312 protein-coding genes and 4 tRNA genes (1 of these 316 running past the window's edge) are annotated in these 407,083 nt (G+C 38.7%); 176 read left to right on the forward strand and 140 right to left on the reverse strand.

Features of this window, described 5'->3' with window-relative positions:
* The 11 genes from GD597_RS04160 to carA form a co-directional block, all read left to right on the forward strand.
* Positions 1-179, forward strand: the end of a protein-coding gene (locus GD597_RS04160) for an aminotransferase class I/II-fold pyridoxal phosphate-dependent enzyme (protein WP_171606563.1). The gene continues 931 nt to the left of window position 1, outside the view; the window shows 179 of its 1,110 coding nt (coding positions 932-1,110); its start codon lies beyond the left edge, outside the window; it ends in the stop codon at positions 177-179.
* A gap of 390 nt (positions 180-569) precedes the next feature.
* A complete protein-coding gene (locus GD597_RS04165; RefSeq protein ID WP_171606564.1) occupies positions 570-977 on the forward strand; it encodes a hypothetical protein in 408 nt (135 codons plus the stop codon).
* An 87-nt stretch (positions 978-1,064) separates the two neighbouring features.
* Positions 1,065-3,863: a hypothetical protein gene (locus GD597_RS04170; RefSeq protein ID WP_171606565.1), complete on the forward strand. Its 2,799-nt coding sequence runs from the start codon at positions 1,065-1,067 to the stop codon at positions 3,861-3,863.
* Between the two features lie 450 nt (positions 3,864-4,313).
* Complete coding sequence (gene infA, locus GD597_RS04175; RefSeq protein ID WP_171606566.1) at positions 4,314-4,532, forward strand: translation initiation factor IF-1; 219 nt, start codon at positions 4,314-4,316, stop codon at positions 4,530-4,532.
* A gap of 51 nt (positions 4,533-4,583) precedes the next feature.
* Positions 4,584-4,700, forward strand: a complete 117-nt coding sequence (ykgO, locus tag GD597_RS04180) for a type B 50S ribosomal protein L36 (RefSeq protein WP_066209001.1) — start codon at positions 4,584-4,586, stop codon at positions 4,698-4,700.
* 66 nt (positions 4,701-4,766) lie between these two features.
* A complete protein-coding gene (rpsM, locus tag GD597_RS04185; protein ID WP_171606567.1) occupies positions 4,767-5,147 on the forward strand; it encodes a 30S ribosomal protein S13 in 381 nt (126 codons plus the stop codon).
* A 150-nt stretch (positions 5,148-5,297) separates the two neighbouring features.
* A complete protein-coding gene (gene rpsK, locus GD597_RS04190; protein WP_171606568.1) occupies positions 5,298-5,717 on the forward strand; it encodes a 30S ribosomal protein S11 in 420 nt (139 codons plus the stop codon).
* A gap of 146 nt (positions 5,718-5,863) precedes the next feature.
* Positions 5,864-6,469 carry a 30S ribosomal protein S4 gene (gene rpsD, locus GD597_RS04195; RefSeq protein ID WP_171606569.1) on the forward strand — a complete coding sequence of 202 codons (606 nt, stop codon included), beginning with the start codon at positions 5,864-5,866 and terminating at the stop codon, positions 6,467-6,469.
* Between the two features lie 167 nt (positions 6,470-6,636).
* Positions 6,637-7,638, forward strand: coding sequence for a DNA-directed RNA polymerase subunit alpha (locus tag GD597_RS04200; protein WP_171606570.1), 1,002 nt, complete (start codon positions 6,637-6,639; stop codon positions 7,636-7,638).
* A 118-nt stretch (positions 7,639-7,756) separates the two neighbouring features.
* Positions 7,757-8,302 (forward strand): 50S ribosomal protein L17, encoded by a 546-nt coding sequence (rplQ, locus tag GD597_RS04205; protein ID WP_171606571.1) that lies wholly within the window; start codon positions 7,757-7,759, stop codon positions 8,300-8,302.
* Positions 8,303-8,534: 232 nt separating this feature from the next.
* Complete coding sequence (carA, locus tag GD597_RS04210) at positions 8,535-9,641, forward strand: glutamine-hydrolyzing carbamoyl-phosphate synthase small subunit (protein ID WP_171606572.1); 1,107 nt, start codon at positions 8,535-8,537, stop codon at positions 9,639-9,641.
* A gap of 145 nt (positions 9,642-9,786) precedes the next feature.
* On the opposite strand, the gene GD597_RS04215 is transcribed toward carA, so the two are convergent.
* Positions 9,787-10,401: an IMPACT family protein gene (locus tag GD597_RS04215; protein ID WP_171606573.1), complete on the reverse strand. Its 615-nt coding sequence runs from the start codon at positions 10,399-10,401 to the stop codon at positions 9,787-9,789.
* A 13-nt stretch (positions 10,402-10,414) separates the two neighbouring features.
* Positions 10,415-11,467, reverse strand: a complete 1,053-nt coding sequence (ribD, locus tag GD597_RS04220; protein ID WP_171606574.1) for a bifunctional diaminohydroxyphosphoribosylaminopyrimidine deaminase/5-amino-6-(5-phosphoribosylamino)uracil reductase RibD — start codon at positions 11,465-11,467, stop codon at positions 10,415-10,417.
* A 148-nt stretch (positions 11,468-11,615) separates the two neighbouring features.
* Between ribD and prmC the strand changes: the two genes are divergently transcribed.
* Positions 11,616-12,482 (forward strand): peptide chain release factor N(5)-glutamine methyltransferase, encoded by an 867-nt coding sequence (gene prmC, locus GD597_RS04225; protein WP_171606575.1) that lies wholly within the window; start codon positions 11,616-11,618, stop codon positions 12,480-12,482.
* Between the two features lie 13 nt (positions 12,483-12,495).
* Here prmC and GD597_RS04230 read toward each other — a convergent pair whose 3' ends face one another.
* The gene (locus tag GD597_RS04230) at positions 12,496-12,894 is read right to left on the reverse strand and encodes an ExbD/TolR family protein (protein ID WP_171606576.1); all 399 of its coding nucleotides are present in this window, start codon (positions 12,892-12,894) and stop codon (positions 12,496-12,498) included.
* Between the two features lie 113 nt (positions 12,895-13,007).
* Positions 13,008-13,700, reverse strand: coding sequence for a MotA/TolQ/ExbB proton channel family protein (locus GD597_RS04235; RefSeq protein ID WP_171606577.1), 693 nt, complete (start codon positions 13,698-13,700; stop codon positions 13,008-13,010).
* Positions 13,701-13,968: 268 nt separating this feature from the next.
* On the opposite strand from GD597_RS04235, the gene GD597_RS04240 reads away from it, so the two are divergent.
* Entirely contained in the window at positions 13,969-15,564 is a 1,596-nt protein-coding gene (locus tag GD597_RS04240; protein ID WP_171606578.1) for a hypothetical protein, read from the forward strand.
* 243 nt (positions 15,565-15,807) lie between these two features.
* Here the strand turns inward: GD597_RS04240 and GD597_RS04245 are convergent, their stop codons facing one another.
* Positions 15,808-16,764 (reverse strand): SPFH domain-containing protein, encoded by a 957-nt coding sequence (locus GD597_RS04245; RefSeq protein ID WP_171606579.1) that lies wholly within the window; start codon positions 16,762-16,764, stop codon positions 15,808-15,810.
* Positions 16,765-16,835: 71 nt separating this feature from the next.
* A complete protein-coding gene (pepT, locus tag GD597_RS04250; protein WP_171606580.1) occupies positions 16,836-18,083 on the reverse strand; it encodes a peptidase T in 1,248 nt (415 codons plus the stop codon).
* 280 nt (positions 18,084-18,363) lie between these two features.
* Here pepT and GD597_RS04255 point away from each other — a divergent pair, with 280 nt between their 5' ends.
* A complete protein-coding gene (locus GD597_RS04255; RefSeq protein WP_171606581.1) occupies positions 18,364-18,906 on the forward strand; it encodes a hypothetical protein in 543 nt (180 codons plus the stop codon).
* Between the two features lie 166 nt (positions 18,907-19,072).
* Here GD597_RS04255 and GD597_RS04260 read toward each other — a convergent pair whose 3' ends face one another.
* On the reverse strand, positions 19,073-19,528 hold the full coding sequence (locus GD597_RS04260; protein WP_171606582.1) for an FKBP-type peptidyl-prolyl cis-trans isomerase: 456 nt from the start codon (positions 19,526-19,528) through the stop codon (positions 19,073-19,075).
* A 247-nt stretch (positions 19,529-19,775) separates the two neighbouring features.
* Here GD597_RS04260 and GD597_RS04265 point away from each other — a divergent pair, with 247 nt between their 5' ends.
* A complete protein-coding gene (locus tag GD597_RS04265; protein WP_171606583.1) occupies positions 19,776-21,071 on the forward strand; it encodes an exo-beta-N-acetylmuramidase NamZ family protein in 1,296 nt (431 codons plus the stop codon).
* 28 nt (positions 21,072-21,099) lie between these two features.
* Here GD597_RS04265 and GD597_RS04270 read toward each other — a convergent pair whose 3' ends face one another.
* Positions 21,100-21,762: a hypothetical protein gene (locus GD597_RS04270; RefSeq protein WP_171606584.1), complete on the reverse strand. Its 663-nt coding sequence runs from the start codon at positions 21,760-21,762 to the stop codon at positions 21,100-21,102.
* 410 nt (positions 21,763-22,172) lie between these two features.
* Here GD597_RS04270 and GD597_RS04275 point away from each other — a divergent pair, with 410 nt between their 5' ends.
* The 3 genes from GD597_RS04275 to dacB all read left to right on the forward strand — a co-directional run bounded on the left by GD597_RS04275 (position 22,173) and on the right by dacB (position 26,692).
* A complete protein-coding gene (locus tag GD597_RS04275; RefSeq protein WP_171606585.1) occupies positions 22,173-23,861 on the forward strand; it encodes a SulP family inorganic anion transporter in 1,689 nt (562 codons plus the stop codon).
* Positions 23,862-24,155: 294 nt separating this feature from the next.
* On the forward strand, positions 24,156-25,298 hold the full coding sequence (locus tag GD597_RS04280) for a formimidoylglutamase (RefSeq protein ID WP_171606586.1): 1,143 nt from the start codon (positions 24,156-24,158) through the stop codon (positions 25,296-25,298).
* Between the two features lie 56 nt (positions 25,299-25,354).
* Positions 25,355-26,692, forward strand: coding sequence for a D-alanyl-D-alanine carboxypeptidase/D-alanyl-D-alanine endopeptidase (dacB, locus tag GD597_RS04285; RefSeq protein WP_171606587.1), 1,338 nt, complete (start codon positions 25,355-25,357; stop codon positions 26,690-26,692).
* 143 nt (positions 26,693-26,835) lie between these two features.
* Here dacB and mutL read toward each other — a convergent pair whose 3' ends face one another.
* Positions 26,836-28,731 carry a DNA mismatch repair endonuclease MutL gene (gene mutL, locus GD597_RS04290; protein WP_171606588.1) on the reverse strand — a complete coding sequence of 632 codons (1,896 nt, stop codon included), beginning with the start codon at positions 28,729-28,731 and terminating at the stop codon, positions 26,836-26,838.
* A gap of 361 nt (positions 28,732-29,092) precedes the next feature.
* Here mutL and GD597_RS04295 point away from each other — a divergent pair, with 361 nt between their 5' ends.
* The gene (locus GD597_RS04295) at positions 29,093-31,327 is read left to right on the forward strand and encodes a carbohydrate binding family 9 domain-containing protein (RefSeq protein ID WP_171606589.1); all 2,235 of its coding nucleotides are present in this window, start codon (positions 29,093-29,095) and stop codon (positions 31,325-31,327) included.
* Positions 31,328-31,474: 147 nt separating this feature from the next.
* Here the strand turns inward: GD597_RS04295 and glmS are convergent, their stop codons facing one another.
* Entirely contained in the window at positions 31,475-33,310 is a 1,836-nt protein-coding gene (gene glmS, locus GD597_RS04300) for a glutamine--fructose-6-phosphate transaminase (isomerizing) (protein ID WP_171606590.1), read from the reverse strand.
* Between the two features lie 94 nt (positions 33,311-33,404).
* Here glmS and GD597_RS04305 point away from each other — a divergent pair, with 94 nt between their 5' ends.
* The 6 genes from GD597_RS04305 (at position 33,405) to GD597_RS04330 (ending at position 41,146) form a co-directional block, all read left to right on the forward strand.
* A complete protein-coding gene (locus tag GD597_RS04305; protein WP_171606591.1) occupies positions 33,405-34,004 on the forward strand; it encodes a GNAT family N-acetyltransferase in 600 nt (199 codons plus the stop codon).
* 395 nt (positions 34,005-34,399) lie between these two features.
* Complete coding sequence (locus tag GD597_RS04310; RefSeq protein WP_171606592.1) at positions 34,400-35,155, forward strand: XRE family transcriptional regulator; 756 nt, start codon at positions 34,400-34,402, stop codon at positions 35,153-35,155.
* A 113-nt stretch (positions 35,156-35,268) separates the two neighbouring features.
* Positions 35,269-37,725, forward strand: coding sequence for a DUF5916 domain-containing protein (locus GD597_RS04315; protein WP_171606593.1), 2,457 nt, complete (start codon positions 35,269-35,271; stop codon positions 37,723-37,725).
* A 286-nt stretch (positions 37,726-38,011) separates the two neighbouring features.
* Complete coding sequence (gene rlmN / locus GD597_RS04320) at positions 38,012-39,058, forward strand: 23S rRNA (adenine(2503)-C(2))-methyltransferase RlmN (RefSeq protein ID WP_171606594.1); 1,047 nt, start codon at positions 38,012-38,014, stop codon at positions 39,056-39,058.
* Between the two features lie 69 nt (positions 39,059-39,127).
* Complete coding sequence (locus GD597_RS04325; protein WP_171606595.1) at positions 39,128-40,273, forward strand: pseudouridine synthase; 1,146 nt, start codon at positions 39,128-39,130, stop codon at positions 40,271-40,273.
* Positions 40,274-40,420: 147 nt separating this feature from the next.
* Complete coding sequence (locus tag GD597_RS04330; RefSeq protein ID WP_171606596.1) at positions 40,421-41,146, forward strand: RluA family pseudouridine synthase; 726 nt, start codon at positions 40,421-40,423, stop codon at positions 41,144-41,146.
* 153 nt (positions 41,147-41,299) lie between these two features.
* Here GD597_RS04330 and GD597_RS04335 read toward each other — a convergent pair whose 3' ends face one another.
* The gene (locus tag GD597_RS04335) at positions 41,300-41,938 is read right to left on the reverse strand and encodes a peroxiredoxin (RefSeq protein ID WP_171606597.1); all 639 of its coding nucleotides are present in this window, start codon (positions 41,936-41,938) and stop codon (positions 41,300-41,302) included.
* 158 nt (positions 41,939-42,096) lie between these two features.
* Positions 42,097-43,272 carry a DNA polymerase IV gene (gene dinB / locus GD597_RS04340; RefSeq protein ID WP_171606598.1) on the reverse strand — a complete coding sequence of 392 codons (1,176 nt, stop codon included), beginning with the start codon at positions 43,270-43,272 and terminating at the stop codon, positions 42,097-42,099.
* Positions 43,273-43,428: 156 nt separating this feature from the next.
* On the opposite strand from dinB, the gene GD597_RS04345 reads away from it, so the two are divergent.
* Positions 43,429-44,019: a Crp/Fnr family transcriptional regulator gene (locus GD597_RS04345; RefSeq protein WP_171606599.1), complete on the forward strand. Its 591-nt coding sequence runs from the start codon at positions 43,429-43,431 to the stop codon at positions 44,017-44,019.
* Between the two features lie 78 nt (positions 44,020-44,097).
* Positions 44,098-44,670, forward strand: coding sequence for a DinB family protein (locus tag GD597_RS04350; RefSeq protein ID WP_171606600.1), 573 nt, complete (start codon positions 44,098-44,100; stop codon positions 44,668-44,670).
* Positions 44,671-44,683: 13 nt separating this feature from the next.
* Here GD597_RS04350 and GD597_RS04355 read toward each other — a convergent pair whose 3' ends face one another.
* The 3 genes from GD597_RS04355 to GD597_RS04365 all read right to left on the reverse strand — a co-directional run bounded on the left by GD597_RS04355 (position 44,684) and on the right by GD597_RS04365 (position 46,888).
* Positions 44,684-45,085, reverse strand: a complete 402-nt coding sequence (locus GD597_RS04355) for an acyl-CoA thioesterase (protein WP_171606601.1) — start codon at positions 45,083-45,085, stop codon at positions 44,684-44,686.
* A gap of 132 nt (positions 45,086-45,217) precedes the next feature.
* Positions 45,218-46,042, reverse strand: a complete 825-nt coding sequence (murQ, locus tag GD597_RS04360; protein ID WP_171606602.1) for an N-acetylmuramic acid 6-phosphate etherase — start codon at positions 46,040-46,042, stop codon at positions 45,218-45,220.
* 6 nt (positions 46,043-46,048) lie between these two features.
* Positions 46,049-46,888, reverse strand: a complete 840-nt coding sequence (locus tag GD597_RS04365) for an N-acetylglucosamine kinase (RefSeq protein WP_171606603.1) — start codon at positions 46,886-46,888, stop codon at positions 46,049-46,051.
* Positions 46,889-47,154: 266 nt separating this feature from the next.
* Between GD597_RS04365 and GD597_RS04370 the strand changes: the two genes are divergently transcribed.
* From GD597_RS04370 to GD597_RS04380, 3 genes are all read left to right on the forward strand, one after another.
* Entirely contained in the window at positions 47,155-48,777 is a 1,623-nt protein-coding gene (locus GD597_RS04370; RefSeq protein WP_171606604.1) for an ABC-F family ATP-binding cassette domain-containing protein, read from the forward strand.
* 216 nt (positions 48,778-48,993) lie between these two features.
* The gene (gene pdeM / locus GD597_RS04375; protein ID WP_171606605.1) at positions 48,994-49,644 is read left to right on the forward strand and encodes a ligase-associated DNA damage response endonuclease PdeM; all 651 of its coding nucleotides are present in this window, start codon (positions 48,994-48,996) and stop codon (positions 49,642-49,644) included.
* Positions 49,644-50,546, forward strand: coding sequence for a histone deacetylase family protein (locus GD597_RS04380; protein WP_171606606.1), 903 nt, complete (start codon positions 49,644-49,646; stop codon positions 50,544-50,546). Before pdeM ends, GD597_RS04380 begins: the two co-directional genes overlap by 1 nt.
* Before the next feature lie 7 nt (positions 50,547-50,553).
* Here GD597_RS04380 and GD597_RS04385 read toward each other — a convergent pair whose 3' ends face one another.
* Positions 50,554-51,000: a DinB family protein gene (locus GD597_RS04385; RefSeq protein ID WP_171606607.1), complete on the reverse strand. Its 447-nt coding sequence runs from the start codon at positions 50,998-51,000 to the stop codon at positions 50,554-50,556.
* Between the two features lie 387 nt (positions 51,001-51,387).
* On the opposite strand from GD597_RS04385, the gene GD597_RS04390 reads away from it, so the two are divergent.
* A complete protein-coding gene (locus tag GD597_RS04390; RefSeq protein WP_171606608.1) occupies positions 51,388-54,198 on the forward strand; it encodes a M16 family metallopeptidase in 2,811 nt (936 codons plus the stop codon).
* A 258-nt stretch (positions 54,199-54,456) separates the two neighbouring features.
* Here GD597_RS04390 and GD597_RS04395 read toward each other — a convergent pair whose 3' ends face one another.
* A complete protein-coding gene (locus tag GD597_RS04395; protein ID WP_171606609.1) occupies positions 54,457-56,895 on the reverse strand; it encodes a M1 family metallopeptidase in 2,439 nt (812 codons plus the stop codon).
* Positions 56,896-57,138: 243 nt separating this feature from the next.
* Between GD597_RS04395 and GD597_RS04400 the strand changes: the two genes are divergently transcribed.
* The 3 genes from GD597_RS04400 to GD597_RS04410 all read left to right on the forward strand — a co-directional run bounded on the left by GD597_RS04400 (position 57,139) and on the right by GD597_RS04410 (position 59,684).
* Entirely contained in the window at positions 57,139-58,302 is a 1,164-nt protein-coding gene (locus GD597_RS04400; protein ID WP_171606610.1) for a hypothetical protein, read from the forward strand.
* Positions 58,303-58,308: 6 nt separating this feature from the next.
* Entirely contained in the window at positions 58,309-59,058 is a 750-nt protein-coding gene (gene truA, locus GD597_RS04405) for a tRNA pseudouridine(38-40) synthase TruA (protein ID WP_171606611.1), read from the forward strand.
* A 320-nt stretch (positions 59,059-59,378) separates the two neighbouring features.
* Positions 59,379-59,684 carry an RNA recognition motif domain-containing protein gene (locus GD597_RS04410; protein ID WP_171606612.1) on the forward strand — a complete coding sequence of 102 codons (306 nt, stop codon included), beginning with the start codon at positions 59,379-59,381 and terminating at the stop codon, positions 59,682-59,684.
* A gap of 206 nt (positions 59,685-59,890) precedes the next feature.
* Here GD597_RS04410 and GD597_RS04415 read toward each other — a convergent pair whose 3' ends face one another.
* Positions 59,891-62,134, reverse strand: coding sequence for a patatin-like phospholipase family protein (locus tag GD597_RS04415; protein ID WP_171606613.1), 2,244 nt, complete (start codon positions 62,132-62,134; stop codon positions 59,891-59,893).
* A 140-nt stretch (positions 62,135-62,274) separates the two neighbouring features.
* On the opposite strand from GD597_RS04415, the gene hutI reads away from it, so the two are divergent.
* Together hutI and GD597_RS04425 are read left to right on the forward strand one after the other, a co-directional pair.
* Positions 62,275-63,513, forward strand: coding sequence for an imidazolonepropionase (gene hutI, locus GD597_RS04420; protein ID WP_171606614.1), 1,239 nt, complete (start codon positions 62,275-62,277; stop codon positions 63,511-63,513).
* 231 nt (positions 63,514-63,744) lie between these two features.
* Positions 63,745-64,794 carry a formimidoylglutamase gene (locus GD597_RS04425; RefSeq protein WP_171606615.1) on the forward strand — a complete coding sequence of 350 codons (1,050 nt, stop codon included), beginning with the start codon at positions 63,745-63,747 and terminating at the stop codon, positions 64,792-64,794.
* Between the two features lie 223 nt (positions 64,795-65,017).
* Here the strand turns inward: GD597_RS04425 and rpoB are convergent, their stop codons facing one another.
* The gene (gene rpoB, locus GD597_RS04430; protein ID WP_171606616.1) at positions 65,018-68,821 is read right to left on the reverse strand and encodes a DNA-directed RNA polymerase subunit beta; all 3,804 of its coding nucleotides are present in this window, start codon (positions 68,819-68,821) and stop codon (positions 65,018-65,020) included.
* A gap of 258 nt (positions 68,822-69,079) precedes the next feature.
* Here rpoB and GD597_RS04435 point away from each other — a divergent pair, with 258 nt between their 5' ends.
* A complete protein-coding gene (locus GD597_RS04435; protein ID WP_171606617.1) occupies positions 69,080-69,769 on the forward strand; it encodes an outer membrane beta-barrel protein in 690 nt (229 codons plus the stop codon).
* 277 nt (positions 69,770-70,046) lie between these two features.
* Here GD597_RS04435 and rplL read toward each other — a convergent pair whose 3' ends face one another.
* The 4 genes from rplL to rplK all read right to left on the reverse strand — a co-directional run bounded on the left by rplL (position 70,047) and on the right by rplK (position 72,257).
* Positions 70,047-70,421 (reverse strand): 50S ribosomal protein L7/L12, encoded by a 375-nt coding sequence (gene rplL / locus GD597_RS04440; RefSeq protein WP_171606618.1) that lies wholly within the window; start codon positions 70,419-70,421, stop codon positions 70,047-70,049.
* A 116-nt stretch (positions 70,422-70,537) separates the two neighbouring features.
* Entirely contained in the window at positions 70,538-71,056 is a 519-nt protein-coding gene (gene rplJ / locus GD597_RS04445; protein WP_171606619.1) for a 50S ribosomal protein L10, read from the reverse strand.
* 37 nt (positions 71,057-71,093) lie between these two features.
* Positions 71,094-71,789: a 50S ribosomal protein L1 gene (gene rplA / locus GD597_RS04450; RefSeq protein ID WP_171606620.1), complete on the reverse strand. Its 696-nt coding sequence runs from the start codon at positions 71,787-71,789 to the stop codon at positions 71,094-71,096.
* 24 nt (positions 71,790-71,813) lie between these two features.
* Entirely contained in the window at positions 71,814-72,257 is a 444-nt protein-coding gene (rplK, locus tag GD597_RS04455) for a 50S ribosomal protein L11 (protein WP_171606621.1), read from the reverse strand.
* Positions 72,258-72,481: 224 nt separating this feature from the next.
* Here rplK and GD597_RS04460 point away from each other — a divergent pair, with 224 nt between their 5' ends.
* Entirely contained in the window at positions 72,482-73,720 is a 1,239-nt protein-coding gene (locus tag GD597_RS04460; protein WP_171606622.1) for a hypothetical protein, read from the forward strand.
* Between the two features lie 184 nt (positions 73,721-73,904).
* Here GD597_RS04460 and GD597_RS04465 read toward each other — a convergent pair whose 3' ends face one another.
* Together GD597_RS04465 and GD597_RS04470 are read right to left on the reverse strand one after the other, a co-directional pair.
* Positions 73,905-74,867, reverse strand: coding sequence for an electron transfer flavoprotein subunit alpha/FixB family protein (locus tag GD597_RS04465; protein WP_171606623.1), 963 nt, complete (start codon positions 74,865-74,867; stop codon positions 73,905-73,907).
* Positions 74,868-75,019: 152 nt separating this feature from the next.
* Positions 75,020-75,763 carry an electron transfer flavoprotein subunit beta/FixA family protein gene (locus GD597_RS04470; protein ID WP_171606624.1) on the reverse strand — a complete coding sequence of 248 codons (744 nt, stop codon included), beginning with the start codon at positions 75,761-75,763 and terminating at the stop codon, positions 75,020-75,022.
* Positions 75,764-76,153: 390 nt separating this feature from the next.
* Here GD597_RS04470 and GD597_RS04475 point away from each other — a divergent pair, with 390 nt between their 5' ends.
* Positions 76,154-77,164 carry an alpha/beta hydrolase gene (locus GD597_RS04475; RefSeq protein WP_171606625.1) on the forward strand — a complete coding sequence of 337 codons (1,011 nt, stop codon included), beginning with the start codon at positions 76,154-76,156 and terminating at the stop codon, positions 77,162-77,164.
* Between the two features lie 296 nt (positions 77,165-77,460).
* Here the strand turns inward: GD597_RS04475 and GD597_RS04480 are convergent, their stop codons facing one another.
* Positions 77,461-79,503, reverse strand: coding sequence for a M13 family metallopeptidase (locus GD597_RS04480; protein WP_171606626.1), 2,043 nt, complete (start codon positions 79,501-79,503; stop codon positions 77,461-77,463).
* A 231-nt stretch (positions 79,504-79,734) separates the two neighbouring features.
* Between GD597_RS04480 and GD597_RS04485 the strand changes: the two genes are divergently transcribed.
* Entirely contained in the window at positions 79,735-80,697 is a 963-nt protein-coding gene (locus tag GD597_RS04485; RefSeq protein WP_171606627.1) for an ABC transporter ATP-binding protein, read from the forward strand.
* A 10-nt stretch (positions 80,698-80,707) separates the two neighbouring features.
* Here GD597_RS04485 and GD597_RS04490 read toward each other — a convergent pair whose 3' ends face one another.
* Positions 80,708-81,532 carry a ThuA domain-containing protein gene (locus GD597_RS04490; RefSeq protein WP_171606628.1) on the reverse strand — a complete coding sequence of 275 codons (825 nt, stop codon included), beginning with the start codon at positions 81,530-81,532 and terminating at the stop codon, positions 80,708-80,710.
* Positions 81,533-81,820: 288 nt separating this feature from the next.
* On the opposite strand from GD597_RS04490, the gene GD597_RS04495 reads away from it, so the two are divergent.
* Positions 81,821-82,924 (forward strand): SGNH/GDSL hydrolase family protein, encoded by a 1,104-nt coding sequence (locus GD597_RS04495; protein ID WP_171606629.1) that lies wholly within the window; start codon positions 81,821-81,823, stop codon positions 82,922-82,924.
* Between the two features lie 32 nt (positions 82,925-82,956).
* Here GD597_RS04495 and GD597_RS04500 read toward each other — a convergent pair whose 3' ends face one another.
* Positions 82,957-84,105: a hypothetical protein gene (locus tag GD597_RS04500; protein WP_171606630.1), complete on the reverse strand. Its 1,149-nt coding sequence runs from the start codon at positions 84,103-84,105 to the stop codon at positions 82,957-82,959.
* A gap of 161 nt (positions 84,106-84,266) precedes the next feature.
* Positions 84,267-84,689, reverse strand: coding sequence for a response regulator (locus GD597_RS04505; RefSeq protein WP_171606631.1), 423 nt, complete (start codon positions 84,687-84,689; stop codon positions 84,267-84,269).
* Positions 84,690-85,234: 545 nt separating this feature from the next.
* On the opposite strand from GD597_RS04505, the gene GD597_RS04510 reads away from it, so the two are divergent.
* From GD597_RS04510 to GD597_RS04520, 3 genes are all read left to right on the forward strand, one after another.
* Positions 85,235-85,714 carry a hypothetical protein gene (locus GD597_RS04510; RefSeq protein WP_171606632.1) on the forward strand — a complete coding sequence of 160 codons (480 nt, stop codon included), beginning with the start codon at positions 85,235-85,237 and terminating at the stop codon, positions 85,712-85,714.
* A gap of 287 nt (positions 85,715-86,001) precedes the next feature.
* A complete protein-coding gene (gene upp, locus GD597_RS04515) occupies positions 86,002-86,655 on the forward strand; it encodes a uracil phosphoribosyltransferase (protein WP_171606633.1) in 654 nt (217 codons plus the stop codon).
* A gap of 67 nt (positions 86,656-86,722) precedes the next feature.
* Positions 86,723-87,736: a PorP/SprF family type IX secretion system membrane protein gene (locus GD597_RS04520; protein ID WP_171606634.1), complete on the forward strand. Its 1,014-nt coding sequence runs from the start codon at positions 86,723-86,725 to the stop codon at positions 87,734-87,736.
* Between the two features lie 34 nt (positions 87,737-87,770).
* Here the strand turns inward: GD597_RS04520 and GD597_RS04525 are convergent, their stop codons facing one another.
* The 3 genes from GD597_RS04525 to GD597_RS04535 all read right to left on the reverse strand — a co-directional run bounded on the left by GD597_RS04525 (position 87,771) and on the right by GD597_RS04535 (position 89,775).
* Positions 87,771-88,226, reverse strand: a complete 456-nt coding sequence (locus GD597_RS04525; RefSeq protein ID WP_171606635.1) for a GNAT family N-acetyltransferase — start codon at positions 88,224-88,226, stop codon at positions 87,771-87,773.
* Between the two features lie 112 nt (positions 88,227-88,338).
* Complete coding sequence (locus GD597_RS04530) at positions 88,339-89,292, reverse strand: FAD-dependent oxidoreductase (protein ID WP_171606636.1); 954 nt, start codon at positions 89,290-89,292, stop codon at positions 88,339-88,341.
* A 75-nt stretch (positions 89,293-89,367) separates the two neighbouring features.
* Complete coding sequence (locus GD597_RS04535; protein ID WP_171606637.1) at positions 89,368-89,775, reverse strand: DUF4332 domain-containing protein; 408 nt, start codon at positions 89,773-89,775, stop codon at positions 89,368-89,370.
* Between the two features lie 368 nt (positions 89,776-90,143).
* On the opposite strand from GD597_RS04535, the gene atpG reads away from it, so the two are divergent.
* The 4 genes from atpG to GD597_RS04555 all read left to right on the forward strand — a co-directional run bounded on the left by atpG (position 90,144) and on the right by GD597_RS04555 (position 94,184).
* Positions 90,144-91,025 carry an ATP synthase F1 subunit gamma gene (gene atpG / locus GD597_RS04540; RefSeq protein ID WP_171606638.1) on the forward strand — a complete coding sequence of 294 codons (882 nt, stop codon included), beginning with the start codon at positions 90,144-90,146 and terminating at the stop codon, positions 91,023-91,025.
* A 57-nt stretch (positions 91,026-91,082) separates the two neighbouring features.
* A complete protein-coding gene (gene scpB, locus GD597_RS04545) occupies positions 91,083-91,844 on the forward strand; it encodes an SMC-Scp complex subunit ScpB (protein ID WP_171606639.1) in 762 nt (253 codons plus the stop codon).
* Positions 91,845-91,920: 76 nt separating this feature from the next.
* Positions 91,921-93,135: a diaminopimelate decarboxylase gene (gene lysA / locus GD597_RS04550; RefSeq protein ID WP_171606640.1), complete on the forward strand. Its 1,215-nt coding sequence runs from the start codon at positions 91,921-91,923 to the stop codon at positions 93,133-93,135.
* A gap of 239 nt (positions 93,136-93,374) precedes the next feature.
* Positions 93,375-94,184: an ABC transporter ATP-binding protein gene (locus GD597_RS04555; RefSeq protein WP_171606641.1), complete on the forward strand. Its 810-nt coding sequence runs from the start codon at positions 93,375-93,377 to the stop codon at positions 94,182-94,184.
* Positions 94,185-94,328: 144 nt separating this feature from the next.
* Here the strand turns inward: GD597_RS04555 and GD597_RS04560 are convergent, their stop codons facing one another.
* Positions 94,329-95,261: a phosphoribosylaminoimidazolesuccinocarboxamide synthase gene (locus tag GD597_RS04560; protein WP_171606642.1), complete on the reverse strand. Its 933-nt coding sequence runs from the start codon at positions 95,259-95,261 to the stop codon at positions 94,329-94,331.
* A 143-nt stretch (positions 95,262-95,404) separates the two neighbouring features.
* Here GD597_RS04560 and GD597_RS04565 point away from each other — a divergent pair, with 143 nt between their 5' ends.
* The 4 genes from GD597_RS04565 (at position 95,405) to GD597_RS04580 (ending at position 103,858) form a co-directional block, all read left to right on the forward strand.
* The gene (locus GD597_RS04565; RefSeq protein WP_235954183.1) at positions 95,405-98,320 is read left to right on the forward strand and encodes a TonB-dependent receptor; all 2,916 of its coding nucleotides are present in this window, start codon (positions 95,405-95,407) and stop codon (positions 98,318-98,320) included.
* A gap of 288 nt (positions 98,321-98,608) precedes the next feature.
* The gene (locus GD597_RS04570) at positions 98,609-99,952 is read left to right on the forward strand and encodes an aspartate aminotransferase family protein (protein ID WP_171606643.1); all 1,344 of its coding nucleotides are present in this window, start codon (positions 98,609-98,611) and stop codon (positions 99,950-99,952) included.
* Positions 99,953-100,198: 246 nt separating this feature from the next.
* Entirely contained in the window at positions 100,199-101,266 is a 1,068-nt protein-coding gene (locus GD597_RS04575; protein WP_171606644.1) for a glycoside hydrolase 5 family protein, read from the forward strand.
* A 123-nt stretch (positions 101,267-101,389) separates the two neighbouring features.
* Positions 101,390-103,858 carry a glutaminase family protein gene (locus GD597_RS04580; RefSeq protein ID WP_171606645.1) on the forward strand — a complete coding sequence of 823 codons (2,469 nt, stop codon included), beginning with the start codon at positions 101,390-101,392 and terminating at the stop codon, positions 103,856-103,858.
* A gap of 259 nt (positions 103,859-104,117) precedes the next feature.
* Here GD597_RS04580 and hutU read toward each other — a convergent pair whose 3' ends face one another.
* The 4 genes from hutU to GD597_RS04600 form a co-directional block, all read right to left on the reverse strand.
* On the reverse strand, positions 104,118-105,854 hold the full coding sequence (hutU, locus tag GD597_RS04585) for a urocanate hydratase (protein WP_171606646.1): 1,737 nt from the start codon (positions 105,852-105,854) through the stop codon (positions 104,118-104,120).
* Between the two features lie 138 nt (positions 105,855-105,992).
* Positions 105,993-106,904, reverse strand: coding sequence for a hypothetical protein (locus tag GD597_RS04590; protein ID WP_171606647.1), 912 nt, complete (start codon positions 106,902-106,904; stop codon positions 105,993-105,995).
* A 127-nt stretch (positions 106,905-107,031) separates the two neighbouring features.
* A complete protein-coding gene (hutH, locus tag GD597_RS04595) occupies positions 107,032-108,534 on the reverse strand; it encodes a histidine ammonia-lyase (protein WP_171606648.1) in 1,503 nt (500 codons plus the stop codon).
* Positions 108,535-108,546: 12 nt separating this feature from the next.
* A complete protein-coding gene (locus GD597_RS04600; protein ID WP_171606649.1) occupies positions 108,547-109,029 on the reverse strand; it encodes a MarR family winged helix-turn-helix transcriptional regulator in 483 nt (160 codons plus the stop codon).
* Between the two features lie 245 nt (positions 109,030-109,274).
* Here GD597_RS04600 and GD597_RS04605 point away from each other — a divergent pair, with 245 nt between their 5' ends.
* Both GD597_RS04605 and GD597_RS04610 read left to right on the forward strand, forming a co-directional pair.
* Positions 109,275-110,543: an NAD(P)/FAD-dependent oxidoreductase gene (locus tag GD597_RS04605; protein ID WP_171606650.1), complete on the forward strand. Its 1,269-nt coding sequence runs from the start codon at positions 109,275-109,277 to the stop codon at positions 110,541-110,543.
* A 148-nt stretch (positions 110,544-110,691) separates the two neighbouring features.
* Positions 110,692-111,024 (forward strand): cupin domain-containing protein, encoded by a 333-nt coding sequence (locus tag GD597_RS04610; protein ID WP_171606651.1) that lies wholly within the window; start codon positions 110,692-110,694, stop codon positions 111,022-111,024.
* A 3-nt stretch (positions 111,025-111,027) separates the two neighbouring features.
* Here GD597_RS04610 and GD597_RS04615 read toward each other — a convergent pair whose 3' ends face one another.
* The 4 genes from GD597_RS04615 to GD597_RS04630 form a co-directional block, all read right to left on the reverse strand.
* Positions 111,028-111,720, reverse strand: a complete 693-nt coding sequence (locus tag GD597_RS04615) for an SIR2 family NAD-dependent protein deacylase (RefSeq protein ID WP_171606652.1) — start codon at positions 111,718-111,720, stop codon at positions 111,028-111,030.
* Between the two features lie 180 nt (positions 111,721-111,900).
* Positions 111,901-112,815, reverse strand: a complete 915-nt coding sequence (locus GD597_RS04620; RefSeq protein WP_171606653.1) for a DUF4349 domain-containing protein — start codon at positions 112,813-112,815, stop codon at positions 111,901-111,903.
* A 77-nt stretch (positions 112,816-112,892) separates the two neighbouring features.
* Positions 112,893-113,327 (reverse strand): DUF5004 domain-containing protein, encoded by a 435-nt coding sequence (locus tag GD597_RS04625; protein WP_171606654.1) that lies wholly within the window; start codon positions 113,325-113,327, stop codon positions 112,893-112,895.
* Between the two features lie 227 nt (positions 113,328-113,554).
* Complete coding sequence (locus tag GD597_RS04630) at positions 113,555-113,965, reverse strand: EVE domain-containing protein (RefSeq protein ID WP_171606655.1); 411 nt, start codon at positions 113,963-113,965, stop codon at positions 113,555-113,557.
* 236 nt (positions 113,966-114,201) lie between these two features.
* Here GD597_RS04630 and GD597_RS04635 point away from each other — a divergent pair, with 236 nt between their 5' ends.
* The gene (locus GD597_RS04635; RefSeq protein WP_171606656.1) at positions 114,202-116,460 is read left to right on the forward strand and encodes a TonB-dependent receptor; all 2,259 of its coding nucleotides are present in this window, start codon (positions 114,202-114,204) and stop codon (positions 116,458-116,460) included.
* A gap of 242 nt (positions 116,461-116,702) precedes the next feature.
* On the opposite strand, the gene GD597_RS04640 is transcribed toward GD597_RS04635, so the two are convergent.
* The 17 genes from GD597_RS04640 to GD597_RS04720 form a co-directional block, all read right to left on the reverse strand.
* A complete protein-coding gene (locus GD597_RS04640) occupies positions 116,703-117,494 on the reverse strand; it encodes an HAD family hydrolase (protein WP_171606657.1) in 792 nt (263 codons plus the stop codon).
* Positions 117,495-117,593: 99 nt separating this feature from the next.
* Complete coding sequence (locus GD597_RS04645) at positions 117,594-120,332, reverse strand: TonB-dependent receptor (RefSeq protein ID WP_171606658.1); 2,739 nt, start codon at positions 120,330-120,332, stop codon at positions 117,594-117,596.
* Positions 120,333-120,579: 247 nt separating this feature from the next.
* Complete coding sequence (locus GD597_RS21940) at positions 120,580-124,281, reverse strand: T9SS type B sorting domain-containing protein (protein ID WP_171606659.1); 3,702 nt, start codon at positions 124,279-124,281, stop codon at positions 120,580-120,582.
* Between the two features lie 246 nt (positions 124,282-124,527).
* Positions 124,528-126,078, reverse strand: coding sequence for a serine hydrolase domain-containing protein (locus tag GD597_RS04655; protein WP_171606660.1), 1,551 nt, complete (start codon positions 126,076-126,078; stop codon positions 124,528-124,530).
* A gap of 247 nt (positions 126,079-126,325) precedes the next feature.
* Complete coding sequence (locus GD597_RS04660) at positions 126,326-126,760, reverse strand: hypothetical protein (RefSeq protein ID WP_171606661.1); 435 nt, start codon at positions 126,758-126,760, stop codon at positions 126,326-126,328.
* Positions 126,761-127,156: 396 nt separating this feature from the next.
* Positions 127,157-127,705 carry a hypothetical protein gene (locus GD597_RS04665; RefSeq protein WP_171606662.1) on the reverse strand — a complete coding sequence of 183 codons (549 nt, stop codon included), beginning with the start codon at positions 127,703-127,705 and terminating at the stop codon, positions 127,157-127,159.
* 351 nt (positions 127,706-128,056) lie between these two features.
* Positions 128,057-128,596: a hypothetical protein gene (locus GD597_RS04670; RefSeq protein ID WP_171606663.1), complete on the reverse strand. Its 540-nt coding sequence runs from the start codon at positions 128,594-128,596 to the stop codon at positions 128,057-128,059.
* Between the two features lie 417 nt (positions 128,597-129,013).
* Positions 129,014-129,718, reverse strand: a complete 705-nt coding sequence (locus tag GD597_RS04675; RefSeq protein WP_171606664.1) for a hypothetical protein — start codon at positions 129,716-129,718, stop codon at positions 129,014-129,016.
* Between the two features lie 265 nt (positions 129,719-129,983).
* Positions 129,984-130,649 (reverse strand): hypothetical protein, encoded by a 666-nt coding sequence (locus GD597_RS04680; RefSeq protein WP_171606665.1) that lies wholly within the window; start codon positions 130,647-130,649, stop codon positions 129,984-129,986.
* 371 nt (positions 130,650-131,020) lie between these two features.
* Complete coding sequence (locus tag GD597_RS04685) at positions 131,021-131,329, reverse strand: hypothetical protein (protein WP_171606666.1); 309 nt, start codon at positions 131,327-131,329, stop codon at positions 131,021-131,023.
* A 139-nt stretch (positions 131,330-131,468) separates the two neighbouring features.
* A complete protein-coding gene (locus GD597_RS04690) occupies positions 131,469-132,047 on the reverse strand; it encodes a hypothetical protein (RefSeq protein ID WP_216368509.1) in 579 nt (192 codons plus the stop codon).
* 144 nt (positions 132,048-132,191) lie between these two features.
* The gene (locus GD597_RS04695; RefSeq protein ID WP_171606667.1) at positions 132,192-132,692 is read right to left on the reverse strand and encodes a hypothetical protein; all 501 of its coding nucleotides are present in this window, start codon (positions 132,690-132,692) and stop codon (positions 132,192-132,194) included.
* A 326-nt stretch (positions 132,693-133,018) separates the two neighbouring features.
* A complete protein-coding gene (locus GD597_RS04700) occupies positions 133,019-133,945 on the reverse strand; it encodes an NADAR family protein (RefSeq protein ID WP_235954184.1) in 927 nt (308 codons plus the stop codon).
* Between the two features lie 20 nt (positions 133,946-133,965).
* On the reverse strand, positions 133,966-134,553 hold the full coding sequence (locus tag GD597_RS04705) for a hypothetical protein (RefSeq protein ID WP_171606668.1): 588 nt from the start codon (positions 134,551-134,553) through the stop codon (positions 133,966-133,968).
* Between the two features lie 39 nt (positions 134,554-134,592).
* Entirely contained in the window at positions 134,593-135,093 is a 501-nt protein-coding gene (locus GD597_RS04710) for a hypothetical protein (RefSeq protein WP_171606669.1), read from the reverse strand.
* A 246-nt stretch (positions 135,094-135,339) separates the two neighbouring features.
* Positions 135,340-136,098 carry a hypothetical protein gene (locus tag GD597_RS04715; protein WP_171606670.1) on the reverse strand — a complete coding sequence of 253 codons (759 nt, stop codon included), beginning with the start codon at positions 136,096-136,098 and terminating at the stop codon, positions 135,340-135,342.
* A 213-nt stretch (positions 136,099-136,311) separates the two neighbouring features.
* Positions 136,312-136,833, reverse strand: a complete 522-nt coding sequence (locus GD597_RS04720) for a hypothetical protein (protein ID WP_171606671.1) — start codon at positions 136,831-136,833, stop codon at positions 136,312-136,314.
* A 768-nt stretch (positions 136,834-137,601) separates the two neighbouring features.
* Here GD597_RS04720 and GD597_RS04725 point away from each other — a divergent pair.
* Positions 137,602-138,450 (forward strand): N-acyl homoserine lactonase family protein, encoded by an 849-nt coding sequence (locus GD597_RS04725; protein ID WP_171606672.1) that lies wholly within the window; start codon positions 137,602-137,604, stop codon positions 138,448-138,450.
* 113 nt (positions 138,451-138,563) lie between these two features.
* A complete protein-coding gene (locus GD597_RS04730; RefSeq protein ID WP_171606673.1) occupies positions 138,564-139,211 on the forward strand; it encodes a hypothetical protein in 648 nt (215 codons plus the stop codon).
* A 300-nt stretch (positions 139,212-139,511) separates the two neighbouring features.
* Here GD597_RS04730 and GD597_RS04735 read toward each other — a convergent pair whose 3' ends face one another.
* Together GD597_RS04735 and GD597_RS04740 are read right to left on the reverse strand one after the other, a co-directional pair.
* Entirely contained in the window at positions 139,512-139,835 is a 324-nt protein-coding gene (locus GD597_RS04735; RefSeq protein WP_171606674.1) for a DUF5615 family PIN-like protein, read from the reverse strand.
* Positions 139,819-140,052: a DUF433 domain-containing protein gene (locus GD597_RS04740; RefSeq protein ID WP_171606675.1), complete on the reverse strand. Its 234-nt coding sequence runs from the start codon at positions 140,050-140,052 to the stop codon at positions 139,819-139,821. The genes GD597_RS04735 and GD597_RS04740 overlap by 17 nt, the downstream gene beginning before the upstream one ends.
* Before the next feature lie 443 nt (positions 140,053-140,495).
* Here GD597_RS04740 and GD597_RS04745 point away from each other — a divergent pair, with 443 nt between their 5' ends.
* Positions 140,496-141,374 carry a hypothetical protein gene (locus GD597_RS04745; protein ID WP_171606676.1) on the forward strand — a complete coding sequence of 293 codons (879 nt, stop codon included), beginning with the start codon at positions 140,496-140,498 and terminating at the stop codon, positions 141,372-141,374.
* Between the two features lie 84 nt (positions 141,375-141,458).
* On the opposite strand, the gene GD597_RS04750 is transcribed toward GD597_RS04745, so the two are convergent.
* Together GD597_RS04750 and GD597_RS04755 are read right to left on the reverse strand one after the other, a co-directional pair.
* Complete coding sequence (locus tag GD597_RS04750) at positions 141,459-142,250, reverse strand: 3-keto-disaccharide hydrolase (protein ID WP_171606677.1); 792 nt, start codon at positions 142,248-142,250, stop codon at positions 141,459-141,461.
* A 227-nt stretch (positions 142,251-142,477) separates the two neighbouring features.
* A complete protein-coding gene (locus GD597_RS04755; protein WP_171606678.1) occupies positions 142,478-143,062 on the reverse strand; it encodes a PhnA domain-containing protein in 585 nt (194 codons plus the stop codon).
* A gap of 290 nt (positions 143,063-143,352) precedes the next feature.
* Here GD597_RS04755 and GD597_RS04760 point away from each other — a divergent pair, with 290 nt between their 5' ends.
* The 3 genes from GD597_RS04760 (at position 143,353) to GD597_RS04770 (ending at position 145,809) form a co-directional block, all read left to right on the forward strand.
* Positions 143,353-143,841: an ester cyclase gene (locus GD597_RS04760; protein ID WP_171606679.1), complete on the forward strand. Its 489-nt coding sequence runs from the start codon at positions 143,353-143,355 to the stop codon at positions 143,839-143,841.
* Between the two features lie 111 nt (positions 143,842-143,952).
* Complete coding sequence (locus tag GD597_RS04765; RefSeq protein ID WP_171606680.1) at positions 143,953-145,167, forward strand: PQQ-dependent sugar dehydrogenase; 1,215 nt, start codon at positions 143,953-143,955, stop codon at positions 145,165-145,167.
* A 309-nt stretch (positions 145,168-145,476) separates the two neighbouring features.
* A complete protein-coding gene (locus GD597_RS04770; protein WP_171606681.1) occupies positions 145,477-145,809 on the forward strand; it encodes a hypothetical protein in 333 nt (110 codons plus the stop codon).
* Positions 145,810-145,835: 26 nt separating this feature from the next.
* On the opposite strand, the gene GD597_RS04775 is transcribed toward GD597_RS04770, so the two are convergent.
* The gene (locus GD597_RS04775) at positions 145,836-147,815 is read right to left on the reverse strand and encodes a glycoside hydrolase family 97 protein (protein ID WP_171606682.1); all 1,980 of its coding nucleotides are present in this window, start codon (positions 147,813-147,815) and stop codon (positions 145,836-145,838) included.
* 345 nt (positions 147,816-148,160) lie between these two features.
* Here GD597_RS04775 and GD597_RS04780 point away from each other — a divergent pair, with 345 nt between their 5' ends.
* Together GD597_RS04780 and mdh are read left to right on the forward strand one after the other, a co-directional pair.
* Positions 148,161-148,667, forward strand: a complete 507-nt coding sequence (locus GD597_RS04780) for a TlpA family protein disulfide reductase (protein WP_171606683.1) — start codon at positions 148,161-148,163, stop codon at positions 148,665-148,667.
* A gap of 103 nt (positions 148,668-148,770) precedes the next feature.
* Entirely contained in the window at positions 148,771-149,700 is a 930-nt protein-coding gene (mdh, locus tag GD597_RS04785; protein WP_171606684.1) for a malate dehydrogenase, read from the forward strand.
* 154 nt (positions 149,701-149,854) lie between these two features.
* Here mdh and GD597_RS04790 read toward each other — a convergent pair whose 3' ends face one another.
* The 3 genes from GD597_RS04790 to GD597_RS04800 form a co-directional block, all read right to left on the reverse strand.
* Positions 149,855-150,346 (reverse strand): hypothetical protein, encoded by a 492-nt coding sequence (locus tag GD597_RS04790; protein ID WP_171606685.1) that lies wholly within the window; start codon positions 150,344-150,346, stop codon positions 149,855-149,857.
* Between the two features lie 152 nt (positions 150,347-150,498).
* Positions 150,499-151,164 carry a gluconate 2-dehydrogenase subunit 3 family protein gene (locus tag GD597_RS04795; protein WP_171606686.1) on the reverse strand — a complete coding sequence of 222 codons (666 nt, stop codon included), beginning with the start codon at positions 151,162-151,164 and terminating at the stop codon, positions 150,499-150,501.
* 104 nt (positions 151,165-151,268) lie between these two features.
* Complete coding sequence (locus GD597_RS04800; protein ID WP_171606687.1) at positions 151,269-153,008, reverse strand: GMC family oxidoreductase; 1,740 nt, start codon at positions 153,006-153,008, stop codon at positions 151,269-151,271.
* A 580-nt stretch (positions 153,009-153,588) separates the two neighbouring features.
* Between GD597_RS04800 and GD597_RS04805 the strand changes: the two genes are divergently transcribed.
* Together GD597_RS04805 and GD597_RS04810 are read left to right on the forward strand one after the other, a co-directional pair.
* The gene (locus tag GD597_RS04805) at positions 153,589-156,471 is read left to right on the forward strand and encodes an outer membrane beta-barrel protein (RefSeq protein WP_171606688.1); all 2,883 of its coding nucleotides are present in this window, start codon (positions 153,589-153,591) and stop codon (positions 156,469-156,471) included.
* A gap of 196 nt (positions 156,472-156,667) precedes the next feature.
* Positions 156,668-157,126 carry a MaoC family dehydratase gene (locus tag GD597_RS04810; RefSeq protein WP_171606689.1) on the forward strand — a complete coding sequence of 153 codons (459 nt, stop codon included), beginning with the start codon at positions 156,668-156,670 and terminating at the stop codon, positions 157,124-157,126.
* Positions 157,127-157,404: 278 nt separating this feature from the next.
* On the opposite strand, the gene GD597_RS04815 is transcribed toward GD597_RS04810, so the two are convergent.
* The 3 genes from GD597_RS04815 to GD597_RS04825 form a co-directional block, all read right to left on the reverse strand.
* On the reverse strand, positions 157,405-158,502 hold the full coding sequence (locus GD597_RS04815) for a glycoside hydrolase family 18 protein (protein WP_171606690.1): 1,098 nt from the start codon (positions 158,500-158,502) through the stop codon (positions 157,405-157,407).
* A gap of 127 nt (positions 158,503-158,629) precedes the next feature.
* Positions 158,630-159,508 (reverse strand): bestrophin family protein, encoded by an 879-nt coding sequence (locus GD597_RS04820; RefSeq protein WP_171606691.1) that lies wholly within the window; start codon positions 159,506-159,508, stop codon positions 158,630-158,632.
* 66 nt (positions 159,509-159,574) lie between these two features.
* On the reverse strand, positions 159,575-161,842 hold the full coding sequence (locus GD597_RS04825; protein ID WP_171606692.1) for an aconitate hydratase: 2,268 nt from the start codon (positions 161,840-161,842) through the stop codon (positions 159,575-159,577).
* Positions 161,843-162,353: 511 nt separating this feature from the next.
* Here GD597_RS04825 and GD597_RS04830 point away from each other — a divergent pair.
* From GD597_RS04830 to GD597_RS04840, 3 genes are read left to right on the forward strand one after another with little or no spacing between them, the layout of a single operon-like run.
* Positions 162,354-162,575: a PspC domain-containing protein gene (locus GD597_RS04830; protein WP_171606693.1), complete on the forward strand. Its 222-nt coding sequence runs from the start codon at positions 162,354-162,356 to the stop codon at positions 162,573-162,575.
* A 54-nt stretch (positions 162,576-162,629) separates the two neighbouring features.
* Positions 162,630-163,544, forward strand: coding sequence for a helix-turn-helix transcriptional regulator (locus tag GD597_RS04835; RefSeq protein WP_171606694.1), 915 nt, complete (start codon positions 162,630-162,632; stop codon positions 163,542-163,544).
* Positions 163,545-163,552: 8 nt separating this feature from the next.
* Positions 163,553-164,548 (forward strand): helix-turn-helix transcriptional regulator, encoded by a 996-nt coding sequence (locus GD597_RS04840; protein WP_171606695.1) that lies wholly within the window; start codon positions 163,553-163,555, stop codon positions 164,546-164,548.
* Between the two features lie 19 nt (positions 164,549-164,567).
* On the opposite strand, the gene kdsA is transcribed toward GD597_RS04840, so the two are convergent.
* Both kdsA and GD597_RS04850 read right to left on the reverse strand, forming a co-directional pair.
* Positions 164,568-165,389, reverse strand: coding sequence for a 3-deoxy-8-phosphooctulonate synthase (kdsA, locus tag GD597_RS04845; RefSeq protein WP_171606696.1), 822 nt, complete (start codon positions 165,387-165,389; stop codon positions 164,568-164,570).
* 382 nt (positions 165,390-165,771) lie between these two features.
* Positions 165,772-167,121 (reverse strand): sugar porter family MFS transporter, encoded by a 1,350-nt coding sequence (locus GD597_RS04850; protein ID WP_171606697.1) that lies wholly within the window; start codon positions 167,119-167,121, stop codon positions 165,772-165,774.
* A gap of 440 nt (positions 167,122-167,561) precedes the next feature.
* Here GD597_RS04850 and GD597_RS04855 point away from each other — a divergent pair, with 440 nt between their 5' ends.
* Positions 167,562-168,566, forward strand: coding sequence for a polysaccharide deacetylase family protein (locus GD597_RS04855; RefSeq protein ID WP_171606698.1), 1,005 nt, complete (start codon positions 167,562-167,564; stop codon positions 168,564-168,566).
* A gap of 160 nt (positions 168,567-168,726) precedes the next feature.
* Here the strand turns inward: GD597_RS04855 and GD597_RS04860 are convergent, their stop codons facing one another.
* From GD597_RS04860 to GD597_RS04880, 5 genes are all read right to left on the reverse strand, one after another.
* Positions 168,727-170,412, reverse strand: a complete 1,686-nt coding sequence (locus GD597_RS04860; protein WP_171606699.1) for a sodium/sugar symporter — start codon at positions 170,410-170,412, stop codon at positions 168,727-168,729.
* Positions 170,413-170,625: 213 nt separating this feature from the next.
* Positions 170,626-172,125: an L-arabinose isomerase gene (gene araA, locus GD597_RS04865; RefSeq protein ID WP_171606700.1), complete on the reverse strand. Its 1,500-nt coding sequence runs from the start codon at positions 172,123-172,125 to the stop codon at positions 170,626-170,628.
* A 50-nt stretch (positions 172,126-172,175) separates the two neighbouring features.
* Positions 172,176-174,203, reverse strand: a complete 2,028-nt coding sequence (locus GD597_RS04870) for a glycoside hydrolase family 127 protein (RefSeq protein WP_171606701.1) — start codon at positions 174,201-174,203, stop codon at positions 172,176-172,178.
* A gap of 106 nt (positions 174,204-174,309) precedes the next feature.
* Positions 174,310-175,011: an L-ribulose-5-phosphate 4-epimerase gene (locus tag GD597_RS04875; protein WP_171606702.1), complete on the reverse strand. Its 702-nt coding sequence runs from the start codon at positions 175,009-175,011 to the stop codon at positions 174,310-174,312.
* 154 nt (positions 175,012-175,165) lie between these two features.
* Entirely contained in the window at positions 175,166-176,833 is a 1,668-nt protein-coding gene (locus GD597_RS04880; protein WP_171606703.1) for a ribulokinase, read from the reverse strand.
* An 884-nt stretch (positions 176,834-177,717) separates the two neighbouring features.
* On the opposite strand from GD597_RS04880, the gene GD597_RS04885 reads away from it, so the two are divergent.
* The 9 genes from GD597_RS04885 to GD597_RS04925 all read left to right on the forward strand — a co-directional run bounded on the left by GD597_RS04885 (position 177,718) and on the right by GD597_RS04925 (position 188,211).
* Positions 177,718-179,265, forward strand: a complete 1,548-nt coding sequence (locus GD597_RS04885; protein ID WP_171606704.1) for an alpha-N-arabinofuranosidase — start codon at positions 177,718-177,720, stop codon at positions 179,263-179,265.
* Positions 179,266-179,530: 265 nt separating this feature from the next.
* Positions 179,531-181,507: an alpha-L-arabinofuranosidase C-terminal domain-containing protein gene (locus GD597_RS04890; protein WP_171606705.1), complete on the forward strand. Its 1,977-nt coding sequence runs from the start codon at positions 179,531-179,533 to the stop codon at positions 181,505-181,507.
* Positions 181,508-181,752: 245 nt separating this feature from the next.
* Positions 181,753-182,889 carry an aldose epimerase family protein gene (locus GD597_RS04895; protein WP_235954185.1) on the forward strand — a complete coding sequence of 379 codons (1,137 nt, stop codon included), beginning with the start codon at positions 181,753-181,755 and terminating at the stop codon, positions 182,887-182,889.
* Between the two features lie 187 nt (positions 182,890-183,076).
* A complete protein-coding gene (gene fsa / locus GD597_RS04900) occupies positions 183,077-183,730 on the forward strand; it encodes a fructose-6-phosphate aldolase (RefSeq protein WP_171606706.1) in 654 nt (217 codons plus the stop codon).
* Positions 183,731-183,758: 28 nt separating this feature from the next.
* The gene (locus GD597_RS04905; protein ID WP_171606707.1) at positions 183,759-184,604 is read left to right on the forward strand and encodes a transketolase; all 846 of its coding nucleotides are present in this window, start codon (positions 183,759-183,761) and stop codon (positions 184,602-184,604) included.
* Positions 184,605-184,783: 179 nt separating this feature from the next.
* Entirely contained in the window at positions 184,784-185,737 is a 954-nt protein-coding gene (locus GD597_RS04910; RefSeq protein ID WP_171606708.1) for a transketolase family protein, read from the forward strand.
* A gap of 23 nt (positions 185,738-185,760) precedes the next feature.
* Positions 185,761-186,423, forward strand: a complete 663-nt coding sequence (locus tag GD597_RS04915) for an HAD family hydrolase (protein WP_171606709.1) — start codon at positions 185,761-185,763, stop codon at positions 186,421-186,423.
* A 356-nt stretch (positions 186,424-186,779) separates the two neighbouring features.
* Positions 186,780-187,625: a sugar phosphate isomerase/epimerase family protein gene (locus GD597_RS04920; protein ID WP_171606710.1), complete on the forward strand. Its 846-nt coding sequence runs from the start codon at positions 186,780-186,782 to the stop codon at positions 187,623-187,625.
* A 193-nt stretch (positions 187,626-187,818) separates the two neighbouring features.
* Positions 187,819-188,211, forward strand: coding sequence for a hypothetical protein (locus GD597_RS04925; protein WP_171606711.1), 393 nt, complete (start codon positions 187,819-187,821; stop codon positions 188,209-188,211).
* A gap of 158 nt (positions 188,212-188,369) precedes the next feature.
* On the opposite strand, the gene hisS is transcribed toward GD597_RS04925, so the two are convergent.
* On the reverse strand, positions 188,370-189,728 hold the full coding sequence (gene hisS, locus GD597_RS04930; RefSeq protein ID WP_171606712.1) for a histidine--tRNA ligase: 1,359 nt from the start codon (positions 189,726-189,728) through the stop codon (positions 188,370-188,372).
* Positions 189,729-189,781: 53 nt separating this feature from the next.
* Positions 189,782-190,246: a low molecular weight protein-tyrosine-phosphatase gene (locus GD597_RS04935; protein ID WP_235954186.1), complete on the reverse strand. Its 465-nt coding sequence runs from the start codon at positions 190,244-190,246 to the stop codon at positions 189,782-189,784.
* 409 nt (positions 190,247-190,655) lie between these two features.
* Between GD597_RS04935 and GD597_RS04940 the strand changes: the two genes are divergently transcribed.
* The 19 genes from GD597_RS04940 to GD597_RS22135 all read left to right on the forward strand — a co-directional run bounded on the left by GD597_RS04940 (position 190,656) and on the right by GD597_RS22135 (position 210,298).
* The gene (locus GD597_RS04940; RefSeq protein WP_171606713.1) at positions 190,656-190,847 is read left to right on the forward strand and encodes a hypothetical protein; all 192 of its coding nucleotides are present in this window, start codon (positions 190,656-190,658) and stop codon (positions 190,845-190,847) included.
* A 17-nt stretch (positions 190,848-190,864) separates the two neighbouring features.
* Entirely contained in the window at positions 190,865-191,779 is a 915-nt protein-coding gene (locus GD597_RS04945) for a PstS family phosphate ABC transporter substrate-binding protein (protein WP_171606714.1), read from the forward strand.
* Positions 191,780-191,808: 29 nt separating this feature from the next.
* Complete coding sequence (locus GD597_RS04950; protein WP_171606715.1) at positions 191,809-193,515, forward strand: tetratricopeptide repeat protein; 1,707 nt, start codon at positions 191,809-191,811, stop codon at positions 193,513-193,515.
* Positions 193,516-193,596: 81 nt separating this feature from the next.
* The gene (locus GD597_RS04955; RefSeq protein WP_171606716.1) at positions 193,597-193,998 is read left to right on the forward strand and encodes an NADH-quinone oxidoreductase subunit A; all 402 of its coding nucleotides are present in this window, start codon (positions 193,597-193,599) and stop codon (positions 193,996-193,998) included.
* Positions 193,999-194,106: 108 nt separating this feature from the next.
* Positions 194,107-194,697 carry an NADH-quinone oxidoreductase subunit B gene (locus tag GD597_RS04960; protein WP_171606717.1) on the forward strand — a complete coding sequence of 197 codons (591 nt, stop codon included), beginning with the start codon at positions 194,107-194,109 and terminating at the stop codon, positions 194,695-194,697.
* Between the two features lie 148 nt (positions 194,698-194,845).
* Complete coding sequence (locus tag GD597_RS04965) at positions 194,846-195,406, forward strand: NADH-quinone oxidoreductase subunit C (RefSeq protein ID WP_235954188.1); 561 nt, start codon at positions 194,846-194,848, stop codon at positions 195,404-195,406.
* 111 nt (positions 195,407-195,517) lie between these two features.
* A complete protein-coding gene (locus GD597_RS04970) occupies positions 195,518-196,750 on the forward strand; it encodes an NADH-quinone oxidoreductase subunit D (RefSeq protein ID WP_171606718.1) in 1,233 nt (410 codons plus the stop codon).
* A gap of 62 nt (positions 196,751-196,812) precedes the next feature.
* Positions 196,813-197,313, forward strand: a complete 501-nt coding sequence (locus tag GD597_RS04975) for an NADH-quinone oxidoreductase subunit NuoE family protein (RefSeq protein ID WP_171606719.1) — start codon at positions 196,813-196,815, stop codon at positions 197,311-197,313.
* Between the two features lie 68 nt (positions 197,314-197,381).
* Complete coding sequence (gene nuoF / locus GD597_RS04980; protein WP_171606720.1) at positions 197,382-198,737, forward strand: NADH-quinone oxidoreductase subunit NuoF; 1,356 nt, start codon at positions 197,382-197,384, stop codon at positions 198,735-198,737.
* 4 nt (positions 198,738-198,741) lie between these two features.
* Positions 198,742-199,854, forward strand: coding sequence for a 2Fe-2S iron-sulfur cluster-binding protein (locus GD597_RS04985; protein WP_171606721.1), 1,113 nt, complete (start codon positions 198,742-198,744; stop codon positions 199,852-199,854).
* 8 nt (positions 199,855-199,862) lie between these two features.
* Entirely contained in the window at positions 199,863-200,927 is a 1,065-nt protein-coding gene (nuoH, locus tag GD597_RS04990) for an NADH-quinone oxidoreductase subunit NuoH (protein ID WP_171606722.1), read from the forward strand.
* Positions 200,928-201,212: 285 nt separating this feature from the next.
* The gene (nuoI, locus tag GD597_RS04995) at positions 201,213-201,743 is read left to right on the forward strand and encodes an NADH-quinone oxidoreductase subunit NuoI (protein WP_171606723.1); all 531 of its coding nucleotides are present in this window, start codon (positions 201,213-201,215) and stop codon (positions 201,741-201,743) included.
* An 86-nt stretch (positions 201,744-201,829) separates the two neighbouring features.
* The gene (locus GD597_RS05000; RefSeq protein WP_171606724.1) at positions 201,830-202,333 is read left to right on the forward strand and encodes an NADH-quinone oxidoreductase subunit J family protein; all 504 of its coding nucleotides are present in this window, start codon (positions 201,830-201,832) and stop codon (positions 202,331-202,333) included.
* Between the two features lie 52 nt (positions 202,334-202,385).
* Positions 202,386-202,721, forward strand: a complete 336-nt coding sequence (nuoK, locus tag GD597_RS05005) for an NADH-quinone oxidoreductase subunit NuoK (RefSeq protein ID WP_171606725.1) — start codon at positions 202,386-202,388, stop codon at positions 202,719-202,721.
* Between the two features lie 61 nt (positions 202,722-202,782).
* Complete coding sequence (nuoL, locus tag GD597_RS05010; protein ID WP_171606726.1) at positions 202,783-204,693, forward strand: NADH-quinone oxidoreductase subunit L; 1,911 nt, start codon at positions 202,783-202,785, stop codon at positions 204,691-204,693.
* A gap of 22 nt (positions 204,694-204,715) precedes the next feature.
* The gene (locus tag GD597_RS05015) at positions 204,716-206,158 is read left to right on the forward strand and encodes a complex I subunit 4 family protein (RefSeq protein WP_171606727.1); all 1,443 of its coding nucleotides are present in this window, start codon (positions 204,716-204,718) and stop codon (positions 206,156-206,158) included.
* A 23-nt stretch (positions 206,159-206,181) separates the two neighbouring features.
* Positions 206,182-207,573 (forward strand): NADH-quinone oxidoreductase subunit N, encoded by a 1,392-nt coding sequence (locus GD597_RS05020; RefSeq protein WP_171606728.1) that lies wholly within the window; start codon positions 206,182-206,184, stop codon positions 207,571-207,573.
* A 265-nt stretch (positions 207,574-207,838) separates the two neighbouring features.
* Positions 207,839-209,107 (forward strand): ABC transporter permease, encoded by a 1,269-nt coding sequence (locus tag GD597_RS05025; RefSeq protein WP_171606729.1) that lies wholly within the window; start codon positions 207,839-207,841, stop codon positions 209,105-209,107.
* A gap of 168 nt (positions 209,108-209,275) precedes the next feature.
* Positions 209,276-210,298, forward strand: coding sequence for a dipeptide epimerase (locus GD597_RS22135; protein ID WP_171606730.1), 1,023 nt, complete (start codon positions 209,276-209,278; stop codon positions 210,296-210,298).
* Positions 210,299-210,464: 166 nt separating this feature from the next.
* Here GD597_RS22135 and GD597_RS05035 read toward each other — a convergent pair whose 3' ends face one another.
* The 3 genes from GD597_RS05035 to GD597_RS05045 all read right to left on the reverse strand — a co-directional run bounded on the left by GD597_RS05035 (position 210,465) and on the right by GD597_RS05045 (position 217,220).
* Positions 210,465-212,360, reverse strand: coding sequence for a sensor histidine kinase (locus GD597_RS05035; RefSeq protein WP_171606731.1), 1,896 nt, complete (start codon positions 212,358-212,360; stop codon positions 210,465-210,467).
* 10 nt (positions 212,361-212,370) lie between these two features.
* Entirely contained in the window at positions 212,371-214,755 is a 2,385-nt protein-coding gene (locus GD597_RS05040; RefSeq protein WP_171606732.1) for a tetratricopeptide repeat-containing sensor histidine kinase, read from the reverse strand.
* Between the two features lie 248 nt (positions 214,756-215,003).
* Positions 215,004-217,220, reverse strand: coding sequence for a tetratricopeptide repeat protein (locus GD597_RS05045; RefSeq protein WP_171606733.1), 2,217 nt, complete (start codon positions 217,218-217,220; stop codon positions 215,004-215,006).
* Positions 217,221-217,457: 237 nt separating this feature from the next.
* Here GD597_RS05045 and GD597_RS05050 point away from each other — a divergent pair, with 237 nt between their 5' ends.
* Positions 217,458-218,891 (forward strand): Gfo/Idh/MocA family protein, encoded by a 1,434-nt coding sequence (locus GD597_RS05050; protein ID WP_171606734.1) that lies wholly within the window; start codon positions 217,458-217,460, stop codon positions 218,889-218,891.
* A gap of 122 nt (positions 218,892-219,013) precedes the next feature.
* Here GD597_RS05050 and GD597_RS05055 read toward each other — a convergent pair whose 3' ends face one another.
* From GD597_RS05055 to GD597_RS05065, 3 genes are read right to left on the reverse strand one after another with little or no spacing between them, the layout of a single operon-like run.
* Positions 219,014-219,517 carry a hypothetical protein gene (locus GD597_RS05055; RefSeq protein WP_171606735.1) on the reverse strand — a complete coding sequence of 168 codons (504 nt, stop codon included), beginning with the start codon at positions 219,515-219,517 and terminating at the stop codon, positions 219,014-219,016.
* Between the two features lie 35 nt (positions 219,518-219,552).
* Entirely contained in the window at positions 219,553-220,191 is a 639-nt protein-coding gene (locus GD597_RS05060) for a rhomboid family intramembrane serine protease (protein WP_171606736.1), read from the reverse strand.
* Positions 220,192-220,240: 49 nt separating this feature from the next.
* On the reverse strand, positions 220,241-220,714 hold the full coding sequence (locus GD597_RS05065) for a 23S rRNA (pseudouridine(1915)-N(3))-methyltransferase RlmH (protein ID WP_171606737.1): 474 nt from the start codon (positions 220,712-220,714) through the stop codon (positions 220,241-220,243).
* 367 nt (positions 220,715-221,081) lie between these two features.
* Here GD597_RS05065 and epsC point away from each other — a divergent pair, with 367 nt between their 5' ends.
* The 5 genes from epsC to GD597_RS05090 all read left to right on the forward strand — a co-directional run bounded on the left by epsC (position 221,082) and on the right by GD597_RS05090 (position 226,152).
* Entirely contained in the window at positions 221,082-221,891 is an 810-nt protein-coding gene (gene epsC, locus GD597_RS05070; RefSeq protein WP_216368510.1) for a serine O-acetyltransferase EpsC, read from the forward strand.
* 121 nt (positions 221,892-222,012) lie between these two features.
* Positions 222,013-222,927 (forward strand): cysteine synthase A, encoded by a 915-nt coding sequence (cysK, locus tag GD597_RS05075; protein ID WP_171606738.1) that lies wholly within the window; start codon positions 222,013-222,015, stop codon positions 222,925-222,927.
* A gap of 237 nt (positions 222,928-223,164) precedes the next feature.
* Positions 223,165-224,118, forward strand: coding sequence for a thioredoxin-disulfide reductase (gene trxB, locus GD597_RS05080; RefSeq protein ID WP_171606739.1), 954 nt, complete (start codon positions 223,165-223,167; stop codon positions 224,116-224,118).
* 182 nt (positions 224,119-224,300) lie between these two features.
* A complete protein-coding gene (locus GD597_RS05085) occupies positions 224,301-224,678 on the forward strand; it encodes a dihydroneopterin aldolase (protein WP_171606740.1) in 378 nt (125 codons plus the stop codon).
* 208 nt (positions 224,679-224,886) lie between these two features.
* Entirely contained in the window at positions 224,887-226,152 is a 1,266-nt protein-coding gene (locus tag GD597_RS05090; RefSeq protein WP_171606741.1) for a cation:proton antiporter, read from the forward strand.
* A gap of 258 nt (positions 226,153-226,410) precedes the next feature.
* On the opposite strand, the gene GD597_RS05095 is transcribed toward GD597_RS05090, so the two are convergent.
* Positions 226,411-226,911, reverse strand: coding sequence for an Lrp/AsnC family transcriptional regulator (locus tag GD597_RS05095; protein WP_171606742.1), 501 nt, complete (start codon positions 226,909-226,911; stop codon positions 226,411-226,413).
* A gap of 118 nt (positions 226,912-227,029) precedes the next feature.
* Here GD597_RS05095 and ahcY point away from each other — a divergent pair, with 118 nt between their 5' ends.
* Entirely contained in the window at positions 227,030-228,355 is a 1,326-nt protein-coding gene (gene ahcY / locus GD597_RS05100) for an adenosylhomocysteinase (protein WP_171606743.1), read from the forward strand.
* 196 nt (positions 228,356-228,551) lie between these two features.
* On the opposite strand, the gene GD597_RS05105 is transcribed toward ahcY, so the two are convergent.
* The 4 genes from GD597_RS05105 to GD597_RS05120 form a co-directional block, all read right to left on the reverse strand.
* The gene (locus tag GD597_RS05105; RefSeq protein ID WP_171606744.1) at positions 228,552-229,268 is read right to left on the reverse strand and encodes a PrsW family intramembrane metalloprotease; all 717 of its coding nucleotides are present in this window, start codon (positions 229,266-229,268) and stop codon (positions 228,552-228,554) included.
* A 150-nt stretch (positions 229,269-229,418) separates the two neighbouring features.
* A complete protein-coding gene (locus tag GD597_RS05110; protein ID WP_171606745.1) occupies positions 229,419-230,027 on the reverse strand; it encodes a phosphatase PAP2 family protein in 609 nt (202 codons plus the stop codon).
* A 1-nt stretch (position 230,028) separates the two neighbouring features.
* A complete protein-coding gene (locus GD597_RS05115; RefSeq protein ID WP_171606746.1) occupies positions 230,029-232,668 on the reverse strand; it encodes a valine--tRNA ligase in 2,640 nt (879 codons plus the stop codon).
* A gap of 102 nt (positions 232,669-232,770) precedes the next feature.
* On the reverse strand, positions 232,771-233,007 hold the full coding sequence (locus GD597_RS05120) for a hypothetical protein (RefSeq protein ID WP_171606747.1): 237 nt from the start codon (positions 233,005-233,007) through the stop codon (positions 232,771-232,773).
* A gap of 411 nt (positions 233,008-233,418) precedes the next feature.
* On the opposite strand from GD597_RS05120, the gene GD597_RS05125 reads away from it, so the two are divergent.
* The 13 genes from GD597_RS05125 to GD597_RS05185 all read left to right on the forward strand — a co-directional run bounded on the left by GD597_RS05125 (position 233,419) and on the right by GD597_RS05185 (position 248,033).
* On the forward strand, positions 233,419-234,756 hold the full coding sequence (locus GD597_RS05125; protein ID WP_171606748.1) for an exonuclease domain-containing protein: 1,338 nt from the start codon (positions 233,419-233,421) through the stop codon (positions 234,754-234,756).
* Between the two features lie 105 nt (positions 234,757-234,861).
* Positions 234,862-237,111 carry a Tex family protein gene (locus tag GD597_RS05130; RefSeq protein WP_171606749.1) on the forward strand — a complete coding sequence of 750 codons (2,250 nt, stop codon included), beginning with the start codon at positions 234,862-234,864 and terminating at the stop codon, positions 237,109-237,111.
* A 132-nt stretch (positions 237,112-237,243) separates the two neighbouring features.
* On the forward strand, positions 237,244-237,717 hold the full coding sequence (locus tag GD597_RS05135) for a nucleoside deaminase (protein WP_171606750.1): 474 nt from the start codon (positions 237,244-237,246) through the stop codon (positions 237,715-237,717).
* 550 nt (positions 237,718-238,267) lie between these two features.
* Positions 238,268-239,122, forward strand: a complete 855-nt coding sequence (gene cobA, locus GD597_RS05140) for a uroporphyrinogen-III C-methyltransferase (protein ID WP_171606751.1) — start codon at positions 238,268-238,270, stop codon at positions 239,120-239,122.
* The gene (locus GD597_RS05145; RefSeq protein ID WP_171606752.1) at positions 239,106-240,833 is read left to right on the forward strand and encodes a diflavin oxidoreductase; all 1,728 of its coding nucleotides are present in this window, start codon (positions 239,106-239,108) and stop codon (positions 240,831-240,833) included. The genes cobA and GD597_RS05145 overlap by 17 nt, the downstream gene beginning before the upstream one ends.
* Positions 240,834-241,075: 242 nt before the next feature.
* A complete protein-coding gene (locus GD597_RS05150; RefSeq protein WP_171606753.1) occupies positions 241,076-242,734 on the forward strand; it encodes an NADPH-dependent assimilatory sulfite reductase hemoprotein subunit in 1,659 nt (552 codons plus the stop codon).
* Positions 242,735-242,738: 4 nt separating this feature from the next.
* Positions 242,739-243,383 carry a precorrin-2 dehydrogenase/sirohydrochlorin ferrochelatase family protein gene (locus tag GD597_RS05155; RefSeq protein ID WP_216368511.1) on the forward strand — a complete coding sequence of 215 codons (645 nt, stop codon included), beginning with the start codon at positions 242,739-242,741 and terminating at the stop codon, positions 243,381-243,383.
* Positions 243,384-243,519: 136 nt separating this feature from the next.
* Positions 243,520-244,632 carry an acyltransferase family protein gene (locus GD597_RS05160; protein ID WP_171606754.1) on the forward strand — a complete coding sequence of 371 codons (1,113 nt, stop codon included), beginning with the start codon at positions 243,520-243,522 and terminating at the stop codon, positions 244,630-244,632.
* A 375-nt stretch (positions 244,633-245,007) separates the two neighbouring features.
* Complete coding sequence (gene accD, locus GD597_RS05165) at positions 245,008-245,931, forward strand: acetyl-CoA carboxylase, carboxyltransferase subunit beta (RefSeq protein WP_171606755.1); 924 nt, start codon at positions 245,008-245,010, stop codon at positions 245,929-245,931.
* 54 nt (positions 245,932-245,985) lie between these two features.
* Positions 245,986-246,429: an SsrA-binding protein SmpB gene (gene smpB / locus GD597_RS05170; RefSeq protein ID WP_171606756.1), complete on the forward strand. Its 444-nt coding sequence runs from the start codon at positions 245,986-245,988 to the stop codon at positions 246,427-246,429.
* Positions 246,430-246,455: 26 nt separating this feature from the next.
* Positions 246,456-247,562, forward strand: coding sequence for an anhydro-N-acetylmuramic acid kinase (locus GD597_RS05175; RefSeq protein WP_171606757.1), 1,107 nt, complete (start codon positions 246,456-246,458; stop codon positions 247,560-247,562).
* A gap of 49 nt (positions 247,563-247,611) precedes the next feature.
* Entirely contained in the window at positions 247,612-247,797 is a 186-nt protein-coding gene (locus GD597_RS05180; RefSeq protein ID WP_171606758.1) for a hypothetical protein, read from the forward strand.
* Between the two features lie 29 nt (positions 247,798-247,826).
* Entirely contained in the window at positions 247,827-248,033 is a 207-nt protein-coding gene (locus tag GD597_RS05185) for a hypothetical protein (RefSeq protein WP_171606759.1), read from the forward strand.
* A gap of 94 nt (positions 248,034-248,127) precedes the next feature.
* Here GD597_RS05185 and ade read toward each other — a convergent pair whose 3' ends face one another.
* Positions 248,128-249,759 carry an adenine deaminase gene (gene ade, locus GD597_RS05190; RefSeq protein WP_171606760.1) on the reverse strand — a complete coding sequence of 544 codons (1,632 nt, stop codon included), beginning with the start codon at positions 249,757-249,759 and terminating at the stop codon, positions 248,128-248,130.
* A 251-nt stretch (positions 249,760-250,010) separates the two neighbouring features.
* Here ade and GD597_RS05195 point away from each other — a divergent pair, with 251 nt between their 5' ends.
* The gene (locus tag GD597_RS05195; protein WP_171606761.1) at positions 250,011-250,868 is read left to right on the forward strand and encodes a 3-keto-disaccharide hydrolase; all 858 of its coding nucleotides are present in this window, start codon (positions 250,011-250,013) and stop codon (positions 250,866-250,868) included.
* A 96-nt stretch (positions 250,869-250,964) separates the two neighbouring features.
* Here the strand turns inward: GD597_RS05195 and GD597_RS05200 are convergent, their stop codons facing one another.
* The 4 genes from GD597_RS05200 to porX all read right to left on the reverse strand — a co-directional run bounded on the left by GD597_RS05200 (position 250,965) and on the right by porX (position 254,447).
* A complete protein-coding gene (locus GD597_RS05200) occupies positions 250,965-251,666 on the reverse strand; it encodes a ComEA family DNA-binding protein (RefSeq protein ID WP_171606762.1) in 702 nt (233 codons plus the stop codon).
* Between the two features lie 31 nt (positions 251,667-251,697).
* The gene (locus GD597_RS05205) at positions 251,698-252,474 is read right to left on the reverse strand and encodes an MBL fold metallo-hydrolase (RefSeq protein ID WP_317170285.1); all 777 of its coding nucleotides are present in this window, start codon (positions 252,472-252,474) and stop codon (positions 251,698-251,700) included.
* 16 nt (positions 252,475-252,490) lie between these two features.
* The gene (locus tag GD597_RS05210; protein ID WP_171606763.1) at positions 252,491-252,766 is read right to left on the reverse strand and encodes a hypothetical protein; all 276 of its coding nucleotides are present in this window, start codon (positions 252,764-252,766) and stop codon (positions 252,491-252,493) included.
* 124 nt (positions 252,767-252,890) lie between these two features.
* Complete coding sequence (porX, locus tag GD597_RS05215; RefSeq protein WP_171606764.1) at positions 252,891-254,447, reverse strand: T9SS response regulator signal transducer PorX; 1,557 nt, start codon at positions 254,445-254,447, stop codon at positions 252,891-252,893.
* A gap of 402 nt (positions 254,448-254,849) precedes the next feature.
* Here porX and GD597_RS05220 point away from each other — a divergent pair, with 402 nt between their 5' ends.
* From GD597_RS05220 to GD597_RS05240, 5 genes are all read left to right on the forward strand, one after another.
* Complete coding sequence (locus GD597_RS05220; protein ID WP_171606765.1) at positions 254,850-256,055, forward strand: HD domain-containing protein; 1,206 nt, start codon at positions 254,850-254,852, stop codon at positions 256,053-256,055.
* A gap of 64 nt (positions 256,056-256,119) precedes the next feature.
* Positions 256,120-257,169 (forward strand): UDP-3-O-(3-hydroxymyristoyl)glucosamine N-acyltransferase, encoded by a 1,050-nt coding sequence (gene lpxD, locus GD597_RS05225; RefSeq protein WP_171606766.1) that lies wholly within the window; start codon positions 256,120-256,122, stop codon positions 257,167-257,169.
* A 245-nt stretch (positions 257,170-257,414) separates the two neighbouring features.
* On the forward strand, positions 257,415-258,824 hold the full coding sequence (locus tag GD597_RS05230) for a bifunctional UDP-3-O-[3-hydroxymyristoyl] N-acetylglucosamine deacetylase/3-hydroxyacyl-ACP dehydratase (RefSeq protein ID WP_171606767.1): 1,410 nt from the start codon (positions 257,415-257,417) through the stop codon (positions 258,822-258,824).
* Positions 258,825-258,931: 107 nt separating this feature from the next.
* Positions 258,932-259,756, forward strand: a complete 825-nt coding sequence (gene lpxA, locus GD597_RS05235; protein WP_235954189.1) for an acyl-ACP--UDP-N-acetylglucosamine O-acyltransferase — start codon at positions 258,932-258,934, stop codon at positions 259,754-259,756.
* 76 nt (positions 259,757-259,832) lie between these two features.
* Complete coding sequence (locus GD597_RS05240; RefSeq protein WP_235954190.1) at positions 259,833-260,531, forward strand: ABC transporter ATP-binding protein; 699 nt, start codon at positions 259,833-259,835, stop codon at positions 260,529-260,531.
* Positions 260,532-260,975: 444 nt separating this feature from the next.
* Here the strand turns inward: GD597_RS05240 and GD597_RS05245 are convergent, their stop codons facing one another.
* From GD597_RS05245 to GD597_RS05265, 5 genes are all read right to left on the reverse strand, one after another.
* A complete protein-coding gene (locus GD597_RS05245; protein ID WP_171606768.1) occupies positions 260,976-262,190 on the reverse strand; it encodes an alanine dehydrogenase in 1,215 nt (404 codons plus the stop codon).
* 262 nt (positions 262,191-262,452) lie between these two features.
* Positions 262,453-264,009, reverse strand: coding sequence for a glycoside hydrolase family 32 protein (locus tag GD597_RS05250; RefSeq protein WP_171606769.1), 1,557 nt, complete (start codon positions 264,007-264,009; stop codon positions 262,453-262,455).
* Between the two features lie 343 nt (positions 264,010-264,352).
* The gene (locus tag GD597_RS05255) at positions 264,353-266,059 is read right to left on the reverse strand and encodes a RagB/SusD family nutrient uptake outer membrane protein (RefSeq protein WP_171606770.1); all 1,707 of its coding nucleotides are present in this window, start codon (positions 266,057-266,059) and stop codon (positions 264,353-264,355) included.
* Between the two features lie 20 nt (positions 266,060-266,079).
* Positions 266,080-269,286, reverse strand: a complete 3,207-nt coding sequence (locus GD597_RS05260) for a SusC/RagA family TonB-linked outer membrane protein (RefSeq protein ID WP_216368512.1) — start codon at positions 269,284-269,286, stop codon at positions 266,080-266,082.
* 231 nt (positions 269,287-269,517) lie between these two features.
* On the reverse strand, positions 269,518-270,849 hold the full coding sequence (locus GD597_RS05265) for a sugar porter family MFS transporter (RefSeq protein ID WP_171606771.1): 1,332 nt from the start codon (positions 270,847-270,849) through the stop codon (positions 269,518-269,520).
* Positions 270,850-271,156: 307 nt separating this feature from the next.
* On the opposite strand from GD597_RS05265, the gene GD597_RS05270 reads away from it, so the two are divergent.
* Positions 271,157-273,934, forward strand: a complete 2,778-nt coding sequence (locus tag GD597_RS05270; protein WP_171606772.1) for a hybrid sensor histidine kinase/response regulator transcription factor — start codon at positions 271,157-271,159, stop codon at positions 273,932-273,934.
* A 139-nt stretch (positions 273,935-274,073) separates the two neighbouring features.
* Here GD597_RS05270 and GD597_RS05275 read toward each other — a convergent pair whose 3' ends face one another.
* Positions 274,074-275,108, reverse strand: coding sequence for a sialidase family protein (locus GD597_RS05275; RefSeq protein WP_171606773.1), 1,035 nt, complete (start codon positions 275,106-275,108; stop codon positions 274,074-274,076).
* A 593-nt stretch (positions 275,109-275,701) separates the two neighbouring features.
* Between GD597_RS05275 and GD597_RS05280 the strand changes: the two genes are divergently transcribed.
* The 7 genes from GD597_RS05280 (at position 275,702) to GD597_RS05310 (ending at position 284,484) form a co-directional block, all read left to right on the forward strand.
* On the forward strand, positions 275,702-276,403 hold the full coding sequence (locus GD597_RS05280) for an orotidine 5'-phosphate decarboxylase / HUMPS family protein (RefSeq protein WP_171606774.1): 702 nt from the start codon (positions 275,702-275,704) through the stop codon (positions 276,401-276,403).
* A 228-nt stretch (positions 276,404-276,631) separates the two neighbouring features.
* Positions 276,632-277,666 (forward strand): zinc-binding dehydrogenase, encoded by a 1,035-nt coding sequence (locus GD597_RS05285; protein WP_171606775.1) that lies wholly within the window; start codon positions 276,632-276,634, stop codon positions 277,664-277,666.
* Between the two features lies 1 nt (position 277,667).
* Complete coding sequence (locus GD597_RS05290; protein ID WP_171606776.1) at positions 277,668-278,468, forward strand: SDR family NAD(P)-dependent oxidoreductase; 801 nt, start codon at positions 277,668-277,670, stop codon at positions 278,466-278,468.
* A gap of 12 nt (positions 278,469-278,480) precedes the next feature.
* Positions 278,481-279,371: a sugar phosphate isomerase/epimerase family protein gene (locus GD597_RS05295; RefSeq protein WP_171606777.1), complete on the forward strand. Its 891-nt coding sequence runs from the start codon at positions 278,481-278,483 to the stop codon at positions 279,369-279,371.
* A gap of 253 nt (positions 279,372-279,624) precedes the next feature.
* A complete protein-coding gene (locus GD597_RS05300) occupies positions 279,625-280,890 on the forward strand; it encodes a Gfo/Idh/MocA family protein (protein WP_171606778.1) in 1,266 nt (421 codons plus the stop codon).
* A gap of 384 nt (positions 280,891-281,274) precedes the next feature.
* Positions 281,275-282,357, forward strand: coding sequence for an amidohydrolase family protein (locus GD597_RS05305; RefSeq protein ID WP_235954191.1), 1,083 nt, complete (start codon positions 281,275-281,277; stop codon positions 282,355-282,357).
* Between the two features lie 159 nt (positions 282,358-282,516).
* Positions 282,517-284,484 carry an ATP-binding protein gene (locus GD597_RS05310; protein WP_171606780.1) on the forward strand — a complete coding sequence of 656 codons (1,968 nt, stop codon included), beginning with the start codon at positions 282,517-282,519 and terminating at the stop codon, positions 284,482-284,484.
* Between the two features lie 130 nt (positions 284,485-284,614).
* On the opposite strand, the gene GD597_RS21850 is transcribed toward GD597_RS05310, so the two are convergent.
* Both GD597_RS21850 and GD597_RS05320 read right to left on the reverse strand, forming a co-directional pair.
* Positions 284,615-284,911: a hypothetical protein gene (locus tag GD597_RS21850; RefSeq protein ID WP_216368513.1), complete on the reverse strand. Its 297-nt coding sequence runs from the start codon at positions 284,909-284,911 to the stop codon at positions 284,615-284,617.
* Positions 284,912-285,192: 281 nt separating this feature from the next.
* On the reverse strand, positions 285,193-290,208 hold the full coding sequence (locus GD597_RS05320) for an nSTAND1 domain-containing NTPase (RefSeq protein WP_171606781.1): 5,016 nt from the start codon (positions 290,206-290,208) through the stop codon (positions 285,193-285,195).
* Positions 290,209-290,510: 302 nt separating this feature from the next.
* Here GD597_RS05320 and GD597_RS05325 point away from each other — a divergent pair, with 302 nt between their 5' ends.
* Together GD597_RS05325 and GD597_RS05330 are read left to right on the forward strand one after the other, a co-directional pair.
* A complete protein-coding gene (locus GD597_RS05325; RefSeq protein WP_171606782.1) occupies positions 290,511-291,302 on the forward strand; it encodes a hypothetical protein in 792 nt (263 codons plus the stop codon).
* 23 nt (positions 291,303-291,325) lie between these two features.
* Entirely contained in the window at positions 291,326-293,335 is a 2,010-nt protein-coding gene (locus GD597_RS05330) for a caspase family protein (protein ID WP_171606783.1), read from the forward strand.
* Positions 293,336-293,530: 195 nt separating this feature from the next.
* Here the strand turns inward: GD597_RS05330 and GD597_RS05335 are convergent, their stop codons facing one another.
* The 5 genes from GD597_RS05335 to GD597_RS05355 form a co-directional block, all read right to left on the reverse strand.
* Positions 293,531-298,738, reverse strand: coding sequence for an nSTAND1 domain-containing NTPase (locus GD597_RS05335; protein WP_171606784.1), 5,208 nt, complete (start codon positions 298,736-298,738; stop codon positions 293,531-293,533).
* Between the two features lie 222 nt (positions 298,739-298,960).
* Positions 298,961-299,980 carry a DUF3500 domain-containing protein gene (locus GD597_RS05340; protein WP_216368514.1) on the reverse strand — a complete coding sequence of 340 codons (1,020 nt, stop codon included), beginning with the start codon at positions 299,978-299,980 and terminating at the stop codon, positions 298,961-298,963.
* A 122-nt stretch (positions 299,981-300,102) separates the two neighbouring features.
* A complete protein-coding gene (locus GD597_RS05345; RefSeq protein ID WP_171606785.1) occupies positions 300,103-301,845 on the reverse strand; it encodes a DUF4838 domain-containing protein in 1,743 nt (580 codons plus the stop codon).
* Between the two features lie 156 nt (positions 301,846-302,001).
* The gene (locus GD597_RS05350) at positions 302,002-310,683 is read right to left on the reverse strand and encodes a glycoside hydrolase family 94 protein (RefSeq protein WP_171606786.1); all 8,682 of its coding nucleotides are present in this window, start codon (positions 310,681-310,683) and stop codon (positions 302,002-302,004) included.
* Between the two features lie 558 nt (positions 310,684-311,241).
* Complete coding sequence (locus GD597_RS05355; protein ID WP_171606787.1) at positions 311,242-313,095, reverse strand: alpha-1,3-galactosidase-related protein; 1,854 nt, start codon at positions 313,093-313,095, stop codon at positions 311,242-311,244.
* Between the two features lie 220 nt (positions 313,096-313,315).
* Between GD597_RS05355 and GD597_RS05360 the strand changes: the two genes are divergently transcribed.
* From GD597_RS05360 to GD597_RS05390, 7 genes are all read left to right on the forward strand, one after another.
* Positions 313,316-314,242: a dihydrodipicolinate synthase family protein gene (locus GD597_RS05360; protein WP_171606788.1), complete on the forward strand. Its 927-nt coding sequence runs from the start codon at positions 313,316-313,318 to the stop codon at positions 314,240-314,242.
* A 204-nt stretch (positions 314,243-314,446) separates the two neighbouring features.
* On the forward strand, positions 314,447-314,833 hold the full coding sequence (locus GD597_RS05365; RefSeq protein WP_171606789.1) for a Rid family detoxifying hydrolase: 387 nt from the start codon (positions 314,447-314,449) through the stop codon (positions 314,831-314,833).
* Between the two features lie 34 nt (positions 314,834-314,867).
* Entirely contained in the window at positions 314,868-316,289 is a 1,422-nt protein-coding gene (locus tag GD597_RS05370) for a neutral/alkaline non-lysosomal ceramidase N-terminal domain-containing protein (RefSeq protein WP_171606790.1), read from the forward strand.
* A gap of 216 nt (positions 316,290-316,505) precedes the next feature.
* Positions 316,506-317,804, forward strand: a complete 1,299-nt coding sequence (locus GD597_RS05375; RefSeq protein ID WP_171606791.1) for an aspartate aminotransferase family protein — start codon at positions 316,506-316,508, stop codon at positions 317,802-317,804.
* Positions 317,805-317,816: 12 nt separating this feature from the next.
* The gene (locus GD597_RS05380; RefSeq protein ID WP_171606792.1) at positions 317,817-319,064 is read left to right on the forward strand and encodes a sugar MFS transporter; all 1,248 of its coding nucleotides are present in this window, start codon (positions 317,817-317,819) and stop codon (positions 319,062-319,064) included.
* A gap of 42 nt (positions 319,065-319,106) precedes the next feature.
* The gene (locus tag GD597_RS05385; RefSeq protein ID WP_171606793.1) at positions 319,107-320,087 is read left to right on the forward strand and encodes a 3-hydroxyacyl-CoA dehydrogenase family protein; all 981 of its coding nucleotides are present in this window, start codon (positions 319,107-319,109) and stop codon (positions 320,085-320,087) included.
* Between the two features lie 222 nt (positions 320,088-320,309).
* Positions 320,310-321,410, forward strand: a complete 1,101-nt coding sequence (locus GD597_RS05390) for a dipeptidase (protein ID WP_171606794.1) — start codon at positions 320,310-320,312, stop codon at positions 321,408-321,410.
* A gap of 164 nt (positions 321,411-321,574) precedes the next feature.
* Here the strand turns inward: GD597_RS05390 and GD597_RS05395 are convergent, their stop codons facing one another.
* The 3 genes from GD597_RS05395 to GD597_RS05405 all read right to left on the reverse strand — a co-directional run bounded on the left by GD597_RS05395 (position 321,575) and on the right by GD597_RS05405 (position 329,603).
* Complete coding sequence (locus GD597_RS05395) at positions 321,575-321,997, reverse strand: response regulator (RefSeq protein ID WP_171606795.1); 423 nt, start codon at positions 321,995-321,997, stop codon at positions 321,575-321,577.
* Between the two features lie 102 nt (positions 321,998-322,099).
* Entirely contained in the window at positions 322,100-322,537 is a 438-nt protein-coding gene (locus tag GD597_RS05400; RefSeq protein WP_171606796.1) for a response regulator, read from the reverse strand.
* 4 nt (positions 322,538-322,541) lie between these two features.
* Positions 322,542-329,603, reverse strand: coding sequence for a PAS domain S-box protein (locus GD597_RS05405; RefSeq protein ID WP_171606797.1), 7,062 nt, complete (start codon positions 329,601-329,603; stop codon positions 322,542-322,544).
* A gap of 624 nt (positions 329,604-330,227) precedes the next feature.
* Between GD597_RS05405 and GD597_RS05410 the strand changes: the two genes are divergently transcribed.
* Positions 330,228-331,166: a sugar phosphate isomerase/epimerase family protein gene (locus tag GD597_RS05410; protein WP_171606798.1), complete on the forward strand. Its 939-nt coding sequence runs from the start codon at positions 330,228-330,230 to the stop codon at positions 331,164-331,166.
* A 156-nt stretch (positions 331,167-331,322) separates the two neighbouring features.
* Here the strand turns inward: GD597_RS05410 and GD597_RS05415 are convergent.
* Positions 331,323-331,396, reverse strand: a tRNA-Asp gene (locus GD597_RS05415).
* Positions 331,397-331,528: 132 nt separating this feature from the next.
* Between GD597_RS05415 and GD597_RS05420 the strand changes: the two genes are divergently transcribed.
* The 3 genes from GD597_RS05420 (at position 331,529) to GD597_RS05430 (ending at position 334,935) form a co-directional block, all read left to right on the forward strand.
* Positions 331,529-332,524, forward strand: coding sequence for an acetyl-CoA carboxylase carboxyltransferase subunit alpha (locus GD597_RS05420; RefSeq protein ID WP_171606799.1), 996 nt, complete (start codon positions 331,529-331,531; stop codon positions 332,522-332,524).
* A 154-nt stretch (positions 332,525-332,678) separates the two neighbouring features.
* The gene (gene dapA, locus GD597_RS05425; protein WP_171606800.1) at positions 332,679-333,560 is read left to right on the forward strand and encodes a 4-hydroxy-tetrahydrodipicolinate synthase; all 882 of its coding nucleotides are present in this window, start codon (positions 332,679-332,681) and stop codon (positions 333,558-333,560) included.
* A gap of 241 nt (positions 333,561-333,801) precedes the next feature.
* Entirely contained in the window at positions 333,802-334,935 is a 1,134-nt protein-coding gene (locus GD597_RS05430) for an alpha/beta hydrolase (RefSeq protein ID WP_171606801.1), read from the forward strand.
* Between the two features lie 100 nt (positions 334,936-335,035).
* On the opposite strand, the gene GD597_RS05435 is transcribed toward GD597_RS05430, so the two are convergent.
* A complete protein-coding gene (locus GD597_RS05435) occupies positions 335,036-335,938 on the reverse strand; it encodes a ribonuclease Z (RefSeq protein WP_171606802.1) in 903 nt (300 codons plus the stop codon).
* Between the two features lie 206 nt (positions 335,939-336,144).
* Here GD597_RS05435 and GD597_RS05440 point away from each other — a divergent pair, with 206 nt between their 5' ends.
* The 4 genes from GD597_RS05440 (at position 336,145) to GD597_RS05455 (ending at position 337,706) form a co-directional block, all read left to right on the forward strand.
* Entirely contained in the window at positions 336,145-337,173 is a 1,029-nt protein-coding gene (locus tag GD597_RS05440; protein WP_171606803.1) for a glycosyltransferase family 2 protein, read from the forward strand.
* A gap of 43 nt (positions 337,174-337,216) precedes the next feature.
* Positions 337,217-337,420, forward strand: coding sequence for a hypothetical protein (locus GD597_RS05445; protein ID WP_171606804.1), 204 nt, complete (start codon positions 337,217-337,219; stop codon positions 337,418-337,420).
* A gap of 81 nt (positions 337,421-337,501) precedes the next feature.
* Positions 337,502-337,577 (forward strand) — tRNA-Gly (locus GD597_RS05450).
* A gap of 42 nt (positions 337,578-337,619) precedes the next feature.
* Positions 337,620-337,706: transfer RNA gene (locus GD597_RS05455), tRNA-Leu, on the forward strand.
* 443 nt (positions 337,707-338,149) lie between these two features.
* On the opposite strand, the gene GD597_RS05460 is transcribed toward GD597_RS05455, so the two are convergent.
* Together GD597_RS05460 and GD597_RS05465 are read right to left on the reverse strand one after the other, a co-directional pair.
* Complete coding sequence (locus GD597_RS05460) at positions 338,150-339,940, reverse strand: T9SS type A sorting domain-containing protein (protein ID WP_171606805.1); 1,791 nt, start codon at positions 339,938-339,940, stop codon at positions 338,150-338,152.
* Between the two features lie 36 nt (positions 339,941-339,976).
* On the reverse strand, positions 339,977-341,431 hold the full coding sequence (locus GD597_RS05465; RefSeq protein ID WP_171606806.1) for an alpha/beta hydrolase: 1,455 nt from the start codon (positions 341,429-341,431) through the stop codon (positions 339,977-339,979).
* A gap of 406 nt (positions 341,432-341,837) precedes the next feature.
* Between GD597_RS05465 and GD597_RS05470 the strand changes: the two genes are divergently transcribed.
* The 22 genes from GD597_RS05470 to GD597_RS05575 all read left to right on the forward strand — a co-directional run bounded on the left by GD597_RS05470 (position 341,838) and on the right by GD597_RS05575 (position 364,776).
* Positions 341,838-342,122 carry a hypothetical protein gene (locus tag GD597_RS05470; protein WP_171606807.1) on the forward strand — a complete coding sequence of 95 codons (285 nt, stop codon included), beginning with the start codon at positions 341,838-341,840 and terminating at the stop codon, positions 342,120-342,122.
* A gap of 249 nt (positions 342,123-342,371) precedes the next feature.
* Positions 342,372-342,458: transfer RNA gene (locus GD597_RS05475), tRNA-Leu, on the forward strand.
* 390 nt (positions 342,459-342,848) lie between these two features.
* Positions 342,849-343,628: a sugar transferase gene (locus tag GD597_RS05480; protein WP_235954192.1), complete on the forward strand. Its 780-nt coding sequence runs from the start codon at positions 342,849-342,851 to the stop codon at positions 343,626-343,628.
* A 311-nt stretch (positions 343,629-343,939) separates the two neighbouring features.
* The gene (locus tag GD597_RS05485; RefSeq protein ID WP_171606808.1) at positions 343,940-344,776 is read left to right on the forward strand and encodes a polysaccharide biosynthesis/export family protein; all 837 of its coding nucleotides are present in this window, start codon (positions 343,940-343,942) and stop codon (positions 344,774-344,776) included.
* Positions 344,777-344,807: 31 nt separating this feature from the next.
* The gene (locus tag GD597_RS05490) at positions 344,808-347,180 is read left to right on the forward strand and encodes a GumC family protein (protein ID WP_171606809.1); all 2,373 of its coding nucleotides are present in this window, start codon (positions 344,808-344,810) and stop codon (positions 347,178-347,180) included.
* Positions 347,181-347,657: 477 nt separating this feature from the next.
* Complete coding sequence (gene fcl / locus GD597_RS05495; protein WP_394353230.1) at positions 347,658-348,605, forward strand: GDP-L-fucose synthase; 948 nt, start codon at positions 347,658-347,660, stop codon at positions 348,603-348,605.
* A 50-nt stretch (positions 348,606-348,655) separates the two neighbouring features.
* A complete protein-coding gene (gene gmd / locus GD597_RS05500) occupies positions 348,656-349,759 on the forward strand; it encodes a GDP-mannose 4,6-dehydratase (RefSeq protein WP_171606811.1) in 1,104 nt (367 codons plus the stop codon).
* 142 nt (positions 349,760-349,901) lie between these two features.
* Complete coding sequence (locus tag GD597_RS05505) at positions 349,902-350,858, forward strand: glycosyltransferase family 2 protein (RefSeq protein WP_171606812.1); 957 nt, start codon at positions 349,902-349,904, stop codon at positions 350,856-350,858.
* A 130-nt stretch (positions 350,859-350,988) separates the two neighbouring features.
* Positions 350,989-351,669 carry an acylneuraminate cytidylyltransferase family protein gene (locus tag GD597_RS05510; RefSeq protein WP_171606813.1) on the forward strand — a complete coding sequence of 227 codons (681 nt, stop codon included), beginning with the start codon at positions 350,989-350,991 and terminating at the stop codon, positions 351,667-351,669.
* A 1-nt stretch (position 351,670) separates the two neighbouring features.
* Entirely contained in the window at positions 351,671-352,606 is a 936-nt protein-coding gene (locus GD597_RS05515; protein ID WP_171606814.1) for a phosphoglycerate dehydrogenase, read from the forward strand.
* Positions 352,606-353,340 (forward strand): SDR family NAD(P)-dependent oxidoreductase, encoded by a 735-nt coding sequence (locus tag GD597_RS05520; RefSeq protein WP_171606815.1) that lies wholly within the window; start codon positions 352,606-352,608, stop codon positions 353,338-353,340. Before GD597_RS05515 ends, GD597_RS05520 begins: the two co-directional genes overlap by 1 nt.
* A gap of 144 nt (positions 353,341-353,484) precedes the next feature.
* Positions 353,485-354,240 (forward strand): hypothetical protein, encoded by a 756-nt coding sequence (locus GD597_RS05525; protein WP_171606816.1) that lies wholly within the window; start codon positions 353,485-353,487, stop codon positions 354,238-354,240.
* 3 nt (positions 354,241-354,243) lie between these two features.
* Complete coding sequence (locus tag GD597_RS05530; RefSeq protein ID WP_171606817.1) at positions 354,244-355,680, forward strand: polysaccharide biosynthesis protein; 1,437 nt, start codon at positions 354,244-354,246, stop codon at positions 355,678-355,680.
* A gap of 1 nt (position 355,681) precedes the next feature.
* Complete coding sequence (locus GD597_RS05535) at positions 355,682-356,551, forward strand: 6-hydroxymethylpterin diphosphokinase MptE-like protein (RefSeq protein WP_171606818.1); 870 nt, start codon at positions 355,682-355,684, stop codon at positions 356,549-356,551.
* 34 nt (positions 356,552-356,585) lie between these two features.
* Positions 356,586-357,503, forward strand: a complete 918-nt coding sequence (locus GD597_RS05540) for a glycosyltransferase (RefSeq protein WP_171606819.1) — start codon at positions 356,586-356,588, stop codon at positions 357,501-357,503.
* An 11-nt stretch (positions 357,504-357,514) separates the two neighbouring features.
* The gene (locus GD597_RS05545) at positions 357,515-358,765 is read left to right on the forward strand and encodes an O-antigen ligase family protein (protein ID WP_171606820.1); all 1,251 of its coding nucleotides are present in this window, start codon (positions 357,515-357,517) and stop codon (positions 358,763-358,765) included.
* Positions 358,766-358,781: 16 nt separating this feature from the next.
* On the forward strand, positions 358,782-359,789 hold the full coding sequence (locus tag GD597_RS05550; RefSeq protein WP_171606821.1) for a glycosyltransferase: 1,008 nt from the start codon (positions 358,782-358,784) through the stop codon (positions 359,787-359,789).
* A 216-nt stretch (positions 359,790-360,005) separates the two neighbouring features.
* The gene (locus GD597_RS05555) at positions 360,006-360,899 is read left to right on the forward strand and encodes a glycosyltransferase family 2 protein (protein ID WP_171606822.1); all 894 of its coding nucleotides are present in this window, start codon (positions 360,006-360,008) and stop codon (positions 360,897-360,899) included.
* Positions 360,900-360,910: 11 nt separating this feature from the next.
* A complete protein-coding gene (locus GD597_RS05560) occupies positions 360,911-361,684 on the forward strand; it encodes a class I SAM-dependent methyltransferase (protein ID WP_171606823.1) in 774 nt (257 codons plus the stop codon).
* Entirely contained in the window at positions 361,677-362,783 is a 1,107-nt protein-coding gene (locus GD597_RS05565) for a glycosyltransferase family 4 protein (protein ID WP_171606824.1), read from the forward strand. Before GD597_RS05560 ends, GD597_RS05565 begins: the two co-directional genes overlap by 8 nt.
* A 21-nt stretch (positions 362,784-362,804) precedes the next feature.
* Complete coding sequence (locus GD597_RS05570; RefSeq protein WP_171606825.1) at positions 362,805-363,797, forward strand: NAD-dependent epimerase/dehydratase family protein; 993 nt, start codon at positions 362,805-362,807, stop codon at positions 363,795-363,797.
* Positions 363,798-364,005: 208 nt separating this feature from the next.
* Positions 364,006-364,776, forward strand: a complete 771-nt coding sequence (locus GD597_RS05575; RefSeq protein WP_171606826.1) for a WecB/TagA/CpsF family glycosyltransferase — start codon at positions 364,006-364,008, stop codon at positions 364,774-364,776.
* Here the strand turns inward: GD597_RS05575 and GD597_RS05580 are convergent.
* A complete protein-coding gene (locus GD597_RS05580; protein ID WP_171606827.1) occupies positions 364,773-365,945 on the reverse strand; it encodes a glycoside hydrolase family 53 protein in 1,173 nt (390 codons plus the stop codon). The two genes, GD597_RS05575 and GD597_RS05580, sit on opposite strands and share 4 nt — an antisense overlap.
* A gap of 252 nt (positions 365,946-366,197) precedes the next feature.
* Between GD597_RS05580 and GD597_RS05585 the strand changes: the two genes are divergently transcribed.
* The 5 genes from GD597_RS05585 to GD597_RS05605 all read left to right on the forward strand — a co-directional run bounded on the left by GD597_RS05585 (position 366,198) and on the right by GD597_RS05605 (position 375,010).
* Entirely contained in the window at positions 366,198-367,541 is a 1,344-nt protein-coding gene (locus GD597_RS05585; protein ID WP_171606828.1) for an undecaprenyl-phosphate glucose phosphotransferase, read from the forward strand.
* A 230-nt stretch (positions 367,542-367,771) separates the two neighbouring features.
* On the forward strand, positions 367,772-369,352 hold the full coding sequence (locus GD597_RS05590; RefSeq protein WP_171606829.1) for a hypothetical protein: 1,581 nt from the start codon (positions 367,772-367,774) through the stop codon (positions 369,350-369,352).
* 260 nt (positions 369,353-369,612) lie between these two features.
* Entirely contained in the window at positions 369,613-371,217 is a 1,605-nt protein-coding gene (locus tag GD597_RS05595) for a hypothetical protein (protein WP_171606830.1), read from the forward strand.
* A 182-nt stretch (positions 371,218-371,399) separates the two neighbouring features.
* Complete coding sequence (locus GD597_RS05600; RefSeq protein ID WP_171606831.1) at positions 371,400-372,689, forward strand: nucleotide sugar dehydrogenase; 1,290 nt, start codon at positions 371,400-371,402, stop codon at positions 372,687-372,689.
* Between the two features lie 317 nt (positions 372,690-373,006).
* Positions 373,007-375,010, forward strand: coding sequence for a polysaccharide biosynthesis protein (locus GD597_RS05605; RefSeq protein ID WP_171606832.1), 2,004 nt, complete (start codon positions 373,007-373,009; stop codon positions 375,008-375,010).
* A gap of 178 nt (positions 375,011-375,188) precedes the next feature.
* On the opposite strand, the gene GD597_RS05610 is transcribed toward GD597_RS05605, so the two are convergent.
* The 25 genes from GD597_RS05610 to GD597_RS05730 all read right to left on the reverse strand — a co-directional run bounded on the left by GD597_RS05610 (position 375,189) and on the right by GD597_RS05730 (position 404,205).
* Positions 375,189-377,693, reverse strand: a complete 2,505-nt coding sequence (locus GD597_RS05610) for a ligase-associated DNA damage response DEXH box helicase (RefSeq protein ID WP_171606833.1) — start codon at positions 377,691-377,693, stop codon at positions 375,189-375,191.
* Between the two features lie 211 nt (positions 377,694-377,904).
* Positions 377,905-378,297, reverse strand: a complete 393-nt coding sequence (locus GD597_RS05615) for a DUF1801 domain-containing protein (RefSeq protein ID WP_171606834.1) — start codon at positions 378,295-378,297, stop codon at positions 377,905-377,907.
* A 64-nt stretch (positions 378,298-378,361) separates the two neighbouring features.
* Positions 378,362-379,198: an alpha/beta fold hydrolase gene (locus GD597_RS05620; RefSeq protein ID WP_171606835.1), complete on the reverse strand. Its 837-nt coding sequence runs from the start codon at positions 379,196-379,198 to the stop codon at positions 378,362-378,364.
* A gap of 204 nt (positions 379,199-379,402) precedes the next feature.
* A complete protein-coding gene (locus tag GD597_RS05625) occupies positions 379,403-379,837 on the reverse strand; it encodes a DUF3291 domain-containing protein (RefSeq protein WP_171606836.1) in 435 nt (144 codons plus the stop codon).
* A 321-nt stretch (positions 379,838-380,158) separates the two neighbouring features.
* On the reverse strand, positions 380,159-380,734 hold the full coding sequence (locus tag GD597_RS05630) for a pentapeptide repeat-containing protein (RefSeq protein ID WP_171606837.1): 576 nt from the start codon (positions 380,732-380,734) through the stop codon (positions 380,159-380,161).
* Between the two features lie 201 nt (positions 380,735-380,935).
* Complete coding sequence (locus tag GD597_RS05635) at positions 380,936-381,328, reverse strand: VOC family protein (RefSeq protein WP_171606838.1); 393 nt, start codon at positions 381,326-381,328, stop codon at positions 380,936-380,938.
* 35 nt (positions 381,329-381,363) lie between these two features.
* Positions 381,364-381,780, reverse strand: a complete 417-nt coding sequence (locus GD597_RS05640) for a DUF2975 domain-containing protein (RefSeq protein WP_216368515.1) — start codon at positions 381,778-381,780, stop codon at positions 381,364-381,366.
* 746 nt (positions 381,781-382,526) lie between these two features.
* Positions 382,527-383,360: an MBL fold metallo-hydrolase gene (locus GD597_RS05645; RefSeq protein WP_171606839.1), complete on the reverse strand. Its 834-nt coding sequence runs from the start codon at positions 383,358-383,360 to the stop codon at positions 382,527-382,529.
* A 351-nt stretch (positions 383,361-383,711) separates the two neighbouring features.
* Positions 383,712-384,260 (reverse strand): carboxymuconolactone decarboxylase family protein, encoded by a 549-nt coding sequence (locus GD597_RS05650; RefSeq protein ID WP_171606840.1) that lies wholly within the window; start codon positions 384,258-384,260, stop codon positions 383,712-383,714.
* Positions 384,261-384,369: 109 nt separating this feature from the next.
* The gene (locus tag GD597_RS05655; protein WP_171606841.1) at positions 384,370-384,957 is read right to left on the reverse strand and encodes a Crp/Fnr family transcriptional regulator; all 588 of its coding nucleotides are present in this window, start codon (positions 384,955-384,957) and stop codon (positions 384,370-384,372) included.
* Between the two features lie 295 nt (positions 384,958-385,252).
* Positions 385,253-386,389, reverse strand: a complete 1,137-nt coding sequence (locus GD597_RS05660; protein ID WP_171606842.1) for a hypothetical protein — start codon at positions 386,387-386,389, stop codon at positions 385,253-385,255.
* Positions 386,390-386,676: 287 nt separating this feature from the next.
* Positions 386,677-386,838: a hypothetical protein gene (locus GD597_RS05665; RefSeq protein ID WP_171606843.1), complete on the reverse strand. Its 162-nt coding sequence runs from the start codon at positions 386,836-386,838 to the stop codon at positions 386,677-386,679.
* Positions 386,839-387,079: 241 nt separating this feature from the next.
* A complete protein-coding gene (locus GD597_RS05670) occupies positions 387,080-387,580 on the reverse strand; it encodes a helix-hairpin-helix domain-containing protein (RefSeq protein ID WP_171606844.1) in 501 nt (166 codons plus the stop codon).
* A complete protein-coding gene (locus tag GD597_RS05675) occupies positions 387,570-387,947 on the reverse strand; it encodes a VOC family protein (RefSeq protein WP_171606845.1) in 378 nt (125 codons plus the stop codon). The genes GD597_RS05670 and GD597_RS05675 overlap by 11 nt, the downstream gene beginning before the upstream one ends.
* Positions 387,948-388,712: 765 nt before the next feature.
* Positions 388,713-389,597, reverse strand: coding sequence for a hypothetical protein (locus GD597_RS05680; protein WP_171606846.1), 885 nt, complete (start codon positions 389,595-389,597; stop codon positions 388,713-388,715).
* Between the two features lie 528 nt (positions 389,598-390,125).
* A complete protein-coding gene (locus tag GD597_RS05685) occupies positions 390,126-391,907 on the reverse strand; it encodes a DUF885 domain-containing protein (RefSeq protein WP_171606847.1) in 1,782 nt (593 codons plus the stop codon).
* Between the two features lie 117 nt (positions 391,908-392,024).
* Positions 392,025-392,906 carry a CPBP family intramembrane glutamic endopeptidase gene (locus tag GD597_RS05690; protein ID WP_171606848.1) on the reverse strand — a complete coding sequence of 294 codons (882 nt, stop codon included), beginning with the start codon at positions 392,904-392,906 and terminating at the stop codon, positions 392,025-392,027.
* Positions 392,907-393,187: 281 nt separating this feature from the next.
* A complete protein-coding gene (locus GD597_RS05695; RefSeq protein WP_171606849.1) occupies positions 393,188-394,057 on the reverse strand; it encodes a hypothetical protein in 870 nt (289 codons plus the stop codon).
* A gap of 298 nt (positions 394,058-394,355) precedes the next feature.
* On the reverse strand, positions 394,356-394,565 hold the full coding sequence (locus GD597_RS05700) for a hypothetical protein (protein WP_171606850.1): 210 nt from the start codon (positions 394,563-394,565) through the stop codon (positions 394,356-394,358).
* 151 nt (positions 394,566-394,716) lie between these two features.
* The gene (locus tag GD597_RS05705) at positions 394,717-397,986 is read right to left on the reverse strand and encodes an SNF2-related protein (protein WP_171606851.1); all 3,270 of its coding nucleotides are present in this window, start codon (positions 397,984-397,986) and stop codon (positions 394,717-394,719) included.
* Positions 397,983-399,398 (reverse strand): EH signature domain-containing protein, encoded by a 1,416-nt coding sequence (locus tag GD597_RS05710; RefSeq protein ID WP_171606852.1) that lies wholly within the window; start codon positions 399,396-399,398, stop codon positions 397,983-397,985. The genes GD597_RS05705 and GD597_RS05710 overlap by 4 nt, the downstream gene beginning before the upstream one ends.
* Before the next feature lies 1 nt (position 399,399).
* A complete protein-coding gene (locus GD597_RS05715) occupies positions 399,400-400,935 on the reverse strand; it encodes a coiled-coil domain-containing protein (protein ID WP_171606853.1) in 1,536 nt (511 codons plus the stop codon).
* On the reverse strand, positions 400,932-401,654 hold the full coding sequence (locus GD597_RS05720) for an OmpA/MotB family protein (protein WP_171606854.1): 723 nt from the start codon (positions 401,652-401,654) through the stop codon (positions 400,932-400,934). Before GD597_RS05720 ends, GD597_RS05715 begins: the two co-directional genes overlap by 4 nt.
* 340 nt (positions 401,655-401,994) lie before the next feature.
* A complete protein-coding gene (locus tag GD597_RS05725; RefSeq protein ID WP_171606855.1) occupies positions 401,995-403,041 on the reverse strand; it encodes a toll/interleukin-1 receptor domain-containing protein in 1,047 nt (348 codons plus the stop codon).
* Between the two features lie 552 nt (positions 403,042-403,593).
* Positions 403,594-404,205 (reverse strand): fibronectin type III domain-containing protein, encoded by a 612-nt coding sequence (locus GD597_RS05730; protein ID WP_171606856.1) that lies wholly within the window; start codon positions 404,203-404,205, stop codon positions 403,594-403,596.
* A gap of 1,263 nt (positions 404,206-405,468) precedes the next feature.
* Here GD597_RS05730 and GD597_RS05735 point away from each other — a divergent pair.
* Positions 405,469-407,083: autotransporter outer membrane beta-barrel domain-containing protein (locus tag GD597_RS05735; protein WP_216368516.1), on the forward strand; the 1,615-nt coding region annotated here is incomplete at its 3' end.

The raw sequence follows: 407,083 nt of genomic DNA on the forward strand, positions 1-407,083 counted from the left end.
TTGATAAAAATCGTTTTTATGACAGCTTGCTTCATCAGTATCAAACCATGGTTGGCCCCGGGCATTGGTTTGAAATGCCAGACAGGTATATGCGTATTGGATTTGGGTGGACGAACGATATAATTTTTGCCACTGGTCTGCAAAATATCAGTACATGTATCGATACATGTTTAGAATAAATGCTTTTATGAACCAGGCTAAAGAATAAGCATATAGCATCCGTTGCGACGCACTCTTGTACGCTGTTACAAAGCCGGGCAAAAAGCCAATTTTAAAAATAACAATTTTTAACCAGTTTGTACATTTACAAATTCTGTTGTATAAATCCTGTAAATAAAGTGGCATGCGTATTTTTCATGTAAAAATATCCAATTGTTGCAATGGCGGTTAAAAGCTGCATTAATTGTTGCCGTACAAGTGTGCGACGCAAGTAAAGCCTGATCTGGTATTTATTGCCCGGCTCCCTAAAAATTGATTAGTTGTAAAAGTTAGGTAAAAATAGAAGTAGAAATCACCGTTTTTTACAAAAATGATTTGTATTTTAACAGTCATAAAAAAACGATTGCAATATGATAAAGTTCAGCGAAATTAAAGTAGGCGATTATGTGCTAGCCGAGTATGAAGGCCAGCAACGTAATGGCGAAGTTACCCGCCTTAATGGCGATGAAAAGCAGGTTTGCGTTGAAACAGATGTGCAGGAATTCTGGTACGAGACTGCCCATCTTTTTCCCATTGCTTTAAATGATGAGTCACTAACCTGGCTAAATTTTACAAAGGAAGATCGGGAGGATGGATCAGTAAAATATAAAAAGGGATCATTTAGGCTGGTAGTGCCGAAAAAAGGTGATTTTTCATCAATTGAAATGTGGTATAGGGAAGATAAGCGCCACCATCCGGATGTGCATTTTGTACACCAGTTACAAAACCACTATCACGATATGGTAAAAGTGCATTTAACTAATGAGGTAATGGCATAATTTAAAATAGTTTTTTGCGTTAAAACCATTCTGTCTAAAAACAGGATGGTTTTTATTTTTACAATTATCTTCACTAAAAAATGGCTGATGCGTTTATTTAGGATATTACTACCGCTGATATTACTCTTTTTTGTTTTTACCACTACTAAAGCGCAACGGTTTGGTGGTAATGCTTCACATGTAAAATGGAGGCAGATTAATACCGATACGGTAAGGGTGATATTTCCTGCGGGTACGGATTCTTTGGCGCAGCGTATTGCGCTTGTAACCCAGCAATTGCAAAGCAATTATAACAGTAGCATTGGCCCACGAATTAAAAAACTAAATATTGTTTTACAAAATGATGTTACGGTTTCCAATGCTTATGTAGGGCTGGCACCTTATCGCAGCGAATTTTATTTAATGCCACCACAAAATGCTTTTGCATTGGGTGCTCAAAACTGGGCTGATAATTTGGCCATTCATGAATACCGGCATGCCCAGCAATACAATAATTTTAATATTGGTTTATCTGGGGTAATGGGTGTTTTATTTGGCCAGAATGGCCGGGCACTGGCGAATGCCACTGCCATACCCGATTGGTTTTTTGAAGGTGATGCTGTTTATAATGAAACCTTATTAAGCGAACAGGGCAGGGGCCGTTTACCACAATTTTTTAATGCCTATAAAAGTTTGTATTACGAGGGTAAGCGCTATGGTTATATGCAGTTACGTAATGGATCGTATAAAAATTATATCCCCAACCATTACGATTTGGGTTATTTGCTGGTAGCTTATGGCTATGAGCAGTATGGCAGCGATTTTTGGAAAAATGTTACCACGCAGGCAGCTGCATTTTCATCCATAGTTTATCCCATGCAGCATGCCATTAAAAAGAATACCGGAATGGGCTATAAGCAATTTGTGAATGATGCTTTTGATTTTTATCAGGAAAAATGGAATAACACAAAATCAGAGGCGCCACCAAAATGGTTGTCAAAAACATTGCCTAATAGTGTAGCTAATTATAAATATCCATACACTGATAATAGCGGTAATATTATTGCTTTAAAAACTACCAATAAAGATATTCCAGCCATTGTGCGCATTGCGCCTAATGGAGCAGAAGAAAAGATAATTATAAGAGATATAGACTACGATGATTACTTTTCGTACAATAACAATAAAATCATTTTTACTTCCCGAAAGCCTGATGTACGTTGGGCCAATAGCGAGTATAGTGTTTTGCATATTGTAGACATGGCTACGGGACTGTCAACACGTATCAATGGAAAAACCAAATATTTCTCCCCCGATATTTCGCATAGCGGTAAATTAATTGCAACCGTTCAAATGAAAGATAATCTGCAATCGGCTCTTTTGGTGCTTGATACAACTGGAAATGTTCTATATACTTTTTCCAATAATGCGCATTTGTTGTATTCCTATCCAAAGTTTTCGGCTAATGATTCACTTTTATATGTAATGGTAAGAAATGATGCCGGTGAAATGGGTATGCAGTCTATTGCGATAACTTCCGGGGCCACGCATACCATTATGCCCATGAATAACAGGGTGATAGGTTATCCGGTGATAAAGGGTGATACCTTATTTTACAATTGCACCAGCGAGGGAAGTGATAAAATTTTTGCCTATTTAGCCCGTGAAAATAAGCATTATGGTATTGCGGGTTATCAAACTGGCTTGTATCAGGCCGTAAGTATAGACTCGGAGCATATTGTAAGCTCCGTTTTTACCACAAAGGGTTACCGCCTGGCTAAAATTCCAACGTATTGGTATCCGGATAATGGCAATGATACGCTTACACCACTATTTGTTACTAAGCCTTTTACTAATACTGCCGCCAACCAAATGCTTATGGCAACTGGTACAGGTAATTATGCAATTACAAAATACCCAAAGCTTTTTCGCCCCTTTAATTTTCATAGCTGGAACCCTTCCATTAATCAACCAGATTATTCGTTTACCCTGTTGGGAGAAAATGTGTTAAACACCCTGCAAAGCCAGTTATCATATACTTACAATAGTAATGAGCGGTATAATAGCCTGGGTTATACGGCTATTTATGGAGGCACTTATATACAGCCTTACATAGATATTACACAAATATGGAACAGAAACGCACCACTTAATGCCGATACAACAGTATACTGGAATGAGTTTAAATCTGCTGCCGGATTGCAATTGCCATTCAATTTAAGCAGTGGAAGGCAATACCGGTATTTAACATTGTCGGCCTCGTACAATATAAATAATATACAATGGAAGGCCAATACCAAACAGCTGATTAATAATGTAAGCTATATTACCAGCCGCATTAGTTATAGTGCACAAATACAAAAGTCGTTACAACAAATATATCCGCATTGGGCTCATTCCTATACAGTTACTTACCGCAGAAGTGTTAATAATCTGGATGCCAACCAGTTATTACTAAATACCAGCTTTTATTTACCGGGCTTTGCCAAAACCCATAGCCTGGTGGTGCAGGCGGCCTATCAGAGCAGAGATACCAACCGCTTATACATTTTTACCAATAATTTCCCCCTTTCACGTGGTTACGAGAAAACAGATTACCCCCGCATGTTTAAAATTGGGGTTAACTATCATTTCCCCATTTGGTATCCAGACAAGGGTTTTGGCAATATGGTATTTGTAAACCGCATCAGGGCCAATGTTTTTTACGACTATACCAATCTTAAAAGCCTGCGTTTACAAACCAATTACCCGCTTTCAACCGCAGGGGCCGAAATATATTTGGATACCAAATGGTGGAACCAGCAATCCATCACCATCGGGTTAAGGTATAGCAAGTTGTTAAACCATAAGCTGTTTGCAACTGCTCCCAACCGTTGGGAAATAATATTACCCGTCGCACTTTTTTAAAATAAATAGAAAACAGGCAATGGATTTTCATGGCATCGCCGCTTGTGTCACTCACTTGTAGGTTCCTCCTTTGTGGCAGCAAATAAAAGGGTATGCTGTAAGGTAGGTTTGCGAAATTTGGAACCCTATTGCCGAAAAAAGTAGAATGCGTACAAGAGTGCGACGCAAGGAAAGCTACAAAACTTATAAACAGCTGGGCTCAAAAAAATGGCGATTTAACCCCACCATATATTATTGGGTTGTGCAGGGGGTATTTGTTGGAAAATGTATAAATGCGGGAAAATTTTTTCGGAAAAATGAAGCTTTTTAGCGCCATAAATAGGATATTAGCCCGAAAATTGGGCCTAAAACAGTACAAAATGCACTATGTTTTCCCCAATTGTGGAAATATTTTGTATATTTTTTTCTTATTCCATTGCATTCCTTTATCTTCGCGCTCCCAAAAAATATATGTCAAAACAACCGTTGATTAAGCAAGATGGAGTAATTATTGAGGCGTTAAGCAATGCTATGTTCAAAGTAAAATTGCAAAACGGTCACGAAATACTCGCTACCATCTCAGGTAAAATGCGGATGAATTATATACGAATTTTACCCGGGGATAAAGTAGGTGTTGAAATGAGCCCCTACGATTTAACAAGGGGAAGAATCATTTTTAGGTATAAATAATCAGCTGTCAACTGTTGATAGCCATTAGCTAATAAGGAAAAAGTTAATAAAATGAAGGTTAGAGCATCCGTTAAAAAGCGCAGTGCAGATTGTAAGATTGTTCGCCGCAAGGGCAAACTGTACATCATTAACAAAAAAAATCCCCGCTTTAAGCAACGTCAGGGATAAAATTGTTAATTGGCTTTAGCCAACGCTTTCAAATTGAATTGTAAAAACGCAAACTAAAATAATACTATGGCTCGTATTGCCGGTATAGACTTACCTAAAAATAAAAGAGGTGAAATTGGCCTTACCTACATCTTTGGTATTGGCAAATCAACAGCACGCTACATTCTTGACAAAGCTGAAATAAGCTACGACAAGAAAGTGAATCAATGGAACGATGAGGAGCAAGGTGCTATCCGTAACATCATCACCAATGAGTTCAAAGTAGAAGGACAATTACGTAGTGAAGTACAAACAAGCATTAAACGTTTATTGGATATTGCCTGTTTCCGTGGTTTACGCCATCGTAAAGGTTTACCGGTTCGCGGCCAACGTACACGTACTAACAGCCGTACAAGAAAAGGTAAACGTAAAACAGTTGCCGGTAAAAAGAAGGCACCTAAAAAATAATTTACTTAATGAGTACACAGTTACTGTGTACTCATTGGTTATTTATAAACTCCGGTATAATTTGGATCTTCCGCAAGCTGCGTGAAAGGAGAATTATGCGGTTCCCGTACATCGGGATTTTTTCATATTAAAAGATTACCTCAATCAATTATGGCAAAAGCACAAAACAGCGGTAAAGGACAAAATAGCGCCAAAGCCGCCGCTAAGAAAAGAGTAGTTAAAGTTGATGTGTATGGCGATGCCCACGTTAATGCAACTTTTAACAACATCATCGTTAGTTTAACTAACAAATCCGGACAGGTTATTAGCTGGTCATCAGCTGGTAAAATGGGTTTCAGGGGTTCTAAAAAGAATACTCCATATGCCGCTCAAATGGCAGCAGCGGATGCAGCTAAAGTAGCTTTGGAAGCTGGTTTAAAAAAGGTTGATGTTTATGTTAAAGGTCCGGGTGCAGGCCGTGAAGGTGCTATCCGTTCTTTGGCTCAAAGTGGTATTGAAATTACCATGATTAAAGACGTTACACCTTTACCTCACAATGGTTGTCGTCCTCCAAAGAAAAGAAGAGTTTAATTTTTTCATTTCTTCCGCAATTTTGGTGTTACATCAATTGTGGAATTGATATATCCCTTTTGGGAAATTTTAAAAACAGGGTGCATTATTCATTTTAGATTTTTAATAATGATGCATCGTCACTAAAAAATCAAAAAAATATATTCATGGCACGTTACACTGGTCCAAAAACCAAAATTTGTAGAAAATTCGGCGAACCTATTTTAGGTAACGCAAAATACCTTACTAAAACAAGTGTTCCTCCCGGACAGCACGGTGCAAGCCGTAAGCGTAAACAACCAGGTGAGTACGCTTTACAGTTAAAAGAAAAGCAAAAAGCTAAGTATACATATGGTTTGCTGGAGCGTCAGTTCCGCAATACTTTTGAAGAAGCTTCACGTATTAAAGGTGTTACTGGTGAGAATTTGATTAAATTACTGGAAGCTCGTTTAGATAATACTGTTTACCGTTTAGGGATTGCTCCTTCAAGGCCTGCTGCACGCCAGTTGGTTACACACAAACATGTTACCGTTAATGGTGATGTGGTTAATATTCCTTCCTTTCAGTTAAAAGCTGGTGATATTATTGGATTGAAAGATAAAAGTGCTGCCAATAGTTCTGTATTAAGTGCTATTCGTGGTAAAAATCCAAAAATTGGCTGGTTAGATTGGAACGATAATGAAAAGAAGGGAACTTTTATTACTTACCCAGACAGGGAAAGTGTTCCTGAAAACATTAAGGAGCAATTGATTGTAGAATTGTACTCTAAATAATTGATTGGTTTAATAGCCAGGATTTATTTGCTGAGACAATTGATACAGTACAAGAGTGCGACGCAACGATACTTCAATATTTGATGTGTTGCTGGGTTAAAAAGGAAAAAAATCTTTAGCCTTATATTGAGGCTGAATAATAAGTAAAATAAAAACCAAGTTTTAATATGGCCATATTAAACTTCCAGAAGCCTGACAAAATAGTTTTACAGAAAGCAACTGATTTTGAAGGTCAATTTGAGTTCCGTCCATTAGAGCCGGGTTACGGTTTAACTATTGGTAATGCCCTTCGCAGGGTTTTATTGAATAGCTTGGAAGGATATGCTATTACCGGCATTAAGATTGAAGGCGTGGATCATGAATTTGCTGTAATAAAAGGTTTAACTGAAGATGTAACTGAAATGATATTGAACCTGAAACAGGTTCGTATCAAGAAGAAAGTGGATCATGATGTGGTGAATGAAAAAGTTATGTTGAGCGTTAAAAACAAAACTGAATTTACCGCTGCCATGATTGGTGAAGCTACCCAGAGCTTTGAGGTGATGAACCCAGACCTGGTTATTTGCACCATGGATATTACTTCAAGACTGGACATTGAAATAACCATTGCCCGTGGCCGCGGTTATGTTCCATCTGAAGAGAACAGAATTAAAGACACTCCGTTTGGATATATTCCTATCGATTCAATTCATACTCCTATTAAAAATGTGAAGTATGCTATTGAAAACTATCGTGTAGAACAAAGAACTGACTATGAAAAATTAGTGTTGGATGTTCATACAGATGGTACAATTCATCCTGAAGAAGCTGTTAAACAGGCTTCCAGAATTCTTATTCAACATTTGATGATTATCACTGATGAGAATATCACTTTTGATAATAAAGAAGATAAGAAAGAGGATGTAGTTGACGAGCAGGTATTACAACTACGTAAAGTATTGAAAACACCATTGGAAGATTTGGATCTTTCAGTACGTGCATTCAATTGCTTGAAAGCAGCAAAAATCAACTCTTTAAGCGAACTGGTACAATACGAACAGGAAGATTTGATGAAGTTTAGAAACTTTGGTCAGAAAAGCTTGAGCGAAATTGAGCAGGTATTGGGCGAAAGAGGCTTACATTTTGGTATGGATTTGAATAAGCTTGGATTGGATGATCTGGACAGATAATCCCTTCTACAACTCAAATACAAAAAAGTTTTTTATTAATAACAAGCATTCACCTATTTAATAGGCTAGATGCACCCCTTGTAATTCCTGACACGGTACAAGGATAAACAAAAACGTCATGCGTCACGGTAACAAAAACAACAACCTGGGTCGTAAAAAAGCCCACAGAGAAGCCTTACTGGCCAATTTAGGTAGCCAGTTAATCGTAAACAAACGTATTGTAACTACTTTGGCAAAAGCTAAATCTTTACGCACATTTGTTGAGCCATTACTTACAAAAACCAAGCACGGAGAAACTACCGAAGCTATTATGCACCAGCATAGAGTGGTTTTCAGTTATTTAAGAGATAAATTAGCAGTAAAGGAATTGTTTACTGTAGTTGCTCCTAAAATTGCTGGCCGCCCAGGTGGTTATACCAGAATCATCAAATTAGGTATCCGTCACGGAGATAACGCTGAAATTGCCATGATTGAACTGGTAGACTTCAACGAAATCTATGGTAACCATATCGAAAAAACTACTGAAGGCGCTAAGAAAACCCGTCGTGGACGTTCTGGAGCCAAGAAAGTAGAAGCTGCACCTGTAGCTGCTGCGCCAGTAGCAGAAACTGCTGCACCCGCTGCCGATACCGCAACCGCAACCGAAGAAACCGTTGCAGAATAAATAATGAAAGATTTCAAAAATATAAAAGGCAAAATCGTTTAACGGTTTTGCCTTTTTTTATTAAAATGCCTTTTGTACCAGGCATCAGTAATTCAATCAGCATACTTGCGTCGCACTCTTGTACGTTCGGTAATGCTATGCAGCATTATCTGCAATAACTATGTGCGAAAATTTATGCGGATAATTAAAAATGATGTTCTTTTTTTGCACCTGAAAATTATTTAAACATACAATGCCCAATTTACAACAACCTGCTGTTCTGTTATTAGCCGATGGTAATGTTCTTTATGGTAAGGCCTTTGGCAAAATAGGTACGGCCACCGGCGAAATTTGTTTTAATACCGGCATGACCGGTTACCAGGAAGTATTTACCGATCCAAGTTATTCTGGTCAAATGCTGATTATGAATAATGTGCACATTGGTAATTATGGTATAAAAGATACCGATGTAGAAAGCAGTTCAGTTAAAATACGTGGTTTAATAGGCCGCAACCTGGAAGACAAATTTTCCCGCTACCAGGCTACCGATAGTTTAGAATCCTATTTAAAAGCAAATAATATAGTTGCCATAGAAGGCATTGACACCAGAGCTCTGGTAGCACATATTCGTACCAAAGGTGCCATGAACTGTATTATTTCCTCTGAGAATACAGATATTGACTTTTTAACTGCCGAGCTGGCCAAAGTTCCAAATATGGATGGTTTGGAATTAGCAAGTACCGTAAGTACTACTGAGGAATATGAACTGGGAGATACTAATTCCCCTTTAAAAGTTGCTGTACTGGATTTTGGGGTTAAGCAACATATTTTAAGTTGTTTGGTTAGCCGCGGTGCACATGTAAGGGTACATCCTGCTAAAACTCCATTAAGCCGTTTAAAAGAATTTAACCCAAATGGTTATTTTATTTCAAATGGCCCCGGAGACCCTGCAGCAATGCCTTATGCAGTAACAACGTTAAAAGCAATTTTAGCAGAAGATAAGCCTGTATTTGGTATTTGCCTGGGGCATCAGTTGCTGGCTTTGGCCAATGATATACCTACTTTTAAAATGCACCATGGCCATCGTGGATTAAACCACCCGGTAAAAAATATTATTACCGGCCAATGTGAAATAACCACACAAAACCATGGTTTTGGTGTAGACCCCGAAGCGGTAAAAAATAACCCCGCCGTAGAAATTACACATATTAACCTGAATGATAACAGCATTGAAGGGATTAGGGTAATAGGTAAAAAGGCCTTTAGTGTACAGTACCATCCAGAGAGTACGCCTGGCCCACACGATAGCCGCTACCTGTTTGACGATTTTGTAAAAATGATGCAGGAGAACCTAAATTAATAGTAAAGCCACGATTTAAAACATCGTGGCTTTTTTTTAGTATTTGTTTTGATTTGTGGCTGTTTTGCTGCCACTATATATACAGTACAAGTGTGCGACGCAACGGCAGTTGCAAAAAGTGCAGAACGCATGGATCATAATATTTCTAGGCGTTTTTTAGCGTGGTAATTTCTACTTCCCGCATATCAGACAATAGTGTTTTTAGCTCCTCCATTCTATTACGGGGCACATCAAGTATCAGCTTGCAAAAAAGCTGCATTTCCTGTTCTGCAATGGTACAGTTTAGGGCTTTTACCCAGCGCATCACCTCGTTCATTTGGGTATAGCCAAACGTTATTTGCCACCGCACTGTTACCGGTTTTTGCATGGTGGGTACCATTTGTAATGCCATTGAAGCCGCTGTTTTATAGGCATTTATTAAGCCTGGTACACCCAATAAAGTGCCGCCAAAATACCGCACCACCACAATCAGCAAATTGGTTAAACCCTTACTATCTATTTGCCCAAGAATGGGTTTGCCAGCGGTGCCCGATGGTTCACCATCATCGCTTACCCTAAAACTATTGCCATCTACCCCCAAACGGTAGGCAAAACAATGATGTACTGCTTTAGGGTGCTCTTTTTTTAACTGTTGCAGACAATTTTTAAAATCATCAGTATGTTGAATGGGAAAGGTATAGGCAATAAAGCGACTACCCCTGTCTTTAAATTCTGCCTGTCCGTTTTGTGCAATGGTTTGATAAAAGTCCTGTTCACTCATGCAACCGTTATATTTAAAATTGGTGGGAGTTGTGTATTAGATAATTAATAGTATCACCTGCAATATCCTGCTGTTGCAGGGGTGTGGCATTACTTAAAACCGGTGCAGATAATCCCTTTTTTATTTGTAATTTCTGGTTTGTAATAATCCGGGCTTCATTCCAATAACCTGCATCAATAAAATGTTGCAGGGTAACAGCGCCACCTTCAATCAAAATACTTTGTATGTTATGTTTATAACAATACGCCAGTATTTGTGCAGGTATCGCTTTATCTTTTTCCAATTGCTGATAACACATGTTGCCTTCCCTTTTTTGTATGGAATAATTAAACAGGATGGTTGTAGCGTTCTGGTCAAATATATGCAGTTGAGCAGGTAATTTCAACCATAGGTCAATTACCAGGCGGATAGGATTATTACCGTTAAATAGCCTGTTGGTAAGTGAGGGATTGTCTTTCATTGCCGTATTGGTACCTACTAAAATAGCTTGTTCCTCGCTGCGCCATTGGTGCACCATCCGGTTGGTGAAATCATTGGAAATAAGCAGCCGGGTATCATCATCTACAGCTATAAAACCATCGGCAGTTTGGGCCCATTTTAAAATAATAAAGGGCCTTTTTTGGGTGTAAAATGTAAAGAACCGTTTGTTTAGTGCCATACATTCTTTTTCCAATATACCTGTGCTAACTGCAATGCCTGCTTGTGTAAGTTGTTGAATTCCTTTACCATCTACTTCTTTAAATGGGTCTCTGCAACCTACTACCACTCTTGGAATTCGATGGGCAATTATTAAACTGCTGCACGGGGGTGTTTTACCATAATGTGCACATGGTTCAAGTGAAACATACAAGGTAGAGTGTTCAATCAGGTGCCGGTTTTCTTCGCTAACGCTGTTAAGGCAGTTTACCTCGGCATGTGCCTGGCCAAATTGTTGGTGATATCCTTCTCCAATAATGGTATCCTTATACACTAAAACGGCACCTACCATTGGGTTGGGGGCAACATTACCCGCACCTAAACGGGCCAATGCCAAACAACGGTGCATATAATTCTCGTCTGTGTACATGTATCCTGTAAAGTGTATGCTTTATTTTGGTTACCGGCTATTTGCAGGAATCAGCTCTACTTGCGTCGCACTCTTTTACTACATCAAATAGGGCAGCAAATTTGGGCACAAAGCGCAAATCTAACTCAAATCATACTATCATTGCAAAATGACACTGCAGGATGCCTATAAACAGTTACAGTTTCAGCTTTTTGAGATTTACGACGACCGGGAAGCTACCATTATTGCCGACTGGACAATGGAACATATAACCGGCTTCTCAAAAATTGACCGGCTGATGCATAAGCAATTTGTTTTATCTCCTGAACAGGAGTCTCTATATCTACTACAAACAAAGGCTCTTTTGGCGCACACCCCGGTGCAATATGTTTTGGGAAAAGCCTGGTTTGCTGGCATGCCTTTTATGGTGAATGAAAACGTACTTATTCCCAGACCTGAAACGGAGGAGTTGGTTGACTGGATTGTGCAATCTAATACTACACCAGTTAAAAAGGCAATTTTGGATATTGGCACCGGTAGTGGGTGCATTCCAATTACCCTAAAAAAGAAAATGTCTTTTGCGCTTGTAGAAGCAATGGATATATCAGCCAACGCCATTGCCATTGCCCAACAAAATGCAACGGCTTTAGGAGCTGATGTACATTTTTATACCCTTGATATATTTGATAAGCAAGCCACAAGCGAACTAGGCATTTACGATATAATAGTTAGTAATCCGCCCTATATTAAACAAAGTGAAGCTACCGATATGCTGGCAAATGTGCTGCAATACGAGCCTGCCATAGCCTTATTTGTACCCGATGAAGATGCCCTGGTTTTTTACAAAGCCATTGCTGTTTTTGCCAAATCCCATCTCGGCCAAAATGGACAATTGTTTTTTGAAATAAATGAAGCACTGGGTGCAGCTGTTTGCACTTTACTGGAAGAACATGGGTTTACAGCAGTTGAATTGCGTAAAGACCTGCAGGGGAAAGATCGTATGGTTAAAGCCGTACTTGCAAATGTTATACAGTAATAATGGCTAACCGCTATTTTACAATAGCTACCACTTTGGCACCTGCTTTTTTTGCACTTTGCATTACCCTGAAAACCTCGCCATAATAGCTGGAAGTATCTGCATTTACCACAACTGAAGGCGTATCGGTAAATACACGCTGCTTTAAAACTTCGGCTTTTAAAATGGTATCTATCTGGTTAATATTTATTAGTTGCTGGCCAAGGTAAAGCTGCTGGTTTTTATCAATGGAAATAACAATATTCTGTTTGGCCTTGGTATCTTTTTTGCCCGATGGATTATTTACCTTAACAATATTTGGATTAGCCAGTGTTGATACAATCAGAAAAAAGAACAACAGTATAAACAAGATATCGTTCAACGAACCTGCATGTAGTTCACCATGTGATTTTAGCCTTCTGTTCAGTTTCATTTTCTATATTGTTTTACCTGAATTTTGTTGATGTTTGTTTTGCCGTACAAGTGAGTGACACAACCGGGATGCCATGAAATACTTTTGCCCGGGCACTGAAAAAAACTCTCTTCTTATCTGGTAGGTTCCTGTAAAATATCTACAAACTCGTTGCTGGCAATCTCCATTTTATTAATGGTTTTATTTATTTGGGTATTTAAAAAATTGTAAGCTACATAGGCCAGCAAACCAATAATTAAGCCCGATGCAGAAGTAACCATTTTAGTATAAATACCACCAGCTATAGATGCTGGTGTAAAATCTCCTGTTGAGTTGATGGTATAAAACAATTGCAGCATACCAAAAATGGTTCCTAAAAACCCAATCATAGGTGCAATACCATACACCAATGATAGCACACTCAGGTTGCGTTCCATTTTGTAAATTTCCAGATTGCCCACACTTTCCATACTTTTTTCAATAGCATCAATGGGTTTGCCAATACGTTGCAGGCCTTTATCAATAATGCGGGCAACGGGGTTATCGGTATTTTTGGCCAGGTTGCGGGCCGCTACCAAATTGCCGGTAACAATATTGTCGCGAATAATATTCATAAAATTGGCATCTATTTTAGATGCTTTGCTAATCGCAATCAATCTTTCAAAAAACACAAAAATTGTTGCGGCAAACAGCAGATATAGCGGATACATTAACCATCCGCCACGATCCAGTAAACTTAACAGATTAAAGCTTTCTGCCACTTTTTGTGCGCCATTTAGTGCATTTGTTGCCACGCTGGTATCAGCTACCTGTAATAAAAATCCCATGCTTTTGATTTTATGTTTTGCTAAAGTATGCTTAAGTACAAAACAACGGTTATGCTGTGTATAAATTATAGGCTAAGGGCTATTTTATGAAACATTTTGCACAAAAGCCCTATATTAGCCGGGCAGCAGATAATTCAATCAGGCTTTACTTGCGTCGCACTCTTGTACTGCAAATCATTGGGCGGCACAAAATTCTGCTTGGTAAATACCCTCCCTTGGGTATAGTATAAATTGGCTGTTTCTATATTTTGCCAAAAATTATTTTATCATGAGAAAATATATGCTGCTTTGTATGGCTGGCACAATGCTTAGCTTCACAGGCTTTAGTCAGCAGGTGTCTAAAGAAGGTACCAACGAAATTTCAAAAAAAGCCAATAAAGGCTATTTGTACGAGCCTACAATTAATGAGGCGGCCAATCAAATGAACTTAACCTATGTTACCAAAGCATCAGGTAAAACCGCCAAATTTGAAACCTATAAATTCGATCTTGACTTTAATTTTAAAGGCATGGACGAAAGCGAGCAACCCCTGGAAAAACTAAAAGGTTACCGCGCAGATAAAGGCGAAGAATGGGAAATGAATGCAGTAAGTGTCGAGAAAAACCTGATGGGTACCCTGGTGTTACGCAGAAAACTTATTAAGAAAAAATGGAACTGGTTTTGGGGTGGTTACGATATAAAAGTGGAAAACAAAGAAAAGTTAAAACCCAAATCAGAAGATGGTAATAAATTTTTCTATCTCTCTCATGCCGAGCAAAATGAATCGGGTAGTGTTATTATTGTTGCCGGTGAAAAAGGCGATAGCAAAGATCCCCTGCGCCAATATAAAAAAATACATGTTCTGCGTTACGATGCAGACCTTAACCAGCTGGCCGATAAAGTAATTGAGTTTACCTACCCGCAAATGATTGCAGCTATCAACACAGATGATGCCGACGAAGATGCTGAAGTGGATGAAGATGTAGCCATATTATTTGCACCGATGGGTGGTAAGGGCATGAGTAAAACTGCCGATCCCAATGCAGGCAATTATACCTATGTTCGGGTATCGCCAGCTGCAGAGGTAAAACAAAGGGTAGCCGTATCCTCCAATCATGGCATTTTCGATGGCTCATTCGTAAGCATGGGCGATGCCATGTTGATTTACGGCCCTGCCAATGATAATAAAACAGACTACTTAAACGAAAAGCAGGCCGATGATCAGTTTAAAGCCAAAAATTTCCAAATGGTAAGAATTGAAAATGGTAATGTGGCTTTTGTAACCAGTACACCAATTGCCGAATTTGAGAAAAAGGCGCAAAACCCTCCTTCACAAAAAAAATCTCCTGACTACAGGGGTAGAAAATTCAGGGTTTCGCAGGTAATACAAACTTCCAATGGCGATATGCTGATAGCCGGCCAAAATTATGAAACTGGCGGGGGCATTATGGCCAACCGTTCTGCAGGTACAGAATACACCGATATTATTATGTTGCATTTCGATAACAAGGGTAATTTAAAAGGGCAATACGGTGTACGTCGTGAGGAGAACGATAAAGACGCTAAAATGGCCCCCAACATGCAAATGCTGGAAGAAAGTAAAGATGGCAAAGGCCTTTACTGGGTTATCATGGAAATGAAAGGCCTAAAGGCCGAAAAAGAACTGGGCGATAGTAAATACAAGTTTCTGTTGTATCCAAATGTTGCCAAAGTAAATCTGGGTACAGCCACCATTGGCGATTTTGTGCAACTGGGCCAGGGCAAAAGCGATTACTATGTAAATAATAAATATCCCTTGCTTCCCATAGGCAAAGGACAAATTGTATTTCTGGGCGAAAATAAAAGTGGTAAAACCCTGTGGTTTGCCAAAATGCCATTAGATTAATCAACTAAGGTTTGGCCAAAGCTAAAACCGTCTCAACATTGTTTGGGGCGGTTTTTTTATTAGGTAATTAGCAAAGTTTTATAAGCCAGGCTTTTGTAGCTAATGGCAACTATACTTGCGTCGCACTCTTGTACTGTTGAAGCTAAACGCAGCTTTCAACAGCCAATATATATACCACCAGCATTACAGCTGTCGCATAAAAAAGCCGGTTAACATGTAACCGGCTTTATAATTAGCTTTCAATTATTTTTTTATGATTGGGCTATCATCTTCTTTTTCCATTTTAACCATGCCCATAATTTGTTTCATGGTTTTTTGCATGCCATCGGGGCTGCCATCAAGAAACATAATATTGCCTTTACCAAATTCTGCAAAGTTTTTAATAGCTTCTGTCCACATACTAAACAAAATAACATTTGTATCAAGGTTAGCCTGTTTCATTTGCTCAGCAGCCTGGCTCATACCCTTGGCTACTTCCTCGCGGAACAGTGCCACACCCTGGCCACGTAAACGGGCAGCTTCTCTTTCAGCTTCGGCAGCAATTTTAATAGCATTACCTTCTGCTTCTGCACCTTTTGTTTTGGTAATCAGTAAAGCCTGTCCTTCATTTTCGGCAGCAGCTTTCAGGTTATTACTGGCCACTACCCGGCTCATACTTTCCATGATTTGCTGGTCAAAAGTAATGTCGTTGATTTGCAAATCCTGTAAATGATAGCCCCACTCTTGCAAAGAATGGTCAATTTGTTCTTTTACATACTCAACAATTTCGCGGCGCTGCAATAAAATTTCTGCCTGTTTTTTGGTAGCCACAAATGCACGAATAGAACCTTCTACGGTTCTTATCAATGCCTGCATAAGGTCTTTATCAGTAATAAACTTGAAAGCAACATTTTTAATACTTTCCTCGTCCTGATTAATTACTGAATAAAGTAGCATGCTTTTAAAATACACATTTGCCTGATCTACCGTTACCGCCTGAAATTCCAGTTCAACAGAACGGTTTTGAATACTAACCCTTTTATAAATCTGCTCAATAAAAGGTATTTTAAATCCAAGTCCCGGTCTTAAAATACGCTGGTATTTCCCAAACATGGTAATAACCGCAATAGTACCCTGGTTAACGGTAACCAAACCGCTAAAAATGATAAAAATGACAGCAACAATCCAGAGGTTGCCAAAAATAAAATCCAAGATATTCATGTCTTTAATTTTTTTGAAAGATAAGCATATAACTTACAATCAAATGGTAAAATAAAAACTGTTTTTATAGTTTATATAGTTTTTTGTTCCCACACCTGTACCAGATTAACCAATACCTCCACAGCTTTTTCCATGTCTTTAACGCCAATCCATTCATGTTTGCTGTGTATGGCCTGCATACCGGTAAAAATATTGGGGCAGGGCAGGCCCATAAAACTAAGCCGGCTACCATCTGTGCCGCCTCTTATTGGTTCATTGCGTAGTGCCAGTCCGGCTTGTTCATAGGCCATAGCAGCATAGGCAGATGCCTGTGGATGTAGGTCAAGAATTTCTTTCATATTGCGGTATTGTTCCCAAACCTCAAAATCCATAGAAGCTTTGGGGTGTTTTTGCAATACTTCACGGGCAATACTTTCTAATCTGTGCTCGTGCTGGCTAAGGTTGGCTGTTATAAAATCGCGAACAATAAATTCTATAGTTGCTTTTTCGGCCAGGCCGTTTATGGCTACCGGGTGTACAAAACCTGCTCTGCCATTGGTGGTTTCCGGACTAAACTCATTTTTTGGTAAAGCGGCTACTATTTCTCCGGCAATTTTTATGGCATTTACCAGTATATCTTTTGCATAACCGGGGTGTGCAATTACGCCATGTACCGTAATGCGGGCACCATCGGCGCTAAATGTTTCATCTTCAAAAGTACCAGCTTCACCACCGTCTAATGTATAACAGTAGCTGGCACCAATTTTAGCAATATCAATTTTAGCAGTTCCTTGTCCTACTTCTTCATCGGGGGTAAAAATTATTTTAATAGTACCATGAACTATTTGTGGATTATTTACCAGATAATTAGCCATATCCATAATAATAGCTACTCCACTTTTGTCATCGGCACCCAATAGGGTTAATCCGCTGGCCGTAATTATATCGTGGCCAATATGTGTGGTTAAATAGGGATATTTTGCCGTAGTGATCACTTGTGTAGTATCATCAGGTAATACGATGTCTTCTCCGCTGTATTGCCGGTGCAGTATGGGTTTTACATTGGTGCCACTGCAATCCGGTGCAGTATCAACATGGCTGCAAAAGGCAATTACCGGTACTTGTTTTTTTGAGGTGGCAGGTATGGTAGCATATACATAACCATATTCATCAGTATATGCATCACTTAGGCCGATGGCCAATAATTCTGCAGCAAGTATGTTGCTTAGATTTTTTTGCTTTTCTGTAGTTGGGTGTGTATTGGCTGTAGGATCGCTTTGTGTATCTATCTGAACATAACGCATAAAACGTTCTGTAACAGTATGGGCGTATGCTTGCATTTAAAACTTGTTTTAATAACAAAGTAAATGAATTAGGCAGATTAACAATTGCTAAAAATACAACATAGTTATATGCACGGTTTTATTATTGCTAATGCATGGTACACATGGTTTTGGCATTTTGTACAATAGAGTACCGAACCCTGCAGTGTGCGACGCAACGGATGCCAGCATATGGTTATATCGCCGGGCCAATATATATAGTCATTTTAGTTTATAACAAACACATTTTATTTTTTTTGAATGATTGTTTATATTGTGTGTAACTAAAACTACCATCATGAAAAAGCTTTTACTTGGTGCCATTATTGGCGGCCTTATTCTTTTTGTATGGCAAACATTATCTAACACTGCATTAAACCTGCATGGCAGCGCATTGCAATATACCGCCAAACAAGATTCTATTCTTGATTACTTAAGTACCCAATTGCCCAGCGGACGTTATATTTTACCCACCGTTGCCCCCGGCGCTACTATGGATGACATGGCGAAACTGGAAGAAAAAGCCATGGATAAACCATGGGCCATTATATCCTTACAAAATGCCTATCACCCAGATATGGTGATGAGTATGGTGCGTACTTTATTGGTAGATGTTATGGTGGTAGGCATGCTTTGCTGGGTGTTATTGCAAATACCCAACCGCAATAAAACAAACATATTTATCATCACTATTTCAACAGGCCTGTTGGTTTTCTTAAACGGGCTGTATACCCAATATATCTGGTACCAGGAACCCGGCATAAATGGCCATTTAATTGATGCTTTAGCCAGTTGGGGTTTATGTGGTTTTTGGCTGTCATCCTGGCTTAGCAAAAGCTAAATTATGGTTGGCCCGGCGCTGTATTATGCATGATGCTTTACTTGCGTCGCACTCTTGTACTGTAACAAATAATGCAACTGTTAACAGCCAATAGAGCAAACTTTTTACTGGTAAATAAAAAAGCCCGGCCAAATAATCAGCCGGGCTTTTTTTGTGTTGTATATGATTAAGGCATAATAATCAAAGGCGTATCGCCGTCAATTTCTACCAGCTCAATATCAAAAACCAATTCTTTGCCAGCTAGTGGATGGTTGGCATCAAGAATTACCAATTCTTCTTTAACTTCTGCAATAACCACCGGAAAGTTTTGACCCTGGCCATCGGTCATATTCAAGGCCATGCCTACTTCTGGCTTCATATCGGCCGGGAAACGATCGATAGGAAACTCAAGAAACATTTCGTTTTGAACTGGTCCGTAAGCCTCTTCGGCTGCTATTACAAGGGTTTTCTTTTCGCCTTTTGCCATACCCAGTACGCCACTGTCAAAACCAGGAATCATCATACCTGCACCCACTTCAAATTCAAGTGGTTCGCGGCCTTCAGATGAATCGAATGTAGTGCCATCATTTAATTTTCCATGGTAGTGTACTCTTATGGTATCACCACTTTTCACTTGTCGCATGTCTAAAATTTTAGTTGTTAAATTGTTGAAACAGGCGCTAACTCCATATTCGTTGTTTACCTACTGCCTGGCAGGTTATTGTAATTGTACAAAAATATTCAGCAGAAACAGGTACTAAGGCTGCAATAATTTGATAAAGACAATTTGTGTAAACTATGAAAAATGAAAACCATATTCCGGCGGCAAGATAAGTTGATAATGCTTTTCGGGCAATTATTTTTGGTTAACTTTCCACGGTTAACAAATTATGATGAGAAAAATGCTATGGGCTTTTTGTTTACTCGCTTTGCCTTTTATGGTTTTGGCGCAGCAGGAACCAAAAGCACAAAAACAGAAAAATAATAAGGCCACCAGGTGTATTTTACCCGGTGCCAACCAGATGGATGCATATTTACCTTTGTTAAAAGGCAAGCGGGTAGGTGTGTTTGCCAATCCCACTTCGATGGTAGATAATCGCCATTTGGTAGATACTTTGCAAAAACTGGGCATTCAAATTACCCGCATATTTGGCCCCGAACATGGGTTTAGAGGTACTGCTGATGCCGGTGAAAAAGTAAAAAATTATATAGATGCTGCTACCGGTATTCCGGTGGTTTCCCTATATGGCGCCAAAACAAAACCCGCCGCTGCCGACCTTGACGATGTAGATATCTTATTATTTGACATTCAGGATGTGGGCGTTAGGTTTTACACTTATATATCCTCACTGCAATATTTTATAGAAAGCGCCATTCAAAACAATTTGCCGTTGGTTATTTTAGACAGGCCCAACCCCAATGGTTTTTATGTGGATGGCCCAGTACTGGACAGCGCCTATTCCAGTTTTATTGGTATGCAACCGGTGCCGGTTGTATATGGTATGACGATTGGCGAATATGCCCAAATGTTATTAGGTGAAAGCTGGATACACTGGAAATATGCCAAAAAACAGGATGGCAAAATTTCACTGGGTGAAGCATTGGGATTTGAAGAAGAGCGGAATAATTTTAAACTCACAGTTATAAAGTGCAAGAATTACACCCATAAAAGTAAATACGTGTTGCCAGTAAAGCCTTCGCCCAACCTGGCCGAAATGAGTGCGATATATTGGTATCCTTCTACCTGCTATTTTGAAGGAACGGTGTTAAGTGAAGGACGTGGCACTCCGCATCCTTTTCAGCAATTTGGGCATCCTGCATTGCCAGATACCTTATTTGCATTTACACCTGTATCTACTGCAGGGGCGGCAGAGCCTAAGTTAAAAGATAACCTTTGTTATGGCTGGGATATTCACAACCTGCAAAGTCCCAACCATATTGCGTTGGAATGGCTGGTACAGGCCTATGCATTGTTTCCCGATAAAACTCAGTTTTTTATAAAACCTAAAAAATTTGACGCTGCCCCTCAGGATTATTTTTTTAATAAGCTTGCGGGTAATAACCAATTAATGCAGCTGTTGGTTGCCGGAAAGTCGGCCAATGAAATAAGGCAAAGCTGGCAACCCCAATTGGCAGCTTTTAAAAAAATAAGAAAAAAATATTTGCTATATCCTGATTTTGAATAAGCAGCTTATTTGCAGGATTGGTATGTTTTTATTCGTAATAGATTTTAAATGTCATAAAGTCTGTAGAAGCCTCCACATTAGTGCTCATAAAAAAGTATTTACCGGTTTGTTCTATAATCTGGTATTTGTATACATCGCCGGGTTTACTATAGTTTTTTCTGATGAGGTTGGAACTGCTTATAAAACTAATTTCAAATGAACAGTCGTCGGTCCATTTAAAGGAAAGTTTGGAATAGGTTTTATCGTTAAACCGTTCTGTCCAAAAACCATTGGCCAATGAGAGCCGAACGGTATCACCGGTTGATTCCAGGTAATAATAATTTTTGTGAGAGAGGAATTTCTTACAAGAATCTGTGCTGATAACTACTTCCGGTTGTGCACTTACCCTTTGCCAATCGCCTTTTTGTGGTACCAGCCGTTCCAGTATTTTGGCAAATGCATCGCATTTTTTTTGAAGCCTAAAATAGATTTCCTGTCCAACAGACTGCCTTTTTTTCTCAGGTAGGTTTTCCAGAAAAGGATTCAGGTGTTCGTCAACAATATGACCTATCAGTAAGGTGTCATCAAGGCCTTTATAAAAATCGATGGCTTTGCACATCTCAGTCATAAGTGAATCTTTGCTGCTTTCGGTTTGTGCCTGTGCAACAAATACAGTTATACTTAACAGGAATAGTAAACTTATTTTCTTCATGTGTTTATACTATGTTTTAAAAAAGCCATTACTTATAAAATACATTTTGATGCCATTGTTATACAGTACAAGTGTGCGACGCAAGTAAAGCCAAATACATGTTTAATTGCCGGGCCAATAAAATGTATGTACCAATGGTTTAACAAAACAAATTACCGGTATAAAATGCTGGGAAACAATTTTTTGTTTTGGGATAAACTGTGTAATTGATAAGTACCTAAGGCCGGTTAATAAAATTTAGGTAATTTGCACCTGTTAGAGTAAAGCGGCTGCGGCACTTGATTTTTACAACTTCACTACCACTATTTGCGCAGCTATAACTTTCTTTTACATAATTGATTTATTAATTATTGCATGTATAGTTGAAAGTAAACTTTCAATTTGTGTGCTATGTAAACCTGTGTGCTATTATGTTTACGCCCAAGCTTTTCGAGACATTAAAAACGTATAACAAAAAACAGTTTTCTAAAGATGTTATGGCCGGCCTTATTGTAGGCATAGTGGCGCTGCCATTGGCTATTGCATTTGCCATTGCATCGGGCGTATCGCCTGAGAAAGGTTTGTATACGGCCATTATTGCAGGCTTTATAATTAGTGCATTGGGAGGCAGCCGTGTACAAATTGGCGGGCCTACCGGTGCATTTATTGTTATTGTTTATGGCATTGTGCAACAATATGGGGTAGATGGTTTGATAATTGCCACATTTATGGCCGGGGTGCTATTGCTGATAATGGGTTTTGCCAGATTTGGTACGGTGATTAAATTTATTCCACACCCATTAATTGTTGGTTTTACAACGGGTATTGCAGTGATTATTTTCTCCTCTCAGGTAAAAGATTTTTTTGGGTTGCAAATGGGCGCCGTACCTGCCGATTTTATAGAAAAATGGAAAAGCTATGTTGAACATTTTCTTTCAGTAAATATGTATGCTGCAGCAATTGCCATAGTTACCATCATCATTATTTTGCTGTGGCCAAAAGTTACCCATAAAATACCCGGATCGCTTATTGCCATTTTATTTACCACTGCAGCAGTGCAATTTTTTCATTTGCCGGTAGAAACCATTGGCAGCAAGTTTGGCGCTATACCAACTTCTCTGCCCATGCCGGTGGTACCGCATATCAGCTGGGCTACAGTGCAGCAATTAATACGTCCGGCATTTGCCATTGCATTATTGGGTGGCATAGAATCTTTATTGTCAGCTGTAGTTTCGGATGGTATGATTGGTGCCAATCACAAAAGCAATATGGAACTGGTGGCACAGGGTGTAGCCAATATTTTCTCCTCTATTTTTGGTGGCATACCTGCCACCGGCGCTATAGCACGTACAGCCACCAATGTGCGTAATGGCGGCCGTACTCCTGTTGCAGGTATTGTACATGCGTTAACCCTGTTAATAATTATGTTGTTTATTGGTAAATGGGCTGCAATGATATCGATGGCTACATTGGCAGGAATATTAATTGTAGTGGCTTATAATATGAGCGAATGGGAAAATTTCCTATCCATTCTAAAAGGCTCCCGTACCGATGCGGCTGTATTGCTTACCACTTTTGTGTTAACGGTATTTGTAGACCTAACCGTAGCCATAGAAGTAGGTATGGTAATGGCGGCTTTTTTGTTTATGTTAAAAATGACGCAGTTTACCAATGTACAGCAATTAACATCGTCGCAAACAGGCCACGTTAGTACTGCCGATGTCAATGCCATTAATACTTTTCAATTACCAAAAAGGGTAGAGGTGTTTGAAATAAACGGGCCCCTGTTTTTTGGGGCTGCCTTTAAGTTCAAGGATGCTATGCGGGAAATAGAAAATCCACCACAAGTGCTTATTATACGCATGCGCAATGTGCCCATTATAGATGCAACCGGTATACGTATTTTGCACGAAGTGTATAAAGATTGTGTACATCGTAAAACCAAACTTATTCTGGCCGAAGTAAACAGCGGACAGGTGCTGACCGAAATTGATCAGTCGAGGTTGTTGTTTAAAATTGGGAAAGCCAATGTGGTAAACACCATCGAAGAAGCTATTGCCCGCAGCCGCCAAATTGTAAATGACGATTTTTTTGCCAAGCCGGCATTACACAAAAAATAATTTTATGGTCCGGGCAGCAACAAAATGGCATCGCCGCTTGCGTCGCACACTTCGGGGTACCGATCTTTATGCGGCAAAAAAACAAATATGTTTGAAGTAAGTTACAATACAAAATGCATCACCCGCTATACTTGCCTTTGATTGTTGCCATAAATTACTACAGTACAAGAGTGCGACGCAAGTGCTGTTGCCATTAGTAATAGGTGTTGGGTACAAAATAACAGTTGCATTTAAAAACAAGGGTCAAAGCTTTATCAGTGTTTTTACTGTAAGTTTGTCGCAAACAATGTATACATGTCTTTTCATTCAATAGATACTATTTTAGATTTTTTAGAACCGGTAAATAAAGATTATTTATCAGAAGATGAAGGGTATAAACCCAATCAGCTGGGTTATAATATCCTGGCATATGAAGAAAGCTTTCCTTCTTTGGAGCAGGTAGATATGGTGCTGGTAGGTTGCGGCGAAAACCGTGGCATTACGGTAGGCAAAGCCAACCATAATGCACCCGACGCCATACGCAAGGAATTATATAATTTATACCACTGGCATAAGGATATAAAAGTAGCAGATGCAGGCAATGTAAAGCCCGGCGCTACATTGCAGGATACCTATGCGGCATTAAGGACGGTGGTGTCAGAATTATCGGCGCATGCAAAAAAGATTGTAATACTTGGCGGCTCACATGATCTTACCATGGCGCAATATGGCGTATATGAAGCGGCAGGTAAAATAATAGAAGCTGTTTGTGTTGATGCGCTGATAGATTTTAAAATGGATAGTGTATGGGCCAGCGATAAGTTTTTAATGGAAATGCTTACCCGTGAACCAAATTTTATAAAGCAATACAACCATATTGGTTTTCAAAGTTATATGGTACACCCCGATATGCTGGAAACCATTGATAAGCTTAGGTTTGATTGCTACCGGGTAGGTAAGGTAAAAGAAAGCATGGAGGAAATGGAGCCGGTAATACGCAATGCACAACTTTTTAGCTTTGATATAAGTGCCATACAACATGCACATGCTCCTGCCAACAGGCTTACTCCCAATGGCTTTACAGGCGAGGAAGCCTGTATGCTGATGCAATATGCAGGCATGAGTGCCATGGTGAGTACGGTGGGTATTTATGGCTACCGGCAAGAACAGGATACACACCAGCTTACTGCCAAACAGATCAGCCATATGCTTTGGTACCTGATGGATGGGATGCTCAAAGGGAAAATAGAATCTCCTTTAAGTGATACCGAACAGTTTAATGAGTTTAAATTAGCTTTTGCTGAGGTGGAAACTACTTTTTTGCAAAGCAAAAAAACCGGAAGATGGTGGATGCAAATGCCTGAAGGTAATTTTGCCGCCTGCACCTATAAAGATTACCTGATTGCCAGCGACAATGAAATACCGGAAAGATGGATGCGGGCCGCCGAACGGGGATAACCAATAATTTGCTTACCAATAAATGAACTGACAAGATGAATAGCCCTGCAACGGTAATGATAAAGACTATAACCCAATGGTGTTGTTGGTGGGTGCCTTGTTTAGGGTGTTTACTTGTGCTGGCATCCTGCTCGGTTAGTAAACGCATAGATACAATAGCTGGCAAGACTATCACCCATAAAAAGGAATTGGAAAATGCCCATATAGGCATAACAGTGTACAATTCTGCCAACGGCAAATATTTGTATAACAGCAATGGCAATAAATATTTTATACCGGCCAGCAATACCAAAATCATCACCTGTTATGCTGCCATGAAATACCTGGGCGATAGTTTGCCGGGATTATCAGTTGCTGAGTTTAACAACTTTATAGTGGTAAGCCCCACCGGCGATCCCACCCTTTTGCACCCCGATTTTGCAAACCAACCTGTAATAGATTTTTTAGTAAAACAACCCAAGGGTATTTTTTTTACCAATAATAAATGGCGCGAAAATGCCTATGGCGCTGGTTGGAGCTGGGATGATTATGATACTTACTATATGGCCGAAAGAAGCGCCATGCCCATTTATGGCAATGTACTGTCTGCAAGCGGCAAAGCCAATGCATTGCAGGTGGTGCCCAATAATTTGGTAACAGCCATAAATAATAAAAACAACGATACTACTGCTTTTGCATCCTCCATTAGCCGTGATTTTTATAACAATCAGTTTGCAGTACAGTATAATTCTGCCACCCAGCAAATAGTGCAGACACCCTTTATAACCAGCGATAGCCTTGCCCTGCGATTATTGCAGGATACCCTTCACAAAACATTTAGCAGGCCAGGTAAATTTGGTGCCGCCAATAACAATACAAAAGCCAACAGCTATACCGTATATAGCCAGCCTACAGATACTATGCTGAAAATAATGATGCACCGCAGCGATAATTTTTATGCTGAGCAATCATTGTTAATGCTAAGCAACCAGCATTTGGGAATAATGAGCGATGCCGCAATAATTGATACCCTGTTAAAATCAGACTTTAAAGCCATGCCACAAAATCCCCGTTGGGTAGATGGCAGTGGTTTAAGTCGTTATAATTTGTTTACTCCGCAGGATTTTGTTTTTGTGCTGGACAAAATGAAACAAGAATTTAACTGGCAGCGCATAACCACCATTTTTGCTACTGGTGGCGGCGGAACTTTAAACGGCCAATACGATTCACTGCAGGGAAAGTTGTATGCCAAAACCGGCACTTTAAGTAACAATATAGCTTTAAGTGGCTACCTGATTACCAATAAAGGACAAACCCTTATTTTCTCCATCATGGTAGGCAATCATACCAGTAGCAATGCGCTTATCCGCAAATCCATGGAAGCATTTTTAACGAAGCTTGTTCAGCAGTATTAAATTATTTTTTGGGCCAGACAAGCCAATACTAATCAGGCTTTACTTGCGTCGCACTCTTGTGCTGCAACAAGTATGGCAACAAAAAGAAGCAAATACCCTTTGGAGGCAATACATAAAAAATCAACCCTTCTAACTTTACATTGTTATTTTCCAAACATCCTATCCAGGTAATCTTCTTTAAAAGCTACATAAGTGGGGCTGCCATTCAGGGCGATATTATGGGTTTGGCAAAGAAATAATTCTTCGGTAAGTGTATGCATTTCTTTCTGCGTTAAATGCTGGCCAGCTTTTATACTTTGCTGTCTTGCCATACACCGTACCAGCTTTTCGCGGCGGGTAAATTTTATATCGCTGCTAAAATGTTTAAACTGTTCTATCAATAATTCTATGGCATTTTTTTCGTTGCCCTGCAGCATATCGGCAGGCGTGCCTTGAATTACAAAAGTGTTATTGCCAAAGGGTTCTATTAAAAAACCCAAAGCTGCCAAATCGGGTAAAAGATCCAGTAACAATGCACTGTCAGCAGCATTTAGTTCCAGTGTAGCAGGAAATAAATTGTGTTGCGATGCCATTTTTTTGCCATGTGCGGCAACACTAAAACGTTCGTATAAAATGCGCTCATGTGCCAGTTGCTGGTGTATTACCAAAAAGCCATTTTCGCCGGGTGCCAGAATATAGGTTTGTTGTATTTGCATCAGCAATGCATCTGGCGCCAGGGCTGTTTCTCTTTTTTCGGGTTGGTGTAATTGGCCGCTGGCTGCTTGTGTAATGGTTTCGCGGCGTTCATATTCCAGTAAGCCATCGCCGTTAACAGCTGCAAAATCTTTTAATGGGGCAATACTTGTGGTGGCAGGTGTAAAAAAGTCTTTCCAGTTTTTAAGTTCGCTTTTATTGGTAGGTTCAATAAAATGTGCCTGGTTTTTTTGCGTAAAGCTTTTAAACAGCGAAGAGCTGGAAGCGCTTTGTTGTTTATCATCAGAAAAAGGTTTGCTTACCGATTCCAGTTGCTGTATATCGGCATTTAAACTAAAGTCCAGCGATGGCGCCACACTAAACTGTGCCAGTGCATGTTTAATGGCTGCCTGTACAAACGCATAAATTATTTTCTCGTCTTCAAACTTAATTTCCTGCTTGGTGGGGTGAACATTTATATCAATCTGCGATGGATCAAGGTCTATAAAAAGCACATACAGCGGGAAACTGTCTTTAGCAATCATTTCCTGATAAGCGCTCATAACCGCATGGTTAAGATAAGCGCTTTTTATAAACCGGTTATTTACAAAAAAATATTGTTCTCCACGGGTTTTGCGGGCAGTTTCGGGTTTGCCGGCAAAACCGTAAATATTCATGTAATCGGTATCTTCTTTTACCTGTACCAGCTTAGCTGCATATTGATTGCCCAATACCTGTAATACCCTTTGTTTGGCATTGCCTGCTTCCAGATGAAAAACCTGCTGACCGTTACTGGTTAACGAAAAGAAAATTTGAGGAAATGCCAGTGCAACCCGTATAAATTCATCAATAATATGCCTGAGCTCGGCGGCATTGGTTTTTAAAAAATTACGGCGTGCCGGCACATTAAAAAACAGGTTTTTCATGCTAATGCTGGTGCCTTCGGGTGTAGCGCAGGGCTCCTGCACTTTTACGGTGCTGTTTTCTATTTCCAAAAAAGTACCCAGTTCATCTTCGGTGCGGCGCGTTTTAATTTCTACCTGCGCAACAGCAGCAATTGATGCCAATGCCTCGCCCCTAAAACCCATGGTTTTAATATGAAACAGGTCGTCTATCACTTTTATTTTGCTGGTGGCGTGGCGTTCAAAGCTCATGCGGGCATCGGTTTCGCTCATGCCTTTGCCATTATCAATTACCTGAATCAGGCTTTTACCAGCGTCTGCTACAATCAGTTGTATGCGGGTAGCACCGGCATCCACGGCGTTTTCCAGCAATTCTTTAACGGCACTGGCGGGGCGTTGTATTACTTCGCCGGCCGCAATTTGGTTTGCAATATTATCAGGTAGTAGTTGTATTATATCCGCCACAGTATCTTTCGCTATTTATGGGGGCAAAAATAGAACTATTGGTATGATTTAATTTACCATGTGGAGAAATGCTGCCATTATGGCCCTGGCAGCAGTTAGAAATGGGGCTTTACTTGCGTCGCACACTTGTACTGCAGGCTATTGGGCGGCAGTTATAAGATTGGTTAAATGTATTGCCTTGCCGGGTATTGCCCCGAACGTACAAGAGTGCGACGCAAGCGGCGATGCCTGTTGCACTAATGCCGGGTTACCAATAAGTATTTGTGTTGTAATGGTTTGTATTAAAATATACTAATATTAGCGCTTGTATGATGAATGGCGTGAATTACTGTAAATAATACATTTATTTTGCGGCTTTTATATGAAACCATTTTTAGTAATAGCTTTTGTACTTGGCTCTTTTACCGTTTTGTTTGCACAAAATGTAGAAGTGGCACAATATCAGCAACAATTTAAACTGCAAATTAACAGAACGGCAAGTGCTGTTAAGGTGGATGGGGTGCTGGATGACAGTATTTGGCAAAGTACGGGAACTGCGGTGGCTTCGAACTTTTTTTTGAAATTCCCTAATGACGTAGATAAACCAAAACAAAACACAGCCGTACAGCTGGCTTACGACGATAATTTTTTGTATGTTTCTTTTACCAGCTTTGACGACGGTAAAAGTATTATTCAAAGCCTGAAACGCGATTTGGGCCATATTGGCAATGATGCCGTTGGTATTGTGCTAGACCCCCAAAACCAGCATACAGCCGGTTTTATTTTTATGGTGAATGCCTTAAATGCCCAGTCCGAAGACCAGCTGAGCCCTAACCAGGATGGTCCGCAATTGCAGTGGAGCTGGGATAATAAGTGGTTTTCGGCCACCAAACGTTATGAACATTACTGGACGGCAGAGTTTGCCATTCCATTTAAAACCCTGCGTTTTCCCGCGGGGCAAAAAACCTGGGGTATTAATTTTTTACGGGTAGACATGAGTAATAACCAATACTCCTGCTGGACACATGTACCGGTAAATTTTAGGATTTATAATCTGGGTTATACCGGCGCATTGGAGTGGGATGCAGCACCGCCTAGTCCGGGTAAAAACAATGTAGTAGTGCCTTATACTACGGGATCGCTGCAGCAGGACAGGGAGAATGGTCAGCCGCTAAAAACCAGTTTTAATGCGGGTTTGGATAGTAAAATTACTTTAACGCCATCCGTGAATTTAGACCTTACCATTAATCCAGATTTTTCGCAGGTTGAAGTGGATAAGCAGGTAACCAACCTAACCCGGTTTGATATTTTTTTACCGGAGAAGCGGGCATTCTTTTTGGAGAATGCGGACATTTTTGGAGAGTTTGGCATACCCGGTTTTATAACACCCTTTTATTCCAGGAGCATTGGATTGGATAAGGAAGGCAACCGGATACCGATTATAGGCGGTGCCCGTTTATCGGGCAATATTGGCAATGGTACCCGTATTGGAGTAATGAATATGCAAACAGCAGCCAAAGGCAATTTTGCTGCGCAGAATTATTCTGCTGTATCATTGAACCAAAATGTAATGGGGCGTTCGGTATTTAAGGCCTATTATTTAGACAGAGAGGGATTTTTATCTGCCAGTCAGAAAAAGGCCAACCCATTGGATGCCTGGGGCCGTAATGCAGGTGCCAGTTTTGACTATATAAACCGGGATGGATCAATGAATGGCTGGGTATCATATCACCATTCTTTTAAGCCCGGCATTACCAATGAGAATGCCTTTATGCAAATTGGCGCCAAGTATGATGGCAGAAGATTTTCTAATATTTTAGACCTGGGTAATACCGGCACCAATTATTACACAGATATGGGCTATGTGCAACGTTTGGAAAATTACGACGCCTTGCGTGATACTACCATTAGAGTTGGATTTAAACATATTTTTGATGAAGCCAGTTATAAGCTGTTCCCCAAAAAAGGGAATATAGCCAGACATAATTTTTCTATAACCAACTTTTTTGTATTTAACCCGGATAATAGCTTTAATGAGCGCAATACAGATTTTATGTATATGGCAGAAAATAAAAGCAATTCATCCTTTGGGTTTACGGCTTCCAATAATCAGGTGCATTTGTTATACCCGGTTGCTTTTACTGATGCCACGCCGCTGCCTGCAGCATCCTATCATTACACTACATATACTGTAAACTATGGATCGGATAACCGTAAGAAAATAAGCTATTTGTTAAGTGCTACAACCGGCGGTTTTTATAATGGACATCTACAAACCTATGTTGCAGGTATTTTATACAGGCAAATGCCCCACCTGAGTATTTCGGTGGATGCAGAATATGATAAAATAGATTTGCCGGGCATTTACGGTAATGATGAATTGTTGTTAATATCCCCAAGGGTGGAAATTAATTTTACCACACTGGTTACCTGGACAACTTTTTTGCAATACAATACCCAGCAAAACAATTTTAATATCAACAGCCGGTTTCAATACCGCTTTAAACCAATGAGTGATTTGTACCTGGTGTATACTGATAATTATTTTACTACCCCTTTACTGCAAAACAAAAACAGGGCATTGGTTTTTAAATTAAATTATTGGCTAAATATGTAATTGCCTTTGTTGGCAAATGGCCAGCAAGTTTGTTTTTTATGTGGCTGTTTACAGCTGCATTCAATTGCTACTGTACAAGAGTGCGACGCAAGAAAAGCCCAATTCACATTTAATAGCCGGGCTACAAAAATTGGTAATTCATTTCACTTATTCTACCGTTACACTTTTGGCCAGGTTGCGCGGCTTGTCTACATCGTAGCCTTTGGCTACGCCTATATGGTAGGCCAGTAACTGCATGGGAATGGTGCTTAATAATGGTGCAATAATTTCGTCGGCCGGAGGTAAAATAACCACATCATCGGCCAGGGTTGGAGAAACCAAATCGCCTTCAGTAATGATGGCAATGATTTTACCTTTACGGGCTTTTATCTCCTGCATATTGCTGATTACTTTTTCGTGATAAGAATCTTTGGTGGCAACAAATACCACGGGCAAAGTTTCTGTTACCAAAGCAATAGGGCCGTGCTTCATTTCGGCGGCGGGGTAGCCTTCGGCATGTATATAAGAAATCTCTTTTAGTTTAAGTGCACCTTCGAGTGCAATTGGGAAGTTATAACCACGGCCAAGGTATAAGGCATCTGTTGCATCTTTATATTTTTCGGCAAGGGCCTTAATGCTATCGTTTTGCTGTAAAATAAGTTTTACTTTTTCGGGCACTTCTGCCAGTTCGCGTATTAGTTGCAGGTACTTATCGTGCGAAAGAGTACCTTTTTCTTTACCAATTACCAGGGCAATCATCATAATTACCGCTAATTGCGCAGTAAAGGCCTTGGTACTGGCAACGCCAATTTCGGGTCCGGCATGGGTATAAACGCCGGTATGTGAAAGGCGTGCAATAGAAGAGCCTACTACATTTACAATACCTAAAATAATGGCGCCCTGTTCCTTGGCTTTTTCTATGGCTACCAGGGTATCGGCAGTTTCGCCGCTTTGTGAAATGGCCATGATCACATCGCCCTTATGTACAATAGGATTTCGGTACCTGAATTCTGATGCATATTCTACTTCTACAGGTATACGGCAAAGCTCTTCAATAATATATTCTGCCAATAAGCCTGCATGCCAGCTGGTACCACATGCAATAATAATAATGCGGTGTGCCTCACTAATTTGGGTAGCATATTTTTGAATACCTGATAAAACAACATGGCCCTGTTCTGCATCTAACCGGCCTCTTAAACAATCAAAAATGGTTTGTGGCTGTTCAAATATTTCCTTCAACATAAAATGGTCGTAACCGCCTTTTTCAATGGCCGCCATTTCCATATCCAGTTTGGTAATAAAGGGTGTTTGTTTTTCGTTACCCAGGTTTTTGAGTATCAGTTCATCGGGGCGTACAATGGCAATTTCGTAATCGTTAACATATACAACTTCCTTGGTGTATTCAATGATAGGCGATGCATCGCTGGCCAAAAAATGTTCGCCTTTGCCAATGCCAATTACCAGTGGACTACCCTTACGGGCAGCGATAATAGTTTCGGGGTCGTCTTTGGCAACCAATAAAATACAATATGCTCCTACCACGCGGCGTAATGCTATGCGCAGCGCTTCTTCCAAGGTACAGGCATTATTAATTTTTATGTCCTGAATAAAGTTTACCAAAACTTCTGTATCTGTATCGCTTTTAAAACTGTAGCCCTTGGTAGTAAGCTCAGCTTTAATAGAGGCATAATTTTCAATAATACCATTATGAATAATGGCAAATTCGCCGTTTTGTGATGTGTGCGGGTGTGCATTGCGATCACTAGGCTCGCCATGTGTAGCCCAGCGGGTATGACCAATGCCAATATGGCCATCCAGGTTTTTACCTAATACCGCTTCCTCCAGGTTGCTTACTTTGCCTTGCTTCTTGTATACATGCAAGCCATCATGCACCAATGCAATGCCGGCACTGTCGTAGCCCCTGTATTCTAATCTCTTTAATCCTTTTACAACAATGGGGTAAGCTTGTCGGTGTCCTGTATATCCAACTATTCCACACATAGGTATTGTTTTAAATGGTGCAAATGATACTGCAATATCATAAATTTTAATGGCTGCAGTAAATTAGGTTTATTTGTACATATTAAACATAGTTATGGATGTATTTAATTGTAACACGGATTATATATTGGAAGATGACCGCGTTTTACTAAGACCTTTACAGGCAGATGATGCACAACACCTGCTTCATTTTTCTTTGCAGCAACCTGAATTGTGGAAATTCTCATTATTGTCTGCTGCCGGGGAATCAGGTTTGTCAGCCTACATAAACACGGCATTGGAAGCCAGGGCTGCCGGCAAAGAATACCCCTTTATTGTGTTTGATAAACAAACGCAAACCTATGCCGGCAGCACCCGTTTTTACGATATCAATTTGCCCTTTCAAACCATGCAGCTGGGGTATACCTGGTATGGCAGCGCTTATCAGGGTACTGGCTTAAATAAACATTGCAAATACCTGTTGCTGCATTTTGCATTTGAAACATGTAAAATGGAGCGCATCGAGTTCAGGGCCGATAATGATAATAGCCGAAGTATTGCTGCCATGAAATCAATTGGCTGTACCGTAGATGGTGTGTTACGTGCCAATATGCCCAAAAGGCAGGGAGGCCGCAGAGATTCTATTGTGCTAAGTATTTTAAAACAAGAATGGTTTAATACGGTAAAGCAATCATTGCGTAATAAACTGCAATAATACATTTTTGGGCCAGGCATTATTGCAGCAATCTAGCTTTACTTGCGTCGCACTCTTGTACTACAGTAATGCTATTCAGCCATGAACATAAGGTGTGGTGCCATTGCTATGTTTCAAAGCCCTTTATCTAAAGCAACATTTTATTGTTTATTATGCAGCTATATGAAATTTGCCGTAAATCACATTTTTTCAAATTCATATCCAAATAGCTAATAAATGGCTGTATAAAAATGCTGCCACAAGGGCGGAACCCTGAACCGAGCGTGGCAAGTAAAGCCAAATAATGAAGCTCAGCTGGTTACATAAAATTTGCCTTTAGAACAGCGGGTAAAAAAGAAATAAAATATTTTTTTGCAAACTAAAAATATTAGTATCTTGCGCTAAATGCATTAGTTATGAGTTATGCCGGAAAAAACCTTCGATACCTGCGCAAACTGCGTGGATGGACACAGGAAGAGTTTGCCAATAAGCTTAAAATTAAACGTTCTTTAATTGGCGCCTACGAGGAAGAACGTGCAGAACCCAGGTTAGATGTATTAGAAAATTTATGCAGTATTTTTAAGTTAAGTCTGGATGAATTGCTGCTTAAAGATTTAACCGAAGCTAAAACCGGCGGCAATTATATGGAAAAGCGCCGCCAGCTTAAAATGGCTGCAGAGGCACAGGTAATTCAGTTTGTACCGGTAAAAGCTGCAGCAGGTTATTTGGCAGGTTATGCCGATCCTGAATTTATTGATGAGCTAAATACATTTACCTTACCTATGCTGGCCCCCGGCAATTACAGGGCTTTTGAAATAATAGGTGATAGTATGTTGCCAACACCAAGTGGTAGTGTGATTGTAGGCGAAAGAGTAGAAAGCGTTGAGGAAGTAAAATCTAACAATACCTATATTGTAGTTTCAAAAAATGAAGGGATTGTATACAAAAGGGTAATGAAAAATAACCGCTTAAAAAATAAGATTACCCTTATAAGCGATAACCCCGATTATACCCCTTATAACGTTAATGAAGAAGAAGTGCTGGAATTATGGAAAGCACAGATGGTAATTACCAAAGCCAATATTCAACAACGTTGGGATGTTAATCAATTAGCCGGTCTGGTAAATAACTTGCAGGAAGAGATTTCTACGCTGAAACGAAAGATAAGTTAATGGTTGTTAATATTGTTAACACCTGTTATGTTTAAACTAAGCCATTTACCATTCGTGTAATTTGGCCATTAGCACAAATTAGGCAAATCTATTTTTGCGCCAAACCAAAATGGATGTTGAGGATATTTTTACCTGTTTTTTTCGTTTTTTTCATTAGCAGTGCATTAGCACAAACACGGTCGCTGGTGGCTGTAAAAGTGAGTCATGCACCTAAACTGGATGGCTCTTTAGATGATGTAGCCTGGCAAAATGTACCCATTGCAAATGATTTTATTGCCAATTTCCCCAATTTTGGTAATGCCGCCAGCAAGCCTACAGAAGTAAAACTGGTATACGATGATGAAGCCATTTATGTAGGCGCCTATTTACATGATGATCCCAAACTTATTCGTAAACAATTAACTGAGCGGGATAAAGAAGATTTTAAAGATGCTGATAATTTCGGTTTTGCCATAGATACCTACAAAGACAAGCAAAATGGCTACGCATTTATTGTTACCTCCAGCAATGTGCAAAGTGATATCCGGATTTCATCTACCGTAATAGAATCTGAAATGGGGGATAATGACGGACTGGATTATAACTGGGATGCAGTTTGGGATAGCCGTACCGCCATTGTTGCCGACGGCTGGATTGTGGAAATGAAAATTCCTTATTCTGCCATCCGCTTTTCTAAAAAGGATATACAGGATTGGGGACTTAATTTTTCCCGCTACATCCGCCGCCTCAATGAAAAATCTTACTGGAATCCTGTTAACCCTAAGCAAGATGGATTGGTAAACCAGTTTGGAGACTTAAAGGGTTTGGAAAACCTGGCTCCGCCATTGCGGCTGTCTTTTTTACCCTATGTGTCATCTGGTTATCAATCTGTGCCTACTGCAAGTGGCCAAATTAATAATGTGCTGCGTAGTGGTGGTATGGATGTTAAATACGGTATTAACGAAAGTTATACATTGGATATGACTTTGATACCCGATTTTGGCCAGGTAAAAAGCGATAATGTTGTACTAAACCTTACCCCCTTTGAACAGCAGTTTAACGAAAACCGCCCATTTTTTACCGAAGGCACAGAGTTGTTTAATAAGGCAGGTATTTTTTATTCCAGAAGAGTGGGCGGTATGCCAAGCGGTTATTTTGATGCTTTGCAAATAGCAACCGATAGTGGCTTTACCCTGCATAAAAACCCATCAGCTGTACAATTGTATAATGCCACCAAGTTTTCCGGGCGCAACAAGGATGGTTTGGGCATAGGTGTATTTAATGCCGTTACCGCACCTATGTATGCCAGTTTTGAACGACCGGATGGATCAACATTTTCTTATGAAACAGAGCCATTGGCTAATTATAATGTTTTTGTGTTGGATCAGTCGCTAAAAAACCGTTCTTTTATCACGTTTACCAATACCAATGTAATTCGCAATGGCGCGGCTAGGGATGGAAATGTAAGTGCGCTGGGGCTAACATTGTTCGATAAAACCAATACCTATAAATTTCAAGCAAAAGCAAATTATAGTTATGTTACTGGTGATGACCCACATAATGGTTTTTTAACCTATGCCGGCTTTTCAAAAGTAAGTGGTAAATGGCAATGGGGTGTAGATAATAATATCAAATCTAAACGCTACGACCCAAACGATATGGGTATTTTGTTTTTTCCAAATGAAATGAATAGTACGGCTTTTGTATCTTTTAATCAGTTTACAGCTGATAAGATATTTAACCTTAGAATTTACAATTTATCTGTTGAGCAATCAAACCGGGTTGCTCCTTTTCTTTATAGCAATACCCTTATTCGAGGTAATTTTTTGCATGTATTTAAGAATTTCTGGGATGCCACTATTATCTTTCAATCACAACCTTACTGGCAAAACGATTATTACGATTTACGCACCCCCGGTCGCATCATAAAAAAAACGCCATACACTTATGCTGGTTTATTTGGCAGTACAGATAGCCGCAAAAAATTGTATGTAAATTATGGAGTTGGCTATGCCAATTTATCTCCGCAAAAAGACGATCCTTACACTAACCTGCAGCTTGGTTTCAGGTATAGGTTTAACCCCAAATTTAGTTTGAGTATTGATGGCGAAAGGCAATTTGATAAGGGCAATATTGGCTTTGCAGGCTACGATGCCATTACCAGTGAAGCAATTGCAGGACTTAGAAGCGTAACACAGTTTACCTCTACCCTAAATGCTGCCTATAATTTTAAAGCGAGAATGAACCTGAATGTTAGCGTTCGTCATTATTGGAGCAAGGTTGATTACAAAACATTCTATTACGTAAAAGAAGATGGTTTTTATTTGCCTCACAACTTTGTGGCAGATGCCAACGAAAACTTTAATGCATTTAACCTGGACATGTTTTTTACCTGGGATTTTAGATTGGGTAGCCGACTGATTATTGCCTGGAAAAATGCACTTGGTCCGGATGCTGCTGTAGATGGCTTGCAACATCCCAAGTATACCAACAATATTAATCAGGTGTTTAACGTGCCACATAGCAACCAGCTAAGCGTAAAATTTGTGTATTATATTGATGCCCAGCAATTCAAAAAGAAAAAGGAATAGCTGCTACAATTATTTTGGCCCCGGCAACAGGAATGCTATTTAGCCCACTTGCGTCGCACACTTGTACTGTAACAAACAAGGGGGCTTATGGCTAAATACCCATTGCTGCGTAAAATTACTACTGCACAAGAGTGCGACGCAAGTACCGCCGCCACCTGCTTTTTGCCCGGCCAATAACTGCTTTTAAACAAATTTGGGGTGATAAATTGGTTGTCGCCAATTCATTTGCCCATGTCCAAATTAAACTTTACCACCCCAAATACGCCTATCTGGTTATCTTTGCGGTATGAAAGCAACAGAGCGCAGGAATATCAGGCACCTTTCACAGCCTGAATTGGATGAGTATTTTTTGGCCATTGGCGAAAAAAAATTTCGCAGCAAACAGGTATATGAATGGCTTTGGCAAAAGCATGCCCATGGTTTTGACGATATGAGCAATATTAGCAAAGAGCTACGTGCAAAACTGGCAGAAGAGTTTAGTTTTCCTGCATTAAAAATAGATGCCACCCAATTTAGTGAAGATGGTACCGTAAAAAGTCGCTTTAAAACCTTTGATAACCATTTGGTAGAAGGTGTACTAATACCCACAGAGCAAAGAAAAACGGCATGCGTATCATCACAAATTGGTTGTAGCCTTAGCTGTAAATTTTGTGCCACCGGTTATATGGAGCGTAAGCGTAATCTTACCTACGATGAAATTTATGATGAGGTAGTGTTAATTAATCAGCAAAGTGAAAAAGCTTACGATAAAAAATTAACCAACCTGGTTTTTATGGGGATGGGCGAGCCTTTGCTGAATTATGCCAATGTATTAAAAGCCATTGAGCGCATTACTGCCGAAGATGGTTTGTTTATGAGCCCCAAACGTATTACCGTTTCTACAGCGGGTGTAGCCAAACAAATTATAAAGCTGGGCGATGATAAAGTAAAGTTTAAACTGGCTTTGTCATTACATGCCGCCAACGATCATAAACGCAACGAGATTATGCCTATTAATGAGGCCAACAACATTAAATCGTTGGTGGATGCGTTGAATTATTTTTACAAGCAAACCAAAACCGAGATTACATTCGAGTATATTCTTTTTCAAAATTTTAATGATACCGAGAAAGATGCTGCCGAACTGGTAAAACTTTACAGACAGGTGCCGGTAGATTTAATTAATATTATTGAATACAATCCCATTGATGCTTTTGCTTTTTCTAAACCTACTGAAGAAGTAACTGCCCAGTTTATGGGTTATCTGGAAAAAAACAGGGTAAATGCCCGACTTAGAAGGAGCCGTGGAAAAGATATTGATGCCGCATGCGGTCAATTAGCCAATAAGAATTAGCAATTATACATCCCCAGGCGGGATATTTTATTTCATCATTACTGTTGCAAAACAGCAAAACAATGTACAATGGCAAAAGCATTTGACAAGTTTATTAACAAAGAAGTTACGGGCGCCAAAAAAAAGGAAGCTTTTAGACAGGAAAAGAAAAAATTTAAAAAGGAACTAAGGCAAAAAGCCGATGAAGAAAGGGTACAAAACCTGGAAAAATATAGGTTAATTGTAAATACACCCGCTGCCAATAAAAGCCGGGAAGTGGTTGCAAAAGCACCCGAAAAAGCTGCTCCTAAAAAATCTTTTACCGTTAATGCCCGTGATGCACAATCCGCATCTGACGCTCCAAAGAAACGTACGCCCTCCAGAACAACCGATAAGCCCGCAGCCAAATACAAAGCAGGCAAACCGGTAAAACAAACATACGAGCAAATAACGCAAAAACCAGTTTCGGCCGATAAAGATGGGGCAGAAGAGGTAATGCCATTGAATAAGTTTATTGCACACGCTGGTATTTGTGGTCGCCGCGAAGCTGCCGAATTGGTAAAAGAAGGTAAAGTGCAGGTAAATGGCTCTATTATATTCGAGCCTGGTTTTAAAGTTACCGGTAAAGAAAAAATTCTGGTAAAAGGCGAGCAGGTATTTGTACAAAAAAACCTGGTGTATATATTACTTAATAAGCCCAAAGATTATATTACTACCGCCAAAGACCCCGAAGGCAGAAAAACCGTGCTGGATTTGCTAAAAGGTGCCACCAAAGAAAGAATTTACCCCGTTGGCCGTTTAGATAGAAATACCACCGGCGTATTGTTATTAACCAATGATGGCGAAATGGCGCAAAAACTTACCCATCCCTCATTTGAAATAAAAAAAATATACGAGGTTCGCCTCGATAAACCGGTAACTAAAAAGGATTTCGATGCCATCCTCTCCGGCATTACCCTCGAAGATGGTTTTGTAAGTGCTGATTCTCTGGCTTATGCCGATGCAAAAGATAAATCTGTTGTTGGTATAGAAATTCATAGCGGCCGTAACCGTATTGTGCGCCGTATTTTCGAACACCTGGGCTACGATGTTAAAAATCTTGACCGTGTTATGTTTGCCAACCTTACCAAGAAAAATGTAGACAGGGGCAAATGGCGTTTGCTAAACGATAAGGAGGTGCGTTTATTAAAATTCATGAACAAATCTTTTGTAAGGGCCGCCAAAGAAACCAAATAGCTTTATTAGCCGGGCAATACAACAAGCATTTGGCTTTACTTGCGTCGCACACTTGTGCAGCAGGGCTTTATGCAGCTGTTAACAGCCCCCTTTGGCTTTACAGGTAACAGGCAATCAAACCAACCATCCAATTTATAATCATAGTACATGCTACAGCATTCATTGCAGGTAATTTTAGAAAACGATGATTTTATAGCGATTAACAAACCCGCTAACATGTTAAGCATTCCCGACAGGAAGCAATCTGAACCTTCCTTAAAAGATATGCTTAAACAACAATTTGGCGATATTTATACCGTGCACCGTTTAGATAAAGGCACCAGCGGTGTAATTGTTTTTGCCAAACATAGCGATGCACATAAGCAGCTCTCTCAACTATTTGAAGGCCGCGAGGTAGAAAAATATTATGCCGGCCTGGTACATGGTAAAGTAATAAAAGAAAGTGGTAGCGTAGATGCACCCATTATGGAGCACCCGGCCAAAAATGGAAAAATGGTTATACATGCCAAGGGCAAAACCTCACTTACCGATTATGAAGTGGTTGAGCGTTTTAGGTTATATACCTGGATGAAATTTCAGATTCATACCGGCCGCACACACCAGATACGCATTCATATGCAGCAACTGGGCCATAGCATTGTATGTGATGAATATTATGGTACTGCCGACCCAATTCTATTATCTAACCTGAAGAAAAAATTTAACCTGGCTAAAAGCGAAGATGCAGAAAGGCCATTAATGGGTAGGCTTGCATTACATTCTCAACTTTTAAAGTTTGATTTAAATGGAGAACATTTTAAACTGGAAGCTGAATTGCCAAAAGATATAAAAGCCATGCTGCAGCAATTGCGCAAATGGAATGCAGTAAAATAGAGATACATTATTTGCAGGCTGTTTTGACGCCATAATAACCAAACGATGAACGTATTGCGACGCAAGAGCTGATGCCATATGCATCTTCAGCCGGTCACAAAAAAATAACCCCAGCGTAAATACGCCGGGGTTTTAATTTAAACACATGAGAAGCTAATCGATATTAGGCTGTGGTGTATAACGCAAATAAGGCTTTATCACCTTTACGCCTTTAGGGAATTTTTTTATAGCATCTTCGGTACTTACTGCGGGTACTACAATTACATCCTCACCGGCTTTCCAATCTGCTGGTGTTGCCACACTGTAATTGGCGGTTAGTTGTAAAGAATCTACCACACGCAATACCTCAAAGAAATTTCTACCGGTAGAAGCCGGGTAGGTAATTATAAGTTTTACTGCCTTATCGGGCCCTATTACAAATAGTGAACGTACTGTGGCAGTTAATGAGGCATTGGGATGTATCATATCGTACAAAGTAGCCACATTTCTGTCTTCATCGGCAATAATGGGGAAACCAACTGTTACATGTTGGGTTTCGTTAATATCGTTTACCCAGCCATGGTGTTTATCCAGTGGGTCTATACTAACAGCAAGAACTTTTACATTGCGTTTGGCAAATTCATCCTGCAGGGCAGCGGTTTTACCAAGTTCGGTAGTACATACAGGGGTATAATCAGCAGGGTGAGAAAATAAAATTCCCCAGCCATCGCCAAGATATTCGTAAAAATCAATGTCGCCAGCTGTTGTTTGTGCTTTAAAATTGGGCGCTTTATCGCCTAAACGTAAACTCATATTTTTTCGATTTTGGATAGCAAATATATCCATTCTCTACAATTTTTGTGGACTAATTTGTTAAATACTAAAAATTCCCTGAAATATTTGTGGGGCTTGCTTTGTAGCCGAATAAAAATGCTTGAAAAAATAACTAACGTGTGTTTTAATTTGAGTAATCAACGGCCTTTTTCCTTATCCGTAATTTTAACGGTTCTGGCTTTTTGCAACAGGCTTTTACCAAACTTGTTTTTTACATCGTCAATGGCTTTGTACAGGTTGTTTTTCTTTGCTCCATCATCAAAAAGGCTGCCTTGAATGGCGTGGTTGGTTAACTCACTTAATCTAACGCCCAATAGGCGCACAGGTTGGCCCTTGCGGTAGAGTTTGTGAAAAAGATCCATCGCCACGGGTATTAATTCATCATCTCTAAACGTATAATTAATAGTAGTTTGCCGCGATGTGGTTTCAAAATCGGGGTATCGTATTTTAACGGCCATACAGCCAGCCAGTTTTTCATCCTGTCTTAACTCGTAAGCCACTTTTTCGGTCATGCGTACCAGTTCGCTAAGCAAAAAAGCCATATCAGTTTTATTTTCCTCAAAGGTATTTTCGGTTGAAATAGATTTGGCTTCATGGTAAGGGTGTACTTCACTAAAATGCAGCCCCTGGGCCTTGGTCCATAAATCTGCACCCCATTTACCCAGTCGCTTCTCCATCTCTGCGGCACTGTAGTTAAGAATATCACCTATGGCATTAATCCCCATTTCTTTCAGGTGTATAAAAGTATGTTCCCCCACACCGGGAATTTTATTAACCGGTAATGGCGCCAAAAACTCTTTTTCCATGCCGGGCTGTATAAAAATATAGCCATTGGGTTTGGCCTGGTCTGTAGCAATTTTTGCAATCATTTTATTGGTGGCCAGGGCAAAAGAAATGGGCAGACCGGTTTTTTCAATAATTTCTTCCCGCAGCGCAATGGTCCATTTAAATACATCAAAATATTTATCCATTCCGGTTAGGTCAATATAAAATTCATCTATGCTGGCTTTTTCAAACAAGGGTGCTTTTGCGGCAATAATATCGGTAACCCAACGGCTAAACCGGCTATATTCCCCACGTGTACCGCGTACAATTATGGCTTGCGGACAAAGCTGCATTGCTTTTTTCATAGGCATAGCAGAATGGATGCCAAATTTTCTGGCCGCATAGCTACATGCCGCTACCACACCACGTTCTGCACTACCACCAACCAGTACAGGCTTATCTTTTAAATCAGGATTATTCAATACTTCCACGCTTACAAAAAAGGAGTCTAAATCAAAATGGGCAATATAGCGTTGTGGTATTTGCATGTATTTTGCTAAGGTAGAAAAGTTATTTGTTAGCCAGCTGCAGAATAGATATTAAGCTTTACTTGCGTCGCACTCTTGTACGTTCCGGTTAAGTGGCAGCTAAAATAGCAGTGTAATAAGCAAAATAGAATCACCCATAATATGTAAATTACGGCAATGATACTGGAAGAAGCATTACCCCACTTACAGGCATTAACCAATCGGTTTTTGGATTTGCCAAATGAGGCGTGGATGGATTTTACTGCCATATGGCAACCATGCAGTGCCAAGCGTAAAGCGGTACTTACAGCTGCCGGTGAAACTGAAAAATATTTATACCTGGTAACCAGTGGTGTACAGCGTTCTTTTTACCTGCATCATAATAATAAAGAGGCTACGATGGTGTTTACTTATCCCTATTCATTTTCAGGTGTTGCCGATTCTTTTCTTACCCAAATGCCATCTAAATATTATTTTGAAACCTTAACCGCCAGCACATTTATAAGAACCAGTTACCAGCAAGTGGCTGCTTTAATGGAAAAGCACCGTAGCATTGAGCAATTTGTTTTAAAAATTACCGCTTTTACTTTAGCCGGCGTATTAGAAAGACAAATAGAACTACAATGTTTTACTGCCGAAGAAAAATTCAGGGCACTGTTAAAACGTAGTCCGCATGTTTTACAACTTATACCACATAAATACCTGGCATCCTATTTAGCATTAGATGCTGCAACATTTAGTAAACTGCTGGGTACGGTTAAATTGTAGCAAGTTTACAAAAATCTTGGTGCAGACAAAGGTTTTACCAAAAAAGCTTTTGCAGTTTTGCATATCAAAAATTACTGTATGGCCAAATTGCAAACAAGCGTTTTAATAGAAAGTCTGCAACAGCAAACAATTCAAATACTAGAAATTGCTAAAGGTGAATGGCTATCATTAGCACCGGAAATTTTTAGCGCTACACCTGCACTTGGTAGCTGGAGTGCCAAACAATGTTTGGCGCATTTAAATGCCTATAGTGCATATTATTTACCCGCTTTACAAAATGCAATGAATAATGGCATATGGAGCGAAGTACAGCCATTGGCTGATTTTACACCAGGTTGGCTGGGTAATAAATTTACCCAAATGATGCAAACCAATGCTGCAGGTATGCCAACAAAAAAGATGAAGGCTTTTAAAGCCTATGTGGCGGATAATGCTATAGACGGTGCAGCTGTTATTGAAACTTTTATTAAATCTCAGGAGACAATGTTGGAATTGTTGCAGCAGGCTGCCAAACTAAACCTGCAAAAAATTAAAATACCCATTTCCATTGCCCGCTATATAAAATTGCAGTTGGGTGATGTATTGATGTTTTATGTAGCACACAATATGCGGCATGTATTGCAGGCACAAAGGGCTATTGCAGCAAAATAGGAGATAGCCACAACTATGCAAACATGTTTATCATGGCATCATCAATTCTGCGGGGGCGTTGTGTTTTTTTATCAAGTGGTATCCAAATGCTGCAGGCCGAAATAATTTTTTTACTGTCTTTTAACCGTACTATTTCATAATGTCTTTTCCAGGTTACATTGGTATAATCACCGGTCCATGTATGCATTTCCAGTTCGTCGTGCAAAAAGGCCTGATTGATATAATCTATTTCGTGGCGTTTGATCATCCATAGTACATTTTCCTGTAAATCTGGTGGGGCAAATGTATTCCAGTGTTGCCTTGCAATATGCTCCATCCATTGCACATAAATTACATTGTTTACATGGTTTACATCATCCAGGTGCGCTGGTTGTACCTGGATGTTGATGGTAAAGCGACTGTTTTTTAATTCCATAAGTTTTGCAGGATAATTATGTATAGTTTTTTTGCAAAGTTACGTAATGCTTTGCCCAATAATTTGTTGCAGTAAAAGAGTGCGACGCAAGTAAAGCTCCATGCTTATGCAATAGCCCGGTCAACAAAAAAATTACAGAGAGCTATGATAGGCATCAGCTGCTTTTTTTACACTGCCATGCTGTTGTAATAATTGTTTGGCGGCTTCGTAATTGGGCAGGTTTATTTTTTCCATCAACATCAATACCCCCCTATCGACCAGTTTGGCATTGGTGAGTTGCATGTTTACCATACGGTTGTCTTCTACCCGCCCAAGTTGAATCATGACGGTGGTGGAGATCATATTTAATACCAGTTTTTGCATGGTGCCGCTTTTCATTCGTGAGCTGCCGGTAACAAATTCGGGTCCAACCACAATTGCAATGCTATGGTTTGCCATGGCAGTGAGTGGACTGCCCTCGTTACTTACAATGCAGCCGGTGGTTATGCCGTTTAATTTGCATTGTTCCAGTGCACCCAATACATAGGGCGTGGTGCCACTGGCGGCAATGCCTATTACAATATCCTGCTTGTTTATGTGGTACGCTTGTAAATCTTTCCAGCCCTGTTGTATATCATCTTCTGCATTTTCTACGGCCTGGGTTATGGCTTTTTTGCCACCGGCAATTATGCCTATAACCAAGCCATAGGGAACCCCAAAGGTGGGTGGGCATTCGCTGGCATCTAGAATACCCAGCCGGCCGCTGGTGCCTGCACCTATGTAGAATAAACGACCGCCAGCCAACATCCTATCTGTAATAGTGTGGATGAGGGCTTCAATTTGGGGTAGTTTTTTTTCTATAGCAAGTGGAACCGTTTTATCTTCCTGATTAATATGAGCAATAATTTCTTTAACCGTCATTTTTTCGAGACGCCTGTATGGGGAAGGCTGCTCGGTTATTCGTTCAAATTCGCTCATAATTATTTATTGGTGATAGGCAATTAAACCATCCATGGGCTGTTTGTATATTTTACCCAATTCCAGCTCGTAGGTATTGCACAGGTCTTTGATGATATCTTTAAATCCAAATGCAACACTACCCACAAAGCTAATGGGGTATAACCAGCTTTCGCGGTACTTATGCAGGTGGGTAAAGAAAAAATCGTTGATGCCATCTTCTATAATATTCTCAATCATATAGTGGTCGCGGTTTTCTGCCAGGAATATGGCAAAAGAAGCCAGATAACGGTTAGGTTGAGGCATTTTATATACATGCTCCAGTATTTCGTTGGCATTGGTATTAAAATGTTTATCAAAACGCAGCATCAGGTCTTCATCAAATGTACCATAGAGATAATGTTGAATTACTTTTTTACCCAGGTAGGCGCCGCTGCCTTCATCGCCCAAAACATAACCTAAACCAGGACTGTTTTTTACAATTTTTTTGCCATTATAAAAACAGGAGTTGGATCCGGTGCCTAAAATACAGGCAATACCTTTTTCGTGGCCGCATACGGCCCGGGCAGCTGCCAGCAAATCTATCTGTGCTTCTATTTTAGCTGTTGGGAACAGTTTTTTGAGTATGCGTTTAATAAATTTGGCATTGGCCGGGTTGGCAAGGCCGGTACCGTAATAGTAAATTTCATCAATGGCTACTTGTTTAAGCTTGCCCAATAATTCTTTTTGTAATAAGCTAATTACTTGTTCTTCGGTTAAAAAGTAAGGGCTAATGCCTTGGGTGGTAATTTTCTTTTTTTTGCCGTTAACCAATAAGCACCATTCGCATTTGGTAGAACCGCTATCGGCAATGAGTGTTACAGACATGAGGTGTTTAATTTAAAATTGGGTTTTCAGATATCGGATTTTCATAGTTTGAAGATAATGTATACCCCTCAATTTGTATTAAAATTTTTACCGGCTTTCTTGTAGTATTTATTCTGCATTAGGTTTTGGGTTTTTAGGGAAGAAAGTATGCCCTTGAGCGTTAGATGCTACAAAAAGTGCATTGCTTTTTTAAATCTCACATAAGCATCAATTAGCACATATGCCCTTTAAACATTACTTTTGCGCCCTGAAAATAAGAGCAAGCAATGATTAGCGTAAAAAATGTAACCCTCGCCTACGGTAAGCGTGTACTGTTTGACGAGGTAAACCTGAATTTTGTAAAAGGTAACTGTTACGGTGTAATTGGCGCCAATGGTGCCGGTAAAAGTACCTTTCTTAAAATTTTAAGTGGCGAAATTGAGCCCAATAAAGGTGCAATTGAAATTTCTAAGGGCGAACGTTTGGCCGTTTTAAAACAAAACCACTTTGAGTTTGACGACTGTACTGTATTAAATACGGTATTGATGGGTCACAAACATATGTGGGATGTGATGCATGAACGTGAAGCCATTTATGCAAAAGCCGATTTTACCGAAGAAGATGGTATGCGTGCCGGTGAATTGGAAGGTGAATTTGGTGAAATGGGCGGTTACGAGGCAGAAAGTAATGCAGGAAGCCTGTTAAGCAGTTTGGGCATAGACGAGCAATACCATGCCAGTTTGCTAAAAGATATTCCCGGTAATATGAAGGTGCGGGTATTATTAGCCCAAGCCTTATTTGGTAACCCCGATATTTTATTATTGGATGAACCTACAAACGGATTGGATATTGAAACCATTGGCTGGCTCGAGAATTTTCTGGCCGACTATGAAAATATTGTGTTGGTTGTAAGTCACGACCGTCACTTTTTAGATTCTGTTTGTACGCACGTGGCCGACGTAGACAAACAAAAAATTAAGATTTATACAGGTAACTACACATTCTGGTACGAGAGCTCTCAGTTAATGGCCCGCCAGATAAGTGATAAGAACAAAAAAACAGAAGAAAAACGTCAGGCATTATTGGACTTTATTGCCCGTTTCTCTGCCAATGCTTCTAAAAGTAAACAGGCTACTTCCCGTAAAAAGGCTTTGGAAAAACTGAATGTAGAAGATATACAGCCAAGTAACCGTAAATATCCAGGTATTATATTTCAGCCACTACGTGATGTGGGTAATCAAATTCTGAATATCGAAAACCTGTCTAAAGCCGTTCATGGCCGTAAACTATTTGATAAAGTAAGCTTTAGCATTAATAAAGGCGAGAAAATTGCCTTTTTAAGTAAAGATCCCCTTGCTGTTACCAGTTTTTTTGAAATTATTAATGGTAATGCCACTGCTGATGCTGGTAAATTTGAATGGGGTACCACCATTACAAAAGCTTATTTGCCATTAGAAAATAACGAGTTTTTTACCGAAGGGGTGCCACTTATGGATTGGCTGCGCCAGTTTGTACCGGCACATGTAACCGATGCCGATGAGCCATTTTTACGTGGCTTTTTGGGCAAAATGTTATTTAGCGGAGATGATATTTTAAAGAAAACCAATGTGTTAAGTGGTGGTGAAAAGGTACGGTGTATGATAAGCCGAATGATGATGCAGAATCCTAATCTGGTAGTGTTAGACCAACCAACCAATCACCTGGATTTGGAAAGCATTCAGGCATTTAACGATGGCTGTCAAACCTTCCCCGGTATTGTATTGCTCACCTCGCATGACCATACTTTTATTCAAACCGTAGCAAATAGAATTATCGAACTTACTCCTAAAGGTACCATCGATAAACTGTGCACATTTGATGAATATATGGAAGATACCCGCATTCAACAATTAAGGGCCGAAATGTATTAATAACGGCAATTGAATAATACGACAACCTGTTACGAAAGTGACAGGTTTTTTTGTGTTATCAACTAAGGTATACCATGGCATCGCCGCTTGTTAAGTATTTGCTGCTATGTCATGCAAGTACCTCACTTGTACTCTTGTCATTTATGGAAGCAGTGCATAAAATTGTATGCATCAATATACCATTAACCAGTTCATCGCTATTATCTTTACACGCTTATGCAAGCTCCGGTTTCTATTAATATACAATCACAAACCTGCTGGCTTACTGCCCAGCGTACACTTTTTTGGGAGGAGGAGCAATCACTTATTTTATCTGATTTGCATTTTGGTAAAACAGGCCATTTTAGAAAATCTGGTATTGCAGTACCCACCTCAGTTTTTGTGGAAGATTTGCAAAGGCTTTTTGCGCAAATTCAATATTTTAAACCTACCCGATTAATTATAGTTGGCGATATGTTTCATAGTCACCAAAACCAGGAAATAGCACATTTTGTAAAATGGCGTAACGATATTGGGCATATACAAATACAACTGGTAAAAGGCAATCACGATATACTAAAAGATACCTTTTACCATAATAGCGGCATAGAAGTGCATGAGTCTATTCAGGGTATAAAAGGTTTTGGTTTTGTACATGATCCGGCACAAATTAGCAATGAGGATTCATATATGTTTACGGGGCATATACACCCGGGTGTACGCATAAAAACCGGTAGCAGGCAAACCCTTAGTTTTCCTTGTTTTTATTTTGGCGTGCAATATGCCATATTACCTGCTTTTAGCATGTTTACCGGTTATGTAAATATTAAACCAAAAGCCGCAGATACTGTTTATGCCATTGTAAACAATACACTGGTTAAAGTATAATGATAAAAATTGCTTTCGATACCATTTATGCGCATCCTTTGCCGGCGGGGCATAGGTTTCCCATGCTTAAATATGAACTGATACCTGCTCAGTTATTGCATGAAGGCACTATTGTACAGGAACAATTGTTTGTTCCGCAACCATGTAATGCCGCCAATGTTTTACTAACACACGATGCTGGCTATTTTGAAAAGCTATTACACCAAACCCTAACTGCCGCAGAGCAAAGAAAAATCGGTTTCCCCCAATCGCCAATGCTTACCCAAAGGGAGTTGGTTATTGCGCAGGGTACCATTGATTGTTGCTTATATGCTATGCAATATGGGGTGGCTTTAAATATTGCGGGTGGCACCCATCATGCATTTGCTGATAGGGGAGAAGGCTTTTGTCTGTTGAATGATATGGCCATTGCGGCCAATTACCTGTTAAGCCAGCAATTAGTAAAAAAAATATTGATTATCGATCTGGATGTACATCAGGGAAATGGTACGGCTAAACTGTTTGAGCATAACCCCCATGTTTTTACCTTTAGCATGCATGGCGCCCATAATTATCCGTTTCATAAAGAAAAAAGTGATCTGGATGTGCCGCTTACTGATGGTGCCGGCACAACAGAATACCTGGATTTATTATACAAAACCCTGCCCCATTTAATCACTACTGTTAAGCCGGATTTTGCATTTTACCTGTCTGGCGTAGACATACTTGATACAGATAAATTTGGTAAACTTAAAGTAAGTATGGAGGGGTGCCGGCAAAGAGATGTTTTTGTGTTTAACACCCTGCAGCAACATGGTATTCCTGTTGCCGTAGCCATGGGCGGCGGTTACTCTGCCGATATTAAATTAATTGTTGAAGCGCATTGCAATACCTACCGGACTGCTATGGATTTATATGCCTAAAACGTTATTACACATCCAGCATTCTGCGGTGATAGTTAATTTGCCCAAGATGATAATTTAAGTGGCCATACAGGTGTATTAAAAACTGTGTAGTGGTCAACTCTACATTAAAAACATTAATAGGATAAATTGTTTCCAGCGTTTGATCAGTTAGTTTTTGCAGGGTGGCTACTACTATTTCTTTGGTCATATTAATTTCGGCAATAAGTACTGGTACGGGAATATTGGTATTGGTAAATTCTTTTTCGCGTTCCCTTTCAAAATCAATTTTGCCAAGGGTTTTACCAATAAAATGTTTCAGGTTGCCAATAAGGTGCAAGCTTAGGTTGCCGCCACTGTTAAGAATGCCATCTTGTATTTGCCATATTATTTTTTCGTTGCTATAGGCGTTAATTTCTGTTGCCAGTTTGGTAAGGTCGCGTTCAAAAAGGCTGGCTAAACTTTCCTGTATCATAGTGTTGCTTTTATTATAAAATTAATAGTTATTGCCCGTTTTTGGCTGTTGAATTTGATGCCATACCCGTTGCCGTACAAGAGTGCGACGCAAGCGGTGCTAATAGATTCTTTCACTGTTCGGCTAATAATACAGTATTTAACAGTGGTGTGGATTATAATAGGTAATATAGGAATAACTGTTTTTAGCCAAGGCAAAACAATACAATTAAGCTTTACTTGCGTCGCACACTTGTGCTAAAGTAATTACCGGCAGCATTTTACAGCCATTAAACACTCCGGTATAAAAGATTTTGCCGAAAACTATACTTAAATGTTAACAGTTTACTTTTGCTTTGCGTACTAACTTAGCGTTGCCTTTTTATTTATAAACACCCAATTAATTTTTATGTTACGAAAATGCATCACCTATGTATTGCTGGTAGTTTTTAGTATATCTACAATAATAGCTTCGGCACAAACCGGACAGGAGAAATTACCGGTAGACCCAGCTGTAAAAATTGGTAAACTACCCAATGGTTTAACGTATTATATTAGAAAAAATGATAAGCCCGAAAGCAAGGCCGAAATGCGCCTGGTAGTTAATACGGGGTCTATTATGGAAGATAACGACCAGCAAGGTCTGGCTCACTTTATTGAGCATATGGCTTTTAATGGTTCCACCCATTTTAAGAAGAACGAATTGGTAAGTGCCCTGCAAAATATGGGTATTGAGTTTGGTGCCGATTTGAATGCCTACACCAGTTTTGATGAAACGGTGTATATACTGCCAGTACCCTTAACAGATACCAGTAATTTGCGCAAAGGCCTTACCGTTTTACAGGATTGGGCAGGCGGCCTTTCTTTAGATAAAGACCAGATTGACGGGGAACGTAATGTGGTACTGGAAGAAAGCCGTTTAGGTAAAGGTGCAGATGACCGTATGTTTCGTAAAATTTATCCCTTGCAATATGCAGGTTCAAAATATGCCAACCGTTTGCCTATTGGTAAAGACAGTATTATAAAGCATGCGAGCTATGATGCAGTAAGACGTTTTTATAAAGAGTGGTACCGCCCTAACCTGATGGCTGTAATTGTGGTTGGCGATATTGACCCTCTTAAAGTGGAACAATTAATAAAAGAATATTTTGGCGTACTTAAAAACCCTGCCAATGCAAGGCCAAGAACCGCAGCTATCGTGCCAGAACGTACAGCAGATAATGCAATAGTTGTTACCGATAAGGAAGCTACCAATTTTTATGTACAGGTAGAATTTTCGGCAAAGCCAGTTAAGCCAGATGTAACAGTTGCTGATTACAGGCAATACCTGGTGCGTAATTTATTTGCCAGTTTGTTAAACGAACGCCTGTCTGACTTAAGGCAAAGCGCCAATCCTCCATTCTTGTATGCCGCGGCAGATTTTAACAGCTATGCCAGGGGCTACCAAAGTTTTAGTGCGTTTGCGGTAGCAGGCAAAGATGGTCCGGATACGGCTTTGTTTGCCATGATGAAAGAAATTGAGCGGGTGAAAAAATTTGGTTTTACGGCCGATGAATTAGACCGTGCCAAAAAAGAAATGCTGGCCAATTTTGAACAATTGTATAATAACCGGGATAAAACCGAATCGCCAAGTTTTGTGGAAGAATATATTCGTAATTTTTTGGCCAAGGAATGTATTCCTGGTATTGAAAAAGAGTTTGAATACCGCAAACAAATGTTGCCTGGCATAACCATTGCCGAAGTAAATGCAGTAGCAAAACCTTTGCAACAAAAACAGCATTTTTTTGCCAGCCTGCAAGGCCCTGCTGAAAGCGGAATAGCCCTTCCGGACAAAAATGCATTATTGGCCAATACAGTGGCTGCCATGAAACAGGAAGTGAAAGCCAAAGAAGAAAAAGCAATTGCTTCAGCCTTAATAAATACAAAAATACAGCCGGGCAAAATTGTAAGCGAAACTAAGAATGAGCAACTAGGGGTAACCGAACTTGGCTTTGCCAATGGCGTAAAAGTAATATTAAAGCCAACCGATTTTAAAAACGATGAAATTATACTAACTTCTTTCCATAAAGGGGGTACTTCATTATATGGTGTGGCAGATAAATACAATGCAGCAAATGCCGCCGGTATTGTAGCACAAATGGGTATTGGCGATTTCTCACCTACAGATCTAAACAAGTATATGGCTGGCAAAAATGCCAGTGTTTTTCCACGTATTGGTGGACTTACTGCCGCATTAAATGGTTCCAGCTCAGTAAAAGATTTTGAAACCTTATTACAGTTATGCTATTTATATATTAATGCGCCCCGTAAGGATGAGGCATTGTTTAATGCCTGGAAAGAAAAACAAAAATCTGCAACAAGTTTTGCCATGGCAAATCCACAAACGGCGTTTGTTGATACATTGTATCAAACCTTATATCAGGGAAATCCATTGGCTCCATCGCCAATTGCAAAGCCTGAAAATTTTGATAAGATTGATCTTAACAGGGCTATGGAAATATACAAAGAGCAGTTTGGCAATGCCAATGAGTTTACTTTTATTTTTACTGGTAGCATTGATGTTGAAAAAGTAAAACCTTTATTGGAAATGTACCTGGGGGCCCTTACTTCTACAGGTAAAGCGGCTGCATATGTGGATAATGGTGTACGCCCTTTAAAAGGTAATTCGCAGTTTAATGTATATAAAGGCAAAGAACCCAAAAGCTTAATTCTTACTTTTTATACAGGCGAAGTAAATTATACAGAAGACTTAGAACTAAAGGCTGCTGCATTAAGCGAAGTTTTGAATATAAAAATAATTGAAGACCTGCGCGAAAAATTAGGTGCCATTTATGGTGGTGGCATATTTGCCAATGTGGGCAGGTTGCCATATGGCAATTATCAGGTGGTATTGCAATTACCTTGTGGCCCCGAAAATGTAGACACGCTTATTAAAAGTGCCGCTATTGAAATTGACAAAATAAAAGCGAATGGCCCAACCGAAGAAGATTTGGCTAAGATTAAAAAGACCTGGTTGGAACAATACAAGGTACAAATAAAGCAAAATGGATATTGGAGTGGTAAACTGCAAAGTATCTACTTTAATGGTAATACAGCGGATCGCATTTTTACATATGAGCAATTGGTAAATGCATTAACTGTTGCTGATATAAAAGCGGTTGCCAATCAATTGTTAGATAATAATAATGTATTGCAGGCAGTATTAAACCCCGAGCAATAAAATCAATTTGTAGCCCGGCATTGCAATATAGTTCAGCTTTACTTGCGTCGCACTCTTGTACGGTTAGATATGTTTGCAGCTTATAATTGAATTGGTTGCTTACGCTAAATTGATGATAGTAATTCTACAGCACAAGAGTGCGACGCAAGTAAAGTAGGATAGCAAACTAAAAGCATGGCTCATAAAAAAAACTAAAGCATATATAAACAAAAAGCGCTCAATTATTTGAGCGCTTTTTGTTTATTAACTTCGAAGTAATTATTTGTATACTTTTTTAATATAGTCTTCCAGCTCTTTATCTTTCTGACCAATATTATCAAAACCAGCTTTAAAAATATAGTCAGTATATTCCTGATCTGTTTGTGATAAAGTATTTCTGAAACTAACAATTTGATCGATGCCTTGTTTTATTTTTTCTATATCATCAAGTTTAGACAGGTAATAAAACAGTGGAAAAGTAGCATCAAATTTATCCTGACCCGGCGGAAAGGTTGCATACATTTTAATTACAAACTCGAAATCTTCTTCTGCGCCATTAATCATAATTACTGTGCTGGCAACACTGGCCAATTTGCCCTTGGCATCTTTTATATATTTTTTGGCCAACTTATAGGCATTTGCACTGTCTATATTATTTAAACCAGATAGAGCCTCTCCTGAAATGGTATAGGAAGAGTCGTTTACATATTGTTCAAAAATAGGTTTGTATTGCTCGGCGTAGGTATTGGCTAATGCTTCGATAGCCCTAGCTTTTGTTTTAGGGTCTTTTTCTGTTTTTACCATCCCTTCAATTTTTGCCAGGGTGTTTTCATCACTTAACAAGGCTGAGTCTGAAGAAATGGTACTAAGTGTAAATGAACGTATGCCTGCATAAGCATCATCTAAACCTTTTAATAATTCAGGCATATTTTTTTTGGCAAAATAGTTTAGGGCTTCAATCCTGTCAACATATAATGGTGCATATTTTATTTGTGCTACATAGTTTGCTGCTGTTTTATTATCTGTTTTTTCCCACAGCATAATTTTATCTCCGTCAACATTTACTAAATCAGGACGTTGGTTATAGGTGAAACGGAAAGTATCTGTTTTGTTACTAATAAAGAAACTAAAGCGTTGTTTGGTTGCACCTGTATAAACATCAATGGCTACAGGTAATTTGAAAATTTTATCTGACTGTGTTTGTTGAATAATCGCCATCCCCTTACCGGCAGCGTCATCATATTTGTAGTCGATTTTTACAATTGGATGCCCGCTGCCATAATACCATTGGTTCCAGAACCAGTTGAGGTCTTTTCCTGTAACTGATTCAAATGCCAATCTTAATTGTTGGGCCTCGCCGGTTTTAAATTTATTGGTTGTTAAATAATTATTGAGTGATTTAAAGAAAGCATCCTCGCCCACATAATTGCGCAACATATTAAGTATTCGGCCACCTTTATTATAGCTTACTGCATCAAACATATCTTCCTGGTCTTTATAATAAAAACGTACCAGGTCTTTTTTCTCACCGCTACTGCTAAGGTAATCCTGCATTTCGTTGTAGTTGTGTTCATCACCGGCATCTTTGCCATGTTTGTATTCATCCCAAAGTGTTTCGCTAAAATCGGCAAAACTTTCGTTTACGGTAAGGTTGCTCCAGCTTTCTGCAGTTACGAGGTCTCCAAACCATTGGTGAAACAATTCGTGGGCTATAGTTTCCTCCCATTCATTTCCATCTACCAATTGCCTTGCATTTTGGTTAGCAGTTTCCTGGTGTAGCGTAGCAGTAGTATTTTCCATGGCGCCACTCACATAATCGCGGCCAACAATTTGTGCATATTTCTGCCATTGATACTCCACGCCTAATTTCTCAGAAAAGAATTTCATCATTTCGGGGGTATAGCCAAATATTTTTCTGGCAACTGGGGCATACTCTTTTTCTACATAATAGCTAACTTCTTTTCCTTTATAACTGTCTTTGATTATAGTATACTCGCCAACACCCATAAAAAATAAATAAGGCGCATGGGGTAAATCCATTTTCCAGCTATCTGTTCTTGTACCATCTGCATTTTTTTTCTGCCCAATTAATAAGCCATTAGAAAGGGTAACATATTTATCAGGTACAGTCATATTTATTTCATCTGTACTTTTTTGGTTTGGTCTGTCGATGGTAGGCACCCAAACGCTGGTGCCTTCCGTTTCACCTTGTGTCCATATTTGGGTGGGTTTGCTTTTATCTTCACCGGTTGGATTGATAAAGTATAAACCTTTGGCATCAGTAATGGCTACACTGCCTGCTCCGGTATATTCGTTTGGTTTGGCGATATAATTGATATAAATGGTATATTTTTCATCTGCGCCATAGGTTTTATTCAGTTTTATAAATAGGTTCATGCCATTGTAATCGTAGGTAAGCGGCGTAGTTTTATTGTTTGCTACCAGTGCCACTTCCTTTATTTCCATTGCTTTGGCATCCAGGTTTAGAGAATCAGTTGGATAAAAATGCGGTTTTAATGTAATCCACACTTTGCCATACATCCATGATTTTGAATAGTCAAAAGATACATCCAGTTTGGTATGTACCAGATCGTTTATTTTAGTTGCTTCAGACCTGTATAATTTACGCCAGGGGGCATCCTTGTTGGCTTTTACAGTAATTTGGGCATTGGAAACAGATGCAATTAACAATAACAAAACAACCATATATCGCTTCATACTCATTTTTTAAGTATGCAAAAATACCGCTCCTTAGTTTTGTAACTATTAAATAAATGGTAAATGGTTAAAATAGCTGCATTATTGTTTGCGGCACGGTTTCTGCCTAATTCGTTTTTTAATGTAGTTTTGTTTCAAATATAAATGGGCAGCATGTTTGCATATTTCAGAAAAATAGTAACGACAATATTTTTAATTTTCATACTGGTATCAGGTAATTTGTATGCGCAGCAAAACCATTTTGTGTACATACAATCTGATGCTAAGCAGGCTTTTACGGTTAAAATAAATGAGCAGGTATTTACAGCTTCTTCAATTGGTTATGTAATTATTCCTAAACTAATTGATGGTGAATATAAAGCCACGATAAGTTTTCCCAATAATCAATTCCCCGATCAGCAATTTGTTTTCACAGTTAGCAATAACGACATTGGGTATTCGCTAAAAAATTATGGTCAAAAAGGCTGGGGTCTTTTTAACCTCCAAACGCTTGATGTAACATTAGCTATCCAAAATATAAATACTACCACACCTGCACAAGAGGCCACAGCTAAAAACAATGGGTTTGGCGATATGCTTGCAGATGTAGTTAGTGATCCTAATATTCAGGCACCTGTTATTGTACCCACAATAGCTGAAAAAGAAAACAAACCAGCTGCCGGGGTAGAAAAAATAGATACTGTTACTACCCCCCTCGCCATTACTGATTCTGTAAAAAATACAAATCCTATGGTAAAGTATAGCGAACGCTATGCGGATAGTGGTGTTGCCATTGTTTTTTTGGATACTGTTAATCGTAAATCTGATACCATCAGTATTTTTCTGCCAGATGTAAATCCAATCATTCCAAACAGTGTAAACCAGCCAGCCGATAGCAGCAAAACTATTATTCAGGAACCCACAACCATATTAGCAGATACATTTGACGTTAAAGAGACTGTTGAGTCAGATACAACTGGTATAAAAAATCCTTTTTACAATAAAACATCATCCGCAGATACAATCGCAGCAACAGTTTCAACAAAAGTGCTAAAAGATACGGTGGTTCAAAATGTAGAAAAAAAAGTAGCTATTGTTCCTGAGGTAAATGCTGTAAACGTTACAGATAATGCGGTGAACTGTACCAATATATTTACTGATGCAGATGCAGATAAACTGCGTAAAAAAATGTTTGCTGTAACTGGTGATAATAAAATGATTGAACTGGCACGAAAGTATTTTGCAGGTAAATGTGTAACCGTGGCCCAACTAAAAACTTTAAGTGGTTCTTTTCTTTCGGATGAAGCTAGGTATAATTTCTTTAGTGCGGCTTATGCTTTTGCTGATGATAAATTGGCATTTGCCACACTGGAAAATCAACTTATCGATCCTTTATATAAAAACCGTTTTAAAGCCCTGCTTAAATAATGCCATATGCCAAGATATTTTATGGAACTGGCCTATAAAGGCACCCAATTCAGTGGCTTTCAGGTACAGGAAAATGCAATAACCATTCAATCATCCATTGAGCAAGCTTTACAGGTAATATTTAAAGCCGCAATACCACTAACAGGTTCATCCCGTACAGATGCTGGCGTACATGCCATGCAAAACTTTTTTCATTTCGATTTTGATTATATTATAACGCCCAAAAACAAATACAACCTTAATGCTATTTTACCTGCAGATATTGCTATTACTGCATTTTACAAGGTAGAGCCACAACAGCATGCCCGGTTCGATGCGGTATCCCGGCACTATAAATATGTTATCTATAATCAAAAAAATCCTTTTCTCGAGCAAACGGGTTATTATTATCCCTTTGCGGTAAATACGCAGCTTTTACAAACCGCCGCACAAATGGTACAACACAATACCAATTTCACTGCATTTGCAAAACGCAATAGCCAGGTAAAAACATTTAATTGCCAGATTATGCAATCGCAATGGATGTTTAATGGCCCTGTTTTTGAATACCAGGTAGCCGCCAATCGTTTTTTACGGGGCATGGTACGTGCATTGGTAGCCACTATGTTACAGGTGGGTCGCGAAGCCATAACTTTAAACGATTTTGAAGCCTTATTACACAATAAGCATAATAAGCAAGCCAATTTTGCAGCTCCGCCACAAGGCCTGTTTTTGCAGCAGGTAGCTTATCCATTTACTTTAACACCTGTTGCCTGATTTTTTTTATTAGCCAAACAGTAGTTTTTTATAGGAACCTTACTTGCGTCGCACACTTGTACGTTCGGATTAAATGGCATCATTCCATTAATTCTACAATAAAACCCTGGTTTTTAAAGTAAATGGTTAAAAATAATAATAAATACCTTGTGGTATTATTAAATGCCTATCTTCACCGCTGATATTAAGCTGTGTAAGCACACAGTATAAGATTGACAAAAATTTTTACTTCTACGCGGTAATAGTTTCTTCTTCTTTACGGTGCATTATTCTTAATTCAAAAAAGGTATCTCATTTATTAGTTAAAATTCATTTGATTTATGAACATTTATGTATCTAATTTAAGTTTTCGCATTACTGAAGAAGACTTAAGAAAACTGTTTGAGCAATACGGAGAAGTATCTTCTGCTAAGATTATTATGGACAGGGAAACCAACAGGTCTCGTGGTTTTGGATTTGTAGAAATGCCTTCTGAAGCCGCCGGCAAAGAAGCTATGCAAGCCCTTAACAACAAAGATGTTGAAGGTCGTAACATCGCTGTATCTGTAGCAAAAGAGAAATCTGAAAGAAGCAGTGATGGTGGCGGTGGTTATAGCCGTGGCCGTTCTGACAATAAAAGATGGTAGTAGCTTAACATATACTTTATCCAAGAGCCCTGTATGGGCTCTTTTTTTATGCCTTTATTTAAGATAAGTGTAGATAGGTTTTGTGTATTTTTTTGTTGCACAAAGTACCGAACGATGAACCGAGCGTGGCAAGTAAAGCTATATAGGTGTTTATCTGCCGGCTAACAAAAAATGGTATTGTAACTATTTAACCGACTAGTGGTATTTTAAAATGGAATACCCAGATTTATATAGGGCAATATTTTTTTAGACTGATCGCAATACATGGCGCTTACTTCTAATGGTCCCAATACAAAATTGTATCCCAGGGAAACGCTATAGCCCGATAAAAAACCAACACTGCTGTTTTTGTTGCTGCTTACAAAATCATAGTATGCCATATTTACTTTTCCCAGTAAAAACAAACTGCTATACATCTGATAACGCAAGCCCAGCTGCAAAGCGGCAACGCTGCTGGTGTTTATCATGCCTTCAGATAAACCGGCAAATGTTACCTGATTGCGAAATGTATTGGTTAATCCGCCAACAAAATAATCGTTTAACACCCTTTGTTGCTGATTAAAATTGATGCTTGCCTGTAGTTGGGTAAAAAAGGTATATTTTTTAGAAAGCGGATAATAGTGTTCGTAGTTTAATTTGGTACGCAGGAAGTTATTGAAATAAAATCCCAGCGAATCCAGATTGCTAATGGGATACCCGTTTTTATAAAACGTAAGGTTTTGCCGCTGACTATATACATAGCCGGTTTCAATATCCAGCTTACTGCCTTTTTTAGGATACACCACATTGCTTAGAGTATTAAGCCTGATATAGGTATAACTGTTTATTAACCTGTTACTGCCTTTAAACTCGAACTGCGAAGTAATATTGGGTTTGTTATGAAAAGTTTCGAAACGGGTGCCAATGCCAAATGCCCATTTACGCCTGATAGTCCAATGTGTATTTACATCTGCAACAATATAAGTTTGTTTGTACAGTCCATCTTTTGCAAAATCTTTATAGGTGGTAAAGCTTAGGCCCTCTGCTTTTAAACTGGCTGTAATGGCGAAGGTTTTAAACTTACCAAATACCTGAGTATGTTCTGCTTTTAAGCGCATATTCTCACCCACATTTACTGTCACAAGCGTTCTGGAATAAGGAGTTACAAAATCTCTTGCAGTAATATTGCCAATAAGGCTAACACCTGTATTGCTGTTAAAATTTATGCCGAGTTTGGCAAATGTTAATGGATTTTCTTCTACATCAAAAACAATCTTACAAGATCCATCGGGTAGGGGTTGTAATGAATAGATTATTTTGTTGTAATAACGGGTGCCAAATGTTTTTCTTATTTGAGCAGATATTACAGCGGGGGTATAGAATTTATTATTTTCAAACTGCATGCGGTGTAAAAAAAACGACTCATTGGTTTTGTTTAGACCGTTTATTTGATAGGCAGTAATTCTTACCGAATCTACACTTGGTAAGGTGCTTATAATTGGGCCTTGTTTACCATAAATTTTTGTAAGTGAGTCGGCAATATGTAGCAGTTTTGGGTAAACACTATCACCAGTTTTTATGCCTTCTGCAATAATATCATCGCTGGAAGAAAAGCTGCCCATGTTGAAATTATCCAGGTTATGCGGAATATAGATATCGCACAATTTTTTTTCTTTGGCGGCATCTTCATCTTCTCTAAAAAAAGCTACCTGCAAAAGCACCTGAAATACATTGGTGATTTTTTCTTTGGGCAATAAACCACCTGATACATTGCTTCCAATAACCAGATCGGCGCCCATAGCTTTTGCGTCTTTAACAGGGAAATTTCTTACCACCCCGCCATCAACAAATTTTCGGCCATTGTAATTTACGGCTGTAAAAACGGAAGGGATGGCCATACTACTACGTACGGCTTGTACCAGCTCTCCTTTATCTAAAACAACACCTTCTCCGTTAGCAACATCTGTGGCAATGCATTTAAAAGATTTTGGCATTTTTGAAAAGTCTTTGATGGCATATACCGGAAAGAAAAATTCACTGAATTTGAGCCATAATTCTTCTGATTCCAATACACCACTTGGTAAACGGAAACCATGATTAACCCAGGGTAATTCAACAGCATATTTAAAATACTCCTCTTTTTCATCCATTGATAGTGAGCGCAAGGAAGCTGAATTGGAAAGCAATAAATCCCAGTCGATACTTTTGGCCATTTTTTCAATAGAGTCTGCAGTATAACCACTGGCATATAAAGCGCCGATTATACTGCCCATACTGGTGCCTGTAACATAGTCTACCTGCAAACCCGCGGAATCAATTGCTTTTAAAATACCAATATGAGCCAACCCTTTGGCTCCACCGCCACTAAGTGTAAGTCCAATTTTTGGCCTGGTTTGGGCATTAAGTGTTATTGTGGCTATTACCAGCAATACTAATAAAATAAAGTACGCTTTTTTGAATTGGTTAGGCATGGTGTTTATATAGCAGTATGGTTATTTGTACAACCATAATTTGTTTTCCTGTATAAATGTACTGGTGAAAAATTAATTTCTGTTCTAATATAAGGTTAAGTTTCTGCTTTATAAAAACAGGGGGTTTTGTAATATTGCTTATGCATAGAAAATTGGTGGTAAATATTGGTTGTCTTGCAAATGTGCGTCCTCAAACCCAGCTGTTGAGAGGGGCTGCATTAAGCGAATTACCCTTGCTGAATAACGCATACCTATTTCTGGAAGATGGATTGATAGCAGCATTTGGTTCTATGCAAACAATAAGCGATGAATTATGGGCAAATGAAATAATTGATGCAGGTGGAGCCACTGTGCTGCCAGCCTGGTGCGATAGTCATACCCATCTTGTTTTTGCTGCCAGCAGAGAAGATGAATTTGTGCTTAAATTGAAAGGGGCTACCTATGCCGAAATAGCTGCTGCAGGTGGTGGTATATTAAATTCGGCTGCTAAATTACAGAGTGCAGAGGAGGAGGCACTTTACACGGCTGCGTGGTTGCGATTACAGGAGCTGATGTTATTAGGTACAGGAGCAATAGAAATAAAAAGTGGTTATGGGTTATCAGTAGAAGCGGAATTAAAAATGTTGCGCGTTATTAAACGTTTAAAGGCCAATTCGCCCATACCTGTAAAAGCCACTTTTTTAGGGGCGCATGCATTTCCCGAACTATTTAAAAATAATCAACAGGCATATGTTGACCTTATAATACAGGAGATGTTGCCTGCTATTGCAGCGGAAGAACTGGCAGATTATATTGATGTTTTTTGTGAGCAAGGTTTTTTCTCAGTGCAACAAACCATACAAATATGTGAGGCAGGGAAACAGTATGGTCTATTGCCAAAATTGCATGTAAATCAGCTTAACAGTATAGGAGGTGTTGAAGCGGGTATTGCGCTGGGCGCTCTATCATTAGACCATTTGGAAACGATGACTGCGCAAGACATTTTGTTGTTATCTAATGCTGCTACAATTGGCACATTATTACCAACAGCTGCTTATTTTTTGCGCATGCCTTATCAGCCCGCAAGAGATTTAATTGATGCAGGATGTGCTATTGCCCTGGCTTCGGACTTTAATCCCGGTTCCTCGCCCAGCGGAAATATGAATATGGTAGTATCGATGAGTTGTATACAAATGAAAATGTTGCCCGAAGAAGCCATAAATGCGGCTACCTTAAATGGTGCCTATGCCATGGGGCTAGGCGATAGCTGCGGCAGTATTTCTGTTGGAAAGAAAGCGAATTTAATTTTTACAAAACCCATTAACAGTATTGCCTATATTCCGTATGCTTTTGGTGCTAACTTAATAGACAGAGTAATGATTAATGGCAATTTTTTATAACCTGGCCTTTGAATTTTGCAAGCACTTTCCGGACTTAATTTTTTGTTTGTTGATGCTTGTTTTGAACGTACAAGTGTGCGACGCAAGTAAAGCTATATATGTATTTTTTAGCTGGGCCAAAACAACAATTATTCTCCATTTTTTTATTCCCTTTTTACTAAAGAATATACATGTTTGTTTGGCGCAAATGGGGTATCTTCATAGTATACGATACATCTAAAAGTTATTGCCATGCAACACCTTAAAATTTATACCAAACAAGATATATTAAGTGTTACCCGTATTAGAAGATTTGAAACCAAATTAGGCGAAAGGGTTAGGGTTATTACTGATGCTACCAATATTGAACAATCCATTTCATCATCTCCTGCCAGGTTTGTTGTAATTGGTGTTCCCGAAGATATTGGCATTAAAGCCAATCTGGGAATTGGCGGTGCCGACAGTGCCTGGGTACCATTTTTACAGGCATTTTGCAATGTACAAAGCAATGATTTTTTAGAAGGCAGTGAAATTTTATTACTGGGCCATTTCGATTTTTCTGAAGAAGCCCGCCTTATTGAAGCCAATGCCCAGAGTTATGAGGAGAAATGTGAGGCGTACCGGCATGCAGTAAATTTTATTGATAATGAATTGGAGAAACTGGTTAAAATTGTAACTGAACATAAAAAAATACCCATCATCATCGGTGGTGGTCATAACAATTCTTATCCTTGCATAAAGGGCGCTGCCAAAGGTTTATGTAAAGCAGGGCTAATACCACTGGCACAAATTAATGCTATTAACCTGGATGCACATGCCGATTTCAGGCCACTCGAAGGCAGGCATAGTGGCAACGGGTTTAGATATGCTGATGAAGACGGATATCTTGAAAAATATTGTGTAATTGGCTTGCACGAAAACTATATTCCACAGAATTGCTGGATGGATATTGTCAATGATCCTTTTGTTGACGTGATAACTTTTGAAGATATTTTTCTACACGAAAAACGCTCCTTTATACAAGCCGTGGCACATGCGACCGGGTTTACCGATGATACCTATTGTGGTATTGAATTAGACCTGGATGCCATTGCAAATACATTAAGCAGTGCTGCTACACCCGTTGGCATTAGTGCCTTACATGCAAGGCAATACATCAATTTTGCCGCCAGCGATACCAAGGCAGCCTACCTGCATATTTGCGAAGGCGCTACCCGGCTGGATAATGGAAAAGAAGACGATAGTACCGGCAAATTAATTAGCTATCTGGTTACCGATTTTGTAAAAATGCTAAATGCTTAAATGCACCCTGATTTTTTGAATTGTTGGTACAAACTTATCAATGCTATTAGGCTTTACTTGTGTCACTCACTTGTACTGCAAATCTTTACGCGGCAAAATTAGTAATGCCATTGCTTGTAAGAAGTATAAAACATCCCTATCACCAATTTTCAAATTCACAAATCGCTATAAAAAAAGGCTGTTTCTTTCGAAACAGCCTTTATATTTTGTAATCAAAAATTGATTATTCAAATTTTAAATCTAAACCTAAGCCCCTTAATTCATGAACCAATACATTGAATGATTCAGGAATACCGGCTTTTGGAATATTATCACCTTTTACAATGGCTTCATAAGTCTTGGCACGACCAATGATATCATCAGATTTAAGTGTTAGCAATTCCTGCAAAATATTGGCAGCACCATAAGCTTCCAGTGCCCAAACCTCCATCTCACCAAAACGCTGACCACCAAATTGTGCTTTACCACCCAAAGGCTGTTGTGTAATTAAACTGTATGGTCCGATAGAACGGGCATGCATTTTATCATCAACCATGTGGTGAAGTTTAATGATATAGATAACACCTACAGTTGCTTTTTGGTCAAAACGCTCACCGGTTTCACCATCATACAAATAAGTGTGACCCATCGAAGGTATACCAGCCTGATTACAATAATCAGCAATCTGGCCAACAGAAGCACCGTCAAAAATTGGGGTAGCAAATTTAACGCCCAGTTTCTTTGCTGTCCAGCCAAGAATGGTTTCGTAAATCTGACCAAGATTCATACGGGAAGGTACGCCCAACGGGTTTAACACAATGTCAACCGGTGTACCATCTTCCATAAAAGGCATATCTTCTGCACGTACAATTTTTGCAACAATACCCTTATTACCGTGGCGGCCCGCCATTTTATCACCCACTTTAAGTTTACGTTTTACAGCCAGATAAACTTTTGCAAGTTTTAATACACCGGCAGGTAATTCGTCACCAATGGAGATATTGAATTTCTCTCTTTTATAGCGGCCTAATTCTTCATTATACTTAATACTATAATTGTGTAATAAAGTATTAATCAAATCATCTGTTTCTGCTTCTCCAGACCAACCTAATGGGTTAACATTCTGGTAGTCAATGGCGGCAAGATTTTTTTGATTGAATTTAGCAGACTTACCAATCAGCACTTCACCAAAATTATTGGTTACACCTGCTGAAGATTTATCTTTTAATAATGTTTGAAGCTTATTATGTAATAATTCTTTTAGGTCTTCAACATTTTTCTCATGTACTTTTTCAATCTTTTCCAATTGTGCTTTCTCACGGATTTTACCGTTTTTATCTTTCTTGGCACGTTGGAATAATTTTTTATCAATAACCACACCTTCTGTTCCGTTTGGCGCTTTTAAAGAGGCGTCTTTTGCATCACCTGCTTTATCACCAAAGATGGCACGTAACAATTTTTCTTCCGGTGTAGGATCGCTTTCACCTTTTGGAGTGATTTTACCAATCAAGATATCGCCTTCACGAACCTGGGCACCAATACGGATAATTCCATGTTCATCCAAATCTTTAGTGGCTTCTTCAGAAACGTTTGGAATATCAGGAGTAAGTTCTTCTTCACCCAATTTGGTATCGCGAACCTCTAATTCATATTCATCAATATGTATTGAGGTAAATAAATCTTCACGAACAACTTTTTCGCTAATTACAATCGCATCCTCAAAGTTGTATCCTTTCCAAGGCATAAATGCTACCTGCAGGTTACGGCCCAATGCCAGTTCACCGTCTTTTGTAGCATATCCTTCAGTAAGGAAATCGCCTTCCTGTACTTTCTGTCCTTTTTTAACAGCCGGACGAAGAATAATACAGGTTGATTGGTTCGTTTTAATAAACTTGGTTAACCTGTAAATAATCAGGTCCTCTTCAAAGCTGATCAAACGGTCAACATCATTTCTTTTATAACGAACATGAATTTCTTTAGAATCTACATATTCAACTACCCCATCACCCTCTGCGTGAATTTGAATACGGGCATCTCTGGCAGCTTTGCCTTCAAGACCGGTACCTACAACAGGAGCTTCAGGGCGAATTAATGGAACAGCCTGACGTTGCATGTTTGATCCCATCAATGCACGGTTCGCATCATCATGCTCAAGGAAAGGAATCAATGAAGCACTCAAACCAACAATCTGGTTTGGCGCCACGTCCATGTATTCTACTTCACCTTTTTCTAATATCGGGAAATCACCTGTTTGGCGACTCACAATTCTGTCATCTACGAAGTTCCCGTCGCTGTCAACTTTTGAATTTGACTGTGCAATTTTGGCCGGGTCCTCTTCCTCTGCACTTAAATAAGTAAGTGCATTCATGTTCACTTTAGCCTCTTTTACTTTATGATAAGGTGTTTCAATAAAACCCATATCATTAATCTTTGCGTGAACGCAAAGTGTCGAAATCAATCCAATGTTTGGACCTTCAGGCGTTTCAATAGTACAAAGTCTGCCGTAGTGAGAATAGTGTACGTCACGAACCTCAAAACCGGCTCTTTCCCTGCTCAAACCTCCGGGTCCTAATGCAGAAATACGGCGTTTATGCGTAATTTCAGAAAGCGGATTCGTTTGATCTAAGAACTGAGATAACTGAGATGTACCAAAGAAAGAGTTGATAACCGAGGAAAGTGTTCTTGCATTAATCAAATCAACGGGAGTAAATACCTCATTATCACGTACGTTCATTCTTTCACGAATAGTTCTGGCCATACGTGCCAAACCAACACCAAATTGAGCGTAAAGTTGTTCACCAACAGTACGTACACGGCGATTACTCAGGTGATCAATATCATCAATCTCTGCCTTACCATTGGTTAAACGTACCAGATATTTGATGATTTCAATAATATCTTCTTTAGTAAGAACCTTATTGGTAAGTTTTTGAGTAACACCCAGTTTACGGTTAATCTTATAACGACCAACTTCACCAAGATCATAACGCTTGTCGCTAAAGAATAATTTATCGATAATACCACGGGCAGTTTCATTATCAGGGGCATCTGCACCTCTTAACTGGCGGTAAATATGCTGTACAGCTTCTAATTCACTGTTTGAAGTATCTTTATTTAAGGTGTTGTATATAATGGCATAATCACCACCTACATCTTCCCTTTGTACAAAAATACTTTTAACATCCAGGTCTGCAATTGTTTCAATAGCGTCTTCATCAAGCACCGTATCACGCTCCATCACAATTTCGTTACGCTCAATGGAAACCACCTCTCCGGTGTCCTCATCCACAAAATCTTCTACCCAGGTTCTTAATACACGGGCAGCAAGTTTTTTATTCAGATGATGTTTAAGTGTTTTCTTATCAGCAGCCACTTCATCAGCCATTCCAAAAAGTTCCAATATATCTTTATCCGTTTCAAATCCAATGGAACGTAATAAAGTAGTTACAGGGAATTTTTTCTTACGGTCAATGTAAGCATACATCACATTATTAATGTCTGTTGCAAATTCCATCCAGGCACCTTTAAACGGAATTACCCTTGCAGAGTAAATCTTGGTTCCATTAGGGTGTACAGACTGACCAAAGAATACACCTGGTGAACGATGTAATTGAGATACTACTACACGCTCTGCCCCATTAATTACAAAAGTACCACGGGGAGTCATGTATGGGATATTGCCCAAAAATACATCCTGAACAATTGTCTGGAAATCAACGTGCTCCTCATCATTACAACTTAAACGTAATTTTGCTTTCAAGGGAACAGCATACGTTAAGCCACGTTCCATACATTCTTCAATGGTATAACGGGGGGGATCAATAAAATAATCCAAAAACTCCAGCACGAAAATGTTACGGGTATCCGTGATAGGAAAATTTTCCTTGAACACCTTAAACAATCCCTCGTTATTACGCTTATCAGGGGTGGTTTCTAACTGGAAAAAATCTCTGAATGATTCTAACTGAATGTCTAACAGATCAGGAGTTTCAGCAAGGTATCGGGTTTTACCGAAACTTATCCTGCCTTGAATTGTAGTTGATGACATATCTGTATTTAACCGGTTTTACTGATCTAATGTGTTAAGTAGGTTATACTCAACTTATTGATAATTATCTAATTGCGATTTTTTTGCCCTTATGCTATCTGTATTAATACAAATAGGACAAAATTAAGGAGTGCGAAGGTAATAATTGTAGTTGAAAAGTGCAAACATATTTTGTGCCAAATGTTAATGGCAGGCGAATTTTATTGCCTATTTAAACTTTGGTTTCCCGCTGGTATCATATTTGCAAAATATAGGGTTATGAAGAAACATCTTTTGGCATTTCTACTGTTGTTTTTATTAATTGGTTCAGCAGCAGAGGCACAGTACTATGTAGTTAGACCCCCAAGGGCAAGGGTACGTGTTAGTCCGGGTTACCGACGACCACCAATGCGGCAGGCCCCTGCTCAACAAAAGAAAAAACAATCCAACTTCGAACCAACGCTCAATTTTAGCGCAGGTTATGGCTATCCCAATCTTGATAAAGACCAGTTTGCTGATTTTTTTAACCGATATCAGGGTACGGTTTCACAAACAGGGCCTATAAATGCAGCTATCGATTATCGTTTTAGTAAAAATATGAGTATTGGCATTGCCGGTACTTATGGCAAAGTTTCGGTACCTTATTATAGTTTTCAAACCGGTTCCGATATACCCGATTTTACCGGTACACTAAAAAATTACAGTATAATGCTTAATATTTTAAGTTATATACCAGCGAATAACCAGCATTTCGAACCATATTTGCGTACAGCAATAGGTTTAAATATTTGGGATCAGCAATATCTTGATGCAGGTGGCGCTACGGCAGCTGTTGCATCAGAACCCTCTCAGTTTGCCTATCAGGTGGCATTGGGTACCGATATTCAGTTATCTAAACGCTCGGCATTTTTTGTAGAAGCAGGTTACGGAAAGTATATAGTAAACGGTGGTTTAAAACTTAAATTTTAACCAGTGTTATTTTCAAGGTTGCATTTTATGTTACCAGCTAAAGGTATGGCTATTTAGCCCGGTTGTGTCACTCACTTGTACTGTATAACTGTAAGCAGCTTTTCAAGTATACTTTAGTTAATTAATATTTATTGTGGCTGACTTTTGTAGTTGAATAGCATTGTTGCAGTACAAGTGTGCGACGCAAGAATGCTTAATAGATGTACGCTAAGTTTGGCACAAAATAAAAGCCCGATACAATTGTACCGGGCTTTTATTTTACAGTAGATTATATTAATTATTTCATTTCTACTTCGGCACCAGCTTCTTTTAATTTAGCAAGAATTTCTTCAGCTTCAGCTTTTGCAATTCCTTCTTTAACTGGTTTTGGAGCACCATCAACTAGGTCTTTAGCTTCTTTCAAACCTAAACCAGTTAATTCTTTAACGATTTTAACTACGTTTAATTTGCTTGGACCTGCGTTAACCAATATAACATCAAATGCAGTTTTTTCTTCTACAACTGCTGCACCACCACCATCAGCTGCTGCTGCAACTACAGTTGCTGCTGCTGGTTCAATACCGTATTCAGATTTCATGAAATCTGCTAATTCCTGTACTTCTTTTACTGTTAAGCTTACTAATTGTTCAGCTAATACTTTTACGTCTGCCATTTTGATTAAATTTTTACCGCCTTCATAGCATTATTTGCGCTCCGGCGGTGGTTTAAAAAAATTTGCCTTTATTTACCCTCGGGCCTGGGATATGTTAAGTTGTATAACTTAATAAATTATTCAGCTGGAGTAGTGGCTTCAGCCTGTTTTTCGTGGTGGTGCAATAAAGCAGCCAATACACGTTTTGCAGGTGATTGCAATAATCCAATAACTTCTCCAATCAATTCATTCTTAGTTTTGATTTGGGTAAGTGATTTCAGGTTATTATCGCCTGTGTAAACATCTCCGTTAATAAAAGCTGCTTTTAATTCTGGCTTTTCTCCGTTTAATGATTTACGGAAAGAAGTAAGAATCATTGCTGGCTCTTTTGGATTATCAGAAAACAATAATGCAGTTACATTATTTAATGAATCGTATACACCGCTGTATTTTTCAGCATCGATAGATTCCAGTGCTTTACGAATTAAAGTGTTTTTGGCCACTTTCATTTCTACTTCTTTATCGAAGCAGGCACGGCGTAATTTACCAATCTGGGCAACTGTTAAAGATTCAGTATTGGTAACATAGAAATTTGAGTATTGTGAGAATTTCCCTTTGAGAACTTCTATTACTTCGTTTTTTTGTTCTTTGGTCATGACATTACTTTTTATTAACCGGTAGCAAACCTGTTAATTAGTTAATTAATGATTTTGTTTCAATTACAATACCAGGACTCATTGTGCTGGCCATACTAACACCTTTCAAATAAGTACCTTTAGCTGCTGATGGTTTTAACTTAAGTAAGGCATTAATAAGTTCGTGGCTGTTCTCAGCAATTTTTTCTGGTGAGAAAGATACACGACCGATAGAAGCATGAACAATACCAGTTTTGTCAACTTTAAAAGCAATTTTACCACCTTTAACCTCATTAACAGCCTCTGCTACATTATTTGTAACTGTACCTGTTTTTGGGTTTGGCATTAAGTTTCTTGGACCAAGAATTTTACCCAGTTTACCAATTTTAGGCATTACAGAAGGAGTTGCAACAATTACATCAACATCAGTCCAGCCACCTTCAATTTTGGCAATAAATTCATCCAGACCTATATAATCAGCACCTGCAGCTTTGGCATCGGCTTCTTTATCTGGTGTACAAAGTACAAGTACACGTTTTGTTTTACCAGTACCATGAGGTAGGGTAACAGTACCACGAACCTGTTGATCTGCTTTTTTAGGATCTACACCCAAACGGATATGAAGATCTACAGATGCATCAAATTTGGTAGTATTAATATCTTTAACAAGGTTTGACGCTTCTTTTAAAGTATAAATTTTGTTTTTATCTATTTTAGCGTCAGCTATTTTTCTTTTTTTGGTAAGTTTTGACATTGCAAAAATGTTTTAAGGAGTTAATTAATTTTCCCATGGAGCTTTACCTTCAACAGTAATACCTATACTGCGGGCAGTACCGGCAACCATTTTCATAGCACTTTCCAATGTAAAGCAGTTTAGATCAGGCATTTTGTCTTTTGCAATTTCTTCAATGCTAGACCAGGATACCTTACCTACTTTTGCACGATTACTTTCCTTAGAACCTTTTTGAATTTTTGCTGCTTCCATTATTTGAACAGCGGCAGGTGCGGTTTTAATTACAAATTCGAATGATTTGTCGGAGTAAACTGTGATTAAAACAGGAACAACTTTTCCCATTTTATCCTGAGTTCTTGCATTAAACTGTTTGCAAAACTCCATAATGTTCACACCTTTACTACCCAAGGCTGGGCCAACCGGAGGTGCAGGATTGGCTTGACCGCCTTTTACCTGCAGCTTTACGAAACCTGAGATTTCTTTAGCCATTGTATTATATTTTATTGGTGATAGCGTTCTGTTTTACCAGAACTCCCAAATGCATCCTGTTTTAACAGGAATATTATCAAAAGAACTTTTGGGGTTGCAAAAGTAGTAAAATATTTCAAAAAAAATCTTTCTTTTTAAGTTTCCTGAAATCCCCCCTGTTTTTACCGGTATATTTTACTATATCATATAAAAGAAGGAAATTTCATAACCAAAACTGCCTTTATATGAAAAAATTACTAATACTGCTTTTTCTGATTGCTACTTGTTTTAATGGCTTTAGCCAGGATTCTGCAAAGATTGCCAACCTGCAGCTTAAAATTGATTCCCTTGTTCAGCGGCTTAACGAAAAAAACTATACAAGGGTACCCAATAGCCAGTTTGATAAAGAACTTAATACAAAAGTACGCGACGAGGTAAATAATTGGTTTTCGGGTAATTTATTATTAGGGGGCGGTATTTTGGCCGCCCTGGTTACCGTGGTACTCACATTTGGGAAAAAATACATTACCAAGGAGTTAAATGCCCAGTTACAAGGCTATGTAAATGATAAAACCCAGGATTTTATCAACCGCTTTAACGAACATAAAAACGCAGTACGCGATGATTTTAAAGAGTTGAAACAAACCATGTACCTTAAAATCGAAGAGGCTCAGGCTGATATGAAAAAATACCGGGAAGGATCTGTTGAGCTTTTTGATAAATATAAAACAGATACAGCCGAATCATTTGAAGCCTTTGTGGATGATAAATTGGCCAAAACAGAACAAAAAATTGAAGGTTTGCAAAACGAACTTAACGAAACTGTGGCGCCCTTATTTAACCAGTCGGTTGATATGATTTTGCAAAAAGCAAATACCAAAAGTCCTAAAAACGAGAAAGACGAGAATTTGGTAAAATACCTGGAAAAGCTATTTAAAAAAGGAAAACTACCCAGTGAAAAAAGTGCTTCCGAAGCCATTGACGCTATTATTAAATACTATTATTATCAGTTAAATACTGATAAAATGACCCAGCTTATTAACGAATATGGCGAAACCTACAGTTTAACTGATACCACCTACGCCAATGCAGGACTGGCATTCCTTGATAAATATGAATCTAAAAACCAACCTGAATTCAGGGATACCTGTCTTAAATATTGTGATGAAGCCATTAAAAAATCTTTCGACTATGGTATTGTGTATACTGTAAAATTATTTGTATATGCCATAGATTATATAAGGGCCTATGCAGATGAAGACAAAGCTGTAGCGCTTAAAAACATTCAGCAACTATTTCATACTGTTAAGTTTATAAAATCAGATTATATCGCCAAAGAAATGATAGATCGCTTTGAAATTTCAAAAAATTCTTACTTACAACAGGCCGCCCTATTTATAGAAACCCATTTCTCTAATGAGTTGCAACTGCTTAGGGAAAGGGCAAATCCAACAAAACAACCAGAGGTGCCACCACAGGCATAAAGACTACAATATCTACAGCCGTATAATTAGCCCGGCAATATATCCAGTGGCAGCTTTACTTGCGTCGCACTCTTGTACGGCAACAAGCAATGCAACAAATGTGAAAAATAGTAAACAATTGCAATTAGGTGCATAAAAAAAACCTGCTTTGTAAAGCAGGTTTTTTTATGCATCGCAGTGCTAATTAGGCATTGTGCATTTTTTTAATTTCTTCGGTAAGTTTTGGTACAATCTCAAAAGCATCACCTACAATACCATAGTCAGCTGCTTTAAAAAACGGTGCCTCGGCATCTTTATTTATAACTACAATAGTTTTACTGCGGTTTACTCCGGCTAAATGCTGAATAGCACCAGATATACCAATGGCAATATATAGATTGGGTGCAATTTGCACACCTGTTTGCCCAACATGTTCATGATGCGGTCTCCAATGGCTATCTGCAACAGGGCGGCTACAAGCGGTAGCTGCATGCAGGGTTTTAGCCAGTTCTTCAACCATTCCCCAGTTTTCGGGTCCTTTTAAACCACGGCCCGCACTTACCACAATATCTGCCTCGGTAAGGGGAACATCACCACTTACTTTATCAACAGCAGTAATTTTAATGGATGCTGGCAGCGGGGTTAAATTTAATTCCTGTACGGTTGCAATACCCTGGCCTACTGTTACTTTATAACTATTTGGGCTTAATGAAATTACTTTTATGGCCGTATTAATATTTACATTGGCAAATGCTTTGCCGCTAAATACCGCTTTTTTTACTACAAAACCATTGCTGGTATCGGGTAAGGCAATAGCGCCTGCAACCAATCCTGCTTTTAAAGCAGCCGAAATACCCGGCGCCAGGGCTTTTCCAGTTTGGTTATGTGCTAATACTATAATAGTTGCGCCGGTTGCATTTACCGCTTCAGTAATTGCTTTTAGATATACCTGCACATCTAACTGGTTAAACGCGGTGTTGCCAGCCTGATGTACTTTGGTAACCCCATATTTTCCCAATGTGGCCAAATCGTCTGTTACTGTGCCTAGCAGCAGCGCTTCTGCTGCCATGCCATTTTGTTGGGCAATATCTGCACCATAAGTAAGTGCTTCAAAACTTGCTTTTTTTATATGGCCATCTGCATGATCGATTAGAATTAGAACTGACATATGAATTTTTTATGTTGTAGGAATGGTGTTATTTTTTATTGCCTTTGTATTTTTTGTTGCCTATGGTTATGTTGTACAAGTGTGCGACGCAAGTAAAGCCAAATAGTAATTTGTTTGCCTGGCCACTTATATTCAGTTACCCATAGAACGGGTTATATGGCTTTTGCTTCTTCGTGCAGCAGCCTTACCAATTCTGCCACATTATCTGCCGCAACCAGTTTTACACCTGCTTTTGCAACAGGCAATTCAAAACTAACTATGCTGGTGAGTGCTTCGGCTGCAACCGGCTCTACCACTTTTAATGGTTTGGTGCGGGCTGCCATAATACCACGCATATTTGGAATTCGCTGTTCGGCCATTCCTTTTTGGCAACTTATTACAGCAGGCAATGATAGCTCGCAGGTTTCTTCGCCACCTTCAATTTCGCGGATGATAGTGGCGGTATTTTCATTAAGCGCAAATGAAGCTGCCAACGAAATATATGGTTTATTTACCAGCGCTGCTACCATACCACCTATAGAGGAACCATTATAATCGATAGTTTCTTTACCGGTAAAAATAATATCGTAGTTGCCGGCCTGGGCAATGGCTGCAATTTGAGAGGCAATAAAATAGCTGTCTGTGCTGTCGCTATTGATTCGAATGGCCTCATCCCCACCTAAAGCAAGCGCTTTACGAATGATCGGCTCACAATCTGCACTACCAACGGTAATAAGATGTATGGTGGCGGCAGGATCTTTTTCTTTTAATTCTATTGCTTTTACAAGGGCATACCATTCGTCGTAAGGATTTATTATCCATTGAACGCCGGTTTCATCAAATTTGGTGTTGCCGTCTTTAAATACAATTTTAGAGGTAGTATCTGGTGTTTTGCTGATGCATACTAGTATTCTCATGACAAGTAATTTGGAAATTGAGAAGTGTTTAATAGTTGTTTATGCAACTAATTGCAAATATAATATGTAAAATGCTGTGGCAAAAACATTGAAGTGAAATAATTGATAATTTTTGTTGGACTTAGTCCACCTGCTATTTTTAATACTTTTATATTAATTGCCTTATACCAAACCCCAGATGAAAATAATGTTAGCTAGATTACTCGTTCTTATATAATTCAATTTTACATGTATTGTCAGGTTAACCACTCTTTTTACCTGTTTAACGCCTAATTATTTGTTTAATGGTGTTGTGGTATCTTTTTTGCCTTACTGTAATAGCCTTTAAAAAATTAAAGTGGTTTAAACATTTCTTAAAATTATTAGTCAACCCTTCAATATATTGCAAAAATGAAAACTAAGATCTGGCATTTAATACTGTTTGGCTTTATAACAATAACACTGGCTTTTAGCAGTTGCTCAAAAAGTCCAACATCAGCAATTGTTACGCCAACAAATCCGGGATCAGGCGATTTTTTAGATAATGTAATATACGGACAAAACATTAACTACCAGGGTAAAAATGAAAGCTTAAGCATGGATATTTATTTCCCTACAAATATGGTGGCTGGTAAAAAATATCCTTTGGCAATTACGATACATGGTGGCGGTTATATATCTGGTACCAAAGAAAGTGCCGGCTTAAAATGCCAGATTTTAGCCGATTCTGGTTTTGTGGCTGCTACTATAGATTATAGAGTAGGCTGGAATGCAAGCTCACAGGCATGTATAGGAGATATGACTTCCCTGAAGGAAGCTACATACCGCGCCAATCAGGATATTAATGCTGCACTGCGTTTTTTGGTATCCAAAGCAACGGAGTATAGTATAGATACCAGCTGGATTTTTGTATCGGGTGGCAGTGCAGGAGCATGTATAGCCTTAAGCTGTGCATATAATACAGATGCCTTCGAAAAACGCACACATCCCGATATTGTAGCAAAACTGGGCGGATTAAATAATGCCACCAATAGGTTAACCAATCCATTTACCATTAAAGGCATTTGCAGTATTGCCGGAGCTATTGAAGATTCTACCCTAATAACACGTTCAAGTGCTTGCCCAACCATATTCTTCCAGGGTGGGGCAGATGATGTAATTCCTTTAGATCAGGGCTATTATTTGGGATGTACTAATTTCCTGTATATCTATGGTACGCTTTGCCAGTACAGGCAATTAGCTACTTATGGAAAATCAGCAGTGGCACATATCCTACCCGGCTCGGCACATGGCAATAATGGTGATAGTGGTTACGATAATCCGTTTATGATCAGCAATACAGCCTGCTTTTTTCATTCAATAATGCGTAAAGCGCCTACACAGTATAGTATAACTTACGGTACTATTAATAGTTGCCTGTAATAATTGGGCTTTTAACTTTGATAAAGGCTTTCTTCACGGAAAGCCTTTATTGTTTTATTATTAGCCGGACTGCAGTATTATAAATTGTGCATCCGTTGCGTCGCACTCTTGTACTGTAGAATAGTACCCGGCTTTAATGGCATATACAAAATTACCTTAGGCTGCATACTGTTATGAAAGCAAAAGTGTGCGACGCAAGAAAAGCTGCATAGGCATGTACAGTTTGGTTCATACTTATCAAATAAAAAAACCCGGTATTTGTTAGTTACCGGGGCATTTCATTGTAATAAATAATTTTACCAGATACGCACCCTTGCACTATCTGCAATATACATGGCGTCGCCTTGTTTTATGTTAAAAGTGGTATAGAATTCGTCTACATCAGCAAATGGCCCGTTAACGCGGTATTTGGCCGGTGAATGCACATCTGTAAGCAAACCGCTTCTCAGCACTTCGTCTCTTTCATGGCCAAGCCAGCCCAACGCATACCCAATAAAATAGCGTTGCATGGGGTTTAACCCATTCATTAGTTCACCCTTTTTGTATTGTTCTGTTTTTTTGAATGCATCTATGCCTAACAAAATACCGCCAAGGTCGGCAATATTTTCGCCCAATGTGGCCTTGCCATTTATATGATATTGCGGTAAAGGCTCATAGGCATTAAACTGCTTCACCATTACTTCGGCCCGTTGATTAAAGGTGGTTTCATCATCTTTTGTCCACCAGCTAAGCAAATTGCCTTTTGCATCAAATTGCCTGCCTTCATCATCAAACCCATGGGTTAATTCGTGCCCAATAGTAGAAGCACCGGCATAGCCATATACAACTGCATCGTCTAACTCTTCATCCCTAAAACCGGGAACGGTGAAAATACCGGCTGGTAATACAATTTCATTATTAGATGGATTATAATAGGCATTATAGGTTTGTGGGTACATATCCCATTCATCCCTGTCTACCGGCTTGCCTAATTTATTCATTTCCCTGTTATAGCGGAAACTGTTGGCGTTTACAATATTGGCTACCCAGCTTTCTTTGCCAATGGTTAGGCCACTAAAGTCTTTCCATTTATCAGGGTATCCTACTTTCTTTTTAACTGCCGCCAGTTTAACAAAGGCCCTTTGTTTGGTGCTGTCGCTCATCCAGCTAAGATTGGCAATACGATCATGCATGGCGGTGCGAATGGCTTCTACCAAATTGCTGTATCGTTGTTTGGCCGTTTCGTTAAAATATTCTTTTACGTAAAGCTGGCCCAATAGTTCGCCCATTGCATTTTCTTCGCTGCTAATAACCCTTTTCCATCTGGGCTTACGTACAGTTGCGCCACTAAAAAGTTTACTAAAATTAAAAGAAGCAATCCCATAATTATCTGGTAAGGCAATGGCAAAATCGCTTATCAGGTTAAAGCGCAAATAGCTTTTCCAGTCCTCAATGCTTACGGTTTGCAATGTTTTATCCAATGCTTTAAAAAACTCGGGTTGACCCACAATCACTGAATCGATATTTTTAACACCAAGGGTTTGCAGGTAAGCGGTCCAATCGATTACACTGGAAATACCACTTAATGCGCTAATAGCTATTTTATTATAATTGTGATGAGGGTCACGCAGGTCTTCAATTTTACGTGAAGCTGACGCCAGATTGGTTTCCAGGGCTAAAATGTTTTTGGCCGACTGCGCTGCTTTTGCAGCATCGGTGCCCGACATGGTTAATATATTCGTGATATACTGCACATACGCTTTACGGATATTGATAGTGGCAGAATCGTTTTTGAAATAATATTCCCTTTCAGGTAAGCCAATACCACCCTGCCATAATTTAAAGGTCATTACTTCGCTGTTCATATCGTCTTGGGTAACAAAATCGGCGAATAATGTGCCTGAGCCAATTACTTTTAATTGGGCCACCGTAGATAATAATGATTTGGTATCTGTAATGGCAGCTATTTTATCCAGATAGGGTTGAAGCGGGGTAATACCGGCTTTTTCAATTTTACTACTATCCATAGCGGTAGTGAAGAAATCGCCAATCTTTTGATCCGGAGTGCCCTGTGCGCCATTTGCTTTAGCTGCATCCTCACTTATGGTGCGCAATCTTTCCAGGTTTTCTTCAATTACCAGATTGCCAATACCCCAGGAAGCCTGTTCATTGGGGATAGGATTCTTTTTAATCCATCCTCCATTGGCATACATAAAAAAATCCTGTCCGGGGTTAACGGTGGTGTCTAAATTATCAATAACAGCATCTTTTAAAGTGGTTTCTTGCGATGGATTGGTATTATTACAAGCCGAAAACATCATAAAAAATGCAGAGGCTAACACAAAATGCTTTGTATGCATACAAAAGGAATTATTTTTTTAAAAGTAGATAAAAACTAATAGCAGTCTGTAAAATTTAAATGAACGGTAATAAAAACAGTATTATAGAAATTCTACCATTATTTTAGCTAAGTGAGTTGTTTATTTAAGTTGTGATCGTGCTTTACTTGGGTTATTGTATGAATGGTTTATTTTCGGGCCGGATGAAATTGGGGCTGGTAGATTATATGGTTTTAAAATAGAAATTTTGATATGGCATTTTTGACGTTACAACATATTGGTAAGGTAAATACATTATACGATGTAAGTTTTACCCAACAAGCATTTGAGAAAATTGCCATATCTGGCGAAACTGGCTCCGGTAAATCTACATTACTTAAAATTATTGCCGGTTTTATTCAACCTGATGAAGGTGTTGTTTTTATTGATGGAGAAAGGGTAAAAGGTCCAAATGAAAAATTGCTGCCGGGGCATAAACATATTGCCTACCTCTCTCAATATTTCGAGCTGCGCAATAATTACCGGGTAGAAGAAGAGTTGGAATATACCAATGAGCTTACCGAAGAAGAGGCAATGTCCATTTTTAAAGTATGCCACATAGCACATCTATTAAAGCGAAGAACCGATCAGTTATCGGGAGGTGAAAAGCAGCGAATTTCCTTAGCAAGATTATTGATTGCAAAACCCAAATTATTATTGCTGGATGAGCCATTTTCTAATCTGGATATGATGCACAAGCACATTATAAAATCTGTTATCCATGCCATAAGTGAACAATTGGGTATTAGTTGTATTCTGGTATCGCATGATGCTGCGGATGTGCTTTCCTGGGCTGATACTATAATGGTTATAAAAGATGGGAAAATATTGCAAACCGGTACTCCCAAACAAATATACAGGCAACCAATAAATGAATATTGTGCCGGATTATTTGGGTTATATACACTTATTCCCCCGGATAAAGCCAAGCATTTATTAGTTTCCTCAAACAGCAACATCCTAAGCCATTCGACAATTATAAGACCAGAGCAGTTTGCTATTGTGCCCGAAGCCCAAAATGCCATATCCGGCACTATAGAAAAAGTGCTTTTTTATGGTAGTTTTATGATACTTGATGTTATGGCAGAAGGTATGCTATTACATATCTATGCAACAAACCAAAATTATATAGTAGGAGACAAAGTTTTTGTTGCTATTAACGAAGACATTTTTTAAGTAAGCACTTCTATGGTGTATTTGCATGTTTGCCCAGCCAAAGCACTGTATTAATAATAAATTTATTTTGTAATTCATTGGCAAACTGAAACGATAATTCTTTGTTGGTGCCATGCTCATAATCAATATCGTTATGGCCCATATTTACATACACCATATTGTATTTTTTGTTAGTCCAGGCTACAGGGTAATAGCCGCTATGCCATATCTCATAAGGCTTTGGGCCCGTACCCAATGGAAAGCTGGATGAATCAATTGAAAGTAGAATATTTATATCAGGGTTTGTGCGAATATCTTTTTCCCAACTATACCATTCATTGGGCGATGAGGAAAATGTAGCAGGTAAATGCCGGGTAAATGGTGATTTTTTATTTTCAACCTGTAGTATTGCCGATGTTGGCCGCCAGGTATTACCCTTGTATTGACCAGCGCCAATAAATTCGTTGTGATACCAATCCCAGTTTTGCGGATAATCTGATGGGGTTAAAGCAAATCCTGCAAAATGAAATCCAATCCATCCGCCGCCGTTGCGCATATAGGTTTCAAAAGCCTGTCGCTGGTTTTGTGTTTCTGGTCTAGTATCTAAAAATAAAACCAGCTGGTACTGAGCCAGAAAATCTGTATTTAAATTATTCCAGTTATTGGTAGAATCGTATACAAAATGATATTGTAGGGCCATTTTACTAAACCACGTATTTGCTTCGTGAACAAAACTTATATGGGCCTGATCCTGCTGGGCGGTATAAAAACCAATTACTTTAAAAATGGCTTTTTTTTGTGCCTGTACATGGTGTATCATACACAGTAAAATCAATATGGTCAGGCATTTTTTCATCTTTTGTATAATTTAATTATTTGTTTTTTTCGCACATGAAGGTACTTATTTGCGCAGGCAAAAAAGTACCTGTTTATTTATTGACCAGGCAATATTTCATTATGCAACTTAACTTGCGTCGCACTCTTGTGCGTTCTAAACAACGGGCAGCAGTATATTGCGTTGGTTTTTAAAAACTGCTGCCATTTAACCGGAACCCTGAACCGAGCGTGGCAAGTAAAGCTTCAATTATGATTGTACAGATGGCTACATAATTTTACCTAACATTGTACCATAAAATAAGCTGATATGAGAATTGTTTTTACCCTATGGATTGCATTATTATTTTGTGCTTGTTCTAGCAGTCGCATGCATGTATTTACCGCAAGTAATAAACAGGTAAGCTATATGGGGCGCACCTTACAGGATGCCAATGGTAATGTTGAATTAATAAGCTCCGCAGCTATTGCAGGGTTTGAGTTTAAAGGCGATTCATGTATCATACAATTAAGTAATCTGGCAGGCGAAGGCGATTATAATTATGCTGCAATAGAACTGGACAACCAATATAAGGGCCGCTTAAAAGTTAGCAGCAAATTACCCGAAAGCTTTGTGATAAAGGCAGATAAAAATCGGGACTGGCATGTATTGCGAATATATAAAGCAACTGAGGCTCAAAATGGGGTTGTGGTTGTAAATAGGGTTGAAGCACTGCAATTAAAAGCATTGCCTGCTGAAAACTTTCATATTGAATTTATTGGCAATAGTATTACCTGCGGTATGGGGAATGATACCCGGGAAATTCCTTGTGGTAATGGCAGTAAGTGGTACGATCAACACAATGCTTACTGGAGCTATGCACCACAGGTGGCTAGGGCCTTGCATGCGGGATTTATGCTGAGTGCTATTAGCGGTGCAGGTATTTACCGCAACTGGAATAGCGATGGCCCAACCGTACCGCAACAATATGAAAATGCCTATTTGAATACAACAACAAAAACCTGGCAGTTTAGCAATTTCACACCCGGCATAGTAAGCATTGCTTTGGGTACTAACGACCTAAGCGCAGGTGATGGAAAAACTGCCAGAGCCGCTTTCGACTCTGCTGTTTTTGTAAATACCTATTTGCATTTTATACATACTATTTACACGCATTATCCAACAACACAAATTGTATTGCTTACCAGCCCAATGGTAACTGGTAATAATGCAATAATGCTTACCGGCTGTTTAAAAGCTATTCAGGCAAAGGCAAATGCATTGGAAAATAATAGTGATAAACCTATTCGTGTATTTGAATTTAGCCCTGTAACTGCAACTGGCTGTTCCGGCCATCCAACCATTGCAGAGCATACCCAAATGGCTGAGCAGTTAATTCCATTTTTTACTTCGTTGCTACAGGCAAAAAAATAGCTTCAACCGGGTGAAGCTATTTTAAAATATGTTTAATATCTCCCTGGTTTAATTACAGGCCTTGTTGATGGTTTTTGAACCGGCGGTTTTACTGCGGGCCTGGTAACTGGTTTATTAACAGGTGGGGTAACGGCCGGTCTTGTAACAGGCTTATTTACTGGCGGTTTAACTACTGGCCTGGTAACTGGTTTGTTTACCGGCGGTTTTACTACAGGTCTGGTTACAGGCTTGTTCACTGCAGGTCTTGTTGAGGGCCTATTAGCTGGCGGCCTTACTGCAGGTTTTTGTGCTGATGGATTTCTTTGATAATAATATGAAGAGCCTTGTTTTCTGGTATCAGGCCTTGAATAGGTTTTTCTGTAATAACCACTTTGTCTTCTGGTGGTTACAGTAATAGAAATTGATCTTCGTGGCCTGTAATAATAATCATTCCACCAATACGAACGATGATAATGCCAGCGACGATAATGTGCATAGTAATAACTATTGTAGTGATAATGATACCCATAGTAATAATGCCAGTAAAAGGGCGTCCAGGGCCTCCAGTAAGAAGGGTAGTAATGATAATGCCATGGAGATACCCATAGTACATAGCTGGGCAAAAACATATATTGTACTACCGGCCAACCAGCCACTTCGTAAGGGGTGGTTTTTTCTGCAATTATTTTTTGCCCATCAATAATGGGGTTATTATCAGGCGCCTGGTAACCTGGGTTAGGGGTTCCGGAAACCTGGGTGCTTGTGCCGTCATCATAATCGGGTTCTATAATATAATCCTTTCCATATAACTCTTCATCCCCTGTAACCTGTATGGTTACATTACCTTTATCATCTTTGTCCACTGAAATTACAGCTACATCCTGATTTTCCTTTTCATTAATAGCTACCTGTAATACAATGGCATGGAAATTATCTTTAGCGTTATCAACAACCCTTATATAGTTTATTTTATTATCACCATCCAGGTCAAGATTGTTGATTTTATTCGCCTCGTCGTTTAGCTTTTTCTCAAATAGCTCAAGTGTTTCAGACTCCTTAAATATTTTTAAAACAGCATAAAGATTAAGATTGTCTCCCGGAAGCCCAAGGGAATCTGTGGGTGTTTCATTATTTTGGGCATTTGCTGTAATGGTAAACAGGAATAATGCAAATAATAAGGGAATAATATTTTTAAACTTCATAGATTTTATTTTGCATGGTGAAATAAATGCCATCACATATAACATTCAAAAGCCTATAAACGATGGTAAAGTTAATAGTATTGGGTAAATACTACCTATAAGATGTAATAAGGGGGAAAAGGTTTAATGGGTAGGGGGAAGATAAAATTTAAATAACTGTACTAAACATGCACACCGGTAGTAACGGTATTTATTTTTTCAACATTTAAAGGTTTGCTGATGAAGCCTTTAACAAAACTGTATTCTTCTACTCTTTTAAAATCTTCGGGGTCTAATGAACTGCTTAACATATAAATATGGCAATGGTCGTGTATGTTTTCGGTTAAATGTACAAACCGGTCCAAAAACTCAAATCCATCCATTTCGGGCATCCTAATGTCAAGAAAAATAATCGCGGGCAGTAATGCTTTGTTGTTTGCGTTTTCAATAAGGTATTCCAGTGCATTCTTTCCTGAATCCTGCATAATAATACGGGGAGCCATTTTACAAAGCTTAATATAGTGCTCAGCTATAAAACGATCTGTAAAAGTATCGTCTACCACCATCACTGCATTAAAGACAAATCCTGAATGAATGTTATTCATGATTTCAAATTTTAAACCGTCAAAAAAATCAAAATAACCATTTCGAAAAAGTAATTAAACTGTTTCTGAAACTGAGAATATCTATTAAAAAGTAATTTACTCATAGGGTAAATCTTTTTAAATGCTTTCAGGTTATACGGACACAACAAAATTGTTTAAGGATTTGATATGCCGATAGTTTGTGGAAAAAACAAGAAATATACTGCCTGATTGTCTTCAATAATGGGCTATTTCCTACATTTTTCACGGATATTGTATAGTAAATTTAGGATTATTTCTTATTTATACCAATAATTTATTTTGCCATGCTTTTTATATCTAATTTGTTGGTTTAGAAATTAGTAGGTAAACCGGTAAACGCCTGTTTGGAAACTGTTTTTTTATATTTATTAACCCAAAATCAATCTGGCATATATGTGTTTTTGTTAATGCGTAAGATACCTTCAACTTCGTTTTGGAGTAGCTCATTCGGGGTTATTTTTAAAAAATGCCTAGTTATTTTAGGCTAGGTTCTGTTTATTTTTAGAATTAATTAAGCATTACACATGAAAACTGCCGGTATAAGCGATATAAAGCAAGCCTTGCACAATTTGGCCCCCAATGAACTAATAGACCTTTGTTTACGCCTGGGCAAGTTTAAAAAAGAAAATAAAGAACTTATCAGTTTTTTATTGTTCGAAGCACACGATACCGATGGATATATACAATCTGTAAAAAGAATGATGGAACAGGAATTTGAAAATGTGCACACTACTAATCTATACTTTGCCAAAAAAACGCTGCGCAAAATTCTAAGAATCACTAATAAACATATAAAATATACTGCTTCTGCAATGGTAGAAACAGAATTACTTTTACATTTTTGCCAACTTTACAAGGCGTTGGCCATACCCACCCACCGTAGTACAGCCCTGCAAAATTTGTATGATCAGCAGATTAAAAAAATCCGAAAATCAAATGCCCAGTTGCACGAAGACCTGCAATACGAATACAATAAAACACTAAACCGGTTACAAAGAAGTTAAGGTTAACTACTAAGTAAATGTTATTGGACAGGCAAAAGAATGGGCATTAGGCTTTACTTGCGTCGCACACTGCAGGGTTCTGCTAAAGCCGGGCAAAATTGCGATCGGAGATAGAATTGTGAGTGTATTAAAGCCCAATAGTATTTCAGGCGTTGAAGAGTGCGACGCAAGGAACTAATCATTTTTAAACTGGCGCCAGGCTCCCAAAAAACAATATGCAACTTAAAATATGCCATAATAATGCAACGTATTTTAATTTATCTTAGTCCATATCATATCTTAGCAGTATGGTTATTAATTTAAGTGAACAGCATAACCTGGTTAGCAACTGGGTAAGTGAATTGCGTAATATTGATATTCAGGGCGACCGTATGCGTTTTCGCAATAACCTGGAGCGTATAGCTGCAGTAATTGCCTATGAAATAAGCAAAACTTTACCCTGGGTAGAGCAGGAAGTTACCACGCCATTAGGCATTCACAATAGTAAAGTGTTGCAGGAACAACCGGTGCTCGCAACCATTTTACGTGCAGGACTGCCCATGCATACTGGCTTACTTAATTTTTTTGATAAGGCTGATAATGCATTTATTTCGGCTTATCGTAAACATAATATGGATGGCACATTTGATATAGAGCTGGAATATATTAGCTGCCCATCTATAGAAAACAGGATTGTTATTATCAGCGATCCCATGCTGGCAACGGGCGCATCATTGGTTAAAACCATTGCAGCCATAAAGCAGGAAGGAGAACCGGCTCAAATTCATATTGCCTGTGCAATTGCCTGTACGGTAGGGGTAGAGCACGTTGTTAGCCAGGCAGGAGATGAAATTTGCATTTGGTGCGGCGATATTGACGATGAACTTACCGCAAAAGGTTATATTGTGCCCGGTTTAGGGGATGCCGGAGACCTGGCATTTGGTACCAAAGCCCAATTTTAATAGCTATAAAAGCCGAAAAGAAAATATTCCGGCTGTTAATTCGTTCATTACTAATCAAAAGCTGTTGATGAGACAAATACTTTTATTATGTACAATGTTGCTTGCTGCCGTTTTACTTAAAGCGCAGGATCCGCATTTCTCGCAATTTTTTTCTTCCCCTTTAACATTAAACCCGGCATTTACCGGCAAGTTTGATGGTACCGTTCGGGTGGCAGGTAACTACCGCAATCAATGGCCAACTATTAACAGGGCATATCAAACAGGTACGGTTTCAGTAGATTTCCCCTTGCTTAAAAAAGCACTTGATTTTCGTGATACCTGGGGGGTAGGCCTGATGGGTTATAGCGATAAAAGTGCTGATGGTGCAGTGTCTTTTAATTATGCTTCTGTTTCTACTGCTTTTCATAAAGGTTTAGATGAAGATGGCTATAAACAAATAGGTGTTGGTTTGCAGGGTACCTATAGCAATATGCTAATTAATCCTGCCAGTTTAAAATTTGAAGATCAGTTAACACCTCTGGGCTTTACAGGTGCCACCAGCGAGTCTTTTGGTAACACCACCCTAAAGAACAGTTATATGGATATTAATGCCGGTATCTTATACACCAGCAGCACCAGCGATAGAAATAATATTTATGCAGGCGTTAGTTTATACCATATTAACAGGCCAAAACAAAATTTTCTATCCGGGGCCTATTATCTGTTAAATCCAAGGGCAACATTTCATGCCGGAGGTTATTTTCCTACGGGTGATCAAACTACATTGCATATAAGTGCCTTATACAGTACCCAGGCCAAAGCCAGCGAAACATTAATTGGCGCTGCCATGCAATTTGCAGCAACTACACTGGAAACCACAGATAACCCGGTAAGTTTTTATGCCGGTAGCTGGCTGCGTTTAGGCGATGCAATTATACCCTATGTAGGGCTTGAGTTTAATAGTATGCGTTTGGGTGTTACCTACGATATAAACACTTCAGAACTTAAAACCGCTTCTCAAAGCAGGGGTGGAGTAGAAATCTCATTAATCTATATTAAGCGTCCTCCGGGTAGCAAGGGATTGCCTTGTCCAAAATTTTAGGTATAAGGCTTAGTTTTCAAAATAAAGGTTTGAATTATACTACAATGCTGCAATTAATCCATTCGCCATCCATATTGGCGTTATAATATTTTTTATAAAAATTAATGGCCGGTTCATTCCATTCCAACACCTGCCAAACAATGCCGTTCAGTTTTTTTTCTTTTGCTTCTGTAATAAGTGCATCCAATAATAATTTACCAACTCCTTTACCCCTGGCTTTTTCTGTAACTACCAGATCTTCCAGGTACATTCTTTGTCCTTTCCAGGTGGAGTATCGTATATAATACAGTGCAAATCCAATAATTGTATCTTGCTCTTCTGCCACAAATGCCCACCAAACCGGTTTATTCCCAAAACCGCTTTCTTCAAAATGCGATAAGGAAACAGTTACTTCATCAGGTGCCTTTTCGTACACCGCCAGTTCTTTAATTAGCCCAAGCAAACCCGGGCAGTCAGTAATAACCGCCTTTCTTATTGTTACAGTATTCATGTATAGTTAAATTTAATATGGCGTGCCCTGCGGGCCGGGCTATACGCTGCAAGTCCTCACTTCGCTGCGCTGCGTTGCGGGCTTTCCGCTGCTATCCCTCACGCAGAATAAATTACCCATTAAAAAAAGTATTTGTTATTTCCTTTACAGTGTTTGCACAACCAAAGGCAAGTGTAAAGCCACTGCCGCCATGGCCATAATTATGTATAATATTGGTGTCTTGCTCATGCTCAACCCTAACATCATGGCGATAAGGCCTTAGTCCGGCCCAGCTGCCAATTACCGGCAAGCTTCTTAAAGCCGGAAACTGTTCGCAGGCATTTTGAATCAATCTTTTAATGGTTTCAGGCTCAGTTACTTCAGTTTCTATACGTTCTTCATAAGTGCCACCAATTATAATGGCATCTTTACGGGGAACTATATACATCGGCTTTTCATTATCTAAAAAAATAGGTAAACCTTCCTTGGGCTTTAAAAGCCCCACCTGCCCCCTCACCGGAAAAATGCTTTCATCGTTACAAAGTTCCCGGGCACCGAGTGCTGCACAATTAATTACCAGGTCATAATCCCAGCTCAGATCTTCAAAATGTTGTATCCCTTTTTCAATAAATGCTACCCCATTTTGTATAAGTAACTGCTGTAAATAGGGTAAAAAAATCTGGGTTTCAATTAAAGGTACTTGCACATCGTATGCTTTGGAAAAGCCTGGCTGTAATTTGTCGGCATCTACCATTTTATAGCTGCCCTGGGGCATAAAATCTTTCCAAACCGGTTCCTCTTCGTTAACGCCATTAGCCACAACTTTTATTAGCTGGTGCATACTTACACCTGATTTTGGGTTGTTGGCAAAGCTTGAATAATGCTCATAGCTGGTATTACACCAATATATACCCCTTTTATCGTTACGTATATGATAGGGAAACCAAAAAGCAGCAGCTTTATTACTGGTTATGTGTGGTGAAAATGCCTTTGAAAAAATGGTAATATTATACTGCTTCCTCAATAGCATATAAGCCGTTGCCATGCCGCTTATACCTGCGCCAATAATGGCGATATTTTTGTTCATGGTACTAAAATCGTTGTGCCTTTATTTTATGGACTGTTTCAAATAACAGCTGTTTTTCAATTTGCTTTCCTCAAATTAATGGGTAATCCTTGCTTCAAGCGTTTTTGCCTGTGCAATCATTTCTTTTAAAGCCTCTATTGATGGGGTACGGCCACTTAAACCCAATTCTTCATTTGTTGCAGCAAGTTTGGCATGCAGATTTTCAGCATTTCTGGTGGCAAATTCTTTTACTGAATCTACTCCAGCAGCTTCCAGCAGCTCTGAGAACTGGCCTGCAACGCCTTTTATTCTGAATAAATCTGAATGGTTTACCCAGGTTAGTATCAATGACTCAGGTATGCCTGTAGCTGCTGCAATTTGCTGGCGGCCTTTTTTAGTGGCGCCTTTTTCAAGCAGGGCACCGGTTGTGGCAATTTCAATATCTCTTAGCTTTTGTCCGTAGGTTACACCTATTCCTTCTATGTCTTCAATTTTGTATGGCATATGTATTTGATTGATAATTGAAAGTATAAAATAAGTTGAATCTTAAAATAAAATATTTATTCAGTGTAATACCGGCAGCAGATAATTTGCCTTTCCTGTTTTGCTGCATAGCCTATCTTTTGTACAAGAGTGCGACGCAACGGCAGGTGAAAGTTGTTGTTTTGCCTGGCCAATAAGGCGTTTTTAAGCAATTTGCTTAGTTTTTGCCCGGTTGATGGCCTGTTTTACAGCGTTTTATAAAAAAAATGAGAATCTGTATTTGGCTGTAAAAAATTAGCCTGTTTCCGTTACCTTTGCCCCCCGAAAGAAAGTTGTACTCCTACAATGGGTTAATAACTTAACAATCTGAAAAAAGAAACTTTTACAGTATGGCAGGCCAGTTAAAAGAAGTTCGAAATCGTATTAAGTCGGTACAAAGTACGCAGCAGATAACCAAGGCAATGAAAATGGTAAGTGCGGCAAAGTTACGCCGTGCTCAGGATGCTATTATTCAAATGAGGCCTTATGCGCAAAAGCTGCAGGAAATGTTGAGCAATATTGTTAGCAATGCTGATGGAGATATTAGTATTAAACTGGCCAGCGAACGCGCTGTTGAAAAAGTTTTGCTGATTGTAATTACCAGCGACCGTGGTTTATGTGGTGCTTATAATTCAAATATTGTTAAGCTGGCCAAACAGGTAATGGAAGAGAAGTTCCCTGTACAATACCAAAAAGGCAATATTGCTGTTTGGAATATTGGTAAAAAAGGGTATGAGAGCTTAACTAAAACAGGCTTTAAAACCAGTGATACCTACAAAGATATTTTTCTAAACCTGACTTTTGAGAATGTTCAGTCTGCTGCAAAAGCGGCTATGCAGGCTTTTGAGAATAAAGAATTTGATGCGGTTGAAATTGTATACAGCCAATTTAAAAATGCTGCTACCCAAAGTTTTGTAGCAGAGCAGTTTTTGCCTATCCCCAAAGTGCAGCAAAAAACGGGTAATAAAAAAGCCGACTTTATTTATGAGCCCGATAAGGCAGAGTTAATTGCCGAGCTGATGCCTAAAATATTAAACACCCAATTATACAAAGCAGTTCTTGATGCCAATGCAAGTGAGCATGGTGCAAGGATGACTGCGATGGATAAGGCAAGTGAAAATGCAAATGAATTGCTCAAATCTTTAAAAATATCTTATAACCGTGCCCGTCAGGCGGCCATTACAACTGAATTAACTGAAATTGTAAGTGGTGCAGCCGCATTGCAGGGTTAAGAAATTTGTTTGTGTGGCTATTGTATTAACTTTCAGCCATCAAACTATAGCCATATAATGGAATTAAGTACAATTATACCACATATAGAAGCGCTTATTTTTGCCAGCGAAAAACCATTAACCAATTTGGAAATTGTTGAGTTAATTAACAATGCATTTGGCTTTATGGAGGAGCGTATTTCTTTAGATCAGGTGGATTCTTGTATTGAAGGGATTAGGGAGAAATACCAATCTGAATTTTACCCTTTTGAAATGAGACAAAGTGGTGGTGGCTGGCAATTTCTTACCAAGGTAGAATACCATAAAACATTGGCCCAATTAAATGGCGAACGCTTTTTAAAGCGCTTATCTAATGCCGCCATTGAAACACTTGCCATTATTGCCTATAAACAACCCATTACCAAAGGGGAAATTGAAAGTATTCGTGGAGTAAACAGTGATTACAGCATTCAGAAATTACTGGAAAAGGAACTAATTATTATTGCCGGAAGAAATGAACATATGCCCGGTAAGCCTTTGATTTATGCTACTTCAAAGAATTTTATGGATTATTTTGGTATTAATACACCTGCTGATTTACCCAAAATAAGAGAAGTGCTCGCCGAGCAAATGGTTGAACCTACTATAATTAATTCAGGCATGTTTACCTCTGATGTGGAAGAGGCAAAAGACGAATCTACTTTGTTGGTAGACAGTAATGGGGATCTTATTATCAATACTACCGAAATGCCCGAAGATAAACAGGCTGATGCTGGAGCATCAGACAACGACCCGGGCAATATAGATGAACATACAGATGAGGAAACTCCTGAAATTTAATATATAAGCCCTTTTCAAGGGCTTTATTTTTGTTATAACACCTTATACAATCAAACCATATTTAATTTAGAATTTTATGTCTCAGCAACTTACCAAAGAACAACTAATTAGTATTACCAACCAGTTTGGCAGTCCGGTATATGTATATCATGCAGAGAAGATTGAAGAGAAATTTAACCTGTTAAGCAATGCGTTTGCAGCATGTAATGCCAGGTTTTTTTATGCATGCAAATCATTAACCAATATTAATATTCTTAAATTAATGCACCAACTGGGGGCTAATTTGGATTGTGTAAGTATTAATGAAGTAAAGTTGGGTTTGCAGGCAGGGTTTGAACCAAACCAAATTTTGTTTACACCCAATTGTGTAGATTTTGAAGAAATTGAAGCCGGTAAAAATTTAGGAGTACATATTAATATCGACAATATTTCCATCCTTGAACAGTTTGGCAATAAGTATGGCAATACCTATCCGGTTTGTATTCGTTTAAACCCGCATATTATGGCAGGTGGAAATTTTAAAATTTCTACAGGCCATATCGATAGCAAATTTGGTATTTCTATCCATCAGATGCGCCATATAGAGCGTATTGTAAAATCCACCGGCCTGCATGTAGCAGGTTTGCACATGCATACCGGTAGCGAAATAAAAGATGTAAATGTATTTTTACAAGGCCTGGAAGTGATGTTCGAAATGGCCAGCCATTTTCCTAACCTGGCGTTTATTGATTTGGGCAGCGGCTTTAAAGTGCCATACCACGAAGATGATTATGCTACCGATGTAAATAAACTGGGACAAAAACTATCTGAGGCCTTTAATGAGTATCAAAAAGAAACCGGTAAAAGCCTGCAGGTTTGGTTTGAGCCGGGTAAATTTCTGGTAAGCGAATCCGGATATTTTGTAGTAAAAGCCAACGTTATCAAACAAACCACGGCAACGGTTTTTGTAGGTGTAAACAGCGGGTTCAATCACCTGATACGCCCCATGTTTTACGAGGCCTATCATCGTATAGAAAACATTAGTAATTCAAACGGACCTGAGCGTATTTACACCGTTGTAGGTAATATTTGCGAAACAGATACTTTTGCCTGGGACAGAAAAATAAATGAAGTTCGCGAAGGCGATTATCTTGTGTTTTATAACGCCGGTGCCTATGGTTTTGAAATGAGTAGCAATTTTAATTCGCGTTTAAAACCCGCCGAGGTATTGGTGAAAAACGGAGAAGCTTTATTAATAAGAAAAAGAGATGAGTTTCAGGATTTGCTGCGCAACCAGATTGAAGTATTGTAGTGCTTTTATTGGCCCGGCAAAATAACATTAACTGTGCATCCGTTGCGTCGCACTCTTGTACGTTCAAATACTTTAAGCAGCAAAAATGCATCCTTTGTTTACGGGGGATGCATTTTTTTTGAAACAATGGCCGGTAGTTCCAAACTTCTATGCCCATACATTCAAAACTTTAGTATTTGGTTGTATCTTTCATACAGATATTTGTATTTTAAAAGTTATTCAAATACAGAAGCTCAAAAATGATAGAGGTTAATAATATAAAAAAATCCTTTGGCGACAAAGTAGTGCTGGAAGATATAAGTGCCGTTATGGAAGCAGGTAAATGCAACCTGATAATTGGTACCAGTGGCAGCGGCAAAACCGTACTTACCAAATGTATGGTAGGTTTGTTTAAACCTGATAGCGGTGGTGTAAGCTTTGGCGGACAAGATATGCTGGCCATGAATGATGAAGAAAGAAAAGAACTGCGCCAACAAATTGGAATGTTGTTTCAGGGCTCGGCATTATTTGATTCTATGACGGTGGAGCAGAATGTTATGTTTCCGCTGGACATGTTTTCTACGCTTAGCCACAGTGATAAAAAGAAAAGGGTAAACGAAGTACTTGCCAGGGTGGAACTAAAGGATGCTCATAAAAAATTCCCCGCAGAAATTAGTGGCGGTATGAAAAAAAGAGTGGGTATTGCCAGGGCAATTGTACTAAACCCAAAATACCTTTTTTGCGATGAACCCAATTCTGGTTTAGACCCGCAAACATCGTTGGTAATTGATAAATTAATTAAAGAGTTAACCCAGGAGTTTAACACTACCACTATTGTAGTAACACACGATATGAATAGTGTTATGGAAATTGGAGATCATATTGTGTATTTATATCAGGGGCGTAAAGAGTGGGAAGGCACCAACAAGGAAATTATTTTTAGTAAAAATGATTTGCTGAACAAGTTTATTTTTGCTTCGGAATTTTTGCAGGATGCAAAAGATATGCGAATGCTGGAGATGAAAGGCAAAATTGCCAATGATCGAAACATGGATGATTTACTTCAATAACATTACTGCCAATAAAAGTAAAAGCTACCTAAAACTGGTAGCTTTTACTTTTTTATATTAATTTTTTTGCTGCCAAATGTTTTGCTGTACAAGAGTGCGACGCAAGTAAAGCCTCAGATATTTTCTGTAGCCGGGTACATAAAATTACAATGCACCATTGGCGGTTAGGCTGTTTACAATGCGCTGATAGGTTTCATCTTCGCTGATTTGCTGGGGCACAAATGCTTCGCCAATTACCTGTTCGTATAATTCAATATAACGTTTGGAAATAGTTTGAATCCATTCTGGTGTCATAACGGGAACAGTTTGGCCTTCTTTACCCATGAAGTTGTTACTGATAAGCCATTCTCTTACAAACTCTTTACTAAGTTGTTTTTGGCGTTCACCTGTGGTTTGACGCTCTTCAAAACCATCAGCATAAAAATAGCGGGAGGAATCTGGTGTATGAATTTCATCCATCAGGTAAATGGTATCATTCATAATGCCAAATTCATATTTGGTATCTACCAGTATTAAACCCCTTTTGGCCGCAATTTCTTTACCGCGGGCAAATAGTGCTAATGTGTATTTACACAAGGTTTCCCATTGTTGGGCAGTAGCTAATCCGGTAGCAATAATTTGATCAGCCGCAATATCCTCATCGTGTCCTTCTGATGCTTTGGTAGACGGTGTTATGATTGGTGTTGGAAAGAAATCATTTTCTTTCATTCCCTCGGGCATAGTAACACCACAAAGTATTCTTTTGCCAGAGTAATAAGTGCGCCAGGCATGCCCGGTAAGATTTCCGCGAACCACCATTTCAATTTTGAAAGGCTCACATCTTTTGCCTATGGCAACATGTGGGGCAGGTGTATCTGCCAGCCAGTTGGGGCAAATATCTTTTGTAGCATTTAGCATATAGGCTGCCACCTGGTTTAATACCTGGCCTTTAAAGGGGATAGGTTCTGGCAGAATAACATCAAATGCTGAAATGCGGTTACTGGCTACCATTACCAGCCAATCGCTGCCAATACTATATACATCTCTTACTTTTCCTTTATAAAAAGCGGTTTGTTGAGGGAATTTAAAATTTGCCATGAATCAAAAATATCATATAAATTCTAAAAGCCTGTAATTCCTGTTTTAAAATATTGCAGTATGGGATTTTGAACCAAATAAAAATTTCCCAGTTAAGATAACAATTGTTATTATTGTTAACGATTTACCAAATTTTTTGCTTTATGAAAAAATTAATGAGAATTCCGATGCTTTTTATGGCTGTATTGTTGAGTATGACAACAGTATTAGCACAAACAGTAATTACTGTGTCTGGTAAAATTGCCAACAGCAGTTCTAAAGAAACCATAAATGCTGTTTCTGTAACTATTAAGGGCAGTTCGGTGGGAGCATATACTGATGATAAGGGTAATTTTAAGTTTTCAACTTCACAAAAGCCGCCATTTACCTTGGTGATTAGTTCTGTTGGATATTCACCAAAAGAAGTTGAATATACCGGAAATGGGCAGGCATTGAATATTGAACTTGACCCTTCTTTTGCATTGGGGGTTGAAGTAGTTGTGGCAGCATCCAGGTTGCCTGAAAGGATTTTAGAATCGCCGGTATCAATTGAAAGAGTGAGCGCAGCAAACATTCGTAATGCACCAGGTGCAAGTTATTATGATGCATTGGCAAACCTGAAAGGTGTTGACATAACCACCTCGGGCTATATGTTTAAAACACCAAGTACCCGTGGTTTTAATGGTAGCGGTAGCTTACGTTTTAATCAGTTGGTAGATGGCATGGATAATACGCTTCCTGCCCTGAATTTTTCAGTTGGTAATGTGATTGGCTTAACTGAGCTGGATGTGGATAATATGGAATTGTTGCCAGGTGCGTCTTCTGCCTTATATGGATCTGGAGGTATGAATGGTACTTTGCTGATAAGTAGTAAAGACCCTTTTAAATACCAGGGATTAAGTTTTCAGGTAAAACAGGGTGTAATGCATATGGGTGATAGCCGCCAAAAAGCTTCTCCTTTTTATGACTGGAGTTTGCGTTGGGGCAAGAAAGTATCTGATAAATTCGCCTTTAAATTTGGCGCCCAATATATTAAGGCCGATGACTGGCAGGCTGATGATAAAACCAACCTGTTACGTAATAATGTAATAAGCTCACCTAAATCCGGTGACAGAAACAGCGATCCCAATTATGATGGGGTGAATGTGTTTGGGGATGAAATAAGTGCAAATATGAGTAGTTTTGCACAAGCTGTGCAATTCCAGACACAACAAGGTATTTTACAAGCTACAGGTGGGCAGTTGGATATAATTGCGGCATTAAATGCAAGTCTTCCTGCAAATGCAACTCAAGAACAAATTGGAGCTTTTATAGGTTCACTGCCAGCAGAACTTCAACCAACTGTACAAAATTTAGTGCCATTTTATTTTGGGTCAAGAAATAATATTTATGGTGCACAATCTGTAAGCCGCACCGGGTATGATGAAAAAGATATTGTAGACTATAATACATTCAACTTCAAATTTTCCGGTGGATTGTATTATAAAATTTCCAGTAATACAGAAGCTTCTTTAACTGGAAACTGGGGTAGTGGTACATCAGTGTATACTGGTGCAGATAGATATGCACTAAAGAATTTTCAGATTGGGCAGTATAAATTGGAATTTAAAAGCAAGAACTGGTTTTTAAGAGGATATACTACCCAGGAAAATTCCGGCGATTCTTATGCATCAACACTTACTGCCATTGCAGTTAACAGCACCTGGAAATCTAATGGTGATTGGCTGGGCCAGTATGTAGGTAACTATTCCGGAGCCGTGTTGGCCGGTACACCTTCTGATGCAGCTCATGCCTATGCCCGCAGTGTAGCCGATGCTGGCAGATTAGTACCAGGTACACAGGCATTTAAAGATGCATTTAATAAATCTATTACTACACCTATTAGCGAAGGCGGATCTCAGTTTGCCGATAAATCTGACTTATGGCAATATGAAGGACAATGGAACCTGTCTCAATACGTAAAATTTGTGGATGTGTTGATTGGATCCAGTTACAGACAATATTCATTGAATTCAAAAGGTACCATTTTTGCGGATGGTGATGGCAGAATCAAAATTGGTGAAGTAGGTGGTTATATCCAATTACAAAAATCACTCTTAAAAGATGTATTAAAACTAACTGCTGCCGGACGTTATGATAAAAACAAAAACTTTGATGGCCGTTTTACCCCAAGGGTTACTGCTTCTATAAAAGTGGCTAAAGAAAATAATATTCGTTTATCTTATCAGCAGGCATATCGTTTTCCAACCAATCAGGATCAGTGGATTAATTTGATTACACCTGGAAGTATACTTATAGGTTGCTTACCTTATTTTGCTGACCTATATCAATTTTCTACAAATCCAGTTTATTCTTCTGAAAGTATAGTAGCATACAGGGCTTCAGTTGGGGCAGGTGCACCAAACCCTACTTTACTAAAACAATCTGCGTTTACAGCTGCAAAACCAGAAAGTGTACAATCATTTGAAATTGGCTACAGGGGAATAATTGGGAAAAAATTATTGGTTGATGCCTATTACTATAATAGCAAATACAAAGATTTTATTGCCCGTTCTGCAGTGGGTCGTGGAGTTAGTGGCGTTCCGGCAAATGTATACACAGAATTAGCCAGCCCTTTCACTACCACCAATTATTCTTTTGTGGTAAATAGCCCAACACCAGTAAAAGCAAATGGCTTTGGTATTGGCTTGGATTACCAAATTGGTAGAAAAGGATATAAAATACTTGCCAACTACTATACTGATCAATTGGTTGATGTACCAAGCGGTTTGGTTACATTTTTTAACACACCTAAAAACAGGTATAATTTAGGCTTTGCCAACGCAAATGCATATAAAGGATTTGGATTTAATCTTATTTACAAATGGCAAAGTGAAGTGGAGTATCAGGGTACTTTTGCAGCTGCTACTATTCCTTCTTTTGGTACAATGGATATGCAGATTAGTTACAAACCCGGTAAGTCTAAAAACCTTATCAAAATTGGTGGTACCAACATATTTAATAACTATTACCAAAATGCATTTGGCAACCCTTATATAGGTGGTTTATACTATATTAGTTTTGGGTACAATGTATTTTAATAACTTTCTTTTAATGGTAAAAGCCCTTCTGTATGGAAGGGCTTTTTATTTGGATATATTTTATGTTCAAGCTTTATTATTGGCATTTTCTGCTTATTCAAATGGGCTGCTAAAGGCTCACTAATGGCCTTTAGTACAAGTGTGCGACGCAAGTAAAGCTGCCATGCAAATTAGTTGCCGGGCTCAAAAAAAATCTACTGCAAATATTTGGTTTGCGCTTTCAAATCTATAGGCCTGCATTATCTTGCAACAGTATAAGTAATGATTCATTTATAGGGATAACACACCATGAAGGAAAACAGCCTGCTTACCGAAGGAGATGTAAATTTTGCCGAGTCGAGAAAAAACTGGTATGATATTATTGACACAAGAACAAAAGAATGGCTGGATAAAGATGCCGAGGTGTTTTTACACCAGTCATTATCTACACCCTGTTTAGATGTGCTGGCATCCTGTGAGGGCATTTATCTTACTGATGTAAGTGGTAAACAGTATATGGATTTTCATGGCAATAATGTACACCAAATTGGATACAGGAATGCCTATGTGGTAGACCGCTTAAAACAACAAATGGATATTTTGCCATTTTCTCCGCGCAGGTATACCAATATCCCTTCTATAGCTTTTGCAAAGAAATTAACCGATTTGTTTCCCGGAAACCTAAAAAGAGTATTATTTACACCAGGAGGTACCAGCGCCATTGGTATAGCATTAAAACTGGCTCGTGTTATAACGGGCAAATACAAAGTAGTTTCGCTAGCCGATTCATTTCACGGCGCCTCCATTGATGCTATTGCAGCTGGTGGTGAAGAGCAGTTTAAAAGGTATATGGGCCCTGCTGTTAACGAAACGGCCAATATTCCTCAGCCAACTACTTACCGTAACGATGGCGATGAAATTGAATATGCCAATGCCCTGGAAACTAATTTACAAAGCGATTCCTCTATTGGTGCTTTTATTGCCGAAACCATTCGTAATACCGATGTGCAAATTCCTTCAAAGGCTTACTGGCAAAGAATCAGAGCCATTTGTACTCAATACAATGTGTTATTAATACTCGACGAAATACCTATTGCTTTTGGCCGTACCGGTAAAATGTTTGCCTTTGAACATTATGGAATAGAACCCGATATTGTTTGTTTGGGTAAAGGCCTTGGTGCTGGCATTATTCCTTTTGCAGCTATTGTTTGTCGAGATGAATATAATATTGCCAAAGATGTTGCCCTTGGCCATTATACCCACGAAAAAAGCCCGCTGGGCAGCGTGGCTGCATTGGCTATGTTAGAATATATTGAGCAGGAAAATATTATTGCCAAAGTACAGTCCGACGAAATATTTATGCGGCAGCATCTCCTTGCATTAAAAGAGCGGTATAGTATAATTGGTGATGTGCGAGGCATTGGCCTTTTGTGGGGTATAGAATTGGTAACAGATAGAACCACTAAAACAAAAGCAGTAAAAGAAGCAGAAATAGTAATGTACAACTGTCTCGAAAATGGCTTAAGTTTTAAAGTATCTCAGGGCAATGTTTTGCAGCTTTGTCCGCCGCTTATCATTACCCGCCTACAACTTCAGGCGGCTATTAATATCATAGAAAACGCTATTCAAAAAGTTTGCGCACCTGCCGCATAGCATTCAAAGCTAATTAGATAAATGACAGGTATTAGCCCGGCAGCAAGTTGGCTATTAAGCATCCGTTGCGTCGCACTCTTGTGCGGCAGCAAGACTATTCAGCAAAGAATATCAGTTAATAAAGCCGTGCAATCATACCTTTAAACAGTTGGTTTTTACCCACCCCAAACTTTACATCATATAAAAGTGCAATGCATCAATTTAATTAATACATTCAGTCAGTAAAAATCATTTAAAAGCTTGCACATGAAGAAGAATATAATCCTGTTATTACTGGTAGCAATCTATTGTTGTACAAATACGGTAAATGCACAAAAAGAAAGGGCTGTTTGGTCAAAACAACAAGCCAATGAATGGTATAGTGCAAAGGCGTGGATACGTGGCAGCAATTTCTCTCCCAGCTCTGCCATAAACCAGCTTGAAATGTGGCAGCAGGCCTCCTTTGACACAGCTACTATTAATCGGGAGCTGGGTTTTGCCGAATCAATTGGCTTTAACTCTATGCGGGTATTTCTGCATCACCTGGCCTGGCAGCAAGATCCCAAAGGATTTATTCAGCGCATGAATACCTACCTTTCCATTTCAGATAAACACCATATCAGCACCATGTTTGTTTTTTTTGACGATTGCTGGAATGAATCCTACAAAGCCGGTACTCAACCTGCGCCAAAGATTGGTGTTCATAATTCAGGCTGGTTAAGAGATCCGGGTAAATTGTACTACGATGATCCTGCATTAATAAGTGTATTGGAGCGCTATGTTAAAGACGTGCTAACCAATTTTAAACACGATAAAAGAATTTTGTTATGGGATGTATATAACGAACCCGGTAATAGTGGTTATGGTAATAAAAGCCTTCCCTTGTTGCAAAAAGTATTTAGCTGGGGCAGACAAATTAATCCTGATCAGCCATTGTCATCCGGTGTATGGTCACCCGATTTAAAAGAGCTCAATGCCTTTCAACTGGCCAACGATGATGTAATTACTTACCACAATTATAGTAATGAAGTAGAGCATGCGCAGGTAATAGACAGTTTGCAATTATATGGCCGCCCTTTAATTTGTACTGAGTATATGGCCCGTACAAGGGGTAGCCGTTTTGAAAATATTATGCCCTTGCTTAAACAACATAATGTGGCCGCTTTTAACTGGGGTTTTGTATCAGGCAAAACCAATACCATTTATGCCTGGGATACGCCCATGCCTAACGGTGCCGAACCTGCCATTTGGTTTCATGATATTTTTAGAAAAGATGGCACCCCATTTAGTTCGGCAGAAATTAGAACCATTATGTCTTTAACCGGTAAAAATTAAATTTTACAAACCATCATTATATTTTTTGCTGAATTGGCTGCATCCTGTTTCCAACGTACAAGAGTGCGACGCAAGCGGTGATGCTATGAAAAACTATTGTTTGGTCCCCATAAATACATACATATGAAATCAGTTTTTTATATAAAATTAGTATGCGCTCTGTTGTTAGTGCAATCATTACAGGCACAAGTTAGTAAAGCGCCTGCATACCCATTAATTACGCACAATCCCTATTTTAGTGTATGGTCGTTTACGGATGAGTTAAATGCATCAGCCACCAAACATTGGACTGGCGCTAATCAATCCATGCTGGGATACATAAAAATAGACGGCACCACTTATCGATTCTTAGGCAAAGAAGAAAGGTTGCCCGAAACCATTCTGGCAGCGGCCGATGAAAAACCATACACCTGTAAATTTACTGAAGCAACACCTGCTGATGGCTGGATGAACACCGGTTTTGAGGATAATAAATGGAAAACAACAACTGCGCCCTTTAGTGATGATAAGAGCTACGCAAATACGCTGTGGTTATCAACCCAATTGTGGATGCGCAGAACTTTTACCCTAGCTGCCATCCCAAAGCAAAAGCTGTTTTTAAAATTACATCACGATGATAATGTAGTGGTATACCTGAATGGCGAAAAAATTTATACCTGCGATTGCTGGAATGGCAAACCTGAATATTTTGCCCTGGATGAATCTGTAAATAGCAAATTAGTTATTGGCAAAAATGTGTTGGCAATTTATTGTAAAAATACAGCAGGCGGTGCCTGGCTGGATGTGGGCTTAAGTGCAGCACCAGTTCCTTCCGCTACTGAAGATGTTATTCTACCTGCGCAGCAAAAAGCTGTTAACATAAATGCCACACAAACCAGCTACCAGTTTACCTGTGGCGCTGTTGACCTTGCCCTAACATTTACATCACCATTATTAATTAATGATTTGGATGTGATGGCCAGACCGGTTAGCTATATTTCTTTTAAAGCCAATGCCACTGATGGTAAACAGCATGATGTGCAATTGTATTTTGGCGCATCCACCAATATGGCTGTAGATATGCCTTCGCAACAAGTGATTGCTTCACAATATACCAGCAATGGATTAACAGTTTTAAAAGCCGGTACAACTACACAACAGGTATTACAAAAAAAGGGCGACGATCTTCGCATAGATTGGGGATACATGTATATTGCAGCACCGGTTTCTCAACAGGCAATACAACATATTACTACAGCTGATATGGCTATTCGCAAATTTATTAGTCCAAAAGCAGCGGCTGCTGTAAACCTTGCTACAGGCAAAAACCTGATGATGAGCACTGTTTTTTCTTTTGGCAAACTGGGCGCTGATGCCAGAGAGAAAATGTTGATGATTGGCTACGACGATTTATTTGCCGTTCAATACTTTAAGCAAAACCTGAAAAGCTGGTGGAAATTGCAGCCCGGTATTACCATGGATAAGTTATTGCATACCGCTTACAACGAGTATCAACCCGTTTTGGCAAAATGCACGGCCCTGAATAATACCATTTATAACGATGCACTGGCTGCCGGTGGCGAAACCTATGCCCGCCTTTGCATTACTGCCTACAGACAAAGCATTGCAGCACACAGTTTGGTAAAAAGTCCGCAGGGCGAACTGTTGTTTTTATCCAAAGAAAATTTTAGTAATGGCTCTATTAATACCGTTGATGTTACTTACCCCTCTGCGCCTTTGTTTTTAATGTATAACCCCGAATTAATGAAGGGCATGTTAAATGGCATTTTTTATTACAGCGAAAGTGGCAAGTGGGCCAAACCTTTTGCTGCTCATGATTTAGGTACTTTCCCACTGGCTAACGGTCAAACCTATGGAGAAGATATGCCGGTGGAGGAATGTGGTAATATGGTTATTCTTGCCGCTGCTATTGCACGTGCCGATGGTAATGCCAGCTATGCAAAAAAGCACTGGGCTACCTTAACCCAATGGGCTAATTATCTGGCCACCGAGGGCTTAGACCCCACCAACCAATTATGTACCGATGATTTTGCCGGTCACCTGGCACGCAATGCTAATCTTTCCATTAAAGCTATTTGTGGTGTGGGTGGTTATGCCATGATGGCCAATATGCTGGGCGATACAGCTACAGCTGCCAAATACAATGCACTGGCTACAACCATGGCAGCCAAATGGCAGCAATTAGCCAAGGCCGGCGACCATTATGGTTTAACGTTTGATAACCCGGCATCCTGGAGCCAGAAATACAATATGGTTTGGGATAAAATTTTGCACCTTAATTTATTTCCATCCGAGGTGTACCAGAAGGAAATTGCTTATTATCTAACAAAACAAAATGCATTTGGCCTGCCATTGGATAGTCGCAAAACCTACACAAAATCTGACTGGATTTTATGGACAGCCACTATGGCCAATACTCAGCAAGATTTTGAGGCACTAATTGCTCCTGTGTACAAGTTTACTTCGGCAACACCCACACGGGTACCGCTTAGCGACTGGCACGAAACTACTGATGGCAGACAGGTTGGGTTTCAGGCGAGGAGTGTGGTGGGTGGTTATTTTATAAAAACGCTGGCCAATAAATGGAAGTAGAAAATTATTAGCCTGGCTCTATATCTCTGCTCAACTTTACTTGCGTCGCACACTTGGGCTGTAGAAAAGATATTGGCTGCTGGCTAGTAGCTAATGGCTAACAGCTAAAAGCTCATTCCTGTTTAGAAAGTACAAGAGTGCGACGCAAGTAAAGCCAAATAGTATTACTCATGTTTGGGTCAAAATATTTGTAATCCAAAAAAAATGGTGAATGAAAAGCTTCATTCACCATTTTTCATTATTAGAAAACTATCTTGTTTTACAGGTTCGATTGTAAATCTAGACCATGCGCTTTTGCAGTGGCAATGGCGGTTTCGTAGCCCGCATCGGCATGGCGAATAACACCCATGCCAGGATCGTTTCGCAAAACACGTTTTAAACGTTGTGCTGCATCTTCGGTACCATCGGCAACAATTACCATACCTGCATGAATGCTATAACCCATACCCACGCCACCACCATGGTGCAGACTTACCCAGCTGGCACCACCTGCGGTATTTACCAGTGCATTCAATATTGGCCAATCGGCAACGGCATCACTGCCATCCATCATTGCTTCGGTTTCACGGTTGGGACTGGCCACACTGCCGGTGTCAAGATGGTCGCGGCCAATAACAATGGGGGCTTTTACCTTGCCGGTGCGTACCAGTTCGTTAAACGCCATGCCTGCCAGTTCACGTTCGCCTTGCCCCAGCCAGCAAATGCGTGCAGGCAAACCCTGAAATGCAATTTTTTCCTGCGCCATTTTCATCCAACGCAACATGCCTGTATTGTGAGGAAACATATTCATAATCAGTTCATCGGTAACGGCAATATCTGCAGGGTCGCCACTTAAAGCTGCCCAGCGAAAGGGGCCTTTACCCTCACAAAAAAGTGGGCGAATATAGGCAGGCACAAAACCAGGAAAATTAAAGCAGCGATTTAATTCAAAATCATTTGCGCCAGATAAAGCATCTACCGTATTTTGTGGTTGGGCTATATTTTTTTCTTCATATTCCTGCGCTCTTGCCCTTATATTATTACCATAATCGAATGTAATGGCGCCTTTATCCATCAGCTGCAACATTAGTTGTACATGCAGGTACATGCTTTGGTAACTAAGTTGAGTATATTCCTCCGGATTGGATTGGCGAAGCGCATTCGCTGTTTCGTTATTAAGTGTATGCGGTATATAACCAATAAGCGGGTCATGCGCACTGGTTTGATCGGTAAGTGTATCGGGTATAATATTTCTTTCAATCAGTCTTTGTAATAAAGCCACTGCATTGCACAATACACCAATACTTTTGGCTGCGCCTGCTGTTTTATAAGTTAGGGCGGCATCTATGGCTGCATCAATACTCGTATATTTTTCATCCAGGTATTTTGTTTCCAGTCGCTTATCAATACGCCATTCTTCTACCTCGGCAATTAGGGCTACACCTTCGTTCATAGTAATGGCAAGTGGTTGAGCGCCACCCATACCACCAAGACCGGCAGTTACATTTAATGTGCCTTTTAAAGTGCCGCCAAAATGTTTGTTCGCCGCAGCTGCATAGGTTTCATAGGTGCCTTGTACAATACCCTGGCTGCCAATATAAATCCAGCTGCCTGCCGTCATTTGTCCATACATCATCAGGCCTTTTTTTTCCAGTTCATCAAAGTGTTTCCAGTTGGCCCAATTGGGTACCAGCTGGCTATTGGAAATAAGTACCCTGGGCGCATCCTTATGGGTTTTTAAAATGCCTACAGGCTTGCCGCTTTGTATTAGCAGCGATTCATCATTTTCCAATACTTTAAGCGCATGAATAATATTATCCAGTGCTTCAAAATTGCGGGCTGCTTTACCACGCCCGCCATACACTATCAGGTCGTTGGGCCGCTCGGCAACTTCAGGGTCAAGGTTGTTAAGCAGCATACGTAAAGCCGCCTCCTGAATCCATCCTTTGCAATTAAGTGCTGCGCCGGTTGGCGTTTTGTATTTTATAGCATCGTAGCGTTGTGGTGAAGTTTTCATATCCATTAATTTTAAACAATTGTTATGTAAAATTTTATATGTTTTGTACCTGGCTGTTTAATGGCTATTTAGCTTTTCTTGCGTCGCACTCTTGTGCTGCAGTAATTTTATTCAGCTAAACAGTGTGTACGCACAGGGTTAATATTTTATTTCACGTTCGGTTATTGTATAGTCTGGTGTTTGTTTGGTAAGTACTGTATTGTAACGGTTTTGTGTTTCTTGCCTTTCCAATCTTTTTATCCAATTGGCTTTTGCATCGTAGATATAGGTAAACCTGATGTTTTGCAGGGTATCACCCTGTGCATTGATTTTTAGATAGGAAACAGGATCACCTTGCGTATTATTTACAAAAAATTCCCGTTGTATTATAGCACCTTGTTGCCTTAAAATAATGCTATCTAAAAAGCCATTTGTATTATAGAAATAATGCGCCAACCTTGGGGTATCGTTAATAGAAGAATACAGCGCTTTTTGTAGTTTGTCTCCTTCATAATACAACAATTCCCTGCTGGTGGCATTTTTATACAAAACCGTATCTTTTATTTCTTCTATGGTAATAATTTTGCCATTATTGCCAAATGTTTTTAGTCTGTAGCTATTGCCATTTTGGGGTGAAAATGTTTCTTCAAAGAATGAGGAGTCGGAGATGGGTTTCGACACAATTTTGCCTGCATCTTCTTTGGTATGCTGGGCATCGTTATTGGTATAGGAACGGCTTTGGTACCCATTGATGCCTAATTGCATTTCGGTTCTTATCCAAAATTCATTGCTGATAAAATATTCCCGGTACATAAGATTGCCTGCCGCGTCAAAACGCCAGGTATTAATACTGTTTAATGTTCCCTTTGCATTGATGGAAGTATCGGTAAGATTGGTAAACAAACTTTCTTTTATTTCTTTTGGCGAAGCTTTTAAAGGAGCCATATTTATGTCGCCGGGAATTTTCCATTTGTCGTGGTTATAGTAAGCTGTTTGTTTGGTGGTACATGAGGTAACAATTGCACCAATAATTGCCAGCGGGTATAAAATATTTTTTAGATTTTGTGTCATTTGATTTGGATACAAAAATTTGTGTTTTATATAATGGTATTTGCTGCCATAATTGTTGCAGTACAAGTGTGCGACGCAAGTAAAGCTGCTGTTTGTATTACTGCCTGGCTAATAAATGTCTTTAAGATTAAACCGATTCAATTTTCCAATTCCTGATAAAAGCTACTGCTTTTATCATATCGTCGTGTAAAACACGGTCTTTCTCATTAAAGCTGATTTGTGCTCTAAACGCAGCAACCATATTTTCTATAACAGGAGAACTGGTAAGCGGTCTTCTAAAATCCAGTGCTTGTGCGGCGCTCAACAATTCTATGGCCAATACACGTTCTACATTGTTTATTACCCGCAAACATTTGGTGGCTGCATTGGCGCCCATACTTACATGATCTTCCTGGTTATTACTGGACGAAATAGAATCTACGCTGGCGGGTGTACACAATTGTTTGTTCTCGCTTACAATACCGGCAGCGGTGTACTGTGGAATCATAAAGCCACTGTTTAACCCCGCATCTTTCACCAGAAATAATGGTAAACCCCGCTGTCCGCTGATTAACTGATAGGTTCTGCGTTCACTGATATTTGCCAGCTCACTCATGGCTATTGCCAGAAAATCGAGGTGCAGGGCCAAGGGCTGGCCATGAAAATTGCCCCCACTTACAATCAGGTCTTCATCGGGGAAGATATTGGGATTATCTGTAACGGAATTTATCTCGGTTAAAAATACATCGAGTACATTATTAAATACATCTTTGGTAGCGCCATGCACTTGAGGTACACAACGGAAAGAATAGGGATCTTGTACCTGTGCTTTTTGCTGTAGGGCAATTTTACTACCCTTTAGGTATTCACGCAAAATGGTAGCCGTTTCAATTTGGCCTTTATGTGCACGAATGGCATGTATGGAAGGATGCAGTGGTTCGGTGATACAATCGAAAGCATCAAAAGAAGTGGCGCAAATAAGGTTGGCCATATTAATCAGGTGTTCTGATTTTTGCAGGCAGTACATGCCATAGGCGCTCATAAACTGGGTGCCGTTAATGAGTGCCAGCCCTTCTTTGCTTTGCAGCGCAATAGGTTGCCACTCCAGCTCAGCCAATACTTCTGCAGAAGGGCGTTTTTGGCCTTTATAATATACTTCTCCCAATCCGATTAAAGGCAGGCTTAGGTGACTAAGTGGTGCCAGGTCTCCGGATGCGCCTAAAGAGCCCTGGGTATAAATTACAGGTAAAATATCCTGATTATACATTTCCATCAATCGTTTAACGGTATCAATTTGTACACCGCTATGGCCGTAGCTAAGGCTTTTAATCTTAAGCATTAGCATCAGTTTTACAATATCTGCTGGTACTTCATCACCCATTCCACAGGCGTGAGAAGTAAGTAGGTTGTATTGTAGTTGTTCTATCTGTGTTTTGTCAATTTTTACATTTTGCAAAAAGCCAAATCCGGTATTGATGCCATAAAAAAGATCATCGGAAGCATCCACTTTTTGATTAAGGTATTGGCGGCATTTTTCAATGCGTTCATGGGCATCAAAAGTTATGCTAACCAGCTGGTGGTGCTCCAGCAAATTTTTTACCTGCTGAAAATGCAGCCAGTTACGGTCTAATGGCAAATAGTTATAACTCATATTATGCAAGCTTTATGGTAATATTTTTTCTACCCTGTTTAGTAAACTATTGTTGGCAAGGTTATTTTCCATGGCGGTTAGGGCTTCCAGCACTTGTTTACTTTGGGGGCTTTCGTTAGCCAGTTGCAGCATGGCTTGTTGCAGGGCGGTCCATACCGGTTCTATTTTCTGTTGAAGTTTGTTGCCTTTAGCGGTAAATGTTACCACTTTATGGCGGGCATCGGTTTTGGAGACAACCGATTTGATACATCCCTTCTCCTGTAAGCTGCTAACCATTTGGCTGGCGGCAGAATGTGATACTCCCAATTGATTGGAAATGAAACGGATAGAGACCTGCTCGTTTCTTGATAAGAGATAAAATACCGGAAACCAGGAAGCGTCAAAAGCAATATTGTGCTTTTTATAGATGGCGTTAACATCGCTCAAAAACAATTCGCTTAACCTTTTTAGCCGGCTGCCAAATACCAGAAAGCCGAGATCCTGATAAAAGTTCATAAAAAATGTATAAGTGCTTATATAATTTCAAAGATAATGGTAATTGGCAAATTGTCAAACAGTTTGTAATAAAAGTAATTGGCAGCATGGTTATTGCTGTTTAATGGCTGAAAATATATCTACACGTACAAGAGTGCGACGCAAGCGGGCTGAAGCAAGCACAATTGCCTGGATAAAAAGTATATTTTATAAAACTTTCAATAATTTCTGAAAATTGTATTATTTTTGTGCTATAAATAACTCATATGAACATCATCATCATTGGCGGTGGGTTTGCAGGTTTGCAACTGGCCCACAGTCTTAACAATAAAAAGGGTATAGACGTATTGTTGATTGACCGTAATAATTATCATCAGTTTCAGCCACTATTTTACCAGGTAGCCACGGCAGGGTTGGATGCAAGCAATATTTCTTTCCCGTTGCGCAAGGTTTTTCACAACAGTAAAAATATCAGATTTAGAATGGCGATGGTAAAAAGTATTGATACGTCGCAGCACAATGTTTTAACAGATATTGGTGCGTTTTTTTATGACCGTTTGGTAATAGCAACCGGTGCAGATACCAATTTTTTTGGCAATACTGTTTTGCAACAGCATGCTTTTCCTATGAAGTCTACTACCGAAGCTTTGCAATTGCGGCATAAACTGATAGAAAATTTTGAAGAAGCATTGCAGATAAAGGAATTGGATGCCCGCCAGCCATATATGAATATTGTGGTGGTGGGTGGCGGACCAACCGGTGTGGAAGTAAGTGGAGCCCTGGCAGAAATGAGCAACAATGTATTGCCCAAAGATTACCCGGAACTTGATTTTAGTACCATGCATATTTATCTGGTAGAAGGCAGTGGCAAAACGCTGGCCGCCATGAGTGAAAAAAGCTCGGCCGAAAGTAGCAAATACCTGCGGCAATTGGGTGTAACCGTATTAACCAATACAGTGGTTAAAAACTTTGATGGTAATTTGGTAACACTTTCTAATGGAGAACTTATTAATTCAAAAATAGTTATTTGGGCTGCCGGTATAAAGGGTAATGTGCCCGAAGGCATTGATGCATCGCTGATTGCACGTGGTAACAGGATAATGGTTAACCGTATTAATAAAGTACAAAATACGGCTGATGTATATGCGCTGGGTGATATTGCTTATATGGAAACGCCACTATACCCACACGGGCACCCGCAGGTGGCAAATGTAGCTATTAACCAGGCGAAGGTGTTGGCTGCTAATTTTATACAACAGCAGAAAGGCAATGCCGTTGAAAAGGAATTTGAATATGCAGATAAAGGCAGTATGGCCACAGTTGGCCGGCACCTGGCGGTGGTTGACATTCCATCCCTTAAACTACATTTTGGTGGCTTTTTGGCCTGGCTGGTGTGGATGTTTCTGCACCTGATGCTTATTTTGGGTGTAAAAAACAGGTTGCAGATTTTTATTAACTGGATGTATAAATATTTCACCTACGATCAAAGTTTGCGACTGCTATTTAAGAACTCCTACAGGGTAACCAAAGACTAAGTGATTATTTGGTAGCCGGCTTAACATCAATAATCTGGCTTTACTTGCCACGCTCGGTTCAGGGTTCTGTTGGTATGGCAGCAAAGCCGGATAAATAAAAGCTGAAATGAGCATAATTTTATAATTCTAATTAACTCAACAATATTAGATGAAAGCATATCAGGTTTCTATTAATGAAGCAATAGCTGCTTTGGCAACAAATACTGCTGTACCATTTACAGTGCTGCTACAACATGGCAGCCTTCAGGTAGAGTATTTTAAACCCGATACCATTGATACGCAAACCCCACACAAACAGGATGAATTATATATTGTAGCCAGTGGTAGCGGCACTTTTAACCGAGATGGTGTTAGAACCGTTTTTACTGCCGGTGAGGTTATTTTTGTGCCCGCAGGCATGGAGCACCGGTTCGAAAATTTTTCGACTGATTTTGCTACCTGGGTAATATTTTATGGTCCGCAAGGTGGTGAAACAGCGTAGTAATTATAACATGTTATCCAGTAATTGCTGCAGCTGTTGTACCCCCTTGGTGGCAGGCAATTCAATCGCTGTAATTTGACCACCTGAGGAAAGATAGGGTATATGTTTATCGATGATAAATTTGGGAATACCATAGGGCGCATAATTTACCAATCCTGCCGCCGGATATACTACCAGCGAAGTGCCCACCACCACAAAAATATCTGCGCCGGCTACTATGTTAGCGGCGGGTGCTATCATGGGTACCGCTTCTTCAAACCAAACAATATGTGGGCGTAATTGAGCGCCATCTTCGGCTGTATCGCCTAAAGCAATATCTGTGGTGATGGGATAAATGAGTTCCTCGTTTTTTTCGCTGCGCATTTTAAATATTTCACCATGTAAATGCAATACATGGGTGCTGCCGGCACGTTCGTGCAGGTCGTCAATATTTTGCGTAATAATGTGCACGTCAAAATTTGTTTGTAGCTGCGCAAGGCCCAGGTGTGCAGCATTTGGTTGGGCTTTGGCCACATCTCTGCGTCGCATATTATAAAAGTCTAACACCAGTTGCGGGTCTTTTCTCCAGGCCCTTGGGGTAGCTACATCTTCAATGTTATATCCGTTCCATAATCCATCACTGTCGCGAAAGGTTTTTATACCACTTTCTGCACTAATACCGGCACCGGTTAACACTACTAATTTTTTCTTTGCCATCGTTCAAAATTACAACAGCATTTTTGGTTTGAACCATTAACTAAATATAAAACACCCGGCCATTTTGTTGTTATAGCCAGGTGTTTTTTTGTTGCATAGCATTACCAGCCGTACAAGAGTGCGACGCAAGCACAGCTTATATTATGATCTGTCGCCTGGTAACAAAAAATTACAAAAATACTATACGGTGGTTTGTGGTATTTTGGTAATTGACTTTTGTTGCTTTCTTTTTTTAAGGTACATAAAAAGCAGTATGGCAATAATTACCAACGGCCATAAAGTAATGATGCCTAAAAATAAGCCGCTGATAATACCTGCACCACTTTGAAATGCAGCAAGTATTCTTTTGAAAAATGGTGGTTCACTATTGTATCCATCCGCACCGTTGAGGTATTGAAAGTATTTTACCTGAATAGTACTGTAAGCGGACTGATGCGAGAGGTATTTTACCCGGCCTTCGGCCGCTTCTATATCTTCCTGAATGGTGTTTACCTGCGATTCTACTTCCAAAATATCTTTGATGGTATGTGCCTGATTTAACAAAACCAGGTAGCGGTCTCGTACTTGCTTCTTTGCCTCCATTCGGGCTTTTGTGTCTACCATTTCGGCGGTTACATCTTCTGCTGTTACATTTTTTTGCAGCAGCTTTACCCCTTCTGCAGGAAGTGAGTTGAGCAAATCGTCAAATTTATTTACGGGCACTTTTATGGTAACATCATTGCTTACCTGATAATCTGATTCTTCCTGGTGTTCGCCTGCAATATAGGCCCCATAAGCATTTAGCTTATTGTGTAAAAGTGTATTGTAGTTGGCATAGTCTTTCAGTTCCAGCGTAACATTGGCTGTTTTGATGATCTTTTTATCCCAGTCGGGGTTTAGCGGTGGCTGACCGTTATTCATTACCAATGATTGTGGGCTCCCAGTACTATCGGTAGTAGCGGTTTCTGATGCAGCCATATTGGGTGTGGCTTTGTTTTGTATATCCGCTAAAGTGATGTCAGCAACTTGCATTTCAGCTGATTCTTTTTCATTTCCGTTTTGGCAAGCGCTTATCAGTACAGCTATTATAGCTGCATAAAAAAATTGCATTTTCATATATGGCTTATTTGGTGGTTTGTTAAAGATGCTGCGAAGTAAAAATTACATAAGGCAGCAATCGTTATGGCAAAATTTTATTGTTTTATAAGGGTGTAAGTAATACTATCTTTTGCGGTATATAATTGTACAGCTGTATCGCTCCATTGTTTAATACTATATGGTGTATACAAAGAATCTTCTTTGATAAAAATGGTTTGTTTGGCTGTATCTACATAGTATATTCCCTTGTTATAAATACTGTCGTTTTTACTGCTAATGGTAAACGTGCTATCTATATTAAAGCTAATGGAAACAGGCAACGTATCATTGTTGGAAAATGCTGCAGCCAGCATGGGTGTTGTGTTTCGGGCATTTGCGCTACTATCTGCCATTGATTTTATTTGCCAGGTACCATTGATCGTGTGTGTATTGGCAATGGACTTAGGTTTGTTGCCAAATAACCATTCACAAGAGGCCAAAGCGATGCAGGCAACTGCAATAATAATTGCAGCAGGAATGAAAGTTTTCATTGTTGTAATTTTTTTTGTGAAGAATGTAAAATGTGCAGGCCTGCATTATTTATACCTGCAACACAAATTTGTAACCACCTGCATGCGTTAAAAGAAAGCAAATAAAAAAACCTCCATTATTGGTGGAGGTTTTTAGTATCATGTACCCGGCAGTAGAATAGCTATGATGCATCCGTTGCGTCGCACTCTTGTGCGGTGGGTAATGCTATGCAGCATACCACTGAATTTTATTTCATACCACCTAATTGCATTACTATATCCCATTCTTCATCGGTAACCGGCTGTACGCTAAGCCTGCCTAATCTTACCAGTGCCATATTGGCCAAGCGAGGATCGGCTTTTATGGTGGCCAGACTAACAGGCTTTTTTATTTTTTTGAAAGGCTTAAAATCAACAACCACCCAGGCTTCTTCATCTGTGGTGGGATCCTGATAATATTCTTTTGCTACTTTGGCGATACCTACTATTTCCATGCCTTCATTACTGTGGTAATAAAATGCCAGATCGCCTTTTTTCATGGCTTTAAGGTTATTGCGGGCCGCATAATTGCGCACACCATCCCAAAAAGTGTGTTTATCTGCTTCAAATTGTTCCCAGCTGTATTTAAAAGGTTCAGACTTTATTAGCCAGTATGCCATAGATTTTTTATTTAAGTGTCAAAAATAGGTATAGAATTATTTACCGGTAAAAGAATCAAGGAAAATAAATGGAAAACTGTTTTACCTATTTTTTCGTACCTGTTTTAGTCCCATTATTAACCAACCGATGAACGGATTGCGACGCAAGAGAAGATGCCATGTAATGCCATTGCTGGTATTATAGAAAGCATTGTTTCTTTGATTAGTTTTGTTCAAAGGGTTTCTAAATATTTAAAATGAAAAAGTGTTTGTTTTTATGCTTATTTATTTATTTAGCCAAAGGCGTTTTTGGCCAATATACCTATACAGGGGTTGTACTGGATAGCAAAACAAACCAACCAATCGAGGGTGCTTATTTAATCACCGATAGTGCTGCAATAAGCACTTTTACAGATGTTTCGGGTAAGTTTAGATTTGCTGCATCATCTGCCAGCTGCCAGATTGAAATAAAATGTATTGGTTATACTGGTTTTCATACAACCATTTCTTACAATAACGCATTACAAATATTACTTAATCCCGGCCAAACCTTATTGCAGGATGTAGTGGTAACCGCCAATGCAGGCGAACAGTTTAAAGCTATTGGTAAAACAGATATAAGTATGCGTGGCGTAAATAACTCGCAGGAAGTGTTGCGCATTGTGCCTGGTTTGGTAATTGGTCAGCACCAGGGAGGTGGTAAGGCAGAACAAATTTTTTTACGTGGTTTTGATTGCGATCATGGCACCGATATTGCCCTTGCGGTAGATGGAATTCCCATAAATATGGTTTCCCATGCACATGGGCAGGGTTATGCCGATAGCCATTTTATTATACCCGAAACCATTGAAAATGTAAATTTTAAAAAAGGCCCCTATGCTGCTGAAAAGGGCGATTTTGCCACCACCGGTGCAGTTGACTTTAATACCCGCAATGCCCTTACAAATAATATGATAAAACTGGAAGGCGGCATGTTTAATACCTATCGGGCAATGGCCATGTTTAATGTGTTAAACAGGCAGGCCATTCAAAAACAACAAAGCTGGTATATGGCAGCCGAATACCGGTATACAGATGCTTATTTTAATTACCCGCAACATTTTAACCGGTTTAATTTTTTTACAAAATACAACGGTAGAATAAGCAAACACAGTTATGCCAGTATCTCCGCATCGCACCTAAATAGCAAATGGGATGCTTCCGGACAAATACCTGGCCGTGCAGTTGAAAAAGGTATGATTGGGTTTTATGGTGCTTTAGACCCTACAGAAGGGGGTAATACATCGCGTACCAATATCAATGCACAATTGGTTGCCACCATGGCTAATGGCGACCTGATGAAGCATCAACTATATTATTCTTACTATAAATTTGACCTGCATACCAACTTCACCTTTTTTTTGGAAGATTCAATAAATGGAGACCAGATACGGCAGAAAGAAAACAGGCAAATGGCCGGGTATAATGGCAGCTATATGCACAAGGGTTATTTGGGCAATGTATCACTTGTAACCGAGGCCGGGATGGCAATTCGTGCAGATATGACCAGCAATTCTTCCCTCTCGCATACCAAAGACAGGTATACCTTATTAACCCCTATTAAACTGGGCGATATTACCCAAACAGATATAGCCGCCTACCTTAATGAAACCATTCGTTTTAACCAGCACCTTAGCCTTAATGTGGGCTTGCGTTTCGATCAGTTTAATAATAGGTACAATAACCAATTAGCCAGCGATAGTACGCTTACCGGTATTGGACTATATACAGCCAATGCCAATATAATTAGTCCTAAAACAAATCTGTATTATCACGTAAATGATGCTTTGCAATTGTATATATCTACGGGCAAAGGTTTCCATTCTAATGATACAAGGGCAGTAGTGGTACAAAAGGGTGTACAAGTGTTGCCCGGTGCATATGGTGCCGATATTGGCATGGTAAGCAAACCTGCCAAAAATGTGTTGATCAATGCCGCCCTTTGGTACTTATACCTGCAGCAGGAATTTGTTTATTCAGGCGATGGCGGTATTGTAGAACCCAGTGGTAAAACACGCCGTGTTGGTATAGATTTTTCGGGGCGTTACCAGCCTTTCCGGTTTTTGTATATAGATGCAGATGTAAATTATGCGCATGGCCGTTCAATAGATAATGCCAAGGGGCAAGACTATATTCCACTGGCACCTGTTATAACCAGTACCGGCGGCATTACCTACACTAATAAAAATGGTTTTAATGGCAGCCTGCGTTACCGCTATGTAGGTAACCGGCCAGCCAATGAAGATTATAGCCTTACTGCTAATGGATATTGTATTGCCGACATGGTGTTGAATTATACAAAACCCTGTTACGAAATTGGGCTTGGCATCAACAATATATTTAACACCAAATGGAAAGAAACACAATTTGCTACATTAACACGTTTACAAAACGAAACGCTGCCTGTTAACGAAGTTTGCTTTACCGCAGGTACACCTATTGCAGCAAAAATTAGCCTTACCTGGTTTTTTAAATAAATACATTTTTGTAGCCCGGCAACAGGCCAGTATGCAGCTGTACTTGCGTCGCACACTTGTACGTTCGGATACATGGTGCAGCTTTGCATTATTATGTTTGCTTGTTTATTAAAGCCAAAATTTGCCAGCAAAAAACATGGTTGCCATATTTTATTTAGTTGCCATAAAAGTGGAACCATGAACCGAGCGTGGCAAGCGCCGATGCCCAATGTGCTATCGCTGGTATCATAAAATGTATTTCCCTACAACTGTAATAACAACTCTTCTACTTTTTTTATTACACCGGCTTCATCATTGGTATACTCGGTTATAAAACTGGCTTTATTAATAACCTCGGGGTGGGCGTTTTTCATGGCATAACTATATTGTGCGGTAGAAAGCATTTCCAGATCGTTAAGATAATCGCCAAACACCAATGTATGGTTGGCCTCAATGCCAAGATGCGATTGTAAAAAAGAAACGGCCACGCCTTTATTGGCATGCTCGTTAGAAATATCTATCCATACCTTACCACCCAGAGTAACTTTTGTTGGGTGGTGCAGCGATTGAAAAAATTTCAGGCTGTTTTGCTCGGCGCCATGCAAATCCAGGATGGATACTTTTAGCACATCATCAGTAACAGATACAAAATCTTTTACCATGGTAAGCTTTGCATAGTATTTGGCCGTTTCGCTGATAATGCCGGCACTGCTTTCTTCCATATAGGCAGATTTTGTGCCGCATAACACGGGATAAATTCCCTCAATAGATTTTGCAATGCCAAGAATTTCATCCACCGCATTTCTGGCCAGCGTTTTTTGATATAGTACTTCGTTATTATAACAAACAAAAGTGCCATTTTCTGCAACAAAAAAAACATCCTGTGCAATAGATTTAAAAATGTGCAACAGGTTATAATATTGCCTGCCGCTGGCTACACAAAACACAATTTTTTTATCAGTAAGTTTTTTATGTAACTCAAAAAAAGCATCATCTAAAATGCCATTGCTGTTTAAAAGTGTACCATCCAGATCGGAAACAATTAGTTTAATCATGCTATAGTTTTGTGATAGCTATACACATAGCTAAATAATAATTGGCTACATGTATTTTCTGCTTTTCTGGTCGCAAATATAAATGGTTCTTTTGTAGGATTACATATCGCTGTTAGGCGCAGGTGTTTCTGGAAAATCCGGAGCTTTATGGTTAAACTTATTAAACCTGAAATTAATGCTAAGCAGGTAAAACCCTGAAAGTACATTGGCTTTGGTATCCTGAATATAATTATCGCCTGCACTACGCCATATGCTTACATTTTGTTGCAGAATATCATAGGCTTTTAATTTAAGCCAGAGGTCTTTTTTCTTATTCAGGTATTGCACCACATCGGCATTTAACATGTTAATGATGGTATTAAAACCAGCCGATTGCCCCGTGGTTTGACGAAAGTTATAATCTACTGTAATCTCCATTCCAGAAGTAGGCAAAAAAGTAATATTCGGACTTACTTCTACAAAATGCGAAGTATTGTTTAATGAGGATTGTAATGAATAGGTGGTGTGCTGTCTGCTAACCCCCAGGTTTAACCGCAAGTCTATCCATTGCACAGCATCGTATACAATTCCTGTTGATAATTTCTGATAATCGTTAACGGTAATATTTTCGGCAGTGTTTAACAGGTTGATATTTCTAAAGCCATTGGCAAACAGGTTAATATTCCACTTGATAGCGGTGGTACTAAAATGCAGCGGACGGTAATAGGAAAACCAGGTGTTCCAGTTATAAGCACCGTCTACATTCACCGGGCGGGATACCTGGCTGCCATTGGTATTATTGTATACATTGCTATTGGCAATATTGTTATTAATAATTGAAATGCCTGCATTTGAATTAAAGCCCGTTTGTTTTTTGGCGTTATAGGCATTATAATTATAACGCACATTGTGCACTGTAGCAAACTGTAAACCGGGGTTGCCCAGTTTTATAAACAATGGATTGGTATTATCGGCCACCGGTTGCAATTGATATGCCTGTGGTGCCTGCACATTAAAATAGTAATACATATTAAAACGCTTGCCGGTACCATTTATATACATATTGATATTGGGATAAAACCCAGTAAAAGATTGCTGATACATACTGTCAGTGGTTAACGACCTGCTTTTTACCCTTGCTTCCTGCCAGCGTACACCCGTGCCAAAGCCAACATTGGCCGTGCCATAGTTATAGGTTAAACCGGCTTTATTGGTATAATTATTATTGTCGAATTCATTACTCAGGGTATCGTTAAAAAGATCGTACAGGCTGGTAATGGTGTTATAGTCAAATGCTTCTTTTACTGTGTTGTTTTTGCCATAACCAAAATTATAATTAATGTTTAGCGATGACTTTGCAGAAAGAGGTTCAGAATAACTTACCGAAGAGCCAATGTTATAGCTGTTATTATTATTGCGTTGCAACTGGTGTAATAATTTGCTGTAAAAAATACTATCGGCCGGGAAAAAATTATTAGTGGCAATATTATAATTATCAGTAAAATTATTGTTCAGGTTGTTGTTGAAATTGAAGAAAATATTTCTACCTGCTTTTTTAAAACGGTGATTGGCATTTATCTGCCCACTGCCATTGGGCGTGCTGGTATGGCGGTTATTATTCCGGGTGCCATCATTCAGTTTGGCATTATCTGCCAGAGTAGAATTAAAGGCGGAGTTTAACAGAAAATCATTTATACCATAACCCATATTCTGGTTAAACCGTATAAAGGTTAGGGTATCCGGCCGGTATTCAAAATACAGGCCTGCATTGTAATTGGGCGTTTCTGTGGTACTTGTTCTGTGTTCGTAATAATAGCTGGATGAATCGCCAAAAATATTTTGCCTGGTATATATTTCATCCCTGTTGGTGTTGTTTTTTTCAAAGCTGGCATAGGCATTAAAATCAAAATTTTTGCCGTACTTATCGGCATAATTTATTTTGGCCTGCATACTATTGGTAATGCCATTTCGGTTTTCATAACTGGCATCATCTGCGCCGGGATTATTATTATCATTTCGCCCCGTATTATTGGCAGCTGCAATCAGGGTTATTTTCCGGTTATTATTAAACAGGTTGGTATTTAATTTGGCTTCGTAACGGTTATCGGTACCATAGCCAGCGTAATCCTTGCCAAACATGCCTTTTTTTCTGTTTTTCTTCAAGGTAACATTAATAATTTTTTCCCTTATCCCGTCATCCACTTTGGTGGCAAGTGCCTGATCGCTGCGTTTATCAATAATTTGAATTTTGTCAATAATATCGGCCGGAAAATTTTGCGTTACCGATTTTAAATCCGTACCAAAAAATGGTTTCCCATCCACATAAATTTGAGTAACTGATTCGCCCTGTGCTTTTACACCGCCATTTCTATCCACTTCAATCCCCGGCATTTTTTGCAGTATATCTTCAACGGTGCCATTTTTGCGCACTTTAAAGGCATTGGCGCTAAACTCAGTGGTATCTGTTTTTATATTTACCTGTGGCCTGCTGGCTTTTACCACCACCGTTGTAAGTGTATCAAAAAAAGGTTGCAATGCCACCGTATCCATCTGGAAATTATTTTGGGCAGCATTATATCTTACGCCCTGTGTTTGTGCCTCAAAGCCTACTGCACTGATATATAATTTGTAATTGCCGGGCACTATATCCTTTAATAGAAAAAGTCCGTTTACATTGGTAATTACCACCTGTTTATTGCCGGAATCTTTGGCGGTAACCACAATTACCGCACCGGCAATTACTTCCCGTGTGGCAGCTGATACTACCGTTCCCGAAATGGTGCCCTGCTGTGCAAACGACTGAATGCCCAATATACAGGCAATACAAAAACAAAAAATGTACAGCCGTTTTTCTCTCATCCCGTTATTAAATTTATAAGTGCGTAAATGCTTAAGCGTTTTTTGTAACCGAACAATTAATCCATTATGCAGCTACTCTTGCGTCGCACTCTTGTGCGTTTATATCGCTATGCAGCTTTTGCTGTATCACCCTCGTTGATAATAATTATTCTAGCTCAATAGCCAACCAACCGTACAAGTGTGCGACGCAAGTAAAGCCAAATGCTTATTCTTTTGTCTGGCTAAAAAATGGCAAAATACAATGGACTTACCTCAAAATAGTTACATAGCCCGAAAAAGGTGTATGTCCCTTTTTGGTGTCGATAATATAGTAATAAGTGCCCACCGGTAAATCGCTGCCCTTGTACTGTCCGTTCCAGGGAGTATTGTAACCAACTGAATAAAACACCTGTTGCCCGTAACGGTTAAATACCGCAATAGTTGCATCGGTATAAGTATTTAAATACTGAATATTCCACACATCGTTAATGCCATCTTTATTGGGCGAAAATGCATTGGGTATTTTTGGGTTTTGAAACACTTTTACTACCACGGTGCCGTTGGCAATACAACCCTCCACCGAACTTACTTTGATGCTATACACAATATCTTTTACCGGCGATGCCATTGGGTTGGCAATATCGGTATGATCAAGGGCGGTAGCGGGTGTCCATACATAAGTCAGGTTGCTACCGCTATAAGTGGCGGGTAATTGCACCTGACCGCCCTCCAGCAATTCTACCGAGCCACCCACCACTGTTGGGGATGCATACACCGTAATAGTTTGCGTGGCGGTATCTGCGCAGCCATTGTTGGCGGTATAGGTATAGCTAAGTGTTTGTACACCCGGCCCTGCGTTGGCAGGTGAAAATATGCCGGCTCCGTTAATCCCCGTGCCGCTATAGTTGCCGGTGCCAGCCAGCAAGCCATGTATTTCACTACCCTGCGTAATTTGAAATGGACTAATATTATCACATACTGCAGGTAAAGCGCTAAAAGCAGCTTCGGGCACAGCTTTTAAGGTAATGGGAATGGTAGTTTCGTTTACACAGGTAATACCCGAATATACCACCATGCGTACAGAAATATCGGTTGTAGCAGGGGTATAAAATACCGGATAATTATAATTGTAAATAGTGGCAGCCGCATTGCGCTTGCCGGGGGCATTATCTGTTTGTACCAGGGTAGGGTTATTGCCAAAATCGTAGTACCATTCAATTTTGGTGATTTCCCCAAAATCTACTGAAGCCTTATCAACAAAAGCCACAGGTTGATTACTGCACAAAGTGCTGCCACTAGTAATACTAAAATCAGCTACCGGTATACTGCCATTTACCGTAAAAGGTTTGGTATTGGTTATAACACAGGCACCGGATGTTACGGTAAGTGTTACGGTATAATTGCCTGCAGCCGCATAAGCATGGCTTGGGTTTTTTAATACCGATGTATTCTGCGCCGAACCCGTTTCACCAAAGTTCCAGGCATATAATAAACTGGCATCGCTGCCATCATCAATGGTAGTGGTATTGGTAAATAAGGCCGCACCATCCTGTAAACAAATGCCCGGGGTTAAAAAATCAACAACCGGTGCATGGTTTATGATAAACGCAAGCACATTACTGGTGGTGGCCGGTGTACAGGTTAAGGAGCTTACAATACGGCGGTAATAAACTGAATCGGTAAGTAAGGGTGGGTCAAAATCTTTTGCCGCCATTGTTGCCATATCAGTAAAATTTACATTGTCGGTACTGCTTTGCCATTGGTAGGCATAGGCTTCCCCGCCACCGGTAGGTGTGGCGCCAATAATCAGTGCCGGATCACCGCTTGCACAAAATGATGACGGTGCAGCAGATAAACTGATGGTATTGTTGCCAATAGCCACCAGCGGTTTTATGATAATATTTTCTGTAACCGCAGTAGGCGCATTGCCATCATAATTTGCACCGGGCACTGGCCCCGCCAAACCAGTTTCATAGCTGGTATTGGTACCTACAAATGCATTTACTAATGCGGCTATCCTTCTCCTCGGGTCTCTGAATGTTCTGGATGGGTCCAGGTAAAGTGCCTGCGCACTGCTGTTATAATTACCCGCTGTAATATTACAATCCACAAATAGGGTCATGGTAATAATCACCGTATCACCGGGAGAAATATTAAAGTCGCCAAACAAGGGACGTACCGCAGTGCCTGTATTGGTAATGGTTGCAGGGCCACCGGCATCCCCGGTATAATTTACCGTTGCTGATTGCATGGTAAGTCCGGCCGGTATTTGCAACTCAATTTGCACACCGCCGGCATTGCCGCCCCCAATGTCATTAAAGGCTTTAACGGTATACATTACCGTACTGCCCGGAAATTTATTGGCCGTAGGATTGGCCTCCGCAAGGGTAGTGGTTAACTCAGGATAACATATGGAACCACCCCCCTGTAAATAGGCCGGCAAATCGGCCAAAACAAATGGTCTTACATTGCCATCTTTACCATCTGCTGCATTGTGTGGTATGCCCACACCAGAGTTAGACCTGCCTGCTTTACCGGGACTAATATTGGAATTTACAGTGCCGCTGGCAATAGCATAAAAAATTTGACCGCCACCCCCCCCGCCACCAGGGCCATGTTCATCATTTAAATTCCTGTCGCCAACCGTATTGCCTCCATTGCCGCCTTTGGCTTCAATGGTAAGTACGGCACTGGCATCAGGGTTAGATACTTTTATAAAAACTGTACCTCCGGCACCGCCACCACCTGCCCCATCCGGCTGGGCGCCAGATTGGCCCGGGGCGCCAGCGCCACCATTGGCTAAAATGGTTCCCGAACCCTTTATAGATCCTACATTTAATAAAATAATACCGCCACCCACACCGCCTTTTACACCGGTAAGTGCATTGTTGGCATCACCACCGCCGCCGCCGCCACCCATTATTAAACGGGTAATATCCGGTGCACCGGTAGCGTAGGTAATAGCACCGGGTCTGCCACCATTGGGGAATGAGCCAAAACCTGTACCCAGGGTAGAAGTGCCATCACCGCCTACACCCCCGGCACCTCCATTGCCACCGCCGCCGCCGCCGGCATTGTGGTCATTACCACCACCACCTGCATTGGCAGGTGCGCCCTTGCCATACGATCCTCCCGGTAAACCCTCGTCAATATTATCTACCTGGTTAAAGCCATCCCACATATACCTGGGTGTACCGGCAATGCCTTCGCCCTTGCCTACGGATCTGTCATCTGTGGAAGGAACAACATAAACACTATTAATATTGGGGCCCGAGTTGGCAATAATCCCATAACCACCCCTAAAACCCTTTGAAGAAGCATCAATGGTAAAACCATTAAAATCCATACTGCCCGATACATCAAAGGCAATTACGCCACCCGCTTTACCATTAAAAGGTGGCGTGGAAATATTAGACGATAGTACCAGATTAGAATATTGCGGCACCCGTATAATTTCAAATGTTTTTTTGCCCGATGTGGCCGTGGCCGATGCATTTACATAGCTGTAAACCGTACCCTTATTGGCACCCGCACCCTTAAAACTAAGGTTGCCGCCCGTAAGCGCAACGGAATTGGTAGCAATTACATATTCAAAATGACCACTATTACCCAGGCTGGTATAGCCGGTGCCCCCAAGTCCATCAGGGCCGCCGCTACTGCTATTGGCGCCATAAAAGGCACTGTTGGCCACATTAATGGCGGCATCCTGCATTTGAATAATCAGCAGCATATCGCCGGCATTTATAGCCTGCGTGCCAAAATTATTTCCATGAATATCGTTGGGGGGTACCGCATCCAGTAAAACGGTTCTGGAGCCGGCTGCCAATGTAATATTACCCGAAGGCGGAAAATAGGTATTAATAGAACCCGAAATATTCTCCGGGCCATCAACACCCGGTGTGCCACATATCTGTGCTATAACCTGGCCATATACCATGGCCATCACCAATAAAAGTGCAATTTTTTTCACTTTTTAAAACTATGCGATAAAAGCAAGCTGTACAATAGTTTTTTTTAAATGGGCAGTAATAAAAGGGTAAAAATGTATTGACCCGTCTATCACCATGCTATGGAGCTTTACTTGCGTCGCACACTTGTACAGGCAGATGCTCTATGCAGCTTTTAAATCATATTGTCCTGTTTATAGCGTTAGCAGTATAAAACCTGGGTGAGTGCCTTCTTTTGCAATTTAGCCATCAGGCATAAGCCAGCTTTATTATCTTGCTGTACCTGTTACAACTGTTTTTTTAGTGCCATAATCAAAACTGTTTTCTATGCTAATGTTTACGGTATTATTGGTAAACTGGCAGGTAAATTTTTCTGTATGCGGACTTTCAATATATCTCAGTGTAAGTGCCAACGTGTTATCATCCTGCCAGGTATAGGCGCCATCAATTTGAAGCGGAGGCAAACCCACAAAACTACCCTTGGCACCACCCACCAGCGAAGGGCCGCGTTTGGTAGTGCTTGCTGCCTGCCAGCTGCCGGCACCAAAATCTATATGATAGGTCATGGTATCTGTTTGCAGGGTAAGCGTACAATTGTTGTTTTTAAAATTAAATGATACGGCCTCAATTCTTCTGTTATTGGGTGCCATCCTAAAGGTTTTGCCATCCAGTGTATTTTCTATAGCTGCACTGGTTTTGGCAGGCAGGGGCAGGGCCAGCGCAGCAAGCTTTTGCTGCAGGGCTTTGGCACTTGTTTTATTGGCGGGCAATTTGCCATCGTGCATGCCGGGTAACAGGTATTGCCAAACCAAATTAATCTCCTCCTGCATATCGGGGGTTTCGGCGGTAATGGCCAGTACGGCATCCTCATCCGGCATTACAATAATGTATTGACCAAATGCGCCATCACCCCGGTAAGCATTGTGGCGGCAACGCCACATTTGGTAGCAGTAGCCCTGTTCCCAATCGCTGGAATCCCTTTTGGCCCGCGAATAATCGGGGTGCTGAATAATTTTTAGGGTGGATGCTTCTTCTACCCAGGCGGCCGGTAATACCTGTTTGCCATTCCATACCCCTTTTTGTAAAAACAGCTGACCAAACTTTGCCATATCTGCTGTTTTTATTCTTAATCCCCAGCCACCGGTATTTATGCCTTTGGGGTCCATTTCCCAATCGGCTCCGGTAATACCCAATGGTTCAAATAAGCGGGGTTGCAGGTAGTCTATCACTTTTTGTCCGGTGATTTTTTGTATAATGGCAGACAGCATATAGGTGCCCAATGAATTATATAAAAAAGTAGAACCTGGTTGATGTACTATGGGCAAGGCAAGAAAAGACTTCACCCAATTGCTGTCTGTGCTGGCTACGGCAAAAGTGGGGTCGGGTTCCTGGCCATCGCTCATAGTTAATACATCTTTAACGGTAAGGCTGGCTAAATAAGCACTAATGGTATCGGGCAGGTCATCGGGGAAAATAGATATGAGTTTGTCGTTTACGGTAAGCCTGTTTTCGCTCACGGCAAAACCAATGGCGGTGGCTGTAAAACTTTTACTGCAGGAATACATGGTATGTTTAAGATCGGGGCCATAGGGGTTCCACCAACCCTGAGCAACTATATTGCCATGGCGCAACAGCATAAAACTGTGGAATTCTGTTTTGCTTTTGGCAGCAGCATCCAGAAAATTAATAATAGCGGTGGATGATACACCTTGCGCCTCAGGTGTGCTGATGGTAAATGTATTGTTTTTTTGCGCACCTGCCTGTATGAATACAACAGTAAAAAACAAGGTTGATAAGAGCAGATTTTTTTTAAAGCACATGATGGCTATATTGAATTGGTATGGGAAATATTTTGAAGCCTAAATATACCAATTAGATAGATTGCTTTACCGGATACCGGATATTGCTTCTATTGTAAAAACTGAAGTGCAATATTTACCAGTCGTATGCCTCTTGCAAGGGCCGATGCAGAATTCCATCAGCAAGGACTGATGCTGGGGTTTTTGTTGTACTTGAAGAACGTTATTCCTCAGACCCAATCGCTACAATGCACTGTTGTGCGAAGTACTATCTCGCTATAATTGAGTAAGTGCTATCAAACCGTTTGAGTTTTTCACTGCTTATTTTTCTTGCTAAGGAGTCCATCCATAAATCGCTAATATCCATAATAAAAGAGGTGACAACAATTCGCTTTTTAAATTTATCAGTAAAACAGAAATATTGATAAAATGACCACGGTAGTTTAGTTGCCAATTCATTTGTATGCAATTCGATTGTTTCAATATCATTTATGTTTAACTCTATAATTAAGTTTGTAGCAGTATCAACGAGTTTTATAGTATTATATGTAATTACGAATTCTTTGTTAATTGAAAATCTTCGATAGTTATAATAAAGACGAATTCCGGGTACTGTCACAATACCAAAAAATACGTTTGCAATAATTAGGAAAATGATATTTTCATTATTTAGCACCAGCCTTGGTATCAGGGTGAATTCCATAAAGATGGGTAATATTGGAAAAAGCCAAATCAAATAAGACTGCCTGAACATCCTGCGTTTTTGAAATTTGTATACATGTTCTTGCATAAAACGAAAAGTATTGCGCACAACTCAAAAATAGACGAACTAAATCCCCTTTCCAAAAAAAAATGCGTTATTGATAACCAATGCTTTTATAGTGCGTTTTTTAAAATAGATGGTGCGTCTATTTTTTTTACCATTTAATATTCCCCTTCTTCCAACAGGCATCAAAGGGGCTTATACTATTTGCCAATGGTGGTTTAGGATGATATAAGTACCCAACGCTGCAATGGCTTGGGTGCATACTTGGGGCAGAGTGGGAATTTATTCTTCTGCCGGCATTGCAAAAACCCTGTATGTTAGCGGTAGGCATTCTCATTTGTTGTCTGGTAAATTCGTATAATCAAGACCTATTGGGCTTTTATAAATACAAGCATTTACTGTCTGTCCTATCGAAACTGTCTGCCAATAATTTTGTCTGCAAAGAAGTCGCTTATTTTCGCCTTCTACGTTTAATATTAAGATATTTAATTCGGGTTGTCTGAAACCTCCTTTATGAAACTCTTTGTCTATAACAGAGAATGTGTCGCATTTATATAAAGTCGATATTGTCGAATTAAAATGATGTCCAAGTAAAATAAATCCTCCAATAAAGCCAACAGAAAACATAATTGTCAGATTAGAATAGTTGTTCAACATTTTAGGATTCAAGATAACGTATGGTTTAATTTTTTTCGCTACCATTATACCTATAACGAGTCCCAATGTCCCAAAAGCAAAGACAAATAAGTAAGGACTATCGTAATTTTTGAAATTGTCAAATCCTATAATAGTTGCAAACATCCCACCAAAAAGAAAAACAAATAGTCCTGTAATTACAATTATCTGCTTAAGAATTGAAGGTTTTTTAGAGTTATATTTCATCTGTTTGCTCAAATTTATTTTATGCGAATTGTCATTTCGTTTCAGTCTTTATGCTTATCGCTAACTCAAAAATAGACGAACTAAATAGCCTTACCAAAAAAATGCATTATTGATAACCAATGCTTTTATGGTGTGTTTTTTAAAATGGATGGTGCGGCTATTTTTTTACCGTTTAATATTCCAATTCTTCTAAAAGGCATCAAATGGGCTTATACTATTTACAAATGGTGGTTTAGGATGGTACAAGAACCCAATGCTGCTAAGGATTGGCTGTTTACTTGCGGCAGCAGTAGTTTTGATAATTTTAATACTTAGACCAGAGATGCCAGCATTATGTTCTAAATACTTCCGCTATCGAGGGGGCTTTAACATCCAAGATTTCAAAATTGAATCAGCTTCTTTTATGGTTATATTTATTGTGGAAGGTGAATAAATTTTCTTTGATTTTCGAGAGGGTTTAACGTAATAACAGTACCACCCTTTTACTATCTCATCTCCTTCATGTTGTGGGATAAAATAGTATTTAATACTTAAAGATTCTCTTTCATCGCCATCAATCGTAGTAAACTCTTTTCCGCTGTAATACAAGTCTTCTTCTGAAATTAATTCACTTCTATTATAGCTAATTGATTTTGAGAAAAAAAATGGTTCTTTTTTACTAAAAAATAGATCACCCTTTGGATTTTGCCAAATTGTATAATTACTACCAACAGAAGAAGGTTTCCAATTGCCAGGTAAAATTTCTAACCCCATTTTTATTCTAAATTCATTGTTTTCTACTCCAAATTTTTCTTTTGGATAGAAACAACCTCCAAAAAGGTATGCTAAAAGTAAAAAATTAAACAAGGCTTTAATTTTTTTGAAATAATTACAAATTCTCTCCATGTCCATTTTTCTTTTAAATTATCCCTGTTGTTTCATATCTTTTGAAGGATAACCTGCGATTAAAGTTAAAAGCCTTTCTGCGAAAGGAGTTAATGGTAAAAAAAATTAATGGAAACCACTGGTATTAACTATTTTCTTCGCATCCTTCTCTGAAGAGTCTCCTCAAGCACTTTACATAGCGGGAACTCTGCGTTTTTAGCCTTAATTTCTAAAATAATCATTTATTAGTTGTTAACTGACTACCATTAAAATTCTTATAACTAATTGCCAGGCAGGTGTCATATAATACTTTGCTATTAATTACCGGAAAGAAAAATCAACATCGAGCCGCAGAGTCCCTGCCACATGCAAAGCTAATCTTTGGAGATTCTGGGCAGAAGTTTTAATTACAAACCTTATGTTGGTGGAAGGGCTTCTTCGTGGTCAGTCTTCCCAATTAGAAATGTCAATGTCTATTCGTTGAGTTTTAAAGTCGTCAAAGTCTTTGTAAAAATCTGTTCTTGGATAATTTTTATATTCTTTTTTACTAGACCAAGTTAAATGAATAACAGCAAAACCATTGTCTGAATTTTGATTATTTGTTACAAAAAAGACATCGTCATTTCTTTCGTCTTTACACAAAGCAGAGCAATCAAAGTCAAGTAAAATATGATTGTTTGGTTTGCCTTTAAAAAAGTCAAGAAAAGATTTTTCAACTTTCACTCCTAATTCTTTTTTAAGTTCATTCTCAAGTGCAATTTTCTCGCTAATTGAAATGAAATACCAAGGTTTACCAACTAATTCTTTTGGTTTGTCTAATTTAAAAAAGTCATCAATAACGTGTCTGTATAGTCCAGCTATGTCAATACGTTTTGGCTCATCTTTTAAATCTTCGATGTCGTCAATAGTGTATCCACCGATTGGATATAAAAAATATCCATTTTCAAGTTGCACATTAAGACGTAACGAATCCCATTCTTGAAAATTCGGTTTATTTGTCGCCCAAAATCTCCAAACTATCTTTTGTACTTTGTCAAAGTAATTTTGGTTTGGGGTAAACTCTCCATATACACAACCCATACTTTCGTCACCTAATTTCAGGACGGTTGTTCCAATTAAAATTTCGTTAGAATATACGTCTGCTCTCATTATTAGAGTGTGTCATTTAGCCTTGCCACCAACTCAAAAATAGACGAACTAAATAGCCTTTCCAAAAAAATGCGTTATTGATAACCTATGATTAAATAGTGCGTTTTTTAAGATAGATGGTGCGTTTATTTTTTTTGCCGTTAAATATTCCGCTTTTTCCAAAAGGTATCAAAGGGGCTTATATTATTTACCAATGTATTTTATGATGGTACAAGTATCCAACACAGCAATGGCTTGGGTTCATACTTTGGCTAGAATGGGAGCTTTACGGTTTAGTCAATACAAATTTACTCGTAGTTGAACTAAGTTGATTTGAGCTTATTATAAATGTATCCCCTTTATAAGCAAATGGAATTGTGGAAGGTCTATTCGTCAAAATTTCAATAGGGTAGTTCAATTTAACTCTTACGTCCGACAAACCATTCCAAAGGAAATGAACGTTATTTACCAAATAGCTTCCAATTTTCATGGCATTGTACTCATCTCTTAATAAATAAGCAGCATATTTTTTCTTGGGTATCCGCAAAATGCCATTTTCGTTAGCTACCATTTCGTTCTCTTTCATCTGGTCGTCAAAGAAAACAATCTCGTAATTTTCAAATGGCTTTTGAAAATAGTCAGAGACGTGAAAGGTTATGAAACTGTCATTTGAATTTGCATCATAAACAATAGTTGGTTTGATTGTAATGTTATCTTCACTATCCGGCAACAAGCGAATTTTGTCCTTTGATTTTTTCCATCGCCCCTTTGTAATTTCCGCTTCATTACAATTCGCAAATGCAGCAAAAAAAGTTGTGTCAGAGCAGATCAAAATATATGACGATACGAACCCATCAGCCTTTTTAAAAACATCTACATTTATCTGCTTGTCCTGCGATGATGCAGTCAAATAAAAAATAAAAAATAATATAATTGTTAGAAATTGTCTCATAAAGTTGCTTACAACTCAAAAATAGCCGAACTAAATAGCCTTGCCAAAAAAAAAGCGTTATTGATAACCAATGCTTTTATAGTGCGTTTTTTAAAATAGATGTGGCGTTAATTTTTTACCGTTTAATATTCGCCTTTTTCCAACAGGCATCAAAGGGGCTTATACTATTTGCCAATGGTGGTTTAGGATGGTACAAGTAACCAACGCTGGAAGGGCTTGGTTGTATACTTGCGGCAGATTGGGGGTTGGCAGGTATTATGGTAATCTCTTCAACAATTCTAATCCTCCTCGGTAACTCCTTTCAAAGAAACGTATTTATTATAAGTTCCAGGTCTCCCTTTGGAAGACGTGGAACCACGGTTAATGCAATGTTAGCGGAAGTGTTCAGGATCTCTGCCAACAAAAACTAAATCTTCATCGTCCCAATTATTTAATTGAATATAATTAGCAATTTGTTCACGAATATTTTCAAACAAAACTAAGTAAGAGTTTGGGATATCAGGGTCTTGCCATTCTACTATAATGCCTTCTAGATTATCTTTTTCACACCACTTAAATTTTTCGTTTTGTACAGCCAATCCTTGAATGTAAACAACCGTCCCAGGAAATTCTATTCCAAACAGGCCAACTTTAACTTGATCCAGTAGCTTAATTTTTTCCCCTGTGGTATACGTATACATTTAAAAATGAAAGTGTGTTAATGATATCCGCTAACTCAAAAATAGCCGAACTAAATAGCCTTTCCAAAAAATGCATTATTCTGCTGCTTTTGTTAGCAGGGGGTGTAATCCCCTTTGTTTATTCGACTTTCGGATGTTATTATTGAATTTCGAAATGATTTTGCCATTCTTTTGTTGTGTTAAATTTTCCTTGTTTGTCTTTATTTATGAAAATTGCTTTTTCCTTTTTGTCAATAAGCATTGTGTCAGGAATGAAATTATTGTCGTAAGGTTTTTTTGTAAAGACAATTATGTTACCTTGAAATTTATATTTTCCGTAGAAAACTTCTTGAAAGCCGAATATTCCAGAAACTTCATTTTCACAAGTCCCATTTTCTCTAAACACTAAAGTATAATAGAATTGGTCGTCTTTAAGTGTCGCTGTTAATATTCTCTTTGATTTAAGAAGGTCAGTTTGGAAAATATTGACCAGAATAATTGTTAGTATAACAAATCCGTGAAAAATTACTTTAATTTTATTATGATTGAAACCTCTTTTTGCTAATGTTATAATAGTCTCGCCAAATGAAAAAATGTAAAGAATTACAATGGGAATTATTATAAGTCCATATGATAAAAGGTAAATAAACATTCCACCAAAGAAGTCGGTTACCATCCAGGCAATTATCCCTAAAGTCGAAATGACTGCAATTATGTTATATATCTTTTTTCTGTTCACTTAATGTCGTGCAGTTTTCTCGTTCGCAAAATAGGCGCTAACCCAAAAATAGCCGAACTAAATAGCCTTTCCAAAAAATGTGTTCTTCTGCCGCTATTTTAGCAGGGGGCGCAATCCACCTTGCTTACTCGACTGTTCGCAGATTTACTTATGGAGATAAATTGTTAATGCTTCAAAATTACCCGTATATTTTTTTTCGTTTACCTTATAACTTATAATGTAATTGTTGCAGTGGGAGTCATCTAAATTCGAATATCCGGCAGTTCTCATTTTATATTTCTCTTCAATTCCTGCAAGTTTAATAACTGTGTCTTCTCGCGGTATATAGACTTCATAGTCATATCCGCTCGACAAACCTGTAGGACTTGTCGTGTAACCTTGTTTTTTATCAAATGAATATGTAATTAGGGCAGTATCACCAAATTTTTCATATGGATATTTGTTAGAAATGATAACGCTGTCGAGAAGCGAATGAAATTGAGTTGTATCAAATTGTCTAATGATTATCCTGTCCAACGAACTGTCAGAAAATGAGACAAGAGCTATTTTAATGTTGACATTATCACATGGGTCCCTAACTGTGCAACTTGTAAACACAAAACACAGAATTGTAATTGAATAGAAAGCTTTTAGTTTTTCATTCATACATTTAAAAGATTTGGGAACTTCGATTAAATTTTGCAGCTAACTCAAAAATAGCCTAAATAAAAACCCTTTCCAAAAAAATGCATTATTGATATCCAATGCTTGTATAGTTCGTTTTTTAAAATAGATGGTGCGTTTATTTTTTTACAATTTAATATTCATCTTCTTCCAAAAGGCATCAAAGGGGCTTAAACTATTTAGCAAGGGTGGTTTAGGATGGTACAAGTACCCAACGCTGGAAGGGATTGGCTGCATACTTGGGGCAGAGCGGTGATTTTTAATCAACCTATTTCAGGACTAGACAGTTACCTGCTGTTCTTTTTTTGTCAATCGTAAAAATTTGTCCAATCATAAGGCTCTGGATTTGTCAGTTCATAAATTGATTTTTCTTTGTCAGATAAGTTGTTGTAATAATTGCTAAAAGTTATTAAAAAGGCTTCCCCTTTTCCCATTTTCCAAAACATATCTTCTTTGTCAATTTTGGGAAATTTTGTCCAAGGTGTTTGATGTGAATTGTCAAGTGGTTTGAAATGTCCAAATTCTTTTAAAAAATCTCTCGTTGCCATTAATGCAAAACCAAGCAAATTCTGTCCACGCCAAGCATAAATATTTTCAATGTTATTGCTGTCTTGTGAAAGTCCAATTCCCCATATTGTATCAACTGGACTTGCTTCAACTAATATTCTGTTTTCAGTTTTTAAGAGATAGTCTGCAAATTGTGGGTATTGGTTAAATTTATGAATATTGCCAAGTTTTACAATTTCAAATTTCCTGTCATTCCAAGCTTGTTCGTCATAACCTAAAACTTGTCGACCAAGTTCTTTTGCTTCTCCTGGTTTTTCGCAATTAATGATTTTGTCAAAGTTGAGTTTGTCTCCAAATAGTAAGGCTTTATGAGCCATCATCCAATGTTCTGCTGTCTTGTAAGTTATGTTGTCAACTGTAAAAGGACTTTCAAACCATTGACTAAAACAAAATTTTCCAACTTCTTCGTTGTATTTATTTGTGTGGCCCCAAAAGAAAATGTATTTCAAAGTGGCGCCACTTTCAAATTTTTCAATTAGCCAATTTATGTCGTAGTGTGTCGTCATTAGAATAGCAGCCAACTCAAAAATAGACGAACTAAATAGCCTTTCCAAAAAAAATTCGTTATTGATAGCCAATGCTTTTATAGTGCGTTTTTTAAAATGGATGGTGCGTTTATTTTTTACCGTTCTAATAACGGGGAAGGTTACTAGCCCACCATGATACAAAACCCATATTAGCAGCAGTTTTATGGGACCGTATCTATGCCTGTAATTTTAAATTTTCCGCTTTTTTTGCTTACATAAATAAAACCTTGTAACCCTTCCCATTTTTTTGAAGGGGCAACAATTGTATATGAGAACATAAATCCATTGCGTTTGCCATGGTTGTCAAAAGTGGGATAAAAAATGTATGTCTCAAAGCTTTTGTGCTTTTCAATTTCATTTCTTATTGGACTGTCTAAAAACTCTTGGTATTGACTTTCATAAAACAATTTCTTTGTCACATTAATTGTTACATGGTCATTAATTTTAAGCGTTTTGTCGTTAATACAGGGTCTGCAATAAAATGGAAATTCACAAAGTGCCGCTAATTTGTCTTTGTCGTTTAGTGTAATTGCACTTTTAAAGTCTGTCCAAAAGTTGCGTAAAAGAATACTGTCTTGAAGTGATATTTTCCTGTCAACACTTTTGCCTTGACCATAAGAGCTAAGTGAAAATAAAAATCCGAAGGTTATTGTTAGAAAATTGTTCATGAAAAATTGCTGCTTACTCAAAAATAGCCGAACTAAAAACCCTTTCAAAAAAATGTGTTCTTCTGCCGCTATTGTTATCATGGGGCCAAATCCCACTTGCTTACTCGTCCGGCAGCAGATTTACTTATGGAGATAAATTGTTAATGCTTCAAAATTACCCGTATATTTTTTTTCGTTTACCTTATAACTTATAATGTAATTGTTGCAGTGGGACTCATCTAAATTCGAATATCCGGCAGTTCTCATTTTATATTTCTCTTCAATTCCTGCAAGTTTAATAACTGTGTCTTCTCGCGGTATATAGACTTCATAGTCATATCCGCTCGACAAACCTGTAGGACTTGTCGTGTAACCTTGTTTTTTATCAAATGAATATGTAATTAGGGCAGTATCACCAAATTTTTCATATGGATATTTGTTAGAAATGATAACGCTGTCGAGAAGCGAATGAAATTGAGTTGTATCAAATTGTCTAATGATAATCCTGTCCAACGAACTGTCAGGAAATGAGACAAGAGCTATTTTAATGTTGACATTATCACATGCGACCCTAACTGTGCAGCTTGTAAACACAAAACAAAGAATTGTAATTGAATAGAAAGCTTTTAGTTTTTCATTCATACATTTAAAAGATTTGGGAACTTCGATTAAATTTTGCTGCCAACTCAAAAATAGCCGAACTAAATAGCCTTTCCAAAAAAACTGCGTTATTGATAACCAATGCTTTTATAGTTCGTTTTTTAAAATAGATGGTGCGTTTATTTTTTTACAATTTAATATTCATCTTCTTCCAAAAGGCATCAAAGGGGCTTAAACTATTTAGCAAGGGGCTTCGCACCCAACGAAGCCTTAGTTGTTGTATGCAGGCTATTCGCTAGCCCATTCTATCATTTCCTTGTCATTTGCAAAGTGTCTAAAAGTAAGGCGTTTTAATCCGCCTTCTACTTCCTCTCGACTCCAGCTTTTTTCTGCGATAACAATCTCTGAATGTCTCAAGGTTGAGTTTGCTAATATAAGTAGCTGTGAATTGTAGAAAGAAAAACCAAATTTCTCATTGCCGAACCAGACAGGCTTTTCGAAAACTCTTTCCCAATCTACAAAATGTAAAAAAGTATCGATAATGCCAACCTCAAATTGTTGGTTCAATTTGTTGTCAAAGAATTCAGCGATTATCGGAACTCTACCATCTTTGTCAAGTGAAATTTTAATTCTTGCTTTTATAGTCCGATTTTTATTCGCTTTGATTTGCGAGTGCCAAATAAACTTGCCTTTGTCAGCAAGAGACAATCTGTAGGCTTTTTCAAATCCAGCACCATCCCATCCGACGAATTCAGCAATAGTAATTACCGCATCATAAATAATTTTAAGTACAATTTCTATTTTAGCGACATCAGTCAATACTAAGGAAGTGTCTATCGTATTCTTAATCCAAATTGACTTAATACTCCCTTCAGTATGAGCTCGTACTTCGTCGCCTAAATGGATGTTGACTCTTTTCCTGACAAGATTTTTATTATAGTCAAGATTTTTTGAAAATATTAAAGTTGCTCTGGTCAAGTTGTCTCCAAGCCATTCGTAGTCAAATTTTCCCTCTGGATAGATTGATATGTGTGGAGTGAATGTCATTAGCTTGGATACAACGTCCAAGCATTGAAGCGGTTGGGGAATGCTATTCCGTCGCCCATGGCTTACCGTCGCTGAACAAAGTTACAAAAGATCATGATATATTCTACTGCCGCTCAGAATTCCTTCAGCCGGAACTGATGCTGGGATATTTGTTGCAGTTGAAAAACATTATTCCTCAGCCCCAATCGCTACAATGCACTGTTGTGCGAAGTACTATCTCGCTATAATTGAGTAAGTGCTATCAATCCGTTTGAGTTTTTCACTGCTTATTTTTCTTGCTAAGGAGTCCATCCATAAATCGCTAATATCCATAATAAAAGAGGTGACAACAATTCGCTTTTTAAATTTATCAGTAAAACAGAAATATCGATAAAATGACCACGGTAGTTTAGTTGCCAATTCATTAGTATGCAATTCGATTGTTTCAATATCATTTATGTTTAACTCTATAATTGAGTTTGTAGCAGTATCAACGAGTTTTATAGTATTATATGTAATTACGAATTCTTTGTTAATTGAAAATCTTCGATAGTTATAATAAAGACGAATTCCGGGTACTGTCACAATACCAAAAAATACGTTTGCAATAATTAGGAAAATGATATTTTCATTATTTAGCACCAGCCTTGGTATCAGGGTGAATTCCATAAAGATGGGTAATATTGGAAAAAGCCAAATCAAATAAGACTGCCTGAACATCCTGCGTTTTTGAAATTTGTATACATGTTCTTGCATAAAACGAAAAGTATTGCGCACAACTCAAAAATAGACGAACTAAATAGCCTTACCAAAAAAAATGCGTTATTGGTTACCAATGCTTTTATAGTGCGGTTTTTTAAATAGATGGTGCGTTTATTTTTAAACCGTATTTTTTTATCCAAGCTTATTGTAGTGTTACACCCAAATCCGGCTTTTTTGCCCAGAAGCCATTTAGTTGCCATAAATGGTGTTTTGTTCGTGTTTTCTCTATGTTTCCTTCGTACCTGCTTCGGTGTCGCTTCGGTTCCGCTTCGGTGGGAAGCGAACAAGACACGAAGCAATAGCGAACAAGAAGCGAAGGAGCACCGAACAACACTTGTTTGGGCCAATGGTTTTTTGCCCCTTTTTAGTTTTCCAATACCATAACGGGGATTAAACATCCTTGTTTTGCTGTACGCTTTATTAAAAGCCCGGTAGAACCCCAACCGTACAAGTGAGTGACACAAGAGGCGATGCCATGTAATACCATTGCCGGTAACCACCAGTTTTGCATTTCAATAGTTTGGTTTTAAAAGGTATTGATAGCAACTATGTTTCGGATGGTATTATATTATTCGCCGGATTTGCAGCACCCTGCCACTTAACCTGAAATAGCATATAAAGCGCTGGCTGTAAAGTTTGGCTGCCATGTTGTTTATGTAAGTTAGGTATTAGATGTGCTGCTATCTGCTTATCTTAGTAATGGCTTTTAAGCTTATTGGCGAGATGTATTTGCTTATTGTATAAAACGGTAATTATTGTATTATGAAAAAAATGCTTTTGGCTTTTTTGATGCTGGTGTTGGCGCATACTGCTGTTGTTGCACAGCAACCCAACTACGAAATTTATGCCCTTAAATATGCGGTGTTGCAACAACCTACCCCTATTGCTAACTGGGTATTAAATGGTCCGGATAAAGATAGTGTGGGTATTGTATTTGTGTTTTGGCTGATAAAGGATAATGCGGGTAAAAATATTTTAGTGGATGCAGGTTGTAATAATGATTTGCAGGCCGCTATAGATTTTGGCTTATATAATTTTACCAGGCCCGATAGTGTATTACTGGAGGCAGGTGTAAAAGCTACAGATATTACGGATATTATTATCACCCACCCACATTGGGATCATGTTGATGGGGTTAATTTATTTCCCAACGCACATATTTGGATTCAAAAGGAAGATTATACTTATTTTGTTGGTCAGGCATGGCAAAAGGATGCTAACCATGGTGGTTTTGCCAAAAGAGATGTTTTGCAATTGGTTGACCTGAATATAGCAGGTAAACTAACCATGGTAGATGGTGATGATAAAGAAATTATACCGGGAATAAAGGTGTATACAGGGTCGCGGCATACGTATAACTCACAATATGTGCAGGTGCAAAGCGGTAAGGATAAGGTGATTATTGCATCGGATAATATTTGGATTTATTATAACCTGGATAAAATGATGCCCGCCCCGGCTTATGGTACTTTTGATGCCAAAGCATATGTAGCTGCCATGCAGCGTATGAAAACACTGGCTTCATCCCCTGCATTGATTATTCCGGGGCACGATGCGCAAATGTTTGCCTGGTTTGCCAACATTACCAACAATATTATTAAGATTAAATAACGGCTTTGAAGCAGGGTTAATATTGTTGGTAGAATGCTACTTCTCAGGAGTGCCACCTCAAATGGCGCTGTGAAAAGCAGGGACGCTGCGGAGAAGGAAAAATAAAATCGAATATGAAACAATTTACTATTATTTGTTTGATTGGAATTTCACTCTTTAGTGAAAAATGTGACCTTCAAACAAACCAAAGTAAGTTAAACCCGGAAGATTTATTTCAAAAAGAAGTTCCCTATGACGGAATGTCTAAAGGTTCTTTATTCGCAAGTATTACATTTATTAGAGACTCTTTGAAACTAGATACATTAGAAAAGGGTTTTGATTCATTGCAAATAAGAATTTGGCTTGGGTACTCCTTCACAAGTAGGCAACAGTTAATTATTTTAAAAAATAGTAAAGGAAATTGGAAGTCGTATTATTATGAATTTAACCCCTATTATTTTTATCGGGAAAAGGAAGATTCATTACTATATTTTGAAAAAAGTATAATAGAAAAAAAACCAAAAGTATCATGGAATGATTTTATGAATAGGCTTTATGGTAATCAAATATTGACTTTGCCGCAATATAAAAAAATAAAGAACTATGAAATACCGAATGATCCAAACTATATTTCAATAGAAATTTCAACAGAAACATATTATCGCTTATATCAATATGCTTCACCCATTTTTGGATCAAAAGTACCAGAGGCGAAATATGTGGAAAATATAATCAACATTATTACAAACGAATTTGATATACGTTTATATGCTCCAATATAAATTTTACTTCCGCCATTGTTTGTCGCCTGACCAACAACAATGTGCATAAATCTTCACTACAGTAAAAGATGCTTAATAACCCGAAGGTACAAGCGAGTAACACAAGAGACGATGCCAAGGAATACCCATGCCGGTAACAACCTATTTCTGACTGGTAATAAAAGGAAGCGCATAATTAGCCATTGCAATTAGCGAACCCTGTAGAACTTGCTGGAAGAGTGCCTTGTAAGCAGTTTTTGTGGGGATGGTGATAATGCGTTTTTGGCTGACTTATTACACAGCAGATATTATGCGTTTGACCTATTGGTAAATGAGGTAAGCTTTATGCTTTTGCAATTCGTTTACTTGTAATTTGAAGGATGGCAAAAAGGTTATTAGTTCTTCTATTTTACTTGTGAAGCAATTGAAAACAACAATTGTAACCGGATATTTCTCGAGATTCTGTTGGTGTATTAGGTTTTTATCAATAGTTAACAAGATGTCGAATTTGTTTTCAACGCAATAGGTCATCAATTTGCCATTTTTAATTCCACTTAAGGCTAATTCTGTAACTGTAAAAACTTCAAATTCTGCTAAATACTTTTTTAGGCGTTTGGTAACGCATTCATCAAGCAATATTTTCATTAAGCAAATTTGATGATGTTTCAATGAGTTTCTGTGAAATTTCAAGCACCCGTATTACTTGATTCCTGCTTACACTTTCAAAATCTTCAAGAAAAATTTCTATTGAGTCTCCAGTTTCCAAATAATCGAAAAGATTTTTGATGGGGACTCTGGTTCCAAAAAAAACGGGAGTTCCACCTAAAATTTCCGGGTCTATATTTATTACATTTGTGTCCATAACAGAAAATTTAGATTATCAAATTTACACTATTTTGTTGGGACTATATTTCTGAGGAAGGTGTAACCCATAACTGCAACTTTTATTGACCGCTTTAATAAATAAGGTTCATTTTAGTCTTTGCCGGGCCAATAATGGTTAACTATTTACTTCTTCGCAAATGTTGGATGCCTGCCCAACAACAATGTGCATAGCTCTTCACTTCGATAAAAGATGCTTAATAATCTGAAAGTACAAGTGAGTGACACAAGAGGCGATGCCATGTAATACCAATGCCGGTAACCACCTATTTCTTAGAAGTAATAAAACGAAAGGCACAATTTACCATTACAATTGGCTAGCCGCCGCCATCATTTCACAGTCACCAGCTTAAAATATGATTGAAGCGGCACCCGAATTTTTTTAATAAATAATGTTTTTGTTTATTCGCTAAAAGTAATGCTATGAAACAGTTTCCCCTATTCCTGGTATTGTGTTTGGTAATGCTAAGTGCCTGCCAAAAAGATATTGACCTGGTATTGCCCGAAGACGGCAATGGCGGTGGCGGTACCGATACTACGGGCACCGGCGGCAATACATCAGGCGCTTTACTGGTACGATCAGTTAGTATTAGCAATGGCGAAAGTTTTACCACCAACTATAGTTATACGGCCAATAAAAAAATTGAGGTGATAGATATGGCAGGTATTTCGGGCGGTATTGATGCGGGTAGTTACCGCCGTTTTTACCGCGATGCAGCCGGACGTATTATTCGTATTGCCAATAAAGTGGCCCCACAGGGCGGCATTGCCATAGATACTTCTTTTACCTATGTCTATTACCCCGATGCCACCACGCTGCAATATACTTATACGGTGCAAACAATTTCTATAGCTGGCTTTGAAGTTACAGACAGTGTGCTGTATACTTACAATAACGCCAAACAAATTACTGAGCAGTACGATTACCAGTTAAGTCCCTTATTTGGTATAGTGCAGGAGTCTAAAACGGAGTATACCTACGATGCGGCAGGTAACCTGGCCACCATTACAGGCTATAACAATATTACCGGCACCATGGAAGTGGTTTCCACTTTTCAATTACAATACGATAATAAAACCAACCCATTGGGTGCCGATTCACAATCGGCTTTAATAAATGGTGGCAGCCCCGGTGCCTCGCCCAATAATGTAACCCAGCTTAGGTTTAGCGATGTTGCCAATGCTACGGAGCAGGTAATAAATATTAGTTATACCTATGGCAGCAATGGTTTTCCCGCCACTGCAGTGCAGCAGGATGTTAGCAATAACAGTGTTGCCAATATTACTTTTTATTACCAATAATAGTTAGCCATTTTGGGCCGGGCAGTAGTTATTAATGGGGCTTTACTTGCGTCACACACTGCGGCGTTCTGTATGCGTGGCAGCTTATAGTGGTATTAAATCAACCTTACGAAACAGTATTTCTGCCCCCTCAGCCTGAATTTGAATTTGTCCGCCGGTGGGCACCACATTAAATGCATGGTTTACTATTTTGCCGTTTAGTATAATAGTAAGCTCATTGCCATAGGAAATACATTCCATTTTGTTCCATTGGCCCATTGGTTTTTCAATATCATTAGCACCGCGAAAGCCTTTAATATCTTTCCAGGCGGCATCACGGGCATACCAGTTTACTCGGTCGCTAATAAATTGCAGGGTATCGCCGCCGGGCAGGTACACATAGCTGTCGTCGGTTTTTTCTTTGGCAACGGTAGTGGTTAATTGAAACGCATTGCTGCTATCGCCCACCACAATAAAATCGCCGGTGCCGCCTTCAATAATCTGGCATTCTATGGAGTGCATCCAAATACCCTGCGAGCCTCCATCGGGTCCTTTGGAGTGTATCAGTATGCCGCAATCACGGGCTTTATTTATTCTTGGTGCATAGGTTTTGACACCCCATTTAAATTCAACCACCAGTTTATAATTGCTGTAAGCGGCATTGGTGGTAATGCATCCCCATTCTTCTCCACCAATATGAATATTGCCATTTTGCACGCTAAATACTTGTTGGGGATCGTTATTGCGGCCGCTTTTTTGTAAAAACGTATACCAGCCATCCAGGTTTTTACCATTAAATAAATGAATGATTTTAGGGTTTTGCTGAGCCCTAATTAAAAAGGGCAATAACAAATAACCTGTTACCAAAACGGCTGCACGTATCATTGTTTTTTGCATAAAGTTGAAGTAAAATTTGGGAATGCTTGTATAATTGAAAATACCATTATTTACAGAAACGGTTGTATAAATATTGCACTCCATTTACTTATAGGTTTTTTAAAAAAGCTGCAGATAGTATTGGGACGTACAAGTGTGCGACGCAAGTAAAGCTGCCCAAAGCACCCTGGTTTGGTACATAAAAAAGCCGCTGCAATTGCAACGGCTTTTTAAAAAATGTAGTGCTATTAACTATTTTGTTTGCGCACATATTTGGTAAGAATAACAATTACCTGTCCTTCTATTTTGCCTTCTATTTGTTCTGTATTTTCTTCTACCAGGCGAATGTTTTTTACAACGGTGCCCATTTTGGCATTAAGGGTAGAACCTTTTACATCAAGCGATTTGGTAAGTACTATTGTATCGCCGGTTTGTAAAATGGCGCCGTTACAATCTTTGTGCAGGTCTACACTGGCATCGTTATCATGGTCGCCGGTGGCTTTTGCCCAGGCCAGTCTTTCATCATCCAGGTACATCATATCCAGGTTGTCTGACGCCCAGGTTTCGTTTCTAAAGCGGTTCAACATGCGCCAGGCCACTACCTGTACGCCGGGAACTTCGCTCCACATACTTTCTGATAGGCAGGCCCAATGCTTGCTATCGGGTTCGGCTTTTTTTTCAATTTGCGCACGGCAGGTAGCGCAGATCATAATACAGTTTTCTTCGTTAGTGCTGTATTGGGGCTGCACCTCGTACAGCTGCACCGTATCTTCTGATTTACACAATTCGCATTTTTTTTCACTTCTTTGAAGCAGCAAATCTTCCAGTTTCATATTTCCCTGTTTTAATTAAGGTGGCGAAGGTAAAACAATAGCAGCTGAGTTTGTGTAAGGGTTTTATTGTATATGTATGGCAGTAATAAACAAAAGCTTGGCGCCGCAAGGCGGGGGAATAAGGATAATGCATTTAGTGCCACCCTTATTTTGGGGAGACCGTTTGTATTTATTTACCTGTAAACGGGTAAAAGAGGCTAAGCGTGTTTTGTAATGGTAATTTTCGTTTCTTTAGCGCCAACAAAAACTATTTACCCGGTTTAAAACGGGTAATATAATACCATCGGGAAATGAAAAGGATTGCAGCCGTTTTATTTGTAAGTATATTATTTGTTTTTTCCTCCTGCTCTCAGCAAAATGCCATAGAAACAAGGCAGGTACAATACAGGCATATTTGCGATGCATTATTTAATAAGTACCAACTGCAAATAATAGATACGGCCTTCGGCGCCAATTTTAGCTATCATAATGGGGCTACAAACATTACCGGTAAAGCTGCTGCCAAAGCATATTATACTGCTTTTTTTACCTCCTTTTCTAATGGGCAGCTGGAAATACTGGAAATGTACGAACAGGGCGATAAGGTGATTAGCCGCTGGTTATTTACCGGGTTTCATACAAGTGCTTATCAGGGTATATCTGCCACCGGGGTAAGGGTTACCGTAGAGGGGGTATCTATTGCCCGCATTGCCGGCAATTTGCTTACAGAAGAAAGGGTATATATGAACGATCTTGCTTTACTGCAGCAAATAGGTGGGGTGGCAGTTATAAAAAAGTAGTGCAATTTAAAAGAGCTACATTTTTGCCTGCCTGTTTTTAATAAACACTAAGTAATAATTAAAACGGTGCTATTGGTATTTAGATTACTTTTCAATTTAATACCACCCCATATGCGATTGCCCCAATGTTTGTTTTTAATACTATTGTTCATTGTATTGTTTGGTTCCTGCCAAACGGCTAATACCGCAGATACTGCCATTGGTGATAGTACTGTATTAACAGCAGTTAAACTGGAATTGGTTACCAACCAGATTGATAACCCAGTACAATTGGTAATGGCGCCCGATACCACCAACCGGCTTTTTATTAGTGATCTTAACGGTAAAGTATGGATTTTGAAAAACGGCCAGATACAGCCCCAGCCCTTTATTGATATTAGCAGTAAACTGGAGCAAAAAGATACTACTCCGCGTATAAAAGCCATGTTTGGTATGGCTTTTCATCCGGATTATGCGCAAAATAAAAAGTTCTATATCTGCTATAATGCCCCGGCAAAAGATACCTCAGATATTTGCACCATTGTTATTGCGGAGTTTACCGCCAGTAAAAACAATGCGGATATGGGCGATTTGAGTACCGGTAAAACCATACTTGAAATTGAAGGCCATTCCGTAGCAAAAGATGCCTGCCAGATTGCTTTTGGCCCCGATGGATATTTATATATTTCTGTAGGAGATAATGACACGCCATTGGCCGAGCGACAGGGGCAGCACTTAAATTCATTACTGGGGAAATTATTAAGGATAGATGTAAATAAAACACCCTATGCCATTCCCCCTGATAACCCTTTTATTGGAGTGAAAAATGTAAGGCCTGAAATTTGGGCTTATGGTTTTAGAAGGCTATGGCGGTTTACTTATGATGCGCCTACCAACCAACTACTGGGTGCTGATGTTGGCCAGGAAATGCAGGAGGAAATAGACATTGTACAAAAAGGCGGTAATTATGGCTGGCCTGTTAAGGAGGGCGATACCCTGGCTGTAAAAAATACAACGGATGATACCACCCAATTTATAAACCCCATTAATGCCTACTCGCATAAAGATGGAATTTGCATTATTGGCGGCAGTGTATACCATGGCAAAAATATGCCAGCGCTTGCAGGGCAATATGTTTTTGCAGATTATAACGGCTCCCTGTTTGCGCTGTTAAAAAATGCTGATGGAAAATGGGATCGGCATCCCTTAAAAATAAATAACCCACCCACTGATCCTTTTATCATTTTTAGTTGCGATACTGACCAGAAAAATGAAATATACCTATTGGGTGTGATTAATGCCAAAGCAGGTTTTAAAGGGGCTATTTATAAACTTACCGCAGGTTAATAATATGATTGGCCAGGCAGAAGCATGTACATTCAACATCCTTGCGTCGCACACTTGTGCGGCTGGTACTTATTGCAGCAAACAGCCTGTTGCATAGTATTACTGCAGTACAAGTGAGTGACACAACGAAGTTGACATTTATTACCCATTGCCGGCTACCTTATTATACTAATCAATTATATGAAGGGGTTTAGCCAATTAAAAACGCATTTAATCTCTTTAAAACGCGGCACTTACCTTTATTTTTAAAATAATTTTTCTATTTTACCTATCGGTTTTTTTTAAGCAAACGATTGTAAAATAATTGCCATGTCACACACTGCTGCCGCTGTTAATCAGGCCACCATTCAACAATGGTTGCAATCTAAAATGGAACCCGCTGCTATTGAGCAGCAATTGGCCACTCAGGGCCTTGATGAAGCAAGTATTGCCTTACATGTACAAGAGTATAAACGGGTACGCAATGCCAAAAAACAATTGACTGGTTTTGTGTGTATGGGTATTGGTGCTATGCTTGGTTTTATAAGTTGTGTTACCACCTTAATAAACCCTTTTCCTGATTTATATTATGCCATTTTGTATGGCTTAACCGGACTGGCCATTGTGGTTATTTTTATTGGGTTATATTTTGTGTTTGAATAACCTGCATTAATTATTGGGGCAGTAATTTATTGTTTTTTTAGTTGTATAAAATAACCGCCCCCTGCTGCCATATTTATGTGTAAAGATTGGGTATTGTTTACCTTTTTGCTACTGATGTTATAATCAGCAGGGTAGCGTTCGGCATTAACGCCATCTGTACAAATGGTGGCTTCAAAATTTCCCGGAGGTAAATAATCCAATAGTATATCAAATGTTCTTGGCGTCCAGTCGGTCATGCCACCAATATACCAGTCATCACCTTTCTTGCGGGCCGTAATAATATAGTCGGCGGCTTTGCCTTCCAATACAACCGTAGTATCCCAAACTGATGGAATGGCGCCCAGTAATTGCATAAAAGCCGGCTCCATATATCCCTGCGAGGGATTGCCTGAAAAAATGGGAAGTGGATTGTCGTACACCACAAACATCGCCAGTTGGTGGCACCGGGTACCCTGGCTCATTACCTTGCTCCAAATGGGTTTAAACTGGCTTTTAGTAGCATTGTCTAAAATACCCGGCTCGTAATCCATTGGTCCGGCCAGCATACGTGTAAAAGGCAGGGTAACATCATGTTCGGGGTTGGGTTTATCGCTCCATGCATTGTATTCGGATCCAAGTACGGCTTCCCGGGTAATATTATTGGGGTAGGTGCGGTTAAAGCCCTTGGGGGCATAACAACCATGAAACATAATCATCATTTTATGTTGGGCACAGGCGGCAGCAATACGCTCAAAAAAAGCAACTGCTTGCTGGTCGTCTCGGTCAATAAAATCTGTCATAATAAAATCAACACCCCATTTATTAAAGCGGTCAAGGGCGCTGTCTAATTGCCTGTCAAGGGTTAAGGCTAATGTCCACATGCTAATTTTAATACCCTGTGCTTTTGCATATGCACTTAGGGTATCCATATTAATATCGGGATTTATTTTAAACAGGTCTTTAGGGTCACTCCAGCCGGCATCCATCATAATACGGCTAAAGCCAAAGCGTTTTGCAAAGTCAATATAGTATTTATAAGTGGCGGTATTGATGCCGGTTTTAAAGGGTACATTAAACAGGTTAATATCTATAATCCATTCATCAGTGCATTTGCCGGGTTGTATCCAGGACATATCCTGTAATGCGGATGGTGTTGCCAGTTTGTATACTAAGTTATTGCCAGGCAATTCACTGTCTTTTCTGGCCAGCATTATTACCCGCCAGGGCAATGAGCGGTTGCCTTTTATATGGGCTAAATAATCAGCTCTTTTGGTAACAATTTTTTCAGCATAATCGGCATTGGTAATTTTTTCTTCCAATGGGTAGGGCGCAAAACTGCCTGTTAAATTAAATCCGCCACTACCATTTAAAAACATCCCCGGGTAATCTAGTAAGTCCGATTCTGTAATAGCGATACTTACCCCATCTTCTTGTACCAATACCGGCGAATACATCATGTGGTTTTGTTGCAAACTGTCTAACATGGTTTGCTGGTATAATTCTTCAAAGCTGCTATGGTATTTATCTTCCTGTTCTCTAGGCTGCATAATGGGAGCAATAATGCTACTGCCCTTTGTAAAAGCAAAACCAGTTGTTTCCTGTTTAATAAAAACCGAATCATTAAACCGGGTGGCAATACGGTAGGCCGCTCCATCATTATACACCCTGATAATAACACTAAAAGGCGCTTTAAACTGGATGGTAAGCTGGTTATATTCATCCCGGATGTTTTTGCTTTTTTCTGGTACCGGGTTTACTATATTTTCATTTACATACACCGTCTTAGCTGATTGAATAGCTAAGCGATTGGATAATTTTTGGCCATCCATTAATTCCAGATCAATGGCGGAGGTGGGCATAATGGTTCGGCCATCCATTACAACGCTATATTGTAATGCTTTGGCGGTACTTATGTTTACGCGAATCGTTTTGTCGGGAGAGCTTACAAAAAGCGAATCTGCAGCATGTGTATCGCAAATAAAAAGCAGGCAGCAGGCAAGAGCAAACAGTTGTTTTAATATGGCCATTTCTGTTAGAATTAATCACATGAATGTACACTAAACCAATTAAATAGCTTTGAATAATGCCATGTGGCTAAAACATGTTAAGTGTAAATTATTAACCAGGCGATAGTGCGGCTATGCAGCTTTACTTGCGTCGCACACTTGTACGGCTGGTTCTATACCCGGCAGGGCAACAACAATTACCTGCCAAATTGATACAGCTGATTTATGGTTACACCCCGTAACCCACGCTAAATATAAATTGTAACAAAACCTGCTGATTACTTCTATTGAAATTTGTATACTATATTTAACAAAAGGGCTTTTGTCCATAGCCAATATCAACGCACCTTTGATAAAATTAGTATTATGCAAAAAAGACTTTTCGTATGGCTTTTAATAACAGTAGGGTTTGTGCAGGCGCATGCACAATCTACTGACAAAACACCACCTTATTTAAAAGATTCTACCATTATCGATTTTACCATTACCCTTACCGATAGTACCGATTTTACCAAAAGCATGATACCGTCCGGCAGGCCGGTTGTAATTGTTTATTTTAGCCCCGATTGTAGCCATTGCCAGCTAACAGCACATGAGTTTGAAGAAAAAAAATCTGCGTTTCCCAATGTGTTTTTTGTTTGGGTAAGCTATCTGGCCATGGATAAAATAAAATCTTTTGCTGATGAGTACCATATGACTGGCAATGAAAATATACGAATAGGCAGGGATGCCAATTATACGATTCCAGGCTATTACAAGGTTAAATACACACCATTTATAGCAGTATATAACACGGCAGGTAAATTATTACAAACCTATGATGGCGGTACCGAACCCGAAACTGTCATCAATTTGCTGCATACAACACCCTGATAACAATCATGGTGATATTTTTATATGAATATGTGTGTAATACATCATTCATCAATTACCTTTGCCCCGCAAATAATTACGTCATTATTAAATACGAATTCATATGAAAGTTACTGTTGTAGGCGCTGGTGCAGTTGGTGCAACTACTGCCGATAATATTGCCCGTGCAGGTTTATGCCAGGAATTAGTGATTCTTGATATTAAAGAAGGCCTTGCAGAAGGTAAAGCTCAGGATATGATGCAAACTTCGGCCTTGCTGGGCTTTGATACCCGCATTACCGGCAGCACAAATGATTACAGCAAAACCGCAGGTTCTGATGTGGTGGTAATTACATCTGGTATTCCCAGAAAACCAGGTATGACCCGTGAAGAACTGATTGGTACCAACGCAGGTATAGTGAAAGGCGTGGCAGAAAATATTCTGGCAAATTCTCCCAATGCTATTATCATTGTGATATCTAACCCAATGGATACTATGACTTACCTGGCTTTACAAAGCACAGGTTTGCCTAAAAACCGTATTATTGGTATGGGTGGTGCATTGGATAGTGCCCGTTTTAAATATCAGTTAAGTACACATTTAAATTGCAGTCCTTCAGATTTGAATGGTATTGTAATTGGCGGACATGGCGATACCACCATGATTCCTTTGATTCGTTATGCCACCTGGAATAGCGCACCCGTTAGTAATTTTTTAAGTGAAGAGCAGCAAAAACAAATTGTAGCCGATACAATGGTGGGTGGTGCAACCTTAACCAAATTAATTGGCACCTCTGCCTGGTACGCACCTGGTGCTGCCGGAGCTGCATTGGTTAAAGCTATTTTAAGAGACGAGAAAAAATTATTCTCCTGCTGCGTACTACTTGAAGGCGAGTACGGACAAAAGGATATTTGCCTGGGTGTACCCGTAGTAATTGGCAAAAATGGCTGGGAAAAAATACTTGACTATTCATTAAATGAAACTGAACAAGCCGAGTTTAATAAGAGTGCAGATGCTGTAAGGGCTATGAACGACGTGTTGAAAACCTTATAGTCTTCTATATATTTCATTAAAAGCCACAGCATTAGCTGTGGTTTTTTTATTGCAGCAATTACCGACAAATCTTTGCTGGCATAATGGCATAAAAACCAGCAAACTAAAAAAGGCCAGTATATAACTGGCCTTTTTTATGGTATTTATAAATAGTTTATCCAAAAACCACTTTGTCAAGCAGCAATAGGGCAATAATAATAATAGCCCATTTGGTATTTGACTTTGTAGGCTGGTATTTAAGCCTGAATGGCTTTAGTAATAGTATAATGGCCATGGCAGCCAGCAAAATGCCTGTTAAGGAATAGCTTTGGTAAAAAAACAAATCAGTTTGCTTTACATTGTTTTTGTTAATGGTGGCCGATATAAAAAAACTGATGCCAAACACAATGCTGCAAACAATAGACATGAGCCAGCCATTTTTTTCTCCGTTTATTAAATAAAACCCACCAAAAATGGCTGCAATGCTAAGTATAATATTTAGTTGGTTTTTGGCTACAATGCTCAGGTAACTCATGTTGCCACTGGAAACAATGCCAGAACTAATTACATTATATACAATAGATGTTACACTATACAAAGTAACCATACCCCATACAGTAATTAGGCATCCAATTATTTTCTCAATTACAGTAAAAGTTTTATTCATAACAAAAATTAAAGGCAAAGCATTAAGCGCATTTGATGGGTGTAAATTAACAGCAAATTTTATGACTAATAAAATCTTTATCATTCCGGCTTTTATCAGAATGCCATCGGGTATGATGGTATAAAAAAATCCTGCCGAAGCAGGATTCTTTTTTATGCTTTATCGAAGCTTACACATTCCTTTAGCTCCTTTTCCGTGTAGGCTAAACCATATTGTTTTAACACATCATCAGGTACGCCATTCCATTGGTTGGGTACATTGCCCATATATCCCACGTCTTTGGTGCCAATTTCGGTAGTATAAAAACCGGTGGCTGTTAAATTGCGCATTAAATTAAAAAATGAAACGCCCTGTGCCATTTCGGGCTTTGCTTTTTTAGGATAGGCAATGGCATCTACCATTTCTATCTGTTGTGCAGCAGAACAATCAGTAAATGCTTTTTCAAAACGGGTAAGGCATTGTATATCCAGCCAACGCAAACCGCCACGCAGTGGGGTTTGGTGTTCTGTCATTTCATTTACGATAGATTGTATAAAATCGGGCACTTTGGCATCTGATGCGCTGCCACTGATATCATCTTTGGGTATAATGATATCGCAGAGCACGGTGATGGTGGCCATTTCAGCATCAGTAAAAAACTTGCCGGCACTTTTTATTTGTGCTTCATGCACTTTTTCTTCGGCCATACGGTTAATACCTTCTGCTTCGGTGGCTGCTGCAGTGTCTGGTTTTTTGGGATCGGTGTTGCAGGCTTCAATTAAAACACCTGCACCTATGGCACCTATACCGAGTGTTTTAAGCGATTTTCTTCTGTCCATAACAGTAAGTTTTATTTTTTTGCTGCATCTGCATTCTGCTGTACAAGAGTGCGACGCAACGGATGTTTAATAATTGTTTTGTTGCCGGGTAACTAAAAACGGCATCAGATATTATTTTTCTTCATCTCTTCTACAATATGTTCACTTGCCCGCATAGAAAGTGCCAGGATGGTCCAGGTAATATTCTTGTCGGCCTGGCTAACAAACTGACCGCCATCTACACAAAACAGGTTTTTACAATCGTGGGCCTGGCTCCAGCTGTTTAGGGCCGATGTTTTAGGATCGTTACCCATACGCACGGTACCGGCTTCGTGAATAATATTGCCGGGATTGTGCAAGCCATAATTGTTTTCTGGGCCATCATCACCACCCCAGGTAATTACAGCGCCCATGGCATGTAAAATTTCGGCAAATGTTTCTTTCATGTGTTTGGCCTGCTTTATTTCGTAGTCGCTCCATTTGGTATCGAAACGCAGTACCGGTATACCAAATTTATCTACAACATCCTTGTCAATATAGCAACGGCTGTCGGCACGGGCAATACCCTCGCCACGGCCGGCCATACCTACGTGTGCACCAAAGAAATAGCGGTAATCTTCTTTTAGAGAAGCACCATAACCCCCGGCTTCTTTTTGCTGGCCCTTAATTTTATAGGTACCATTCAGGTTTTCAATACCCCAGTTAAACCCATACAATGGTTGGCCAAAACCGCCACCATATTCAATATGGTATCCGCGGGGGAAATCTAATTTTTTATTATCCAGCCACCATGGGGTATACACGTGCATACCGCCAACACCATCCTCGTTATAGCGTTTACGGTCAAACAATTCAGGAATAATACCGCCCATATCGGCACCGGTAGAATCGTGCAGATAGCGGCCAACCACATCGCTGCTATTGGCTAAACCATTGGGGTGCCTTTGAGATTTTGAATTAAGCATTAAACGGGCACTTTCGCAGGCACTGGCCGCTAAAATTACGGTTCTGCCTTCAACCTGGTACTCCTGCATATCATCTTTACTTATATAAGATATACCTGTAGCCAGCCCTTCTTTATTGGTAAGTACTTCTCTTGCCATGGCATTGGTAACCAGGTCTACATTGCCGGTTTTCATAGCTGGTATGCACAGGCAGGAAGAGGAAGAAAAGTCGCCATATACTTTACAGCTGCGGCCACATTGTGCGCAATAGAAGCATTGCCCACGATCTTTATTTACCGGCTTGGTAAGAATAGATAAGCGGGAAGGAATTACCGGTATACCAATACCAGTAGCTGCTTTTTTAATAAACAGTTCGTGTAAACGTGGTTTTGGTGGTGGTAAAAATATGCCATCGGGATCATTGGGTAACCCTTCGTTGGTACCAAATACGCCCAGCATTTTATCAATTTTATCGTAATAAGGTTTTATATCCTCGTACCCAATTGGCCAGTCGTCGCCAAGACCATCAATACTTCTGCGTTTAAAATCTTTTGGTCCAAAGCGCAGCGATATTCTACCCCAGTGGTTGGTGCGGCCGCCCAGCATTCTGGCACGCCACCAATCCCATTTGGTATCTCCTTCGTGCGTATAAGGTTCGCCATCAATTTCCCAACCCCAATAGCAACCATCAAAATCGCCAAATGGACGAAATTTGGTGCTGGCGCCACGGCGTGGAGAATCCCATGCATTTTTTAATTGCAGCGAATCTTTGGCAGGGTCGTACATAGGTCCTGCTTCCAGTAAGCAAACCTTTAAACCCGCGTTAGCCAGTACGTAAGCTGCCATACCGCCACCGGCGCCTGAGCCTACTATTACTGCATCATACTTTTTTGGTTGTTTTTTTACCTGTAGTCCTGGCATAAAGCAAGAGAATTATTTAGTTAAGAAGTAGCTATGAATGTATAACTTAATCGTGAAAAAATTGTATTTCGTTTTATAGCTGTTTGGTTTTTTGGTGCCATAGTGCAGTATTGCTATGTGGCTGCACTTGCGTCGCACTCTTGTACGGCAACAAGCAAGGCAACAAAAGACAAAATTGGCCAAAAAGCAGTTAATTATGGCTTAGAAATAACTAACCGCGATTTTACATAAACTGCCATACAAATTGATGTTAAAATTCTGATTCTTAATGGAATGTAGTAGGTGGGTTAAATATCAATATGTAAAAAAAGCGTAAACAATTTTGTTTGTTATTGAATTATTGTATGTGCTTTTTACACTAACCAATAATGGCCAGCACTTTAAATTTTTAGTGTATTTTTTGCTGCACATTGTATTAAAACGTACAAGTGTGCGACGCAAGTAAAGCCAGATAATTGCACCATAGCCCGGCCCATTTTTATCTGTCAGTTTCTGAAAATTTTTCATGAATTGGTCGCAGGAATGAATATGTTGGTCGCAAACAATTTTTTGCACTTTACGCCTGTGGTAATTTAACAGCATGAAACCTTTATTAGCTAAGATTGAAAAGCCTGTTTTGTTATTGATAGCCTTTATTTGTTTAACCACTATGGTTTTGGCACAGGGTACTATTAGTGGTAAACTATTGGATACCACCACTAAAAAGCAGCTGGATAATGGCAGTGTAAATATTTTGAGGGCTACCGATTCAACTTCTGTTGCAGCTGTATTAACGGATAGTACCGGTGCTTTTACAACCCCTGTTTTGGCTTTTGGCAAATACCTGCTTCGCCTTTCATATAACAGCTATGCAACACAATATATTCAGGTGGTTTTAAATGCAGACCATCATCAAATTAATCTTGGTATTTTGGCAATGCAGGTACAGGCAAATGATTTGGGAAATATAAATGTTGCCGCCACACCAATGACGGTTAAAGGAGATACAACAGAGTTTAATGCCACCATGTATAAAACAAAACCCAATGCAACTGCAGAAGATGTTTTAAAAAAATTACCTGGTATTGAAGTAGATAAAAGCGGTAATGTAAAAGCGCAGGGCGAAACAGTGCAAAGGGTTTTGGTAAACGGGAAACGCTATTTTGGTGATGACCCCAAACTGGCAACACAAAACCTGCCTCAGGATGTAATTGATAAAATTCAGGTATTTGATGATTTAAGCGACCAAAGTAAGTTTACCGGTATTGATGATGGGAACAGGGTTAAAACAATTAACATTACCACCCGAAAGTCTTTGAGCGATAGTTATTTTGGCAGGCTGATAACGGGCGCCGGCAACAAAGGCTTGTATAATGCAGCTGCCAATTTTAGTATCATGAAAGGGGAAAAGCAGTTAACTGTATTGGGGCAGTTGAATAATATCAATAAACAAAACTTTACTATCAGGGATATTTTAGGCAGCACTGGTGGCCCTGGTGGTGGCCGTAGTCCGCAAACGGGCGTGTCGGGTAATGATAATAGCGGACTTACCAAAACTATTGCCGGGGGTATAAATTACAGGGATCAATGGGGTAAAAATACACAGGTGGCAGGCAGCTATTTTTATAACAACCTGGATACGAAAAAAAAACAGCATGCCCTTACCGAAAATTTTTATAGCGGAGACACTTCTTTGTTTAATGACCAGCAGTCGGTTGCAAATAATCTGGTAATTAATCAAAGGGTAAACCTGAATATTGAAACTACAATAGATTCGGCAAATGCCATTACCATACGCCCCAATATAAGCTGGCAAAGTACCAATGCTACTGCTACAACAATTACTGCCAATACAAGGGGTAAGTCAGGAAAAATAAGTAGTTCCACTGCCAATACCAGCAGTGAAGGCAAAGGGTTTAATGGAAGTGCTGATATGCTGTTTAAACACAAGTTTGCACTTAAAGGAAGAACACTGTCTATTGATATGAATATAAATGCCAGCAATAATAACCGTCTGGGCAATAATTATTCGGAAAGTGAATTTTATGTGCAGGATTCATTATCTGTAATTAATCAATATTATACCAATAAATCAAATAGTAATGGGCTAAGTGCAGGTTTTTCCTATACAGAACCTCTTAGTAAAAATGCGCTTGTAGAACTAAATTATAATTACGCTATAACACAAAATACAGCAGACAGAAATACTTTTAATTACGATAGCAGCGCCCATGCATATACCAATACAGACAGTTTGCTTACCAACAAATTTGTAAACGATTATACCTCCAACCGGTTAACACTTACTTACCGGTATCAAAAAGCTAAACTCAATTTAAATATTGGTTCTGGAGTACAATCAGGCGAACTAATCAGCAATAACAAAACCAAAGCATTATACCTGAACCAACATTACACCAATATTTATCCAACTGCCAATCTAACCTACCGCTTTAGTAAAACCGCCAACCTCCGGCTTAATTATTCAGGACGAACAGGGCAGCCAACAGTTGACCAGTTGCAGCCGGTTATAGATAATAGCGACCCTGCAAATATTGCAGTGGGTAACCCATTGCTAAAGCAATCTTTTACCAATAATTTCAGGTTAATGTATGGCTTTTTTGACAGGGCAAATTCAAAAAACATATTTGCAACCATTAATGCCAATTTTATAAATAATAATATTGTAAATGCCACCATTACCAATCTGGCTACGGGAATAGATACCATCAGGCCTGTTAATATGAATGGTGCGTATAATATAAGTGCCTTTTTTAATTATGGCTTTCCGCTTAAACATCCAAAATCTAACCTAAATATAGTTAGCAACTTTACAGCTGCAAGGAGTATTGGGCTTATTACTACCATCGATAAAACGGGATTAAGTACTACCAATAATAATATTACCAACACCTATAGTTTTGGCGAAACAGTGCGTTGGACAACCAATCTAAAAGAGAACTTTGATATGAATTTCTCTGCATCGCCTACTTATAATATTGCGCGTTATTCAGTAAGTCCGGCACAAAATGCAAATTATCTCTCCACAACCTTTTCTGCAGAGCCCACAGTATATTCTAAATCTGGCTGGATATTAAGTGCGGATTTTAATTATATCATTTACAGTGGCAGGGCAGCCGGTTACAATACCAGCGTGCCATTGTTAAATGCAGCGGTAGCCAAACAACTGTTCAAAAATAAAACTGGCGAATTAAGATTTTCTATTTCCGATTTGTTTAATCAGAATGTAAGTATCGTGCGCACTACCACCGAGAACTATGCCAAAGATGTTCAAACAAAACTATTAACGCGATATGCCATGCTAACATTTACCTATAATATTAAATCGGCTAACCAGCAGTCGAAAAAGAAACAGTTGGATATGCCACCACCACCTGATGATAAAAATGGAAATGGTCCGCCCATGGGGCCACTGCCAGGTGGGGGTGGGGCACCGCCTCCCGGTGGTCCGCCGCCTTATTAATTTGTACTATAGCTATTCGAAAATCTGTTTAAACTAAGCTTACAAATTCCAATTTAAAACTATTAACCATTTAAAGGTGCTATATTTTATACACCTGGCATTCTCATCCAGGCAAATGCACGAGCATCTAAACACCATAATTGAGAATGAACAAAAAATTTTATAAAAAACAAATCATTCCATTATCTTAGCCCTTATGGTAGTGATAAAAAATTATGCGGAATTTGAAGCGCATTTAGGCAAAGAAATTGGTGTATCCGACTGGCATAAAATTACACAGGAGCAAATAAATAATTTTGCTGATGCCACACTTGATCATCAGTGGATACATGTAGATACCGAAAGGGCCAAAACCGAAAGTCCATTTAAAACTACTATTGCCCATGGCTATCTTACCCTATCGCTGGTGCCATATTTCTGGAAACAAATTGCAGATGTTCAAAACCTTAAAATGGAAGTGAATTATGGTATTGAGCAGCTTAAATTTGGCCAGGCCGTACCTGTTGATAGTGAAGTGCGGTGCAGGGTTTCGCTAAAATCTATTATTAACTTAAGAGGCACTACCAAAGCAACTCTTTTTATTCAACTAGAAATAAAAGACCAGCCAAAACTCGCTTTTTCCGGCGATGCTTTATTTCTGTATCATTTCAGGTAAGCCAATATGTTGGGCCCAACCCTTGGCAATTATTTTCATCTTTACTTGCGTCGCACTCTTGTGCTGCAACAAGTAATGCAGAAGCCACTTTGCCCCTAGTTTTTACTTTGCTGCAACAGCCTCTTCTACTACATGCTTCATCACCTGCCTATAGTTGTTAAAAAACGTGGTGTTAAAAAGCCCATGCCTGTTCTGTGAGCACAAGAGTGCGACGCAAGCAGGCTGCCACAGGGTATCTTGCCGGGCCAATAATGGATAGCTAGTAAATTGTCATTTTATTAATTGGCCGGATGTGCGGTGGTATACATCATATCTAATAGACCATTAGTGGTTTTATCTTCGGCCAACTCCCAAAACATAATACCATTCAACTTTTTATAAATGGCATATTGTGTTTTTAATGCAATAGATTTTCCGTTATCGTAAGTAAGTAATAATTTTTTTGAGGCATTGTACAAATAGGGGGCTTTGGCAATATCATCCCAATAATAGGTATAGCCATCTTTTTGCAAAGAATCCAGATTGATACTTTTAAAAGACAGCCCACGTTGAAATTTGCATGGTTGATATAAACCATTATTGGCGTTATTGAAAATTTCAAAAATGCGGCCATATGTTGCTGCACCAATTACCAGTTTATTAAGGGGAAAGCCAATAGAGTCAAGGTACTGCACAGCATTGTCGGCCGATTCTTTTAATTGTGGTGTGCTGTATAATGGGGTATGGTGGCCCGATGTGGTACTATAACCATTGGTAAGATCATAACTCATTAGATTTACCTTGTTTACCAGTGGGGCAATGGTATTCCACTCTACAGATGATTGCAGAAAACTGGTAAAACCACCGGCAGCAAAACTTATTTCCGGTGTTTTACCCAGGCTTTTTCTAAGCGCCTGTAACAGCAGGGTAAAATTGTGTTTATCTGCCGGCAGGTATTGATGGCCGGGATAACCCTCAATGGAAGGGTATTCCCAATCAAGATCAATACCATCCGTTTTAAAATAGCTGTTAAGGGCTTTTACGCTGGCTGCAAACTCTTCTCTGCCTTCTGCCTTATTAAACACAGCACTGCAGGGGGCACAACCGCCCCAGCCACCAATGGATAATATAATTTTTAAGGAAGGATTTCTTTGTTTAAGTGTAACCAAATGTTGCAGGCGGAGCGTATCCTTGTAGGTATCTACCACCATTTTATTGCCGCGTAAATGGCAAAAACTATAAATAAGATGGGTTAGTTTTTCAACCGGATAAGCGTCAACACTTTTGGCATCGCCGGAGTAATAACCTATGATAGAAAAAGAATTTTTTTGCACCTGTGCCTGCAATGGCCCGGCGATAAATATGATGGCTGTAATAAAGATGCAAAATACTCTCATGGTTTTATTTTTTGTGTATATAAATTAAATTGGCGTTGGCAATTTTGTAATGCAGCTTTAGGTTATGTGGTACAAGTGAGTGACACAACGAAGCTGACTAGTGCTACTACTGCTGGCTAAATAGTAATTATAAAATCTCTGCCACTTGCTTTTTTATATTGGCAGCTATTTTATGTGTTGGCAAATCATTTTCATCGGCACCAAACGGATCTTCAATTTCCTCGGCTATCAGTTCTAAACTGGTAAGTACATAAAAAATAAAAGCTACTACCGGTATGGCCAGGTAGCCCAAAGAAAATACAAGGCTAAACGGTAATGCCAGCGAATAAATAAAAATAAATTTTTTAAGAAATGCACTATACGATAAGGGTATTGGCGTGTTTTTGATGCGTTCGCAGGCACCACATATTTCGGCAAAACTTAGTAATTCTCCATTTAAGATAATTAACTGATCGCCGGTTATTTTGCCCTCTTTATACAATTTGTTAATACGGTTAAACAGAATAGCGGCAATTTGATTGGGTATATGTTTTTGTTCGTCAAGACTGGCAAGTTCGGGATGTTCATATTCATCCAGTTCCAGCCGAGATGCCTCGCTATGCAGGTGTGTGGCCAGGGCCGATGCATACAGGCCAATACACTGGCCTATAAAACTGCGGTTATGTGCATCGTCTTCGTGTAATATGGCATGTAATTTTATAGCCAAGTTTCTGCTGTTATTCACCAGGCTACCCCAGAGTTTTCGGGCTTCCCACCAGCGTTCGTAGGCCGTATTGGTTCTAAATACCAGCAACATAGAAATAACTACGCTAAGCAGGGTATGCATAATGTTTAGGTTACGTAAATTGCTGGTTTCGGTTAGGCGAAGGTATTCCAGTTCAATATAGGCAACACCCCATGTAAGTAAGGAAATGGTAATGATAAGCGGAAATAGTTTTCTAATGGTATCGGACTTATGGAAGAAGAAAATATATTTCAACCAGTCTTTTGTGTTATATGCTATCATAGAGTGTAAAAATAAAAAAGCGAAGTTGAAATAACTTCGCTTTTATTAATGATTATTTGCCGGTTATTATCCTACAAAATTTTTACGGATGATATTTAAAGCTCCGCCGGCTTTAAACCATTCAATCTGTTGTTCATTATAAGTATGGTTAACTGTAATGGTATCGCTGCTGCCATCGGCATGGTTCAATACAACTGATAATGGTTTGCCTGGTGCAAAGCTGGTTAGGCCAAGAATATCAATATTGTCATCTTCCTGCACTTTATCGTAATCTTCCTTATTATCAAAAGTTATGGCCAGCATACCTTGTTTTTTAAGGTTGGTTTCGTGTATACGTGCAAAAGATTTTACCAATATCGCCCTAACACCCAGGTGGCGTGGTTCCATAGCCGCATGTTCGCGTGAACTACCTTCACCATAGTTTTCATCGCCAATAACAATACTACCAATGCCTGCTGCTTTATAGGCACGCTGCGTGGCAGGTACTGCACCATATTCGCCGGTTAAAGCATTTTTTACCGTATCTGTTTTTTCGTTAAAATAGTTAATAGCACCAATAAGCATATTATTAGAGATATTATCCAGGTGTCCACGGAATTTTAACCATGGGCCCGCCATAGATATATGGTCTGTGGTACATTTTCCTTTGGCTTTTATCAACAGTTTCAGGCTTTTCAGGTCGGTACCTTCCCATGCGGCAAACGGTGCTAATAATTGTAAGCGCTGGCTTTCTTCAGAAACAGCTACCTGTACGGTACTACCATCTGCAGCCGGTGCCTGAAAACCTGCATCTTCTACAGCAAAACCACTTGGCGGTAATTCAAAACCACTTGGTTCAGCCAGTTTAACGGCTTCACCTTTTTCATTGGTTAAGGTATCGGTAAGTGGGTTAAATGCTATAGAACCTGCAATGGCCATTGCTGTAACCAATTCAGGTGAAGCAACAAAAGCATGTGTGCTGGCTAATCCATCATTACGTTTGGCAAAATTTCTGTTGAAAGAGGTTATAATGGTGTTCTTGCGGTTAGGGTCGTCTATGTGACGTGCCCATTGACCAATACATGGTCCGCAGGCATTGGCCAATACTACACCGCCAACACTGGCAAAGTCGGCAATAAAACCATCACGTTCAATGGTAAAACGTACCAGCTCACTACCAGGGGTAATAGTAAATTCGCTATTGGCTTTTAAACCTTTTGCTACGGCATCTTTTACAATAGAAGCACTGCGGCTAATATCTTCATAAGAACTATTGGTACAGCTACCAATTAATGCTACTTCTAATTTTGCCGGCCAGTCGTTCTTTTCAATTTCTTCTTTCATTTTAGAAACCGGTGTAGCACGGTCTGGTGTAAATGGTCCGTTTACATAAGGTTCTAAAGTGGTAAGATCTAATTCCAACACCTCATCATAGTATTTTGCGGGGTTGGCATACACATCTTCATCGGGGCGTAAATGTTCTTTTACGGCATCAGCCATAGCAGCAATATCCGATCGATCGGTTGATGAAAGGTATCCTGCCATTTTACCGTCGTAGGCAAACAAAGAACAGGTAGCACCTATTTCAGCACCCATATTACAAATAGTACCCTTTCCGGTAGCGCTCAGGTTATCTGCACCTTCGCCAAAATATTCTACAATAGCACCGGTACCACCTTTTACGGTAAGTTTACCTGCTACCCAAAGAATAATATCTTTTGCGCTGGTCCAGCCGCTTAATTTACCGGTAAGTTTTATACCTATTAATTTAGGCCATTTAAGTTCCCATGGTAAGCCTGCCATAACATCGCAGGCATCTGCACCACCTACACCAATGGCAATCATGCCAAGGCCACCGGCATTGGGTGTATGACTGTCGGTACCAATCATCATACCACCGGGGAAAGCATAGTTTTCCAACACTACCTGGTGTATAATACCAGCACCTGCTTTCCAAAAGCCTATGCCATATTTATTAGAAACCGATGCCAGAAAATCGTATACTTCTTTATTGGTATTTAAAGCGTTTGCCAAATCTTCTTTGGCACCTGTTTTGGCTTGAATTAAATGATCGCAGTGAACGGTAGACGGTACAGCCACTTTTGGCCTGCCTGCCTGCATAAACTGTAACAGCGCCATTTGCGCAGTTGCATCCTGCATAGCTACACGGTCTGGAGCAAAATCTACATAGTGCTTACCCCTTTCAAAGTTTTGCAAACCCTGATCGGTATGTAAATGAGAATACAGAATTTTTTCGGCCAGTGTTAACGGTCTGCCAAGCTCCTTGCGGGCTGCCTCAATCCTTGCAGGCATTGCGGCGTACAGATTTTTGATCATTTCAATGTCAAATGCCATAATATTCAATTTTAGATTTATGATTGTTGGGTTACAATTTAAGTTTACTAATATACAACCAGTATTTTTTTGGCGTTGCCCATTCGGGCCCGGGCTTTCCGCTGCAAGTCCTCGCCCCGGGGCGGGGCTGCGGGCTTTTCGCTGCAATCCCTAACGCAATGCCAGTATATTAACCTGTATTTGTTTCTGATGCTTTGCTATTACCACTGAACAACAAACCCACAAAAGCAGAAAAGAAAGCAAACCGTAATTTCTGGCCATAACCAGAATTTGTGCGAATTTACGATAAAACAGATGTTTATTAAAAGTGTTTGTATATTCACAGTAATATTTACTTAAGTTCTTTAGTTTTTTTGTATTATGCGTTAGGGATTGAAGCGGAAAGCCTGCAACTAAGCTAAGCATAACGCAGCTTAGTGAGGACTTGCAGCATAAAGCCCGGGCCCGTAAGGGTAACGCTCAACTTTTGCCTTGCTATTGTGTTGTAAAGGGATAATTTAAAATTACAGCTATGTACAAACTAAAATCTTTTATTGAATGGCAGTTATTTGGTGTTTGCGCTGCTATTGGCGAAAAACTGGGCTTGGCTACCTCCCGTATAAGGCTTTGGTTTATATATGTATCCTTTTTAACATTGGGTTCTCCCGTTGTTATTTATATGATAATGGCTTTTTGGCTGAATATTAAAAACTACATTTTGGCAGCCAGACGTAACCCTTTAAAATATTTGTAAAACTTTTTTGAGCGGGTGATTAACATTGATTACAACCTTATAAATTTTGATGATTTGCTGAGGCAGTATGCTAAATGCCTGCAGCTAAAACCTGTTGATAATGGTATTGCATTTAGCCCCGAAAAAGGTATAGGCACAATTAGGGCATTAAACCTACCCAATGATTTGCAGGTAATGGTATATGATTATACCACTTTTGGCGACCTGCTTTTTCACCGAAATAAGAACGATAAAGAATTTTATATTTTAAGGCTGGACGAAGCCACCGGTTTGGATGGCATAACCCGCAGTTCTGTTTTTTTTAGCCGCGCCAGCCAGGAATGGTTTTATATGGCTACTGCCCGTAACCATTTAAAACATGTGGATATTCTTATAAAAAAAGAATGGCTGGATACTTATTTTGAAGATGAAATGGCCGGGGAAGCCTTATCAGGCAATATTGCATTAAAGTCGCCTTTGTTGATTTATGAGGTAATGGATGTGGAATATAAACGGTTAATGCAGGAGTTGATGCAGAATAACCTGGACAAATGTTTTGAGAAAATGTATGTTCAAAACAGGGTACTACTGCTGCTGGAAAGATTTTTTACCCGTTTATACCGTAAAACGGAGAATGAACATGGCGGTGTAAAAATATCTGCTTACGAATTAAGGTCTTTAAAAGAGATTGAAGCTTTGCTGCTAAAAGATTTTTCTGAACCACCACCGGCAATTGTACAATTGGCCCGCATGGCTGCCATGAGCACTTCCAAGCTAAAAATTTTATTTAAGGATGTGTATCATATGCCAATAAATCAATATTATCAAAAGCATAGGATGAACAAGGCAAAAGCCATGCTGATATCCAAAAAGCATACGGTTCGCGAAACTGCTTATGCGCTTGGTTTTTCTACGGTTAGCAGTTTTAATAAATCATTTTTAAAAGCTTTTGATCAACTGCCTGCGGATATTGCTGTAACTGATAAATAATCCAATACTTGAAAGAAATTAGCCATAATAATAACGACTATGTAAGCCTGCTGCACCTGATGGCAAGGAATTTTAATATCCACCTTACTGAAAATTATTTGCGCTTACCCGAAAAAATTGGTGATGGTTTTACCAGCGCCTATAACCTGCCCGACGGTATATCGGTGCAGCTTTCTGACGGATATTTACATGATGGCCTGATTATGCACCGCCTTCCATCGAGCCAGCAATTTTTTATTCTGCAGCTCAACGATTCTTTTGATGCTCCCGATATGAATGATAAACTTACTGATCAGCAGCATACTTTCTATATTCAGAATAATAAAATACTGCTTACCAGTTCGCAAATGGAAACCAGGATGATTTTTCCTGCAAAAGTCAGGTCAAGATCGGTACGTATTATTTTTAGCAGCGACTATCTGCAAAACCTGATTGGCCACGAAATGGCAGATAAGTTTTTAAGCAGTTATTTCTCCCTGTTGCTTAAGGGGAAAAGTCTGGAAATACTGGATACAGAATATCGGGTAATTACCGGAGACTTACTAAAAGAGAAACCAGAACATCCTTTACTGCATAAGTTTATTTATAACAGGGCAACCTTGCTGATAGAAAAATTTGTAACAGGTTTTATGCGTAAGCTGGAGGAACAGCATACCCAACCAATTAAGCTTAAGGAAGATGAAATAAACCGACTTATAAAAGTGGAAACCTTATTGGTAAAAGATTTTACTACAGAACCACCTGTAATTGCCGCTTTATCAAAAGTAGCAGCCATGAGCCCAACCAAACTTAAAAAGGATTTTAAAGCAATGTACGGTTTGCCCATTTATGAGTATTACCAAAAAAACAGGATGATGCGTGCCAAAGCTTTATTGCTGGAAAGTAAGTACGCCATAAAAGAAGTAGGCATGATGGTTGGTTATTCTAACCTTGGCCATTTTGCCGGTAGCTTTAAAAAAGAATTTGGAATACTACCCAGCGAGTTGGTTACGGGCACAGAATAATTCAACTGGTGTTGTTGATTTATACAACCGCTTTTCTCAGTTTCACCAGTTGTTCCAATAAACCTTCCAGTAAATCTAATCGTAACATATTGGCTCCATCACTTTTTGCAGCGGCAGGGTTGGGGTGTGTTTCAATAAACAAACCATCTGCACCGGTTGCAATGGCGGCTTTTGCAATGGTACCAATTAAACCCGGATTGCCACCTGTAACACCACTGGTTTGGTTAGGCTGTTGCAGGCTATGGGTACAATCCATAATAACGGGTGTACCATGTTCTTTCATCCAGGTAATATTGCGGTAATCTACTACAAGGTCCTGGTAACCAAATGTGTTGCCACGTTCGGTAAGCATTACTTTTTCGTTGCCGGCATTTTTTATTTTTTCAACAGCAAACTTCATTGAAGGGCCGCTTAGAAATTGACCCTTTTTTACATTTACAATTTTGCCGGTTTCGGCTGCGGCAATCAATAAATCAGTTTGGCGGCAAAGAAAGGCAGGTATTTGTAAAATGTCAATATATTCAGCAGCAATGGCAGCTTCTTCGTGGGCATGAATATCACTGGTTACAGGTAAACTGTATTTGTCTTTAATTTTCTTTAGCAGGTGCAAACCGGTGCCATCGCCAAGTCCGGTGAAGGAGGATGCACTGGTACGATTAGCTTTTCTGTAGCTGGCTTTAAACACATAAGGTATGCCAAGTCTTTTACAAATGCCGTATACTTTTTCGGCCACTTCTTCCAGTAATGCTTCACTTTCTACCACGCAGGGGCCTGCAATTAAAAAAAAGTTTTTCTCATCGTATTGCTGATTGGCGAACAGCTCTTTCTGAAATATTTGCATGCGGCAAAGGTAATGGCTGTTTTTATATTTTTATCATAAACCAATGGCAGCAAAAAATACAATAGTTATTTGCCCGGCAATACAATAGGTATTCAGCTGCCGTTGCGTCGCACTCTTGTACTGTAACAAATAATGCAGCAAGTTATACTCAGTAGCGGATAGTTTTGCCCTGAAGACTAATGTATTTGGGAAATAAAAAAATCCTTACCTGCTTATAACACATTAAACAGCTAAGGATTTTTATTTGTAGATTCTCTTTCTGATGCCATGAAAACTGAACCCCGAACCGCGCGTGGCAACAGCAGTTTCATATAATTAACTGCAGCTGGCTACACAAAAAACACCTGAAAAATAAGGGGTACTATTTTATGCAGCACCTGAGTTATTCAGCTATCAATTGTTTCTCCAGTTCTTCCAGCGAAACGCCTCTTGTTTCTGGCATTTTGGTTAGTACCCAAAATAATTGCAGGGCCATCATAAACGAGAAGAAGGCAAAAATGGGCCATGGATTATCGCCAAAAATACCTTTGTCTTTATCTAAAAATAAAGGGGTAATTAAGGTAATTAATGCCGCAAAAACCCAGTGTACACTGGCACCAAAAGATTGGCCAAATGCACGTATATTATTGGGGAATATTTCTGATATAAACACCCATATTACAGCACCCTGTCCAATAGCATGCGAAGCTATAAAAGCCAGCAGCGAGCACATTAGCAACACATCGCCGGCATGCGCATAAAAACTATATGCCACTGATGCCAGACTAATAATATAACCTAAAGAACCAATAATAAGCAATTGCTTGCGGCCAATACGATCAATAAGATATAAACCCGCAAAAGTAAATAACAGGTTAGTGCCGCCAATGGCAATAGAATTGAATAAAGAATCTTTAGCCGCAATGCCAGCCCTCTCCAGAATTTCAGGGGCATAATACAGGATAAAATTAATGCCCGACCACTGGTTAAAAAACGCCACAAAAAAGGCCAGCCACAATACTTTTTTGTATTTGCTGCTAAAAAAGCTGCGGCTAATGCCCGCAGCAATAGCATCGTTGGCTGCCTGAATATTTTTCATTTCCTCATCAGGGTTATCAGCCCCAATTAACAATAAAACTTCTTTGGCTTTTGCAAAATCCTGTTTTATACTTATCAGCCAGCGTGGGCTCTCTGGAATACTAAAAACCATTAGTGTATATATTAGCGATGGTATGGCCATCACACCCAGCATCCAACGCCAATCGTTATTGCCATCAAAGCCTTTGAGTAAATAGTTGGAGAAAAAAGCAATCAAAATACCAAATACAATATTAAACTGGTACATACCTACCAGCCGGCCCCTGGTTTTAGCAGTAGAAATTTCTGAAATATAGGTAGGTGCTGCAACAGATGAAACGCCAATCCCCAGTCCGCCAATAAAACGGAAGAACGAAAATGCATAGGGGTTGGTTGCGAGTGCCGATCCTAATGCCGAAACACTAAATAGAATACCTATCCATAACAACACTTTTTTGCGGCCATATTTTTCAGTAGGTATACCGCCAAACATGGCGCCAATAACGGTGCCCCATAAAGCCATCGACATAATAAAAAAACCATGGAAAAGCGGTGTGGTATGCCAAAGTTCTTTGATAGGAAGATTGGCGCCGGAAATTACTACCGTATCAAAACCAAAAATAAAGCCGGCCAAAGCGGCTACCACAGACCATAGAAGCAGTTTGTTCTTATTCATAGCAAGTTTCGTTTCGAGATAAAAAATACAGTTTCAAGTTCGTGTAAAAAACAAGTAACACCAATAAAAATTATCCTGCAAACGGTTGCTGTTGGTAAGTCAACTATAAGGCAGGAAGATTAAACTGTTTAAACATAAGAAAATACACGCACTCTGGCTTTTTACGCTTAAAATTAAAGTGAGGATTTTGCCTAAATAAACTTATTTTAGTTAAGGATTCTAATGATGGCTATATGCTATTTACTTGTAGGTAATCTATTGGTTTTTACAAGCTAAAAAAAGCAATCAAAACTAACTGTATTTTATTTTTATTTGAGCCGGGCTGTATCCAAAAATGAAGCATACTTGCGTCGCACTCTTGTACACCAACAACAGTTTCAACTTTTGATAACAGTCATACGCAGCCATCATTTACCAAATTTTATTTTAAATATTACTATATGAAATTATTAATCACGGCCTGTCTGGTATTTTTCTTCCAGATGCTTCAGGCACAAAATGTAGACAGTACCTATGCAGAAAAACTTGGTTACCCCAAGGGAGCAAAAGTTGTAATACTGCATGTAGATGATGCAGGTATGAGTTATGATTCTAATGAGGGGGCATTTAATGCTATATTAAATGGTGTGGCAACTTCTTGTAGTGTAATGATGCCCTGTTCATGGGTGCCAGGATTTGTACATTATATGAAACAACATCCACAAATTGATGCCGGTTTGCACCTTACCCTAACCTCTGAATGGGGTGGTTACCGCTGGGGACCATTGGCTGGTAAAAGCGTTGTTCCCGGTTTGGTAGATACTGAAGGCGACCTTTGGCCCAATGTGGAAGATGTGGTAAAACATGCCACTGCCGCAGAAGTGTATACCGAAATAAAAGCGCAGTTAGACCGGGCATTAACCATGGGTTTTACACCTACCCATTTAGACAGTCATATGGGTACCTTATTTGCTTCGCCGGCATTTACAGCTGTTTACGTGCAACTGGGATTAGAAAACCATATACCTGTTATGATGCCGGGTGGGCATGCTACTTTGATTGCAAAGCAAATGCACTCCACCAATGCTACTATTCAACAAATGCGGGCAACAGGCAAAATATTGTGGGATGGCGGCTTACCGGTTTTAGATGATTTGCATAACGAAAGCTATGATTGGCAAATACCCGATAGTTGCAAAACGGATGATAAAAAACTGCAAAAATTTAAAACACAAAAATATATTGCGGCTATCAAATCGCTAAAACCAGGTGTAACCATGATGATTATGCATTGCACTGCAACTACCGAAGTATTTCGCAATATATCAGCCAGCGGCGATGTAAGAAGGGGTGATATGCTTACCATGATAGACCCAGTATTTAAAAAGGCATTGGCTGATGAACATATTATTCTAACCACCTGGAGAGAATTGATGCAAAGACGCATTGCTTTAAATGGAAAATAACGATTGGCTGTTTACAAAAAGCCCAATAAAGTTAAGAATGCACAAGTGTGCGACGCAAGTGTAGCTTCATTTATAATCAACAGCAAGGCCAATAAAAATATCACATAAAAAAAGGGTGGCATTAACATTAATGCCACCCTTTTTTTGCAAAATTATTTAATTACCAAAACTTAATATACAAAGCAGATATTACCAATAATGTAATGATAATAAGTGCGGTGGTAGAAGGTTCCAGCTTAAACATTTGTTTATCCAGCTCAAATGCTTTGGGGTTAATTTTTGGTCCGGCCAAACTAACGGCTATCATGGTAATCATGGTAAACATAAAGGATAAGCCCATACAAATATGGAAAGGTATTTCGTAAGCACCTTTTGCATTGGGATAGGCGGTATACAAAATAGATTCGTGCCCCATTACAGCTGGCGCAAACTCATTAAAAAACACTGATAAAACAAAGCCCATAATTACACCCACAATAGCTGCAGTGCCGGTTGTTCTTTTCCAAAACATACCTAGAATAAACATGGCAAATACACCCGGGCTAATAAAGCCGGTATATTTTTGAATATAGGTAAAGCCACCCACGCCGCCAATACCCAATAAATCGTTCCAGGTAAACAGTACGGCTAAAATCATGGCTACCAAAACAGTAATTCGTCCGGTAATAACCTGCTTTTTCTCAGAAGCATCTTTACCAATATATTTCTTGTAAACATCTAAAGTAAAAATGGTAGAAATACTATTAACCTTACCTGCCAGCGAAGCCACAATAGCTGCTGTTAAAGCCGCTACAGATAAACCTTTCAGGCCTGTAGGTAAGAAAGTAAGTATGGCGGAGTAGGCGCCATCTTTACCACCAACCAGTTGTGGTAACTGGCCATTTTGGTGCAATACAAATGCAGCAATACCTGGTAACATTACAATTACAGGCATCAATAATTTTAATAAACCTGCAAATAAAATACCGGTACGGGCAGTTTTAAGATCAGCACCCAATGCACGTTGGGTAATGTATTGGTTACAACCCCAATAGTTAAGGTTAATAATCCATATACCTGCCAGGTAAGAAGCCAACCCGGGGAAGGTGAGGTATTTATTAATATCGTTTTGTGTAGACGCAGCTGTTGGTTTTGGAATAATCATTTTAAAATGGTCAGGCGCACTACCCATAAGTACTTTAAAACCGGCTATGGCGTCGCTACCTAAACCTGCTTTTTCACTCACTACTGTTAAGGCAATATAGGTTGTTACCAAACCGCCAATTATCAATACTGCAACCTGAATAACATCTGTATAAGCTACTACCTTCATACCACCTAACGAAATTAATAAGGCAAAAACAGCAAGGCCTACCATAATTACATGCAGGTATTCGCCACCAGCCAAACCATTAATGGCAACAGCGCCCAGGTATAATATTGAAGTGAGGTTTACAAAAACATATAAGAACAACCAAAAAATGGCCATAATCAGGGCAACACTTTCATTGTACCTGGTTTTTAAAAACTGTGGCATGGTATAAATATGGTTCTTCAGGTATACCGGAATAAACCATACTGCCACAATGATCAAAGCTATGGCGGCAATCCATTCGTAGGCGGCTACTGCCACACCCAGAAAAAAACCTTCACCGCTCATACCAATAAACTGCTCAGCAGAAATATTGGAAGCAATTAATGATGCACCAATGGCCCACCATGTTAATGTGCCTTCTGCCAAAAAAAATGCTTTGGCATCATGTTCGCCTTTTTTACGCTTTTTGTAAATTAAATAACCGTAGGTGGATACAATTACAAAATAGAAAATGAAAACCAGATAATCAGTTAAAACCATGTTTTGATTCATATGTAGAATTGTTATAAGTGGCTAATGTAATAATATTCAAAATATTTTATGGCATAATCTTTACACATCTTGGTAAGCTATTTTGCCATCATTTTTTTTGTAGCCGGCATAAGTGCAAATCCAATCATTTCTTGCGTCGCACACTTGTAGGTTCGGTTCACTGTGCAGCAATAAAAAGTATCAAATTGCTATTGTGTTCGGCTAAAAAATGCATTATTTATAAATCTGGTAATACACATCATTCCAGCGCAGTTCATTTTTAAACTGGTGTAAAGTGGTGTTTTTGCCAATAAGGGCAAATTCAATATTTGCCATATCTGCAAAGGCTTCCATATGCTCTATGTTAAGATTTTGACTATAGCAGGTATGGTGTGCACCACCCGCCAAAATCCATGCAGCACATCCCGTTGTCATATCAGGATAAGGTTTCCATAATACCCTTGCTACCGGAAGTTTTGGTAATGCCTGTATTGGTTGCACGGCTACTACTTCGTTTACCAGTAATCTAAATCGGTTACCCATATCTACAATAGATGCATTAATGGCTGGTCCGGCAGCGCTGTTAAATACCAGTCGCACAGGATCTGCTTTACCGCCAATGCCCAATGGGTGAATTTCACAGGATGGTTTGCCATCTGCAATAGAAGAACATATTTCCAGCATATGCGAACCCAATACCAATGGATTGTTCGGATCAAAATGATAGGTATAATCTTCCATAAATGAATTGCCACCGGGTAATCCACTGCCCATTACTTTCATGGCCCGCACCAGTGCTGCTGTTTTCCAGTCGCCTTCACCGCCAAAGCCATAACCGGCTGCCATTAAACGCTGAGAGGCAATACCAGGTAATTGCGCCATCCCATGCAGGTCTTCAAATGTATCTGTATAACCTTTAAAGTTGCCTGCCTCCAAAAACGTTTTCAATCCAAGTTCTATTCTTGCGGCCTCTCTTAAAGATGAGTGCTGAGCATTTCCTTTGTGTAAACTGGCTGCCAATGTATAGGTATCTGCATATTCCTGTACCAGATTGTCAATATCTGCATCACTTATCTGGTTAATTACCTGTACCAGGTCACCAACACCATGGGTGTTTACCGAGTATCCAAATTTATATTCGGCCTCAACCTTATCGCCATCGGTAACTGCCACATAACGCATATTATCTCCAAACCGTACAAATTTGGCGCCTTGCCAATCATTCCAGCCAGCTGCAGCTCTGGTCCATGCATTTAACTGACTAATCACTTCTGTATCCTGCCAGTAACCTACAATTACTTTTCTGTTCATTCGCATACGGCTAACCATAAAACCAAACTCACGGTCGCCATGTGCGCTTTGATTCAGATTCATAAAATCCATATCAATTTCGCTCCATGGAATATCACGGTTAAACTGTGTGTGCAAATGGCATAGTGGTTTTTGCAATATTTTTAATCCTCCAATCCACATTTTGGCAGGAGAAAAAGTATGCATCCAGGCAATTATCCCAATACAGTTTTTATTAGTATTTGCTTCCGAACAAATTTGCAGCACTTCCTCAGTGGATTTTACAGTTGGTTTAAAAACCACTGTAACCGCAATCTGTTTGTCTTCATTTAACGAGCTGGCAATTATTTGTGAATGCTCAGCCACCTGGCGCAGAGTATCTTCTCCATATAAATGCTGACTGCCGGTTACAAACCATACTTCCAGCTTTTTTAATTGTATCATATTCGCTTATTTATTTTGTTCGGATATTATTTGAATTATAAAAGTGTATATTACTTGCTTTCCTCTGCAGCAAACAAATCAATGGCCTTCACTTTCGATGGAAACCAAATCATCATTTCCCCTTTACCCCTGTGTGCCCAGGCATAATAGGGAATAGCTGTTAATTCCTTGTTTTTTGTATTAACTGAAATGCCATTCGCATCAACATTTACAACCGGCACATTGGTGTTAAGCACTGTAATGCCGTTTAGTAATTCAGGCTTAAATGTAGTGGTAAAAGCGCTGTTGGCAGGTAAAATAATATTACTGGTTTTCCCATGATTGTCTGGCCATTCTGCACAATAGATCAATGGCCCCCTTTGTAATGCCAGTTTGCCAATATCCTCCTTTACATTTTCGTTAGCCATTACTTCCCTTACATCCATGGGTAGTGTAACCAGAATTTTATCGCCTTTTTTCCATTTTCTGTTTAATACAGCATATCCATTTTGTAGGGTATAGTCTATCGGCTCTCCATTAATAGTAATAGTAGCTTTTTTATCGGTATTGTTTGCAAATGTGTATAGATTGGAAGGCATGGCTTCGTTTTTTGCCCAGCCCGGTATACGCATTAATATAGTAAATTCCTGTGCGGCTGCAGGTATAACGGTAAAGGATAAAGCCCCATCCCAGGGATAATTGTTTTGTTGCACCATTTCAACAGGTTTGTTATCAATGGTCATTTTTGTATGGCCACTTATAAACAGGTTTATGTAAACAGATTTGTCTTTTTGTGCATACACATAACCAGGAATAGAAGGCATTAAACGAACCACATTTGTTGGGCAACAAGAGCAGGGAAACCAACCCGATCTGCCAGCTTCCATATCCGCATGAGAAAAGCTGTTTTTTATCTGCATGGCGTTGGTATAAAAAAACGATTTACCATCCATGCCTACTCCTGAAATAAAACCATTATACAGGGTTTTTTCCAGTATGTCCACATATTTCGCATCGCCATGTAATTGAAACATGCGTTGATTAAAAAAGATATTTGAAATGGCTGCACAGGTTTCGTTATAGGCAGTATTATTGGGTAATTCATAATTTTCACCAAACCTTTCCCCATCGCCAACAGCACCTACACCACCTTGCAGGTATATTTTTTTAGTGACTTCATTTTCCCAAATCTTGTCAACAGCCTGTAAAAATTTTGTATCACCGGTTAATGCAGCAATATCTGCCATGGCAGCGTATAAATAGCCTGCCCTTACGGCATGACCTTCGGCTTCCTCCTGTTCCCAAACAGGTTTATCATCCTGCCAATATTTCCCATTCTTCCATTGGTCTTTACTACTGGCATCATATCCCTGGTATTGGCCACGTTGTTCTATAAAAAATTTGGCGGTAGATAAGTATAAGGCATTGCCCGTAATACGATATAGCTTTACCAAACCCATCTCCACCACTTCATGCCCTGGGGCCACTTTTCGCTGATTAAATGCAGGGCCAAAAACACTACAAACCAGGTTGGCATTTTTAATAGCAATATCCAATAAGTTTCTTTTGCCTGTGGCTAAAAAATGTGCTGCAGCAGATTCGTACAAATGCCCGGCATTGTATAATTCATGGCTAAGTTCCCTTTCTTTTTCCCAACGTTCTTTACCCAGCCAGGGGCCAACATTAATGGGGTCGATGGTGCGGGCAGTATATAAATAACCATCGGGTTCCTGCGCCTTACCTACAATAGTTATCAGTGAGTCAATATATTTTTCCAATGCAGCATCAGGGAATAAACTTAGGGAGTAGGAAGCACCTTCAATAGTTTTGTAAATATCCGTATCATCAAAGGGGTAAATGGTACAAAACTTACCTTTTTTAGCTGCGGCCATTTCAAAATTTTTTACCCGGCCTGTGGCTTCGCAACGTTCAAACGATGCAGGTATGGTAACCGTGGCGTTTGTTTTTATGCGTGGCATCCAAAAATCATCGGTAAGTTTTACCTGTGTAAAAGGTACCATTGTTATTGGATAATCTTTGTTTTGCGACCATATATTGGTGGCGTAACAAAGCATAATCAACGGTAATATTTTTTTCATAAAAGTTTTGTTTTCATTTTTTATGCACCCGGCAGTAGAATAATTAATGTTGCATTCTTGCGTCGCACTCTTGTACTTTCTCAGCTATATGCAGCAGTTAAAAGCATTACTGCCCATAATAGGAATTAGGCCCATGTTTACGTTCAAAATGTTTTTTAATTAATGCATCTTTTAACCGTGGCGCTTCTTTATTTATTTGCTCAGTTAAATAAGCCATTTGGGCAACTGTTTCCAAAACGGCACTATTGTACACTGCTTTATCTGGTGTTTTGCCCCAGGTAAATGGTGCATGATTACCCACCAGTATCATTTCAACTTCCTGATAGCTTAATCCTTTCTCGGCTAAACAGTTCATTATTTGAAATCCCGTTTCGTATTCGTAATCGCCGGCAATCATAGCATCGCTCATAGGCGGTGCACAAGGTATATCCACCGTTGTATGATCGGCATGGGTAGTGCCATAGTTAGGAATGCTGCGCTGGCTTTGCGCCCATGCTGTAGCATAGGTAGAATGGGTGTGAACAATGCCTCCAATATGTGGCCAATGTTTATACAAAACGGCATGTGTAAGCGTATCAGACGATGGGCGTAAACTGCCTTCTACAGTTTTGCCTTCAAAATCTACAATTACCATTTTAGCAGGCGAAAGCTCATCATAAGGTACACCACTTGGTTTTATGGCAAATACGCCTAATGCATTGTCTGAAGCGCTAACATTACCAAATGTAAAAAGTACAAGTCCCAGTTTTGGTAATTGCATATTGGCCTGATAGGCTGCTTCCTGAATATGCTGGTATTTATTGTTCACGAGTATAATTTAAAGTGATTCAAATCTGTTATTTTGATAAAAGCTTTTTTGCTGCCATATAATCCGAACCATGAACCGAGCGTGGCAAGTAAAGCTCCATTATTGTTATTGGCCGGTTAACAAAAAAAAATTTCAATATGTACGGGCTACTATTTTATGATAATTGCATTTCTGTAAAATTACCTAAGCTTTTATAAGCCTCATAGCGTTTGGCATAAATGGCTGTATTAGCTGGGTTTGGAAAATAAGTGGCATCAAAACCCTGGCCCATGGCTGCCATTGCATCTTCTACCTTATTAAAAATGCCGGCGGCCGTGGCCGCAAACATAGCGGCGCCCAATGCACAGGTTTGTTCTGATTTGTGAATGCGGATGGGCATATTGATTACATCGGCCATCATTTGCATAATAAATGGCGATTTTTTGGCTACTCCACCCAAACCAATCAGCCCTTTTACGGGAATGCCTTCGTTGTTAAATCTTTCCACTATGGCTTTAGCACCAAAACAGGTAGCTTCTACAATGGCCCGGAATATTTTAGGGGCATCGGTACCTAAACCCAATCCGGTAATACTGCCTTTTAGCAACTGATTGGCATCCGGCGTTCTGCGGCCATTAAGCCAATCGGTTGCCAGTTCATTGTTTTCGGAAAGTGGTATGGCGGCGGCTTCTTTGCTAAGCACCGGGATAATATTATCAATGGTTTCGTTTATTAATGCTTCAACAGTAGATTCATTTACCAGGGTGGTTTGTGCCAGTATATTTTTTAATGGCCAGGCCAATACATTTTTAAACCAGGCATAGGCATCGCCAAAGGCCGACTGGCCAGCTTCCATGCCCATCATGCCAGGAATTACTGAGCCGGGTACTTGTCCGCAAATACCTTTTACCAGCGTACCTTCTACTTCATTAATAGGGGCCACCAGCATATCGCAGGTAGAAGTACCCATTACTTTGCTAAGGTGATATGGTTCAATTTGGCCGCCTACAGCACCCATATGTGCATCAAATGCCCCAACGCCAATGATGGTTTCGGCAGATAGGCCAAGCCTGCTTGCCCATTCTGGCGAAATAGTACCGGCAGCTTCGGATGCGGTATAGGTATCAGTAAACAGTCGGCTGGTAAAACCGTCTAAAAGGGGATCGAGTGAGGAGAAAAAATTATTAGGGGGTAAACCACCAAATTCTTTTGCCCATAAAGCCTTATGGCCGGCACTGCAAACCCCGCGTTTCATGTTTTTTGCATCCGTTCCGCCTGTAAGCAGAAAGGGAATCCAATCGCAATGTTCTACCCAGGAATAACAGGCTTTTTGTACTGCTTCATCTGCCCTTAAAATATGCAATAGCTTGGCCCAAAACCATTCTGAAGAATAAATGCCGCCAACAAATTGCAGGTAATTGGTTTCAAATTTGGTTGCGTGTTCGTTAATGGCAGCTGCTTCCAGTACCGCGGTATGATCTTTCCATAATACAAACATGGCGTTTGGATTTTCGGCAAACGCTGGCAGCAGGGCCAATGGAGTGCCTGTGGCATCCACCGCAACAGGACTGGAACCGGTAGTATCAATAGAAATGGCTTTTATATTGGCTGCAATGGCTTCTCCGGCAATGCTGATGCACTGGCGGATGGTATATTCAAGCCCGTCTATATAATCCTGCGGGTGTTGGCGAAACTGATTTTTGGAAGGGTTGCAATAAGCCCCTTTTTTCCAGCGCGGATATTGAAATACGGCTGAAGCAATTTCGTTTCCATTAGAAGTATCGGCGATGATGGTGCGTACAGAATCGGTTCCATAATCTACACCTATTACATAATTTTTCATTTTCATATAGCTATTCGTGTCAAAATAACACTTAACAAGCTAAATAAAAAAATTTATTTCCTGTTTTTCGGCTATGCTTATAAGTAGGGGTGATTAGCAAAACCCTGATAGGACTGATTTTTTGGGTTTGGATGGATAAAAGTGCATTTGTAATAGCCAAATAGTAAAGCTGAAAAAGGGGAAATTGGCTTGTATTTACCCTCATCCTTCCTGTTGATTTGTGATGAAATAGTAAACATGTAATGCGCAATTTTTTACGAAGATTATTGGATACATCTAGTATTTGTTATTGTTACAGGCAATTTTATCCGTATTTCAGAAATTGGTTTTAATGAAGCAATTAACTGATAAGCAAGCGATTATGAATTTTTTTTCAAAAAAATAAAAATAATTTTTTAGTTGTCAAAACTACACTTAATATTGTGATGTGAATATTTAACTAACTGTTTGCCGCTGCATAATTGATGGTTTTACCGGTTTTGATTCAAATAAAAAACGGGATGTATACCAATCCTGCATTGCAACAGTTTAATGTATTTAGTAAAAATTGCAGTCACCAATTTTTAAGCTGATTGTTACATATTAGTTGATTCATAAAGCAAGCATAATACGGGGGAATCATTCCTGGTTTCCTCATTTTTTTAATTTGCCCTTTCTGTTAACGGGCAGCAGTATATAGGGCAACTTTACTTGTGTCACTCACTTGTACCTTCGGGTTAAGTAGCAGCTAGCTGCCGAAATGATTGATGCTGTACAAGAGTGCGACGCAAGAATTGCTTAATTGAATTACTACAATCTGGCTACAAAAATGTATTTGTATTATAGAGCAAAACCATAAAATTCACCTATCTTAACCGGTTATTTAACGATTAAAATCATACGCTATGCTTACCCGAAAATTATTATTATTTATTGCTTTTTTAGTTTTTGCAAAGTTGGCAAACAGCCAAACTGCCACTGTAACTGTAGCTGCAAATGGCGCCAGTTATACCATTAACAGAAATATTTATGGGCATTTTGCCGAGCATTTGGGGCATTGTATTTATGGTGGTTTTTATGTAGGTGATAGCAGTAAAACCATCCCTAATACCGATGGTGTGCGTAATGATATTATTGATGCATTAAAAAAATTAAAAGTACCCAACCTGCGCTGGCCTGGTGGTTGTTTTGCAGATACTTACCACTGGAAAGATGGTATTGGTCCTAAGGACAAAAGACCAAGTATGGTAAATAAATGGTGGGGTGGGGTAACAGAAGATAACAGTTTTGGTACCAATGAATTTTTAAATATGTGTACATTATTAGGGGCTTCTCCTTATTTATCGGCAAATATTGGAAGTGGTACCGTACAGGAAATGTCGGACTGGGTGCAATATGTAAACTTTGATGGCAAAAGTCCTATGAGTGATTTGCGCAAGGCCAATGGAAAGGAAAAACCATGGAAAGTAAATATATGGGGTATAGGTAATGAAGCCTGGGGTTGTGGTGGAAATATGCGCCCCGAATATTATGCCAATGAATATCGCAAATATGCCACTTTTATAAGTGATTGGGAAAACACCGGTGGCTTAATGCGCATTGCATCAGGTGCAAGTGATGCAGATTATGCCTGGACAGAAACCCTGATGAAAAATATTCCACTTAATATGCTGGGCGGAGTAGCCATGCACCATTATTCTGTTATAGAATGGAATAAAAAAGGGCCAAGCACCAACTTTGACGAGCAACAATATTTTACCATCATGAAACAAGCCTGGTTAATGGATGAACTGGTAACCAAGCATTCAGCAGTAATGGATAAATATGACCCAGAGAAAAAAGTAGCATTGGTTGTAGACGAGTGGGGTGGCTGGTATGATGTGGAGCCAGGTACCAACCCGGGCTTTTTGTATCAGCAAAATACGATGCGTGATGCCATGATTGCCGGCATAACCCTTAATATATTTAATAACCATGCAGATCGTGTAAGAATGGCAAATCTGGCACAGGCAATAAATGTATTGCAGGCGGTTATTTTAACCGATAAAGAGAAAATGATTTTAACGCCTACTTACCATGTAATGGAAATGTATAATGTGCACCAGGATGCTAAATTATTGCCACTAAAAGTACAATCGCCGGATTATGTATTTGGAAGTGATAAATTACAGGCGGTATCAGCTTCTGCTTCTATTGATTCTACCGGTAAAACGCATGTGTCGCTGGTAAATATTGATAGTAAAAATGCACAAACTATTACTGTTACCATGGATGGTGGTAAATACAGCAGTATTAGTGGCAGAATTTTAACATCAGATAAATTACAGAATTACAACTCATTTGAGGAGCCCAATAAAATAAAGCCGGCTGTATTTAAAGGTGCATCATTAAAATCAAATGTTATTACTGTTCAGCTACCTGCTTTTTCTGTGGTAGTACTTGAATTGAAATAAAGAACTGTATAATAGCCAGCTGTCAATGCCCCAATTTTAGAGAATACATTGTTACAAATGCAGCTGTTTTCTATTTGGGGCGCTGCTTTTTCAGATGGCTGCCTGATGTTATGGTGTATAAGAGTGCGACGCAACGGGTGTTCAATTTGTGTACATGGTCGGGTAACTAAATATACCCTTTGCAGATGCAACAATTACAACATTCACAAGGGCTTTTATGCTTTATTTGTTATTACCTATTCTTTTATTTTAATAATTGCCAGATATGAAATTTAAATTACTCATTGTTTATATAGTTGGGCTTTGTACTAGTGCACAAGCGCAGGTACAGCATGCATTTAATGTAAAAGTGAATGCACCTTCAGCCACAATTGAGCCTACCATGTGGGGTGTTTTTTTTGAAGATATCAATTTGGGTGCCGATGGTGGTATTTATGCAGAGCTTGTAAAGAACCGCTCTTTTGAGTTTTATAAACCAATGATGGGTTGGACAGTACGTCAAAAACACTTTACCGAGGGCGCTGTTTTGGTAACCAACCGTAAGGCGGAAAATACCGCCAATCCACGTTATATTCAAGTAACCGTAAATAATGCTGCAAAAGGCGATCTTGGTTTGGTAAACGAAGGTTTTAGGGGAATGGGTATTAAAAAAGACCTGCGTTACGATTTTTCAGTAATGTACCACCTGCCACAGTCGGGCATTCAACTACATGTTGAATTGGTAGATTCTTTAGGTAATATATTGGGCGGTACCAGTGTAACACCTGCTCCAACAGGTGAAGGCTGGCAAAAGGCAGTGGCAAGTTTTACCGCCAATGCAACCGTATTAAAAGCAACAATGCGGATTTGGTTCGAAGGAAATGGAATTATAGATATGGATATGATTTCTTTATTTCCGGCAGATACCTGGAAAAACCGTCCTGGTGGCATGCGTGCAGATATGGTGCAAATGCTGGCGGATATGAAACCGGGATTTATTCGCTTTCCCGGTGGTTGCATTGTAGAAGGTTTTGATTTATCCACCCGCTATCAATGGAAAAAAACAATTGGCCCAATTGAAGAAAGGCAATTAATCATAAACCGCTGGAATGCAGAATTTGCTCATCGCCCAACACCTGATTATTTTCAAACATTTGGACTGGGTTTCTTTGAGTATTTTCAACTGGCTGAAGATATTGGTGCTGCGCCATTGCCTATTTTAAATTGTGGCATGGCCTGCCAATTTAACTCTGCCGAGGTAGTGCCTTTAAAAGAAATTGATCCCTATGTTCAGGACGCACTTGACCTGATAGAATTTGCCAATGGCGATACCAGCTCTACCTGGGGTAGTGTACGTGCTTATATGGGGCATCCTGCTTCATTTAATTTAACCATGATGGGGGTAGGCAACGAGAATTGGGGCCCGCAATATCTGGAACGATTAAAAGTGTTTACAGCAGCTATTAAAGCAAAATATCCCAAGATTAAAATTGTAAACAGCTCGGGTACCGATCCTGATGGAGAGCGGTTTGATTTGTTGAATACTGAATTACGCAGTATGCATGCCGATATTATTGATGAACATTATTACCGTAAACCCGAATGGTTTTTCGCAAATGCCCGGCGTTATGATAATTACCCACGTAATAGTTCAAAAATATTTGGTGGTGAATATGCAGCTCAAAGCGATCATACAGTAAGTGTAAATAATAAAAACTGCTGGCTTACCGCCCTTTCAGAAGCTGCATTTATGACAGGGCTGGAACGAAATGCAGATGTGGTTTCTATGGCTTCTTATGCACCGCTGTTTGCACATGTAGATGGCTGGCAATGGACACCCGATCTTATTTGGGTAAATAACCTTCAATCTTATGGTACACCCGATTATTATGTGCAAAAATTATATGCATTAAATAAGGGCACCAATGCAGTGCCACTTACCATGAACGATGAGGTTGTTGCTGGTCAGGATAGTTTATACGCAACAGCTGCAATAGATGCTACTACACATGAATTAATTGTAAAGCTGGTAAATGCATCTGATAAATTGCAAAGCAATACCCTTATGCTGGAAGGAGTAAAAAAGCTGGCCGCAACTGCAAAGTTAACTGTGCTTCAAAGTGACGATTTGTTTAGCGTAAACACATTTGAAACACCCACCAAAGTGGCGCCACAGGAAAGAGAGATGGTTGTTAAAGGCAAACAAATTATAGTATCAACAGCTCCTTATTCTTTTACTGTATTAAGGGTTAAAATATTGTAATTAAATGGGCCCGGCTGATGAATACATGATGAGGCATCCGTTGCGTCGCACTCTTGTACTTTCTGATTATGAATGGACTTTTAACTGTTAGCCAAAAGCCGAAGGTAATTCTGCAGTACAAGTGTGCGACGCAAGTAAAGCCTGGTTATTGTTTGAAAGTTTGGCTCACAAAAATTACAACACATTGATAAATTTTAATACATAGCTATTTAACCAGTACATTTAATCCTTCAAACTTTGACTATATGAAATTGATGAATTATTTTATTTGTGCATGCCTTGCTATAACTACATTGGCGGCATGTAATAATACAGCAACTGTTAAAGAAACAGTAGCCATTAAAGCCGCTATTAGTAAGCAGGATTGGGGCGAGACGGATGGTACAAAAGTAGACCTCTATACCCTTGTAAACACAAAAGGAAGTACTGTAAAAATTACTACTTATGGCGGTATTGTAACTTCTTTTGTAACGGCCGATAAAAGTGGTAACACCTCAAGCATTGTTATAGGCTTTGATAGCTTAAGCGGCTACCTGGCTAAGCCACCATATTTTGGTGCATTGATAGGCCGTTATGGCAACAGGATTGGTAATGCTACATTTACTTTGGATGGTAAAGAATACAAACTTGCCGCCAATGATGGAAAAAATCATTTGCATGGCGGTGTAAAGGGTTTTGATAAAGTGGTATGGACTGGCACTGTAATTAGTGATACATTACCCGCACTTACCTTAACCTATGTAAGCAAAGACGGCGAAGAAGGTTACCCCGGTAACCTGAAAGTTATTGTGCAATACACACTTACCAATGAGGATGAACTTAAAATTGAATATACTGCCGAAACAGATAAAGCCACACCGGTAAACCTTACCAATCACAGTTATTTTAATTTATCGGGCGATGTAAATAATACCATTCTTAGCCATACGCTAATGATTGATGCAAACAATTACACACCCGTAGATAGCACATTGATACCTACCGGAGAAATTAAAGTAGTTAAAGGAACACCATTTGATTTTACCAGCCCAAAAGCCATTGGTGCAGAAATAGATTCAGTAAAAGGCGGCTACGACCATAATTGGGTATTAAACAGGAAGGGCAGTATTTTGCAAAAGGTAGCTGTTTTGGCAGATACAGCCAGCGGCCGTAGTTTGGAAGTGTATACCACCGAACCCGGTTTGCAATTTTATACGGGCAATTTCCTGGATGGCAAGTTGGTAAACAGGGATGGTAAAGCCATTCAACAGCATACTGCTTTATGTTTGGAAACGCAGCATTTTCCCGATTCGCCCAATAAGCCTGCATTCCCTTCAACTATTTTGCAGCCGGGGCAGCAGTATCACACCGTTACAGTGTACAAAGTAGTGTTGAAAAACTAACCGATTTTGGGATGGTTGGGCAAGTTTAATTTCTAAACTTGTCCTTATAACCCTAACTTCCTTAGTTTTGCCGCGTTTTTGGGAGTTTAACAGCAGTATAATAAGATAAAACAGCACTATAAAACCACTGTTTCGTACTATTGTAAATACGTTATAAACCAACTAAATATTTATAAAACAAAACAACATGAAATTTTTTATCGACACAGCCAATCTTGCTCATATAAGTGAAGCTAATGAGCTTGGCATTTTGGATGGTGTTACCACCAATCCTACATTAATGGCCAAAGAAGGTATTAAAGGAACAGAAGCTATTAATAATCATTATAAAGCCATTTGCGAAATTGTAGAAGGCGATATTAGTGCCGAAGTATTATCTACAGACTTTGCAACCATTATAGAAGAAGGTAAAGTATTGGCCGCATTGCACCCCAACATTGTGGTTAAAGTGCCCATGATTAAAGATGGTATTAAAGCCATCAAATGGTTTACCGATAATGGCATTAAAACAAATTGCACATTGGTATTTTCTGCTGGTCAGGCTATTTTGGCTGCAAAAGCAGGTGCTACCTACGTATCCCCATTTATCGGTCGTATTGATGATAGCGGTTGGGATGGTATTCAGCTAATTAGGCAAATTGCTACCATTTACGAAAGACAAGGTTTTAAAACCGAAATATTGGCCGCCTCTATTCGCAATGCCAATCATATTATTGCCTGTGCTGAGGCTGGTGCCAATGTATGTACCTGCCCCTTAGATTCTATTCTGGCTTTATTAAAACATCCATTAACCGATATTGGCCTGGCTAAATTTTTGGAAGACGCCAAAAAAATGGGTTAGTGATTTTTATTTTTCAAACTTAATTATAATGGTAAACGATATTACAACATTACAACGAACAGCAACGCAGGTACGCAGGGATATTGTGCGTATGGTGCATGCCTGTCAATCAGGCCACCCCGGTGGCTCTTTGGGTTGTGCCGATTTTTTGGTGGCACTTTACTTTCATATCATGAACAATAACCCCGCCTTTTCCATGGATGGTATTGGCGAAGATTTGTTCTTTTTATCCAACGGTCATATTTCGCCGGTATGGTATAGCGTGTTGGCCAGAAGCGGTTATTTTCCGGTTAGTGAATTGGCAACCTTCCGCCAACTGGATAGCCGTTTACAGGGGCATCCAACTACACACGAACATTTACCGGGTGTACGTATTGCATCAGGTTCACTTGGTCAGGGTTTATCTGTGGCAATTGGCGCTGCACTTGCCAAAAAGCTAAATAACGATAAAAGCATCGTATACACCCTGCAGGGCGATGGTGAATTACAGGAAGGCCAAAACTGGGAAGCATTTATGTTTGCCCCCCACAATAAAGTAGACAATATTATTGCTACAATAGATTATAACGGTCAGCAAATTGATGGCCCTACCAGCAAAGTATTAAGCCTGGGTAATTTAAAAGCCAAGCTGGAAGCTTTTGATTGGGAAGTGTTGGAAATGGATGGTAACGATATGGATAATGTAATCAGTACCATGGCACTGGCAAAATCAAAAACCGGGCATGGTGTACCTATTGCCATTTTAATGAAAACAGTTATGGGCAATGGCGTAGATTATATGATGGGTACCCATAAATGGCATGGCTCTGCACCAAACGATGCACAATTGGCCGCCGCATTAGCACAGTTAGAAGAAACATTGGGCGACTATTAAAATAATTTGTTGGTAACCGGCAGTTGTTTTTCATGGCATCGCCGCTTGTGTCACTCACTTGTACGTTCAGTACCCTATGCGGCAAAAAAATAGGGCCGAATAAATTGCTATAGTACAAGAGTGCGACGCAAGTAAAGCTGAAAAAGTATCAAAAGCCGGGTTCAAAAAAAACATACACAATGAAAAAATATACATACACAGAAAAAAAAGATACACGTTCTGGTTTTGGCGCCGGCTTATACGAGGCTGGTCAGCGTAACCCCAATGTAGTAGCACTGTGCGCCGATTTAGTTGGCTCTCTTAAAATGGAAGCTTTTATAAAAGATTTTCCTGATCGTTTTGTGCAGGTAGGTATTGCAGAAGCCAATATGATTGGTATAGCAGCAGGTTTAACCATAGGTGGTAAAATTCCATTTACGGGTACATTTGCCAATTTTTCTACTGGCCGCGTATACGATCAAATTCGCCAGTCTGTAGCTTACTCAAATAAAAATGTAAAAATTTGTGCCTCTCATGCCGGTTTAACACTAGGCGAAGATGGCGCTACCCACCAAATACTGGAAGACATCGGATTAATGAAAATGTTGCCCGGTATGACGGTGATAAATACCTGCGATTATAATCAAACCAAAGCGGCTACACTGGCTATTGCCGAATACGAAGGCCCTGTTTACCTTCGCTTTGGCCGCCCTGTGGTGCCCATTTTTACCGAAGCCGACCAAAAATTTGAAATTGGCAAAGCATGGATGGTAAACGAAGGTGCGGATGTGAGCATTTTTGCCACAGGCCACTTGGTTTGGGAAGCCATAAAAGCCGGTGAAATGCTGGCCGAAATGGGTATTGATGCAGAAATTATCAATATTCACACTATCAAACCACTTGACGAAGCAGCAGTATTGGCATCTGTAGCCAAAACTAGATGTGTGGTAAGTGCCGAAGAGCATAACCGTATTGGTGGTTTGGGCGATAGTATCGCTCAGTTGCTAATGAAGCACGATCCTGTACCAATGGAATTTGTAGCCGTAAACGATTCGTTTGGCGAAAGCGGTAAACCAGATTTACTGATGAAGAAATATGGTTTGGATGACGCACATATAGTAAAAGCAGTGCAGGCAGTATTGCAAAGAAAATAATTAAGTAAGAAGGGCACACGCACATGTTAAAAAACATAAAGGCATTTATTTTTGATCTTAATGGCACCATGATTGATGACATGGCTTATCATACCGAAGCCTGGTTAGAGATTATAAACAATGATTTGGGCGGTAGCCTTAGCCGGGATGAAGTAAAAGTGCAGATGTACGGTAAAAATGAAGAGGTGCTGGCCCGCATTTTTGGCGAAGGGTATTTTACACCAGAAAAAGCTGCAGAAATATCAGTGGAAAAGGAGCGGAGATACCAGAAAACTTTTTTGCCACATCTTTCTTTGTTACCCGGTTTACATGCTTTTTTGGATGAAGCAAAAGCTGCCGGTGTATTAATGGCCATCGGTTCTGCAGCCATTACATTTAATATAGATTTTGTACTGGATAATTTACAAATCAGGCATTATTTTAACGCAATTGTTAGCGCCGATGATGTGGCAATAAGTAAACCCAATCCGGAAACTTTTATTAAATGTGCCCAATTATTGGGGGTTACACCAGCCGAATGCATTGTTTTTGAAGATGCACCAAAAGGTGTGGAAGCTGCACAAAATGCGCAAATGCAATCTGTAGTACTAACCACCACCCATGAAGCAGCAGAGTTTAACCAGTACCAATATATAAAACGCTATTTGCAAAATTATGAGGGTTTAAGAGTAGAAGACTTATTATAAATACATTACACATATCTGCAAAAACCCCGGTAAAGCCGGGGTTTTTTTATGTTGAAAATTGATTATAACCTTATGTATTGGTTTTTTGGCGTGATAAATCACGGCCACCTGCGTGATAAATCACGTTGTTTGGTATAAAAAGGCACATTATTTTTGTGGTACTAAAATACACTCATATAAAATATACTATCCTATTTAAGTAGTTTGATTGCCTAAATAACAATTAGACGATTTGGTAAATTAGCCCTGATATATTTATATCGGGGTGTTTTTTTTATGGCAGTAAAGTATAAAATTCTTCTACCAGTATTCTAATAATTGCAGAACTTCATGTTTCATCTGTTCAACAACAAAACATGAAAAAAATTGTAAACTTGCTATTCTTGTCGGCCTTATTAATGCTAACGGTTACAGCCTTTGCGCCTGATGTGAACCCGGTAAAAGATTGGAAATTTGGGGTGGCATTGTGGACATTTCATACCGTTAATTTTCCTGCCTCATTGGATAAAGTGGATAGTGCTGGCATTAAATACATAGAGCCCAATACCTTTCATAGTGCTGGTCCTGAGTTTAATGATTCTACCATTGGCCAATTATGCCCTGCCAGTATTCTAAAGTTAAAGGATATGATTGCCCAAAAAGGGTTAAAGGTGAAATCTGTATATGTGGTAGGCGGCAAAACCATCGAATCCTGGAAACAACAGTTTGAAATAGCCCATTTATTTGGAGTAGATTTTGTAACTACCGAACCCCCGCTAACCATGTGGGATAGTATTGATAGCCTTGCCGACGTATATAAATTAAAAGTGGCTATACACGAGCATTGGAAAGGGGTTAGCGATTACTGGAACCCCGATATTGTGTTGGCAGCTATAAAAGGACACCCAAATTTTGGCGTTTGTGCCGATCTTGGCCATTGGCCCAAAAGTGGTATAAACCCATTGGATGCAGTTAAAAAATTAAGTGGCCATATTATAGCCGTACATTTAAAAGATATAGCCGCTTATAACGATCCCAAATTAAGAGACGTACCGGTTGGCACAGGCGTAGTAGATTTTCCGGCCATTTTTGCCGAACTAAAAAAGCAAAACTTTAAAGGCTATATCTATATTGAACGCGATGCCGAGGATTTGCCAAGCAACCTGCCATCAGTATTAAATACGGTGACTTATTATAATAAAGAAGTTAAAAAGCTGCAATAGGTGGTGGGCAGGCAAAAGAACTATTGGCATCGTTCCTTGTGTCACTCACTTTTGCTGTATAACCATTTGCAGCAAAAAACTGTTTAAACTAATAGCTGCTTGGCGTTATTCAATTAAACGCACAGAATAAAATGCCTATTGTTTTTTATAATCTAAAATTTGCTTGTACATTAGAAAAATAAAACACTGTTATATGAAAAAATTGATTTTTAGTTTATTGGCCATCGTAGGTTTTGCAACAGCATCCATGGCGCAGGATTCTACTACTTATAAAGAATTTTATGGTATTTATAAGTTTAATGATGGCAGCCCGGTTGCACAGGTAGAAGTGCTTTGGCAGGATAATATTCTTAACCTAACATCCGATATGGGTACGGCTACCATGGAGTTGATTGGTAAAGATAGTTTTAGTATGAGCTACGCAGGTGGCACTATTGTGTTTCAGCGCGATTCTGTGAACAAGAAAGTTATTTCATTAACTATTTATGTAAGCGGTATGGAACTGGTTGGTACTAGGGTAGAACCCGCATCAGCCTATTTTAACCGCAGGTATATGCGTAAAGAAGAACCAATTGCTGCCCGTTAATAAAGCAGTTAAATAATTGCTGCCATGTAAGTGGAACGATGAAGTGATTGCGACGCAAGCGGCGATGCCATTATAGCAAATGCCCGTATTACAAAATGTTTTAACTGGTGTAAAGCCAAAGAGAAAATGCCCTGTTTTGCAGGGCATTTTTTTTGAGTTTAAAATATATGTGTTAACAAATCTGTTTGTTGCAACTGCTCTTGTACGCCTGTTTGCAGGTTTTTAAGCACGCAAGTTTTTTCCTCCATTTCTTTGGTGCCAATAATTACCACATAGGGAATATTTTTTTTCTCGGCATATTTAAACTGCTTGTCAAACTTGGTTTGCTCGTGAAATAATTCGCAGCTAATTCCACCGTGGCGTAATTGCTGCATTAATGTAAATGCTGTTTTGCCTTCTGCAGCGCCAAGGTTAAAAAATAATATTTTGGTACTGTTTTGCACATTGGCCGGAAACAAAGCAAGTTCCTCCATTACATCATAAATTCTGTCTACCCCAAAACTAATTCCTACGCCGGGTATATTGGGTACATCGAATAAACCTGTTAAATCATCGTACCTGCCGCCGCCGCCAATACTACCCATTTGAACCCCATTTGCCTTTATTTCGAAAATAATGCCGGTATAATAATTTAGTCCGCGTGCCAGTGTAAAATCTGCTTTTACAGCATGATTATCGGGCTGGTATTGGAGGATAAATGAAATTTCTTCAATGCCTTTTTTACCGGTTTCGGTATGTCCCACCAGTTGGGTAATTTGTTCCAACATTTCTTCGTTGCTTCCTTTAACCAGCAGGTACTGTTCAATAATGCTAACCTGAGCAGAGGTAAGGCCTCTTTCAGTAAGTTCTTCTTTTACTTTTTCAATTCCAATTTTATCCAGTTTATCAATGGCAACAGTAATATCAGTGAGTTTATCGGAGCCTCCGCATATTTCGGCCAATGCGGCTAAAATTTTTCTGCTATTTATTTTTAAATCTACATCAATGCCCAGTTTTTTGAAAACGGTAGCATAAATATTGGTGAATTCTACTTCGTTTATTAAGGCATTGCTTCCAACAACGTCAGCATCGCACTGATAAAACTCACGGTAACGGCCTCTTTGCGGTCTGTCGGCCCGCCATACGGGCTGTATTTGGTAACGCTTAAAAGGAAAACTAAGCTGGCCATGGTTCATGGCCACATAACGGGCAAAAGGTATTGTAAGGTCATAACGAAGTGCCCTTTCGGTAATACCTTTAATATTTTTACCTGCTAACACTTTTTCAAAATCCAGTTTAATTTGAGCCTGCTTCTGGGGGTTATCTAATCCGTTATTTAGTATTTTAAAAATTAGTTTGTCGCCTTCTTCCCCATATTTCCCCATTAAGGTTTCTATGTTTTCCATGGCAGGGGTTTCTAAGGGTTGAAAGCCATATAATTCAAATACGCTGCGTATGGTATTGAAAATATAGTTTCTTTTAAGCACTACTTCTGCGCTAAAATCTCTTGTGCCCTGTGGTAAACTAGGTTTTGCCATATAATATGCTTTAAAATACTTGCTTTGGTAAATTGAAATGCAAAGGTAATTTGCTAGGATATTGAAGAATATTTTTGAATAATTTTATCACAGGCTTCACTGATAAGGTTAAAAACCTCGTGATAAGCTGGTTCTTCATGGTACCATGGATCGGGTACGGCCCGGTTTTGATGGGGATATAATTCATTTAATAGCAATTCTGTTTTGGCAGCATTAAAGAATGAACCACTCATCTTTTTTACAGCCTGATAATTCTCGCTATCCATTACATAAATCCTATCAAAGTTTAACATATCCTCTTTTGTAAATTGTCTTGCTTTTTGCTCACTGATATTTATTTGATTTTGCTGGGCTACTTTTTGAGATAAAGTGTGTGGCGCCTGACCAATATGGTAATTGCCGGTACCGGCACTATCTATCATCCAATTTAATCCGGCCAGACTGGCTTTTTGCTGAAGAATTCCCTCGGCCAAAGGGCTGCGACAAATATTACCCAAACAAACCATTAAAATTTTCATGGCTGCAAATATAAACCGCCTTTAGGTTTTGTATGAAAGCTTATTTGGTAAAACTAGTATTTGTTAGTTTTTTATTTTCTTAAAAGTGTCAACAAATATTCTTATTCGCCTATGGAATTTTAAATCTTATGCATCTTTATTTAATATTTTGAAGCTATTATATAGCATTATAAAATGAATGGATCTATGGCATTTTTCTAAATTTAAATTGGATCGTTTTTTCTTAGGTGGGCAGAGCAGCATACTTCATCCAAAAAATCTCTTAAAATGCAAACATTGGTAGTTATTTTAGCAAACTGGATAATATTGATTAGTAGTTAATTGTAAAAATTATTAAATTGCCACCCCTATACAAATTTATTTAATGGAAACAGAGTTTAAGCAGCGCCAACGTAAAAATTATGCATCGATGCAAACGATATATAATGTAACTATGGGCATTATTATTACTGGTATAGGTATATTAATGTTTTTTAATGAGTCGTTTGGGCTTAATCTGGCTGAAAAGTTTGGAGACCCTTTAATGATTGATTTATTTGGTGGTCTATGTGTAGTATACGGTATTTTTAGGTTATACAGGGGGCTGAAAAAGGAAGATTGATGATGAAAAAGCTATGTATGGAAAAATCTTTTTTGGTTACATTGTTATTGGTAATATTTTTATGCAGTTGTGACAGTAACAAAAAATCATATAGCGAACAATATGATACGCCGTTAAATGGGGAGATTAATATTAGTGTGGATGAAAGTTTTGAACCGGTTATTAACGAGCAGATAAAAGTTTATCAATCTTCTTATCCGGGTACAAAAATAAATGCGCATTATAAATCTGAAGCAGATTGTTTCAGGGATCTTCAGTCGGATAGTACCAGGATGATTATTGTCGCAAAGGGTTTAACCAGGGAGGAAACGGCCTATTTTAATAGCAAAATTTCTTTCAAACCCCAGTTTGGTGTATTGGCATACGATGCAGTTAGTGTAATAATCAATATCGCAGCAGAAGATAGTGTGTTTACGATAAGACAATTAAGAGATAAATTGAGTGGTAAAGATACTTTAGGAGATATTGTTTTAGACGGTAAATCTGCAACTAGTACAGTAAGGTTTTTATTGGATTCAATTTTGAATGGAGACCCATTTGGCAAAAATGTAACTGCAGCAAATGGAAGTAAAGCGGTGGTTGATTATGTTTCAAAACATAAAAATGCAATTGGATTTGTAGGTTCAAGTTGGGTTACCAATGAGCAGGATCCTGAACAGGTAGCCTACCAAAAGCAAATAAAATTTGCCTTGGTAGAATGTAAAAGAAATTGTGATTCAGGATCGTTTGCTAAACCATCACCTGCCACAATAACATATGCACAATATCCTTTGGTACGGCCTTTGTATTATATTTTGAAAGAAAATACAAATGGTCTAGGTTCCGGATTTATGAATTATTTAAATCTGGAAAGAGGTCAATTAGTTTTCAGAAGAAGCTACCTTGTACCGGGAACAATGTATTTTGGAGTAAGAAAAGGAAATATTCAGTAAAAAGCATACAACTGTATAAAATGAAGAAAATGAAGAAAGCAACGTTAACGATTCTTGCGGTTGCATTTGTAACCTCTTTTGCTATTTCTCAAACAATTGATGATGGTATCAAATACCTTTATTATGAACGTGTAAACAGTGCTAAAGAAACACTTCAGAAAGTTGTAGCAGCAAAACCAAATGATGCTTTATCTATTTACTGGTTAGGTCAGGCCTATCTTGCTGATAAAGATATACCCGGAGCCAAAGCCTTGTATCAAAAAGCCTTAACAGCTGGTGTAAATGATCCCTGGATTTGGGTGGGTACTGCCCATGCTGATTTAATGGACAATGGTGATATTAACGCTGCAAAACAAAAATTTGAACAAGCTATCACCGCTACTAAAGGAAAAAAAGGTGTAGAAAATGCAGATATATTAAATGCTATTGGCCGTGCAAATGCCGATGGAAGCAGTAAGCAAGGTGATCCTGGTTATGGCATAGAAAAATTAATCAGGGCTCAGGAAATCAATAAAACCAATCCTGATATCTCCATAAATCTGGGTATTTGCTATTTGAAAATGGGTACAGATAAAGGTGGTGAAGCAGTGGAAGCATTTCGTGATGCTATTGTACGTAATCCACAATATGCCCAGGCCTATTACAGAACCGGAAAAATTTATCAAAGCCAGAATAATACAGAATTTATGAACGAATGGTATGGTAAAGCAATTGCTGCTGATCCAGCATTCGCTCCGGTTTATCTTGCGTATTTTGATTATTATAAAGACAGAGATGTAAATGCTGCCAAAGAGTTCTTAGACAAATATGTTGCTAATGCTGATAAAGATTGTACTGTAGATTATTTTGTGGCAGATTATCTTTATCGTGCCGGTAAATATCAGGAATCTATTAGTAAAGTAAAGGAAATGGAAAGCGGTGCCTGTAAAGACTTTGTTAGAACAAGCGTTTTATATGCTTATGATTATGATAAAATGGGAGATTCTGTTACAGCCAAATCTTATATAGAAAAATTCTTTGCAGCCGCTCCTGCCAATAAAATAGAACCTACCGATTATGTTTTTGCAGGTAAGTTATTGGCCAAGTTTCCAGGTAATGAAGTACAGGCACTATCCTATTTACAAAAAGCAGTTGATGCAGATACAGTAATGGCTAAAAAGCTTGAATACATGACAATCGCTGCCGGAATGTTATCGAAAGCAAAAAAATATAATGAGCAGGTGGATGTTCTACTCAAATTAATTAGCATGAAAGGTAAAGCTACCGCAAGAGACTATTACGATTTAAGTAAAGCTTCCTTGGATGCTAAAAACTGCGTATTGGCCGATTCTATATCAAAGCAATACATTACTGCATTTCCAGATTTACCACAAGGCTACACTTTCAACGTATCTGCCAATAAAATGTGCGATGTCGATACTTCCAAAGGTTTAGCTGTTATTCCGGTAAACAACTATATAGCGTTTTTAAGTAAAGATCTTACCAAAAACAGAAAGACCATTTATAACAACTACTACTTTCTGTTAGTGTATTTTGCACAATATGCCAAAGACCTTCAAAAAGGTATCGATATCTGCGATTCAATGATTGCATTATATCCCGATCCAACCAGCGAAGAGAATAAATTTCCAACTGATACAAAAACAACACTACAAAAAGCCCTGCAAAAGAAAGCAGGTACTGGCAATAACGCCAATCAGGCAAAGCCAGCGCCGGGCGGTGGAAAGCTAAATTAATACTGTATTTAAAACCCACTTTTAAAAGTGGGTTTTTCTTTTCAGTTACTTGCCCTTATTTTTGCCAAGTAATACATTCCTATGACGCTATTAAATATGTTTCTTGATACGGCTGCAGCAAACAGTGCTGCTAATTACCTGCCTATTGGCATACAAATCTTTTTCGCAATAGGTTTTGTGGCAACCATGTTGGTATTATCCAATTTTATGGGCCCCAAAAGGAAAACGAGCGACAAGCTGGAAACCTTTGCCAGCGGTATAGAAACCCATGGAGATGCCCGCCAGCCAATGGCTATTAAGTATTTCCTTGTTGCCATTCTTTTTGTATTGTTCGATGTAGAAGTTATATTCTTTTATCCATACGCCGTTAATTTTAAAGAGCTGGGCTGGGCCGGTTTTGGTGAAATAGTGCTTTTTGTGGCATTTTTCCTTGCTGGGTTTGTTTATATCATTAAAAAAGGCGCATTAAACTGGGAAGATTAATAGCTTCTTCCCGTTGTATTTGTTCATTTTTCCAGGTAAATACGAACTTATAAACAAATCAAGTGTTGTTGATGCAACAATTACCAATTTACATTTTAAATAAATTATATGTCTCGTCCGGTACGTTTTAATATACATGCTAAAGATGCCGATATAAGGGATAATGTAGCAATTACCGAAATGCCCGAAGGTTTACAGGGAGAAGGTTTCTTTGCAACCAATTTAGAACAGGTGGTTGGTCTGGCCCGGAAAAACTCGCTTTGGCCTTTGCCATTTGCCACTTCATGCTGTGGTATCGAGTTTATGGCCACCATGGGTTCTCATTACGATTTGTCCAGGTTTGGATCAGAGCGACTGGGCTTTACCCCTCGCCAGTGCGACTTGCTGATGGTAATGGGTACTATTGCCAAAAAAATGGCACCGGTTTTAAGACAGGTATATCTGCAAATGGCCGAACCACGTTGGGTATTAGCCGTTGGTGCCTGTGCATCATCAGGTGGTATCTTCGATACTTACAGCGTATTACAGGGCATCGATCAGGTTATACCTGTAGATGTGTATGTACCAGGATGTCCTCCAAGGCCCGAGGCCATTTTAGACGGCTTTATCCGAATACAGGATTTGGTACATAACGAAAGTTTGCGCCGTAGAAATAGCGAGCATTATACCGCTTTGCTGGGTAGTTACGGCATTCAATAAATAAAAATTTTGAGCCCGGCTACAGAAAATCCATCGGCTTTTCTTGCGTCGCACTCTTGTACGGCAACAATTCTATTGAAGCTATACATAAAAAGTTCTTAAAACAAAAACAAATAACCTGCTTGGTTTTAGTAAATACAATACATCTTTGCAGGCGAATATCCCATTCTGGGTTGGAGGGGCTTTAATTATGAGTTTAACCAACGAAAAAATACAGCAACGCTTACAGGAAAAGTTCGGAGAACTGGTTTCTGGTTTTGAAGAACCTTATGGTATGCTCACTTTTGCAGCACCAAAAGAAAACAATATCAAAGTATTGCAATTCCTTTTTGATGATGAGGAACTCAGGTTTCAATTTTTAACGGCGCTATGTGCGGTACATTACCCTGAAAGAAAAGGGGAGGAACTGGCCGTGGTGTATCACCTGCATAACCTGGTAGATAATGTACGTATCCGGTTTAAGGTATTTACCGATATTAACCAGCCAGATGTGTATACTGCTACCAGCTTGTATTCCACAGCAAACTGGATGGAAAGGGAAACATTTGATTTTTACGGTGTAAATTTCGTAGGCCATCCCAACCTGAAAAGGATTTTGAATGTAGATGAGATGGATTATTTTCCTTTACGCAAGGAATTTCCATTGGAAGACCAAACCAGAAGAGATAAAGACGATGAGATGTTTGGCCGCGGAGGTTCGTTTATGTAGCAGATAGCTGCATAGCATTACTACCGTACAAGTGAGTGACACAACGATGTTGATTAAAGAATAAAAGTTCATAACCAAAACAAAAAGAATCCGTTCAAGCGGAAAAGGTTTATGTCTGATATACTACATCCCCATATTACATTACCGGAAGGTTCAATTGAAAAACAAACTTCAACATTAAACCTGGGGCCAACACACCCGGCTACACATGGTGTTTTTCAAAATATTCTTGAACTGGATGGCGAACGTATTGTTTCTGCTGAGCAAACAGTAGGGTATATACACCGTGCATTTGAGAAACTGGCAGAACGCAGACCATTATACCAGATTACTACATTAACAGACAGGTTAAATTATTGCAGCAGCCCCATTAATAATATGGGCTGGCATATGACCTGCGAAAAATTACTTAAGGTACAAACACCAAAAAGGGTAGACTATCTCAGGGTAATTATTATGGAACTGGCACGAATATCTGATCATCTTATTTGCAATTCTATTGTAGGTGTAGATACAGGTGCTTTATCTGTATTTTTATATGTAATGCAGTACCGCGAACTGATTTATGAAATTTATGAAGAGATTTGCGGATCTAGGTTAACAACCAATATTGGAAGGATAGGAGGGTTTGAGCGTAATTTTAATAATACCGCTTTTACCAAGCTGGAAAAGTTTATGGCCGAATATCCTAAGGTGTTAAAAGAGTTCGAAACACTGCTTACCCGCAACCGCATTTTTATGGAAAGAACCATTGGTGCAGGCCCTATAGCAGCCGAGCGGGCACTTAACTATGGTTTTACCGGTCCAAATTTAAGGGCGGCAGGTGTTGATTATGATGTGCGTGTGCATAGCCCATACAGCAGTTACGAAGATTTTAATTTTGAAATACCTGTTGGAAAAACGGGTGATTGTTATGATAGGTTTTTGGTGCGTAATTTAGAAATGTGGGAAAGCCTGAAAATTATTGATCAGGCATATAAGAAAGTGCAGGAATTTAAAGGCGCCGAAGCAGAAGTGTACCATGCTGATATACCTGAATATTATCTTCCTAAAAAAGAAGATGTATATACCAAAATGGAAGCACTCATCTATCACTTTAAGATAGTTATGGGCGAAACAGAAATTCCAGCTGGCGAAGTATACCATAGTGTAGAGGGTGGTAATGGGGAGCTTGGATTTTATTTGATTAGCGATGGTGGCAGAACGCCATATCGTTTGCATTTTAGAAGGCCTTGTTTTATTTACTATCAGGCATATTCGGAGATTTCTCAGGGTGCCATGTTAAGTGATGCCATTATTACATTAAGTAGCCTGAATGTAATTGCAGGCGAAATGGATGCATAGCAGTTTTTAATGATTTGCCGTTCATTTGAATAATACGCAAATCTGTAAAATGATAAATAGTTATGGTAAAATTTTCAGATGATAAGCTGGCTAAGGTGCAGGAAATAGTGCAACGTTATCCTGAAGGAAAACAAAAGAGTGCATTAATTCCCGTATTGCATCTTGCACAGGAAAATTTTGGTGGTTGGTTAAGTGCTGAAACAATGGATTATGTAGCTGAACTGCTGCAGATTTCCAGCATTGAAGTATATGAGGTGGCTACTTTTTATAGCATGTATAACCTGCAACCTGTAGGTAAATATTTGTTTGAGGTGTGCCATACTGGCCCATGCATGTTAAGGGGTAGCGATGATATTGTTACCTATATTTATGAAAAACTGGGCATAAAATCTGGCGAAACTACGGCAGACGGTATGTTTACTTTAAAAACAGTGGAATGTTTGGGCGCCTGCGGGTATGCACCAATGATGCAATTGGGTAAATATTATAAAGAGCATTTAACAAAAGAAAGGGTAGATAGTATTATTGAAGAGTGCAAAAAAAATGCGGCTTCCAATAATTAGTAAATATTGTGAGCGATAAATAAAGAATTAAAGTAAGGGCTACCAATAAAGCAAAAGCAATTATTACAATGGGCGTTAAATTACTTTTAGAGAAAGCACATGTGCCAGGCATTCGCGGTTACGATGTATACCGCAGTGAAGGTGGATACCGCAGTGTGGAAAAGGCATTAAAAATGGCTCCTGCTGATATAGTGGAGGAGGTTAAAAAAAGCGGTCTTCGTGGCCGTGGTGGCGCAGGTTTTCCGGCAGGTATGAAATGGAGTTTTATTGCCAAACCTGAAGGTGTGCCGCGCCATTTGGTTTGCAATGCCGATGAAAGTGAGCCAGGTACATTTAAGGATAGATACCTGATGGAAAATATTCCCCACCTGCTAATTGAAGGGTTGATTGTGGCTTCATTTGCCCTGGGCAGTAATGCAACTTATATTTATATCCGTGGTGAATATGCCTGGATTGTAGATATATTGGAGCAAGCTATCAATGAAGCAAAACAAAATGGCTGGTTAGGGAAAAATATTCTGGATACCGGATTTGATTGTGAGATATATGTGCAAAGAGGTGCAGGTGCCTATATATGCGGAGAAGAAACTGCTTTAATAGAAAGTTTGGAAGGTAAAAGAGGCAATCCAAGGATAAAACCACCATTCCCAGCTGTAAAAGGTGTGTGGGACAGGCCAACTGTTGTAAATAATGTTGAAACCTTAGCTGCAGTTGTTCCGGTGATAAACATGGGTGGCGAAGAATACGCTAAAATTGGTGTAGGCAGGTCTACAGGTACAAAATTAATAAGCGCCTGTGGTAATATAAATAAGCCTGGTGTTTACGAAATAGATATGACTATTTCTGTTGAAGAATTTATTTATTCAGAAGAATTTTGCGGAGGTATTGCCAATGGTAAACGAATAAAAGCCTGTATTCCGGGCGGTTCGTCTGTGCCTATTTTACCTGCAAATCTGTTATTTAAAACTGCAAAGGGAGAAACCCGTTATATGAACTATGAAAGCTTAAGCGATGGCGGCTTTGCTACAGGTTCTATGATGGGCTCTGGTGGTTTTATTGTATTGGATGAGGATCAATGTATCGTTAAACATACGTATACGCTTGCCAGATTTTATCGTCACGAAAGTTGTGGACAGTGTTCACCTTGCCGTGAAGGAACCGGTTGGATGGAGAAAATTTTGAAAAGCATTGAAACCGGTAAAGGAAAGATGAGTGATATTGATTTACTATGGGATATTCAGCGTAAAATAGAAGGTAATACAATTTGCCCCTTAGGAGATGCTGCGGCCTGGCCGGTAGCAGCTGCCATAAGGCATTTCAGGGATGAATTTGAATGGCATGTGAATAACCCTATAGAATGTTTAAACAGAAATTTTGGATTGGCGCATTATGCGGATGAAATTCATGTGCCCGTAACAGCTTAGAAATATGAGTGAACAACAATTATTTAAAGTAACAATTGATAACATTACTATTGAGGTAGCCCCCGGTACCAGCATATTGCAGGCTGCCCGATCAATAGGAGGTGATGTTGCGCCACCTGCCATGTGTTTTTATTCTAAACTACAGGGTAGTGGCGGTAAATGCCGTACCTGTTTGGTGGAAGTATCAAAAGGTAGTGAAAAAGATCCGCGGCCTATGCCTAAGCTGGTTGCCAGTTGCAGAACTACGGTGATGGATGGAATGGAAGTAAAGAATATTACTTCGCCTAAAGTAGTAGATGCACGTGCTGGCGTGGTAGAATTTCTATTGCTGAACCATCCGTTAGATTGTCCCATTTGCGATCAGGCAGGTGAATGTCATTTACAGGATTTAGGATATGAACATGGTAAAGCCGGTACCCGCTATGAGTTTCAGCGTAGAACTTTTAAAAAGCACGATTTAGGTCCTTATATTCAATTACACATGACAAGGTGCATACTTTGCTATCGTTGTGTATTTACTGCAGATCAACTAACCAATAGCAGGGAACATGGTGTTTTAAGTCGTGGCGATCATTCGGAAATTGCTACCTACATAGAAAAATCACTGGATAATGATTTTATAGGAAATGTAATTGATGTTTGCCCGGTTGGAGCACTTACTGATAAAACTTTTAGGTTTAAAAACCGCGTTTGGTTTACCAAGCCTGTAGATGCGCACAGAGATTGCCCTACTTGCTCAGGAAAAGCTCAACTCTGGATGAGAGGTGATGAAGTATTTCGGGTAACAGCCCGTAAAGACGAGTGGGGTGAAGTTAAGGATACCGCAGATGGTAAACCAGGTTGGATTTGTAATGAATGCCGTTTTGAGAAGAAAGCAGCCAATGACTGGGTTATAGAGGGCCCATCCGTAATAAACAGACATTCAGTTATTGCTCAGGGTCATTATCTGGGATTAAAAAAACCAGAGGAAACCATTGTGAAAGTAATGAGCGGACAGCAGCCAAGATTCTTTATGGATATCCATGATGTAAGTGGTGTAAATAAGCCAAATATTGAATTAAGCCTTATCAATGGCCCTGCAACAAGCGATGTTTTTAACGAAACCAAAAAAGACTAATCAATCCCATGATACTACTCACTCTTGACTGGGCATTTATTATAGAAAAATTAATACTTATTGCAATTGTGGTGAGTGCATCGCTAGTAATAGCTATGTACGCAACCTATGCCGAACGTAAAGTGGCTGCTGTTATGCAAGACAGGCGTGGCCCTAACCGTGCCGGCCCATTTGGTTTATTACAACCGCTTGCAGATGGTATGAAACTATTTTTTAAAGAAGAAATTATACCTAATAGTTCTAATAAATTTCTTTTCATTATGGGGCCGGCCTTAGCCATGCTAACCGCCATGATGACAAGTGCTGTTGTTCCCTGGGGCAATAAGCTGGAAATTTTTGGCACCACGGTAAGCTTACAAATCGCAGATATAAATATTGGTATTTTATATGTTTTTGGCGTAGTAAGTTTAGGTGTTTATGGTATTATGATTGGTGGCTGGGCTTCTAATAACAAATTTTCTTTGCTGGCAGCATTACGTGGAGCCAGCCAGGTGATTAGCTACGAGTTAGCCATGGGTTTATCATTAATAGCTTTATTAATGATGACAGGTTCACTAAGCTTAAAAACCATTGTAGAAGAACAAATGAAAGGTGGCTGGGGTGGTATACTTGGTTGGAATATTTGGTACCAGCCTCTTGGGTTTCTTATATTTTTTGTTTGTGCCATGGCCGAGTGTAACAGGGCCCCATTTGATTTACCTGAAGCTGAAAGTGAATTAAACATGGGTTACCATCAGGAATACTCTTCTATGAAACTGGGTTTTTATTTGTTTTCTGAGTATATAAACATGTTTATAAGTTGCGCCATAATAACCACTTTGTTTTTTGGTGGTTATGATATGCCTTTTATAGATGAATCGTCAATGTCAGTAAACATGGCAGCATTAATTGGTATTGTTGCTTTTATGGCCAAAATTTTCTTTTTCATTTTTGTATTTATGTGGATACGCTGGACATTACCTCGTTTCCGTTACGATCAATTAATGAACCTTGGCTGGAAAGGTTTGATACCACTTGCATTAGCCAATATGCTTATTACAGGTGCTGTAATATTGGCACGTCAGGGTTTTTAGTTCTTTTTATTGTTGGCCAGGCAAAGAATAATAATCAGGCATTCGTTGCGTCGCACTCTTGTACAGCAGATACTTTAGGCAGCGGTAAAATACATTTACTTACGCTGCACTTAAAGCACAATAGCGATAAAAGCGTACAAGTGAGTGACACAACAGACGATGCCCATAGAACAGAAAGATGGCTAAACAATATTATTTACCTGTTTACGGATAATAGTATTAGATAAAGTTGGTAACAACAGATTAGAAAAATATTTTTGCACCCATATAAACTGAACGCAGATTATGCAGGCATTAACCAATAGGGTAAAAGTAGTAGACCGCAAACCAATGACATTCGGGGAAAAGATTTATCTGCCCGCCGTGTTCAAAGGTATGTCTATCACTTTTAGTCATATGTTCAGGAAAAAACCAACCATTAATTACCCTGAACAAAGAAGGCAGTTTAGCCCGGTGTTTAGAGGATTACATGTGTTAAACCGTGATGAGGAAGGACGTGAACGTTGCACTGCCTGTGGATTATGTGCAGTTGCCTGCCCGGCAGAAGCCATAACCATGGAAGCTGCAGAACGTAAGGATGGTGAAGAGCATTTGTACCGCGAAGAAAAATATGCAGCCCGTTATGAAATAAATATGCTGCGTTGTATTTTTTGTGGATTGTGTGAGGAGGCTTGTCCCAAAGATGCCATTTATTTAAGTGAAACATTTACACCATCAAATTACAGTCGTAAAAAACTGGTGTATGCCAAAGAAGATTTGTTGATACCTAATGTACTTACCGAAGCAGATGACCTTGCAAAGGCAAGAGGTTTATAGTTATGTAAGTAGAAGGTTTACAATAAAATTGAAAAGATATTTTCATCATTATCCTTAACGGTTAGCAGAAACTAATCGCCAACAACATGAGTACTTCTGAAATTCTATTCTGGTTTTTAAGCGTATTAGCACTTTTTAGTGCCATTATGGTGCTTGTTAGCAAGAATCCCATTCATAGTGTGCTTTGGCTGATTGTTGTATTTTTTGCAATATCAGGCCATTACTTATTGCTAAATGCCCAATTTTTAGCCATTGTAAATATTATTGTTTATGCAGGGGCCATCATGGTATTATTCCTGTTTGTAATAATGTTAATGAACCTAAACAAGGAAACAGAACCGAGCAGAAATATATGGATGAAATTTTCGGGTGTTATATCTGGCGGTTTATTGCTTTGGATATTTGTATCTGCTACAAGATCAGCAGGGGAAATAGTGGGTAAAACCGCTATGATAAAAGAAGGTAGTATTGGTTTGATTGAAAACCTTGGTAAAGTATTGTTTACCCAATATGCATTACCATTTGAAATAAGCTCAGTACTTTTTTTAAGTGCCATGGTTGGTGCAGTGGTAATAGGGAAGAAGCAATAGTTTAGTATAGCAATATAATTTAAAATATGCCCTTAAGCAGGGTTTAGTAGATATGCCAATTCAATATTATATTATTCTTGCAGCTTGTTTGTTTTGCATAGGTGTGGCCGGGGTATTAACCCGAAGAAATGCCATTATAGTGTTTATGTGCATTGAGCTAATGTTAAATGCTGTAAACCTGATGCTGGTTGCTTTTTCAAAAATGCACTATGCAGCTGCTTTTGCAACGGACAACGCTTCAACCGCAGGTACTGATGCACAGTTGTTTGTATTTTTTATAATGGTTGTTGCTGCAGCTGAAGTAAGTGTTGGTTTGGCAATTATAGTAATGATGTATAGAAATATTCACTCGGTGGATATTAATTTCTTAAACAGGTTGAAAAATTAGATTTCGAAATATAAAAGCAGATTACAAAAAAATCTGCTATTCACATTTTGATTAATTCAATATGAACAATATCGCATATTTAGTACCATTGTTTCCTTTACTGGGTTTTTTGATAAATGGGCTTTTTAGAAAGTCATTATCAAAAGGTACCATTGGCATCATTGGTTGCGGAACCATACTGCTTTCATTTATTGTAAGCCTTATACTTTTTTTTGATGTTAAAGCAAATGGTGGTGTTGTAGTAAATTATTTCAACTTTATTGATGTTGCCAGTTTTCAAATTCCTTTTGCGTTTCAGATAGATCAGTTGTCTGTTATTTTCCTGCTTATAATTACAGGTATAGGTTTTCTTATTCACCTGTATTCTACTTCATATATGCACGATGAATCATCTGAGCATTTTGGCAGATACTTTGCTTATCTGAATCTCTTTGTTTTTTCCATGTTATTATTGATAATGGGCGCCAACTATGTAATCATGTTTATTGGCTGGGAAGGCGTTGGTTTATGTTCTTATCTTTTAATTGGTTATTGGTTTAAAAATATAAATTATACAAATGCCGCCAAGAAAGCCTTTGTGATGAACAGAATTGGTGACCTTGGTTTTTTGTTGGCTGTATTCTGGTTATTAAGTAAACTAGGCACAGCCAATTATGTAGATGTATTTGAACAGGCAAGTACAGGTTTATCATCCACCGATGTAACTGCAATAACACTTTTGTTGTTTGTTGGTGCCATGGGTAAAAGTGCACAGATACCTTTATATACCTGGTTGCCTGATGCGATGGCGGGTCCAACACCCGTATCTGCATTAATACATGCTGCTACAATGGTTACAGCAGGTATTTACATGATTGCCAGAAGCAATGTATTATACTCTCTTAGTCCGCTTACGCAGGATGTAGTGGCTGTTATTGGTTTAGCCACAGCAATTTTGTCAGCAACCATTGCACTTTTTCAAAACGATATAAAAAAGGTGTTGGCTTATTCAACCGTTAGCCAATTAGGTTTTATGTTTCTGGCGTTGGGTGTTGGTGCTTATACAACGGGTGTGTTTCATGTAATGACACATGCATTTTTTAAGGCATTGATGTTCCTTGGCGCTGGTTCAGTTATACATGCTATGGGTGGGGAACAGGATATTACAAAAATGGGTGGATTGGTAAAAAAACTACCTATTACGGCCTGGACTTTTGTAATTGGCGTATTGGCTATTTCCGGGTTTCCCTTTACTTCTGGCTTTGTTTCTAAAGATGAAATTTTATTAGCGGTGCTTGCCCATAGTCCAGTATTATTCTGGTTTGCAGTATTTGCCGCTATATTAACTGCTGCATATATGTTCAGGTTGATGATGTTGGTATTCTTTGGTGGATTTAGAGGCACACATGAACAGGAACATCATTTGCATGAATCTCCATCTGCCATGACTATTCCATTGATTATCCTTGGTGTATTATCATTGATTGGTGGTTTTGTACAATTGCCACATGTTTTTGGCGGGGAAGATTTTTTTAATCAGTTTCTGGCTCCAATTGTTCCCGCTGTAACACACGAGGGTGCAGAAGCAGCTACTTTAGAATATTATCTTTTAGGAGGTACAATAGTAATACTTGTTATAGTGTATGTTGTTACCAAAAAGCTATTTGCTGTAGACCGCTTTGACGGAGTTTATACCGGATTTAAAAAGGTACTTGCAGATAAATGGTATATAGATGAATTGTATAATGCAGTTATTGTAAATCCACTGGATAAATTAGCAGGCTTTCTTAAAAATGTTGTTGAGAAATCTGGTATAGATGGAATTGTAAACGGTGTTGGAAAGTTTGTGAATTACGCTTCAAGACAATTAAGATTATTACAAAGCGGCCAGGTAGGAAACTATATTTTATTCATGGTTTTATCTATTGCTGTTTTGTTTTTAGTATTCTGGAATCAGGAAATTATTGTACAGTTCCTGCAAAAAATATTTTAGCAGGTAAAGGAAAACAAAAGATATGATTGCATTATTTCTCATATTATTACCATTAATTGGCGGTTTGGCTACTTTTTTTGCAAAAAGTAATAGCGGGGCAAAGAACATTTCATTATTTGTTTCTTTATTAACGCTTTTGCTTGTAATTGCTGGTATTTCAGGAATATTTGGTAGCAGCCTGAATTTTTATGATAGCGCCTGGATAACTCCATTGGGTGCCAGATTTACCATTGGCTTAGATGGCATGAGTAAAATGCTTTGTCTGTTAACTGCAATATCTTTTCCTGTTGTATTTGGTGTTGTTTATAATAACAAATATCCTCAACCTGCATCCTTTTTTGGATTGATGTTATTATTACAGACTGGGTTGATGGGTGTATTTATGGCAACAGATTGTTTGCTTTTCTATTTCTTTTGGGAATTAGCTTTAATACCTGCCTATTTCTTATGTTCTATATGGGGTGGTGATAAAAGAATTAAAGTGACTTTTAAATTCTTTATTTACACATTTATTGGTTCATTATTAATGCTGGTGGGCATCTTATATATTTATTTTAAAACGCCGGATCATTCTTTTGCGTTAACCTCATTTTATAAAATAAAGCTTTCTGCAGCCGAAGAAAATTTTGCTTTTCTTTTGTTCTTTATTGCTTTTGCTATCAAAATGCCGGTTTTCCCTTTTCATACCTGGCAGCCAGACACCTATGAGCAGGCTCCAACTCCGGTAACCATGATTTTAAGTGGAGTAATGGTTAAAATGGGTTTGTTTGCAGTACTGCGTTGGTTAGTGCCTGTTTTCCCTGCTGCATCAACACATTTTAGCCACATAATTATTTTACTATCTGTAATTGGAATGGTATATGCTTCCCTGATAGCCATAAGACAGGATGATTTAAAAAGGCTAATTGCTTATTCTTCTATTGCCCATATAGGTTTAATGTGTGCTGCCATTTTCTCAGCCCAACAAATTGGAATTGAAGGAGTGATGATCCAAATGTTTAACCACGGTATTAATGTTATTGGCTTATGGATAGTTGCCGAAGTAATAGAAACACAGCTCGGTACCAGAAAATTAAGTGAACTAGGTGGTCTAGCGTCTAAAGCTCCAGCCCTGGCAATAATACTTGTGGTGATGGCTTTGGCAAATATTGCATTGCCATTAACCAATGCTTTTGTTGGTGAGTTTATGATGTTTAACGGCTTGTTCAGGTATAATGTATGGATGGCTGCTGTTGCAGGAATTAGTATTATTCTGGCTGCTGTGTATACTTTAAATATGATCCAGAAAATATTCTATGGCGAAACTACTGTAGTTACAGATGGCGCCATTGATCTTGCTATGGGTACAAAGATAATATTGGTTGTGCTGGTTGTTTTGGTTTTAGCACTGGGTATATATCCCCAACCTATTTTACAATTAACCAGTGATACTGTTGCGGCAGTATTTTCAAAATTTCATTCGTAATTTAAGAACAGTATAGACACAATATGAACGCAATAATACTTTCTGCTGCTTTTGGTGTTGTGATGATGCTTTGTAGTTTTCTCATAAAAAACAAAAGCAATTTCAGGCATATTGCCTCTGTGGCTTTACTCATTTTGCTTATTGGAAATATTGCCGATACTTACGGCTATACATTTTTTGCTATTGACACTCACGGAATGTTGCAGTTTAACAGATTTGGTTTATTGTTTAACTCCATAGCAATAGGATCTACACTGCTGTATGTTTTATTAACAGGCAAAGAGATAGAAAATGCAGGGATGCATGTAGCAGAATATTTTACCCTTATTCTTTTTGTGTTGTGCGGGGTAACATTATTATCTGCCTATAATAACCTGCTTACATTGTTTTTAGGTATTGAAATAATGTCCATTCCATTGTACATTTTAACAGGTAGCGATAAGCGAAATATGAAGAGCAATGAAGCTGCCCTGAAATATTTTCTAATGGGCTCATTTTCTACAGGACTTATGCTGATGGGGATTGCGCTTACTTATGGTGGAACAGGAACCTTTAGCCTAGAAGTAGTTCGTAACGCACCTAATATGTATAAGGGGCTGGTTTCTTTTCTTGAAATTCTGGGTTTATTGTTTCTATTAGTGTCAATGGCTTTTAAGGTTTCAGCAGCACCTTTTCATTTCTGGACTCCCGATGTGTATGATGGTGCACCAAGCGTGTTTACTTCTTTTATGGCAACTATTGTTAAAGCCGCCGGGTTTATCGCTTTTATAAAATTATGTGCCGTGCGCATGGCAGAAACAGAATCTGTTGTTGACTGGAAAATGATTTATGCCATTATTATTGTAGCTACTTTATTGGTAGGCAATATTACTGCGGTATTTCAGCAAAGTGTAAAAAGGATGTTGGCATATTCAAGTATTGCGCAGGCAGGTTTTATGTTGTTTACCCTTATTAGCCTAAACGATATGGCTTACGAAGGCATTTTACTTTATTCAGCTGCTTACAGTCTTGCCACAATTGGCATATTTGCTGTGTTGGTAAAAATGAAAGATTATACATTTGATGGCTATAATGGTTTGGCTAAAACACAACCTGTGTTGGCGGCTACCAATACGGTTTTCTTATTGTCTTTATCTGGTATTCCCCTAACTGCAGGATTTTTCGCCAAATACTATATGCTGGCCGCTGTTGTAAAAACAGGCAATTATACATGGCTGGTTATTACTGGCGTTTTATTTGCAGCAGTAAGTGTGTATTATTATTTCAGGGTAATACAGGCTATGTATTTTAAAGAGGGAAATGCCGAAACTACCACTATCGTTCCTTCATTTAAATATGGATTAATAGCTCTTGCTGCCATTATTATTTTATTGGGTATTTTCCCTACGTTGCTACTCAGGTGGTTATATTTCTAACCATTCAAATCAGTAGTTCTCCATCTATCTGTTTTTATTAATGGTCTTGTTTAATTGATGTTATCTTTAATTATCGTTTTCTGTAATACTGTATTGTAAATACGTTATATGGTAATTACATAAAACTGTTGTGGTGAACATAACAGCTGATGCGTATGCATGGCCCTGAAGAGTGCGACGCAAGTAAAGCCTGTTTTTGTTCTACAGCCGGGTACATTATTGCATTTTTCTTGTTTAAATTATTCCTGGAATAAAAATATTAGGCATGACATTAACTGACTCTCTGGGATTGGCTTACCGCACGGTTAGAAGTAATATTCTTAGAACCGTTATTACTGTTTTTATTATTGCTTTTGGTATAATGGCCTTAATTGGTATTATTACCGCAATACAAGCCATGAGTGTGAGCTTAAAGGATAGTTTTTCTACCATGGGAGCCAATGGATTTACTATTGCCTATAAAGAGCGTTTCAGGTTTGGTAACGATAACGAGTCGGAAAAAGTAGATAAAACCAAAAAAGTAAAAAAATCTAATCTTGATAAACCTATTCAGTTAAGGGAGGCAGAACAATTTAAGGCTGCGTTTAAATACCCCGCTCTGGTTAGTATTGCCTTAAGTGGCCCTGGTGCTAATGAAATAAGGTACAACAGTAAAAAAACCAACCCTAATGTTAGTGTACGAGGGGGCGATGAAAACTATTTACTGGTAAATGGTTTTTCGGTTGAAGCAGGCAGAAACCTTAACCTGATGGATGTACAAACCGGCCGCAATGTATGTTTACTGGGTAGCGATGTAGTAAATAAATTATTTGGCGTTGATAACAAAGCTAAAGCGGTAGACAAAATTGTTAGCGTTGGTGGCATTCCCTACAGGGTGGTAGGTATTTTAAAAAGCAAAGGTTCCAGTGCCTTTTTAAGGGCCGATAATGTAATTATTACTTCGTACAACAATGTACGCCGAATGAGTAATGTATCGCCTTCGTTTGTTATTGGTGTAAATGCGGATGATATGCAATTACTGCCCGGCGCTATTGACGAGGCTACAGCGCTATTTCGTGGCATTAGAAAATTAACACCGCAGGATGATGAAAATTTTGCCATTGAAAAAAGCGATAAAATTGCAGCCACTTTTTTAAGTTTATTAAGCAGTATACTTGGTGCCGCAAGTGCCATTGGTTTAATTACACTTTTTAGCGCTGCTATTGGCCTTATGAATATTATGTTGGTGGCCGTAAACGAAAGAACCCGTGAAGTAGGTTTAATAAAAGCCCTTGGTGGCAAAAAGAAAGATATACGCCAGCAGTTTTTATTCGAATCTACTATTATTAGTTTAATAGGTTCAATAATTGGTATTATTCTGGGTGTGCTTATTGGCAATATATTCTCATTGATATTGGGTACCGGTTTTGTTGTACCCTGGGGTTGGGTATTAACAGGCATCATTGTCTGCTCCATTGTAGGCTTACTAGCCGGTTTGTGGCCTGCTATTAAAGCCTCCAAATTAAATCCAATTACTGCACTGCGGTACGAGTAATGCATCCCTTTTTTTTGTAGCCGGGCAATGGTGTAATATGCAGCTTTACTTGCGTCGCACACTTGTGCGTACAGATGCATTGGTCAGCAAAACAGCCAAACAATTCCATAGTACTTTCCTTATAATATCAGGAGGTATGGGTTTATCTTTACCCATAAAATAATTATTGTGCAATTACAATACTGGCAAACCAATTTACCATTTCAACATCCATTTACCATTTCTGGTGGCAGAACAAAAACACACCAGCCTGCCTTAATAGTATCCTTACAACTGGGTCGTTTTATGGGTTTTGGCGAAGCTCCGGCTATTACCTATTATAATATTACTGTAGAAGAAATGATTGCCGATCTGGAAAAGAAAAAGGCATTGGTAGAGAAATTTGCTTTAACAGATCCGGCAAGGTATTGGCATTACCTGCACCATTTGTTTCCACAAAATCCATTTTTGGTATGCGCATTAGATATGGCGTGCTGGGATTTATTTGGACAAATGAAAAACCAGCCAATATATACACTCTGGGACACCCAATGGCAAAACACACCCATTACCGATTATACTATTGGCATTGACAATATAGAAAATATGGTAGCCAAAATAAAAGCCAAACCCTGGCCCATATATAAAATAAAAGTAGGCACGCCAGATGATATTGCAACCATTACAGCTCTTCGGGAACATACGGATGCTGTTTTTAGGGTAGACGCTAATGCCGGCTGGACACTGGAAGAAGCCCTGCAAAAAATACCTGTTTTAAAAGGCCTTGGCGTTGAACTGGTTGAACAACCTCTGGCCAAAGATAATTGGGCTGATATGGAGATATTATACCAGCAATCTGTATTACCACTAATAGCTGATGAAAGTTGTGTTTTTGAAGCCGATGTAGAAAAATGTGCCGGCCATTTTCATGGTATAAATATAAAGCTTACCAAATGCAGTGGCTTAACACCGGCTTTACGTATGATTGAAAAAGCCAGGGCTTTGCAGCTTACCGTTATGATGGGTTGTATGAACGAAAGTACAATTGGCAGTGCAGCCATTGCCCAGTTTTTACCACTGCTGGATTATGTTGATATGGATGGCCCCCTTTTACTGGCAGAAGATATTGCTACCGGCATTAATTATGAAGATGGTAAAATAGCTATTTCTAATTATCCCGGATTGGGTATTAGGGTAACAGGGCTGGTGTAGCTATACAATCCCTATTATGTTTTTTTTGCTCATTAAAGCTATGCTGCACAAGAGTGCGACGCAAGGAAAGTTTAATGCATTGTTATAGCTTGGAACAACATTTTAAAATTATTGACTTTGCTTTAAATATTGTGACACCTTAATTCACTTTGTTGAGTTTTACAAATTATGCCCTTATTAATTTGGGCTTCTTAAATATGAGGGTAACAATAGTGCCGTTATTTATTTCATAGGTTAATTTACCGTCTAATTGTTTGGTTAACAGAGATACTAATTGAGTGCCAAAGCCTGTGCCTTTTGCCGTTTCGTTTACCGCTTTACCAATTCCATTGTCTGAAATTTTTAATTGATATTCTCCTTCTGTACTGGAGTTTGTATTCTGTTCTGTCAAACTGATTTTGATGGCCCCTTTTTCTTTTTCGGTAAAGGCATACTTTAATGAGTTGGTTAATAACTCGTTGGTAATAAGGCCAATTGAAATAGCGGTGTCTACATCCAAAATCAATTTAGGCATATCACATTCTACCTTGATATGTCCATCGGCATTAAAAGAATCCAGAATGTTTTCACTTAGATTGATAAAATAATCCTGCATTTCAATGGCTGCTAAATTTTCACCCTGATAGAGTTTTTGATGAATAATACCCATTGAGTGCACCCGGTTTTGGCTGGCTAACATAGCCGATTGTACCGAGGGATCATCAATTTGATTGGATTGTAAGGCCAAAAGACTGGATACAACTTCCAGGTTGTTTTTTACCCGATGATGGATTTCTTTTAATAGCAATTCATTTTCTGCATTTCTTGCCGCAAGAGATACCTGCGTTGTTTTAAGTTGAGCTACCGTTTTTTCAATTTCTTCATTTTTTTCTTTTAAAGCCAAATTGGCTTTTACTTTTATTTTATTGCTTTTATATAATACAAAAGCAATAATTGAAAACAAAAGTAAGCCGGCTAATAAAAGCAGTATTTGAGTGGTGGTTTTTGTTTTAATTTCTTCAGCTTCAACTGCTTTTAATCTCATTTGTTCATTAAAGCCAATGTTTTGAAAATTAGTAAGTGTTTTTATTTCTTTGCTATTTACAGAATCACTTAAATTTTTAGATAATTGTAAAAAATAAAAGGCGCTGTCATATTTTTTTTCGTCTTTAAAACTTAATGCAAGTGCAGTGTATGCTTCTTCCATTTCTGGTACATAACTACCCAAAGATCTATAGTTATTTATACCTGCTTTTGAATAATACAAACTTGAATCAAGCCTGCCAAGTTTTCTATAAGTGTCTGCCAGTGCAAATTCAGTGAGTGCTACATAAAATGTATTATTATTTTTCTTGAGTAGTTTTAATGCAGCCAGGTAATTGCTTTTTGCATCTTCAAAATTTCCTTTTCTGAATTGTATATCTCCGATTGCTTTATTGGATGCTCCTTTGTAGTTTTTGTTTTCGATATTACCTTCAATTTGCAAAACAATTTTCTGAAAATACAGCGCAGAATCCAGGACACCCATATTTAAATATGCATTGGCAATATTATTGTTTATAGTCCACCTTAAATTAAAATCATTAGTTTCTGTTTCAATTGTTTTTTTTGCTTCTTTTAATTCGGAAAGTTGTTTGTCAAAATTATTTGTACGGCCATACAACATAGCAAGGCTATTTTTTATATAGCCTAATAATATGATTCTGTTTGTTTTTGGATCATTGCTGGTAAAATACTTATTAAAAAACGGCGTGATAATCACATCATTTGCAATGTTTTTATCTTCAATTAATGTATTGGCAATAAGTAATTTACTAAGTGCATTTGCATAGTCTCCGTTGCTCAGTAGTGTATATCCAAGGTCGCTTAGTATACTTGCCTGGTAAAATTTTTGATGTAGTTTTTCTGCTATCGAATAAGCAATATCAGCATAATAGATAGAGCTATCTCTATTTTTTTCTGAGTATTGTAATGCTAGCGAACAATAATTATTCAAACGAATGGTATCATTTTCAGCGTAGGAAATAGTCCGACAACTTAACAAAATAAATAAGATTAAAACACAACTTTTAATCTGGTTCATTATTATGATTTTAAAGTGTTATGATAAATGTTGTTTCTTCTCCTTCTATTGTGTCCACTTTCAACTCCCCGCCATGAGCTTTAATAATATCATAACTTAAACTAAGGCCCAAACCGGTTCCCTGACCAGTTGGTTTGGTGGTGAAGAAAGGTTGAAAAATTTTATCTACTATTTTTTGTGGGATACCATTTCCATTGTCTGATACCCTAATTTCTACTTTATCTCCAGCCTTTTTTGTTGATACGGAAACAGTTGGTATAAAGCTTTCCCTTTGCTGTTTTTTCTTTTCTGCAACAGCATAAAACGCATTGTTGTACAAATTCAATAACACCCTGCCAATATCCTGCGGAATAATTTGGATGCTGCCCAATGTTTCATCAAAATGGGTTATTATTTCCGCATTAAAATTTTTGTCTTTTGCCCTTAGTCCATGGTAGGAGAGCCTTAGGTATTCATCGGCCAAACCATTGATATTAGTGAGTTCTTTTGTACCAGTCATTTGTCTGGAATGCTGTAGCATGCCTTTTACAATGGCTTCGGCACGTTTGCCATGGTGGTTTATTTTTTCTGAATTTAAATCAATATCATCAGCAATGGATTTTACTTCCTCCATATTTCCCTTTACAATTTCATCTTTTAAATCTGCAATCAATTCCTTGTTTAATTCTGAAAAATTATTCACGAAGTTTAAAGGGTTTTGTATTTCATGTGCAATGCCCGCAGTAAGCTCTCCCAGAGAAGCCATTTTCTCCTGCTGAATTAGCTGAGCCTGCATTGCCTTTAGTTCAGATAAGGTGCTTTCCACTTTAAGTTTTTCTTCCTGCAACAAGAGGTTTGCCTTACGCTTATGCTGGTTGCTTTTGTATTGAATAATTGCTATGATTATTACCGCCAATACAATTATTCCAAGTGCAGCGATAGCAAAATATTGCTGATTTTTTATTCGTTGTGCATCAGCGTCTTTTTTATCCTGATCAGCTTTGGTAACCGCTTCTTTTTTGTCAAATTCAAATTGCATCTGCGACTGCACTATTTTTTTGGTATTCTCTTCATTGTATAAACTATCGTGGTAGGTAATGTATAATTTATAATGCTCTAAAGCCTGTTCAAAATTATGCAGGGTGCTGTCTAAAACCACCAGGTTCTTATAAGCATTTTGTATATGAGCAATATTGCCTATTTCTTTTGCAAGTGCCAAGCCTTTGCTAAGGTAATCCAGTGCAGTAGCTGATTTTTTTTGTTTAGTGTACACATTTCCTATTTCAATATAGGCTTCTGTCATACCTGCTTTATTGCCTAACTCTTTTTGAAGCTTTAATGCGTTTACATAATTTTTTAAAGCTTCTTCATAATTTTCTTTATCACCATAAATAACACCAATATTAAAATAAGCTTCAGCTATTCCCCCCTTATCACCAATTTCCTGTGTTATTTTTAAACAAGTCAACTGACTCTTTAATGCTTCAGTATAATTTTTCTGGTAAATGTAAATAACAGCAATATTATTATAAGACCTTGCAATTGATGCCTTATCGCCTATTTTTTCCTGTATTTTTAATGCCTTAAAATGATAGTTTAGCGCTTCAGGGTAATTCCTTAGGTTCCCATGAATAATCCCTATGTTGCCGTATAATATTGCGCAGCTTGCCTTATCTCCCAACTCTTCATCTATTTTCAAAGCAGCTAAATAACTTTTCAGCGCTTCAGGGTAATTACCCTGATCCTCATAAACAAGGCCTATGTTATTATAACAATCAGCTATGCCTTTTTTATTGCCTATTTCCTTTCTTATTTTTAAAGAAGCTAAATCATATTTCAACGATAGTGTACTATTACCCTGATCATAATAAATAAGCCCAATATTACTGTACGAAGTGGCAATTCCTGCTTTGTCATCTATTTCTGTTCTGATTTTTAAAGAGGCAAAATTGTTTTTTAATGCTTCCTCATAATTGCCCTGTTGCCTGTAAATAAGCCCAATGTTATTGTAGGCTTTTGACTTTAAATTTAAAGCTTCAGATGCGGCAGGTGTATTTCCTCGTCCTGAATTTGTTGAAATAAGGTCATCGTATATTTTTAATGCATCCAGGCTATTTTTTAAAGCTTCATCATAAGCTCCAAGTTTCATGGTTGCTACACCTTTCCATAAAAAAGAAGTAGCTACACCAATTTTATAATTTGTTTTTGTAGCCAATTCAAAAGCCTTATTGGCAAAATATACTGCTGAATCCGGATCATTGTTTCTTAATTGATAGGCAAGCCAGTTAAGGGTATTTATTCTTGTGGTATCTACTTTGGTTGATTGTAAAACTTTGGTAAGGGAGTCAATTGTGTTATTCTGGGAATAGCATTGCATGGAACCTATGATACATAGAATAATAATAATCTTTCTCATGGCAATAATTAATGTTAATTGAATAATATACAATGCAGTTAAAAAATGCAATTCTTATAATACAGCCTAATATTTTTTATTAAACAATCACCTGTTCTTTAGTCAGCTTCGTTGTTAAGCATTTGCTGCTTAGTCACGCAAATACCTTACTTGTACGTCCTGTTCTTTGCTTAGCTGCATTAATACAGTACAAGTGTGCGACGCAAGTAAAGTTTAATCTATATTCTTAAGCTTGGTACAAAAACTATTTAACCCACCGGGAACTGCATGATAAATGTTGATCCTTCACCTTCTTTACTTTCCACTTTTATTTCTCCATTATGTGCTTTTACAATATCATAGCTCAAACTCAATCCTAATCCGGTTCCCTGTCCAGTTGGTTTTGTTGTAAAGAAAGGCTGAAATATTTTATCAACGATTTTTTGAGGGATACCATTGCCATTATCTCTTACTTTAATTTCTATTTTATCTCCAATCTTTTTTGTTGATACAGAAACTGTTGGTGTAAAGCTTTCAGGTTGTTGTTTCTTCTTTTCACCAACGGCATAAAAAGCATTATTGTACAAATTCAACAAAACCCTTCCTATATCCTGTGGAATAAGAAGGATGCTGCCAATTGTTTCATTAAAATCGGTAATTATTTCCGCATTAAAATTTTTGTCTTTTGCTCTTAACCCATGATAGGAAAGCCTTAGATATTCATCTGCCAGTGCGTTGATATTAGTGGGTTCCTTTACGCCACTGCTGGTTCGGCTATGTTGTAACATACCTTTTACAATGGCTTCTGCACGTTTGCCATGGTGGTTTATTTTTTCTTCGTTTTGCCTTAAATCATTGGCAATGGCTTTTGCATCCTGCCAGTTTTGTTTTTCTATTAATTCATTTAATTCTTCAACCAATTCTGTATTTAATTCTGAGAAATTGTTTACGAAATTTAGCGGATTTTGAATTTCATGTGCAATGCCAGCAGTGAGCTCTCCTAATGAAGCCATTTTTTCTGATTGGATAAGTTGGGATTGGGTGGCTTTAAGTTGTGTCATAGCATTTTCTATTTCTGCGGTACTTTTTTTCAGGGCTGCATTGGCTTTTTGTTTATTTCTAAATCCGATAAAAGCTACAAATGCTAGCACCAATGTTAATCCCAGTCCAATAATTAGTGCCAGTTGTTTGGCATTGGCAATATCATCTTTTGCTTTTTGTTCAGCTTTTTGTACCTGTTCTTTTTTCTCAAATTCAAACGACATGGAGAGTTGGGTAGTTTTTCTAATGTTATTATTGCTGCGTACAGAATCGGAAATCACCGCTGCTTTTTTGTAAGTGTCTAGTGCCCTTACATATTTGCCGGTTTTTTCATAACACTCTGATAATTCTTTATACAGTTTTCCTGTGGCATCCGTATACATATCCGTTTCTTCTATTGATGAAAACCCTTTTTCGAAAAATGGAATGGCTTCTTTCCATTTTTCCTGTAATCGTAAAACCGCACCCATGGATGTATATGCCTGAAATATATTTAAGGGTTGGGCTGCAGCATCTGCCAGTACAATTGCTTTTTTTGACAATGATTCAGCCCCTTGCCATTGGCGCATATTGGCCAATGCTACTGAAGCTTTTGACAAGCTGGCTGCCTGTATACCCTGGTCTCCCAAACTTTCCCCTAAAGCAGCAGCTTTAGTGGAAAAATCGTAGGACTTTTGCCATTTACCCTGGGCATTATATAAAACTGCCAGATTGGAGTAATTGTATAATTCAACATTGTTAAGGCTATTTTCTTTTGCGATTTTTATTGCCTGCAGATAAACCTGTTCTGCTTTTGCTGTATCGCCTATATTTTCATAAGTGTTTCCGATGTTGGTTAGGGTATAAGCCTGATTAATAAGGTCTTTTTGTTCTTCGGCTATGCTTAAGGCCTTTTGTTGGTAATATAGCGCCCTTGAAAAATTGGATTGTTGCTGATAACCGATACCTAAATTCGAATAGGTGCCAGCCAACCTTTCCTTATTGTTGTTTGCCAGGAAAATACGGAGTGCTTTTTCGTAGAAATTGATGGATGAATCATATTTACTTTGCATGCCTAACAGCATGCCTGTATTTGAGTATAGGTCAGCAAAATCAGCAGAGTCTTTTGATGGCTTTATGAATTGCGACAAATAACTTACTTGTTCCGAAGCGGCTTTAAAATCGCCCTTATAGCAATAATTGATGATTAATCTTTGCCTGGTGTCTATTTCTGCACCGTATAAATTGTATTTTTTTATGCCTTCCAGATTCTTTAGGCATATGGCTATAGAAGAGTCCAGATTAACATTAGTATATGCAATTGATTTTTTTACCATTAACCAGATTCTTCCGGTATCAGTTGTTGCTTTGCTAATTAAGATATTTAAACTGTCTATTTTGGCATTTTGGGTATATCCGCTTAGCGCAAAACAAAAAATAAGCATAGATAGGGCGAATGATTTCATCTGAAGTTTTCTTTAATTGTGGCAGGTAACGGAACGATACTATGTATAGGCAAAATACAAATAACAATCCATAAAAAGTGGGCTTATTATAATTGGTTGCGGCGCAATGGTTTTATTGTTGCCAATCATGCTGCCGTACAAGAGTGCGACGCAAGTATAGCCGCCCTATGTATCTGCAGTTGGCTACATAAAATTTGCCTATATTTAGTTTACTAATTTTAATTAAAACGATTTGCCATGGCTTTAAAAAATAATTCCCGCCGCAATTTTATTAAGCAAGCTGCAACTACAGCTGCCGGTTTCTATATTGTACCCCGCCATGTATTGGGCAGGGGTTACCGGGCACCCAGTGATAAATTAAATATTGCCGGCATTGGCGCTGGTGGTAAGGCAGAAGTAAACCTGCCCTATGCCTGGAATAATGGCGCCGAAAACATTGTAGCACTTTGCGATGTAGACGACCGCATGGCGGTGAAAGCAAGAACACAATGGCCAAAAGCACCTTATTATAAAGATTTTCGAGACCTGCTGGATAAAGAGCATAAAAACATAGATGCTGTGATGGTTACTATACCTGATCATATGCACGGCGTTGCAGCACTGGCTGCTATGCAAATGGGTAAACATGTGTACTGCGAAAAGCCCTTAACGCATGATATTTACGAAGCCCGTATTCTAACAAAAGCTGCAGAAAAATACAGGGTAGTTACACAAATGGGCAACCAGGGCAGCAGCGGCGATGATACACGTAATATTGAAACCTGGATTCAGGGTGGTGTAATTGGCGATGTACATACCGTGCATGTTTGGACCAACCGACCCACCTGGCCGCAGGGTATTCCTACGCCAACCGGCAAATTCGCCATTCCCCGGGAGTTGGATTGGAATTTATGGTTAGGAACTGCACCCTTCCGCAATTTTAACCCAACCTATTTACCGGCTACCTGGCGTGGCTGGAGTGATTTTGGTACAGGTTCCTTAGGCGATATGGGTTGCCATTTTATTGATGTACCTTACCGTGCATTAAAACTTCGCTATCCCATGTCGGTTTCCTGTAGCGTGGGTTCTGTGTACTCAGGCTTTTTTAATGAGGAAGTGTATACCGATAGTTATCCGCCATCATCAGTTACCTATATTAAATTTCCAGCCCGCGAAGCCATGCCACCCGTTGAACTGGCCTGGTACGATGGCGGTATTAAGCCAAGAAGACCCGACGAATTATTGCCCGATGAACCCATGGGAGAGTGGGATGGTGGCATGATATTCGAAGGCACAAAAGGCAAATTAATGGCCGGTTTATTTGGCCGTAACCCCACATTATTGCCTACCCGCCTTATGAAAGAAAGTCAGCTGCCGCCTTCAAAGTTTCCTTTTGTAGACCGCAGTACCGAAGGCCATCAAACACAATGGACCAATGCCTGCAAACAAGGCTATGGTGCTTATACCAGCTCTTCATTTGATAAGAGTGGCCCCTTGGCCGAAACAGTTCTCATGGGTAACCTTGCCGTGCGCAGTTATAATTACCAGGAAAAAAATAGCAAGGGCGATATATCTTACCCCGGTCGTAAAGAATTATTGTGGGATGGTGAAAATCAACGTATTACCAATTTTGAGCCTGCCAATCAATTTGTGCGCAGGCAATACCGCGGTAATTATTCCCTTAATCTATAATAATATACCATACAGTTGGGCTTATTTTATGGGCCCAACTGTATTTTTTTAATGTGACTTTACTTGCGTCGCACACTTGTACAACACAATAAAGGGCAGCAAAACAGCCAGTCCTAATTTACTTATTCCTTATGCGCGGTTACTGCATAACCATGCAATACTTTTACTTTCAATTTATCGTCTTTAGCGCTCACCAGTTTATACTCTAGAAACTCACTTTTTTTATTTAGAAAACCAATAATACAGGATAGCGATTCAGTACCCGGTTTTATTTGTACCACTGGCGCTATGCCAAAGTTGGGTATTTTGAGGGTATCTGTAGCTGTAAGCTCCATATACTGCATTTTAATCAGGTATACGAATGTGGCTTTTGTTTCGTAAATGTTTACGGCAAATTTCCAATCGTTCAATTCATCCGGTACCTTTTTTGAAAAAGAAGCTACCGGTTTTTTGTTTACTACCGTTCTTGTTTGGGGAACAGTATCGTTAATAATACGTCTTTCAATAATTGGCGGAGTGCTGTCAGCCGTTGTTCCGCTGCTGCTTTCTGTGTTGTTGCACGACAAAAAAACAAACAATAATAAAGTGCAGCCTGCTTTTAGCGAGTTGAATAATAATGATGACACCAGATAAAGTTTTTTAGTGATAAAATTTAGCGGTACTACTGTAAATACCCCGAGATTTCGTTAACAAAATGGGTAATGGGGTTAAAGCCGGATAATACCAATGCAGTAACTATTAAAAAGGCAATACCATACAATGCTCCCCAAATATGTGCTGAGTGATTAATATTATCTGCCCCCTTTTTGCTCATATAGGCCGAAATAAACAGGTATACAGGTGCAAAAATAAACCCCGGAATAATGGGTGGAATGATAAAGAATCCAATCTCGTTGGTGGGGTCTAAAAAAATGCTGGCAAATACCACTGCCGATACTGCACCCGATGCACCCAAACTGCGGTAGCCATAATCGTCTTTATGTTTGTTGTAAGTGGGTACCAAACAGGCACCTAAGGCAGATATGTATAGAAATATATACAGCATGGGGCCCTTTGCTGCAAATATTTCAGCAAAATAATATTCCAGATTTCTGCCAAAAAGATATAAGGAAATCATGTTAAATGCCAGGTGCCCAATATCTGCATGAATAAAACCACAGGTAAAAAAACGATACCATTGATTATTGCTGGATATGGATGGTGGATAAAAAATCAGATCATTATATAATTTGTGGTTTGAAAAAGCCACATAAGAAATAATACAGGTAATTACCACAATAATAATGGTGATGCTTGTCATTGATTAAACATGTTAATAGGTAACAAATATATTGTAATCACAGCCATAATTATTGGTGGTGATATTTTTCATTCTTTAGTATGGTGCAGGCCCGGTACAGTTGTTCACTTAGTATTAGCCTTACCAGCATATGTGGAAAAACCAGTCCGGATAAGCTCCATGTAAAATTGGCCCTTTTCATAATGGTTTCATCTGTACCAAAAGCACCGCCAATTAAAAAAACAAGCCTTTTAGTGCTTTCGTTTGCCCTTTGTTGTACAAATGCAGCCAAATCTTCGCTGCTTAATTGTTTTCCTCTTTCATCCAGTAGCACCAGAAAATCCTCTTTTTCCAGTTTTTCAATAATAATTTTGCTTTCCTGTTTTTTTAGTTCTGTAGCACTCATTACACCTGCATTTTTAGGCGGCGGTATTATAAGCCAATCAACAGAAAAATATTTATTTAGCCTTTTGGTAAAATCTTCAGTGCCCATTTTAATATAGGGCTCATGTGGTTTTCCAATACTCCAAAGTTGAATTTTCATAATAAACGAATCTGTTGTACTTATAATTGTAAGTGCGTTTTTCCAAATTAATTATCCGCAATAGTACACAAATATTAAAAGGCATGTTAAGCAACTTCGCCAACGGTGCTATTTAAAGAAATATGGTAAAACGGCAGGTGGTTTATATCCGTATTACCCGGGCTTGTTAAAAATTACCATAATTCGTAATGGAAATATTTTTCATTTGGCATTAGTCTACTAAATTTGTGCTCTAATAAAAATTGAACATGAACTATTGTTGTATTACCTTGAATTGTTGTGGTGTTTATATATCCTGAGAAAAGGTAATCTTCAGTATGATTATATTGCCCTTCTCAATAAAGAAGGGCTTTTTAATACAATTTATATGGAATATCCCGGTTATATACTTAGTAAAAACCTGCCTTCAGTAAAAGCTATCCATAGCTTTACCGAAGAACTGATTGGTTATCTTTTTCCGGTAACAGATGATCCTGAGATGTTCCTGCAATATCACGAAGCGGCATTATATAAACTAATGGCCGATTTTAAACAATTGGTTATTTCTGTTGATCAGGCCGGCAAACTGGATGCGGCTGCCATAACTGAAGGCTTTTTTGCGGAATTATCTACCATAAAAGATAAGTTGATTAAAGATGCTCAACTCATTCTGGATTACGATCCTGCAGCAGAAACTTTTGAAGAAGTATTGCTTTCCTATCCCGGCTTTTATGCCATTATGGTGCATCGGCTGGCAAATATTATGTACCGGTTTGATTTGCCTTTAATTCCCCGCTTTATTAGTGAGTGGGCGCATAGTAAAACAGGTATAGATATTAACCCCGGCGCCACTATTGGTTGCCCGTTTTTTATTGACCATGGCACCGGTGTAGTGATTGGCGAAACGGCTGTTATTGGCGATAATGTAAAAATTTATCAGGGCGTAACATTGGGCGCATTGGCAGTACGAAAAGAAGATGCACAGGTTAAACGCCATCCCACCATTGAAAACAATGTGGTTATTTATGCCGGTAGTACCATTTTAGGTGGCCGCACCATAATTGGGCACGATAGTATTATTGGTGGTAATACATGGGTTACACAAAGCGTACAACCCTTTAGTGTGGTTTATCATAAAAACCAAACCGTGGTTAACGATAGAAAAGATTTTGAAGAGCCTATTAACTTTATTATTTAAGGGGTTTATTTTAGCCGCATGATAGCTAAAAGTACAAGAGTGCGACGCAACGGCTGCCTGATTATTAACGAAAAGATGGGTACATACACAAACGCATAAATCATATTTTAAAACACATATAATGAAAGCAAACACTATTTTAGAAACTATAGGCAATACGCCACATGTGCGCATTAACAGGCTTTATCCCGCCAATATAGAAGTATGGAGTAAGCTGGAAAGAGCTAACCCCGGCGGTAGTATTAAAGACCGTATTGCATTGGCTATGATTGAAGATGCAGAAAAGCAGGGCTTACTAACCAAAGACAGTATTATTATAGAACCTACCAGTGGTAATACCGGTATTGGCTTGGCAATGGTGGCCGCTGTTAAAGGCTATAAACTGGTACTGGTAATGCCCGAAAGTATGAGTATTGAACGCCGCAGGTTAATGAGTGTTTATGGTGCTACTTTTGAACTTACCCCACGCGAAAAGGGCATGAAAGGCGCCATAGAAAGAGCGAAAGAAATGGTAGCTTTTACCCCAAATGCCTGGATGCCCCAACAATTTGATAATGCCGCCAATATTGCCATACACGCTACAACTACGGCACAGGAAATACTGGCCGATTTCCCCGATGGGATTGATTTTTTAATTACCGGTGTAGGTACCGGTGGCCATATTACCGGTGTAGGCGAAGTGCTTAAACAGCAATTCCCTCATCTAAAAATATTTGCAGTAGAGCCAGAGTTATCACCGGTTATTAGTGGCGGTGCACCCGGCCCACACCCTATACAGGGTATTGGCGCCGGCTTTATACCAGGCAACCTGCATACCGCTATATTAGATGGTACCATTCAGGTTAGTAAAGACGAAGCATTTGATTTTGCCCAACGTGCCGCAAAAGAAGAAGGTCTGTTTCAAGGCATTTCCAGCGGCGCAACCATGGCGGCAGTAGCCAAAAAACTGGCCGATATTCCAGCAGGCAGCAAAGTGCTTATTTTTAATTACGATACCGGCGAGCGGTATTTAAGTATAGAAGGATTATTCTCCTAACAAAAGCAAAGCCTTCTTCACCGAAGGCTTTTTTGTAGGTATATTATCCCCAAAAGCAGGCGGCTGTGCATAACCTTACGCTTATTGGTAAGGGTTTGCTACTTTTGCCGTCATTTATTTAAAAGCAAAGAATAAAATGTTGGGCCCGGCAATAAAACAGGTGTCAGGCATCCGTTGCGTCGCACTCTTATACTGTTAGCCCAACATGCAGCAAAAACAATTCTAAAGATTAGTGTTATGGAAAATGGCGTAAATGAAAAAGTACATTGTTTAATTATTGGCAGTGGTCCGGCAGGTTATACCGCAGCAATTTATGCTGCCAGGGCCAATATGCATCCGGTATTATATCAGGGTATACAACCAGGCGGACAATTAACCATTACCACCGAAGTAGAAAATTATCCCGGTTACCCCGAAGGTATTCAGGGCCCCGAAATGATGGCGCATTTTGAAAAACAGGCTGCCCGCATGGGTGCCGATATTCGTTATGGCCTGGCTACTGCAGTAGATTTTACCGGTCCGGTACATAAAGTGCAGATTGATGAAGAGAAATGGATAGAAGCCGATGCAGTAATTATCTCCACTGGCGCATCAGCCAAATGGCTTGGACTGGAAAGTGAGCAGCGGCTTAATGGTTATGGTGTAAGCGCATGTGCCGTTTGCGATGGTTTCTTTTTTCGCGGCAAAGAAGTATCTATTGTAGGTGCCGGCGATACAGCCTGTGAGGAGGCTTTATATTTATCAAAACTCGCCTCAACTGTGCATATGATTGTGCGTAAAGATGAGCATGGCATGCGTGCCAGTAAAGTGATGCAGGATAGGGTGAAAGCTACCCCCAATATTAAAGTATACTGGAGTTCTGAAACATTGGAAGTAGTGGGTGAAAATAAAACAGAAGCCATACGCATAAAAAATAATAAAACCGGCGAAGAACAAACCATACCTGTAAGTGCTTTTTTTGTGGCTATTGGCCACGAGCCAAACAGCGGTATTTTTAAACCATGGATAGAAATGGACGAAGCCGGATATATACAAACCATTCCTGGGTCTTCTAAAACCAATATTGCCGGTGTTTTTGCTGCCGGTGATGTGCAGGATAAAACCTATCGCCAGGCAGTTACAGCAGCAGGCAGTGGTTGTATGGCTGCATTAGATGCAGAGCGTTACTTAAGTGCCGCTGGTATTGTTTAAAATTACATTGCATTATACATTTAAAGCAGTTGCCAATTGGTAACTGCTTTTTTGTTGCCCATTTTTTGCTCCTATATTTTATTCAGTACAAGAGTGCGACGCAACCGGGATGCCCAAAGAAAAATTGCCCGGCACAACCATTTACCTAAATAATATTCTAATAAAGCAAGCTATTTTTACACATGCTTACAATTGAATTAAAAAACCTGCACTTTCATGCACATCATGGTATTTATGCTGAGGAAACCCTGGTAGGTGGTAGTTTTGCAGTGGATGTATCAGTAGCACATATGCCTGCCGTTTTCCCCGTAACACAATTGAAAGATACTATTGATTATGGTGCGGTATTTTTACTGGTACAAGCCCGTATGCTACAACCGGTGCATTTGCTGGAAACCCTTGCTACATATATTGTTTCCGATATATTTAATGCTTTTGTTACGGCAGAGCAGGTAGATATTTCCATTACCAAAATGGCACCTCCGGTTATTGGTTTTCAAGGTGCTTTAGGGGTACGCTTTTCTATGAACCGACAGGCCTTTATGGCCAGCCAGCCATAATTATGGCCGTTTAGGATAACAGTTTACTTAATGTGTTATTTTATAGCTTAAATACAGATTAAGTTGCATTAACTTTTTAAAAAATAAACAAAGCTTCATTATAATTTAATCCAATCCCTATAATATTAGTAGGTAATATAGAATTAATTATTAAGTTTGTTTAACTCAAACAATAGTAGAACTAATATTAAAACTCAAACAACTGAATATGGTTTCAAAACTGAATTCTGATGAAGTATTAAATTTTCTCATAATTGTAAGTATCATCCTCATTTCTGCCCGCTTGTTGGGAGAAGTATTCCGGTTTTTTAAACAACCTGTAGTGGTTGGTGAAATATTGGCTGGTATTATTATTGGCCCATCATTACTGGGATCTGCTTTCCCGGATTTGTTTAAGGAAATATTTACCAGTCAGCCAAGGGCGTATGGTGCTTTTGATGGTTTGGCCAATGTAGGTGTTATTTTGCTTATGTTTATTGCCGGAGCCGAAGTAGACCTTAAACAAATACGCAAAGAAGGTAAAGCTGCCGCCTCAATAAGTTTAATGGGATTAATATTGCCTTTTGCCCTGGGCTTCTTATGTATCTGGTTTTTTCACGATTATATTTTTGCTGTTCCGGCTACAGATCGTTTAATACCAGCCCTGTTTTTTGGTACAGCGCTTTCTATTACTGCATTGGCGGTAATTGTAAAAGTGTTGATTGACCTGGATATTATCCGCACCAAAGTGGGTGGCCTGGTACTTACTGCCGCCATGATTGATGACTTTTTGGGTTGGATACTATTCTCTATCATCATTCAAATGATGAATGCCAAAGGGGGAGAAGCCAATGTAACTACCATTTTAATGATATTGGGTTTTGTGGCATTTATGATGACTATTGGTCGCTGGCTGGTAGATAAAATTCTTGCGTTTGCTGCTACTTATTTGTCACCACCCAGCGGTGTAATTACTGTAGCTATTTGTTTGTGCTTTTTGGGTGCCGTTGTTACCGAGTATCTTAAAATACGTGGCATATTTGGTGCATTTCTGGTGGGTGTTGCTGTAGGCGATTCTAAGCATTTTACACACCATATTCAATCACTTATACAGGCTTTTATTGTTAATATTATTGCGCCATTATTCTTTGCAACCGTAGGTTTAAGGGTAAATTTTGTTACCAATTTCGATTTATCTACCGTTACAGTAATTCTGGGTATTGCCTGTATTGCTAAAATTGTAGGTGCCGGTGTAGGTAGCCGTATTAGCGGTTTAAATAAAAACGAATCGCTGGCCGTTGCATTTGGTATGAATGCCCGTGGCTCGCAGGAAATAGTGCTGGGACTAGCCGCCCTGCAGGCTAAAATTATAGATGAACAGGTGTTTGTAGGCCTGGTGGTAATGACGATGGTAACCATTCTTATTGCCGGCCCGTTAATGAAGCGCTTCCTGGAGAAAGACCTTGCTATGCGCCGCGTAAATCCCGAAGGTTAAATTTTATTTTTTTTATATCATTAAGCACTCAATCTTATGCATTGGGTGCTTTTTTTGTGCATTCTATTGAAATATAAGTGGGCGTATTAGCCATGCCAATTGCCGCTATTGGGCTTTACTTGCGTCGCACACTTGTACTGCGGAATATCCATTGGCTGTTGGCTTATAGCTAATGGCTAAAAGCTCATTCCTGTTCAGAAAGTACAAGTGTGCGACGCAAGTACAGCTGCTTTTTATTCTAGTGCCCGGTCCATAAGGTTAATGTACCAATACATGTGTTTGTTTTATGATGCCCATTACAAACACACTTTGTACCTGGCCAATATTATCGCTTTGGCTTAGTTTGTTCACATGAAAATTATAGTAGTCTTCCATATTTTCGGCCAGCACTTTTAGCATAAAATCAAATTGGCCGGATATATTGTAACATTCCACCACTTCGGTTAACTCGTGAATGGTTTGTATAAATGCCGCCCCTGCATTTTTATTATGCTCTTTTAGCGAAACATAGCATATAACCATAAGTCCCTTTTTTACTTTAGATGGGTCTAACAGGGCTGCATATTGCTGTATTACGCCATTATCTTCCATGCGCTTAATGCGTTCGTGCACGGGTGTTGTGCTAAGGTGTATTTTTTCAGAAATTTCTTTTACCGTAATACGGGCATTTTGCTGTAGTAAACGCAGTATCAACAGGTCTTTATCATCCAACGGAATGCCGGGTGTAGTGGATTGTGCTGTTTGTAAAGTCTTTGCCATGGTTTACTTGTGTTTTATGCTGCAAAAAATGAAAAAAGGTTAATAATATTCCAAATTTAATTAATTATATATTGTTTTATGCTGTCAAATTATCTTTGCTGTTCTAAAAAAGTAATATATGTCTACCGTTGCACAAAAAATTGATTTTAGCTTACCCAATAAAGTAAAAGATATTTCGCTGGCAGAATGGGGCCGCAAAGAAATTCGTTTGGCCGAAGCAGAAATGCCGGGCTTAATGTCGCTACGTGCTGAGTATGGCGCCACTCAACCTTTGAAAGGTGCCCGTATTGCAGGTTGTTTACACATGACCATTCAAACTGCCGTTTTAATTGAAACTTTGGTTGCCTTAGGTGCCGAAGTTAAATGGAGCTCTTGTAATATTTTCTCTACACAGGATCATGCTGCTGCTGCTATTGCTGCTGCAGGTATTGGTGTTTTTGCCTGGAAAGGACAAACTACAGAAGAGAGCGATTGGTGTATAGAACAAACCTTATTCTTTGGTGGTGCCGATCGTCCGCTGAACATGATTTTGGATGACGGTGGCGATTTAACCAATATGGTTTTTGATAAATACCCTGAATTAATTCAACACATTAAAGGATTGAGTGAAGAAACCACCACAGGTGTACACCGTTTATACGAGCGTATGGCAGCAGGTACTTTGCCTATCCCGGCCATTAATGTAAACGATAGCGTAACCAAATCTAAATTCGACAACAAATATGGTTGCCAGGAAAGTTTGGTAGATGCTATTCGCCGCGCAACAGATGTAATGATGGCAGGTAAAGTGGCGGTTGTTGGTGGTTATGGCGATGTGGGTAAAGGTTCTGCTTTAAGCTTACGTGGTGCCGGTGCCAGGGTAATAGTTACAGAAATTGATCCTATTTGCGCATTGCAGGCAGCAATGGATGGCTTTGAAGTAAAAAGAATGGTAGATGCAGTTAAAGAAGCCGATATTATTGTAACCGCTTCTGGTTGCCGCGATTTGATTACCGAAGTGCATTTCCGTAATATGAAGGATAAAGCCATTGTATGTAATATTGGACACTTTGATATTGAAATAGATATTGCCTGGTTAAACAATAATTATGGTCATACAAAAGATACCATTAAGCCACAGGTAGATTTATACAATATTGAAGGTAAAGATGTAATTGTACTGGCCGAAGGCCGTTTGGTAAACTTAGGTTGTGCTACCGGCCACCCAAGCTTTGTAATGAGTAATTCATTTACCAACCAAACCCTTGCGCAGATTGAGTTATGGCAACACTATAGCAATTACGAGAACAAAGTATATGTACTTCCAAAACATTTGGATGAGAAAGTAGCCCGTTTACATTTGGCCAAAGTTGGTGCTGTATTAGACGAGCTTAGCGATGCACAGGCAACTTACCTGGGTATTTCTAAAACTGGTCCTTTTAAAAGCGATATGTACCGTTACTAATAAAGTTAAGAGTGCAATTTTACAACCCGTTTCAATAGAAGCGGGTTGTTTTTTTTTGAGCCCGGCCTGGGTAAAAGTAATGGGCTTTACTTGCGTCGCACACTTGTACTGCGGGAGGTTATGGCAGCTAAAAAAGGTTTGCTGCAAGTTTTGTATTTATTTCAAAATGCAGTTTTTATCAGGCAGATATGTACAATTAACCCTTATGCATTTGTGCTGAAAGTTGGCTATGTAATTTGATGGATTTTAAGGAGAGCCTTATGGCAAAATAATAGGAAGCTAAACCACCAAACACCAACAATCCACCAGAAATTTCGGCAGTTATTGTATCATTATCCGATAAAAAAAGAAAGCCATCAAATAATCCATGGAATAGTACGGCCAGTAAAAAACCTTTTAATAATAACTGGCTTTTACGGACTGCATTAAATTTGGCAAGCCCTGCATAATAACCCATCATTACTGCAAAAGCAGCATGTGCCGGTACACTTACCAGCATACGAACAATACCGGTGGAAAAGCCATTATCAAACACATAACCTATATTTTCTATGGTGGCAAAACCCATGCTTACCATTACGCTGTATACAATGCCATCAAAAGGTTCATCAAAAGCGGGTTTGGGGTAGGCATATTTTTTAAGCACAAAATATTTACAATATTCCTCGGTGCAGGCAACAACAATAAATGCCTGAAAAATGATGTACAATGCAACGGGCAAAATTCCCTGTAAATAAGTTTCTGACAGGCGGGTGCCAATCATTTCAATTACAATAGCCGGAATTGCAGATAATACACCGAAAATAAAACAGCTGATAAGGTATTTGGCTGGTTCGCGGTTATGTTTATCTTTTGCATAGATATATAAACTTATTGCAAACCCAGGTGCAATAGCCAGTAGTAATAATTCCATACAGTTAAAATACAACAGGGAAAAATTTTGCAGAAATATTTTTTTGGTACTGCAATTTTTATTGGCTGTTAAAGCCGCCATATTGTGCCAGCACAAGTGTGCGACGCAAGTAAAGCCCAATTAATAATCTATTGTTTGGCTAATACCTATTTACTTTTTATGCAATAATTTTTGGGTAGCCCAATGGCTAATAAATGCACTGCCAGCGCCAATTACAGCACCTGCCAGCACATCAGTAGGGTAGTGCTCGCCCATATACATGCGGGAATAGCCAACGCCTGCTGCCCATGCATAGGCTGGAACAACCACATACCATTTTTTATATTGTAACGAAAGTGTGGTGGCCGTAGCAAATGCCATTGAGGTATGCCCCGATGGAAATGATTTGCCGGTTTCTGTGGCGTCGTAAGGGTATATAAAGTTATATTTTTCAAAGGGCCGTTGCCTGTTAATGGTATATTTTAAACCTTGTGTAGCTATGGTATTTATAACAATAGTACCCAGTGCCTCCCAGCCTTGTTTTTGTAATTTTTTATCGTGGCTAATAAAGCCGGCAGCCAGCAGTCCAACCGGTACGCCGGCGGTAATAGGGTAAACAGATTTTGAGGTATTTATCCATATGCCTGCATTGGGGTTTTGCGGGTTTATTTTATCTAATAGGTCAATATCAGCATTTTGGGTTTTACCGCTAAGGGCAAATAAAAAACATCCCGCCATAAGCAGGATGCTTTTTAAATTGATGCGTTGTATAAATAGCATTTTATATGTTTTGTAAACTGTCTTCAATGGTTTTTATTCTGGCTTCTGCATCGGCCTGTTTTTTACGTTCCAGTTCAACCACTTCAGGTTTTGCGTTTTGTACAAAACGTTCATTGCTTAATTTTTTAATAACTGATTGTAAAAAGTTTTGTTGATAAGCAAGGTCTTTTAACAGTTCATCCTTTAAAGAAGTGGTATCCAGTTCTTTTTCTGTTTCAATAAAGAATTTATCTTTTTCTATTGCCACCACAATACTATTACTTATGCTTTCTGTGGTAAAGGCAATAGCGCTTGCATTTACCTGCTTGGCCAAAATACTTTCAATTACGATAAAATTATTTGTGCTGGCTGTTTGTATAAACAGCTTGATGGTTTCTTTTGGTTTTAGCTGATTTTTATTCCGTGCATCGCGGATGGCAGATATTACCTGTTTTAGCAATTCACCAGCAGACAAAATTTCGGTATTGGCAGTTGTGGGTGTGGTAAATTGCTTTACACAAATATCATCCTGCTGCTCTTGTAACAAATGATAAATTTCTTCTGTTATAAATGGCATAAAAGGATGTAACAGCTGCATTAATTGCTCGAAAAAGAAAACTGTTTTTTGATAAACCGCAGTTTCAATGGGCTGTTCAAAACCAGGCTTAATCCACTCCAGGTACCAGCTACAAAAATCGTCCCATATAAGGGAGTAAATGGTTTTTAATGCCTCGCTTAATCTAAACTGGCTTAATAGTGTTTCTACTTCGGCACTAACTTTATTCAGTCGGTTTTCGAACCAGTTAATCGCAAATGTATTGGTGTTTGTTTCGTTGGAAGCAGATTGTCTGCCTTCCCACATTTTTAGCAATTTTAAGGCATTCCACAGTTTGTTATTAAAATTGCGGCCCTGTTCCAATGCGGCTTCATCAAACAATAAATCATTACCAGCCGGCGATGAAATCATTATGCCAAAGCGTACAGCATCGGCGCCATATTTTTCAATCAGGTCCAGCAAGTCGGGGCTGTTACCAAGGCTTTTACTCATTTTGCGGCCTTGTTTATCGCGTACCATTCCGGTAAAATACACATCGCTAAATGGTTTCTCCTGCTTAAATTCCAGACCGGCCATAATCATCCTGGCCACCCAGAAGAAAATAATATCCTGCCCCGTAACCAGCACGGCGGTTGGGTAATAATAGTTTATTTCTTCGTTACCGGGTTGAGTAATACCGTTAAACACTTCTATTGGCCAAAGCCAGCTGCTAAACCAGGTATCCAGTACGTCTACATCCTGGGTTAATGACATAGTTTTTGTTTCCGGTTGCTGTTCATGCAGTGCTTCCAGATTTTCAGCCACATAGCAATTGCCTTTTTCATCGTACCAGGCAGGTATTTGCTGGCCCCACCATAGTTGCCTGCTAATACACCAGTCTTTCACATTTTCCAGCCAGTATTTATAGGTGGCTAAAAATTTATCACCGGGGTGAATGCGAATATCTCCATCTACCACGGCTTTTAATGCCGGGTCGGCCAGCTCTTTCATTTTTACAAACCATTGGGTAGATATGCGTGGTTCTACCACAGCACCACTACGCTGGCTATAGCCAAGACGGGTTTGATATACTTCTTCTTTAATAAGAAAGCCTTTCCCGTCCAGTTCTGTTACAATTTTTTTACGTGCTGCAAACCTGTCTTCGCCAATATAAATTTGTGCGGCTTCGCTTAAAGTACCATCTGCATTTAGAGTGTCTATAATAGGCAGATTGTGTTTTAAGCCAAGGTTATAGTCATTAATATCATGAGCGGGGGTCACTTTTAGGGCGCCGGTACCAAAGCTCTTATCTACATAGCTATCAAAAATAATCGGGATTTTTCTGTTAATCAATGGCACATAGGCAAAAGCACCAGACAGGTGCGCATATCTATCGTCATCAGGGTTTACGCAAATAGCAGTATCGCCCATAATGGTTTCAGGGCGTTGGGTGGCAATTACTATACCTGCTTCACCTGTAACCGGGTGTTGGATAGGGTTTCCATCTGCATCGGTTGTAGCATAACGCAGGTAATATAAAGTTCCCTGAAGATCTTTGTATTCAACTTCTTCATCACTTAAGGCTGTTTTAGCTGCAGGGTCCCAGTTAATCATTCGGGCACCGCGGTAAATAAGCCCTTTATTATACATAGCCACAAATACTTTCATTACGGCTTTGTAATAATGATCATCCATAGTAAAACTGGTGCGGTTCCAGTCAACGCTGCATCCTAGTTTTTCTATCTGGCTGTAAATAATATTGCCATATTTTTCTTTCCATTCAAAGGCGTAGGTTAAAAATTCTTCTCGGGAAAGGTTGTTTTTATCTATGCCTTTTTCCTTTAGCATTTGAACCACTTTGGCTTCGGTGGCAATTGATGCATGGTCGCTGCCGGGTACCCAGCAGGCATTAAAACCACTCATTCGTGCTTTTCTTACCAGTATATCCTGCACCGTTTCGTTTAGTGTATGTCCCATATGCAATACTCCTGTAACATTGGGCGGCGGTATTACTACGGTAAAAGCCTTCCTGTTATCGGGTTTGCTGGCAAAATATTGTTTTTGATGCCAATGCTTTGTCCACTTTTCTTCTGTGGTGCCGGGAATATAATTTTTGCTTAGTTCCATAATCGTAAAATGCGTGCAAAAGTAAGCAATATGGTGTTGTGGAAACGGGTATAAATAAAAATGCCTTCCACTGGGAAGGCATTTCTTTAAAAATCTATTTTTTTACCATAACATCATCCGGGTATCCCAGCTTAATAATGCTTTGGTGTCTGAACATTCTAAATCCATGCCAGAGGAGCTTTGCACATTGGTTTTATTCTCATTTACCACATCTGAAGCCAATTCGGTGCAAACAGTTACGGTTTTTACCACTTTTTCGCCTGCGGCAGTTAAACTGTTTATTTTGTTACCGCATGCTACCAGCGAGCAGGCACATATAATAACAAATAAATACCGCATAATTTGGTTGTTTTGCGCTGTAAAAGTAGCAATATATTTGATACGCATTGTTAATCTTTGTTAATGTTTGACGCAAAACGGTATTAAATGTTACAGCCGCTCACAATTATTTTTTGTTTATTTGCCAATACCCGCAGGTCTGTAAAAAATTTGATGATGATGGGCCAGGCATTTGTATTATAATTGAAGCATCCTTGCGTCGCACTCTTGTACTGTAGAATAGCTATTGGCTAATGCTTACAGCCCAATCAGGATAAGAAAGCACAAGTGTGCGACGCAAGTAAAGCCGCATCAGGTACCTAAAGCCCGGTACATACTGCTAACAAATAAATTGATTGAGGGTAAGCGAACGAAACGGCTTTGCAATAGAAAAACCGCTTGTACAACAACAAGGGTAAAGAAATTGAATTCATGTATGCAATTGTAGATATAGAAACCAGTGGAAGTCACCCGGCAGAACATGGCATTACCGAAATTGCCATTGTACTGCACGATGGGGAAAGCATAGAAGGTCGTTATGAAGTATTGCTGAACCCCGGTTGTACCATACCCCCTTTTGTAGTGCAGCTTACCGGCATTACCAACGAAATGGCCGCCAAAGCACCCCCATTTACCGATGTGGCGCATAAAGTTTACAACCTGCTTCAAAACAGGATTTTTGTTGCCCATAATGTAAATTTTGATTACTCTTTTATAAAGCATCATTTAAGGGCGGCTGGTTATGAATGGACACCCAAAAAACTCTGTTCTTTAAAGCTTAGCCGTAAGGCTTTTCCTAATTTGCCTAAATATGGACTTGGACATATTTGTCGCTCACTAAATATTCCAATAGAAAACAGGCACCGTGCCGGCGGTGATGCACAGGCTACGGCCTTGCTTTTTGATATGATTCTTAAAGCCAGCGGTGAAAAACTGATAAAAGAGTTTTTAAAAAAAGAAAACCGCGAACAAATATTACCTGCCAACTTACCCAACGAACAGGTAAATAACCTGCCCTATACGCCAGGTGTATATTATTTTCATGATGCCAAGGGGAAAGTTATTTATGTGGGTAAGGCAAAAGTGCTAAAACAACGGGTGGTAAGCCATTTTACAGGATTGGATGTGGGCAAAAAAAGGCAAGAGTTTTTACGGACTATTTTTTCAGTTACCTATAAAGAATGCCCTACTGAATTTACCGCCTGCATTTTAGAAAGCGTAGAAATAAAAAGATTGTGGCCTAAATTTAATATTAGCCAAAAGCGAATTGACCAGCGATATGGCATTTATGCTTTTGAAGATAGTCGTGGCTTTAAACGGTTGGCCATAGATAAAAAACGAAAATACTTTGAACCGGTACTATCGTTTAATCTTTTTGCCGATGCACACCGTGCCTTATGGTCGATGGTGAAAGAACATGAACTAAGTCCGGTATTGTGCTTTTTAGATAAAACGCCATTAACAGATGACCATTACCCGGAAAGGGATGCGTATAATGCCAAGGTAGTTCAGGCATTGGAAAATTTAGATACCGCCATGGATACATTTGCCATTTTTGAACCAGCCGATTTTGGTAAAAAATATGCCTGTGTTTTGGTAATTAAAGGCAAATTTTATGGAATGGGTTTATTGCCGGAAAATACCAATTTTACTAACCTGAAAAGGCTGAAAGAAAAGCTAACCGAATACCCGGAAAATGAAGTGATTAAATCTATGATTAGCAGCTATGCCCAAAAATATCCTTCCAAATTATTTTTGATGAATGAGTAGCATGGGTACAATATTTACCCCGATGATTCTATTTTTTCTTTTGATGCCGTAGGGCTATTTTCGCCGCCCCAAAAACAAAACACATTTATTTAAAATATTTATAGCATGTTAGCATTTGCTCAACCCATTGCGCAATTATTAAAAATTAGAACTGCACAGGCCGCAGCCGTACTTGAATTGCTGGAAGAAGGGGCAACCATACCTTTTATTGCCCGTTACCGTAAAGACAAAACCGGTGATTTAGACGAGGTGCAGATACAGCAAATACAAGACGAAGCAAAACAATTAAAAGAATTTACCGAGCGAAAAGCTGTAATAGAAAAAACCATTACCGAGCAGGGGAAAATGACCGATGCTTTGCAGGAAAAAATAAATAAGGCTACCACCATTGCCGGTCTTGAAGATATTTATTTGCCCTATAAACCCAAGCGGAAAACCAAGGCGTTAATAGCCCGTGAAAACGGTTTGGAGCCATTGGCATTATTATTATTGGAACAAAAGAATACCGATATCATTGCCGAAGCCAGCCACTATATTACCGAACAAGTAAAAACCGCAGAGGATGCCTTGCAGGGTGCACGTGATATTATTGCAGAAATGGTAAATGAGGATGCCACGGTACGTGCAAAAATGCGTAAGCTGTTTGAAGATACAGCCTTATTACAAAGTAAGGTGCTGGCCGATAAAGAAACTGAAGGGGTAAAATATAAAGATTATTTCGACTTTAGTGAGCCTGTTTTTAAAGTGCCATCGCATAGAATTCTGGCTGTATTAAGGGGTTTTCTGGAAGGCTTTTTGCGTATGTCTATTGCCCCGGTTGAGGAGGATGCCCTGGATATTATTGAGCCATTGTTTATCAAAGGCATCAGCAGCAGTTCCGATCAATTGCGTAAAGCCATTAAAGATGCGTACCGCCGCTTATTGCAGCCCAGTCTGGAAACAGAATTTCGCACCGCATTAAAACAAAAAGCTGATGAAGATGCCATAAATGTTTTTGCTGAAAACCTGAGGCAGCTGTTACTTAGTTCTCCTTTAGGTAGTAAAAAAATTCTGGCCATCGATCCGGGCTACCGCACTGGTTGTAAGGTAGTTTGCTTAAACGAAAAAGGCGATTTACAGAAAACAGACCTGATATTTATACATGAAGCCAATAGAATATACGATGCTGAATACAAAATAAAAGAACTGGTAAAACAATATAATATTGAAGTATTTGCTATTGGAGATGGTACAGCAGGCAGGGAAACAGAACAGTTTATCAAAAAGCTGCAATTGGGTTTGCCGGTGTTTTTAGTAAATGAAGATGGTGCTTCTGTTTATTCAGCTTCAGAAATAGCAAGGGAAGAATTTCCTGATGAAGATATTACCGTACGCGGCTCAGTAAGTATTGGCCGCAGGTTGATGGACCCCCTGGCTGAGCTGGTAAAAATAGACCCCAAGAGTATTGGTGTTGGCCAGTACCAGCACGATGTAAACCAAAGCCGCTTAAAGGAAAAATTGGATCAAACCGTGGTTAGCTGTGTAAATGCAGTTGGGGTAAATTTAAATACGGCCAGTAAGCATTTGCTTAGTTATGTAAGTGGTATTGGGCCATCAATTGCAGAAAATATTATCAGGCACCGCAATGAGATAGGCAAGTTTACCGATAGGAAAGAACTGCTCAAAGTAGCCCGACTTGGCGGCAAAGCCTACGAACAATGTGCCGGTTTTTTGCGTATCCAAAATGGCAATAATCCTTTAGATGCCAGTGCCGTTCACCCCGAGGCATACCCTGTGGTAGAAAAAATGGCGGCTGATTTACAGCAAAATATTGCTTCGCTAATTGGTAACGAAACTTTGATTAAGCAAATACAACCCCAACAATATATTTCAGAAACCATTGGCGAACTCACCATAAAAGATATCCTAAACGAATTAAAAAAGCCCGGCCTCGATCCGCGAAGTGAAGCCCAACAATTTGAGTTTGCCAATATTTATAAAATTGAAGATGTACAGGCAGGCATGGTATTGCCGGGTGTGGTAACCAATATTACCCGTTTTGGAGCATTTATTGATATTGGTGTTAAGCAGGATGGCCTGGTGCATGTAAGCGAAATAGCGCATAAATACATTACCGACCCCAACGAGGTACTGAAACTTAACGATAAAGTGCAGGTAAAAGTAACTGAAGTAGATATTGCCCGTAAACGCATTGCCCTTAGTATAAAGCAAACACAGGAAATGCCTGATAGGAAAGCTGCTGCCAATAAACCCGTTTATCAGCCAAAAACAAATAGTTCAAAACAGGCAGAGGATACTGCAAACATGAATATGACCGATGCCTTAAGTTTGCTAAAGAAAAAATTTGGTAAATAGTATGTACCCGGCTGTGGTACATGCATATGGCAGCCGTTGCGTCGCACTCTTGTACGTACATATCAATGGGCAGCAATGCAATAGCCAAAAGCTGGCTACGCACCATAAAAGCAAGTGTTATAATTTTGCTTTATGACCAGAGAAGAAATTTTTATGCAGCAAGCCATTGCCGTGGGGCTGGAAGGTATGCGTGCTGGCAAAGGCGGTCCTTTTGGTTGTGTTATTGTACAAAACAATCAGATAATTGCCAGTGGCTGTAATACCGTATTGGCCACCAACGATCCCACGGCGCATGCCGAAGTGGTAGCCATTAGGCAGGCTTGTGCTTATCTGCAAAGCTTTCAGCTTACTGGTTGCGAACTGTATGCCAGCTGCGAACCCTGCCCCATGTGTATGGGCGCCATTTACTGGGCTCGGCCGGATAAAGTATATTTTGCCAATACCAAAGCTGATGCCGCCGCCATAGGCTTTGATGATGCCTTTATATATGAAGAAATGGCCCGGCCCATGCATTTACGTAAGCTATCTATGCAATGCCTTGATAGCACCAATGCCATTGAAATGTTTGCCGAATGGCAGGAAAAGGGGAATAAAACCCTGTATTAATTCTGCTTTTATATTTTTTCCGCTGTTTGCTGCTGCATAATCAGAAAGTACAAGTGTGCGACGCAACTGGGTTGATCCTCGCACTAAAGTCTGGCTCATAAGCACAAAAATTAAAACCCTGCTACTGTTCTTTCGAAATGCGATATAACTCACAAACGTTCACTTATTAAATTTTGTTAATCTTCCTATTTATTTGGTAGACTAATGTTTGTGTATTTTCTTTGCACCACCAATTTAGTAGACTAATGAATAAGCTTTCTTTTAATCGTTGTTGCACTGTTTCCAAACATATTTGCATGCCTTGCTGTAAGGGCAAATGCTAATTGATACTGTTTTACCAGCTTATTCTATTTTTTTTAAACAACGATTACCATGATTTTATTAAGAACAAATTTTACCCGATTTAACATAGCTCAGAATGCATCTGTAGGCTTTGTTACGGGTAATAAGTGTAAACAGATCAAGTATACCTGTTGTTGCTGGCAGTGTAATTCATTGTAGTTGGATTTGCTTTTTATTTTATAACATAATCTACCAAAATTGTAGACTAATGAGTGAGCAGAAAAATGGTAAAGTATATTTTGTGGGGGCAGGTCCGGGTAATCCGGATTTATTAACCGTTAAAGCTGCACGCATTTTAGCAATGGCCGATGTGGTAATTACAGACAGGCTGGTAGGCGATGCAATTATTAACACCTATGTGCCTGCCAATGCCATTGTAATTCCAGTGGGTAAGCAAGGTCGCAGTAATGCTTCTACTCCACAGCCAGAAATAAATGACATCATTGTTCAGTTTGCCGGCATGTATAAAAATGTTGTTCGCTTAAAGGGTGGTGATGTGTCTCTTTATTCCAACGTGTTGGATGAACTGCTTACTGTTAAAGCCAATAATATTAGTTACGAAATTATTCCAGGCATCACTGCCTTATCTGGAGCTTCTGCATATACGGGGGTTCCGCTTACGGCAAGGGGCTACTCAACCGGTGTTAGGGTTTTAACCTATTACCAGCATGAGGCAATATCACCTGCTGCCTGGCAGCAGCTGGCAAGATTTGACGATACCTTGGTGTTTTATATGACAGGGGCTGCCTTACCCCAATTGGTGCACCAATTATTGCAGGCCGGTGCTGCTGCAGATATTCCTTTTTTAGTAATTGAGCAAGCTACCACACCACAGCAATATGTGCATGAGTTTACCCTGGGCAACTATAATAACGAATTGCATGCTGATTTTGTTAGTCCTTCATTAGTAATTATGGGCAGGGTTACTGCTTTATATAAACAGTTTGCCTGGTTGCCCAATAGCGAGGCAAGGCAACCCTATTTTACTCCCTTACAGGATTATCCGGAATTAATATCATTAATACAACATACTCAATCATTATCGCATGTTAGCAGAGCCTAAACTAAAGTCGCTGAATGAGCTGGTGCAGGGCGCTACCAGAGATGAACTTATTTGGATAAGCGGTTATATTGCTGCACTTACTGATACACCGGTAAATATTACCATTCCGGAAGCTTTACCCCAAATTGAGGGTGCAACTGCATTATCTGCCTGTACCGTTTTGTATGGCACAGAAACCGGCAATTCAAAAAAAGTTGCAGTAGAATTTAATAATACCCTTAAGAAACAAGGGGTAGCTGCTAAAATAAAAAGCCTCGATCAATACCGGTTAACTGATTTGGTAAAAGAAACCAATCTTGTACTGGTAATAAGCACACAGGGCGATGGTGAGCCGCCGGCCGCAGCCAAAAAATTCTATGATTATATTCATGAAAATGAACTGGCTTTAAACCATGTAAAATATGGGGTATTGGCCTTGGGTGATTCTGCTTATCCCTTGTTCTGTAAAACGGGGGAAGATGTAGACCACAGATTAAACCAGTTAGGTGCGCAAAGAATTCTTCCCGTAAAAAAATGTGATGTAGATTTTGAACAGGATGCCAATAATTGGATTAATGAATTAATTAAAACAGCTGTTCAAACAAAACCAACTGTAAAGCCGGTAGCGGTTGCAAAAGCCGTTGCAGAAACCAAACCCGCTAAGGCTGGCAGAAAATTGTATGATGCTACAGTTGTTACCAGCATTAACCTAAACGACAGAGGTTCTAATAAAGAAACCTATCACCTGGAATTTACTACCGAAGAACCCATTGTGTACGAAGCCGGAGATGCTATTGGCATTATGGCAAAAAACAATGCTGCGTTGGTACAAAAAATATTAGAATTATTGCAGCTAAATGGCAGTGAAATATTTAAACATAAAGAGGAAAATTTACCCGCAGCAACCTTGTTTACCAACAAGCTTACCATTCAATATTTGCCTGCAAGGGTAGTACAATTATATGCCAAACTGGTTGCCAAAGAAATTCCTTCTATACGCATGGACCTGGCAGATTTATTGCGTATTTACCCTGCTGATAAAGCCATAGATGTGCAACAGTTAATCAGCATATTGGGCACTATTATTCCACGACTGTATTCCATTTCATCTTCGCCTTTGGCCCATGGTGAAAATGAAGTACATCTAACAGTAAGCAGAAATACTTTTAATATAGACGGTCATAAAAGACATGGCCTGTGTTCAGATTACCTGTCTACTTTAAAAGAAGGCGATACACTGCAGATATACGTTCAAAAAAATAACTCGTTTAAACTGCCGGCCAAAGAAAAAGACATTATTATGATTGGCCCCGGCACCGGTGTTGCGCCGTTCCGTTCATTTCTGCACGAAAGAGATGCACAGGGCGCTACTGGCCGTAATTGGTTCTTTTTTGGAGAACAACATTTTGTAACCGATTTTTTATACCAGACAGAAATGCAGTCTTTTCTGGAAACGGGCGTACTTAATAAATTAAATACGGCTTTTTCAAGAGATCAGCAGGAGAAAGTGTATGTGCAACACAGGATGTTACAACATGCAGCCGAATTATTTGAGTGGATAGATAATGGGGCCACTGTGTACATCAGCGGTACCAAAGAGCCCATGAGTGTGGACGTGGAAAACACCCTGCTTCAAATTATTGCACAGTATAAAAACACCACGGCCGAAGAAGCACAGGCTTACCTGTTGAAACTAAAGGAAGAAGACAGATATCATAAAGATGTGTATTAGTAAAGCAGTGAAACAACAACATTTTGTAGCCGGCTAAAGTGCTGCTATACAGCTTCGTTGTGTCACTCACTTGTACAGCAGTAATGCAATGCAGCCAGAAAATTCACATTGAGTTTTTGCTGCTGGTTAATCAAACAGTACAAGAGTGCGACGCAAGTACAGCCAAATAGTACAACTATTGCCGGGTACAAAAAAGTAAAATATTAAATGTATTTAGTACAACATAAAACGTACAATGTAATATGTCAACACCCAACGAATCGCCAGTAGAGCGTATAAAAAAAGCCAGTGAAGGGTTAAGGGGTACTTTAGCTGAAAGTTTATTGGATGAACATACCGGTGCCATACGTGAAGATGACCAAACGCTTATCAAGTTTCACGGCATGTATATGCAAGACGACAGGGACAGAAGAGAAGAACGTGCCGCAAAAAAGCTGGATCGTTTATATTCTTTTATGATAAGGCTGCGTTTGCCCGGCGGATATTTAAATGCACAGCAATGGGAAGCACTGCATAATATAACCAGCGAACATGCCACACATGTTATTAAAATTACTACAAGACAAACTGTACAGTTGCATGGTATTTTGCGCAGTCATATTAAACCTGTGCTAAGCGACTTTAATAAAGTGCATCTAGATTCAATTGCAGCTTGTGGCGATGTTAACCGCAATGTAACCTGTAGCGCTCATCCAAAATATTCTGCCGTACACGAGGAAGTATTTGGATATGCCGATAAAATAAGTACGCATTTATTGCCTAAAACAAAAGCCTATTATGAGGTTTGGCTGGATGAGGAAAAGCTGGCCGAGGTAAATGAGGAAGATCCATTATACGAGAATCGCTATTTGCCCAGAAAATTTAAAATTGCCATTGCCATACCACCTTATAACGATGTGGATTTGTATACCAACGATATTGGTTTAACGGCCATAATTGAAAAAGAAAAACTTATTGGTTTTAATGTAGCTGCCGGCGGTGGCATGGGTACTACACATGGTAATCCTGATACTTATCCAAGATTGGCTACTGCATTTGGTTATGTGCCTAAAAAGGATATTTTAAAAGTGGTATATGAAATTGCCACTGTTCAAAGAGATAATGGTAACCGCAGCGACAGGAAATTATCGCGTCTAAAATATACTATTGATAAAATGGGTATTGATGTATTTAAGGCTGAGGTGGAGCGCCGTGCAGGTGTTGTATTTGCGCCGCTAAAGAAAGCCATTTTTACATATCGCCACGATGAGTATGGCTGGTTTCAAAACCATGAAGGATTGTGGTATTATACAGCTTTTGTAGAAAATGGCCGTTTGCTGGATGATGACAATGTGCAATATAAAACTGCTTTTCTTACCATTGCCAAATCGGGTAAAGCTGCATTTAGGTTTACCACCAATCAAAATATAATTATTAGCGAAATTGCACCAGCTGATAAGGAGTTTGTAGCTGCTATTTTGGAACAGCATAATATCATTAAAGTTACAACCGAGGCATCTCAGGTGAGAAAAAATGCAATGGCTTGTGTATCTTTTAATACTTGTCCGCTGGCATTGGCTGAAGCTCAACGTTATTTACCCGATTTAATAACAAAGATTGAAACCGTATTGGCAAAGCACCAGTTGCAGGAAGAAGGTATTAATATACGTATGACGGGTTGCCCAAATGGTTGTGCAAGACCCTATATTTCTGAAATTGGATTTATTGGTACTGCCTATGGGCGATATAATATGCATCTGGGTGCAGATGTTATTGGCACCAGACTAAACAAACTATATAAAGAAAACCTGAATGAAGTCGAGATATTGGATGAGCTGGATATTTTGTTTGGCAACTTTGTACAATTGCGTCATCAGAAAGAATCATTTGGCGATTTTGTGGTAAGGCAACAATATGTATAGCAATATGGAAAATACCGGCTTACATACCAATACACAAATGCCTGCAGGCAATACCAATACATTGTTCCCTGTTTTTTTAAAACTGGAACAAATGAAGGTGTTGTTACTGGGGGCAGGTTATGTTGGTTTGGAAAAATTAACTGCCATTTTAAACAATGCGCCGGCTACAAAGGTGTTGGTGGTTGCCAAAGAGGTTTTCCCTGCATTTAGGGAGGCGGCAGCATCTTTTAATAATATTACTATTATTGAAGGGGCATACAATGCCGATTATCTGGATGATTGTGATATTATTATTTCGGCAGTAAATGATATTCCATTAAGCATCATCATCAGAAACGATGCCCGGAAAAAAGGCAAGCTGATTAATGTGGCCGATAAGCCCGACCTATGCGATTTTTATCTGGGCTCTATTGTTACAAAAGGTAATCTGCGGCTGGCTATTTCTACCAATGGTAAATCGCCCACAGTGGCTAAAAGATTAAAAGAAATATTCAATGAGCTATTGCCCGATGAGCTGGATGAAGTATTGAATAATGTGCAGCAAATACGCAACCGCCTAAAAGGCGATTTTCAGCATAAAGTGCATCAGCTAAATGAGCTTACCAAAATAATGATAAGTGATGGGGAAAATAATACCCCCGTTCAATAGCAATAGCAATAGCTGAATTATAAAATATATATACCCCTTTTTTCAACCTTATATTCTCCTTATAAATTTGATTTTTAATAGCTTACATCAATCGTTTGGTTAAATTGCTGTATCATCAATTAACCAAACAACGATTATGTTTCAACCAAGCACTGCACCGCAGCGGCTCTATTCATTAGATGCGCTTCGCGGTTTTGACATGTTTTGGATCATGGGCGCCGAAGAAATTGTACACGCCATGTCTAAAGCAACCGGCTCATCTTTCTGGCAAGGTTTTTCCGAAGAACTTACCCACCCGGCCTGGAATGGTTTTCATTTTTATGATCTTATTTTTCCCATGTTTCTATTTATGGCAGGCGTAGCCACCCCTTATTCTGTTGGCCGCGAGCTGGAAAAAGGTGCAAGCCGCACAGCACTTTTGTTTAGGGTAATTAAGCGTGGGCTTATTTTAGTATTACTTGGCCTTATTGCAAACAACGGACTTAACATACAGCCTATTGCAGAAATAAGATTTGGCAGTGTTTTAGGCCGTATAGGTTTAGCATATATGTTTGCCAATATTATTTATTTGTACACCAAAGAACGTGGGCAAATAATTTGGTTTTGGGCACTTATCATTGGCTATTGGCTCTTGCTAAAATTTACTTCCGCACCAGGTTTTGCCCCCGGCGATCTTACCATGGAAGGCAATTTTGCTTCTTATATAGACAGGCTGGTATTGCCCGGTAAATTATACCTGGGTATTCACGATCCCGAAGGTTTAGCATCTACCATACCTGCTATCAGTACTGGTTTATTGGGTATTTTAACCGGCAACTATTTAAAGCATGGTACCCATACCCAAACAGCAAAGGCTTTACGCATGTTTATTGTTGGTGTTTTTTTTGTGGGCATGGCACATGTGTGGGATCTCGATTTTCCTATCAACAAAAACTTATGGTCCAGCTCCTTTGTGTTAAATGTGGGTGGCTATAGCCTTATTTTATTATCGTTGTTTTTTTATGTAATTGATGTGTTGGGCTATAAAAAATGGGCTTTCTTTTTTAGAATAATAGGTATGAACTCCATTCTCATCTACATGTCGGGGCATTTTATAGAATGGGAATATACTACCAATAGTACATTTGGCTGGCTGGGACAGCTTATTGGTAATCCCTATAATATTGTAATTATGTCCATATGCTATGTATTTGTAAAATGGCTGTTTTTGTATTTTATGTACAGGCAAAAGATTTTTTTAAAGGTGTAAAAGCTTTCTGTTGCCGGCTAAAGGGTATAATGGCAACGCCTGTTGTGTCACTCACTTGTACGGTATATCATTATTCGGCAATACGGTAAAAATAATAGCGTTAGGGATTGTAGCGTAAAGCCCGCAGCGAACGCAGTAAGCGAGGACTTGCAGCGCAAAGCCCGGCCCCTAAGGGCAACGCCATAATACTGTTTTACCGGGAAATTGAACAGATCAATGCAAAGTTTACATGCATTTTGCAATACTAATTTTAAACTAAAATTACTTATATATAGTTGAAAATAAGTGAGTTGCAATTATTTGACTGCAGAACATGGCTTAAAAAAATTGCTTATTCACCAAACTCCTTATTTTTGCTATCCTCAATTTCGCATTATGAGTATAAAAAAGGAAGAAGATATTGATAATAGTCTTTCGGGTGAAAATATACCAGAACATGCTACAGAACATAAAGGAAAATGGTATAAACGCTTAAGAAAAGGCATTACCACCTCTACTGCCGATAAAAAAGAAACACCGGAAGGTTTATGGAACAAATGCCCCGAGTGTAACTACATATGCACCACTGCAGAACTGAAAGAACACTTATATGTATGCCCTAAATGTAATTATCACCACCGTATTGGCAGTGAAGATTACTACGACATATTATTTGATAATCAGGAATATATAGTGCTGTTTGATAATATCCGGTCTAAAGATTTTCTTGGCTTTACCGATTTAAAGCCTTACCAAAAAAGGTTAGACGAGATACACGCCAAAACTGATTTGAAAGATAGTATGCGGGTAGCCGTTGGTAAACTTAACGGACAGGAAATGGTTATTGCCTGTATGGATTTTGAATTTATTGGCGGCTCATTAGGAAGTGTAATGGGCGAGAAATTTAGCCGGGCGGTAGATTATTGCATTGAGTATCATTTACCTTATATGGTAATTAGTAAAAGTGGTGGTGCCAGGATGATGGAAAGCGCATTTAGTTTAATGCAGTTAGCCAAAACAAGTGGTAAGCTGGCACAACTAAGCGATGCGCAGTTGCCATTTATTTCTTTATTAACCGACCCAACTTTTGGTGGTATTTCTGCCAGCTTTGGTATGCTGGGCGATTTAAATATTGCCGAACCCGGCGCCCTAATTGGTTTTGCGGGCCCACGTGTTATTAAAGAAACCATTAAGAAAGATTTGCCTCCCGGTTTTCAACGCAGTGAGTTTTTGCTGGATCATGGTTTTCTGGATTTTATTGTAGACAGAAGCAAGCTCAAAGACAGGCTGGCGCAATTGATTGTGCTTTTTAGAAATTAATTCATTCATTATAAGGTAATTTTGTCCCGTTCTGTTATAGACGGGACTTTTTTTATGGCAGCAAAAGAAATGAATAACAGGCAGGCGTACTTTAATTACCAGATAGAAGATAAATATGTGGCAGGCATTGTATTGCTGGGTACTGAGGTAAAATCTATACGTGATGGTAAGGTAAGTTTTAATGATGCCTTTTGTATGTTCGATCATGGCGAACTTTGGGTAAGGGGCTTATATATTGCCGAATATTCTCATGGTACAGTAAACAACCATATAGCTGTACACGACAGAAAACTACTGCTTACCAAAAGGGAACTAAAAAAACTGGAAACCAAAATAAAAGAAAAGGGTTTCACCATTGTGCCATTAAAGGTTTTTATGAACGAAAAAAACCTGGTTAAAGTGGAAATTGGTCTGGGCCGCGGTAAAAAAGAACATGATAAAAGAGATACTATCCGCAAGAGAGATGTGGAAAGGGAAATAAAAAGATATCTGCCTTAAAACTAAAATATTTTAAAGCCAGGGTTATGATGTACAGGGCAATTGGATTAATGAGTGGCTCCTCTTTAGACGGGTTAGACATAGTGTATACAGAGCTGGATAACAGTGCCGGTAAATGGTCTTATCAAATCATATGTACTGATTGTATTGCCTATAACGATTATTGGTACAACAATTTAAAAAATGCACTTCATTTAAGTGTACAGGAGTACAGTGTATTGCATACTGCCTATGGCCATTGGATTGGGGAACAGGCGAATAATTTTATTGATACCAATAACCTGCACCATAAAGTACAAATAATTGCCAGTCATGGCCACACTGTTTTTCACGCACCAGATAACAATACTACGCTGCAAATAGGAGATGGTGCTGCCATTGCTGCCGTTACCGGTATAAATACCGTTAGCGATTTAAGGGCTATGGATCTGGCATTGGGTGGTCAGGGCGCCCCCATAGTGCCATTAGGCGAGAAAATGTTATTCGCCGATTATGGTTTTTGTTTAAACCTTGGCGGCATTGCCAATATATCCTGCAACACAGGTCAAAGCTATATAGCTTTTGATGTTTGTGCCGCCAACAGGGTTTTAAATATGCTGGCTGCAGAATTAGGTAAACCATTTGACGAAGGCGGAGCCCTTGCAAAATCAGGGGTTATAGACACTGTCTTGCTTACACAACTCAATAATCTGGATTATTATAAGCAACCTTTTCCAAAGTCACTGGACAATAGTTTTGGCACCGATACCGTATTTGCGCTAATAACAAAACAGCAACCAGAAACAAGAGATGCCTTAAGAACCTATACTGAGCATATTGTACAACAATTGATATATGCAATTAACCAGTTATTACCCCAGGCAGATAAAACCAATAACAGGCACCAACAATTATTGGTAACCGGTGGAGGGGCGTTCAATACATTTTTAATTGATCGTTTGCGTGAGTCATTGGGTGTTTTTGGCATTCAGCTGGTAGTGCCAGAAACCGCTGTAGTAGCCAATAAAGAGGCCTTGATTATGGCTTTGTTGGGTGTAATGCGCTGGAGGGAAGAAAACACAGTGCTGCACTCCGTTACAGGCGCCAGCCGTAGCAGTATTGGCGGCGCAGTATGGATAGGGCAGGAGGCATAACCGGTAATATTTACCGCATAAAAAACGTTTATCATCTAATACTGTTTTTATGAAATACGGTTTTCTAATTTTAATTACACTACTGCTTTTTGCCTGCGGCAACGGCAATGCAGCAAAAGATAATGGCTACCAAACCAGCAAAGAAACCATTGCAGAAAAAGAACAAAAAAAGCCACTGCAATTTTTATCCGTTTCGGGGGATAAAAAAAGAACCTTATTGGCCAAACTGTTATAAGGGGCAATATTCACAACCATGCGGTAGTAATGGCTTATAAGGATGTGCGCATAAAAATGCTTTGTTATAAACAAGGGACCTTAACCGAAGAACATGAGGATATTATTGATGATGCCATACAACCCAATACCAGCAAGGCTTTTAAAACAAAATATCGCTTGCCAAAAGGTACAGATAGCGTCTCGCTTTCTATAATGCAGGCAACCGCAATTACAGCCAGTACAAAAGATAAATAATTTTTTGTAGCCAGCCAGCACAACTTTAATGCAGCTTTACTTGCGTCGCACACTTGTACCGAAGTAATGCTATGCAGCAAATAGCAATAATCAATTATACAAAGCTAAAACTGTCTCCATCAAACAGGCCTTTATCGCTTAATTTTAAATGGGGTATCACCAATAAAGCCATAAAACTGAGTGTCATAAATGGTGCAGATAAGGTAGACCCCAGCGATTTGGCCATGCCATCTATTGCTGTGTAAGCCGCAGCAACTTTGTATCCGTCTTCCAGGCTCATTAAACCTGCTACAGGTAGCGGCAATACCTGTTCGTTGTGTTTACTTACGCAACTTACACCGCCGGCTGCAGCAATTACAAGGTTAATGGCTTTAGCCAGACTTTCATCATCTGCACCTACCGCAATAATATTATGGCTATCGTGAGCTACAGTTGATGCAATGGCACCATGCCTAAATCCAAAGTTTTTAATAAAAGCTTTTGCCACAGGTGCCGCATGATAGCGGTTTATAACAACCACCTTCAATACATCCGCTTTTGTATTGCTAATAATGGCTCCATTTTCTACCAGTGGTGGGAGTAATAGTTTATTGGTAATCAGCTGGCCATCAAGCGCTTCTATAACGGGTATTTGTGATTTGCCATTGTAGGCAACAATAAGATCCTTTGCCAAAACCGGCTCACAGGTAAACTGGTTTATTGGCATTTCAGCAACAGATACAATATGGCTGCTTCCATCGCTTGCAACCAGTTGGCCATTGATATAGGTGTTAAGCACCTTAAAATCCTGCAGGTTATTTACCAGAATAAAATCTGCTGCATCTCCTGTTCTTAATAAACCTACATCCAGTTTATAATGTAAAACCGGGTTGATGCAAGCAGCCTGTAAAACTTTAAAAATATCAACCCCTTTGGCAATCGCCCTGGCGCAAAGCTGATTTATATGGCCTGCTTCAAGACTATCAGGGTGTTTATCATCGCTGCAAAACATCATGTTTGCGTAATGTTCTTGCAATAGCGGAATAAGCGCTTCAAAATTTTTGGCGGCACTGCCTTCGCGTATTAAAATCTTCATGCCGTATTGCAGTTTATCCAGTGCTTCCTCGCTGGTAAAGCATTCATGATCTGTAGACATTCCGGCTTCAATATATTGTTTGGCCTGTTCCCCACGTAAGCCGGGGGCATGACCATCCACCGGTTTATTAACCGCTTTGGCAGCGGCTATTTTGCGCATTACTTCCTCATCTTTAAATAGCACTCCGGGAAAATTCATCATTTCACTCAGGTATTTTATATCGGGGCTTTGCAGCAGTGCTTCTATATCCTGACTATTTAATGCAGCGCCTGCGGTTTCAAATATGGTGGCAGGCACACAACTGGGTGCCCCAAAATTGAATTTAAAAGGCACTTTTTTGCCATTTTCAATCATAAACCTCACGCCTTCGATGCCGCATACATTGGCAATTTCATGCGGATCGCTTACAGTTGCAACAGTGCCATGTGGTGTAGCCAACCGGGCAAATTCGCTGGGTATAATCATGCTGCTTTCTATATGAACATGGCTATCAGTAAAGCCGGGTATTATAAAGGGTAAACCGTCTGTTGGTGTTGAATGTATGCTGGTAATTTGTTCTATCATACCGTTGTGTATGGTAATGGCTGCAGTGTAAATGGTTTTGCTCCATACATCTGCCAGATTGCCTTTTACTACAAAACTGTTTAACATGTGCACTAAATTTTTTGTGAAGATAAACATCAACTACTGTTTAGCTGCATAGATAATCTGTAGCCGAATGGCTGCGGGGGTGAAGTGGAAAGCCCGCAGCGAACAAAGTGAGCGAGGACTTGCAACGTAACACCCGGACAACAGCTTAATAAAAATAATTTGCCGATAGCCCCTAATTGAATTTACCAAAGCCGGTTAAATTGTTTTGCTTATCTTTTATGCCAATTTTTGAAACTATAAATACTACACTGATGAAGAAAAAATTTGCCTGTTGCCTGCTATTTGCTGCTTTGTGTACTGTTGCAAGTAATGCACAAAAAAAGGTGGATAAAGAAAATTGGGTTAGCCTGTTTAATGGCAAGGATATAAAAGATTGGACAGTAAAAATTAACCATCATGAAGTAGGGGAGAATTTCGGTAATACGTTTAGGGTAGAAGATGGTATGGTAAAAGTACGCTACGATAATTATGGTGCATTTAACGAACAGTTTGGTCACCTGTATTTTAATACGCCCTATTCCTATTATAAGCTGGTGGTAGAGTATAGGTTTGTGGGCGAATGGAAAAAGGATGCCCCTGAATATACCCTGGAAAACAGCGGGATTATGTTTCATTCTCAAGACCCGCATACCATGCCTAAAGATCAGGACTGGCCTATTTCTGTTGAGTTTCAGCTGTTAGCCGGTTTGGGCGATGGTAAGCCAAGGCCTACGGGTAATATGTGCTCGCCGGGTACAGATGTGGTATACAATGGGAAAATAGATCCAAGACATTGCATAGAATCTACCTCTAAAACCTATGATGGCGACCAATGGGTACGTGCCGAGTTAATAGTGCTGGGCGATTCGCTGGTAACACATATCATTAACGGCGATACAGTTTTACAATACACCAAACCCCAAATTGGTGGTGGTGTGGTAAACAATTATAAGCCTGAAATTAAGATTGATGGCAAGCTTTTGTCATCTGGTTTTATTGCATTGCAAAGCGAGGGGCAGCCGATAGATTTTCGTAAAGTAGAAATTTTAAATTTACAGGGATGCATGAACCCGAAATCAAAAAAATATAAAAGCTATTATATAAAGCCCGATGATGCAAATTGTAAATAAAGCAGCCTTGTTTTAGCCATACTTTAGGTGCTCATGGCATCGCCGCTTGCGTCGCACTCTTGTACTGATGGTACAATATGCAGCAGATAGATTTTGTTATTCCGGCTCCTTATAAACCGAAATGGTTAAATAAGGTTTTATGGTTTCAAATAGATCTTTATCAAGTCCAGAGGTATTAACAATATCTTCTATCGCAGTAAAACCATGAATGGTAGTTCTGAATTTTACAATACGGTTAGCCAATGCTTCGTCAATGCCCGGCAGGGTTTCAAAATCAGAAGCGGAAGCTGTGTTAATATCAATCATTTTATTGTTCTTTTTTGCAACAGCTTTTTCTTGTTTTACAATTGGCGCTTTTACTATTGTATCCTGTGTTATGTCTAGGCTTATATAAGGCATTAACAGGTTTACGGTATTGCTATTAATGCCTGGTATTTTTGCAAAAGCTTCAGGGCTACCAATGCTACCACCTTTTTGTCTGAAAATTATAATTGCGTTTATTTCATCTTCCTGTACGCCCATTGCTTCCAATGCTGATGCGGTAACTGTATTGGGATTAAATTTAAATGGGTGAAATGAATTAGTAGCATTAGCATTATCTGCTAATCCACTTTCAGCAGATGATTGTGCGGCATTAAGCTGTGCCTGTAAATCGGCCCGCACAAATGGTTCCTTAAACGAAGGCGTAAATATAAAAGGTAATAGCGCAGCAACTACAATAATAGCAAGCAATATACTTATGGCAATTCTTTCTTTTTTGGTGAAAGTAAAATAGTCTTTCCATGTTTTTTGCCACATAAAAAAAGTATTAGGGTAAAAGCCAATTATGTTATACTGTTAACTGCAAGCCATCGTATGCCATATGAATGTGTGCCGGTAATATGTGTTCAATTTCCTCGTGCCGCCCCAATTGGTGGCTAATATGCGTAAAGTATGCTTCTTTAACCTCGAGTTCTTCTACCAAATCTATGGCTTGCTGTAAGGTGAAATGCGAGATATGGTCTTCTTTGCGTAAAGCATTTACCACCATAATTTCGCTGCCTCTTATTTTTTCTTTTTGTGCTTCGTCAATTCGGTTAGCATCGGTTATATAGGTGAAATTGCCAAAACGGTAGGCGTATACCGGCATTTTATAGTGCCACACCATTATGGGTATTACCGGTACATCGTTAATATTAAAAGGGGTTTCATCTATGGTAATCAGGTTTAACTCTGGTATGCCGGGGTATCTTTTATCTGCAAATACATAAGCAAATTCTCTTTTTAAGGCTTCTTCGGTAAGTGAATTGGCATATACATCCATTGCTTTACCTGAGAAAAAGTTATAGGCACGCACATCATCCAGCCCGCCGGTATGATCTTTATGCGGATGGGTAAATAAAACCGCATCCAGCTTGTGGTTGTTAATTCTTAACATTTGTTGCCTGAAATCCGGCGTAGTATCAATTACAATATTGGTATGGGCAGTTTCAATTAGTATACTTGTTCTTAAGCGGTTATCTCTTGTATCAGCAGAAGTACACACATTGCAGTTGCAACCAATCATGGGTACACCGGTGCTGGTGCCTGTGCCTAAAAATGTTATGTGGAGGGATGGGTAGCTCACAATTCAAAAATAAAACCTATTTGCTTTCTAAAGTAGTTTTCTTCAAAACCTCTTCGTATAATTTTTGAGATTCATGGGTAAGTTTATCAAAATCTATTTTTAGTTGGGGTATTAGCTCAATAAGGGTATTAATTCTGCCCTCAGTATCCAGAAACTTATTCAGCACTACCATTTTCTTTGCCTCCAGCAGGCACCACCCACTTTGAAAAGTGCCTCTTTCATAGCGAACCGTATAATCAGATTCGCCCAGTATATTCGACAGTTTATCTAAGCTTGTTTGTGTAATCTTCATCTCTTCCTCATCCCCTAAAGGGGGGTTATAAGTAGGGCAAAATTAAATCTACTCTTTGTTATATAATGCCTGTTTTATCCACAGGTTGCCACCTGTTTGGTCCGGTTATTTAAACCGCCATTCACTATTTACTCGTCATTTTTATTACCGGAATGATCATTTCTTCCATACTAATGCCCCCATGCTGAAAGGTGTTTTTATAATAATTTACATAGTAATTGTAGTTATTGGGGTAGCATAAAAAACCATCTTCCTTTGCAAAAATAAAGCTGGAATTTACTGTAGGTGTGGGCAAGCCAGCCTCTTTAGGGTCGCGGAAGGCCAGCACTTCTTTTGCTTCGTAGTTTAAATTACGACCATGTTTATAGCGCAGATTGGCGGTGGTTTGTTTATCGCCAATTACTTTATAAGGCGTTTTAACCCTAACACTTCCATGGTCTGTGGCCAATACAATATTTATTTTTTTATCGGCAATTTTTTTAAGTGCCTGATGTAGCGGACTATGCTCAAACCAGCTACGGGTAATACTGCGGTAGCTTATTTCATCGGCGGCAAGTTCTTTTAATACTTCCATTTCTGTGCGGGCATGGCTAAGCATATCCACAAAATTGTAAATAATAATGTTTAAATCATTGCTTAGCAGATTATGAATATTGTTCAGCATCTGCTGCCCGTCGTGATGATGTACCACCTTGGTATAACTGTATTTAATATCTTCTCTTCTTAATCTTTTTAACTGCCCTTTAAAAAACTCTTCTTCAAACATATTCTTACCACCCTCATCTTCATCGTTTTTCCATTGTATGGGGAATTGCTTTTCAATATCAATAGGCATTTGACCGGCAAATATGGCATTGCGGCAATATTGGGTAGCGGTGGGTAAAATACTGTAAAAAGTATCTTCTTCGGCAATTCTAAAACTTTCTGCAAAAATGGGTTGTATGCTTTTCCATTGATCGTAGCGCAGATTGTCTATTACAATAAAAAAAGTGGGTACGCCTTTTTCCAGTGTGGGTAATACCTTGTTTTTAAACAGGTTATGGCTCATTACCGGTGCATTACTGGTTTTTGGGTTTAACCAGCCAGCATAGTTTTTAGAGATAAATTTAAAAAACTCTGTATTGGCTTCCTGCTTTTGCGATTGCAGAATTTCCCTCATTTCCGGACTATCGCTCTTTTCCATTTCCAGCTCCCAGTAAACCAATTTTTTATAAATGTCCATCCATTCATTATAATCCGGGCTGCTGTTAAGGGCCATAAATAAATTTCTAAACTGCTGCTGGTAGGCGGTATTGGTTTTTTCTGATACCAGCCTTTTATTATCTATAATCTTTTTAAGACTTAACCATACCTGATTGGGGTTTACAGGTTTTATCAGGTAATCTGATATCTGGCTGCCAATGGCTTCATCCATCAGGTTTTCGGTTTCGTTCTTGGTTATCAGCACCACCGGTATCTGGTTATTAATTTCCTTTATTTTTTGCAGGGTTTCCAGTCCGGTAATGCCGGGCATCGATTCATCCAGCAATACCACATCAATATAATGTTCCTTTACAAAGTCTATGGCATCAAAACCATTATTAAGGGTATGCACTGTATACCCCTTGTTTTGTAAAAATATTTTTTGCGATTGAAGGCTTTCTATTTCATCGTCTACCCAAAGTATAGTTGCTAATGACATATCCAATATTTTATTAATGCTATTAAGTTAATTTAATTTATGCAGCTGGCCTTATTTTACTCTAACGATAATTGTATAAGCAATGGTATTAGCCCGGCTGCAATACTTGTATCAGGCTTTACTTGCGTCGCACTCTTGTACTTTCTGAACCAAATGTGCTTTTAGCTGTTAGCCTTTAGCTATTAGCCAACAGCCAATGCCTATTCTGCAGTTCAAGTGTGCGACGCAAGGATGATGCACATAGATAAAATGCCTGGCCCATACTTGTATTACACAATTCATGCCTTTTATATATTACCAGGCTTTGCAATTGCGCCAAATTAGAACATAAAAATACAAACCACTACATGTTGTACTTTTACGGCGTTAAGGGTTTATCAATTTAACATATCACCAACAGGCATGCAAGTACCCAAGAGAAAAATTATCAACGATCCCGTACATGGTTTTATCACTATCGATCATCCGTTGCTGTTTAAGATTATTGCGCATCCCTATTATCAGCGTTTAAGGCGTATACACCAAATGGCGCTGGCACACCTGGTTTACCCCGGGGCCGTTCATACCCGCCTGCATCACTCTTTGGGTGCTTACCACCTAATGTGTCTTGCCGTTAATGAACTGCGGAATAAAAGTGTACCCATTACCGCAGAGGAAGAATTGGCCGTTAAAGCCGCCATTTTATTACACGATATTGGCCATGGCCCCTTTTCTCATGCATTGGAGCATGTATTAATTCCCGGTGTACACCACGAAGCGCTTAGTCTGCAAATTATGCAATCCCTTAACGCAGCATTTAATAATGAACTTTCCCTTGCCATTAGCATTTTTACGGGCAAATACCATAAGCCGTTTCTGCATCAACTCATCAGCGGCCAACTGGATGTAGACCGTATGGATTATTTAACCCGCGATAGCTTTTTTACCGGCGTAAGCGAAGGCGTTATTGGCTACGACCGCATTTTAAAAATGTTTACCGTAGCCGATAACCAGTTAATGGTAGAAGAAAAGGGCATTTACAGTGTAGAAAAATTTTTGGTAGCCCGCAGGCAAATGTATTGGCAGGTATACCTGCATAAAACTGTTTTAGCGGCTGAGAAAATGCTGGTGCACATTATAGAAAGGGCCCGGGAAATAAAAGCAAGCTGTTCTTCATCCACTTTAAATATGTTTCTTAACCACTCATACAATAAGCAGGAAATGTATGAGCGCCTTTTCGAATTTTGCCATCTGGACGATTATGATGTGGTTAGTTCGGTAAAAGAGTGGATGCATCATCCCGATAAAGTACTGGCTACCCTTTGCAAAAACATTTTAAACCGGAAACTGTTAAAGTGTAAGTTGCAAACAGCTTGTTTTGAGGAAACTCTGGTTAACCAGTTCAGGGTTAAAGCTGCTGAAGCATTGCAAATATCAGTGGAAGAAGCCCGGTATTTTGTGTTTACAGGACAAACACAAAACACCACTTATGCCCAGGGAGATGAGCATATTAATATATTATTTAAAGACGGTAGCGTTAAAAACATTTCGGGGGTTGATAATGCCCTGATTAGCCAAACACTGTCAATGCCGGTAAAAAAATTTTACATTTGTTATTTAACTGAATAATTAATTGTGCAGAAATTCAGTTTTAAAGCAGAAATTTAGTAGATAAACATTCAACCAGATACGTATGCAATTTACTGCAGGGCAAATAGCCGCACTAATCAATGGTCGTGTAGAAGGCAATGCCTCTTCAGTAGTTGATTCATTTGGCAAAATTGAAGAAGCCACCCCTAGCCAGCTTTGTTTTTTATCCAATCCCAAATACGAAGATTATTTATATACCACTAAGGCGGCTATTATAATTGTAAATGAAAGTCAGGAGTTAAAGCAACCCGTGCAACCCACACTTATTCGGGTAATCGATGCCTATACTGCTTTTGCTACTTTACTGCATAAATACCAGCAAATGGCCACCCAGCAGTTAAGCGGTATAGAGCAGCCCTCATTTATACATGCCAGTGCGGTGTTGGGTAGTAATGTTTACTTAGGTGCTTTTGCCTATATAAGCGAGCAATGTACTATTGGTAATAATGTTAAAATATTTCCGGGCGTATATATTGGCACTAATGTTACCCTGGGTGAAAATACCATTCTAATGCCCGGCGTAAAAATTTATGCTGATTGCATTATAGGTAAAAATGTAACCATTCATTCTGGTACAGTAGTGGGTGGCGATGGTTTTGGATTTGCCCCGCAGCCCGATGGAACTTACCAGAAAATACCGCAAATTGGCAATGTCATCATCGAAGATTTTGTAGAAATAGGCTCAAACTCTACTATCGACCGTGCTACCGTGGGTTCTACCATCATTAAAGCAGGCGCCAAGCTGGATAACCTGATACAAATTGCCCATAATGCCGAAATTGGCAATAATACTGTTATCGCCGCCCAAAGCGGGGTAAGTGGTAGTACCAAAATTGGCAATAATGTACTTATTGGCGGTCAGGCAGGCATTGTGGGGCATATTCAAATTGCCGATGGTACCAAGATAAATGCACAAAGCGGCGTAAGTAAATCGGTAAAAACCCCCAATACGGTTATAACCGGTTCCCCCGCTTTTGATTATACCAGCGCCTTACGCAGTCAGGCGGTAAGCCGCAATTTACCTGAGTTGGAAAAACGTGTTGCCGAACTGGAAAAACTGGTACAGCAACTGTTACAGGAGAAACTGGTGTAAGCAAATACATTGTATAATACCAGCCAATTGCCCATGGCATCTTTCCTTGCGTCGCAATCACTTCATCGGTTGGTTAAATAGCAGCTTTTTTTAAAACCACCCTTCTAATGTGGTTAAACCTTATTTTTGCACCCAATTTTGCTCAATAGTATATCCCAAAGTACAAGAGTGCGACGCAACGGCAGTTAAATGCTTTTGCTGTGGTTGGGCTAATAACAGCGATTTTGGATATATAAATACAAGCTATGAATTCGAATTTTAATCCAGACAGGCAGCATACACTTACCGGCGAAGTAAGTATAAGTGGTACCGGTTTACATACCGGTGTATTGGTAAATATGACGCTAAAACCTGCTAATCCCGGTTTTGGTATTCAGTTTCAACGGGTTGATTTACCAAACCAGCCAATTATAAAAGCCGATTGCGACCTGGTAACAGATACCAGCCGCGGTACCACCTTACAGGTAGGCGATGCCAAAGTAAGTACAGTGGAACATATATTGGCTGCACTAGTAGGCATGGGCGTAGATAATGTGCTTATTTGCCTAAACGGCCCAGAAATTCCCATCATGGATGGCAGCAGCGAGCCCTTTATAGAAATTATTGAAGAAGTAGGCGTACTGGAACAGGAAGCCGCTAAAAGCTGGTACAGCCTTGACGAAAATATTTACCATTACGACGAAGCCAAAAGGGTAGAAATGGTGGCGTTACCGTCACTCGAATACCAGATTACCACGCTGATAGATTTTAATAGTCCGGTTTTAGGCACTCAACATGCCGGTTTAAAGAAGATGCAGGATTTTAAAGCAGAAATAGCGCCCTGCCGTACTTTTTGTTTTTTACATGAACTGGAAATGTTGCTGGACAACAACCTGGTAAAAGGTGGTGATATTAATAATGCCATTGTGGTGGTAGATAAGCCCGTTACCGAAGAAGAAATGAGCCGTTTGGCAAAAGCCTTTAAACGGGATAAGATTGAAGTAAAAACCGAAGGCTACCTAAATAACCTGGAATTACGTTTCCCCAACGAACCTGCAAGGCATAAATTGCTGGATGTGGTAGGAGACCTGGCATTAATTGGTTATCCTATTAAAGCCAAAATAATAGCCAACCGCCCGGGCCATAGTACCAATGTAGACTTTGCCAAAAAGATAAAACAATACATTAAGAAAAATAAGCATGTAAAAGATGTGCCGGTATACGATCCATCACGCCCACCGGTTTTTGATTTGGAGCACATTAAAAAAACATTGCCTCACCGCTATCCGTTTTTATTGGTAGACAAGATTATTGAACTTACCGATACCCGGATTATTGGTATAAAGAATGTTACGTTTAATGAAGAATTTTTTCAGGGCCATTTCCCCGGAAACCCTGTAATGCCGGGCGTTTTACAAATTGAAGCGCTGGCACAAACAGGTGGTATTCTGGCCATAAACAATATGGGTGAAGGCAATTATAACACCTATTTTTTAAAAATAGATAATTGCAAATTCAAGCAAAAAGTAGTGCCGGGCGATACAATGATTTTAAAAATGGAACTTATATCGCCAATACGCCGCGGTATTTGCGAAATGAAGGGTACTGTTTATGTTGCAGGTAAAGTTACCACTGAAGCAGACCTGGTGGCACAGATTGTAAAAACCGACAAATAGCAGATTTACACCGTTATTAAATTAATAACTTTATTTTTGCTGCCGGTATTTACTGGCAGCAATTTTTATACATGGTAGATTTAAAACCGAACAAATAAAGCGCTTCTTTGCAAAATGAAGCTGGAGACGACCACATGATTCATCCGCATACGTATATTCATCCCAATGCCCGATTGGCGCAAAACGTTAAGATTGATCCTTTTACTGTTATTCATCAGGACGTTGAAATTGGTGAAGGTACCTGGATAGGTAGTAATGTTACCATCATGGAAGGTGCCCGTATTGGGAAAAACTGTCGCATTTTCCCCGGTGCAGTAATTGCAGCCACTCCACAGGATCTTAAGTTTAATGGGGAAAAAACCTATGTGGAAATTGGCGATAATACTACCATCCGCGAATTTGTTACCATACACAGAGGCACAACTGACCGTTTTAAAACCAAGGTTGGCGAAAATTGTCTGATAATGGCCTACAGCCATATTGCACATGATTGTATTATTGGAAATAACTGTATTATGAGTAATAGCTCACAATGTGCCGGACATGTGGTAATGGGCGATTGGGCCATTGTAGCTGGGGTTTGTGCCATACATCAGTTTGTACATATTGGTCAGCATTCATTTATAGCAGGAGGTAGTTTGGTGAGTAAGGATGTGCCACCTTATATCAAAGCAGTTAGAACGCCATTAAGCTATGGCGGTGTAAACAGCGTTGGGTTAAAAAGACGTGGATTCTCCCTTCAGCAAATCAATGGTATTTTAGATATTTACCGCGTTATCTATAACAAAAACCTCAACATAAGTCAGGCACTGGAATATATTGAAGAAGAGTTTCCGGCTACCGATGAGCGTGACGAGATTGTAGGTTTTATTCGTGAAAGTGGCAGAGGTATTATCAAGCGTTTTGCCAAAGGTGCCAACGAAGACGAATAATTTCTTTTCGGCTTTATAAACATATATAAAGTAAAATACCAACCTGTTATTTGCCTAACCGCATTATTTTTCTTGCATGCAACAACAGCCTTCATTAGCAAATGCAGATATGGATGCAACACCCACCGGTGGTGTTACCAATGGCTTAAGCATAACCGTACACAATGCAGCCAAGCGTTTTAACAGGGAATGGATATTCAGAAACCTTAGCTACCAATTTATTCAGGGCAATACATACGCAATTACCGGCCCCAATGGAAGTGGTAAAAGCACATTGTTGCAAACAATTGCTGGCGCCATAGCCCCCAGCGAAGGCAAACTGGTATTCTCCACCTCATCAAATACTGCAGAAACGGTGGTGGATGAAGAAAAAGTACATGCCTGTATTTCAATAGCGGCGCCCTACCTGGAAGTAATAGAAGAAATGACGGCTGCTGAGTTCCTGCAGTTTCATGCGCAATTCAAATCATTTTTGCCCAATATCAGCATAGCAACTATCCTGGAGTTAATAGGATTAACTGCTGCCAAAAGCAAGCAAATTAGGTTTTATAGCAGCGGTATGAAACAAAGAATAAAACTGGCGCAAGCTATTTTTACTGATGCCCCCGTGCTATTGCTGGATGAACCCTGCACCAACCTGGATGCCAGCGGCTATCGACTCTACCACCAGCTTATAAACGATTACTGCTCCCGAAAACTCGTTATCGTTTGCAGCAACGATATCAATGAATACGACTTTTGTAAAGAACGCCTGTCCATCCTCGATTATAAATAAGCTGCTCTGGTAAAGGCTGTTTCAGATTGCCACTTTAAAATAATACTCCATTTTTTTATTATACCGGCTGTAGAATAGGTATGATGCCTGGTTGTGTCACTCACTTGTACTCCAGCGCCATGGGCAGCATAAAAAGCAAAAAAAAAGCCACAGGTAGACACCCGCGGCAGTTTCAATTTCAACCCTAAAATATGTAAACGCTTAAAGCGAAAAAACCATTTTTGTAAACCCGGTTGCTTGCCGTGTTTCTGAAATTAAAAGTAATCTAACCCAGCTTCACATTCTCAGTGATATACGCTAAACGGGAAAATATGGCAGATGAGCAAGTATAATTTGTGTTTGCATACCATTAACATGTTCTATTGATAATGAATAGCTTGGAGGTAATAAAAAACAAATCCGCCCAGTTGAGCGGATTTGTTATATAATAGTTGGTTCAGTATTTTATCTGCGGCTGGCTATCAGTAGGTTTAAGTCGGTATATTTCATATCGAACCTTTGGCTAATGTAAAAATTGGTAAGATGGCCTTTGTATAAATATACCCCGTTACGTAAATTAAAATTATGCCATAACATTTCATCAAAACCACCTTCATCGCTGGCGGTGAGTAATAAGGGCATTAATACATTGCTAATGGCGTGGCTGGCAGTTCTTGCAAAACCACTGGGTATATTGGGTACACAATAATGTATTACATCGTATTTTAAAAATGTGGGGTGTTGGTGGGTAGTAATTTCACTTGTTTCAAAACAGCCGCCACGGTCAATACTTACATCAATAATTACACTGCCGGGGCGCATGGCGCTTACCATTTCTTCAGTTACTACAATGGGGCTGCGGCCACCTTCATTGCTTAGTGCACCTACTGCCACTTCGCAGGTTTTTAACTGCTTGGCCAGTATTTTAGGTTCTATTACACTTGTCCAAACCCTTACGCCAAGGTTGTTTTGCAAGCGTTTTAAACGATAAACATTATTGTCGAATACTTTTACTGATGCGCCCAATGCCAATGCCGTTCTGGTAGCAAATTCACCAACCACACCGGCTCCAATAATAATAACTTTTGTAGGTGGAATGCCACTAATGCCACCTAACAATACACCCTTGCCATTATTGGGACTACCCAGGTATTGACCGGCAATTAACATTACGGCGCTACCGGCAATCTCGCTCATGCAACGTACAATGGGGTAGGTGCCACTATCGTCTTTCAGGTTTTCAAAACCAAGACCGGTAATGCGTTTTTCCATCATTTTTTCCAGTATGTTTTTTTTCAATACCGGCAAATGAAGCGGTGAAATGATGGTTTGGTTTAATTGCAGGTAGGGCAGATCATCTTCTAAAACGGGGGCACTTTTTATTAATATGGGTGCTTTGTATACTTCTGCTTTGTCGTATACTATACGGGCACCTGCTTCGCTAAATTCGTTATCGCTGTATTTGCTGCCTTCGCCGGCGGTGGTTTCTACCACTACTTCGTGGCCGTTATTTACCAATACGCCTACCGCATCGGGTATAAGTGCCACACGGTTTTCCTGAAAGGCATTTTCTTTGGGCAAACCAATAAATAACTTGGCGCCGCTTACTTTTATATCTAAGGTTTCTTCCAGTGTTTCGTAACTGAAAGAAGTACTTACTACCGGTTTTGATTTTGACATTAGTGCATTATTGGTAAGGTAGCATTCAAATTACACCATTTATGGCATATTTTGTTTACGCTTTTGTAAAGGTAAGTTACGGCCATTGGTTTTCATAGTCCAGGTATTGTTGAATTGTAGATTTTGGTGTGTTTAACAGGCTGCTTACAGCTGCATTAATTACTGTAGTACAAGTGTGCGACGCAAGTAAAGCCGCATTAATACACAATAGCCGGGCTAATAACCCGGCTACTTACACCATAATTTTTTTATGTTATTGCTTTTAGTGTAAAGTTTTATTTACCTGTTTTATGTTGATATCCTCAAAACTGGCTTTGCCATTTTTGGCAAACAATTCAATATTGCCCTGGTTGTGTTTGGGGAATACCTGCGTGGTTAATGCATACGCACCATTGTTTACAAAAACTTCTATTACACTTTGATCTAATAAAATTCTGAGGTTGATTTTTTGGGTGGTTGGGGGTAGTTGCAGCGAGTCAACACTGGCAAAGGATGTATTAAAACTTGTATCGCCTGATGTGGTGCGGTTAATGCTGATTATTTTGGTGATATTGTTATAGGCAATGGTTGTTTGCTCGGGCCCGCTTTTAAAAACCTGTATGCCGGCTTCCTGTGCCGCATCAAGGGTAAAAGATATATCCAGCGCAGTGCCTTTGGCTGAATCGAGCATTTGTGCCGTATTGTTTAAATTAATGCCTGCATTGCTGTATAGTTGTTGTTCATGTGCATTTAGTTCTGCCACCGGTTGTTGGAAAAGTTGCAGTCCGGCAGGTGTGTTTTGCAGACTTAATTCCCTTGGAACACTATATATTCCTCTAAAACCTTTGGTAGGAATATCGTTGGCATAATTCCAGCAATTGGCCCAACCTATCATGATACGGCGGCCATCGGTGTTGGGCATATTATTAAAGGTTATGCCGGCATAAAAATCTTTGCCATAATCTATATAAAGGGGATAATTAAGTTTATCGGCAATAAAGGTTTTGCCATTAAAGGTGCCAATAAAATATTGTACGGCAATAAACCCTTTTTGCTGGTGGCCTGCTGACAAGGTTAGTACCCATTTTGTTTCGTTGCTGCCTTCTACCTGTAGTGGAAACAAATCGGGGCATTCCCATATTTTATCTACATTACCTATGCCTCCAAATTCGCTTAAAAGGGTCCAGTTTTTTAAATTGGCGGATGCATAAAACTGCACCTTATATTCCAGTGGTTTAACCACGGCCATTACCCATTTTTTTTCTGGTGCATACCAAAATACTTTTGGGTCGCGAAAATCGGTTAAATGCAAGTCGAGCACGGGGTTACCTGCATATGGTTGCCAGGTTTTGCCACTATCGGTACTATAAGACAGGCTTTCGTGTTGGGCAATGCCAGTACCGGCTTTATCTACATGTGAAGTATAAATGGCTACCATTGGTGGCTGGCCATTAATACCAAAGCCGCTGGTATTAAAACTATCTACCACTGCGCTACCGCTAAAAATCATGGTGGTGGTACTGTCTGCATGTTGTATTTCGGGAATAGCCAGTGGCCATTCAGACCATGAAAAAAGATCGGTGCTTACGGCATGGGCCCAGCTCATATGCCCCCATTTATCGCCCTGTGGATTGTATTGCGCAAACAAATGATATTGACCATTGGCATATACCAAACCATTGGGGTCGTTGATCCAGTTAGAGTCTGTGGTAAAATGGTACAGGGGTCTGTACGAAACGGTATTATTACCATAATCCTCTGAGTTCATAGTGGGTTCATTATTGCACGCTTCAAACATAAACACACTTGTTACAATTAAGAGGTAAAAAAAATGTTTCATAATTATATTTTAAAAAAGGGGAAGGTTTGGAAAAACTGCTTGCTTATGACTTTTATTAAAATTCCGCCCTTCCCCTGAAAAATCAAAAAAAATAAAGTAATAATTTTAGTACCGTGCATTAGTATCACTTATCATCACCTCTTGCGTCGCACTCTTGTACGTTAGAATCAATGTGCATCAAGACAGAAGGACAGGAAATAAGGAAAGACAGAAATAAATCGTAATTTACTTCTTTCTGACTTTCAATCTCCTGACTTTCTGATTTTTATTCTTCATCATTATGTTTCAGCGCATAAGCAATGATAGTAAAAGTGTTTAAGGGCTAAACCTTTGAACAAAAATATCAATACCCTGGATTTTGTTTATATAATCCGTTGGTAAAAGTTATCTCGGATTGTGGTATGGGAAGATACTCATCTCTGCCTGCAGTAAACTTTGCTGTTGCTAAAAACGTCCTCCTGTTTTTTTCAACGTTTATATAGGCATTCAAAGTTGGCTCGGCAATTCCCCATCTTACCAGATCAAAAAAGCGAGGGCCTTCGGTAGCAAACTCTAGGCGTCTTTCCCACTGCAAAGCTTTTCGTGCATAATCCTGAGTCCATCCTTCAGCGGGATATTCTTTGCAACTATAATTAGAAGCAAAAGTGCCATCAAGTTTTTTCAATCTTCCAGTACTTGCGGCAGCCCGGTTCCTTACTTGGTTTATCAATGGCCTTGCAAGGTCCTGCTGGCCTAATTCAATATATGCTTCTGCTTGCATCAATAAAATATCATCATACCGTAGCACATCGTAATTTTTGGCTGTACCCATAAATGGCCCGAGCTTAAAATAGGAGGAGCTAGTTGCCAGTTGTTGGTAACGCATGGTATGAAAATTACCATATACACCAGGGTCACGTACCCAGCTGTTGCTAAAAGGCAACGCAGGATTGTATTTATAGGGGTGTCCGTCAATACCTACTGTATGGTCGAGACGGGGATCAACTGTTGCAGTATTTAAATCAGCAATAATATTGTTGAATGTTTCAAAATTTGGTAAACCATTTGCATCTGTAGTAAACGCATTAACTAAGTTTTGGCTTGCTGCATGAAAACCGCAGCAACCGTATTGCGGTGCACCATGTGGATAATTTAAACCATCCTCAAAGCTCATTCTGCCAGCTGTAGTACCGTCATTGATGGTAAACTGAATAGCAAAAATTGACTCAGGCCCATTCTCGGTTTCAGGTAAAAAATCATCAGCAATATCGCTGCTTAAAGAATATTTACCAGATGCAATAACTGACTGAGTTAATGTTACAACTTCCTGCAATCTTGATTGATTGATTGAAGTTACCTGATGTTGGTCATTTTGCTCATAAGCCTGGTATAATCTTAATTTGGCAAGATAAGCTTCTGCGGCAAATTTATTGGCCCTCCCTAGGGCGTCTTGGGTTTCTGGTAAATTATCTATTGCGAATTGAAAATCAGCTGCAATTTTATTCCAGGATTCTTCATTGCTTAATTCATTTGAAGTTGCTAGTATATCTGCATCTGTTGCATTTTCATCAAAAATGGGAATGTTTTTGTAGAGCAGCTTCATCGTAAAATAACTGTGCGCTCTTAGAAATCTTAACTCTGCCAGCCTTGTTGTTTTTTGTGGAAAAGTTGTTTCATCAAGTGTATTTACTGCACGTAAGGCAACATTGGCTCTTGATATAGATTTAAAAAGGTTTTGCCATGAACGTGTAACAAATGCGCCCATTGTTGGTGTTACTAAATTGTAATGTTCCAGTGCATCAACTTCGCCTACATCACCTGTACCTCCACCGCCTTTATAGGCGTCATCCGAACGAACACTGCCATAAGCCCAATTGCTGTAAATTGGCCCAATCATATCGCCATTCCCAATAGCAGCATACGCAGCAGTAACCAGACCTTCAATGGCAGTAGGCGAACCTAAATCTGAAGATGAGAGTACACCTGTAGGTGTATAATCCAAAGCCTTTTTACACGAACTAAAAAACAAAAGGCTAGACGTAATAAATGCAGTTATAATTAATTTTTTCATTTTGTTTTTATTTTTAAATTTTAAAAAGACGCATTAATACCCAACGTAAATGTTTTGGGTATCGGCACAGGATCGAGATCTATTCTTTCTGGATCGGGGCTTAGATAGCTCTTGCTCTTGAACCAGAATAAATTTTCGGCCATTGCAAAAAAATGTAATCTTGAAAACACAGCCTTTGGAGTTAGATTATACCCAAGTTGTATGTTGCGCATTTTAAAATATGATGTACTAACTATAAAATAATCAGAAGTACGTCCTTCGCTATTGTTGTCCTTAAGTGTAAGTGCAGGTACATTGGTATTTGTGTTGGTGGGGGTCCAGCCATTAAATACACCGGGTCCTACATTTTCCCTGCTTTTCATCAGATTGTTGAATAGTGTGTATACATCAAAACCTTTTCTTCCTGCCACTCCTGAACCAAATAATGACATATCAAATTTTTTGTATGTAAAATCCACTCTTAAACCGTACTCCATTTTAGGTAGTGTAGTACCTATCCATGTTCTGTCTAAGTCATTTATTGCGCCATCGTTATTTATATCTACATAACGAATTCTTCCGGGACCTGCGCCTATTTGTGTTGGAGCTTTATCTACTTCGGCCTGAGATTGGAAAAGACCATTTGTTTTATAACCGAAAATGTCAAATTGAGAATGGCCTATAATTGTATTTACCAGGTTGCCTGCATAGGCAGGGCGTACATTTTCAGGTAACTCGGTTATTTGATCTCTAAAATGGGCGAAATTTAGTTTCACATCATAATGAAAATCTCCCGATTTCTCACCTTGATAGCCAATTACAAACTCCCAGCCTTTATTGCTTTTTGATGCACCATTCACTGTTTTTGATTGTCCTTCTCCCAATGCAGATGCAACAGGTGGTGTAATTAATATGCCCGTAGTTTTTCTCGTGAAATAATCGAATGATCCGTAAAGCTTATTTTTTAAAATGGAAAAATCAAGACCTGCATTTATTTCATCGGTAGTTTCCCATTTAAGCGCAGAGTTAGCTGCCTGTGTTTGAACAAAACCTGATGGAAGTGTACCCGTGTTAGTACCTGATAATGAATAAGCAGTACCAATATTCATATACTGTTCCCAAAAACCTCCCTGAAGTTGCGCAAGGGTAGTTCCATATCTCGTATCAAACAAACCAAAACGTGCCAGATCGCCAATCTGTTGGTTACCTACACGGCCAATGCCTGCCCTTAGTTTTAATTCAGAGAAAAAATTATTCTTCTGCATAAAATTTTCTTTGTCTATTCTCCAACCTGCGGAGGCAGCAGGAAATATACCATACTGGTTATCGGCTCCAAAACGGGAAGAACCATCCCGGCGAACAGTAACAGCAGCTAAATATTTATCAGCATAATTATAATCAATACGCCCAAATTGTGAAAATAATCTATTACCTGTAGAACCACCAGTAACCGTTGTGTTACCGGTACCTGCGTTTAGTGTAAAGTAATCTTCTGTTTGAAGTGCATAGCCTTCTTTCTTGGTTGTGCCAAAATCCAGATCGGTTTTAATGTATTCTGTACCAACCAAAAATTTAAAACTGTTATTATCATTCAGCTTTAAATTGTAGCGTAGTGTATTAGAAAAAGTAGCGCTTAAATAATGGTTCTGATCAAAGAAAAGGCTGTTGGTGGTGCGGCTTAATGCGCCCTCTGTAAAAGTGGGTGTAATAATTTTATTCAAATACCTCGCATCATCCGCACCAATATTTGATTTGAAAAATAAATTTTTGATGGGTTGTATTTCCACGAAAATATTACCGAAAGAACTCAGCCGGTTTGCATTGTTCCATTTGGCTAAATCTTGCATGTGTAAAGGATTATTCCTGTCAGAATAACCAGCACCTAGTTCCCCTGCATACGAAATGCCATCCTTCTGGTAAACAGGAATGGTGGGTGCAAGGGTAACAGCCAAAAATGTTGTAGCAGCGCCGCCAATATCGCGGGCAGTTAATGTTTCATTAGAGTTAGCTACGTTAAGATTAAGCCCAAATATTACTTTGTTGTTAAACGATCTTGTAACTGCATTAATACTTCCGCTTACTCGATTATACCCTGTGAATCTTAGCATACCTGTATTATGCAGATAAGCCAAGTTCATTTGTACCGATGAATTTTTGTTACCTGCAGAAATGGTTAAATTATTGTTTGTTACATAACCTGTTTTATAAATTACACTTTGCCAGTCAGTATTACCAGCAGGCGTATTTGGGTCGCCGCCAACAAAAGGTTTAACTGTTACTGAATTTAATACAGGGTTTGCATAATCATTGTTCCAGTCGAAACCGTAAATTTCGCCATAGCCTGCGGCAGGGTCCTGCCCGTCATTCACTGATGCCTGCCATAGCGCTTTACCTCTGTCAAGTGAATTAAGCATTTTGAAACGCATTGATTTTTCTGACTGACTTGAAATGCTATTATTAAACTGGAAATCTACCTTGCCGTTGGTATTGCCGCCATTTTTTGTAGTAACAATAATAACACCGTTTGAGGCACGGGCACCATAAATGGATTCTGCAGAAGCATCTTTCAATACTTGGATTGAAGCTATGGTAGCAGGGTTTAAATTTTGAAAAACTTCTGGTCTTGTTGTTGGAATGCCATCAATAATATAAAGTGGGTCGTTGTTGCCCAGTGTATTGGCACCACGAATCAATATCCTGCTATTTGAACCATTTGGCGAACCATCTTTTTCAATATACAAACCAGCAACTCTGCCCTGTAATGCCTGCATAGTATTTCCTGAGCTATTGTTTTTTACAGGGGCCATATCTACCACCGCAATTGCACCAGTTAAATCCTGTTTTCTTTGGCTTGTATATCCGGTAACAACAATTTGGTTCAGGTCATTTGCAGCAGCTTCTAGTTCCACCTCAATGCTACCTGAAGCATTGGTAACTTTTACGTTTGCAGGTTTCATACCAACAAATGAAAATTGAAGCACATCGCCAATGTCGGCGTTCAATGCAAAGGCACCGGCACTATCCGTACTAACTTTGTCTTTTTTAGACTGGATTGTTACACCTGCCAGCGGTATACGGGAACTTTTTTCAACGACTGTACCAGTCACTTTTTTTTGCTGGGCAAATACTGCCAGTGAGAGCAGTATCAGAGCAGTAATCATTAGCATTTTTCGCATACGATTAAATTTTAGTTTGGTTTTATAGTTAGAAATATTTGCTTTGATTGTAGTGATTTCATTTTTATTCATTAGCGTGCTTTTATTGTTTAAAAATTGAGTGATGAATTCCTGAATGGTTATTAGCTAGGCTGCATTGCTACAATTGACCGTTTCTTACGTCTCACTATTGTACACCTTGAATTTTACGCTGCGGTTGCCCAATAATCTGGACGTACAAGAGTGCGACGCAAGAGGCGATGCCATGAAAACAAAATGCCTGCTTCATATTTTTGTATTTATAATTTTTTTTGTTTTTAATTATCAGTGCAACAGCATCGCCGTTTCAATTTGTTCTAAGGATTGCCCCTTTGTTTCGGGCATCATTTTCCAAACAAAAAGCAGTTGCAAAACCATCATTAATGCAAAAAATAAAAAGGTTGTTCCGCCTCCAAGCTTTTCTGTAAGTGTTGGGAAAATAAAAGCAATGCCTGCGGCCATAATCCAATGGGTAACGCTACCCAGGGTTTGACCTTTTGCACGAACCTGATTAGGAAAGATTTCTGATATAAAAACCCAAATAACTGCTCCTTGTGAGAATGCGAAAAATGCCATAAAAATTATCAGGGAAATGATAATGGTATACCCGCCAAAATCTTCTGTAAAAAATGCCCAAGAAACCAGACTTAAAGAAAGTATTAAACCAATTGAACCGATGAACATTAAGTTGCGGCGGCCTACCTTATCTATAAACCTGATGGCGAGGAGTGTAAAAATAAAATTGACTAAGCCGATACCTGCAGTGGATAATAGCGAAGAGCTTTCGCCAAGGCCGGTCATTTCGAAAATACGGGGTGCATAATAAATGATAGCGTTTATACCTGATACCTGGTTGAAGATGGCAAATAAAACGGCCAGAATGATGGGGAAATTATATTTCTTTTGAAACAGAGGCTCTTTTACATGCTTTTCTGCATCGTGCTCGTGGCCCGCCATAATGGAATCGAAATCTTTTTCGTAGGTGGTGGGATTAATAATTTGCAATGTTTTTTTAGCTGTTTCAAAATCGCCTTTATGAAGGATAAGCCACCGTGGGGTTTCGGGAACAAGTCTTATAAGTATAAGAAAGGCGATAGATGGAAAAGCCTGTACCCCCAGCATCCACCGCCATGATGTTTCGGTGGATGCACCAATAAGGTAATTAGAGAAATAGGAAATTAGAATACCAAAAACTACATTAAATTGAAAAAGGGCAACAAGCCTGCCACGTGAGTCTGCCGGCGAAATCTCTGATATATATATAGGTGCAGTTACGGATGATGCTCCTACACCCAAGCCGCCTAAGAAGCGAAAGAAAAGAAATAAATACCAGTTTTGTGAAAGTGCAGTACCTGAGGATGCCACCAAATAAAATATGGCTACAAAAAATAAAGTTTGCTTTCGGCCAATTGCATCAGAGGGGATGCTGCCAAACATGGCACCTATAATAGTGCCTATTAGTGCAATGGAAATAGTTAAGCCATGCTGAAAGGAATTGAGTTGCCAATATTGCTGAATGGATTTTTCGGCACCTGATATTACAGCAGTGTCGAAGCCAAATAGAAAGCCACCCATTGCAACGGTAAGTGACCAGAGAATTACTTTTCTTTTGTTCATATAGCAGGCGTTTGAGGTTGAAAAGTAGACTTTGCTGTAAAAAAATTATTTCAATTCGGCATCAAAATCTTTTAAATCTGTACATAGAGGATGATTGTTATTTTGTGTTGATTATCAACTGGTTAATATTTCAAATGGAATTTTTTTTAAAAGGCGTTTTCGAATTTGTAACATGGAATTTCAATCCTGTTTCAATTTTGAAAATCTTTGAGTTTGTTCTTTGGCCCAAGTGTGGAAGAAATTGATTTTTTATTACTTTACTAGGACTACCTTTAAATAATTGCCATTATAGTTTCATTAATAGTATATGAAAAAAGCTTTTTTTTATTTGAGATTTTTAAGGCTTGTCGGATTGCTGTTTGCTATATTTTTTTTGCTTAGTGCCATATCCTGTACCAGTGAGAAAAAGGAAAAGTTGTTCAGAGTAGGCTTTTCACAATGCCAGGGTACAGACGAATGGAGAAAAACCATGTTGGCAGAAATGAAAAGAGAACTTGCCTTTCATGATAATGTTGAGTTTATATACCGGGATGCAGAGGCCAACAGTAAAAAGCAACTGGAGCAAATAGACGAACTGGTAAACCTGAATATTGACCTTTTAATTGTATCGCCTAATGAAATCCAGCCGTTGTCTTCCAGTATTGAAAAAATATTCGACTCCGGCATACCTGTGGTTTTGGTAGACAGGGGAATCAATTCAAAAAAATATACCGCTTTTATAGGAGCCTCTAATTATGAAGTGGGTCAAAATGCAGGCAGGTATGCGGTATCTATATTAAATGGAAAAGGTAATGTAATTGAAGTGATGGGTCTATCTGATGCATCACCTTTTATAGATAGGCATAAGGGATTTATGGATATAATTTCGCAGCAACCTGGTATCAATTATCTGGAAAAACTGGAAGACCACACTGTCGATTATCAAAAGAAATTAGCCCACACTTTACTAACTGAAAAGAAGATTGACCTGATTTTTGCTCAGAGTGATTACATTGCTTTAGACGTGTATAAAATATGTAAACAAACAGGCGTTGATAAAAAAATAAAGATCATAGGTGTTGATGGCCTTCCGCTGGATAGTTTAGGAATGGGTATGGTAGCTAATAAGTTTCTGGCCGCCACTGTTTTGTATCCTACAGGCGGACAGGAAGCCATTATAACAGCGCTGAAAATATTAGAGCATAAACCTTATAAAAAAGAGAATCTGTTAGCCACCAGCATTATTGATTCCACGAATGTAAGGATCATGAGACTTCAAAACGACAAGTTATCAGCACTTCAAAAAGATATTGACAGAAGTCAGAAAAAAATTGAAAACCAGGCTATTATTACAAATAATCAAACCAATATTATTTACGCCATCTCAGTTTCACTTGCGCTGGCATTATTAATGGGTTCTATATTGTTTTATTACCTCCGGGAAAATAGGAAGATAAACGCAAGGCTGGCTTTACAAAATGAGGAAATACTAAGCCAGCGTGACCAGCTGATAGTTTTAGGAAATAAAGCAAAAGAAGCTTCTGAAGCCAAAATAAATTTCTTTACCAATATCTCTCACGAATTTAGAACACCGCTAACACTAATACTTGGCCCACTGGAAGAGTTGTTAAGTAATCCCAAATTACATTTTACCACCAGGGAATATTTAAACCTAATACAGAAAAATACCATTAGGCTTTTAAGGTTAATCAATGAATTAATAGACTTTAGAAAAATTGAAGTAAACAAAATGCAGCTTAATGCTTCTGAAAATGACATGGTATCTTTTGTGCCTGAAATTACAGGTGCTTTTATCGCATTGGCAAAAAAAAGAAATATTGATTTTAGAATAATTACAAAAGAACGCAGCATTCTGGTATGGTTTGACAAGTTGATGATGGATAAAGTAATATTTAATCTTCTTTCCAATGCGTTTAAATTCACCAATGATAATGGGTATATCCATATTACACTTGAGAAAAATGTTTCCGATGGAATGGCCATTCTGAAAGTGGAGGATAATGGGATTGGAATGTCGCAAGAGGTAGCAGCGCATGCATTTGAATTATTTTATCAAGCCAGTATTACCAATCAGCAGGGCAGTGGATTAGGCCTTTCACTTTCCAAGGAATTAATTGGGTTACACCATGGGGAGCTTTCTGTTACCAGTAAGCAATATAAAGGCACTTGCTTTGAAATAAAACTGCCACTTGGTACAAAGCATTTGAAGGACGATGAAATATTAAAGGAAAAATTGGCAGGTGAAGTAATGTATTACGACGAAAGAATTTATACCAGTGAGACTGATAAAACAAATTTTTCAAGTGAAGAGAAAAGCTCTGATGACGATACTCTTGAACATTCTGTTCTGATAATTGAGGACAATACAGACCTGAGAAATTTTCTGGCAAACAGGCTTTCAACGGGTTATCAGGTGCTTATGGCAGATAATGGTATTACGGCATTGCAGGAGGCATATGATAACGTGCCTGATCTAATCATTTCTGATGTGATTTTACCCGGAAAGGATGGCATTTCTATTACTAATACCATAAAAAATGACATAAGAACATCGCACATTCCTATTATTTTATTAACAGCTAAAATTGAGGTGGAGGAACAAATTGAAGGCATGAAAAGTATGGCAGATGCTTATATTTTAAAGCCATTTAATATTCAGCTTTTAGAGGAAACTATTAAGAGCGTAATGAAAAACCGCGATTTGCTTAGAGAACATTATACAAGTGAAATTTCATCAGAAATTAAAACGCAGAACCCTAGAAAATTGGATAGAAAATTTATCAATGAATTTACTTCCACTATAGAATCGAATATTGGGAACGAAAATTTTACCATAGATGAAATTTGTAACATTATCGGTGTATCTCGAATTCAATTATATAGAAAGGTAAAAGCTTTACTGGGTTATAATGTGAATGATTTTATTTTAAATACCCGTATACAAAAAGCAAAATACTACTTAAACGAAGGAAAATTATCTATCTCAGAAATTGCCTATAAAGTTGGTTTTGCTTCCCCTGCCTATTTTTCTACTGTTTTTAAATCTAAATGTGGGATGACGCCTAAAGAATTTCGTGAAAAATAAATTGTACATATTTCACTTTTATCATGAAAGTTTCAATTTGCTTTTAGCATTTTGCCAACAGCCCAAGTCTATTCTTTCGCACAAGTGTGCGACGCAAGTAAAGCTGCACTGTATTAATTTGTTTGGCTAATAAAAGGTATTATTGTTTTTTACCAAAATGGCCATTGGCAATATCTTTTTTTGTTCCCATCCAAAAGGCAATATTTTTTCGTTGCCAGGTATAGGTAAGCGCTACCGTGTCGCCAAAATTTATAATGGCGGGGTAAGAAAATTCATCATCGCCCTTGCCGTTTTCAATGTTTAATTGTTGTGGCCAGGTTTTACCATTATCGTACGAAATGGCCAGCAGCAAAGGGGCTCTGTCGCCATCGTTTTTGTTATCGGGGTTATAGGCCAGCACCAACATATTGCCAGCCAGTTGTGTTAAATCTATACCACTATTTGGATTGGGTAAGGTTGTTTTATACACCGGAGCCCAGGTGTAGCCATAATCCTTTGAGTCGCTGCGACAAATACAACCCTCGCTGCTACGCAATAGCATATGTATTTGGCCGGGTGCAGACTCCCAAAGCGTTGGCTGAATCAATTCTTTGTTTAGCAAGCTGGTATCGCCAATAGGCAAGTAGGGCGTGGCGGTCCAGGTTTTACCGCTATCTATACTGCGGTCAACAAAAACATGGTAGCCATTTGCCTCATGTGAGGCACCTGCCAGCCAGCTGCCATCCGATAATATGATGGGTTTGTCTTTTACCGGCCCACGGCCACCTTTATCGCCTTTTACAAACTCATTGGCCACCGACCATGTAGTACCATCATCGGTAGAGGTTTGCACCCAGGTTTCCCAACTGTCTATTTCTTTGCCAACTTTAAAAAATAAAAATATTTTCCCTGTTGGCGATTGAAACAATACCGGGTTCCAATGGGCATCATTATTAATTTTTGCTACTTCACGGGGGGCTTCCCATTGTCCATTTACCCTTCGAGAAAACCAAATTCCCACATCGTCGTTTTTTTCCTCTGTACCACCAAACCACGCCGATAAAAACATGCCATTCTTTAGGTGCAGCAAGGATGATGCATGACATTGTTTAAAACTATGGTTATTGCTAAAAACAAATTCTTTTATTGGTAAATTACCTGAATTTTTTGCCAAATCTTTTTTATCTGTGGGCATGTGGCAGGCTGTTATAAAAAATAGCAGCCATACCGGTAAATGCGCATTAATTTTTACCATGTCGGTTGGTTTATTTTAAAAAAATAAAAGGCAATATTTCATTGTAGCCCGGCTATGGTTTTCAATTTAGCTGTACTTGCGTCGCACACTTGTGCGTTCAAGCCTGTCAGGGGCTTTTAACAGCCTGGAATGATATACACTAAAATTAAAGGTTCCGGAGGCAATTGTAAGAAATGTATACTCATTGTTATTATAATTTTTTTTATAGCTGAAAGCAAAACAAAAAATTCCTTCTTGCAGGTGCAGGTAACCTGAAATATTTCTCATCCTAAAATTGTACACATTTCTAAAAGAACAGAGAATTAAATTATGGCAAATACTTTTATTGAGAATCATTAAAACTTCAGAAATGTAGGTGATTTATTTAAAGAAAAAGCAAATTTGGTAGTTTGCCTTCTGTTATGAATAATAATTGACTACATCGGTTTATGGTATAAAATTTTTATTTTTCCTCTGTGCTAATCTTATATCTTTAAATGCGTAAACGCCCGCTTCTTCTAACGATAAAAAGCATTTTTTAACTGCTGTAGAATATGAAACCTATTGTTCAAATCTCACTCGATCTTACCAATATTGATGAAGCTTTAGCAACGGCAGCCATGGCGATGCGGGCCGGTGTAGATTGGCTGGAAGCCGGTACACCATTAATTCTGGCCGAAGGCCTTCGCGGGGTTAGATTGTTAAGGGAAGCATTTCCCGGTGTGCCCATAGTGGCAGATCTTAAAACCATGGATGGCGGTTATCTGGAAGCAGAAATGATGGCAAAAGCAGGTGCTACCCATGTGGTTGTAATGGCCCGTGCCCATGAGGAAACGATAAAATGTGTGGTAAATGCCGGCCGTGATTTTGGTGTAAAAGTGATGGGCGATAATCTTGGTTGCGAGGATATGGTGGCCGCCGCCAAATGGCTGGAAGACCTGGGTTGCGATTATGTAATTCATCATATTGGCTACGATGAACGCAGGGGGATTGCCGCACGTGGCATGCGAATGCCAAGTCCATTAGATCAGCTGCGGGATGTAGTAAATGCAGTACATATTCCTGTGCAGGCAGTTGGCGGTTTGTCTTTAGAACAAGCTATTCAGTGCCCAGCATTTGGTGCACCACTGGTAGTATTGGGTGCGCCACTTACTATTGATGCAGATGCTTTTAAAACTGCTGATGGAAACCTGGAAGATTCGCTGCGGTTAATTTGTAATGCTATACACGCATATGGCGATGTTGGGGCTGTTTAAAGTTGAATATATAATCTGAAAGTACAAGTGTGCGACGCAAGTACAGCTGAATACTTGTTCTGTTGCTCGGTTCAAAAAATGCTTTTTACCATTAGTAGTTTGCAGGCAATATTGATTCCAGTAATTGATAATTTTAGCATCAACGTTGCGTAGCAAGCCGCTCATCGAATGGAATAATTTTGAGATTTGCTTTACTTATAATTCTTTTATCTGTTTCAATATATCTATATGTCAGTAACAAAACATGCAGCCGTAATCAATTATTCTTCTGTAAAAGGCTCAGTAGAAATTAGAGAAATTGAAAAACCAGCAATTGGCGAAGAAGATGTGTTACTTGAAGTAGTCAATGTAGGCGTTTGTGGCAGCGACCTGCATCAATGGACGGCAGATCATAGCTGGCAGGTAAATTACCCCGTTGTGCTTGGCCATGAATTTGGAGGCCATATTGTTGAATTGGGTAGCCGTGTTGGCAACTGGAAATTGGGCGATAGGGTAGTGAGTGAAACTGCTGCCGTAATAAATGCCAACAGCCCATTAACCAGAACCGGATTATATAATCTTGACCCCGATAGAAAGGGCTTTGGCTATGGCGTAAATGGTGCTATGACAAAATATGTAAAAGTGCCTGCCCGGTGCCTGCACCTGGTACCTGATGCGCTACCATTTGAGCAAGCATGCCTTACCGAACCTTGTTGTGTGGCTTATAATGCAGTGGTAAATAATTCGCATATAAAACCCGGCGACAGGGTTGTTGTAATTGGTCCGGGTACCATTGGCATTTTATGCGCTGCAGTAGCAAAACTTTGTGGCGCACAGGTAGCTGTTACCGGTTTGGAAGCAGACAGGCATAGATTGAATATTGCCAAACAATATGGTTGCGAACCCATTATTGGCGACGCTTCTGAATGGGCCAAACGTACTGATGGTTTAGGTGCTGATTTGGTAATTGATGCAGCCGGATCCAGCTTTACTTTAAAATTAGCATTAGACCTGGTAAGGCCAAATGGCCGTATTACAAAAGTTGGCTGGGGGCCGCAACCGCTGGGCTTTTCGCTTGATCCGCTGGTGCAAAAAAATGTTACGTTGCAAGGCAGCTTTAGCCATAACTGGCCAATATGGGAACGGGTAATTGCTTTACTGGCCAGCGGGCAATTGGATGTGCGGCCCATTATTGGTGGGGTATGGCCTATTACCGAATGGCACGAAGCATTTGAAAAAATGCATAAAGGTGAAGTGGTAAAAAGTGTTCTAAAACCTGTTTAATATGCGTTTACAAAATAAAGTTATCATAGTAACCGGTAGTACCACCGGCATTGGTAAAGCCATTGCATTACGTTGCGCTGCAGAAGGTGCCAGCATAGTACTACACGGACTGGAAGAAAACTGGGGTAAAGAAGTACTTACAAGTATTGGCAATAAAAATGCAGTATTGCAAATAGAAGATATTAGCGCCGAAGGTGCTCCGGAAAGACTGGTAGAGTTGGCCATAAAAGCCTTTGGCAAATTAGATGCAGTAGTAAATAATGCTGCGATTGTAGCTTCGTCAAATATTCATACCACCGATAAGGCTTTTCTGCAAAGGCTTTTAGCAGTAAATACTATTGCGCCATTTAGTTTAATAAAAGCTGCCTTACCTTACTTGTCAGAAAAGCATGGCTGTGTATTAAATATAGGATCAGTAAATGCATATAGCGGCGAACCAAATTTGTTTGCTTATAGTGTGTCAAAAGGTGCATTAATGACAATGACGAGGAACCTGGGTGATACCTTGTTTCGTGAAAATGGTGTTAGGGTAAACCAGATTAACCCGGGTTGGGTACTTACCGAAACAGAAATACAACGCAAAAAAGACCATGGACTGGCGGCAGACTGGTACAAGGATTTACCTGCTGTTTATGCACCTGCAGGCAGAATATTGCAACCCGCAGAAATTGCTGCTGCAGCCGTGTATTGGCTGGCTGATGAGTGTGGCCCAATTAGCGGTCAGGTAGTAGATTTGGAGCAACATCCATTTATTGGCCGCAATCCGCCAAAAGACACAAGCACTATTAAAGGCTCCAAATAATACAATTAAATTATGCCAAAACTTGCTGCATTTCCCAAAGCATTTATGCAGGCGCTTTGTAAAGATGGTACTATGCTGGTAGAAGAATGGATTGCCCTGGCCGTTAAACTGGATATTGAAGGGTTAGAGTGGTATGCAGGCTTTTTACAAATGGCCGATGAGCGCAACTGGAAAACCTTTCGAAGTATGGTAGAAGATTATGGAAAAACAATTCCTATGATGTGTTGCTCGCCAGATTTTACGCATCCTGACAAAGCTTTTCGTGCAAAGGAAATTGAAAAGGAAAAGCAGTGGATTGATATGACCTATGCCCTGGGTGGCAGTTATTGCCGGGTGCTTTCCGGACAAAAAAGGCCGGCCCTTTCTATTGAAGAGGGTGTAAAACTGGCGGCAGATTGTATTTACGAATGCCTGACCTATGCGCAGGATAGAAATATTACACTCATACTAGAAAATCACTATAAAGATGATTTTTGGGAATACCCCGAATTTGCCCAAAAGGCAGATGTGTTTTGCAAACTGGTAGAAAGTATAGATCATCCCAATTTTGGGATTAATTACGATCCCAGTAATACCTATTTGGCCGGCGAAGATCCGGTGGAACTGCTACAGCGTGTTGCTAAAAGGGTAGTAACCATGCATGCAAGCGATCGCTATTTAAAAGAAGGAACCATTGAGGATTTACGCAGGGAAGAAGGCGGCGCTGCCGGTTATGCCAAACGCCTAAGCCATGGCGAAATTGGTAAAGGACTAAATAATTATGATGCTATTTTTACCGAATTAAAAAGCGTAGGTTTTGATAGTTGGATAAGTATAGAAGATGGGGTAGATGGTATGGATCAGTTAGAAAGAAGTGTACAATTTCTGCGCAATAAAATGGCCATTTACTGGCCGAAAAATTAGCAATATTTTGAGCCCTGCTGTAGTTTATGCAAGGGGCTTTACTTGCGTCGCACACTGGTGCGTTTAGCGCATTATGCAGCAATAAGGCATTGGTGTTAAAGCATAGCTGCAGCATGGATAGCCTCTCAGAAAACGCCTATTTGGTTTCCGGCCCTGCACCTTGCAAACTATTTTTGATTAGTTGCCTGCTTTGAAATAATTTGTTGTTCTAACGACATCAATTTCCTTTCCATCATCATCAAACCTGTACATTATGCAACGTAGATCTTTTCTTAAATCCACTGCTGCTATTTCGGTATTTAGTATTATAAAACCTCATTTGGTATTTGGTTCTACTGTAAATTCAGCCGTAAGATTAGGTGTTATTGGCTGTGGCAACAGGGGCACTGCCGTAATTAGTTCTATGTCGGCCAATACCAACACCAATATTGTGGCTATTGCAGATTTGTTTACCGATAAATTGCTTACAGCAGAAAATAATTATACCCAGCTAAATGCGGCCAAAAATTTTGCACCCATCAAAAAAACAAGTATTTATAAAGGTTCTAAAGCCTATATGCGTTTACTGGAAAATAAAGAAGTAGATGCGGTACTTATTTCTTCGCCGGCCTATAGCCATGTGGGTTTTCTTGAAGCCGCCGCTGCAGCAGGAAAACATATTTATTGCGAAAAACCGGTTGCTACAGATGTGGATGGTATTCGCCGTGTAATTGAAGCTGGTGAGCAGATTAACGGAAAACAAAGTGTAGTAATTGGTTTTCAAATAAGGCATGCCAGCGCTTACCGCGAAATGATAAACCGTGTTCAACGTGGTGATATTGGGGAAATACTTACTGTGCAGTTGTATTATTTTTCATCCGGTGCTTCTATAATTGATGTGAAGAATGGATCTTATGACGAATTCCGTATACGCAATCATTATTATTTCAGGGCCTTGTCTGGCGATTCTTTGTTAGACCAGGGCATACATATGCTGGATGTTTGTAACTGGGCGTTAAAATCGCATCCCCTGCATGCCATTGGCCGTGGCAATAGTAATGGCAGGTTGCCTGTTGGAGATACTTTTAGCAATTTCCAGGTTATTTACGAGTATCCGCAAAATGTAAATGTTACCATCCATACAACAAAGGTAGGTCCCAGCTTTGGCGATGTTTGTTGCAAGTTTATTGGCACCAAAGGCAGTGCGGAAGCGCATTATAGCGGCGGCGTATTTATTATTGGTGATAATAAATGGGATTCAGGTATTGCCAGAAGCGAAAGTGATTTAACCCCGCAACAGCAGGCAGCAGGTGTATTTTCTTCTTCCCTGCACGATGCGGATGCCAATAAGGAAATTGCCTTTATTCAAAGCATAGAAACGGGTAAATACCTTAACGAAACCCGGTCTGGCGCCGAGTCTACCATGACAGCTTTATTGGGCAGGGAAGTAGCCACTTCAGAAAGAGCCATGACATGGGAAGAAGTCTATTTCTCCAACGAAAAACTGGATCCCAAATTAAACCTGTCTCAATTTGATTAAGCATTTTAAAAGATAGCAATATGATTTTTTTTGAGCCAGGCAATTGAATACCTATTAGGCGCCACTTGCGTCGCACACTTGTACTGTAGAATTTCTATCAACTGTTGGCTAATAGCTAATAGCTAAAGGCTAACAGCTAAAAGCCGCTGCACGTTCAGAAAGTACAAGAGTGCGACGCAAGCGGTGATGAGGAATGTACTTTAGCCGGGTTCAAAAAAAACTGTATTGCAAAGCCATTATGTATGTATTTTGTCAGTAACAAGTTTTTGCTTTTGTATTTCTGATGGCAGAGATGTAATGGATCTATTTGACTGATATTATTTAACTAAATTTATGGGGTATAATAAAAGCCATTGTAATTGTTTGATTTTAAATAGGGATGCTTTGAAAAAAAATTTCTTTTTTCTGATATTGTTTTATTGTTCGGGTATAGCCGAAGCGCAGGATATTAATAACCTGCTATTGAAGAATTATCGTCCGGTGTCTATTTATAAAATTCCGGAGACTAAAATGGGGAAGGCAAAATATCCGGTTATTGATTTTCATTCGCATGATTATCCTGTGGATGATGCAGGGGTAGATGTATGGGTAAAAACAATGGATGCAACAGGTATTGCCAAAAGCATTATTTTATCATATTCCACCGGTGCAAAATTTGATTCTGTGGTGGCTAAATATGCCAGGTATAAAGACCGTTTTGAAGTATGGTGCGGCTTTGATTATACCGGGTATGGTACACCTGGTTGGGAACAGCATGCCGTTGCCGAACTGGAAAGATGTTATGCTATGGGTGCAAAGGGTGTGGGAGAACTGGGCGATAAAGGATTAGGAGAGTTTTACTCTTACCCAACACCGGGCTGGGGGTTGCATATTGATGATATTCAAATGAAGCCATTGTTACAAAAATGTGCCGAATTACATATGCCGGTAAGCATTCATGTGGCAGAAGATGCGTGGATGTACGAACCGGCAGACTCCTCTAACGACGGATTGATGAATGCCGGCACCTGGAAAGTAGATATGAGCAAGCCGGGTATTCTGGGGCATGATGCCTTGGTAACTACCTTGGCAAATGCAGTAAGAGACAATCCGGCAACTACATTTATTGCCTGCCATTTGGCCAATTGTTGTAGTAACCTTTCCATGTTGGGTGATATGTTTGACAAATATCCAAACCTGTATGCCGATATAGCCGCACGGTATGGTGAATTTGCCCCCATACCCAGATTTGCCCATGACTTCATGGAAAAATATGCCGACAGGCTGGTATATGGCACTGATATGGGTGTTACGCCAGACATGTATCATATAACATTTAGAATTTTGGAAACAGCCGATGACCATTTTTATAAACAGGATATTTTTGATTATCACTGGCCACTGTATGGGATTGCTTTAACCAATAAAACCCTGCAAAAAATTTATAATGGAAATGGCCGGAAGATATTAAAAGCCGGATTACGTTGATGATTATAAACCTTCTTATTAAAAAATGGCATTTTGTACCGCCTTTCTGAATTAGTGCTTTATTATCTGTATGGCCAATTATCCGGGCTTTATGGTTTTGTGAGCAGATAAAGCACTATTTTTAAACTGCTTTAATAGGGTAGTGTAGTATCTAGAAATATGAAACAAATAGTTCCGCTAATTATATTGTTGGTATTTGGCTATCATGCACAGGCGCAAAACATGTACATAGATAGTCTTAGACTGGCATATGCGAATGCCAAAGCCGATACCAGCCGGGCTGATATATTATGGGAAATGGCCAATGATTTTGTAGAAAGCCAACCTGATTCATCCTTGCTTATTGCCGAACAGGCATTATTGCTTAGTCGAAAAAATAATTATTTAACCGGAGAGTTGAGGTCATTAAAACAAATTGCAGAAGCTTATCAGGCCATGGGTAACTATCCGTTGGCTTTACAATATTACCTGGAGCGTTTGCAATTAGATGAAAAAAGCCCCGATGCACAAAGGCAAACTACCACTTTACTTAGTATTGCCAATTTGTACCAATCTGCCGGCGACTATAATCAGGCGTTGGTTTACGCCAAAAAGGGATATGAGTTAATTGATAAACATAAACTGGAAAACTACCGTTGGTATAGTTATATGGTTTTTGGCGACATGTACGAGAAGATGAATAATTTACCACAGGCCAAATTATATAACAAAAAAGCTTATGATTTGGCAGTATTGCAAAATGATTCTGCCTGGTTGGGCATGTGTCTCAATAATACCGGAAATACTTTTTCAAAAGCAAATATGTATGATTCCGCACTAAGCTGTTATTACCGCGGAATACCTTATTTGCAATCGAGTAATAACGAAAGTTTTTTATGTGAAACTTACCTGGGTATATCCAATGTTTATTTAAAAACCGGCCTTTCAGCCCAGGCAATTGATTATGCAAAAAGGGCTATGAATCTGGCCAGTACCGGCAATTTTAGTAAAAAATACTTGTTGGCCTGCCAGTTGTTAACCGATATTTATAAAAGCAATGGCCACTTGGATAGCGCCTACGTATACCTTCATTTATCAGTTACCATAAAGGATAGTTTATACAATGTAGACAAGATAAAACAGTTTCAAACACTGGGTTTTAACGAAACCTTGCGTCAGCAACAAAGCCGGGAAGCCAAACAGGAATTTGAAACCAAAATAAAAATGTACAGCCTTATTGGCGGTATGGTATTGTTTGTAATAGTGGCTTTTATTTTATACCGTAACAATAAGCAAAAGCAGGCAGCCAATATTTTATTAAAGGAACAAAAGCAGGAAATAGAAGCCACCCTGGGCGAATTAAAAGCTACCCAATCCCAGTTGATTCAATCAGAGAAAATGGCTTCACTGGGCGAGTTGACTGCAGGTATTGCACATGAAATACAAAACCCATTAAATTTTGTAAATAATTTTTCTGATGTAAATGCAGAGTTGATTGATGAAATGAAATTTGAATTGCAATCAGGTAATAGCGAAAATGCCATTGCCCTGGCAGATGATATAAAAGATAATGAACAAAAAATAAACCACCATGGCAAACGCGCCGAAGCCATTGTAAAAGGTATGTTGCAGCATTCTCAATCAAGCACCGGTAAAATGCAATCAACCAATATAAATGCTTTGGCTGACGAATATTTGCGGCTGGCTTATCATGGTCTGAGGGCTAAAGATAAATCCTTTAATGCCACCTTGAAAACAGAATATGACACAAATATTGGCCTTATAAGTTTAGTATCACAGGATGTTGGAAGGGTAATTCTTAATCTGGTAAACAATGCATTTTATACGGTTTCCGAAAAGAAAAAGCAGCGCATAGATGCATATGAACCAACTGTATGGTTGAGTACTAAAAAAGTAAACGAAATTATAGAAATCCGCATTTCGGATAATGGCAATGGTATTTCGCAAAAAGTAGTAGATAAAATTTTTCAGCCCTTCTTTACAACCAAGCCCGCCGGGCAAGGTACAGGACTGGGATTGAGTTTAAGTTATGATATTATAAAAGCCCATAAGGGCGAAATAAAAGTAGAAACCGAAGAAGGAAAAGGAACCAGTTTTATAATACACCTGCCCCTGCATGCCCTATAAACTATAAAGTATTTTAATTGCGTGCTTTAACTAAAATAGCCAGATAAACATATCTGGCTATTTTAGTTTTATCTAAATCTTCTGCTTACAAAATTTACATAAGCAGTGGTATTTATTTTACTGTTTCAAATTAACCTTTTTTTGGGTCAGGAATATGCACCACATCACGTCCATCGCCATCTTCGCCTTCGGTGCTTACTTCTTCTTCTTCTTCAACAGGAACTACCAGCGGTTCAGTTGGTGCAGGTGTTTCAGCTGGAGCAGGGGTTTCTGCTGGAGCAGGAGTTTCGGTTGGTGCCGGTGTTTCTATTGGTGCAGGAGTCTCAGTTGGTGCGGGAGCTTCTTCTGGCACAACAGTTGGTGCGGTTTCCGGTTCGGTGGCTACTTCGTTGGCTGGCTCAATATCGTCTGCAAAAAATGAATTCATAAAAGGTAGTTTTTTGGTTAAAAATGATATTTGCAATATAAACATAATCCATTGCTTTTCAGTTTTTATGCATGCTTATCTTTTTTAGCTAAAATATAACCTAAACTGTTCTCTTTTTTATGAGCCTGGCAGTGGTACTTCCATCCACTTTACTTGCGTCGCACTCTTGTACTTTCGGAACATTTTTGGGCTTTTAGCCAACAGCCAATACTTATTCTACAGTAAAAGTGTGCGACGCAAGTACAGCTGCTATTGGTTTTAGTGCTGGGCTAATAATTGTTTTATGGTTTTAATTTGGCGGCCAATTCCGGATAGATGTTTGCCCATATATTAAAATTACGGTAGTTGCAATGGTGGTAATGTTCTGCCGCCTCTGCCATATATTCTTTTTTTAGTTGCTGCCATTGCATCGGTGGTAAATTTTCTATTTCCCCGGTAGAAAGATTTAATAGGGAGCCGGATAAAACCATGGCTTGTTTTTTATATAGCGCAGCGGGCATGTCCAAATCTGCACTATAAACCAATAAATTACCTAAGGTGTCGTGAGTGTATATTTTTTCTCCATCGCCGCTTATAAATGAGTCGCCTAACCCAAAATTATATTCGATTATTTTTTTTCCTTTTCGGATGTCAAGAAAAAAGAAACCGGTACCGGTATTAATGAAAATTACATTGGTATTGTATTTGCAAAATTCTATGTTTGGGCTATTGGTATTTAGTTTAACAGTTTTTCCATATTGCGGCAATACACTGTCTTTACTATTTAGATTTTGCAGGCTATATATTTTTAATGAAATAGTGGGATTACTCGTTATGTGCTCACTCCAATTTCTTGGCAGCACGGTGAAGTATTTACTATCAGAGCTGAAAAAATTGATTGGACTTGGCGTGGAATTTGCGATTTCGGCTGATAGATTTAATTGCCATATTTTACCGGTACTGGTATTGTACATACTGCCGTTAAAAATTCCATCTGAGGTTGTTGTCTCAGAATAGATCCACTCCCCATCCGGGCTTACGCTCCAGCCGCTACCTTCTCCAGCTTCATCGAAGTCAAAACCTGTTTCCGGAGTTGCAATAGAATGGCTGATATCGCCTTTTTCGTTTAGTATGTAAATAGTAGCTATTTTCTTTTGCTCTGCAATAAACCATTTACCATTATCAGCCACTTGTTTGAGATTGGCTTTGGGCAAATTAATTATAGGTTTACCCTTAATTGGAATGTTGTTGTTCCAAAGTTGAACACAACTATCTTCAGTTGTTAATATGATGTTTTTTCCATGATTGATTGAAAAGATAGTTGCAATTTTTTTTGTACTGTCGAATAACTGAACAGCTTTCCAGTCTGGTGCTTTTCTTATATAGCCCGAACCGTTTTTTAAGCTATAGGTCAACTGATTTCCATCAGTACTAACAGCATCTGCCCTATAATCAGCACTGTCTTGTAATGAAATAATACTATCCATTTCGAAATCTAAAATATATTTTTTTTGCCTGTGGTTTTCATAATAAATATAAGGAGTGCCTTGCCTTTGTACATAGCTGAAATCATTACTGCTACCTTCTCCTATCAAGTCTTGTTTGATCTGGTTGTATGCTGCATTGATATGCAGTGGTTTGAAAGCAGTCTGTACCCCATTTAAATCCCAGATACGGAGCACGTTACTATCGGGATTAATTAAACTTTTTTTTGAGGCCAAATTATATTTTGTATTGCCTGATAATTCTTTTGGTTGTGGAATGATGGGTTCGGGCAAAAGATGATATAATAAAACTGTATTACCATTAAATGTGATGATAGACTTGCCATTGTTGCTAAACTCAAATTCGTTTCCGCTAAAAATAGATCGCTTATAGTCCTCTTCAAAGCTAAATTGCTTTGGGTTGTTCAGGTTATTACCAAGACCCAGGTATTTGCCGGCAGTATTGTATATACTTATAATACCTTTATCATTAAGCACTAAAACATGGTAATTGTCAGGGCTCAAAAATGATACTGCATTTTGATCTGTTTTAAAAAAAGCGGATAATTGATTTGTTGTATTGGCATCAAATATGGCAATGCCTTTTGCTGTACTTAACAATAAAGAGTCGCTATTTCCAATAAAGGCTGCTTTTTGTATGGGGCCTATATTAGCGGGGTATTTAAACTGCCTTGCGGTTTTTCTATTAAATATAACAGCCGTCGGATCTTTGTAGAAAATTATGATTTTTTCGTGATCAGAATTTACATCTTCACTAATCTCAACATACTTAGTTGTGCCGGGATTTCCAAAGAAACCGTCATCTACGCCTATTATGGTTTGAGTATAATTGTTTTTTTCTGGTTGCCACTTGTATAAGCTATCATACTCTGTTTTTCCTATAATGGTACTGTTGTCTGCACAAAAGCTTGCAGCGTTAATGTTTAAATGATTACTTACCATTCTTTTTTGGAAACCAGTAATTACAATCGTATTTAATTGCCCGTTTTCAATAACCAGTATTTTTTTACAGTCTTTGCTAAATGCTGCATGTGATACATTAGCTAATTTATAAAGTGGCGTGGCGGAGATACTATCATTCATGGCATCCCATACCTGTAACCAGGCGTCATCGCTTAGTGTCAAAATCAATTTTCCATCTCCACTAATATGGGCTTCAGTAATATTATTTTTTGTTGTAAAAACGTTTTGCAAAGCCAAAAGCGGGATATCGTTTGCGGTAGATAAAATCAATTCTTTTCTGTTAGGATCGTCATTTAATGTTTGCATGGCTTCTGAAGTATAGAGCAGGGATTTTAGAAAATCATTTTGCTCAGCTGCGGTAATACCCTGATCCCAATAGGTTTGCGCCAGCTTATCCTGTATGTCATTTTTCTGTGCTGTTATATTCTTGTTTAAATTTAACAAGACAATAGAGAAAATCAGCGAAGCGGCAACAATACTTGTTACCACTGTATTTCTAATAACTTTATTTCTTTTCCTTGCTTTATCAGATGCATTAATAAAAGCCTCTTCAATGGTATTCATCCTTAAATCTGTTCCCTGTAATTTTAGCAACTGTTGTAGCCGGTAATCTTTAATCCACAAGAGGTCTTTTTTATCTTTTGGGTTGGCAAAGAAATATTGTCGTGCCAGTTCAGCCACCTGTCTTAATAATACCACTTTATCCTGGTTGGTAATTCTTTGTTCTTCGGGTATGTTATCCTGACCTTCTTTTTTCTTTAGGGCTTTAGTAAGCTCAGGCCAGGAGCGTAGCAATGCTTCATGTGCTGGTTCTATGTATTCATTGCCCTGTTCATCCTTATCTGATTTTAGCAGTCGGGCACTAATAAGCCCTTCACACATATTGCCAATGGTTTCTGTTGTGCTGTTATCTGCAAAATCCAGTTCGTTTATTTCCTGGTTATTAAGGTTGTATTTTTTATAGAGCCTTCGTTTGGTAATTTCTGCCCCTTCAAAAGAGATCATCCGGAAGATGAGCTGCATTAATAATTTTTGCTTTATAGATGCTATTGCAGGTGAGGTTGTAGTAGTAGTTTTATCTGCATATTTTCTGTATTCAATATCTGCCAGCTCTTCAATAATGCCTTTGATGCCTTTAAAGCTATTGTATTCTTTTTCTGTCAGGTATTCAATATTGCCATTGGCATCGCTATCTCTTTTGTCAAACAATCTGCTGAGTGCTAAAGAAAGCAGTGGCAAAGAATCGGGATAGGCATAAGCTTCATCGATGATGCGGTTGGTAAATATATCATCGGCTTCGCTGGTGCCGGCCTCTGATTTAAATTCAAGTGCCTGTTGCCCTGCTACCCCCGTAACAATTTCTTTGATATCATCCCTGGTAAATGGTGGAATAGGAAATGGGCAAAATGTTGCAGACTGCCCAATCAGCGGCGATTGTTTAAACTGTATCTCAAAATCAGAACGGAGGGTAACAATGATTTTATGTGTTGCTGAAAGCTTCAGTAGTGCTTGTTCAAATTGATGCCGTTCATTTTCATCGGTGCAGTTGGTTACCAGTTCTTCATATTGGTCAACAAAAAGATAGATAGGAACAGCACTATTTTTTGTTTCTTCCAAAGTGAGTTTGTGATCAGTATAAGGCCTGGCACCCGGTTTTATTTTTTTTACGATCTCCTCGTTACAGGCAGATAGTATTCCGGCCATTACCAATGATGATTTACCAATACCTGAGCGGCCGGTAACCGCAATAACATGGTTATTGTTTACGACGGATGTAAGTCCGGGAAAAGTGATATTGCCCTCTTTCCATCCATCCAATACCCGTTGCCTGCCAAAGAAAATGTTTCTGTCTTTGGTGGAGTATGCAGCCAGGCCTTTGTAAGGATTGGCCCTGTTTTTTCCAAAGCGAACCAATATTCTTTTGGGCTTTTCGGGGTTTAGGAAAATAAATTCACCTTTGGTATTGTCGCCAATATTCCAAACGGCTGGAATTTGTTTTAGCTGCAGGTTGTTCAGGTTTTCTTTAAGATACATACCCAATTCAGTAACCGTAATAAGACCATCAGATCTGTCTGAAACAGTGCCATAATCTGCATCGCCTGAGGATAATGCTTTTATTAGTGATTGCGCAAAAGGGGAGTTGGGTAAACCTGATTCTCCTCTTGTACCAAAAGCATCGAGTGCCTGTTGATCTGCCGAAGTGGAGGTAATTACCTGCCTTACTGAATTGGTAGTAAACTGTAAGAATTTCTGGTAATAGATGGTTGTTGGTTTGCCGGTATATAAACTTCGCTTTGTATCAGCCCATCTGAAAGCACCGGCATAGCAGCAATCCAGGATGATTAACAGGTGCCTGCATTTCAATTTGGAGAGAGCATCATGTATATCACTCATTTTTACATAAGTGGATTGATTGCCCAGTTGTGCATCTGTTGGTATGATAAAGCCGGCGGGTTTTTCATCCACATCTGTATTTTCTGCAATGCCGTGGCCGGCAAAGTATACAATAACGCGACTATCTTCTTCGCATTTAATATTGGTTACAAAATCAAGTACCTGTTGTTTGTTGGGGTTGAGTAAGGGGTTGGGTAAACTGGTGGTTGGCTCTTCTTTATTTACTATGACTTCTTTAACGGTAAAGCCATGTTTGTTTTTATCTTCCAGCACCGCTTTGAGGTTGTTGATATCATTTTCAGGACTATTAAGTGTGTGAATTCTTTCATCGTTAAACTTGCTGATGCCAATAAAGTAAGCATAGCTGCCCTCTTCGAACCATTGATCGAAATTGACAAACTCTACCTGATCCTCGCCGGAGCTGGCATCGGCTATGGTACTATCTGCTATTGGCATTTTTTATGAAGAACATTTATTTGAAGATGTAAGCGCTGATAAAAAAACAAAAAGGAATACGTTGATTTAAAAATAACCTAATTAACGGGCTTTTCAAAATATTTATGGGTTGTAAGGAACTGTAATTTAGTAAAGAGGAGATGGAAGGAAACCTACTGATGCCATGTAACAGAAAGTACAAGAGTGCGACGCAAGTAAAGCATAATATTTGTTTGAAGCCGGGTAAATATTAAATGAAGAAATGGATAATAGAGGCTCATGTATTAAATAGATTTATATTTAACTTCAATAAAAAAACATATATGTCCAACCCCTCACAATTTTACCTGAAGCATATAAATGCAACATCATCCGGATTCCGCGCCACATGGGATCCGGGGCTTCCATTAAAGATTGGCGATATAGTTAAGCTGGATAGCTTTGGTGCAGTGAACGTATATAATTCTTTAGAGAAAGTAGGTATTGTGCCAGAAGTGAGAACAGATGAAAGCACTACCGATTTGGATTACTCTTCAGGATCAGGAATTACCATTACGGTAAAAGGCGCTGGCGCTGCCCCGGTAACAGGAAGTGTATTAACAGATGCAGATGCGGGGTTTAATTTGCAGTTTACTACCGAAAAAAGTATTGTATTTAAGATAGCCGGTTATAAAACGCATCAGATTATAAACCTTGGTGAAATTGAAAGTTTTTTGCTTGCCAAAAATAAAAATGGTGATTGGGATAAAAGCTGGCTGATTGTTACACATTTAATTGTGGCAGATACAGCCACCATTATTATCGCTGATAAAGGCAATGCTTCTATTGATCTGCATGCAAAAGCAGCTGTGGGCGCCGGACAATTAAAGATAACCGATGCTTCGCTTGGATTAACGGTAGCAAGAGAAACGGGAAGTACTGTGAATTTTATTGCACAAAATGGGTTAACGCCCCTATATAAAGTAATGGGTTTGAAAAATCCAATATTTGGCAAAGCGCATTTGGATGTAAGGGAGCTTTCCAAATCGAAAGAAAATGAAACGCTGAGTTTTATGGAAGTTGGTTTGGATAGCAGTGAGCCCGATATGTTAACCATTGAAGAAGATGACCTGTAAGCTTAACCCTCTAATATTATACAATGGCACAGCAAATTTATGCACTGCTGGTTGGGATAAACGACTACTTTAACCAGCCCTTAAGGGGTTGTGTAAATGATATTGATGCAGTAGATAACTGGCTAAATACCACTTATGGCAGTACCGGTAATTTACATACTAAACGAGTAACCGATAAGGAAACTGATTACCTGCCCACACGTGCAAATGTGATAGCTGCTTTTGATCATTTTAAGCAGGCGAAGACAGATGATATTTGCTTGTTTTATTACTGCGGACATGGCACTAATTTGGGGGCGCCAAAAGTATTTGAAAGTGAATCAGGTGCTGGTGCAGTACAGGCGCTGATTTGTATGGATTGGGGGCGGGGAGAAGCAGGAACAGGCTACTTACTTGATAAGGAATTGTCTTTCTTAATTTGGAAAACTACCACTGAAAACCCCGGTATACATTTTATTGCTATTACTGATTGTTGTCATAGCGGATCGGCCACCAGAGATGTGGAAGTAGATATTGCCTTTAGCGAACGACAATTGAATATTTTGGAGCAAAGCCCTGCAGTGGAAAACTACCTGGGTTTTGATTATGTGAGTACTACCGGCGAAAAAGCATATGAAGTGGTAAAAGATGCTGCAACGGGTGCCATAGTAAGTGTAGAAGTAAAAACCGGCAGTCATTTGCATATTGCTGCATCGCAGGATTCGGAAGTAGCTAAAGAGCTCACCGTAAAAGAAAATGTACGGGGTGCTTTTACTTATGTAATGATAAAATTACTTGAGGAAACGGCGGGTAATATTAGCTATAGCCAATTAACTGAGTTTGCGGCCATCAGGCTAAAGAACCTGTATTTTAAAAACGATAAGCCCTTTATTGTTCAGCACCCTAAAATAAATATGTATCAGATTTCCAATACCTATATTGATCGGGTGTTTTTGTCTGCTGCAACCATACAACAGGGTAATAGCTATACTGTTTATTTTGATAATGAATTTGGGTGGTGTATTGCTGCCGGTAGTTTGCATAATGTAAGTGCCGGTGATAATGCTTTTATACATCTGGATTCCAACACGGTCGTACATTTTACACTGCAAAAATGCAGTTTGCTATTTTCAATACTTTCTCCAACTGATAATGAAGCTTTATTAGCCGATGTTGCCCTGCGTAAGAAAAGATTTGCCGGTTATTTAAAAGGTGTGCTTGGGCAGGCAATAAAAATTGGCTTTGGAAATACAGTTGCCAACGACATAAAAACTTTTATTTTAAATGCCCAGGTAAAAACTGATCATGCAGCAGAAGGACTATTAAATTTCCCCGGGCTTGCATTACAAAACGATAATGCTGCACAGGAAAACGGCTATATTATAGAGCAGCAATTATCTGCTGAAAACGAAGCCCTTATTTTTGTTACCAATACTGCCAAAGAAATAGTTTTGCAACGGGTAACGGCTACCAATATTGCCAGGCTATTACAAAATATGGCAACCATTAGTAAATGGCAAGCCGTACTTAATTTGGCCAATCCGGGTTCTGATATTGAAGATTATGCCATTAACCTGGAATGTGCTACAGGGGTAGATGTGAATGGTCTTATTTTTCAACCCGGCACTATAGGTCAGCCAAACAACCTGCCCTATACCAGTTTAAATGGCAGTTCTTTTAAACCGGCATTCCGCTTGTCTATAACCAATAATGGCAGTACGGCTATATTTATAAGTGTGGCTTATATGGGTGCGGATTATAGCATATCCTCCGCCGGAGATGGCGGCTTTGACGATATGCAAATAGAGCCTGGTAATACGCAATGGTTGCTTACGCCTAATACCAAAAAGAAAAAAATTGAACTGGTAAATACCGGCACTGCACCCATCACCGAATATATTAAATTGTTTATTTCTGTATCCCGCCCCATACCATTATATAGTTTACAACAGAAGCGTATTGACGAAGATCTTACAAGGGCGCTGGCCAAAGATGAACAGGTATTTGAGGATTGGAAAACGATGCTGATACCTTTTGTTATTTCCCCGGCATAAGATAGGTTATTTGTAACCCGGCAGTTAATTGTAGTTTCAGCTTTACTTGCGTCGCACACTTGTACTTTCGGAACATTTATGAGCTTTTAGCCGTTAGCCATTTGCTCTTAGCCAACAGCCAGTACCAATTCTACAGTAAAAGTGTGCGACGCAAGTGCAGCTGCTATTTGGTCTGGTGACGGGCTAATAATCGTTTTATTGCTTCAATTTGGCGGCCAAAGCAGGGTATATATTTGCCCATATATTAAATGTGCGATAAGTGCAATGTCGGTAATGATCTGCCGCCTGGGCCATATATTCTTTTTTTAGTTGCTGCCATTGCGATGGAGCAATATCTTCTATTTCACCGGTAGCAAGATTTAATTGCGAGCCTGATAATACCATGGCCTGTTTTTTATACAATGCGGCAGGCATATCCAAATCTGCACCAAATACCAAAGTGTTGTTCTCTTCATTTTGAAGATATGTTTGTTCGCCATTCGGGCTAAGATACAAGGATCCTGCACCATGGTAGTATTCTAATATTTTTTTGCCCTTACGTATGTCTATAAAAAAGAAACTGGTATCAGCATTCATGCATAGTACATTGGTATTGAATTTACAAAATTCTAAGTTTATAGAAGTAGTACTTATTTTAAATGTTTTGCCATATTGGGGTAATACACTGTCTTTATTATTTAAATTTGTAAGGCTATAAATTTTTAATGCAATGGATAAATTATTCATGGTTATTCTTAACTGATTTAAAGGTACCACTGTGAAATATTTGCTGTCGGGGCTAAAAACGTTCATGGTACCCCCATTGTGATTTATAATATCTGCTGATGGATTTATTTTCCATGTTTTTCCGGTACTGGTATTATACATTCGGCCTTTATAATCATTAGCTGTAGCGTTGGTTGCAAAATAGATCCATTCGCCGTCGGGACTTATGGTCCACTCATTGCCTTCTCCTGTTGCATAAAAATCAAAATCTTTTTCTGGTGTTGCAATAAAATGGCTGATTTCGTTATTATTGCTTATTTTATAAATGGTAGCTATTTTATCATCTTGTACAATAAACCACTTGCCATTATCTGCTATTTTAATTAGATTAGTATTAGGTAAATTTACTATAGCCTTCCGATTATCAGGGTTCTTAATATCCCATAGCTGAACCAAACTGTCTTTTGTAGATACCAGTAAGTATCTGTCTTCATTCATTAAATAAGTGAGATTTATTTTTTTTGTACTATCGAATAGCTTTATTGGGTTCCAGTCAGGAGCCTTTCTTGTATATATCGTTCCGTTTTCTAAAGAATAAATTAATTCTTTAGCATCTGTACTTAGCTTTATATCAAAATAATTTACACTATCCTCCAGTACAATTATACTATCTCTTTCAAAATCTAATATATAGTGTTGTTTTACACTAGAATTTGCATAATATATATATGGTGCATCTGGCTTTTCCAGATAAAAAGAATGCCAGTATTTATCTTGAGTTAGTAAACCTTTTTGTAACTGAGGGTTTGCACTATTAATATGTAATGGTTTAAAAATTGAATTTGCTTTGTTATAATCCCAAATCAGCATTGTATTACTATCCTTTAAAGTTAATTTTTGATTTTGAGACAAATTATTTTCTGCATATACTTTTAAATCTTTTAGTTTATGGTTATTGTGCTCAGGTAATAAGTGATACTGTAAAACCTTATTGCCATTAAATGTAATTATCGACTTTCCATCATTGCTAAATTTAAATTCGTTGCCGTTAAAAACCAACGGTCCATAGCCGTAATTATATGTAAATTCACTTGGGTTGTTCAAGTTGTTACCACAGCCGAGGAATTTGCCGGCCGTATTAAATATGTTAATAATGCCTTTGTCGTTAAGTACCAAAACATGGTAATTGTCAGGACTCAAAAAAGCAACTGCATTTTGGCCGGTTTTAAAATATCCGGATAGATGCTGGCGAGTATTGGCATCAAAAATGGCAATGCCGTTATTAGTTGATAATAATACAGAATCGCTATTTCCAATAAAAGCCCCCTTTTGAATATAGCCGGTATTAGGTGGGAAGCTTGTTGTGGTTAAATTTTTTCTGTTAAAAACAATTGCTTGCGTATCGAGATAAGAGACTATAATTTTTTGTTGATTATAGCTGTACGTATAAAAAAATGAAAGAAATTCCTTTTGTGATATTTTTGTGTTTGTAGTGTATTTACCATCGGATAATTTAAGCCATTGTTTTGTAACACTGCCGTTTAAGCCAGTAGTAAATATAGAAGCCGAGGATTTACTTCCTATGTTTTGTGTGTAACCTGATCCCGAAGTAATAATAGAATTGGCATCTTCACTAATTTCAATATGGGTTAACGGAATTATTGTACTATCAGCTACATATTGCTCACCTATACCTACGAGTGTTTGGGTGTATTTATTTTTAGCTTGTTTCCAAATGTACAAACTGCCACTCTGTGCTTCTCCTATAACCGTGCTATTGTCTGCGCAAAAACTGGCACCGGATACATTTATATTTTTACTGATGGCGATTTTTTTTAAGCCAGCAATTGTGATAATATTTAATTGTCCGTTTTCAATAACCAATATTTGTTTGCTGTCTTTACTAAATAAAGCAGTAGAAACATTGTCTAATTTAAACACTGGGATAGTTGATATGCTATCTGCCATAGCATCCCATATTTGTAAAAGAGCATCATTGCTAATGGTTGTCAGCCACTTGCCATCCCCGCTTATTTGTGCTTCAATAATATTATTTTTTGTAGTGTAAACGTTTTGCAAGACCATCATGGGTATGGCATTGGCAGTGGATAAAAGCAATTCTTTTCTGTTAGGATCGTCATTTAATGTTTGCATGGCTTCTGAAGTATAGAGCAGTGATTTTAGAAAATCATTTTGCTCTGCCGCATTCATACCTTGATCCCAATAGGTTTGCGCCAGCTTATCCTGAATATCGTTGTTTTTTGCTTCAATATTTTTATTCTGAAAAAAGAATACTACCGAGATAATCAGTGAGGCCGCAAAAGCAATTGTTATAAGTGTATTCCTGATAACCTTATTTCTTTTTTTAGCTTTATCAGAAGCATGGATAAACGCCTCTTCAATGGTATTCATGCTTAAATCAGTACCCTGTAATTTTAACACCTGTTGCAGGCGATAATCCTTAATCCATAGCAGGTCTTTTTTATCCTTTGGGTTGGCAAAAAAGTATTGCCGCGCCAGTTCAGCTACCTGTCTTAATAACACTACTTTATCCTGGTTGGTAATTCTTTGTTCTTCTAGAATAGTTTCCTGACCTTCTTTTTTCTTCAGGGCTTTGGTAAGCTCAGGCCAGGAGCGTAGCAATGCTTCATGGGCGGGTTCTATGTATTCATTGCCCTGTTCATCCTTATCTGATTTTAGCAGTCGGGCATTGATGAGCCCTTCGCACATATCGGTAATGGTTGTTGTTGTCTGGTTATCCGCAAAATCCAGCTCGTTTATTTCCTGATTATTGAGCGTGTATTTTTTATACAACCTGCGTTTGGTAATTTCTGCCCCTTCAAAAGAGATCATCCGGAAGATGAGCTGCATTAACAATTTTTGCTTTACTGATGCTATTGCAGGTGAGGTTGTATTATTAGTTGCATCTGCATATTTTCTGTATTCAATATCTGCCAGTTCTTCAATAATGCCTTTGATGCCTTTAAAGCTATTGTATTCTTTTTCTGTCAGGTATTCAATATTGCCATTGGCATCGCTGTCTCTTTTATCAAACAATCTGCTTAATGCCAATGATAACAGTGGCAAAGAATCGGGATAGGCATACGCTTCATCTATAATGCGGTTGGTGAATATATCGTCGGCTTCACTTGCGCCGGATTCAGATTTAAATTCCAACGCCTGTTGCCCTGCTACCCCAGTAACAATTTCTTTGATATCATCCCTGGTAAATGGTGGAATAGGAAATGGATAAAATGTTGCAGACTGCCCAATCAGCGGTGATTGTTTAAACTGTATCTCAAAATCAGAACGGAGGGTAACAATGATTTTATGTGTTGCTGAAAGCATTACCAATGCTTGTTCAAATTGATGCCGTTCATTTTCATCGGTGCAGTTGGTTACCAGTTCTTCATATTGGTCAACAAAAAGATAGATAGGAACAGCACTGTTTTTTATTTCTTCCAAAGTGAGTTTGTGATCAGTATAAGGTCTGGCACCCGGTTTTACTTTTTTTACGATGTCCTCATTACAGGCAGAGAGTATACCAGCCATTACCAGTGATGATTTACCAATACCTGAGCGACCTGTAACTGCAATAACATGGTTATTGTTTACCACAGATGTAAGTCCGGGAAAAGCGATATTGCCCTCCTTCCATCCATCCAATACCCGTTGTCTGCCAAAGAAAATATTTCTGTCTTTGGTGGAGTAGGCAGCCAGGCCTTTGTATGGATTAGCCCTATTTTTTCCAAAGCGTACGAGTATCCTTTTTGGTTGTTGTGGATTTAAGAAAATAAATTCGCCTTTGGTATTATCGCCAATATTCCAAACGGCTGGAATTTGTTTTAGCTGCAGGTTGTTCAGGTTTTCTTTAAGATACATTCCCAATTCAGTAACCGTAATAAGACCATCAGATCTGTCTGAAACGGTTCCATAATCTGCATTGCCAGAGGATAATGCTGTTATAAGTGTTTGTGCAAATGGAGAGTTGGGTAAGCCTGATTCTCCTCTGGTACCAAAAGCATCGAGTGCCTGTTGATCTGCCGATGTGGATGTAATTACCTGCCTTACTGAATTAGTAGTAAACTGCAAGAATTTCTGATAATAGATGGTAGTGGGTTTGCCGGTATATAAACTTCTTTTTGTGTCGGCCCATCTGAAAGCGCCGGCATAACAGCAATCCAGGATGATTAACAGGTGCCTGCATTTCAATTTGGAGAGGGCATCATGTATATCACTCATTTTTACATAGGTAGATTGATTGCCCAGTTGTGCATCTGTAGGAATGAGGAAACCTGCTGGTTTTTCATCCACCTCTGTATTTTCTGCAATACCATGGCCAGCAAAGTATACAATCACCCGGCTATCTTCCCCGCATGTAATATTGGTTACAAAATCGAGTACCTGTTGTTTGGTGGGGTTAAGTAATGGGTTGGGTAAACTGGTGGCTGGCTGTTTATTTTGCAGCACCACCTCTTTAACGGTAAAGCCATGTTTGTTTTTATCTTCCAGCACAGATTTAAGGCTATTGATATCATTTTCGGGGCTATTAAGTGTATGGATTCTTTCATCGTTAAACTTGCTGATGCCAATAAAGTAGGCATAACTACCCTCTTCGAACCATTGATCGAAATTGATGAATTCTACTACATCATTATTGTCGTTAGCATCGGTTATATTACTATCTGCAATGGGCATGGATAATGTAGGTTTGTAAATGGTACTGATGTTGCAAAATACATATCTGCGCAGTTAAGCAAACATGTTGATTTAAAAATATCTCTTTTAAAGGTTTTGTCAAAATATTAGTTGGTTTGTATATCTGTTGATTGATGCCATGAAACCAGAACCCTGCAGTGTGCGACGCAAGAGCAGCTTAATAGATATTCTATTGCCGGGCTAATAATATTGCTATAGATTTTAATGACTGCTTTTGTAATGTGCCATTAATTGATCTCCTCCAAAATCGTTTTTAAGATCGCGGATTACTGAATGAATATGGTTGCCATTGTTTTGGGTGTTATCGTATTCTATCAGAATGGTTGGTCCCTGAATGCGGTAATATTTGGGATGACCAGGGCCATTTTCTTTACTGCCGGCCCATGCAAACTGGAGTTGATTAAGGCCTGCTTTTTCTATGTCTTTCATCATACTGGCAGCGAATAAATGCGTATAGCGGTGAATGTATACGCTAAGTAATTGCATAAATATTTTTTGTTGCTCTTTGCTCATATTGGCATAGCTAAGGCCTTGTGGGTGGGCAATCATCGCCACCCTGTTATTATAGGTAAGTATATCGCCGGGGGCAATGCTATCTATAATGGTCTGTTGCAGCTGTGAGCTGTTCAAGGATTGTAAAAGCGTTAGTGCCAATGCTGTTTCTTCCTTTAATATTTCTGTTCCTTTTTCGGGGCCATTTAGTACAAGTGCAGGGTTGGCGCCGAAAAAACCGGGGGTGCCTGATACCAGCCGGTTTGATGCAGAACAAAAGCTAAAGGAAAGGTGATGCCCATCAATACGCCAACCCCATATATCGGTAGCAGAGGGTTGGCCAAAGATGGTAAAAAAATATTTTCCAGTATCTCTGTAGTTGTCATTGGCAGCCCTGTTTTCAATTTGTTTTAATACTTTTTCCAAACCCATGATGGCATTGGCTTTTGCGTAACCCTCTGTACTAAATGCGGTTTTCATAAGATCAATAGCTGCTTGTTTTTGCAGGCCATTCATTTCATTTATGGATAAACCTTTTCTATCGTCTTTGGGTACAAAATGCCAGGTATATCTTTCTGAAGAATCAAAGGGGTACATGGTTTTGTTTCTTTGCGCATCGGTAAGCAATTGCAGAAAATTGGCTGCCGCTTGATACATATTGTTTTGTGCAGCACATACACCAGTAATTAACATAACTGTACACAACAGCAGAAGCAATTTTATTCTCATGGCACAAGCATTTGATAGATAACGAATATAACTAAAACATTTTTATGATTTACAACAATTCAGCTATACGGTTTAATAAGAAAGCAGGTAGTTGTAACCAAAAAAATAGGTGTTAAATATTTTTATTGGGCATTGATGGCATTCAGATAATTGGTATAATAATCTGCCGTGGTACTTCTTAATTCGTTTAAGTAAATAATATTTGCCTGTTTGGTTTTGGCATAAAATGCTTCCAGCAATTCGGTATATTGGGTTGTGTTAAATCTGCCCATTTTTTTTAACTCGCTAAATTGCGTTTTTTTTATTTCCAGTTCCGCAAATAATACGGGCAGGTATTCCTGTAGTATGCGATTTTGATACTCCGTACCAGCTGTAGCAATTAGTGCTTTATTGAAAATGTTTTTATAAGTAGCAATATGATCAGGCGACAAATAACTATTCCTGGCTTCAACAGGAGAACCGCCGGAGCGCAGTGGAACAGGGTGTGCAGTTGCATGCTTATTTATCAACTGAATATATTGGTTGATATAAACGGCACCGGTTTTGCCATAATAGCCCTTTATAAAATCCTGCATGGTACTTTGTATGTTGATATTTTTATTCCACATTAAATGTGCTACCAAATAACAACGCAGGTCCGAAAACTCTCCGGGCATATCGCCAATACCCTGATCGAAAAGATAACTGGCCCTATTGGCGGCAAAGTATTGTATATCCGGCTGTATGGTATACAAATTGGGGAATGGGCTAACTGCATTTGAAAATTGTACCAGATAATTCCAGATAAAAACATGGTTGCTTATAGCTGTCCATTTTTTAAAATTGCTGTTAAAAGTGGCTGTTACCTGTTTGTTCACCGGCACCCTTCTTTCCTGATTAGCAGTGCAAAGCATAATCATCACATTGGATAAGGGCCATATTATAGCAGGTGGAGTTTCAGAATATTGGTAGGCCAGTGTAGTAATTATTTTATCAGGAAACTGCGCTGCCACTTTGTTTACAAATGTAAGTAAACTGCCTTGCTGACTGCCTTCTGCTGCATCTGCCTTTTTACAGTTTTCGCAGGTGCAAAAATCAACGTTGTCGTTTTGGCTTACACTCCAGTATTTGGCACCCGGGTTGGCTGCCATCATTTGCCGCAGGTTGTTAATTACCAGGGCCAATACGGTGTTATTGGTAAGGCATAATTGCTGTGTACTGCGTTTGCCGTTTACCAGTGAAAAATATTCCGGATAGGTATCAAAATATTTTTTTGCCGGCACCAGTTTTTCAAATGAGTGTACCCACAGTCCCCAGTCTTCCAGCCACTGATTCATTTTATGAAAGTCACAAAAGTTATTTTTAAAAGATCCTTCAAAATAGGTCATACGAAATACAAATGAAGGCAATTGCTTTTTATTGATGGTTGCGGGTAAGGTTATTGTTTTTAGTTTTGGAATATAGGTAACATTTGAAGTATACATTCGGCAACCCAAATACGTTTCAATAAAGCTGTAAACGCTATACAACACGCCTTTTCGAGGACCACCTGAAAGAAAGATGCTATTGTTGATTTTTCTTATAACGATACCATCACTACCCAAACCGGCTATTTCTTTTTCGCTAATAAATTTGTTTCGGCCAATAATAATTTGTGCACTCGCCGTAGCACTCAAATTAGCATCAATGGTTAATTTAAAACCAGATATTTTTTCAACATATTGCTGCAATAGCGTTGCAGCTTCCTGTTCAATTGTTGTGGCATTTTCAGGTATAACAATATGATACGTCGATTTACCATTCGTTACCAAATTTAGTTTTTGCTGGGCCGCCAATTGCAGGCTAATCAAAACCATGCAGGTAAACAGGTAAAGTTTTTTAAACATCCAAACACTATTTATTTCAAATATACTTCAAACAGTAGTAAGTATATTTTTTGGCCCGGCAATAGAATGTTTATTAAGCTTTTCTTGCGTCGCACACTTGTACTGCAACAAGTTTAGCAACATATTGCAAACGCAATAATCATAAGCAGTGCATCCTTATCTTGGTAATAACACTTCCACCATATGTTCTATCGTATCATCATTTAAGGTAATTACGGCATTAGCTTGCAGCACTCCATCCACTATTATTTCCATGCTTTCAATTTGTGAATCTTTTGTAATCGCAATATGGTACATGGTATTCATATACCTGTAATGTACTTTATACAATTCCCAATCTTTAGGTATGCATGGCATTAGGGTTAATTCATTCCCCGATTTTTGTATACCAAGAAACGATTCTGTAATAAGCCTGTACATCCAGCCTGCAGAGCCTGTGTACCATGTCCAGCCACCACGTCCGGCATGCTGATTACCAGCATATACATCAGCTGCTATCACATAAGGTTCTACTTTGTAAATACCTATATCCTTTGCTGTTTTGCCATGGTTAATGGGGTTAATCATTTGTAATAATTCCCACACCCTTTCGTTATTATTTAGTTTGGCAAAAGCCATAATCATCCATATGGCTGCATGTGTGTATTGTCCGCCATTTTCTCTAATGCCTGGCACATAACCTTTTATATAACCTGGATTAAGTGCCGATTTGTCGAATGACGGTTCCAAAAGCTTAATGATACCTGTTTCTTTTTCAACAAGTTTGTTATAGGCAGATTCCATCGCGATATTCATTCGGTCACTGGTACCTGCGCCAGACAAAACCGACCAACTTTGAGCAATTGAATCAATTTTGCATTCCTCATTTACAATTGAACCTAGAGGTGTTCCATCATCAAACCAGGCACGCTTATACCAGTCGCCATCCCAGGCATGATTTTCAATGTTTTGTTTAAGTATGGCTGCTTCACTTTGGCATGTTCCAGCAAAGCTGGTATCGTTATTTATTACCGCAGTGTGCGAAAACTGCATTAGAATTTCATATAAAAAAAATGCCATCCAAACGCTTTCTCCTTTACCTCCTTCACCTACTTTGTCAAAGCCGTCATTCCAATCTCCCCCGCCAATAAGTGGCAAGCCATGTACACCATAATTAAATGCATGTTTAATGGCAAGCACACAATGGTCGTAAATACTAGCCGATCTGTCTGATACAATTGGAAGGTCAAAATAGGAATGCTCTTCCTGATTTAGCATTCGTCCGTCCAGAAAGGAAGCCGACTCATTCAAAATGCTGTTATCCCCCGTATGCGAAATATAAAGGGATGTTACAAATGGCAACCATAAAAAATCATCAGTAATCCTGGTACGCACCCCACGACCAATAGGTGGATGCCACCAATGCTGTACATCTCCTTCTTTAAACTGGTGCTGCGCACAGCGTATAATTTGTTTTCGGGCCAGTTGCGGTGCGGCATGAAGCAGGGATAATACATCCTGTAATTGGTCTCTAAAGCCAAAAGCACCACCGGATTGGTAAAACCCGCTTCTGCCCCATAGCCTGGATGAAATTGTTTGGTAAGTTAGCCAACCGTTCGTAATAATATTTATAGCAGTATCAGGTGTTTCTACCTGTACCGTACCAACTATGCTGGCCCAATATTTTTTTACTTTTTCAAAAGCGTTTTGGGCTATGGTTGCTCCCTGAAATTGCCTAACCAGGGAACTGGTGCTATTGTTATCCTTTCCTGCACCCAGCCTGAAGACAATTTCCTGTTCTTCTCCAGACAATAAATCAATGGGTACTTGTATAGCGGAACATGGATCTAACGCAAGTCCTACTTTCCCGGAAAGCTTAATGCGTCGCATCGCATCAGGATTTCTCAAAGATCCATTCCTGCCAATAAATTCTGAACGGTCAGCAGTGTAAGTTTTTTTTATATAGTCAACATCAAAAAATGCTACCCTTTTAGAAAACTCTGTGCTATATGGATTTTTGGCAAACAATGCGCCACTATCGGCATCTATTTCAGTATGAATATGCATGGCGGTTTTGGTGCTTGTATCACCAAGCACCCATTCGGTATAACCAGTTGCACTTAATTTACGTGGCCTGCCCGATTGGTTACGTATTTTCAGAATAGTAAATTTCACAGCCTCTTCTATATCAACAAATACGCACATTTCTGTGTAAATCCCGGCTTCTAAATGTTCAAATATGCTATAGCCAAAACCATGTCTTGTAATATAAAGTGAAGACCCTCCTGCCGGTAATAAAGTAGTTGTCCAATAATGACCTGTTTCTTCATCTCTGAGATAAAATACTTCACCACCCTTATCACTTACAGGATCATTATGCCATGGAGTAAGCCTTAATTCATGTGCGTTTTCTGTCCAGGTATAGGCACTCCCACTTTCTGAAACTACTGTTCCAAAATCAGGATTTGCCAATACGTTTACCCAGGGAGCAGGTGTTGTTTTTTTATTATTTATGCCAATGATATATTCGCTCCCATCTGGTGAAAATCCACCAAAATCATTTAAAAATACAAGGTCATCCGGCAAACTAAGAGTTTCTAAAGATGGCTCATACTTTTTAAGTGCTACTGCATATGGTATGGCAACTCTGGCAAGTTGCTTGCGTTTAACATGGTCTGCCAGTGTGCCTCCATTATCAGAAATATTTATTCGGGCAACCGTTTCAAATAAAATTCGGTCCTCATTTGAGATTTGATCAGATGCTCTTACAAAAATACCACCAGGTCTGTCTTTTAATTCCACAGGAATGAGTGCGCCTATTTCGTTTTGAAAAATTTGCCTGTAACCACTGTGTTCTTCGTTCCAGATTACTAAATCAACCTGAAGCCCCTTTAAACGCCAATAAGCATGGGCCTGCACCATTTGTATTACCAATTGCATATTTACCTGCTTCGCAATCTTTAACAATACAATCGGAAGATCTCCTGAAATTGAATAACCCCATAGTCCAGACTGTTGTCTGTGATTGTTAATTAGGATTGCAGGTTCAGCTCTCAAAGAGGCATTGGTAAATAATATTGAACTTGCCAAACGGCCATATAATTGGGCATCTGCTTCAGAGGCATTTATTTGTCTTAGTACTACCTGACTATGCGTCCACGCCATTTCAAAAACACGGTCTTTATGTGGTTTGTTGTCCTGATACTTGTTTATCAGGCCCTGGCAACCTTCTCTGGTTTCTGCTATCCCTGTTACCAGGTCAATAGCAACTGATTCATCAGGGGCAAGGCTTATCCGGTATCTAATTGCTGCAATTGGGTCTAATACGGAGCCCTGACTGCCTGATAATTTGTCCAGGTTTTTCATTGCTTGGGGGTGCTGACTTGTATTTCCCCGGCCAATAAATTTCATCCGGTCAGTCTCATAAGATATTTCCTCTGCGTGTTTCCCTTCCATAGACAACAAATGAAACATCCATGGCGCTTTTTCTTCTACTGATCTTGGTCTTCTTGTACATAGGATGGTATGTTGGGAAGGTAATATTTCTGTTTGTACAAATAAGTTACTGAAAGCGGGTTGAATAATATCTGATGCAGCAGGAGCAATTACCAATTCTGCATAACTTGTAATGGCTATTGTTTTGCGTATATTGGAACAATTGGTAATAGTAACCCTGCGCATTTCAATATCATCTTCTGGCGAAACAACAATCTCCGTATGACATTCAATTTCATTAGATAAGGTGTGAAAATCAACACGACTTTGCGAAAATGCTGCTTCATATTTTTCCCCTTTTTTAAGGGTTGGCTGATGCATATTCGACCAATATTTCCCTGTTTCCAAATCCTGCAAATAACAAAATGTACCCCAGTTGTCTTGAGTACAGTCCTCACGCCAACGTGTAACTGCAAGCTCTTTCCATCGGCTATAGCCTCCTCCAGCATTTGTAACCATTACATGGTATCTTCCGTTTGAAAGGAGTTGTACTTCCGGCAGTGGCGTATCTGCGGTATTCATTACAAGTGTTTCACTTCCAATTGACAGATAACTGATATCTGCAATATCCGTTGTATGTGAATGGAAAATAGTGGATGTAGGAATTCTTTCCTGTAATAATAAAAGTATGGCCCTGAATTGTGGCTCGGACTCAAATAATTTTTGTAAAGGTTTATTCAAAAGCAGATTGGCAAGTGATAGCAGCGTCATTCCCTGATGATGTGCCATAAAGGAATAAATAATTGCATTTGATTGTCCTCGCTGCTGCCGGGAGGGTGTATAGTCAATAGCTTCGTAAAATCCATACCGGCCTTCAAAACCTTTTTGGGTAAGCAATTCTAAATTTTCACAAGCTTTTTTAGGCGATACCATCAATGCTAGTGCAGATGCATATGGTGCAATGACAAAATCTTCTTCAAGCCCCCTCTTCAATCCCAATCCTGGCGCACCAAATGCCCTGTATTGATATTCGGAATTAGCATTTACCATATTGTAGCCCGACTCTGAAATACCCCAGGGTTTCCCCATTTTTTTGCCATATCTAATCTGCCAGTCAACAGCTGCTTTACAGGTTTGATCTAATAATGTATTTTCAAAACTAGGCATTACCAAAAGCGGCATCAGGTATTCAAACATTGACCCACTCCAGGAAAGTAATATAGGATTTCTCCCTGCATTGGTTAGTAATCTTCCTAATGAAAACCAGCTTTTTTCTGGTAGTTTACCTTGTGCAATTCCTATATAGGTGCATAAGCGGGCTTCCGAAGCCAGTAGGTCGTAAAAGCCAGTCTCAGTATGATGGTCCTGTACATTGTATCCAATTGTAAAAAGATTGGATGTTTTATCATATAAAAAATCCCATTCAACCCCAGACATTTCCTCACATTGTTGCAACAAAAATTCAATCGATTGGCTATTTTCATTCGCCAGTGCAATTGTATTTGCTATTGCAACTTCTAAAAGGGTTAACCATTCATTTTCTGTGTTTGTATTCTTATCCCTGACTTGAGAGAGTACTTTTTTTTGCAATTCATGAGCCGAACTTGTAAGGGTAAATAAAGTCGAGTTATCATGGTTGTCATCAAATGAAGCGAATTTCTGTGGAGCATCTTTTAAAATAAACCATGGGTTATACATTTCAAGTTCTTTATTAATGCTTTCAAATTTTTTTAGCATCTGTACATTCCACCAGTATGTTTCACTTTCAGGTTTAATATTTATTTTTTCAATTGCATCAGAGTAATGTAATGCCAGCAGGGTTACCTGCAACTTTGTTTCATCACAATTAAATACATTTCCTTTACAGATACTATCTATATCTTTTCTAAAATCTGTAAGAAATCCTATATCCTTTTCATCCAAAGTGTCTGTTAATACAAGTAGTGTATCTCTAATCCCTTTAAATATATTAACACCAGTAATTTTTTGATTTGGTAAGGATATAATACCTTGTTTTAGTACCATTAAATGGCCAATTAGGTTGCCGCTATCCACTGTAGAAATATATTTTGGCTGTAATGGAGTGAGTGTTTCAATATTGTACCAATTATAGAAATGCCCTTTAAAGCGTTCCATTTTAGTCATTGATTGTAGAGTATCTTTTGTCCGTTGTATAAAACTTGAAATAGATATATATCCAAATTCATAAGCGGTTAGGTTAGATAGCAAAGCAATGCCAATATTAGTAGGCGATGTTCTGTTGGCAAGGATGGCAATGGGTTGTTGCTGAAAATTATCTGGTGGTAACCAATTACCAGTTTCCTTAACAAAAGAATCAAAAAAGCCCCAGGTTTTACGGGCTATTTTATGTAGGAAATTGGTTTGTTCATCTGTAATAATTGCTACTTGTTTTTCCAAAGGCTTGCTGATCCACCAGGTAATAAATGGGGCAATGAACCATAATAATAAAACGGGTAGTGCTACAATTAGGTTTGAAGGAAGGTAAATTAATAAAAATGTAAACAAGGCAATGCTCAAAAATGGGGATACCCACATGGTATAATAAGATGCAGAAAAAGGTAAGATATTAGTAAATATATTGTTTGAAAATGGATGCCATTCAAGCATTTTTTTACGTGTAAACAGCATTCTCCAGATGGTAACAAATATAGCCTTGCAATTTGCATATGCTTCATAAGGAAAGCAGATGAAATTGAAAAGTGTTTTTCCCGAAATGTCAATAATTCTGCGAAAAGAGTTCTTTAAATGGTTTAATAAAATAATGTCTTTTGGCTTTTTTATGGTATCCCACGCAGAAGAAATAAATATTGGAATAAGAATTATTGAAGTTACTAAAATGGTCCAAAACAAAGTGGAAGTTAATACCATCCAGCCCGAAAGCATAAGACCGGTAAGCGCTAAGGGAATTAGGCTGCGTCTGATATTATCAAAAATTTTCCAGCGTGATAATGCTGATAATGGGTTTTTATGCGAATGTTTATCCGAACCGGGAACAAAAGGAAACATCCAGCTTAATATCTGCCAGTCTCCGCGCACCCATCTTATATTTCTGGTCATATCCGAACGGTAGGTAGCAGGATATTTTTCAAATAACTGTACATCGCTAACCAGTCCTGAACGCAAATAGCACCCTTCAAGTAAATCATGACTTAAAATACTGTTTTCAGCAAATTTTCCATCTAATACAGTCCTGAAAATATCTATTTCGTAAATACCTTTTCCAATAAAGGAACCCTCTGAAAATAAATCCTGGTAAACATCCGAGGATGCTCTTGTGTAAGGATCTATACCAGCTTCATTTCCATGCATACGTGTAAACAGCGAGCCATCGTTATCAGGTAGGCTAACAGTAACCCTGGGTTGAAGTATGCCATAACCCTTTGTTATCCGCTTCTTGTTTGGGTTATACCATGCCCTGTTTAAAGGGTGGGCCATGGTGCCTATTAATTTCCATGCCGTATCAAGTGGTAAATGCGTATCAGCATCCAGTGTTATTACAAATCTTATCAGTGGAAAAACTGATTGGTCGCCAATAATAAAAGAAAAACATTCTTTTGAACTTCCTCTTAGCAGTCCATTTAAGTCTGATATTTTGCCCCGCTTTCTTTCATATCCCATCCATGTATTCTGCTGCGGGTTCCATTTTCTTGGACGGTGAAAAAGATAGAATAAATCGTTTTCTTCCCTTTGATATTTTTTATTTAAAGCTAATATTCCCTCGCTTACTTTAGTTAAAAATATACTATCCTCATCTAGTATTTCCTGAGAGGCATCTGTAAAATCAGTTAGTAAACCAAAATGCAAATGTTTATTCCTGTTTGCCAAAAATCTTATTTCCAAAGCCTCTAATAAGTTCTCTATTTCTCCTTTATTGATCAGCATTACAGGTATAACCACCAAGGTGCGATAAGCGGACGGTATTTCTATAGAGAAATCCATTCTAGGCAACAAGTAGGGCTTTACCAGTAAAGTAGAGAAAAAATTGGTAACAGAAATGGCCAGCTGGCTGGCACAAAGCAACGCGAAAATAACTATAACCCCTAGTAGCCAAAACTGATTGGTTTCTGCACTTGCCTTTTTTAAGATCAGTGCACTTATTGCAATGGTTATAACTATAATTGAAGTTAAGTACACAAAAAAATTATGTCTTTGAAATGCCTGTTTTATCTTCTTCAAAAAAGGAGCCCGGAAATTGGCCATTTTTTTTGTTGCCGCAACGCCTTCACCTATCAGGTAATAGCCTACATGCGACGCATATTCTTCGTCTTCATTTTTTACAATATGCTCCTGCATAAGTTGTATGGCAATGCAAGCCACTTCAAATTCGCTTGAGGTGCTTTTTTTGGCAATATTTTCCACAATATGGCGGTAGCGGTCACGGGTGGCAAAATCCATTAAGCTGTAAATGCCATTATTGTCCTCTCTCAGTTTTTTTTCAACAATACTGTGGTTTTCTACAAAATCCCTCCAGTCCATAGCGCCCAATAAACGCAGGCTGCCAATGCTATTACTTATCGATACCTGGTTAGCTGCCTGTTTTTGATTTTCCGCATTAATCAATTCATTGCTGGTTAATCCAGTTTCTGATAATTGCTGCTCAACCCAATTAAGTGCCAATGCCAGTCCGGGGCCCTTACCCCTAAATTGCCTTGTTAACTCAGAAACAAATGCACTTGAAATGGGTGGATTTGATCTTGACATATCTGCAATAACCAGTATTAAATTTTTTGGGTCTTTCTCAGCAGTTTCAATCATTTTTAGGGCCCAATAATCTGCCAGGTTTCTATCCACCCTGTCTATGGCAATTCTTGCAGAAACACGCCTTATGTTCTCTATAAGTGCTAACCGCAACATAATAGGTATTGCCCATAATTCGCCCAATAACAAATTGGTAACGGTTTGATAGGATTTTATAAAACCACCCAATCTTTCCATATCTATTCTGCCATCGCTGTGAGATATGATTTGCAGCACTATATCATAAATGCGTATTTCACCGGGAGATATATTGTTTAAAAGCTGTGGTAGTGTCTCACTGTAATTTTTGGGAAAATGCGTTTTTGCTATTCGAATGTGCTCCTCTATCAGGTAATAATTATCTATCAGCCATTCTCCGGCAGGTGTTACATGGTACTTTCTTTTAATTGAATCGTTCAGTAGTTTGCGCACTTCATCCAATATGATTTCGTTTTCTGCCAGCCTGCCTAATAAATGATTTTTTAAAGGATTAGTGTTTAACTGATGTGTGCCTGCTAATGCTATACCAAATCTATCCATCTGATCGGAGCTGTATAATTCGGCCCGCAATGGTTCTTCGTTTAAATAACTACGTTCAAGATTGGTTGTTTGAAAATAGCTTCGCATGTTTGCAATTATCTCGTGGGCAGAAGGTATAAGTTTCATAGTTGTATTCATTTAAGCAAAAGTTCATTCTGCCCGGTATAATTTTTTGTATGCCTGGCGCAATACCTTTTTTGCAATTGTTGGCTGTTTCTAATTAGTTTCTACTTGCAAGGATTTAGTTGCTTGCCAAATAAAATATGTAGGTATATTAAAGGCCAGGATTTTGCAGTTACCTTAATAAAGCTGCCAATAATTACTACAGTACAAGAGTGCGACGCAAGTAAAGCCTGATATGTATATATATATGCCGGGCTACAAAAAAATGCACTACAGCAAAACTCAGGTTGATTACCTGTTTTTTTAAAGCTAAAGGTGGGTGCTTTAACACATTAAATTGTTACACTATTTTGCGAAATAGTTACATCATTTACATATTTTGACTGTCGCCAATTTTTGTTGGTGTATTTGCTGCTTTATTGCAGTTGCATAATGGAATAAATAAGTAAAAGTGTTGGGCCCGGCAATGGCTATCATGGCATCGCCGCTTGCGTCGCACACTGCAGGGTTCGGGGCTATGCGCAACAAAGAAATGCAGCTGCAATTTTTTACGTATGTGCATTATCGCTGTTCAACGGCCAGTGATTTGGCAGGCTGAATGCTAATATCTTTTATGGTCATTTTTTGCAGTAAAATATTCTTACCCAATACATTTCCGTTTAGCTGATTATTGGCAATGGTTACTTTTTTACACGCCAGCAAACTAAACATATTTTTATTGGGGTGAAACGGAGTGAACCGATTACTACGGGTTATGGTATTATTGGAAAAGGTCAGGCCTTCTACGGATTTGGCATATAATACCGGATAATCATATGGATTAAACTGGTTATTGGTTATCACAATGTTTCTATGAAAGGGTGTGTTTTTATCTATAACCGGAATTTCCGGATCAATACTAATAATGGCTTCACAAAACTGGTACATAGAAGTTAAACAGGCATCCTTAAATACATTACGTTGTATCAGTACATCTTTCACTGCTCCGGTTTCAAACCATTGGTTGGCATCGCCTGCAATTAAAATTGCTGATCCGCTTGATTCAAAAATATTATCCTCAACTATTACTCTGCCTGGTGTGGAAATAAGTATCCCACGTGCCCGGTTAACACCAAATACAGAATTGCGGATGGTAATATGGGGTGTCCAGCTAATATTTTCCAATGCATCTTTTACAGCAATTCCATCAGCAATATTTTCTATAAAGCGGATAATAAAATCGGTAGTGTTTAATGCCGTAAATGAAGCTACAATACCATATGTTTTTGTTTGCATGCTGGTATGATTAATAAAGCCAACAGTATCGCCGGCTTGTGCCCACACCATGCCAATACTTTGTTCATGCATAAAACGGCAAAGCAATTCGGTAGCCGATTTTTTTTCTATGATTTGTACAGCAGTGCCATGCACATTAATAGGGTCGTCCATCAAACCTGTAAAAGAACAATGGTCTATCAATATCTGCCCCTTGCAATTTGAAAAATGGCAGCCATCATCATGCCCACTAAAATAGCGGCCTTTTGCTGCATTGGGTACTACCTGTATATTGCTGTAATCCAGGTTTTCTGAGTATTGCGCTAATATGCCTAACCCAGCTGTTTGAAACAGGTAAATATTAGCTAGACGTATGTTTTTGCTTTGGGTTATAAAAATGCCGGCATGATCTCTTTCGTTGTGCCGCATTACCAGTATGTTGCCAATGGCTGGCTTGCGTGTAAAGTTATAGTTTAACCTTATGGTATTGGCTGAAAGTTGAATAGCGGTATATTGTTCCCATTTGTTGCCCAGCACGCCATCATCTCCGGTTTGAGGTGCAATCATATGGCTGCTTTTTTCAAATTCCATACAACCCCACCATTGGCTTTTCCAACCCTCGCCGGTAAAGAATAATTTGCCTTTTTCAATTATAAAAGGGTAGGCGGTACTATCTATTTGCAGGTCAATATAATGTGTGCTGGTATCTTTTACACTAGCTTGTGCAGTAAGTGGAATATCCCAGTCTATCTGAACATTTTTAATGGTAATATCCTGGCTTTGGTCAATTGTAAAGGGCTGCACCCTGTCGTGATATATAAAATCAGATCCGTTGGCATCAATGGTTAAATTGTTAAATCCGTATATCCAAATAGGGCAACGTTTGGGATTTATTTCGGTAGTATTCGATTCAAAATATTCTTTTTCAATGCTGTATTGCGGCCAAAAATCGTAACGGCCTTTTTCAAAGAAAAGTATGGGGTTCTTTTTGGTGCGGCAACTATCCAGTGCAGTCTGTATTATTTTTACTGCATTTTCACGTGTATTAGGCATTAACCCAAATGATTTTACAAAAACGGTATCTCCGGCAGCAGCAAATAATGCAGTTGGTAAAAGCACTATTAACAACGGGGCTAGTATGCAGGCAATAATTTTTTTCATAGTAAAGTTGTAGCTAAAATTAAGTAAGCTAAACGGCAAGCCATTGCAATGTTAAATAATTACTGGTTTTGAATAGTAAAAGTATTTTGGCAAACCGTTTTGAATGGCTTTCAGCTTGACTACCATGGTCTGGATAATTTCCGGGGCATAATCTGGCCAAAATAATACATCTTTATAGGAATAATTTTCCACTTAAACTGAAGGTCCAGAACATATTTTTATGAAGAACCATATACCACTATCCGGGGTAGTGCCCATAATTCCTACTCCATTTTTAGCAGATGAAACCATAGATGAGCCAGCCTTATGCAGATTAATTGATTTTGCTGTTGATGCAGGCTTGCAAGCTGTTTGTTTGCCTGCCTATGCCAGTGAATTTTATAAACTGAGTGACGAAGAAAAATTAAAGGTAGTAAGCATTGCAGTGCAGCAGTCGGCAGGGCGTATTCAAATAATGGCGCAATCTAATAGCCCATCGTTAAAAATTGCCATTCAACTGGCGCAGGCCAATATTGCAGCCGGTGCTGATATTATTTCTCTTGCCGTTCCCCGCATATTTAGTTTGCCTGAAGCCTCCATTAAAAAATACCTCTCCCAGTTTTTTGCTGCAATACCAGCTACGCCGGTATTAATTCAGGATTTTAATCCGGGTGGCGCTTCATTAAGCGTGGCTTTAATAAACGAATTAAGAAAAGAACATCCCAACTTTAAATACCTGAAACTGGAAGAGCCATTATGTGCGGTAAAGTTTGAGGAAATTATTGCTGCCACTGAGGGAGCGGTTGGTGTGTTTGAAGGCTGGGGTGGTTTGTATACTATGGAGCTGATACCTATTGGCATAAGTGGTATTATGCCGGGTTTGGGTGTGTCAGATATTTTACAAAAGATTTTTACCCTACGCAAAAATGGCGAAACGAATAAAGCTTTTGAGTTATTTGAACGGGTGATGCCGCAAATATTTTTCTCCCTGCAAAACATGGAATTGTTTCATTATGCTGAAAAGGAATTATTGATGGCACGTGGTATTCTTGATAACAGTATTGCCCGGCAGGCAGCGTATACACCTGAAGCTTCCAGCGTGCAGTATATTCAAGAACTGAACCAACGTGTTGTACAATTGGTGGCCGATATGAAAACAAGGTATTAACTAAGTGTATTTTTTGCTGAGACAAACGATAGCGTACAAGAGTGCGACGCAAGGATGCTGCCGGTTCTTGCTACTGTTGGGTACAAAAACCACTACTTGGTAGAATTGAATGTTGATTAAGTGGAATAGTGTAATTATTTGAAAAATGGCTTCGATACTTTTGAAAGAACCAATACTTTTTATTAATAAAATAAAATTTGCTGTATGAGTAAAATTAAAATTGTACATCCCGACAGAGATCCGGCTTTTGTTACAGGTGCCTACTCAGATGGTGTTTTGGTAGATGGCTTTTTGTTTGTGAGCGGACAGGCATCCGTAGATTTTACTACCTCCACTTTTGTGCTGGGTACAATTGAAGAAGAAACCACCCGCACGCTAAATAATATTAAGGCTATTATTGAAGCTGCCGGTGCTAGTATGAATGATGTAGTGAAGTGTACCGTGCATTTGGCAAACATTAATGATTTTGACAGGTATAATGCCGTTTATGCCTCTTATTTTACCGGAGTAAAACCTGCCAGAACCACCGTACAATCTGTATTGGCCGAAAGCATTAAGGTAGAAATTGATGCCATCGTAAAAATGCCCTGACGCTAATTTTTTCATCATTGTTAATATTAATCGCATGTTTATAAGAACAAAACATCCACTTGCTTTGCTGTTGTTTTTTGCAATGGGTTTTAGCCATAACATAGTAAATGCCCAGCAGGTAAAATCAACCTTATTAATTGGCATTGCCGAAGTAAATTATACGCCCACTGTTGGCCTTGATATGGCAGGCAATTACAGAGGTAATGATTATGCCAGCCGCGGCGTGCATGATTCTTTATATGCCAAGGCCCTGGTTGCGGCCAATCAAAAAGGAGAGAAGGTGGCGTTGCTTACGGTAGATATTTGTTTTATTCCCAAAGAAACCATTGAAATGATGCGGGCCTATATAGCCGGCAAAACAACCATTAAGGCCGCTAATATTATGATTATGGCAACGCATACCCATAGCGGTCCGGTGGCCGATTTAAATGCGCCTAAGGTAAAAGAGTTTCTTGCAAAAGCGGCCAGTGCAGTGGTGGCTGCAGATAAAAGTTTACAGCCTTCTGTATTATCTGTAGGGCGTTCTGCCGAAAACAGGATATCGCATAACCGCCGCTTGAAATGCATTGATGGCACCACACATATGTGCTGGGAAAAATTTACCCCCGGTTTTGTAATAGAACCTTGGGGGCCCATAGACCCCGAAGTAATCACCCTTTCTGTGGCACAAAATGGCAAACAAAAAGGGGCCATTGTAAACTTTGCCTGCCATGCCACTACCTTAACAGGTAATAATTGGTTGTATACGGCCGATTATCCGGGATACATGGCCGAAGCAATTAAAAAAGTAAAAGGCAATGGCTTTATGCCATTGTTTTTTAATGGCTGTTGCGGCAATGTAACACAGGTAGATTACAAAGTGGGTTTTCCTGATACTTACCAGGAATGCCAGCGAATTGGGTATATGTTGGGTGTGGCTGCTTTGCAAGCTATTAGCAACGAAAAACCTGTATCAAGCGATATTTTAAAAGTCTCCAAAGAAATGGTGCCGGTAAAACATTTGAGTATTACAAATGACCAATTTAACTGGGCACAGGCGGTAATGAAAAAAGTGGAAAAAGAGGGAATGCCACCTGCACAGGCCGATGGTATTCCGGATGCACAATATGCCAAAGATTGGTTGGCCATGCGCCGCACACAAAATGAAGTAGATAGTTTAGAAGTAATGGTTGTGCGTATTGGGGATGCCGCTTTTGTGGGTTTGCCTGGCGAAATGTTTACCGAGTTTGGAATGGATATTAAAGCTCAGTCGCCTTGTAAGAATACCATGGTAATGGGTTTAACCAACGATGAAAGGGGCTATTTCCCTACCAAAGTTTCGTTTACTCAGGGGCCAAAAGGATTTACGCCCATGATTACCGGTTACGAAACCACGCCAGGCACTACCAAATACGAAATTGGGTCGGGCGAAATGCTGGCAGCATCGGCCATTAAGCAATTAAAAGCCTTGTTTTAATAAAGTTGTTTTTTAACTCGGCAGCAGTACTGCTATGTATCGTCTCTTGCGTCGCACTCTTGTGCTGTAGCAACTACCCGCAGCTGCTAACAGCCAACGGCTAATAGCTAACAGCTCAGTCAGGTTCAGAAAGCACAAGAGTGCGACGCAAGTAAAGCCTCATGTGTGGTATTTTGCCGGGTAAAAAATGGCTGCTATAACAACAAAAAAAATTAAATGTATACATACGAAGCATCCGCAAAACTGCTGGAACGTGCCAAACAGTCTTTGGCTGGTGGCGTTTCATCAGAGTTTAGAAAATACAACCATCCGCATGCCATTTTTTATACGCATGCCAACGGTAGTCGTATTTACGATGTTGATGGAAATGAATATATTGATTTTACATTAAGTCAGGGCCCCATGCTGGTTGGGCATAACCACCCGCATGTGGTAAAAAGGGTAGAAGAATATGCCAAAAATGGACAGCTATATGCAGGCCAGCATGTACTGGAAATTGAGCTGGCAGAAAAATTGCAACAGATAATACCCTGTGCCGAGTTAATGCGTTTTTGTTTGGACGGATCTGAAGCAGTACAAACCGCTTTTAGGGTGGCAAGGGCAAAAACCGGTAAACCCAAATTTATACGTTTTGAAGGACATTACCATGGCTGGCTGGATAATGTGGCCTGGGGCTTGTCAACCCCATCCATTGATGATTTGGGTAGTAGGGAGCATCCCAATGTTTTTCCCTGGACGGCAGGCTTGCCGGCACATACAGCCGATGATTTTATTACCCTGCCCTGGAATGATGCAACACTACTGCGGCAAACCATTCAGGAAAAGCACCATGAAATAGCCGCAATTATTACTGAACCCATCATGTGTAATAATGGCTGTATTTTACCAATTAAAGGCTACCTGCAGGAAATGCGGGAGTTATGCAGTCAATACGATATTGCATTAATTTTTGATGAGGTAATTACCGGTTTTAGAACCGCATTGGGTGGTGCACAAAGCTATTTTAATATTGTGCCCGATTTGGCCATATTTGCAAAAGCCATGGCAAGTGGCTATCCCATTTCTGCGATTGTAGGTAAACGGGATTGGATGCAGCTGATTGCCAATGGTACGGTAATACATGCAGGCACCATGAATAGTAGTAATTCTACTATTGCAGCAGCCATTGGCACACTGGAAGTATTAGAAGCAGGTAATTGTATTGAACATATATATACCCTTGGCCAGCAACTAATGGAAGGATTAAGGGACATTGCTAAAAACACCAACAATAATATACTTGTACAGGGGCTGGGACCCATGTTACATACAGGTTTTACTCAACTGCCTGCAGTAAAAGATTTTAGGGATGTGCTTACCTATGATAAGGTAAAGCTGGGTAAATTTATAGCCGGCATGCACGATAATGGTATACGGGTTATTGGTCGTGGTTTATGGTATATTTCTGCAGCACACACTACAGCTGATATTGAGCAAGCGCTTACTGTAGCATCCACAATTTTAAAACAAATCTAGCCCCCGAAACATATGAACCATCAAAGAAAATATTTTCTGCCGCTGCTTATGATTGGGCTGTTGTTTGGTGTATTTGGTTTTGCTGCCTGGTTAAATAGTTTGTTAATACCTTATTTTCAAATTACGTTGCAGTTAAACAATGTACAAACCACCCTTGTTACTTTTTCTTTTTTTATTGCTTATGTAGTCATGGCATTACCCTCTTCTTGGGTGTTAAAAAAAATAGGGTTTAAAAAGGGTATTTTTTTAGGGCTGGTAATAATGGCAATTGGTACAGTGTTGTTTATTCCGGCGGCATATACAAGGGCTTATTGGCTATTTTTATGCGGATTGTTTTTAATGGGTACCGGGCAAGCCCTATTACAAACTGCTGCCAACCCTTATGTAACCATATTGGGCCCAATTGAAAGTGCCGGGCAGCGAAATAGTATAATGGGTGTATTTAATAAACTGGCAGGTATTGTTAGTCAGCGCCTCTTAGGGCCTATTTTATTGTTGAATGCCGATGCCATTATGAATAGCATTACCACCATGGGGGATGCAGAAAAAATAGCAGCGCTGAATAGTATGTCATTAAGGGTAGTAAACCCATATATTGTAATTACTATCCTTTTGCTGGTTATGGCGGTAATTATGTGGGTAGTAGCATTGCCCGAAGTACATGAAGAAGAAACCAATGCCGAAGCTACCGGTGTGGCGCATACCAGTATATGGATGTTCCCCAATTTAATACTTGGGGTGTTGGCACTTTTTTGTGCGGAGGGAACTGAGTCTATTACCAGTTATTATATTATTCCCTACGGTCAAAGCATGGGTTTTGCCACCGCAGATGCACAGGTTTTTGTAGATTATATTATTTATGCCATGCTGGCCGGATATGTTGCAGGCATTGTGCTAATTCCTACTTATATAAAGCAGGCAAAAGCCCTGGCTGCCTGTGCCTTTTTAGGTATTTGCTTTTCGCTGGGGGCCATTTTTACCAGTGGGTTTACATCGGTTTTGTTTGTAATTGCCATGGGCTTTTGTAATGCCTTAAACTGGCCATGTATTTGGCCACTGGCTTTAGATGGTGTAGGTAAATTTACAAAAACTGCCGCGGCTTTTTTAATAATGGCAATTGCCGGCGATGCCATTTTCCCCATATTGTATGCTCAGCTAAATACACAGTTAGGGCCGCATGCCGGAATTGTTTTATTAATGGCATTATACATTACCATACTTTTTTATGCAGCTATCTGGCATAAAAAGAAAGTATGGTAAACTCTATTCACAAAATGGTACTATCACAAAAAATATAATGATATGGCTAATACAAACATAAAAGAAGTAGGTGTAATTGGACTGGGTTTAATGGGCAGCAGCATTGTTGCAGCCATGTTAATGAGTGGTTATAAAGTAATTGCATTGGCGCCGCTGCCGGCCGATATGGAAAAAGCTCCAGGCCATATTGCACATGCCTTGCAAGAGTCATTTAAACAAGGGATACATTCCCATGATGTGGATGAGTTATTGCAAAATATTGTATACACCAGTAACTATGCAGATCTGCATAATTCTATGCTGATACTGGAATGTGTTATTGAAAATGTAGATATAAAAAGACAGGTATATGCTTTAATTGAAGCCGTCGTAACACAAGAAACTATTATTACTACCAATACCTCGGCCATACCCATTACCATTTTACAGGAAACCTTAGAGCACCCTCAAAGATTTTTGGGTATGCATTGGGCCGAACCTGCTTTTACTACGCCTTTTCTGGAAATTATCTGCGGGCCGCAAACAGAGTTGTCTATTGGTGAAACTTTGTATGCTATTGCTGAAACCTGGGGCAAAGAGCCCACTTTGTTGCGTAAAGATATTCGCGGGTTTATTACCAACCGCTTAATGTATGCTATGTACAGGGAAGGGTTTAACCTGGTAGAAAATGGCTATGCCAGTATTGAAGATGTAGACAGAGCCTGCCGCAACGATGCCGGCCATTGGATGAGTTTTTGCGGACTTTTTAGGTATATGGATCTTACCGGTTTGCAGGCTTATTACCATGTAATGAAGGATTTGTTCCCAACACTTTCTAACCAAACAACTACGCCGCAATTAATAGAAAATATTGCACAACAGGGGGGTAATGGTATTACCAACGGATTGGGCTTTTACAAATACACCAAAGAAGAAGCTGCCGAATGGGAAAGGGCTTTTGAGGAGTTTTCATATGATATAAATAACCTGTCCAGAAAATATCCTGTTAACCTGGTTGAACAAAGACTAAAAAATAAACAATAACAGTTGTTTTGGCCGGGCAATAGAACAGGTATTATACCCGGTTGCGTCGCACTCTTGTACGTTCTGCACCTTGCGGAGCTTAAAGATGCAAGCTGTTTGCTTTTAGCCAATAGCTATTTTGTTTTAACAGCTGCATATGGTTATGCAGTACAAGAGTGCGACGCAAGCGGTGCCAAATGCATGCTACTATGCCTGGTACATAAAAAATAAATATTTGCTCCTATGTTTACAATAGATGCGCATTTAGATTTAGCTACCAACGCCATTACTTTAAACAGAGATCTTACCAAACCGGTTCATGAAATTAGGGCCAGGGAAAAACAATTAAACTGGACAGATACCCAGGACCGCGGCAATGGAACCGTAGCATTACCTGAACTGCGTAAAGGCCATATAGGTTTGGTGGTGGCTACCATTATATCCAGGTTTTCTGCATCGGGTAATGCATTGCCAACGCTTAATTTGCCGGGCTGGCACTCACCTGCACAAGCCTATGCTTACGGGCAGGCTCAATTGGCCTGGTATCGCATAATGGAAGATATGGGAGAGATGGTTCAAATTACCCACTGGCAGGCTGTAGAGCAGCACCTGGCTTTGTGGGAAAACAACGAAATACCCAATGACAAAAAGCCGATTGGTTATATTTTAAGCCTGGAAGGGGCCGACTCAATTATTAACCTTAACTACCTGCATATCTATTATGCACAAGGGTTAAGGGCTATTGGCCCTGCGCATTTTGGCCCTGGGAGGTATGCGGCAGGCACCCATGCAGATGGTAGCGGATTAACGGCAATGGGTAAAGATTTGTTGCGTGAAATGGATGACCTGAACATAATATTGGATGCTACCCATTTGGATGATAAAGGCTTTTTTGAAGCCATGGATATTTTTAATGGCACGGTTTGGGCCAGTCACCAAAACTGCCGTGCATTGGTGCCGGGCGAAAGACAATTTAGCAATGAACAATTGCAACTGATTATTGAACGCGATGGTGTTATTGGCGGGGCATTGGATACCTGGATGTTATACCCCGAATTTGAAATGGGGCATCATAACCCGCAGCAATTGGGTATTAATCTGGAGAAGCTGTCAGATCATTTTGATCATATTTGTCAGCTGGCCGGCAATTGCAGGCATATTGGTTTTGGCACCGATTTAGACGGCCTGTTTGGCACCGAACAAACACCCTATGATATGGATACGATTGCCGATATAGCGAAGTTTACAGATATACTTACCCGCCGAGGTTATACAAGCGAAAACATACAAAATATTTTTTCGGGTAATTGGTTGCGGCTGCTTAAACGTACATGGGTAAGGTAGGGTAATTCGTTATTATAAAGCAGCATAATTATTGGGTAGTTTTATATAATATAGCAACTGCTTATGAGTGTTTAAGTATTTATTGGCCGGGCAGTTGTTTTTAATGCAGCTTTACTTGCGTCGCACACTTCAGGGTTTGGTTATTATGGAAGCAATAAAGGCAGTTATACAAAATACTGTTGTAGTGCGGGATTGGTTTTTAATTTTTCCAGAATTTCTGTACTTAAAGGTTTGGGTATAAAGTTAAGTACCAGTGGATGCACCTCGGCTCTATATTTGTCTTCGGGTTTTATAGAAGAAGTAACTACAATCACATTCATAGCGTTTAACCGTACTTTATTTTTTTCAGTCAAATAATCCAGAAAGGCCCAACCATTTAAACCGGGCATATTAATATCAAGGAATATCAAATCGGGGTATCTTCTTTGTTCATTTGATAATTTGGACTGCTCCTCAAAATAATCTATTGATTCTTTTCCATCATAAGCTTTTACAAGCTTGGTGCAAAAAAAATTATCCTCAAACAAATATTCATATAACATTTGAGTTATATCGTCATCGTCAATTGACATAACAATAGGAATCATAACTTATGTCAATTTAAGTTGGTTAAATACAATTGATTAAACATAAATTCCGGTTTCTCAAGAAATATTGGCATCAAATTTCATCTCCTATCTTAGAAGAAGCTAATCAATATTACCCGTTAAAAAATAGGGTTTTATCTCTTCTATATTTTTCAGGTCATCTAAAATTTCCTGCACCAGTGGCTTGCTGATAAATTTAATTACCAGTGGGTGTTCCTCCGCCCTAACCCTGTCGGATGGGTTTACAGAGGAGGATAACACAATTACTTTCACCTGGGTAACAAAAAAATCAGCTTTATTTTCCAGATAATCTAAAAAGGCCCATCCATTTACTACGGGCATATTCAGGTCTAAAAAAATTACATCCGGCAATTCTCTTTCTTCATAGGGCAATTGAAACTGATTTTCAAAATATTCAAGCCCTTCTTTACCATTTATAGCCGTTACGAGCTTTGCACAAAATTGCGTGTCTTCAAATACGAATTCCAGTAACATGCGTGTCATGTCATCATCGTCAATACACATTACAAAGGGTACCATTTTTTTAGAGTTGTTTTTTAAAGGTGATGGTAAACGTTGTGCCCTTGTCTACTTCACTGTCTACGTTAATTTTTCCGCCAAGGGCCGTTATTTGTGAGTGGATTAAATGCAGTCCAAATCCCCTTCCTTCCTTGTGTATATGAAAGCGCTGGTGCAGGCCAAAAATATGTTCTTTGGCATATTTCATATCAATACCCAGTCCGTTATCGCTAATGATAAGTTGGGTGGCGCCCCGGTGCAGGGTTGTGTAAATTTTTATAGTTGGTTTTCGGTTGGGGCTGGCAAATTTAATGGCATTTGTTATCAGGTGGTGCATAATGCTTTCCATAAAAAAGCCATTAAACTTAACAAATTCTGCCTCTCTGAAATTGGTTTCTATGGTTGTATTTGAATCTAAAACACTTTGCTTTAACGATAAAATTACCCTATTGTAAATTTCGTTAAAGTTAATTAAGGAAAGTGCTTCTTTATTTTTTGCGTCTTTAATCACCAGTATATTAATCAGGTCTGATAAGGTTTCATTTAGCTGGTTGGTAGATGTTTTAAAGCCGGCTACTAATTTCTTTGTTCTTTCGTGGGTAATATTATCCAGGTTTATTAATTGCACCATGGCCAATAAATTGGTTAATGGTGCCCTTAAATTATGTGAGGTAACATATGAAAACTGTTTTAGGTCTTCATTGTTTGTTTTCAGTTCTTCCATTACCAGATTTCTTTGGTCTTCAAACTCTTTGCGCTGCGTAATATCTTTGGCGGCAGCATAAATTACATTTTCACTAACCAATCCAATGCACGACCAGGAAAGCCATTTTAATTGCCCGTTTTTGGTAATAAATCGTATTTCAAATTCATTTATACTTGACCCACTAATTAATTTGCCTATTGCATTTTCAGCATCAATCCAATCTTCAGGGTGCACAAATTCTATAAAAGGAATAGAAATAAGTTCTTCGTTCGAGTATCCTAGTAAACGTGTAAAGGAAGGATTCACCTTTTTAAAATAGCCATCAAATCCGGCAATGGCTAAAAAGTTAGGAGCCAGGTTAAAGAAATTGTCTAATTCCTCCTCTGTTTTTTTCTTTTGAATACTATTGCCCATCTCCATGCTAAGCTTAAACCAAAAACCACCACTTAACTGGTTACTGGTAAACGGTTTAGCGGCAAAAAAAGTAAGTATCGCTATTACCTCATTTTTAAAGAAAACCGGTAAAGCCATCGCACTTGAATAACCAGCAGCTTTTACTATATCTTTTTGTACCAGAGGTGCATCCTGTAAGTCTTTCCAATAAATCATTTCCTTTCTTTCCCATGCTGCACCTGGCAAACCCAAACCTTTAATATTTAGTTTCTTTTCCAGTTGGTCCTGTTTAAAAGCCTCGTAATCTGCTCTTATTGGGAATTCTGCTTTTAGCATCAGGCTGGTGTTATCTATTGATAAACTCCAGGCCTCGGCATAATTAAAATTAAAATGGGTGTTAACTGAGGCAATTAAACCGGTAAGGGCTTCTTTCATTGTATCAGCCTCGTTAAAATTTACCAGTAAATTATACATTAACTGGTCTTCCAGTTCAGCCTGTTTTTGGGCTGTTATATCCAGTAATATGCCAATAAATACAATTTCATCCTCCTGTACCACCGGAGTAGCTTTGCCATTAAACCATTTTATTACCCCATTGTCTCCCATCAATTGTCCATCATATTCCCAATTAGACAAGTCTTGCACACATAGGGCAATTGAGTTAAAGAATTTTTCTTTATTGATAAAATTTACATGATCAAAACAGTGTGGTGTATTTAAAGGCAATTCCAAATCAAATACCTCACGCATACGATGGCTTACATAGGAGAAATAAAAGCTTTTATCCTTTTTTACATGAAATCTGAAAACCACACCAGGAGAGTTTTGCACCAGGGAACTAAAAGTTTGTTCGCTTTTAATTAGTTCCATATCGGCATTCTTCCTTTCTGTTATATTGGTATTGGTAAACGCAATTCCGGTTACTTCACCTTCATTATTGGTAATAGGGCTAAATTTACAATGCCACCAGGTGAAACGCATATCATCATAAGGTGCAAATACTATTTCCTGTACGTTCTCCCCTTTTAATGCGGCATTACATGCTTTTTTAAATTTTTCCTGCATGGATGGCAAAATATAATCCAGCATTTTATCACCTTCATGTACTTCTCTCAAAACAAATTTTTCTGCAAAAGACGCCGCTACTTTGTTAAAGGCCAGAATATTTAGTTTTAGGTCTAATAAAACAATGATATCATTAGAGCTTTTAAAATAGGCGCTTAATTTTTGTTCTTGTTCCTGAATGGCCAGTTCCTGCTTTTTTTGCTCCGAGATATTTGTATCAGTAAATGCTACTCCAATAATCTCACCGGCAGCATTTTTCATTGGAGTGAATTTTGAATGCCACCACCTGTAATTTTCGTCTTCAAATGGTACCTGCATTTCTTCCTCAAAATCTTCACCGGAAATGGCAATGCCAAAGGCAGATTGAAATGCTTCAATGGTTGCCGGATGCAGGTAGTTTACAACAGTATCACCGATAGTAACCTGTTTTTGCAGGAAATTTTGTGCAAATTGCTCTGCCATGCCATTATAAGCAAGTATTCTCATATCCGGTGCCAGCAAAACAACAATATCAGATCCGCTATTAAAAAATGCTGCCAGCTTTTGCTCATATTCCTCCAGTGCCCTTTCTTTTTGTTTGGTTTCAGTAACATTGGTGTCAACAAAAGCTACCCCAAATATGGTTCCCTCTTTGCTTTTTATGGGCATAAACTTGCCATGCCACCAACTATGTTTTTCACCTTTAAATGGAGTGAAGACGGTTTCTTCAATTGTTTCTCCATTTAATGCAATCCTGAAGTTTTTACTAAAGCTATCATGGGTATCAACAGGCATATATTCCAGTATATTATCACCCGCTTCTATATTTCTATTCAAAAATGCAGACACAAAATCCTTTAATAATTTATTATATGCCAGTATCCTCATATCTGGCCCCAGTAATACAATAATATCATTGGTACTATTAAAGAATGCATCCAGTTTTTGCTGGTATTCTTTAATAGATTCTTCCTGCATTTTTCGTTCAGTTATATCCTGCAACATGCCATAAAGCCGCACCGGTTCATTATTTACCATTTCCATATTGCCTTTGGCTCGTAACCAAATTTCGGTTCCTTTGGCAGTGGTTAATGCCAATTCCAAATCAAATGGGGCACCGTGCTCTATCGCATTTGCAAAAGCCTGTTTTATTTTATCTCTGCATTCTCCGTCCTTATAAGAATTCATCACAAAATCCAGTGTGGGAACAAAATCCTGAGGCACTTCATGTAACATTTTTGTCATGGGAGTCCATGAAATTGTTTTAGTTGCCAGATCGTATTCCCATCCGCCTAACCTTGCTACTTTAGCAGTTTCCCTTAAAAAGTCTTCTGCCCTTTTTCTTTCTGTTATATCAATAACAGTACCCAGGTACCCTTCCAGATTGCCTTTTGCATCTTTAATGACAGATATGGTTAATAAGCCGGTGAAATAAGTACCATCCTTCTTAATAAATGTAAATTCATTGGGCGTATAAATACCTAACCGGGCCTCATAAGTTACTATATCAAAACCTTCAATAGCTGTATTGTATTTGGCAGATAATTTCTGACCTCTTTTTATTAATTCATCTAAAATATGAAAGCTAACAGATGTATTGCCAATTAGTTCTGGTAATTCATATCCAAACAATGTTTTAATACCGGTATTGGCCGAAATGATATTGCCATAAATATCAGTACCCAACATGCCAATTTCGGAGGAGGCATTGAATAGGGTATTTAGGTAAGCCGCATCTTTTAGTAATTTATCCTGTGCATATTTTAATGCAGTTATATCAATGGCAACCCCTAAGAATCCTATTGGATGCCCATTTTCATCCGGAATTACTGAAACTGTTTTTAATATGGTGAGTGTAGATCCATCTTTACGGGTATAGGTCCACTCGTTTATGCCTTTAAGCCCATGTAATGGCTCCCAGGAAAACACTTCAAAGCCTTCAATAGGGGTATTGTATTTGGCGGATAGCTCTTTACCTTTTTCAATCATTTCACTTTCCAAATGAAACGTTGCCGGTGAAATACCTTTTACTTCATCAAAGCTATAACCCAGCATATGCTCCGCCCCAATATTGAAAGAAGTAATTTTTCCTTCTAAATCGGTGGCCACCATGGTGATTTCTGTGGAGGAATTAAAAAGTGCATTTAAATAGGCTGCATCTTTTTGCAGTTTATGTTGCGCATTTTTTAAGGCGGAAATATCAACGGCTACACCTAAAAATCCAATAACCTTACCATTTTCATCTGGTATGGCAGATATGGTTAAAAGAATAGATATTGTTGATCCGTCTTTTTTAACATAGGTCCACTCATTTACACATTTTTTGCCATGTATAGGCTCCCAGCTAAATACTTCAAACCCTTCAATAGTAGTATTGTATTGTGCAGATAATTCTTTGCCCTTTTCCAATATTTCGCTTTCTACCAAAAATGCAGCAGGCGACAAGCCTTTTACTTCTTCAAAACGGTAACCCAATATATTTTCAGCGCCGTTATTAAAGGAAGTAATTTGACCGTTTAAATCAGTCGCAATCATCGCAATATCGGTAGAGGCATTAAACAAAGCATTTAAATAAGCTGCATCTTTTTGCAGTTTTATGGATGCTTCTTTTCTGGCATTAATATTTCTGATAAATAAGGAAATATGATCCGGACTAGGATAAATGGCAATTTCCTGCCATGATTTTGTTCTTTCTGAATACTCTTCTAAAAAAAGATTTTTTTGATTTTTAAAAGCAATCTTTAATTGCTTATAGGAGACCCTGGTGCCGGATTCAGGGAATAATTGTTCTATACTTTTACCATTAAAATCTTTTTGTTGCAGCCCGGCCATAGCTGCCGCTTCGGGGTTGGCAAAAACAATTTTGAAATCACTATCAATTAACAAAAATGCTTCCCCTAAATGCTCCATTACATCCTCCAGCAAGGCTGTTTTTTCTTTCAATAGATCTTCAGCTCGTTTTCTGCTGCTGATATCCCTCATACAAACTGCTGCCCCCTTTATCTGATGGCCCTTATAAATAGGATTAAAAGTTATTTCCAACCAGTATTCTTTTTGAGCGATAGTTGCTGGTATTAATAATTCTTTTGTAAAACTTTCGCCATGCAACACACGGTCATATAATTCCTTAAATATATGATAGTTTACTGCATCCATTTCCTCAGGTACCAATACCAAATCGCCAATTTTTTTTGCCTTACCATAAATGGTTTTGGTGGCATGGTAATAGGTGGTATTGGCAGAAATTAAATGAAAATTGGTGTCTACACTAAAAATAATATCGGTGGTATTATTAATTAGGGCTGCAGTATTCTGTTGTTCAAAAGCTAGCTGTTGCTCCGCTTTTTTCCGGGCAGTAATATCGCTTATCCAAACGGCACAGCCCGTAATAGAACCATTATCTATAATGGGATTAAAAACTGCATTGCCCCAGCTTTCAGCACCTAAAAAACTGGCAGGAAAAAATAATTCTTCAGAAAAACTTTCACCTATAAAAGCACTTTGGTAATGTTGGTAAAGTTGGGCAAAAATGCCAGTTTCCAGATTTTCACCTTCCAGTATATAATCACCCGTTTGTTTGGGTTTGCCAAAAAGTTGGGTAGTTACTTTTTCAAAGGTGGTATTGGCACTTAGAATTCTAAAATTAGTGTCAATACTATAAATAATATCGTTGGTGTTATTTATTATGGCAGCTGTATTTTTTTGTATAAAAGCCAGTTCGTTTTCTTTTTTTAATAAAGCATTAAACATGGCCTTTTGGGCAGTTACATCTGTCAAACATACTGCAACACCAATAACTTCTTTATTGGTAATAATGGGGTTCCAGGTTATATTGGCACAATATTCACGTTGTAAAAAATTGGAGGGAAAAATAATTTCTTCCTTTATGGTTTCGCCTGCAAGTGCCCTGTAAAAATAGCTCTTCATTTTTTCCAACAGGGCATCTCCCATATTATTACCCTCTAAAATTTTCTCTCCTATGTGTCTTGGCCGGCCTAGGGCTATTTCGGCATTTTTAAAAAAAGCTTCATTGGCAGTTAACAGCCTTAATTCCCTATCAACACTGTACATAACATCATCAATATTATTTATCAGTGCATAGTTTTGGCTTTGTTCAAATTGTAGTTTTTCTTCCTGTTGTTTAAGTGGGGTAATATCTTCACCATAGGTTAATAGAGAAATTAAATTGCCAGATTCATCTTTTTGAACAGAATGGTGCCATTTGCAGTATTTTACCCCGCCATCTTTTGTATAATTTCTATGATAAACCATCGGATATTCGGAAGGGTTTTCAATTATCAAATCAAGCTTAGCTTTTAGCCCTTCCAAATCGTCTGCATATACAAATTTGAAATCAAAAAAGGACTTACCTATCACTTCTTTGGCTGTCCACCCAAATATTTTTTCTGATTGGCCTTCCCAGCTTTTTATAAAGCCACCGGGCCCCCATTCTACAATGGCAAATGGCGAGTTATGTTGGTGAAATTTTTGTCTGTTTTGGGTTAATAAAGTGGTTATGCGGGTTAATATTAATTGGCAAATATGTTTTGCCAATTTGGTAAATCTTTGCTGGTTTTCTGTGTTGCAATCCTTTTCTGTATAACCCGCTATAAATACTACACCATTAACCTGACCATCAAATAGTAGTACAGGAATACCCGCATAAATATAATTTCCTGCTGTGGTATGTTTTGCTTTTGCAGCCGGCGTTAGGTTATAATGAAATGTCTGTTGTTCTAATGTAAAGGAGCAACAATCCAGTAGGTTAGTATTGGTTTCGGAGGGGCTATTGTCGGTGTACCACCAGTCTCCGGTAGTAGTTTTTATTAAAAACCGGGCATTGTAGCCCGGCAATAAATTACAGTTATCAGAAAATAATGCATTTATTTCCTTTATGGTATTATCCTCCATTAAATGAAGCTGCCTGTAATAGGAAATATTCATCGTACTTGTTTGCTGTTTTGATATGGCTTTTGTGGAGGTCAACCTTACAAGTCTTTAGGTAAATGGATTATGCAACTATAAAAATAGTTAACAATTGTTAGTATTTGCATGATATTTATCATTCAAATACTGGCTATTTATCTGCATTGTTCAATTTATCTAAGCCTTTCAATGTTTAACGCTTTATTAATATTACTAAAAAATATTTTATGTTCTTGAAATATTTTTTACCATCATATATAAATTATATTTAATACATTTTTTTGTTAGCCGGCTTTTACACTTTGGGCAGCTGCTCTTGCCACGCTCGGTTCAAGGTTCTGTTTTCATGGCAACAGGCTTTTTGGGTTGATTGTTTATTTTAAGTCAATAGTTTTATGCATTTCGTATTATATTAACCCTAAATATTCATTCCATTGATGCCCATAGGTTGGTGCGTACAAGTGAGTGACACAAGCGGCGATGCCATAAAATACCAGCGTGGGCAAACAAATATTTATGATCATAATTGTATTTGCTACATAATTTATAAAACAGTAAATGGCAATTATATAAGCGTTTATCATTATTTAAAATCAGAACTTTAAAAATTAGTTATCTTGATTTTTATATAAATCATTCACCATGATCAACAGACGAACCTTGCTTGCATTATCCGGTTCAGCTTTAGGCGCTACCTTTTTGCCGGTATCTTTTGTACGCGCTGCAACAACTGTAAACGGGCCCTTTAGATTTTGCCTTAATACCAGTACCATTAGCGGTCAACAGCCCGGTTTGGTGGGCTATATAAACATTGCAGCCAAAGCCGGATACGATGGATTGGAACTTTGGATAAATGATATTACTGATTACCTGAATCAGGGCAATACCCTTGAAACTTTGGCCGGTATAATACGGTCGAAAGGGCTTGTGGTAGAAAATGCCATTAGTTTTACCAGCTGGATGGCAGCCGATGCCACCAAACGAAATGAAGGGCTGGCCCAATTAGAAAATGAAATGAAAATGATGGCCGTACTTGGCTGCCATCGTATTGCTGCTCCGCCAATGGGCGTAGAACAGGGTGCGCCACTTAATATTGAAGAAGCCGCAGCCCACTACCGCGATGTTTTAAACCTTGGCCGAAAATATAATGTAATGCCCTTGCTGGAATTTTGGGGCGCCTCGGGTACACTGTATAATTTTAGCCAGGCCTTGTCTATAGCCGCCGCTGCAAATGATGCAGATGCCCGTATTTTGCCCGATGTGTACCATCTTTTTCGGGGAGGATCAGGATTCAATGGTTTGCAACTGGTAAATGGAAAAGTAATTGACGTGATCCATATGAATGATTACCCCGCCAATAAACCGGTAAACGAACAAACTGATAGCGACAGGGTATATCCCGGCGATGGAGTGGCCCCTTTAAAGCAAATACTTCGCGACTTAAAGGCAATGGGTGGCACTAAAGTGCTTTCTCTGGAATTATTTAATGAAACCTATTGGAAAGAAGATGCCTTATCCGTAGCAACTACCGGTTTGCGCAAAATGCAGTTATTGGTAAAAGAAGTGCTGCAGGACAAATAATGGTAAAAAATAAACTTTTATTTGGAGTTTGATTAATCGGGTTTGATTTTTATCGGCTTTTGGAGTTAAAACCAAAACTGTCATTGTTTTGAAATAGGATTGTTTGCAATAAAAAAAGGCTTGTAAATTTTTACAAGCCTTTTTTCTTAAATTCTGCGGACCGGACGGGACTCGAACCCGCGACCTCCGCCGTGACAGGGCGGCATTCTAACCAACTGAACTACCGATCCGTTCCTTAAACTTTACCAGGGGTATCGTTTTTTGGGATGGCAAAGATAAGGGGAAACAGTTTTTATAAACAAAACTTTTCTGTAAAATTTTTGAAACACTAATTTTACAGTTCAGCTTTATATATTCGCACTATGCCACAATACCCAAATAGACAATTTCTCGATTTTGAACAGCCTATCAAAGAGCTGTACGAACATATTGAAGAAAATAAAAAGCTTGCAGAAAAAAATGCCAAGGTAGATTATCGTGGTATTATTCAGCAGCTGGAAGATTCTATTGTAGATAAACGCAAAGAAATAACACAGCATTTAACTCCCTGGCAAAGGGTACAGCTAAGTCGCCACCCCGATAGGCCTTATACACTGAAGTATATAGAAAACATGACTACCAACTTTGTAGAATTACATGGCGATAGAAATGTAAAAGACGATAAAGCAATGGTAGGCGGTTTTGCCGATTTAGATGGCCAAACGGTCATGTTTATAGGTCAGCAAAAAGGTATTAATACCAAGGCAAGGCAATTGCGCAACTTTGGTATGGCCAATCCCGAAGGCTATCGTAAAGCCTTACGTTTAATGCGTTTGGCCGAAAAATTTAATAAACCCGTAGTTACGCTAATCGATACCCCGGGTGCTTTTCCCGGTTTGGAAGCCGAAGAGCGTGGTCAGGGTGAAGCCATCGCACGGAATATTTACGAAATGATACGCCTAAAAGTGCCGATAATCGTTGTAATTATTGGCGAAGGCGCCAGTGGCGGCGCGTTGGGCATTGGAGTAGGTGATAAGGTGCTAATGATGGAAAACACATGGTACACCGTAATTTCACCGGAAAGTTGTAGCTCCATTCTATGGCGCTCATGGGATAAGAAAGAAGTGGCTGCAGAACAATTGCGTTTAACCTCGCTGGATATGAAAAGCTTTGGTTTGGTAGATGAAATTGTTCCGGAGCCCCTAGGCGGTGCACATTGGGATTATGTTGAATCTGCCAATATTCTTAAAAGCTATATTTTAAAGTCTATCGAAGAATTTAAGCAATATACGCCCGAACAACGTATGAATATGCGTATTGAAAAATTCGGTAAAATGGGCTTTTGGGACGAGGTGGAAGAAACCGAAGAAATGCAATAAAATTGTTTGCCAGACTATAAAAAAGGTGGCAGCTTTACTTGCGTCGCACACTTGTACAACATAGCTATATGCAGCTGTATACTAAGGTTACAAAATCCATTTGCTACAAAACAATATCTATTGTCTTTTAATCATTAATAACCCAATAATTTCAATGTCTTCTCTCCGTAATCAGTTAAAAGGAACAGGTGTGGCGCTAATAACGCCATTTACATCCAATGGCGATGTGGATTATCCTGCTTTGGAAAAATTAATACACTATACCATAAGTGGTGGAGTAGAATACCTGGTAACCCTGGGTACAACCGGTGAAACCCCCACTTTAAGTAAACAGGAGAAGAAAGATATAGTACAATTTACATTTGCAACCGTTAATAAACAGGTGCCTGTAGTAGTTGGTATTGGGGGCAATAATACAAGAGAAATAATTGAAGAGCTTGGCACCTTCCCATTAGATGAAGCTGTAGCGGTTTTAAGCGCAGCACCCTATTATAGCAAACCTTCTCAGGAGGGTATTTACCAGCATTACAAGGCATTGGCTGCAGCATCGCCAAAGCCAATATTGTTATATAATGTACCGGGCCGTACCGGCAGAAATGTAGAAGCAGCCACTACATTGCGTTTGGCGCATGAAGTAGAAAATATTGCTGGTATTAAGGAAGCTGGTAATAATATGGTGCAGGTAATGCATATTTTAAAAGACAGGCCAAAAAGTTTTTTGGTGGTAAGTGGAGATGATGATCTGGTTATGCCTCAACTGGCTTGTGGTATTGATGGGGTAATAAGCGTGGCTGCCAACTGTTTCCCCAGAAATTTTTCTGAGATGGTAAGAGCCGGTCTGGATTTTGATTTTGCAGCTGCCAAATTGTTAAACGATCCTATGCTGGAAGTATATAACCTTTTATTTGCAGAAAATAACCCCGCCGGTGTAAAAGCATTTTTAACTGAACTGGGTATTATTCAAAATAATCTTCGTTTGCCTTTGGTACCGTTAAGCGAAGCTTTGTATGAAAAGGTAAGGCTTTACCTGTCGTAATACACAAGAAAGTATGTTTATGAGAATAAGGCCTGCAACTGCGGGCTTTTTTATTGTAAGCTGCTATGGCATTCGAAACCTGAAGAGTGCGACGCAAGTAAAGTTGCATAAAGTACTATAGCTGGGTGCATAAACCCCGCAATGTTGGTTGGTATTTGCAAAATATATATACTGCGTTAATAAAATTTGAAAGCTGAGTTTTCTTGAAGAAAAGGTGTACATATTCCTGTATTTTTATTGCATGAAGTACTTACTGCCATTAGTGTTTGGTTTTATTATCTCAATTGCTGCACATGCACAGTTTACCGTTCGTGTTATTGTTACAGAAGTGGCTACGCAAAAAGGCGATGACCTTTATATAGCTGGTGATTTTAATAAATGGAACCCCGGCGATTATAATTTTAAAATGAAAGTGTTTGGTCCCACCAGAAAATTGTATGTGTTTAAAGATATACCTGCCGGTGAGTTTACCTTCAAAATAACCAGGGGAAGTTGGGAAAAAGTAGAAACTGCCGCCAATGGTAGCGATTTGGAAAATCATGTTATTGAGGTGAGTGGCGATACTTCTGTTGCTTATTCAATTGCCGGGTGGAAAGATAATTTTCCGGATAAACCCAAGCCAAATACTGCCAGCGCAAATGTGCAGGTGTTGGATACCGCTTTTCTTATGCCTCAGTTGAACCGTAGCCGGAAAATATGGGTGTATTTACCTGCCAGTTATACAGCTTTAAAAGGCAAAACTTACCCCGTAATTTATATGCAGGACGCACAAAATTTATTTAACGAGCAAACGGCTCCTTTTGGCGAGTGGGGTGTTGATGAATGTTTAGATAGCCTGCAAAAGCAATTAAACAAAGAATATATCATTGTTGGCATTGACAATGGCGGTGAAAAACGTACAAATGAATATAACCCCTACGATAACGAAAAATATGGAAAAGGCGAGGGGAGTGCTTATGTGGATTTTATAGTGCAAACGCTAAAACCTTTTATTGATAAGCGTTTTAGAACGCAAAAAGATGTTGCGCATACCACTGTTGCGGGTAGCAGTATGGGTGGTTTAATTGCCCTGTATGCTGTGGTAAAATATCCTGATGTTTTTGGTAGTGCCGGGGTTTTTTCGCCCTCATTATGGCTGGCCCCACGCATTTTTGAAGACGTACAAAAAACTGTTTTTAAAACCAATCACCAGTTTTTTTTGTATGCCGGCGGCAAGGAAAGTGATGATATGATACCCGATTTAAGGCATTTGGAAAATTTGCTAAAGGCAAATAAACTCAACGAAATAACTACAATTGAAGCGCCACTTGGGCAACACAATGAAAAATATTGGCGTATGTATTTTGATGATTTTTATAGGTCACTAAAAATGTAGGGAGAAGCTTTTTTGCCCGGCAGTAGCACTACCAGCAACGCCTCTTGCGTCGCACTCTTCATCGGTTAGATCAAGGCCCGGCAATAGTAAAAGCTAATTGTTATACCAGAAAAGTAACCCCTTCAATGGCAAGTTGCGTATTGGCAAAAACCTCTTTTGTTTCGATAAGAAATTCATCCAGCTTTTCGTACTTGCTGCTAAAATGGCCTATTAATAGTTTTTCGCAATTGGCCAGTTTTGCAATTTTTCCGGCTTGCACGGTGGTGCTGTGAAAGCGGAGTGCAGCCCTTTCTTCTAAATCTTTCAAATAGGTGGTTTCGTGATACACCATCGTGGCATTTTGAAAATGGCTGGCTATATTTTCCTGGTACAGGGTATCAGCACAATAGGCATAACTTTTGGGCGTCTTTCCGGGCAGGGTAAGGAGTTCATTTTTAATAGTTTCACCTTCATTGGTAATAATATCTTCTCCCATTTTTATTTTGTCAAAGGCGGTTACCGGTATATTGTATTGGGTAATTTTATTTTTATCAATTTTGCGGGGTTTGTTTTTTTCTTTTATTAAAAAACCCCAGCAGTCTATCCTGTGCTGTACAGGGAAACAGGTAACACTAAATTTATCTTCTTCTACAATTATCCCTTCTGCAGGTAAAGAATGAAAATGTAAGGTAAATGGCAATTTGGTGTTGGCAGCTTCAAATTGCAAATTAAGTATTTGCTGCAGTGCAGATGGGGCATAAATATGTAAATCTGCTTCGCGGCTCATTAACCCGTAACTGTTAATAAGGCCTGGCAATCCAAAATAATGGTCGCCATGTAAATGAGAAATGAAGATATGATTGATTTTACTACGCCTTATTTTATACTGACTAAGTTGCATTTGAGTGCCTTCGCCACAGTCAATTAAAAGCAGCTGATCGTTAAGCGTAACTATTTGCGCAGTGGGATGCCGGTCGAAAACAGGCAGGGCAGAATTATTACCAAGAATTGTTACGCCAAACATGTTAAAAGCTTTAAAACAATTGTACTTTAAATAAAAAATAGATTGCAGTAAAATAAGTTTGCATGGTTGTTGAAATTTTTAACAACAAAACATACCTATAAATATACGTAATTCAATGGGTGAAACCTGATCTTAATAGATTGATTTTGGAAATCTTTTTATTAATCTTGCAGTTGCATACCTGTTATCATTTTAAACCACAAGTTTTGAATAAACCATTAGTAGCTGTAGTTATTTTAAATTACAATGGCAGAAATTACCTTCAGCAATTTTTGCCATCGGTAATAGCAGGTACTTATGGGCATATGCGTATCATTGTTGCAGATAATGGCTCTACGGATGATTCAGTGGCTTTTGTAAAAGCCAATTTTAAAGAAGTTGAATTATTGTTGTTGGCAGAAAACTATGGATTTGCAGGTGGATATAACAGGGCACTTGCCAATATCGAGGCAGATTATTTTGTTTTACTAAATTCCGATGTAGAGGTGTTACCAGGTTGGATAGAGCCGGTGATAACTTTAATGGAGAAAAATTTACAGGTAGCGGCATGTCAGCCTAAAATATTATCCTTTCATAATAAAGAGCAATTTGAATATGCGGGTGCTGCAGGCGGTTGGTTAGATGTATTGGGCTATCCCTTTTCACGAGGCAGGGTTTTTGATGATTGTGAATGGGATACCCACCAATTTGATGATGTTACCAATATTTTTTGGGCTACAGGTGCGGCTTTATTTATTAGGGCAAATGTTTTTAAAGAAGCAAATGGGTTTTATGAATTTTTCTTTGCGCATATGGAGGAAATAGATCTTTGCTGGCGTTTGCAAAATATGGGATATCAAATTTCTTATTGTCCGCATTCTATTGTATACCATGTTGGGGGTGGGACACTACCTAAAGGCAATAGCAGAAAAGTGTTTCTGAATTTCAGGAATAATTTGATTATGCTACAAAAGAACCTGCCTTTGAGCGAATCATTATGGAAGCTTCCGTTGCGATTTGGTTTGGATGCGTTGTTTGCATGGAAAAACCTTTTAAGTGGAAATAGTGTAGCTTTTATGGCGGTGATAAAAGCACATATGGCTTTTATAAAATGGTTTATAGTATTGAGGGAAAAGAGTACGATAGAGAGAAAACCCATGAAAACCCTCGATGGTGTTTATAGTGGACTAATTATTTGGGACTATTTTATCCACAAGCGAAAGCGTTTTTTTGAAATTGTTAAAAAGAACTTGTAATTATTTACTATAGCCCCTATTTTTGCACAGCAATAATAAAAATATGGCACACGAAATCGAAAATACGAAAGACAAAGAATTTGGTTATAACTGGGTTACTTCTTCCCGGTTTCTTTTCTATGTGCAGGTGTTAATACTGGTGGCTTTAACTTTGGGCGGGTGTTTTCAACTATATCAACATAGATATAAGGGTAAGCCCGACGTTGAAGTTCCCGGAAATACTTTGTATACGCCACAGTATAAATAAAAAAGTAGAAAAAAATTTTGTAGTGTGAGTGAGTTGCTTATTTTTGCACTCCCAAATCAAAAACAGATCTTACAGGAACAAGCGAAAGTAGCTCATTTGGTAGAGCACAACCTTGCCAAGGTTGGGGTGGCCGGTTCGAGCCCGGTCTTTCGCTCCAAGAATGATCCCGCTTTTATTGCGGGATTTTTTTTCAGGGGCTGCCCTGGTGGTGGAACTGGTAGACACGCAGGACTTAAAATCCTGTTCGCCGCAAACGCGAGTGCGGGTTCAAGTCCCGCCTGGGGCACTTGATTAACAAGCAGTTACGAAGTAAAATTCGTAGCTGCTTGTTTATTTTGAAAATCATTCGACAACATTTCAATTATGAGTGTGGTGTTCACCTAATCTATTAAATTTTATACCCCGGTAATCATAAGGGAAAGCACGAGGAGTATCAGCAAAATGGTTATCATTTTTACAAAGGGATTATCATAGTTGCCATTACCTGATAATTTCATCTCAATGATTATGACGTTGAAGTTAGATACGGCCACTTTTTTGCAATGTTATGTTTTACACCGGCCGCAATTCATGCTTCGGTATTTCCTATCAACTTTAAACCAAAAAACCTTGCTAAGAGTAGCAAGGGTATTAAGCCTGTTTATTGATAGAAACCAATTTGGGCACTGTAATTTACCAATTTAGTCAGCGCATTATCAGCATAAATTTTCAAGGAGTTTGAAACTTCATCTACTCTTTCAAAAACTTTTTCTTAACGACCACGCCATTTGATTGGGCTGTAACCACATAGCTACCTTTCTGTAATGTACCGATGTTCCAAGAGAAAACGGGAGCACTTGCTGTAGCGGTCAATCTGACATTTCCATTTATATCATATATGGATAACCTGCTACTTTCTGTCGAACTTAGGCCTTCTATTTGAAGGAAATTTTTTGCGGGGTTGGGATAAACTCTGATGGAAATTCTATTGTAATCCAAGCTGAGAACATTGCTGTAATTGACACTGTTGTCCATTAGCACTGAAGCAACTCTGTAATAGCTAGTGCCGTTTTCTGAATTTGCATCTTCAAAGCTCAGTTGGCTATTGGTTCCTCTGAAAACCCTTGCCAATTCCTTAAAGAAATTCCCATTATTGCTTCTTTGGACACTGTAATATCTGATGTCATTCCCGGGTTTATCTTCCCATGTAAAACCGTGACGGTGCAGCCATTTCTTTATTCGTACATACTGTTCTTTCTCAACCTCTCCGCCTTTGTATTGCGTCAGAGCAATTTGATATTCATCGCCAATTGATTGCCCTGCAAGAATATAGTCGCCATCAATATTTAAATTGACAGACCATGCATTTTCAAAAAATCCAAGGTCGGTCACCGCAATGCCATCTGCCGAAAATGTAGAATCCAGAAGCCCTGTCGATTTATATCTCAAAATAGCGAAATCACTTATGGGGTTTAACACATCATCATATCGTGAACTCACGACAATGTTATTATGTCCATCAATGATGATATCTGTGAAGTTCAAATCTCTGTCTATTACAGCGGTGGTGACTTTACCGTTTAAACCAAATGAATTATCGAGAACGCCTTGCGACTCATACCGTGCTATTGCCCCGCTTGTATTAATCGTGTTTGAACCTGTATAGCCGGCTACGATTATTTTTCCGTCAGCTTTTATCTGAAGTGCGTTTATTTCTTCGCTATAAACATCAAAGTCAGTGATCGTCTTACCACCCTCACCAAAACTTTCATCAAGAGTGCCATCTTGCTTATATCGCATGAGCAGGAACTTTTTTGCACCCCCGTCTCCAATGCTTCCTGCCACTACTATCTTTTCATCAGCTTGTAAAACGGCATCATTTAAAATCGGCCATTGACCAAGATCGGTAGTTATAGTTCCATTATTGCCAAAACTTTCATCTAACGTGCCATTGGAATTATACCTCGCCAATGTTACTACATGAAATGTAACGTAGCCGCACACCATTATTTTGTCATTTGGAAGGATCAATATGTTTGAAACATTGTCATTGCCTATCCCAAAATCCAACACAACCTTGCCACCATTCCCAAAACCAGCGTCAAGTGATCCATCCGGCAAATACCTGGCGATAAGTGCATTATAATTTGGGTTGCTTTGATTTACGTAACCGTATCCGGCAGCCAGAATTTTTCCATCAGGCTGCAAGGCAAGATGGTAGGCATTTTCATAAGTATGATTAAAGTCAGTGACTATACGCCCGCTGTCGCCGAAACTTGTATCAATAATACCGCTGCTTAAATATCGTTCAAGCAAAAATCCATCAAAGAAGCCATTAGAAACTTCTGTCTCAGTGAACCTTCCTGAAGCTATTATTTTACCATCGGGCTGAACTATTGATGTAAAACATTCAGGGTATCCATCTGTCATAGAAGTGAGGACAACGCCGCCTTGCCCAAAGCTATTATCAAGCGTTCCTGGTTGAGCAAGCAAAACCTGACAGGTAAAAATTGAAAACAAAACAAGTAATAATGATTTCATAAATATTTATTTTAAAAAGAAATAGAGTAATCTTTATTAAGGACAGTCATCAGTATCATCACATCCGGCATCATCATCGTCCAGATTGGTTGCTCCACAACCATGTCGGAAGTTTTCACATTCAATAAATCGCGTTGTACCTGAAATGCTGGTGGCTTCTCCTTTGAGTATTGCAAGAAAAAAGACTGCAGCCTGCCCAGCTATATATGACTGCGTTGAGGCGCGTGTTACTGCGGAAGCTGCACCATAATTACTTTCATAGGGAGGGTCTCCTACATTCACCGAATCGTCATCAAGTCCATGCTCTGCCTCGCAGTCAATGTGCAATTGTGCTGGTACGCCTAGATTCTTTAAGAATTTATAAATATTCAAACCTCCCAGGCCAAGTAAATCTCTTGTCGCTGGGTTATTCGCAGGAAACTGATACTGAGTGCCATATGCCATGCAGTTTGATTCCTTCGAAAAATTAATTCCCTGGCTCATGTTATTTGGTGAAAAAAAGATAAAAACAGAATCAGCAAAAAATACTGAATCCAGCCTGCCGTGAAATGTTATTTGGGGCTTTGGTGTTATTCCGTTTTGTGAAAAAAATCCTCCTTGGTTGTTAGTATAGCTCAAGGGTACTTGCAAACTTCCCCACATATTCAACACCCCTTTTAAATTAGGGTAATATTCAACAGTGGTGTCAGCATAATAGAAGGTGTTCTGCTCTATATCTCCTAAATTGGCGGCTACGCCCGGAAAGATTGCATTGATCATGTCTTGGTTGGGATAATAAGCTGTATTCAGGGAAATAAAACTACCTGCACTAATTCCACCAACAAACATTCTCGTCGTATCAATTCGAAAAGGATCTTGAAAAGATGCTGAATTACGCTGTCTCAATATAATGCTTCTGATCGCTCCTCTTGCATCCTGACATGCACGATAGATTGCGTGCATTTGTTGTGACGCATAATATTCATTTTTTATCGTTGGAACAACTTCCCTTCGGTCGACCAAAACTCCTCTTCTGTATTCCACATTGAAAACAACAAAGCCTCTGAGCGCAAGTTCAATGCAAACTGTTCTAATTCCTTCACTTGACAAACTGCTACATTCTTCAAAACTGCCTCCATGAAACATAACAACCGCTGGCAAACCACAAGCAATATTTGTGTATTTTATTTTCTTATTAGTCACACTGTCGGGATAATATACTGTGTATATCAGCTTTTCGCTGTTACTTTCACAGTAGGTTATTGTGTCTTTTTCATCGCACCGGTTATCGCTATATATCACATCATGATAAGTGGATGGAGCTGGAACTATGCCATAGGGTATGGCATCAGGTCCTGTTAATGAATCTATTTTAAGGGTTGCTATTGCCGATCGAAGATCAACTGAACATAATGCGTTATAAATTGTGCACGGTGTAATATCCGCTTCTTGGGCTCCTAGTGTTATTTGCAAACATGATAAAAAGAGACACAAGGTTGCATGTTTTCTCATATTGGTACAGTTGCGGGTATGTTAAAAACACATAGTAATTCAATATAAAAAAATAATCGCGAAGCCAAAATTAAATTTATATCCTTAGTGGCTAGGACGAAAACTTTGTGCCTTATCAAGGGCGGCGGGCAGCGGATTTTTTGAACTCCAGTTTGGATTGCTTTGGAACTAAAGAACCTACAAATTTTTTATTCTAAATAAGTGCGTATTAGAATGCTAAAGCAAGTTGTATATACCCAGTACTCGAATTTTAGCTAAAAGGCGTATTTTCTGCTATGCAAATTTATAGCTATGGCAAACGCAATTGAGGATGCCCTTAAATCGTGCAAGCACTGAACAAAGAGAAAGAGTTCAACAAGTAATAGACGAGGCACGACGGAATATTTAACTCGTCTCTTTGCAACAAATGAAAGATATTTCTTCGTCCGATGCTAGCTCGAAGGCAAAAAATGTGCAAATTATTGAAGAATTTATACGCAACATTCCTTTTGAAACGATGACCGATGTGGATACAATCTCCCCACCGCTCAACACTCCATCCACACGCAGCCATTACAATTCAAACATAATCGAACTGCATTCTCACACGCAATCAACCATAGAAAACATCGAGAAGAGAGCGGGCAACATCCACCTACGCGAAAATGCTGTAGACCGCGCAATGGCAAAACAACCACAGGAGTTTCATTAACGGGAACAACAGCAACAAGCCATCGGGCGCTAAGTCATGATTTTCAAAGGCAATGCTTTGAAATATCAGCTTAATATATTAAATTGGTTGAAATAGTCATTTATGCCTTTGCCCGATTTCAACCTTGACCATGTTATCTATTCTTTCAACAATCAAGAGCCTTTTACAATTGGTAATGCCCCGGTTCGAGCCCGGTCTTTCGCTCCAAAAATGATCCCGCTTTTATTGCGGGATTTTTTTTCAGGGGCTGCCCTGGTGGTGGAACTGGTAGACACGCAGGACTTAAAATCCTGTTCGCCGCAAACGCGAGTGCGGGTTCAAGTCCCGCCTGGGGCACTTGCAAGAAAAAGGTTGTTCAATTATTGAGCAACCTTTTTTTATTGGCGCCTATTGCTTTGTTTTGGCTGGTTTCTGTTGCAAAACAGGGATTTAGGCTAAATCTTTTTGCATACAGGTTTTTCCTCCTTATTTTTCCCTATTGCTGCTTAGTATTGGTACCGTACAAGTGTGCGACGCAAGTAAAGTACCCTGATGATTTGATGTTGGGCTATTAATGGATATTTATTTTGGAATGAAACTTGTTAAGTAAGTTTATTATCTTGCAGGCCTAACTTAATGAACACTTATTGTACGTGTTAAATGTAAATAGATTAAACAATGGTAATTGCGTTTAGTCTGATTTTTAAATTACTCGGTTGAGTATTTTAACTAACCAAAATACGTAGTATGAAAACATCCTCTTTAATTGACCTAAACACGCAGAACGCGTTATCTGTAGTAGAATATGCCGGCAAGGGTAATTCTGAGACTCAATACTCCGCTGTTAATTTAAACCATCGCTATTTTTTAAGGGGTATTCATCAACAGGAATTTGCCCCGATTGAATTGAGGTATTTTTTAAAAGATGCCGTTCGGCTACCTGTTTTAAGTATTAATAACAGAATTAAAAAAAGGCTACTGGATATAGCGATTAGTAGTATTGCGATTGTATTTTTTCTATCGTGGATGATACCCTTGTTTGCAATTTTGATTAAATTAGATAGTAGGGGCCCCGTTTTTTTTAAACAACAAAGATCTGGCAGAAACAATAAATTGTTCTGGTGTTTGAAGTTTAGAAGTATGGTGCTGAATGAGGAATGTGATAGCGTACAGGCTTCGGATAATGACAGAAGGATTACAAAATTGGGCGCTTTTTTACGCCGAACCAGTTTTGATGAATTTCCACAGTTTTTTAATGTTTTAGCCGGAGATATGAGTATAGTAGGACCCAGACCGCATATGATTGCGCATACTGAGATGTATGGCGCATCTATACATGATTATATGAAGCGGTTACATATAAAACAGGGTGTAACTGGATGGGCACAAATTTCGGGTTACAGGGGAGAAACCACTGAATTATGGCAAATGGAGAAAAGGGTTAGCCTTGATTTGTGGTATTTGGAAAACTGGAGTTTTTGGCTGGATGTAAAAATTATATGCAAAACCATTAGTGCTATTTTTTAGTCTGGCACTATTAGAAATTTTGATTTTGTTTAAATGGAAACAGACTTTGGTATTATTTAATAAGTGCATTTGATTTTTTTTGATTTTAATTTTTGGGATTAATATAGACGATATGCCTAATAAAATGTAACAGTGGTATGTTTAATAGGTTCTTATATATTGTTGTATTTCATATATATTTAAAATAATCAATTGTTTAGTTATCAATTTCTGGTAGTAATTTAAATTTTATTAAAATTCAGCTATTATCTTTGGCCGAATACAACTATGTAACTGATACACTTATTGTACTATTTTAATTAACCTGATACATGAAAATTACTTTTAATTTCCTCTTTCTTAGATATACCAGCTTGTTGATTTGCTTTCTTCTTATTTTGTTTAGCTCTTGTACTACTTATAAAAACGTTCCATATTTCCACGACATTTCTGATACTTCTAAACCGGTTGCTATTAAAACAGTTGCTTTTAAAAGCCCTGTTATTCAGCCAGATGATATTTTAAATATTGTTATTCAGACAATTGATCCTGCCATTACGGGTATCTTAAATACGGGTAATTCAGCTGTACCTACTTCTTCATCTACTTCGGTAATGGGAGCTTCTACCATGACGGTAACCGGCCAGCAAACTGTAAGCGGATACCTGGTAGATAAAAATGGAGATATTGAATTGCCTTTTGCAGGAAAAATAAAATTACAGGGTTTAACCACCATGCAGGCTAAAGATACCATTGTAAAAGCCCTTTCCAAATATGTAAATAACCCTATAGTGAGTTTGCGTTTTGCAAATTTCAGGGTTACCGTTTTGGGCGAGGTATTAAGGCCTTCTACCTATATCATACCCAACGAGAAAATCAATATCTTGGATGCACTGGGTTTGGCCGGAGACTTGACTATATATGGCCGTCGTGAAAATGTATTGTTGATAAGGGATACCTTAAACGATCAGAAGAACATGATACGTTTAAATTTAAATTCAAAAGAAATAGTAGCTTCTCCCTATTTTTATTTGCAGCCTAATGATATGATTTATGTTGAACCAAGCAAAACTAAATCTGCCAGTGCCGATGCAATTAAAAACAGAAATATTACTATATACGCCTCCGCATTATCTGTATTATTGGTAATTGTTACCAGGATTAATTAATAATCCCACTTTATTTTCCAAATTTTATTTTATGACTGATTTGAATAAAAAGATTGCCAAGGAAGATGATGAGTTTGATTTGAAAAAATTATTAGCTCAGTTTATCGATCATTGGAAGCTATATGTTTTTTCAGTGTTGTTTTGTGGTATTGCAGGATTTTTATATGTACGATATTCAACACCATTATATACTGCGCATGCAAAAATTGTGGTTCAGGACGAACAAAATGGAAGTGCTTCCTTTTTAGGAGGCGGTGCCATGGCGGATTTCAGTAAGATATTTAACATGAAAAGCAATGTTGATAACGAACTGGAAATTTTGTTAACCCGCGATTTATTGGAAAAGGTAGTTAAAGAATTAAACCTTAATATCAGCTATTGGAGAAAAGGAAGAATAAGGGCAGTTGAAGTATACGACCAAAGCCCCTTTAATGTAAGTTTTTTACCAGCTAAAGATTCTATTATAGCTATTAGCTTTAATATCGATTTTCATAATCTGGGTGCCGATAATAAATTTGATATTAGCTGCGAAAGTCAGTTTTTAGACACTACTTTCTCTGCTAAGTTTGGCGATATTATTAAAACATCTGTAGGTACCATTTGCATTACCAAAACAGGCCAGCCTTTTGAAGATGCAGGTTATTATTTTATTGTTCGCTCTACCGAGGATTTATTAACCAGTATAAGGGCCAGTTTGGAAGGTGTAGTAACCAGTAAAACCACCAGTGTTATTAACCTTTCCTATAATTCTAATGTACCCAAAAAGGCTGAGGACATTTTATCAAGGCTTATATCTGAATATATAAGAAGAAATATTACCGAGAAAAATCAAATCTCAGACAGCGCCAGTGTATTCATCAATGAACGAATTGCCATTGTATCTCAGGATTTGAATAAAATTGAATCCGATATTCAGAGTTTTAAACAAGCCAATAATATTGCCAATATTCCGGCCCAATCTCAGGCATTAATTGACAACGCCAGTGAGTATACCGAAAAACTCAATGAAATTGAAGTACAATTAAATGTAAATCAATCCACATTAGACCTTTTAAGAAATGATGCCACAGGCAACAGGCCTGTCCCTGCCCTTGTATCAGACCCAACCTTTTTAGGCCTGGTAGAAAAATACAATTTGCTGCTGGCACAAAAAGAAAAATTGTTATTATCTACCACCAGTATAAATCCTCTGTCTCAAAACATAGAATCTCAATTAAAAAATTTGAGAAAGGATTTAATACAAAGCCTGGATAATCAAAAGAAAGCAATGCAGATTGCGAAGGATAAAATTGTAAACGAAAACTCGCAAATTAGCAGTCTGGTTAAAAAAGTGCCTGTACAGGAAAGAAGATTTGTGGATTTATCAAGGCAACAAAGTGTTCAACAGGCCTTATATATTTTTCTGTTACAAAAGAAAGAAGAAACAGCTATTACAAAAGCATCCAATATACCCACTGCCAGTATTATTGAAACACCCAAATGCGATTATTACGCGTATTTTCCTCAACCTAAAACAGTATATGGCATTAGTTTGATACTTGGCTTGTTGTTCCCTACTGGCTATATTATGCTGCTTGCTGCTTTAAGTAACAGAATACTTAAAAAAGAAGATATTACCGATAATACCCAATGCAATATTTTGGCCGAAATTGGCCATTCAGATAAGGCTGGTTTATTATCTATGAGCGATGATATGCGCTCCGTACTTGCAGAACAATTCAGGATTTTCCGTACCAATATGGATTTCCTTACCGGACAAAAGAAATGTCCTGTTATTCTGTTCACTTCTTCTATGACACAGGAGGGTAAATCATTTATCTCTGCAAACCTTGCCCAGATATATGCCTACACCGGAAAAAAAGTTTTGATTATGGAATTAGACCTGCGCAAGCCAAGGCTTTCGCAAATGTTTAATATGCCAAACGATACAGGTTTTACCAGTTTTATCATTTCCGAAAAACCGGTTATGGAATTTATTAATCCTATTCCAACCAGTCCCGGTGTATGGTTAATGGGCTCGGGGCCAATACCACCCAATGCTGCAGAATTATTAATGGCGCCAATAGTAATACCTATGTTTGAAGAATTAAAAAAACAGTTCGATTGTATTATTCTCGACTGTCCGCCTATAGGTGCTGTAACAGATGCGCAAATACTTTCAAAGCACAGCGATGTAAATCTTTATGTTTTACGCCAACGCTATACATTTAAAAGAAGTCTTGATATTATTAACGATCTGGTGGAAAATAACAAATTCCCCAATTTATACCTTGTTGTAAACGACGTTAAAAAAGAAGGCTCTTATAAATATGGTTATGGCTATGGTTATGGATACGGTTATGGTTATGGCGATAGTACCTCAACCAAGAAAAAGAAATCCTTTTTCAAAAGTGGTAAAAGATAGGTTGCTTTCACAAAGCCGACTTATTGTAAATCATTGCAGGTATACTTTGGTACCATTAGCAATAGCATAATAGCTAAGTAGAATATTATTTTGAACACTTAAAACATTGGCCCGCATACAAAAAAGTTAAGCAGAACACAGGCATGGCTATTTTGTTGCAGGCTTTTTTATTAGCACTATTACTGAACTCATACTTAAGCATTTTTTTGTTTAATGTGACTCAGAGTGGCGAAGCCGTAACTAAAACTTACCAAATACGCCATCACTCGCTAATAAATTGTATGTAGCCGGCAGTAGTAATGTTACGCAGCATCCGTTGTGTCACTCACTTGTACGCCAGCACTGATGGCATCAATATATTAGCAGCCAATTTCTACCTTTTATTTGTTGCCATAAAAGAGGAACCCCTCAACCGAGCGTGGCAAGTAAAGCCTCATAATTGATCTGGCGTTTGTAAACAAAAAAATAAAAACAGTTATACGTAGTTTATATATGCAGCAACATCACAAAATATATATAGCCGGGCATAACGGAATGGTAGGTAGCGCCATTCACAGGCGGCTAATACAATTGGGTTATACCAATATTATCACCCGCAGTTCTTCGGAACTGGATTTGCGAAACCAGCAACAGGTTAACAGTTTTTTTGAGCTGGAAAAACCATCCTATGTTTTTTTAGCGGCAGCCAAAGTAGGTGGCATTATGGCCAACAATACCTACCGCGCCGATTTTCTGTATCAAAACCTGATGATTGAGGCCAATATTATTCATGCAGCAGCAAACAATGGGGTTACCAAATTATTGTTCCTGGGCAGCTCTTGTATTTACCCCAAATTTGCACCGCAACCTTTACAGGAAGATTATTTATTAACCGGCATATTAGAACCCACCAACGAACCATATGCCATTGCAAAAATTGCAGGCATAAAACTTTGCGAAGCTTACAGGGATCAATACGGTTGCAATTTTATAAGTGTAATGCCTACTAATTTATATGGCATTGGTGATAATTACGATTTACAAAATTCTCATGTGTTGCCTGCGTTAATACGCAAAATGCATACCGCCAAAATACAGGGCGATGCTACAGTAACCATATGGGGCTCAGGCACACCTAAACGGGAATTTTTGTATGCAGATGATCTGGCAGATGCCTGCTGTTTTTTAATACAGCAATACAACGAAAAAGAACTGATTAATATAGGTACAGGCGAAGATATTAGCATTGCCGATTTGGCCCATTTGGTAAAAAAACTGGTAGGTTTTACCGGCGAGCTGGTATTTGATACCACAAAGCCCGATGGTACACCACGTAAATTATTATCAGTAAATAAATTACATCAATTGGGCTGGCAACATACCACTTTACTGGAGGATGGAATTGCAAAAGCCTACCAGGATTTTTTGCAAAAACAAGTGGTATAAAACTGCCCGCCAATACTTATTTTTAACCAACACATTCAAGCTTTAATTATATGAGTGCCCTTGCAACTAGTACACAAAAAACAGCGCTGATTACCGGTATTACCGGGCAGGATGGTGCTTATCTGGCAGATTTTTTATTAAACAAAGGATATGTGGTGCATGGTATAAAAAGACGTTCATCCCTTATCAATACACAAAGAATAGACTATCTGTATAAGGATCCGCACGAAGCCGGTTCACGTTTTCACCTGCATTATGGCGATATGACGGATAGTACCAACCTTATCCGCATTATTCAGGAAACACAGCCGGATGAAATTTATAACCTGGCCGCCATGAGCCATGTAAAAGTAAGTTTCGATGAGCCGGAGTATACCGCTAATGCAGATGGTATAGGCATGTTGCGATTATTGGAGGCAATCAGAATTTTAGGACTTGAAAAAAAGACCCGCATTTATCAGGCTTCCACATCAGAATTATATGGTCTGGTACAACAGGTGCCACAATCTGAAACCACACCTTTTTACCCACGCAGTCCATATGCAGTGGCAAAACTTTATGCCTACTGGATTACAGTAAACTACCGCGAAGCCTATGGCATGTTTGCCTGCAATGGCATATTGTTTAATCACGAAAGTCCATTACGTGGCGAAACATTTGTAACACGAAAAATTACCCGTGGTGTAGCTGCAATTGTTTGCGGTATGCAGGATAAAATTTTTATGGGCAACTTGGATGCCCGCCGCGATTGGGGCCATGCCAAAGATTATGTTGAGGCCATGTGGCTAATTCTTCAGCAAAACGAGCCGGATGATTTTGTAATTGCAACAGGTATTACCACATCGGTACGGGATTTTATACGTATGGCTTTTGCCGAAGTGGGTATAGAATTGGTATTTACCGGCGAAGGTGTTGCTGAAAAAGGGATAGTACAACAATGTAATAATCCATTGTATCAGTTACCCATTGGTAAAGAGGTAATTGTGGTTGATCCGGCTTATTTCAGGCCCACTGAGGTAGACTTGCTTATTGGCGACCCCACAAAAGCAAAACAAAAACTGGGCTGGCAGCCAAAATATACCCTGCCACAAATGGTAAAAGAAATGGTAAACAGCGATGTGGCTATTTTTAAAAACACTGGTAGTAACCATTAATATAATTTTTTGTAGTCAGCAATACAACAAGCCGGGGCTTTACTTGCGTCGCACACTTGTACCATAGATTAAGTTGCAGCTGTTAGTTCAAACATTAAAATGCTGCAAAAAACATACACCACGTTAACCATGAAATGTGCAAATGAAAACACCTTTATGCAGTATCATCATAAGGTCTTTTAACGAGGAAAAACATATTGGCCGGCTACTGGAAGGCATACAGCTGCAAAGCCTTGCAAATGAAATTGAAATTATTCTGGTAGATTCTGGTTCTACAGATGCTACAGTGGCAATTGCCAGAGAAAAGGGCGTTGCCATAGTGCATATTCAACCAGATGAGTTTTCTTTTGGCAGGGCTTTAAACTATGGATGTGCAGCCGCAAACGGTAGCATTTTATTATTTGCCAGTGCACATGTTTACCCGGTTTATACCAATTGGATAGAGCAAATGCTGGCACCATTTGCCAATGAAAAAACAGCACTGGTTTATGGCAGGCAAATTGGAAATGAGATTACCAAATATGCCGAGCACCAGGTATTTAAAAAATGGTTTCCCGAAGAATCGAATGATAACCAGCAAACGCCTTTTTGTAATAATGCCAATGCCGCTATACGAAAATGCCTTTGGCAACAACAGGCTTTTGATGAAAGCTTAACCGGACTGGAAGATATTGCATGGGCTGCTGCCATACAACAAAAGGGGTATGGCATTGCATATAATGCAAAAGCCAGTATTGTTCATGTGCATGAAGAAAGCTTTGAGAAAATTAAAAACCGCTATCGGCGTGAAGCCATTGCATTAAAGAAAATTTTGCCAAAAGAGCATGTTTCTTTTTTTGATTTTCTGCGCTTAAGTATGGGCAATATTATGAATGATGCCTATCATGCATTGCATGAAGGGGTATTTTTTAAACATATAATTCCTGTTATTCGCTTTAGGGTAATGCAGTTTTGGGGTACTTATTTGGGCTTTACCCAAAAAGGAGAAATAACCACTCAACTAAGAAAGCGTTTTTATTACCCTAATACGTTTAAACGAAATACGATCACAAAACAAACGGAGCAGCAAGGCGAGAAAATTATGTACAGTACAAAATAATTCTGTTGTTAAAGTTGCCAATAGTGCTGTAGTACAAGAGTGCGACGCAAGTGCTGCTGCAAACACTAACAACTGCCTGGCTAATACCTGGTTTTTTTATTGTTTTAATTAAGATCAATAACCTGTTATAATGGAAAAAAAGAAAATTGTTGCTATTGTGCCAATGCGCCACTCGAGTGAGCGTGTAAAAGGTAAGAATTACCGTGATTTTGCTGGTAAACCCCTGTATCAGCATATAATTGAATCATTACTACAATGTACTTTAATTGATACAGTGTTAATTGATACGGATAGTCCGGTTATATTAGAGCAGGCTGCAAAACTGTATCCATCGGTATTGCTCCTGGAACGTCCGGCACATTTAAGGGATGGCGCCATTGCCATGAATGATGTATTGCTAAATATTATTAATCAGGTACCCAGTGATTTTTATTTGCAAACTCATAGTACCAATCCATTGCTTACTGCAGCAACTATCAGTGTTGGCATAGAAAAATTCTTAAGTATTTATCCCATGTACGATTCATTGTTTTCAGTAACGCGCCGTCAGGTGCGTTATTGGGATGAGTTGGCAAGGCCAATAAATCATAACCATCATATTTTATTACGTACCCAGGATTTGCCACCGGTATTCGAGGAAAACTCCTGCATGTATTTATTTACAAAAGAAATTTTGCAACAAAAACATAACCGTATTGGCGACAGACCATTTATGTTTGAAATGCCCGAAGTAGAAGCGCAGGACATTGATGTGGAATTAAATTTTGAAGTAGCTGAATTATTATTTAAAAAAACAAGAGGGTTATTATAATATGAAAGTATTAGTTACCTGTCCGCCAATGCTGCGGAGAATAGAAGAGTTTAGACCTATTTTTACCGCCAAAGGTATAGAGTTGGTTACCCCTAATGTGGTACAAACATTAACCGAAGAGGAACTGCTGGTGTTGGTACCACAAATGGATGCCTGGATTATTGGTGATGACCCGGCCACCAAACGCGTTTTTGAAGCCGGTAAAGCCGGTAAATTAAAAGCAGCTGTTAAATGGGGCGTAGGCGTAGATAATGTAGATTTTAAAGCAGCGCATGAATTGCAAATACCTATTAGCAATACCCCCCAAATGTTTGGCAACGAAGTGGCGGATGTTGCTTTGGCATATATAACCGGACTGGCAAGGCAAACCTATTTTATAGATAGGGAAGTACGCAAAGGCAATTGGGTTAAACCGGCAGGCATGAGCTTAACCGGCAAAACCGTTGCATTGGTAGGGTTGGGCGATATTGGCCTGGCCATTGCCAAAAGATTAAGAGGATTTGATTTGGTGGTAAATGCCTACGATCCCTTTACAAAACTGGATGCTGCTGCAGCTGGTGTAGATGCCATTCTTAATTTTCCCGATAAATTGGCAGAGGCCGATTTTCTGGTTCTGGCTTGCGCATTAACTCCCAGCTCTCACCATTGGTTAAACGAGGATTCAATACAATACTTTAAAGATGATCTGTATGTGGTAAATATTTCGCGTGGCGCATTAATTGATGAACCCGCATTGGTAAAAGCACTCGTTAGCGGCAAAGTAAAAGCTGCCGCTCTGGAAGTTTTTGAAACAGAACCTTTACCTGACAATAGTCCTCTGCGATCGTTTGACCAATGTATTTTTGGTACCCATAATGGCTCAAATACCATTGAAGCTGTGCGCCGTGCCAGCCATAAAGCCATTAGTTTATTATTTGGTTTTTTAAATATAGCATAATGCAAAAAGCAGTAGTAATAACCGGTGTGCTGGGCGGTATAGGAACCGGCCTTGCAAAAACTTTTAATGAAGCCGGCTACACCGTTATTGGCATGGATATAAAAAATACTCCATCGCCTTATAGTCATATTTTTGTTCAGTTCGATTTAAACGAATACTGTAACAATGCTGGTTATAAAGCCAAAATGGAAACCTATTTCGATGAAATTATTCCAGATTTATATGTGCTAATCAACAATGCTGCCGTTCAAATATTGGGTGGGGTAGAGCAAATACATGTACAGGATTTTAACCATACCTTAAACGTAAATCTTACTGGTCCCTTATTACTAAGTCAGTATTTTTTATCAAGGCTCGAAAAATCAAAAGGCTCTATCATAAATATTGCTAGTATACACCATCAGTTAACCAAAAAGCGTTTTATTTCCTATGCCACTTCAAAAAGTGCACTGGTGGGTTTAACAAAAGCCATGTCGGTTGATTTACAGGGCAGGGTAAGGGTAAATGCTATCAGCCCCGCAGCCATCGATACCCAAATGCTAAGAGATGGTTTTGATAACGATGAGGCAAAAGTGAAGCAGTTAAATGAAATACACCCATCGCAGCGTATAGGCAAACCTGCCGAGGTATCAAAGCTGGCATTGTTACTGGCAGAGGATGCACTTGGTTTTATCAATGGCGCCAATATTCAAATTGATGGGGGCATCAGTAATGTATTAAAGGATTTGGATTAAATTATAACAGGCAAATACAGTGTTTAGTTAGCCGGCGCAGGAATACCTATTTAGCATCGTTGTGTCACTCACTTGTACTGCATCGCAAGAAGCAGCTTTTTGTGAACCATTCAGTATCAGGCAAAAATCAAACCTGGTAACAACATGAAAAAAACAAAGGCCTTAAATTTTTTATTTACCCTTTACCAGTTTGCATGCAATATCCTGCATTTTACAAAACCACGCATATATGTATATACAGATTCCAGGGGTTACGATGTAAATAGCAAATATGGTAAAACACCCTGGGGGTCATACATTCATCGGTTATTAAAAAACTATCGGGTAGATTATTGTATTTGTCCGGAGAAATACACCACCATTGTTGATTTTATAGCGCAGGCAAAAACATTAGATCTGCATAAGTATAAAGCAGTTATCCTGCATTGCGGGGTAGTAGATTTTTCACCAAGGCCATTAAGTAATATAGCACTCGTAAAAGAAAGTAAAGCCGGTAAGGCAATATTTGATCAATTGTTTCAAAGCAATGCATCCTATTATGCAAACCCATATCCATTAGAATATATGGGTGAGCCAACTATCAATCTGTATAGTTCGGATTATCTGCAAAAGTCAGTGCTTCCTTTTTTAACAGGTATACCACAACTAATATGGATTAATTCAAATCATTTTGTAAAAGGCTGGGAAGGGAATTATGAAAAGGGCAGGCCGGGAAATATAGATGCATTGGTTAGTGAATTTGATTACACCATGAAAGCTTCCTTACAAAATATAATTGACATAAAGGGATGGAATGATGCCAGTATCCAAAAATGTACTATTGATAATATCCATTTTACAACTGAAGGTTTTCAAGCTATTTCCCAACTCATTCACTATAAACTAAAGGCGCAACTATAGCAAATGTTTAAAAAGCTGTTTAGAAGGGTTTGGGATTCGCCTACCATTTTAACGGGGGGAAATATGATAAGCAGCACCATTAGGTTGCTAATCTTAACCCCATTAATCCTGGTAAGATATAATATCGATGAAATTGCATTTTGGTATTTGTTATTAACCATTAACTCTTTTGCTACTGTGATAGATTTTGGGTTTTATCCAACATTCTCAAGAGTAGTTTCCTACGTGTTTCATGGCATGGAGTCTTTCGATCATAAAACAGGCAGCCATGATGCCGGCAACGGAAAGCCAAACTGGGAATTGATGAAACGCATTTATGGCACCATTAATTCAACCTATTTGGCCATCAGCTTTTTGGTAATAGTTCTTATTGTATTGTTCTCTTACAATTCAATGAGCAATGTAATTATTAAGACGCATGAACAAACAGAATTGTGGACAGCCTATTATATCTATGTAATAAGTGTATTCATCAGTTTTTTTTCACGCAAGTTTGATACAGTGATTATTGGCACTAATAACCTAGTTTTAATAACCAGATGGGATATTGTCAATAATTTTTTAAATGCACTGGTGTCAGTGTTTATTGTATATTTTCATTATAGCCTTACAGTACTAGCCGCATCCCAATTTTTTTTCAGCTTGTTATTGGTGGCCAGGGCTTATTATCTGGAGCGTATTATATGCGATAAAAAATTCAGGGAATTTAAATTTTTTACCTTTAGTAAGGATGTTTTTTTATGGTGTTGGTCACCAGCATGGAGGTCGGGTATTTTAATACTTTGTTCTACAGGTATTAATCAGGCAACGGGACTTATTTATTCCAATGTAGCAAATTCTGTTAACCTGGCTGCTTATTTATTATCCTTAAAATTGGTTACCACAATAGCTCAGTTTTCTCAGGCTCCCTTCTATTCTAAATTACCTTTGCTTTCAGGTTTGCGGGTGAAAAATGATATTGAGGATTTAAGACAGGTAAGTGCCTCCAGTATGCAAAAGGCATTATTGGTATTTGTAATTGGCATGGGTGGTTTAATATTATTCGGGCAATGGGGTATGCAACTGATAGGTTCTAAGGCATCCTTAATTGATTACAGAATTTTGATGGTAATGGCAATAGTTTGGTTTCTTGAAAGGCATCATGCGATGCATGCCCAGATTTATGTAACAACAAATAAAATTCCTTTTTATAAATCTGCGATAGTTACCGGTGTTATTAATATCAGTTTGTTAGTAATATTACTTCCTGTCATCGATGTTTGGGCATTTCCGGTTGCACAGGGAATTTCAAATTTGGCTATAAACAATTGGTGGAATGTGTCCGTATCCATCAAGTCACTTCAAACAAACTTTAAGCAATTTTTCCTTAAAAGTGCTTTTGTACCTGTTTGTATAATTTTATTTATTTTCTTAATTAAATTCTTGATTCAGGCAATCTAATATGAAAAAGTTTCTAAAAACAATTATCAACCCCATTTTCTTTCTATTTGTAGACCGGTATTCATATTCTCCCAATATCAATCCCTATAAAAATTTCATTAAGCTTTGTTTATATACTTCTAAATATAAATTGGCCTCATTAGGAATATTTTTATCAAAGAATGAGAAAATATTGGCGGGATTAAAAGATAAACATCGTGGAGAAAGGTGCTTTTTAATAGGAAATGGTCCTTCATTAAACTTACTGGATCTTACTAAACTTAAAAGCGAATACACCTTTGGTGTAAATGCCATTTATCTCAATTATGAGAAAATGCAGTTTCATCCTACTTACTATGTAGTTGAAGATTACCTGGTGGCTGAGGATAGATGCAAAGAAATAAATGCGTATAAAGCACCAGTGCATAAATTTTATGGTACTTATCTGGATTATGTGCTTCAAAAGGATGAGAAATCTATCTTCTTAAATGTATTAATGAATTATAGCGAACCTTTTGAACCATTTTTTTCACAAAACCCTGTAAGAAGCCTTGGCGTAGGAGGCAGTGTAACATTTATTTGTTTGCAATTGGCATTTTATATGGGTTTTAAAGAAGTGTATATGATTGGATTTGATCATAATTATAAAGTTCCGGAAGCAGATATAGACGATAAAAAAGTTATTCTTTCAAAAGAAGACGATGTAAATCATTTTGCACCGGGATATTTTGGAAAAGGATATAGATGGCATGATCCAAGGGTAGATAGAATGACGCAGGGCTTTTCCGCTGCCCGTCTGGCATTTGAAAAGGATGGCAGGGCTGTTTACAATGCAACCGCAGGGGGGCATTTGGAAACCTTTGAAAGGGTGAAATATGAAACTTTGTTTTAAGAAATATTTTTAATAAGCATAAATCTACCAGATTTTGATCAGTGTATGTATTTGTACATATAACCCCAATGAAAAATATTTAAACAGGGTTATAAATAGTATTCTTAGCCAGGATCTAGAGAAGCATAGCTGGGAGTTTTTTATAGTCGACAACAACAGCGCTCATCCGGTGAGTAATATTGATATAGTATTACAAAACAATATTAAGGTAGTAGTAGAGAAAACACCCGGATTAACTGCAGCAAGGAAATGCGCTAATAACATTGCCAATGGAGATATTATAGTGTTTGTAGATGATGATAATATATTAAATCCGGACTATCTCAGTAAGGTAGAATATTCCTTTGAAGATAAAAGCATTGGCATACTAAGCGGGGCAATATTACCTGAATATGAGCAGGCACCAGAGGAGTGGTTTTACACTTATGAAGAAATGATTGCCATAAGAAGGCTTACAGGTTCAAGTGTGTTATTAAATGATAAACATGTATATAATGGCAGATTTCCCATTGGTGCAGGGATGGCGGTAAGAAAAATGATTTTAAATGAATATTTCTGCAATCATTTAACTGCAGCCAACTATATTGAGGGGCGTAAAGGAAATGAATTGTCTTCCGGCGAAGATATTGACCTTGATTTTTTTGCCATCAGTATCCAATATAAGATTGGTATTTACCCCTTATTGAAAATGAAGCATATTATACCGGCATCCCGTGTATCAATAGAATATATCAAACGACTTACCATTTCCTCGCTAAACAGCTCGTATTTGATTAATCAAAAATGGAAAGTTCATTTTGGTGAAAATGTAATTGATTGCTTTGATCTTGATAAACCGGCAATTTTGATAAGATTAATCTGGAATATGGTGTTAGGGAGTATTAGCAGGAAAAAATATCTCCGGTTTGTTTTTTTAAAATCATTGTATAAATATCAAAAGGCTTTAGGGTAGTTAGTAATATTATGGATAATTTTTCTGCTTCCGTTACACCAAAAAGAGGAGTGCTGTTCAATTTGTTACCAGCCTTTTATTTTCTGGTATTATTGTTTTTTATACGGTCCTCAGTACAAGACAATAATACTACATTGCTTTTATTGGCCGAAGGCGGATTGGCAGCGCTTTGTTATCTTTTCTTTTACAATAGTTTTTTTAAAAAATACTTCTATAAAATAAATGTATACCTGCTAATATTTTATGCAACATATTATCTCATTTTTGGCTATAATTTCGGGCTCTCCTTTTTTCAAACACTTACCTATTTTGCCATAATATTTTCAAATATTATTATTGCAACTGTAGTAAGTTCTAAAAACAATTTTCTTACAATAAAGCATTTTATAGCAAGCCTGCTTTTTCTTACCTTTTTTGTGGTTTTTATTCCAACCTATCTTTCAGTACAAAGTTTGGAGTTGGGCGCCTTTTATAATTTTACCGATAAGAGCCTGCTTACCGTAACGACCATGGATTCCCCTCTTATTGCTGCTTTGTTATTATTATTATCGGGGTATGATATTTTCTTTAATAAAAAATTTACACTGCTTAATTTTTTATCAGCTGCCTTTGCCTTGTATATATTAATGCTGTTTAGCCGAAGAGGTTTTATATTAAGCAGTATACTATCCTTCTCTTTTTATTTCCTGTACATAAAAGTTAAGAAGAACTGGCTGGTATATGCACTATTGCTTTTCCTGTTTTTGCCCCTTTTCTGGGATACTCTATCTACTTATCTTGTTCTAATTGCCGATAATTCTATCTTCTCAAAACTAATTTTAAGAAACGATACCGAAACCCTTCTTAGTGCTACAGGCAGGGCATCTGCATGGGCAAATATTCTGGAAGTATTTCTCCAGTTCAAATCGAAATTGATGCTAGGCTTTCATGGCAGAATACCAGCTGAATTTTTCCCCTCCACGGATGAAAATGGCAGATACGAACATGCGCATAATACTTTTCTGCAATTGTTTTTGGAGGGCGGGTATTTTATGAATATTATATTCCTGTTAATGCTCATATTTTCTTTGCGCAATTATTTAAAGGCTAGAAAAGTAAATAGCAACTACCACAACTTTTATTTTATCCTCCTCATATTTATGTTAAACATATCAGCCACCGAAACATTGATAAGGTATGTACAGTTTACAAATTTTATTTTCTGTTTTGTACTGGTGGCGTTTAATGTGTCTAATTATCAGGTAATTAAAAGCAAAACATAATCGCTTCTTTTTATCCATGCCCCGCACTTTTATAGTATATTATAGTTTTAAAAATACTGCCGGCAATCATGCCGGTATGGCTTATCTGGCAAAGGTTTTAAAAGATTCGGGCAATCAAATACATCTTTTAGCCAACTTGCCGCAGGAATATAAGGGTGGCCGTTATTTTTCAAGGATACATGCTTTTTTCCTTAGTTTGTACCTGGTGCTTATTCTCAGGAAAAATGATAAAGTATTTTTTTTTGAATACCTCACCAAAGAGGTTGGCCATCAGGAAAAAATAGCCGGCACACTTCGCTTTTTTGGCAAACAAAATCAATTGTTCGGATTGGTACATCTTTCAGGTGCGCACCTGCTGGAATTATATCATTCCAAATCAACTATTCAAAAGGCATTAGGGCCATTGAATAAAATAATGGTGCTAGGCAGCAGTTTACAATCTTTTCTTACAAGTCTACCTTTACAACAGCAGGTAGTTTCCACGTTTCATTATGTAGACACTACATTTTATCACCCCATAAACAATAGTGTACCTCAGCAAAACCTGCAGGTATTAAGTGTGGGTAGCCTTAAAAGAAACTTTGCTTTATTGCAACAATTGGTAAAAGAATGTCCGCAAATTACTTTTCATATTTGTATGGGTAAAGCAAACCTGCAACATTTGTTTGCTGGCATGCCCAATGTGCAACTATATCCCTACCTGCCCGAAAAAGATATGCTTGCTTTAATGCAACAATGCCATACTGCCATTTCAGTTATGGAAGATACCGTGGGCAGCAATGTAATAACTTCTGCTATGGCAGCAGGTTTAGTACAGGTGGTATCTGATGTGGGTTCTATTCGGGATTATTGCACAACGGAGACGGCTTTTCTTTGTTCACAGCCGGCCGATTTTATACAGGCCCTGCAAACCTTATATCAAAATCCTTTACTGCTAAATAAAATGCAGCTGGCTAACCGGCAGGCTGCGCTGCAGTTTAGTAAAGAAAATTTTATACAGGTGTTCAATGCATTTATTGAATAGCTTTTCTTTTTTGAGCCCAGCAATTTTTTTACATGGCATCCAGGTTGCGTCGCACTCTTGTACGTTCTGTTCTTTGCGCATCAAACTGTAATATTTGCTGCGGTATTTGTTGCAGTACAAGTGTGCGACGCAAGGATGTTGACATATGCATCAACAGCCGGGTTCATAGATGTTAGAATTATACAGCCAATGGCTAAATTTTTATACTACTGATACATGACAAGTCCTTTAGTCTCGGTTTTAATGTGTGTATACAATGGGGCAAACCTGCTGCCATTTACTATTGAAAGTATACTGGAGCAAACATTTACCCGTTTTGAATGCATTATTGTGAATGATGGTTCTACAGATGATTCATTATCCATCATAGAAAAATATGCTGCCATTGATGATAGAATAAAACTGATAAATAAACCCAATTCGGGGTTGATTAATAGCCTGAATGTTGGCCTGCAGGCCTGCACCTGTGATATTGTAATAAGGCATGATGCAGAAGATATTTCGCACAAAAACAGGTTTGAAATTTTGTACAACGAAATGCTGCAACGGCCGGATGTGGCTTGTGTGGCCACGCTTTCTTTTTTTATTAATACATCTTTGCAGGTAATAGGTTTTTCTCCGCTGCAGCCCGGACTTGATTTAAATGAAGCGCTGGATAAAAATCAAACAAAAATCTGGCACCCCAATGTGGTGTATCGCAAAAAGGATGTGTTAAGTGTAGGTGGTTATCCCAATGTGCCCCATGCAGAAGATCATGCACTTTGGAAACTAATGCGGCAAAAAGGGTTAACATTTTTTATGTTGCGCAAGCCCATATACGCATACCTGAAAGAACCTACGGGCGTAAGTTATAACAATATGTTTACCCAGGTAAAAGCAGTAGTTGATGCCGGCAATATTACCACCACCGATGATACCATTGCAGCTATTGTTACCCGTAATAGAATTAGAAACCAATATTTGTATGGCTTTCCAAAAGAAATAGATAACCAGCCATTGTTTTGGGTAATGTATTTCAAATTGCTGGCTGTTTACCAGCGCTTGCTTATTTTTAAATACCGTTCCTATTTAAAAGGGTTTACTGCATTAAAGCAAAAGCAGAAAGCCTAAATTATATTGCTATGAGTAATGATATTGTAGAAATAAACAGGGCTTATTACAATAAATCGTATTCGGCCAAAACTGTTTTATTTGGATTAATTCATTCCTGGATTTCTTTTGACCAGCAATCAAAATCCAGAAAAAATTTTGAGGAAATACAGCCTTTAATAGAAGCCTGTACACATAAGCCGGTGTATTATCTGGACTATGGTTTTGGCCATGGTTCCCTGTTATTAAAAATGCCAGCAGGTGTGGCTATTTATGGTTGCGATATTGCAGATGAAGCAGTGCGTAACCTGAATAATATTGCCGGTGTGTTAAAAAGAAATATAAAAGTTACTACTGTAGAAAATTTTGATGCATTTGTAAATGGAGTTTCTTTTAATATTATTTCCTGCTCACATGTTCTAGAGCATGTAGAAGATGATGCTGCTTTGGTTGGTATTTTTAAAAAGCATTTACATAAGGATGGAAAACTGGTGATTAACTTACCTGTAAATGAAGTTTGGAACGATCCCAAACATGCCCGAAAATATACTCCGCAATCTGCCACAGACTTATTGGGCAGTCACGGGTTTGTTGTAGAGAAAATGTTGCAGTGCGACAGATTAACAGCATTTTTTTTGCACCACGAACAGGTGAAACCAGTGGCAAAACCTTTTAAAATAATGTTGCGGGCAATCAGGCTATTTTTTGCAGTTATGCCTGGCTTTTTTTCTACAATGGCGGATAAATGGCTGCCGGCAAAATATGAATTTCAGCAGTTAATACTTGTAGCCCGTTTACATGAATAAAATATTGGTGGTTGGACAAACCCCGCCACCTATTGGGGGGCAGGCGGTGATGATTGAGGAAATTATTAATGCTCCGTATACCAATGCTCGCATATATCATGTGCGTATGGCTTTTTCTAAAGGCATGGATGATATGGGGCGGATACAGGTAGCCAAGATTTTTCACCTGTTTTCTGTTATACTGCATATTTGGTATTATAGAATAGTAAAGGGTGTAAACATACTTTATTACCCTCCTTCCGGTCCGGATAAGGTACCTGTTTACAGAGATATCATTATACTGGTTGCTACCCGGTGGATGTTTTCTAAAACCATTTTTCACTTTCATGCCGGTGGGCTTTCTGAATTTTGGCCCCGCCTTGGCCGTATGGCTCAATTTCTTTTTAAGCTGGCCTTTTTTTACCCGGATGCCACCATCTCTCTATCTACACTGGTGCCGCCGGATGCAGCATTTATAAAATCCCGCAAACAATATATTATTCCTTATGGCATAGCAGATGAGTATACAACCGCTTATGATAAATTGAACAATAAGTTGCCCTTACGGATATTATTTATGGGCGTAATGCGTGAAACCAAGGGCGAGTTTATTTTGCTGGAAGCCTGCCGCCAACTGGCAGCAAAAGGGATAGAATTTGCAGTAGATTTTGCAGGCAGCTTTCATAACAAAGCCATAGAACAACAGTTTTATGATTTTGTTGAAACACACCAATTACAAAAAAATGTGTTTTACCGGGGTGTAGTAAGTGGAGAAGATAAAAGGCAATTATTTGCCAGTGCAGATATTTTTTGCTTTCCCAGTTATTTTGAATCAGAAACCTTTGGATTGGTGGTTGTGGAAGCCATGCAGTTTTGCCTGCCGGTGGTAAGCACTAACTGGCGCGGCATTCCAGGTAATGTAGCTAATGGAGTAAACGGTTTTTTGGTAAATATAAAAGATGCCCAAGCCGTAGCCGAAAAATTGGAATTGCTTTTATTGGATAATGCTTTAAGGGCAAAAATGGGTGCTAACAGCAGGGCAATATACCTGGAGAAATTTACAACAGATAGATTTTTGCAATTAATGGATACTTGTTTTTCAGCACCGTATAATCGTTAAACGCTTTTTTAATTTTACAGGATGAATGAGAAAATATTAATTACCGGTGGTAATGGTTTTATAGGCACTAATCTGGTAGAGGCATTCAGGCAGGCTAAGGCATCTGCCGAATACACCGTTATAATTGTTGATATTGCCGCTCCCAAAATACCATTACTGCCAAATGAGATTTGGAGTAATACAGATATTATGGATTTGGCTGCTTTAAACAAAGTGTTCGCCACTTATATGCCTGATGTAGTAATACACCTGGCAGCATTAACCGATTGCGATCCTAAACTGGTAATGGCCGATTATATAGTTAATACCCAGGGCTCAACCCATATTTTTAATATGGTTCAACAATACCAGGTATCGTTTTTAATGCATACCTCTACTCAATTTGTACATCAGGGTGAAGGGCTTCCGGTATCTGATACAGATTATGCGCCGCATACGGTGTATGGCGAATCAAAAATTGTTTCTGAAAATATATTGCGCTCTGCAGCATATACCTTTAACTGGGTTATTATCAGACCTACCAATATTTGGGGCCCCTGGCATTTACGCTACCCGCATGAGTTTTGGAAAGTACTTCGCGATGGAAAATATTTTCACCCCGGTACCAAGAAAGTTACACGGTCTTATGGCTTTGTAAGTAATATCTGTTTTCAAATGATTGCCCTGGTGCAAAAGCGAAATGAACCAGCCGTAAGCCGGCAGGTATTTTATGTGGGCGATGCACCATTGTTATTGTTTGATTGGGCAAATAAATTTTCATTGGCTATTACTGGTAAAAAAGCCAGGGTGGTGCCATCTGCCATGGTGTATATGCTGGCTTTGTTTGGCTCGGGTTTGCAAAAAATTGGGGTGGGTTTTCCTATTACTTTGTCAAGGTATAAAAGTATGGCATCAGATAACCCTGCGCCAATGCAAAAAACATTTGATGTACTGGGCCCATCAACATATTCTTTGGATGAAGGTGTACAAATAACGGCGAAATGGCTTACCGGTTTTTGGGAAAAAAATGCATAGTTATTTACCCGGCTATATAACAAGGTGCGACTTTACTTGCGTCGCACACTTGTACGGCAGAATACCCATGAGCTAATAACAAAGTGCCTGGTTAAGTGCAGAAAGTACAAGGGTGCGACGCAAGCGGTGCACAATAGAAGTGCTATAGTCTGGCTCAGAAAAACAGATAATATTATTTGGCATGTAACAACCATAATAGTTACACGTAATGATGAAGAAACAACTGATAAGTTTACAAATAAGTATTGCCAGCTTTAAACAGGTGATAGATGAAATTATAATTCTGGCTACAAAAAAGCAATCAGCGTATGTATGTATTGCCAATGTACATATGTTGGTAGAAGCCCATAACGATGCGGCCTTTGCGGATATTGTAAACAGTGCAGATATGGTTACACCGGATGGTATGCCATTGGCAAAATCTATTAAATGGTTATATGGTATTAAGCAAGATAGGGTAGCAGGTATGGATGTGTTACCCGCCGTGATAGAAGAAGCCATTAGTAAAAATCTACCTGTTTTTTTCTATGGCGGGTCATCGCAAATGCTGGAACGTACAAAAGCATATATTGATACAATATACCCGCAATTGCAGGTGGGTGGCATGATATCGCCTCCGTTTAGGCCATTAACTACCGAAGAAACTGAACAGGATATTGCTGCCATTAATCAGTCAGGTGCACAAATAGTATTTGTAGTATTGGGCTGTCCCAAGCAGGAAAAATGGATGCATTCCATGCGTGGGCGCATACATGCGGTAATGCTGGGAATTGGAGGGGCATTACCCGTTATGGTGGGTATGCAAAAAAGAGCACCGGTATGGGTACAAAAAAGCAGCCTGGAATGGTTATATCGTTTGTGCCAAGAGCCGAGGCGTTTGTTTAAACGTTATGCCACCACAAATACGGTTTTTATGTGGCTGCTTGGCAAAGCACTATTACAAAAAATGTTTACAAGAAAAAGCACCGGCACGCATTAGTTGGCATACTGGTTAAACGCCTTTAAAGCCGGCAGGGCTTTATGATCAAAATCAAAAAGGGTAAGGTTTACCCATGGCGATTGATAAGGTGCTTTTTTATCTCCCTTATAAGCTACCCAATCGGGCGCCCAATAACAAAAACCTATTCCCCTGTGATTGGGTATTGCCTTTAGCCTTTTTCTAAGTTCAAGCAAATAGTTTTTTTGTCCTTCGGGTGTAGCGTCCATATTTTTTACCAACTTGGCGTTTTCACCTAGCGATAGCTTTGCCTGGCTGTTAGATGCAAGGGTAAAAGGATACACCGTTTCGGTAATAAGCACATTTTTTTTGTATTTCTGCGTAAGGGAACTAAGTGTTTTTTGCAGCTGATCCATATCGTTGGTTGGCGCAAATGGGTAAAAGGAAATGCCCATTATATTATAGTTAACCTTATAGGTACTCATTCGCTTAAAAAACCTGTCTGCACCTTTTAAATTGGCATACTGTATTAATATTTTAATCCGATTTTTTTTATCGGCATCTTTAACGGCTTTAATGCCTGTTTTTAGTAACGTGGTAAAATAAGGCCAGTTATTTTCTGAGGAATCGCTTACATTGCCAGCCCCCCATAATATGCCCCCATTTACTTCATTCCCAATTTGTACAATATCGGGCACAACGCCATTAGCTATAAACAGGGCGATGGTATGGTAAGTATATTTGTACAGGCTATCCTGCATATCTTTTTTGTTTAGTTGAGCCCATGCTTTGGGGATGGGTTGTTTCATAATATCTGCCCAGTTATCGGCATAATGAAAATCAAGAAGTATCGACATGCCTGCTGCTTTTACCCTTTTGGCATAAGCAAGTACTTCCTGTACACTGCTGTTTTTGCCATTAGGCGTATGCCAAAGTCTTAGCCTTACCAAATTACAGCCATTGCTTTTAAAAATATCCAGGGTAGACATAGGTTTATCGCCATCGTAGAAAACTTGTTGTTCATCTTCCAGCATGGGGGAGAAGGATAAATCAGCGCCACGATAAAAACTAGGTGGCACAGTGTCTGTAGTAAATGGCTTGGCAGCTGCATTGTTCATGTAAAAAGCTAAAATGCAGATAGCTATTGCCTGTAGTAAAATGATGCCGTTATTTTTTTTAATAAAGCTGTAGGGCAATTGTGCACTATTCATGGGTTAATATATTAAACGATTATGTGGTGTTTTTTAATTAAAGATAAACATTGGCATTTACCATGCCATTCTTTTATGAAATGGTTAACCATTAAAAACTAACACAAATAGAATTGACTGAAACTGTATTAGTTGGATTTTTTGCAATAAATTTACAATTATTAACTTTGTTAATACAGCAGAAACTTACCAAACACCATGGGTTCAGGTCCGTCATATTTTTTTAGGGTTCTTTTGTTATCAACAGACTTTTTGTTGTTCAACCTCTCTTATTTTGCTGGCGGCTTAATTGCTTTTGATGCCGGGTTTCCTGTTTTTCACTATTTAACTGCCGCCAATATTCTAATTTTTAATGTTAGCTGGTTAATATGTGCCTCCTTATTCAGGTTATACCGCCCATCTCATTCCAACCCATTGGAAGAAATATATAGAAGCACCATTAAAGCCTTATTGCTGCACTTTATAGTTATTACCGCAGTTATATTATTCTATTTCCCTTATCAAAGTTCGCTTAAAACCATTTTGCTCGAGTATGGCATATTAGGCTTTGCATTTACCATTAGCCGATTAATGCTCACCTATATGATAGATTTCATTAGTACAACTATCAATTTTAAAAAGAAAATTGCCATAGTAGGCTATAACGAAAGAGCAAAAGAATTGGCACATTATTTCAGGGAGCATAAAAGCTTTTACTCCTTTGAGGGCTTTTTTGATGAGGGTACCAACTTTACCGTAAACGATGAAGGGGATATTGTAAGTCCTATAAAAAATATGATTCCTTTTGCGGTTCAAAACAATGTAAGAGAAATTTATTCCACCATTTTGCCCGATGATTTGTGGGCAAGTAATAAGCATATTATTGAAAAGGCTTCAAGTCATTTTGTTCGGGTAAAATTTGTTCCACAGCCGGGTAAAAAGCTTACTGCCACATTGCACCATACTGGCTATATAAAAAATATGCCTGTATTAAGCCTAAGGGCCGAGCCTTTGCAACACTATCGCAACAGGGTTAAAAAGCGCATATTTGATATAGTTATCAGCAGCGTAGTGGTGATTTGTATTTTATCCTGGTTAACCCCCTTATTAGGTATTATTATAAAATTTCAATCAAAAGGGCCGGTATTTTTCAAGCAATTAAGGTCTGGTAAAGACAATGTATCTTTTTGGTGCTATAAGTTTAGAAGCATGTATGAAAATAAACATGCAGATCAAATACAGGCTTCCAAAAATGATGATCGGGTTACACCAATAGGGCGTTTTATTCGCCGAACCAGCATCGATGAATTTCCCCAATTCTTCAATGTGTTATTGGGTAACATGAGCCTTGTTGGCCCCCGCCCCCATATGCTGCAACATACCCGTGAATATAGCGCCATAATTGATGAATATATGATACGCCATTTCTCAAAACCCGGTATTACCGGCTGGGCGCAGGTAAATGGTTGCCGCGGAGAAACAGAAACAAAAGAACTAATGGTAGCAAGGGTTGAGTACGACTTGTGGTATATGGAAAACTGGAGCCTTATGCTGGATTTACGCATTGTATTTAGAACCATCATCAACCTGCTTAAACGGGATGAGAATGCTTTTTAGCTTTTCTTTTTTCCTCAATTGGTGATTTATTATTAGCCCGGCAATCAATATAAATTAAGCTGCTCTTGCGTCGCACTCTTGTACGTGTAGTTCAATGGGCAGCTGTAAAGAAGGTGCAAATTGTTTTTTCACCTGTTATTTTTGATAAGCGCCTATCACTAAACGATCCATAATAACTTGCACCGTATTTATACCTTAATTTGCATGGGCAAAATCTGCATTAATTATCTATGATCACAAAAAAACCTGTACAATTTTATCGCCATTATACTCTTCTACTATTGCTGGTTTTTTTTACATTGGTACTTAACAGCCAGGCACAAGAAGTAAACACCACCCTTCAAATCAGCAATGCTTTTAACGAAGCTGAAGTAGTATACGGAGATTCAACCATACCACACACTATTTGGAAACCCGTTATATATAGTGATAGCAGTGTTCAGTTAAATAAAAATATAAGTTGGTTTAAGCGTAAGTTTTTTAATGAACATTTACTGGATATAAAGCAACCCGCCTACCAAATAAAAGCCGATGTAATATTTGATATGTACATTGGTAAAAGCAAACGTTATGTAGAAACCCCCACCATGAACACAAGGGGGTACGAAGTAAGCGGTACTGTAGGCCATAATTTTTATTTCGAAACCGCTTTTTATGAAAATCAGGGCCGCTTTGGTGGCTATATAGATAGCTTTATCCGCAAAAATAAAGTGGTGCCCGGCCAGGGTGGTTTTAGAAACTTTGGCGATGGCAAAGGCTTCGACTTTAGTTATACCACCTCACGCCTCATTTATACACCCGGCAAACACCTGGCTTTTGATTTGGGCTACGGCAAGCACTTTATAGGCGATGGTTACCGTTCATTAATATTGGGCGATGCGGGTTTTAGTTATCCCTATTTTAAAACCACATTCACTGCAGGTAAACTGCAATACAATGCCATGTGGTCAGAATATATTTGCGACCGCAACTCCAATTACAATAACAAGCAGGGCTTTTTTAGAAAATGGTCACAAACCTTTGTGCTCGATTGGAAAGCTACTTCCAAATTGTCGCTTGGTATTTTCGAAACAGTGATATGGCCCAACCAGGATTCTTCCCGCAACATCGATATTACACCCTGGCTGGCAAGCCCAATTATGTTTGTGCACGGCGCAACTGCCCCTTCGGGTTTGCATAATAATATAATGGCAGGCGGTACCATCAGTTATCAGCTTAGCAGGCAAACAAAATTGTATGGGCAATTGGTGCTAGATCATATGGGTGCCAAGGGCAGTTGGGAACGCCGTTATGGGTTTCAGGCCGGTATACGCAGTAATAATATTTTTAAATTGCCTCATTTAAATGGACTGCTTGAGTATAATCAGGCTAGTCCTTATATGTATGCCACCACCAGTTTATTTATTAACTACGCACACGATAACCAGCCGCTGGCACACCCGCTGGGGGCTAATTTCCGGGAAGTATTTGGTTTGTTGCAGTACAGTTATAAGCAATGGCAGTTCAGGCTTAGTGGTTTTGTGGCAAAGTATGGGGCCGACTCATCTAAAACCGCCAACTTTGGGCACGATGTGTTTAAACCATTGCAAACACATAGCACCACCAGCAATGTTAGTATCGGCGATGGGTTGGCCGCACATATTTTGTATGCCGAAGCCAGATTAGCGTATTTATTAAACCCGGCTACCAATATGCGGCTGGAAACAGGGTTTACTTTTAGAAACGAAAAGAGTAATGCTTTCAATTATCAGGATCGTATTTTTTATATTGGTATTCGCATGTCATTTCATAAAATAAGTTATGAGTATTAGTGGCAAATAATATCGTTGCATTTGGAATATATTTTTTGGGGCCAGGCAAAAAATATATATGAATCGTTCCTTGCGTCGCACACTTGTACGGCAGTATGTATAGCAGCTTTAAACAGCCAATACATACAGTAGGGAAATAATCATATTTTTTGTTGATAGAGGAACAGAACGCACAAGAGTGCGACGCAAGAGCAGTTGCCAAAAGATGTTAAGCCGGGCTCAAAACATTTTTAATAACAAATTGAACCTTGTATAAATAAATGAAGCAAAAAATTTGGTTGATATGGTTATTGACAGCATTTGTTTGTAAGGCCAATGCACAGCAAATTCCGCTGGATATGTTGGTGCAAAGCAGGCTGAATGAACTGGAAATGCGTGCCGATACCAATCTTTTTTCGGGTTTTAGAAGTATTAACTGGCTGGAAGTAAAACCCTACCTGCAACACCTTAAAACAGATATCACAGATAGTGTTTTTGACATTAGCCATACAACAGGTAATAGCTGGCTGCGCCAGATTACAAATAATAACTGGTTGCAATTAAATGGTTCCAAAACTAAATTATCTGTAGACCCCTACGTATTAGCGAATGCCGGTATAGAAAATGATTATAATAAACCTTTGTACAAAATGGCTGTGGGTATCCGCGTACAAGGTATTTATGAGGATAAGCTTTCGTATAATATTTCTTATGCCTACAACAGTATGCGTTTGCCGTTATATGTTAACAATAATATTGCGGGTAATGGTTTATATATTCCAGGTATGGGTAAGGCAACACCTGGTGCAAATGGCATATACTCGGTAGGCCGGTTTAATGGAAATCTAACCTATCTGGCCGGCAAACATGTGGTACTATCTTCCGGTTATGGCAAAAACTTTATTGGCGATGGCTATAGAAGTTTATTGTTAAGTGATAATGCCAGCGATAACCCCTATATACGGCTGCAGGCAAGGCTTTGGAAAGTTACCTATAATGTATTATATAACCGTTACCAAAACCCACGCTTTCAAATTGATGGTGCTACACAGGGCAAATACAGTGTAATGCATTATCTGGGAATTAATATAAGTAAGCGTCTTCAAATTGGTATGTTTGATAATGTAATTTGGTATGCCAAAGATACCAATGTGCATCGTGGAGTGGATTTTCAGTATCTGAACCCATTGATTTTTTTACGTCCGCTGGAGTTTGAAATTGGTTCACCGGATAATGCTTTTTTAGGACTTACATTTAAATACAGGCTTTTGCAGAATAGTTACTGCTATGCCCAACTAGGGTTAGATGATATAAATATTGCCGAGTCGTTTAAAAACAATACCCAACACCTCAACAATAAATATGGTATTCAGCTGGGAATGTTTAACAGTAATTTTTTACAGGTAAAAAATTTAAGTTATCGCCTTGAATGGAATGCAGTAAGGCCTTATATGTATGATTACCGCTCAAATAAAATTGGCCTCAACTATACCCATAATAATCAATCACTGGCAAATCCGTTTAATGCCAATTTTCATGAATTTATTTCGATGCTGCAATACCACAATAACCGTTGGTATGGGTATTTGCAAAACCTGTTAACCATCAGGGGCGAAAACCCCGGCTTGCTGTATAATAATGGGGAAGACCTTTGGGGAGGGGAGGACAATGTACCATTGCTGGGTAGCAAAACCTTGCAGGGTAACAGACATACTTATTTTTTTAATCAGCTATCCGTAGGTTATTTACTTAACCCACGTAACAGGCTTTGTCTGCAGGCAGATATGGTGTACCGCAAACATACAGCTCCGGGAATCGCTACTAAAGATGCATTTATTAATATTGGCATAACTACCCGGTTGTTTAATTATAATAATGATTTCTAATCAAATCTATATTGGCATTTAATGCTACCAGCCAATTCATTTGTCTTGTTGTGCCTCCCGTTAAAAATGGTTTTGTAATCCTTAATCAATGTAGGCAAGGCAACTGGTAAGTAAACTTGTAGTATATTCATATATCGTATCTTCATACTTGAAAAAACCAGCTGCAGGTCAGCTATCCAATTATGACTACCAATATCAAAATTGCCATTATCGGCCTGGGTTATGTGGGCTTGCCACTGGCCATTGCATTTGCAAAAAAATATCCTGTACTTGGGTTTGATATCAACAAAAAAAGGGTGCAGGAATTAGAAAGCGGCCATGATGCAACACTGGAAGCAGATATAGAAGAACTTAGTTCCATTATAAAAAAGCCAGCTGATCAATACATTGGCTTATCCTTCTCTCATGAGGTAGATGCACTGGCAGATTGCACCGTATTTATTGTAACAGTACCAACACCGGTAAATAAATTTAAGGCCCCCGATCTGGAACCGCTCTTGCATGCCAGTGCCATGATTGGTAAAGTGCTTAAAAAAGGCGATTTGGTAATATATGAATCAACCGTTTACCCGGGATGCACCGAAGAAGACTGTGTGCCTGTGTTGGAGAAAACATCAGGACTGGTATTTAATGCCGATTTTTTTGCGGGGTATTCGCCGGAACGTATTAACCCAGGCGACAAAATTAATAAGCTTACTACCATTAAAAAAGTTACCTCAGGTTCAACACCTGCTATTGCAGTAAGGGTAAACGAATTATATGCTTCCATTATAACGGCAGGTACACATTTGGCTTCTAGTATAAAAGTAGCCGAAGCTTCCAAAGCCATTGAAAATGCCCAAAGAGATGTAAATATTTCATTTGTAAATGAATTGGCCCTCATCTTTGACCGTATGGGAATAGACACCCAGGATGTTCTGGATGCCGCTGCCACCAAGTGGAATTTCTTAAAATATAAGCCTGGTTTAGTGGGTGGCCATTGTATAGGTGTAGATCCCTATTATCTTACCCATAAATCTATATTGTTGGGCTACCACCCCGAGGTAATTCTTTCGGGCCGTAAAGTGAACGATAATATGGGCATGTTTGTGGCCAATAAGGTAGTAAAACTGATGATTGGCAAAGACATTTTAATAAAAGGAGCCAGGGCACTGATTTTGGGAATTACTTTTAAAGAAAACTGCCCTGATGTACGTAACACCCGTGTGGTGGATATTTATAGTGAATTGTTGCAGTTTGGCCTAGCGGTTGATGTGTACGATCCATGGGTAGATCCTGCTATCGTATCATCACAATATGGTATTGAGGTTTTACCTGCAATGGATGAACTTGTAGTTTACGATGCAATTATTCTTGCAGTGGCACATACAGAATTCCTGACCATTGATTTTAAAAAGCACCTAAGTCCAAAATCGGTGGTTTATGACACCAAATCATGTCTCGACCGTTCATTAGTTGATGCCAGGCTATAGCCCTAATAATAGGGGTTTATGCCAGTGTAAAAGCCTAAAGCAATAAAATCCAGGTAATTTTATCCTATCGTCAAAAATAAAAATCAGGCCCCTTCGTTTATGCTAAACAATGGAGAAAATAGTTTTGCATGGTTTTTGGTTGTTAATGTTGTAAAGCAATAAAAACACCAAAAGCCGCAAGGATTTTTTTTTAAAATGACATTAAATAATCTTTATATTCGTTTTAATGTTGTAACTTTCAGCCTTAAATATTTAGTATTGTGTACAAATGAAATCCAACACATTACTAATTACCATAACCCTAATATCCTAATCGAATGAGCTGGTCTACCATCCTAAAACTTGGTTATACCCCACGGTGGGTAGTAGTACTAATGGATTTTTTCCTTAGTATGTTTTCCATTATTCTTTCTTTTTTATTGTATTACAAACTAAAAACAGACGCGTTATCTTCTGCACAGTTTACACGGGGTGTTGCTATAACACTGGCATTTTACACCATTAGTTTTTTTCTTATCAAATCCTATAAGGAAATTATTCGCCATGCCACTTACCAAAGCGTATTTAAAATTTTTCTGGTAGCATTATTGGCTAATGGGTCCTTGTTGGCTGTAAATCTGCTTTTTGGCAAGCAAATGAAACTGCATACATTACCTAATGTGGTAATTATCATTAACTTTTTTATCTCCTTTTTTATGATGGGTGGCAGCAGGGTGTTTATAAAAAACCTGTTTAAAACTGCCATGAAAATCAATACAGATCCTGTTGTTATTTATGGCTCAGGCAATATTGGCCAGGCAGCTATGCGCCTTTTATTGCCCAATACCCAGTCTAAATGGAAAGTAGTAGCATTAATAGATGACAGGCCAAACATTAAAGGTAAGCGGGTAGCTGGTATTCCCATTGTTGCCACCAGCCAGATTGAAAAAGTGATTTCAAAATACGGAGTAAAGAATGCCATTATTGCCGTAGATGATATAAGTATAGAACGCCGCAACGAAGTAGCTGCTCTTTTTATCGGTCATGGTTTGCAGGTTTCGGTAATGCCTTCCATGCGGCACCAGCCGGATGGCGAATTAACCTTACGCCGCTTAAAGAAAATAAATATTGAAGATCTGCTGGAAAGGGAGCCTATTAAAATAAATAACGTACAAATAAGTGCTTCTCTTAAAGGTAAAAGAGTACTTATTACCGGTGCCGCAGGCTCTATTGGCAGCGAAATTGTACGCCAGGTTGCTTCTTTCCACCCTGAAATTATTGTGCTGTGCGATGTGGCAGAATCACCCCTGCATAGCATTGGACTGGAGTTGGAAGAGAAATTTAAGGGCCTTAACTATAAACTATTTATTTCCAGTATTACCGATGCGAAAAGGATGAAGAACCTGTTTAGGGATTATACGCCCGATGTGGTTTTTCATGCCGCTGCCTATAAGCATGTGCCCATGATGGAAGATCATCCGCATGAAGCCATATTGAACAATGTGCTGGGTACTAAAATGATGGCCGACCTATCAGTACAGCATGGCGTAGAGCGTTTTGTGATGGTTTCAACTGATAAGGCGGTTAACCCCACCAATGTTATGGGTGCATCCAAACGTCTGGCCGAAATGTATATTCAGGGTTTGTATGAGCAATCTATTCAGCCAGCCAATCTGCAGGCTTCCCGGTTTAAGAAAACCCTGTTTATTACCACCCGTTTTGGTAATGTGCTGGCTTCTAATGGCAGCGTAATACCACATTTTAAAGCCCAGCTGGAAAGAGGTGGTCCATTAACTGTAACACATCCAGATATTACCCGCTTTTTTATGACCATTCATGAAGCCTGCCAACTGGTATTGGAAGCTGCTGTAATGGGCAAGGGTGGCGAAATATTTGTATTCGATATGGGTAAATCTATCCGCATTGCCGATTTGGCCCGCAATATGATTACCCTTGCCGGTTTAAAGCCCGATGTAGATGTAAAAATTACTTATACCGGATTGCGCCCAGGCGAAAAATTATACGAAGAAGTGTTAAGCGAAGATGAAACCAATCTGCCTACTTATCACCCAAAAATAATGCTTGCCCGTGTGCAAAGCACCGATTACGAAATCATCAATGAAGCTATTACCGACCTGGTAACAATTGCCCGCAAAGGCAACGAGTGGGAGTGCGTTAAAGCTATGAAAGATATTTTGCCCGAGTTTATCAGCAATAATTCTAAGTTCGAAGATCTGGATCAGTTGCAAATACAACCTATTAGCCCCGATTCTAATACCGCCCGTTTGGTAAGGTTGGTAAACAGCAATAATATTCCTGGAGATTTAAAACAAAGCATGTAGCACTATAACTAAAACTGGTATGTCCCCATCTTTGGTAACAGAGATGGGGCATGCTTGCGTCGCACTCTTGTACGGCAACAATGCTATGCAGCAAGACTGTTGCACATAGAACCGAACCCAAAAGTGTGCGACGCAAGTAAAGCCGCCAATACTAGTTTTGCCGGGTCCATAATTACTGCTATTTTCCTTTTGCTAAATCTTCCTGCATGCGTTTTATTCGATCCTCCAGTTTTTCTGAGGATAAATTATTTCTGTTTAACCCATCGGCAATAATAGGGAAGGAGAGCGGCGTTAATTGCTGCGGAAAACGAATAATAATGCGGCTTTGCTGTATACGCTGTAAGGCATTGCGCAAACGTACTTCTTCCATTTGCTGGTCAAATACTTCCTGATAAGCCTGTCTTAATAAAATATTATTGGCATCATACTCACTAAACACCTTAAACAGCAATGAGGCCGATGATTGCAAGTGCCTGGCTTTTTTTTGCTCACCGGGAAAACCCTGAAAAATCAATCCGCCAATCACCGCAATATCCCTGAATTTGCGCGAAGCCATTTCTACCGAGTTTACACTTTTTTGAATGTCAGCCAGCAGGTTATCGGTGGTAAATAATTCGCTTGCATTGGTATCATCTACGGGTATTGGTTTATCGCTCAGGAGCTCAAAACCATAGTCGTTCATGGCAATTGAAAAGGTGATGGGTATAATTCGGCTAATGCGTTGTGCCATAAGCGCACTCATGGCTTCGTGTACCTGTCTGCCTTCAAAGGGATATACCATCAGGTGGTAGCCATCTTTATCTGCAATTTGCTCAATCAGCAGTTCATCGTGTTTGGGTATATGCGATAATTGCCGCTGCAAATCAAATAAGGGTTGCAGACTTTTCAGTTCGGGTTCCTGCAGGTTATTATCGGCAATAGCATCAAAGGTTTGTCGTAAAACGCGGCCAAGGTTGGCAGTAAGGCTCATGCGGCCTCCCATCCAGCTGGGCACCTGCGATTTTTTTGCGTTCGATTTTTTTACAAAAACCGTCATGTCTTTAATCGCCACCAGTTCTACATTGCGCCCAGCCAGTGTAAATACATCACCCGGTTCCAACCGGCTGATAAAGTATTCTTCAATTACCCCAATATAGCCGCCGGTCATAAATTTTACCTTTAGCATGGCATCGCTTACTATGGTGCCAATATGCATGCGGTGCCGCATGGCAATGCGCCGGCTGCGTATAAAGTAAAGTCCATTTTCCACCTCTACTTTTTTATACTCGTCATATTGTTGTAAGGCCCGGCCGCCACTGGTTATGTGTAAGAGCACTTCCTCCCAGTCTGCCCGGTTAATATCGGCATAGCAATGGGTATTTTGTATTTCTGCTAAAATGGTATCAGGTTTAAAACCGCCACCAACGGCCAGTGTGCAAAGGTATTGTATCAGTACATCGTAACACAAAAGCATCGGGTCCCTGCTTTCAATTTCGCCCTGTACAATGGCTTGTTTTAAGGCGGCTGCTTCCACCAGTTCAAGGGCATGGGTGGGCAAAAAATAAATAGTGCTAATGTCTCCCGGCCGGTGGCCACTGCGCCCAGCCCTTTGTAAAAACCGCGAAACGCCCTTGGGAGAGCCTACCTGTATTACCGTATTTACCGGCCTAAAATCAACGCCCAGGTCCAGACTGGCTGTACAAATAACTGCTTTTAGTTTTTCCGTATGCAGTGCATCTTCTACCCATAAGCGTAATTCCTGTTCAATACTGCCATGATGCAAAGCTATGGCACCCGCCAGTTGAGGAGCTACTTGTAACAGGGTTTGATACCATGTTTCACTCATGCCCCGGGTATTTATGAACACCAGCGTGGTGGTACTCTGCTCAATTATGGGTACAATTTCTGCAGCCATTCTAATGCCCAAATGCCCGGCCCATGGGTATTTTTCTATCTCGGCAGGAATAATGGAAAATACTTCTGTTTGTTTATGCAGGTTGGCTTTTACAATTACTGGTGTAGTATAGGCTTTAACGGGGTATAGCAATACATCCATGGCCTGTTGCAGGTTACCTATTGTGGCGCTAATACCCCAAAGACTAAGTACATTATCTAAGGCGCCACCATTCTGTTCTACCAGGCAGCCTACAATACGCGAAATAGCCAGCTCAGTTTGAACGCCGCGTTTACTACCCAGCAGTTCGTGCCATTCATCTACGGCAATAATGCGTAGGGTAGCAAATGTTTGGGGGTATTGTTTTTGTGCCAGCAGCAGGTGCAGGCTTTCGGGGGTAATAATCAAAACCTCCGGCATATGATTTTTTTGCTTTTGCCTTTCCCCGGTAGTAGTATCGCCATTGCGTATGCCTACTTTCCATTGCAAACCCAGTTGGGCAATGGCTGTTTCCATGGCACGGCCAATATCTTTAGCCAATGCCCGCAAAGGTGTTACCCATAGTAGCTGAAGTCCGTTGTTTTTTTGGCTGGTGTACGAATCAGGGTATTGGTTGATAAATTGTATTAGCGCCCCCAAAAAAACCGAGTAGGTTTTACCGCAGCCTGTAGGGGCATTTACCAGCCCGCTATGGCCCTGTGCAATATGTTGCCATACTGCCTGCTGAAAAGCAAAAGGCGCCAGCCCCTGTGTTTCTAGCCATTGTTCTATTACCCGGTAACCTTTACTAATTTCTGCTTCGCTGTTCATGCTAATGCGCTGTTGCGGCTAATGTACAACTAAAGCCTTGTTTTAAATGGTGCAGCAAATATTACCCGTTATTGTTTAAGGGATGATTTTGTAACCCGCAATAGCACTGTTGGCGGCTTTACTTGCGTCGCACACTTGTACGTGTATAACTTTACTCAACTTTAATTAAAGCATGAAGTTTCATAAGCATACAAACCATGCGAATAGTTACTTATTTTAATCGTTCCAGTTTGCCTTTACGTTTTACAATGTTTTTATAATCCCATTGAATTTCTCTGGATTTTTTTAGCCAGCATGTTAATAGCCCGGTATCAATTTCGGTAACATCGTTATAGAAAATAGATGCGTCCTTAAATTTTTCTCCTCTAACAGGTAAGCCGGCTTCTTCAAAGTCAGCTCCACTCCAAAACATTAGCCGAATGCCAGCTTTTTGTTTACTATAACCAACTATTGGGTTACCATCTAAAAACCAAACAGGATGAGAGTGCCAGATTTTATTTTCAGCATCAGTTAATACTGTATCAATAGTGGTGGCCAGCAGGTTGCAAATTTCCTGGTGATTTGTTGTTAATTGTTCATTGTAGATGGTTACGGCTGCTTGCATTTGTTGTGGATTATTGTTGTTAAATATGGCTGATAAAAGCAGGTAATTTCCATTGGGTTGCCCCTTATTGTTTACCCGTGAATAAATCAACCGTGGATACCTTTGAAAAAGGCTGATTTAAAAAGTCTAATAAAACCAAATCAAACAATACCGGCTTTTCATAAGATCCAAAATGAGTTGCCCCCGGCATTACAAAAAAATTAGAGTTCACTATGTTATTAAATATTTGAATGGAATGTTCAAGCCTAATCACATCTCTGTCGCCCGACATAATTAATACAGGGCATTTTATTTTTTGTAAATCCTGCACCGTAATATTTGGTTGATATGCCAATAATGAATATAGTCTTTTTGTAGTAAAATTTTTTGTGGTTTTTAAGGTGTCTAAAACCAGATGATCAATCTCATCAAAAATGGCTTTTTTCCCCGGAAACATATTTGCACCAAAAGTAGCCAGCTTAGCTATTTTGTTGGGATAATTGATGGCGAGCAAAAGCCCTAAAATACCTCCATCACTTTGTCCCGAAACAAATGCACTGTCTATATGTAAAGAGTCCAACAACACTTTAATATCATTGGCCATTTGCACATAAGTCAATTCTTTGGTGATGGAATCAATTGATTTTCCATGACCCCTGCTATCAATGGCAATCACGGTAAAAAACTGTTTAAAATAGTCAATCTTTGCCCGAGAACTTCTTATCGATCCTCCGTTGCCATGTAAAAAAATCAAGGGCTTTCCCGTACCATATATTTCATAGTACATATCTATGCCATTTAGGTGAATATAGTTGCCGGCTTTGTCATTATTGCCATAATTAATGGCCGTATTATCCTGGGCAATACCTGATAAACAAAAATGTATACATAGTATGGCAATCAATAATTTTATCTGCTTCATAGTTAGTGTGTAAGTGTCTTCAAAATTATACGACTATGTTCGTACTAATTTTAAAGATTATGATATGAGGTTATAGGCAGGTATTTCTGGTAAGCAAGCCAATCACTAAAGCACAAAAAAATAGGTGATTGTGTAAAAACGGTTACTCAGCTATTATGCCAAATAATTGTAGCGTCACAATAGCACAATGCAATTTGAACAGAGCTACTTTTCTGAGCTAAAAACCCTTTCCATTTTTTTCCATTTTATCGGGGGGAAGCTATTACTAAGTTGGTTTGAGGTTGGTTTACGCACCTTGGTTATTTTTCCCTCCTCTATCAATCTTGCTGAAGCAGTTGACCAGTCTGGCAAAACTCCACTTTCCTCTGTCCAATGAAAATAGGATGCCTCGCAACACCAATAAGGTAGATTTTGCATGGCATTCCGGTGGGCAACCGAGTTTCTGAATGTTTTCATTTTATCCCCATCTTCCCAAATAGTCAGTGTCCAAAATGTAAGGCCCTTGTCTACCAACTCCTTACCACTTAAAAAGCCAGATGTAATTTGTAGTTGTTTTACCGACGCCTCATTTGCCCGCATAAAGGGTATTAAATACAAAATTGATTTTACTTTCAATCGGGTAATAGAGACAAATGGCATACAATTAATTTTTATGGTTGATAACAAAGCAAAATACCTGGCATTGTTTAAAAATAGGTAAACAGTTTAGCCAAACCAAAAAAGCAGGTATTTAAAAACCATCATGTATAGGTTTTTATTTCTGCAGTTACTATTTCAAAAAACAGGGTAAACAGTAGGTGGTTGGGCCTGGCTATGTATCATATGGCAGCCCACTTGCGTCGCACTCTTGTACGCCATAACATTGTGCAGCAGATAAAATACAGCTAATAAAACCCTAATCGTTTACTGGTACACCAATCATGTCAGGTAAATAACATTTTAAAGAATTGACTGCAATAATTACATACGGCTATCAATTTCAATGTCATACTTATCCAATAGGCCGGCAATATGCATTAAAGAAAATTTAGCCTTTTTTATCCGGTTAAGCGCCGGGTCAATTGAATAATTGTAAGAGGTTCTAAAATCGGCTTTTTCAATAATGGAGTTTTTAAAAATGGCCCTGGCCAAATCACAATTATCAAAAACAGCACCTGTTAAATCACATTCCATAAAATCTACTTCATGCAATTGCGATTGCTTAAAGCTGGTTTTTTTGATGATCGTTTGAAAAAATGAAGCATAAGTTAGGTTACAATTATCAATGCTAAAAGAAAGTCCAAATTGACTGCAATGTTCAAAATGCAGCCCCAGCATTTTGCAATCTTTAAATGTAATATCTCTAAAGGCAGTTTTTGTTAGGTTAGCCAAACTTAAATTACATCCATCAAAAACACAATCAACAAACCTGATTTCAGCCAGGTCAGTACTTGAAAAATCACAAGTGTTAAAAGTGCAATTTTCATATTCTCCTTTTTCTAAAGGTTGTTTTGTAAAATCACATTTCTCAAAACTTTTATCTTCAATAATTTCCATTTCTATCGGCTTTAATCAAATTTTTCTAATATTTCACTGTACAATTGCGGGCTACTCAAAAATACCATTCCAATTGCCATTTCTCAAAATTCAGGTTGCTAAAAATGGCTAATTGCCGGTATGCGATACTCATGTGGCCGTAAAACATTTTGCTGTTGTTATATACCGGAAAATGGTTTGAGGCTTCATCTAAATGAAATGTTAGCCCATTGGTGTGCAAATTTCAATTAAAAAACCATCCGGATCTCTTACATATGCAACCACTTGTCCCCATGGTTTTGTTTTTGGGTTTTCCAGAAGCGTAGCTCCTTCATTTACAGCCGATAAAACAGTTGCTTCAACATCCTCGGTTGTAAAGCCAATTTCAATTCCAAAAGGTTGTTTTGTTGTACTGCTTTCCATAAAGCCATCCTTTAAATTTGAACCTGCCAAACTTACAGATGCAAAGGAAAGTGTTGTTTCGCCGGTTAATAATTCAGCATAACTATTGTCTGGTGTAATAAATTTTCTGGCAAAGCCAAATGCCTTCTCATAAAACCCTAATGTTTTTTCTACATCCTTAACATATAGTATGGTGTATGAAAACTTTATCATTATGGTTTATTTTATTGTTTCTAAATAATTACTGCCTACCTGCTTTTTAATTGTTCATTCTCTTCCATCAGGTATATCCCTTGTTGTACTATTTTTCCAAAAACTGCTGCAACTATAGCCACTGTTATAGCAATAAAACTGCCTATCATACAAAGCGCCATAAAACCCGCAGGGTCATCCTCTTTATCGTGAAATATCCTACTGTAAATACCTGCTATCACTATCAGTATACACTGTACTATGGCGCAATATTGTATACTACGCAAAACCATCAAAGCCGATGGCGAGAATATTTTATTATCACCAATATAGCCTAATAATCTAAAAGCCTTGTACAGCGCTACAAAAAAAGGGATAGATGCCAAATAAGCATACATAATAAACGGATCAGTGTAAATGCTTAACAAATCCAGGTGTTCGGCCCTTCCCTCCGTGGTGGGAAAATAAATCATAATGGACAGAGCCACTATACCAATAAGTACAATTACTCCCTGGAGAAATATGGTTGATTTTTGTTTAATAAAATTAATATTACTGATTACCGATACCTGATGCTATTTGAATAGAAACATACCTTGTACGAATATACTATTTCACAAACCTTCTAAATACTTTATGGTTATTCAATATTGCTCAACTTTTTTTATAGCAGCCCCAAACCTGGCCAAATGTATGTTTTTAGCCCGGCAACACATTACCATGGCAGCCCACTTGCGTCGCACACTTGTACGGTTATAACATTATGCAGCTGATAAAATAGGGTAGTGGGAAAATGATTCATAAGTATTTGAACCAATAGGGAATACACAAATATGGAATGTTATGGCTTGTTCACAGTTGGCACAACTGTATTGTTGTTACTAAATACCCTGATTACTTTCTTCCAGTTGGTGAATATCGCAGTAAATAATAGGTCAAGCATTATTTCCATTGTAATATTTTTTATAGCTTTTTAAAGATAGTGTATTGTATTGATATGTACTGGCTTCCGTTTCTGCCCTCTCTGGCATTGGCTGTTATTAACGGGATTCTATTTGCCTTAAAACAGCAACACTTCGCTTTTCGTGCATTTGTATAGAATACTTGCGCCAGAAAAGAAAAATCAGCACCAACCAACCGCCGTTACACAACCAACCACAAAGCGATCATTGATACAGGCTGTGAAATTGAAAATCCATGGTTATCGCTGGTAGCTCTACTATTTTGTTAGCTCTATTTTAACTACTCTATCAGCCACTTTTGGAAATATGGAGAATACACTGGCATCATGACCCGGAATAATCAATGCCGTATTTGTAACAAGTGTTTTCATTCTTTTCAATTGTGCTACATAGGCGTTGGGGTCAAAAGTGTAGTGTGGAATTGGCAACAGATATTGCAGATTTGCATAAAACCACATATTATCTGATGCGATGATAGTTTTTCCCGACGTTCCGTTTACCAGCAGGTATTGCGATTCATAAGTATGTTTTGACCCTATAAACACGCTTATTCCGGGTATTATTTCAATATTATCTCCCTTCACCAATGTTAGTTTCCCATCCATGTTTCTCCTGATAATTTTTGGAACATCGTTTTTGTCTAAACCATCTGAAAATCCACCCTTTTGCCATGCTTTACCTACAAAATAAGTATAATCATCTTCTTGCATCCATACCATTGCATTAGGAAAAAGATCTATGCCACCTATATGATCCCAATGCGGGTGTGTAATAATTATATCAGTAATGTCTTCGGGTTTAATATTTATCTTTTGTAAAACTGAATCCGGTCGCATATACCCAGCTTCAGGCTTTTCAGGTATATAACCGGCATCCACCAAAATACACTTGCCATTTTTATTCTTTAATAACCAAATCACAAAATTTGCTTTCAGGCTATCGTTTACTTTAGACCCCACTGCAATTTCCGAAACAAGCGGATTCCAATCTCCTTTTGCATATTCCAGTGCATAAATTTCGTAGGTATTGGTTTGACTATATAAACTGATGGAAAAGAAACAGAGTATCAAATAAATTATTCCTGCTTTCATGGCACATGTTTTAGAAGTTTCTCAATTGCCGCCATCTCAAAAATAGACGAACTAATGCACCTTTGCAAAAAATGCTAAACATATGAATAAGGCATCACCATAAGCTCGTAACATTGTCTCCTGATATGCGTTCATTATCCTTGCCCGGATGGCGTTTGCAAATGCAAAAGTTCACTACCCTGAAAATACCTGGCTGCATAATTACTCAGGAATGGAACGCTGTTGGTCAGTCGGCCAACAGTGGCGGAAATTAGTAAAGGTCGGCACTATATCAAAATACAAAAAGCCGACGAACATTATTCGTCAGCCCTGTTTTGGCAATGCATTTGTCAGGTCCTTTTCCAGATTAGATTAAATGCTGTCTGCCATCGGAAAATCAATTTCAAACTCCGTTAAGTTGTGCAGGTAATTGCTGATGATTTTATCACCAATTACAATAATAACATCAATCATATTGGCCTCACTGTAACCGGCTGCAAAAAACGCTTCTTTACTTTCTTCTGTAGCACTGCCGCGATGTTCAACTACTGATGCTGTAAATTTTGCCAATGCATCCAGCTTACTGTCAAAAGCGGCGGTACCTTTTCTTATCTCCAGTATTTGTGCTTCAGTAAAGCCATTCATTTTACCAATAACCGTGTGGGCAGATTGGCAATAACGGCAGCCATTTAACTGACTTGTTACCAAATTTATTACCTCTCTTTCTTTTGCTCTTAAAGTGCTTTTACGATTTTGTAAGGCAAGATAGTCTACCAATGCCGTATCATTTTTGGCAAAATAGGCATATAAATTGGGCACAAATCCCAGGCTTTTTTGTAAGTTGTCAAATATTGCCTTGTTGTTTTCAGATACATCTGATTTTTGAGGAACTGTATAAGTTCTTTTTGCAGTCGTTGTCATTTTTTGCTTTATTTTAATAATTGTTTGTCGTTATTGACAATGCAAAAATGCTACGAACTACAAAGTTTAAAAATGATGTAGTTTAATAAATTTGGTTGAACTGGTTCAACTATTTTTTAGACACCCGCTTATTTCTAATTCTGGATAAAAATTCAGTGGTCATCCCCAAATAGGATGCTAATGCGTATTGCGGAATTCTTTGTACAATTTGTGGGTACTTCTCAATAAAATCTGTATACCGTTCTTCAGCAGTTTGGGTAAGATTTGAAATAATTCTTTGCTGCATAAAGGCGGCAGTTCTTTCTGCCCTTATTCTAAAAAAGGTTTCAAATTTATGGTTGGCCTGTTTTAAGGCTTGCTCTTTTTCATAGCTTATTTCTAAAATAATGCTGTCTTCAAGTGCAACTACAAACATGGTGGCAGGCTTTTGCAGCACATAACTGTTGTAATCGGTTATCCACCAGTCTTCAATGGCAAATGCTATAGTGCTGTCTTGTCCCTTGTCATCCACCACATAGGCTCTAAATGCCCCTTTTATCACAAAATTTCTGTTTTTCACCACAAAGTTTGGCTGAACAATAAATTGTCTTTTTTTAATTTTAACCTCCCTGAAAGAAGCACCAAAAATGTCTGACTCCTGTTCAGTTAAACTTACCGTTCTATTAATATATTCAACTATTTTATGTTGGCTCGTCATTATATGATGTCAAAATTATTGGAGTGTTTGTTTAGCATTTGCTGTATCTCAAATATAGGGTCAATATCCAATACTTTCAATAAAATAGTGCCTTGTTTTATGGCTTAATTAAGTAGCCTTAAACAAGTTTTTTAGCCCGGCTGCACATTTCTATGGCAGCCCACTTGCGTCGCACACTTGAGCGTTTATAACATCTTGCGGCTAAAATTATTGGGTATAGAAAAACAACATGCTTCGTGCGGACAAGAATCATGACCCCAAAATCCCCTTTTTACTCTATTCTCCGTTCTGTCTTTTATTGCAGGATTTCCGGCGACACTAAAACATAGTCATATTTTTCAATTATTTTGTAAGTGTCTGTTGTTAATGTATTATCATATCTCATTCTAAGTCTCAAAGTTCTTACATCTACCAGTACCCACTTTTCTTTATCATATAATTTAGAAAATACTTTGGGATTTTCATTATTTGTTTCTTCAGCATCATCGGTTATTATACCATTCTCTTCGCTGTATCTAACCATAAAATAAACATTTGCAAACTTGGTTTTATTTCTTTGTGATAGTTCGTAAACAGCATTCCCAATATCGTATAAATTTGTTTCCAAATTCATTCCTTTTGCTAAATGATTACTCCCCATTTTGAAAAACACTTTTTCATTTTTAGTCTTTAAACCATCATAGTAATTATAAAAATTTGTTTTCATTAAATCGGCTCTTCGTTGATTATCGCTATAGTAATAAATATCTTTTGATGTTTTGATATCGTCTAATACATGCTTTAAATTTGGCTGCTTTATTCCATTTTTTAAACTGTCTAATAGTTTGGCATCCGGATTCCACCATTTTGCTTGCAGACTGTCATACACTGCTTTGAATCGTTTCTTTATGTTGTTGGGTTGGGCCTGGTATACTTTGTCAAGGCAATAAGGAAAGCCTGTTTGGAATTCCTGATCAATTCCCCAAATGGAAAATCCCAGCTTATTAGCTGTTGTTAGCATACTTATATCTTCCTTGCTTTCAAAAAAAGGAAAGGTTGTAAAATTGGGGCGGTCTTTTGCAATTTTCAAAATGGTGTCTAATGGATTTTTTGTCTTTGCAATACGCATAAGTTCAGCCGCCGCAAAAGGGCTCGTTTCTACACACCATGTTTTATATCCATTTTTTGAAGCACTTGCTAAAGCATAGGTTGTTAATGATGAAAGAATTGGTGAGTTATGGTATTCTCCCCATGCAACAAATTGATTTTCTGCAAAAAGATTTTCCAATATATCCCAGCCCTTTCCGGTTGGCTTTTCTCCCTTAAAACTAAAGTAGCTGGTGTTTTCAAGAATACATTTTCCGAGTTTTTCTTCATCCGTCATTTTCTTATTCGATTGTCCAAAGCCTGCATAAACAATCAAGAGCGCAATAATGAATAAACCTTTTTTCATGATATGTTTTTGATGATTAGTGTTCAGTTTTATAGTGTGCAGGCAGGCAATCGTATGGCCCAAATATAGCGGCAATATCCATTCCTTTCCATAAAATAGTGAGCTGCGGTATGCAGTAATGATGATTTTATATGCAAATTTATTTAGCCCTGCAGCATATTGCAACGGCAGCCCACTTGCGTCGCACTCTTGTACGGTTATAACAATTTGCAGCTGAAAAAAAATGGGTAGAGGAAAATATGATTCACCAGAGTTTGAACCAGATCCTAAAACACAAATACGAATTCTTAAGGATTAATCCCAGTTGGCAGGGCTTTAATATTATTACTAAATACCCTAATCACTTTCTTCCAATTGGTAAAAATGGCAGTAAATAATATGTCAAGCAGAATTTCCATTGGTGCGTTATTTAAAGTAGTATAAAGATACAGCATTTTGTTGCTATTCATTTTTCCCAATTATTTCGGGTTTAACGGTATTCAGCTTACGTCACCCTGAACTCGTTTCAATGTCTTCTGGTATACATTGGTTGTTTTCCCTTATTGCGTTTGCTAAGGCACAAATACGCTGCACTGCAAAGGCTTGGCTGCATGCTAACACCAGATCAGGAAAATTAGGGCCAACGAGCCGCAGCTTCACTGCCACCCGAAAAAATATATTTAGTAAACGCCGCGGAGAAGGAAACCGATGTTATTGGCTGTTTTTATTCTCTTTTCGTTCAAATCCTGCCGTTTCAAACCATGCTTTTTGCGGTCTGCTTTTGGGATATCCGTTTTCAGCGCGAAACAATTTTCGTTCTTCGGTAAAGTCCCACCATTTTCTTTTTGTGTCGTTTGTGTTTGCAACATACACAACTAATCTAAATTGGTCTTCAACACAAGGGTCAATCCAATAACCTTTTTTCTGTTCATATTCGTCTGTTAGTTTAGCACCGTCTTTATGCTTTAATTCGTTGAGTGAGTAATAACCTAAAAAAACCAGGTCTTCTGCAAACTTTATTCCTACGGATGGAACGGTTTGAAATGCTGCTAAAGCATAAATTTCCTTTGCCCGTTCAGGTGTAGCGCTTAACAACACTTCCAATTCGTCAGTTGCGAAGTCAAGGATAGTAGCAATTTTGATTTTATGCTTTCTCAAATTTGCTTTTTCAATATCCGTCAGCGGAAGTTTTATGTTAGATTTATTTTTCATCTTCGGCAAAAGTTAGCAAATAACCGTTATTATCTTCTATTGAAAATTCTGTGGCACCGTAAAATGTTTTTTCAAGTCCTTTAACCACTTTTACGGTGTCTTTTATTTGGTCAAAGAATGTTCTGATTTCAGTTGTTTGCATATACAAAAGCAATGAGCCACCGGATTGTCTTGAAATCATTGGCAAGTCATTGCCTAAACTTTCAAAAGTCTGAAACATAAAATTTACATTTCCGCAAATCATCATTGCCCAAGCAATGTCGCCTTGTTCGGGAACTGTCGCAACAACTTTAAAACCTAATTGTTTGTAAAAATCAATGGTCTTATTGATATCTTTTACGAAAATGTTTGGTGATATTGAATTCATTTATTAATGATTTTATTGTCTGGTTAAGTTGGAAATGTCATTCGTCAAGATTTGCACTAACTCAAAAATAGACGAACTAAATAGCCTTTCCAAAAAATGCACAGCGTTGTAGCATGTCGTCACCTTGAACTCTTTCTGGATATCCTGGTATGCGTTGGATATTGTTACCCTGATTGCGTTTGCTAAGGCACAAGTAAGCTGTGCTGCAAATGCCTCTCTGCATACTTACGACAGCATATGCATATAAGCATTTTTTTAGCCCGGCAGTATATTGCCATGGCAGCCCACTTGCGTCGCACTCTTGTACGGGTATAACTTTGTGCAGCTATTATTTAAGCGTAGATAAAAGTAAAAATGGTTGCTACAAAAATGAATTAGGGATAACTGTTGGTGCTTCGTCACCGGGAACTTGTTTCAGGGTCTCTTGGTGTGCGTTGGATGTTGTTACCCGGATGTGTTTGCAAAGGCACATATACGCTGCACTGCAAAGGCTTGGTTGTATACTTACGCCAGATTAGGAAAATTATGGCCAACGATCCGCAGAGTCACTGCCACCCGCAAAGCTATATTTAATAGACTCTGCGGAGAAGGAAATTTTTCATATAATTGTGGCTAACGAACAGGGCTTTATGCAGGTTGGGAATGAGCATTCCGTCTGCCCGGGCCGCTGTTGATTGAAAATATGTCTCGTCCTAAAATTAGTTGATGTTTGTTTGTCCAGCCACACTTTTGGCAAACTACTTGTTGGGCGTTCGTGACTTATTTTCATTCAATATCATAATGATGTTTTAGTAAGGCAATTAAGTTAGTGGCTCGTCTTAATGTAGTACCTAAATAGTATATCCTTGCTTGTGTTAATGATTTGTAGTTGTGAACTTTGTTATAAAACTGAAAAGCAATTTCTTCTTTGCCTTTCTGCATCATTATTTTTTCAGGAGATAACAAGAAAGCTGAATCCAATTTTGCCTTATTCCTTGCTATGCTAAAGTATTTTGAATTAAACAATTGATTTTCTAAGTTCTGCATCTCTGGGTTAAGAACCTTGCCATAAATGTCTTCAATATTTGTAACTGTTTTGACTATCCAGCCATCATATTCTACTAAAGAATCTGCAATCGCATTATCTCGAAGTAACCTAAAATTGCCTGCACTTTTCAATTGCTGGATGGTTCTGTCGTGATACAAAAAAGTATTATTCGTATTAATTTGTGATACGCACTTGTATAACAAACGATGATCTCTTAAGTCAACATCTTTTTCCATTTCCATAATAATGGTATCAGCTCTTCTATCCACTTTGCTCCAGCCTTCTATATCATATTTTAAGTCAATTGTATCATTTACTAAGTCTTCGACTAACGTTTGGGCATATTTAGTTTCTCGTTGATGTTCTACATAATGCTCTACTTGTAATTCTGCCAAGGAGCCACAAAACACAGCTAAAAACAACATGAAAAATTCCCAAAAATAATGTTTCAAACTTTTCTTTCCGTGGCTTTGATGTGCATGATGATGTACTTCCATACTTTTAGTTTCTTGATTTTGGTTAAAAGACTCTGTGTCAGATGTAGGAGTAACTTCATCGGGAGAATTTTCCGATTGAGTATTTGTCGGATTATCTAGATGTTCTTCTTCTGTATTGTCTGCCATTTATTTTTGTTGTTTAATTTATTTGGGTATTCAATCACATGACGCCCAACTCAAGAATTGATGCTATTGATTGATATAATGTATAATTAAAAATCATTGATTATCAACAAACTGTTATTTTACATTTTGTATTGTTTATAGCATCAATCTTTTTAAAGAAATTGTTTGAAATCAGTTTAACAAATTTATATAACCTGGTAATACAAAAAAGCGTGATTTATCACGTTTTATGCCAAGGTTTATAGCAATTTGGTTGTTTGGCACAATTTTATTTCAAAAACCTGCTTTTTTGCCTTTGTATATGCCCAGCGTTAATCCCACCGCACAAGTGTGCGACGCAAGTAAAGCCACATATTCAATCTGGTGCCAGGCTAAAAATCTCTAAAATGTAAATTACTGCAGTTAATAAAATAGGCGCCCAGTTTTCAGTTGTAACGCTCCGTCAATGATCATAATGATAAGATGTAAAAGCAAAGATTGTCCAGCCCCAATTTTGCTAAACCACGCGTTTGTTCGTTCGCCCTTTTCTTATTGTTTTTTGTACCAGTCAGCCATATAACTTTCGAATACACTTAAGGGCATTGCTCCACCTGAAAGTATAGCATCGTGAAAGTCCTTAATGTTAAATTTTGTACCTAAAAGATTTTCATATTTGCTTCTTACTTCTTTTATTTTTAGTTCGCCAATCTTGTAAGAAAGAGCTTGTCCGGGGTCAGCCATATACCGTTCTATTTCCGATGTAGCTTCCCTTTCACCAAGTCCAACTTTTTCAACCATATATTTAATTGCTTCTTCTCTTGTTATTTTTCCAGTATGTAATGCAACATCAATTACTAATCTTGCAGCTCTAAACAGTTCGGAACTTAATGCTGCTATTTTTTCATACGGGTTTTTATATAATCCTAACTCGTCTCCTAATGATTCGGCATATAAACCCCATCCCTCAGCAAATACGGGGTACTGGGCATACCGCCTTATTTTCGGCAAGGCATTATTCTCCTGTTGTAATGATAGTTGGAAGTGATGTCCCGGTATTGCTTCATGTGCAAAAAGGCTTTCCATACCTTGTGCATTATATGTTAAAGGGTCTAATATCCTGGCATTAAAATAACCCGGTCTGCTTCCATCTTCTGTTCCAGTTTGATAATTTGAAGCTGTTGAGGCAGCTTTAAATTTTTCAATTGCCCTAACTTCAAATGTTGTTTTAGGCACAATGTTGAAAAGCTTTTTAAGCTTAGGTTCAATTCTTGGTAATATGTTCCTAAAACTGTCTAACACTTGCTTTTCTGTTGTAAATGGAAGAAACTGCTTATCGGTTTTAAGAAAATCAAACAAATCACTTCTGCTACCAGTAAAGCCAATGTTTGCCTTTATAGAATCTATTTCTCTTGTAATTCTGGCAACTTCCTTTAAACCAATTTTATAAATTTCCTCTGGTGCTTTATTTGTCGTAGTGTAAAACTTAACTAAGAATTTGTAAATCTCAGACCCATTCGGCAGGTCGTTATATCCCGATGTATTTCTTGCTTTAGCTAAGTAAATATTCTTTAAATAGTCGGCAAGTTTTTTATATGTAGGTATTACTTTAGTGGTAATAGTATTTTGATATGCTAATTTAATTGCGGCTTTTTCAGCCTCCGAAAAAGATGAAGGCATATTTTTAACTGGTCCATAAAAAATATTCTTCGAAGTGTCGCTTACAGTTTGTGCTTCTAATTGTGGTATCATCTTTACAACAAGAGCTTTAGGTAAAACCATTCCGCAAGAAATACCTCTATTAAAATTAGCAATAGCAGTGTCAGCCCAAAATGTAAAGGCGTCTAAACGTTTTAACCAGTTATAGTAGTCAGTTACTGTTTTAAAAGGTTGTATGCCAATGCCTGAACCAAAAGAGGGAAGTGTAGTTGGCATACTTCCCACACCTTGATTAAAGGGCATCAATTCCAAATGAAACTGCTCTCTTTCTAATGCCATTTCTATCTGAAAATTAATAATGTCCAAAGTAACTTTATCCGATGAACTTAAATTTGACTTTTTAAAAGAGGCTAACTGTTTCTTAAATTTTACATTGTAATTATGAACATCTTTAAGATAGGCAGCAGAAATAGTATTGGGTAAAATATCGTTAAAGCGATTATCTCCTTTTTGTGTAGCAGCCAAAGGTCTTAATTCCAAACCCGCTTCGTAGTAATCGTTCACAATTTTATTAAAGGCCAAATTGATATTTGTATTCTGGGCAAAAGCAGCAAAAGAGCATAATGTAAAAATGATAAAGAATCCTGTCCTAGTAGTGAAGTTTGAAAAAATCATAACAGCTATGAGTTTTAGAGTTAAAGTTACGTACCACGAAAAAAGCTTGGCATTGTTGGGGAATTAGCATTCCATCAGCCCATTACAGAAGTTGGTGATTGCAATGTCCTGTCCTACTTAATGTCTATTATCAATTTCGTTTGGGATACTAATTAGTTGAGAACGTTTGCTCCAAAAATAAATTGCAAAGCACAAGCATACTATAGGTATTACAATTCCAAATTCATCAATAAAGTATTTTGTATTTCCAGTATCCTTAGTAAGTGGAGTAAATATTGATTGGATAAATAAATTATGGCTTGCATGAAGTATAACACCTGTCCACAAACTATTTGATTTTAAACGAAACCAGGTAAACACAAAACTTATACTTATTACCATTACTGTAAAGCAGGTTAAACCATACCAGTAGGGTGTACCTACGTTATAATCTGCAAAAATAAGAATTGGGAAATGCCATACTGCCCATATACCCCCTGAGATTAGTGATGTTTTTGTATAGTTAAATGTTTTAGAAAGTTCAGGAGCTAAAAAACCACGCCAGCCAATTTCCTCTCCTAAGCCATTAGCTGCGCTACCTATTACACCAAATAATCCCATAAAAATAAAATAAAGAGCAATGATAAGTCCAGAAGGTAATTGTGTCAATCCAAATGAATTTGAAACTTGAGTCACAAATTCTTTGTTGTAAAACCCTCCCCAACCAATTGACCAAATGATAATGTATGCAATGGAAGCATATAATAGGGGAATAAGATAACTCCTCAATTGATATTTTGCATTACCCCATTGCCATCCAAGTTCAGATAGCTTTCTTCCTAAAATTAAAGAAGTGATTAAAGCAGAAATTCCTGGACACCACATCAACCCGGTAACATACAAACCAAATCCACTTCCAATTTTTCCGGTATAGATAATCAGAAAATAAAATATTGAGCTTAACAAAAATGTTATAAGCAGAAACGTAATTACCGGGCGACTTGTAAAAATATTTTTCATTGTTTAAGCAGTTTTTATTTATTCATTAAAGTTAGTTTCTTGATTTCAGTTTGATGTTCCGATGGCGCCCAAACATGACGCACAACGTTCCTGGGCTTAGCGAAGTTGGGGATTATCCAATTGTCCGCCCGGAACCGATGTTGATTTATAATTAAAATTTGAAGTTGCGTACAAATGCCCGGTGATGTTGTCTCTGCCCGAACGAATGATGATAATGATATGTTGAAGTTAAGTTTGTCCAGCCCCAAATTTGCTAAACCACCTGTTGTGCGTTCGTACGTTTATTCAATATGATATTCTTGTTTCAGAAATGCAATCATGTTAGTAGCTTTTTGGTTTATAAAACGCAATCGCGAATCTAAAAGCAGCGAACTGCTTTTTAGTTGATGAACATTAAAGGCAAGGTCTAACTGAATGTCTTTATCGTAAGACCTTAATGGAGGATTATTAATAGGGCGTATAAATGCAGGACTATTTTTATCCTGCATAGTTTCTAAAATAAAAGGATCAAACATTCGAGATAAAACTGGATAAATATTGAATCTTTCTTCTCTTTCACGATCCTGGTTAATATAAAACCCTTCAATAGTTTTATCATACGATAATATACTGTCGGCAGCTGCTTCATTTCTTATTAATCGTAATGCTCCAGAATTCTTTAACTGTGTAATAGTCCTGTCTGTAGCAATGAATCTGGCATTTCTTGTTAGAATACGGCCCAAATAATAAAGGTCACTTTCATAGCCCTTTATTTGGTTGTTCTTTAACAATTGCATTAAAGAATCCATCTTTGTAAAAGATAGATCCCTTGAATTCTTAACTTGCCTGATAGTTGCAGTATCTATTTTCAAATCTTCAATGTATGATTCAATATATTGTCTTTCCCGATTATGTTCGATCACATGTTCCAATTGATACTCTGCCAAAAATCCACAGAACACCGCCAGGAACAACATTAAAAATTCCCAGAAATAAGCTTTCCAGTTTTTCTTTCCTTCGTGATGGGCGTGATGATGTACTTCCATATTTTCAGTTTCTTGATTTGTGTTAATAGCCTCCGCAGTAGCAGTGGAGGTAATTTCGTCATGAGGATTTTCCGATTGATTGATTGTCGGATTATCTAAATGTTCATCGTCTGAATTGGCTCCCATTTACTTTAAGTTATTTGAGTGTTCGATTGCATTACGCAAAAATCAAAAATAACCGAACTAAATACCCTTTCCAAAAAAATGTGTTATTGATAATTAATGCTTTTATAGTGCGCTTTTATAATTAGATTTTGCATCTATTTTTTGTGCCGGGGTTTGTGTCCCCACAAACCTGAAGGAATGGGTTACTTCACCCGTAACTTGTTGCAGGGTCTCCTGGTGTGCGTTGGATGTTGTTGACCGGATTGCTTTTGCTAAGGCACAAATACAAAGCGATGCAAATGCCTGGTTGCATGATTGTTTAATAAGGCGGAATTGGATACTGTTGGTCAGGCGACCAACAGTGGCACAGATAATTACACAAGCGATCAACATCGGGTTCCTGGCTTAAAGATTTTAATTCAAATTCATCACTATAAATATGAACCTTCCAGCTTTTATGATGCACATCCATCCCTACATAAATATTTTGACCGCTAAAATCTCGTAGTTTGTTTGAAATTGCTTCCATGATTTTTGGTTTTCTTAAATTTACCAATATTCATTCGCGGATTTCAAACATAAAAACTGCGGAGAAGCAAAGACTTGCTTGCATACTTATTTCGAAAGTGGAATTGGATACTGTTGGCAGGCGACCAACAGTGGCGCATGAAATGCGTTGGCTATACTCGTGTCATTCGTTGAGATTCGATTCTGTTAATTTCCTGTATTGTTATGTCGGTTGTATTTATAAGGTTTTCCAAATGATTACGATTAAATAATTGAATGTCGTTGGTCTTAGCTAATATTTTTGCTGATGAACTATAGTCATTGTTTGTCACGGTCAATAAATTGAATTGCTCATTATATTTGTTCTCATAATAATTTTTAGCTGTATAAATTTCCTGTATTGCTTCATTTCCAACCAATGACTTTGACTGTTTAACTTGAATAAGATAATTCTCTCCATTTTTGAGAACAACAACATCAACACCTTTGTCGTTGGAGTATGGTGTTAAGTAAATTTCAAACCCTTGTTTTTTATAAAGAGCTGCAATACTTGCTTCAAATAAATTTGGATTCAATCTGTCTATGTCTAGCAAAGACAATGACTTTGATTTAATTTCAGTTTTTGTCCCAAATATGTTACCAAATAGTTCGTCAGGTGTAATTTCAGCTTGCTCTGTCGGGAAGAGTGTATTACTCGCTAGTGCTTTTTTATTGTTTAGTAATGTATCAAGAATTTCATCAAAAGATTTTAATCTATTACCGCTTTCGTCTTGCATTTCTTCTGGAAAAACAGCCATTGGGTAATACACAAAAACATCCTTTTGTTGTCCTATTCTGTATGCTCGGTCTGTTGCTTGCTCTTCTTTTGCAGGATTCCAATGTCTTGTATAATGGATGATATGGTTAGCTTTGGTTACGTTCAATCCAACACCAGCTGCAATTGGCGACATAATGATTACATTAAATCCTTCTTCGGATTGAAAACGGTCAATTGTTTGCTGTCTGCTTAATTTTGATTTGCCTTCAAGTTGCTTTGTTGTCGGTGTGTCGCCATTTATGATGCTTGTAAAAATGCCAAAAGTATCGTACACAATTTTTTGCAGCATTTTTTGTGTTTCTCTTCTATCTGCAAATATTATAGCTTTTTCGCCTTTAGATTTTATATCAGCTAAAATACCAATAGTCGTTTGTAATTTTGAAGAACTAGAAATAAGTTCTTCGCTTGTAAAATTCAAAATCTGACTTTCCAATAGAAACGGATGGTCTGAAATGTCTCGGACTGCCCAAAGTGATTTTAATTTTTGATTTCTTTTTTCAACGCCATCTAATTCTGAATTATTGGCCATTTCAATTTCCTGTTTGTAACGGTCTAATTGAGTAGTTGGCATTACTTTTTTAATTCTTGAATTAGCATTATCGTGTTTGTTTGGTAAATCCTTTGCTACATCACTTTTCAATCTTCTTTTGATAAATACACCAATGTTATTGCGAAGTTGTTCTGTGAGTGCTTTGATGTCTGTACCTTCATCGCTTAATGGTTTTTGGTATTCTTTTGCAAAATCTTTTGCATTTCCTAAGAGACCTGGAACTGCAAAATCCATCAAACACCAAATATCTACTAATGTATTTTCGACTGGTGTACCTGTCATTGCAATTTTGAAATCTGCTTTTAATGCTTTGCTTGCATTGGTTATTAGAGTCCCTGGCGTTTTTATTTTTTGTGCTTCATCAAGGGCGATTACCGAAAAATCAACAAGTCCTAAACTAATTTGATATGACCTTACTGTTTCATAATTGGTTAGAATAATTTGTTTTTTTTGAAGTCGCTTCGCATCTTGTTGGTTTTGGATATGATTGTTTTCCTTGGTTAATGAAACAGAACCATATAGTTTGAGTAATGGCAAATTTTGCGGACTGAAAAACTTCTGATATTCGTTTTCCCAATTCTCAAGTAAACTTACCGGAGCAACAATTAAATATGGTTTATTTTCACTACAATGTTGACTGTGCCATTCAATAAAATATAGTAATTGCAATGTTTTACCAAGTCCCATATCATCAGCAAGTAAACCACCTGCAAAATTTTCTTTGAATAAGGACTGCAACCACGAAATACCTTCTTTTTGATGCTGCATTAAACTTATACTATTTTCTAAATTAGATATTTCGTAAAAGTTATGTTTTAAATTTTCAGGTAATTCATTGCCTTTGCTAAACTCTGTTAGCTCTGCATTTTCTTTTATAATAAGTACTTCGTGGTCTGTTTTCTTTTCTTGCTTAACAGGTTTGTTGGGATTTTCAAATTGTTTTTTAGCAGTTTTTATAAATTTCTCTGCATCTTCAATAGGGATTTCTGTTTCTTCCCATTGAACAGTTTGTTTCTTTTCCTTTACTGCTATTTCCTTTTGTTCTATAAAGTCAGAAAGTCTTTCTGGCGATTTAAAATAGATTCTTTTTTCTCCGATTACTTTATCCTTAACTACTATGCCTGGAATCCATTGTGATTTGTAAGCGCTTGCAAAAGGATAGAACTTTGGACTATACACTCCAATTTCCTTAACTCTGTCGCTATAAAAAACTGTAAAATCAACTTCTTCATCATTAAAAAAAAATTCAGGATGTTCGATTATTTCTTGAATTGAGTCCCGATCTGAAATTTTTCTTTTACTCTTAATCTTATGTAATTCTGATTTTTGATTTTCTGAAATTACGACTCTTGTCGTCTCTCCATTATTTCCTGAAATCGGATAAACATCTCTAACAGTTGGTAATCTATCAAAAGTACTGGTAAATCCAACTGGGTTAGAAATATCGACTGTTGGAAATATTTCAAGAAAACCATTATTGAATTCAATATCTAGTTTAATTTTCTCAGGAATAAATAATTCTTGATTGCTCAAAAAATGCTCTAATGTTAATCCACTTTCATTGGAAAATGTTTTTAATTCCGCTAATTTTTTAAGATTAATTACATTACCTTTTTTTTTATCAATTAAATTATTGAACTCTTCAATGGCTTCACAAATTTTGTATTGATTTTCAGATAATAGATATGGAGTATCATCTACGTAAATAATTATTCCATTTCTTTTTGTGTTTAATCTTGTTCCATTAGGACTAAAATCATAAAACCCGTACTTGAATTTAAAATTATTTTGAGAAAGCACTCCATCAGATTCTATAAATATTTCATATGGATAACTATTAGGTAAATCTAAAATCTGTTTGTCAATATCGCTTAACTTTAAAATTTCTAAACTGTCAACTTCACAGGAATATTCTGTCCAATCAGCCAAACCATTGTCCTGCAATTCGTTTAGAATGGCAAGTTGTGATAAATAATTTAATTGAAGTTCTGCCCAATTTGAAACAGGTATTTTATTCCCTAATTGATTTAGGAAATAAAATGAAAAATTGTTATTGCAGTTATATTTTAACATCATACGAAGACTTTTTTGTTCATCCAGCTATTGAATCTTGTTTCCCAAATTTGATTGCCATCTCTATGGGTTATTCTACCTTCTTCATTAAAATAGTTGTAATAATTATCACTATGCACAGCCATTGGCATAGAACCATTTCGTAAATCATCCACACTATTTAATTGATAACTTAAACTTGGTCTGTATGAGCTGTTGATTTTGTAAGCGTAGAAGGCGTAGCCTTCGTTGCTAAATTCAATCAACATATAATCTCCTATATAAAGTATAAATGCAGAAACACCACGCCTGCTGGAAACGGATTCAAACCTTGCATCAACATATTCAGAAATTTTTTCATCTCGTTTAAGTATTGCTTTTGTATGTTGAGGTCCATAAACTTTGAAAGATGATATTTTTGAAGCATAGCGAAGCCAAAACCTTTTTCGTCTTTCATCATTTATACAAACATTGAAAAATACATTGATAAATTGTTGTGTAATCCATTCGTTTAAAATATTTCGACCTTGAATTATTTCTCCCTTTTCGGTTTCTGTTGCATTTTCAAAAGCTGCCCAATTTGATATATTACTTGGGTCGCCAATTTGGGTGAATGCAATTTTCTTTAATCTGTCTTGTAATGTTGCAAATGCTGGTTGGTTTGCTTGAATAATCATTTTACTCACTAATCTTTTACTTGTGATTGAACTATTATTTTTCAATAGAACTTCGGACAGATTATCTATTTCAGTTAGAATATTCGCTTTGTTCCTTTCGTAGTAGGTAACAATTACTCTTGAAAAATATGAATAAGAAAACCAAGATTCTGGCACACATAATATTTTTGTGGCTTCTTGAATTGGTCTGTTAAGTTTGGCTATTGTGTCGCCTAATATCAAGTCGCCATTTTTAGTATTGAAGTAACGCTTGTTGCTTTTGAATGAGTTTAATGTGTTTCTGTTTCCTGTATAGTTATCTAATTTTTTAGTAATGAATTGTTCCAATTGCTCTAATGACTTTTGATGGGTAGTTTCCCAATTGCTTAAAAGGCAATCTATCAAGCCCGATAAAAAAGTATCACGCCAATTGTTTTCCATTGCTTCTAAAGCATTTTTGAGTTCATTTTCATCGCTTAAAATAGTCTTTAAGTTTCTTTCGGAATAAGTTAAAGAATAGGTTAAAGTTCTTAGTTCTCTGCGTTCAAAAATTCTACTTTCAGCACCAATTGAACTTTTAAATTTTCTGAATACTTGTGGAATAAGATTGTTTCCTGAAAATGAAAAGGAATTAGCACCAACTTCTTCAGTAATTTTATGCAGTTTATCAATTCTGTATTCATTTAAAATACTCAGCGTAATGGGAATAATCTTTTGTGCCGAATTCTTTAAATTAGCCGGTGAAAAATGAAATTGTAATATTTCTTGAGTGGTAATCATTTTAATTTCTTCTTTCGTTTAGTTTACTAAGTTGCTCTGTTAGTTCTTCTAAAATATCTTCTTGTTTCGAAGAGGCTCCTGCAAGTGATTCAGCGGTTTTAGTCAATGCTTCCGTGTATTTACCTAAATATGTTTCAAGACTTCCACTTACTGTTTCCTGATAATCTTTAAGTCCAACTGTGATTTTTGCAAAAATATCTTGTAAGCCTTTTTCAATTATTTCAAATTTTTGTGCGTAATCTGCCGAAACATCTTTGGCTTTTATTAAGGATTTTTGAATCTCATCTATTGTACTTGAATTGTTTTGCAAGAACTCATTAGAGTGCTTTGAGAATAATAATTGGGATTCCCCAAATTTGCTTGATGATGTATTGATTTCTTGTGAAGCGTTTCTGAAATTTGAAATTGTAGTTGCTAATGCTGCTTGAGCTTCATTTAAATTACTTATACTCTGTGCTACGCCAACAGATAAACCATTCATGTTTTCAATACTTGTATTGAATGCGCTCAATAAATTCTCTGAAACCTGTAAATTTTTAGATTGTTCCTTTAATAATGAGTGTTGACCAGTTTGTAGATCTCCTACTTTACTTCTTAAAATTTCGCTCATTTCTTCAACCTGCTTTTTCATTGCATTAGTAGAATCTTCTGATTGTGATAGAGTCTGTTGAGAAATTTGTTTTACAACATCTTGTAATCCCTTAAAATTTTCATTTAGGTTATCTGTCATATTTTGTAGTTTCATTGGAAAGTCGGTTAGCGAACCGCCTGCCCGTTCAAGAAGGTTTGCCAAATGTTCCATTTCATTTTTGGTGTCGCCACTCATTGAAGTTTTAAACTCTTCAATCATTTTACCCATTGATTGCTGCAATTCTTTTACAATATTTTGCGTCATATCAGTAGCTGGGTCTTGCAATTTCTTTCCTAGGATTTCTATTTCAGCCTTTACTAATTTCAGTTCTGCAACTACTCCTTCTGTTGGGTTATTTAAGATTTCTTCAAAACCTGCTGAAATAGTTAATGCCAAATCACTTGAAAAAGTTTGCAGTGCATTAGATTGTTTTGTTGATTCTTTATAGATGTCACGAAACACATTCCCTGCTTTGATTTTGTTGCCATTTTCATCAATAGTTGAGAAATCATTTCTTAATTCTTCAATAGCTTCGATTAGTTTGTTTATGGCTTTTGTTTCATCGCTTAAAACTCCTTTTTCATTTTTGTTTTTTACATGCGATATTCGCTTTGAGAAGATAATTGAAAGTGCTATTCCAGCAATAGATGCAAAAAATGCTGTTTTTAATCCTTGAAGTAATGTAGGAATACTTTTTTCAATGTCTTCAGGATTAAAGAACCATAAGCCATAGGCAATACCCCCAAATGTTCCTAAAATACCGATTGTTGTAAACATTGAAGGAATTAAATCCAAGTCGTTTAGGTTTACTTTATGGTAGTTTTTCTTTGCAATATTGAGTACATAGATTCCATAAATAAGATATGAAAACAATGCTAATGCTATAAATATTTCAACTATGTTCATTTTTCTTCAATGTTTTTAAGTGCTTCGTTAATAATGGCTTCGCTAGTTGTTACAATTCTAAATTCAACTCGTCTGGATTTGTCATTGTCAATTGGTTGGTTACCACCAAAGGCAATTTTAAAATCTTTATCTACGGTTCGTCCGTATGAAAGACCATTGGCTGTCAGCCAATACTGTAACCTGTCTTTTTTATTTGTTTCAAGATTTATAAAACAATCTTGTTGTCTAAGAAAACCTAAAACATTTCTTGCTCTGTTTTGTGACAACTCCATATTGTCAATGTAGGGGTCGCTTGTTTTGTTAATGGGCTTCGTGTTTGTGTGTCCTTCGATACGGATTTCTGCAATTTTGTCTTTATATTTATCTTGTAAAACAACTCTTAAATATTTAGGCAGAAACTCTCTTAAAATATTTTGGAATGTAGGAGTAACATCTGATTTTCCTTCATCAAACAAAACTTGTGGATTTGTAAATTTTATTGACAAATCGTTGTCAAGTTTTAAATTCCATTTTGCAAAATCGTTTTTAAAAGCTTCGTTTAATTCGTTGTATAATGCCACTTTTGATTCTTCATAGTCCTTGAATATTTGATTTTGTTCCTTTTGTCGCTTTTCCATTAATGCCATATAAGAAATAGACATAAACAGAAAAATTACCATTAGAACCGTCATAAGGTCGGCTAAGGGAATCCAATGGCTTTCTTTTTTTGTTCCTGACATTTATTTTTCTGAATTAGTATAAGATTGTCGAATGTATGGTTGTGTGGTTGGGGCAAAACCAAATGTGCTAAATGTGCGGTTGGCTTTTATGTCGTTTTTCTGTCTGTTCATGTTTAGCACTGTTGTCTTTTAGAGTTGCTGGTAACGACCGAGTATAGCTGCAAGTAGGATATTTTATAACGTCCAGCCAGGAACTGTTGCCGAATAATGATTTAAAAATTGAAGATAATAACTAATGCCGATTAATTATTCGTCAAGCCCGGACTAAAGCACAGCGATGCAAATGTTGATGGCGAGTACAGTCGCCCCCTGCTAACACAAAACCTGATGTTAGCGGTAGTTATTTATTTTCGTCATCCATTTCGGCTTTTTTATATTCCAACTCTTTAAAAAATCTTTCAATTAAATATGGGATTTCTCTAAAATATCTATACTCATATTCATCACGATAGTTCTCTCGATAAATTGGATTGTCAAAGGTAAAATCTATGAGTTCCATAAATTCTTTAAATGCCTTGGTCGATTGAATGTGTTTTACTTTTCCGACTTTTTCTACTAAGACAACTCCACTCTCGTATATCCAAGGAAAGTCGTTTTTAAATGGTGCTAAAATTATTTGAAGTATTACTCTTGGCTCTATATTTCGTGAAAACGAATAGTGAATTAATTCCTCAATCATTCCAGGATGAAGTCTTTTGTTACTTTTATTTGATGTCTTTTGAGAAGCATTTTCTATCCTACTTGGCAACTCTTTAAACATAAGTTTTACTTCTTCAAAAAGTTTAGCACTTTCATTATTATCAACTGGTTTTTCAACTTCTTTGACCTCTGACTTTTCCTGTCTCGCCTTGATTATTTCTTGGGACTTAACTTTAAATATTTCAACCTGCTGTTTTATCACATCTTCATCGGGCTCGGAATTTGGTAATTTTCTAACGAGTTGCTTAACTAATTTGCTCAACGAGGCTACTTCATCGTCACAATTTTGAAATTGAGCAAATGGTCCTGTGCTTGCATTACTTAGAGGGATTCCAACTGCTACGCCTAAAATTGGTGTATTAAGTTTTCCTTTTGCCATTCCTGCCTCGAATAGAATCCAAGGTCTATTAATGCTTAGTTCAGTCAGCAGACAAACTACATCAGAAGAATCTTGAAGACTTTCAATAATTTTTGGATACCATTCAATTCCAAATTCAATTCCTTGCGTTCCTTTGTTATCAGAAGAACGAAAAGACTTTAACATTCCTGCACTTACGCTTTTTAAAAGTTTGCTAAATGCTTCAGCGATGTCAGCATCTCTTGTGTCGTGACTTATAAAAGCAAAAGGGCTTTCAGTCTTTGAATGTTTTGTTACTTCAACTTGTTTTTCTTGTTTGATTTCTTCCATTTTAAATTTTATCTTTTAGTTAATTGTCTGGTTGAAATTGAGGTTGTAAAATTACCGCTAACTCAAGGATTTATGCTATTAGAACTTATACTATATAATAGAAAGCTATTGATCATTAACAAACTAGTATTATACATGTTGTATGGTTTATAGCATCCATCTAATGTATAAAAAATGGTAATATATGCTGTTTTAATATTATTTGGTACGGTTTCGCATGCTCAATCACAGGAAAGAGGGTGCGGATGATTGTTTTGGAAAATAGTATTTTATGGTACATATGTTGATATTTAAATGGCAATTATTAAAATATATTATTACCTATTGTTGGCTGCTGCTGGCAATAGCAAAATATTTGTGGTGGTTGTAATTTTTTACAACCATCCTTTTATGTATATATGCCTGTTTATTTAAACGGCTAATTTTCATTTCCATATTTTTTACTGGTTTCTTTTATAACAAATACATCCTGATTAAAGGGTTAACGATACAATCAGTTTTTTAAAAAACAGGCTGCAGGGTGGTTGGCCCTGCAACCTGTTGGGCCGGGTGTTATGCAACAAGGCCGCGGCAGGCATCGCTCCAGGGGCTATTGCCCCTGGAGCCTACGGCACATACCCTAAACCACATTTTAGTGGCAGTGGGCAGGCCGCTTAACAGCGCTTTGGCCTTGGTGCTGGTTGTTATTATATTTTCCCAGCCGGTGGCACCATCTGCACTCTTTTGAAAAAGATAGGCTTTTGATTTGTCTACCCTTTTCCAGCGCAGTACAATTTCGCCCTCGTTATCGCCGGTGATGGCTTCGAGGCCTTGTGGTGCCGGTAAGTCTTGCGGCGGTGTTTTTTCGGCACGTACTTCCATGCCGCTGCTTAAAATAATAAGTGCATCGCCTTCACTTATTTCCTGTACATAAGCAGATAGTTGGGCCATTAAGGCATCCAGCTCTGCTTCTTTACTGTCTCTGATAGCCGTTTTGGTACGGCCACCATCTGCAGCATCGTTAAAAGCTGTTTCCAACTCGTTTGCAGCGGTGGTTACCGTTGCAAGGGCGGGGTTAGGGGTTGTAAACGCAGCGTTACCAGTCATAAGGGTAACAATGTTCCGGGCTTTTAGGATTTTATCCGGGATGGATAGTGCATAGAATCCTAATTTGACTTGAGACATAAGACACGTTTTTTTGGGTGAAGAAAAAAAAATAAATAGTTATAGCTAGTTATTGTTTTTTTTAGTTGAAGCCTTTTTTTAATTGATTTACAATTGTTTATATGTTGTTTTTGTTTTTTGAGTATTGTTTTTTCTAAAAAACCACACCTGTTTTATTATTTTTTATGTCTTGTTTTTTAAAAATCAGGTCTTGTTTTTAATTTTTTATGCCTTAAAAATTTTAAACCAGATCTTGTTTTTTATTTTTTACGTCTTAATTTTTAAAAACCAGGTCTTGTTTTTAATTTTCTATGCATGAAAAATTTTAAACCAGGTCTTCTTTTTTATTTTCTATGTCTTAATTTTTAAAAACCAGTTCTTGTTTTTATTTTTTTATGCATGAAATTTTTTACACCAAGTCTTGTTTTTTAATTTTTTAGTCTGGTTTTTTACTTTATTCATCTGCCTAAACCCGGATTAAAAGGTTAAGCTCCCGATTGTTATGTGTAGGATAATTGGCGTGTAATAAGTGCTTTTGGCACGGTTGAATTATTGATAAAACAAACCTCCCCTATTTTTTTTGAAAAAACAACGTGATTTATCACGCAAATCCCCGTGATTTATCACGCAGTTTGGCGTGATTTATCACGCGGAGGGTGGGATTTTTTGGTTATTTGTTTTTTTATTTGTATAAAAATGGCCTGTTATCTGCTGCATAGTGAACAGGGTGCACTACCAGTTTTCTTTAAAGGCAGCATTTGTTTTTTTACCACCCTGTTTTTTTGAAAAGTTGGCTATTGTATTGGAGTACTATACACATATGTTTTAAACCAGGCCTTACTAAAAGCCCATTAGCACCCCAACCGTACAAGAGTGCGACGCAAGCGGCGTTGCCATGAAAATTGGCTGCCGGGCCCAAAAAACTGGTTGTTTCAGGTTGTTATGTATAGCCTTTGTTTACTTGGAAACGGGGAATTGATGTGGCAACATTTTTTCATGATTATTTAATATCCCTAAATTAAGGGGATAACAAAATTGCACTATGTTCGTGAAGAATATGTTAATGAGCCGCACCGGCCCATTAATGTGCACTGCTGATGAGGGTATTTCTGTTTAGTTAGGCCACCATTATCAGGTTTGCTGCTTAAGATTTCAACACCACCAATCCATTTACAATCCATTATCACGTAGCGGTTAAATACCCTGGTATTTGCCGGGTGATAGTTTTGTGTATGGCCCATTTGTATAACCAGAACGAAAATAAAACAAATTAAAACCAAGCGTATGCTGCACTTTTTACCTAAGATGAAGGCTAATCTTACCCGGATAGCCATGCTGTTTTTAGTTACGTTGATGATGCTGCCCGGAGCTAAGAGTTGGGGGCAAACAACCATTTTTTCTGAGAATATGGGAAGCGTAACTGCTACTACGACAATCGCAGCGAATACATTTCAAAATAGTAGCTTAACTTTTACGGGGACTGCTGATGTTAGAAATACAACTCCTTCTACTGGGTATACCGGTTCTAGTGGAAATGGAAACATATTTATTACAAACACATCAGGAATAAATTTCCAAATTGCGGGTGTTAATACTTCCAACTACACAAGTTTAGCGCTAAGTTTCGGAGAATTTAAAAGTACTACTGCTGGAAACAATGAATTAGTAGTTGAAGTTAGTTCGGATGGAACTAATTATACGGCTTTAACTTATAGCAGAACAACAGGATCAGGTACCGCAAATTGGATTCTTGTAAGCCCTACTGGAAGTATACCTTCTACCGGTAATTTAAGAATTAGATTTAGGCAAACAAGCACAACAACTCAATGGAGAATTGATGATGTTAAATTAACTGGTACACCTACTTATACCATTACCTCTTCTGCGGGTAGTAATGGTACAATAAGTCCAAATGGAACTACAACTGTTACATCTGGTGGTAGTCAGGCCTATACTATTACCCCCGCCGCCAATTACCATATAGCTGATGTTTTGGTAGATGGTGTAAGCAATGCAAGTGCCGTAACCAATGGTAGTTTTACGTTTAGTAATGTAACAGCAACTCATACTATTTCGGCCTCGTTTGCAATAAATACCTATTCTATAACAGCCAGTGCCGGTGCTAATGGAAGTATTAGTCCGGCCGGTGCCACCAGCGTTAATTATGGTGGTAGTCAGGCTTACACCATTACCCCTGATGCCGGTTATCATATAGCCGATGTATTGGTGGATGGTGCATCAGTAGGTGCAGTAAGTGATTATACATTTAATAATGTTACTGAAGCACATTCCATTGCTGCCAGTTTTGAAATAGATGTAGTAAGTAGTTTTGATATTGTTGCCAGTGCAGGTGCCAATGGTAGTATCAGTCCGGCCGGAACCACCACCCTAAATGCGGGTGGCAGTCAGGCCTATAGTTTTACACCAAATGCCTGTTATGCGGTAGCCGATGTATTGATAGATGGTATTTCAGTTGGCGCGGTAAATGAATATACTTTCACCAATGTTAATGCAGCGCATACTATTAGTGTAAGCTTTGTGTCAACAGCCACTACCACAGATATAAATGAAACTGCCTGTGATACTTATACCTGGGCATTAAATGGCACTACTTACGATGCATCTGGTGATTATACTTATATAGACGGATGTAATACTACGGTGTTGCATTTAACCATTAACCACAGCACTACCAGCGAAGAAACTGCAGTTGCTTGTGATAGTTACGAATGGCATGGTACTACTTATACCGAATCTGGTGATTATACATTTGAATCAATCAACGAGTCAGGTTGTACCAATGTAGCTACCTTACATTTAACGGTTAATTACAGCACAACCAGTGAAGAAACTGCTGTAGCTTGTGATAGTTACGAATGGCATGGTACTACTTACACTG

This window comes from Limnovirga soli (genome assembly GCF_013106755.1).
Classification (GTDB): Bacteria; Bacteroidota; Bacteroidia; order Chitinophagales; family Chitinophagaceae; genus Limnovirga; species Limnovirga soli.

Excerpts from the sequence above, each read along its gene's own strand:
- GD597_RS04165 (WP_171606564.1), top strand. The coding sequence starts at position 570 with ATGATAAAGTTCAGCGAAATTAAAGTAGGCGATTATGTGCTAGCCGAG.
- GD597_RS04170 (WP_171606565.1), top strand. The coding sequence starts at position 1,065 with ATGCGTTTATTTAGGATATTACTACCGCTGATATTACTCTTTTTTGTT.
- infA (WP_171606566.1), top strand. The coding sequence starts at position 4,314 with ATGTCAAAACAACCGTTGATTAAGCAAGATGGAGTAATTATTGAGGCG.
- ykgO (WP_066209001.1), top strand. The coding sequence starts at position 4,584 with ATGAAGGTTAGAGCATCCGTTAAAAAGCGCAGTGCAGATTGTAAGATT.
- rpsM (WP_171606567.1), top strand. The coding sequence starts at position 4,767 with ATGGCTCGTATTGCCGGTATAGACTTACCTAAAAATAAAAGAGGTGAA.
- rpsK (WP_171606568.1), top strand. The coding sequence starts at position 5,298 with ATGGCAAAAGCACAAAACAGCGGTAAAGGACAAAATAGCGCCAAAGCC.
- rpsD (WP_171606569.1), top strand. The coding sequence starts at position 5,864 with ATGGCACGTTACACTGGTCCAAAAACCAAAATTTGTAGAAAATTCGGC.
- GD597_RS04200 (WP_171606570.1), top strand. The coding sequence starts at position 6,637 with ATGGCCATATTAAACTTCCAGAAGCCTGACAAAATAGTTTTACAGAAA.
- rplQ (WP_171606571.1), top strand. The coding sequence starts at position 7,757 with ATGCGTCACGGTAACAAAAACAACAACCTGGGTCGTAAAAAAGCCCAC.
- carA (WP_171606572.1), top strand. The coding sequence starts at position 8,535 with ATGCCCAATTTACAACAACCTGCTGTTCTGTTATTAGCCGATGGTAAT.
- GD597_RS04215 (WP_171606573.1), bottom strand. The coding sequence starts at position 10,401 with ATGAGTGAACAGGACTTTTATCAAACCATTGCACAAAACGGACAGGCA.
- ribD (WP_171606574.1), bottom strand. The coding sequence starts at position 11,467 with ATGTACACAGACGAGAATTATATGCACCGTTGTTTGGCATTGGCCCGT.
- prmC (WP_171606575.1), top strand. The coding sequence starts at position 11,616 with ATGACACTGCAGGATGCCTATAAACAGTTACAGTTTCAGCTTTTTGAG.
- GD597_RS04230 (WP_171606576.1), bottom strand. The coding sequence starts at position 12,894 with ATGAAACTGAACAGAAGGCTAAAATCACATGGTGAACTACATGCAGGT.
- GD597_RS04235 (WP_171606577.1), bottom strand. The coding sequence starts at position 13,700 with ATGGGATTTTTATTACAGGTAGCTGATACCAGCGTGGCAACAAATGCA.
- GD597_RS04240 (WP_171606578.1), top strand. The coding sequence starts at position 13,969 with ATGAGAAAATATATGCTGCTTTGTATGGCTGGCACAATGCTTAGCTTC.
- GD597_RS04245 (WP_171606579.1), bottom strand. The coding sequence starts at position 16,764 with ATGAATATCTTGGATTTTATTTTTGGCAACCTCTGGATTGTTGCTGTC.
- pepT (WP_171606580.1), bottom strand. The coding sequence starts at position 18,083 with ATGCAAGCATACGCCCATACTGTTACAGAACGTTTTATGCGTTATGTT.
- GD597_RS04255 (WP_171606581.1), top strand. The coding sequence starts at position 18,364 with ATGAAAAAGCTTTTACTTGGTGCCATTATTGGCGGCCTTATTCTTTTT.
- GD597_RS04260 (WP_171606582.1), bottom strand. The coding sequence starts at position 19,528 with ATGCGACAAGTGAAAAGTGGTGATACCATAAGAGTACACTACCATGGA.
- GD597_RS04265 (WP_171606583.1), top strand. The coding sequence starts at position 19,776 with ATGATGAGAAAAATGCTATGGGCTTTTTGTTTACTCGCTTTGCCTTTT.
- GD597_RS04270 (WP_171606584.1), bottom strand. The coding sequence starts at position 21,762 with ATGAAGAAAATAAGTTTACTATTCCTGTTAAGTATAACTGTATTTGTT.
- GD597_RS04275 (WP_171606585.1), top strand. The coding sequence starts at position 22,173 with ATGTTTACGCCCAAGCTTTTCGAGACATTAAAAACGTATAACAAAAAA.
- GD597_RS04280 (WP_171606586.1), top strand. The coding sequence starts at position 24,156 with ATGTCTTTTCATTCAATAGATACTATTTTAGATTTTTTAGAACCGGTA.
- dacB (WP_171606587.1), top strand. The coding sequence starts at position 25,355 with ATGATAAAGACTATAACCCAATGGTGTTGTTGGTGGGTGCCTTGTTTA.
- GD597_RS04295 (WP_171606589.1), top strand. The coding sequence starts at position 29,093 with ATGAAACCATTTTTAGTAATAGCTTTTGTACTTGGCTCTTTTACCGTT.
- glmS (WP_171606590.1), bottom strand. The coding sequence starts at position 33,310 with ATGTGTGGAATAGTTGGATATACAGGACACCGACAAGCTTACCCCATT.
- GD597_RS04305 (WP_171606591.1), top strand. The coding sequence starts at position 33,405 with ATGGATGTATTTAATTGTAACACGGATTATATATTGGAAGATGACCGC.
- GD597_RS04310 (WP_171606592.1), top strand. The coding sequence starts at position 34,400 with ATGAGTTATGCCGGAAAAAACCTTCGATACCTGCGCAAACTGCGTGGA.
- GD597_RS04315 (WP_171606593.1), top strand. The coding sequence starts at position 35,269 with ATGTTGAGGATATTTTTACCTGTTTTTTTCGTTTTTTTCATTAGCAGT.
- rlmN (WP_171606594.1), top strand. The coding sequence starts at position 38,012 with ATGAAAGCAACAGAGCGCAGGAATATCAGGCACCTTTCACAGCCTGAA.
- GD597_RS04325 (WP_171606595.1), top strand. The coding sequence starts at position 39,128 with ATGGCAAAAGCATTTGACAAGTTTATTAACAAAGAAGTTACGGGCGCC.
- GD597_RS04330 (WP_171606596.1), top strand. The coding sequence starts at position 40,421 with ATGCTACAGCATTCATTGCAGGTAATTTTAGAAAACGATGATTTTATA.
- GD597_RS04335 (WP_171606597.1), bottom strand. The coding sequence starts at position 41,938 with ATGAGTTTACGTTTAGGCGATAAAGCGCCCAATTTTAAAGCACAAACA.
- dinB (WP_171606598.1), bottom strand. The coding sequence starts at position 43,272 with ATGCAAATACCACAACGCTATATTGCCCATTTTGATTTAGACTCCTTT.
- GD597_RS04345 (WP_171606599.1), top strand. The coding sequence starts at position 43,429 with ATGATACTGGAAGAAGCATTACCCCACTTACAGGCATTAACCAATCGG.
- GD597_RS04350 (WP_171606600.1), top strand. The coding sequence starts at position 44,098 with ATGGCCAAATTGCAAACAAGCGTTTTAATAGAAAGTCTGCAACAGCAA.
- GD597_RS04355 (WP_171606601.1), bottom strand. The coding sequence starts at position 45,085 with ATGGAATTAAAAAACAGTCGCTTTACCATCAACATCCAGGTACAACCA.
- murQ (WP_171606602.1), bottom strand. The coding sequence starts at position 46,042 with ATGAGCGAATTTGAACGAATAACCGAGCAGCCTTCCCCATACAGGCGT.
- GD597_RS04365 (WP_171606603.1), bottom strand. The coding sequence starts at position 46,888 with ATGTCTGTAACACTCATTGCCGATAGCGGTTCTACCAAATGCGAATGG.
- GD597_RS04370 (WP_171606604.1), top strand. The coding sequence starts at position 47,155 with ATGATTAGCGTAAAAAATGTAACCCTCGCCTACGGTAAGCGTGTACTG.
- pdeM (WP_171606605.1), top strand. The coding sequence starts at position 48,994 with ATGCAAGCTCCGGTTTCTATTAATATACAATCACAAACCTGCTGGCTT.
- GD597_RS04380 (WP_171606606.1), top strand. The coding sequence starts at position 49,644 with ATGATAAAAATTGCTTTCGATACCATTTATGCGCATCCTTTGCCGGCG.
- GD597_RS04385 (WP_171606607.1), bottom strand. The coding sequence starts at position 51,000 with ATGATACAGGAAAGTTTAGCCAGCCTTTTTGAACGCGACCTTACCAAA.
- GD597_RS04390 (WP_171606608.1), top strand. The coding sequence starts at position 51,388 with ATGTTACGAAAATGCATCACCTATGTATTGCTGGTAGTTTTTAGTATA.
- GD597_RS04395 (WP_171606609.1), bottom strand. The coding sequence starts at position 56,895 with ATGAAGCGATATATGGTTGTTTTGTTATTGTTAATTGCATCTGTTTCC.
- truA (WP_171606611.1), top strand. The coding sequence starts at position 58,309 with ATGCCAAGATATTTTATGGAACTGGCCTATAAAGGCACCCAATTCAGT.
- GD597_RS04410 (WP_171606612.1), top strand. The coding sequence starts at position 59,379 with ATGAACATTTATGTATCTAATTTAAGTTTTCGCATTACTGAAGAAGAC.
- GD597_RS04415 (WP_171606613.1), bottom strand. The coding sequence starts at position 62,134 with ATGCCTAACCAATTCAAAAAAGCGTACTTTATTTTATTAGTATTGCTG.
- hutI (WP_171606614.1), top strand. The coding sequence starts at position 62,275 with ATGCATAGAAAATTGGTGGTAAATATTGGTTGTCTTGCAAATGTGCGT.
- GD597_RS04425 (WP_171606615.1), top strand. The coding sequence starts at position 63,745 with ATGCAACACCTTAAAATTTATACCAAACAAGATATATTAAGTGTTACC.
- rpoB (WP_171606616.1), bottom strand. The coding sequence starts at position 68,821 with ATGTCATCAACTACAATTCAAGGCAGGATAAGTTTCGGTAAAACCCGA.
- GD597_RS04435 (WP_171606617.1), top strand. The coding sequence starts at position 69,080 with ATGAAGAAACATCTTTTGGCATTTCTACTGTTGTTTTTATTAATTGGT.
- rplL (WP_171606618.1), bottom strand. The coding sequence starts at position 70,421 with ATGGCAGACGTAAAAGTATTAGCTGAACAATTAGTAAGCTTAACAGTA.
- rplJ (WP_171606619.1), bottom strand. The coding sequence starts at position 71,056 with ATGACCAAAGAACAAAAAAACGAAGTAATAGAAGTTCTCAAAGGGAAA.
- rplA (WP_171606620.1), bottom strand. The coding sequence starts at position 71,789 with ATGTCAAAACTTACCAAAAAAAGAAAAATAGCTGACGCTAAAATAGAT.
- rplK (WP_171606621.1), bottom strand. The coding sequence starts at position 72,257 with ATGGCTAAAGAAATCTCAGGTTTCGTAAAGCTGCAGGTAAAAGGCGGT.
- GD597_RS04460 (WP_171606622.1), top strand. The coding sequence starts at position 72,482 with ATGAAAAAATTACTAATACTGCTTTTTCTGATTGCTACTTGTTTTAAT.
- GD597_RS04465 (WP_171606623.1), bottom strand. The coding sequence starts at position 74,867 with ATGTCAGTTCTAATTCTAATCGATCATGCAGATGGCCATATAAAAAAA.
- GD597_RS04470 (WP_171606624.1), bottom strand. The coding sequence starts at position 75,763 with ATGAGAATACTAGTATGCATCAGCAAAACACCAGATACTACCTCTAAA.
- GD597_RS04475 (WP_171606625.1), top strand. The coding sequence starts at position 76,154 with ATGAAAACTAAGATCTGGCATTTAATACTGTTTGGCTTTATAACAATA.
- GD597_RS04480 (WP_171606626.1), bottom strand. The coding sequence starts at position 79,503 with ATGCATACAAAGCATTTTGTGTTAGCCTCTGCATTTTTTATGATGTTT.
- GD597_RS04485 (WP_171606627.1), top strand. The coding sequence starts at position 79,735 with ATGGCATTTTTGACGTTACAACATATTGGTAAGGTAAATACATTATAC.
- GD597_RS04490 (WP_171606628.1), bottom strand. The coding sequence starts at position 81,532 with ATGAAAAAATGCCTGACCATATTGATTTTACTGTGTATGATACACCAT.
- GD597_RS04495 (WP_171606629.1), top strand. The coding sequence starts at position 81,821 with ATGAGAATTGTTTTTACCCTATGGATTGCATTATTATTTTGTGCTTGT.
- GD597_RS04500 (WP_171606630.1), bottom strand. The coding sequence starts at position 84,105 with ATGAAGTTTAAAAATATTATTCCCTTATTATTTGCATTATTCCTGTTT.
- GD597_RS04505 (WP_171606631.1), bottom strand. The coding sequence starts at position 84,689 with ATGAATAACATTCATTCAGGATTTGTCTTTAATGCAGTGATGGTGGTA.
- GD597_RS04510 (WP_171606632.1), top strand. The coding sequence starts at position 85,235 with ATGAAAACTGCCGGTATAAGCGATATAAAGCAAGCCTTGCACAATTTG.
- upp (WP_171606633.1), top strand. The coding sequence starts at position 86,002 with ATGGTTATTAATTTAAGTGAACAGCATAACCTGGTTAGCAACTGGGTA.
- GD597_RS04520 (WP_171606634.1), top strand. The coding sequence starts at position 86,723 with ATGAGACAAATACTTTTATTATGTACAATGTTGCTTGCTGCCGTTTTA.
- GD597_RS04525 (WP_171606635.1), bottom strand. The coding sequence starts at position 88,226 with ATGAATACTGTAACAATAAGAAAGGCGGTTATTACTGACTGCCCGGGT.
- GD597_RS04530 (WP_171606636.1), bottom strand. The coding sequence starts at position 89,292 with ATGAACAAAAATATCGCCATTATTGGCGCAGGTATAAGCGGCATGGCA.
- GD597_RS04535 (WP_171606637.1), bottom strand. The coding sequence starts at position 89,775 with ATGCCATACAAAATTGAAGACATAGAAGGAATAGGTGTAACCTACGGA.
- atpG (WP_171606638.1), top strand. The coding sequence starts at position 90,144 with ATGGCAGGCCAGTTAAAAGAAGTTCGAAATCGTATTAAGTCGGTACAA.
- scpB (WP_171606639.1), top strand. The coding sequence starts at position 91,083 with ATGGAATTAAGTACAATTATACCACATATAGAAGCGCTTATTTTTGCC.
- lysA (WP_171606640.1), top strand. The coding sequence starts at position 91,921 with ATGTCTCAGCAACTTACCAAAGAACAACTAATTAGTATTACCAACCAG.
- GD597_RS04555 (WP_171606641.1), top strand. The coding sequence starts at position 93,375 with ATGATAGAGGTTAATAATATAAAAAAATCCTTTGGCGACAAAGTAGTG.
- GD597_RS04560 (WP_171606642.1), bottom strand. The coding sequence starts at position 95,261 with ATGGCAAATTTTAAATTCCCTCAACAAACCGCTTTTTATAAAGGAAAA.
- GD597_RS04565 (WP_235954183.1), top strand. The coding sequence starts at position 95,405 with ATGAAAAAATTAATGAGAATTCCGATGCTTTTTATGGCTGTATTGTTG.
- GD597_RS04570 (WP_171606643.1), top strand. The coding sequence starts at position 98,609 with ATGAAGGAAAACAGCCTGCTTACCGAAGGAGATGTAAATTTTGCCGAG.
- GD597_RS04575 (WP_171606644.1), top strand. The coding sequence starts at position 100,199 with ATGAAGAAGAATATAATCCTGTTATTACTGGTAGCAATCTATTGTTGT.
- GD597_RS04580 (WP_171606645.1), top strand. The coding sequence starts at position 101,390 with ATGAAATCAGTTTTTTATATAAAATTAGTATGCGCTCTGTTGTTAGTG.
- hutU (WP_171606646.1), bottom strand. The coding sequence starts at position 105,854 with ATGAAAACTTCACCACAACGCTACGATGCTATAAAATACAAAACGCCA.
- GD597_RS04590 (WP_171606647.1), bottom strand. The coding sequence starts at position 106,904 with ATGACACAAAATCTAAAAAATATTTTATACCCGCTGGCAATTATTGGT.
- hutH (WP_171606648.1), bottom strand. The coding sequence starts at position 108,534 with ATGAGTTATAACTATTTGCCATTAGACCGTAACTGGCTGCATTTTCAG.
- GD597_RS04600 (WP_171606649.1), bottom strand. The coding sequence starts at position 109,029 with ATGAACTTTTATCAGGATCTCGGCTTTCTGGTATTTGGCAGCCGGCTA.
- GD597_RS04605 (WP_171606650.1), top strand. The coding sequence starts at position 109,275 with ATGAACATCATCATCATTGGCGGTGGGTTTGCAGGTTTGCAACTGGCC.
- GD597_RS04610 (WP_171606651.1), top strand. The coding sequence starts at position 110,692 with ATGAAAGCATATCAGGTTTCTATTAATGAAGCAATAGCTGCTTTGGCA.
- GD597_RS04615 (WP_171606652.1), bottom strand. The coding sequence starts at position 111,720 with ATGGCAAAGAAAAAATTAGTAGTGTTAACCGGTGCCGGTATTAGTGCA.
- GD597_RS04620 (WP_171606653.1), bottom strand. The coding sequence starts at position 112,815 with ATGAAAATGCAATTTTTTTATGCAGCTATAATAGCTGTACTGATAAGC.
- GD597_RS04625 (WP_171606654.1), bottom strand. The coding sequence starts at position 113,327 with ATGAAAACTTTCATTCCTGCTGCAATTATTATTGCAGTTGCCTGCATC.
- GD597_RS04630 (WP_171606655.1), bottom strand. The coding sequence starts at position 113,965 with ATGGCATACTGGCTAATAAAGTCTGAACCTTTTAAATACAGCTGGGAA.
- GD597_RS04635 (WP_171606656.1), top strand. The coding sequence starts at position 114,202 with ATGAAAAAGTGTTTGTTTTTATGCTTATTTATTTATTTAGCCAAAGGC.
- GD597_RS04640 (WP_171606657.1), bottom strand. The coding sequence starts at position 117,494 with ATGATTAAACTAATTGTTTCCGATCTGGATGGTACACTTTTAAACAGC.
- GD597_RS04645 (WP_171606658.1), bottom strand. The coding sequence starts at position 120,332 with ATGAGAGAAAAACGGCTGTACATTTTTTGTTTTTGTATTGCCTGTATA.
- GD597_RS04655 (WP_171606660.1), bottom strand. The coding sequence starts at position 126,078 with ATGTGCTTTAAAAAAAATCTGCTCTTATCAACCTTGTTTTTTACTGTT.
- GD597_RS04660 (WP_171606661.1), bottom strand. The coding sequence starts at position 126,760 with ATGGAATTCACCCTGATACCAAGGCTGGTGCTAAATAATGAAAATATC.
- GD597_RS04665 (WP_171606662.1), bottom strand. The coding sequence starts at position 127,705 with ATGAAATATAACTCTAAAAAACCTTCAATTCTTAAGCAGATAATTGTA.
- GD597_RS04670 (WP_171606663.1), bottom strand. The coding sequence starts at position 128,596 with ATGGACATGGAGAGAATTTGTAATTATTTCAAAAAAATTAAAGCCTTG.
- GD597_RS04675 (WP_171606664.1), bottom strand. The coding sequence starts at position 129,718 with ATGAGAGCAGACGTATATTCTAACGAAATTTTAATTGGAACAACCGTC.
- GD597_RS04680 (WP_171606665.1), bottom strand. The coding sequence starts at position 130,649 with ATGAGACAATTTCTAACAATTATATTATTTTTTATTTTTTATTTGACT.
- GD597_RS04685 (WP_171606666.1), bottom strand. The coding sequence starts at position 131,329 with ATGTATACGTATACCACAGGGGAAAAAATTAAGCTACTGGATCAAGTT.
- GD597_RS04695 (WP_171606667.1), bottom strand. The coding sequence starts at position 132,692 with ATGAATGAAAAACTAAAAGCTTTCTATTCAATTACAATTCTGTGTTTT.
- GD597_RS04705 (WP_171606668.1), bottom strand. The coding sequence starts at position 134,553 with ATGATAACAATAGCGGCAGAAGAACACATTTTTTTGAAAGGGTTTTTA.
- GD597_RS04710 (WP_171606669.1), bottom strand. The coding sequence starts at position 135,093 with ATGAATGAAAAACTAAAAGCTTTCTATTCAATTACAATTCTTTGTTTT.
- GD597_RS04715 (WP_171606670.1), bottom strand. The coding sequence starts at position 136,098 with ATGACATTCACTCCACACATATCAATCTATCCAGAGGGAAAATTTGAC.
- GD597_RS04720 (WP_171606671.1), bottom strand. The coding sequence starts at position 136,833 with ATGCAAGAACATGTATACAAATTTCAAAAACGCAGGATGTTCAGGCAG.
- GD597_RS04725 (WP_171606672.1), top strand. The coding sequence starts at position 137,602 with ATGAAAAAAATGCTTTTGGCTTTTTTGATGCTGGTGTTGGCGCATACT.
- GD597_RS04730 (WP_171606673.1), top strand. The coding sequence starts at position 138,564 with ATGAAACAATTTACTATTATTTGTTTGATTGGAATTTCACTCTTTAGT.
- GD597_RS04735 (WP_171606674.1), bottom strand. The coding sequence starts at position 139,835 with ATGAAAATATTGCTTGATGAATGCGTTACCAAACGCCTAAAAAAGTAT.
- GD597_RS04740 (WP_171606675.1), bottom strand. The coding sequence starts at position 140,052 with ATGGACACAAATGTAATAAATATAGACCCGGAAATTTTAGGTGGAACT.
- GD597_RS04745 (WP_171606676.1), top strand. The coding sequence starts at position 140,496 with ATGAAACAGTTTCCCCTATTCCTGGTATTGTGTTTGGTAATGCTAAGT.
- GD597_RS04750 (WP_171606677.1), bottom strand. The coding sequence starts at position 142,250 with ATGCAAAAAACAATGATACGTGCAGCCGTTTTGGTAACAGGTTATTTG.
- GD597_RS04755 (WP_171606678.1), bottom strand. The coding sequence starts at position 143,062 with ATGAAACTGGAAGATTTGCTGCTTCAAAGAAGTGAAAAAAAATGCGAA.
- GD597_RS04760 (WP_171606679.1), top strand. The coding sequence starts at position 143,353 with ATGAAAAGGATTGCAGCCGTTTTATTTGTAAGTATATTATTTGTTTTT.
- GD597_RS04765 (WP_171606680.1), top strand. The coding sequence starts at position 143,953 with ATGCGATTGCCCCAATGTTTGTTTTTAATACTATTGTTCATTGTATTG.
- GD597_RS04770 (WP_171606681.1), top strand. The coding sequence starts at position 145,477 with ATGTCACACACTGCTGCCGCTGTTAATCAGGCCACCATTCAACAATGG.
- GD597_RS04775 (WP_171606682.1), bottom strand. The coding sequence starts at position 147,815 with ATGGCCATATTAAAACAACTGTTTGCTCTTGCCTGCTGCCTGCTTTTT.
- GD597_RS04780 (WP_171606683.1), top strand. The coding sequence starts at position 148,161 with ATGCAAAAAAGACTTTTCGTATGGCTTTTAATAACAGTAGGGTTTGTG.
- mdh (WP_171606684.1), top strand. The coding sequence starts at position 148,771 with ATGAAAGTTACTGTTGTAGGCGCTGGTGCAGTTGGTGCAACTACTGCC.
- GD597_RS04790 (WP_171606685.1), bottom strand. The coding sequence starts at position 150,346 with ATGAATAAAACTTTTACTGTAATTGAGAAAATAATTGGATGCCTAATT.
- GD597_RS04795 (WP_171606686.1), bottom strand. The coding sequence starts at position 151,164 with ATGGACAGAAGAAAATCGCTTAAAACACTCGGTATAGGTGCCATAGGT.
- GD597_RS04800 (WP_171606687.1), bottom strand. The coding sequence starts at position 153,008 with ATGCCAGGACTACAGGTAAAAAAACAACCAAAAAAGTATGATGCAGTA.
- GD597_RS04805 (WP_171606688.1), top strand. The coding sequence starts at position 153,589 with ATGAAACCTTTATTAGCTAAGATTGAAAAGCCTGTTTTGTTATTGATA.
- GD597_RS04810 (WP_171606689.1), top strand. The coding sequence starts at position 156,668 with ATGGTAGTGATAAAAAATTATGCGGAATTTGAAGCGCATTTAGGCAAA.
- GD597_RS04815 (WP_171606690.1), bottom strand. The coding sequence starts at position 158,502 with ATGAGAGTATTTTGCATCTTTATTACAGCCATCATATTTATCGCCGGG.
- GD597_RS04820 (WP_171606691.1), bottom strand. The coding sequence starts at position 159,508 with ATGATAGCATATAACACAAAAGACTGGTTGAAATATATTTTCTTCTTC.
- GD597_RS04825 (WP_171606692.1), bottom strand. The coding sequence starts at position 161,842 with ATGGCATTTGACATTGAAATGATCAAAAATCTGTACGCCGCAATGCCT.
- GD597_RS04830 (WP_171606693.1), top strand. The coding sequence starts at position 162,354 with ATGTACAAACTAAAATCTTTTATTGAATGGCAGTTATTTGGTGTTTGC.
- kdsA (WP_171606696.1), bottom strand. The coding sequence starts at position 165,389 with ATGCAAATATTTCAGAAAGAGCTGTTCGCCAATCAGCAATACGATGAG.
- GD597_RS04850 (WP_171606697.1), bottom strand. The coding sequence starts at position 167,121 with ATGAATAAGAACAAACTGCTTCTATGGTCTGTGGTAGCCGCTTTGGCC.
- GD597_RS04855 (WP_171606698.1), top strand. The coding sequence starts at position 167,562 with ATGAAATTATTAATCACGGCCTGTCTGGTATTTTTCTTCCAGATGCTT.
- GD597_RS04860 (WP_171606699.1), bottom strand. The coding sequence starts at position 170,412 with ATGAATCAAAACATGGTTTTAACTGATTATCTGGTTTTCATTTTCTAT.
- araA (WP_171606700.1), bottom strand. The coding sequence starts at position 172,125 with ATGATACAATTAAAAAAGCTGGAAGTATGGTTTGTAACCGGCAGTCAG.
- GD597_RS04870 (WP_171606701.1), bottom strand. The coding sequence starts at position 174,203 with ATGAAAAAAATATTACCGTTGATTATGCTTTGTTACGCCACCAATATA.
- GD597_RS04880 (WP_171606703.1), bottom strand. The coding sequence starts at position 176,833 with ATGAAAAATTATGTAATAGGTGTAGATTATGGAACCGATTCTGTACGC.
- GD597_RS04885 (WP_171606704.1), top strand. The coding sequence starts at position 177,718 with ATGCTTACCCGAAAATTATTATTATTTATTGCTTTTTTAGTTTTTGCA.
- GD597_RS04890 (WP_171606705.1), top strand. The coding sequence starts at position 179,531 with ATGAAATTTAAATTACTCATTGTTTATATAGTTGGGCTTTGTACTAGT.
- GD597_RS04895 (WP_235954185.1), top strand. The coding sequence starts at position 181,753 with ATGAAATTGATGAATTATTTTATTTGTGCATGCCTTGCTATAACTACA.
- fsa (WP_171606706.1), top strand. The coding sequence starts at position 183,077 with ATGAAATTTTTTATCGACACAGCCAATCTTGCTCATATAAGTGAAGCT.
- GD597_RS04905 (WP_171606707.1), top strand. The coding sequence starts at position 183,759 with ATGGTAAACGATATTACAACATTACAACGAACAGCAACGCAGGTACGC.
- GD597_RS04910 (WP_171606708.1), top strand. The coding sequence starts at position 184,784 with ATGAAAAAATATACATACACAGAAAAAAAAGATACACGTTCTGGTTTT.
- GD597_RS04915 (WP_171606709.1), top strand. The coding sequence starts at position 185,761 with ATGTTAAAAAACATAAAGGCATTTATTTTTGATCTTAATGGCACCATG.
- GD597_RS04920 (WP_171606710.1), top strand. The coding sequence starts at position 186,780 with ATGAAAAAAATTGTAAACTTGCTATTCTTGTCGGCCTTATTAATGCTA.
- GD597_RS04925 (WP_171606711.1), top strand. The coding sequence starts at position 187,819 with ATGAAAAAATTGATTTTTAGTTTATTGGCCATCGTAGGTTTTGCAACA.
- hisS (WP_171606712.1), bottom strand. The coding sequence starts at position 189,728 with ATGGCAAAACCTAGTTTACCACAGGGCACAAGAGATTTTAGCGCAGAA.
- GD597_RS04935 (WP_235954186.1), bottom strand. The coding sequence starts at position 190,246 with ATGAAAATTTTAATGGTTTGTTTGGGTAATATTTGTCGCAGCCCTTTG.
- GD597_RS04940 (WP_171606713.1), top strand. The coding sequence starts at position 190,656 with ATGCAAACGATATATAATGTAACTATGGGCATTATTATTACTGGTATA.
- GD597_RS04945 (WP_171606714.1), top strand. The coding sequence starts at position 190,865 with ATGGAAAAATCTTTTTTGGTTACATTGTTATTGGTAATATTTTTATGC.
- GD597_RS04950 (WP_171606715.1), top strand. The coding sequence starts at position 191,809 with ATGAAGAAAGCAACGTTAACGATTCTTGCGGTTGCATTTGTAACCTCT.
- GD597_RS04955 (WP_171606716.1), top strand. The coding sequence starts at position 193,597 with ATGACGCTATTAAATATGTTTCTTGATACGGCTGCAGCAAACAGTGCT.
- GD597_RS04960 (WP_171606717.1), top strand. The coding sequence starts at position 194,107 with ATGTCTCGTCCGGTACGTTTTAATATACATGCTAAAGATGCCGATATA.
- GD597_RS04970 (WP_171606718.1), top strand. The coding sequence starts at position 195,518 with ATGTCTGATATACTACATCCCCATATTACATTACCGGAAGGTTCAATT.
- GD597_RS04975 (WP_171606719.1), top strand. The coding sequence starts at position 196,813 with ATGGTAAAATTTTCAGATGATAAGCTGGCTAAGGTGCAGGAAATAGTG.
- nuoF (WP_171606720.1), top strand. The coding sequence starts at position 197,382 with ATGGGCGTTAAATTACTTTTAGAGAAAGCACATGTGCCAGGCATTCGC.
- GD597_RS04985 (WP_171606721.1), top strand. The coding sequence starts at position 198,742 with ATGAGTGAACAACAATTATTTAAAGTAACAATTGATAACATTACTATT.
- nuoH (WP_171606722.1), top strand. The coding sequence starts at position 199,863 with ATGATACTACTCACTCTTGACTGGGCATTTATTATAGAAAAATTAATA.
- nuoI (WP_171606723.1), top strand. The coding sequence starts at position 201,213 with ATGCAGGCATTAACCAATAGGGTAAAAGTAGTAGACCGCAAACCAATG.
- GD597_RS05000 (WP_171606724.1), top strand. The coding sequence starts at position 201,830 with ATGAGTACTTCTGAAATTCTATTCTGGTTTTTAAGCGTATTAGCACTT.
- nuoK (WP_171606725.1), top strand. The coding sequence starts at position 202,386 with ATGCCAATTCAATATTATATTATTCTTGCAGCTTGTTTGTTTTGCATA.
- nuoL (WP_171606726.1), top strand. The coding sequence starts at position 202,783 with ATGAACAATATCGCATATTTAGTACCATTGTTTCCTTTACTGGGTTTT.
- GD597_RS05015 (WP_171606727.1), top strand. The coding sequence starts at position 204,716 with ATGATTGCATTATTTCTCATATTATTACCATTAATTGGCGGTTTGGCT.
- GD597_RS05020 (WP_171606728.1), top strand. The coding sequence starts at position 206,182 with ATGAACGCAATAATACTTTCTGCTGCTTTTGGTGTTGTGATGATGCTT.
- GD597_RS05025 (WP_171606729.1), top strand. The coding sequence starts at position 207,839 with ATGACATTAACTGACTCTCTGGGATTGGCTTACCGCACGGTTAGAAGT.
- GD597_RS05035 (WP_171606731.1), bottom strand. The coding sequence starts at position 212,360 with ATGAACCAGATTAAAAGTTGTGTTTTAATCTTATTTATTTTGTTAAGT.
- GD597_RS05040 (WP_171606732.1), bottom strand. The coding sequence starts at position 214,755 with ATGAGAAAGATTATTATTATTCTATGTATCATAGGTTCCATGCAATGC.
- GD597_RS05045 (WP_171606733.1), bottom strand. The coding sequence starts at position 217,220 with ATGAAATCATTCGCCCTATCTATGCTTATTTTTTGTTTTGCGCTAAGC.
- GD597_RS05050 (WP_171606734.1), top strand. The coding sequence starts at position 217,458 with ATGGCTTTAAAAAATAATTCCCGCCGCAATTTTATTAAGCAAGCTGCA.
- GD597_RS05060 (WP_171606736.1), bottom strand. The coding sequence starts at position 220,191 with ATGACAAGCATCACCATTATTATTGTGGTAATTACCTGTATTATTTCT.
- GD597_RS05065 (WP_171606737.1), bottom strand. The coding sequence starts at position 220,714 with ATGAAAATTCAACTTTGGAGTATTGGAAAACCACATGAGCCCTATATT.
- epsC (WP_216368510.1), top strand. The coding sequence starts at position 221,082 with ATGGAATATCCCGGTTATATACTTAGTAAAAACCTGCCTTCAGTAAAA.
- cysK (WP_171606738.1), top strand. The coding sequence starts at position 222,013 with ATGAAAGCAAACACTATTTTAGAAACTATAGGCAATACGCCACATGTG.
- trxB (WP_171606739.1), top strand. The coding sequence starts at position 223,165 with ATGGAAAATGGCGTAAATGAAAAAGTACATTGTTTAATTATTGGCAGT.
- GD597_RS05085 (WP_171606740.1), top strand. The coding sequence starts at position 224,301 with ATGCTTACAATTGAATTAAAAAACCTGCACTTTCATGCACATCATGGT.
- GD597_RS05090 (WP_171606741.1), top strand. The coding sequence starts at position 224,887 with ATGGTTTCAAAACTGAATTCTGATGAAGTATTAAATTTTCTCATAATT.
- GD597_RS05095 (WP_171606742.1), bottom strand. The coding sequence starts at position 226,911 with ATGGCAAAGACTTTACAAACAGCACAATCCACTACACCCGGCATTCCG.
- ahcY (WP_171606743.1), top strand. The coding sequence starts at position 227,030 with ATGTCTACCGTTGCACAAAAAATTGATTTTAGCTTACCCAATAAAGTA.
- GD597_RS05105 (WP_171606744.1), bottom strand. The coding sequence starts at position 229,268 with ATGGAATTATTACTACTGGCTATTGCACCTGGGTTTGCAATAAGTTTA.
- GD597_RS05110 (WP_171606745.1), bottom strand. The coding sequence starts at position 230,027 with ATGCTATTTATACAACGCATCAATTTAAAAAGCATCCTGCTTATGGCG.
- GD597_RS05115 (WP_171606746.1), bottom strand. The coding sequence starts at position 232,668 with ATGGAACTAAGCAAAAATTATATTCCCGGCACCACAGAAGAAAAGTGG.
- GD597_RS05120 (WP_171606747.1), bottom strand. The coding sequence starts at position 233,007 with ATGCGGTATTTATTTGTTATTATATGTGCCTGCTCGCTGGTAGCATGC.
- GD597_RS05125 (WP_171606748.1), top strand. The coding sequence starts at position 233,419 with ATGTATGCAATTGTAGATATAGAAACCAGTGGAAGTCACCCGGCAGAA.
- GD597_RS05130 (WP_171606749.1), top strand. The coding sequence starts at position 234,862 with ATGTTAGCATTTGCTCAACCCATTGCGCAATTATTAAAAATTAGAACT.
- GD597_RS05135 (WP_171606750.1), top strand. The coding sequence starts at position 237,244 with ATGACCAGAGAAGAAATTTTTATGCAGCAAGCCATTGCCGTGGGGCTG.
- cobA (WP_171606751.1), top strand. The coding sequence starts at position 238,268 with ATGAGTGAGCAGAAAAATGGTAAAGTATATTTTGTGGGGGCAGGTCCG.
- GD597_RS05145 (WP_171606752.1), top strand. The coding sequence starts at position 239,106 with ATGTTAGCAGAGCCTAAACTAAAGTCGCTGAATGAGCTGGTGCAGGGC.
- GD597_RS05150 (WP_171606753.1), top strand. The coding sequence starts at position 241,076 with ATGTCAACACCCAACGAATCGCCAGTAGAGCGTATAAAAAAAGCCAGT.
- GD597_RS05155 (WP_216368511.1), top strand. The coding sequence starts at position 242,739 with ATGGAAAATACCGGCTTACATACCAATACACAAATGCCTGCAGGCAAT.
- GD597_RS05160 (WP_171606754.1), top strand. The coding sequence starts at position 243,520 with ATGTTTCAACCAAGCACTGCACCGCAGCGGCTCTATTCATTAGATGCG.
- accD (WP_171606755.1), top strand. The coding sequence starts at position 245,008 with ATGAGTATAAAAAAGGAAGAAGATATTGATAATAGTCTTTCGGGTGAA.
- smpB (WP_171606756.1), top strand. The coding sequence starts at position 245,986 with ATGGCAGCAAAAGAAATGAATAACAGGCAGGCGTACTTTAATTACCAG.
- GD597_RS05175 (WP_171606757.1), top strand. The coding sequence starts at position 246,456 with ATGATGTACAGGGCAATTGGATTAATGAGTGGCTCCTCTTTAGACGGG.
- GD597_RS05180 (WP_171606758.1), top strand. The coding sequence starts at position 247,612 with ATGAAATACGGTTTTCTAATTTTAATTACACTACTGCTTTTTGCCTGC.
- GD597_RS05185 (WP_171606759.1), top strand. The coding sequence starts at position 247,827 with ATGGCTTATAAGGATGTGCGCATAAAAATGCTTTGTTATAAACAAGGG.
- ade (WP_171606760.1), bottom strand. The coding sequence starts at position 249,759 with ATGTTAAACAGTTTTGTAGTAAAAGGCAATCTGGCAGATGTATGGAGC.
- GD597_RS05195 (WP_171606761.1), top strand. The coding sequence starts at position 250,011 with ATGAAGAAAAAATTTGCCTGTTGCCTGCTATTTGCTGCTTTGTGTACT.
- GD597_RS05200 (WP_171606762.1), bottom strand. The coding sequence starts at position 251,666 with ATGTGGCAAAAAACATGGAAAGACTATTTTACTTTCACCAAAAAAGAA.
- GD597_RS05210 (WP_171606763.1), bottom strand. The coding sequence starts at position 252,766 with ATGAAGATTACACAAACAAGCTTAGATAAACTGTCGAATATACTGGGC.
- porX (WP_171606764.1), bottom strand. The coding sequence starts at position 254,447 with ATGTCATTAGCAACTATACTTTGGGTAGACGATGAAATAGAAAGCCTT.
- GD597_RS05220 (WP_171606765.1), top strand. The coding sequence starts at position 254,850 with ATGCAAGTACCCAAGAGAAAAATTATCAACGATCCCGTACATGGTTTT.
- lpxD (WP_171606766.1), top strand. The coding sequence starts at position 256,120 with ATGCAATTTACTGCAGGGCAAATAGCCGCACTAATCAATGGTCGTGTA.
- GD597_RS05230 (WP_171606767.1), top strand. The coding sequence starts at position 257,415 with ATGAATTCGAATTTTAATCCAGACAGGCAGCATACACTTACCGGCGAA.
- GD597_RS05240 (WP_235954190.1), top strand. The coding sequence starts at position 259,833 with ATGCAACAACAGCCTTCATTAGCAAATGCAGATATGGATGCAACACCC.
- GD597_RS05245 (WP_171606768.1), bottom strand. The coding sequence starts at position 262,190 with ATGTCAAAATCAAAACCGGTAGTAAGTACTTCTTTCAGTTACGAAACA.
- GD597_RS05250 (WP_171606769.1), bottom strand. The coding sequence starts at position 264,009 with ATGAAACATTTTTTTTACCTCTTAATTGTAACAAGTGTGTTTATGTTT.
- GD597_RS05255 (WP_171606770.1), bottom strand. The coding sequence starts at position 266,059 with ATGAAAAAATTAATTATAACTGCATTTATTACGTCTAGCCTTTTGTTT.
- GD597_RS05260 (WP_216368512.1), bottom strand. The coding sequence starts at position 269,286 with ATGAATAAAAATGAAATCACTACAATCAAAGCAAATATTTCTAACTAT.
- GD597_RS05265 (WP_171606771.1), bottom strand. The coding sequence starts at position 270,849 with ATGAACAAAAGAAAAGTAATTCTCTGGTCACTTACCGTTGCAATGGGT.
- GD597_RS05270 (WP_171606772.1), top strand. The coding sequence starts at position 271,157 with ATGAAAAAAGCTTTTTTTTATTTGAGATTTTTAAGGCTTGTCGGATTG.
- GD597_RS05275 (WP_171606773.1), bottom strand. The coding sequence starts at position 275,108 with ATGCCCACAGATAAAAAAGATTTGGCAAAAAATTCAGGTAATTTACCA.
- GD597_RS05280 (WP_171606774.1), top strand. The coding sequence starts at position 275,702 with ATGAAACCTATTGTTCAAATCTCACTCGATCTTACCAATATTGATGAA.
- GD597_RS05285 (WP_171606775.1), top strand. The coding sequence starts at position 276,632 with ATGTCAGTAACAAAACATGCAGCCGTAATCAATTATTCTTCTGTAAAA.
- GD597_RS05290 (WP_171606776.1), top strand. The coding sequence starts at position 277,668 with ATGCGTTTACAAAATAAAGTTATCATAGTAACCGGTAGTACCACCGGC.
- GD597_RS05295 (WP_171606777.1), top strand. The coding sequence starts at position 278,481 with ATGCCAAAACTTGCTGCATTTCCCAAAGCATTTATGCAGGCGCTTTGT.
- GD597_RS05300 (WP_171606778.1), top strand. The coding sequence starts at position 279,625 with ATGCAACGTAGATCTTTTCTTAAATCCACTGCTGCTATTTCGGTATTT.
- GD597_RS05310 (WP_171606780.1), top strand. The coding sequence starts at position 282,517 with ATGAAACAAATAGTTCCGCTAATTATATTGTTGGTATTTGGCTATCAT.
- GD597_RS21850 (WP_216368513.1), bottom strand. The coding sequence starts at position 284,911 with ATGAATTCATTTTTTGCAGACGATATTGAGCCAGCCAACGAAGTAGCC.
- GD597_RS05320 (WP_171606781.1), bottom strand. The coding sequence starts at position 290,208 with ATGCCAATAGCAGATAGTACCATAGCCGATGCCAGCTCCGGCGAGGAT.
- GD597_RS05325 (WP_171606782.1), top strand. The coding sequence starts at position 290,511 with ATGTCCAACCCCTCACAATTTTACCTGAAGCATATAAATGCAACATCA.
- GD597_RS05330 (WP_171606783.1), top strand. The coding sequence starts at position 291,326 with ATGGCACAGCAAATTTATGCACTGCTGGTTGGGATAAACGACTACTTT.
- GD597_RS05335 (WP_171606784.1), bottom strand. The coding sequence starts at position 298,738 with ATGCCCATTGCAGATAGTAATATAACCGATGCTAACGACAATAATGAT.
- GD597_RS05340 (WP_216368514.1), bottom strand. The coding sequence starts at position 299,980 with ATGAGAATAAAATTGCTTCTGCTGTTGTGTACAGTTATGTTAATTACT.
- GD597_RS05345 (WP_171606785.1), bottom strand. The coding sequence starts at position 301,845 with ATGTTTAAAAAACTTTACCTGTTTACCTGCATGGTTTTGATTAGCCTG.
- GD597_RS05350 (WP_171606786.1), bottom strand. The coding sequence starts at position 310,683 with ATGAAACTTATACCTTCTGCCCACGAGATAATTGCAAACATGCGAAGC.
- GD597_RS05355 (WP_171606787.1), bottom strand. The coding sequence starts at position 313,095 with ATGAAAAAAATTATTGCCTGCATACTAGCCCCGTTGTTAATAGTGCTT.
- GD597_RS05360 (WP_171606788.1), top strand. The coding sequence starts at position 313,316 with ATGAAGAACCATATACCACTATCCGGGGTAGTGCCCATAATTCCTACT.
- GD597_RS05365 (WP_171606789.1), top strand. The coding sequence starts at position 314,447 with ATGAGTAAAATTAAAATTGTACATCCCGACAGAGATCCGGCTTTTGTT.
- GD597_RS05370 (WP_171606790.1), top strand. The coding sequence starts at position 314,868 with ATGTTTATAAGAACAAAACATCCACTTGCTTTGCTGTTGTTTTTTGCA.
- GD597_RS05375 (WP_171606791.1), top strand. The coding sequence starts at position 316,506 with ATGTATACATACGAAGCATCCGCAAAACTGCTGGAACGTGCCAAACAG.
- GD597_RS05380 (WP_171606792.1), top strand. The coding sequence starts at position 317,817 with ATGAACCATCAAAGAAAATATTTTCTGCCGCTGCTTATGATTGGGCTG.
- GD597_RS05385 (WP_171606793.1), top strand. The coding sequence starts at position 319,107 with ATGGCTAATACAAACATAAAAGAAGTAGGTGTAATTGGACTGGGTTTA.
- GD597_RS05390 (WP_171606794.1), top strand. The coding sequence starts at position 320,310 with ATGTTTACAATAGATGCGCATTTAGATTTAGCTACCAACGCCATTACT.
- GD597_RS05395 (WP_171606795.1), bottom strand. The coding sequence starts at position 321,997 with ATGATTCCTATTGTTATGTCAATTGACGATGACGATATAACTCAAATG.
- GD597_RS05400 (WP_171606796.1), bottom strand. The coding sequence starts at position 322,537 with ATGGTACCCTTTGTAATGTGTATTGACGATGATGACATGACACGCATG.
- GD597_RS05405 (WP_171606797.1), bottom strand. The coding sequence starts at position 329,603 with ATGAATATTTCCTATTACAGGCAGCTTCATTTAATGGAGGATAATACC.
- GD597_RS05410 (WP_171606798.1), top strand. The coding sequence starts at position 330,228 with ATGATCAACAGACGAACCTTGCTTGCATTATCCGGTTCAGCTTTAGGC.
- GD597_RS05420 (WP_171606799.1), top strand. The coding sequence starts at position 331,529 with ATGCCACAATACCCAAATAGACAATTTCTCGATTTTGAACAGCCTATC.
- dapA (WP_171606800.1), top strand. The coding sequence starts at position 332,679 with ATGTCTTCTCTCCGTAATCAGTTAAAAGGAACAGGTGTGGCGCTAATA.
- GD597_RS05430 (WP_171606801.1), top strand. The coding sequence starts at position 333,802 with ATGAAGTACTTACTGCCATTAGTGTTTGGTTTTATTATCTCAATTGCT.
- GD597_RS05435 (WP_171606802.1), bottom strand. The coding sequence starts at position 335,938 with ATGTTTGGCGTAACAATTCTTGGTAATAATTCTGCCCTGCCTGTTTTC.
- GD597_RS05445 (WP_171606804.1), top strand. The coding sequence starts at position 337,217 with ATGGCACACGAAATCGAAAATACGAAAGACAAAGAATTTGGTTATAAC.
- GD597_RS05460 (WP_171606805.1), bottom strand. The coding sequence starts at position 339,940 with ATGAAATCATTATTACTTGTTTTGTTTTCAATTTTTACCTGTCAGGTT.
- GD597_RS05465 (WP_171606806.1), bottom strand. The coding sequence starts at position 341,431 with ATGAGAAAACATGCAACCTTGTGTCTCTTTTTATCATGTTTGCAAATA.
- GD597_RS05470 (WP_171606807.1), top strand. The coding sequence starts at position 341,838 with ATGAAAGATATTTCTTCGTCCGATGCTAGCTCGAAGGCAAAAAATGTG.
- GD597_RS05480 (WP_235954192.1), top strand. The coding sequence starts at position 342,849 with ATGAAAACATCCTCTTTAATTGACCTAAACACGCAGAACGCGTTATCT.
- GD597_RS05485 (WP_171606808.1), top strand. The coding sequence starts at position 343,940 with ATGAAAATTACTTTTAATTTCCTCTTTCTTAGATATACCAGCTTGTTG.
- GD597_RS05490 (WP_171606809.1), top strand. The coding sequence starts at position 344,808 with ATGACTGATTTGAATAAAAAGATTGCCAAGGAAGATGATGAGTTTGAT.
- gmd (WP_171606811.1), top strand. The coding sequence starts at position 348,656 with ATGAGTGCCCTTGCAACTAGTACACAAAAAACAGCGCTGATTACCGGT.
- GD597_RS05505 (WP_171606812.1), top strand. The coding sequence starts at position 349,902 with ATGAAAACACCTTTATGCAGTATCATCATAAGGTCTTTTAACGAGGAA.
- GD597_RS05510 (WP_171606813.1), top strand. The coding sequence starts at position 350,989 with ATGGAAAAAAAGAAAATTGTTGCTATTGTGCCAATGCGCCACTCGAGT.
- GD597_RS05515 (WP_171606814.1), top strand. The coding sequence starts at position 351,671 with ATGAAAGTATTAGTTACCTGTCCGCCAATGCTGCGGAGAATAGAAGAG.
- GD597_RS05520 (WP_171606815.1), top strand. The coding sequence starts at position 352,606 with ATGCAAAAAGCAGTAGTAATAACCGGTGTGCTGGGCGGTATAGGAACC.
- GD597_RS05525 (WP_171606816.1), top strand. The coding sequence starts at position 353,485 with ATGAAAAAAACAAAGGCCTTAAATTTTTTATTTACCCTTTACCAGTTT.
- GD597_RS05530 (WP_171606817.1), top strand. The coding sequence starts at position 354,244 with ATGTTTAAAAAGCTGTTTAGAAGGGTTTGGGATTCGCCTACCATTTTA.
- GD597_RS05535 (WP_171606818.1), top strand. The coding sequence starts at position 355,682 with ATGAAAAAGTTTCTAAAAACAATTATCAACCCCATTTTCTTTCTATTT.
- GD597_RS05545 (WP_171606820.1), top strand. The coding sequence starts at position 357,515 with ATGGATAATTTTTCTGCTTCCGTTACACCAAAAAGAGGAGTGCTGTTC.
- GD597_RS05550 (WP_171606821.1), top strand. The coding sequence starts at position 358,782 with ATGCCCCGCACTTTTATAGTATATTATAGTTTTAAAAATACTGCCGGC.
- GD597_RS05555 (WP_171606822.1), top strand. The coding sequence starts at position 360,006 with ATGACAAGTCCTTTAGTCTCGGTTTTAATGTGTGTATACAATGGGGCA.
- GD597_RS05560 (WP_171606823.1), top strand. The coding sequence starts at position 360,911 with ATGAGTAATGATATTGTAGAAATAAACAGGGCTTATTACAATAAATCG.
- GD597_RS05565 (WP_171606824.1), top strand. The coding sequence starts at position 361,677 with ATGAATAAAATATTGGTGGTTGGACAAACCCCGCCACCTATTGGGGGG.
- GD597_RS05570 (WP_171606825.1), top strand. The coding sequence starts at position 362,805 with ATGAATGAGAAAATATTAATTACCGGTGGTAATGGTTTTATAGGCACT.
- GD597_RS05575 (WP_171606826.1), top strand. The coding sequence starts at position 364,006 with ATGATGAAGAAACAACTGATAAGTTTACAAATAAGTATTGCCAGCTTT.
- GD597_RS05580 (WP_171606827.1), bottom strand. The coding sequence starts at position 365,945 with ATGAATAGTGCACAATTGCCCTACAGCTTTATTAAAAAAAATAACGGC.
- GD597_RS05590 (WP_171606829.1), top strand. The coding sequence starts at position 367,772 with ATGATCACAAAAAAACCTGTACAATTTTATCGCCATTATACTCTTCTA.
- GD597_RS05595 (WP_171606830.1), top strand. The coding sequence starts at position 369,613 with ATGAAGCAAAAAATTTGGTTGATATGGTTATTGACAGCATTTGTTTGT.
- GD597_RS05600 (WP_171606831.1), top strand. The coding sequence starts at position 371,400 with ATGACTACCAATATCAAAATTGCCATTATCGGCCTGGGTTATGTGGGC.
- GD597_RS05605 (WP_171606832.1), top strand. The coding sequence starts at position 373,007 with ATGAGCTGGTCTACCATCCTAAAACTTGGTTATACCCCACGGTGGGTA.
- GD597_RS05610 (WP_171606833.1), bottom strand. The coding sequence starts at position 377,693 with ATGAACAGCGAAGCAGAAATTAGTAAAGGTTACCGGGTAATAGAACAA.
- GD597_RS05615 (WP_171606834.1), bottom strand. The coding sequence starts at position 378,297 with ATGCAAGCAGCCGTAACCATCTACAATGAACAATTAACAACAAATCAC.
- GD597_RS05620 (WP_171606835.1), bottom strand. The coding sequence starts at position 379,198 with ATGAAGCAGATAAAATTATTGATTGCCATACTATGTATACATTTTTGT.
- GD597_RS05625 (WP_171606836.1), bottom strand. The coding sequence starts at position 379,837 with ATGCCATTTGTCTCTATTACCCGATTGAAAGTAAAATCAATTTTGTAT.
- GD597_RS05630 (WP_171606837.1), bottom strand. The coding sequence starts at position 380,734 with ATGGAAATTATTGAAGATAAAAGTTTTGAGAAATGTGATTTTACAAAA.
- GD597_RS05635 (WP_171606838.1), bottom strand. The coding sequence starts at position 381,328 with ATGATAAAGTTTTCATACACCATACTATATGTTAAGGATGTAGAAAAA.
- GD597_RS05640 (WP_216368515.1), bottom strand. The coding sequence starts at position 381,780 with ATGATTTATTTTCCCACCACGGAGGGAAGGGCCGAACACCTGGATTTG.
- GD597_RS05645 (WP_171606839.1), bottom strand. The coding sequence starts at position 383,360 with ATGAAAGCAGGAATAATTTATTTGATACTCTGTTTCTTTTCCATCAGT.
- GD597_RS05650 (WP_171606840.1), bottom strand. The coding sequence starts at position 384,260 with ATGACAACGACTGCAAAAAGAACTTATACAGTTCCTCAAAAATCAGAT.
- GD597_RS05655 (WP_171606841.1), bottom strand. The coding sequence starts at position 384,957 with ATGACGAGCCAACATAAAATAGTTGAATATATTAATAGAACGGTAAGT.
- GD597_RS05660 (WP_171606842.1), bottom strand. The coding sequence starts at position 386,389 with ATGAAAAAAGGTTTATTCATTATTGCGCTCTTGATTGTTTATGCAGGC.
- GD597_RS05665 (WP_171606843.1), bottom strand. The coding sequence starts at position 386,838 with ATGAATAGCAACAAAATGCTGTATCTTTATACTACTTTAAATAACGCA.
- GD597_RS05670 (WP_171606844.1), bottom strand. The coding sequence starts at position 387,580 with ATGAAAAATAAATCTAACATAAAACTTCCGCTGACGGATATTGAAAAA.
- GD597_RS05675 (WP_171606845.1), bottom strand. The coding sequence starts at position 387,947 with ATGAATTCAATATCACCAAACATTTTCGTAAAAGATATCAATAAGACC.
- GD597_RS05680 (WP_171606846.1), bottom strand. The coding sequence starts at position 389,597 with ATGGCAGACAATACAGAAGAAGAACATCTAGATAATCCGACAAATACT.
- GD597_RS05685 (WP_171606847.1), bottom strand. The coding sequence starts at position 391,907 with ATGATTTTTTCAAACTTCACTACTAGGACAGGATTCTTTATCATTTTT.
- GD597_RS05690 (WP_171606848.1), bottom strand. The coding sequence starts at position 392,906 with ATGAAAAATATTTTTACAAGTCGCCCGGTAATTACGTTTCTGCTTATA.
- GD597_RS05695 (WP_171606849.1), bottom strand. The coding sequence starts at position 394,057 with ATGGGAGCCAATTCAGACGATGAACATTTAGATAATCCGACAATCAAT.
- GD597_RS05700 (WP_171606850.1), bottom strand. The coding sequence starts at position 394,565 with ATGGAAGCAATTTCAAACAAACTACGAGATTTTAGCGGTCAAAATATT.
- GD597_RS05705 (WP_171606851.1), bottom strand. The coding sequence starts at position 397,986 with ATGATGTTAAAATATAACTGCAATAACAATTTTTCATTTTATTTCCTA.
- GD597_RS05710 (WP_171606852.1), bottom strand. The coding sequence starts at position 399,398 with ATGATTACCACTCAAGAAATATTACAATTTCATTTTTCACCGGCTAAT.
- GD597_RS05715 (WP_171606853.1), bottom strand. The coding sequence starts at position 400,935 with ATGAACATAGTTGAAATATTTATAGCATTAGCATTGTTTTCATATCTT.
- GD597_RS05720 (WP_171606854.1), bottom strand. The coding sequence starts at position 401,654 with ATGTCAGGAACAAAAAAAGAAAGCCATTGGATTCCCTTAGCCGACCTT.
- GD597_RS05725 (WP_171606855.1), bottom strand. The coding sequence starts at position 403,041 with ATGGAAGAAATCAAACAAGAAAAACAAGTTGAAGTAACAAAACATTCA.
- GD597_RS05730 (WP_171606856.1), bottom strand. The coding sequence starts at position 404,205 with ATGTCTCAAGTCAAATTAGGATTCTATGCACTATCCATCCCGGATAAA.